This is a genomic window from Pseudotabrizicola algicola (assembly GCF_010915705.1).
Classification (GTDB): Bacteria; Pseudomonadota; Alphaproteobacteria; order Rhodobacterales; family Rhodobacteraceae; genus Pseudotabrizicola; species Pseudotabrizicola algicola.
The window spans coordinates 57,672-503,895 of record NZ_JAAIKE010000002.1 but is presented as its reverse complement, the minus strand read 5'-3'; the positions used below and the strand labels follow the sequence as shown (position 1 = coordinate 503,895).

At 65.8% G+C, this 446,224-nt stretch carries 434 protein-coding genes, 1 tRNA gene, 1 other RNA gene, 1 pseudogene, 1 riboswitch and 1 other annotated feature (2 of these 439 only partly in view); of the genes and pseudogenes, 232 read left to right on the top strand and 205 right to left on the bottom strand.

What is annotated here, in order from left to right:
• On the top strand, positions 1 to 2,117 hold the 3' portion of the coding sequence (locus G3572_RS08950; protein ID WP_164610917.1) for a GcvT family protein. 316 nt of this gene lie to the left of the window's left edge; the window shows 2,117 of its 2,433 coding nt (coding positions 317-2,433); its start codon lies beyond the left edge, outside the window; the stop codon is at positions 2,115 to 2,117.
• Here the strand turns inward: G3572_RS08950 and G3572_RS08945 are convergent.
• From G3572_RS08945 to G3572_RS08930, 4 genes are read right to left on the bottom strand one after another with little or no spacing between them, the layout of a single operon-like run.
• A complete protein-coding gene (locus tag G3572_RS08945; protein WP_164610915.1) occupies positions 2,114 to 2,920 on the bottom strand; it encodes an inositol monophosphatase family protein in 807 nt (268 codons plus the stop codon). The genes G3572_RS08950 and G3572_RS08945 overlap by 4 nt on opposite strands.
• A 9-nt stretch (positions 2,921 to 2,929) precedes the next feature.
• Positions 2,930 to 3,943 (bottom strand): ABC transporter ATP-binding protein, encoded by a 1,014-nt coding sequence (locus tag G3572_RS08940; RefSeq protein ID WP_164610913.1) that lies wholly within the window; start codon positions 3,941 to 3,943, stop codon positions 2,930 to 2,932.
• A gap of 7 nt (positions 3,944 to 3,950) precedes the next feature.
• On the bottom strand, positions 3,951 to 6,113 hold the full coding sequence (locus tag G3572_RS08935; protein WP_205518649.1) for an ABC transporter permease: 2,163 nt from the start codon (positions 6,111 to 6,113) through the stop codon (positions 3,951 to 3,953).
• Positions 6,113 to 7,129: an ABC transporter substrate-binding protein gene (locus G3572_RS08930; protein WP_164610910.1), complete on the bottom strand. Its 1,017-nt coding sequence runs from the start codon at positions 7,127 to 7,129 to the stop codon at positions 6,113 to 6,115. Before G3572_RS08930 ends, G3572_RS08935 begins: the two co-directional genes overlap by 1 nt.
• A 435-nt stretch (positions 7,130 to 7,564) precedes the next feature.
• On the opposite strand from G3572_RS08930, the gene G3572_RS08925 reads away from it, so the two are divergent.
• Positions 7,565 to 8,554 (top strand): LacI family DNA-binding transcriptional regulator, encoded by a 990-nt coding sequence (locus G3572_RS08925; protein WP_164610908.1) that lies wholly within the window; start codon positions 7,565 to 7,567, stop codon positions 8,552 to 8,554.
• 6 nt (positions 8,555 to 8,560) lie between these two features.
• Here the strand turns inward: G3572_RS08925 and G3572_RS08920 are convergent, their stop codons facing one another.
• Genes G3572_RS08920 through G3572_RS08910 form a run of 3 tightly spaced genes read right to left on the bottom strand, consistent with a single transcriptional unit; the run spans position 8,561 to position 11,715 of the window.
• Complete coding sequence (locus G3572_RS08920; RefSeq protein WP_164610906.1) at positions 8,561 to 9,694, bottom strand: Gfo/Idh/MocA family protein; 1,134 nt, start codon at positions 9,692 to 9,694, stop codon at positions 8,561 to 8,563.
• A 7-nt stretch (positions 9,695 to 9,701) separates the two neighbouring features.
• The gene (locus tag G3572_RS08915; protein ID WP_164610904.1) at positions 9,702 to 10,592 is read right to left on the bottom strand and encodes a sugar phosphate isomerase/epimerase family protein; all 891 of its coding nucleotides are present in this window, start codon (positions 10,590 to 10,592) and stop codon (positions 9,702 to 9,704) included.
• A 7-nt stretch (positions 10,593 to 10,599) separates the two neighbouring features.
• Positions 10,600 to 11,715: a Gfo/Idh/MocA family protein gene (locus tag G3572_RS08910; RefSeq protein ID WP_164610902.1), complete on the bottom strand. Its 1,116-nt coding sequence runs from the start codon at positions 11,713 to 11,715 to the stop codon at positions 10,600 to 10,602.
• 105 nt (positions 11,716 to 11,820) lie between these two features.
• Here G3572_RS08910 and iolD point away from each other — a divergent pair, with 105 nt between their 5' ends.
• The 4 genes from iolD to G3572_RS08890 are packed head-to-tail and all read left to right on the top strand — an operon-like array spanning position 11,821 to position 16,355.
• Positions 11,821 to 13,692, top strand: coding sequence for a 3D-(3,5/4)-trihydroxycyclohexane-1,2-dione acylhydrolase (decyclizing) (gene iolD / locus G3572_RS08905; RefSeq protein WP_164610900.1), 1,872 nt, complete (start codon positions 11,821 to 11,823; stop codon positions 13,690 to 13,692).
• A complete protein-coding gene (gene iolC / locus G3572_RS08900) occupies positions 13,692 to 14,669 on the top strand; it encodes a 5-dehydro-2-deoxygluconokinase (protein WP_164610898.1) in 978 nt (325 codons plus the stop codon). The genes iolD and iolC overlap by 1 nt, the downstream gene beginning before the upstream one ends.
• A gap of 10 nt (positions 14,670 to 14,679) precedes the next feature.
• On the top strand, positions 14,680 to 15,519 hold the full coding sequence (locus G3572_RS08895) for a 5-deoxy-glucuronate isomerase (RefSeq protein WP_164610896.1): 840 nt from the start codon (positions 14,680 to 14,682) through the stop codon (positions 15,517 to 15,519).
• The gene (locus G3572_RS08890; RefSeq protein ID WP_164610894.1) at positions 15,516 to 16,355 is read left to right on the top strand and encodes a class II fructose-bisphosphate aldolase; all 840 of its coding nucleotides are present in this window, start codon (positions 15,516 to 15,518) and stop codon (positions 16,353 to 16,355) included. The genes G3572_RS08895 and G3572_RS08890 overlap by 4 nt, the downstream gene beginning before the upstream one ends.
• Before the next feature lie 2 nt (positions 16,356 to 16,357).
• Here the strand turns inward: G3572_RS08890 and G3572_RS08885 are convergent, their stop codons facing one another.
• Together G3572_RS08885 and G3572_RS08880 are read right to left on the bottom strand one after the other, a co-directional pair.
• The gene (locus G3572_RS08885; protein WP_164610892.1) at positions 16,358 to 17,602 is read right to left on the bottom strand and encodes an L-rhamnose isomerase; all 1,245 of its coding nucleotides are present in this window, start codon (positions 17,600 to 17,602) and stop codon (positions 16,358 to 16,360) included.
• An 11-nt stretch (positions 17,603 to 17,613) separates the two neighbouring features.
• Positions 17,614 to 19,710: a bifunctional rhamnulose-1-phosphate aldolase/short-chain dehydrogenase gene (locus G3572_RS08880; RefSeq protein WP_164610889.1), complete on the bottom strand. Its 2,097-nt coding sequence runs from the start codon at positions 19,708 to 19,710 to the stop codon at positions 17,614 to 17,616.
• Positions 19,711 to 19,872: 162 nt separating this feature from the next.
• Between G3572_RS08880 and G3572_RS08875 the strand changes: the two genes are divergently transcribed.
• The 9 genes from G3572_RS08875 (at position 19,873) to G3572_RS08835 (ending at position 27,904) form a co-directional block, all read left to right on the top strand.
• Complete coding sequence (locus G3572_RS08875; RefSeq protein ID WP_164610887.1) at positions 19,873 to 20,685, top strand: DeoR/GlpR family DNA-binding transcription regulator; 813 nt, start codon at positions 19,873 to 19,875, stop codon at positions 20,683 to 20,685.
• Between the two features lie 34 nt (positions 20,686 to 20,719).
• On the top strand, positions 20,720 to 21,709 hold the full coding sequence (gene rhaS / locus G3572_RS08870) for a rhamnose ABC transporter substrate-binding protein (protein WP_164610885.1): 990 nt from the start codon (positions 20,720 to 20,722) through the stop codon (positions 21,707 to 21,709).
• A 63-nt stretch (positions 21,710 to 21,772) separates the two neighbouring features.
• Positions 21,773 to 23,269 (top strand): sugar ABC transporter ATP-binding protein, encoded by a 1,497-nt coding sequence (locus tag G3572_RS08865; protein WP_164610883.1) that lies wholly within the window; start codon positions 21,773 to 21,775, stop codon positions 23,267 to 23,269.
• The gene (locus G3572_RS08860) at positions 23,266 to 24,234 is read left to right on the top strand and encodes an ABC transporter permease (protein ID WP_164610880.1); all 969 of its coding nucleotides are present in this window, start codon (positions 23,266 to 23,268) and stop codon (positions 24,232 to 24,234) included. Before G3572_RS08865 ends, G3572_RS08860 begins: the two co-directional genes overlap by 4 nt.
• Complete coding sequence (locus tag G3572_RS08855) at positions 24,231 to 25,208, top strand: ABC transporter permease (RefSeq protein WP_164610878.1); 978 nt, start codon at positions 24,231 to 24,233, stop codon at positions 25,206 to 25,208. The genes G3572_RS08860 and G3572_RS08855 overlap by 4 nt, the downstream gene beginning before the upstream one ends.
• Positions 25,208 to 25,522 carry an L-rhamnose mutarotase gene (rhaM, locus tag G3572_RS08850; RefSeq protein WP_205518674.1) on the top strand — a complete coding sequence of 105 codons (315 nt, stop codon included), beginning with the start codon at positions 25,208 to 25,210 and terminating at the stop codon, positions 25,520 to 25,522. The genes G3572_RS08855 and rhaM overlap by 1 nt, the downstream gene beginning before the upstream one ends.
• Positions 25,519 to 26,874 carry an FGGY-family carbohydrate kinase gene (locus G3572_RS08845; protein WP_164610875.1) on the top strand — a complete coding sequence of 452 codons (1,356 nt, stop codon included), beginning with the start codon at positions 25,519 to 25,521 and terminating at the stop codon, positions 26,872 to 26,874. Before rhaM ends, G3572_RS08845 begins: the two co-directional genes overlap by 4 nt.
• A 70-nt stretch (positions 26,875 to 26,944) precedes the next feature.
• Positions 26,945 to 27,304, top strand: coding sequence for a hypothetical protein (locus G3572_RS08840; RefSeq protein ID WP_205518648.1), 360 nt, complete (start codon positions 26,945 to 26,947; stop codon positions 27,302 to 27,304).
• 72 nt (positions 27,305 to 27,376) lie between these two features.
• Positions 27,377 to 27,904 carry a copper chaperone PCu(A)C gene (locus G3572_RS08835; RefSeq protein ID WP_240335467.1) on the top strand — a complete coding sequence of 176 codons (528 nt, stop codon included), beginning with the start codon at positions 27,377 to 27,379 and terminating at the stop codon, positions 27,902 to 27,904.
• 55 nt (positions 27,905 to 27,959) lie between these two features.
• On the opposite strand, the gene G3572_RS08830 is transcribed toward G3572_RS08835, so the two are convergent.
• Complete coding sequence (locus G3572_RS08830; protein WP_164610870.1) at positions 27,960 to 28,829, bottom strand: MurR/RpiR family transcriptional regulator; 870 nt, start codon at positions 28,827 to 28,829, stop codon at positions 27,960 to 27,962.
• A 177-nt stretch (positions 28,830 to 29,006) separates the two neighbouring features.
• Between G3572_RS08830 and G3572_RS08825 the strand changes: the two genes are divergently transcribed.
• From G3572_RS08825 to G3572_RS08795, 7 genes are all read left to right on the top strand, one after another.
• Positions 29,007 to 29,774: an N-formylglutamate amidohydrolase gene (locus tag G3572_RS08825; protein ID WP_164610868.1), complete on the top strand. Its 768-nt coding sequence runs from the start codon at positions 29,007 to 29,009 to the stop codon at positions 29,772 to 29,774.
• Positions 29,775 to 29,777: 3 nt separating this feature from the next.
• A complete protein-coding gene (locus G3572_RS08820) occupies positions 29,778 to 30,284 on the top strand; it encodes a TRAP transporter small permease subunit (protein ID WP_164610866.1) in 507 nt (168 codons plus the stop codon).
• Positions 30,284 to 31,627, top strand: a complete 1,344-nt coding sequence (locus G3572_RS08815; protein WP_164610864.1) for a TRAP transporter large permease — start codon at positions 30,284 to 30,286, stop codon at positions 31,625 to 31,627. The genes G3572_RS08820 and G3572_RS08815 overlap by 1 nt, the downstream gene beginning before the upstream one ends.
• Positions 31,628 to 31,688: 61 nt before the next feature.
• Positions 31,689 to 32,741 carry a TRAP transporter substrate-binding protein gene (locus G3572_RS08810; protein ID WP_164610863.1) on the top strand — a complete coding sequence of 351 codons (1,053 nt, stop codon included), beginning with the start codon at positions 31,689 to 31,691 and terminating at the stop codon, positions 32,739 to 32,741.
• Positions 32,742 to 32,830: 89 nt separating this feature from the next.
• Entirely contained in the window at positions 32,831 to 34,198 is a 1,368-nt protein-coding gene (locus G3572_RS08805; RefSeq protein WP_164610861.1) for a glutamine synthetase family protein, read from the top strand.
• 111 nt (positions 34,199 to 34,309) lie between these two features.
• Complete coding sequence (locus G3572_RS08800) at positions 34,310 to 35,689, top strand: aldehyde dehydrogenase family protein (protein WP_164610859.1); 1,380 nt, start codon at positions 34,310 to 34,312, stop codon at positions 35,687 to 35,689.
• 4 nt (positions 35,690 to 35,693) lie between these two features.
• Entirely contained in the window at positions 35,694 to 36,854 is a 1,161-nt protein-coding gene (locus tag G3572_RS08795) for an iron-containing alcohol dehydrogenase (protein ID WP_164610857.1), read from the top strand.
• Positions 36,855 to 36,903: 49 nt separating this feature from the next.
• Here G3572_RS08795 and G3572_RS08790 read toward each other — a convergent pair whose 3' ends face one another.
• From G3572_RS08790 to G3572_RS08775, 4 genes are all read right to left on the bottom strand, one after another.
• Entirely contained in the window at positions 36,904 to 37,965 is a 1,062-nt protein-coding gene (locus tag G3572_RS08790; protein ID WP_164610855.1) for an ABC transporter ATP-binding protein, read from the bottom strand.
• Positions 37,965 to 38,747 (bottom strand): ABC transporter permease, encoded by a 783-nt coding sequence (locus G3572_RS08785; protein WP_164610853.1) that lies wholly within the window; start codon positions 38,745 to 38,747, stop codon positions 37,965 to 37,967. Before G3572_RS08785 ends, G3572_RS08790 begins: the two co-directional genes overlap by 1 nt.
• On the bottom strand, positions 38,744 to 39,616 hold the full coding sequence (locus tag G3572_RS08780; protein WP_164610851.1) for an ABC transporter permease: 873 nt from the start codon (positions 39,614 to 39,616) through the stop codon (positions 38,744 to 38,746). Before G3572_RS08780 ends, G3572_RS08785 begins: the two co-directional genes overlap by 4 nt.
• A 90-nt stretch (positions 39,617 to 39,706) precedes the next feature.
• Complete coding sequence (locus G3572_RS08775) at positions 39,707 to 40,807, bottom strand: ABC transporter substrate-binding protein (RefSeq protein WP_205518647.1); 1,101 nt, start codon at positions 40,805 to 40,807, stop codon at positions 39,707 to 39,709.
• A 356-nt stretch (positions 40,808 to 41,163) separates the two neighbouring features.
• Positions 41,164 to 41,356: riboswitch (cobalamin riboswitch) on the top strand.
• A gap of 135 nt (positions 41,357 to 41,491) precedes the next feature.
• On the opposite strand from G3572_RS08775, the gene G3572_RS08770 reads away from it, so the two are divergent.
• From G3572_RS08770 to G3572_RS08750, 5 genes are read left to right on the top strand one after another with little or no spacing between them, the layout of a single operon-like run.
• The gene (locus tag G3572_RS08770; RefSeq protein WP_164610848.1) at positions 41,492 to 43,339 is read left to right on the top strand and encodes a TonB-dependent receptor plug domain-containing protein; all 1,848 of its coding nucleotides are present in this window, start codon (positions 41,492 to 41,494) and stop codon (positions 43,337 to 43,339) included.
• A 51-nt stretch (positions 43,340 to 43,390) separates the two neighbouring features.
• Positions 43,391 to 44,239, top strand: coding sequence for an ABC transporter substrate-binding protein (locus tag G3572_RS08765; RefSeq protein ID WP_164610846.1), 849 nt, complete (start codon positions 43,391 to 43,393; stop codon positions 44,237 to 44,239).
• Positions 44,236 to 45,222 carry a FecCD family ABC transporter permease gene (locus G3572_RS08760; protein WP_164610844.1) on the top strand — a complete coding sequence of 329 codons (987 nt, stop codon included), beginning with the start codon at positions 44,236 to 44,238 and terminating at the stop codon, positions 45,220 to 45,222. Before G3572_RS08765 ends, G3572_RS08760 begins: the two co-directional genes overlap by 4 nt.
• Complete coding sequence (locus G3572_RS08755; protein ID WP_164610842.1) at positions 45,219 to 45,962, top strand: ABC transporter ATP-binding protein; 744 nt, start codon at positions 45,219 to 45,221, stop codon at positions 45,960 to 45,962. The genes G3572_RS08760 and G3572_RS08755 overlap by 4 nt, the downstream gene beginning before the upstream one ends.
• Entirely contained in the window at positions 45,959 to 46,636 is a 678-nt protein-coding gene (locus G3572_RS08750; protein WP_164610841.1) for an adenosylcobinamide amidohydrolase, read from the top strand. Before G3572_RS08755 ends, G3572_RS08750 begins: the two co-directional genes overlap by 4 nt.
• Positions 46,637 to 46,643: 7 nt before the next feature.
• Here G3572_RS08750 and G3572_RS08745 read toward each other — a convergent pair whose 3' ends face one another.
• On the bottom strand, positions 46,644 to 47,546 hold the full coding sequence (locus tag G3572_RS08745) for a GntR family transcriptional regulator (RefSeq protein WP_164610839.1): 903 nt from the start codon (positions 47,544 to 47,546) through the stop codon (positions 46,644 to 46,646).
• Between the two features lie 162 nt (positions 47,547 to 47,708).
• Here G3572_RS08745 and G3572_RS08740 point away from each other — a divergent pair, with 162 nt between their 5' ends.
• The 10 genes from G3572_RS08740 to G3572_RS08695 all read left to right on the top strand — a co-directional run bounded on the left by G3572_RS08740 (position 47,709) and on the right by G3572_RS08695 (position 58,884).
• Positions 47,709 to 48,725, top strand: a complete 1,017-nt coding sequence (locus tag G3572_RS08740) for a zinc-binding alcohol dehydrogenase family protein (RefSeq protein ID WP_205518646.1) — start codon at positions 47,709 to 47,711, stop codon at positions 48,723 to 48,725.
• The gene (locus tag G3572_RS08735; RefSeq protein ID WP_354004008.1) at positions 48,722 to 50,242 is read left to right on the top strand and encodes a sugar ABC transporter ATP-binding protein; all 1,521 of its coding nucleotides are present in this window, start codon (positions 48,722 to 48,724) and stop codon (positions 50,240 to 50,242) included. The genes G3572_RS08740 and G3572_RS08735 overlap by 4 nt, the downstream gene beginning before the upstream one ends.
• Positions 50,239 to 51,237, top strand: coding sequence for an ABC transporter permease (locus G3572_RS08730; RefSeq protein WP_164610837.1), 999 nt, complete (start codon positions 50,239 to 50,241; stop codon positions 51,235 to 51,237). The genes G3572_RS08735 and G3572_RS08730 overlap by 4 nt, the downstream gene beginning before the upstream one ends.
• Positions 51,238 to 51,303: 66 nt before the next feature.
• Complete coding sequence (locus G3572_RS08725; protein WP_164610835.1) at positions 51,304 to 52,251, top strand: ABC transporter substrate-binding protein; 948 nt, start codon at positions 51,304 to 51,306, stop codon at positions 52,249 to 52,251.
• 71 nt (positions 52,252 to 52,322) lie between these two features.
• Entirely contained in the window at positions 52,323 to 53,117 is a 795-nt protein-coding gene (locus G3572_RS08720; protein WP_164610833.1) for an L-fucose dehydrogenase, read from the top strand.
• Positions 53,118 to 53,124: 7 nt separating this feature from the next.
• Entirely contained in the window at positions 53,125 to 54,633 is a 1,509-nt protein-coding gene (locus G3572_RS08715) for a UxaA family hydrolase (RefSeq protein ID WP_164610830.1), read from the top strand.
• 66 nt (positions 54,634 to 54,699) lie between these two features.
• Positions 54,700 to 55,437 carry an SDR family oxidoreductase gene (locus G3572_RS08710; protein ID WP_164610829.1) on the top strand — a complete coding sequence of 246 codons (738 nt, stop codon included), beginning with the start codon at positions 54,700 to 54,702 and terminating at the stop codon, positions 55,435 to 55,437.
• Between the two features lie 13 nt (positions 55,438 to 55,450).
• Positions 55,451 to 56,296, top strand: coding sequence for a fumarylacetoacetate hydrolase family protein (locus tag G3572_RS08705; protein ID WP_164610827.1), 846 nt, complete (start codon positions 55,451 to 55,453; stop codon positions 56,294 to 56,296).
• A 211-nt stretch (positions 56,297 to 56,507) separates the two neighbouring features.
• Positions 56,508 to 57,908 (top strand): NADP-dependent phosphogluconate dehydrogenase, encoded by a 1,401-nt coding sequence (gnd, locus tag G3572_RS08700; protein ID WP_164610825.1) that lies wholly within the window; start codon positions 56,508 to 56,510, stop codon positions 57,906 to 57,908.
• 28 nt (positions 57,909 to 57,936) lie between these two features.
• Positions 57,937 to 58,884: a 2-hydroxyacid dehydrogenase gene (locus G3572_RS08695; RefSeq protein WP_164610823.1), complete on the top strand. Its 948-nt coding sequence runs from the start codon at positions 57,937 to 57,939 to the stop codon at positions 58,882 to 58,884.
• On the opposite strand, the gene G3572_RS08690 is transcribed toward G3572_RS08695, so the two are convergent.
• Positions 58,877 to 59,800, bottom strand: a complete 924-nt coding sequence (locus G3572_RS08690; RefSeq protein ID WP_164610821.1) for a LysR family transcriptional regulator — start codon at positions 59,798 to 59,800, stop codon at positions 58,877 to 58,879. The two genes, G3572_RS08695 and G3572_RS08690, sit on opposite strands and share 8 nt — an antisense overlap.
• A 170-nt stretch (positions 59,801 to 59,970) precedes the next feature.
• On the opposite strand from G3572_RS08690, the gene chvE reads away from it, so the two are divergent.
• The 7 genes from chvE (at position 59,971) to G3572_RS08655 (ending at position 69,089) form a co-directional block, all read left to right on the top strand.
• The gene (gene chvE, locus G3572_RS08685) at positions 59,971 to 61,041 is read left to right on the top strand and encodes a multiple monosaccharide ABC transporter substrate-binding protein (RefSeq protein WP_164610819.1); all 1,071 of its coding nucleotides are present in this window, start codon (positions 59,971 to 59,973) and stop codon (positions 61,039 to 61,041) included.
• 71 nt (positions 61,042 to 61,112) lie between these two features.
• Positions 61,113 to 62,642 carry a multiple monosaccharide ABC transporter ATP-binding protein gene (gene mmsA, locus G3572_RS08680; RefSeq protein ID WP_164610817.1) on the top strand — a complete coding sequence of 510 codons (1,530 nt, stop codon included), beginning with the start codon at positions 61,113 to 61,115 and terminating at the stop codon, positions 62,640 to 62,642.
• 4 nt (positions 62,643 to 62,646) lie between these two features.
• Positions 62,647 to 63,837, top strand: a complete 1,191-nt coding sequence (gene mmsB, locus G3572_RS08675; protein ID WP_164610815.1) for a multiple monosaccharide ABC transporter permease — start codon at positions 62,647 to 62,649, stop codon at positions 63,835 to 63,837.
• Positions 63,838 to 63,845: 8 nt separating this feature from the next.
• Positions 63,846 to 64,826: an AraD1 family protein gene (gene araD1 / locus G3572_RS08670; protein WP_164610813.1), complete on the top strand. Its 981-nt coding sequence runs from the start codon at positions 63,846 to 63,848 to the stop codon at positions 64,824 to 64,826.
• A 7-nt stretch (positions 64,827 to 64,833) separates the two neighbouring features.
• Positions 64,834 to 66,576 (top strand): L-arabinonate dehydratase, encoded by a 1,743-nt coding sequence (gene araD / locus G3572_RS08665; RefSeq protein ID WP_164610812.1) that lies wholly within the window; start codon positions 64,834 to 64,836, stop codon positions 66,574 to 66,576.
• Positions 66,576 to 67,499, top strand: coding sequence for a Gfo/Idh/MocA family protein (locus G3572_RS08660; RefSeq protein WP_164610810.1), 924 nt, complete (start codon positions 66,576 to 66,578; stop codon positions 67,497 to 67,499). The genes araD and G3572_RS08660 overlap by 1 nt, the downstream gene beginning before the upstream one ends.
• Before the next feature lie 84 nt (positions 67,500 to 67,583).
• Entirely contained in the window at positions 67,584 to 69,089 is a 1,506-nt protein-coding gene (locus tag G3572_RS08655; RefSeq protein ID WP_164610808.1) for an aldehyde dehydrogenase (NADP(+)), read from the top strand.
• Between the two features lie 10 nt (positions 69,090 to 69,099).
• Here the strand turns inward: G3572_RS08655 and G3572_RS08650 are convergent, their stop codons facing one another.
• The 3 genes from G3572_RS08650 to G3572_RS08640 are packed head-to-tail and all read right to left on the bottom strand — an operon-like array spanning position 69,100 to position 75,729.
• Positions 69,100 to 69,984, bottom strand: a complete 885-nt coding sequence (locus tag G3572_RS08650) for a transglutaminase family protein (RefSeq protein ID WP_164610806.1) — start codon at positions 69,982 to 69,984, stop codon at positions 69,100 to 69,102.
• Complete coding sequence (locus tag G3572_RS08645; protein ID WP_164610804.1) at positions 69,981 to 72,389, bottom strand: circularly permuted type 2 ATP-grasp protein; 2,409 nt, start codon at positions 72,387 to 72,389, stop codon at positions 69,981 to 69,983. The genes G3572_RS08650 and G3572_RS08645 overlap by 4 nt, the downstream gene beginning before the upstream one ends.
• A gap of 7 nt (positions 72,390 to 72,396) precedes the next feature.
• Positions 72,397 to 75,729, bottom strand: coding sequence for a transglutaminase family protein (locus G3572_RS08640; protein WP_164610802.1), 3,333 nt, complete (start codon positions 75,727 to 75,729; stop codon positions 72,397 to 72,399).
• Between the two features lie 293 nt (positions 75,730 to 76,022).
• On the opposite strand from G3572_RS08640, the gene G3572_RS08635 reads away from it, so the two are divergent.
• Positions 76,023 to 76,928, top strand: a complete 906-nt coding sequence (locus G3572_RS08635) for a LysR family transcriptional regulator (protein ID WP_164610800.1) — start codon at positions 76,023 to 76,025, stop codon at positions 76,926 to 76,928.
• A 19-nt stretch (positions 76,929 to 76,947) separates the two neighbouring features.
• Here G3572_RS08635 and G3572_RS08630 read toward each other — a convergent pair whose 3' ends face one another.
• From G3572_RS08630 to G3572_RS08620, 3 genes are read right to left on the bottom strand one after another with little or no spacing between them, the layout of a single operon-like run.
• On the bottom strand, positions 76,948 to 77,961 hold the full coding sequence (locus G3572_RS08630) for an OmpA family protein (protein WP_354004007.1): 1,014 nt from the start codon (positions 77,959 to 77,961) through the stop codon (positions 76,948 to 76,950).
• Positions 77,962 to 77,982: 21 nt separating this feature from the next.
• On the bottom strand, positions 77,983 to 78,693 hold the full coding sequence (locus G3572_RS08625; protein ID WP_164610798.1) for a GNAT family N-acetyltransferase: 711 nt from the start codon (positions 78,691 to 78,693) through the stop codon (positions 77,983 to 77,985).
• Positions 78,690 to 79,409, bottom strand: coding sequence for a competence/damage-inducible protein A (locus G3572_RS08620; RefSeq protein WP_164610796.1), 720 nt, complete (start codon positions 79,407 to 79,409; stop codon positions 78,690 to 78,692). Before G3572_RS08620 ends, G3572_RS08625 begins: the two co-directional genes overlap by 4 nt.
• A gap of 219 nt (positions 79,410 to 79,628) precedes the next feature.
• On the opposite strand from G3572_RS08620, the gene map (G3572_RS08615) reads away from it, so the two are divergent.
• Positions 79,629 to 80,438 (top strand): type I methionyl aminopeptidase, encoded by an 810-nt coding sequence (gene map, locus G3572_RS08615; protein WP_164610794.1) that lies wholly within the window; start codon positions 79,629 to 79,631, stop codon positions 80,436 to 80,438.
• An 80-nt stretch (positions 80,439 to 80,518) separates the two neighbouring features.
• Here map (G3572_RS08615) and G3572_RS08610 read toward each other — a convergent pair whose 3' ends face one another.
• The 6 genes from G3572_RS08610 to mgrA all read right to left on the bottom strand — a co-directional run bounded on the left by G3572_RS08610 (position 80,519) and on the right by mgrA (position 87,474).
• On the bottom strand, positions 80,519 to 81,619 hold the full coding sequence (locus G3572_RS08610) for a flagellar basal body P-ring protein FlgI (protein ID WP_164610792.1): 1,101 nt from the start codon (positions 81,617 to 81,619) through the stop codon (positions 80,519 to 80,521).
• Entirely contained in the window at positions 81,616 to 82,620 is a 1,005-nt protein-coding gene (locus G3572_RS08605; RefSeq protein WP_164610790.1) for a flagellin family protein, read from the bottom strand. Before G3572_RS08605 ends, G3572_RS08610 begins: the two co-directional genes overlap by 4 nt.
• Before the next feature lies 1 nt (position 82,621).
• Entirely contained in the window at positions 82,622 to 84,079 is a 1,458-nt protein-coding gene (gene flgK / locus G3572_RS08600) for a flagellar hook-associated protein FlgK (RefSeq protein ID WP_164610788.1), read from the bottom strand.
• Positions 84,080 to 84,088: 9 nt separating this feature from the next.
• On the bottom strand, positions 84,089 to 85,408 hold the full coding sequence (locus G3572_RS08595; RefSeq protein ID WP_164610786.1) for a flagellar hook protein FlgE: 1,320 nt from the start codon (positions 85,406 to 85,408) through the stop codon (positions 84,089 to 84,091).
• Between the two features lie 97 nt (positions 85,409 to 85,505).
• Positions 85,506 to 86,345, bottom strand: coding sequence for a flagellar motor protein MotB (locus tag G3572_RS08590; RefSeq protein WP_164610784.1), 840 nt, complete (start codon positions 86,343 to 86,345; stop codon positions 85,506 to 85,508).
• A gap of 100 nt (positions 86,346 to 86,445) precedes the next feature.
• On the bottom strand, positions 86,446 to 87,474 hold the full coding sequence (gene mgrA / locus G3572_RS08585) for an L-glyceraldehyde 3-phosphate reductase (protein WP_164610782.1): 1,029 nt from the start codon (positions 87,472 to 87,474) through the stop codon (positions 86,446 to 86,448).
• 115 nt (positions 87,475 to 87,589) lie between these two features.
• Here mgrA and G3572_RS08580 point away from each other — a divergent pair, with 115 nt between their 5' ends.
• A complete protein-coding gene (locus tag G3572_RS08580) occupies positions 87,590 to 88,471 on the top strand; it encodes a YihY/virulence factor BrkB family protein (protein WP_164610780.1) in 882 nt (293 codons plus the stop codon).
• Here G3572_RS08580 and G3572_RS08575 read toward each other — a convergent pair.
• From G3572_RS08575 to G3572_RS08545, 7 genes are all read right to left on the bottom strand, one after another.
• Complete coding sequence (locus tag G3572_RS08575; RefSeq protein WP_164610778.1) at positions 88,461 to 89,990, bottom strand: CRTAC1 family protein; 1,530 nt, start codon at positions 89,988 to 89,990, stop codon at positions 88,461 to 88,463. The two genes, G3572_RS08580 and G3572_RS08575, sit on opposite strands and share 11 nt — an antisense overlap.
• Positions 89,987 to 91,294, bottom strand: a complete 1,308-nt coding sequence (locus G3572_RS08570) for a vanadium-dependent haloperoxidase (RefSeq protein ID WP_205518645.1) — start codon at positions 91,292 to 91,294, stop codon at positions 89,987 to 89,989. The genes G3572_RS08575 and G3572_RS08570 overlap by 4 nt, the downstream gene beginning before the upstream one ends.
• Before the next feature lie 10 nt (positions 91,295 to 91,304).
• Complete coding sequence (gene xylA / locus G3572_RS08565) at positions 91,305 to 92,606, bottom strand: xylose isomerase (RefSeq protein ID WP_164610776.1); 1,302 nt, start codon at positions 92,604 to 92,606, stop codon at positions 91,305 to 91,307.
• Complete coding sequence (gene xylB, locus G3572_RS08560; protein WP_164610775.1) at positions 92,603 to 94,039, bottom strand: xylulokinase; 1,437 nt, start codon at positions 94,037 to 94,039, stop codon at positions 92,603 to 92,605. The genes xylA and xylB overlap by 4 nt, the downstream gene beginning before the upstream one ends.
• Positions 94,039 to 94,800: an ATP-binding cassette domain-containing protein gene (locus G3572_RS08555; RefSeq protein ID WP_164610774.1), complete on the bottom strand. Its 762-nt coding sequence runs from the start codon at positions 94,798 to 94,800 to the stop codon at positions 94,039 to 94,041. Before G3572_RS08555 ends, xylB begins: the two co-directional genes overlap by 1 nt.
• 10 nt (positions 94,801 to 94,810) lie before the next feature.
• On the bottom strand, positions 94,811 to 96,124 hold the full coding sequence (locus G3572_RS08550) for a sugar ABC transporter permease (protein WP_164610773.1): 1,314 nt from the start codon (positions 96,122 to 96,124) through the stop codon (positions 94,811 to 94,813).
• A gap of 155 nt (positions 96,125 to 96,279) precedes the next feature.
• On the bottom strand, positions 96,280 to 97,305 hold the full coding sequence (locus tag G3572_RS08545; protein WP_164610772.1) for a substrate-binding domain-containing protein: 1,026 nt from the start codon (positions 97,303 to 97,305) through the stop codon (positions 96,280 to 96,282).
• A gap of 213 nt (positions 97,306 to 97,518) precedes the next feature.
• On the opposite strand from G3572_RS08545, the gene G3572_RS08540 reads away from it, so the two are divergent.
• The 3 genes from G3572_RS08540 to G3572_RS08530 all read left to right on the top strand — a co-directional run bounded on the left by G3572_RS08540 (position 97,519) and on the right by G3572_RS08530 (position 104,655).
• Positions 97,519 to 98,799, top strand: coding sequence for an ROK family protein (locus G3572_RS08540; protein WP_164610771.1), 1,281 nt, complete (start codon positions 97,519 to 97,521; stop codon positions 98,797 to 98,799).
• Positions 98,800 to 98,959: 160 nt separating this feature from the next.
• Entirely contained in the window at positions 98,960 to 100,804 is a 1,845-nt protein-coding gene (locus tag G3572_RS08535; RefSeq protein WP_164610770.1) for an autotransporter assembly complex protein TamA, read from the top strand.
• Complete coding sequence (locus tag G3572_RS08530) at positions 100,804 to 104,655, top strand: translocation/assembly module TamB domain-containing protein (RefSeq protein WP_164610769.1); 3,852 nt, start codon at positions 100,804 to 100,806, stop codon at positions 104,653 to 104,655. The genes G3572_RS08535 and G3572_RS08530 overlap by 1 nt, the downstream gene beginning before the upstream one ends.
• Positions 104,656 to 104,666: 11 nt before the next feature.
• Here the strand turns inward: G3572_RS08530 and G3572_RS08525 are convergent, their stop codons facing one another.
• The gene (locus G3572_RS08525; RefSeq protein ID WP_164610768.1) at positions 104,667 to 105,473 is read right to left on the bottom strand and encodes an LOG family protein; all 807 of its coding nucleotides are present in this window, start codon (positions 105,471 to 105,473) and stop codon (positions 104,667 to 104,669) included.
• A gap of 290 nt (positions 105,474 to 105,763) precedes the next feature.
• Between G3572_RS08525 and G3572_RS08520 the strand changes: the two genes are divergently transcribed.
• From G3572_RS08520 to G3572_RS08510, 3 genes are all read left to right on the top strand, one after another.
• Positions 105,764 to 106,405, top strand: coding sequence for a hypothetical protein (locus G3572_RS08520; RefSeq protein ID WP_164610766.1), 642 nt, complete (start codon positions 105,764 to 105,766; stop codon positions 106,403 to 106,405).
• A 220-nt stretch (positions 106,406 to 106,625) separates the two neighbouring features.
• A complete protein-coding gene (dapD, locus tag G3572_RS08515) occupies positions 106,626 to 107,453 on the top strand; it encodes a 2,3,4,5-tetrahydropyridine-2,6-dicarboxylate N-succinyltransferase (RefSeq protein WP_164610764.1) in 828 nt (275 codons plus the stop codon).
• Positions 107,454 to 107,587: 134 nt separating this feature from the next.
• Entirely contained in the window at positions 107,588 to 107,923 is a 336-nt protein-coding gene (locus tag G3572_RS08510) for a DUF8846 family protein (protein WP_164610762.1), read from the top strand.
• Here the strand turns inward: G3572_RS08510 and G3572_RS08505 are convergent, their stop codons facing one another.
• Together G3572_RS08505 and G3572_RS08500 are read right to left on the bottom strand one after the other, a co-directional pair.
• On the bottom strand, positions 107,924 to 108,913 hold the full coding sequence (locus G3572_RS08505) for a Hint domain-containing protein (RefSeq protein WP_164610760.1): 990 nt from the start codon (positions 108,911 to 108,913) through the stop codon (positions 107,924 to 107,926).
• 3 nt (positions 108,914 to 108,916) lie between these two features.
• The gene (locus G3572_RS08500; RefSeq protein WP_354004006.1) at positions 108,917 to 110,497 is read right to left on the bottom strand and encodes a Hint domain-containing protein; all 1,581 of its coding nucleotides are present in this window, start codon (positions 110,495 to 110,497) and stop codon (positions 108,917 to 108,919) included.
• A gap of 281 nt (positions 110,498 to 110,778) precedes the next feature.
• Between G3572_RS08500 and dapE the strand changes: the two genes are divergently transcribed.
• Together dapE and G3572_RS08490 are read left to right on the top strand one after the other, a co-directional pair.
• Positions 110,779 to 111,927 carry a succinyl-diaminopimelate desuccinylase gene (gene dapE, locus G3572_RS08495; RefSeq protein WP_164610757.1) on the top strand — a complete coding sequence of 383 codons (1,149 nt, stop codon included), beginning with the start codon at positions 110,779 to 110,781 and terminating at the stop codon, positions 111,925 to 111,927.
• The gene (locus G3572_RS08490) at positions 111,924 to 112,343 is read left to right on the top strand and encodes a GNAT family N-acetyltransferase (RefSeq protein WP_164610755.1); all 420 of its coding nucleotides are present in this window, start codon (positions 111,924 to 111,926) and stop codon (positions 112,341 to 112,343) included. The genes dapE and G3572_RS08490 overlap by 4 nt, the downstream gene beginning before the upstream one ends.
• 68 nt (positions 112,344 to 112,411) lie before the next feature.
• On the opposite strand, the gene G3572_RS08485 is transcribed toward G3572_RS08490, so the two are convergent.
• The 5 genes from G3572_RS08485 to G3572_RS08465 all read right to left on the bottom strand — a co-directional run bounded on the left by G3572_RS08485 (position 112,412) and on the right by G3572_RS08465 (position 116,712).
• Positions 112,412 to 113,458, bottom strand: a complete 1,047-nt coding sequence (locus G3572_RS08485; protein WP_164610753.1) for an LLM class flavin-dependent oxidoreductase — start codon at positions 113,456 to 113,458, stop codon at positions 112,412 to 112,414.
• 82 nt (positions 113,459 to 113,540) lie between these two features.
• A complete protein-coding gene (locus G3572_RS08480) occupies positions 113,541 to 114,290 on the bottom strand; it encodes an NYN domain-containing protein (RefSeq protein ID WP_164610751.1) in 750 nt (249 codons plus the stop codon).
• A gap of 53 nt (positions 114,291 to 114,343) precedes the next feature.
• Positions 114,344 to 114,682, bottom strand: coding sequence for a hypothetical protein (locus G3572_RS08475; protein WP_164610749.1), 339 nt, complete (start codon positions 114,680 to 114,682; stop codon positions 114,344 to 114,346).
• A 345-nt stretch (positions 114,683 to 115,027) separates the two neighbouring features.
• Complete coding sequence (locus G3572_RS08470; protein ID WP_164610747.1) at positions 115,028 to 115,498, bottom strand: aminoacyl-tRNA deacylase; 471 nt, start codon at positions 115,496 to 115,498, stop codon at positions 115,028 to 115,030.
• Positions 115,499 to 115,581: 83 nt separating this feature from the next.
• Complete coding sequence (locus tag G3572_RS08465; RefSeq protein WP_164610745.1) at positions 115,582 to 116,712, bottom strand: S-(hydroxymethyl)glutathione dehydrogenase/class III alcohol dehydrogenase; 1,131 nt, start codon at positions 116,710 to 116,712, stop codon at positions 115,582 to 115,584.
• A gap of 260 nt (positions 116,713 to 116,972) precedes the next feature.
• Between G3572_RS08465 and G3572_RS08460 the strand changes: the two genes are divergently transcribed.
• Positions 116,973 to 117,197, top strand: coding sequence for an I78 family peptidase inhibitor (locus G3572_RS08460; RefSeq protein ID WP_164610743.1), 225 nt, complete (start codon positions 116,973 to 116,975; stop codon positions 117,195 to 117,197).
• Between the two features lie 15 nt (positions 117,198 to 117,212).
• Entirely contained in the window at positions 117,213 to 117,482 is a 270-nt protein-coding gene (locus G3572_RS08455) for an I78 family peptidase inhibitor (RefSeq protein WP_164610741.1), read from the top strand.
• A gap of 70 nt (positions 117,483 to 117,552) precedes the next feature.
• Here the strand turns inward: G3572_RS08455 and G3572_RS08450 are convergent, their stop codons facing one another.
• The 4 genes from G3572_RS08450 to G3572_RS08435 all read right to left on the bottom strand — a co-directional run bounded on the left by G3572_RS08450 (position 117,553) and on the right by G3572_RS08435 (position 119,900).
• On the bottom strand, positions 117,553 to 117,987 hold the full coding sequence (locus G3572_RS08450; protein WP_164610739.1) for a c-type cytochrome: 435 nt from the start codon (positions 117,985 to 117,987) through the stop codon (positions 117,553 to 117,555).
• Positions 117,988 to 118,104: 117 nt separating this feature from the next.
• Positions 118,105 to 118,257 (bottom strand): Trm112 family protein, encoded by a 153-nt coding sequence (locus G3572_RS08445; protein ID WP_164611304.1) that lies wholly within the window; start codon positions 118,255 to 118,257, stop codon positions 118,105 to 118,107.
• Positions 118,258 to 118,319: 62 nt separating this feature from the next.
• Positions 118,320 to 118,964, bottom strand: coding sequence for an LON peptidase substrate-binding domain-containing protein (locus G3572_RS08440; RefSeq protein ID WP_164610737.1), 645 nt, complete (start codon positions 118,962 to 118,964; stop codon positions 118,320 to 118,322).
• A 27-nt stretch (positions 118,965 to 118,991) separates the two neighbouring features.
• A complete protein-coding gene (locus G3572_RS08435; RefSeq protein ID WP_164610735.1) occupies positions 118,992 to 119,900 on the bottom strand; it encodes a thioredoxin family protein in 909 nt (302 codons plus the stop codon).
• A 130-nt stretch (positions 119,901 to 120,030) separates the two neighbouring features.
• Here G3572_RS08435 and G3572_RS08430 point away from each other — a divergent pair, with 130 nt between their 5' ends.
• Positions 120,031 to 120,666 carry an SGNH/GDSL hydrolase family protein gene (locus tag G3572_RS08430; protein ID WP_164610733.1) on the top strand — a complete coding sequence of 212 codons (636 nt, stop codon included), beginning with the start codon at positions 120,031 to 120,033 and terminating at the stop codon, positions 120,664 to 120,666.
• Here G3572_RS08430 and G3572_RS08425 read toward each other — a convergent pair.
• Both G3572_RS08425 and G3572_RS08420 read right to left on the bottom strand, forming a co-directional pair.
• Complete coding sequence (locus tag G3572_RS08425) at positions 120,663 to 121,454, bottom strand: glycosyltransferase family protein (RefSeq protein WP_164610730.1); 792 nt, start codon at positions 121,452 to 121,454, stop codon at positions 120,663 to 120,665. The two genes, G3572_RS08430 and G3572_RS08425, sit on opposite strands and share 4 nt — an antisense overlap.
• Positions 121,454 to 122,677 (bottom strand): glycosyltransferase family 4 protein, encoded by a 1,224-nt coding sequence (locus tag G3572_RS08420; protein WP_164610728.1) that lies wholly within the window; start codon positions 122,675 to 122,677, stop codon positions 121,454 to 121,456. Before G3572_RS08420 ends, G3572_RS08425 begins: the two co-directional genes overlap by 1 nt.
• Before the next feature lie 591 nt (positions 122,678 to 123,268).
• Here G3572_RS08420 and G3572_RS08415 point away from each other — a divergent pair.
• Positions 123,269 to 123,976: a sugar transferase gene (locus tag G3572_RS08415; protein ID WP_164610726.1), complete on the top strand. Its 708-nt coding sequence runs from the start codon at positions 123,269 to 123,271 to the stop codon at positions 123,974 to 123,976.
• A 72-nt stretch (positions 123,977 to 124,048) separates the two neighbouring features.
• Here G3572_RS08415 and G3572_RS08410 read toward each other — a convergent pair whose 3' ends face one another.
• Both G3572_RS08410 and G3572_RS08405 read right to left on the bottom strand, forming a co-directional pair.
• On the bottom strand, positions 124,049 to 125,386 hold the full coding sequence (locus G3572_RS08410) for a GumC family protein (protein WP_164610724.1): 1,338 nt from the start codon (positions 125,384 to 125,386) through the stop codon (positions 124,049 to 124,051).
• Between the two features lie 3 nt (positions 125,387 to 125,389).
• Positions 125,390 to 126,325: a CpsD/CapB family tyrosine-protein kinase gene (locus G3572_RS08405; RefSeq protein ID WP_164610721.1), complete on the bottom strand. Its 936-nt coding sequence runs from the start codon at positions 126,323 to 126,325 to the stop codon at positions 125,390 to 125,392.
• 281 nt (positions 126,326 to 126,606) lie between these two features.
• Between G3572_RS08405 and G3572_RS08400 the strand changes: the two genes are divergently transcribed.
• Positions 126,607 to 127,557 (top strand): glycosyltransferase family 2 protein, encoded by a 951-nt coding sequence (locus tag G3572_RS08400; RefSeq protein WP_164610719.1) that lies wholly within the window; start codon positions 126,607 to 126,609, stop codon positions 127,555 to 127,557.
• Positions 127,558 to 127,560: 3 nt separating this feature from the next.
• Here the strand turns inward: G3572_RS08400 and G3572_RS08395 are convergent, their stop codons facing one another.
• The 6 genes from G3572_RS08395 to pyk all read right to left on the bottom strand — a co-directional run bounded on the left by G3572_RS08395 (position 127,561) and on the right by pyk (position 131,800).
• Positions 127,561 to 128,313: a WecB/TagA/CpsF family glycosyltransferase gene (locus G3572_RS08395; protein WP_164610717.1), complete on the bottom strand. Its 753-nt coding sequence runs from the start codon at positions 128,311 to 128,313 to the stop codon at positions 127,561 to 127,563.
• Positions 128,314 to 128,460: 147 nt separating this feature from the next.
• A complete protein-coding gene (gene map / locus G3572_RS08390; RefSeq protein WP_164610715.1) occupies positions 128,461 to 129,213 on the bottom strand; it encodes a type I methionyl aminopeptidase in 753 nt (250 codons plus the stop codon).
• A 184-nt stretch (positions 129,214 to 129,397) separates the two neighbouring features.
• A complete protein-coding gene (rplT, locus tag G3572_RS08385; RefSeq protein ID WP_164610713.1) occupies positions 129,398 to 129,763 on the bottom strand; it encodes a 50S ribosomal protein L20 in 366 nt (121 codons plus the stop codon).
• Between the two features lie 12 nt (positions 129,764 to 129,775).
• Complete coding sequence (gene rpmI / locus G3572_RS08380; RefSeq protein WP_100196796.1) at positions 129,776 to 129,976, bottom strand: 50S ribosomal protein L35; 201 nt, start codon at positions 129,974 to 129,976, stop codon at positions 129,776 to 129,778.
• Between the two features lie 123 nt (positions 129,977 to 130,099).
• Complete coding sequence (locus G3572_RS08375) at positions 130,100 to 130,324, bottom strand: hypothetical protein (protein ID WP_164610710.1); 225 nt, start codon at positions 130,322 to 130,324, stop codon at positions 130,100 to 130,102.
• Positions 130,325 to 130,354: 30 nt separating this feature from the next.
• Entirely contained in the window at positions 130,355 to 131,800 is a 1,446-nt protein-coding gene (pyk, locus tag G3572_RS08370; protein WP_164610707.1) for a pyruvate kinase, read from the bottom strand.
• A 132-nt stretch (positions 131,801 to 131,932) separates the two neighbouring features.
• Here pyk and G3572_RS08365 point away from each other — a divergent pair, with 132 nt between their 5' ends.
• The 4 genes from G3572_RS08365 (at position 131,933) to G3572_RS08350 (ending at position 136,017) form a co-directional block, all read left to right on the top strand.
• Positions 131,933 to 132,691, top strand: coding sequence for an N-formylglutamate amidohydrolase (locus tag G3572_RS08365; protein ID WP_164610705.1), 759 nt, complete (start codon positions 131,933 to 131,935; stop codon positions 132,689 to 132,691).
• Positions 132,692 to 132,835: 144 nt separating this feature from the next.
• On the top strand, positions 132,836 to 133,765 hold the full coding sequence (locus tag G3572_RS22280) for a calcium-binding protein (RefSeq protein WP_164610702.1): 930 nt from the start codon (positions 132,836 to 132,838) through the stop codon (positions 133,763 to 133,765).
• Between the two features lie 54 nt (positions 133,766 to 133,819).
• Positions 133,820 to 134,146, top strand: a complete 327-nt coding sequence (locus tag G3572_RS08355) for a DUF1244 domain-containing protein (RefSeq protein ID WP_164610700.1) — start codon at positions 133,820 to 133,822, stop codon at positions 134,144 to 134,146.
• Positions 134,147 to 134,343: 197 nt separating this feature from the next.
• Entirely contained in the window at positions 134,344 to 136,017 is a 1,674-nt protein-coding gene (locus tag G3572_RS08350; protein ID WP_164610698.1) for a calcium-binding protein, read from the top strand.
• A gap of 38 nt (positions 136,018 to 136,055) precedes the next feature.
• Here the strand turns inward: G3572_RS08350 and G3572_RS08345 are convergent, their stop codons facing one another.
• The 3 genes from G3572_RS08345 to G3572_RS08335 are packed head-to-tail and all read right to left on the bottom strand — an operon-like array spanning position 136,056 to position 138,507.
• On the bottom strand, positions 136,056 to 136,916 hold the full coding sequence (locus G3572_RS08345) for a D-amino-acid transaminase (protein WP_164610696.1): 861 nt from the start codon (positions 136,914 to 136,916) through the stop codon (positions 136,056 to 136,058).
• A gap of 4 nt (positions 136,917 to 136,920) precedes the next feature.
• Positions 136,921 to 137,883 (bottom strand): N-acetyl-D-Glu racemase DgcA, encoded by a 963-nt coding sequence (dgcA, locus tag G3572_RS08340; protein WP_164610694.1) that lies wholly within the window; start codon positions 137,881 to 137,883, stop codon positions 136,921 to 136,923.
• Positions 137,884 to 138,507, bottom strand: a complete 624-nt coding sequence (locus tag G3572_RS08335) for a methyltransferase family protein (protein ID WP_164610693.1) — start codon at positions 138,505 to 138,507, stop codon at positions 137,884 to 137,886.
• Between the two features lie 184 nt (positions 138,508 to 138,691).
• On the opposite strand from G3572_RS08335, the gene G3572_RS08330 reads away from it, so the two are divergent.
• From G3572_RS08330 to G3572_RS08315, 4 genes are all read left to right on the top strand, one after another.
• Positions 138,692 to 139,648 carry an L-malyl-CoA/beta-methylmalyl-CoA lyase gene (locus tag G3572_RS08330; RefSeq protein ID WP_164610691.1) on the top strand — a complete coding sequence of 319 codons (957 nt, stop codon included), beginning with the start codon at positions 138,692 to 138,694 and terminating at the stop codon, positions 139,646 to 139,648.
• Between the two features lie 270 nt (positions 139,649 to 139,918).
• Entirely contained in the window at positions 139,919 to 140,878 is a 960-nt protein-coding gene (locus G3572_RS08325; protein WP_164610689.1) for an acetyl-CoA carboxylase carboxyltransferase subunit alpha, read from the top strand.
• A complete protein-coding gene (locus G3572_RS08320) occupies positions 140,875 to 141,189 on the top strand; it encodes a DMT family transporter (protein ID WP_164610687.1) in 315 nt (104 codons plus the stop codon). The genes G3572_RS08325 and G3572_RS08320 overlap by 4 nt, the downstream gene beginning before the upstream one ends.
• A gap of 12 nt (positions 141,190 to 141,201) precedes the next feature.
• Complete coding sequence (locus G3572_RS08315) at positions 141,202 to 141,735, top strand: hypothetical protein (RefSeq protein WP_164610685.1); 534 nt, start codon at positions 141,202 to 141,204, stop codon at positions 141,733 to 141,735.
• 3 nt (positions 141,736 to 141,738) lie between these two features.
• On the opposite strand, the gene G3572_RS08310 is transcribed toward G3572_RS08315, so the two are convergent.
• From G3572_RS08310 to G3572_RS08290, 5 genes are read right to left on the bottom strand one after another with little or no spacing between them, the layout of a single operon-like run.
• On the bottom strand, positions 141,739 to 141,978 hold the full coding sequence (locus tag G3572_RS08310; RefSeq protein ID WP_164610683.1) for a hypothetical protein: 240 nt from the start codon (positions 141,976 to 141,978) through the stop codon (positions 141,739 to 141,741).
• A gap of 49 nt (positions 141,979 to 142,027) precedes the next feature.
• A complete protein-coding gene (locus G3572_RS08305; protein ID WP_164610681.1) occupies positions 142,028 to 142,732 on the bottom strand; it encodes an MgtC/SapB family protein in 705 nt (234 codons plus the stop codon).
• 51 nt (positions 142,733 to 142,783) lie between these two features.
• A complete protein-coding gene (locus G3572_RS08300) occupies positions 142,784 to 143,512 on the bottom strand; it encodes a lysophospholipid acyltransferase family protein (protein WP_164610679.1) in 729 nt (242 codons plus the stop codon).
• Entirely contained in the window at positions 143,512 to 144,438 is a 927-nt protein-coding gene (locus G3572_RS08295; RefSeq protein WP_435530968.1) for a cell division protein FtsX, read from the bottom strand. Before G3572_RS08295 ends, G3572_RS08300 begins: the two co-directional genes overlap by 1 nt.
• On the bottom strand, positions 144,435 to 145,106 hold the full coding sequence (locus G3572_RS08290) for a cell division ATP-binding protein FtsE (protein WP_164610677.1): 672 nt from the start codon (positions 145,104 to 145,106) through the stop codon (positions 144,435 to 144,437). The genes G3572_RS08295 and G3572_RS08290 overlap by 4 nt, the downstream gene beginning before the upstream one ends.
• A 185-nt stretch (positions 145,107 to 145,291) precedes the next feature.
• On the opposite strand from G3572_RS08290, the gene G3572_RS08285 reads away from it, so the two are divergent.
• Positions 145,292 to 146,131, top strand: coding sequence for a zinc-ribbon domain-containing protein (locus tag G3572_RS08285; protein WP_164610675.1), 840 nt, complete (start codon positions 145,292 to 145,294; stop codon positions 146,129 to 146,131).
• 103 nt (positions 146,132 to 146,234) lie between these two features.
• Positions 146,235 to 148,238 (top strand): NADPH-dependent 2,4-dienoyl-CoA reductase, encoded by a 2,004-nt coding sequence (locus G3572_RS08280; RefSeq protein WP_164610673.1) that lies wholly within the window; start codon positions 146,235 to 146,237, stop codon positions 148,236 to 148,238.
• On the opposite strand, the gene G3572_RS08275 is transcribed toward G3572_RS08280, so the two are convergent.
• From G3572_RS08275 to hisS, 4 genes are all read right to left on the bottom strand, one after another.
• Positions 148,235 to 148,588 (bottom strand): hypothetical protein, encoded by a 354-nt coding sequence (locus tag G3572_RS08275; protein WP_164610671.1) that lies wholly within the window; start codon positions 148,586 to 148,588, stop codon positions 148,235 to 148,237. The genes G3572_RS08280 and G3572_RS08275 overlap by 4 nt on opposite strands.
• 63 nt (positions 148,589 to 148,651) lie before the next feature.
• On the bottom strand, positions 148,652 to 149,368 hold the full coding sequence (gene hisG, locus G3572_RS08270; RefSeq protein ID WP_164610670.1) for an ATP phosphoribosyltransferase: 717 nt from the start codon (positions 149,366 to 149,368) through the stop codon (positions 148,652 to 148,654).
• Positions 149,365 to 150,474 carry an ATP phosphoribosyltransferase regulatory subunit gene (locus G3572_RS08265; protein WP_164610668.1) on the bottom strand — a complete coding sequence of 370 codons (1,110 nt, stop codon included), beginning with the start codon at positions 150,472 to 150,474 and terminating at the stop codon, positions 149,365 to 149,367. Before G3572_RS08265 ends, hisG begins: the two co-directional genes overlap by 4 nt.
• The gene (gene hisS, locus G3572_RS08260) at positions 150,474 to 151,949 is read right to left on the bottom strand and encodes a histidine--tRNA ligase (protein WP_164610666.1); all 1,476 of its coding nucleotides are present in this window, start codon (positions 151,947 to 151,949) and stop codon (positions 150,474 to 150,476) included. The genes G3572_RS08265 and hisS overlap by 1 nt, the downstream gene beginning before the upstream one ends.
• Between hisS and G3572_RS08255 the strand changes: the two genes are divergently transcribed.
• The 6 genes from G3572_RS08255 to G3572_RS08230 all read left to right on the top strand — a co-directional run bounded on the left by G3572_RS08255 (position 151,948) and on the right by G3572_RS08230 (position 156,224).
• Complete coding sequence (locus tag G3572_RS08255) at positions 151,948 to 152,250, top strand: SlyX family protein (RefSeq protein ID WP_435530967.1); 303 nt, start codon at positions 151,948 to 151,950, stop codon at positions 152,248 to 152,250. The genes hisS and G3572_RS08255 overlap by 2 nt on opposite strands.
• Before the next feature lie 2 nt (positions 152,251 to 152,252).
• On the top strand, positions 152,253 to 153,308 hold the full coding sequence (locus G3572_RS08250) for an AbrB family transcriptional regulator (protein ID WP_164610664.1): 1,056 nt from the start codon (positions 152,253 to 152,255) through the stop codon (positions 153,306 to 153,308).
• Between the two features lie 67 nt (positions 153,309 to 153,375).
• Positions 153,376 to 154,347, top strand: a complete 972-nt coding sequence (locus tag G3572_RS08245; RefSeq protein ID WP_164610661.1) for a KpsF/GutQ family sugar-phosphate isomerase — start codon at positions 153,376 to 153,378, stop codon at positions 154,345 to 154,347.
• 7 nt (positions 154,348 to 154,354) lie between these two features.
• On the top strand, positions 154,355 to 155,182 hold the full coding sequence (gene kdsA, locus G3572_RS08240; protein ID WP_435530966.1) for a 3-deoxy-8-phosphooctulonate synthase: 828 nt from the start codon (positions 154,355 to 154,357) through the stop codon (positions 155,180 to 155,182).
• Positions 155,183 to 155,184: 2 nt separating this feature from the next.
• Positions 155,185 to 155,988: a 3-deoxy-manno-octulosonate cytidylyltransferase gene (locus tag G3572_RS08235; RefSeq protein WP_164610657.1), complete on the top strand. Its 804-nt coding sequence runs from the start codon at positions 155,185 to 155,187 to the stop codon at positions 155,986 to 155,988.
• Entirely contained in the window at positions 155,985 to 156,224 is a 240-nt protein-coding gene (locus G3572_RS08230) for a sulfurtransferase TusA family protein (RefSeq protein WP_164610655.1), read from the top strand. Before G3572_RS08235 ends, G3572_RS08230 begins: the two co-directional genes overlap by 4 nt.
• Here G3572_RS08230 and G3572_RS08225 read toward each other — a convergent pair.
• Complete coding sequence (locus G3572_RS08225) at positions 156,216 to 157,073, bottom strand: molybdopterin guanine dinucleotide synthesis (protein ID WP_164610653.1); 858 nt, start codon at positions 157,071 to 157,073, stop codon at positions 156,216 to 156,218. The two genes, G3572_RS08230 and G3572_RS08225, sit on opposite strands and share 9 nt — an antisense overlap.
• On the bottom strand, positions 157,063 to 157,671 hold the full coding sequence (mobA, locus tag G3572_RS08220; protein WP_164610651.1) for a molybdenum cofactor guanylyltransferase MobA: 609 nt from the start codon (positions 157,669 to 157,671) through the stop codon (positions 157,063 to 157,065). The genes G3572_RS08225 and mobA overlap by 11 nt, the downstream gene beginning before the upstream one ends.
• 100 nt (positions 157,672 to 157,771) lie before the next feature.
• Here mobA and G3572_RS08215 point away from each other — a divergent pair, with 100 nt between their 5' ends.
• Complete coding sequence (locus G3572_RS08215) at positions 157,772 to 158,323, top strand: DUF2478 domain-containing protein (RefSeq protein ID WP_164610649.1); 552 nt, start codon at positions 157,772 to 157,774, stop codon at positions 158,321 to 158,323.
• Positions 158,324 to 158,339: 16 nt separating this feature from the next.
• On the opposite strand, the gene G3572_RS08210 is transcribed toward G3572_RS08215, so the two are convergent.
• The 5 genes from G3572_RS08210 to G3572_RS08190 form a co-directional block, all read right to left on the bottom strand.
• Positions 158,340 to 160,508, bottom strand: a complete 2,169-nt coding sequence (locus G3572_RS08210) for a hypothetical protein (RefSeq protein ID WP_164610647.1) — start codon at positions 160,506 to 160,508, stop codon at positions 158,340 to 158,342.
• Entirely contained in the window at positions 160,505 to 161,374 is an 870-nt protein-coding gene (gene motA, locus G3572_RS08205) for a flagellar motor stator protein MotA (RefSeq protein ID WP_164610645.1), read from the bottom strand. Before motA ends, G3572_RS08210 begins: the two co-directional genes overlap by 4 nt.
• A gap of 63 nt (positions 161,375 to 161,437) precedes the next feature.
• The gene (locus G3572_RS08200; RefSeq protein ID WP_164610643.1) at positions 161,438 to 162,007 is read right to left on the bottom strand and encodes a MotE family protein; all 570 of its coding nucleotides are present in this window, start codon (positions 162,005 to 162,007) and stop codon (positions 161,438 to 161,440) included.
• Entirely contained in the window at positions 162,004 to 162,381 is a 378-nt protein-coding gene (locus tag G3572_RS08195) for a DUF6468 domain-containing protein (RefSeq protein WP_164610641.1), read from the bottom strand. The genes G3572_RS08200 and G3572_RS08195 overlap by 4 nt, the downstream gene beginning before the upstream one ends.
• 11 nt (positions 162,382 to 162,392) lie before the next feature.
• The gene (locus G3572_RS08190; protein WP_164610639.1) at positions 162,393 to 162,872 is read right to left on the bottom strand and encodes a flagellar basal body-associated FliL family protein; all 480 of its coding nucleotides are present in this window, start codon (positions 162,870 to 162,872) and stop codon (positions 162,393 to 162,395) included.
• 121 nt (positions 162,873 to 162,993) lie between these two features.
• Between G3572_RS08190 and fliF the strand changes: the two genes are divergently transcribed.
• From fliF to fliP, 4 genes are read left to right on the top strand one after another with little or no spacing between them, the layout of a single operon-like run.
• Positions 162,994 to 164,598: a flagellar basal-body MS-ring/collar protein FliF gene (gene fliF / locus G3572_RS08185; protein ID WP_164610637.1), complete on the top strand. Its 1,605-nt coding sequence runs from the start codon at positions 162,994 to 162,996 to the stop codon at positions 164,596 to 164,598.
• Positions 164,598 to 165,197, top strand: coding sequence for a FliH/SctL family protein (locus G3572_RS08180; RefSeq protein ID WP_164610635.1), 600 nt, complete (start codon positions 164,598 to 164,600; stop codon positions 165,195 to 165,197). Before fliF ends, G3572_RS08180 begins: the two co-directional genes overlap by 1 nt.
• Positions 165,190 to 165,459, top strand: a complete 270-nt coding sequence (locus G3572_RS08175; RefSeq protein ID WP_164610633.1) for a FliM/FliN family flagellar motor switch protein — start codon at positions 165,190 to 165,192, stop codon at positions 165,457 to 165,459. Before G3572_RS08180 ends, G3572_RS08175 begins: the two co-directional genes overlap by 8 nt.
• 4 nt (positions 165,460 to 165,463) lie before the next feature.
• Complete coding sequence (gene fliP / locus G3572_RS08170; RefSeq protein ID WP_164610631.1) at positions 165,464 to 166,195, top strand: flagellar type III secretion system pore protein FliP; 732 nt, start codon at positions 165,464 to 165,466, stop codon at positions 166,193 to 166,195.
• 126 nt (positions 166,196 to 166,321) lie between these two features.
• Here fliP and G3572_RS08165 read toward each other — a convergent pair whose 3' ends face one another.
• Positions 166,322 to 166,861 (bottom strand): TlpA family protein disulfide reductase, encoded by a 540-nt coding sequence (locus tag G3572_RS08165; protein ID WP_164610629.1) that lies wholly within the window; start codon positions 166,859 to 166,861, stop codon positions 166,322 to 166,324.
• Between the two features lie 22 nt (positions 166,862 to 166,883).
• Between G3572_RS08165 and argH the strand changes: the two genes are divergently transcribed.
• From argH to G3572_RS08145, 5 genes are all read left to right on the top strand, one after another.
• The gene (gene argH / locus G3572_RS08160; RefSeq protein WP_164610627.1) at positions 166,884 to 168,287 is read left to right on the top strand and encodes an argininosuccinate lyase; all 1,404 of its coding nucleotides are present in this window, start codon (positions 166,884 to 166,886) and stop codon (positions 168,285 to 168,287) included.
• Positions 168,284 to 168,409, top strand: coding sequence for a hypothetical protein (locus G3572_RS22275; RefSeq protein WP_275897740.1), 126 nt, complete (start codon positions 168,284 to 168,286; stop codon positions 168,407 to 168,409). Before argH ends, G3572_RS22275 begins: the two co-directional genes overlap by 4 nt.
• A gap of 63 nt (positions 168,410 to 168,472) precedes the next feature.
• Positions 168,473 to 168,781 carry a DUF2834 domain-containing protein gene (locus tag G3572_RS08155; protein ID WP_164610625.1) on the top strand — a complete coding sequence of 103 codons (309 nt, stop codon included), beginning with the start codon at positions 168,473 to 168,475 and terminating at the stop codon, positions 168,779 to 168,781.
• A gap of 69 nt (positions 168,782 to 168,850) precedes the next feature.
• Positions 168,851 to 170,116, top strand: a complete 1,266-nt coding sequence (gene lysA / locus G3572_RS08150; protein WP_164610623.1) for a diaminopimelate decarboxylase — start codon at positions 168,851 to 168,853, stop codon at positions 170,114 to 170,116.
• On the top strand, positions 170,107 to 172,623 hold the full coding sequence (locus tag G3572_RS08145) for a TIGR02302 family protein (RefSeq protein WP_435530965.1): 2,517 nt from the start codon (positions 170,107 to 170,109) through the stop codon (positions 172,621 to 172,623). The genes lysA and G3572_RS08145 overlap by 10 nt, the downstream gene beginning before the upstream one ends.
• Positions 172,624 to 172,660: 37 nt before the next feature.
• On the opposite strand, the gene G3572_RS08140 is transcribed toward G3572_RS08145, so the two are convergent.
• Positions 172,661 to 173,719: an ABC transporter ATP-binding protein gene (locus G3572_RS08140; RefSeq protein WP_164610619.1), complete on the bottom strand. Its 1,059-nt coding sequence runs from the start codon at positions 173,717 to 173,719 to the stop codon at positions 172,661 to 172,663.
• Between the two features lie 15 nt (positions 173,720 to 173,734).
• Entirely contained in the window at positions 173,735 to 174,520 is a 786-nt protein-coding gene (locus G3572_RS08135) for an IclR family transcriptional regulator (RefSeq protein ID WP_164610617.1), read from the bottom strand.
• 103 nt (positions 174,521 to 174,623) lie between these two features.
• Here G3572_RS08135 and G3572_RS08130 point away from each other — a divergent pair, with 103 nt between their 5' ends.
• The 10 genes from G3572_RS08130 (at position 174,624) to G3572_RS08085 (ending at position 186,697) form a co-directional block, all read left to right on the top strand.
• Positions 174,624 to 175,856 (top strand): ABC transporter substrate-binding protein, encoded by a 1,233-nt coding sequence (locus tag G3572_RS08130; protein WP_164610615.1) that lies wholly within the window; start codon positions 174,624 to 174,626, stop codon positions 175,854 to 175,856.
• A gap of 101 nt (positions 175,857 to 175,957) precedes the next feature.
• Positions 175,958 to 176,845 (top strand): carbohydrate ABC transporter permease, encoded by an 888-nt coding sequence (locus G3572_RS08125; protein ID WP_164610613.1) that lies wholly within the window; start codon positions 175,958 to 175,960, stop codon positions 176,843 to 176,845.
• A 3-nt stretch (positions 176,846 to 176,848) separates the two neighbouring features.
• Complete coding sequence (locus G3572_RS08120) at positions 176,849 to 177,694, top strand: carbohydrate ABC transporter permease (RefSeq protein ID WP_164610611.1); 846 nt, start codon at positions 176,849 to 176,851, stop codon at positions 177,692 to 177,694.
• A complete protein-coding gene (locus tag G3572_RS08115; protein ID WP_164610609.1) occupies positions 177,694 to 179,760 on the top strand; it encodes an alpha-galactosidase in 2,067 nt (688 codons plus the stop codon). Before G3572_RS08120 ends, G3572_RS08115 begins: the two co-directional genes overlap by 1 nt.
• Positions 179,757 to 180,656: a 2-dehydro-3-deoxygalactonokinase gene (locus G3572_RS08110; RefSeq protein ID WP_164610607.1), complete on the top strand. Its 900-nt coding sequence runs from the start codon at positions 179,757 to 179,759 to the stop codon at positions 180,654 to 180,656. Before G3572_RS08115 ends, G3572_RS08110 begins: the two co-directional genes overlap by 4 nt.
• Positions 180,653 to 181,273, top strand: coding sequence for a 2-dehydro-3-deoxy-6-phosphogalactonate aldolase (locus G3572_RS08105; RefSeq protein WP_354004004.1), 621 nt, complete (start codon positions 180,653 to 180,655; stop codon positions 181,271 to 181,273). The genes G3572_RS08110 and G3572_RS08105 overlap by 4 nt, the downstream gene beginning before the upstream one ends.
• Complete coding sequence (locus G3572_RS08100; protein ID WP_164610604.1) at positions 181,270 to 182,100, top strand: SMP-30/gluconolactonase/LRE family protein; 831 nt, start codon at positions 181,270 to 181,272, stop codon at positions 182,098 to 182,100. The genes G3572_RS08105 and G3572_RS08100 overlap by 4 nt, the downstream gene beginning before the upstream one ends.
• Before the next feature lie 22 nt (positions 182,101 to 182,122).
• The gene (locus G3572_RS08095) at positions 182,123 to 184,024 is read left to right on the top strand and encodes a beta-galactosidase (RefSeq protein WP_164610602.1); all 1,902 of its coding nucleotides are present in this window, start codon (positions 182,123 to 182,125) and stop codon (positions 184,022 to 184,024) included.
• A 60-nt stretch (positions 184,025 to 184,084) separates the two neighbouring features.
• The gene (locus tag G3572_RS08090) at positions 184,085 to 184,846 is read left to right on the top strand and encodes a TSUP family transporter (RefSeq protein ID WP_164610600.1); all 762 of its coding nucleotides are present in this window, start codon (positions 184,085 to 184,087) and stop codon (positions 184,844 to 184,846) included.
• A 234-nt stretch (positions 184,847 to 185,080) separates the two neighbouring features.
• Positions 185,081 to 185,138 (top strand) — a sequence feature (sul1 is cis-regulatory element that is thought to sense ions involved in sulfur or methionine metabolism; They are found in Alphaproteobacteria).
• 68 nt (positions 185,139 to 185,206) lie between these two features.
• On the top strand, positions 185,207 to 186,697 hold the full coding sequence (locus G3572_RS08085) for a SulP family inorganic anion transporter (protein ID WP_164610598.1): 1,491 nt from the start codon (positions 185,207 to 185,209) through the stop codon (positions 186,695 to 186,697).
• Between the two features lie 60 nt (positions 186,698 to 186,757).
• Here G3572_RS08085 and G3572_RS08080 read toward each other — a convergent pair whose 3' ends face one another.
• The 12 genes from G3572_RS08080 to zapE all read right to left on the bottom strand — a co-directional run bounded on the left by G3572_RS08080 (position 186,758) and on the right by zapE (position 198,805).
• Positions 186,758 to 188,515, bottom strand: a complete 1,758-nt coding sequence (locus G3572_RS08080; RefSeq protein WP_164610596.1) for a methyl-accepting chemotaxis protein — start codon at positions 188,513 to 188,515, stop codon at positions 186,758 to 186,760.
• Complete coding sequence (locus G3572_RS08075) at positions 188,512 to 189,621, bottom strand: protein-glutamate methylesterase/protein-glutamine glutaminase (RefSeq protein ID WP_164610595.1); 1,110 nt, start codon at positions 189,619 to 189,621, stop codon at positions 188,512 to 188,514. Before G3572_RS08075 ends, G3572_RS08080 begins: the two co-directional genes overlap by 4 nt.
• A 3-nt stretch (positions 189,622 to 189,624) precedes the next feature.
• Positions 189,625 to 190,470 (bottom strand): CheR family methyltransferase, encoded by an 846-nt coding sequence (locus G3572_RS08070; RefSeq protein WP_164610593.1) that lies wholly within the window; start codon positions 190,468 to 190,470, stop codon positions 189,625 to 189,627.
• A gap of 1 nt (position 190,471) precedes the next feature.
• Entirely contained in the window at positions 190,472 to 190,963 is a 492-nt protein-coding gene (locus G3572_RS08065; protein WP_164610591.1) for a chemotaxis protein CheW, read from the bottom strand.
• Positions 190,964 to 190,974: 11 nt separating this feature from the next.
• On the bottom strand, positions 190,975 to 192,642 hold the full coding sequence (locus G3572_RS08060; RefSeq protein WP_164610589.1) for a methyl-accepting chemotaxis protein: 1,668 nt from the start codon (positions 192,640 to 192,642) through the stop codon (positions 190,975 to 190,977).
• Positions 192,643 to 192,653: 11 nt separating this feature from the next.
• Complete coding sequence (locus G3572_RS08055; protein WP_164610587.1) at positions 192,654 to 193,127, bottom strand: chemotaxis protein CheW; 474 nt, start codon at positions 193,125 to 193,127, stop codon at positions 192,654 to 192,656.
• Complete coding sequence (locus tag G3572_RS08050; RefSeq protein WP_164610585.1) at positions 193,124 to 195,157, bottom strand: chemotaxis protein CheA; 2,034 nt, start codon at positions 195,155 to 195,157, stop codon at positions 193,124 to 193,126. Before G3572_RS08050 ends, G3572_RS08055 begins: the two co-directional genes overlap by 4 nt.
• Position 195,158: 1 nt before the next feature.
• Positions 195,159 to 195,524 carry a response regulator gene (locus tag G3572_RS08045; protein ID WP_164610583.1) on the bottom strand — a complete coding sequence of 122 codons (366 nt, stop codon included), beginning with the start codon at positions 195,522 to 195,524 and terminating at the stop codon, positions 195,159 to 195,161.
• A 49-nt stretch (positions 195,525 to 195,573) separates the two neighbouring features.
• A complete protein-coding gene (locus tag G3572_RS08040; protein ID WP_164610580.1) occupies positions 195,574 to 195,855 on the bottom strand; it encodes an STAS domain-containing protein in 282 nt (93 codons plus the stop codon).
• Positions 195,856 to 195,989: 134 nt separating this feature from the next.
• Positions 195,990 to 196,781: a carbohydrate ABC transporter permease gene (locus G3572_RS08035; RefSeq protein ID WP_164610578.1), complete on the bottom strand. Its 792-nt coding sequence runs from the start codon at positions 196,779 to 196,781 to the stop codon at positions 195,990 to 195,992.
• Complete coding sequence (locus G3572_RS08030; protein ID WP_164610576.1) at positions 196,778 to 197,653, bottom strand: carbohydrate ABC transporter permease; 876 nt, start codon at positions 197,651 to 197,653, stop codon at positions 196,778 to 196,780. Before G3572_RS08030 ends, G3572_RS08035 begins: the two co-directional genes overlap by 4 nt.
• 69 nt (positions 197,654 to 197,722) lie before the next feature.
• Positions 197,723 to 198,805: a cell division protein ZapE gene (zapE, locus tag G3572_RS08025; protein ID WP_164611298.1), complete on the bottom strand. Its 1,083-nt coding sequence runs from the start codon at positions 198,803 to 198,805 to the stop codon at positions 197,723 to 197,725.
• Positions 198,806 to 198,919: 114 nt separating this feature from the next.
• Between zapE and G3572_RS08020 the strand changes: the two genes are divergently transcribed.
• The gene (locus tag G3572_RS08020) at positions 198,920 to 200,527 is read left to right on the top strand and encodes an alpha-amylase family glycosyl hydrolase (protein ID WP_164611296.1); all 1,608 of its coding nucleotides are present in this window, start codon (positions 198,920 to 198,922) and stop codon (positions 200,525 to 200,527) included.
• Here the strand turns inward: G3572_RS08020 and G3572_RS08015 are convergent.
• Both G3572_RS08015 and serB read right to left on the bottom strand, forming a co-directional pair.
• Entirely contained in the window at positions 200,514 to 200,984 is a 471-nt protein-coding gene (locus G3572_RS08015) for a GNAT family N-acetyltransferase (RefSeq protein ID WP_164610574.1), read from the bottom strand. The two genes, G3572_RS08020 and G3572_RS08015, sit on opposite strands and share 14 nt — an antisense overlap.
• Positions 200,981 to 201,856, bottom strand: coding sequence for a phosphoserine phosphatase SerB (gene serB, locus G3572_RS08010; RefSeq protein WP_164610572.1), 876 nt, complete (start codon positions 201,854 to 201,856; stop codon positions 200,981 to 200,983). The genes G3572_RS08015 and serB overlap by 4 nt, the downstream gene beginning before the upstream one ends.
• 149 nt (positions 201,857 to 202,005) lie before the next feature.
• On the opposite strand from serB, the gene G3572_RS08005 reads away from it, so the two are divergent.
• The 3 genes from G3572_RS08005 (at position 202,006) to G3572_RS07995 (ending at position 205,705) form a co-directional block, all read left to right on the top strand.
• The gene (locus G3572_RS08005) at positions 202,006 to 203,163 is read left to right on the top strand and encodes a phosphoserine transaminase (RefSeq protein ID WP_164610570.1); all 1,158 of its coding nucleotides are present in this window, start codon (positions 202,006 to 202,008) and stop codon (positions 203,161 to 203,163) included.
• A 100-nt stretch (positions 203,164 to 203,263) separates the two neighbouring features.
• Positions 203,264 to 204,859: a phosphoglycerate dehydrogenase gene (gene serA / locus G3572_RS08000; protein WP_164610568.1), complete on the top strand. Its 1,596-nt coding sequence runs from the start codon at positions 203,264 to 203,266 to the stop codon at positions 204,857 to 204,859.
• A 105-nt stretch (positions 204,860 to 204,964) separates the two neighbouring features.
• Positions 204,965 to 205,705 carry a metallophosphoesterase gene (locus G3572_RS07995; protein WP_164610566.1) on the top strand — a complete coding sequence of 247 codons (741 nt, stop codon included), beginning with the start codon at positions 204,965 to 204,967 and terminating at the stop codon, positions 205,703 to 205,705.
• Here the strand turns inward: G3572_RS07995 and G3572_RS07990 are convergent.
• Positions 205,702 to 205,908 (bottom strand): hypothetical protein, encoded by a 207-nt coding sequence (locus G3572_RS07990; RefSeq protein ID WP_164610564.1) that lies wholly within the window; start codon positions 205,906 to 205,908, stop codon positions 205,702 to 205,704. The genes G3572_RS07995 and G3572_RS07990 overlap by 4 nt on opposite strands.
• A 14-nt stretch (positions 205,909 to 205,922) precedes the next feature.
• Positions 205,923 to 207,098 (bottom strand): MFS transporter, encoded by a 1,176-nt coding sequence (locus tag G3572_RS07985; RefSeq protein WP_164610562.1) that lies wholly within the window; start codon positions 207,096 to 207,098, stop codon positions 205,923 to 205,925.
• Between the two features lie 70 nt (positions 207,099 to 207,168).
• Here G3572_RS07985 and bktB point away from each other — a divergent pair, with 70 nt between their 5' ends.
• The gene (gene bktB, locus G3572_RS07980; RefSeq protein WP_164610560.1) at positions 207,169 to 208,347 is read left to right on the top strand and encodes a beta-ketothiolase BktB; all 1,179 of its coding nucleotides are present in this window, start codon (positions 207,169 to 207,171) and stop codon (positions 208,345 to 208,347) included.
• Here the strand turns inward: bktB and pbpC are convergent.
• Together pbpC and G3572_RS07970 are read right to left on the bottom strand one after the other, a co-directional pair.
• Positions 208,344 to 210,383: a penicillin-binding protein 1C gene (pbpC, locus tag G3572_RS07975; protein ID WP_164610558.1), complete on the bottom strand. Its 2,040-nt coding sequence runs from the start codon at positions 210,381 to 210,383 to the stop codon at positions 208,344 to 208,346. The genes bktB and pbpC overlap by 4 nt on opposite strands.
• Positions 210,380 to 215,818, bottom strand: a complete 5,439-nt coding sequence (locus G3572_RS07970; RefSeq protein ID WP_164610556.1) for an alpha-2-macroglobulin family protein — start codon at positions 215,816 to 215,818, stop codon at positions 210,380 to 210,382. Before G3572_RS07970 ends, pbpC begins: the two co-directional genes overlap by 4 nt.
• Before the next feature lie 168 nt (positions 215,819 to 215,986).
• Between G3572_RS07970 and G3572_RS07965 the strand changes: the two genes are divergently transcribed.
• Positions 215,987 to 218,512 carry a response regulator gene (locus tag G3572_RS07965; protein WP_164610554.1) on the top strand — a complete coding sequence of 842 codons (2,526 nt, stop codon included), beginning with the start codon at positions 215,987 to 215,989 and terminating at the stop codon, positions 218,510 to 218,512.
• On the opposite strand, the gene yaaA is transcribed toward G3572_RS07965, so the two are convergent.
• The 3 genes from yaaA to G3572_RS07950 all read right to left on the bottom strand — a co-directional run bounded on the left by yaaA (position 218,509) and on the right by G3572_RS07950 (position 221,709).
• A complete protein-coding gene (yaaA, locus tag G3572_RS07960; RefSeq protein ID WP_164610552.1) occupies positions 218,509 to 219,303 on the bottom strand; it encodes a peroxide stress protein YaaA in 795 nt (264 codons plus the stop codon). The two genes, G3572_RS07965 and yaaA, sit on opposite strands and share 4 nt — an antisense overlap.
• A gap of 62 nt (positions 219,304 to 219,365) precedes the next feature.
• Positions 219,366 to 221,408: a DNA helicase RecQ gene (recQ, locus tag G3572_RS07955; RefSeq protein ID WP_164610550.1), complete on the bottom strand. Its 2,043-nt coding sequence runs from the start codon at positions 221,406 to 221,408 to the stop codon at positions 219,366 to 219,368.
• 13 nt (positions 221,409 to 221,421) lie between these two features.
• Positions 221,422 to 221,709, bottom strand: coding sequence for a YggT family protein (locus G3572_RS07950; RefSeq protein WP_100196368.1), 288 nt, complete (start codon positions 221,707 to 221,709; stop codon positions 221,422 to 221,424).
• A gap of 168 nt (positions 221,710 to 221,877) precedes the next feature.
• Here G3572_RS07950 and G3572_RS07945 point away from each other — a divergent pair, with 168 nt between their 5' ends.
• From G3572_RS07945 to G3572_RS07905, 9 genes are all read left to right on the top strand, one after another.
• Entirely contained in the window at positions 221,878 to 222,423 is a 546-nt protein-coding gene (locus G3572_RS07945) for an acyl-CoA thioesterase (RefSeq protein ID WP_164610548.1), read from the top strand.
• A 91-nt stretch (positions 222,424 to 222,514) separates the two neighbouring features.
• Complete coding sequence (locus G3572_RS07940) at positions 222,515 to 223,846, top strand: MFS transporter (protein ID WP_164610546.1); 1,332 nt, start codon at positions 222,515 to 222,517, stop codon at positions 223,844 to 223,846.
• Positions 223,843 to 224,748 carry a penicillin-insensitive murein endopeptidase gene (gene mepA / locus G3572_RS07935; protein ID WP_164610544.1) on the top strand — a complete coding sequence of 302 codons (906 nt, stop codon included), beginning with the start codon at positions 223,843 to 223,845 and terminating at the stop codon, positions 224,746 to 224,748. The genes G3572_RS07940 and mepA overlap by 4 nt, the downstream gene beginning before the upstream one ends.
• On the top strand, positions 224,721 to 225,662 hold the full coding sequence (locus G3572_RS07930) for an esterase-like activity of phytase family protein (RefSeq protein WP_164610542.1): 942 nt from the start codon (positions 224,721 to 224,723) through the stop codon (positions 225,660 to 225,662). The genes mepA and G3572_RS07930 overlap by 28 nt, the downstream gene beginning before the upstream one ends.
• Positions 225,663 to 225,747: 85 nt before the next feature.
• Positions 225,748 to 226,371 (top strand): queuosine precursor transporter, encoded by a 624-nt coding sequence (locus G3572_RS07925; RefSeq protein ID WP_164610540.1) that lies wholly within the window; start codon positions 225,748 to 225,750, stop codon positions 226,369 to 226,371.
• Between the two features lie 402 nt (positions 226,372 to 226,773).
• Entirely contained in the window at positions 226,774 to 227,199 is a 426-nt protein-coding gene (arfB, locus tag G3572_RS07920) for an alternative ribosome rescue aminoacyl-tRNA hydrolase ArfB (RefSeq protein ID WP_164610538.1), read from the top strand.
• On the top strand, positions 227,192 to 228,445 hold the full coding sequence (locus tag G3572_RS07915) for an aspartate aminotransferase family protein (RefSeq protein ID WP_164610536.1): 1,254 nt from the start codon (positions 227,192 to 227,194) through the stop codon (positions 228,443 to 228,445). Before arfB ends, G3572_RS07915 begins: the two co-directional genes overlap by 8 nt.
• Positions 228,442 to 229,356 carry a phosphotransferase enzyme family protein gene (locus G3572_RS07910; RefSeq protein ID WP_164610534.1) on the top strand — a complete coding sequence of 305 codons (915 nt, stop codon included), beginning with the start codon at positions 228,442 to 228,444 and terminating at the stop codon, positions 229,354 to 229,356. Before G3572_RS07915 ends, G3572_RS07910 begins: the two co-directional genes overlap by 4 nt.
• An 85-nt stretch (positions 229,357 to 229,441) precedes the next feature.
• A complete protein-coding gene (locus tag G3572_RS07905; RefSeq protein WP_164610532.1) occupies positions 229,442 to 230,920 on the top strand; it encodes an inorganic phosphate transporter in 1,479 nt (492 codons plus the stop codon).
• A 12-nt stretch (positions 230,921 to 230,932) separates the two neighbouring features.
• Here G3572_RS07905 and pncB read toward each other — a convergent pair whose 3' ends face one another.
• Together pncB and pncA are read right to left on the bottom strand one after the other, a co-directional pair.
• A complete protein-coding gene (gene pncB / locus G3572_RS07900) occupies positions 230,933 to 232,225 on the bottom strand; it encodes a nicotinate phosphoribosyltransferase (RefSeq protein ID WP_164610530.1) in 1,293 nt (430 codons plus the stop codon).
• Between the two features lie 74 nt (positions 232,226 to 232,299).
• Positions 232,300 to 232,908, bottom strand: a complete 609-nt coding sequence (gene pncA, locus G3572_RS07895; RefSeq protein WP_164610529.1) for a bifunctional nicotinamidase/pyrazinamidase — start codon at positions 232,906 to 232,908, stop codon at positions 232,300 to 232,302.
• Between the two features lie 111 nt (positions 232,909 to 233,019).
• On the opposite strand from pncA, the gene trhO reads away from it, so the two are divergent.
• The 3 genes from trhO (at position 233,020) to G3572_RS07880 (ending at position 235,070) form a co-directional block, all read left to right on the top strand.
• A complete protein-coding gene (gene trhO / locus G3572_RS07890) occupies positions 233,020 to 233,922 on the top strand; it encodes an oxygen-dependent tRNA uridine(34) hydroxylase TrhO (RefSeq protein ID WP_164611294.1) in 903 nt (300 codons plus the stop codon).
• Between the two features lie 280 nt (positions 233,923 to 234,202).
• Positions 234,203 to 234,373, top strand: a complete 171-nt coding sequence (locus tag G3572_RS07885; RefSeq protein WP_164610527.1) for a hypothetical protein — start codon at positions 234,203 to 234,205, stop codon at positions 234,371 to 234,373.
• 70 nt (positions 234,374 to 234,443) lie between these two features.
• Positions 234,444 to 235,070, top strand: coding sequence for a TetR/AcrR family transcriptional regulator (locus G3572_RS07880; protein WP_164610525.1), 627 nt, complete (start codon positions 234,444 to 234,446; stop codon positions 235,068 to 235,070).
• Here G3572_RS07880 and G3572_RS07875 read toward each other — a convergent pair.
• The 4 genes from G3572_RS07875 to G3572_RS07860 all read right to left on the bottom strand — a co-directional run bounded on the left by G3572_RS07875 (position 235,067) and on the right by G3572_RS07860 (position 239,005).
• Positions 235,067 to 236,305, bottom strand: a complete 1,239-nt coding sequence (locus G3572_RS07875) for a bifunctional folylpolyglutamate synthase/dihydrofolate synthase (protein ID WP_164611292.1) — start codon at positions 236,303 to 236,305, stop codon at positions 235,067 to 235,069. The genes G3572_RS07880 and G3572_RS07875 overlap by 4 nt on opposite strands.
• 35 nt (positions 236,306 to 236,340) lie before the next feature.
• Positions 236,341 to 237,258, bottom strand: coding sequence for an acetyl-CoA carboxylase, carboxyltransferase subunit beta (accD, locus tag G3572_RS07870; RefSeq protein ID WP_164610523.1), 918 nt, complete (start codon positions 237,256 to 237,258; stop codon positions 236,341 to 236,343).
• 152 nt (positions 237,259 to 237,410) lie between these two features.
• Positions 237,411 to 238,277, bottom strand: coding sequence for a peptidoglycan DD-metalloendopeptidase family protein (locus G3572_RS07865; protein WP_164610521.1), 867 nt, complete (start codon positions 238,275 to 238,277; stop codon positions 237,411 to 237,413).
• 8 nt (positions 238,278 to 238,285) lie between these two features.
• The gene (locus G3572_RS07860) at positions 238,286 to 239,005 is read right to left on the bottom strand and encodes an acetyltransferase domain-containing protein (protein ID WP_164610519.1); all 720 of its coding nucleotides are present in this window, start codon (positions 239,003 to 239,005) and stop codon (positions 238,286 to 238,288) included.
• Positions 239,006 to 239,228: 223 nt separating this feature from the next.
• On the opposite strand from G3572_RS07860, the gene ilvD reads away from it, so the two are divergent.
• From ilvD to G3572_RS07810, 10 genes and pseudogenes are all read left to right on the top strand, one after another.
• A complete protein-coding gene (ilvD, locus tag G3572_RS07855; RefSeq protein WP_435530964.1) occupies positions 239,229 to 240,965 on the top strand; it encodes a dihydroxy-acid dehydratase in 1,737 nt (578 codons plus the stop codon).
• A complete protein-coding gene (locus tag G3572_RS07850) occupies positions 240,946 to 241,518 on the top strand; it encodes a hypothetical protein (RefSeq protein WP_164610514.1) in 573 nt (190 codons plus the stop codon). The genes ilvD and G3572_RS07850 overlap by 20 nt, the downstream gene beginning before the upstream one ends.
• Positions 241,519 to 241,647: 129 nt before the next feature.
• On the top strand, positions 241,648 to 242,421 hold the full coding sequence (locus G3572_RS07845) for a DUF6478 family protein (protein ID WP_205518642.1): 774 nt from the start codon (positions 241,648 to 241,650) through the stop codon (positions 242,419 to 242,421).
• A gap of 23 nt (positions 242,422 to 242,444) precedes the next feature.
• Entirely contained in the window at positions 242,445 to 242,819 is a 375-nt protein-coding gene (locus G3572_RS07840) for a hypothetical protein (RefSeq protein ID WP_164610512.1), read from the top strand.
• A 243-nt stretch (positions 242,820 to 243,062) separates the two neighbouring features.
• Positions 243,063 to 243,998 (top strand): AEC family transporter, encoded by a 936-nt coding sequence (locus tag G3572_RS07835; RefSeq protein ID WP_164610510.1) that lies wholly within the window; start codon positions 243,063 to 243,065, stop codon positions 243,996 to 243,998.
• A complete protein-coding gene (gene fghA / locus G3572_RS07830) occupies positions 243,995 to 244,825 on the top strand; it encodes an S-formylglutathione hydrolase (RefSeq protein ID WP_164610508.1) in 831 nt (276 codons plus the stop codon). The genes G3572_RS07835 and fghA overlap by 4 nt, the downstream gene beginning before the upstream one ends.
• Positions 244,826 to 244,906: 81 nt before the next feature.
• Positions 244,907 to 245,439, top strand: a pseudogene (locus G3572_RS07825) (YaiI/YqxD family protein).
• Positions 245,436 to 246,062, top strand: a complete 627-nt coding sequence (locus G3572_RS07820; RefSeq protein ID WP_164610503.1) for an HAD family hydrolase — start codon at positions 245,436 to 245,438, stop codon at positions 246,060 to 246,062. The pseudogene G3572_RS07825 and the gene G3572_RS07820 overlap by 4 nt, the downstream one beginning before the upstream one ends.
• A complete protein-coding gene (locus G3572_RS07815) occupies positions 246,059 to 246,958 on the top strand; it encodes an ornithine cyclodeaminase family protein (RefSeq protein WP_164610501.1) in 900 nt (299 codons plus the stop codon). Before G3572_RS07820 ends, G3572_RS07815 begins: the two co-directional genes overlap by 4 nt.
• A 111-nt stretch (positions 246,959 to 247,069) precedes the next feature.
• Positions 247,070 to 247,672, top strand: coding sequence for a LolA family protein (locus G3572_RS07810; protein WP_164610499.1), 603 nt, complete (start codon positions 247,070 to 247,072; stop codon positions 247,670 to 247,672).
• A 30-nt stretch (positions 247,673 to 247,702) separates the two neighbouring features.
• On the opposite strand, the gene G3572_RS07805 is transcribed toward G3572_RS07810, so the two are convergent.
• Both G3572_RS07805 and G3572_RS07800 read right to left on the bottom strand, forming a co-directional pair.
• Positions 247,703 to 248,293, bottom strand: coding sequence for a transglycosylase SLT domain-containing protein (locus tag G3572_RS07805; RefSeq protein WP_164610497.1), 591 nt, complete (start codon positions 248,291 to 248,293; stop codon positions 247,703 to 247,705).
• A gap of 79 nt (positions 248,294 to 248,372) precedes the next feature.
• On the bottom strand, positions 248,373 to 249,254 hold the full coding sequence (locus G3572_RS07800) for an AEC family transporter (protein ID WP_164610496.1): 882 nt from the start codon (positions 249,252 to 249,254) through the stop codon (positions 248,373 to 248,375).
• A gap of 83 nt (positions 249,255 to 249,337) precedes the next feature.
• Between G3572_RS07800 and hspQ the strand changes: the two genes are divergently transcribed.
• The 10 genes from hspQ (at position 249,338) to rnr (ending at position 256,645) form a co-directional block, all read left to right on the top strand.
• Positions 249,338 to 249,664, top strand: coding sequence for a heat shock protein HspQ (gene hspQ, locus G3572_RS07795; RefSeq protein ID WP_118150182.1), 327 nt, complete (start codon positions 249,338 to 249,340; stop codon positions 249,662 to 249,664).
• A gap of 66 nt (positions 249,665 to 249,730) precedes the next feature.
• Positions 249,731 to 250,075 carry an STAS domain-containing protein gene (locus G3572_RS07790; RefSeq protein ID WP_164610494.1) on the top strand — a complete coding sequence of 115 codons (345 nt, stop codon included), beginning with the start codon at positions 249,731 to 249,733 and terminating at the stop codon, positions 250,073 to 250,075.
• A complete protein-coding gene (locus G3572_RS07785) occupies positions 250,065 to 250,511 on the top strand; it encodes an ATP-binding protein (RefSeq protein ID WP_164610492.1) in 447 nt (148 codons plus the stop codon). The genes G3572_RS07790 and G3572_RS07785 overlap by 11 nt, the downstream gene beginning before the upstream one ends.
• 349 nt (positions 250,512 to 250,860) lie before the next feature.
• Positions 250,861 to 251,319, top strand: coding sequence for a GAF domain-containing protein (locus tag G3572_RS07780; RefSeq protein WP_164610490.1), 459 nt, complete (start codon positions 250,861 to 250,863; stop codon positions 251,317 to 251,319).
• A 12-nt stretch (positions 251,320 to 251,331) separates the two neighbouring features.
• Complete coding sequence (locus G3572_RS07775; protein ID WP_164610488.1) at positions 251,332 to 252,228, top strand: homocysteine S-methyltransferase family protein; 897 nt, start codon at positions 251,332 to 251,334, stop codon at positions 252,226 to 252,228.
• Positions 252,225 to 252,914, top strand: coding sequence for an RluA family pseudouridine synthase (locus tag G3572_RS07770; RefSeq protein WP_164610486.1), 690 nt, complete (start codon positions 252,225 to 252,227; stop codon positions 252,912 to 252,914). The genes G3572_RS07775 and G3572_RS07770 overlap by 4 nt, the downstream gene beginning before the upstream one ends.
• A gap of 46 nt (positions 252,915 to 252,960) precedes the next feature.
• Positions 252,961 to 253,629 carry a CDP-diacylglycerol--glycerol-3-phosphate 3-phosphatidyltransferase gene (gene pgsA, locus G3572_RS07765; protein WP_164610484.1) on the top strand — a complete coding sequence of 223 codons (669 nt, stop codon included), beginning with the start codon at positions 252,961 to 252,963 and terminating at the stop codon, positions 253,627 to 253,629.
• Complete coding sequence (gene moaD / locus G3572_RS07760) at positions 253,626 to 253,877, top strand: molybdopterin converting factor subunit 1 (protein WP_164610483.1); 252 nt, start codon at positions 253,626 to 253,628, stop codon at positions 253,875 to 253,877. The genes pgsA and moaD overlap by 4 nt, the downstream gene beginning before the upstream one ends.
• A gap of 1 nt (position 253,878) precedes the next feature.
• Entirely contained in the window at positions 253,879 to 254,319 is a 441-nt protein-coding gene (locus G3572_RS07755) for a molybdenum cofactor biosynthesis protein MoaE (RefSeq protein WP_164610481.1), read from the top strand.
• A 76-nt stretch (positions 254,320 to 254,395) separates the two neighbouring features.
• Positions 254,396 to 256,645 carry a ribonuclease R gene (gene rnr, locus G3572_RS07750; RefSeq protein ID WP_164610479.1) on the top strand — a complete coding sequence of 750 codons (2,250 nt, stop codon included), beginning with the start codon at positions 254,396 to 254,398 and terminating at the stop codon, positions 256,643 to 256,645.
• On the opposite strand, the gene rpoN is transcribed toward rnr, so the two are convergent.
• Positions 256,642 to 257,889, bottom strand: a complete 1,248-nt coding sequence (rpoN, locus tag G3572_RS07745) for an RNA polymerase factor sigma-54 (RefSeq protein ID WP_164610477.1) — start codon at positions 257,887 to 257,889, stop codon at positions 256,642 to 256,644. The genes rnr and rpoN overlap by 4 nt on opposite strands.
• Before the next feature lie 192 nt (positions 257,890 to 258,081).
• On the opposite strand from rpoN, the gene selD reads away from it, so the two are divergent.
• The gene (gene selD, locus G3572_RS07740) at positions 258,082 to 260,280 is read left to right on the top strand and encodes a selenide, water dikinase SelD (protein WP_164611289.1); all 2,199 of its coding nucleotides are present in this window, start codon (positions 258,082 to 258,084) and stop codon (positions 260,278 to 260,280) included.
• 65 nt (positions 260,281 to 260,345) lie between these two features.
• Here selD and mnmH read toward each other — a convergent pair whose 3' ends face one another.
• Together mnmH and G3572_RS07730 are read right to left on the bottom strand one after the other, a co-directional pair.
• Entirely contained in the window at positions 260,346 to 261,392 is a 1,047-nt protein-coding gene (gene mnmH, locus G3572_RS07735; protein WP_164610475.1) for a tRNA 2-selenouridine(34) synthase MnmH, read from the bottom strand.
• 63 nt (positions 261,393 to 261,455) lie between these two features.
• The gene (locus tag G3572_RS07730) at positions 261,456 to 262,034 is read right to left on the bottom strand and encodes a DNA-3-methyladenine glycosylase I (RefSeq protein WP_164610473.1); all 579 of its coding nucleotides are present in this window, start codon (positions 262,032 to 262,034) and stop codon (positions 261,456 to 261,458) included.
• Positions 262,035 to 262,169: 135 nt separating this feature from the next.
• Between G3572_RS07730 and G3572_RS07725 the strand changes: the two genes are divergently transcribed.
• From G3572_RS07725 to phbB, 3 genes are all read left to right on the top strand, one after another.
• Positions 262,170 to 263,006 (top strand): EAL domain-containing protein, encoded by an 837-nt coding sequence (locus G3572_RS07725; protein ID WP_164610471.1) that lies wholly within the window; start codon positions 262,170 to 262,172, stop codon positions 263,004 to 263,006.
• Positions 263,007 to 263,134: 128 nt separating this feature from the next.
• The gene (locus G3572_RS07720; protein WP_164610469.1) at positions 263,135 to 264,307 is read left to right on the top strand and encodes an acetyl-CoA C-acetyltransferase; all 1,173 of its coding nucleotides are present in this window, start codon (positions 263,135 to 263,137) and stop codon (positions 264,305 to 264,307) included.
• A 103-nt stretch (positions 264,308 to 264,410) separates the two neighbouring features.
• Complete coding sequence (gene phbB / locus G3572_RS07715) at positions 264,411 to 265,136, top strand: acetoacetyl-CoA reductase (RefSeq protein WP_164610467.1); 726 nt, start codon at positions 264,411 to 264,413, stop codon at positions 265,134 to 265,136.
• Between the two features lie 50 nt (positions 265,137 to 265,186).
• Here the strand turns inward: phbB and G3572_RS07710 are convergent, their stop codons facing one another.
• Complete coding sequence (locus G3572_RS07710; protein WP_164610465.1) at positions 265,187 to 265,501, bottom strand: RSP_7527 family protein; 315 nt, start codon at positions 265,499 to 265,501, stop codon at positions 265,187 to 265,189.
• Between the two features lie 17 nt (positions 265,502 to 265,518).
• On the opposite strand from G3572_RS07710, the gene yddG reads away from it, so the two are divergent.
• Complete coding sequence (gene yddG / locus G3572_RS07705) at positions 265,519 to 266,391, top strand: aromatic amino acid exporter YddG (protein ID WP_164610463.1); 873 nt, start codon at positions 265,519 to 265,521, stop codon at positions 266,389 to 266,391.
• Positions 266,392 to 266,393: 2 nt separating this feature from the next.
• Here yddG and G3572_RS07700 read toward each other — a convergent pair whose 3' ends face one another.
• The 3 genes from G3572_RS07700 to G3572_RS07690 all read right to left on the bottom strand — a co-directional run bounded on the left by G3572_RS07700 (position 266,394) and on the right by G3572_RS07690 (position 267,648).
• Positions 266,394 to 266,561 (bottom strand): YdcH family protein, encoded by a 168-nt coding sequence (locus G3572_RS07700; RefSeq protein ID WP_118150195.1) that lies wholly within the window; start codon positions 266,559 to 266,561, stop codon positions 266,394 to 266,396.
• A gap of 100 nt (positions 266,562 to 266,661) precedes the next feature.
• The gene (locus G3572_RS07695) at positions 266,662 to 267,417 is read right to left on the bottom strand and encodes a tRNA1(Val) (adenine(37)-N6)-methyltransferase (protein WP_164610461.1); all 756 of its coding nucleotides are present in this window, start codon (positions 267,415 to 267,417) and stop codon (positions 266,662 to 266,664) included.
• Between the two features lie 15 nt (positions 267,418 to 267,432).
• The gene (locus tag G3572_RS07690) at positions 267,433 to 267,648 is read right to left on the bottom strand and encodes a putative signal transducing protein (protein ID WP_164610459.1); all 216 of its coding nucleotides are present in this window, start codon (positions 267,646 to 267,648) and stop codon (positions 267,433 to 267,435) included.
• 54 nt (positions 267,649 to 267,702) lie between these two features.
• Between G3572_RS07690 and G3572_RS07685 the strand changes: the two genes are divergently transcribed.
• Positions 267,703 to 268,719 (top strand): polyprenyl synthetase family protein, encoded by a 1,017-nt coding sequence (locus G3572_RS07685; RefSeq protein WP_164610457.1) that lies wholly within the window; start codon positions 267,703 to 267,705, stop codon positions 268,717 to 268,719.
• Here G3572_RS07685 and G3572_RS07680 read toward each other — a convergent pair.
• From G3572_RS07680 to G3572_RS07665, 4 genes are all read right to left on the bottom strand, one after another.
• Entirely contained in the window at positions 268,712 to 269,563 is an 852-nt protein-coding gene (locus G3572_RS07680) for a 4-(cytidine 5'-diphospho)-2-C-methyl-D-erythritol kinase (protein WP_164610455.1), read from the bottom strand. The two genes, G3572_RS07685 and G3572_RS07680, sit on opposite strands and share 8 nt — an antisense overlap.
• The gene (locus G3572_RS07675; RefSeq protein ID WP_240335465.1) at positions 269,553 to 271,292 is read right to left on the bottom strand and encodes a tetratricopeptide repeat protein; all 1,740 of its coding nucleotides are present in this window, start codon (positions 271,290 to 271,292) and stop codon (positions 269,553 to 269,555) included. The genes G3572_RS07680 and G3572_RS07675 overlap by 11 nt, the downstream gene beginning before the upstream one ends.
• A 96-nt stretch (positions 271,293 to 271,388) precedes the next feature.
• On the bottom strand, positions 271,389 to 271,817 hold the full coding sequence (locus G3572_RS07670) for a hypothetical protein (protein ID WP_164610453.1): 429 nt from the start codon (positions 271,815 to 271,817) through the stop codon (positions 271,389 to 271,391).
• Positions 271,818 to 271,823: 6 nt separating this feature from the next.
• A complete protein-coding gene (locus G3572_RS07665) occupies positions 271,824 to 273,473 on the bottom strand; it encodes an electron transfer flavoprotein-ubiquinone oxidoreductase (protein ID WP_164610451.1) in 1,650 nt (549 codons plus the stop codon).
• 313 nt (positions 273,474 to 273,786) lie between these two features.
• Between G3572_RS07665 and greA the strand changes: the two genes are divergently transcribed.
• Complete coding sequence (gene greA, locus G3572_RS07660) at positions 273,787 to 274,257, top strand: transcription elongation factor GreA (protein WP_164610449.1); 471 nt, start codon at positions 273,787 to 273,789, stop codon at positions 274,255 to 274,257.
• A 24-nt stretch (positions 274,258 to 274,281) separates the two neighbouring features.
• On the top strand, positions 274,282 to 275,289 hold the full coding sequence (locus G3572_RS07655) for a hypothetical protein (protein WP_164610447.1): 1,008 nt from the start codon (positions 274,282 to 274,284) through the stop codon (positions 275,287 to 275,289).
• Here the strand turns inward: G3572_RS07655 and G3572_RS07650 are convergent.
• Complete coding sequence (locus G3572_RS07650) at positions 275,286 to 276,242, bottom strand: L-threonylcarbamoyladenylate synthase (RefSeq protein ID WP_164610445.1); 957 nt, start codon at positions 276,240 to 276,242, stop codon at positions 275,286 to 275,288. The two genes, G3572_RS07655 and G3572_RS07650, sit on opposite strands and share 4 nt — an antisense overlap.
• Before the next feature lie 111 nt (positions 276,243 to 276,353).
• On the opposite strand from G3572_RS07650, the gene G3572_RS07645 reads away from it, so the two are divergent.
• From G3572_RS07645 to G3572_RS07625, 5 genes are all read left to right on the top strand, one after another.
• On the top strand, positions 276,354 to 278,066 hold the full coding sequence (locus G3572_RS07645) for an acyl-CoA dehydrogenase (protein ID WP_164610443.1): 1,713 nt from the start codon (positions 276,354 to 276,356) through the stop codon (positions 278,064 to 278,066).
• Positions 278,063 to 279,097 carry an MBL fold metallo-hydrolase gene (locus G3572_RS07640; RefSeq protein ID WP_164610441.1) on the top strand — a complete coding sequence of 345 codons (1,035 nt, stop codon included), beginning with the start codon at positions 278,063 to 278,065 and terminating at the stop codon, positions 279,095 to 279,097. The genes G3572_RS07645 and G3572_RS07640 overlap by 4 nt, the downstream gene beginning before the upstream one ends.
• Positions 279,098 to 279,100: 3 nt before the next feature.
• Positions 279,101 to 279,493 carry a DUF6173 family protein gene (locus G3572_RS21870; protein WP_205518640.1) on the top strand — a complete coding sequence of 131 codons (393 nt, stop codon included), beginning with the start codon at positions 279,101 to 279,103 and terminating at the stop codon, positions 279,491 to 279,493.
• 96 nt (positions 279,494 to 279,589) lie between these two features.
• On the top strand, positions 279,590 to 279,724 hold the full coding sequence (locus G3572_RS07630; protein WP_164610439.1) for an aa3-type cytochrome c oxidase subunit IV: 135 nt from the start codon (positions 279,590 to 279,592) through the stop codon (positions 279,722 to 279,724).
• A 14-nt stretch (positions 279,725 to 279,738) separates the two neighbouring features.
• Positions 279,739 to 280,350, top strand: a complete 612-nt coding sequence (locus G3572_RS07625) for a hypothetical protein (RefSeq protein WP_164611285.1) — start codon at positions 279,739 to 279,741, stop codon at positions 280,348 to 280,350.
• Here the strand turns inward: G3572_RS07625 and G3572_RS07620 are convergent, their stop codons facing one another.
• Both G3572_RS07620 and G3572_RS07615 read right to left on the bottom strand, forming a co-directional pair.
• On the bottom strand, positions 280,351 to 280,674 hold the full coding sequence (locus tag G3572_RS07620) for an AzlD domain-containing protein (protein ID WP_164610437.1): 324 nt from the start codon (positions 280,672 to 280,674) through the stop codon (positions 280,351 to 280,353).
• Positions 280,664 to 281,383, bottom strand: a complete 720-nt coding sequence (locus G3572_RS07615) for an AzlC family ABC transporter permease (RefSeq protein WP_164610435.1) — start codon at positions 281,381 to 281,383, stop codon at positions 280,664 to 280,666. The genes G3572_RS07620 and G3572_RS07615 overlap by 11 nt, the downstream gene beginning before the upstream one ends.
• 70 nt (positions 281,384 to 281,453) lie before the next feature.
• Here G3572_RS07615 and G3572_RS07610 point away from each other — a divergent pair, with 70 nt between their 5' ends.
• Together G3572_RS07610 and mscL are read left to right on the top strand one after the other, a co-directional pair.
• A complete protein-coding gene (locus tag G3572_RS07610; protein ID WP_354004002.1) occupies positions 281,454 to 282,035 on the top strand; it encodes a GNAT family N-acetyltransferase in 582 nt (193 codons plus the stop codon).
• A gap of 180 nt (positions 282,036 to 282,215) precedes the next feature.
• Entirely contained in the window at positions 282,216 to 282,647 is a 432-nt protein-coding gene (gene mscL / locus G3572_RS07605; RefSeq protein WP_164610433.1) for a large conductance mechanosensitive channel protein MscL, read from the top strand.
• 57 nt (positions 282,648 to 282,704) lie between these two features.
• Here the strand turns inward: mscL and ald are convergent, their stop codons facing one another.
• Positions 282,705 to 283,823: an alanine dehydrogenase gene (gene ald, locus G3572_RS07600; RefSeq protein ID WP_164610431.1), complete on the bottom strand. Its 1,119-nt coding sequence runs from the start codon at positions 283,821 to 283,823 to the stop codon at positions 282,705 to 282,707.
• A gap of 146 nt (positions 283,824 to 283,969) precedes the next feature.
• Here ald and G3572_RS07595 point away from each other — a divergent pair, with 146 nt between their 5' ends.
• Entirely contained in the window at positions 283,970 to 284,428 is a 459-nt protein-coding gene (locus tag G3572_RS07595; protein ID WP_164610429.1) for an Lrp/AsnC family transcriptional regulator, read from the top strand.
• Positions 284,429 to 284,519: 91 nt separating this feature from the next.
• Here G3572_RS07595 and rpsU read toward each other — a convergent pair whose 3' ends face one another.
• Complete coding sequence (rpsU, locus tag G3572_RS07590) at positions 284,520 to 284,726, bottom strand: 30S ribosomal protein S21 (RefSeq protein WP_100196301.1); 207 nt, start codon at positions 284,724 to 284,726, stop codon at positions 284,520 to 284,522.
• 108 nt (positions 284,727 to 284,834) lie between these two features.
• On the opposite strand from rpsU, the gene G3572_RS07585 reads away from it, so the two are divergent.
• Both G3572_RS07585 and G3572_RS07580 read left to right on the top strand, forming a co-directional pair.
• Entirely contained in the window at positions 284,835 to 285,530 is a 696-nt protein-coding gene (locus G3572_RS07585; protein ID WP_164610427.1) for a COQ9 family protein, read from the top strand.
• A 24-nt stretch (positions 285,531 to 285,554) separates the two neighbouring features.
• A complete protein-coding gene (locus G3572_RS07580) occupies positions 285,555 to 286,547 on the top strand; it encodes an NAD(P)H-quinone oxidoreductase (protein ID WP_164610426.1) in 993 nt (330 codons plus the stop codon).
• A gap of 70 nt (positions 286,548 to 286,617) precedes the next feature.
• Here G3572_RS07580 and G3572_RS07575 read toward each other — a convergent pair.
• From G3572_RS07575 to leuC, 7 genes are all read right to left on the bottom strand, one after another.
• Positions 286,618 to 286,694: transfer RNA gene (locus G3572_RS07575), tRNA-Pro, on the bottom strand.
• A gap of 55 nt (positions 286,695 to 286,749) precedes the next feature.
• Complete coding sequence (locus G3572_RS07570) at positions 286,750 to 287,709, bottom strand: DMT family transporter (protein WP_164610423.1); 960 nt, start codon at positions 287,707 to 287,709, stop codon at positions 286,750 to 286,752.
• Positions 287,710 to 287,857: 148 nt separating this feature from the next.
• Positions 287,858 to 288,964 carry a 3-isopropylmalate dehydrogenase gene (leuB, locus tag G3572_RS07565; protein WP_164610421.1) on the bottom strand — a complete coding sequence of 369 codons (1,107 nt, stop codon included), beginning with the start codon at positions 288,962 to 288,964 and terminating at the stop codon, positions 287,858 to 287,860.
• 84 nt (positions 288,965 to 289,048) lie between these two features.
• Entirely contained in the window at positions 289,049 to 289,942 is an 894-nt protein-coding gene (locus G3572_RS07560; RefSeq protein WP_205518680.1) for an endonuclease/exonuclease/phosphatase family protein, read from the bottom strand.
• A gap of 32 nt (positions 289,943 to 289,974) precedes the next feature.
• The gene (locus G3572_RS07555; protein WP_354004001.1) at positions 289,975 to 290,820 is read right to left on the bottom strand and encodes a hypothetical protein; all 846 of its coding nucleotides are present in this window, start codon (positions 290,818 to 290,820) and stop codon (positions 289,975 to 289,977) included.
• A 256-nt stretch (positions 290,821 to 291,076) separates the two neighbouring features.
• Positions 291,077 to 291,682 carry a 3-isopropylmalate dehydratase small subunit gene (gene leuD, locus G3572_RS07550; RefSeq protein WP_164610417.1) on the bottom strand — a complete coding sequence of 202 codons (606 nt, stop codon included), beginning with the start codon at positions 291,680 to 291,682 and terminating at the stop codon, positions 291,077 to 291,079.
• Between the two features lie 94 nt (positions 291,683 to 291,776).
• The gene (leuC, locus tag G3572_RS07545; protein ID WP_164610415.1) at positions 291,777 to 293,195 is read right to left on the bottom strand and encodes a 3-isopropylmalate dehydratase large subunit; all 1,419 of its coding nucleotides are present in this window, start codon (positions 293,193 to 293,195) and stop codon (positions 291,777 to 291,779) included.
• A 455-nt stretch (positions 293,196 to 293,650) separates the two neighbouring features.
• On the opposite strand from leuC, the gene rsfS reads away from it, so the two are divergent.
• A complete protein-coding gene (gene rsfS, locus G3572_RS07540) occupies positions 293,651 to 293,983 on the top strand; it encodes a ribosome silencing factor (RefSeq protein ID WP_354004013.1) in 333 nt (110 codons plus the stop codon).
• A 4-nt stretch (positions 293,984 to 293,987) separates the two neighbouring features.
• Positions 293,988 to 294,458: a 23S rRNA (pseudouridine(1915)-N(3))-methyltransferase RlmH gene (gene rlmH / locus G3572_RS07535; protein WP_164610411.1), complete on the top strand. Its 471-nt coding sequence runs from the start codon at positions 293,988 to 293,990 to the stop codon at positions 294,456 to 294,458.
• Positions 294,459 to 294,517: 59 nt separating this feature from the next.
• Here rlmH and G3572_RS07530 read toward each other — a convergent pair whose 3' ends face one another.
• Complete coding sequence (locus G3572_RS07530) at positions 294,518 to 294,997, bottom strand: phosphatase domain-containing putative toxin (protein WP_240335464.1); 480 nt, start codon at positions 294,995 to 294,997, stop codon at positions 294,518 to 294,520.
• Positions 294,998 to 295,068: 71 nt separating this feature from the next.
• Between G3572_RS07530 and G3572_RS07525 the strand changes: the two genes are divergently transcribed.
• From G3572_RS07525 to G3572_RS07510, 4 genes are all read left to right on the top strand, one after another.
• The gene (locus tag G3572_RS07525; RefSeq protein ID WP_164610407.1) at positions 295,069 to 296,799 is read left to right on the top strand and encodes a DNA polymerase III subunit gamma/tau; all 1,731 of its coding nucleotides are present in this window, start codon (positions 295,069 to 295,071) and stop codon (positions 296,797 to 296,799) included.
• A 12-nt stretch (positions 296,800 to 296,811) separates the two neighbouring features.
• Positions 296,812 to 297,156 carry a YbaB/EbfC family nucleoid-associated protein gene (locus G3572_RS07520; protein WP_164610405.1) on the top strand — a complete coding sequence of 115 codons (345 nt, stop codon included), beginning with the start codon at positions 296,812 to 296,814 and terminating at the stop codon, positions 297,154 to 297,156.
• A gap of 3 nt (positions 297,157 to 297,159) precedes the next feature.
• Positions 297,160 to 297,759 (top strand): recombination mediator RecR, encoded by a 600-nt coding sequence (gene recR, locus G3572_RS07515; RefSeq protein ID WP_164610403.1) that lies wholly within the window; start codon positions 297,160 to 297,162, stop codon positions 297,757 to 297,759.
• Positions 297,760 to 297,965: 206 nt separating this feature from the next.
• Positions 297,966 to 298,895 carry a LytTR family DNA-binding domain-containing protein gene (locus tag G3572_RS07510; RefSeq protein ID WP_164610401.1) on the top strand — a complete coding sequence of 310 codons (930 nt, stop codon included), beginning with the start codon at positions 297,966 to 297,968 and terminating at the stop codon, positions 298,893 to 298,895.
• A gap of 13 nt (positions 298,896 to 298,908) precedes the next feature.
• Here the strand turns inward: G3572_RS07510 and G3572_RS07505 are convergent, their stop codons facing one another.
• On the bottom strand, positions 298,909 to 299,652 hold the full coding sequence (locus G3572_RS07505) for a DUF1013 domain-containing protein (RefSeq protein WP_164610399.1): 744 nt from the start codon (positions 299,650 to 299,652) through the stop codon (positions 298,909 to 298,911).
• A 124-nt stretch (positions 299,653 to 299,776) separates the two neighbouring features.
• Here G3572_RS07505 and G3572_RS07500 point away from each other — a divergent pair, with 124 nt between their 5' ends.
• Entirely contained in the window at positions 299,777 to 300,418 is a 642-nt protein-coding gene (locus G3572_RS07500; protein WP_164610397.1) for a ribonuclease T2 family protein, read from the top strand.
• Between the two features lie 57 nt (positions 300,419 to 300,475).
• Here G3572_RS07500 and G3572_RS07495 read toward each other — a convergent pair whose 3' ends face one another.
• From G3572_RS07495 to G3572_RS07485, 3 genes are all read right to left on the bottom strand, one after another.
• Positions 300,476 to 303,982 carry a DNA translocase FtsK gene (locus G3572_RS07495; protein ID WP_164610395.1) on the bottom strand — a complete coding sequence of 1,169 codons (3,507 nt, stop codon included), beginning with the start codon at positions 303,980 to 303,982 and terminating at the stop codon, positions 300,476 to 300,478.
• A gap of 14 nt (positions 303,983 to 303,996) precedes the next feature.
• Positions 303,997 to 305,181, bottom strand: coding sequence for an aminotransferase class I/II-fold pyridoxal phosphate-dependent enzyme (locus tag G3572_RS07490; RefSeq protein WP_164610393.1), 1,185 nt, complete (start codon positions 305,179 to 305,181; stop codon positions 303,997 to 303,999).
• 154 nt (positions 305,182 to 305,335) lie between these two features.
• A complete protein-coding gene (locus G3572_RS07485; RefSeq protein ID WP_164610391.1) occupies positions 305,336 to 306,682 on the bottom strand; it encodes an amidase in 1,347 nt (448 codons plus the stop codon).
• A gap of 84 nt (positions 306,683 to 306,766) precedes the next feature.
• Here G3572_RS07485 and G3572_RS07480 point away from each other — a divergent pair, with 84 nt between their 5' ends.
• Positions 306,767 to 307,996: a UbiH/UbiF/VisC/COQ6 family ubiquinone biosynthesis hydroxylase gene (locus G3572_RS07480; protein WP_164610389.1), complete on the top strand. Its 1,230-nt coding sequence runs from the start codon at positions 306,767 to 306,769 to the stop codon at positions 307,994 to 307,996.
• A gap of 367 nt (positions 307,997 to 308,363) precedes the next feature.
• Here G3572_RS07480 and G3572_RS07475 read toward each other — a convergent pair whose 3' ends face one another.
• The 8 genes from G3572_RS07475 to G3572_RS07440 all read right to left on the bottom strand — a co-directional run bounded on the left by G3572_RS07475 (position 308,364) and on the right by G3572_RS07440 (position 317,056).
• Complete coding sequence (locus G3572_RS07475; protein ID WP_240335463.1) at positions 308,364 to 308,849, bottom strand: RNA pyrophosphohydrolase; 486 nt, start codon at positions 308,847 to 308,849, stop codon at positions 308,364 to 308,366.
• Positions 308,850 to 308,915: 66 nt separating this feature from the next.
• Positions 308,916 to 310,256, bottom strand: a complete 1,341-nt coding sequence (locus G3572_RS07470; RefSeq protein WP_164610385.1) for a S41 family peptidase — start codon at positions 310,254 to 310,256, stop codon at positions 308,916 to 308,918.
• A gap of 9 nt (positions 310,257 to 310,265) precedes the next feature.
• On the bottom strand, positions 310,266 to 311,375 hold the full coding sequence (locus G3572_RS07465; RefSeq protein ID WP_164610383.1) for a murein hydrolase activator EnvC family protein: 1,110 nt from the start codon (positions 311,373 to 311,375) through the stop codon (positions 310,266 to 310,268).
• On the bottom strand, positions 311,372 to 312,895 hold the full coding sequence (gene gpmI, locus G3572_RS07460; RefSeq protein ID WP_164610381.1) for a 2,3-bisphosphoglycerate-independent phosphoglycerate mutase: 1,524 nt from the start codon (positions 312,893 to 312,895) through the stop codon (positions 311,372 to 311,374). The genes G3572_RS07465 and gpmI overlap by 4 nt, the downstream gene beginning before the upstream one ends.
• A gap of 163 nt (positions 312,896 to 313,058) precedes the next feature.
• Positions 313,059 to 314,438: a glutamine synthetase family protein gene (locus G3572_RS07455; RefSeq protein ID WP_164610379.1), complete on the bottom strand. Its 1,380-nt coding sequence runs from the start codon at positions 314,436 to 314,438 to the stop codon at positions 313,059 to 313,061.
• Between the two features lie 54 nt (positions 314,439 to 314,492).
• A complete protein-coding gene (locus tag G3572_RS07450) occupies positions 314,493 to 316,079 on the bottom strand; it encodes a gamma-glutamyltransferase family protein (protein ID WP_164610377.1) in 1,587 nt (528 codons plus the stop codon).
• Between the two features lie 124 nt (positions 316,080 to 316,203).
• The gene (locus G3572_RS07445) at positions 316,204 to 316,611 is read right to left on the bottom strand and encodes an acyl-CoA thioesterase (RefSeq protein WP_164610375.1); all 408 of its coding nucleotides are present in this window, start codon (positions 316,609 to 316,611) and stop codon (positions 316,204 to 316,206) included.
• Between the two features lie 82 nt (positions 316,612 to 316,693).
• On the bottom strand, positions 316,694 to 317,056 hold the full coding sequence (locus tag G3572_RS07440; RefSeq protein ID WP_240335462.1) for a DUF983 domain-containing protein: 363 nt from the start codon (positions 317,054 to 317,056) through the stop codon (positions 316,694 to 316,696).
• Between the two features lie 304 nt (positions 317,057 to 317,360).
• Between G3572_RS07440 and G3572_RS07435 the strand changes: the two genes are divergently transcribed.
• Together G3572_RS07435 and G3572_RS07430 are read left to right on the top strand one after the other, a co-directional pair.
• Positions 317,361 to 318,371, top strand: coding sequence for a TAXI family TRAP transporter solute-binding subunit (locus G3572_RS07435; protein ID WP_164610371.1), 1,011 nt, complete (start codon positions 317,361 to 317,363; stop codon positions 318,369 to 318,371).
• Positions 318,372 to 318,454: 83 nt separating this feature from the next.
• On the top strand, positions 318,455 to 320,515 hold the full coding sequence (locus G3572_RS07430; RefSeq protein ID WP_164610369.1) for a TRAP transporter permease: 2,061 nt from the start codon (positions 318,455 to 318,457) through the stop codon (positions 320,513 to 320,515).
• Positions 320,516 to 320,610: 95 nt separating this feature from the next.
• Here G3572_RS07430 and ffs read toward each other — a convergent pair.
• From ffs to G3572_RS07415, 3 genes are all read right to left on the bottom strand, one after another.
• Positions 320,611 to 320,707, bottom strand: an RNA gene (ffs, locus tag G3572_RS07425) — signal recognition particle sRNA small type.
• 66 nt (positions 320,708 to 320,773) lie between these two features.
• Complete coding sequence (locus tag G3572_RS07420; RefSeq protein WP_164610367.1) at positions 320,774 to 321,409, bottom strand: HAD family hydrolase; 636 nt, start codon at positions 321,407 to 321,409, stop codon at positions 320,774 to 320,776.
• A 105-nt stretch (positions 321,410 to 321,514) separates the two neighbouring features.
• On the bottom strand, positions 321,515 to 323,443 hold the full coding sequence (locus tag G3572_RS07415) for a bifunctional 2',3'-cyclic-nucleotide 2'-phosphodiesterase/3'-nucleotidase (RefSeq protein WP_164610365.1): 1,929 nt from the start codon (positions 323,441 to 323,443) through the stop codon (positions 321,515 to 321,517).
• Between the two features lie 233 nt (positions 323,444 to 323,676).
• On the opposite strand from G3572_RS07415, the gene nudC reads away from it, so the two are divergent.
• Together nudC and G3572_RS07405 are read left to right on the top strand one after the other, a co-directional pair.
• Positions 323,677 to 324,630, top strand: a complete 954-nt coding sequence (gene nudC / locus G3572_RS07410; RefSeq protein ID WP_164610363.1) for an NAD(+) diphosphatase — start codon at positions 323,677 to 323,679, stop codon at positions 324,628 to 324,630.
• A gap of 90 nt (positions 324,631 to 324,720) precedes the next feature.
• Complete coding sequence (locus G3572_RS07405; RefSeq protein WP_164610361.1) at positions 324,721 to 325,194, top strand: SRPBCC family protein; 474 nt, start codon at positions 324,721 to 324,723, stop codon at positions 325,192 to 325,194.
• Between the two features lie 30 nt (positions 325,195 to 325,224).
• Here G3572_RS07405 and G3572_RS07400 read toward each other — a convergent pair whose 3' ends face one another.
• Complete coding sequence (locus G3572_RS07400) at positions 325,225 to 326,055, bottom strand: prephenate dehydratase (RefSeq protein ID WP_164610359.1); 831 nt, start codon at positions 326,053 to 326,055, stop codon at positions 325,225 to 325,227.
• A gap of 113 nt (positions 326,056 to 326,168) precedes the next feature.
• On the opposite strand from G3572_RS07400, the gene G3572_RS07395 reads away from it, so the two are divergent.
• The 6 genes from G3572_RS07395 to G3572_RS07370 all read left to right on the top strand — a co-directional run bounded on the left by G3572_RS07395 (position 326,169) and on the right by G3572_RS07370 (position 333,844).
• Positions 326,169 to 326,684, top strand: coding sequence for a c-type cytochrome (locus tag G3572_RS07395; RefSeq protein ID WP_164610357.1), 516 nt, complete (start codon positions 326,169 to 326,171; stop codon positions 326,682 to 326,684).
• A 159-nt stretch (positions 326,685 to 326,843) separates the two neighbouring features.
• Positions 326,844 to 328,721, top strand: coding sequence for an extracellular solute-binding protein (locus tag G3572_RS07390; protein ID WP_435530969.1), 1,878 nt, complete (start codon positions 326,844 to 326,846; stop codon positions 328,719 to 328,721).
• Between the two features lie 27 nt (positions 328,722 to 328,748).
• Positions 328,749 to 329,897: a microcin C ABC transporter permease YejB gene (locus G3572_RS07385; RefSeq protein ID WP_164610353.1), complete on the top strand. Its 1,149-nt coding sequence runs from the start codon at positions 328,749 to 328,751 to the stop codon at positions 329,895 to 329,897.
• Position 329,898: 1 nt separating this feature from the next.
• Positions 329,899 to 331,008 (top strand): ABC transporter permease, encoded by a 1,110-nt coding sequence (locus G3572_RS07380; protein WP_164610351.1) that lies wholly within the window; start codon positions 329,899 to 329,901, stop codon positions 331,006 to 331,008.
• On the top strand, positions 331,005 to 332,618 hold the full coding sequence (locus G3572_RS07375) for an ABC transporter ATP-binding protein (protein ID WP_164610349.1): 1,614 nt from the start codon (positions 331,005 to 331,007) through the stop codon (positions 332,616 to 332,618). Before G3572_RS07380 ends, G3572_RS07375 begins: the two co-directional genes overlap by 4 nt.
• Positions 332,615 to 333,844 (top strand): glycosyltransferase, encoded by a 1,230-nt coding sequence (locus G3572_RS07370; RefSeq protein ID WP_164610347.1) that lies wholly within the window; start codon positions 332,615 to 332,617, stop codon positions 333,842 to 333,844. Before G3572_RS07375 ends, G3572_RS07370 begins: the two co-directional genes overlap by 4 nt.
• On the opposite strand, the gene G3572_RS07365 is transcribed toward G3572_RS07370, so the two are convergent.
• A complete protein-coding gene (locus G3572_RS07365; RefSeq protein WP_164610345.1) occupies positions 333,841 to 334,845 on the bottom strand; it encodes an LLM class flavin-dependent oxidoreductase in 1,005 nt (334 codons plus the stop codon). The genes G3572_RS07370 and G3572_RS07365 overlap by 4 nt on opposite strands.
• Before the next feature lie 60 nt (positions 334,846 to 334,905).
• Positions 334,906 to 336,261 (bottom strand): oxygen-independent coproporphyrinogen III oxidase, encoded by a 1,356-nt coding sequence (gene hemN, locus G3572_RS07360; protein ID WP_164610343.1) that lies wholly within the window; start codon positions 336,259 to 336,261, stop codon positions 334,906 to 334,908.
• Between the two features lie 66 nt (positions 336,262 to 336,327).
• Here hemN and fnrL point away from each other — a divergent pair, with 66 nt between their 5' ends.
• Both fnrL and G3572_RS07350 read left to right on the top strand, forming a co-directional pair.
• Positions 336,328 to 337,080 (top strand): transcriptional regulator FnrL, encoded by a 753-nt coding sequence (gene fnrL / locus G3572_RS07355; protein ID WP_164610342.1) that lies wholly within the window; start codon positions 336,328 to 336,330, stop codon positions 337,078 to 337,080.
• On the top strand, positions 337,052 to 337,456 hold the full coding sequence (locus G3572_RS07350; RefSeq protein ID WP_164610340.1) for a DUF4087 domain-containing protein: 405 nt from the start codon (positions 337,052 to 337,054) through the stop codon (positions 337,454 to 337,456). The genes fnrL and G3572_RS07350 overlap by 29 nt, the downstream gene beginning before the upstream one ends.
• A gap of 22 nt (positions 337,457 to 337,478) precedes the next feature.
• Here the strand turns inward: G3572_RS07350 and G3572_RS07345 are convergent, their stop codons facing one another.
• Positions 337,479 to 338,324: a universal stress protein gene (locus G3572_RS07345; protein ID WP_164610338.1), complete on the bottom strand. Its 846-nt coding sequence runs from the start codon at positions 338,322 to 338,324 to the stop codon at positions 337,479 to 337,481.
• A gap of 217 nt (positions 338,325 to 338,541) precedes the next feature.
• Here G3572_RS07345 and ccoN point away from each other — a divergent pair, with 217 nt between their 5' ends.
• The 8 genes from ccoN to ccoS all read left to right on the top strand — a co-directional run bounded on the left by ccoN (position 338,542) and on the right by ccoS (position 346,514).
• Positions 338,542 to 340,140, top strand: a complete 1,599-nt coding sequence (ccoN, locus tag G3572_RS07340; RefSeq protein ID WP_164610336.1) for a cytochrome-c oxidase, cbb3-type subunit I — start codon at positions 338,542 to 338,544, stop codon at positions 340,138 to 340,140.
• Between the two features lie 15 nt (positions 340,141 to 340,155).
• Positions 340,156 to 340,905, top strand: a complete 750-nt coding sequence (gene ccoO / locus G3572_RS07335) for a cytochrome-c oxidase, cbb3-type subunit II (protein WP_164610334.1) — start codon at positions 340,156 to 340,158, stop codon at positions 340,903 to 340,905.
• A gap of 10 nt (positions 340,906 to 340,915) precedes the next feature.
• Complete coding sequence (locus G3572_RS07330; RefSeq protein WP_164610332.1) at positions 340,916 to 341,116, top strand: cbb3-type cytochrome c oxidase subunit 3; 201 nt, start codon at positions 340,916 to 340,918, stop codon at positions 341,114 to 341,116.
• Positions 341,117 to 341,120: 4 nt separating this feature from the next.
• Positions 341,121 to 341,999: a cytochrome-c oxidase, cbb3-type subunit III gene (gene ccoP, locus G3572_RS07325; RefSeq protein WP_164610330.1), complete on the top strand. Its 879-nt coding sequence runs from the start codon at positions 341,121 to 341,123 to the stop codon at positions 341,997 to 341,999.
• A gap of 230 nt (positions 342,000 to 342,229) precedes the next feature.
• Entirely contained in the window at positions 342,230 to 343,663 is a 1,434-nt protein-coding gene (gene ccoG / locus G3572_RS07320) for a cytochrome c oxidase accessory protein CcoG (RefSeq protein ID WP_164610328.1), read from the top strand.
• Entirely contained in the window at positions 343,663 to 344,121 is a 459-nt protein-coding gene (locus G3572_RS07315; protein WP_164610326.1) for a FixH family protein, read from the top strand. The genes ccoG and G3572_RS07315 overlap by 1 nt, the downstream gene beginning before the upstream one ends.
• 3 nt (positions 344,122 to 344,124) lie before the next feature.
• Positions 344,125 to 346,341, top strand: a complete 2,217-nt coding sequence (locus tag G3572_RS07310; RefSeq protein ID WP_164610324.1) for a heavy metal translocating P-type ATPase — start codon at positions 344,125 to 344,127, stop codon at positions 346,339 to 346,341.
• A complete protein-coding gene (ccoS, locus tag G3572_RS07305; protein WP_164610321.1) occupies positions 346,341 to 346,514 on the top strand; it encodes a cbb3-type cytochrome oxidase assembly protein CcoS in 174 nt (57 codons plus the stop codon). The genes G3572_RS07310 and ccoS overlap by 1 nt, the downstream gene beginning before the upstream one ends.
• Here the strand turns inward: ccoS and G3572_RS07300 are convergent.
• The 3 genes from G3572_RS07300 to G3572_RS07290 all read right to left on the bottom strand — a co-directional run bounded on the left by G3572_RS07300 (position 346,511) and on the right by G3572_RS07290 (position 349,817).
• Positions 346,511 to 347,191 (bottom strand): fumarylacetoacetate hydrolase family protein, encoded by a 681-nt coding sequence (locus G3572_RS07300; protein WP_164610319.1) that lies wholly within the window; start codon positions 347,189 to 347,191, stop codon positions 346,511 to 346,513. The two genes, ccoS and G3572_RS07300, sit on opposite strands and share 4 nt — an antisense overlap.
• A 2-nt stretch (positions 347,192 to 347,193) precedes the next feature.
• Complete coding sequence (locus G3572_RS07295) at positions 347,194 to 348,945, bottom strand: D-alanyl-D-alanine carboxypeptidase family protein (RefSeq protein WP_164610318.1); 1,752 nt, start codon at positions 348,943 to 348,945, stop codon at positions 347,194 to 347,196.
• A gap of 161 nt (positions 348,946 to 349,106) precedes the next feature.
• A complete protein-coding gene (locus tag G3572_RS07290) occupies positions 349,107 to 349,817 on the bottom strand; it encodes an HAD family hydrolase (protein ID WP_435530963.1) in 711 nt (236 codons plus the stop codon).
• 164 nt (positions 349,818 to 349,981) lie between these two features.
• Here G3572_RS07290 and clpS point away from each other — a divergent pair, with 164 nt between their 5' ends.
• The 3 genes from clpS to G3572_RS07275 are packed head-to-tail and all read left to right on the top strand — an operon-like array spanning position 349,982 to position 352,150.
• Positions 349,982 to 350,302 carry an ATP-dependent Clp protease adapter ClpS gene (gene clpS, locus G3572_RS07285; RefSeq protein WP_164611280.1) on the top strand — a complete coding sequence of 107 codons (321 nt, stop codon included), beginning with the start codon at positions 349,982 to 349,984 and terminating at the stop codon, positions 350,300 to 350,302.
• A 25-nt stretch (positions 350,303 to 350,327) separates the two neighbouring features.
• Positions 350,328 to 351,314: a class I SAM-dependent methyltransferase gene (locus G3572_RS07280; RefSeq protein ID WP_164610314.1), complete on the top strand. Its 987-nt coding sequence runs from the start codon at positions 350,328 to 350,330 to the stop codon at positions 351,312 to 351,314.
• Between the two features lie 26 nt (positions 351,315 to 351,340).
• Positions 351,341 to 352,150: an SDR family NAD(P)-dependent oxidoreductase gene (locus tag G3572_RS07275; protein ID WP_164610311.1), complete on the top strand. Its 810-nt coding sequence runs from the start codon at positions 351,341 to 351,343 to the stop codon at positions 352,148 to 352,150.
• A gap of 11 nt (positions 352,151 to 352,161) precedes the next feature.
• Here G3572_RS07275 and G3572_RS07270 read toward each other — a convergent pair whose 3' ends face one another.
• Positions 352,162 to 352,569: a hypothetical protein gene (locus G3572_RS07270; RefSeq protein ID WP_164610309.1), complete on the bottom strand. Its 408-nt coding sequence runs from the start codon at positions 352,567 to 352,569 to the stop codon at positions 352,162 to 352,164.
• 114 nt (positions 352,570 to 352,683) lie between these two features.
• Between G3572_RS07270 and hemF the strand changes: the two genes are divergently transcribed.
• On the top strand, positions 352,684 to 353,559 hold the full coding sequence (hemF, locus tag G3572_RS07265; RefSeq protein ID WP_164610307.1) for an oxygen-dependent coproporphyrinogen oxidase: 876 nt from the start codon (positions 352,684 to 352,686) through the stop codon (positions 353,557 to 353,559).
• Positions 353,560 to 353,563: 4 nt separating this feature from the next.
• A complete protein-coding gene (locus tag G3572_RS07260) occupies positions 353,564 to 353,926 on the top strand; it encodes a hypothetical protein (RefSeq protein WP_164610305.1) in 363 nt (120 codons plus the stop codon).
• Positions 353,927 to 353,966: 40 nt separating this feature from the next.
• On the opposite strand, the gene hemE is transcribed toward G3572_RS07260, so the two are convergent.
• Entirely contained in the window at positions 353,967 to 354,998 is a 1,032-nt protein-coding gene (gene hemE, locus G3572_RS07255; RefSeq protein WP_164610304.1) for a uroporphyrinogen decarboxylase, read from the bottom strand.
• Between the two features lie 87 nt (positions 354,999 to 355,085).
• Here hemE and hemC point away from each other — a divergent pair, with 87 nt between their 5' ends.
• Positions 355,086 to 356,030: a hydroxymethylbilane synthase gene (gene hemC / locus G3572_RS07250; protein ID WP_164611278.1), complete on the top strand. Its 945-nt coding sequence runs from the start codon at positions 355,086 to 355,088 to the stop codon at positions 356,028 to 356,030.
• A gap of 80 nt (positions 356,031 to 356,110) precedes the next feature.
• Positions 356,111 to 356,875 carry a lipopolysaccharide kinase InaA family protein gene (locus G3572_RS07245; protein ID WP_164610302.1) on the top strand — a complete coding sequence of 255 codons (765 nt, stop codon included), beginning with the start codon at positions 356,111 to 356,113 and terminating at the stop codon, positions 356,873 to 356,875.
• On the opposite strand, the gene G3572_RS07240 is transcribed toward G3572_RS07245, so the two are convergent.
• From G3572_RS07240 to G3572_RS07230, 3 genes are all read right to left on the bottom strand, one after another.
• Positions 356,859 to 358,064, bottom strand: coding sequence for an MFS transporter (locus G3572_RS07240; RefSeq protein ID WP_164610300.1), 1,206 nt, complete (start codon positions 358,062 to 358,064; stop codon positions 356,859 to 356,861). The two genes, G3572_RS07245 and G3572_RS07240, sit on opposite strands and share 17 nt — an antisense overlap.
• The gene (locus tag G3572_RS07235; protein WP_164610299.1) at positions 358,061 to 359,488 is read right to left on the bottom strand and encodes an FAD-binding oxidoreductase; all 1,428 of its coding nucleotides are present in this window, start codon (positions 359,486 to 359,488) and stop codon (positions 358,061 to 358,063) included. The genes G3572_RS07240 and G3572_RS07235 overlap by 4 nt, the downstream gene beginning before the upstream one ends.
• Positions 359,489 to 359,645: 157 nt before the next feature.
• Complete coding sequence (locus tag G3572_RS07230; protein WP_240335461.1) at positions 359,646 to 360,335, bottom strand: arylesterase; 690 nt, start codon at positions 360,333 to 360,335, stop codon at positions 359,646 to 359,648.
• Here G3572_RS07230 and G3572_RS07225 point away from each other — a divergent pair.
• On the top strand, positions 360,334 to 361,032 hold the full coding sequence (locus tag G3572_RS07225) for an ABC transporter ATP-binding protein (RefSeq protein WP_164610296.1): 699 nt from the start codon (positions 360,334 to 360,336) through the stop codon (positions 361,030 to 361,032). The two genes, G3572_RS07230 and G3572_RS07225, sit on opposite strands and share 2 nt — an antisense overlap.
• On the top strand, positions 361,029 to 363,557 hold the full coding sequence (locus tag G3572_RS07220; protein WP_164610294.1) for an ABC transporter permease: 2,529 nt from the start codon (positions 361,029 to 361,031) through the stop codon (positions 363,555 to 363,557). The genes G3572_RS07225 and G3572_RS07220 overlap by 4 nt, the downstream gene beginning before the upstream one ends.
• A gap of 124 nt (positions 363,558 to 363,681) precedes the next feature.
• Here the strand turns inward: G3572_RS07220 and G3572_RS07215 are convergent, their stop codons facing one another.
• Genes G3572_RS07215 through G3572_RS07205 form a run of 3 tightly spaced genes read right to left on the bottom strand, consistent with a single transcriptional unit; the run spans position 363,682 to position 366,091 of the window.
• Positions 363,682 to 364,332: an HAD family hydrolase gene (locus G3572_RS07215; protein ID WP_164610293.1), complete on the bottom strand. Its 651-nt coding sequence runs from the start codon at positions 364,330 to 364,332 to the stop codon at positions 363,682 to 363,684.
• A complete protein-coding gene (rsmD, locus tag G3572_RS07210; RefSeq protein WP_164610291.1) occupies positions 364,329 to 364,892 on the bottom strand; it encodes a 16S rRNA (guanine(966)-N(2))-methyltransferase RsmD in 564 nt (187 codons plus the stop codon). The genes G3572_RS07215 and rsmD overlap by 4 nt, the downstream gene beginning before the upstream one ends.
• Positions 364,889 to 366,091 (bottom strand): NAD(P)/FAD-dependent oxidoreductase, encoded by a 1,203-nt coding sequence (locus tag G3572_RS07205; protein ID WP_164610289.1) that lies wholly within the window; start codon positions 366,089 to 366,091, stop codon positions 364,889 to 364,891. Before G3572_RS07205 ends, rsmD begins: the two co-directional genes overlap by 4 nt.
• Positions 366,092 to 366,171: 80 nt before the next feature.
• On the opposite strand from G3572_RS07205, the gene G3572_RS07200 reads away from it, so the two are divergent.
• Positions 366,172 to 366,660 (top strand): peroxiredoxin, encoded by a 489-nt coding sequence (locus tag G3572_RS07200; RefSeq protein ID WP_164610287.1) that lies wholly within the window; start codon positions 366,172 to 366,174, stop codon positions 366,658 to 366,660.
• 43 nt (positions 366,661 to 366,703) lie between these two features.
• Here the strand turns inward: G3572_RS07200 and G3572_RS07195 are convergent, their stop codons facing one another.
• From G3572_RS07195 to G3572_RS07175, 5 genes are all read right to left on the bottom strand, one after another.
• Positions 366,704 to 366,997 carry a 4a-hydroxytetrahydrobiopterin dehydratase gene (locus G3572_RS07195; protein WP_164610285.1) on the bottom strand — a complete coding sequence of 98 codons (294 nt, stop codon included), beginning with the start codon at positions 366,995 to 366,997 and terminating at the stop codon, positions 366,704 to 366,706.
• Positions 366,994 to 367,614, bottom strand: coding sequence for a glutathione S-transferase family protein (locus tag G3572_RS07190; protein WP_164610283.1), 621 nt, complete (start codon positions 367,612 to 367,614; stop codon positions 366,994 to 366,996). Before G3572_RS07190 ends, G3572_RS07195 begins: the two co-directional genes overlap by 4 nt.
• A 35-nt stretch (positions 367,615 to 367,649) precedes the next feature.
• On the bottom strand, positions 367,650 to 368,807 hold the full coding sequence (locus G3572_RS07185; protein ID WP_164610282.1) for a GNAT family N-acetyltransferase: 1,158 nt from the start codon (positions 368,805 to 368,807) through the stop codon (positions 367,650 to 367,652).
• Between the two features lie 79 nt (positions 368,808 to 368,886).
• Complete coding sequence (locus G3572_RS07180; protein WP_205518638.1) at positions 368,887 to 369,669, bottom strand: glycerophosphodiester phosphodiesterase family protein; 783 nt, start codon at positions 369,667 to 369,669, stop codon at positions 368,887 to 368,889.
• Entirely contained in the window at positions 369,662 to 370,123 is a 462-nt protein-coding gene (locus tag G3572_RS07175) for a RidA family protein (RefSeq protein WP_164610279.1), read from the bottom strand. Before G3572_RS07175 ends, G3572_RS07180 begins: the two co-directional genes overlap by 8 nt.
• Before the next feature lie 258 nt (positions 370,124 to 370,381).
• Here G3572_RS07175 and G3572_RS07170 point away from each other — a divergent pair, with 258 nt between their 5' ends.
• Positions 370,382 to 371,161 carry an MlaA family lipoprotein gene (locus G3572_RS07170; RefSeq protein ID WP_164610277.1) on the top strand — a complete coding sequence of 260 codons (780 nt, stop codon included), beginning with the start codon at positions 370,382 to 370,384 and terminating at the stop codon, positions 371,159 to 371,161.
• Positions 371,151 to 371,762, top strand: a complete 612-nt coding sequence (locus tag G3572_RS07165) for an MlaC/ttg2D family ABC transporter substrate-binding protein (protein WP_164610276.1) — start codon at positions 371,151 to 371,153, stop codon at positions 371,760 to 371,762. The genes G3572_RS07170 and G3572_RS07165 overlap by 11 nt, the downstream gene beginning before the upstream one ends.
• 57 nt (positions 371,763 to 371,819) lie before the next feature.
• Here the strand turns inward: G3572_RS07165 and G3572_RS07160 are convergent, their stop codons facing one another.
• Positions 371,820 to 372,266 carry a potassium channel family protein gene (locus G3572_RS07160; RefSeq protein ID WP_164610274.1) on the bottom strand — a complete coding sequence of 149 codons (447 nt, stop codon included), beginning with the start codon at positions 372,264 to 372,266 and terminating at the stop codon, positions 371,820 to 371,822.
• A 352-nt stretch (positions 372,267 to 372,618) separates the two neighbouring features.
• Positions 372,619 to 374,898, bottom strand: coding sequence for a transglycosylase domain-containing protein (locus tag G3572_RS07155; protein WP_164610272.1), 2,280 nt, complete (start codon positions 374,896 to 374,898; stop codon positions 372,619 to 372,621).
• Positions 374,899 to 375,157: 259 nt separating this feature from the next.
• Here G3572_RS07155 and G3572_RS07150 point away from each other — a divergent pair, with 259 nt between their 5' ends.
• Together G3572_RS07150 and G3572_RS07145 are read left to right on the top strand one after the other, a co-directional pair.
• A complete protein-coding gene (locus G3572_RS07150; RefSeq protein WP_100196223.1) occupies positions 375,158 to 375,496 on the top strand; it encodes a P-II family nitrogen regulator in 339 nt (112 codons plus the stop codon).
• Positions 375,497 to 375,524: 28 nt separating this feature from the next.
• On the top strand, positions 375,525 to 376,877 hold the full coding sequence (locus G3572_RS07145) for an ammonium transporter (RefSeq protein ID WP_164610270.1): 1,353 nt from the start codon (positions 375,525 to 375,527) through the stop codon (positions 376,875 to 376,877).
• 126 nt (positions 376,878 to 377,003) lie between these two features.
• Here the strand turns inward: G3572_RS07145 and G3572_RS07140 are convergent, their stop codons facing one another.
• Both G3572_RS07140 and sseA read right to left on the bottom strand, forming a co-directional pair.
• On the bottom strand, positions 377,004 to 378,182 hold the full coding sequence (locus G3572_RS07140) for an amino acid aminotransferase (RefSeq protein ID WP_164610267.1): 1,179 nt from the start codon (positions 378,180 to 378,182) through the stop codon (positions 377,004 to 377,006).
• A gap of 4 nt (positions 378,183 to 378,186) precedes the next feature.
• Positions 378,187 to 379,059 carry a 3-mercaptopyruvate sulfurtransferase gene (gene sseA, locus G3572_RS07135; RefSeq protein WP_164610265.1) on the bottom strand — a complete coding sequence of 291 codons (873 nt, stop codon included), beginning with the start codon at positions 379,057 to 379,059 and terminating at the stop codon, positions 378,187 to 378,189.
• Positions 379,060 to 379,382: 323 nt separating this feature from the next.
• On the opposite strand from sseA, the gene G3572_RS07130 reads away from it, so the two are divergent.
• A complete protein-coding gene (locus G3572_RS07130) occupies positions 379,383 to 379,751 on the top strand; it encodes a GNAT family N-acetyltransferase (protein ID WP_164610263.1) in 369 nt (122 codons plus the stop codon).
• Between the two features lie 298 nt (positions 379,752 to 380,049).
• Entirely contained in the window at positions 380,050 to 380,475 is a 426-nt protein-coding gene (locus tag G3572_RS07125) for a VOC family protein (RefSeq protein ID WP_164610260.1), read from the top strand.
• A 231-nt stretch (positions 380,476 to 380,706) separates the two neighbouring features.
• Here the strand turns inward: G3572_RS07125 and smpB are convergent, their stop codons facing one another.
• The 3 genes from smpB to dapA form a co-directional block, all read right to left on the bottom strand.
• Entirely contained in the window at positions 380,707 to 381,189 is a 483-nt protein-coding gene (gene smpB, locus G3572_RS07120; RefSeq protein WP_100196219.1) for an SsrA-binding protein SmpB, read from the bottom strand.
• Between the two features lie 60 nt (positions 381,190 to 381,249).
• The gene (locus G3572_RS07115) at positions 381,250 to 382,137 is read right to left on the bottom strand and encodes a DMT family transporter (RefSeq protein ID WP_164610258.1); all 888 of its coding nucleotides are present in this window, start codon (positions 382,135 to 382,137) and stop codon (positions 381,250 to 381,252) included.
• A 147-nt stretch (positions 382,138 to 382,284) separates the two neighbouring features.
• Positions 382,285 to 383,160, bottom strand: a complete 876-nt coding sequence (gene dapA, locus G3572_RS07110; protein ID WP_164610256.1) for a 4-hydroxy-tetrahydrodipicolinate synthase — start codon at positions 383,158 to 383,160, stop codon at positions 382,285 to 382,287.
• Between the two features lie 176 nt (positions 383,161 to 383,336).
• Here dapA and G3572_RS07105 point away from each other — a divergent pair, with 176 nt between their 5' ends.
• Positions 383,337 to 385,283: a lytic transglycosylase domain-containing protein gene (locus tag G3572_RS07105; protein ID WP_164610254.1), complete on the top strand. Its 1,947-nt coding sequence runs from the start codon at positions 383,337 to 383,339 to the stop codon at positions 385,281 to 385,283.
• A 71-nt stretch (positions 385,284 to 385,354) separates the two neighbouring features.
• Here the strand turns inward: G3572_RS07105 and G3572_RS07100 are convergent, their stop codons facing one another.
• The 3 genes from G3572_RS07100 to mnmC2 are packed head-to-tail and all read right to left on the bottom strand — an operon-like array spanning position 385,355 to position 387,815.
• The gene (locus tag G3572_RS07100; protein ID WP_164610252.1) at positions 385,355 to 386,236 is read right to left on the bottom strand and encodes a DMT family transporter; all 882 of its coding nucleotides are present in this window, start codon (positions 386,234 to 386,236) and stop codon (positions 385,355 to 385,357) included.
• Entirely contained in the window at positions 386,233 to 387,099 is an 867-nt protein-coding gene (locus tag G3572_RS07095; protein ID WP_164610250.1) for a DMT family transporter, read from the bottom strand. The genes G3572_RS07100 and G3572_RS07095 overlap by 4 nt, the downstream gene beginning before the upstream one ends.
• Positions 387,096 to 387,815 carry a tRNA (5-methylaminomethyl-2-thiouridine)(34)-methyltransferase MnmC2 gene (gene mnmC2, locus G3572_RS07090; protein ID WP_240335460.1) on the bottom strand — a complete coding sequence of 240 codons (720 nt, stop codon included), beginning with the start codon at positions 387,813 to 387,815 and terminating at the stop codon, positions 387,096 to 387,098. Before mnmC2 ends, G3572_RS07095 begins: the two co-directional genes overlap by 4 nt.
• Positions 387,816 to 387,875: 60 nt before the next feature.
• Between mnmC2 and G3572_RS07085 the strand changes: the two genes are divergently transcribed.
• Positions 387,876 to 388,916, top strand: coding sequence for an NAD(P)/FAD-dependent oxidoreductase (locus G3572_RS07085; protein ID WP_164610246.1), 1,041 nt, complete (start codon positions 387,876 to 387,878; stop codon positions 388,914 to 388,916).
• Between the two features lie 108 nt (positions 388,917 to 389,024).
• On the opposite strand, the gene G3572_RS07080 is transcribed toward G3572_RS07085, so the two are convergent.
• The 5 genes from G3572_RS07080 to G3572_RS07060 all read right to left on the bottom strand — a co-directional run bounded on the left by G3572_RS07080 (position 389,025) and on the right by G3572_RS07060 (position 392,515).
• A complete protein-coding gene (locus G3572_RS07080; protein WP_164610244.1) occupies positions 389,025 to 389,561 on the bottom strand; it encodes an NADPH-dependent FMN reductase in 537 nt (178 codons plus the stop codon).
• Entirely contained in the window at positions 389,558 to 390,286 is a 729-nt protein-coding gene (locus G3572_RS07075) for an LrgB family protein (RefSeq protein WP_164610242.1), read from the bottom strand. Before G3572_RS07075 ends, G3572_RS07080 begins: the two co-directional genes overlap by 4 nt.
• A complete protein-coding gene (locus G3572_RS07070; RefSeq protein ID WP_164610240.1) occupies positions 390,279 to 390,632 on the bottom strand; it encodes a CidA/LrgA family protein in 354 nt (117 codons plus the stop codon). Before G3572_RS07070 ends, G3572_RS07075 begins: the two co-directional genes overlap by 8 nt.
• A gap of 110 nt (positions 390,633 to 390,742) precedes the next feature.
• Positions 390,743 to 391,951, bottom strand: coding sequence for a TsoY family (seleno)protein (locus G3572_RS07065; protein WP_164610238.1), 1,209 nt, complete (start codon positions 391,949 to 391,951; stop codon positions 390,743 to 390,745).
• A gap of 105 nt (positions 391,952 to 392,056) precedes the next feature.
• Positions 392,057 to 392,515 carry a GNAT family N-acetyltransferase gene (locus G3572_RS07060; protein ID WP_164610236.1) on the bottom strand — a complete coding sequence of 153 codons (459 nt, stop codon included), beginning with the start codon at positions 392,513 to 392,515 and terminating at the stop codon, positions 392,057 to 392,059.
• 172 nt (positions 392,516 to 392,687) lie between these two features.
• Here G3572_RS07060 and smc point away from each other — a divergent pair, with 172 nt between their 5' ends.
• Both smc and G3572_RS07050 read left to right on the top strand, forming a co-directional pair.
• Positions 392,688 to 396,143, top strand: coding sequence for a chromosome segregation protein SMC (gene smc, locus G3572_RS07055; protein ID WP_164610235.1), 3,456 nt, complete (start codon positions 392,688 to 392,690; stop codon positions 396,141 to 396,143).
• A complete protein-coding gene (locus G3572_RS07050) occupies positions 396,140 to 396,490 on the top strand; it encodes a hypothetical protein (RefSeq protein WP_164610233.1) in 351 nt (116 codons plus the stop codon). Before smc ends, G3572_RS07050 begins: the two co-directional genes overlap by 4 nt.
• Positions 396,491 to 396,627: 137 nt before the next feature.
• On the opposite strand, the gene cbiB is transcribed toward G3572_RS07050, so the two are convergent.
• The gene (gene cbiB, locus G3572_RS07045) at positions 396,628 to 397,533 is read right to left on the bottom strand and encodes an adenosylcobinamide-phosphate synthase CbiB (protein ID WP_164610231.1); all 906 of its coding nucleotides are present in this window, start codon (positions 397,531 to 397,533) and stop codon (positions 396,628 to 396,630) included.
• Between the two features lie 230 nt (positions 397,534 to 397,763).
• On the opposite strand from cbiB, the gene G3572_RS07040 reads away from it, so the two are divergent.
• Positions 397,764 to 398,114, top strand: coding sequence for a hypothetical protein (locus G3572_RS07040; protein ID WP_164610229.1), 351 nt, complete (start codon positions 397,764 to 397,766; stop codon positions 398,112 to 398,114).
• Positions 398,115 to 398,204: 90 nt separating this feature from the next.
• On the opposite strand, the gene G3572_RS07035 is transcribed toward G3572_RS07040, so the two are convergent.
• On the bottom strand, positions 398,205 to 399,377 hold the full coding sequence (locus tag G3572_RS07035) for a MalY/PatB family protein (protein WP_164610227.1): 1,173 nt from the start codon (positions 399,375 to 399,377) through the stop codon (positions 398,205 to 398,207).
• 175 nt (positions 399,378 to 399,552) lie between these two features.
• On the opposite strand from G3572_RS07035, the gene def (G3572_RS07030) reads away from it, so the two are divergent.
• The 5 genes from def (G3572_RS07030) to G3572_RS07010 are packed head-to-tail and all read left to right on the top strand — an operon-like array spanning position 399,553 to position 402,242.
• Positions 399,553 to 400,068, top strand: a complete 516-nt coding sequence (gene def / locus G3572_RS07030) for a peptide deformylase (protein ID WP_164610225.1) — start codon at positions 399,553 to 399,555, stop codon at positions 400,066 to 400,068.
• A complete protein-coding gene (gene def / locus G3572_RS07025) occupies positions 400,069 to 400,566 on the top strand; it encodes a peptide deformylase (protein ID WP_164610223.1) in 498 nt (165 codons plus the stop codon).
• On the top strand, positions 400,563 to 401,063 hold the full coding sequence (def, locus tag G3572_RS07020) for a peptide deformylase (protein WP_164610221.1): 501 nt from the start codon (positions 400,563 to 400,565) through the stop codon (positions 401,061 to 401,063). Before def (G3572_RS07025) ends, def (G3572_RS07020) begins: the two co-directional genes overlap by 4 nt.
• Positions 401,060 to 401,956 (top strand): methionyl-tRNA formyltransferase, encoded by an 897-nt coding sequence (fmt, locus tag G3572_RS07015; RefSeq protein WP_164610219.1) that lies wholly within the window; start codon positions 401,060 to 401,062, stop codon positions 401,954 to 401,956. The genes def (G3572_RS07020) and fmt overlap by 4 nt, the downstream gene beginning before the upstream one ends.
• Positions 401,957 to 402,005: 49 nt before the next feature.
• A complete protein-coding gene (locus tag G3572_RS07010; protein ID WP_164610217.1) occupies positions 402,006 to 402,242 on the top strand; it encodes a GlsB/YeaQ/YmgE family stress response membrane protein in 237 nt (78 codons plus the stop codon).
• On the opposite strand, the gene G3572_RS07005 is transcribed toward G3572_RS07010, so the two are convergent.
• The 7 genes from G3572_RS07005 to G3572_RS06975 all read right to left on the bottom strand — a co-directional run bounded on the left by G3572_RS07005 (position 402,235) and on the right by G3572_RS06975 (position 407,002).
• Positions 402,235 to 402,756, bottom strand: a complete 522-nt coding sequence (locus G3572_RS07005; protein ID WP_164610215.1) for a transcriptional regulator — start codon at positions 402,754 to 402,756, stop codon at positions 402,235 to 402,237. The two genes, G3572_RS07010 and G3572_RS07005, sit on opposite strands and share 8 nt — an antisense overlap.
• Positions 402,757 to 402,795: 39 nt before the next feature.
• Positions 402,796 to 403,431: a trimeric intracellular cation channel family protein gene (locus G3572_RS07000; RefSeq protein WP_164611273.1), complete on the bottom strand. Its 636-nt coding sequence runs from the start codon at positions 403,429 to 403,431 to the stop codon at positions 402,796 to 402,798.
• 5 nt (positions 403,432 to 403,436) lie between these two features.
• Entirely contained in the window at positions 403,437 to 403,898 is a 462-nt protein-coding gene (rnhA, locus tag G3572_RS06995; RefSeq protein WP_164610213.1) for a ribonuclease HI, read from the bottom strand.
• Between the two features lie 60 nt (positions 403,899 to 403,958).
• Positions 403,959 to 404,411 (bottom strand): DUF3429 domain-containing protein, encoded by a 453-nt coding sequence (locus G3572_RS06990; protein ID WP_164610211.1) that lies wholly within the window; start codon positions 404,409 to 404,411, stop codon positions 403,959 to 403,961.
• Positions 404,412 to 404,640: 229 nt separating this feature from the next.
• A complete protein-coding gene (ispH, locus tag G3572_RS06985) occupies positions 404,641 to 405,594 on the bottom strand; it encodes a 4-hydroxy-3-methylbut-2-enyl diphosphate reductase (protein WP_164610209.1) in 954 nt (317 codons plus the stop codon).
• A gap of 121 nt (positions 405,595 to 405,715) precedes the next feature.
• Positions 405,716 to 406,153, bottom strand: coding sequence for a YqaA family protein (locus tag G3572_RS06980; protein ID WP_164610207.1), 438 nt, complete (start codon positions 406,151 to 406,153; stop codon positions 405,716 to 405,718).
• Between the two features lie 270 nt (positions 406,154 to 406,423).
• Positions 406,424 to 407,002, bottom strand: a complete 579-nt coding sequence (locus G3572_RS06975; RefSeq protein ID WP_164610205.1) for a LabA-like NYN domain-containing protein — start codon at positions 407,000 to 407,002, stop codon at positions 406,424 to 406,426.
• Between the two features lie 153 nt (positions 407,003 to 407,155).
• On the opposite strand from G3572_RS06975, the gene folK reads away from it, so the two are divergent.
• The 9 genes from folK (at position 407,156) to rnc (ending at position 414,995) form a co-directional block, all read left to right on the top strand.
• Positions 407,156 to 407,758 (top strand): 2-amino-4-hydroxy-6-hydroxymethyldihydropteridine diphosphokinase, encoded by a 603-nt coding sequence (folK, locus tag G3572_RS06970; RefSeq protein WP_205518636.1) that lies wholly within the window; start codon positions 407,156 to 407,158, stop codon positions 407,756 to 407,758.
• Positions 407,759 to 407,844: 86 nt separating this feature from the next.
• Positions 407,845 to 408,198, top strand: a complete 354-nt coding sequence (gene rpoZ, locus G3572_RS06965) for a DNA-directed RNA polymerase subunit omega (RefSeq protein WP_100196190.1) — start codon at positions 407,845 to 407,847, stop codon at positions 408,196 to 408,198.
• A gap of 30 nt (positions 408,199 to 408,228) precedes the next feature.
• The gene (locus G3572_RS06960) at positions 408,229 to 410,346 is read left to right on the top strand and encodes a RelA/SpoT family protein (RefSeq protein WP_164610203.1); all 2,118 of its coding nucleotides are present in this window, start codon (positions 408,229 to 408,231) and stop codon (positions 410,344 to 410,346) included.
• 47 nt (positions 410,347 to 410,393) lie between these two features.
• Positions 410,394 to 411,071: a DUF2062 domain-containing protein gene (locus G3572_RS06955; protein WP_164610201.1), complete on the top strand. Its 678-nt coding sequence runs from the start codon at positions 410,394 to 410,396 to the stop codon at positions 411,069 to 411,071.
• A gap of 265 nt (positions 411,072 to 411,336) precedes the next feature.
• The gene (locus tag G3572_RS06950) at positions 411,337 to 412,023 is read left to right on the top strand and encodes a DUF2062 domain-containing protein (RefSeq protein WP_205518635.1); all 687 of its coding nucleotides are present in this window, start codon (positions 411,337 to 411,339) and stop codon (positions 412,021 to 412,023) included.
• A 28-nt stretch (positions 412,024 to 412,051) separates the two neighbouring features.
• Positions 412,052 to 412,804 carry a pyridoxine 5'-phosphate synthase gene (locus G3572_RS06945; RefSeq protein ID WP_164610197.1) on the top strand — a complete coding sequence of 251 codons (753 nt, stop codon included), beginning with the start codon at positions 412,052 to 412,054 and terminating at the stop codon, positions 412,802 to 412,804.
• A gap of 219 nt (positions 412,805 to 413,023) precedes the next feature.
• Entirely contained in the window at positions 413,024 to 413,452 is a 429-nt protein-coding gene (gene acpS, locus G3572_RS06940; RefSeq protein WP_164610195.1) for a holo-ACP synthase, read from the top strand.
• Positions 413,453 to 413,514: 62 nt separating this feature from the next.
• Complete coding sequence (gene lepB, locus G3572_RS06935; RefSeq protein ID WP_164610193.1) at positions 413,515 to 414,303, top strand: signal peptidase I; 789 nt, start codon at positions 413,515 to 413,517, stop codon at positions 414,301 to 414,303.
• Positions 414,300 to 414,995, top strand: a complete 696-nt coding sequence (rnc, locus tag G3572_RS06930; protein ID WP_164610191.1) for a ribonuclease III — start codon at positions 414,300 to 414,302, stop codon at positions 414,993 to 414,995. The genes lepB and rnc overlap by 4 nt, the downstream gene beginning before the upstream one ends.
• On the opposite strand, the gene G3572_RS06925 is transcribed toward rnc, so the two are convergent.
• Entirely contained in the window at positions 414,992 to 415,573 is a 582-nt protein-coding gene (locus G3572_RS06925) for a thermonuclease family protein (RefSeq protein ID WP_164610189.1), read from the bottom strand. The genes rnc and G3572_RS06925 overlap by 4 nt on opposite strands.
• Before the next feature lie 130 nt (positions 415,574 to 415,703).
• Between G3572_RS06925 and era the strand changes: the two genes are divergently transcribed.
• Positions 415,704 to 416,618 carry a GTPase Era gene (era, locus tag G3572_RS06920; protein ID WP_164610187.1) on the top strand — a complete coding sequence of 305 codons (915 nt, stop codon included), beginning with the start codon at positions 415,704 to 415,706 and terminating at the stop codon, positions 416,616 to 416,618.
• Entirely contained in the window at positions 416,619 to 416,954 is a 336-nt protein-coding gene (locus G3572_RS06915) for a DUF1491 family protein (protein ID WP_164610185.1), read from the top strand.
• Here the strand turns inward: G3572_RS06915 and G3572_RS06910 are convergent.
• Positions 416,946 to 417,569, bottom strand: coding sequence for a Pr6Pr family membrane protein (locus G3572_RS06910; RefSeq protein WP_164610183.1), 624 nt, complete (start codon positions 417,567 to 417,569; stop codon positions 416,946 to 416,948). The genes G3572_RS06915 and G3572_RS06910 overlap by 9 nt on opposite strands.
• A 60-nt stretch (positions 417,570 to 417,629) precedes the next feature.
• Between G3572_RS06910 and recO the strand changes: the two genes are divergently transcribed.
• A complete protein-coding gene (gene recO / locus G3572_RS06905; RefSeq protein ID WP_164610181.1) occupies positions 417,630 to 418,349 on the top strand; it encodes a DNA repair protein RecO in 720 nt (239 codons plus the stop codon).
• Positions 418,350 to 418,460: 111 nt separating this feature from the next.
• Positions 418,461 to 419,693, top strand: coding sequence for an MFS transporter (locus G3572_RS06900; RefSeq protein WP_164610178.1), 1,233 nt, complete (start codon positions 418,461 to 418,463; stop codon positions 419,691 to 419,693).
• A gap of 78 nt (positions 419,694 to 419,771) precedes the next feature.
• On the opposite strand, the gene G3572_RS06895 is transcribed toward G3572_RS06900, so the two are convergent.
• Positions 419,772 to 421,442, bottom strand: coding sequence for an acyl-CoA dehydrogenase family protein (locus tag G3572_RS06895; RefSeq protein WP_164610175.1), 1,671 nt, complete (start codon positions 421,440 to 421,442; stop codon positions 419,772 to 419,774).
• Between the two features lie 203 nt (positions 421,443 to 421,645).
• Here G3572_RS06895 and G3572_RS06890 point away from each other — a divergent pair, with 203 nt between their 5' ends.
• Positions 421,646 to 422,431, top strand: a complete 786-nt coding sequence (locus G3572_RS06890; RefSeq protein ID WP_240335459.1) for a sulfite exporter TauE/SafE family protein — start codon at positions 421,646 to 421,648, stop codon at positions 422,429 to 422,431.
• A 90-nt stretch (positions 422,432 to 422,521) separates the two neighbouring features.
• On the opposite strand, the gene G3572_RS06885 is transcribed toward G3572_RS06890, so the two are convergent.
• Positions 422,522 to 424,120, bottom strand: coding sequence for a phosphoenolpyruvate carboxykinase (locus tag G3572_RS06885; RefSeq protein ID WP_164610173.1), 1,599 nt, complete (start codon positions 424,118 to 424,120; stop codon positions 422,522 to 422,524).
• Between the two features lie 362 nt (positions 424,121 to 424,482).
• Here G3572_RS06885 and G3572_RS06880 point away from each other — a divergent pair, with 362 nt between their 5' ends.
• Genes G3572_RS06880 through G3572_RS06850 form a run of 7 tightly spaced genes read left to right on the top strand, consistent with a single transcriptional unit; the run spans position 424,483 to position 429,865 of the window.
• The gene (locus G3572_RS06880) at positions 424,483 to 425,184 is read left to right on the top strand and encodes a response regulator transcription factor (RefSeq protein WP_164610171.1); all 702 of its coding nucleotides are present in this window, start codon (positions 424,483 to 424,485) and stop codon (positions 425,182 to 425,184) included.
• Positions 425,181 to 426,884, top strand: a complete 1,704-nt coding sequence (locus G3572_RS06875; RefSeq protein ID WP_164610169.1) for a sensor histidine kinase — start codon at positions 425,181 to 425,183, stop codon at positions 426,882 to 426,884. Before G3572_RS06880 ends, G3572_RS06875 begins: the two co-directional genes overlap by 4 nt.
• A gap of 21 nt (positions 426,885 to 426,905) precedes the next feature.
• Positions 426,906 to 427,316: an HPr kinase/phosphorylase gene (locus G3572_RS06870; protein WP_240335458.1), complete on the top strand. Its 411-nt coding sequence runs from the start codon at positions 426,906 to 426,908 to the stop codon at positions 427,314 to 427,316.
• A gap of 2 nt (positions 427,317 to 427,318) precedes the next feature.
• Positions 427,319 to 428,266, top strand: coding sequence for an RNase adapter RapZ (gene rapZ / locus G3572_RS06865; RefSeq protein ID WP_164611267.1), 948 nt, complete (start codon positions 427,319 to 427,321; stop codon positions 428,264 to 428,266).
• Positions 428,263 to 428,658 carry a PTS sugar transporter subunit IIA gene (locus G3572_RS06860; RefSeq protein ID WP_164610165.1) on the top strand — a complete coding sequence of 132 codons (396 nt, stop codon included), beginning with the start codon at positions 428,263 to 428,265 and terminating at the stop codon, positions 428,656 to 428,658. Before rapZ ends, G3572_RS06860 begins: the two co-directional genes overlap by 4 nt.
• Before the next feature lie 2 nt (positions 428,659 to 428,660).
• Complete coding sequence (locus G3572_RS06855) at positions 428,661 to 428,930, top strand: HPr family phosphocarrier protein (RefSeq protein ID WP_164610163.1); 270 nt, start codon at positions 428,661 to 428,663, stop codon at positions 428,928 to 428,930.
• Positions 428,931 to 428,962: 32 nt separating this feature from the next.
• Entirely contained in the window at positions 428,963 to 429,865 is a 903-nt protein-coding gene (locus G3572_RS06850) for a lysophospholipid acyltransferase family protein (RefSeq protein ID WP_435530962.1), read from the top strand.
• A 33-nt stretch (positions 429,866 to 429,898) separates the two neighbouring features.
• Here the strand turns inward: G3572_RS06850 and G3572_RS06845 are convergent, their stop codons facing one another.
• The gene (locus G3572_RS06845; RefSeq protein ID WP_164610161.1) at positions 429,899 to 430,774 is read right to left on the bottom strand and encodes a 3-hydroxybutyryl-CoA dehydrogenase; all 876 of its coding nucleotides are present in this window, start codon (positions 430,772 to 430,774) and stop codon (positions 429,899 to 429,901) included.
• A gap of 188 nt (positions 430,775 to 430,962) precedes the next feature.
• Here G3572_RS06845 and G3572_RS06840 point away from each other — a divergent pair, with 188 nt between their 5' ends.
• Positions 430,963 to 431,790, top strand: coding sequence for a DUF6473 family protein (locus G3572_RS06840; protein ID WP_164610159.1), 828 nt, complete (start codon positions 430,963 to 430,965; stop codon positions 431,788 to 431,790).
• 54 nt (positions 431,791 to 431,844) lie between these two features.
• On the opposite strand, the gene G3572_RS06835 is transcribed toward G3572_RS06840, so the two are convergent.
• From G3572_RS06835 to G3572_RS06815, 5 genes are all read right to left on the bottom strand, one after another.
• Positions 431,845 to 432,768, bottom strand: coding sequence for an electron transfer flavoprotein subunit alpha/FixB family protein (locus G3572_RS06835; protein WP_164610157.1), 924 nt, complete (start codon positions 432,766 to 432,768; stop codon positions 431,845 to 431,847).
• The gene (locus G3572_RS06830) at positions 432,768 to 433,529 is read right to left on the bottom strand and encodes an electron transfer flavoprotein subunit beta/FixA family protein (protein ID WP_164610155.1); all 762 of its coding nucleotides are present in this window, start codon (positions 433,527 to 433,529) and stop codon (positions 432,768 to 432,770) included. The genes G3572_RS06835 and G3572_RS06830 overlap by 1 nt, the downstream gene beginning before the upstream one ends.
• Before the next feature lie 117 nt (positions 433,530 to 433,646).
• Positions 433,647 to 434,219 carry a cob(I)yrinic acid a,c-diamide adenosyltransferase gene (locus tag G3572_RS06825; protein ID WP_164610154.1) on the bottom strand — a complete coding sequence of 191 codons (573 nt, stop codon included), beginning with the start codon at positions 434,217 to 434,219 and terminating at the stop codon, positions 433,647 to 433,649.
• 3 nt (positions 434,220 to 434,222) lie between these two features.
• Positions 434,223 to 434,429: a twin transmembrane helix small protein gene (locus G3572_RS06820; RefSeq protein WP_164610152.1), complete on the bottom strand. Its 207-nt coding sequence runs from the start codon at positions 434,427 to 434,429 to the stop codon at positions 434,223 to 434,225.
• Positions 434,430 to 434,717: 288 nt separating this feature from the next.
• Positions 434,718 to 435,542 (bottom strand): SDR family NAD(P)-dependent oxidoreductase, encoded by an 825-nt coding sequence (locus G3572_RS06815; protein ID WP_164610150.1) that lies wholly within the window; start codon positions 435,540 to 435,542, stop codon positions 434,718 to 434,720.
• Positions 435,543 to 435,816: 274 nt separating this feature from the next.
• Between G3572_RS06815 and G3572_RS06810 the strand changes: the two genes are divergently transcribed.
• The 3 genes from G3572_RS06810 (at position 435,817) to ku (G3572_RS06800) (ending at position 439,250) form a co-directional block, all read left to right on the top strand.
• Positions 435,817 to 438,033 carry a glycosyltransferase family 2 protein gene (locus G3572_RS06810; RefSeq protein WP_164610148.1) on the top strand — a complete coding sequence of 739 codons (2,217 nt, stop codon included), beginning with the start codon at positions 435,817 to 435,819 and terminating at the stop codon, positions 438,031 to 438,033.
• A gap of 122 nt (positions 438,034 to 438,155) precedes the next feature.
• Positions 438,156 to 438,431, top strand: coding sequence for a hypothetical protein (locus G3572_RS06805; RefSeq protein WP_164610146.1), 276 nt, complete (start codon positions 438,156 to 438,158; stop codon positions 438,429 to 438,431).
• A gap of 9 nt (positions 438,432 to 438,440) precedes the next feature.
• The gene (gene ku / locus G3572_RS06800; RefSeq protein WP_164610144.1) at positions 438,441 to 439,250 is read left to right on the top strand and encodes a non-homologous end joining protein Ku; all 810 of its coding nucleotides are present in this window, start codon (positions 438,441 to 438,443) and stop codon (positions 439,248 to 439,250) included.
• Here the strand turns inward: ku (G3572_RS06800) and ligD are convergent, their stop codons facing one another.
• From ligD to G3572_RS06785, 3 genes are all read right to left on the bottom strand, one after another.
• Positions 439,251 to 441,773, bottom strand: a complete 2,523-nt coding sequence (ligD, locus tag G3572_RS06795; protein ID WP_164610142.1) for a DNA ligase D — start codon at positions 441,771 to 441,773, stop codon at positions 439,251 to 439,253.
• Positions 441,774 to 441,776: 3 nt separating this feature from the next.
• Entirely contained in the window at positions 441,777 to 442,664 is an 888-nt protein-coding gene (ku, locus tag G3572_RS06790; protein WP_164610140.1) for a non-homologous end joining protein Ku, read from the bottom strand.
• A 220-nt stretch (positions 442,665 to 442,884) separates the two neighbouring features.
• Positions 442,885 to 443,418: an SH3 domain-containing protein gene (locus G3572_RS06785; RefSeq protein WP_164610138.1), complete on the bottom strand. Its 534-nt coding sequence runs from the start codon at positions 443,416 to 443,418 to the stop codon at positions 442,885 to 442,887.
• Positions 443,419 to 443,561: 143 nt separating this feature from the next.
• On the opposite strand from G3572_RS06785, the gene G3572_RS06780 reads away from it, so the two are divergent.
• On the top strand, positions 443,562 to 445,865 hold the full coding sequence (locus G3572_RS06780; RefSeq protein ID WP_164610137.1) for a DNA topoisomerase IV subunit A: 2,304 nt from the start codon (positions 443,562 to 443,564) through the stop codon (positions 445,863 to 445,865).
• A gap of 240 nt (positions 445,866 to 446,105) precedes the next feature.
• On the opposite strand, the gene bhcR is transcribed toward G3572_RS06780, so the two are convergent.
• Positions 446,106 to 446,224 carry the end of an HTH-type transcriptional regulator BhcR gene (gene bhcR / locus G3572_RS06775; protein ID WP_164610135.1) on the bottom strand. 697 nt of this gene lie beyond the right edge of the window, so only the last 119 of its 816 coding nucleotides appear in the window; the start codon falls outside the window, past its right edge; its stop codon occupies positions 446,106 to 446,108.

Below are 446,224 nucleotides of genomic sequence, written 5' to 3'. Positions count from 1 at the left end.
GGCTGGCGACCACGGCGGGCAGTTTCGGGATGGAGATGCATCTGGTCTCGCCCGAGGAAGTCCGGCGCATGTGGCCGCTGATGGAGACATCGGACCTGATCGGCGCAAGCTGGCTGCCGACGGACGGGCAGGCCAGCCCGTCGGACATCACCCAGAGCCTTGCCAAGGGCGCGCGGATGCATGGCGCGCGGATTGTCGAGGGCGTGACGGTGACGGGGTTCGTGATGGACGGGCGGCGCATCACCCATGTGCAGACCGATCAGGGGGTGATCGCCTGCGACACGGTGGTGAACTGCGGCGGCATGTGGGCGCGGCAGGTGGGGGCGATGGCGGGCGTGACGGTGCCGCTGCATCCGGTGAAGCACCAGTATATCATCACCGAGGCGATTGCGGGCCTGTCACCCGACGCGCCCACCCTGCGCGACCCGGACCGGCGCACCTATTTCAAGGAAGAGGTCGGCGGGCTGGTGATGGGGGGATATGAGCCGAACCCGCAAGGCTGGGTTACGGGGAATATTCCGCCGAACTGGGAATTCCGGCTGTTCGACGATGATTATGACCATTTCGGCCAGCATCTGGAGCAGGCCATCGCACGGGTTCCGGCGCTGGAGCAGACCGGCGTCAAGCAGATGATCAACGGGGCCGAGAGTTTCACCCCCGACGGCAACTTCATCCTTGGCCCCGCGCCGGAGTGTTCCAACATGTTCGTGGGGGCGGGGTTCAATGCCTTTGGCATCGCCTCGGGCGGCGGGGCGGGCTGGGTTCTGGCCGAATGGGTGATGCGCGGCGAGGCTCCGCTGGACCTCTGGGCGGTGGACATACGGCGGTTTTCGGCAATGCACCGCGACCGCGACTGGGTGGCGACGCGGACGCTGGAAGCCTATGGCAAGCATTACACCATCGCCTTTCCGCACGAGGAATATGAAAGCGGGCGGCCGTTGCTGGTGTCGCCGCTCTATGACCGGCTGAAGGCGCGGGGGGCGGTGTTCGGGTCGAAACTGGGGTGGGAGCGGCCGAACTGGTTTGCGCCGGAAGGAGTGCCGCCGCGCGACGTTTACGCGATGGGGCGGCAGAACTGGTTCGGCGCGGTGGGTGCAGAGCACGCGCATGTGCGCGCCCATGCCGGGGTGTTCGACCAGTCGAGCTTTGCCAAGTTCGAACTGTCCGGCCCCAGGGCGGCAGAGGCGCTGGAGTGGATCTGCGCCAACCGTGTCGCGCGCGATGTGGGGAGGCTGACCTATACGCAACTGCTGAACACGCGCGGGGGGATCGAGGCCGATCTGACGGTGGCGCGGCTGTCCGGGGATCTGTTCTACATCGTCACCGGCACCGGATTCCGCACGCATGATTTCGGCTGGATCGCGGACCATTTGCCGGGGGAGGGCGTCGAGTTCCGCGATGTGACGGAGGCATGGGGCACGCTGTCGCTGATGGGGCCGCGCGCGCGGGACATTCTGGCGCGGGTGACGGCGGCGGATGTGGGCAACGCGGCTTTTCCCTTTGGCCATGTGCGCGTGATCGACATTGCGGGCGCGCAGGTGAGGGCGCTGCGGGTGACCTATGTGGGCGAACTCGGGTGGGAGTTGCATGTGCCGCTGCCGCAACTGGGCGCGGTGTTTGACGCGCTGATGGCGGCAGACCCCGATTTGCGCCCGGTAGGGTATCGGGCGCTGGAATCGCTGCGGCTGGAAAAGGGCTATCGGGCCTGGGCGTCGGACATCACCCCCAATGACACGCCGTTCGAGGCCGGACTGGGCTGGGCGGTGAAGATGAAGGGCAATGCGCCGTTTCTGGGCCGCGCCGCGCTGGAGGCGGTGGCGGGGCAGGTGCCGGCCAAGCAGTTGGTGGGCTTTGCGGTGGATGACCCGGAGGCGGTGCTGGTCGGGCGGGAAACCATTCTGCGCGACGGGGAGGCCGTGGGTTATCTGACCTCGGGCGGCTATGGATATACGGTCGGGCAAAGCCTTGGTTACGGCTATGTGCGCCATGCGGGGGGTGTGACTGCGGACTGGCTGGGCGCGGGGCGCTATGCGCTGGTGATCGCGGGGGAAATGGTGCCTGCCACGCTGATGCTGCGCCCGCCCTATGACCCCGAGGGCGCGCGCATCCGCGCCTAGGCGCGTCGGGCCTGCGGGTCGGGCGGGGCCTTGGCCACCACGGCCGACAGGTCATCCCAGACCCCCGGCGCGGTGCCGAGCGCGACGCCGCCTGCGGGATCAGTGGGCATGGGCAGGATGCGCCCGCCCGCCTCGACAATCATCAACCCGCCTGCGAGGCAATCCCACGGGTTCATGTGCGGTTCGTAATAGCCGCCCAAACGCCCCGCCGCGACCGAGGCGAGCATCAGCCCGCCCGAGCCGTTGCGGTAGAAGATGCCGCCCGCCTGCATCAGCCCCGTGATGACGCCGCCGACATGGGCGGCATCGGTGCGGTGGCTGGCCCCGATGGCGACGAGGCTGTTGGTGATCCGGTGCGCCGGATCGCAGCGCATGGGCGCGTCGTTGAGCCATGCGCCCCGCCCCTTGATCGCGGTGAACACCTCGCCCGACAGCGGGTGCGCGGTGACGGCGGCGACGGTTTCGCTGCCCTGCACCAGCGCGATGATGACGCACCAATGCGGCAGGCCTGCAAGGAAGGGCGAGGTGCCGTCGATCGGGTCGATCACCCAGAGAAAGCCGCTATCGCCCGTCTGCGCGCCGCCCTCTTCGCCAAGGATGGCGTCTTGCGGGAAGGAGGCGGCGATGCCTGCGCGGATGAGGTCTTCCACCTCGCGGTCGGCGCGGCTGACGATATCATGCGGGTTGGCCTTGGCCTCGATCACCAGCCGGTCACGGTTCTGGAAATGCGACAGGGCCAGCGCCCCGCCCGAGGTGGCAAGCTGGCGGGCGAGGTCGAAGCGGAGTTGGATCGGGTCTGTCATGATGGTCCTTCAGGCGACGCGCGAGACGTCGGTATCGGTGATGTGCAGCGAGACGTCCTGCCCCGCTTTCAGGCGCGGCTCGAAGATCGGGCGCGAGACGAGCATCTCGCCGACCTGTGCGGCCACCGTGTATTCCATGCGGCTGCCCAGATAGGTCGCGCTGACCACGCGGTCGGGGCCGCCGGGTGTGAGCGTGATGCGCTCGGGGCGGATCGACAGGGTGGCGGGACCATCGGGGCCGGAAACGGGCAGGGCCATGCCGGGGGCGGTGAAGCGGCCTTGGGCCACGGTGCCGCGGATCAGGTTTGCATCCCCGATGAAGTCGGCGATGAAGGGGTTGGCGGGGTGTTCGTAAAGGTCGGTCGGGGTGCCGACCTGTGCGATGCGGCCCTTGTCCATCACCACGATGCGGTCGGATACGGCGAGGGCTTCTTCCTGATCGTGCGTCACATAGACGGCGGTGAGGCCGAAGCGGCGTTGCAGGCTGCGGATTTCCTCGCGCACCTTGCGGCGCAGTTTGGCATCGACGTTGGACAGGGGTTCGTCGAACAGGATCACATCGGGTTGCTGCACGATGGCGCGGGCCACCGCGACGCGCTGTTGCTGGCCGCCCGAGAGTTCGGCGGGCAGGCGCGATTCCAGCCCGGCCAGCCCGACCTGTTCGAGGATCTCGCGGGCGCGGGCCTGCGCCTCGGCCTTGGGGGTGCCACGGATGACGGGGCCGTAGGCCACGTTTTCCAAGACCGAGATATGCGGGAACAGCGCGTAGGACTGGAACACCATGCCGACGTTGCGGGCCGAGGCCGGATCGCGGCTGACGTCGCGCCCGGCGATGAACACCTGCCCTTCGGTCGGCAGTTCCAGCCCCGCGATCAGGCGGAGCGAGGTGGTCTTGCCGCAGCCCGAGGGGCCGAGGAAGGTCACGAGTTCCCCCTTGCCGATGGCAAGGTCGATGCCCGCCACGGCGGTGGCGTCGCCATAGCGTTTGACCACGCTGCGGAATTCGATGGCTGTCTGTGTCATGCGTTCCTCATTCCGCCGGTTGTGCCGTGCCTGTGACGCCGGTGCGCCGCCCGAGCCGCCGTTTGCCGACCGCCCAGTTCATCGCCGCCACACAGGCCACCATCACCAGCATCAGCACCGTCGAATAGGCGATGGCGAGCGCGTATTCGCCATTCTCGACCCGGCCCATGATATAGGCGGTGGCCATGTTGTGCCGCGCCGAGACCAGAAAGATCACCGCCGAAACCGCTGTCATGGCGGTGACGAAGGAATAGACCAGCGCGGTGAAGATCGCGGGGCGGATCAGCGGCAGCACCACATCGCGCAGCACGCGCCCGCCGCCCGCGCCCATCGTCTGGCTGGCTTCTTCCATGCTGCGGTCGATCTGCGCGAGGGCCGCGATGCCCGCGCGCATGCCGACGGGCAGGTTGCGGAACACGAAGCAGATGACGAGAATCGCCATCGTTCCGGTGATGTCGATGGGCGGCACGTTGAAGGCGGCGATGTAGCTGACGCCGACCACGGTGCCGGGGATGGCGAAGGACAGGAGCGTGCCGAATTCGAAGGCGCGCTTGCCGGTGAAATCCTGCCGCGCGATCAGCCATGCGGTCAGGATGCCGACCGCCATCGTCAGCGGGGCCGAGAGGGCCGAGACCCAGAGCGTGGTGATCATGCTGTTCCAGGCCGAGCCGAAGAGTTGCAGGCCGTTGGCGTTGATCTCGAAGGAAAACGCTGTCCACAGATGGCCGAAGGTGGGGGCCATTTCCATGCGGCCGATGTCCTTGACGAAGCCGCCGATCAGGACGATCGCGTAGATGCCGACGGTAAAGACCACGAAAGGCACCACCGCCGCCACCGCCGCCCATTTGATCAGCGGGGGGACGGGGGCGACCAGACCGGCATCGGATTTGCCGGTGACGGTGACATAGCTGGCGCGGCCCAGCCAGCGCGTCTGCACCCAGAAGGCGGCGACGGTCAGCGTGAGCAGCAGCACCGACAGCGTGGCGGCCTGCCCCAGATCATATTGCGCGCCGACGACCGCGAAGAAGATCTTGGTCGACAGCACGTCATAGCTGCCGCCCAGCACGATGGGATTGCCGAAATCGGCAAGGCTTTCGATGAAGGCGAGCAGGAAGGCCGCCGCCAGTGCGGGCCGGAGCAGCGGCCATGTGACGGTGCGGAAGGTGGTGACGGGCTTTGCGCCCAGCGTTGTCGATGCCTCTTCCAGCGTGGGGTTGATCGCCTCGAGCGCGGAAAGCAGCACGAGAAAGGTGACGGGCGCGAAGGCCAGCACCTGTGCCAGCAGGATGCCGGGCAGGCCGTAGATCCAGCGGGTGGGGCGGATGCCGAACCACTCGGCGACTTCCACCGTGACGATGCCGGTGCGGCCGAACAGGACGATGATGGCGACGCCGACCACGAAGGGCGGGGTGATGATCGGCAGGATGGAAATGGCGCGCAGCAGGCGCTTCATGCGGAAATCGGTGCGCGCGACCAGAAGCGCAAGCGCAAGGCCCAGCGCGGTGGCCAGTGCCGCCGACAGGATGCCCAGCACAAGGCTGTTGATGACCACGCCGCAGCGGCCCGCGCCGGTAAGGCAGCCGACCGACCACAGGTCGGACGCGGTGATCCGGTTCAGGAAAGGGGCCAGCGCCAGCGTGCCATCGGGGCCGACAAAGGCGGCGGACATCAGTTTCAGGATCGGGAAGAACACGAAGAGCGACAGCGCCGCCACGATGCCGATGATGGAAAAGGCGGCAAAACGCTCGCCCCGGCAAAAGCCGCGCGCGGCCAGCACCTCGGCCAGCGCACCGATGAGCGCGATGCCTGCGACCCATGCGCCCCAGCCAAAACCGGGTTGGCCGCTTTGCGCCGTAGGGAACAGAAGGCCAAGGCCGGGCAGCACGGGGCCGCGCAGGCCGATGCCGAAGCCCTGAAGCAGGAGCCAGCCAAGGCCCGCCCCCACCAGCGCGGCCCCTGCGGGATGCACCCGCCAGTCGCGCGTGGCGACGGACAGCAGGGCCAGCGCCAGCGCCGCCCCCACCAGAGGCAGGAGCCAGACGCGCCCCGCCACGCCTTCGGACAGGGCCGAGGCAAGGGTGGCCCCGCCCTTATACCAGGGCAGGGCCAGAACTGCGGCCATCAGGAGGCCGGACCAAAACAGGCCGATCCGGCCTTGCAGCGCCTGCATCACTTGGGCAGCGCGCCGATTTCGGCATCCCAGCGCGCCAGAAGCGCCGCGCGGGTTTCGGACGAGCCGTATTTGGCGAAGTCGTAGTCGATCAGCTTGATGTCGGCCAGTTTCGGAGCCTCGGGCGGGGTTGCTGCCGAAGAGTTGGACGGCACCTGATAGCTTTTCGCGGTGGCGCCGATTTCCTGCGCGGCGGGAGACAAGGCCCAATCATACCAGATTTTTGCGGCCTCGGGGTTGGGGCCGCCCTTGATGAGCGACATCGACCCCACCTCATAGCCGGTGCCCTCGCAGGGCGCGACGGTGACGATGGGCGCGCCGGAGACGGTTTCGGCCACGGCGTCATGCATGAACACGATGCCGATGGCGCTTTCGCCGGTGGCGGCGGCGCGGATCGGGGCCGAGCCGGATTTGGTATACTGGTTGATGTTGGCATGGAGCTTGGCCAGATAGGCAAAGGCCTCATCCTCGCCCATCAGCTGCACCATCGTGGCCAGCATGGTATAGGCGGTGCCCGACGAGTTCGGGTTCGCGACCTGAATATCATCGGCATAGCGTTCGTCGAGCAGATCGGCCCAGCAGGCGGGCGGGTTCTCGGTGACCATCGTGGAGTTATAGCCAAAACCCAGCGCGCCGGCGTAGACACCCACCGTCTTGAAGCCCGAGGTTTCGGCCTGTGCGCGCGCCCAAGGCTGCAATTCGGCAAGGACGGGCGATTCGTAGGCTTCGGTCAGGTCTTCCTGCGCGGCCTGAAGGTGCGGATCGCCCGTGCCGCCCCACCAGACATCGCCGCGCGGCTGGCCTTCCTCGGCCTTGATCTGGGCGTAGGTCTCGCCCGAGGATTTGCGGGTCATCAGCACATTGATGCCGGTTTCGCGCATGAAGGCTTCGGATTGCGCGCGGCACCATTCTTCGTTGACCGAACAGTAAAGCACCAATTCCTTGGGCTGCGCAAAAGCGCCGAATGGCAGCAGGGAAAGGGCGGTGGCCCCCAGTAGGGCAAGGCGGTGTGTCATATGGTCCGTCTCCTTGTGGCGTCATGCACGGTGCATGGCGTTTCGGTTGTCATTGCGCAGGTGTGCAAACCCAATCCGACACTAGCACAAATGTAAAAAACGCAAGAAAAATCATCGCAGCCTTCAACCTTGCGCAGATTTCGCGCGATCGGGCTGTGGATGCGACATCAAGTGCCTGCGCGGGGCCAGTGCGGGGTTGCGGTATGGAACATGTTGATTCTTCGAAATAAAGATGTGATTCCTCGGGTGCGGCCCGTGGCGGGGGCCGGGGGGTTGGCTAACAACCGGGGATGACGGGGGCATGTCGGGCAGGTCACCCTTTCATGACGGGACCGTTGCCGGCGGCGGCGCCAAGGCCGGGCGGGCAAGCAATGGTTTCCATTGCGCCCGTCGCCGGTATAGTCGGGGCAAGAGCGAGCGGAGGGACAGGGCGCGATGGCGGTGACGCTGAAAGAGGTGGCGATGCGCGCTGGCGTATCGCGCTCGGCGGTATCGCGGACCTTTACCGAAGGGGCGTCGGTTTCTGCCAAGACCCGCGCCAAGGTCGAGAAGGCGGCGGCAGAGTTGGGCTATGCGCCCAATGCGCTGGCGTCGAGCCTGACGACAGGGCGCACCAAGTTGATCGGGCTGATCGCCAACAACTTTCACAACCCGCTGATTCTGGAAGTGTTCGACCTGTTCACGCGCGGCTTGCAGGATCGCGGGCTGCGGCCCTTGCTGGTGAATCTGAGCGGCGCTTCGGACCCTGCGGCCTCGGTCCGGATGTTGCGGCAATATTCGGTGGACGGGGTGATCGTGGCCTCCTCCACGCTGCCCGCGAGCTTTGCGGAGGCCTTCAAGAGCGCGGGGCTGCCGGTGGTTCACAGTTTCGGGCGGCCTTCGGCGGCGCCGGATGTGTCGGTGGTGGGCATCGACAACGTGGCCTGCGGGCGCATGGCCGCCGAGGCGTTGCTGGCGCGCGGCTATCGGCGTGTGGCGTTTCTGGGCGGGCCGCAAAGTGCGACATCGACGCAAGACCGCATGGCCGGGTTTCTGGCTGCCGTTGCAGGACATCCGGGCGTGACGAGCAGCGCCAGTTTTGCGAGCGACTACACCTTCGATGCGGGCCGCGCCGAGATGCAGCGCCTGTTGGCGGCGGGGCAGGCCGAGGCCTATTTCTGCGGTGACGATCTGCTGGCGGTGGGCGCGCTGAGCGCGATCGAGGATGCGGGCCTGTCGGTGCCGGGCGATATCGGGCTGATCGGGCTGAACGACATGGAAATGTCGCGCTGGCAGAACATCGGGCTGACCACAATCCATCAGCCGGTGGCGCAGATCATCGAGGCCGCGATCACGCTGGTGGTCGATACGATCGCCGACCCCGGACGAACGCCCGAGGTGCGGCTGTTTCCGTGTCGCGTGATCGAACGCGGCACCCTGCGCTAGGGAGAGTCAGCGCAGCATCGGGGGGCGGGCGTCGAGCCACGCGCCTTGGGCGCGGGCCGAGGCCACGGCGGCATGGACGGCCGCCATCGAGCGCAGGCCCGCTTCGGCGCTGGGCAGGCCATCGCGCGGGGTGCCACGGATGGCATCGGCAAGGTCGCAATAGATGTTGGCGACCGCGAGCGGAAAGCCTTCGGGATGGGCGATGGCCACGCGGCTGAGCCGTCTGGCATCGTCATATAGCCCCGACTCGCCCTTCTCGATGATCTGGGTGCGCCCGCCGACCGGGGTATAGACAAGCTGGTTGGGCTGTTCCGAGGCCCAGCGGAAGCCGCCGGTTTCGCCGAACACCTGAATATCGAACCCGTGTTGCCGTCCGATGGCGACGGATGAGGTCCAGAGCCGCCCGACGGTGCCGCGTGTCATGCGGAAGTTGACCATCGCGTCATCCTCGAGCTGGCGCGAGGGGATGGTGGAGGCGAAATCGGCAGAGAGGCGTTCCACCTCGTCATCGCAGATGAAGCTGGCCATGTGCAGCGCATGGATGCCGCAATCGGCGAACTGTCCCGACACGCCCGCCGTGGCCGGATCATAGCGCCAGCGGACGCGCGGGTTGTCGGCGTCGGTGGCGTCGCCGTGGTGGCCGTGGCTGAAGCTGGTGACAACAAGGCGCACGCGGCCTATGTCGCCCGCCCGCACCATCGCGCGGGCCTGACGCACCATCGGGTAGGCGGAATAACAGTAGTTGACCGCGCAAATCCGGCCGGTGCGGGCGGCGATGCGGACGATCTCTTCGCCCTCTTCGACCGTGACAGTCATCGGCTTTTCGCACAGCACGTGGAAGCCCGCCTCGAGAAACGCCTTGGTGATCTCGAAATGCGTGGCATTGGGGGTGGCGACCGTGACCAGATCGCAGCGGTCGGGGCGATTGCGTTCGCCCGCCAGCATCTCTTGCCAGTCGCCATAGGCGCGGTCGGGCGCGATGCCGAGGCGCTGGCCATAGGCGCGCCCCACGTCGGCGCGGTGGTCCAGCGCGCCTGCGGCCAAGGTGAAATGCCCGTCGGCCAAAGCGCCCAAGCGGTGGGCCGGGCCGATCTGGCTTCCCTCGCCGCCGCCGATCATGCCCCAGTTGAGTTTTGCCATGATGCCCTCAGAAACCGATGGAGGAAAGGTGGTCGCGGTTCTTGCGCGCGTCATCCGCCGGGCTGACATCCAGCGTCGGGTCGCAGTCCTGTTCGACGGTGCACCAGCCCGAGAAGCCGGCGTCGAGAAGGATCTGCCGGACGGCGGGAAAGTCTACGTCGCCCTGCCCGAGGTTGCAGAAGATGCCCTGCCCGCAGGCGTCATAGAAACCGGTGCTGGCGGCGATGGCGCGGGCCTTGACCACGGGGTCTATGTCTTTGAAGTGCATGTAGGAAATGCGGTCGATGTGGCGGCGCATGAAGGCCACGGGATCATAGCCCGCGTAGGAATGGTGGCCGGTGTCGAAGCAGATTTTCAGGATGCTTTCGTCTACCTCGTCCAGCAAACGCTCCAGCTCCGGTTCAAAGTCGATGAAGCCCGCCGCATGGGCGTGGATGCCGACGGTGAGGCCATAGTCTTCGCTGCCGAGGCGGGCGACGGTGGCGATGCGGTCGCGGAAGGCGGCCCATTCGGCACTGTCCATCTGTTCGGCATCTTGCGCGCGGCCTGCGGTGGGGGCGCGGCGGGGCGAGATGGAATCGATCAGCACCAGATGACGCGCGCCATGCGCCACCAGAGCGCGGCAGGTGCGGTGGGCGGCATCAAGCACCTCGTCCCATCTGGCAGGGTCGTGGAAGGGGCGGAAGACCACCCCGCCGATCAGCGTCAGGCCGTGTTCGGCCAGCGCTTCGCCCAGAAGCGCGGGGTCTTCGGGCATGTAGCCGATGGGGCCGAGTTCGATGCCCCGATAGCCGGCATCCGCGCAATCGGCCAGCACCTGCCGCCACGGCGGATTGCGCGGATCGTTTGCAAACTCGACGCCCCAAGAGCAGGGTGCGTTGCCGATACGGATGGTCATGGGAACCTCATGCCTGTGGAACGGGATGCCAGCGCCCTGTTTCGGACGCGGCGAAGGCGGTTTCGATGATCTGGCTGACCGCAAGCCCGTCGGCAAAGCTGGGCCAGAGGGTCTGGCCGCTGTGGATGGCGTGCAGGAAATCGCGGGCCTCGATGATGATCTGGTCCTGATAGCCGGTGCCGTGGCCGGGGCCCTGACAGAAGGCGGCGTAATCGGGATGCGCGGGGCCGGTCAGGATGCGGGCAAAGCCGCGCGTCGCCTCGGGCCCTTCGGCGCGGTAGAGGTGCACCGCGTTCTGGTCTTCCTGATCAAAGCGGATCGCGCCCTTGGTGCCGTGGATTTCATAGGAGTAGCCCATCTTGCGCCCCGTCGCGACGCGGCTGACGAAAAGATGCCCCATCACGCCGGAGGCAAAGCGCAGCATCAGTTGGGCCTGGTCGTCATTCGTCACGGGTTCCGGCCCGTCCGGACCGGTGCGGGTGGCGTGGACGGTTTCGATGCGGGCCGAAAGCTCGGCCACGGGGCCCATCAACGCCAGGAGGCAGTTGACGGGATGCGGGGCCAGATCGCCCATGCAGCCATTGGCGCGGCCCCGTGTGCGCCATGTGGCGGGCAAAGCGGGGTCTGCGAGGAAATCTTCGGTATGTTCGGCGCGGAACCAGATCGGGGTGCCGATGGTGCCTTCGGCCAGCAGGCGCCGCACGAACTGGGTGGCCGGAGTGCGCACATAGTTGAAGCCGATCATATTGGGCAGGCCGGATGCCCTAGCCGCCGCCACCATCGCCTGCGCATCGTCAAGCGACGCGCCCAGCGGCTTTTCGCAGAACACGGGCTTTCCGGCGGCAAAGGCGGCGGTTGCAATCGCGCGGTGGGTGGATTGCGGCGAGGCGATGACCACCGCCTGCACCTTGGGGTCTGCGACCAGATCGCGCCAGTCACCCGTGGCGCGGGCAAAGCCGTAGGCGCGGCGATAGCGTTCGGCGCTTTCGGCGCTGCTGGCGGCAATCACCTCGAGCCGCGGGCGCAGGGGGGTGTCAAACACCGCGCCCACCGCCGAGAGGGCGACGGCATGCGCCTTGCCCATATAGCCGCCCCCCACCAGCCCGATTCCGATGTCCGGCACCTGAAAGCCTCCCCGCTTGCAGCCGGTATTGCAACCGGTTGCAAAATATGTATCCTGCCTTGGCGCAGCGCGCAAGCCCCGTGCGGGCGCGCAAAGGGGGGCGGCATGAGCACAGCACAAGGCAACATCCGGCTGACCGTGGCGCAGGCCATCGTGCACTGGCTGATGGCGCAATACATCGAGGTGGGTGGCACCGAGCAGCGCGTGTGCGGTGGCGGCTTTGGCATCTTCGGCCACGGCAATGCGCCCTGTCTTGGCGAGGCGCTGTATGCCGTGCATCAGGAAATGCCGCAGTATCGCGGGCAGAACGAGCAGAGCATGGGCTTTGCCGCGGCCGCCTATGCCAAATATCACCTGCGCCGCCGCTTCATGTTCTGCACCGCCAGCGCCGGTCCGGGGACGGCGAACCTGCTGACCGCGGCCGCGCTGGCCCATGCCAACCGCCTGCCGATACTGATGCTGTGCGGCGATACCTTCCTGACCCGCCTGCCCGATCCGGTGCTCCAGCAACTGGAGCATTTCGGCAATCCCGCGCTGGGGCTGAATGACGCGTTCAAGGCTGTGAGCCGCTACTGGGACCGGATCACCCATCCGGCGCAGGTGATGCAATCGCTGCCCGCCGCGCTGGCGACGATGCTGGACCCCGCCGATTGCGGGCCTGCCTTCATCGGCCTGCCGCAGGATGTGCAGGGCTGGGCCTATGACTATCCGGCGGCGTTCTTCGAGCGGCGGGTGCACCGGATTCGCCGCCAGTCACCCGATGCACGGGAGGTGGCCGAGGCTGCGGCCCTGCTGCGCGGGGCGCAGCGCCCGCTGATCATCGCGGGCGGCGGGGTGCAGTATTCGGGGGCGGCGGCGGTGCTGACCGCCTTTGCAGGGGCGCACGGGATTCCTGTGGTGGAAACCATCGCGGGGCGGGCCAACCTGTTGGCCGACCATCCGCTGAACATCGGGCCTTTGGGTGTGACCGGATCGGACAGCGCCAATGCGGTCGCGGGCGCGGCGGATGTGGTGCTGGCGGTCGGCACGCGGTTGCAGGATTTCACCACCGGATCATGGTCGGTGTTTGCGCCGGAGGCGCGGCTGATCGGGTTGAACGTCGGGCGGCAGGATGCGGCCAAGCACCAGTCGCTGGCGGTGGTGGGCGATGCGCGGCTGGGGCTGGAGAGTCTGGGCGCGGCGCTTGGCGATTTTCGCGCCCCCGCCGCGTGGCTGGAGAAGGCGCAGGCAGAGCGCCGGACGTGGGATGCCTATGTGGCGGGCAATGTCGCGCCGGGGAACCGCCCGAACTCATATGCGCAGGCGATTGGCGTGGTGAACGGCCTGTGCCACCCGCGTGACCGGATCGTGACAGCCGCGGGGGGGCTGCCTGCCGAGATCACCGCCAACTGGCGCACGCTGGGCATCGGCACAGTGGATGTGGAATTCGGCTTTTCCTGCATGGGATACGAAATTGCGGGCGGATGGGGCGCGCGGATCGCGCAGGCCGAGGCAGAGCCGGAGCGCGATACGATCGTGTTCGTCGGCGATGGCAGCTATCTTCTGATGAACTCCGACATCTATTCTTCGGTGCTGACGGGCAAGAAGCTGATTGTGCTGGTGCTGGATAACGGTGGTTTTGCGGTCATCAACAAGTTGCAGAACAACACCGGACAGCCCGGATTCAACACGCTGATCGCCGATTGTCCGACGGTGCCGGCCCCCTTTGCGGTGGATTTCGAGGCACATGCCCGCGCGATGGGGGCGCTGGCGGAAACCGTGGCCAGCCCGGCCGAACTGGCCGATGCCTTTGCCCGCGCCAAGGCGGCGGACCGGACCAGCGTGATCGTGATGCAGGTCGATCCCTATGACGGCTGGACGGCGCAAGGCCACGCCTGGTGGGAGATCGGGACGGCCGAGGTGTCGACTTCGGCCACTGTCAGCGCAAGCCACGCCCAGATGGAGGCTGGCCGCGCGGCGCAGCGGCGGGGTCTGTGATGGGCGATCTTGCGCGGCTTTCGGGGGGCAGCTTTCTGGTGATGGGGCGGGCGGGGATGGACCTGTACGCCGACCCCCCCGGCACCCGCGCCGAAGAGGCGCTCCGGTTTACAACGGCCTTGGGCGGATCGGCGGCCAATATCGCTGTGGCGCTGGTGCGTCAGGGCTGCCGCGCCGCGCTGGTCACGCGGGTTTCGGATGATGCGGTGGGGCGGTTCTGCCTGCGCCAGCTTGACGATTACGGCATCGACCGGCGGCATGTGCAGGTGCAATCCGGCGATGCGCGCACCTCGCTTGCGCTGGTGGAAACGCGGGCGGTGGATTGCCAGTCGGTGATCTATCGCAACAATGCCGCGGATTTTGCGATGAACATGGCCGATATCGAGGCGGTGGATTTTGCCGCCCATTCCGCGCTTGTCGCCACAGGAACCGGACTGGCCGCCGAGCCGTCGCGGTCGGCCAGTTTTCGCGCCTTCGAACTGGCACGGGCGGCAGGCCTGCCGGTGGTGCTGGACCTTGATTACCGCCCCTATTCATGGCCTTCGGCGCTGATGGCCTCGGTCGCCTGCGCGCGGGCAGCCGCGCTGGCCGATGTGATCGTGGGCAATGATCTGGAATTTGACGTGATGGCGGGCAGCGCGGGCAAAGGGCTTGAGAAGGCCCGCAGCCTGAGTGCCGAGGGCGCGCGGATTGTGATCTACAAGATGGGCGAGAAGGGGGCGATCACCCTTACTCCGGAAGGCGAGTTTGCCACCGGCATCTATCCGACCCGCGCGCTGAAGCCGACGGGCGCGGGCGACAGTTTTCTGGGGGCGTTTCTGGCGGCGCTTTCCCTTGGCCATCCGGTGCGGGATGCGGTGCTGCGCGGCTCTGCCGCTGCGGCGATGGTGGTGGCGCGGGTGGCCTGCGCCCCCGCGATGCCCAGCCGCGCCGAGCTTGACGAGTTTCTGGCCAGCCACCCCGGCCCCACCGCATAAAGGAGGCCCCATGCATATTGCCCCCCATGACAACCAGAACCGCCCGATCGTCGATCTGGATGATCCGGTGGTGCCGCTGGTCTATTTCAACATCCTGCGCCTGCGGGCGGGCGAGGTTTTCGACTATCGCACGCCGGGATATGAAACCTGCGTGGTGCCTGCCACCGGCACGGTGACGGTGGAGACGATGGGCGAGACCTTTGCCGCCATCGGCCAGCGCGGGGCGGATGTGTGGGATGGCGAACCCGAGGGGGTGTATGTGCCGCAGGACAGCGGTGCGCGGATCACCGCGCTTCGCGAGGCCGAGGTGTTCATCGCGGGGGCGAAGTTCCACGAGACCCTGCGCCCCTTTGCGGTGCGCGCCGACCAGATCGACATGGTGCAATACGGGTCCGATGACACCAAGACGCATCGCAAGATCAAGCACATCCTTGGCGCGGCCTATCATGACCGCGTGGGCCGCCTGCTGGTGTCCGAGCTTTACACCGTGGGCGCGGGGGGCTGGTCGGGGTTTCCGAGCCACAAGCATGACACCGACCGGCTGCCGGACGAGACGCGGCATGACGAATGTTACAACTTCCGCTTTCGCCCCGATTACGGGTCAGGTCTGCAGATGTTGCAGCGCGTCGATAACGAGCCGGGGGAGGCCTATCACATCATGGACCGCTCGACCGTGCTGATCGACAAAGGATATCACCCCTGCTGTGTGCTGCCGGGGTATGAGATGTATTACTTCACCATTCTGGGCGGGCAGAGCCAGCGCAGTCTGAAGCAGTATTTCCAGCCCACCCATGCGGCCCAGTTGCGCACCATTCCGGGGATCATGGACATGGTGGCCAAGTTCAAATGACGCGGGCCACGTTGCGCGATGTGCTGCGCCCTGCGGTCAAGGGGGGCTATGCCGTGCCGGGGCTGGTCTGTCTTGGCTGGGAGGATATGCGCGCCTATGTGGCCGCAGCCGAGGCAGAGCGGGCGCCGGTGATCTTGCAGGCCGGGCCGGGCTGCCGCGCGCATACGCCGCTGCCGGTGCTGGCGGCGATGCTGGGGCATCTGGCGGACCATGCCAGCGTGCCGGTGGTGATCCATCTGGATCATGGCACCTCGCTGGAGGAATGTCGCGCGGCGCTGGAGCTTGGCTTCACCTCTGTGATGTTTGACGGCTCGGCCCTGCCCTTGGCCGAGAACATCGACAAGACCGCGGCGGTGGCAACGCTGGCCCATGCGGCAGGGGCATCCTGCGAGGGGGAGATCGGCTTAGTCGGCTATGTGGGCGGGGCAGGGTCCGCGGGAACCGACCCCGAGGAAGCCGCGCGCTTTGCCTATGAAACCGGTGTCGATGCGATGGCGGTTTCGGTGGGCAATCTGCATCTGCAGCAAGGCGCGGGGCAGGGGCTCGATCTGGAACGGCTGCGGGCGATCGAGACGGCCACCCATGTGCCGCTGGTGATTCACGGCGGATCGGGCGTGCCGGCAGAGCAGCGCAGGATGCTTGCGGCGCAAAGCCGGATTGCCAAGTTCAACATCGGCACAGAATTGCGCATGGCCTTTGGCGCGGCGCTGCGGCAGGCGGTGGCGCGTGACCCGGAGCGGTTTGACCGCACCCAGCTGCTGCAAGAGACCGAAGCCCCGCTTTGTGACGCGGCCCGCGCGATCTTTGCCGGACTCGGGGCTTCGGGCCGCGCCTGAGATCAGCCGCGCTGGGCGACGCTGGTCTGATAGGTTGCGAGTCGGGCCAATAGGGCGGCCCCTGTCGGCACGTCGGCGCGGGCGCAGAATTCCTCCCACACGGCGGCGAAGGGCAGGTCTTTCGCCTCCTCCGTCAGGATCAGGCGGGTGGTGTAATCGAGCGCCTCTTCCGCCGCCTTCAGCCGGGCCTGTGGCAGCAGCAGCGCGCGCAGCAGCGCCTTTTGCATGTTGCGGGTGCCGATGACCCAGGCAGCGGTGCGGCTGATGGTGGCGTCGAAGAAATCGAGCCCGATATGCGTGCGGCCCAGAAGGTCGGCAAAGACCAGTTCCTGCGCCATCGCCAGAAGGTCATCGTTGAGCAGCACCACATGGTCACTGTCCCAGCGCACGGGGCGCGAGACGTGCAGGAGGAGTTCATCCACCGACAGCGCGACCGAGGACAGCTTGTCGGCCACGTTTTCGGTGGGATGGAAATGGCCCATGTCGAGGCAAAGGATAATGCCCCTGCGGATGGCATAGCCAAGGTAGAATTCATGGCTGCCCACGGTGCAGGATTCGACCCCGATGCCGAACAGCTTCGATTCCACCGCATCGCGCATCTGCGTCTTGGGGAGGGGCGTGGCCATCATCGCGTCGAGAGAGGCCTCCAGCCGCCGCCGTGCTGCCATGCGGTCCACCGGCGTATCCTTGGACCCGTCGGGCACCCAGACGTTGTTGACGACCGGACTGCCCAGCGCCGCGCCCATCTGTGCCGCGATCTCGCGGCTGCGCTTGCCGTGCTCGACCCAGAAATCGCGGATGCCCGCGTCGGGGTGCGACAGGGTGAGGTTGTCATCGGCCTTGGGGTGGGCAAAGAAGGTGGGGTTGAAATCAAGGCCAAGGCCCCGGGACTTCGCCCATTCCACCCACGGCGCGAAGTGGCGGTATTCGATGGCGTCGCGGTCGGGCGACTCGTCGGTATCCATATAGAAGGCGTGCAGGTTCAGCCGGTGCTTGCCGGGGATTTGCGCGTAGGCAAATTCCATATCGGCGCGCAACTCGGCCACGTTGCGGGCGCGGCCCGGATGGTTGCCGGTGGCCTGTATGCCACCGCCTGCGGTGCCGGACTTGCGCTCGAACCCCTTTACGTCGTCGCCCTGCCAGCAATGCATCGAGATGGGGATGGCCGCCAGTGCCGCCAGCGCGGCTTCGGTATCGACGCCCCAGTCTGCGAACTGCTGGCGGGCGGAATCGTATGCGTGTGCCATGCTGGCCCCCCTTAGCGCGTGAACGCTTCCTTGTTGCCCGCATCCACATTCAGGATGTTGCCGGTGGATTTGGCCGCCAGATCGGAGGCGAGGAAATACACCGCCTCGGCGATGTCTTCGGGCAGGACCGAACGCTTCAGAAGGGACCGCTGGCGATACATCTCTTCCAGCCCGTCCTTGTCGGTCTTGTAGGTGCTGGCGCGCTGGTCGAGCCATTCGCCGGACCAGATTTTCGAGCCGCGCAGCACGGCGTCGGGGTTTACCACATTCACGCGGATGCCCGCTTCGGCCCCTTCGAGCGCAAGGCATCGGGCAAGGTGGATTTCGGCGGCCTTGGCGGTGCAATAGGCGCTTGCGTTGGGGCTGGCGGCGAGGCCGTTCTTGGACGCGACAAACACCACCGAGCCGCCGATGCCTTGGGTGCGCATCAGGCGGAAGGCTTCGCGCGACACGAGGAAATAGCCGGTCGACAGGATGTCCATGTTCTTGTTCCACAGGGCGAGGCTGGTGTCTTCGATCGGCGCGGACGAGGCGATGCCGGCGTTTGACACCAGTATGTCGATGCCGCCGAATTCCACCGCCGCTGCCGCATAGGCGGCGGTTACCTGCGCCTCGTCTGTCACGTTCATCTGCACCGTGCGGACCACATCCTTGCCGTGGCGTCTGGTCAGGCTTTCGGCGGTATCGCCCAAAGCTACGGCGTCGATATCGGCCAGCATCACGCAGACGCCTTCGGTCAGCAGCCTTTCGGCGGTCGCAGCACCGATGCCGCCTGCGCCGCCCGTGACCAGCGCCACCCGCCCTGCCAGCGATTTCGGCTTGGGCAGGCGTTGCAGCTTTGCCTCCTCCAGCAGCCAGTATTCGATGTCAAAGGCTTCCTGTTCGGGCAGCGCCTGATAGGTGGAGACAAGGCTTGCCCCGCGCATCACGTTGATGGCGTTGACGTAGAATTCGCCCGAGATGCGGGCGGTGGCCTTGTCGAGCGCGAAGGTGATCATGCCCACCCCCGGCACCAGATAGACCACGGCGTTGGGGTCGCGCAGGGCGGGGCTGTTCTCGTGTTTGCAGCGGTCGTAATAGGCGGCGTAATCCGCGCGATAGGCGTCGACCGCGGGGGCCAGCGTGGCAAGGGTGGCGTCCAGATCGGGCGCGGCGGGATCGAAGGACACGACCAGCGGGCAGATCTTGGTGCGCAGGAAATGGTCGGGGCAGGAGGTGCCCAGCGGGGCCAGCGTTTCCAGCATGGCCGAACCGAGGAATTCGAGCACGGCGGGGCTGTCATCGAAATGCCCGACCTTGTGCCGGTCTTGCGAGATCAGCCCGCGGATCACTGGCATCAGACGGGCGGCCACCGCGCGGCGTTCCTCGGCGGGCAGGGTGGGGCGGGTCTGGCCGCCGAAGGCCGCTTTGCCCGCCGATTTCGCCGCCAGCCAGTCTGCCGCCTGATTGATCACGTCAAGCGTGGTCAGGTAGCAGTCTTTCGCATCATCGGCCCATGTGAACAGCCCGTGGCTTTCCAGAACACAACCGCGCGCATGGGGATTGTCGCGGCAGAACGCCTGCAGCCAGAGGCCGAGTTCAAACCCCGGTTTCTTCCACGGCAGCCAGCCGATGTCGGACCCGAAAATCTCGGCCGTCAGTTCCTTGGAGTTGACCGAGGCGGCGATGGCGATGATGGCGTCGGAGTGGACATGGTCGACATGTTTGCGTGGCACATAGGCATGGAGCGGTGTGTCGATGCTGGCCGCGCGCGGGTTCAGCGCGAAGGTGCAATGGGGCAGGTAGCCCACCATTTCATCCTCATGGGCCAAGCCGCGATAAAGGCCGGGCAGGGCGTTCAGCTTGTCCATGTAGAGGGTGGAAAACCCGTCCATCTTCATCGAGCCGATATCGCCGCCCGAGCCCTTGACCCACAGCACCTCGACCATCTGGCCGGTCAGCGGGTCGCGTTCCATCACCTTGGCGCTGGTGTTGCCGCCGCCGTAATTCGTCACCCGCTTGTCCGAGCCCAGAAGGTTGGAGCGATAGAGCAGCTTTTCCGACTCGCTCATCGTGCTGGCGCGGGTGTCATCCCACAGGTTTTGCAGACGGTTTCCGGTGCTGGTCATGAAATCCTCCTCGCCCATGGCGGCAAATGTGCCAGCGTGCGGCCTTTTGTCAATCATAAACGATCAACTCCAATCATTCTGCGGTGCAGAAAGATAAATGATGATCGAAAATGATTGACACTGAGCGATTCAGGTGGAGTATTGCGGGTCAGGGAGAACACGATGCACGAAAGCGAACGACACAGGGTGATACTTTCCGCGATCGAGGGGCGGCCCGTCGTGACGGTCGCCGATCTGGTCACGCTGACCGGATCGTCCGAGGCGACGATCCGGCGGGACATTGCCACGTTGCATGTGCAGAAAAAGCTGCGGCGGGTGCGCGGCGGGGCGGAATCCATCGCGCCGCCGCAATTCGTGGGCATCAATGCACGGCCGTTCAGCGTGAACGAAGGCATAAGGCTGGCGGAAAAGCGGGCGATTGCGCGGGCGGCGGTCGATCTGTGCGCGGATGGCGAGGCGATCATCATCAACGGCGGCACCACGACGTTCCAGATGGTGCATCCTCTGACCGCCAAGCGGTGTCAGGTGTTCACCAACAGCTTTCCGATTGCCGAGCATCTGCTGAAGCATTCCAAGAACACCGTGCTGCTGCCTGCGGGCGCGATCTACCGCGAGCAGAACATCATCCTGTCGCCCTTTGACGAGGATGGCAGCCGCCATTTCTACGCGCGGCGCATGTTCATGGGCTGTCGGGGGCTGGGTCCGCTGGGGTTGATGGAGGGCGATCCGCTGCTGGTGCAGGCCGAGCAAAAGCTGATCGGGCAGGCGGACGAGCTGGTGGTGCTGGCCGACAGCACCAAGTTTGCCGCGCGGTCGAGCCTGCTGCTCTGCGCACTGTCGCGCATCCATACCGTCATCACCGATGACGGCATCACAGACCGCGACGCCGCCATGCTGGAGGCTGCGGATATCAGGCTGATCGTGACGCAGGTGGGCGCCGCGGACAGAAGCGAGGACCGCGCGGGCGACGCCTGATGCGGAGGGGTAACGGCTCATAAGGGAGGAACTCATGGGCATTCTGAAGAAGGCACTGACGACGGCGGCGATTGCCACCGTGCTGATGGCGCAGACAGCGGCCGCGGAAAACGTAAAGATCGCGCTGGTGGTCAAGGCGCTGGGCATCGGCTTCTTTGAAGCCGCCGCCAAGGGCGCGGAAGAGGCTGCGGCGGAACTGGGCGATGTGGAAATCATCTACACCGGCCCGACCAGCACCACTGCCGAGGGCCAGATCGAGGTGATCAACGCCCTGATCGCGCAAGGCGTGGATGCGATTGCGATTTCGGCCAATGACCCCGACGCGGTGGCCCCGGCGCTGCAACGCGCGATGGATCGCGGCATCACGGTGATTTCGTGGGATTCGGGCGTGGCGAAGGAAGGCCGCCAGATGCACCTGAACCCGTCGTCCAGTGCGCTGATCGGGAACACCATCATCAAGCTGGCGGCCGACCATATCGAAGGCACCGGCGATGTGGCGATCCTGTCGGCCACCTCGACCTCGACCAACCAGAACATCTGGATCGAAGAGGCCAAGAAGGTGCTGCCGAACTATCCGAATGTGAACCTTGTGGCGACGGTTTACGGCGACGATCTGGCCGACAAGTCCTATCGCGAGGCGCAGGGCCTGATGGCGACCTATCCAAACCTGAAGGCCATTATCGCGCCGACCACGGTGGGGATTCTGGCAGCCAGCCAGGCGGTGACCGATGCGGGCAAGATCGGCGAGATCAACGTGACCGGCCTCGGCCTGCCTTCGGAAATGGCGGGCGCGGTGGAATCGGGCGCGACGATCAGCTTTGCGATCTGGAACCCGATCGATCTGGGCTACGCGGCGACCATGCTGTCTTACAATCTGGTCAAGGGTGCAACGGCAGAGCCGGGCGCATCCATCCCGATGGGACGGATCGGCGCGGCGGTGCTGGATGAAAACAACGAAGCGGCCATGTCTGACCCCTTCACCTATGACAAGTCGAACATCGAGCAGTTCAAGTCGATCTTCTGATCTGTCACTTGCCCCGGCTGGCTGCTTCCCCGGCCGGGGCCTTTGCCTTCAAAGGAATCCGTGATGAATCCCGTCCTGTCGCTGCGCGGCATTTCCAAGTCATTTCCGGGGGTCAAGGCGCTGAGCGAGGTGCAGCTTGATCTTTATGCAGGGCAGGTGACCGCCCTGATCGGCGAAAATGGCGCAGGCAAATCCACCATCGTGAAGGTGCTGACGGGGGTGTACCAGCCCGACGCGGGGCACATCACGATGGGCGGGGCCGAGGTGCAGTTCCCGACCGCGCAAGCGGCGAGTGCGGCGGGCGTGACGGCGATTCATCAGGAGACGGTGCTGTTTGACGAGATGACGGTGGCCGAGAACATCTGGCTGGGCCATGCGCCGCGCACCCGGTTCGGACTGATCGACCGGCGCGCGATGCGCGAGGGCGCGGTGCGGCTGCTGGAGGGGATCGGGGCGAGTCTGAACCCCGATCTGCGGCTGCGCGATCTGGGGATTGCGTCGAAACATCTGGTGGCCATCGCGCGGGCGCTGTCGATCGATGCGCGGGTGGTGATCATGGACGAGCCCACGGCGGCGCTGAGCCACAAGGAGATTCACGAGCTTTACGAACTGGTCGAAAAGCTGAAGGCGCAGGGCAAGGCGATCTTGTTCATCAGCCACAAGTTCGACGAGATTTTCCGGATTGCCGACCGCTATACCGTGTTCCGCGATGGCCAGTTCGTCGGCGAAGGCGCGATGGAAGATGTGACCGAGGGCGATCTGGTGCAGATGATGGTGGGCCGGTCGGTCGACCAGATCTTTCCGCAGCGCGCCCGCAACATCGGCCCGCCGGTGCTGACGGTTTCCGGCTACAGCCACCCCACCGAGTTTGCCGACATCGGCTTTACCCTGCATCGCGGCGAGATTCTGGGGTTCTATGGTCTTGTCGGGGCCGGACGGTCCGAGGTGATGCAGGCGCTGTTCGGGATCACCAAGCCTTCGAAGGGCGCGACGCGGATCGATGATCAGGTGCGGGTGATCCGCTCCACCTCCGAGGCGATTGCGGCGGGCATCGTCTATGTGCCGGAAGATCGCGGCAAGCAGGGCGCGGTCAAGGGCCTGCCGATTTTCCAGAATGTCACCCTGCCGTCGCTGCCCCGCACGTCGCGGGCAGGTTTCTTGCGGCTGGCCGAGGAGTTCAGGCTGGCGCGGGAGTATACGCAGCGGCTGGACCTGCGCGCCGCCAGTCTGGATCAGGATGTGGGGCTCTTGTCGGGGGGCAACCAGCAAAAGGTGGTGATCGCCAAATGGCTGGCGACCAAGCCGCGCGTCATCATTCTGGACGAGCCGACCAAGGGCATCGACATCGGGTCGAAGGCGGCGGTGCATGAATTCATGGCGGAACTGGCCGCCGAAGGGCTGGCGGTGATGATGGTCAGTTCGGAAATCCCCGAGGTGCTTGGCATGTCGGACCGGGTGATCGTGATGCGCGAGGGCCGGATCGTGGATGAGGTGACGGGCGAGCGGATGACGCCCGAGGTGCTGGTGCGCGCGGCGGCCGGATTGGCGGTGGCGGCATGAGCCTGCTGAGATCCCGCGAGGCGCTGCTGGCGCTGGCCATTCTGGTGCTGATCGGCGTGGTGGCAGCGCGGTTTCCGGCCTTTGTGCGGCCTGCAAACCTTGCGAATGTGTTCAACGACACCTCGCCGCTGATCATTCTGGCCATCGGGCAGATGATCGTGATCCTGACGAAGTGCATCGACCTTTCGGTGGCGGCGAACCTTGCGCTGTGCGGGATGGTGGCGGCGCTGATGAACGGCGCGGGCGTGCCGCTGGCGCTGATCCTGCCGGGGGTGATCCTGCTGGGCGCGGTCCTTGGTGCGGTGAACGGGGTGCTGGTGTGGAAGCTGGGTATCCCCTCCATCGTGGTGACGCTGGGCACGATGACGATCTTTCGCGGTTCGATCTTTCTGATGACCGGCGGGCAATGGGTCAACGCGCATCAGATGAGCGATGCGTTCAAGGCGCTGCCGCGCACGGTGTTGCTGGGTCTGCCGGTGATGAGCTGGATGGCGATTGCGCTGATCGTTCTGTTCACCGTGGTGCTGACCCGCACGGCGCTGGGCCGGTCGTTCTATGCGGTGGGCGACAATCCGCATGCGGCGGTCTATGCCGGTATCAACGTGGGGCGCACCCAGTTCGCGGCCTTTGTGATCTCGGGCGCGCTGGCAGGGCTGGCGGGGTATCTCTGGGTGGCGCGCTATGCGGTGGCCTATGTCGATATCGCGGGCGGGTTTGAACTCGATGTGGTGGCCGCCTGCGTGATCGGCGGCATCGCGATTGCCGGCGGGGCGGGCACGGTGACGGGGGCGGTGCTGGGCGCGCTATTCCTTGGCGTCATCAAGAATGCCCTGCCGGTCGTCGGCATCTCGCCCTTCTGGCAGATGGCGATTTCCGGCGCGGCCATCGTGCTGGCCGTGACCTTCAATGCCACCCAATCGCGCGCATCCGGCCGCATCATCCTGAAATCAGCCGAGGCAAGATGACCCGCTCTCCCCGTATCCTGCCCGACCGGCTGCAATCCCCCGCGGCGCGTGCGCTGCGCAGTTGGGAGGCAATTCTGGTGGCCGTGGCGATTGCCGTCTTCGTCACCAACAGCTTTGCCTCGCCCTATTTCCTGAACGCATGGAACCTGTCGGACGCCACCTTCAACTTCACCGAAAAGGCGCTGATCGCCTTTGCGATGGCGATGCTGATCATTGCGGGCGATATCGACCTGTCGGTCGCCTCCATCATCGCGCTCGCCTCTACGGCGATGGGGGTGGCGATGGCGGCGGGGGCGGATACGCCCGTGCTGGTGCTGGTGGGGATCGGGACGGGGCTGCTCTGCGGGGTGATCAACGGGGCGCTGGTGGCGGGGATGGGCCTGCCATCCATCGTGGTGACCATCGGCACCATGAGCCTGTTCCGCGGCATCGCCTATATCGTTCTGGGCGACAAGGCCTTCACCGGCTATCCGGCCAGCTTCAAGTTCTTCGGGCAGGGCTATGTCTGGTGGGTTATCAGCTTTGAGCTTGCGCTGTTCGCGGTGATGGCGGTGGTCTATTACCTGCTGCTGCACCGCACCAGTTTTGGCCGCGCGGTCTTTGCCATTGGCAACAACGCCACCGCCGCGCAGTTTTCCGGCATCCGCGTCGCGCGGGTGCGGTTCATCCTGTTCCTCCTGACGGGCGTGATGAGCGGGATTGCCGCCGTCTGCCTGACCTCGCGCCTCGGCTCTACCCGACCGTCGATTGCGACGGGATGGGAGTTGGAGGTGGTCACGATGGTGGTGCTGGGCGGGGTCAGCATCCTTGGCGGGTCGGGCAGCATTCCGGGCGTGGTGCTGGCGGCGCTGATCATGGGGATGGTGACCTTCGGCTTCGGCCTGCTGAACGTGCCGGGAATCGTGATGAGCATTTTCCTTGGGGTGCTCCTGATCGGTGTGATCGCGCTGCCCCGTCTGCTGCGGAGGAGATGATGCAGAAATATGCGTTCAAGATGCGGCTGCATCCGGGGGCAGAGGCGGAATACACCCGCCGCCATGACGAGATCTGGCCGGAACTGGTGGCCTTGCTGAAAGAGGCGGGCGTGCAGGATTATTCCATCCATCTGGACCGCGAAAGCCGCATCCTGTTTGGCGTGCTGTGGCGGCGTGATGACCACCGGATGGACGATCTGCCGGCCCATCCGGTGATGCAACGCTGGTGGGCGCATATGGCCGATCTGATGGAGACGCACCCGGACAACGCGCCGGTGGCAGAGCCCTTGGTGACCGTGTTCCACATGCCATGAAGCACGCGGCGATCATCGACATCGGCAAGACCAATGTGAAACTGGCCTTGGTCGATCTGGACAGCCTGACCGAGGTGGCGGTGCGCACGATGGCAAACCGGGTGCTGCCCGGCCCGCCGTGGCCGCATTTCGACACCGGCGCGCAATGGGCCTTCCTGCGCGACGGTTTGCGCGCGCTGGCGGCGAGCCATCGGGTCGATGCGATCTGCGTCACCACGCACGGGGCCTGTGCGGCGCTGCTGGATGCAGGGGGAAACCTTGCCGCGCCGGTGCTGGATTACGAACATCCGGGGCCGGAGACGTGCCGGGCGCAGTATGATCTGATCCGCCCGCCCTTTGCCGAAACCGGAAGTCCGGCGCTGCCGCTTGGCCTGAACCTTGGCGCGCAACTGTTCTGGCAACTGCGCGAGGATGCCGGATTGCGCGACCGTATCAGCCATGTGGTGATGTGGCCGCAGTTCTGGGGCCATCTGCTGACCGGTCAGGTGGCAAGCGACATCTGCTCGCTGGGCTGCCATACCGACTTGTGGACTCCGGCGCGCGGCGATTTTTCCAGCCTGCCCAAGGCGCTTGGGCTGGATGGGAAAATGGCCCCGCCACGGGCGCCCGGTGACAGGCTTGGCACCCTGCGCCCAGAGTTGCAGGCCGAGCTTGGTCTTGGCCCGGTGCCGGTTCTGGTGGGTCTGCACGACAGCAATGCATCGTTGTTGCCGCATCTTCTGGGGCGGCAGGCGCCGTTTGCCGTGATCTCGACCGGAACATGGGTGGTGTCGATGGCGGTGGGCGGGCGGCCCGTGGCGCTTGACCCGTCGCGCGACACGCTGGTGAATGTCAATGCGTTCGGGTCCGCCGTGCCTTCGGCGCGGTTCATGGGCGGGCGGGAATATGATCTGATACAGGCCGGTCGTCCCGCCAGCGCCAAGGAGGGCGACTCAGATCAGGTGCTAGCCTCGGGGCTTATGCTGTTGCCTTCGGTGGTCAGCGACAGCGGCCCGTTTCAGGGCCGTGCGCATCGCTGGACCAGTGCGCCGCAGACTGATGCGCAGACAGAGGTCGCCTTGGGCTATTATCTTGCGCTGATGACGGCGGAATGTCTGGAGGCCATCGGTGCCGAGGGACCAAGCATTGTCGAGGGGCCTTTTGCCGCGAACCCGTGGTTTTGCGGCATGTTGCGCGCAGCCACCGGACGGCCTGCGCTGATTTCGACGGCGCGCACCGGCACGGCGGTGGGCGCGGCGATGCTGCTGCAACGGGCCGAGACCGTGGCAGAGGCCAGCGCAGACCGCGCGCCCGACCCGCGGCAGGAAGCCTATGCGCGGCTTTGGCGGGCGCGGGTGACGGCGGGGCCGTGATCCTCTGCGGTTGGCGACACTCTGTCCTGTTGAACAGCGGCGCGATCTGCGACAAAAGGCACGGATGGTCTTGTCACCGATCATAAGGTTGCGCCGTGTGGCGCTGGTTGCCCTGCTGGCGCTTGCCTTGGGCATCATCGGCTTTGGCCATCGGACGCCCTCGCAACAAGATGCCGCGCTGCAAGGCTTTCTGACGGCAGGCTTTGCCTTGCCGGATCTGTGCGGCAGCCTGGGCGATGATCCGTCAGGTCTGCACGATCCTTGCCCTGTCTGCACGCTTGCGGGCAGCGCCCTTGTGCCCGCCGATGTCAGCCATCCCCGCGCGGCCGAATTGCGCATGGCCGCCGCCGTTTTCGGCCCCGCCCCGCCGCGCGCCGTGGTATCGGGGCCAGATCCCGCCCACGCCCCGCGCGCGCCACCTTTGGCCTGAGCCTGTCTGTTCACGTTCAACACACGCTCTGACGGCCGGCAGAAGCCGTGCCTTTGCCAATAGGTTACAACCATGACCCTGTTTTCTTCCTTCCGAACCCTTCTGTCTGTGCGGGCTGTCCAAGGCCCGATGCTGGCGATCTGCGCCGCCCTGATGCTGGCACCCGGTGCCAATGCCCACGGCGTGACCGTCGGTGATCTGGAGATCATCCACCCGCATATCCTTGCCCCGATTGCCTCGGCCAAATCGGCGGGCGGCTTCATGGGCATTTCAAACGAAGGCGACACCGCCGACCGGCTGATCGGCATCGAAGTGCCGTCGGTCAAACATGCCGAACTGCACACCACCGAGCATGGCGCGGATGGCGTGGCGCGGATGATGCATCTGGACGCCATCGACATCCCCGCCGGAGAGACGGTCCTGCTGGAACGCGGCGGTCTGCACATCATGTTGATGGGCCTGACCGAACCGCTGGTCGAAGGCCAGATGGTGCCGGGGGTGCTGATCTTTGAACGTGCGGGCCGGGTCGAAATAGAATTCAGCGTCGATCCCTCGGATGCCGCTGACGATCACGCCGACCATTCCGCGATGGGCCACTGACAAAGCGCCCGCCTAAATCCTGTTGATCCCCTGCCGCCTTGCGCGTGACAGGGGGTCAGCGATACCGGCGGAAGAAGCGGGAACGGTCATAAAGGGTTTCCAGCCGCTTCATCCGCCCTTCTGTTTCGCCCCATGTCCTGCTTTGCACGGAGGCGAGCAGCGTTTCGACCAGCACGAGGATCGAGACGGTCGAATCCCATGCGGACGGTGCCTCGATATGGCAGGTCAGCGTGTGGCGGGCATGGGCGGCGGCGGGGCTGACCCAACGGTCGGTGATGACAACAACCTCGGCCCCCTGTTCCACCGCCAGTTCCACCAGTTGCAGCACCGAGTTTTCATAGCGGCGGATGTCGAAGGCGACCAGCACATCGCCCGGTTTCATATCCAGAAGCGCGGGCGGCCATGTGTTCGACATGTCGGAAAGCAGCGTGACCTCGGGGCGGACCACCTTCATCAGCGACACGAGATAATCGGCATGGGCATGGGTGATGCGCCCGCCCATCGCAAAGATGCGGCGTGACGGGTCGGCCAGCAGGGCGACCACCGCATCGAACACCGCGTGGTCGATCTGGCTGAGCGTGGCCTGAAGATTGGCGACCACCGCATCGGCAAAGCGGTTGAGGATATGGGTGTCGGGCACGCCCCCGGCCCAGCGGTCATGTTTGACGAGCGGCGATTCCAACATCGCCCCCACCTCGCCGCGCAGCGCGGCCTGATAATCGGGATAGCCGCGATAGCCCAGTTTCTGGCACAGGCGCACGACGGTGGGGGTAGAGACTTCGGCGGCCTGCGCCAGCGCGGTGATAGAGCCCAAGGCCGCCACCGGATAATGGCGCAGGATATGGGTGGCGACCTGCCGCTCGGCCCGCGTCAGATCGGGCAGGGCTGCGCGCATCTTGTCTTCGACGCCAAGGGGAAGGTCCATTTCCATGCCTTTCCTGTCCGTTTTCTGCCCGCATCATGCCGTGTGCTGCGGGATGTGGCGACCACTCTGCTAGATTTCAGAAATTATTGTAACAGAAATTGTGCAGAAGAAAAATTCTTGACAGAGGCAGGGTGCATCAGGAAGCCTAGGGGCGGCGACAAGGGGGCCGAGTCACTGATGAGCCTGCATTCCATCCAGTCTGATTTCGCGGCCCATGTCGAAAACCGCGACGCCGCCGGGGCGATTCTGCTGGTCTGCGAACACGCGAGCAACGCCTTTCCCGCGCCGTGGGGCAGCCTTGGCCTGACCGAGGCGCAGCAGGCCGCTCATGTGGCATGGGACCCGGGCGCGCTGGACCTGTCGCGCGCTTTGGCGCGGCGTCTGGATGCGGCCTTGGTTCATGCCCCCGCAAGCCGCCTGATCTATGATCTGAACCGCGGGCCGGACCGCGCCGATGCGATGGCCGAGCGGTCTGAGGTGCACGACATTCCCGGCAACAAGGGGCTGAGCGCAGAGGACAGGCTGCACCGCACCGAGGCGCTGTATCTGCCGTTTCACAACGCCCTGCACGCCGAGATTGCGCGGCGTCTGGCGCTTGGGCGGGTCACGGTGCTGGTGACGATCCATTCTTTCACGCCGGTCTATCATGGCCGCCCGCGCAGCGTGGAATTCGGCGTGATCCATGATGCCGATGACCGTCTGGCGCGCGCCATTGTCGAGGCAGCGCAGCGTGGCACGGACCTTGCCTGCGCCTTGAACGAACCCTATTCCGCCGCCGATGGTGTCACGCATACGCTGCGCCTTCAGGCCACGCCCTATGGTCTGGCGAATGCGATGCTGGAAATCCGCAATGACCTGATTGCAACGTCCGAGATGGCCGAGGCGATGGCGGACAGACTTGCGCCGGTGCTGCAATCCGCGCTTGCCGCCGTGGCGGAGGTCTGAGCGATGCCGAGGATTGCCAAGGGCTTTGTGCGGCTGGTCGACAGGTTCAATTACGGCGTGGGGCGGATGGCGATGTATCTGCTGTTCGTGCTGATGGGCATCCTGATGTGGTCCACCATCAGCAAGGCGGCGTTCACCCCCTCGCTCTGGACGCTGGAGATGGCGCAATTCGTGATGGTGGCCTATTTCGTGCTGGGCGGACCCTATGCGATGCAGATGGGCAGCCATGTGCGGATGGACCTGTTCTACGCCAAGCAAAGTCCGGTGCGGCAGGCCTGGTGGGATGCGATCACCGTGCTGGCACTGATCTTCTATCTGGGCGTCATGCTGTGGGGTGCGATCGACAGCACGATGTATTCGCTGCAATACAACGAACGCAGCCCGACCGCGTGGCGGCCCTATCTGTGGCCGATCAAGGTGATCCTGTGCGTGGGCTTTTTCCTCATGCTGCTGCAGGCGCTGGCCGCGCTGACCCGTGACGTGGCCACCATCCGCGGGGAAACCATCTGATGCCCTACGAGATGATCGCCGCGCTCATGTTCTCGACCATGCTGCTCATGATGATGACCGGGCAGCGGGTGTTCGGGATCATCGGCTTTGTTGCCGTGGTTGCCGCGCTTGCCCTTTGGGGGCAGGGCGGCGAGCAGATGGGCTTTTCCGCCACCATGAAGCTGATGCGCTGGTATCCGCTGCTGTCGCTGCCGATGTTCGTCTTCATGGGCTATGTGATGAGCGAAAGCCGCCTTGCCGATGACCTCTATCGCATGTTCCACCTGTGGTTCGGCCGCGTGCGGGGCGGTCTGGCGGTGGGGACCATCCTGCTGATGGTGCTGATTTCGGCGATGAACGGTCTGTCGGTGGCGGGCATGGCGATCGGGTCCACCATCGCGCTGCCGGAGCTTTTGCGGCGCGGCTATGACAAGCGCATGGTGACCGGCGTCATTCAGGCCGGATCGTCGCTGGGCATCCTGATTCCGCCTTCTGTGGTGCTGGTTCTGTATGCGATGATCGCCCGCGCCCCCGTGTCGGAGCTTTGGCTGGCCGGGCTGGTGCCGGGGCTGCTGATGGCGACGATGTTCATCGTCTACATCCTGCTGCGCAGCCGCTGGCAGCCGTGGCTGGCCCCCGCGCTGACAGAGGAAGAGATGGCGCAGATCACCCGCGCCGAAAAGCTGCGCAGTCTGCGCGCGGGGCTTTTGCCCTTCGTCATCTTCGGCGCGATGATGCTGCCCTTCATCTATGGCTGGACCAGTCTGGTGGAAAGCAGTGTGATCGGCGTGGCGGCCACGGTCACGGGCGCGGTCATCAAGGGCACCTTCACGCGAGCCGTGTTTGAAACCGCGACGCGCAACACGCTCGGCATCACCTGCATGTTCATGTGGGTGATCCTTGCCGCGCTGTCCTTTGGCGCGGTGTTTGACGGCCTGGGCGCGGTCAAGGCGGTGGAGTCGCTGTTCGTCGACCGCCTGCACATGGGGCCGTGGACCATCCTGATCCTGATGCAGCTGTCCTTCCTGCTGATGGGCATGTTCCTGGACGATACCGCCATGCTGGTGATCGTGGCACCGCTCTATGTGCCATTGGTCGCCATGCTCGATTTCGGGATGCCGCGTCTGGATGTGCTGGTCTGGTACGGGGTGCTTTACACCATTACCTGCCAGATCGCCTATCTGACGCCGCCCTTCGGCTATAACCTGTTTTTGATGCGCGCCTTTGCTCCCAAGGAGATTAGCATGGGCGATATCTACCGCTCGGTCACGCCCTTTGTCGGGGTGATGGTGGTCACGCTGGGGCTGATCATGGCCTTTCCGCAGATCGCCCTGTGGCTGCCGCATCTGGTCTATCGAAACTGAGTTCTGAATCGAGGCGCGGACATAACCGCGCCCGCCCACCCACCAACAAGAGGTATCACAGATGACGACATCAAGACGTTCCTTCCTGACAAAAGGCGCTTCGCTCGCCGTGGGCGCCGGAGCCGCCACGCTGGCAGCACCCGCCGTCACCCGCGCACAGGATGTGATCAAGTGGCGTATGCAGACCTATGCCGGCGCGGCCCTGGGGGAGGAGGTCGTCAAACCTGCCGTCGATGCCTTCAACCGGATGGCGCAGGGCCAGATGGAGATTGAACTGTTCTACGCCGATCAGCTTGTCCCGACCGGAGAGCTGTTTCAGGCCATGCAGCGCGGCACCATCGATTGCGTGCAGTCGGATGACGACTCGATGGCATCTCCCACCGAGGTGACCGTGTTCGGCGGCTATTTCCCGCTGGCGCTGCGCTACAGCCTCGATGTGCCGGCCCTGTTCAACAAATACGGGCTGAAGGAGATCTGGGAAGAGGAATATGCCAAGGTGGGCGTCAAGCACATCTCGGCGGGCGCATGGGACCCGTGCCACTTTGCCACCAAGGACCCGATCAACAGCCTTGCCGATCTGCAGGGCAAGCGCATCTTCACCTTCCCGACCGCTGGCCGCTTCCTGACGCAGTTCGGCGTGGTGCCGGTCACCCTGCCGTGGGAAGACATCGAGGTTGCGGTGCAGACCGGCGAGTTGGATGGCATCGCATGGTCGGGCATCACCGAGGTTTACACCGTGGGCTGGTCGAATGTGACCAACTACTTCCTGACCAACAACATCTCGGGCGCGTGGATCGGGCATTTCTTTGCCAACATGGACAAGTGGAACGCCCTGCCGCCGCACCTGCAGGAAATGCTGGCCACCTGTTTCGAGCAGTCGCATTACTACCGCCAGCACTGGTATTGGGCCGGCGAGGCCGATCTGCGCCTGAACGGTGGCAAGCTGCAGCTGACCACGATTCCCGACGAGGAATGGGCCACTGTCGAGGAGGCCGCCGTCAAGTTCTGGGACGAGATCGCCGCCGAATCCGAAGTGAAGGCCAAGGTCGTGGAGATCTTCAAGCAATACAACGAGGTGCAGAACAAGGCCGGGCGTCCGTATCGCTACGGCTGAGCCCTGCACTGCGACAGCTTCGGGGGCGCATCCATTGCGCCCCCTCATTTGCAAGAATATGATCAAAAACGGACAGACGGGGAAGACGCATGCCGGGAAATCTGACGCTGGACGCTTTGCGCGAATTGGTCGACGCGGGCACGATCGACACGGTGCTGGTGGCTGCGGTCGACATGCAGGGCCGCCTGATGGGCAAGCGCTTTCACGCGGCGTTCTTCCTGAACGGCGGGCATAAGGAAACCCATTGCTGCAACTACCTGCTGGCGGTCGACATGGAGATGACGACCGTGCCGGGCTACAAATCCGCCGGCTGGGAACAAGGCTATGGCGACTACATGATGAAGCCCGATCTGGCCACCATGCGGGTTCTGCCCTGGCTGCCCGGCACGGTGCTGGTGCTGGCCGATCTGATGGATCACGCGGGCAAGGAAGACATCAGTGTCAGCCCGCGCGCCATTCTGAAACGTCAGGTCGCCCGCGCCCGTGCCATGGGCTTCGAGCCGATGATGGCGACGGAACTGGAGTTCTACATCTTCGAGAACGCCTATGAGGACCTGCGCGATGGCGGGTTGTCGCGGCTCAAGCCGATTTCGGGCTATAACGAGGATTACCACATCTTCCAGACCACCAAGGAAGAAGGGCTGATGCGCGACGTGCGCAACGGGCTCTATGCGGCGGGCATTCCGGTGGAAAACACCAAGGGCGAGGCCGATGCCGGCCAGCACGAGGTGAACTACCGCTATTCCGACGCGCTGGACACCGCCGACAACCACATCGTGGTGAAACAGGCGGTCAAGGACATTGCCCATGCCAAGGGCAAGTCGGTGACCTTCATGGCGAAGTATGACCACCGCAAGGCCGGGTCTTCGGCGCATGTGCACCAGAGCCTGTGGACCAAGGATGGCAAGGCGGCGTTCTACGACCATGACGACGCCAACGGCATGTCAGAGGTGATGAAGCATTTCCTTGCCGGCCAACTGGCGCATGCGCAGGAAATCACCGCCTTCCTCGCGCCTTACGTCAACAGCTACAAGCGCTTCACCATCGGCATGTTCGCCCCCACCAAAGCGGTGTGGAGCGCGGACAACCGCACGGCGGGATTCCGCGTGTGTGGTGCGCATACCAAGGCGGTGCGCGTCGAATGCCGCATTCCGGGCAGTGACGTGAACCCCTATCTGGCCTGCGCCGCGCTGCTGGCTGCGGGTCTGGCGGGCATCGAGGGCAAGATGGAACTGGAGCCCGAGATGAAGGGCGACATGTATTCGGCCAAGGGCATCCGCGAGATCCCGCATAACCTGCGCGAGGCGGCGGACCTGTTGAACGGCTCGGCCATGTTGCGCGCGGCCTTTGGCGATGACGTGGTCGATCATTACACCCATGCGGCCCGCTGGGAGATCGCCGAGAGCGACCGTGTGGTGACGGATTTCGAGGTGCAGCGCCTGCTCGAGCGGGCCTGACCAGGCGGTGCGTGCAAGCACGCACCCTACACGAAACGGGGTAGGGCGGGGACACCCCCGCCTTTGAGGCAAGGGAATGGCGGGGTGAGCCCCGCCCTGCGAGGACGGAACATGAAGCCGATTCAACTGATTTCTCCGGTCGATGGCCGGGTCTATGCCGAGCGTATGCCGCTGGCGCAGGGGGCCGCGGAAGCCGCTGTTGCGGCGGCGCGCGCGGCGCAAAAGCCTTGGGCGGCGCGTCCGCTGGACGAGCGGATTGCCCTGGTCAAGGCCGGTGTCGCGCGGCTGAACGAGATGAAGGATGTGATCGTCGAGGAGTTGGCATGGCAGATGGGCCGCCCCACTCGCTTTGGCGGCGAGTTTGGCGGTGTGAACGCCCGCACCGAATACATGTCCGAGATCGCCGCCGAGACGCTGGCTCGCAAGGTGGTGGAAGACAGTGACGCCTTCCGCCGCTATCTCGCGCGCGAGGCGTTGGGCGTGGTCTTCATCATCGCGCCGTGGAACTACCCTTACCTGACCACGATCAACACGCTGGTCCCTGCGCTGATCGCGGGCAACACGGTGATCCTGAAACATGCAAGCCAGACCCTTCTGGTGGGCGAGCGTCTGGCCGAGGCCTTCCACGCGGCGGGCGTGCCGGAAGATGTGTTCCAGAACATCGTGCTGGATCACGCCACCACGGAGGCGCTGATCAAGGCGCGGTCCTTCGACTTCATCAACTTTACCGGATCGGTCGGCGGCGGACAGGCGATCGAACGGGCGGCGGCTGGCACCTTCACGCCGCTCGGGCTGGAACTGGGCGGCAAGGACCCCGGCTATGTGCGGGCCGATGCCAATCTGGATGCGGCGGTGGATACCCTGATGGATGGCGCGCTGTTCAACGCGGGCCAGTGCTGCTGCGGGATCGAGCGGATCTATGTGCACGAATCGCTCTATGATGCATTTGTCGAAAAGGCGGTGGCATGGACCAACGCGCTGAAACTGGGCAACCCGTTCGACGCGGACAGCACGATGGGGCCGATGGCGCATGCCCGCTTTGCAAAGGTGGTGCGCGATCAGGTGGCCGAGGCGATTGCGGCGGGGGCAAAGCCGCTGATCGACCCCGCAAACTTCCCTGCCGACGATGGCGGGGCTTATCTCGCGCCGCAGGTGCTGGTGAATGTCGATCACACGATGCGGGTGATGACCGAGGAATCCTTTGGCCCTGTGGTCGGCATCATGAAGGTGAAGGACGACGCCGAGGCCATCGCGCTGATGAACGACAGCCAATACGGCCTGACCGCCAGCATCTGGACCGAAGATTATGACACCGCCGCCGCCATCGGCGCGCAGATCGAGACCGGCACGATTTTCATGAACCGCGCCGATTATCTCGACCCCGCGCTGTGCTGGACCGGCTGCAAGAACACGGGGCGCGGCAATTCTCTGTCCTATCTCGGGTTCCTGTCGGTGACCCGCCCGAAATCCTATCACCTCAAGAAAGTCTGACCCCATGTCGCATGGCGTGCCTTCCCGCAACTGGTCTTATCCGACCGCAATCAAATTCGGTGTCGGCCGGATTTCCGAACTGGCCGATCATGCCAAAAGCATCGGCCTGAAAAAGCCGCTGCTGGTGACCGACAAGGCGCTGGCCAGCCTGCCGATCACGGCGGAAGCCCTGTCGGTGCTGGAAGCTGCCGGCCTTGGCCGCGCGGTGTTCTCCGATGTGGACCCGAACCCGAACGAGAAGAACATGGCCGACGGGATCAAGGTCTATCTGGCCGGCGGCCATGATGGCGTGATCTGCTTTGGCGGCGGCTCGGCGCTGGACCTTGGCAAGATGATCGCCCTGATGGCGCATCAGCGCGCCGATCTGAGCGTCTGGGATCTGGAGGACATCGACGACTGGTATACCCGCGCCGATGCCGACAAGATCGCGCCGATCCTTGCGGTGCCGACGACCGCCGGAACGGGGTCGGAAGTGGGGCGCGCGGGCGTTCTGACCAATTCCGAAACCCATAAGAAAAAGATCATCTTCCACCCCAAACTGATGCCTGCGGTCACGCTCTGCGATCCGGCGCTGACGGTGGGGATGCCGAAGTTCATCACCGCGGGCACCGGCATGGATGCGCTGGCCCATTGCCTCGAGGCCTATTGCAGCCCGTTCTATCACCCGATGAGTCAGGGCATCGCGCTGGAAGGCATGCGGCTGGTGTTCGAGAACCTGCCCGTGGTCTATCAGGAGCCCGGCAATCTGATGGCGCGCGGGCATATGATGTCTGCGGCGGCAATGGGGGCGGTTGCGTTCCAGAAGGGCCTTGGCGCGATCCACTCGCTGTCGCACCCTGTGGGCGCGGTCTATGGCACCCACCACGGCACCACTAATGCCGTCGTCATGCCGATGGTGCTCGACTTCAACCGTCACGCCATCGAAGACCGTATCAACGCCGCCGCTGCCTATCTGGGCATTGCGGGCGGCTTTGACGGCTTCCGCGCCAAGATCATGGAACTGCGTGCGGCGCTGGCCATTCCGGCAAACCTGACCGCGATGGGCGTCAAGGCAGAGGATCTGGAGCGTCTGACCGACATGGCGCTGGAAGATCCGTCTTGCGGGGGCAACCCTGTTGAGATGACGCGCGAGAATACCCGCGCGCTGTTTGACGCCTGCATGTAAGGCAGAGACGCGGGCAAGGGCGGGGAACCCCCCCGCCCTTTGCCTGACTTTACGCTCGCAACTGAATGAAATCGCGGCCCGACAGGCTGACCTCGATCATGCTGCCGACGGTCGGCGGCGGCGTATCGGGGCGGTTGAAGGTGTCAAGCGACACATCCGTTCCGGCCACATCGGCGCGCAGGCGGATGACCGAGCCCATGAAATGCACATCGGTGACCTTTGCGGGCAGCAGAGCCTCGGCATCGGCGAGGCGGCCGAGGCGCAGCGCCTCGGGGCGCAGGGCGACTGTCAGCGTCTCGCCCGTCCGCGCCGAAAGCGGAGCATCCGGCAGGGTCAGGTCTTGGCCCGCCAGCGCGACGCGGCCCGTCGCGGGGTCTGTCACCCGCACCTCGAAGGTGTTGAGCGTGCCGACGAAGTTGGCGACAAACTTGGTGCGGGGGCGGTTGTAGATTTCAAACGGCGCGCCGACTTGATCGGCGACACCGCCATTCATCACCACGATGCGGTCGGAAATGCTCATCGCCTCTTCCTGATCGTGGGTCACGAAGATGGTGGTGATCCCGAGATCCTGCTGGATCTGCCGGATCTGGTTGCGCAAGGACACCCGCACCTTGGCATCCAGCGCCGAGAGCGGTTCATCAAGCAGCAGCACCGAGGGGCGCGGCGCCAGCGCGCGCGCCAGCGCCACGCGTTGCTGTTGCCCGCCCGAAAGCTGGAAGGGAAAGCGCCCGCCCATTTCCGACAGGCCGATCAGCGCCAGCATCTCGGCCACGCGGGCATCGCGCTCGGCACGCGGCACGCCTTTCACCCGCAGCCCGAAGGCCACGTTGTCGGCAACGGTCATGTTGGGAAACAGCGCATAGGCCTGAAACATCATGCCGATATTGCGGGAATTGGCCTTGAGAGAGGTTACATCCCGGCCGTCAATCGTGATGCCGCCTGCGGTGGGTGTTTCAAACCCCGCGACCATGCGCAAAACCGTGGTCTTGCCGCAGCCTGACGGGCCGAGAAGCGAGATGAACTCGCCCTTTTCCACCGACAGGTTGAAATCCTTGACCACGCGGTTCGCGCCAAAGCTCTTCTCAAGATGGGTGAGGGTCAGGAAGGACATCAGGCTTTCGCCCTTTCGTGTTTGGAAAAGCGTGTGACAAGCTGCATCAGGCCCATGCAACCCCAGGTGATGGCAAAGGCGATCACGGCCAGTGCGGGCGGTTCATAGGCGCGGTTGGCACCCAGAAGCTGCATGAAGGGGCCGAAGGCAGGGCGGTTGAGCAGCGCCGCCATGGTGAATTCGCCAAGGACGATGGCAAGCGTCAGAAACGCGCCCGACAGCACGGCGACCATCACATTGGGCAGGATGATCCGCGACAATATGGTGATCCAGCCTGCGCCAAGGCTTTGCGCGGCCTCGGTCAGCGTGGCCACGTCAATCGTGCGCAGACCCGTATCGACAGACCGATACATGTAGGGCAGGGCAAGGGTGGTATAGCCCATCGTCAGCAGGATGTCGGTGCCAAGGGCCGAGCCGGTGAGCGGCAGGAAACTCGAGGTGTTGTAAAGCCGGATATAGCCGAACACGATCACGATGGCCGGAATCACCAGCGGCAGAAGGGTGATGAATTCGATCACCGGCCGCGCCTGCGGCAGCTTCAGCCGCACCCAATAGGCGGTCGGCACCACAAGCAACACGCCAACGACGATGGTCGCGGCGGCAAGGATCAGCGAATAGCTGAACGTATCCCAGAAGCGCTGGTCCTCGAACACGCGGCGATAGGCGTCGAAGGAATATTCGCCGCGCCGCATCTTCAGGCTGAACTCTGTCATCCCGATCAGGGGAAGGGCAAAGAACAGGCATCCCAGAAGAAAGGTGCCCCATGCGAAAAAGCGGGTCATTTCAGCCACCTTTCAGAGCGCACGCGCAGCCAGATATACAGGAAGTTGGCCAGCGCGGTGATGACGATCATGCCAAAGGCCAGCGCATAGCCAAGGTTCGGGTTGCCCAGCACATCGCCCCGGATTTGCGCGAACAGCTTGATCGGCACGATGTTAAGCTGCGGCCCCGTCAGTGCAAAGGCGGTGGCGACCGCGCCGAAGGCATTGGCAAACAGCAACGCGAAGGTGCCGAGCAGCGACGGGAACAGGATTGGCAGCGCCACCATGCGCCAGTATTGCGCGCCCGTCGCCCCCAGCACCGCCGCCGCCTCGCGCCATTCGCGCTTCAGCCCGTCGAGCGCCGGAATGATGATGAGGATCATCAGCGGGATCTGGAAGAACAGATAGGTGATGACGAGGCCCCAGAAGGACAAAAGGTTGAACCCCATCGCCCGCAGGTTGATGCCGAATTCGGTCCGCAGCCAGACCGTGACCAGCCCCACCGGGCCGAGGGTTGCGATGAAGGCAAAAGCCAGCGGCACGCCCGCGAAGTTGGAGGCAACGCCCGAGAAGGTGACAAGCGGGTTGCGCACGCCCTTGGGCATGCCGCCGAACACCACCGCCGCCGCCATGGCAAAGCCGATGGCACAGCCCAGAAGCGCGGTCACGAAGGACAGCTTGATCGAGGTCCAATAGGCCGAGCGGATGGAAGGAGTGTTCAGGTCCAGCAGGTTTTGCAGGGTGAAGCCGCCATCGGGGGTCTGGAACGCACCGACCACGATCTTCATGGTGGGCAGGATCAGGAACAGCACTGCAAAAACGACAAAGGGCAGAATGCCCAACCATTCAAGCGGCAGGCGAAGGCGCTGGCCCCCTGTTTGCTTTGGCATCACATTCCCCTGTGGTCCGAGGCACTTGGCGGCCCCTTTTTCCGAAACGGGTGCCTGCCCGGTGCGAAACCGGGCAGGCGGGTTCAGATGTTACTGAACGTTTGCGCCGACGACAGCATCCCAGCCACCGACAACAGCGGCCTTGTTTGCGTCAACTTCTTCCAGCGTCGGGAAGTAGGCGGCCTCATAGGCTTCGGCCGGGGGCAGCGCTTCCATCAGGTCGGCTGGCAGTTTGCCTGCGGCGGCCATCGCGTTGAAGCGTGCGGGGTGGCAGTAGCCCTTCAGCCAGCCAAGCTGACCTTCGTCGGAATAGAGGTATTCCATCCACAGCTTGGCGGCGTTGGGCTGCGGCGCATAGGCGCTGATCGCCTGCACATAGACCCCGGCCAGAACGCCGGATTTCGGCACGACGACTTCCACCGGCGGGTTGCCGGCCAGCGTGTCGCGGGCGGCCAGTGCGTTATAGTCCCACATGATGACGATCGGGGTGGTGCCTTGGGCCAGCGTGCCGGCCTTGCCGATGACCGGCACGAAGTTGCCCGCGTCGTTCAGCGCCTTGAAGAACTCCAGCCCTGCCTTGCCGGCAGCTTCGCCCGGAGCGGCCCCGGTCGAAAGGCCAGCCGCCTGAACGCCCAGAATCGCCTGGTTCGAGGCACGCGGATCGCCTGCCAGTGCCACCATGCCCGCATATTCCGGCTTGAGCAGATCGGCCCAGTCCTGCGGCACGTTCTCGACGATGTCGGTGTTCACGAGGAAGGACATCACGCCATAGTAGTCGGCATACCAATGGCCTTCGGGGTCCTTGATCGCATCGGGGATTTCGTCCCAGGTGGCGACCTTGTAGGGCTGGGTCAGACCTTCGGCCTTGGCTTGCGGGCCAAAGGCCAGACCGACGTCGATCACGTCGGGGGCCTGCGGGCCCTTGTTGTCCTTGTTGGCCTTGATGGCCTCGATCTCGTCAGCCGAGCCTGCGTCGGGGTTCAACTCGTTCACGGTGATTTCCGGATACTTCGCCTTGAACCCGGCGATCACGTCGCCATAGCCGCACCAGTCATGCGGCAGGGCGATGGTCGACAGCATGCCTTCGGCCTTGGCCGCGGCCTCGATTTCGGCCAGAGATTGCGCCGAGGCCAGCGGCGCGCTCAGCACCAGCGCAAGGCCGGTCGTCAGCCCAAGCAGTTTCTTCGTCATCATAAGAGTCTCTCCCGGTTGATCGTTTCGTTCCCGCTTGTCACCCATTTCCGGCTGCCCGACCGACCGGAATGGATTCGCGGCTTATCGGAGAAGGTTAAAGGTGTGCGAGCGAGTCAGACAAGCGCTCTATCGACGTCTTGTGACAATTTTTTCACAAGAAACCCCGCTGAAACAATTATATCGACCGTTCTTGTCACCCTCTTGCCCTGAAAACCCGGCAAACGCCCTGCCACTGTGCAAATTGGCACAGTCGCGCCGCTTTGGCGCCCGAAGTTGCAACCCTCGGCGACGCGGCTGCAAGACCTTTGTGGCAGGGGTCTAATCTCTGCCTTGACTTTGGGCATCGCCGCTCCATAGAAACGCCGCATCCAAGTTCCGGTCGCAAGCCGGATGAAAAGGGAACACGGAAAGGCCTTGCCTTTGGCCGTGGCTGCCCCCGCAACTGTGAGCGGTGAGCGACGTCGCATATACCACTGGGGCAACCCGGGAAGGTCGACCGAGCGAAGACCCGTGAGCCAGGAGACCTGCTTGGATGATCACCCTTTCCGGGCGCGGGGCGCGCCACGGAGGCGGTTATTCCGCAGCGGTGACGAAATCTCATCGTCTGTGGAAGCGTGATCGCTTTCCCGGATCAATTCGTATTGCGGGTCAATGACCCGTTCGGGACAAGGAACGGACAAGATGCACGGCATCTCTCGACTGGCACTTCTTTCTGCGCTGGCCGCTTCGGCGGCTGCCGCTCCGGCACTGGCGCAAGGCAGCGACGATATCGCGCTGGACACCATCACCGTGATCGCGTCGAGCGAACCCGTGCCGCTGGGGCGCACCGGGGCCACGGTGAATGTAGTGTCGGCGGATGAACTGCAACAGGCGGGCAACCAGTCGGCTGCGGTGCTTCTGTCGCGGCTTCCGGGGGTCAGCATGTCGCGCAATGGCGGGCTTGGCACGTCAACCGCGCTGCGGCTGCGCGGGCTTTCGGGGCCCTACATCGGGGTGCGGATCGACGGCATTGACGTGGCCGATCCGTCGGGCACCCAATGCGCCTATGATTTCGGCTCCACCACCTCGGGCGGGTTGTCGCGGATCGAGGTGCTGCGCGGATCGCAATCGGCACTGTTCGGGTCCGAGGCGATTGGCGGGGTGGTCGACATCACCACCTTCCGCGCCACCGAAGAAGGCACCGAGGCGCGCGTCGCGCTGGAAGCCGGATCGAACGCCAGCTTTGGCGGCACCGCCTCGGTCGGCGTCAAGACAGATCGTGCCGAGCTGGCCTTCAGCCTGTCGCGCAGCGTGACGGACGGCATTTCGGCCTATGCCTACGGCACCGAGGATGACGCATTCCGCGCCACCACCTTGTCGTTCTACGGCTCTTATGCCGCGACCGACGCGCTCACCATCGGGCTGAACGGGTTTGCCCGCGACAGCTTTACCGAGTTTGACAGCCAGTATCGCGATACGGCGGAAACGGAAAACGGCAAGCTGCGCGGCATCCGCGCCTTTGCCACGCTGGATGTCGTCGGCACGCAGCACGAATTGTCCTTTGCCCGCACCACGACCGAACGCGATTATCCTCTGGGCTGGGTGCAGCTTTACACCGGAGAGCGCGAACAGCTTGCCTATAAAGGGCGCTGGCAGGCCAATGACATGGCGTCGCTCAACTGGGGTCTCGACCACACCGAGGAAAGCTTTGGCGCGGGCAGCGATCGCGGCAAATCGCGCACCACATCGGCGCTGGCCGAACTGCTTTACGCACCGAATGACGCGCTCGATCTGTCGCTGGCGCTGCGGCGGGACGAGCACAGCGAGTTTGGCGGCCAGACTTCGGGCCGCGCCGCGCTTGCCTATCGCCCGACCGGCGACTGGGTGATCCGCGCTGTGGCAGGCACCGGATTCCGCGCGCCGTCGCTGTATGAACTTTACGGTCCCTTCGGCACCCGCACCCTCAAGCCCGAGGAAAGCCGCAGCTTTGAACTCGGGGCGGAATATCTGCTGCCGAATGGCGGATCGGTGCAGGCGACGCTGTTCGACACCCGCATCGAGGACAAGATCGATTTCGTCGGCAGCCGCTACAACCAGACCTCGGGCACCACGCGGACACGCGGGCTGGAGCTGATAGGGCGGGCACCGATTGCCAACGGCTGGGAAGTGTTCGGAAACTACACCTTTACCGATGCCACGCTGGTTTCGCGCACGGGCGTCAAGAGCGACGCCATCCGCGTGCCGCGGCATGATCTGGTGCTGGGCGTCGAAGGGCGGCTGGCCGACGGATGGTCGGGCATGGTGACGGTGCAGCATGTGGCCGGGATCAAGGACGACTATTACGACACGTCCATCCCGCCGTTCGGGGCCACCCGTCGCCTTGCGCTGAAGGATTACACCATCGCCAATCTCAGCGTGAATTACGACATCAACGACAAGACATCGGCCTATCTGCGGGTCGAGAACCTGTTCGACACCAAATATCAGACGGTGAAGGATTACGGCCAGCCCGGGCGGTCGGTCTTTGTCGGACTGGCGGCCAAGTTCTGAGGCAGTTGAACCGGGCGGCGCGGGCCGCCCGGTTCTTACAAAGGAAGTTCCATGTTCGCACGGGTGCCAAAGCTGATCGGCGGGCTGGCCTGCGCCGCCTTCTGGGTGGCGGCTGCGGCTTCTGCTTTGGCTGAGGCCCCCGGGCGGGTGGTGTCGATCAACCTCTGCACCGACCAGCTTGCCATGTTGCTTGCCGCCCCCGGCCAGTTGGTTTCGGTGTCTTTCCTTGCGCAAGATCCGCGCTCTTCGGTCATGGTCGATGCGGCAATGGCCTATCCGTCCAACCGCGCCCTGGCGGAAGAGGTCTATCTTCTGAAACCCGATCTTGTGCTGGCGGGCAGCTTCAGCGCCACGGCCACCGTTGCCATGCTGGAGCGGCTGGGGATTCCCGTAATCACTTTCCCTCCACCGTCCTCGCTGGAGGATGTGCGGCAGGGCATGGTGGATATGGGCGCTGCCTTGGGGCGCGAGGCAGAGGCAGCGGCGATGCTGGCGCGGTTTGATGACGGTCTGGCGCAGGTGGTCGCGCCTGACCCGGCCCACGGCCCCGTTGCCGCGACCTATGCCGCCAGCGGCTACACCCCCGGCGCGGACAGCCTGTCCGGCGACATCATCCGCGCCGCCGGCTTCCGGCATCTGGCGGCGGAACTGGGCCTGACCCACGGCGGCTTTGTCCCGCTCGAGGCGCTGATCCTTTCCGCGCCCGATCTGGTGGTGGTGGGCGACACCTATCCCGGCAATTCGCGCGCCGAAGAAATCCTCTCGCACCCCGCGCTGGCCCAATTGCCCGGCGGGCGCGAAACGCTTGAAGACCGTGACTGGGTCTGCGGCCTTCCCGGTGTGGTCGATGCGGTTGGCCGCATGCGGGCGGTGCGGGCACGGATCGGGTCCGCGCCATGAGCTATCGCCATCTGATCGCCGCTTTGACCATGCTGGTTGTCGCCCTTTTCGCGCTGTCGCTGGTCACGGGCGTGGCCCGTGTCGGCCCCGGCGAAAGCCTTGCCGCGCTTTTCCGCGATGATGGCGGGCCGCTGACGATGGTCATGCGAGAAATCCGCCTGCCGCGCGCCATATTGGCGGTGATGATCGGGGTCAGCCTTGGCCTGTCAGGCGCGGCGATGCAGGGGTTTTTGCGCAACCCGCTGGCCGAACCGGGGCTGATCGGGGTGTCATCCTCGGCGGCGCTGGGCGCGGTTCTGGCGCTGCAAACCGGATTTGCCGCCAGCTTCGCGCTGGCCTTGCCGGTGGCCGCGCTGGTCGGCGCGCTGGTCGGCGTCGGGGCTATCTTGTTCCTCGCAGGGCCGGGGGGCGGGGCCTTTACGCTTATCCTCGCGGGCATCGCGCTTTCGGCGCTGACGGGGGCGCTGACCTCGCTGGTGCTGAACCTGTCGCCCAACCCCTTTGCGGCCAATGAAATCGTGTTCTGGATGATGGGCTCGCTGGCCGACCGCTCCTTTGACCATGTGCTGATGGCGCTGCCGATCATGGCCCTTGGCTGGCTGGCGCTGGCCCGCACGGGGCGCGGGCTGGAGGCGCTGACGCTGGGTGAAGATGCCGCCGCGTCGATGGGGGTCGATCTGGCGCGGCTGCGGCTGATCCTGCTGGGCGGGGTGGCGGCCTCGGTCGGGGCGGCGACGGCGGTGGCGGGGGCCATCGGCTTTGTCGGGCTTGTGGTGCCGCATCTCTTGCGCCCCTTGGTGGGCGGGCGTCCGTCGCGCCTGCTCTTGGCCTCGGCGCTTGGCGGTGCGGCGCTGGTGCTGGCGGCGGATATCGCGGTGCGGATGGTGCTGCCGGGGCGCGATCTGAAACTGGGGGTGCTGATGGCGCTGGTCGGCGCGCCGGTCTTCCTCAACCTGATCTGGCGCATGCGGGGGCAGTCATGACCCTGCTGCGGCTGGACAATCTGACCGTGCGGCGCGGGCCTTGCGCCGTACTGTCGCATGTGTCTCTGACCGTCGGCGCGGGGGAATGCGTCGGGCTGATCGGCCCGAACGGGGCGGGCAAGACCACGCTGATGCGCGCCGCGCTCGGGCTGATGCCCGCCGAAGGCACCGCATCGCTGGCGGGCCTGACTGCCGCGGCGCGGGCCGCGCAGGCCGCGTGGTTGCCGCAATCGCCGCAGATCGCATGGCCGGTCAGCGTGCGCCATCTGGTCAGCCTTGGCGCAATGGCGCGCGGGCGTCCGGCGGATCACCCGACCGTGCAGCGCGCGCTGGACCGTATGGCGCTTGGCCCCTTTGCCGGGCGCACCGCCAATGGGCTTTCGGGGGGCGAGCAGGCGCGGGTGCTGATCGCGCGCGCGCTGGCACAGGATACGCCGCTGCTCATGGCTGACGAGCCGACCGCCGGACTGGACCCCGCGCAGCAGATCCGCACCATGCGGGTGTTCCGCGATCTGGCCGCAGAGGGCCATTCGGTGGTGGTGTCGTTGCACGATCTGGGGCTTGCCGCGCGTCATTGCACGCGGATCATCGTCCTGCATGCCGGGGGGGTCGCTGCGGACGGGCCACCGGATGCTGTGCTGACCGATGCCCTTATGGCGCGTGTCTTCGGCATTACCGCCTATCGCGCGGAAACGGCGGCGGGCGCGGTGTTCTTTCCGATGGATACGGTCGCGCCATGATGACCCTTTCACTGCACCGGCCCTGGCTTGTGGCCGACCTTGGCGCGCCGCGCCGCGTCCTGTCCTTTGCCCCGCACCGCCCCGGTTTTGTGACCGCGCGGCACGTGGTGTGGCGCGAGGTGCGCGATGCCGACCTGACGCCCGATCTGGATGTCGCCGACTGGTTCACGCGCGATCTTGCGCAGCAGGGCCACACATCTTCTGTCGGCATGCTGACATCGCGCGATGTGGCGCGCTATGTGCTGGCCGAGGCCGAGACAGAGGGACAGCGCGCCACCTGTCTGGCGACGGTGGGGCTGGGCAATGCCGAGGCGGTGGGCTCGCGGCGCGCGGTGAACGGTATCGGATGGTCTACCCATTATGGCACGATCAACCTGCTGGTGCAGATTGATATCGGTCTGACCGAAGCCGCCCAGATCGAGGCCCTGACCATCGCCGCGCAGGCGCGCACGGCGGCGGTTCTGGATTGCGGGCTGCGCCTGCCGGGGGGCGAGCGGGCGACCGGCACCGGCACCGACTGCATCGCCATAGCCGCAGATCAGGGCAATGTAGCCTTCACGGGCCTGCACACCGCAGCCGGAGAAGTGATCGGCCGCGCGGTCTATCTGGCGGTGTCCAAGGGGGCAAGCGACTGGGTGGCCGAAAACGGCGGCACGGCGCGCGGCTATCCCTAGAGCCGCGCTAGGCCAGATGATGCCCGCGCATCGACGAAAGGAGCGTTTCCTTCGATGTCGCCAGATGCGCCCGCGCCCGCGCCTCGGCCTCGGCGCCGTCTCGGGCCTGCAGGGCGTTGATGATGGTCAGATGCTCGCGGATCGCCGCTTCGTTCCGGTAGCGTTCCATCGTCTTGTCCCACTGGTAGTGGTAGTGGAAGATCAGCGAGATCACCTTTTGGAACTCTGCCACGAAACGGTTGCGGACGACCGAATTCACCAGAGCATGGAACCGCCCGTCCAGCCGCGAAAAATCGTGAAAGTCGCGCTCGATGCGATGCAGAAGATCCAGATGCTCGTCGCGCACCGCGCTTAGGGCGGCCCATGCCGGATGGTCGTCCGGAAGTGCGGCAAAGACACGGATGGCATTCAACTCCAGCACCTGCCGGAACTCTGACAACTCGACTGCGTAATCAGCGGTAAAGCCCAAAAGCCGCCAGCCGCCCCGTGCCCGCCGTTCGATCAGGCCCGATTGCCCCAGACTGGCCAGAAACTCCTGCAAGGCATGCGGCGGCACCATGAACTGGCGGGCCAGTTGCGTGATGTTCAGCGCGGTTCCCGCCGGAACGTCAAAACGCAGCACCCAATCCAGAAACCGCGCCTCAAGCTCGTCGCGGCCGATGTAGTCTTCGCGGAGGGGCAAGCGGTCTTTGGTATTGGGACGGCGGAGCATCCGCTTGTCGCGGCCGCTGCCCGTGATGATGCCATCCGAACCCAGCTTTTGCATGACCGAACGGATTACGGTGCGCGAGACCCCGAGACGCGCGGCCAACTGCACCTCCGAGGGCAGACCATCGCCCACCGCCATTGCCGAAAGCATGTCCAGCATGGCGTTGTGCGACTGGCGAAAGCGGGTGTCGGTGCGTGCCATCCGGTCCTTCCCCGAGCGGCGGAAAGGCCCGCCCTGTTTCTATGCATTAAAAAATTAAAAACAGTTGGCAAGCCTGAATCGGCAAGTCATGGTGTCTTTAATGATAAAAATCACCGGCTGAGTCGGGGATGCGATCAGCAACCTTGGGAGGGGTTTCGGATCATGGATGGCTCGGTCGCCCAGACCATGCTGTGTGGCACCTGCGCTGCGCCCGGCACCTTTGCGCTGGAGCCGCGCCCGCTGCCGCAGACCGCGCCCGAAGGCTGGGTTCTGGTCGATATCGACGCCGTGGGCCTGTGCGGCACCGACTTTCACATCTTCGAAGGCAAGCATCCGTTTCTGGCCTATCCGCGCGTGATCGGTCACGAGCTTTCGGGTCATGTCGCGCAGACGGCGGCAGGTTGGCCCAAAGGCAGGCCGGTGGTGATCAACCCCTATCTGTCCTGCGGCACTTGCATCGCCTGTCGCAAGGGCAAGCCCAACTGTTGCACCGATATTGCCGTGCTGGGTGTCCACCGCGACGGCGGCATGTGCGCCCGTATCGCGGTGCCTGCGGGCAATCTTTACGACGCCACCGGCCTGCCCGAAGGCGCGGCGGTGCTGACGGAGTTTCTGGCCATCGGCGCGCATGCGGTGCGCCGCGCCGCGCCCCAACGGGGCGATGCGGTCTTGGTCACCGGAGCGGGGCCGATCGGCCTTGGCACGGCGCTGTTTGCGCGCGCCCGCGGGGCAAAGGTGCATCTGCGCGATGCAAGCGCGGCGCGGCTTCAGGCGGCGGCCGGCTTTGGCTTTGCCGATCTGCATGGTGTTGAAGACCTGCTGCCGCCAGACGGTTTTGATGTGGTTTTTGACGCCACCGGAAACGCCCGCGCCATTCAGGCCGGATTTGCCCATGTCGCGCATGGCGGCACCTACTGCCTTGTGTCGGTGGTCAAGGATGACATCACCTTTTCGGACCCCGAATTCCACAAGCGCGAAATGACCCTGATGGGCAGTCGCAACGCCACTGACGAAGATTTCGCCGCCGTCATGCAAGCCTTGCGCGATGGCACCGTCGACGCCGCGCGCCTGATCTCGGAAACCCTGCCGCTGGCCGATCTTCCTGCCCGCTTCCCCGCGCTGGTTGCCAACCGCGAGGCGCTCATCAAGGTCGTCGTGAAAATCGGGGGGCAGGCGTGACCCATCTTGTCCGCATGACTGCAGTCGACAAGCATTTCCCCGGCGTCCATGCGCTGAAATCGGCGCAGTTTGACCTTATGCCGGGCGAGGTGCATGCGCTTATGGGCGAAAACGGCGCGGGCAAGTCGACGCTGATGAAGGTGCTGTCGGGCATCTACCAGCCCGATGGCGGCACGGTCGAGGTGTCGGGTGCCTCTGTCACCATCAGCGGCCCACGGGCGGCGCAGGCGCTGGGCATCGGGATCATCCATCAGGAACTGGCGCTGATGAATGATCTGACCGTCGCGCAGAACATCTTCATCGGACGCGAACCCCGCCGCAGCTTTGGCCGTCTGGACGAGGCGCAGCTGAACGCCGACGCCGCCGCGATCTTTGCGCAGATGAAGGTGCATATCGACCCGCAGGCCGAAGTGCGCACGCTTTCGGTGGCCAAGCAGCAGATGGTGGAAATCGCCAAGGCGCTGTCCTTCCGCTCGCGTATCCTCATCATGGACGAACCCACCGCCGCGCTGAACGAGGCAGAGACGAACGAGCTTTTTGCCATCATCCGGGGGCTGAAGGCCGAAGGCGTGGGCGTGGTCTATATCAGCCACAAGATGGACGAGATCCGCCGTATTTCCGACCGCGTGACCATCATGCGCGACGGGGCCTATGTAGGCACCGTGCATGCCGCCGATACCCCGATCGAGACGATCATCAGCATGATGGTGGGCCGCGAGCTTGAAGCGGTGCATGTCGATATTCCCGACCTCTCCACGGCGCCGGTGGCACTCGAGGTGCGGGGTCTGAACCGGGGCCGCGCCATCCGCGATGTGGGGTTCAGCCTGAAACGTGGCGAGATCCTCGGCTTTGCGGGGCTGATGGGGGCCGGACGCACCGAGGTGGCCCGCGCGATCTTTGGTGCCGATCCGCGCGACAGCGGCGAGATCATCGTGCATGGCAAGCCCGCCAGCATCCGCACCCCCAAGGACGCTGTGGCCGCAGGCATCGGCTATCTGTCCGAAGACCGCAAACACTTTGGCCTCGCGCTTGGTCTGGATGTGCGCGCCAATGTCGGCATGACCAGCCTCGAGCGTTTTGCCAACGCGATGGGCGTGCTGGACGAGGCTGCGCTGGAGAAAACCGCGCGCGATTATATCGCCCAACTCGCCATCCGCACACCGTCGGACCGGCAGGAGGTGCGGCTGCTGTCGGGCGGCAACCAGCAAAAGATCGTCATCGCCAAATGGCTGCTGCGCGACTGCGACATCCTCATCTTCGATGAGCCCACGCGCGGCATCGATGTGGGCGCCAAGGCGGAAATCTACCGCCTGATGCAGGCGCTCGCCGCAGATGGCAAAGCCATCATCGTCATCAGTTCCGAACTGCCCGAGGTGCTGCGCCTGTCGCACCGCATTGCCGTCATGTGCGAAGGCCGGTTGACCGGCATCCTGCCCGGCGGCCCGTCCACAAGTCAGGAAGACATCATGCGACTGGCCACCGTCCGGCACAGCGCACCCGAGGAGGCCACAGCATGACAACCCTTCCCGCCGCCACACCGGCCCGCAAACCCGCCTCTGGCGCGCAGCAAAAGCTGCTGGCCTTCGCCAGCCTGATCGCGCTTCTGGTGTTCTTCTCGCTGGCCTCGCCGAATTTCCTGCAAACCTCGAACATTCTGGCGATCCTGCAGGCCACCTCGGTCAACGGGGTGCTGGCGATTGCCGCAACGCTGGTCATCATCACAGGGGGCATCGACCTGTCGGTCGGCACGTTGATGACCTTTTGTGCGGTCATGGCCGGGGTGATCCTGACCAATGCCGGAATGCCGCTGCCCTTGGGCGTTCTGGGGGCGATCGCGGTGGGGGCGATCTGCGGCACCATTTCGGGCACGCTGGTGGCCAAGATGAAGATTCCGCCCTTCATCGCCACCTTGGGCATGATGCTGATCCTCAAGGGCCTGTCGCTGATCATTTCCGGCACCAAGCCGATCTACTTCAACGACACCCCCGGATTTTCGGAGATCTCCACCGGATCGCTGATCGGCAAGGTGTTTCCCGCCGTGCCGGTCCCCAATGGCGTGCTGATCCTGTTCATTCTGGCGCTGGTGATCGGCTATGTGCTGAACCGCACCGTGCTGGGCCGCTATTGCTTTGCGCTCGGGTCCAACGAAGAGGCGGTGCGCCTGTCGGGCGTCAACACCGACGCGTGGAAGATCGCCATCTACGCTCTGGCGGGCAGCATCTGCGGCATCGCGGGCCTGATCATCGCCTCGCGCCTCAACTCGGCGCAGCCCGCGCTGGGGCTCGGGTATGAACTCGATGCGATTGCCGCGGTGGTGATCGGCGGCACCTCGCTTGCGGGTGGTCGCGGGTCCATCCTCGGCACCATGATCGGTGCGCTCATCATGGCGGTGCTGCTGAACGGCCTGCGCGTGATGTCCGTGGCGCAAGAATGGCAGACGGTTGTGACCGGGGCCATCATCATCGCCGCCGTTTACGCCGATATGCTGCGCCGCCGCCGCGCGGCCAGCTAAGAACACCAACCAGAGGGCGACGAACGCCCCGCATCCACAAACATCGACACCATGGGAGGATACCCGATGTTCACCAGACGCACCCTGCTCGCCGCCGCATCCGCCACCGCGCTGATGCTTTCGGCAAGCCTCGCCAGCGCGCAGGACAAGATCTACATTCCGCTCGTCTCCAAGGGCTTCCAGCACCAGTTCTGGCAGGCCGTGAAAGCCGGAGCTGATCAGGCCGCTGCCGAATTCGGCGTCGAAGTCACCTTCGAAGGCCCAGACACCGAAGCACAGGTCGACAAGCAGATGGATATGCTGGCTGCCGCCCTTGCCAAGAAGCCCGCGGCGCTCGGCTTTGCCGCGCTCGACAGCCAGGCCGCAACGCCGCTGCTGCGTCAGGCGCAAGACGCCGGCATCCCTGTCATCGCCTTCGACTCCGGCGTTGACAGCGATATTCCGGCGACCACCGTCACCACCAACAACCTTGCCGCAGCCGCGCTGGCCGCAGACAAGATGGCGGAACTGATCGGCGGCGCGGGCAAGGTCGCGCTTGTGGTCCACGACCAGACCTCGCGCACCGGCATTGACCGCCGCGACGGTTTTGTGAACCGCGTCAAGGAAGCCTATCCGAACATCGAGATCGTCGACATCCAGTATGGCGGCGGTGACCAGTTGATGTCGACCGAGATCACCAAGGCGATGCTGACCGCGCATCCCGACATGAAGGGCATCTTCGGCGCCAACGAAGGTTCGGCGCTGGGCGTCATCAATGCCGTGCGCGAAACCAACACCCAAGGCTTGGTCGTCATCGGCTATGACTCGGGTGCAGCCCAGAAAGCTGCCATCAAGGAGGGTCTGATGGCAGGCGCGATCACCCAGAGCCCGGTGGGCATGGGCTATGAAACGGTCAAGGCCGCGATTGCCGCGACCAAGGGCGAAGCCCTGCCGAAAACCATCGACTCGGGCTTCGCATGGTATGACGCAAGCAATATGGATGCGCCGGAAATCGCGGCGGTCCTGTACGACTGATCCCTGAACACAGGGCTGAAACAGGGTGGCTCTGCACCGCGCAGGGCCACCCGATCTGCAAGGAATGAAAGATGGATCTGGGGCTGAAAGACAAGGTTGTGGTCGTGACGGGCGGCGGGTCGGGCATCGGGGCCGCGATCAGCATGGCGCTGGCCGATGAGGGCGCGATTCCCGTCATCTACGCCCGCCGCGCGCCAGAGGATGCCTTCCTCGCGCAACTGGCCGAGAAATCCCCGCGCGCGGGCTGGATCAAGGCCGATCTGTCGCTGGATGATGACTGCCGCCGCGCCGTGGCCGAAACGCACAAAGGCTGGGGGCAGGTCTATGGTCTGGTCAACAACGCGGGGGCCAATGATGGCGTCGGCCTTGATGCGGGGCCAGAGGCGTTTCGCGCCTCGCTCGACCAGAATCTGATCCATTACTACACCCTTGTCCACCTGCTGATGGATGATCTGAAGACAGCCAAGGGCGCGATTGTGAACATCAGTTCCAAAACCGCCGTTACGGGGCAGGGCGGCACCTCGGCCTATGTCGCTGCCAAGGCCGCGCAACTGGGGCTGACGCGGGAATGGGCGGCGGCGCTGGCGGGCGATGGCGTGCGCGTCAATGCCGTGATCCCGGCCGAGGTGATGACCCCGCTCTACCGCCGCTGGCTGGACACGATGGACGACCCCGCCGCCAAACTGGCCGAGATCACCGCGCGGATTCCGCTGGAGGCGCGCATGACGCTCGATACCGAAATGGCCGCCACCACCGTCTTTGCCCTGTCACCCAAGGCGGGGCATACCACCGGCCAATGGCTGTTCGTCGACGGTGGTTACACCCATCTCGACCGCGCGCTGTCCACGCTTGCACCAACGACCTGAGGCCCCAATGCCGATCAGCATCCGTCTGAACCCCGACGACAATGTCGACATCGCCCTGACCGATCTTCTGCCGGGGGCCGAGGCGCTGGGGGTGACGATGACCACCCCCGTCGCGCGCGGCCACAAGATTGCCAATCGGGCCATCACGGCGGGCGAGAACATCCGCCGCTATGGCCAGATCATCGGGGCCGCGACGCAGGATATTCCGGCGGGCGCGCATGTGCATGTGCACAACATCGCCATGTCCGACCACGCGCAGGATTACGCATTTGCCGCCGAGGCGCGTCCACTGGTCCCTGCCACCCAAGCGCGCACCTTCATGGGTTTTCGTCGCCCTGACGGCAAGGCGGGCACCCGCAACTACCTTGGCGTGCTCACCTCGGTGAACTGCTCGGGCTCCGTCGCCCGCTTCATCGCCGAAGAGGCGGAAAAGGCCGACTGGTTCAAGGCGCTGGGCAATGTCGATGGCATCGTGCCCATCGCCCATGCCTCGGGCTGCGGCATGTCGGGGTCGGACGAAGGCTACGCCACCCTGATGCGCACGCTGCAAGGCTATGCGCAGAACCCGAACTTTGGCGGCATCCTTCTGGTGGGTCTGGGCTGCGAGGTTCTGCAGATCCCCGATCTGGTGGGGCGCGGCCGCATGCGGGCCGACAACAACTTCCGCCACATGACCATCCAGCAGGTCGGCGGCACCCGCAAGACGGTGGAGCGCGGGGTCGAGGCGCTGCGCGAGATGGCCGAGATCGCCAATGCCTATGCGCGCGAACCTATCCCGGTGTCGGAACTGGTCATCGGCATGCAATGCGGCGGGTCCGACGGCTATTCCGGCATCACCGCCAACCCTGCGCTGGGCGTAGCCTCTGACCTTCTGGTGCAGCATGGCGGCACCACGATCCTGTCGGAAACCTCGGAAATCTACGGGGCCGAACACCTGTTGACCCGCCGCGCGGTCAGCGTCGAGGTCGGGCAAAAGCTGATCGACCGCATCCGCTGGTGGGAAGATTACACCGCCCGCAACAAGGGCGAGATGAACAACAACCCCAGCCCCGGCAACAAACGCGGCGGGCTGACGACCATTCTGGAAAAGTCCCTCGGCGCGGTCGCCAAGGGCGGCACCGCCCCGATGCAAGACGTGTATCTGTTCGCCGAACCCATCACCAAGAAGGGCTTCGTCTTCATGGACAGCCCCGGCTATGACCCCTGTTCGGTGACGGGCCAGATCGCATCTGGCGCAAACCTCATCGTGTTCACCACCGGACGCGGGTCGGTGTCGGGCTACAAGCCCGTGCCCTGTATCAAGGTCGCCACCAATTCCGAAATGTTCCGCCACATGGAAGAGGATATGGACCTCAACACGGGTGACATCATCGACGGTGGGGTCTCTCTGGCCGACAAGGGGCGCGAGATGTTCGAGCTGTTCATCAAGGTTGCCAGCGGCGAGGTCACCAAATCCGAAGCCCTCGGCTTTGGCGGCGCGGAATTCGTGCCTTGGCAGATCGGCGCGGTGATGTAACACCCTTGGCGCAGGGCGGGGTCGCAGCGGCGGCCCAAGGATGAAACCACGCAGACAGGAAACCCTATGGGACGGCTGAACGGCAAGACGGCTTTGGTCACAGCGGCGGGGCAGGGCATCGGCCGCGCCTCGGCGCTTGCGATGGCGCGCGAGGGCGCGCGGGTGATCGCCACCGACATCAACGCGGCGGCACTGGCCGACCTGACGGGACAGGGCCTTGAAACCCGCGTGCTGAATGTGCGCGACCCGGCCGCCATCACCGCCTTGGCGGCGGACCTGGGCCGGGTGGACGTGCTGTTCAACTGCGCGGGTTTTGTCGCCAACGGCACCATCCTCGACTGTGACGACGAACAATGGGCCTTCAGCTTCGATCTGAACGTCACCGCGATGTTTCGCATGTGCCGCGCCTTCCTGCCCGCCATGATCGAGGGCGGCGGCGGGTCCATCATCAACATGGCCTCGGTCGCCTCGTCGGTCATCGCAGCCCCCAACCGCTTTGCCTATGGCAGCACCAAGGCCGCCGTCATCGGCATGTCAAAGGCCATCGCCGCCGATTTCATCACCAAGGGCATCCGCTGCAACGCCATCTGCCCCGGCACAGTCGATACGCCATCGCTGCAGGAACGCATGGCGGCGACGGGCGATTACGAGGCCGGACGCAAGGCGTTTCTGGCGCGCCAACCCTCTGGAAAACTTGCGCAGGCCGATGATATCGCTGCGCTTGTCGTATTTCTCGCCTCGGACGAATCGGCTTTCGTCACTGGCACGGCCAATGTCATCGACGGCGGCTGGTCGAATACTTGAAAGGATCTGACAGATGAAACTCCTCCGTCATGGCGCCCCCGGTGCCGAACGCCCCGGCCTGCTGCATAGCGACGGCACCATCCGCGACCTGACCGGCATCGTCCCCGATATCTCGGGCGCGGTCCTGTCGGATGTGGGCCTGTCGGCGCTGCGCGGCATCGATGCGGGCAAACTGCCCGTGGTGGATGCGGCGACCCGCCTTGGCCCCTGCGTGGCAGGCACCGGCAAATTCATCTGCATCGGCCTGAACTACGCCGACCACGCCGCCGAATCCGGCATGGCGGTGCCGCCGGAACCCGTCATCTTCATGAAGGCCACCAGCGCCATCTGCGGCCCGAACGACCCTATCATCATCCCCCGCACCTCCGAGAAAACCGATTGGGAGGTGGAACTGGCCGTCATCATCGGCACCAAGGCGAAATACGTCTCGGAAGCCGAGGCGCTGGATTATGTCGCGGGCTATGCGGTGGCCAATGATGTCAGCGAGCGCGCCTTCCAGACCGAACGCGCGGGGCAATGGACCAAGGGCAAAAGCTGTGACAACTACGGCCAGCTTGGCCCGTGGCTTGTCACCCGCGACGAGGTGGCCGACCCGCAGTCGCTGCCGATGTGGCTCAAGGTCAATGGCCAGACCATGCAGAACGGCTCGACCAAGACGATGGTTTACGGCGTCGCACATGTCGTCAGCTATCTGTCGCAGTTCATGACGCTGCATCCGGGCGATGTGATCTCGACAGGCACCCCGCCCGGCGTGGGCATGGGGCAGAAACCGCCGCGCTATCTGAAGGCAGGCGATGTGGTGGAACTGGGGATCGAAGGTCTCGGCACCCAGCGCCAGGATGTGATCGCAGACATCTGATCGCGCCGAACAGGACGGCCCAAGGGTGCGCCCGCGCCCTTGGGCCGCTTGCATTTCCGCCGGAAGCGGCGTCTTTTGTCTTCGGCCGATTGGCATGTTATCGATAGCAATTCCGCCGCAGATGCAGTATCCACCGCGACGCGGCGGGCCGACATGCCTGTCTGCCGTCTCGTTCCAAACTGCGACTGCGCATTGCAAAGGACTGTTCTAGATGACTGTTACACACACCGGCCTGATCGGCCTTGGCACGATGGGTGCCGCCTTGGCGCTGAACATCGCGGAAAAGGGCTTCCCGATTGCCGTGTGGAACCGCACCGCCGCAGTCACCCGTGCCTTTCACGCGGGGGCAGGGGAACTGGCCGCGCGCATCACCCCCACCGACACGCTGGAGGCACTGGTGCAGGCCATCACTCCGCCGCGCGCCATCATCCTGATGGTGCCCGCCGGACAGGCGGTCGATGACCAGATGGCGGCCCTCGCGCCGCTTTTGGGGCCCGATGATCTGGTGATCGACGCGGGCAATGCCAACTTCCGCGATACCAACCGCCGCGACGGGGCGGACCTGCCGTTCCGCTTCATGGGCATCGGCGTGTCGGGCGGCGAGGAAGGCGCGCGTCACGGCCCCGCCATCATGGCAGGCGGCCCCGATGCCGCTTGGGCGCAGATGAAACCGCTGCTGCAAGCCATCGCCGCCCGCGCAGAAGACGGCACCCCTTGCGCCGATCACATGGGGCCATCGGGCGCGGGGCATTTCGTCAAGGCCGTCCACAACGGCATCGAATATGCCGACATGCAGATGATTTCCGAGGTCTACGGCGTGATGCGTGACGGCATGGCGCTGCCCGCTGCCGACATCGCGCCGGTGTTCGACCGCTGGAACGCAGGCCCGCTGCAATCCTACCTGATCGAGATTTCCGCGCAGGTCGCCGCCGCTGCCGACCCGATTGGCGGCGGGCCGATCCTCGACATGATCGTGGATGCCGCCGGCCAGAAAGGCACCGGCCGCTGGACGGCGGTTGAAGCGCAGCATCTGGCGGCGCCAGTTCCGGTGATCGAGGCCGCCGTGATGGCGCGCAACGTCTCTGCCCGCCGCGACGAACGCGCCGCAGGTCAGGCCCGTTTCGGCGCGGCCAAGGCCAAGATCACCCTGCCGCTCGATGATCTGGAACAGGCGATGATCGCGGGCAAGATCCTGTGCTATGCTCAAGGCTTCGCCATGATGACGGCAGCGGCCAAGGAATTCGGCTGGGCGCTGGATATGCCCGCCATCGCGCGGGTCTGGCGCGCGGGGTGCATCATCCGCTCTTCCATGCTGAACGACATGGCGCAGGCGCTGGCCGAAGACCCCGCCCGCAACCTGATCCTCGCCCCGTTCTTCGCCGGGCTGCTCGACAAGGGCCTGCCCGCCCTGCGCCGCGTGGTGGCCAATGGCGCGCTTCAGGCCCTGCCGCTGCCCGCCCTGTCGGCGGGGCTTGCGTGGTTCGATCTGATGCGTCAGGCGCGCGGCACCGCCAACATGATCCAGGGCCAGCGTGACTTCTTTGGCGCGCATGGTTTTGACCGGCTGGACGGCAAGGACGCCCACCACGGCCCCTGGGGCAGCCCGGCCTGACCCCCAGCCCAATCGCAAGGATATGCCCATGAAACCCGAGCTTCTGGTAATCGCCCCGCCGCTGCAGCCCTATCTCGATGATCTGGCCGCGCGCTACACCCTGCATCGCCATGATCTTGCGGGTGCGGCAGGCAAGGCGGCCCTGCTGGCCGAGGTCGGGCCGAAGGTGCAGGCCGTCATCACCAACGGACATGAGCCGCTGACCGCCGAGATGGTCGCGGCGATGCCGGGCCTGCAACTCGTCTCTTGCGGATCTGCGGGCTATGACACCATCGATGTCGCGGCGCTGACGGCGCGGGGCATCCCGCTGACCAACACATCGGACGCGCTGGCCGATGATGTGGCCGACACCGCGCTGATGCTGACCCTTGCCGCGCGGCGCGGGATGGTGCCGGGGCATGCCTATGTCGCCTCGGGCGATTGGGGGCGGCAGGGGATGTTCCCGCTGCAATCCTCGCTGCGGGGCAAGAAACTGGGCATCGTCGGCATGGGCAAGATCGGACAGGCCATCATCCCGCGCGCCGAAGCCTCGGGCATGCAGGTGGCCTATTTCAGCCGCACCGAAAAGCCGGGGGTGAACCGTCCGTTCCAGCCCGATCTGCTGGCGTTGGCGGGCTGGGCCGATGTGCTGGTCGTCATCGTCTCGGGCGGCAAGGGCACCATGAACCTGATCGACGCCGCTGTGCTGCGCGCGCTTGGCCCGCAAGGCACGCTGGTGAACGTCAGCCGCGGGTCGGTCGTGGATGAAACCGCGCTGATCGCCGCCCTGCGTGACGGAACGCTGGGCCATGCCGCGCTGGATGTGTTCTGGAACGAACCCAACCCCGATCCCGCGCTCACGTCGCTGCCGAATGTCACGCTCTACCCGCACCACGCCAGCGGCACCCGTGAATCGCGCGCGGCCATGTCGCAACTGGCGGTCGCCAATCTGGACGCGCATTTCAGCGGCCAGCCCCTCTTGTCGCGCGTCAGCTGAGCGGCAACTGCCCGAGGATCTGGTTGATCAGCCGGTCCAGCGCAGGCGTCCGCGCCTGCCCCTTGCGCGTCATCAGCCCGTATGGCCCGACGTCGACCTGCAAGGGCGCGTCCAGCATCACATAGCCCCCATCCGGCCCCGCAAAGACATCGGTCACCGCGCGGGCGAGGGGGGCAATCGCATTGGTCTGGCGCACCACCGTCAGCGTCAGCAGGAACGACCCCGTGGTCAGCGTCTGGCGCGGCGGCGGCATGTCATGCGCGCGAAAGGCCATGTTGACGGCACGCCCGAGGGGAGAGCTTTCGGCAGGCATCACCCAGTCGAACTGCACCAGATCAGCCAGGGAAATATCCTGCCGCCCTGCCAGCGGATGCCCCTGTCGCACCAGCAGTTCCACAGGCTCGGTGTCCAGCGGCAGCACGTCGAATTCTTCCTGATCGCGCGGCTCTGACGGGCGCCCCAGCACCAGATCAAGCCGCCCCGCCCGCAACTCCTGACACAGCGGCGCCGATTGCGCGACCGACACATCGGCGGTGATGTTCGGATGCGTCAGCCGCAAGGTGCGCAGCGCGGGCAGCATCAGCCCCAGCGCAGGCGCGGTCACCGATCCCAGCCGCAAATGCCCCGCCGCACCCGAGGCAAGACCCGACACCTCGACCGTGGCCTCCTGCAACTCGGTCAATATCCGCCGCGCCCGCCGCGCCAGCGCCTCGCCCACCACCGTCAGCGCGACGCCCCGGCCTGACCGTTCGTGGATCGGCTGGCCGAGGATCTCCTCGATCTCGACAATCAGGCGTGACGCCGTGGGCTGTGACACCCCGATCAGGTCCGCCGCTGCCGTGATCCGCCGCGTGTCGGCCAGATGCGCGAGCAGGCGCAGATGCGTCATCTTCAGATGGTGCAGGGGCAGGGACATGTCTGATCCATATCAATTGTGCAGTATATGCTTCACGCAATCTCATTTGACGCTGATGTGTTGCGGCGTCAATCTCCCGCCTGATCGCGGTCCAGATGCGCAAGACGCCTCTGGAACGGACAAACCGCCGCGACGCTGCCGTGTTTCGCGGCACAAGGGAGGAGAACCTGATGAACTTCACAAAACGCGCCATCCTGAAGCTTGCGGTTGCCGCAACGCTTCTGGGCAGCCCCGCCGCCTTTGCGCAAGACAAAGGCACCGTCGGCATTTCGATGCCCACCAAATCCTCGGCCCGCTGGATTTCGGACGGGGAATCGATGGTGAAGCAGTTCACCGAAGCCGGCTATGCCACCGACCTGCAATATGCCGAAGACGATATCCCGAACCAGCTCAACCAGATCGAGAACATGATCACCAAAGGTGTGAACGTTCTGGTGATCGCCGCCATCGACGGCACCACGCTGTCGAACGCGCTGGAAAACGCCGCTGCCAGCGGCATCAAGGTCATCGCCTATGACCGTCTGATCCGCGAAAGCGGCGATGTCAGCTATTACGCCACCTTCGATAACTTCAAGGTCGGCGTGCAGCAGGCGGAATCGCTGGTCAAGGGCCTGAAAGAGCGCTTCCCTGATGTGAAGCCGTGGAACGTCGAACTCTTCGGCGGCTCGCCGGACGACAACAACGCCTTCTTCTTCTACAACGGTGCGATGTCGGTCCTGCAGCCGATGATCGACGCGGGCGAAATCGCCATCCCCTCCGGCCAGATGGGCATGGATGTGGTCGGCACCCTGCGTTGGGACGGTGCGGTCGCACAGGCCCGCATGGATAACCTTCTGTCGGCCAACTACGGCGACAAGGTCCTGCACGGCGCGCTGTCCCCCTATGACGGCCTGTCGATCGGTATCCTGTCGTCGCTGAAGGGCGTCGGCTATGGTTCGGGCGATCTGGCCATGCCGATCGTCACCGGCCAGGATGCCGAAATCCCCTCGGTGAAGTCGATGATCGCGGGCGAGCAGTATTCGACCGTGTTCAAGGACACCCGCGAACTCGCCCGCGTGACCGTGGGCATGGTCGAGGCGCTGCTGACCGGCACCGAGCCGGAAATCAACGACACCACCACCTATGACAACGGCGTCAAGGTCGTTCCGTCCTACCTGCTGGAGCCGGTTTCGGTCGATGCCTCGAACTACGAAGAAGTCCTCGTAGGCTCGGGCTACTACACCGCTGACCAGCTCAAGTAATCGGCACTGAGGTCCGGGCCTGTCTGCCACGCTCCCGGCAGACAGGCCCGGTTTTCTCCGGGGAGGGGAAGATGACAACGCTTCTGGAAATGCGCGGGATCAGCAAACTGTTCCCCGGCGTCCGCGCGCTCGATCAGGTGAACCTGTCGGTGAAAGCGGGCGAAATCCACGCGATCTGCGGCGAGAACGGTGCAGGAAAATCCACACTGATGAAGGTGCTGTCAGGGGTCTATCCCCACGGCAGCTATGACGGCGAGATCGTCTATGACGGCCAGACGCTCGAGATGAAATCCATCGCCGACAGCGAGGCCAAGGGCATCATCATCATCCATCAGGAACTGGCGCTGGTGCCGCTGCTGTCGATTGCGGAAAACCTGTTTCTGGGCAACGAGGTGGCCAAGGCGGGCGTGATCAACTGGCCGCTGGCCTTCCAGAAAACCACCCAGCTTCTGCAAAAGGTCGGTCTGAACGAGGCGCCGACCACAGTTGTGGGCAAGCTGGGCGTCGGCAAACAGCAACTGATCGAGATTGCGAAGGCGCTGGCCAAGGATGTGCGCCTGCTCATCCTCGATGAACCCACCGCCGCGCTTCAGGAAAACGACAGCCAGAAGCTGCTCGACCTGATGCTGGAGCTGAAGGCGCAAGGGGTCACGCAGATCATCATCAGCCACAAGCTGAACGAGATCGGCCGTGTCGCCGACCGCACCACCATCATCCGCGACGGCACCACCGTTTCCACGCTGAACCGCGACGAGATCACCGAAGACCGCATCATCCGCGACATGGTGGGCCGCGACATGGCGCACCGCTATCCCGCCCGCACCCCGAACCCCGGCGAGACGCTGCTGGAGGTCACTGACTGGAACGTGTTCCACCCCGACCAGAAAGACCGCCAGATGATCCGCAACGCGGGCTTCACCGTCCGCAAGGGCGAGATCGTGGGCATCGCGGGCCTGATGGGGGCAGGGCGCACCGAACTGGCGATGAGCCTGTTCGGCCACAGCTACGGGCGCAACATCAGCGGCACCGTCCGCATGGGCGGCAAGCCGGTGGATACGTCCAGCGTGACAAAGGCGGTGGCGGCAGGGCTGGCCTATGTGACCGAAGACCGCAAGGCGCTCGGCCTCATTCTCGAAGAACCGATCCTGCGCAACGTCAGCCTCGCCAACCTTGCGGGCATCGCCCTGCGCGGCGTGCTCAACCCCCGGCGCGAGGCGCAGGTGGCCGAGGATTACCGCCGCGCCATGAACATCCGCACCCCCAATGTGCAGCAAAAGGTGGTCAACCTGTCGGGCGGCAACCAGCAGAAGGTGGTTCTGTCGAAATGGCTGTTCACCGATCCGCAGGTTCTTATCCTTGACGAACCCACGCGCGGCATCGACGTGGGGGCGAAGTTTGAAATCTACAACATCATGAACCAGCTGGCCGCCGATGGCCGCGGCATCCTGATGATCAGCTCGGAAATGCCCGAGCTCTTGGGCATGTGCGACCGCATCTATGTGATGAACGAAGGCCGGATCGTCGGGGAGCTTTCCCGCGATGAGGCATCGCAGGAACGCATCATGGCCCTGATCCTGAATTCTGCTGGGAAGGCGGCGTAATACAATGTCTGAAAAGAGTTACATGGGCAGTCACCTGCGCGAATACGGAATGATCATGGCGCTGGTCGCCATCGTGTTCTTCTTCACCGTGATCGTGCGTGCCTCCATCGACGTCGACTTCCTGTCGGCACAGAACATCACCAACCTGTTCCTGCAGAACTCTTACGTCATCATCATGGCGCTGGGGATGCTGCTGGTCATCGTGGCGGGCCATATCGACCTGTCGGTCGGCTCTGTCGTGGGCTTCACCGGGGCGGTGGCGGCGGTGCTGACGGTCAATCAGGGCTGGCCGGTGCTGGCGGTGATCCCCGCCTGCCTGCTGGTCGGGGCGCTGATCGGCGCGGCGCAGGGATATTGGGTGGCCTATTGGAAAATTCCGTCCTTCATCGTCACGCTGGCAGGCATGCTGGTGTTTCGCGGCCTGACACTGTGGCTGCTCAACGGCCAGAACATCGGCCCCTTCCCGCGCTCGTTCCAGTCCCTCTCCACCGGCTTCATCCCTGACCTCTTTGGCGATGCCGATCAGGCGCTTCTGGGGATGGACCGGCTGAACGGCACCGCGCTTCTGATCGTGGTGGCCGTGGCCTTGATCGTGGTTTATCTCGGCCTGCGCAAACGCACGCAGGACGCGCTTTTCGGCATCACCCCCGAACCCGCCGTGGTGTTCTGGATCCGTAATGCCATCGTCTGCGGCGCGCTGGTCTTCGTCGGCTACAAACTGGCAATCTTCCGCGGCCTGCCCAATGTGGTCATGGTGCTGGCGGTGCTGACGGTGATCTACGCCTTCTTCACCGAGAAAACCACCAGCGGCCGCCGCATCTACGCGCTCGGCGGCAACGAGAAAGCGGCCAAGCTTTCCGGCATCAAGACCGAACGCCTCGTGTTCTTCTGCTTCGTCAACATGGGCGTTCTGGCGGCTCTGGCAGGCATGATCGTGGCCGCGCGCCTCAACTCCTCCACCCCCAAGGCGGGCGCCGGGTTCGAGCTTGATGTGATCGCCGCCGTCTTCATCGGTGGCGCGTCGATGGCGGGCGGCTCGGGCAAGATCATCGGCGTCGTGGTCGGCGCGCTGATCATGGGCGTGATGAACAACGGCATGTCGATCCTTGGCATCGGCATCGACTACCAGCAGGTCATCAAGGGGCTGGTCCTGCTCGCCGCCGTCATCTTCGACGTTTACAACAAAAACAAATGAGGGCCGCCATGCTGTTGTCGCAGATCAAGACGGAAACCGGCATCGCCGTTGTCGCCCGTGAAGGCTCAGAGGCCGCCATCGTCCAAGGCGCTGCCAGCACCTATGCGCTCGCGCTCGAGGCCGCCAATTCCGGCCGCTCCCTCGCCAGCGTGATCGCGGCCCACGGCCTTGGCCAAGCGGTCGATCTGGTGCGCGCCGCCTCCGAGGGGCGGATGCTGTCGCCCATCACCCACCCCGATCCGGCGCACCTGCACCTGACCGGCACCGGCCTGACCCATCTGGGCAGCGCCGCCACCCGTGACGCCATGCACACCAAGGCCAATGCCGAGGATGCCACCGACAGCATGAAGATGTTCCGCATGGGGCTGGAGGGCGGCAAGCCCGCCTCCGGCCCCGGCGTGCAGCCGGAATGGTTCTACAAGGGCAATGGCGTGCATCTGGTCGCTCCCGGCGCGCCGCTCACCTCCCCCGGCTTCGCGCTCGATGGCGGGGAAGAGCCGGAACTTGCGGGCATCTATGTGATCGCCGCCGATGGCACCCCCTGCCGTGTCGGCTGGGCGCTGGCGAACGAGTTTTCCGATCATGTGACCGAGCGGATCAACTACCTTTACCTCGCCCATTCCAAACTGCGGCAGGCCAGCATCGGCCCCGAGATCCTTGTGGGCGATCTGCCGCAAGACGTGCGCGGCACCAGCCGCATCCGCCGTGCAGGGTCGGTGATCTGGGAAAAACCCTTCCTGTCGGGCGAGGCGAACATGTCGCACAGCTTTGCCAATCTGGAACATCACCACTTCAAGTATGACATGTTCCGCCAGCCGGGCGATCTGCATGTGCATATGTTCGGCACCGCCACCCTGTCATTCGCCGATGGTATCCGACCCGAACCCGGTGATACCTTTGAAATCGAGGTGGCCGCCTTCGGCCTGCCGCTGACAAACCCGCTTGCCGTTGCCCCCGACACCGGGCTGCAATCGGTCCATACCCTGTGAGGATGAGATGACCTTCAAACCTGCCAAATGGCCCCGTCACCTGCGTTCACAGGAATGGTTCGGCGGCACGGGCCGCGACCAGATCTATCACCGTGGCTGGATGAAGAACCAGGGCCTGCCGCATGACCTGTTCGATGGCCGTCCCGTCATCGGCATCCTCAACACATGGTCCGAACTCACCCCCTGCAACGCGCATCTGAATGACCTTGCGCAGCGCGTGAAGCACGGGATCTACGAGGCTGGCGGCTTCCCGGTCGAAGTGCCGGTGTTCTCGGCGTCAGAATCCGCCTTCCGCCCCACCGCGATGATGTTCCGCAACCTCGCCGCCATGGCCGTGGAAGAGGCGATGCGCGGCCAGCCGATGGATGGCTGCGTGCTGCTGGTCGGCTGCGACAAGACCACGCCCTCGCTCCTGATGGCCGCCGCCTCCACCGACCTGCCCTCGATCGTCGTCACCGGCGGCCCGATGCTGAACGGCTATTACCGCAACGAACGCGTCGGCTCCGGCACCCATCTGTGGAAATTCTCCGAAGCCGTGAAAGCGGGCGAGATGACGCAAGAGGAATTCGCCGAGGCCGAGGCATCCATGTCGCGCAGCCCCGGATCGTGCAACACGATGGGCACCGCCAGCACGATGGCCTCGATGGCCGAGGCGCTTGGCATGGCCCTGTCGGGCAATGCCGCGATTCCGGCAGTCGACAGCCGCCGCCGCGTCATGGCGCAACTCACAGGCCGCCGCATCGTGCAGATGGTCAAGGATGACCTGAAGCCGTCTGATATCCTCAAGAAAGAGGCGTTCGAAAACGCCATCCGCACCAATGCCGCCATCGGCGGCAGCACCAATGCCGTGATCCACATCCTCGCCATCGCAGGCCGCGTCGGCATCGACCTGACTCTCGATGACTGGGACCGCTGCGGCCGCGACGTGCCGACGATCGTCAACCTGATGCCATCGGGCAAATACCTGATGGAGGAATTCTTCTATGCCGGCGGTCTGCCCGTCGTCATCAAGCGTCTCGGCGAGGCGGGGCTGTTGCACAAGGATGCGCTGACCGTCTCGGGCGAGACGATGTGGGATCAGGTGAAGGATGTGCGCAACCACAACGAAGACGTGATCCTGCCCACCGACAAGGCGCTGACCCAGTCGGGCGGCGTCGTGGTGCTCAAGGGCAATCTGGCCCCCAAGGGCTCGGTGCTGAAACCCTCTGCCGCCAGCCCGCACCTGATGGTGCACAGGGGCCGCGCCGTGGTGTTCGAGGACATCGACGACTACAAGGCCAAGATCAACGACCCCGATCTCGACATCGACGAAACCTGCGTCATGGTGCTGAAACATTGCGGGCCGAAGGGCTATCCCGGCATGGCCGAGGTGGGCAACATGGGCCTGCCGCCCAAGGTGCTGAAAAAGGGCATCACCGACATGGTCCGCATCTCTGACGCGCGCATGTCCGGCACGGCTTATGGGACCGTCTGCCTGCACACCTCGCCCGAAGCGGCGGCGGGTGGACCGCTTGCCGTGGTGCGCAACGGTGATTTCATCGAACTCGATGTTCCGAACCGCCGCCTGCACCTCGACATTTCCGATGAGGAACTGGCCGCCCGTCTGGCTGCATGGACCCCCACGCACCAGACCTATGAATCGGGCTACGGCTGGCTGCACCAGCAGCATGTCGAAGGAGCCGACACCGGCGCCGACCTCGCCTTCCTCAAGGGCTGCCGCGGTGCGCCCGTCGGCAAGGATTCCCACTGATGGCAGACCGGCAGAACCTCGCCCTCGTCGGCATCGGCAAGATCGCGGTGGACCAACACGTCCCCGCCCTTGCCGCCAGTCCCGACTGGCAACTGGCCGCCACGGTGTCCCGCGCTGGCACGGTTGACGGGGTCGAGGTCTTCACCAGCATGGAAACCATGCTGGAGGCGCGGCCCGACATCACCACCGTCTCGCTCGCCATCCCTCCGGTGCCGCGCTTTGCCTATGCACAGGCGGCCCTGCGTGCCGGTCGCCACGTCATGCTGGAAAAGCCGCCCGGTGCCACACTGGCGGAAGTCCACGCCCTGCGAGCCCTTGCCGCCGAACAGGGCGTCACGCTCTACACCACATGGCACAGCCGCATGGCCCATGCGGTCGCGCCCGCCAAGGCATGGCTGGCCGGTAAAACCATCACCCGCGCCCATATCACATGGCGCGAGGATGTGCGCAAATGGCATCCCGGTCAGGACTGGGTGTTCGAACCGGGCGGCATGGGTGTCTTCGATCCCGGCATCAATGCGCTGTCGATCCTCACCGAAATCCTGCCGGCCCCTGTGCATCTGCAATCGGCGGAACTCGAATTCCCCGCCAACCGCCAGACCCCAATCGCCGCGCGCCTGCACTTCTCGGGCAATGTCACCGCCGATTTCGACTGGCGGCAAACCGGCCCCCAGACCTGGGACATGGAGTTTGATACCACCGCAGGCCCGATGGCGCTGCGCATGGGCGGCAATGTGCTGGAAATCGGCGGGCAACCTTCACAGGGTGAAAACACCATCATGGATGAATACCCCGCCCTCTACGCCCGCATGGCCGAACTGGTCGCCGCAGGCCGGTCCGAGGTGGACCTTGCCCCGATGGTCCACGTCGCCGACGCGCTAACCCTCGGCAAACGCATCGTCACAGACGCATTCCACTTCTGACCCCCTTCATCTGTTCATAAATATCCCACGGGGGGGTCGGGGGGTGTGAAACCCCCCGGTCCGCCGCAAAAATCGGAGACCGACATGCTGACAGGCAAGCACCTCATCGCGGGCGACTGGATCGCCGGGGCGACCACCTTCGCCTCCACCCCGGCCCACGGCCCTGCCCATGATTTCGCCGTCGGCACGCCCGCGCTGGTGGATCAGGCCTGCGCCGCCGCAGCTGCCGCTTTCCCCGCCTTCGCCGCCACCTCGCGCGAAGACCGCGCCCGCTTTCTCGAGGCCATCGCCGACGAGCTCGAGGCCCGCGCCGATGCCATCACGGAAATCGGCACGCAGGAAACCGGCCTGCCCGCCGCCCGCCTGCAGGGCGAGCGCGGGCGCACCACCGGCCAGTTGCGCCTCTTTGCCAGCCACATCCGCGCGGGGGGCTACCTCGACCGCCGCCACGATGCCGCCCTGCCAGACCGTCAGCCGCTCCCGCGCCCTGACCTGAAGATGGTGCAGCGCCCCATCGGTCCCGTCGCGGTGTTCGGGGCCTCCAACTTCCCGCTCGCCTTCTCGGTGGCGGGGGGCGACACCGCAAGCGCCCTCGCCGCCGGATGCCCTGTCGTGGTCAAGGGCCACTCTGCCCACCCCGGCACCGGCGAGATCGTGGCGCAAGCCATCGACGCGGCGCGGAAATCCTGCAACATGCCTGCGGGCGTGTTCAGCCTCGTGCAAGGCGGCAAGCGTGACGTGGGCGAGGCGCTGGTGCAGCATCCCGCGATCCGCGCGGTCGGCTTCACCGGCTCGCTCGGCGGAGGGCGCGCGCTTTTCAACCTCTGCGCCCAACGCCCCGACCCGATCCCCTTCTTCGGCGAACTGGGCAGCGTGAACCCGATGTTCCTCCTGCCCGCCGCGCTGGAGGCGCGGGGCGATGCCATCGCCAAGGGCTGGGCCGCCAGCCTGACGATGGGCGCAGGCCAGTTCTGCACCAACCCCGGCATCGCCGTGCTGATCGACGGGCCGCAGGCCGATGCCTTCGCCGCCGCCGCCCGCAGCGCGCTTGAACCCGTGGCCGCGCAGACCATGCTCACCGATGGCATGGCCGAGGCCTACCGCGCAGGGCGCGACCGTGTCGCCGCAGCCGCCGGGGTGCGCAGCCTGCTGGCCACCACCTGCGACGGGCGTGCCGCAACCCCCAACCTGTTCGAGGTGTCAGGCACCGACTGGCTTGCCGACCACATGCTGGCAGAAGAGGTGTTCGGCCCGCTCGGCCTGATCCTGCGGGTAAAGGATGCCTCGGAAATGCAGGCGATTGCCGAAAGCCTGCAGGGCCAGTTGACCTGCACCCTGCATCTGGATGAGGCCGACACCGCCCTCGGCCAAACCCTTCTGCCCGTTCTGGAGCGCAAGGCGGGCCGCATCCTTGCCAACGGCTTCCCGACGGGCGTCGAGGTGGCCGACAGCATGGTCCACGGCGGTCCCTATCCGGCTAGCACCAACTTTGGCGCCACCTCGGTCGGCACCCTGTCCATCCGCCGCTGGCTGCGTCCGGTCTGCTACCAGAACCTGCCCGAGGCGCTGCTGCCCGCCGATCTGCGCTAGGCGACCTTCGCTAGGCGGCGATTTCCTCGATATCGACGCTGTGGCTGCCGGAGTGGTGTCCGTCCAGCCGCAGCCGGCCCGTGACAGGGGCCACATCGTCATAATCGCGTCCAAAACCCACGTCGATGTGGTCATTGCGGACAAAGCAGGCATTGGTCGGGTCGTAATCGATCCAGCCCGTTTCCGCCCCCGCCCAGGCCCGCACCCAGGCATGCATGGCATCCGCGCCGATCAGGCGCGGTTGCCCCGGTGGCGGCAGGGTGCGCAGATAGCCCGCCACATAGGCCGCAGGCACCCCCAGCGCGCGCAATCCCCCCACCATGATCTGCGCGAAATCCTGACAGACCCCGCGTTGCAGGGCAAAGGCCGCCTCTGGCGCGGTGTCCACATGGGTGGCCTCGGCATCGAACGCCATATGCGCATGAACCGCGCGCCCCAGCGCCTCGACCAACCCGCGCACGGTCAACCCCGCGGCAGCATGGGCGCGGGCAAAATCGGCAATGCGCGGCGCGGCGGCAATCCGGCGCGAGGGTTGCGTGAAATGATGCGGCGAGTCCGGCCCGACGCCACGACAGGCCGCCACCTCGGCGGCCAGACCTTCCAGCGGCGGCGACAGATCCAGCAGGCTGTCATCCACCGCCCGTTCCACCACCGCCTGCATCGTCAGGTCCAGACTGACCAGTCCCGGCGGCATCGCGGCTTCGATCACGCGGGTGCCGAAGAAATCGCGGAACGTGCCGCGCTCGCCCACCTCGGGGGCAAAGTCGTAATGCACGTCCCGCACGCGCTGCACCCCCGGAATATCGGCGGGCAGAATGCGGAACAACTGCCGCCCAGCCCCGGTCGGGCGGTTGAAGTCATAGCGGATCGTCTGCCGCAGGGCATAAAGCGTCATCGCAAGTAGGCTCCGGTCAGCAGGTCCGAGATCGCCGCCAGATTGCCCCGCAAGGCCTGCAAGCTCTCGGTCGTCAGCGTCTCCGGCGTGGCCGTCGCAATCTCCACCTGCGTGCGCAGCATCGCGCGGCCCAGTTCGGACAACTGGCCATGTGTCGCCGCCCCCGGCAGCGCCTGCACCTGCGCGCTCAGACCGTCGATGAGGTGCCGCAGCGAACGCGGGTTCATCGGGTCCAGCGCCAGAAGGTCAATCACGGTCTCGCGGGACGATCCCACGCTGAAGCGGCGGCGATGCGTCAGCACGCTGTCGCCAAGCTCGATGCACAGGTCCAGACCGCCCACAGGTGCCTTCTCGTCGGCAAATACCGCCAAGGCTCCGCACATCGCCAGGGCGCGTTCGAGTTGCCGCCCGATCGACAGGAACCGCCAGCCGAAAAAGCGATACATGTTCTCATGCACCAGCCCCGAGAACCCCGCCAGTTTGCGCAGCAGGGCAGACAGAGCCCGCGCGGCATCATCACCCGGTTCCACCTGCCCGGCCATCCGCCGCGCGGTCTTGTCCAGATCGTTCAGCGCCGACCAGCCATCGGGCGAAAAGCGGTCGCGCACCTGCCCTGCGGTGGCCACCGCCGCGCCCAGCGTGGTCAGCAACCCCGGCGACAGCCCGGCCGCGCCATCCACATCATAGGTCGCCAGCAGCGCATCCATCTGCCTCTGCAGCGGCAGCGCCGCCCGCCCGCCTTCGGCCAAGCGGTTGTGTCGCGCGCGGAGCAGCCGGATGATGCCCTCGGTCCGCTCCACATAGCGGCCCAGCCAGAACAGGTTGTCCGCCGCCCGCGCGGGAAGCGCCCCCGGCGTGCTGCGCAGATAGGGCTCGGCCGGCGCAACCATGCTGACGGCGGGCACCTCGTCCTTGCTGACGATCCAGACATCCGCCGCGCTGCCGCCGCGCTGCATGGCCAGCGCGGTCGGGTCCTGTGATGCACCGATGCGGGCAAAGCCGCCCTGCATCACCTGCCACCCTGCGGCGGTGCGTGCCAGAAACACCCGCAGGCTCATCGGGCGCGGCACGATCTGCCCGTCGATCAGCGCGGGCGTGGTCGACAGTGTCACCGCCTCTTGCGCCACAAGGTCCGCCCCCTGCGTCGCAAGCCGCGCGGCCAGCGCCTCGGGGGCCAGTGTTGCCGCCGCCGTGCTTTCACCCTGCCTGTCAAAGGGCAAGCCTGTGCCCAGCGCCGCCGACAGCACCAGACGGTCCTGCGCCGCCATCACCTGCGCCCGCTCCGCCGCCCCGCCGCACCACCATGTGGCGATGTTCGGAATCGCCAGCGGCGCGCCTGTCAGGTGCAGCGACAGGCTCGGCAAAAAGGCCATCAGCGCCCGCGTCTCGAGCACGCCCGAGCCGAGCGAGTTGACCATGGTCAGCCCGCCCTGCCGCAGCGCCGCCACCATGCCCGGCGTGCCGATGCGCGAGGCAGGGTCCAGTTCCAGCGGGTCGGCATAGCTGCCATCCAGCCGCCGCCACAGCACATCCAGCGGCCGCAACCCCGACACGGTCCGCACCATCAGCCGCCCGTCGGCAACCGTCAGGTCCTCTCCCTCGACAAGGCTCACGCCCATATAGCGCGCGATCCACGCCTGCTCGAAATAGGTCTCGTTCAGAGGCCCCGGTGTCATGATCGCCACGCGCCCGTCGCGCGCGCCGCGCAGACCCAGCAGCGCATCGCGGAAATCGCGGAAAAATCCGGCCAGCCGATGCACGTTCAGCGCGTCAAACACATCGGAATAGGCCCGTGCGGTCGCCACGCGGTTTTCCAGCGCGTAACCTGCACCCGAAGGCGCTTGCGTGCGGTCGGCCAGCACCCACCAGCGCCCGTCCGGCCCCCGCCCGATTTCAAAGGCCAGAAAATGCAGGAAATGCCCCGAGGCCGGACGCACCCCCACCAAGGGCCGCAGCCATTCCGGATTGCCCGCGACCAGCGCGGCGGGCAGATGCCCGTCGGCCACCAGCCGGTTCTCGCCATACAGATCGGCCATCACCGCTTCCAGCAGGTCGGCCCGCTGGATCAGCGCGGGGGCCAGCTCGGCCCAATCCGCCTCGTGGATCAGCACCGGCACATGGCTCAGCGGCCAAGGCCGCTCGACCGACTGGCCGGACCCGTATTGGCGATAAAACACGCCGGAATCGCGCAGGTACTGGTCCGCCCGCCCTGTGGCGCGGGTCAGGGCATCATCCGACAGCGATTGCAGATGCGCGACCAGCGGCTGCCACAAAGGCCGCAAAGAGCCATCGGCAGTCACCAACTCGTCTGGCACCCCCGGCAAGGCCCGATAGGCGGACAACCCGCGATCCCGCGTCTTGCCCGGCCTGCCTGTCGCTGCCTTTGCCGTCCCGGTGCTGTCCATCGCCGGACTACAGCCCGATCGGCCGCCGCAGGTCAAGGGTCAGCGGAAACTCGCGGTGCGGGCGCTCGGCCTGCGGGCGCACATGATGCCCGGGCCGATGCCCGTTCGGCTCGAACCGTGCAAGGCGGCGCGCCTCGGCCTCGTTGCCGTTCACCGGGAAGGTGTCGTAATTGCGCCCGCCCGGATGCGCCACATGATAGACGCAGCCGCCCAAGGGCCGCCCTGACCATGTGTCGAAGATGTCGAAGGCCAGCGGCGCATCGACCGGCAGCACGGGGTGCATCGCGGATGACGGCTGCCACGCCTTGTAGCGCACACCCGCCACCGCTTCGCCCGCACCCACCGACGTCAGCGGGGCAACGCGCCCGTTGCACAGCACCTGATAACGGGTCGGGTCGGGCGCGCGCAGCTTGACCTGAAGCCGCTCGGTCGAACTGTCGGTATAGCGCACCGTGCCGCCAATCGCGCCGGTCTCGCCCAGCACATGCCAAGGCTCCAGCGCCTGCCGCAATTCCAGATGCACGCCCTCGTATTCGACCTCGCCGCAGAACGGAAAGCGGAACTCGGCCTGCGCCTTGAACCAGTCCTCGCGCAGCGGAAACCCGTGCTGCGCCAGATCGGCCAGCACGTCGCGGAAATCCTGCCAGACGTGATGCGGCAGCATGAAACGGTCATGCAGGGCCGTGCCCCAGCGGGTCAGCTCCCCCTTGGCCGGGTTGGCCCAGAACCGCGCGATCAGCGCCCGGATCAGCAATTGCTGCGACAGGCTCATGCGCGCATCCGGCGGCATCTCGAACCCGCGGAACTCGACCAGACCCAGACGCCCCGTCGGCCCGTCGGGGGAATACAGCTTGTCGATGCAAATCTCGGCGCGATGGGTGTTGCCCGTCACATCCGTCAGCATGTTGCGCAGCAAACGGTCCACCAGCCACGGCATCGGCGGGGTGCCTTCGCCCGGCGCGGGGATCTGCGCCAGCGCGATCTCCATCTCATAGAGCGCATCATGCCGCGCCTCGTCGATGCGCGGGGCCTGTGATGTCGGCCCGATGAACAGCCCCGAGAACAGGTAAGACAGCGACGGGTGCCGGTTCCAGTGCAGGATCAGGCTGCGCAACAGGTCTGGCCGCCGCAGGAAGGGGCTGTCATTCGGCGTCGCCCCGCCGACCACCACATGGTTGCCGCCTCCCGTTCCGGCGTGCTTGCCGTCGATCATGAACTTGTCGGCGCCAAGGCGGCAGAGCCGCGCCTCCTCATAGATCGCGCTCGTGATGTCCACGCACTCCTGCCAGTTCTGCGCCGGATGCACGTTCACCTCGATCACCCCCGGATCGGGGGCCACGCGGATCACGTTCAGGCGCGGATCATGCGGCGGCGCATAGCCCTCGATATGCACCTGAAGCCCCAGTTTCTTCGCGGCAGCCTCCGCCGCGCGCACCAGATCGAGATAATCCTCGACCGACACCACCGGCGGCATGAACACGCACAGCCGCCCGTCGCGCGGTTCCACCGACAGGGCAGTGCGGATATGCCCGTCCACCTCGAAGGCGGGCGATCCCTGTTCCACCTGCGCGCCCTGCGCCCCGCTGGCCGTAAAACTGGCCGAGGCTTGCGGGCGCGACTCCGTCACTTCCGGGCTGTTTGGCACCGGCAGGGGCGGGCGCTCCACCGTCGGGTCCACCGGATTGATGTAGGGGTATTGCGACGCAGGCAGCCACGGCAGGCTTTCCAGCGGCAAACGGTATCCCACCGGACTGTCCCCCGGCACAAGGAACATATGCCCGCGCCGCAGCCGCCACTTCTCGGTGCGCCACCGCCGCCCCGACGCGCGGCTTTGCCAGCTTTGCACCGGCAGCACAAAGCCCGAAGGGTTGGTCAGCCCGCGATTGAACACGGTGGCCAGACGGTGCCGCTCCTCGGGGTCCTTCAGCTTTGAATTGGCGGGCGTCACGTTGTCGGGCAGGTTCGCCTCTTTCACCAGCCATTGCGCGGGGTCTTCATAGGCGGGCAGAATGCACTCCGGCTCCAGCGCCAGATCATCCGCGATCTGCCGGAGCAGCCGTTCCGCATCCGCTGTCGTCACCCCCGTCTGCGCGCCTTCTTCGGCGATCAGCGCAGGGTCCGACCAGATCGGATGCCCGTCGGTCCGCCAGTAAAGCGAAAACGTCCAGCGCGGCAGGCTCTCCCCCGGATACCACTTGCCCTGCCCGTAATGCAGGAACCCCCCCGGCGCGAAGCGATCCCGCAAGCGCCGGATCAGCCTGTCGGCCAGCACCCGCTTGGTCGGGCCCACGGCGGCGGTGTTCCACTCGTCCGCCTCGAAATCATCAATGGAAACAAAGGTCGGCTCGCCACCCATCGTCAGGCGCACATCGCCCGTCTCCAGCGCGGCATCCACCTTCTGCCCCAGCGCGTTCAACTCCTCCCAGGCCTCATCGCTGAACGGCTTGGTGATGCGCGGATGCTCGGCCACCCGCGCCACCGTCATGTCAAAGGCGAAGTCCACCTCGGCAAAGCTCGCCATGCCCGAAATCGGCGCGGCGTTGCGGTAATGGGGCGTCGCGGCCAGCGGAATATGGCTCTCGCCCGCCAGCAACCCGCTGGTCGGGTCCAGCCCCACCCAACCCGCGCCGGGCAGATAGACCTCGCACCATGCGTGCAGGTCGGTGAAATCCACCTCGGTCCCCGAAGGCCCGTCCAGCGCCTTCAGGTCCGGTTTCAGCTGGATCAGATAGCCCGACACAAAGCGCGCCGCAAAACCGAAATGCCGCAGCGCCTGAACCAGAAGCCAGCTCGAATCCCGGCACGATCCGCTTTGCAGCCCCAGCGTCTCCTCGGGCGTCTGCACGCCCGGCTCCATCCGGATGGTATAGCGCAGCGTATTGGCCACCCGCGCATTCAGGTTCACCACGAAATCGACGCTGCGCACCCGGTCCTTCGGCACCGACGCAAGAAACGCCTGCAACAGCGGCCCCGCCACGTCCTTGCGGCGGTAGATCTCCAGATCCTCGACCAGATCGGCCGGATATTCGAACGGCCAATGCTCGGCCGCTTCCTCGACAAAGAAATCGAACGGATTGTACACCGTCATGTCGGCGACCAGATCGACCTCTATCTTGAACTCTGTCACCGGTTCGGGAAACACGAACCGCGCCAGCCAGTTGCCGAACGGGTCCTGCTGATGGTTCACGAAATGCCCGCCCGGGCTGACCTTCAGGGAATGGGAAATCACCCGCGTCCGGCTGTGCGGGGCAGGGCGCAGGCGGATGACCTGCGGCCCCAGCGTCACCGGGCGATCGTATTTGTAATGGGTCAGATGGTGGATCGCGGCCTTGATCGACATTCGGTCACTTCTCGTAAGGTCTGGCCCTGAATAACAGCAGGCGCGGCCTGGGTCTGGATATCGCCTTGTATGGCACGTCTTGCGCGCGGATGTCGCCCAAAACTCTCCCGAAAGCCGAAACTCTGCACAAAACTTGGGCGCCGCGCAAACAAACACCCGCCCCCACCTGTTTCCGCCTCATCAACGATCCCTCCGAATTCCTCGGATAGAACGCATCAACGCCGCGATCCTGCCCGAATTGAGCGTCACTAACAGGCGGATAAACCCATAGAGCTGCCAGCTGGGGAAAAGTGATGGACCGACTGACTGAAATGGAAGCCTTTGCCACGGTCGTAGACCAGGGCGGCTTTACCGACGCTGCCAAGAAGATGGGGATTTCCAAATCTGCCGTCTCGAAGCATGTCTCGGCTCTGGAGGCGCGCTTGGGGGCGCGGCTTTTGAACCGCACGACACGTCGCGTATCGCCCACGGAAATTGGCCTTGCCTATTACGACCGCGCCCGCCGCGTTCTCAACGATGCTGGCGAGGCAGATGCCCTTGTCACCTCCATGCAATCTGCCCCCTCGGGCCTGCTGCGCATTTCGGTGGCGACAGATTTCGGCGTGAACCTGCTTTCGCCCATTCTGGGGGATTTCCTGCTCGAATACCCCGATATCACCGTGAACATGGTGCTGAACAACCGCTATGTCGAACTCATCAGCGAAGGCTTCGACATGGCCATCCGCGTGGGCGATCTGGAAGACAGCAGCCTGCGTGCCCGCAAGCTGACCGACACCACCAAGCGGATGATCGCATCGCCCAGCTATTTCCAGCGCTACGGCCGTCCGATGAAGATCGACGACCTGAACGAACACAAATTGCTGCACTATTCCAATCAGGCCAACGGCAACGTGTGGAAAATCACCGCGCCCTCGGGCGAAAAGCGGCAGGTCCGCACGGCGGGCTGGCTGACGGTCAATGACGGGCAATCGCTTCTGAACGCTGCGATTTCCGGTCTTGGCATCGCCTATCTGCCCAGCTTCCTCTATGCCGACGCGATGAAGGACGGTCTGGTGGAAGAGGCGCTGCCGGGTCTGCCGACCGAAGTTCTGGGCATCTATGCCGTCTACCCGCCGGGCCGCTTCACCCAGCCCAAGGTGAGGGCCTTCATCGATTTTCTGGCGCGTCGTTATGCCGACAAGGGCCCCGACGCCTGGTAACGCCTTCCCCCCGCCATCCTCAAGGCGCGACTTGGGTCGAGGTCACCATGACCTCGACCCTTCTGTTTTTCTCGCGTCCCGCCTCGTCCAGATTGCTTGCGCGCGGCGACAGATAGCCGACGCCCTGCGCCTCAATCTGCGCGGCCGGAATCCCCGCCTGCCGGATCAGATATTGCCGCACCGCATCGGCCCGCTTGCGCGACAGGGCGATATTGCCCTCCAGCCCGCCCGAGGCATCGGTATGCCCGACCAACGCCACCGTCAGCGCCGGATTTTCCCGCAGCCAGTCTGCCAACTCCTGCAAGGACGCATATTGCCCTTCGACCAGGGCTGCCGAACCCGAGGCAAACACCAGATCCTCCAGCGCCACCGCGCCGCCGGTCAACAACCGCTCTCCCAAAGCGGTGCCTGTCACATCCCTGCCCCCGTCGGGTGCGGGTTGCACCGTGGGCGTCGCCGCAACGGGGGCGGTGCCTGCGCCCGCCGCCGCATTGGCCGCCTTGGTCGAGGCGCTCAGCAGCGGAGCTGTTCCAGCCGCGCCGCCGACATGGATCATCTGCACAAACCCCGCTGCCGCCGTGCGGCTGACGATCAGGCTCACCACCTCTGCCCCGCGCTCTGCCGCGAAGTAACGGTAATCGCCCAGATCGACATGCATTTCCGGCTCTGGCAAGATCAGGATGCCATAGCGGAAATCGAACCCGCCGCAGCTTGCCGCCTCGCATTCGAACACGGGCCGGAACCCGGCCGCCAGAAGCTGCGCCCGCAGCGGCGCCAGCAATTCAAGCGTCGTCAGTCCCGCCGCATCGATCCGCCACGCGGTCTGGTGCAGCGGCCCCTCGACCATCCGTGTCGGGACTTTCCCGTCAGAAAAGGCGGCAATCGGCAGCGCATAAGAGGTCAGCGCTTCGGACTTTCCCGCGCTGGGCACCGCCGCAAAGGGCATGTCCAGCGTAATCGCCCCGGCCCGCTCCGCAGCGGCCAGCAGCGTGAGCGCAAGCACTGCGCATAGGGTCGTTCCGGTCTGCTTCACCTGCCGTGCGCCTCTTCGGGCCTATCTCTGCCGATAGTGATATCCTCCCACAACTTGCATCCCCAGGGAAGCATAGAGCTTGCGGGCAGGCGCGTTAGCGACCGTGACGACCAAAGCCAGCCGCGTCGCCCCGTTTTCTTGCGCCCAAGCGGCGGCACTGCGCAAAATGTTGTGCGCGGAACCCTGCCGACGCCGCGCAGGCCGCACCTCCAGCGCGTGCAACATCGCCACATCGCCGCTGATCGCCACGAAGGCCACGCCCGAGGGTGCGTCCCCCGTGCGGCCCAGAACCGCAGATTTCGGACCTGCCGCCCTGTGCATCACCGCAAGGCGTGCCGGACCGACCCCGGCCTCTGCCCAGATCTCGGCGCAGATCGCCAGCGGCGGCCAATGCGCAAAGCCGCTCATCGGCGGGGCGGGCGGATCGGCCAGCGCGGCACAAGGGGCGGCATAGGCCACCACCGGGTCCACCACCCGGTAGCCACGCGCCTGCAAGGCCTGATCCAGCAGGACATCCCCCTCGCGGATGGCGAACAACGGCGCTTGCCCCAGCGCCGCCATCGCCGCCTCGGCCTCCGGAATGTCCTCGTCCCGCCACGTGGGTCCGGCGGTGGCCGCCGAAACCCGCTTGCCGCCGCCTTGGCCGTCGCGAATGCACCACGGCCCCAGCGCAAAGGTCCGCGCGGGGGGCCATGTCTGCTCCATCGCTTCGGCCAGCGCCTCCGGCGTCATCCGAACAGGGCCGCCAGACGCGTCATCGCCTCATCGATCCGCGCGGCATCGGTCCCGCGGATCACCAGATTGGTGCCATGCGCGCCGTTCTGGATAAACGGGTAAGACCCCATGCTCAGATCCGGATATTCCGCCGCCAGCGCCCCGAACGGCCCCGCCACCTCGCCTTCGCCCCGGTTGACGCGCAGCGACTGGCTCAGCAGGGGAGCGCCTCCGGTCAGCGTCGGCATCACGCTGGCCACCATCGCCTGAAAGATGTTCGGAACCCCTGCCATCACATGCACATTGCCCAGCGTGAACCCCGGTGCCGTGCTTACGGGGTTGTCGATCAGCGTCGCGCCATCGGGGATGCGCGCCATCTGCCGCCGCGCCGCATTGAACTCCAGCCCTGCACGTTCGTAATGCGCCGCAAGCAAGGCCAGCGCGTCCGCCCGCTGGCTGATGCCCACACCAAAGGCCGCAGCAATCGCCTCGGCGGTGATGTCGTCATGCGTCGGCCCGATCCCGCCACTGGTGAACACATGGTCATGGCTGGCCCGCAAGGTGTTGACCGCCGCGATGATGGCGGGTGCCTCATCGGCCACCACCCGCGCCTCCATCAGCCGGATCCCGTGCCGGGTCAATTCGCCCGCCAGATAATGCATGTTGGAATCGCGCGTCCGCCCCGAGAGGATTTCGTCGCCGATCACCAACATTGCCGCCGTTGGGTTTGCCATTCTGCCCCTCCTTCGCAGTTGCCTCGCACGGGTATAGACCTTGCCCGCGTGGTTTCAATCCACGCAAATGCCCCTCTGCGGGATTCCGGTCCGCACAGAGGCAGCGATGGAAGCCCCCTCCTGCGGCGCGCCGGCCTGACCCGGACGCTGCAGCCTCCTGCCCCTCTGGTCTTTCGGGGCTATTTTGCCTATGCAGACAGCAGGCAAAGGAATTCTGGCATGAACGACACACACGGACGCGTCACCAAAGACGGAATCCGCATTTATGACTCCGCCGATTTCGCGGGCATGCGCGCTGCCGGGCGGGTCGCGGCCGAGATTCTGGATGCGGTCGCCCCTCTTGTCACACCGGGTGTCACCACGGCGCAGCTTGACGACTTCATCCGCGAAGACATCGTCCGGCGCGGGGTCACCTCGGCCACCATCGGCTACAAGGGCTATCAGCACGCCTCCTGCATCTCGGTCAACCATGTGGTCTGCCACGGGATCCCGGGGGCCAAGGTTCTGGCGGACGGCGATATCCTCAACATCGACGTCACCGTGATCGTGGACGGCTGGTTCGGCGATACCAGCCGGATGTATGTGGCCGGAACCCTGCCGCGCAAGGCGGAACGGCTGATCGATGTCACGCATGAAGGTCTGATGCGCGGCATCGCCGCCGTGAAACCCGGCAACACCTTTGGCGACATCGGCCACGCCATTCAGGCCTATGTCGAGGCGAACCGCATGTCGGTGGTGCGCGATTTCTGCGGCCACGGGCTTGGCCGCGTCTTCCACGCACCGCCCAACGTGCTGCATTACGGGCGCCCCGGCAGCGGGCCGGTGCTCGAGGAGGGCATGTTCTTCACCATCGAGCCGATGGTGAACCTTGGCCGGCCGGAGACCAAGGTGCTTTCCGACGACTGGACGGCGGTCACCCGCGACAAATCGCTTTCCGCGCAGTTCGAACATTCGGTCGGTGTCACCGCCACGGGCTGCGAGATTTTCACCCTCTCCCCCGCCGGGCGCTTACACCCCACCTGGGGCTGACGGGCGGGCGCGTCTTGTGCCGCCCCCGAACAGCGCGCAGAGGGCGGCCCACAATCTCCGCAAGACACCGCGGGAGCCCATCAATTGACCACAAAATCAGCGTGAAGCGCGCCCGCCGCCTTTATGCTTTTCAGAATGTCGATCATGTCATGCGGGGCGACACCCAGCGCATTCAGCCCCGCCACCAGTTCTGACAGCGACGTGCCGCCCGAAACCTCTGCCAGGCCGGTGCCCGGGTCACGGTTGATATTGGCATTGGTGCGCGGCACCACCATCGTCTCGCCTTCGGCAAAGGGGTTGGGCTGCACCACCATCGGCGCCTCCTCGATCCGCAGCGTCAGGTTGCCCTGTGCCACCGCGACCCGGCTGATCCGCACGTCCTGCCCGATCACGATGGTGCCGGACCGCTGGTCGACAACCACCCGTGCCCGCGTCTCGGGCGTCAGCAGCAGGTTCTCGACCCGCCCGATCACATGCGCGGGGGATCGCATCCCCGCCGCCTCCACATTCAGCTCCACCGTGCCTGCGTCCAGCATCATCGCGATGCGCCGACCGAATTCGCGGTTCAGCACCGCCTCGATCCGCGCTGCGGTGGTGAAGTCGGGGCTGCGCAGGGCCAGCCGCACCGATTGCAGCGTGGTGAAATCAAAATCGATCTCCCGCTCCACCCGCGCGCCTGACGGGATGACCCCCGCCGTCGGCACCCCTTGCACCACACGCGCCGCCTGTCCCTCGGCGGCTATCCCGCCTGCGATGATGGTGCCTTGCGCCACCGCATAGATCTGCCCGTCGGCCCCGTTGAGAGGGGTCATCACCAGCGTGCCGCCCAACAGGCTCTTGGAATCGCCGATGGCCGAGACGGTTACATCAATCCGCCCGCCCGCCCGCGCAAAGGGGGGCAGGCTGGCGGTGACGAAAACCGCTGCCACATTCTTGGGGCGATACGCTTCTCCGGCCACGTTCACGCCCAGCCGTTCCAGCAGGTTTGACATGATCTCTTCGGTAAAGGGGGCATTGCGGATGCCATCCCCGGTGCCGTTCAGACCGACGACCAGCCCGTATCCCACCAGATCATTGCCGCGCACGCCGTCAAACTCGACCAGATCCTTGATCCGCACCGCATCGGCCAGCGCAGGGCCGCAGCACAACAGTGTCAGCAGCAGCATCAGTCGCCCGATCATCGCAGGAAATCCGTCAAGGACAGCCGCGAGAGGCGGGCAGTGATCGCGAACATGGTTTCCAGATTGGTCTGCACCGCCTCCAACTCCATTGCCAGCCGTTCCGGATCGCTGCGGATCAGGTCCGCCTGCGCCATTTCATGCATCAGCAGGTCTGCCGCGTTGCGGCTTTGCGCCGCCTCGATCCGGCCTTCGCTGATGCCCACCCGCGCGGCGAGGGTCGTCACCTTTTCCTGCCCGCCCAGAAGCCTTTCGGCCGAGAGACGCGCCAGCGCCTTTGCCTCCTGCAAGGGCAGGCCAAGGGCGCTGTCGGTGATCAGTGCCGCCGCAGCCAATCCGCCCAGCACATGGCGCAGCGCAGGGTCTTCGGCGGTGACGCCAAGCCAGACCCGGTCCTTGGCCGAGATGGCCACATCGCCGAGGGCCGCACCACCCTGATAGGTTGTGGCGGCATAGCCGCCGGGCGCGTCAAACCACGCCTCGATCCGGGCCATCGCCTCTCCGGCGGTGTTCGCCCCCGCCAGATTGCCGCGCAGCGCGGTCAGGATCGTCTCGGCCCCTGCCACCGCGGGGCGGTCAACGGCCTGCCCCGCGAACAGCGACCGCCCCCCGACAGAGGTGTTCAGGGTGGCCAGCACCGTCTCCAGCCGCCCGCGCGCGTTTTCTGTCGCCAGACCGATCTGATCCAGCAGGTTGAGTTGCGACGCCCCCAGCAACGGCGACACCATTGCCTGCGCGGTGCCCGAAATCAGTTCCAGCGCCGCCTGTGTGGCGCCTGCCTGTGCGGCGGCTTCGCGTGCGGCGGATTGATACCCCGCCGTCACGACGCGCGCGCGCGATTCAGACATCAGCCGCGCCATATCGCCGGACAGCGTCGCGCCCACATCGGCCACCTGTCCCGAGGCGAGTTCGCGCGTGATCCGGCCCGCCTCGCCCTTCAGCCGCCCCGTCTGTGACTTCAAAAGAAAGGATTGCGCCAGATCACCCAGTGAAATCAGTGCCATCCTATATCCCCAGCAATGTTTTCATCATGTCATCCGCCGCCTTGAACACCTTGGCGTTGGCCGCATAGGCCTGTTCGATCAGCAACAGCGTCTGCATTTCCTGATCGGTATCCACCCCGTCACGCAGCATCTCGCTGCGCAGCGCGTCGCTGCGGGCGGCGGCAAAGGCGGTTTCCGATTCCGCGCCAAGCCGGGCCACGGTCTGGGCCGAGGTGATCTGCGCGGCAAAGCCCGACAGGCTGCGCGCGCCCGGCGACAGCGTGCCCGAGCTCTGGACCCGCGCAGCCGACAGGGCGCCCGCCAGCGCGCCGAGCCGTTCGGCAAAGCCGCCCGGACCGGGCGCGGTGGCGCCCAAACCCTCCCTCAGCCGCCAGAGCGCGCCACCCTCTTCCGGCACCACCAGCCCGTTCAGCCGGATGCGTCCGGCCAGCCCCGCCTCCTCCGCCGGATCGAAGCTGCGGCCGAGGTCGGTGAACAGGCCCGGCGCTGTGGCCGCGCGTGTGGGGTCGGTGGCCGGGTCGGTGACCCGTTCGATCAGATCACGGGCCAGCGCATCCAGATTGGCCTGCGCCTCGGGCGCGATCCTGTCGCGCAAATCGAACAGGGCCGTCAGACGCCCCTCTCCCAGACGCCCGCCTGCGGGAGCGGTGGCGATCGGCTGGCCGTTCAGCGTCAGGCCGGACAGGCCACCGCCCGCCAGCGTCATATCGGGGGTAACCAGCCCCGTGGGCGTGAAGCCGAATTGCGCGGGGCGGCCATCCAGCAGCACCGTGCCAGCCGCCGTATAAAGCGCGATCTGGCCATTTTCGCGGGCGATTTCGCGGATCGGCACGGCTTCGGCAATCTTGTCGATCAACTGCTGCCGCTGGTCCATCAGCACCGTCGCATCGCGTCCGGCACTGGCGAAAGCCCTGATCCGCGTGTTCAACTCTGCCACACCAGCCAGCGAGTCGTTCAGCCGCTTCACCTCCACCCCGATCTGGCGGTCCGCCGACTGGCGTTCGGTGCCGATCACCTCTGACACCTGCGCAAGCCCGTCGGTCAGGCTGCGCGCTGCATCCACCACCGCAGCGAGCCGCGCATCGGTTTCGGGGCGGGCCGCGGCCTCGATCACCGCGCCCTCCAGCCGGGCGATCCGCGCCGCGATGGACCCGGCCTGATCGGGGGTGCCATAGGCCTGCTCCATACGCAGCAGCGCATCCGAGGTCACGGCGCGCCCGCCCTGGCTGGCCGAGGCAAGGCGCAGGTCTTGCAACAACAATCCGTTGATCTGCCGCGAAACTCCGGTCACCGCCACACCTGCACCGGTCTTGCCAAGGTGGCGGGCCGCCAGTTGCACCTCACGCCGGGCATAGCCTTCGGTCAGGGCGTTAGAGACATTCGCAGCCGTGGCCTCGGCCATCCGCGAGGTGGCCGTCAGCCCGGAGAAGGCGGATGACAAAGCCGTGGTAATGCTCATCTTTTACCCTCACCGCTTGATATTGGTGGTTTCCTGCAGCATCTCGTCCACGGTCTGGATCACCTTGGCGTTGGACGAATAGGCGCGCTGCGTGGTGATCAGGGCGGTCAGTTCCGCCGCGACATCGGTGGCCGATCCTTCGCGGGCAAAGCCCATCACGCTGCCCGTCGGCCCGTCGCCAGCGTCCCAAAGAAGGAACCCGCCCGATTGCGGCGAGACCTGAAAGGTCTGGTCCCCCAGCGGGGTCAACCCGTTGACATTGGGCACATCGACCAGCGGAATCTGGTAGATGCGCCGGATGAATCCGGTGTCATAGGTGGCAAGGATATAGCCGTTTTCGTCCACCTCCACCGCTGTCAGCGTGCCGGTGGGCGCACCGTTGCGGGTGACGGCGGCCGGCACGAAATTGTCGGCCAGCTGGGTCAGGCCGCCGGGCAGGCCGGGGCGTCCCAGCGCCATGTTGATCGGCCCGCCCGCGACGTTCACCTCGACGGTGCCGGTGGCCGCATCATACGGCCCCCCCGTTACCCCCGTCACGCTGGCAAGCGTGCCGCCCGCGCCGCGCGTTGCATCAAATTGCAGCGCATATTCCCCCACGACCGCCCCGTTCGAGGCGCTGTCGCGGATCACCATAGACCATGCGTTCGACGGGGCCGTTGCGGGGGCCACAGGCACCGACGGCGTAAAGCTGATGGACAGCGTCTCGGTGGTGCCAAGGTTGCTGTAATACTCCACCGACAGGGGAATCGGCGTGCCGTCCGCGCCGACGTAGGTATCGGTCGCCGGCAGGTTCACCCCGAGGCTGACCTGCGTGGTGGGGTCGGCGGCGGTTTGGTTGGCGTCGATCACCACCGGTCGCAGGCCCGACATGGAATTGCGCGGCTGTGTCGGGATGTCGCCGTTCACATTCGCGGGCCAGCCGAGCAAAACCAGCCCCGACTGGGTTTTGACCACCCCGTCCTCATCCATCCGGAAAGAGCCGGTGGTGGTCATCATCATCGCCTGCGTGCCGATCCCGTCATCCGACAGCTTGACTGACGGCATCACCGGCAGCATCCCGCGCCCCGACACCGCCAGATCAAGCGCATTTGCCGTGCCGACAATGCCGCCGCGTTCGTCGATCAGCCGGTGGCTCGATGCGCGAACCCCGCCGGCCGAATACTTGCCCGCGCCGCGCGAATTGCCGATCACCATGCTTTCGAAATCGGTGGTCGCGCGTTTGTAGCCGAAGGTCGAGGAATTGGCGATGTTGTCGGAAATGGTGGCAAGCCGGGTTGCATTCGCGTTCAAGCCTGCCACGCCCGCATTCAGCGAGGAAGTAATGGTCATCTGTGCCGCCTTTCTACAGGTCGATGCCTCTATGTGCCTCGCACCCTGCAGCATGGCGATTAACAGCCCGCTAATACCGACAATTTGACGAAGCCGCCTAGCGGTTGCGGCGCAGCAAGACCACCTCCAGCCGGTTGTTGCGGATCACCGACGGATCAGGTGTCAGCGGTTTGCGGTCGGCAAATCCGGTCACGCGGGCAAAGCGGACATCGGGAATCCCGTCGCCGCGCAGCAGATCGCGGCCCGCCTGCGCACGGCTGGCCGAAAGCGGCCAGACCGGATTTTCCTTCATCATCAGGGGATAGCTGCGCACATGCCCGCCGATCGCCAGATCGTTGCGCGTGGCCTGCAGCACCTCGGCCAGCACGGTGGACAGGTCCCTGAGCGTTTGTGTCGGGCGGGCGGTATCGGCTTCGAACAACGGGGCCTGTTCCAGATCGAAGAGTTCGATCACCAGCCCCTCGTCGGTCACGCGGGTGATGACATGGCGCAGCAGCCGTTCCATCGTCATGCTTTCGCCGCTGCGCGCCAGAAGCGCCTTTTGCACTTCGGCCAGCCGCTCCTCTTCCTCGGCCCGCGCCTCGCCCTCGGCGGCAGAATCACCCCGCGCCTGCCGCTCTTGCGTGGGGCGCGTCTCGGACGCGCCGGTGCCATTTTGCGCCAGCGTGTTTTCCGACATCACGGAATCGCCGCCAAAGGCACCATCGCCGCCGCCCGACACCCGGTTGATGGGGATGGTCGGGCTGAAGTAATCCGAAATCCCCTTGCGCTGTTGTTCCGTCGTCGCGTTCAGCAGCCACATCAGCATGAAGAAGGCCATCATGGCCGTCACAAAATCGGCATAGGCAACCTTCCACGCCCCCCCGTGGTGGCCGCCGCCGCTGACCTTCTTCTTCCGCTTGATGATGACTGGCGCGGCATTTGATTGCCCTGCCATCACACACCCATGTTTCACACCCGTCTCCGGGTTTACAGGGGTGCGGTAAACCGGGGCTTAAAGACGGGTGTTTTAGGTATTTTCGGCCCTGTTCCGGCGTCTATTCCGCCGAAGAGCGCGCCCACAGGTTGATGTCCTCTTCCGCCGAAACCCGGTCGATCTCGGCCAGTTCCTCGGGCGTGAAGTCCAGATTGCCGATGGCCCCAGCGCAATCCACCACCTGCTCGGGCCTTGATGCGCCGATCAGCGCGGTGGTGATCTTCTCCTCGCGCAGGACCCATGCAATCGCCATCTGCGCCAAGGTCTGCCCCCGCGCCTGCGCAATCGCATCGAGCGCCTTCACGCTCTCGATCGCGCGCGGGGTGATGGTGCCGGGGTTCAGGCTCTTGCCCTGTGCGGCGCGGCTGCCCTCTGGAATGCCGCCCAGATATTTGCGCGTCAAAATCCCCTGCGCCAAGGGCGTAAAGGCGATGGACCCGATCCCCAGTTCGGCCAGCGTCTCGCGCAAGCCATCCTTTTCCACCCAGCGGTTCAGGATGTTGTAGCTCGGCTGGTGGATCACGCAGGGCGTGCCCAGATCGCGCAGAATGGCCGCCGCTTCCCGCGTCTTGGCGCTGGAATAGCTGGAAATCCCCACATAGAGCGCGCGGCCCGACCGCACGATCTGGTCCAGCGCGCCCATGGTTTCCTCCAGCGGCGTGTCGGGGTCGAAGCGGTGGGAATAGAAGATATCCACATAGTCGAGCCCCAGCCGCTTCAGGCTCTGGTCACAGGAGGCGATCACGTATTTCCGGCTTCCCCATTCACCATAGGGGCCGTTCCACATGTGGTATCCGGCCTTGGAGCTGATGATCAGCTCATCCCGATGCCCCGCGAAATCCGTCCGCAGGATCTCGCCAAACGCCTCCTCGGCGCTGCCGGGGGGCGGGCCGTAATTGTTGGCCAGATCGAAATGCGTGATCCCGTGGTCAAAGGCGGTGCGGCAGATGTCGCGCTTGACCTGATGCGGGGTGTCATGTCCGAAATTGTGCCACAGCCCCAGACTGATCGCTGGCAGCTTCAGCCCCGAAGCCCCGCAGCGGCGATAGGTCATGCGCGAGTAGCGGTCGGGATGGGCGGTGTATGACATGGGTGATCCTCCTGTTGGCGCTATCTTTTCATTGGCAAACAGCCAGCGCAAGATGAACCCAAAGCGCCCCGCGCACGTTGCCCTATCGCAAGCAGACCCTTTGGATGGATGGATGATGCAGCGGCTCACAGACCTTTTCGGATTCGCAGGGGCCGTCTGGGGCCGCATCAATGACGGGCATTTCGGCCTGATCGCGGCGGGCGTCGCCTTTTATGCCATGTTCGCGGTCTTTCCCGGCCTTGCCGCCAGCGTCGCCATCTGGAGCCTGATGGCCGACCCCAAGGTGATCGAGGAATACCTCGAGGTGGGAGAGCAGTTCCTGCCCGCCGATGCCGCGCTTCTGGTGCACGATCAGGTGATGGGCCTGCTCTCCACCCCGCGCGCAACGCTGGGCTGGGCCACCTTCGTTTCCGTGATGATCGCGCTTTACTCGGCCCGCGCAGGCGTCTCGGCGCTGATCACCGGGCTTGATGTTGTCAACCGCGCCACGCCGCGCGGCTGGCTCTGGGGCTGGGTCGTCGATATCGCGCTGACCCTTGCGCTGATCTTCGCCATCATCGTCGGGCTGGGCACCATCGTGCTCGTGCCGCTGGTGCTGCAACTCTTCGACTTCGGTCCGGCCGAGGAATGGTTTCTCGGCGTCCTGCCTTGGGTCGCGATGTTCGTGCTGGTGCTCAGTTGCCTGTCGATCCTTTACCACTTCGGCCCAAATGTGCCTTCGGGCAACGGCAGGCCGCGCGTCTCTGTCGGCGTGGTGGTGGCGGCGATCACATGGTCGGCGGTCAGCTTTGCCTTTTCCGCCTATCTGGCGAATTTCGACAGCTACAACCGCATCTACGGCTCCATCGGGGCAGTGGTCGCGCTTCTGATGTGGCTTTACCTTGGCGTGCTGGCGGTTCTGCTGGGCGGGGCGGTCAATGCCGAACTGACCGAAGCCAAGTTCGGCGATGCCAAGCTTGCCAAAACCCCCGCCGCCGAAACCCCCGTCAGCGACTGATCGTCACCACCGCGCCCGCCGCCGCCGGCTGCCACTCCGTCACCTGGCCATCGGGCCAGATCACCCGCACCTCGGCCTCCGCCGCCGCACCAAGGCCGAAATGCTGCGGCCCCCAGATGCCGCTGACATGCCCCCCGCCCGAGGTCACCTCGTGCCGTTGCAGGGCCTCGCCCGCCCGCACTTCCACCCAAGCGCCGATTGCTGTCGGGTTGGGCCCCGTCTGGCGCAAGTCCACCCCAAGCCAGTTGCCCACCGGCCCCGCATTGCGCCACACCTGCGCCGGACCGTTGCGATTGACCACCACAAGGTCCAGCGCCCCGTCGCCGTTCAGGTCCACCACCGCGCCGCCGCGCGCGGCATGGGTGCTGGCCACACCCGCCTTGTCCGCGCTTTCGGCAAAGACGCCATCCGCACCTTGCAGCAACAGGTTGTTGGGGTCGGCCATCGCGAAATCCGGCATTTCCCAGACATTGCCCTTGGCGACAAACAGATCGGCCCGCCCGTCATTGTTCACATCGGCAAATTGCGCATGCCATCCGGTCGAGGGGCGCAGGTCTTCGCCCATGAAGGGGCGATGCGCGGTCACGCCCTTGGCCCATGCCACATCGGTGTAATCGGGCAGCGCCTCGGGGCCGGGGGTCACCAGCCGCTGCAACTTGTTGTCGGCCATGCTGGTCAGGTAAAACTCGGGATAGCCATCGGCATCCAGATCGGTGCTGGCAATCCCCATCCCCCAGATGCGCAACCGCTTCCAGCCCTCGGCCTCGGTGTAAAGCCGTGGCGGCTGGCCCGGCTCCAGATGCCACATCTGCTCCTGCCCGCCCTCGTAATACTCGCGGTCATTCGACACCCGCAGCGCCTTGCGCCCCGAATTGTTCCAATCGGTGAACAACATCGACAGCGCGCAGAAACTTGGCGTCAGGGGCAGGGGGGGCGCATATCCGGTGCCTTCGGGGCGATGCAGCCAGTTGTCGGTGCATGACCCCCAGGGATAGGCTTCCTCGCGCTGGTTGATGTAATTTCCGATGGCCAGCGTCGGCCACTCCGCCCCCGGCTCCCACGTCGCGGCAAAGGCGGTCGACCATGCATCGCCACCGTCAAAGCCCCAATCCTCGTTCGCGCGGGCAAAGCGGCAATCACCAAGGCCCCGCATCAGCACGTTTTCCCCCACGCGCAGCAGCAACAGATCGGTGATGCCGTCGCTGTCGATGTCGATAGGGTAGGTGCCGGTTACCCCCTCCATCTCGATCCCGCTCTCTGCCGGAGCAAAGCGCAGCGTGCCGCCCGCCGCGCTCTGGTTCACCAGCATCGCCGCGGGCGCGGTTCCACCCGACAGCGCCAGATCGGGCAGGGCATCGCCGTTGCAGTCGAATGCCGCGACGCCGCCGCCCACCATGTATTCCCACTCGCCGGTGAACTGATGCGCCAGACCCGCCGCGTCTGTCTCCTCGACAAACTGCGGCACCTCCTGCGCGGCCACCGGTCCCGCCAGCAGCGCCAATATCCAGACCAGCCTCATGCCAGCGTCCTCAGCGCCACGGCATAGGCCCCGATGCAGCGCCCCTGCGCAAGCCCCTGCTCGATCGCTGACCGGAAATGGATGCCGCCATACAGCCGTGAAATCCCGGCCTCTTCGGCCGCCTGCCAGAAACTGCCATAGGCGCGGGCGGGCAGACCTTCCCGTTCATGGGTGAAATCCTCAAAAGCGTAGTTTTCGCCCAAGGCCGCCGTCAGCACCGTCGCCGCCGCCCCCGACACCGTGGAATGGCCCGAAGGATATTCGGGGAAAGGTGGCGTATTGAGAAGGGGCGTCCAGCCCTTGTCGATCACACGCCGGATATAGGTGATCGGGCGCAGCAGGTTGTATTCCGTCTTTTCATGCCAGCAGCCGATAAAGGCATCGGCCATCCCGATGCCCAGCCGCGCCATCACATCCACGCCGACCGCCAGCGGCATCTGTCGCCGCGCGATCAGGTCATTGGCCACGAAAATCCAGTGCCCCGGCGGGGTGGAAGACAGCATCGGATCATCCGACCAGAACCGCGCAATCAGCTTTTGCTCGGGGGTCAGCGTCGTGGTGGTGGTGTAAACCTCCATCGCCTCGGCATAAAAGGCCGAAGACGGGTCTTCGCTATAGGCAGGCGGCGGCGGCAGGCGGCAGGCGTCGCCCGCAGGCATCGCAAAGGTCCGCACCCGCCCCCAGTCGGGCAACAAGGGCGCCTGCTGTTGCCGCACAAGGCTCGTCGGCACCCATGCCGCCGGATCGGCGGGGGGCACATAGGTTTCGGGAAAGCCCATGTTGGCAATCACCGCGCCGCCATCGCCATCGGCCCAGCCGCAGACATGCGCGGCAATCGCCAGACCCAGATCGCGGCTGCGCGCCACCACATCGGCGGACAGTCCCGCGCTCACCTGCTCGTCCAGCTTGCGCGTCATCGTCGCCAGCGCGCGCTGCCCCGACGGTCCGGTGTTGGAAAAGAAATGCGCCACCGCCGCCGACAGCGCCGCCTGCAACACCACCGCCGCGTCATGCGCACCCGCCGCAGGGCGCGGCAGCGGCGTCAGCCCGTTCACCTGTCCGGCAAGGCTGGTCAGCCCAGCGTCACAGGCCGCCACCGCCTCATAGCCGGTGACGCCCAGATAGCCAAAGGCGCGCGCGGCGACGGGCGGCGAATAGGTCGCCGTGTGCCGCACCAGTTGCAGCGTCAGCTTGTACCAGTTCGTCAGAACCGGCAGAGGATCACTCCCCGCCCGCGCCTGCGCGGGCAAAAGGGGCGCGGCCAAGGCCGCCCCCCCCAATAGCATGAACCCGCGCCGGTGCATCGTCACCCCCTCAGATATACTTGTTCCAAAGGTTCTCCAGCCGCTCCTGACGGCCAGACACCGGCTGCGGCTCCAGCCCTTCGGCGGTCACGCGGGCGGCTGCGGCTTCCAGCCCGCCCTCCAGCATCGCCTTGGCCGCATCGGTTTCCCAGCCCGCATAGCGCGCCCGCCGGTTGGCCTCCAGCTCGTCAGACTCCAGCATCGCTGCCGCGCATTTCAGCGCCCGCGCGCAGGTGTCCATCCCGCCGACATGCGCAAGGATCAGGTCTTCGGCATCAAGGCTTTGCCGCCGCACCTTGGCGTCAAAGTTGGTGCCGCCAGTGGTATACCCCCCCGCCCGCAGGATCTCGTAGAAGGCCAGCGCCTTCTCGGCATGGTTGTTCGGGAACTGGTCGGTATCCCAGCCCGACTGGTAATCGTTCCGGTTCATGTCGATCGACCCGAAGATCCCGAGGCTCGCCGCCATCGCGATCTCATGCTCGAAGGAATGACCCGCCAGAATGGCGTGACCTTGCTCGATATTGACCTGAACTTCCTTTTCCAGCCCGAAATCCTTGAGGAAGCCGTAAACCGTCGCCACATCGTAATCATACTGATGCTTGCTCGGCTCCTGCGGCTTCGGCTCGATCAGGATCGCTCCCTTGAAGCCGATCTTGTGCTTGTATTCCACCACCTGCTGCAGGAACCGCCCCGCATGGGCGCGCTCTGCCGCCAGATCGGTGTTCAGCAGCGTCTCGTAGCCTTCACGCCCGCCCCACAGCACATAGTTCTGCCCGCCCAGCGTAAGCGTTGCATCCATGTTCGCCTTCACCGTCGCGGCGGCATAGGCGTAAACATCGGGGTCGGGGTTCGTCGCCGCCCCGCTCATCCAGCGGCGGTTCGAGAACATGTTGGCGGTTCCCCACAAAAGCTGCGTCTTGTGGTCGGCCTGCTTCTGGCCAAGGTAATCCACCATCGCGTCCAGATTGCGCTTGCTCTCGGCAAAGGTGGCGCCTTCGGGCCGCATGTCGGCATCGTGGAAGCAGTAGAATGGCACGCCCAGAATGTCGAACATCTCGAAGGCCACATCGGCCTTCAGCCGCGCCAGATCCATGCTGTCGCCGAACCACGGGCGGTCAAAGGTCTGGCCGCCGAACGGGTCACCGCCGGGCCAGGCAAAGCTGTGCCAATAGGCGACGGCAAAGCGCAGATGGTCTTCCATCCGCTTGCCAAGGATCACTTCGTCGGGGTTGTAATAGCGGAAGGCAAATTCGCTGGTGGCATCCGGGCCTTCGTATCTGATGGCGGGGATGTTCTTGAAAAACTCGGTCATGTCAGGCCCTTGATGGCAGATTGTGCTTGAATATGGCGGGCATGGCCCGCGTCGAAGGCGTCTTTCAACGCCGCATCCGGTTCGATCACCCGTGCAATCGCGGGCAGGCTGGCCACCTCGGCGCCGGCTCCGGTCGCCGCCATCAGCGCCAGACGTGCCGCGCCGAAGGCACCGCCGAAATCGCCCGCCACCGGCACCTGCACGGGGCAGTTCAGCGCCGTGGCAATCGCGCGCAGCCAGTAGTCCGACTTCGACCCGCCGCCCACGGCCAAGAGGCTGTCCAGCCGCGTGCCGGTCGCTGCCAGCGCGTCGCGGCAGTCGCGGAAAGCAAAGGTCACGCCCTCCAGCAGCGCCCGCGTTGCCGCCGCACGGTCGGTCGCATGCTCCAGCCCCACAAAGGCCCCGCGCACCGAGGCCGAGTTCAGCGGCGTGCGCTCGCCCCCCAGATAGGGCAGGAACAGCGTCTTGCCGGGGGCCTGCAACGCCCCCAGATCGCCGGTCAGGCTGGCGGCATCGCTGCCCGTCAACCCCGCAAACCAGTTCAGCGCATCGGTGCAGGCCAGAATGACCCCCATCTGATGCCATGTGTCCGGCAGCGCGTGGCAGAAGGTATGCACCGCCGTCGCGGGATCAGGCTGGTAACCGTCATTCGCGGCAAAGAGCACGCCGCTGGTGCCAAGGCTCACGAAGGCCTCTCCGGCGCGCACCACACCCACGCCGACGCCCGAGGCCGCATTGTCGCCGCCGCCGCCCGCCACCACCACGCCCGCAGGCAGGCCCCAGCGCGCGGCCAGTCCGGCCCGCAAGGTGCCGGAAACCGCCGAGCCTTCGACCAGCGCGGGCATGTGGCCCCGCGTCAGCCCCGTCGCCGCCAGCAGATCGTCAGACCAGTCCCGCGCGCCGGTGTCCAGCCACGCGGTCCCCGCCGCATCCGACATTTCGCTGACAGCCTCGCCCGTCAGCCACAGGCGCAGGTAATCCTTGGGCAGCAAGACCTTTGCCACTTTGTCCCACAGCGCAGGCTCATGCGCCTGCACCCACATCAGCTTGGGCGCGGTGAAGCCGGGAAAGACGATGTTGCCGGTCAGGCGGCGGAACATCGGGTCGTCGTCCAGTTCGGCCGCTTCCACATGGCTGCGGCTGTCGTTCCACAGGATGCAGGGCCGCAAGACCTGATCGGAGGCATCCAGCAGCGTCGCCCCGTGCATATGGCCCGAAAGGCCGATGCCCCGCACTGCGCCAAGCCCATGCGCCGACAGCGCATCCAGCACGGTTTCGGCGGCGGCGATCCAAGTGTTCGGTCCCTGCTCGCTCCAGCCCTCGTGCGGGCGCTGCACGGTCAGGGGGGCGGTGGCTTCCGCCACCACCTCCTGCGCCTCGGTCATCAGAATGCCTTTCAGCCCCGAGGTGCCCAGATCAAGCCCGATATACATCAGTAGGCCTTTGCCGGTTTCTTGCCCATGATGATCATGCCAAGGATGTCGTCATCGGTGACCTCGTTCACATTCACCGTGCCGACCCGCTGGCCGTTCTTCATCACCACCGCGCGGTCGCACAGGTCCATCACGGCATGGATGTCATGCTCGATCAGGAAAATGCCGAGGCCCTGCCGCTTCAGCTCCTGGATCAGCTCGGCCACCATCTGGGTTTCCTGCGGGCCAAGCGCCGCCGTGGGTTCGTCCATGATCAGGATCTTGGCGTTGAAATAGACCGCCCGCGCAATCGCCACCGATTGCCGCTGCCCGCCCGACAGCGCCGACACCGGCACGTTGAACTTGCGGAAGTTGGGGTTCAGCCGCGCCATGATCTTGCGCGTCTCGGCCTCCATCTGGGCGTCATCGACGAACCCCGCCGCCGTCACCAGCTCGCGGCCCAGAAACAGGTTCGATGCCGCGTCCAGATTGTCGGCAAGCGCCAGCGTCTGGTAGATCGTCTCGATGTTGTAGTCGCGGGCGTCGCGCGGATTGTTGATCTCGGCGCGTTGGCCGTTCACGTAAATCTCGCCCGAGTCCTTCTGATACGCGCCCGACAGGCACTTGATCAGCGTGGATTTGCCCGCGCCGTTGTGGCCCAGCAGGCCCACAACCTCGCCCGGATGCAGGTCGATGCTGACATGGTCAACCGCCTTGATCCCGCCGAATGAAATCGAGATGTCGCGCATCTCGACCAGAGGTGTTCCCTTGTTCGTGGTCATATCTGCCTCCTCACTTCGTGCGGGCGCGGTAAAGGTTGTCAAGATAAACGGCGAGGACCAGAACCACGCCCACCACGATCCGCTGGATCGCAGCATCAAAGCCGATCAGCACCATCCCCGATTGCAGCGACTGCATCACCAGCGCGCCCAGAATGGCCCCGTAAATAGTGCCGACACCGCCAGCCAGCGAGGTGCCGCCGATGACCGCCGCCGCGATCACATACAATTCGTCAAGGGTGCCCAGCGCGTTGGTGGCGCTGTTCAGACGCGCCGAGGCGATGATCGCCGCCAGCCCGCTCAGCGCGCCCATCAGCGCGAAGATCTTCAGCGTCATCCAGCGGGTGTTGATCCCGGCCAATGCCGCCGCCTCGGGGTTGCCGCCGATGGCAAAGACATAGCGGCCAAAGCGGGTGCGGGTCATCAGGATGGTCATCCCGATCCCAACGGCGATCATGATCAGCACCGGAATGGCAAAGCCGTGCGAGACAAAGGCATCATCGGGCAGGTTCATCTGGCGCAGGATGCCGCGTGGCAGCGGATAGGCGTTCATCAGCACCACCGCGCCAAGGATCGCGCCGCAGCCGATCGCGCCCAGTGTCGCCTCGGCCCACATCGGGCGCAGCGGAAACTCGTGCTTGATGCGCTGCCGCCGCCCGTTGACCAGCAGCCAGATCACGCCGGCACAGGCCAGAAGCCCGACGATCCAGCTTCCCGTCGCCCCCACATTGCCGCCCGGACCGCCGCCCAGCAGCGCAAAGGTGCTGTCCACTGGCGAAATCGTCTTGCCGCCATTGGCGATGAACGCCATGCCGCGCCAGACCATCAGCCCGCCCAGCGTCACGATAAAGGACGGGATGCCGCGATAGGCGATCAGCCAGCCATGGAACGCGCCGATCAGCGCACCAAGGCTGATCCCCACCACACAGGTGATGATCCAGATCGACCAATGCCCCAGCCCGAGGATCGGCGGCAGGATATCCACCTGCAGGATCCCCATAGTCATGCCCGTGACCCCGATCAGCGATCCCACCGACAGGTCAATGTTGCGCGTGATGATGACCAGCACCATCCCCGTCGCCATGATCCCGATGCTCGAGGTCTGCACCGACAGGTTCCACAGGTTGCGCGGGGTCAGGAAGGCGCCATTCCCGTTCACGATGGCACCGTACAAATGGAACCCCCCCCAGATCAGCAGCAGGGCGGCCAGCATGCCCAGCAGGCGCGTGTCGATCTCGGTGGCCGAGAGAAAGCGCTTTACCGGATTGCCGCCCGCAGCCGTATGGCCGGGCGCAGCAGGAGGGGCGGATAGGGGAGTATTGGTCATGGCATCGTCCAACGCTGAGGGGACAAGGCAAGCCGCGAGACAGGGGCCGCGCCAAGCGCGTGCCGCAAAAGGGGGGCCATCAGGCCGCCGCGTCCGCAATCTGCCGCAAAAAAGAAAGGGCGCGGCACCCGGAGGCGCCGCGCCGCGTCACAGGCTTATTCGCAGCCCACCACACCGGCAATCGCGCCTTCGCAGGCGGCTTCCTTGGTGATGTGGCCAGCGTCGATGGCGACGTTCAGGTTCGCACGGGTCAGCGGGGTCGGAGCCAGCAGGATGGCGTTCATTTCGACACCCTTCTCGCCGCCCGAGAACTTGGTCGCACCCTCGATCGAGTCGAGCGATGCACCGGCGGCCAGAGCCGAGGCGATCTCGCCTGCTGCCTTGCCAAGCTGGCGTGCGTCCTTCCAGACCGAAACGGTCTGGGTGCCGCGTGCCACACGGTTGATCGCGGCATGGTCGCCGTCCTGGCCGCCGACCGGAACGGTCAGGCCCTGCGCGCCCAGTGCTGCGACAACGCCGCCGGCCATGCCGTCGTTCTGGCTCAGAACCGCGTCAACGTCGTTGTTGTTGGCGGTCAGGATCTGCTCCATGTTCTTCTGGGCATTTTCCGGCTTCCAGCCGTCCGAGAACGCTTCGCCGACGATCTTGATGTCGCCCGAATCCACAGCGCCCTGAATGACCGACATCATGCCTTGCAGCAGGAAGCCGGTGTTCGGGTCGCCCGGGTCGCCCTTGACGATGGCATAGTTGCCGGTCGGCGCTTCGGCGAACACGCTTTCCGCGATGATCCGGCCCACGCCCACGTTGTCGAAGGTCAGATAGAAGGTGCGGTCATCTTCGATCAGACGGTCATAGCCCACAACCGGAATGCCTTCGTTGGCAGCAGCCTCGATGGCCGGCCCGATGGCGTCCTTGTCCCAAGCGTTGATGATCAGGGCGTCAACACCCTGTGCAATCAGTGCTTCGATGTCGGTCAGCTGCTTGGCCGAAGACGATTCGGCATCAGCCGAAACATACTCGTTGCCAGCGGCTTCCAGGGCTGCCTTGACGGCGGCTTCGTCGATTTTCCAGCGCTCTTCCTGAAAGCTTCCCCAAGACACGCCGATCTTTTTGCCCTCTGCCAAGGCGGCAGAAGAGAATCCCGTCGCCGCGATCACGGCGAGCACGATTGCGTTACGCATGTGTATCCTCCCTATGGATGCAGCCAGCGTATGGCTGGTTCGGCAGATTCGCCGAGACGGGCAAAAATTGCCTGTATTAATTTCAGTTGTCAAAATAAAAATTGTGATGAAATCTAGGGGAGAGTAAGGATCGACCGTTTTCATGCTGCTCCGCAGCAATATTCGGGCGCCATATGAAAGATATGGCTGGTAATTTGTTAGGACACCAAAGAAATGCTCACGCATTACACAGCGGAAGAGGCGGGCGAGGGGCGCCGGGGTGTCGGCCCGCTGATTCCGCCCTTGCCCGATACGCAGCGCCCGCTGCGCCAGCAGGTGTTTGAACGGGTCCGCGCAGCAGGTCTGATTCCCCGTGTGCAGGTCGCCAAGGATCTCGGCGTCAGCCCCGCCTCTGTCACCACGATCACGTCGGAACTGCTCGAATCAGGGCTGATCGAAGAGGTGGCGGCCCCCCCGCGTGACGGCGAAACCGTGCGCGGCCGCCCTGCCGTGGCGCTGGGCGTGCGCGCCTCGGCGCATCGCGTGGTGGGCATGAAGATTTCGGATCGCGGCGAAACCGCGGTCATCGTCGATTTTGCGGGAAAACTGATCGCCGAAGACAGCATCCCCCGCCGCTATGGCCCGATGACGGTGCCGGAACTCCTCACCGTCATCGAAACCCTGCTCGACCGCGTCTGCGCCAAGGCGGGGCTGACCCGCGCCGATCTGTCGGGCATCGGCATGGGCCTTCCCGGTTTCATCGACAATGCCGAAGGTCTGGTGCTCTGGACCCCGCTGCTCGACACCCGCCATGTCGCGCTTGCCGCGCTCACCAGCCAGCGCGTCGGCCTGCCCGTCTGGGTCGACAATGACACCAACCTCGTCGCGATGGCCGAACTCTGGTTCGGCGCGGGGCGGGGCCTGTCCGACTTCGCCGTGGTCACCATCGAACATGGCGTCGGCATGGGCTTTGTCATGAACCACCGCATCTATCGCGGCGCGCAGCGGGTCGGGCTGGAACTCGGCCACACCAAGGTGCAACTCGATGGCGCGCTCTGCCGCTGCGGCCAGCGCGGCTGTCTCGAGGCCTATGTCGCCGACTACGCCCTCGCGCGCGAGGCGACTACGGCGCTGAACTGGGGCCACAAGGAAGGGCAGAACATGACCGTCCTCCTTGAAAGCCTCTATGACCATGCCAAGGCAGGCAATGCCACCGCGCGCAGCATCTTCCGCCGCGCCGGTCGCTATCTGGCCGTCGGCCTGTCCAATGTGGTGAACCTCTTCGATCCCGCGCTCATCATCCTGTCGGGCGAAAGAATGCGATACGACTATCTCTATGCCGCAGAAACGCTGGCCGAGATGGACAATCTCATCGTCAATTCCGGCCGCCCCCGCCCGCCCATCGAAATCCACGCATGGGGGGTGCGGATGTGGGCGCATGGCGCGGCGGCCCTCGCGCTGGCCGCCGTGAGTGAAAGCCAACTCTCGGCCGGACGCGAGATTGCCGCACAATAGCTGCCTGAGAAATGTCACAGGACAAACGGTTTTCCGCCAGATACGCCATAATGGCGGAAAGACGCGAAATCTGATGGTCCTACGCGCGCATGACGCAAGCTGTTGATTGCACATCGCCCCGGCTGTTGCGATACTCGCGACAATCGCCAAAGAGGTTCCAGTGACACAGCGCAGACACGCCCTGTCCCGCCTGCCCTTCGCCCTCTGCCTCGCGGCGGGGCTGACCATCGGCCAGACCGGCCATGCGCTTGACCGCGTGCAATTCACCGTCGCGGGGGGCGACGCGGACCTTGGCAGCGCCCTGCGCGCGGCCTCGGCGCTGCTTGCCCTGTCGAACGAGGAAGACCAGCCCGATCAGGTGCTTGCCGCCGCCCGCGCCGAATATGGCCGCATCGTCGGCGCGCTATACGCGCAGGGTCATTACTCCGCCGTCGTCTCCGTCCTGCTCGACGGGCGCGAGGCGGCCAATATCGCCCCGCTCGACGCCCCGCAGCGCGTCGCCCGCATCGAGGTGCGCGTCGACCCCGGTCCGCAATTCCGCTTCTCGCAAACCAGCGTCACCCCGCTCGCCCCCGGCACCGACCTGCCCGAAGACTTCGCCCCCGGCCAGCCCGCGCAAAGCGGGCTCGTGCGGCAGGCGGTCACCGCAGGCGTCGACGGCTGGCGCGCGCAGGGCCATGCCAAGGCCCGCGTCTCCGGTCAGGATGTCGTCGCCGATCACCCGAACCGCACCCTTGCGGCCCGCGTCACGCTCACCCCCGGCCCGCGCCTGCGCTTTGGCCCGGTCGATGTGGTGGGCAACCAGCGCACGCGTGAAAACCGCATCCGCAAGATCGCCGGCATCCCGCAGGGCGAAACCTTCGATCCCGCCGAGGTCGCCCGCGCCGAGAACCGCCTGCGCCGCACCGGCACCTTCGCCTCGGCCACCGTCACCGAGGACGAGGGCATCACCCCGCCCGACCTTCTGGGCACCACCATCACCGTGGTCGAGGAAAAGCCCCGCCGACTCAGCTTCGGGGCCGAGGTCTCCAGCCTCGAGGGGCTCGACCTGACTGCGGCATGGCTGCACCGCAACCTTCTGGGCGGCGCCGAACGCCTGCGCATCGAAGGCCGCATCGGCAACATCGGTGCCAGCGGCAACGGTGTCGATTACGGGCTCAAGCTCAACATCGACCGTCCCGCCACCATCACCCCGGACACCACCGCGCGCCTCGTCACCGAACTCGACCGCCTTGACGAACCCAATTACCGCGCGAATTCCTTCCGCTTCGGCATCGGCTTCACCCATGTGTTTTCCGACAGCCTGACAGGACGCGTCGATCTGGCCTACAGCATCATCGACGGCACCGAGTTCTCCGACAACCGGACCTTCGGCCGCGATTTCCAGTTCCGCAGCCTGTCCCTGCCGGTCGGCGCCGTCTGGGATCGGCGCAACGACCGCGCCGACGCCACCCGCGGCTATTACATAGAGGCCGAGGTCAAACCCTTCCTCGGCTTCGGCACCACCGGATCGGGTGTGCGGGCCACGGCCGACCTGCGCGGCTATCGCGGCTTTGGCGGCGATGACCGCTTTGTCATCGCGGCCCGCGCACAGGCGGGCATCATCAAGGGGGCCGACCTTCTGGACACCCCGCGCGATGATCTGTTCTTTTCCGGCGGCGGCGGCACTGTGCGCGGCCAGCCCTTCCAGTCGCTCGGCGTCAACGTGCTGCGCGGCCCGATCAACTACCAGATCGGCGGCAACCATTTCCTCGGCGGCTCGCTCGAGTTGCGCACCCGCGTCACCCGCACCATCGGCGTGGTCGGCTTCGTCGATGCCGCCCGCATCGACGTGGGCAGCTTCTTCGACGGCCCGGGCGACTGGCACGCGGGCGCGGGTCTTGGCCTGCGTTACGCCACCGGCTTCGGCCCGATCCGGCTCGATATCGCCGCCCCCGCGGGCGGGCGCAAAAGCACCACCGAAAAGGGCGTGCAGATCTACGTCGGTCTGGGGCAGTCCTTCTGATGCGCTGGCTCCTTCCCCTCGCCCTCATCGCCGCCCCCACGCTCGCCCTCGCCCAGCAGGCCGAACCCGAGACCGAGGCGGAACGCACCGACCGTGGCACCATCGTCGCCTTTCTCGAAGACAACCTGTCGGGGGCGGGGCGTCAGGTCACGCTGCGCGGCTTTCAGGGCGCGCTGTCCTCGCGCGCCACCGCCAGCCAACTGACCATCGCCGATGATGACGGCATCTGGCTGACGCTGAATGACATCGTGCTCGACTGGTCGCGCTCGTCACTGCTGGCCGGACGGTTCTCGGTCACCGAACTGACCGCCGCCGAAATCATCGTCGCCCGCGCGCCCCTGTCCGAACAGACGGCCCCCACGCCCGAGGCATCGGGCTTTGCGCTGCCCAATCTTCCCGTATCGGTCGAAATCTCGCGCATCGCCGCCGACCGCGTGGTGCTCGGAGAGTCGCTGCTCGGCCAGCCCGTCGAAGGCACCATCGAAGCCTCGCTGTCGCTGGCCGATGGAAACGGCGCGGCGGATCTCTCGATCAACCGCACCGACTCCGGCCCCGATGGCCGCATCGAACTTTCGGCGGCCTATGCCAATGATACGCGGCAACTCACGCTGACGCTCGATGCCGTCGAAGATGCGGGCGGCATCGCGGCAACCCTGCTCGATCTGCCCGGTGCGCCAGCCGTGGCCCTGCATATCGAAGGCGCAGGCCCGCTTGATAGCTTCGCCTCCACCATTGCCCTGTCCAGCGACGGCGAAGAACGTCTTGCCGGAACCGTCACCCTGATGGGCACCGACGCGGGCGGCACGCAATTCAACGCCGATCTCTCGGGCGATCTCGCCCCGCTGTTCATCCCCGAATACGCGGATTTTCTGGGCGATGCTGTCAGCCTGAACGTCACCGGCACCCGCAGCGCCGCCGGACGGCTCGACCTGTCGGCGCTCGATCTGCGCGCGCGCTCGGTGGAATTGCGCGGGCAGACCACCCTCGCCCCCGATGGCCTGCCCGAGGTGATCGCGCTCAGCGGTTTTCTGCGTGATCCGGACAACAATCCGGTTCTGATCCCCGGTTTCGATGCGGGGGTTTCGGTCCGTTCGGCGCGGCTCGATGTGGGCTACAATGCCATAACCGACGACTCGTGGCGCGCCGTGATCGAGGCCGAAGGCGTCGTCACCCCCGAAGCGCGCCTTGAAACCTTGGCTCTGCGCGGCTCTGGCCGCATCTCGCGCACGCCCGCAGGCAATGTGGTCGGCGGCAGCTTCACCTTGAACGGCAGCGGCATCGCCCTGCAAGACCCCGCCTTGTCTCAGGCACTGGGCGACAGCGTGACCGCCAGCGCGCGGCTGTTCTGGCAGGAAGGCACCGGCGTCACCCGCATCGGCGCGCTCGATCTCGCCGCAGGCCCGCTCACCCTCTCGGGCGGAGGCGAAATCGCGGGCCTGTCCGAAGGCTTCCGCGCCCGTGGCCGCCTGACGCTCGAGGCGTCCGATCTCGCGCCGCTGTCCGGCCTTGCCGGTCGTCCTCTTTCGGGGCGCGGCACGGTCACCGCCTCGGGCCAAGGCAGCCCGCTGGCAGGCGATTTTGACGTGCAAGGGCGCATCGACGGGCAAGACCTGACCGTCGACATCCCGCAGGCCGACAACCTGCTGCGCGGCGCGGCCAGCATCGCCGTTGACATCCGCCGTGACACCACCGGCACCGTCCTGCGCAGCTTTGCCGTCCGCGCCGCCGACCTTGCCGCCGATGGCTCCGGCACGCTCACCTCCGACAGCGCCGACCTGACCCTGACGCTCGGCATGACAGACCTCTCGCGCCTTGGCCCCGATTACGGCGGCAGCATCGCGGGCAGCCTGCGCCTTACCGGACCGCTCACCACAGGGCAGGCGCGGCTAGAGACGGACCTGACCGCCACCGCCCTGCGCATCGGCCAGCCCGAGGCAGACCGCCTGCTCACAGGCACCTCGCAACTGGCCCTGCGCGCGGACCTGATCGACAATTCCCTGATCGTCGAGCAGTTCACCCTCACCGCCCCCGGCGCCACCGCATCGGCCACCGGCACCCTCGCCACGGCAGGCAGCGACATCACCGCGCAACTCGCGCTGCAAGACCTGTCGCGCCTGCGCCCCGATTACGGCGGCAGCCTTCGCGCCAATGCCCGTTTTGCCGGAACCGCCGATGCGGCCGCGCTCACCCTTGATGCCGAGGCTGCCAACCTGCGTGTCGGTGTGACCGACGCCGATCGCATCCTTGCTGGCACCTCGCAACTCGCTGCCGCCCTGCGGCTCGAGGAGGGCCAGATCAGGGTCGACAGCTTCACGCTTTCCAACCCGCAACTCACCGCGCAGGCCACGGGCCGCGTGACAGACACAAGACGCGAGATCGACCTGACCGCGCGGCTGGCCAATCTTGGCCTTCTGTTGCCCGAATACCCCGGTCCGGTCACCCTGTCCGGCACCGCCGTCGACACCGGCAGAGCCTACACGCTCGCGCTCACCGGCACCGGCCCCGGCAGCATCGACGCCCGCATCGCAGGCCAGATCGCCTCCGACCTCGGCAGCGCCAACCTCACCCTGCGCGGCAGCGCGCAGGCGGGGCTTGCCAACCCCTTCCTCGGCAATCGCGTCGTCTCCGGCCCGCTGAGCGTGGACCTCGCGCTCAACGGCCCGCTGCAACTTTCCTCGCTTTCGGGGCGCATCGGCCTTGCGGGCGGCACCTTCGCCGACCCCACGCTGCCCTTCGGCCTGCAGGCGATCGAGGCCAGCGCCACACTCTCCGGAGGATCGGCGCAGATCACCACCACCGCTGCCGTCTCCAGCGGCGGGCGCGCCGTGCTCAGCGGCCCCGTCAGCCTCACCGCCCCCTACCGGGCCGAGTTTGGCCTGACCCTCTCGGGCGTCGTGCTGCGCGACCCGCAACTCTACGAAACCCTCGCCAACGGCCAGCTTCGCATCACCGGCCCGCTGGCAGGCGGCGCGCTGATTGCGGGCCGCATCGCCCTGCCGCAGACCGAAATCCGCATCGCCCCCACCGGCCTTGGCGGTCAGGAACTGCTCGACGGCCTGCGCCACGTCGGCGAACCCGCCGCCGTGCGCGAAACCCGCCGCCGCGCGGGCCTCATCGCCGACCCGAACGGCACCGGCCCCTCCACCCCGCGCCGCCCCTACGAGCTTGATGTCGAAATCTCGGCCCCCAACCAGCTTTTCATCCGGGGCAGGGGCCTCGATGCCGAACTGGGCGGCACCCTGCGCATCACCGGCACCACCGACAACATCATCCCCTCGGGTGCCTTCAACCTCATCCGTGGCCGCCTCGACATCCTCGGCCGCCGCCTCACCCTGACCGAGGCATCGCTCTCGCTCGAAGGCGATTTCGATGCCATCCTCAACATCGTCGCCAGCAGCACCAATGACAGCATCACCAGCAACGTGATCATCGAAGGCACCGCTGCCGAGCCCGAGGTGCGCTTCACCTCCAACCCGCAACTCCCGCAAGAGGAAGTGCTCTCGCAACTCCTCTTCGGTCGCCGCCTTGAATCGCTCTCGGCGCTTCAGGCGTTGCAACTGGCCAATGCGGTCGCCACCCTTGCGGGGCGCGGCGGCGAAGGCATCGTGGGCCGCCTGCGTCAGGGCTTCGGCCTCGATGACCTCGACGTGCAGACCACCGCCGAGGGCACCACCCAGCTCACGGCAGGCAAATACCTGTCCGAGAATGTCTATTCCGAGATCGTGGTCGACCAGAACGGCAAAAGCCAGATCAACCTCAACCTCGACATCACCGACAACGTCACGCTCAAGGGACGCGTCGGGGCCAAGGGCGATACCGGCATCGGCATCTTCTACGAACGCGACTACTGACGCAGGCGCAGCTACACCCAGCCGTCGATCGCCGCCATCGCCTCCTCCGCCGTCTCGACAAAGCGGAACAGCGCCAGATCTTCGGGGCTGATGGTGCCGGCCTCGGCCAGCGCCTCCCAGTTGATGATCTTCTCCCAGAACGCCCGCCCGAACAGCAGGAACGGGATCGGCTTCATCCGCTGGGTCTGGATCAGCGTCAGCGTCTCGAACATCTCGTCCAGCGTGCCGAACCCGCCGGGAAACACGCAGATCGCCTTGGCCCGCATCAGGAAATGCATCTTGCGGATGGCAAAGTAGTGGAAGTTGAAACACAGGTCCGGCGTCACATAGGCATTCGGGGCCTGCTCATGCGGCAGCACGATGTTCAGGCCAATCGACTGGCCCCCCGCCTCATGCGCGCCCAGATTGCCCGCCTCCATCACCCCCGGCCCGCCTCCGGTCACGATCACGTTCTCGCGCCCGTAACTGGCCATGCTGCGCTCGGTCATCAGCCGCGAAAACCGCCGCGCCTCCTCGTAATAGGCCGACAATGCCGCCAGCGCGGGCGTACGCCCCGCCTCTGGCGTGGGCGGAATCCGCGCGCCGCCAAAAAGGACGATGGTCGATTCAATCCCGCGCTCGTCCATCACCATTTGCGGCTTCAGCAATTCCAGTTGCAACCGCACCGGTCGCAATTCCTCGCGCGTCATGAAATCGGCATCGGCGAAGGCCAGGCGATAGGCCGGGGCGCGGGTTTGTGGCGTATCGGGGCAAAGATCGGCGGCCTTCACATCCTCGACACTGTCGCGAAAGGGATGCGCGCGGGGTTCGTCCTTCATATCCTGCTCCTGATCTGTAAAACCCGAACTTATCGCGAAAAACGTGTATTTGCCAGCACTTACGCCCTTAGACGGGAAAACGATTCGCTGTGATCGGTACTGACGTAAAACCTGATGCAACCTGAAGAATGTTTATCGAATACTAATAAACTATTCTGATTGTAAAACGCGAAGATTTTTAGCTAAAAGTTATCCTTTGGATGGCCAATTGGGCACAAGACTATCGAAAGGATGGCAAAACTGTGACAAAAGGATGCAACGCGAGTTTCGCCCTTTTGGAGGTTCACACAATGTTCAAGGTACTTGGTATCGCCGCAACAGCGCTGGCTATCGCAGTCGCTCCGGTTGCGTATGCAAAGCCGCTCAACGCCGGCAAGAACGGCATCAAGTCCAATGCCGGCGGCGGCAACGGGACGGAAGACCAGATCGGGGCCACCACGACGAACGTCGTGACCACCACATCCACCACCACCACGACCGATACGTCGACGGGCGAACCTGTTGTGGTTTCCACGACGACCACGACCCAAGAAACCGGGCGTGTCGTTGTTGACACCAGAATTGTGGGTGCAGGCAAAAACAAGCCGGGCAACCTTCAGACCACCTACGCTGTGACCTATGATGTCTACACCACTGTGGGCACCGAAACGGTCAAAACCACCGAGACTTATCTGGTGACCGAAACCACCAAGACGAACGTCACAACGACCGATGTTTATGACATCGATCCCGGCCGTTCGCAGGACAAGAACCAAGCGCCTGAAGGTCAGCCGGAAGACATCGTTGTTGTCGGCGATTCCGTCACCACCGAGTTCAAAGAGTTGATCGACACCAAATCCGAAGTTGTCACCGGCAGCTCCACCACTGTGACCGGCACCACCACCGAGACCGTGGTCGAGACAACGCCCTGCAACAACGAACAGTGCAACTGATCGCACAGGTTTAACGGCATGGTTTTGCGGCGCGCTCATGCAAATGGGCGCGCCGTTCCCTATCTGTCCGTGCCCGCAATTCGTTCTGCGACGCTCTGGGGCGCGCATTCCAGCGGCGGGTGATCCAGCGCCGCTTTTTTCATATGCATAAGGCAAATGCTTGTGCGGTGCGGCTCTGCCGCGTATGACCCGCCCTGTCATAGTCTTTAGGGAGTCGAGCATGTCGAACGCCGCCTTGGAAACCGCCATCGAAGCCGCGTGGGAAATCCGCGACAGCCTGACCCCCGCCACCAAGGGCGAGGCCCGCGATGCGGTCGAATCCACGCTCGCCGCGCTTGGCGCAGGCACCCTGCGCGTGGCCGAGCGTCGCGAGGGCGGCGACTGGCATGTGAACCAATGGGCGAAAAAGGCGGTGCTTCTGGGCTTCCGCCTGCAAGACATGGGACTGCAATCGGGCGGCCCGCAGGGGTCGTCGTGGTGGGACAAGGTGGACAGCAAGTTCCACGGCTGGGGCGAGTCCGAATTCCGCGCCGCAGGCTTCCGCGCCGTGCCGAACTGCATCGTGCGCAAATCGGCCCATATCGCCAAGGGCGTGGTGCTGATGCCCTCCTTCGTGAACCTCGGCGCCTTTGTCGACGAAGGCACGATGGTCGACACATGGGCCACCGTCGGCTCTTGCGCCCAGATCGGCAAGAACGTCCACCTCTCGGGCGGCGTCGGCATCGGCGGCGTGCTGGAACCGATGCAGGCAGGCCCCACCATCATCGAGGATAACTGCTTCATCGGCGCGCGCTCCGAAGTGGTCGAAGGCTGCATCGTGCGTGAAGGCTCCGTGCTCGGCATGGGCGTGTTCATCGGCAAATCCACCAAGATCGTCGACCGTGAAACCGGCGCGGTGATGTATGGCGAAGTGCCGGCGGGGTCGGTTGTGGTGGCAGGCTCGATGCCCTCGAAGAACGGCATCAACCTTTACTGCGCCGTGATCGTGAAAAAGGTCGATGCCCAGACCCGCAGCAAAACCTCGATCAACGAGCTGCTGCGCGACTGACAGGCCGCGCCGAGACGTTAAGAAATGGTGAATCCCGCAGTATCAAGGTTCTGATATATAAGGATTCCATGAATTGATCCCTGTGTTACACGCCCCGCCTGTAACACAGGGGCAGCGCCCCGAAAGGCTGTCCCATGAGCGATGAAAAGCCCGCCAAGCCCAGCCGCCAGCAGGTCTATACCCTGCTCGTCCAGGTCGGCCGCAAACCCGGCGACGACCTCCCCCCCAAGGCCACCGGCGGCGCCCTGATGTGCTACGCCAGCGGCGTGGACGAGGCCGAGGCCGTCCGCGAGACGGTGGCCATCCTCAAACAGGCCGACCTCGCCGTGCTCGAGGTGGAAGGCCACGGCTCCCTTGACGAGCAGAAAGAAGCCGGGGTGGAGATCGACCCCGAAGAAGAGGCCCTGATGATGCGGGCGCTCGAGGAAAACTCGGTCATCGTGGCCCAGATGACCGCCCTCTACGACTGATCACGCCGCCCCGAACAGGCTGCGCCGCGCCATCAGGCTGACCAGTTGCTGCGCCTCGAAGGCCAGCAAGACCGTCCGTGGCGGCGCGGCCCTGACCCCGTGGCTCAGCAGCCGCAACCCGTCGACCAGAAGCAGTTCCGGCAGGCCAAGGTCGACCGCGACACAGTCCACCGCCGCCTGCCGCGCGTCCTTGCGCCCGATGCTGCCATTCGCGAGGGCATCGGCCCGTACCAGCACCTCTTCCTCGCCGAACATATACTCCACCTCCGCCCCGCTCAGCCCGACCAGCTGATCGGCGGACACCAGAACGTCGCTCCCCTGTCCCAGAAAGGGCGCGCGCAGGATGACGGGGGCAAAGCTGCCCCGCCCCGGCAGGCGCAGGCGGTTGACCCGCAAGACCGGCTGCAATCCGTTGTCCTTCGTCTGGACCAGATCGCCGGGCCGCAAACTGCCCGCCGCGACCGGACCGCGCGCGGTTTCGATCGGGGTGCGCAGACCCAGCCAAGGCGCGCGTTCGGGGGGGCGCGCCCCTTGCGTCACCCCGAACCACAAAAGCGAGGCATGCCGCAGCGCCGACCCGTCCCGCGGACACAGGCCCGAGAGCTCATCCATCGACAGCGCAATCGGCCCGATGCCGGTGCTGATGCATTCCTCGCCCATCCCGATGCGGCCAAAGCTGAGCGTCCAGCGCCCCGTCCGCCGGTTCCAGCCATAGACGACCCGCGCCGTGCCAAGCCCAAAGGGCAGCGGGCCCGGCAGGATATGCCGCCGCACCAGTTGATCCTTGCGGTGCAGCAGCACCAGACCCGCCTGCGGATCGGCAAAGATGGAAAAGCTGCGCTGCGTGCCGTTCTGGTCCTGATGCCATTCCAGCAGCACCGTGCCTTCCCCCAAGGGCAGGGCCACCTCACAGATGAACAGCCCTTCCTCCAAAGGCGCAACCGGGCCCCCCGGCAGGATCATGTCTGAAAGGGCAAGCCAGTCTGTCATGCGCTAGGCAGCCTTTTCGGCGGCGGCGAACAGGAGTTGCGCTTCAAAGGGGCGCAAGGTCCGCCGCACGGCCGGACTGTAGCCGTCGCCCGTCTTGGGGTTCAACTCGGGGAACAGCGTGCAAATCTCGTCGATGATCTCGGCCTCGAACATGCGGGTGGATTGCGGACCGGGCAGGAAGCTCTCGGTGGCAAGCCCTTCGGAGGAAATGATCTGGTGTTTGTCGAACAACAGATGGACATATTCCACCTCGCCGCCTTCGATCACCCGCACGGATTTGCCGTTGACCAGATCCTTGGCCGAAACCAGCACTTCCGTTTCGCCGAACAGCAATTCGGCCACGGCATCGCGCACCAAGACTCTGTGCTGCGGCGAAACCAGCAGCCGCCGATGATCGCCAAAGGTTCCGGCCCTGATCTCGATGGGGGCCAACGCGCCAAGTGCAGGCACCAGCCTGCGCCCGATCCAGCGCAGGGGCTGTGGCCCGTCGTCCTTGGTCATCACCATATCGCCTGCCCGCAATCGCTCGACCGGACATTCGCCATTCTCGGTCAGGATCATGGTTCCCGCCACAAAGCAGGGGATGGTGGTGATCTTGATAAGTCCGGTGTCGATATGGCCACCCAGTGACGACACGACGGTATAGGTGAAGTTCACCTGTTCGATATCGCCATTGCCGATCACAGTGATCGTGCCGTCCGCGTTCAGGCGCACCCTTTGCCCGGAGGGCAGGGTAATGACCTGTCCGGCCACCACGTTGATGCCGTTGATCTGGCTGATGCGCAGTGTGCCGCTGCCTTGATAGATGTCATTCGCCAGAACGTTGAAAGTCTTTTCACCGGTTGCGAACATGGTTCCGACATCGTCCCGCGCGACCAGTGTGGTCTGAAGACTGTCGCCCATGATGATGAGATTTGAATCATACTGCGCGTCAGAGGTATCGGCGATACCGATGCGGATCGAGTTCACCACACCGGACCGGACAGGAATGGTCAGGGTCAGGGTTACGGTAAAGCCATCCATCTCGGTGTTGAAGGCGTCAGCGGTATTGTTGACGAACAGGTTTGGCTGGGTCAGCGGGTTGATGTTGTTGATCGATGATGTGCCGTTGCCGATACTGACCGGCACATAGGCGCCATTGATCCAAACCCCCATCACGTCGTTGAAATTGGAGTTCACGTATTCGGGGTATTCTTCCGAACTGAAGACAAAGCGCATCGACAGAAAATCGCCCGTCGGGATGAAATCGACGTCAATCCAGACCGCGTCAAAGGTTCGCGCACCGGCAATCGCGTTGAACTGGCTGTTATTGTCCACGCCGGCCGTGTCGGTCGATGTGCTGGCGCTGCGGTTCGGATCGCCGCTGCTTTGCGTGAAATCCCGCACATCGCCCGTCGACAGGATAACCCCCGTCGAGGAGGCGAGGACACCGGGGGCAAGCTGACCGTTAGTAAACACGGCCGAGCTGTCGCGCGGACCGGTATAGCTGGCGCCGACCACGGTCACGCCGCTGCCAAACATCGCATTCGCCATCGTCATCGCGTTCGCGGTGACATTGTAACTCAGTTCTGCGCCTGTCGCCAAGACTGCCTCCCTCGCCAGAAGGCAGAGCATCACGGTCGGTCAGGCGGGTGCCTGCCGGAGCTTTTGGATGGATCGGGTGCGTTGACCCTGCTCTGCCCTGCCTCTGGGACTTGTCGTTTTTTGAAGGATTAACAGAGTTTGAACGCAAGTCATCCTTATTTTGGCCGTTATGTTGCGGCTGCCGATTTTGCCGGGGGCAAAGCGTGGCGGACGTGCAACAGGCAGTTGCAGGGCGGGGCATCTGTGGCTATGCCTGCGGCGTCCCCTTTCGGAGCCTGCAGATGTCAAATCCTGTCGATCCTGTCGCCCTGACTGCCGCTCTGGTGCGTTGCCCCTCGGTGACGCCGGCAGAGGGCGGGGCACTTGTCGTGCTTGAAGAGGTGCTGGCAGAAGCCGGCTTTGCCTGCACGCGAGTAGACCGGGGCGGGGTGGCCAACCTGTTTGCCCGCTGGGGTGCGCGTGGGGCGAACCGCAGCTTTGGCTTCAACGGGCATACCGACGTGGTGCCTGTTGGCGACGCCTCTGCCTGGACGCACGATCCTTTCGGGGCTGCGGTCGTGGATGGCTGGATGTATGGGCGCGGCACCACCGACATGAAGTCGGGCGTTGCAGCCTTTGTGGCCGCTGCGGTCGATTTCGTGCGCCAATTCCCGCCAGACGGTGCGCTGATCGTGACCATAACGGGCGATGAAGAGGGTGCATCCGTCGATGGCACCCGCGCGCTCCTCGACTGGATGGGGGCGCAGGGCGAACGCATGACACATTGCCTCGTCGGCGAGCCGACCTGCCCGAACGAGATGGGCGAGATGATGAAGATTGGCCGACGTGGCAGCATGACGGCCTATATCACCGCAACCGGTGTGCAGGGCCACTCGGCCTATCCGCACCGCGCCAAAAACCCGATGTCGGCCCTGGTCCGCTTTCTCGCGCGGCTTGAGGAGAAACCGCTGGATGAAGGCAGCGCGCATTTTGACGCCTCGACCTTGGCCATCACCACCATCGATTGCGGCAACCCGGCCAATAACGTGATCCCTGCGCGCGGGCAGGCCACGGTGAACATCCGTTTCAATGACCTGCACAGTGGCGCCAGCCTGAGCGATTGGCTGCACGCACACGCCCGCGCGGTGACAGAGGCGACCGGCGTGCAGATCGACCTTAAGGTCTCTGTCTCGGGCGAAAGCTTTCTGACCCCGCCCGGTGCGTTTTCCGCGATGATCGCGCGCGCGGTCGAGGCCGAAACCGGGCGCGTTCCGGTGGAATCCACCTCGGGCGGCACGTCGGACGCGCGCTTTGTCAAGGATCACTGTCCGGTGGTGGAATTCGGTCTGGTCGGCAAGACCATGCATCAGGTCGATGAACGGGTCGAGGTGGCGCAGATCCATCAACTCAAGGCCATTTATGGCCGCATTCTGCGGGATTACTTCGCATGATCCATATCGCCCCCACCCGCGACATCAGCACCTGCCTGCACCTGCGCCGCGTTGTGTTCATCGAGGAGCAGAGTGTGCCGGAGGCCGAGGAACTCGACGACAAGGATGCAGAGGCGATCCACCTGCTTGCCACGGTGGACGGGGTGCCGATGGGGTCTGCGCGCCTGCTGGTGCAGGGCGAGACGGGCAAAATCGGGCGTGTGTGTGTGCTGCCCGCTGCGCGTGGCACCGGTCTGGGCGCCGCTGTGATGCGGGCGGCGCTGGACGAATTGCGCCGCCAGCCGGGGGTCTTGCGCGCCAAGCTCGGCGCGCAAACCCATGCGCTCGGGTTTTATGAACGCCTCGGGTTTGTCGCGGAAGGCCCGGTCTATCTGGATGCCGGCATAGAACATCGCGACATGGTCCTGGCGCTGTAGCGACACCAACATTTACATCGCCGTGATGCTCGGCGGCAGGGCGCCAGACTGGCCCCACGGCGCTGCCGTCAGGCCACCGCACGCCCGCGCGAGAGGATGTCGCGCACCATCGGGATGACGCTTTCCCCGTAAAGCCGGATGCACTCCATCAGGTCGGCGTGGGGCTGCGGGCCGGTCGCGTATTTCAGATCAAAGCGCTGGATGTTCAGCGTCTTTATCGTCTTTGCGATCTTCTTCGCAACGGTTTCCGGGCTGCCGACATAGAGGGAGCCATGTTCCACCTCGGCCAGAAACCTGTCTTTGGTCACCGGAGGCCAGCCACGCTCGCGGCCGATGCGGCCGAACATGTCACGGTAATGCGGCCACAATCCTTCGCGTGCGGCTTCGTCAGTCGCCGCGACAAAACCGGGGGAATGGACACCGATCGGGCGCACCTTGGCGTCCATCGAGGCCGCTGCGCGATGATAGAGATCGACATAAGGCGCAAAGCGCGCGGGATCGCCGCCGATGATCGCAAGCATCAGCTGAAGATCCTGCCGCACGACGCGCACGACCGACTCGGGGCTGCCCCCGACGCCTACCCATGTTGTCAGACCCTTCGGCCCCAAGGGAGGATAGACAGTCTGATTTTTCAATGGCGCGCGCGTCTTGCCCTGCCATGTGACCTTCTTCTCGCGCAGGAGCCGCGCGAAAAGATCGAGCTTTTCCTCGAAAAGCTGATCGTAATTCGCCATGTCATAACCGAAAAGCGCATAGCTTTCGCTGAACGAGCCCCGACCCAGAATTGCCTCGGCGCGGCCATTTGACAGCGCGTTGAGCGTCGAAAACCGCTGAAACGCACGCACCGGATCGTCCGATGACAGCACTGTCACCGCCGTTCCCAGATGAATGCGGGAGGTGCGTCCGGCAATGGTGGCCAGCACGATCTCTGGCGCGGAAATGGCAAAGTCATCGCGGTGATGTTCGCCAAGGCCGATGAAGTCGATGCCAACTTCGTCGGCAAGCACGGCTTGCTCGACCACATCGCGCAGCACCTGATCCATCGGCAGAAGTTGCCCGTTCGCGCCACGGCTGACATCCCCGAACGTGTCCAGCCCCAAAGAAATATCTGCCATACCGGCCTCCTGTTCTTTGTGCCAACATAGGGGATGGATGGGCCGGCGCAAAGGCGCGGCCTTGCACGGCAACTGTGCGCGATCAGGAAATGTCGCGCAATTCCAGCTGGCCACCCGGACCTTGCCGCACCTCGAACCGGGGCAGCCGACGCACAAGATCCGACAGTTTGGGCGCGCCATAGGTGCGCGTGTCAAAATCGGGGTTGGCCTGCGTGATGAATTGTCCCAACGGCCCGAGTGTATACCATTCACCATCCGGGTCGATGGCACGCATCGCTGCGACAATCAGCGGAATGGCCTTGGAGGGGGCTTCCTTGGTGCCGGGCTTGGCCGTGCCAGAGCTTTCCTGCGTGTCATTGCGGGTTGCGGCGCGCGGCGGGTCTTCGGCAGGGGCGTTCAGGTTTTCGACATAGATAAAGCGCTTGCAGGCCATGCGAAAGGCCTCTGGCGTCTTCTTCTCGCCGATGCCGTAGACATCCAGGCCCTGTTCGCGGATGCGCGCGGCCAGACGCGTGAAATCGCTGTCGGAACTCACCAGAACAAAGCCGTCAAACAACCCCGAGTGCAGGAAATCCATTGCTGCGATGACAAGGCCGATGTCAGAGGCGTTCTTGCCCTTGGTGTTGGAAAACTGCTGATCGGCGACAAGGCCAAGCGCCGCCACTTTCTTCGCCCAACCTGCCAGACGCTGTGCTGACCAGTCGCCGTAGATGCGGCGCACCGATGCCTCTCCCAAGGCGGCGATCTCCTCGAAGATCGCCTCGGCATAGCTTGCCGGCACGTTGTCTGCATCGATCAGGACACAAAGACGGGGGGTTCGCGTTTCGGCCATCGGTTTCTCCACTCCCTGCCGCTTGTCGCATTTTGCGGCGCGAAGGGAAAGGCTCATGCGGGCGGGGGCAAAAAGAAGCCGTCATGGGCCAGCCAATAGGCAAGCAGGTCTCCTGCTGTCTGGTGGGGTAAGGCCAGATGTTCCATCATGTGCAGATCGACCCCGACCAGCCCTGCCATCCGCCACGCCTCTTGCGCGGCCAGTGCGACCTCTGGTCCGGACAGCATATGTTCAAGCGAGCCTGCAGACATCGCCAGCACATAGATCACCTGCAGCGCCGACACCTCGGGCCATCTGCTGACAAGCTGGCCCACAAGCACGCGCGCATCCCGCTTTTGTGACAGCAGGGCGCCGATTGCTGTTTCGATCATTTCCTCTTCGCTTACCGTCACGACCGACCTCTTTGCGCGCAAAAGCCAGTGCGGTCCTTGCAGCAAAGCACAGCTTTGCGGGGCGCGTCAGGGCAATTTGGCCCGCATCCCCGGCTTTGCGATCGTATTCAACTCGGCGATGTGTCCGCGAGAGAGGTCGCTGCAACCATCAAGGGAACGGCGCCCGATTTTGCGAGGGCCATGCGTTCCATGCAGGGGCTATGTTGCCATGAGGGGAAAAGCACGCAAGCGCCGGGTGGATTTTCGGGCCAAAGGGAATCATCCGAGGCGATAACGGGTCGCGCTCGCGCCGGGCTGGCGTCGAGGTGGTCCTCTCTCCGAGCGGGGCCCTCACGAACTATCGGATCATGCCAGCAAGTCGGCGGGACGGGCGGCAAGCACCCGCAGGGCCTCTTGCGGATCCGTGCCGAGCAGTAATCCCCGCGCGCCTGCGTTGATCCAGACCCGCCCGACGGCGCAAACACTGGCCTCTATCGCGGTGGGAACAGGCTTCTTCTGGCCGAAGGGGCTGATGCCCCCCACACGATAGCCTGTCAGCCGTTCAGCCTTGGCGGGCAGCATCATGGAGGCGGACTTGCCGCCGAAGGCACTCGCCACCCGTTTCATGGAAAGCTGGCGGTCTGACGGGATGACACAGCAGGCGGGCGTGCCATCCACTTCCACCATCAGCGTCTTGAGCGTCAGGCCCGGATCGAGCCCGAGCGCGCGGGCGGCGGCCAAACCGACCGCATCGGCGGCCGGATCATAGTCATAGGGGTGCAGCGTTACTGCCACCCCGGCCTGCGCAAGTTGTCGCAAGCCGGGGGTCGAGGTCATGGCCTTGGCTGTTTCTTTTGCAGGTTTCATTCCGGCCCGGCGGGTTTGGCGTCGTCAAGGGTCTGCCCCTGACCGGTTCCGCCTCAGTAAACGACGACGGACCGGATGGACTTGCCCTCATGCATCAAGTCAAACCCTTTGTTGATGTCATCGAGGCTCAGGATATGGGTGATCATCGGGTCGATCTCGATCTTGCCGTCCATATACCAGTCGACGATTTTCGGAACGTCCGTCCGTCCCCGTGCCCCGCCAAAGGCAGTTCCTTTCCAGACGCGCCCGGTGACAAGCTGGAAAGGACGGGTCTGGATTTCTGCGCCAGCAGGCGCCACGCCGATGACCACCGACACGCCCCATCCACGATGGGTGCATTCCAGCGCATCGCGCATTACCTTCACATTGCCGGTGCAGTCAAAACTGTAGTCTGCCCCGCCGATCTGATCGAAGGGCGTTTTGGTGAGGTTGACGATATGCTGGACAATCGAGCCTTCGATTTCCGTCGGATTGACGAAATGGGTCATACCGAACCGCTCGCCCCATTCCTTCTTGTCGTTGTTCAGGTCGACACCGATGATCATATCGGCTCCGGCCATCTTCAGGCCCTGAATGACGTTCAGGCCGATCCCGCCCAGCCCGAACACCACCGCCTTGGCCCCGATTTCCACCTTGGCAGTGTTCAGCACGGCACCGATGCCTGTCGTGACACCGCAGCCGATGTAGCAGATCTTGTCGAACGGAGCATCGTCCCGCACCTTGGCAAGCGCGATTTCCGGCACGACGGTATGGTTGGCAAAGGTCGAGCAGCCCATGTAGTGGTGGATCGGCGTGCCATCCAGCATCGAGAAACGCGTGGTGCCATCGGGCAGCAGGCCCTGTCCCTGTGTCGAGCGGATCGCGGTGCACAGGTTGGTCTTCTGGCTCAGACAGCTTGGGCATTCGCGGCATTCGGGCGTGTAAAGCGGGATGACATGATCGCCGACCTTCAGGCTTTTGACACCCGGACCGACGGCTATGACCACGCCCGCCCCTTCATGGCCCAGAATGGCCGGAAAAAGACCTTCGGGATCAGCGCCCGAAAGCGTGAATTCATCCGTGTGGCAAATGCCCGTGGCCTTGATTTCAACCAGAACCTCACCTTCCTTGGGGTCGGCCAGATTGACCTCCATCACGGTCAGCGGTTTGCCGGGGGCAAGGGCGACGGCGGCACGGGTGCGCATGGGTTTCTCCTCGTTCAATTTGCGTGCAGGCTGGGCGAAACGGCCCGGCAAAGCAAGACCCAGACGCGCTAATTTCAATGGCTCGGCTTGCAAGGGTGCAGGGCGGAGGAGTAGGAATGACTGTCCCTCGCGCGTATCACAAGTGGCCTGTCGTGTCAGAACCCAGTCTCTTCTCGCGCTTGCGACTTGTGCGTGCCTTTGCCCTGTGCGGCGGGCTTTGCGGTTGTCTCGCCCCGCCTTTCGCACCATCAGGGCCCCAGATGCTTCCCGTATCCGCGCTGGTAGACCAAGGTCTTCAGGGTTGCGGCAAAGACCAACTGGCCCATCTGAACGGCAAGCCTTTTGTCGCACTGGCGGATTACCGCCTGCCGGGACAGTTGCGGGTGCTTTATCCCGATCAGGCCGTGACACGGGACTTGATGCCCGACAGGTTGAATGCCCAAGTCAATGGATCAGGTCTGATCCTGAAGCTTTTTTGTGGCTGAACAACGGAGAATGCTATGAAACACGCAGCCTTGGCCGGATGTGCCGTGGCCTTTCTGGCCGCCTGCCAACCCGTGGTGTCAGAAGGACCGGACCTTGCAAGCTGTGGCGCGACCGCGTTGCAGGGGCTGGTCGGACAGCCTGCATCGGCGCTGGAGACGATGCGCTTTGGCACCGATACGCGCGTGATCCGTCCCGATATGGCCGTCACGATGGATTATCGCGCCGAACGGCTGAACATCGATATAGACCGTGCGGAGCGTATCTCGCGGGTCTATTGCGGCTAAACTTTTCACAGCAAGGTTATAAAGGCCCCCGGGTCGCGGGGGCCTTTGCCGAAGACCGGTCGCGGCGGACCTACATCCGGTAGGTGGAATGGCAGTCGCGGCAGGTGCCGCCAATCGCGCCCATGCCTGCCTTGACATCGTCGAGCGAAGCCGCGCCCAGGTTGGTGGCCGCAGTGTTCAGGGCTTGCGCCTTGGCGACGAAATCATCCCAGTTCGACCAGATTTCGGGCTTGGCCTCTGACACAGGGTCGGTGGCCTGCGGCTCGAACTTGGCGGCGATATCGGCAGAGGCCGCAACCAGCGCCTGCTGCGCGGCGGCGGCAGCGGCGGCATCAAAGGCCACCTTTTCCGTGGCCATATCGCCAAGAACCCTGACGTTCATGCCGATGCTGCCCATCAAATCCATACGCGCCTTGACGGTGGGGTCTTGCACGCCTTCTTTTGCGACAGCAACACCGGCAAACAAAAGGCATCCGGCGATCAGGCTTTTGGTCAACAACTTCATCGTTTCTCGCTCCCGGCTGAATACACACAACAATTACGTCAGGGTCATGCACCTTGAAGGTGAAGCTGTTGCCGGCTGCCCGCAAATCACGTGAACGTCATCGGCAAAAACAGTTGCTCAGTCCAGCGCGCGTGCCTCGGAAAGCAGCATGACAGGGATGCCGTCCCGTATGGGAAAGGCAAGCCGTGCGGCCTTTGACACAAGCTCTTGCGTGGCCGCGTCATATGTCAGAACCGCGTGTGACACCGGACAGACCAGACTTTCGAGCATGCGCGGGTCGACAGACTGGGCCGGAGCGTCTGGCGATGCGCCGCTGATTTCGTCGGTAGGCGTCACTGCATCACCTCGTCACTCGCGCCGCCGCGCAAGGCAAATTCAATCAACGTCACCAGCGTTTCGCGCCGGGTGGACAAAGAGGGCGCTTCCAGCAAGGCCTGCTTGTCCTCGGGCGAGAAAGGGCACAGCATGGATAGCGAGTTTATCAGAAGCTCCGTTTCGGCTTCCTTCAGGCTGTCCCAGTCTGTCGACAGGTTCAGCGTGGTCAGATACCGCCCCAGCAGCGCCAGAAAAGCCGAACGGTCAAAGGCCGGATCGGCCTCATCCTCGCGGTTCAGGTCACGGCCAAAGGGCGACCAGTCGACCAAGCAGCGGCGATAGGGGGTGAAACCCTGCACTTCTTCGCGGATACGAAAGCGCGACATGCCCGAGAGGGTAATCATGTAGCGCCCATCCTCGGTCTCGGAAAATCCGGTCAGCCTACCGGCACAACCGATGGCCTGAAGCCGCTTTTCCCCGCCCGGCGTCTCGCGCGGCTGGATCATACCGATCAGCCGCGTCTTGGTTTTCATGCAATCTTCGACCATCGCCAGATAGCGTGGCTCGAAAATGTGCAGCGGCAGTCGCGCGCGCGGCAGCATAAGGGCGCCGGGCAACGGAAAGACCGGGATCGTGTCGGGCAGGTCGGATACTGTGATCATGTTCCGTTACCTAGACCGCAAATGGCATCAGGCAAATATCATCGACGAGAGCTTGCGGCGGCCCTTGAGCACGATGGGGTCCTTGGCGGGCAGCGCATCAAAGATGGTGAAAAGTTGCGCCCGTGCTGCCCCGTCGTTCCACTCGCGGTCGCGCCGGAACAACTCAAGCAGCTGGTCTACCGCTTCTTCGGTCTTGCCTGCGGCAAGCAAGGCGGCGGCAAAGTCAAAGCGCGCCTGATGGTTGGACGGATCGGCCTCGACCGCGTTGCGCAGGTCCTGTTCCGGCCCGGCATTGGCGGCCTGCTTGGCCAATGCGATCTGTGCGCGGGCAGCCTCCACTTCCTTCGAGGTGGCGATGGCCTTGGGCGCATTCGCGGCCAGCACCTCGGCCTGTTCCAGATTGCCAAGCGCCAGATGGCTGCGGATCAGACCGCCATAGGCTGGCGCATTTTCGGCCTCTTCCTCCAGAATGGCCGCAAAGGTTTCTGCCGCATCCACCGCAGCGCCTTCGGCCAGCATCTGCTCGGCTGCCTCGATCGCCTCGGCCAGACCGCCGTCACCGCCCAGGCCCTTGATGCGGTCGATGAACTTCTTGATCTCGGACCCCGGCAGAGCACCTTGGAAGCCATCCACCGGCTGGCCTTGCCAGAAGGCGAACACGGTCGGGATAGACTGCACCCGCATCTGGCCCGCGATCATCTGGTTCTCGTCCACATTGACCTTGACCATGCGGACCTTGCCGCCTTCGGCGATCACCGCCGCCTCAAGCGCCGGACCGAGCGTTTTGCAAGGGCCGCACCACTGCGCCCAGAAGTCGACGATCACCGGAACTTCGCGGCTTGCCTCGATCACATCGGCCATGAACGTGGCCTCTGTCGTATCCTTGATCAGGTTGCTTTTGGGCGCTGTGGCTGGCTTTTCACCAAGGCTGAACATCTGATCCCTCATCCGGCTGAAACTCTGCCCCTTATATGCGCACAGCGCGGGAAAAGGCCAAGGGGGAAGGGGCATTTACGGCGGCGGTTTCTGCCCTTAGCCTTGGGTGGCGCAGGACAGGGAGAATGCGATGCCGTTTCTGATGACCTTTGGCGACAGCAACACACATGGCACCCCGCCGATTGTAACTCGGGGGGAGTATCACCGCTTCGGGCCGGGGGTTCGCTGGCCGCAGGTGTGCGCACGGGCCTTGGGCGTGGGTTGGGAACTGGCCGAGGAAGGGTTGCCGGGCCGCACCGCCCAATTCCCCGATCCGGTGATGGGCGGGCATATGAACGGGCAGGACGGGCTCAAGATCGCGTTGCAAAGTCATGGTCCGGTGGATGTGCTGACCATCATGCTCGGCACCAATGACGTGAAGGCGCGGTTCTCTGCAACGCCCGAGGCGGTGACAGCAGGGGTGGCAGGGCTGGTCGATATCGCGCTCAGCCTTGAGATGCAGGCACGGCATGGCGGCTTCAAGCTGTTGCTGATCTGCCCGCCGCCCGTGGTCGAGGTGGGGCCGATCGCAGGAGAGTTTCTTGGGGCGGCGGCACGCAGCGAAGGTCTGGCCGAACGCTACCGTGCCTTGGCTCGGACCCGCGACATCGGCTTTCTGGATGCGGGTGAGGTGATCGCGGTCAGCCCGCAGGATGGCATTCACTTCGAACCCGAAGCGCATGCCGCGCTTGGCCTTGCCGTTGCCGAAGCTATTCGCCAGCTTTAACCCACCGATGCCGTCAGGTCGGCCCACCCGCAGCGCCGCGCAAGATCTGGCGCAGGTGCTGCGGTGTCAACGGCATCTGTCTCGCGCAGGGCAAGCGATTTTCGCATGTTCCAGCGTTCGCGCATCAGGTGCAGACCAGATCGGCTGATCTTGGTCACGGGGGTCTGGATTGGCAGGTATTGCGGCCATTTTGCCTGCATCCAGCGATAGCTTTCGGTGAAATCGGGGCCAAGCGCCCCGTGAAAGCGGTCGTTGTGAATGCAGGGAAGCCCGATGGCAAAGGCTCCCTTGCCCGCGCTGCGGGCGCGGCAGACGATGTCTGTGCCATACATGTGCCACCCCGGTTGGCTGTCGTCGAACCGCAGGCCGGATGATCGGCGCAGCACGATCAGCATTTCGTCAAAGCTGATCACCGGTTCCGGTTGCGACGGCACCCGCCCGATGATCTGACCCAAGGAAGAGGTCCAGACCGGCCCGAACTGCCGGTAATCGGCCCCGATGCCAAACGCGCCTGCCAAGGCCCAGTCGGGGCAATGGCGCGTCAGTTCGGCAAGCCGCGCGTGCAGCAGCGCGTCCCACCCTTTGGGCAAAAACACATCATGATGGGCAAAGACCACGATCTCGCTCTGCGTCGCATCCAGCGCGCGATTATAGGCTATGGCCGCCGACGGTGCATTGCGCTCGACATGCAACGGAACGCCATTTGCAAGGCAGGGCGAGGCGGCAAGATTTGCGGCAAGGATCGCATCGGAATTGCTGGCACAGGCGATTTGAAACAGGGCTGACATCAGGGGTTGCCTTTGCTGGCGAAAAGGACGGTCAGTTTTTCGGCCTCGCGGTCGATGTCATGGCGTTCAAACGCACGCTGGCGTGCAGCCTGCCCCATCTGGACAAGCCGGGCCGGCGGGGTCGCGGCAAGCTGCCTGATCGCCTGCGCAAGCGCCTCGGCGTCACCTGCGGGGACCAGCCATCCGGTTTCTGCCGTCACCAGTTCCGGCACACCGGCGATGGTGGTGGCAATAACCGCGCGCCCCGCTGCCATCGCCTCCATGATCACGACAGGCAACCCCTCGGCAAAGGATGGCACGATCAGCGCCTGCGCTGCGGCCAGACTGTCCCGCACCCGCCCTTCGTCAAGCCAGCCCGCAAGCGTGACATGCCTGCCAAGATCGTGCCGCGCCATCGCTTCCTCTAGCTGGGGCCGCAGCGGACCGTCCCCCACGAGCGTCAGGTGCAGTCCGGGCAGGTCGGGGACGGCCTTGGCGATCGCCTCAACCAGCAGAGCAAAGCCCTTTTGCTCGGACAGCCGCCCGATCGCCACCAGATGAGGCCCGCCAGAGGGCAGGGCGGCCGGTTCGGGAAAGCGCCAGGGTTCAATCCCACAATGCACCACATGCAGGCGCGGCCAAGTGTCGACACTCGCCCAGCGATAAAGCTGGCTGCGTCCGAAGCTTGAAATCGCGACGGTAAACAAGGCCTGGTCCGCCTTGGCGCCCAAGGCAAGCGCAACCGGCGCGTCAAATTCTTCCGGGCCGTGAACGGTAAAGGAATACGCCGGCCCGCCCATAAGGGCGCAAAGCATGGCGACGGTGGCAGAATTGGTCCCGAAATGCGCATGCAGATGGGGAAGGCGCAACGCATGACAGCGTCGCGCCAGATGCGCGGCTTCGGCCAGATAAACCATATGCCGCAGCCGTCCCCCTGTTCCGGGAACGCCGCCCGCCCCTTTCGCCCCGCAGCGCAAAGCCATCGCAAAGGCACGCGCGGCCCCCGTCGGATGGCGCGCCATCCAGCCGAGGGCCGACAGCAGGAGCCGCCCCGCCCCGATTTGCAGAATATGCTCGGTCCGCGCGTCTTCGGCGATATCGGCAGGGTCCACCAGTGCGGCCCTGTCCGATCGCAGTGCAAAGCGGTGAATGGACCATCCCAGCCGTTCAAGCGCCATGATCTCGCGCCGGATAAAGGTCTGCGAACCGCGCGGATAGGTGTTCACCAGATAAGCGATCTTCAACGAGGGCTCCGCAAGGCTTGGCACCGCTGGGGCACCCGCTGCAAGCATCGCGACTGCGCTGCGGGGATGCAAGGATTTTGACAGCCCGATGTTTTTAAGCCGCACGGCGAAACGTGGCGTGTTCCCTGCCGTTTCGGCCGGAGCCGTTCCGCGGCATTGTTTCTAGATTTTCGATAATCTTTAAGTACTTCACAACGCGGGCAGACGCCGGATTTCCCTGCGATGTGTGCCATGTGATGCTCGCTTTAGAAGGGCTGCTGCGAATCATTGCGGCGCATTGTGAATGCCTATGCGGTATCACTTTCCGAGCAATACACGCATAGGATGAGTGCGGCAAAGCCCTGTCAAAGATGCGACAAAATTTCCTCTGAATTATGGTCGGAATTGGGCGCCGGGCCAGACAATGGCTGTCGTCAAACGTCCTCAACAACGGGTAAAATACGACTGGGGGCGCTTGATCTGAGTGCTGAATATGGTTTTTGTTTTGCTGCCAATCTGGGCGCGCCGGATGACCGGTTCCGCGCTCGGGCAGGGACGTGACAGATCGTCATTGTTGCTGGCTGGGCTACGGGAAACCGGAGGGCCGGGGTAATGTCTTTTACCTTCCCCGAGTTTCCGCCCCGCAGAGCGCAACCTGTCAAGCCGCCACCCGATTTTTCGGGGCTGGTCCTGCGCCCGAAGACAAAGCCTTTCGGGCTATATAGAAATGTATTCAAACGGGTGCTTGACCTCACCGCGTTGACGCTGGCCGCACCTGTTGTGGTGCCGGTGATTGCCGTTCTTGCGCTCGGTGTTGCCTTGGATGGCAGCAACCCGTTCTACAGCCAGTTGCGTATCGGCAAGGGCGGCAAAGAGTTCCGCATGTGGAAACTGCGGTCAATGGTGCGCAATGCCGACGCGCAGCTGCAAGACGTTTTGAAACGTGATCCCGCCGCGCGCGCGGAATGGGCGGCGACGCAAAAGCTGCGCAACGATCCACGCATCACCCGTTTCGGCAAGCTTTTGCGGCGCTCGTCGCTGGATGAACTGCCGCAACTGTGGAACGTGCTGACGGGGGATATGAGCCTGGTCGGACCGCGTCCGATGATGGTGGACCAGCGCGATATTTATCCCGGCACCGCTTATTACAACCTGCGGCCGGGCATCACCGGCTATTGGCAGACTGCAGGCCGCAACCGCACCACCTTTCAGGCGCGTGCCGAATATGACACGGTCTATGATGAAGGTCTGGCCTTCACGACCGACATGCGCATCCTGTGGCGCACCATCAGCGTCGTGATGAACGGGACCGGGTGCTGATTTTCCGATGCAGCCCGAACAAAAAGGCCCGCCCTCTGTAGGGCGGGCCTTTTGCATTCTGTCCTGCCACTTTCAGAACATCGCGACGATTGCCGTCAAGACCACCAAAAGCGCCCCGCCCAGCACAAGTTTGCCGCGGAGCTCCTCTATTGCAGGCAGCCGTCCCGCCTCATTCTCGATCAGCGAAGCGATCGCCCGCCGCCCGAGCGGCTTGCGGCTGTGCGGCTTGATTTCGGGGATCGACACCACGGGGCGCAGGTTCAACTCTCGCTCCATCTGCGCGGCTGTCCGGATAACCGGATGCATCAGGTCCAGCAAGAAGGCCAGCACCAGCCCCAGACCAGCGCTGCCGATCAAGCCGACAACGGCCATCTTCCTGGCACCGGAACCGAGCGGATAATCCGGGGTAATCGCCCGCTCCAGCATCGAAAACCGTTCGGTCTGTCGGCGCGAAGCAAGGCTCTGCGCGGTCTCCGCCTCTGCCATCCGCTGTGACACCACCGTGTACTGGTCCTGCAACTGCCGCAACTGCCGCTCATAGCCTGACAGCGCCCGCTCTACCTCGGCGGTATCGCCCACCGTGGCTTCAAGCGCCGCCTTGCGTTCCGCCAAAGGCGCGCGCTGCGCCGCCAGAACAGCCAACCGCTGCGCTATATCGTCCAGCCGCCGCCGATCCGTTGCCCGCTGGGTCTGAAGCGCGTTCAACTGCGCCTCCTCGCTGCGAAGTCCGGTGATCTCCTGGTCCAGTGCCCGAAGCGAAGTCTCCAGCTCTGCGATCTGGTCCTGCCGCGCCTCGCGCACGCCGGGAAGCGAACTGCGATTGCTTTCACGGTAGCTTGCAATCTGCTCTTCCAATGCGGTGATCTGGGTCCAGAGGCGATTTTCCTGTTCCTTGAAGAACTGGAAACTTGCCTCGGCCGTTGCGCGCTTGCCCTCTGCCCCCATGTCGAGCACGCTTTGCGCCAAGTCATTCGCGATGCGGGCGGCATTCTCTGCCTCTCCGGCCCGCGCCGAGATGATCAGCGCCGACAAGGCTCCGGAGGGGCCGGACACGCTTTGAAACCGGATCGACTCGCGCATCGCCATCACCTTGTCTTCGATCGACATGGCAGGCGCATCGGCGAACAGGCCATGCCGGTCGATCAACGCGATCAGGTTTTCGCGGGTGGTCAGGCGCTGTTCGATGCTGGTCAGCAGTTGCAGCACATTCACCGGCATGGCCGGTGCCTGCCCGCCGTCAGTCACCATCGGCAGTTCGACCTGCAAGACAGCGGCGGTTTCAAAAACATCCGGACGCGTTTTGGCATACCAGATGGCAAACAGGGTGCCGAACAGACTGACCGCAGCGATCAGCCAGAATCTGCGGCGGATCAGGCCAAGCAGGTCTTCGACAGTCTGGATCGGACCCATGCTTCAGGCCCGCCCGTAGCGCAGACGCCCAAGACCCAGATCTTGCGCACGGTTCAAGACGACCCCCATCAGGGGAATACGGTTTTCAAACAGCGTCTCGCAGGCCCGGATGTCTTTTGCAGTGGTCTGCGTGCCATCTGCGACGATCAGAACGGCGTCCACCTTGCCCTTCATGGCCAGCACATCGTCGGTCACCAAAGCGGGCGGCAGGTCCATCACCGTGATCTCGGGGTCAAGCTGCACCTCCATCGCATCCAGCGCCTGCGTGGTGTCTGAACTGTGCAGGATGTCCCCGGCATCGGGAACAGCTTCTCCGTTGAAGCCGATCGCGAGCGTCTGGCCGACCCGCATGAACAAGGATTCCATGGGTTGCGTGCCATCCAGAAAATCGCGCAACGCGCCCGCTGGCGTCACCCCGAAGAGGCTGTGCAGATTGGGGCGGCGCAAATCCAGATCGAGCAGCACGGTCCGGCTGCCCGGTCGCCGTGCCAAAGCCATTGCCAGATTGGCGGCGGTAAAGGACTTGCCACATCCATGTGTGGGCGAGGTCACACCAATCCGGCGCCATCCCCGTTCGGCCATTGCCTGAGCAATCCGGGTGCGCAAAATATCAAAAGCGGGGCCCGCAAGGCTTTGATCTGGATTGGTAAACAAACCGTTTCTGGCAAGATGATCGCCATTCAGGCTGATGGCATTCAGCGATTCCCAGACACGTGCGGCGTTGAAAAGCGCCAAGGGAAAGGGGTCGGCAAAAATATCGCGCCCCAAGTCAACATTCAGCGGATCAAGGTCGCGCTCCGACGCGCGGCCGGGGCGAAACACCGAAACCGTCACGGCGCGGTCACGCCGCGATGGGGCTCCGCCATCCCCTTCCATCGGCAAAATCCCCATATCCAGTATGTTTTCCGAAGGTAGCGCCAAGTTATTGTGTCGGGCCATTGCCTGGCACGCTCCTGAAAAGCGCAGCACGGGGGCTGCCTACCGAAACCCAAACCTGCCACCTGGCAAGCCACGATTTTTGGCGCTTCTGCAAAAATACCAACACATCCAAGATGCATCGTCACTTTTCAGACCTGCCAGACCCCCGTCCAGTTGTTGTTATAGGTAGCAGATTATCTTCCGAAATGAAAGGCTTTGCCCGTGCCTCGGGGCCCGTAAAGCATGGTCAAGCCTGTGCTTCGAATCTAGGATCGGAACGGGAAATCGCAAGGTTGGCAAAGATGTCGGTGATCGTTGATGCTGTGGTGATCGGCCGAAACGAGGGCGCGCGTCTGGTGGCCTGTCTGGCTGCGCTGCAGGGGCGGGTGCGTCGGATCGTCTATGTGGACAGCGGCTCCACCGATGGCTCGGTCGCCAAGGCGCGGGCAGAGGGGGCCGAGGTGGTGGCGCTTGACATGGAAAAGCCGTTCACCGCCGCACGGGCGCGAAATGCGGGCCTGCTTGCCTTGGCCACGGCCCCGCCAGAATTTGTGCAACTGATCGATGGGGATTGCGTGCTCGATCCAAGCTGGATCGGCGCGGCTCTGGCAGCCTTTGCGCGGCATCCGGATGCGGTGGTCGTCTGCGGGCGGCGGCGCGAGCGGTTTCCCGAGGCCTCGCCGTATAACCGGATGGCGGACAGCGAATGGGATACCCCCGTCGGTCAGGCAACGGCTTGCGGGGGCGACGCCCTGATGCGTTATCCCGCGGTCATGGCTGTCGGAGGCTACCGCGATGATCTGATTGCCGGGGAGGAGCCGGAACTGTGCCTGCGTCTGCGGCGCGCGGGCGGGACGATCTGGCGGATCGACGCAGAGATGACCTTGCATGACGCTGCCTTGCTGAGTTTTGGGCAATGGTGGCGGCGGATGGTGCGCGCGGGGCATGCCTTTGCGCAGGGCGCGGACCTGCACGGCGCGGGACCAGAGCGGCATTGGGTGCTGGAGACCCGCCGCGCTCTGATGTGGGGCGTGGCGGGGCCGGTGGTTGTGGTGGTGGCCGCTGCGCTGCACCCGCTGGGCTGGACCTTGTCGCTGGCCTATCCGGCGCAGGTGGTGCGGCTGGCGCGGCGGGAGGGTCTGCTCTGGGGACTGCTGACGGTGGTGGGCCGCTTTGCCGAGGCGCGCGGGGTTCTGGGCTATCACCTCAACCGGGTCTTGGGGCGGCAGGCCGGGCTGATCGAGTACAAGTAGCCGTCAGCCCTGCCGCAGGCGCAGGGCGGCGATGACCTGACCGGGCAGGATGGCCGCGCAGGCGGCGTAGCGCGGCAGGAGGCGGCGCGGTGCGGACAGGGCGCGCCACAGCCATTCCAGCGCCAGCCTGCGCATCCAGAGGGGGGCGCGCTGCTGATTGCCCGCGATGAAATCCAGACCCGCTCCGAAGCCGCAGAAGCCGATCCGGGGGGCCTGTGTGCGGCCGAAGGCGGCGAAGGCCTCCTGACGGGGGGCGGAGAGGGAGACGATACAGAGCCGCGCCCCGGCGGCCTGCATGGCGTGCAGGGCGGCTGCGGCATCGGGGCCGGTCGGGTCAAAGCCCATCGGGGGCGCGCCCGTCCAGGCCAGCCGCAGGGCGGGGAGTTCGGCCTGAAGCCGCGCGCCGGCCTTGGCCAGCACCTCGGGGGTGGAGCCGTAGAGGGCGACGGGCATGCCTTCCTCGGCGGCCAGCCGGAGGAGGGGGCGCAGCAGGTCGGAGCCGGGGACGAGGGCGACGGGGCGGCGGGCGAGGCGGGACAGCCAGACGATGGGGTTCCCGTCGGCCACGATCAGGTCCTGGGCCGCGTAGGTCGCCCTGTAGCTGGCGGAGGCCCTGAGCTTCACGAGGTGGTCGAGGTTGATCGTGGCGAGGGAAAAGCCCTGCCCGGCCCGGAACCGCGCCCTGACCTCGGCCAGCAGGCGGGGCTGGTCGGGGATGTTCACGGTGATGGTCTGGTCGGGAAAGCGGAACTGCACGGGGGGCCTTTGTAACGCGGGGGGCAACTGGAGGAATGACGTAAAATCAACAGGTTGGCACTGCGGGATTTACCATTTGTTAACGATTTGCGCGACGGTGCCGCGGCGGCAGCCCCCCCGCGCGCTCGCGGCCGCGCCGCGCCGGGTTCAGCCCGGCAAGGTGACAATGATGGCCCCGCGATCGGTGGTGACGACAGTGTGTTCGTATTGCACGACCCATGCGGGCGGTTGGCTGTAGAGCGTCCAGTCATCTTCGGACCCCGTTTCGGCCCAGCGTCCACCGTTGGAGAGGAACGGCTCTACCGTGAGCACAAGGCCCTTGTGCATGATGCGGCGATCGCCGCGACTGGGCCATGTTGGCACCTCTGTCGGTTCTTCGTGCAGCGCGTGGCCGATGCCGTGGCTGGCCAGATTGCGGATCAGCGTATAGCCGCGCTCCGTTGCGAACTGGCCGATGGCATTGCCGATGCCCGCCAGCGGTTTGTCATGCCCGACCTGTTCGATGCCGATCTGCATGGCGCGCCTGCCGTCGCGGCAAAGCTTTTGCAGCGCGGCCGGCACCGCGCCAAGGCCGAAACTGGCCCCCGTATCGGCAAAATACCCGTCCTTGGAGGCGGAGACATCGATGTTGACCAGATCGCCTGCGCGCAGCACCCGCCCGCCCGGTATGCCGTGGGCGATTTCCTCGTTCACGCTGATGCAGGTGGCACCGGGAAAACCATAGGTGGTTTCGGGGGCGGAGGCCGCGCCTTCGCGTTCCAGATGGGCGCGGCCGATATCGTCAAGCTCTTGCGTGGTCATGCCCGGTTCCATCGCCCCCGCCATCGCCTGCAGCGTATTGGCCACGATCCGGCCAATGGCCTGCAGGGATTCAAGCTCGTCGTCCTGGGTGATGGTCATGGTGGCGGGTTCCGGTGGTTGCGCGGGCGGCGGCAAGGGTCAGGGCTGTTTAGCATAGCTGCGCGCAGTTGGGGAGAAAACACAAGCCGCAGCCAGAGCGCGGGGCAGCAGGCAGCCCTGCCGTCCGCCAGATATGAAAAAGCCCCGCCAAAGGGCGGGGCTTTGCATCAGATCGGCGCGCCTATCAGGCTGCCAGAGCCGATTTGGCCTGAGCCGCGATGGCGTTGAACGCCTCGGGTTCGTGAACGGCGAGATCGGCGAGAACCTTGCGGTCCACCTCGATGCCAGCCTTGGACAGGCCGTTGATGAGGCGCGAATAGGTCATCTCGATGTCGAACAGGCGGACTGCGGCGTTGATCCGCTGGATCCACAGGGCGCGGAACTGGCGCTTGCGGACCTTGCGGTCACGGGTCGCATACTGCTGGGCCTTGTCGACGGCCTGAGTGGCGGTGCGGAAGTTGGTCGAGCGGGCGGCGTAATAGCCGGCGGCTTTCTTGATGACCTTGCGGTGACGTGCGTGCGTGACGACACCAGATTTAACGCGAGCCATGGGTGTCTCTCCTTAGCGGTCGTAGGGCATGTACTTCTTGACGATCTTGGTGTCCGAAGCGGACAGCAACATCGTGCCAGAAGCATCGCGAATGAACTTGGTCGTACGCTTGATCATGCCGTGACGCTTGCCGGCGACGCCAGCCTTTGCACGACCGCTGGCGGTGAAGCTGAAGCGCTTCTTCGCGGCGGATTTGGTCTTCATCTTGGGCATTTCGATCTCCAATCGTCAAATGCGCGACTCGGCATGCCTAAGTTGGCCGGCCCCGCAGGCTTTCCAGAGTGGCCCCTATAGGCGGGGTCGGGCGCAGGCGCAAGGCAAAAGCGCAGGGCGCCGTCAGTTCAGCAGGCGGCCGATGACCCGAAAGAAGATATCCGGCACTTGCGACAGCGCGACGCCCCCCGGTTTCTGGTTGAGGGCGATGACGATGAGCGTGCCGCCGATCAGCACAATGATGGCAGCCGCCCGAGGGGGGCGGCTGTCTGACAGGGCCGAGAATATGGAGGGGATGGCAAGGGCCATGAGAATGGCCCCGATCACGAACATGAGGTCAGAGTCCATCACCGCCCCTTCCGCTTTGCCTTCCGGCGATTATTCCGGATCTGCCTTGTAAATCAACCGTTCATCGCAAGGCGCGACGCGCAGGATGTTGGTTGTGCCCTGCACGTTGAACGGCACACCGGCGGTCAGCACGATCTGGTCGGTTTCCTTGGCGAAACCGTGCTGGCGCGCGGCACGCACTGCCGAGATGACAGCGCCCTTGAAGCGGTCCTGTTCTTCGGTGATGACGCAATGCGTGCCCCAAGTGAGGCAGAGGCGGCGGGCGGTGCCCATCAGCGGGGTGAGCGCGATGATCGGTACGCGGGGCCGTTCGCGGGCGACGAGGCTGACGGTGGTGCCCGATTGCGAGAAGACGGCGATGGCCTTGATGTCGGTGGATTCGGCGATTTCGCGCGCGGCAGCCACGATGCCATCGGCCACGGTGGAGCGCGAGACGGTGCGGCTGGCCTCGATCACCTGACGGTAGGTGGTGTCGCTTTCGACCGATTTGGCCACGTTGTCCATCGTGGCGACCGCTTCGATCGGGAACTTGCCGGCGGCGGATTCAGCCGAGAGCATGACGGCATCGGCGCCTTCGTAGATGGCGGTGGCGACGTCCGAGACTTCGGCGCGCGTCGGCATCGGCGATTCGATCATCGATTCGAGCATCTGCGTGGCGACGATCACCGGCTTGGCGGCGGCGCGGGCCATGCGGACGAGGCGTTTCTGGATCGGCGGGACCGAGTAGACCGGCAGTTCGACGCCCAGATCGCCCCGCGCCACCATGATGCCATCGGAGACGGCGAGGATGGATTCGTAGGCTTTGACCGCTGCGGGTTTCTCGATTTTCGAGAGGACGGCGGCGCGGCCACGGGCGAGATCCTTGGCCTGCAGCACATCTTCGGCGCGCTGCACGAAGGAAAGCGCCAGCCAGTCGACGCCCAGTTCGCAGGCGAACTCGAGGTCCTTGAGGTCTTTTTGCGACAGCGCGGCCAGCGGCAGGACCACATCGGGGACGTTCACGCCCTTGCGGTTGGAGATGGTGCCGCCGACGGTGACGGTGCAATTGGCAAAGTCCTTGCCGCAGTCATCGACCACCAGACGGATCTTGCCATCATTGACCAGAAGCGAGGCGCCCGGTTCCAGCGCGGCAAAGATCTCGGGGTGCGGGAGTTGCACGCGGGTCGCGTTGCCGGGGGCCGGGTCCAGATCGAGGCGGAACTTGTCGCCATCGGCCAGATCATAGGAATCGGCGTCGAATGTGCCGACGCGCAGCTTCGGGCCCTGAAGGTCGGCCAGAATGGCGATGGGGCGTCCGGTGTCGGATTCGACCTGCCGGATGATCTGGTGGCGGGCGCGGATGTCGTCATGCGTGCCGTGGCTCATGTTCAGGCGGAACACGTCTGCCCCCGCCTCGAACAGCGCGCGGATCATTTCATAGTCGTTGGATGCCGGGCCCAGAGTGGCCACGATCTTAACATTCCGAAGGCGTCTCATGCCTTGTTCCTTCTTCGGTTTTCACTTCGTGGTGGGCCACGGGTGGGAATAGAGCAATCGGACGCGCGGGGCAACTGGCGCGTTCCGGCTAAATGACCTAAAGCCGTAAAACCACCGTGGGGTAAAGCAGAGATGACAGAGAGACGCCCGGAAAGCAGGCACGAGGCCTTTGAAATCCTGGGGGCCGGGCGGGCGGGGCCGTGGCTGGTGACCTGCGATCACGCGACCAACCGGGTGCCGGACTGGCTGGGCGGGAGCCTCGGGATCGCGCCCGAGGACATGGCGCGGCACATCGCCTATGACGTGGGCGCGCGCGGGCTGGCGATTGCCCTGGGCGCGGCGCTGGACAGTCCGGTGATCTGTTCCGATTTCAGCCGTCTGGTGATTGACCCCAACCGCGGCGAGGATGACCCGACGCTGGTGATGAAGCTGTATGACGGCACGATCATTCCGGCCAACCGCCATGTCGGGCCCGCCGAGGTGGAGACGCGGCTGGAGCGGCTTTACCGGCCCTATCACGAGGCGCTGGCGCGGCTGGCGGAGGGGCGGGCCATTCTGGCAATCCATTCCTTCACGCCCTGCCTGAAGGGGCGCGCGCCGCGGCCCTGGCACATCGGGGTGCTGCACAGCCATCTGGACGAGCGGCTTTCGCGCGCGGTGATCGCCGGTCTGGAGCAGGTGCCGGACTGGTGCGTGGGCGACAACGAACCCTATGCCGGCCACCTGCCCGGCGATGCGATCGACCGCCATGCGCTGATACCGGGGCGGCACAATACGCTGATCGAGGTGCGCAATGACCTGATCGGGACCGAAGCCGAGCAGCAGGATTGGGCGGTGCGGCTGGCACCGATTCTGTCGGCCGCGCTGGCAGCCGTGTCTGCCCCCGCCTGATTGCCGCCAAAATCAGGACAATCTTGGTGGATATCCCTCGATTGACTGACCGTTTCGGGAAATGATCACAAAGGCTTGACCCAACTTTCCTTTGTGCTGCACTGGCCGCGCGGTTTGCGTTTTTTGCTGTGCACAGGTGTCCTGATGGAATTTCTGCTTTTGTTGCCCCTGCTTTTGGTCGGTGGTCTTGTTGTCGGTGGCTCGGGCGGTGGCGACGACGGGCCCGCGGCGGAGCCCGAGCCTTCGGATGAGGCGGGCGAGGTCGAGGCAGGCACCACCGCGCCAGACGAGATGGCGGGCACGGTGTTGAACGACATTCTGCTGGGTGGCCTCGGGCGCGACACCATCGAGGGCTTGCAGGGCAATGACGTGATTGCGGGCGAGCGCGGCAATGACGACCTGACCGGCGACGAGGGCAATGATGTGGTGCTGGGCGGCGCGGGCAATGACCGTGTGGACGGCGCGACCGGCAACGACCTGCTGGTTGGCGGGGCAGGCAATGATACGGTGACGGGCGGGGCGGGCAATGACCTGCTGATCGGGTCGAGCGGCAGCGATACCATGCAGGGCGGCGAAGGCGATGACACGCTGGTGGGAGTGGAGTTCGACCGGTATGCCGATGAAATGGCGCGCTCTGCCGCAGACCTGCGCGGCGTGCTTTCGCGCAATTTTGCCGACACTGTCAGCGCGCAGCAGTTGAACCGCGTGTCGGCCAGTGTCACCTCGGGCGATGTGGCAGAGCGCGGGCCGGACCAGCTGGAAGGCGGCGATGGCAATGACCTGCTGCTCGGGGATGACGGGGATTTTCTGAGCGGCGGCCTTGGCGCGGATGAATTCGCCATCGCTTACAGGCCCGATGACGCGATGAGCATCATCACCGATTTTGACCACCAGACCGAGTCGCTGACGCTGATCCTCGACAATCCTGACACGGCGCAGATCGTCATCCGGCCGTTCGGACCTCTCACGACGCTGATCGAGGTGGACGGGCAACCTGTGGTGCGGCTGTCCAATCAGGATGCAGAGCAACTTCTGGCCACGCGGGATAACTGGCTGACTGTGGAGCCTGCCTGACGCCGGTTGAAGCGCCTGCGCCGATAGGACATGCTGTCGGCGCAGGAGGACAGCATGACACAGGACGAGCAAACCCGGATCGAGCTTGAGGCGGCAGCGTTCCGCGCGCTGATGCATCATTTGCTGGAAAAGCGGCCCGATGTGCAGAACATCGACCTGATGAACATGGCCGGTTTTTGCCGCAACTGCCTGAGCCGCTGGTATCAGGAAGCGGCCAATGCGCGCGGCATCGAGATGGACAAGGCCACCGCGCGCGAGATCGTTTACGGCATGCCCTATGAGGACTGGGTGGCGCAAAACCAGACCCCGGCGGACGAGGCCAAGCAGGCGGCCTTTACCGAGGCTTTTGCCCGCAATGTCGGCCCCTCAACCACAGGGTGAGCCGCGTTTCCAATTCGCAGTAAATATCGGGGAATATTGCCAATATTGCTGTGCTGGCGTGGACAATCACAGCGCGACCTGCGCGGCAGATTGACAGGCACGTTTTTTGCCCCTTGGGTATTAACAAGCGCGTGACCGGAACCGTTACTCAGTAGGTCTGTGGCATGACGCCGTGTTGGTAACGGGGGGTATTTTTTATGGAACTGTTTTTGCTTTTGCCGGCGCTTTTGCTGGCAGGGTTGTTCACGGGTGGCGGTTCTGATTCTGCCGATGATCCCGAGCCGCGTGAACCGGCGACCGCTGGGGATGACGCGTTGACCGGAACCAACCGGTCCGACTTGATCGAGGCGCTGGATGGCCATGACCTGATCAACGGATTTGAAGGCCGCGACACGATTATGGGCGGCGCGGGCGATGACAGCCTGTTTGGCAACCGTGGCGCGGATGCGCTTTACGGCGAGGCGGGCGATGACATGCTGATGGGCGGCATCGGCCGCGACATGCTGGACGGGGGCGAGGGCGACGACCGTCTGTTTGGCGGGGGCGGAGCCGATACCATGCTGGGCGGCGCGGGGGATGATTTCGCCTCGGGCGGGTTCGGGGAGGACAGTCTGGCGGGCGATTCCGGCAATGACACGCTTTTGGGCGGCGGTGGGGCTGACAGCCTTTTCGGCGGCGAGGGGGATGACAGCCTTGACGGCGGCCTCGGCGCAGACAGCCTGTCGGGCGGAGAAGGCGATGATACGCTGTCGGGCGGCTTCGGGGATGATACGCTTTATGGCGGCGCGGGCCTGAACCAGCTGAACGGCGACGAGGGGGCCGATCTGATCGTCTCGGAGTCGGGCAATGATTCCGTTTCGGGCGGCGATGGCAATGATCTGGTGCAGATGACCGGGGCCGAGGGGGCCGCCTTTGTCGATCTGGGCAACGGGGCGGATACGCTGGAGGCCGGTGCGGCGGGGGCGGCGATCACCGCAGATGGCGGCGCAGGCGATGACGTGATGCAGACCGGCAGCGGCGCGGATACGCTGACCGGTGGCGGGGACAACGACTTCATGTTTTCGGGCGCGGGGGATGACCAGCTTTTTGGCGGGATCGGGGATGATACGTTGAACGGCGGCCCCGGGGATGACCTGCTCGATGGCGGGCCGGGGGATGATGTGTTCCTTCTGGGCGCAGCGGCTGCTTCTGCGCCCGGGCCCGATGGCAACGGACAGGCGGTCGGGGCCGATACGGTGGTGGGCAACGCGGGCAACGACTGGTTGCAGGTGCGCGGCATCGGGGCCGAAGTGGTGGCCTATATGGGCGATGGCGATGACCGCTATGACGGGTTCGTGCAGGCGGGCAGGACCGTGGCAGAGCATGGCAGCGTGACGGTCTATGGCGGCGAAGGGGCTGACAGGCTGTTCTCGGGGGCCAGTGCGGACCAGTTGTTCGGCGGCGCCGGCGATGATGTGCTGAGCGGAGACGAAGGCAGCGTCATGGTGGATGGCGTGCGCGTCGACCTGTCGGGGCCGGACAGCCTGTTCGGCGGCGATGGCAATGACCGCCTGACGCTGAGCGATGGCGATATCGGCACGGGCGGCGATGGTGCCGATACCTTTGCGCTGCACTACTTTGACGACGTGCGCGATGCGACCGACGAGATCATCATGGAATGGGACCGGAGCGCGGTGCGCGTCACCGATTTCACCCCCGGCGTGGACCGGATCGAGATCACGCTGGCGGGCAGCCCTGTGGGCAGCACGCCCGATCTGGTCGCGGTGGAGGGCGGCACCATGGTGCGGTTCGGCAGCGATGATGTGGCGTTTCTGGCGGGGGTCGCGCCCTCGGCCATTCTGCCGACGGATATCGTGCTGTCGGCAGGCTGAAGCGGCGGCCGCTTCAGCCAAGGATGCGGGGCCGCCGGTTACACGGCGGCCTTGCGCATTTCGTCAAGGTAAAGCTCGCGCAGGCGGGTGGCGACGGGGCCGGGTTTGCCGCTGCCCACGGGCTTGCCGTCGATTTCCACGACGGGCATGACGAAGATGCTGGCGGCGGTGGAAAACGCCTCGTCCGCGGCTTGCGCCTCTTCGATGGTGAAGGGGCGTTCTTCCACCTCGAACTGTGCCTCGGCGGCGAAGCGCAGGACGGCGGCGCGGGTGATGCCGTGCAGGATGTCGGTGGTCAGTTGTCGCGTTATGATGCGGTTGCCCTTGACGATATAGGCGTTGTTCGAGGTGCCTTCGGTCACCGCGCCATCCTCGACGAACCAGCTGTCATCGACGCCGGCCTTTTTGGCGGCCATCTTGCCCATCGACGGGTAGAGCAGTTGCACCGTCTTGATGTCGCGGCGCGACCAGCGCAGGTCGGGGATCGAGATGACGCGGAAGCCGGTTTTTGCGGCGGGGGCATCGGCGAGGTTGGGGATGTCTTGCGTGAAGGCCACGATGGTGGGCGGCAGGTCGGCGGGCGGGAACACGAAGCTGCGGTCACCGGGGTTGCCGCGCGTGACCTGCAGGTAGATCATGCCCTGGTCGATGTTGTTGAGCCGGACCAGTTCGCGGTGCATGGCGATGAGGTCTTCATCGGAGCAGGGCGCGGCCATGTCGAGTTCGGACAGGCTGCGGTGCAGGCGTTTGATGTGGCCGTCAAAGTCGATCAGCTTGCCATCCAGCACCGAGGTGACCTCATACACGCCATCGGCCATCAGGAAGCCGCGGTCGAAGATCGACACGGTGGCTTCGTGTTCGGGCAGATACTGGCCGTTGACATAGACGGTGCGGGTCATGGTGCTATCCCCAAAGGGCCGGATGCGGCGGGTGGATGCCGTGTTCGTCGAACAGCAGCGGGTTGTCGCGGTCTTGGGCCAGCAAGAGCGGTCCGTCAAGGTCTGTGAAGGCCGCGCCCTGTGCAAGGATCGTCGCGGGGGCCATCGCAAGGCTGCTGCCGACCATGCAGCCGACCATGATGCCAAAGCCCATCGCCTGCGCCTCGGCCTTGAGGGCGAGCGCCTCGGAAAGGCCGCCTGTCTTGTCGAGCTTGATGTTCACCACATCGTATTTGCCGCGCAGGGCGGGCAGGCTTGCGCGGTCGTGGCAGGATTCGTCGGCGCAGACCGGAAGCGGGCGGGCCATTTCGGCGAGGCTGTCATCGGCACCGGCGGGCAGCGGCTGTTCGACCAGCGCGACCCCCATCGCGACGAGGCGGGGGGCAAGGTCGGCGTAGATCTCGGGCGTCCAGCCTTCGTTTGCGTCGATGATGAGGGTGGCGCGGGGCGCGCCCTGTCGCACCGCCTCGAGCCTTGGCATGTCATCCGGTGTGCCGAGCTTTATCTTCAGCACCGGACGATGCGCATTTTCGGCGGCCTGCGCGCGCATTGCGGCGGGCGTGTCGAGCGAGAGGGTGAAAGCGGTGACCACGGGGCGCGGGGCGGGCAGGCCGAGGAGGTCCCACACCCGTTTGCCTGCCGTCTTGGCCTCAAGGTCCCAGAGCGCGCAGTCGAGTGCGTTGCGGGCGGCACCGGCGGGCATGTCGCGCGCCAGAGTCCCGGACGTGATCCACGGCGGCGCGGCGGCGATCTGCGCCATCACATCGGCGACGGATTCGCCGTAGCGGGCATAGGGCACAGCCTCGCCCCGGCCCTGATGGCCGTTGCGGGTGATGGTTGCGGTGACCACCTGCGCCGTGGTCTTGGACCCGCGCGAGATGGTGAAGGTGCGGGCCAGCGGGAAGCTGTCGGCGGTGACGGAAATCATTCAGAACAGGGGGAAGGTCGGGATCAGGCCATAGTCCTTGACCATTTCGGACGCCTCTGCCAGCGGAATCAGGGCCAGAAACACAAGGGCATCTTGGAGGTTGATGCGCAGGGTGCGCACGTTGAAGGTGACGTTCGCCTCGGTGCGGAACAACGAGGGCTTGGGAAGGATGCGTGGCACGCGTGCCGCATAGGCATCATAGGCGGGCCCGAATTCTGCGCGCAAGAACGCTTCTTCCTTGCTGGCGGTGATCGAGAGGATCGCGAATATGAGCGCCGTAAGCCCGAGGGTGAGCAGGAATGACCCGAGCATCATGCCAAAGCCAGCGACACCTATGGTGGAAAACAGGTAAAGCGGGTGTCGCATGATCGAATAGGGCCCGTCTTGCATCACCATCGCGTTCTTGCGCGCGCCGATGTAGAGCACGGCCCAGAACCGCCCGAGCACCGCCACGATGATCAGGGCGATGCCTGTGACCTCCATCACCTCGAAGATCCAGTGGCTGTCCATCCAGATGGATTTGGAGAAGATGATCAGCGGAAGGGCGAGCAGGAAGGCAACGCGCAGCGCTGCGATGCGGATCTTCTGATTGACGGGGCTGTGTGAAGCGGTCGCGGTGGCCATGGCAGGGTCCTGTTCGGGTTATGGAGCAGACATGGCGCCTTTCGTCATCGAACTGTCAAGCATGCCGGAGTCGCAGGTGCGGAAGGTGGCCCGATGCTGCACCTGCAAAGGCGGGCTTGCAGAGTGGCGCGCAATAATCTATCGCTGCGGTGCAGAGTCGTGAAATTAACTTGCCGAGGCCCCGATGAGCTTTCGTATCCAACCCACCCCGCCCGCCCGTCCGAACCGGTGCCAGTTGTTCGGCCCCGGATCGCGTCCGGCGCTGTTCGAGAAGATGGCGGCATCGGCGGCGGATGTGATCAACCTCGATCTGGAAGACTCGGTCGCGCCTGCCGACAAGGATCAGGCGCGGGCCAATATCATCGCGGCGATCGGTGCGGTGGACTGGGGAAACAAGACCCTGTCGGTGCGGATCAACGGGCTCGACACGCCGTTCTGGTATCGCGATGTGGTCGATCTGCTGGAGCAGGCGGGGGAACGTCTGGACCAGATCATGATTCCCAAGGTGGGCTGCGCGGCGGATGTCTATGCGGTCGATGCGCTGGTGACGGCGGTGGAGCGCGCCAAGGGGCGCAAAAAGCCGATCAGCTTCGAGGTCATCATCGAAAGCGCGGCTGGGATCGCGCATGTGGAGGAGATTGCGGCGAGCAGCCCGCGCTTGCAGGCGATGAGTCTGGGCGCGGCGGATTTCGCGGCCAGCATGGGGATGCAGACGACGGGCATCGGCGGCACGCAGGAAAACTACTACATGCTGCGCGAGGGCGTGAAGCACTGGTCGGACCCGTGGCACTGGGCGCAGGCAGCGATCGTGGCGGCCTGCCGCACGCATGGCATCTTGCCGGTGGACGGGCCGTTTGGCGATTTTTCCGACGACGAGGGCTTTCGCGCGCAGGCGTGGCGGTCGGCCACGCTGGGGATGGTGGGCAAATGGGCGATCCACCCCAAGCAGGTGGCGCTGGCCAACGAGGTGTTCACCCCGTCCGAGGCAGCGGTGACCGAGGCGCGCGAGATTCTGGCTGCGATGGAGGCCGCGAAGGCGCGCGGCGAGGGGGCCACGGTATACAAGGGCCGTCTGGTGGACATTGCCAGCATCAAGCAGGCCGAGGTGGTCGTGCGGCAGGCCGAAATGATTGCAGGGTGACGTAGCGTCACATCTGAATCGTTGACAAGCTGCCGTGTGCTGGTCAATGCTTCGCCCGCAGCGCCTGAAATAAGGGCGCTTTGCAAAGAATACCCGCGCCACGCATCAGGGGAGAGGAGGCCCCCGCGTGGCAACTGGGGAGGATGCACGCCCCGAACCAGCGGTTCGGGGCGCTGCTGTTTCTGGCGGGCGTGAATGGGATTGGCGGCGCTGCGGTTGCAATGCCTTGCGGGCAAGGGCATATAGGCGCTGTCCTTCACGGAGTGGCCGATGAATTACCTTGAGTTCGAAAAACCCCTCGCCGAAATCGAAGGCAAGGCTGAAGAATTGCGGGCGATGGGGCGGTCCAACCCCGAGATGGATATCGCCAAGGAAGCCGAGGCGCTGGACAAGAAGGCCGAGGCCATGCTGCGCGATCTGTACAAGGATCTGACGCCGTGGCGCAAATGTCAGGTGGCGCGCCACCCGGACCGGCCTCATTGCAAGGATTACATCGACTCGCTGTTCACCGAATACACCCCGCTGGCGGGGGACCGGAACTTTGCCGACGATCACGCCGTGATGGGCGGTCTGGCGCGGTTCAACGATGTGCCGGTGATGGTGATCGGCCATGAAAAGGGCAATGACACCAAGAGCCGGATCGAGCGCAACTTTGGCATGGCGCGGCCCGAGGGTTACCGCAAGGCCATTCGCCTGATGGATATGGCGGATCGGTTCCGGCTGCCGGTGATCACGCTGGTGGATACGCCCGGTGCCTACCCCGGCAAGGGCGCGGAAGAGCGCGGGCAGGCCGAGGCGATTGCGCGGTCCACGCAGAAGTGCCTCGAGATCGGGGTGCCGCTGATCTCGGTGGTGATCGGCGAGGGCGGATCGGGCGGGGCGGTGGCCTTTGCGACCGCGAACCGCGTCGCGATGCTGGAGCATAGCGTCTATTCGGTGATCTCGCCCGAGGGCTGCGCCAGCATCCTGTGGAAGGACGCCGAGAAGATGCGCGAGGCTGCCGAGGCCCTGCGGCTGACCGCGCAGGATCTGCAGAAGCTGGGCGTGATCGACCGGATCATCAAGGAACCCGTGGGCGGCGCGCAGCGCGGGCGGCGGGAGACCATCGACGCGGTGGGCAAGGGCATCGAGGCGATGCTGAAGGAGTTGTCGGGCAAGAAGCCCGAGGCGCTGATCAAGGATCGCCGGTCGAAGTTCATCGAGATGGGGTCCAAGGGACTCGCCGCGTGAGCGCTTGGGGTCTGGTGGCGCTGGCGGGTTTGCTGGAAACCGGTTGGGCCATCGGTCTGAAGTATTCTGACGGATTCACGCGGCCTTTGCCGAGCGCGCTGACGATTGCCGGCGCGCTGGGCAGTTTCTGGCTGTTGTCGCTGGCGATGAAGGATTTGCCGGTGGGCACGGCCTATGCGGTTTGGGTGGGCATCGGCACCTTGGGGACCGCGATCATGGCGGTGGTGCTGTTTGCCGAACCTGTCAATCTGCTGCGCGTGCTGGGGATCTTGATGATCCTTGGCGGGATCGTCGCGCTGAAGCTGGCCTGAAAGGGGGCAAAGATGCCCAGACAGTCTCGACAGGGTGGCGGCGCGGGAATTGCGGCAGCCCTGTGCTGCGTGGCGCTGGCGGTGCATCCCGGTCTTGCTCTGGGCGGCAGTCTGGAGGGGCGCATCGTGACGCTGAACACCGAGACCACGAACCCCGATGGAACGCTCGCCTTTGTCTCGCGCGGGCGGACGGTGAGCGTGGGCGGGCTGGTGGAGTTCGCGCTGCTGCCCGAGGGCGGGAACAGTGCGCTTGATGTGGTGCCTGTCGAAGTGGACATCAGCGCCAACCGGATCGAATTCACCTATGGCGAGGAGGAGGGCTGGTTCTGGGAGGCCCCCTTCAACGGATATGTGCTGCGCTTCGAGGTGGAGTGCGCGCTGTTCGAGGGTTTTGCCATCGACCCGGCGTTCACCACGCTGCCGGTGACGCCCGAGCATATCCGCACCGAGGGCGGCGCGCTGTTCATCAATGTGGCGGGCATGGATTACGGGCCGGAGTCGCGGCTGGCGCTGGATTTTCAGGTGAGCGACTGTTTGCTCGGCTGAGGCTTACCACAGGGTAGCGGCAGCGCGGGCGGGCCACGCGGCATCATAGGCGGCACCGTCGATGTCGCCTCGGGTGAGTTCGCGCATCATCTCTCCCACGCTTGGCAGGCCCGCCGACTGGTCACCGCCCGTCCACAGCGCCGAGCGGATCAGGGCGCGGGCGCATTGGGAATAGATCTCGGCGATGGTGCCCACGATCACGCTGCGGGGCTGCGCGCCGTTGCGGTCAAAGCGGGCGCGCAAGCCGGGGGCGAGTGGTCGGGATGTGCCGACCCTGACCCGATCTGCTGCCCTAGTCCACCGGCAGCAGGGAGATATCCTGCACCGCCGGATCGGCGCGCAGCGCGGCACAGAGCGCGTCAAGATCGGTTCCCTGGCGGGGCAGGGTGACGGTGGTGTTGAGCGTCAGATCGTCACGGGTCTGGGTAAAGGCCAGCGGCCCCGCGCGCAGCCCGTGCTGCGCCAGAAGGGCCATAAGATCGGCGCTGCGATAGGCGGGCAGGGCGCGGATGTTGAGGCGAAGGGCGGAATGCACGGGAATCACGCGCTGCATCAGCCGCAGCATGACCAGCACGGCCAGAACGATCAGGGTGCCGATGATGGCCAGCTCCAGCATGCCCGCGCCATAGACGATGCCGAGCGAGGCGGTGAGCCAGAGCGATGCGGCGGTGGTCAGGCCCTGCACCGACAACCCCTCGCGGAAGATCACACCCGCGCCCAGAAAGCCGATGCCGGTCAGGATGGCATGCGGCATCCGTGTCATGTCGGTGACGATCTGGGTGTCGGGTTGAAAATCGGCATCCCATGCCGATTGATGGGCGGCGATCAGCATCATCAGGGCAGAGCCGAAGCAGACCAGCGTATGGGTGCGCAGGCCGGCGGGCTTTGCCTGCATCTCGCGCTCGGCCCCGATCAGCGCACCGGTCAGCAGGCTGCCGATCAGGGGCAGCATCAGGGGCACGCTGAGAAAGGTGGCAAGAAGGCTGTCGAGTGTCATGGAGCAGCAACACGCGCCCCGCGTTAAAGTTCCGCGCCGGGGCGGCGGGTTTCAGGGCGCGGTGAAGCCCGCTTCGGCCATCAGGGCATTCGAGGTGTCTTCGATGGCCTGTTCGAGTTGCTTCATGAAGACGGGCACCGGCAGGCCGGGTTCGATGCGCGGCAGGAAATGCACGACGCAAGTGCCCGGTTTGCGCAAGACCCCGCGTTTGGGCCAGAACACGCCGATATTGGTGGCGACCGGCACACAGGGCTGGCCGAGTTGTTCGTAGAGCAGGCCCGAGCCGACCTTGTAGGGTTTGACCACGCCGGGGTTCACGCGGGTGCCTTGCGGATAGATCACCAGCTGGCCCGGATCGGTGGCGGATTTCGCCACATCGGCCTTCATCTTGGCGATGGCGGCCCCGCGTTTGCCACGGTCGACGAAGACGCAGCCGATGCGCTGGGCGTATTGGCCGAGGAAGGGGGCGTAGATGAGTTCGCGCTTCATGATGAACTTGCCGCGCGGGATGGCGTGGAAGATCACCAGAATGTCGAAGAAGCTCTGGTGTTTGGCGGCGATCACCACCTCGTCGGTGGGGGGCGTGCCGCGCACCTCGACCTTGAGGCCCAGCATGAGGCGGGCGGTGAAGATCACCCAGCGGCAATAGGTATGGCAGGCGGCAAAGGCCCCTTCGCGCGAAAACAGCGCCCAAGGGGCAAAGACAACGGCCATGACCGCCATTGCCAGATACATCTGGATGTTGAACAGCAGGGACATGATCCAGCGGATGGCAAGCATCAGGTGAGCCCTTTCAGGGTGCGGAAGGCGGCATATCGGGTGGCGGCAAAAGCCACCATCGCGGTCAGGGGGGGCAATAGCAGCGGCAACAGCCAGCCGAAACCCTGAAAACCGAGCCCGGTCAGAAAGGCCCCGGCGTCATCGGCCTGCGGCAGCAGCGCGACGCCGATCATGGCGATCAGGGTGCCGATGGCGGCCCCTGTCAGCGCGCGCAGGGTGAAGCGGCGGACAAAGGCGCGCACGATGTAGGCATCTTTCGCCCCCACCAGCCGCAGGACGCGGATCACCGGCAGGTTGGCCGAGAGCGCGGCATTGGCGGCCAGCGTGATCATCGCGGCGGTGGAGCCTGCGATGAGGATCAGCGAGAGCGCGCCCAGAAGGCGCAACCGCTCGGCCGCCTGTGCCATCGGGCGGCGCCAGCGGGTGTGGTCATCAAGCACCGCGCCGGGGGCCTCGGCGGCAAGGCGCAGGCGCAGGCCCTGCCCGTCATAGCCGGGGCTGGCCTCGGTGAGTTCGATCAGGCGGGGCAGGGGCAGCGCGTCGACCGGCAGGTCGGGGCCGAACCACGGCTCGAGCAGGGCGCGCTGTTCGGCGGTATCGAGCACGCGTGACGAGGCCACGCCGGGGGTGGTGGCCAGAAGCGCCACCACGGCGGCGACCTGCGTGTCGAGTTGTTCTGGCGGGGCCGAGATGCGGATGGTGGCGGTGCCCGCGAGGGCCGAGGCCCAGCGGTCGGCCAGCCGCCCCGAGGCGAGCGAGAGCGCAAGGGCAAAGACCGCCAGAAAGGCCATCGCCCCGGCGGTGAACAGCGTGAGTTGCGCGGTGAAGCCCGAGGGCGGCACCACCCTGTCGGCCTGACGGTCACGGGCGAACAGGCTGCGGGCCAGTTGCACGGGGGCCAGAAGCGCGGGATGGTTCGGTTTCACAGATCGGCCCCCGCCAGTTGCACGCGCCGGTTCTGGATGCGCAGCACCCGCGCGGCCAGTTGCGATTTTGCCTGCCGGATCAGGTTCATGTCATGGGTCGCGACAAGGATCGTCTTGCCCATCCGGCTGAGTTCGACCAGCAGCGTCAGCAGGCGCAGCGACATGTCCCAGTCGAGGTTGCCGGTGGGTTCATCGGCGAGGATGACATCGGGCGACATGATGATGGCGCGGGCAAGGGCGGCGCGCTGACGTTCCCCGCCCGAGAGTTGCGGCGGCAGCGCATCGGCCAGCTTGCCCAGACCCACCCAGTCGAGCAGCGCCGTCAGGTCTTGCGGGTTGCCCTTGCGGTTGGCCACCGTGAGCGGAAGGGTGACATTGGTGGCCACCGGCAGATGGTCGAGGAACTGGCAATCCTGATGCACCACGCCGATGCGGCGGCGGCAGAGCGCCACGTCGTCGCGCGTCATCATGCGGGCGTCGCGGTCAAAGATCGAGACGCGGCCTGCGGTGGGGCGCAACTCGGCATAGGCGAGCTTGAGGAAGGTGGATTTGCCCGCCCCCGATGGCCCCGTCAGGAAATGGAACGACCCGGGCGCAAGGCGCAGGGTGACATCGGAAAGCAGCTCGCCCCCGCCGTAATTGAAACCCAAATTCTCGAACGCGATCACTCATCCGCCCCTTTGGCCTGCCGGTGGCACAGGCGGCAGGATTGCGCAAAGCGGGGCCGGATACAATGATGGCGGGGCATCACCGCGCGGGTGTTGTTGCGAAAACAGCCACAAACTCTTGGCCTTGGCCGGGTTCGTTGCTAGTGTCGCCTGAAAATCCGGGAGAACCGGGAAAGGTATGCCCGATGCGCCTGATCTGTCCGAATTGCGATGCCCAGTATGAAGTTGATGATGGCGCCATTCCGGAAGCCGGTCGTGATGTACAATGTTCCAACTGCGGGCATGCGTGGTTCCAGCAGCGCGAGGTTGTGGCCGCCGATCTGAGCGACGAGCTTTACCGCGAGCCGGAGGCGGTGGCCCCTGTGCCTGCCGCCGTGGCGCAAACGGATGCTGACGACGAGGAGGAGGAGCCCGAGCAGGCCCCGCCGCCCCCCGCCGCCGTTGCCGCCGCCGCCCCTGTGCAGCGCAAGCTGGACGAGGATGTGCTGGCCATCCTGCGCGAGGAGGCAGAGCGCGAACTGGCAGCCCGCCGGGCCGAGGCGAATGCGATCGAGATGCAGGGCGATCTTGGCCTTCCGCCGCCCGTCTCGCCCGTGGTCGGCTCTGCCGCTGCTGCCGCGGCGGCTTCCGCAGCGGCGCGCAGCGAGGCAGTCCGCCGCCCCGGAGCAGAGGTTGGCGGCGCCAATCCGGCGCTGCGCCCTGCCGCGCGGCGCGATCTGTTGCCCGATATCGAGGAAATCAATTCGAGCCTGCGGCCCAATGACATGGCCGCCAGTCTGGTGGACGAGGCAAAGCCGAGGCCCGTCGGCAAATCTTCGGGGTTCCGGACGGGATTTGCGCTGATGCTGATCCTCGCGGCGCTGGCGCTGGCGGTTTATGTCATGGCCCCGCAGATTTCCGCGCAGATTCCGGGGGCTGCCGATGCGATGCAAGCCTATGTGGCGGCGGTTGATTCGTTGCGCGTGGCGGTGGACGGGCTGATGAAGCGGGCCACCGGCGCGCTGAACGGGCTGACCGGAGGCTGAGGACAGGCTCGGGCGCGGCGGCGCGCCTGTGTCGTGACGCCGCGTTGCGGGTGACAAGCCGCGCGCTGCCGCCCATTGTGTCGCCAATCTGCCGGAGGACATGATGACCCTTTATCCCCATTTGCTTGCCCCTTTGGACCTTGGCCATGTGCGTTTGCGCAACCGGGTGCTGATGGGGTCGATGCATACCGGGCTGGAGGAGACGGGCGACTGGGGGCGGGTGGCCGCCTTTTACGCGGCACGGGCGGCGGGTGGTGCGGGCCTGATCGTGACGGGCGGCATGGCTCCGAACCGGGAGGGCGGGGTGTTTCCGGGGGCCGCCGGGTTGTTTTCGGACACCGACATTGCCAACCATCGCCGGGTGACCGACGCGGTGCATGACGCGGGCGGGTTGATTGCCATGCAGATCCTGCATGCGGGGCGCTATGCCTATGGCAAGGAATGTGTGGCCCCGTCAGCGGTGAAATCGCCGATCTCGCCCTTCGTGCCGCGTGAACTGGATGCGGAGGGCATCGAAAAGCAGATATCCGATATCGTGACAGCCGCCATGCGCGCGCAGGAGGCGGGCTATGACGGCGTGGAGATCATGGGGTCGGAAGGCTATTTCCTGAACCAGTTTCTGGTGCGCCATACCAACCGGCGGGAAGATGACTGGGGCGGCAGCTATGAGAACCGTATGCGCCTGCCGGTCGAGGTGGTGGCGCGGGTGCGCGCGGCGGTGGGGCCGAACTTTATCCTGATCTACCGGATCAGCCTGATCGACCTGATCCCCGACGGCTCGACATGGGCCGAGGTGGTGCAGCTTGCGCGCGCGATAGAGGCGGCAGGGGCGAGCATGCTCAACACCGGGATCGGCTGGCATGAGGCGCGGGTGCCGACGATTGCCACATCGGTGCCGCGCGCGGCCTTCACATGGCTGACGGCGCGGTTGCGGCCCGAGGTGGGGATTCCGGTGATCACCTCGAACCGGATCAACACCCCCGAGGTGGGCGACGGCGTGCTGGCGGCGGGGCAGGCCGACATGGTGTCGATGGCGCGGCCCTTTCTTGCCGATGCCGATTTCGTCGCCAAGGCGGCGGCGGGGCGGGCGGACGAGATTGCGCCCTGCATCGCCTGCAATCAGGCTTGCCTCGACCATACGTTCAGCGGCAGGCTGACAAGCTGTCTGGTCAATCCGCGCGCCTGCCACGAGACGGAACTGGTCTATGCGCCGACCGATGCGCCCAAGCGGGTGGCGGTGGTGGGGGCGGGGCCTGCGGGCATGATGACGGCGCTGGTCGCGGCACAGCGCGGGCACCGGGTGGTGCTGTTTGACCGGGCGGAACGGGTCGGCGGGCAGTTGCATCTGGCGGCGAGCGTGCCGGGCAAGGAAGAGTTCAAGGGGCTGATCGCGTGGTTCGGCACCATGCTGGAGCGGTCGACGGTAGAGTTGCGGCTGGGCACCGAGGCGACGGTGGCCGATCTGGCCGGGTTCGACACGGTGGTGATTGCCACGGGCGTGGCGCCGCGTGATCCGGCGATTGCGGGGCAGGAGCGGGCGCTGAGCTATCTGGACGTGCTGACGGGGGCGCCGGTGGGGCGCCGCGTGGCGGTGATCGGCGCGGGCGGCATAGGCTTTGACGTGTCGGAATTCCTTGTCCATTCCGGCGAAAGCCCGACCGAGGATCTGGCGCTGTGGCGGCGCGAATGGGGCGTGGGCGATCCGGCAGAGGTGGCGGGCGGCTTGGCCGTGCCGCACCCCGAGGGGCCTGCGCGCGAGGTCTGGCTGTTGCAGCGCAAGGCGGAAAAGCCGGGGCGGGGTCTGGGCAAGACCACGGGCTGGATTCACCGCGCGGCCCTTGCGGCCAAGGGGGTGAAGATGCTGGGCGGGGTCAGCTACAAGGCGATCACCGCCGAGGGGCTGGTGATAGAGCGCGACGGGGCCGAGCAGATTCTGCCGGTGGATGACGTGGTGCTTTGTGCAGGGCAGGTGCCGGAACGGGGGCTGGCCGATGCGCTGGTCGCCGCCGGGATCACCCCGCATGTGATCGGCGGGGCCGATGTGGCGGCAGAACTGGATGCCAAGCGCGCGATAGATCAGGGCGCGCGGCTGGCGGCGGTTCTCTAGTAGTTGTTGGGATTGCCGGGCAGGATGGTGCCGGTGCCTTCGTCGCCGCCTGCGCCGACCCAGATCACGTTGCGCCCGTTGACGCGCACGGCCCAGCAGCTTGACGGGTTGCCGTCATAGCCAAAGCACATGCGGTTGCCCTTGATCGACCATTCCCCGCTGTAATCGGGGCCACGGATGGCGCCGTCGGGGGCGTAATATTCGGTAAAGCCGCCCGAGGCGACCATCGAGCCGCGCACGGTGTTGCCCACGATCGCAGCGCGGATCGCCTCGCCCGAGGCGAGGTCTTGCGCCAGTGCAGGCTGCGGCAGCAAGGCGGCGAGGCACAGAAGGCGGCGGGCGACGGACATGCGACTCTCCCTTGGACGGGGCGAAGGTAGCGCAGGACAGGGGCGTTTCAAAGGCCCCTCGGGTCAGACCTGCGGCGCTGTTGCGGGCAGGTCCACCCCCAGCTTATCGGCAAGCTGCGCCAGTGCGGCGCGATCCTCGGCGGGCCAGTCGGCGCGGTGCGAAAGGAACAGCACCGCCTGACTGGAATGGATCAGCGCATCGGACAGGATCTTGAGATGGTTGGCGCGCAGCGTCTCGCCCGAGGAGGTGATATCGGCAATCGCCTCGGCGGTGAGGTTCTTGACGGTGCCCTCGGTCGCGCCCTGACTGTCGACCAGTTGGTAATCGGCAACGCCGTGGGTGGTCAGGAAATCGCGCACGAGGCGGTGGTATTTGGTGGCGATGCGCAGCCGGAAGCCGTGGGTGCGGCGGAAGGCGGCGGCGGCGGCATCAAGATCATCGACCGTGTCGACGTCGATCCATGCGACGGGGACCGCGATGATAAGATCGGCATGGCCGAAGCCCAGAGGGGCAAGTTCGGCCACCTGCGAGGGCCAGTCGGCCAGTTTTTCGCGCACGAGGTCGGAACCGGTGACGCCGAGGTGGATGCGGCCTGCCGCCAGTTCGCGCGGGATTTCGCCCGCCGACAGCAGCACCAGTTCCACCCCGTCGATGCCGTCCACCTGCCCGGCATATTCGCGCTCGGCCCCCGACAGGCGCAGGGTGACGCCGCGCGCGCCGAACCAGTCGAAGGTCTTTTCCATCAGCCGCCCCTTGGACGGCACGCCGATCTTGATCATGAGTGCTCTCCGGTCAGGCGGGCGAGAAGACCGGCGCGGATGACGCCGCCGACGGCGGGAATGGATTTGCCCTGACCCAGAACGGCGGTCAGCGCATCATAGCGCCCGCCGCTGGCCACGGGGGGCAGGGCGGGGTCTTCGGCGTGGAAGCTGAAGACGAAGCCATCGTAATATTCAAGGCTGGTGCGGCCGTGGCTGGCCTCGAACGGCAGGGTCTGCGTGTCGATGCCATGCGCGGAGAGGGCGTCGAGCCGCGCCTCGAAGCGATCCACCGAAGGGGTGATGGCGGGCAGCATGGGGGCGATGCCGCGCAGATGGCCCAGTGCGGCGCGCGAGGGCGCTTGCAGCGACAGAAGATCATAGAGCAGCGCCGCTTCGGGCGCGTGGAGCGGCGGCGTCTGCGCATCGAGGATCAGCGCCTCGGCGCGGGCGGCGATCTCGGCTTCGCTGCGCAGGCCGGTGAAGGTGCCGGCCTGTGCGATCAGGTCGGCCGGAGAGCCTTGCGTGAGGCGGTCGAGCAGGTGCCTCCGCGCGGCAGGCATCGGCGCGCGGCCCGAGAAGCGGTCCAGCAAAGCGCGGAACCGCTGTGGCCGCCAGATGTGGCGCAAGAGCGCCTCCTTGCGGCGGTCGGTGGTGGCAAGGCCGCGCACGGCGGCCATGAGGATGCCGATGTCGCCGGTGACGGGCCGCAGGGCAAGGCCGTGCTCGGCCAGCACCTCGGCGATCAGGGCAAAGACGCGGGCGTCGGATTCTTCGGGCTGGTCGCGGCGGAAGATCTCGATCCCGGCCTGATGGTATTCGGACGGGCGGTCGCCCGCGTGATCCTGCTTGCGGAAGACAGGGCCGGAATAGGCGTAGATGGCCGGATCGGCCCCGCCTGCCATGTGTTGCTGCACTACCGGCACGGTGAAGTCGGGGCGCAGCATCATTTCGCCCTGCACCGGATCGAGCGTCATGTAGGCGCGCGCGCGGATGTCTTCGCCGTAGAGGTCGAGCAGGGTTTCGGCGGGCAGAAGGATATCGGCCTCGACCAGCGTGGCCCCCTGTTCGGTGAACCATGCCGCCAGACGGTCGGAGGTGGCGCGTTCCAGCCCGGTCTTGCGCATCAGCCTGCGTCCAGCATCCGGCGCACGGCGGCGACCAGTTCGGCGCGCGGGACTTCGACCTGCGCGGGGCGGTCCTTCCATTCCTCGAGCGTGGCGTTCTGCGCGATCTGCGCGCCAAGGATCAGGTCCTTGAGGATGACGGTGCCTGCGGCGGCCTCGTTCCCGCCCTGGATGATGGCGACGGGAGAGCCGCGTTTGTCGGCGTATTTCAACTGGTTGCCGAAGTTCTTGGGGTTGCCCAGATAGACTTCGGCGCGGATGCCGGCGGCGCGCAAATCGCCCACCATGCCCATGTAATCGGCCATGCGGTCACGGTCCATCACGGTGACGATGACGGGGCCGGTGGTGTCGGTGCCGATGCGGCCCTTGGCGCGCAGGGCGGCCAAGAGACGGTCCACCCCGATGGAGACGCCGGTGGCGGGGACGGACTGGCCGGTGAAGCGCTTCACAAGGTCATCATAGCGGCCCCCGCCTGCGACAGAGCCGAACTGGCGCGGGCGGCCCTTTTCGTCGAGGATTTCAAAGGTGAGTTCCGCCTCATACACCGGGCCTGTGTAGTAGCCGAGGCCACGCACCACGCCGGGGTCGATCACGATACGGTCGGGGCCATAGCCTTGGGCGGCGAGCAGGGCGGCGATCTGTTCGAGTTCGTCGACGCCTTCAAGGCCAAGCGCAGAGGTGCCGACGAGTTCGCGCAGGCGCGCCACGGTTGCTTGGCCCGTGTCGCGTTTGGCAGAGGTGAAGCCCATGACCACCTCGGCCTGCGCGTCCGAAAGGCCCGCGCCTTTGGTGAAGTCGCCCGAGGCGTCCTTGCGGCCTTCGCCCAGCAGGGCACGCACGCCGTCGGCGCCCAGACGGTCGATCTTGTCGATGGCGCGCAGGACGATGCCGCGCTCGGCCTCCTTGTCGTCGCCCGACAGGCCCGCGACTTCCATCACGCCGTTGAGCACCTTGCGGTTGTTGACCTTGACCACATAGTCTCCGCGCTCGATCCCGGCGGCTTCCAGCGCATCGGCCAGCATGGCGCAGATTTCGGCATCGGCGGCAACCGAGGGCGCGCCAACGGTGTCGGCATCGCATTGATAGAACTGGCGGAATCGCCCCGGACCCGGCTTTTCGTTGCGCCAGACCGGACCGAAGGCATAGCGGCGGTAGGGGCTGGGCAGATCATTGCGGTATTGTGCGGCGACGCGGGCCAGCGGCGCGGTGAGGTCATAGCGCAGGGCCAGCCAGTCGGCCTCTTCTTCCTGCCACGCGAACACGCCTTCATTCGGGCGGTCAACGTCGGGGAGGAATTTGCCAAGCGATTCAACGGTTTCTACCGCGCTGGTTTCCAGCGGATCAAAGCCGTAGCGGTGATAGACCGCCGTGATCTTGTCGAGCATGGCTTTGCGCTCGGCCACCTCGGCACCGAAATAATCGCGAAAGCCCTTGGGGGTTTCTGCGCGGGGTCGGCGGATTTTCGCGTCGGACATGGCGGTTGGCCCTTCGATCTTTGCCGGGCTTCCTGTAACGGATGGGGGGGATGGCGGCAAGCGGCACGCTGGCCTTCACGGGGCAATCACGGGGGCGATGGTGGATCGGGTTGACGGGATCGAAGAGCGGGTGGCGCACCTGTTGCGGGCGGTTGACGATCTGTCGGACGTGGTGGCGGCGCAGGCCAAGGAGATTGACCGTCTGACGCGCTTGGTTGGCCTGCTGGTCGAGCGTGAGGCGGAGCGCGAGGCGGGGATGGGCGATGCGCCCGCCGCCAATGTCAGGCCGCCGCATTGGTAGGGATGAAGGTCGACCTGCCGGCGCTGGCCATCACGCTGCTGATCGGCGCTGTCGGCGGGAGTGTGGCGGCGGCGCTGGAGGTGCCGTTGGGCTATCTGCTCGGCTCGCTTCTGGCGGTGGGGGTGACGGCGGCGATGGGCTGGCGGCCCCTCGGCCGGGGCATCACTTTGCCGGTGCGGTTGCGGATGAGTTTCGTGCCGGTGATCGGCGTGGCGATCGGCGGCGCGTTCACGCCCGAGGTCGCGCGCGAGGCGCTGGGCTGGGGCGGCAGTCTGCTGGGCCTTCTGGTCTTCGTGCCGATGGCACATGCGCTGGGCTATGTTGTCTTTCGCACGGGCGGATTGCCAAGGGTGGACGCCTATTTCAGCGCGCTGCCGGGCGGGTTGATCGAAAGCGTGCAACTGGGCGAGGAGGCGGGGGCCGATGTGCGCCTGCTGACGGTGCTGCAATTCCTGCGGCTGATCCTGACCATCATTGCGGTGCCGCTGATCTTTGCCGGGGTGACGGGGCATGCGGTGGGGTCTGCTGCCGGGGTGCAGATGACGGGGGCCGATGCGCCGCTGACGTCGCGCGATGTGCTGGTGCTGGCGGCCTGCGGCGGGCTTGGCGTCTGGCTGGCGCGGTTGTGCCGGATTCCGGCGTGGATCATCACCGGGCCGCTGATCCTGTCGGCGCTGGCGCATGTGACGGGCTGGGTGCAGGGGGTGCCGCCGGGCTGGCTGATTTCGCTGACGCAGGTGGTGCTGGGCACGGGTCTGGGCGCGCGTTTTGCCGGGGTGAGCGGCGCGATGCTGCGACGGGCGGGCGCGCTTGCGGTGCTGAACGGCGCGGCGGTGATGGCGCTCGCCTATGCCTTTGCGATGGCGCTGCACGCGCTGGTCGGGGAATCGGTGTCGGCGGTGTTTCTGGCCTTTGCCCCGGGGGGTCTGGCCGAGATGAGCCTGATCGCGCTGAGCCTGAACCTGAGCGCGATTTACGTGACCACGCATCATGTGGTGCGGATCGCGTTGGCGGTGCTGGCGGCGCAGATCGGCGCGCGTTGGTTCCTGCGGCGGTAGGCGGGCTTCTGGACAGGCGGGGCCTTTGCTGGCACTAGGAAGGGCAACCCGAGGAGAGCCCGCACGCATGGCCAAACCCACCCCGACATTGACGCCAGAGGCGCATGACCGCGCGGCGGCGCGTGTGCTGCGCGTCGAAGGCGAGGCGCTGCTGACGCTGGCGGGCGCGCTGCCGGCGGATTTTGCGGGCGCGGTGGCGGCGCTTTTGGAGGTGCGGGGGCGCGCCGTGCTGTCGGGGATCGGCAAATCGGGGCATGTGGCGCGCAAGATCGCGGCGACGCTGGCCTCGACGGGGACGCCATCCCTGTTCGTGCATCCGGCCGAGGCCAGCCACGGCGACCTTGGCATGGTGACGCCGGATGACATCTGCATCCTGCTGTCGAACAGCGGCGAGACGACCGAATTGCGCGACCTGATCGGGCATTGCGCGCGGTTCGGCATTCCGCTGATCGGGTTTTCCCGCGATCCGGCCAGCACATTGATGCGGGCGGCGGATTACCGGCTGACCATTCCCGATCTGCCCGAGGCCTGTGCCATCGGCATGGCCCCCACCACATCGACCACGCTGATGATGGGCCTCGGCGATGCTTTGGCGGTGGCGCTGATGGAGGCGCGGCGGTTCGAGGCCGAGCAGTTCCGCACCTATCACCCCGGCGGCAAGCTGGGCGCGCAACTGACGCTGGTGCGGCAGGTGATGCATCACGCGGTGCCGCTGGTGCCGCTTGACGCGCCCATGCAGGAAGTGGTGCGGGCGATGACGGCGGGGGGCTTTGGCATCACCGGCGTGGTGGATGCCGGGGGGCGGCTGGCCGGCGTGGTGACCGATGGCGATTTGCGGCGCAACATCGTGGGCCTGCTGGACCGGGTGGCGGGCGACATCGCCTCACGCCAGCCGAAAACCGTGGCGCCGCAGACGCTGGCCGCCGAGGCTTTGGCGATTGTGAACACTTCGAAGATTTCGGCGTTGTTTGTCTGTGAGGACGGGCGGCCAGTGGGGATCGTGCATCTGCACGACCTTTTGCGCATTGGCGTGATGTGAGGGAATGATGGACCAGCAAACCGTAACCGTGGGCGATATCGCCATTGGCGGGGGCGCGCCGATTGCGCTGATATCCGGCCCCTGCCAGTTGGAAAGCGCGGCCCATGCCCGCATGATCTGCGAAGGGCTGCTCGAGGCCTGTGCGCCCACCGGCACCAAGTTCATCTTCAAGGCCAGCTATGACAAGGCAAACCGTTCGTCCCTGTCCACCAACCGGGGGTTGGGGATGGAGATGGGGTTGCGCATCCTGTCCGACATCCGGGCCGAATATGGCGTGCCGGTGCTGACCGATGTGCATGAACCGGGCCATTGCGCCATTGCGGCAGAGGCGGTGGATGTGCTGCAGATTCCGGCCTTCCTGTGCCGCCAGACCGATTTGCTGCTGGCCGCCGGAGAGACGGGATTGGCGATCAACATCAAGAAGGGGCAGTTTCTGGCCCCTTGGGATATGAAGAACGTGGCGGCCAAGGTCGAAAGCACCGGCAACCGGCGGATCATGCTGTGCGAGCGTGGCACGAGTTTTGGCTACAACACTCTGGTCACCGATTTCCGGGGTCTGCCCACGATGGCCGAAACCGGCTGGCCGGTCGTGTTCGATGCCACCCACTCGGTGCAGCAACCCGGGGGGCTTGGCGGCAGTTCGGGCGGGCAGCGGCAGTTTGCGCCGGTGCTGGCGCGGGCGGCCTGCGCGGTGGGTGTCTCGGCGCTGTTCATCGAAACGCATGAAGACCCTGACACTGCACCCAGCGACGGGCCGAACATGATTCATCTGCGGGATATGCAGGCGCTGGTCGGCACGCTCTGCGCCTTTGACCGCCTGGCAAAGGGGCTGTGAGCATGGACGCCTGCATCATCATTCCCGCCCGCTTTGCCAGCACCCGCTATCCCGGCAAGCCCCTCGTGGCGTTGACAGGGGCCAAGGGCGTGGCGCGCAGCCTGATCGAACGGTCGGTCATGGCGGGGCGGGCGGCGTCGGGGGGGCAGATCCCGATCTATGTGGCGACCGATGACGAGCGCATCGCCGATGAGGCGCGGCGGATCGGGGCCGATGTCATCATGACATCCGACCAGTGCCGCAACGGCACCGAACGCGTGGCCGAGGCGGTGGCGGCGGCGGGGATCACCGCCGATATCGTGGTGAACCTGCAGGGCGATGCGCCGCTGACGCCTGCCTATTTTGTGACCGCGCTGATCGAGGCGATGCGCGCCGACCCCGACTGCGGGATGGCGACGCCGTTTCTGCGCTGTGACCCCGAAACGGTGGAAAACCTGCTGATGGACCGCCGCGCGGGCCGCGTGGGGGCGACCACGGTGGTGGCCGACCGGGCCGGACGGGCGCTGTATTTTTCCAAGGAAGTCATCCCCTTTACCAACGGGCGCGGCATTGTGAACGGCGTGGTGCCGGTGTTTCACCATGTCGGAGTCTATGCCTATCGCCCCGTTGCGCTGGCCGCCTATCAGGCTTGGGAGCCGGGGCCGCTCGAGGCGCTGGAGGGGCTGGAGCAGTTGCGGTTCCTCGAGAACGGCTATCCGGTGAAGATGGTCGAGGTTTCGGCCCCCGGCGCGGTGTTCTGGGAGTTGAACAACCCGAGCGACGTGCCGTTGATCGAGGGCTATCTCAAGCGGATGGGCTGGGAGTGAGCGCAGGCTGGGACGCAGAGGTGGATGCGGCGGGCCTGCTCTGCCCGCTGCCGGTCTTGCGGGCGCGCAAGCGGCTTTTGGCGATGCAGCCGGGACAAGTGCTGCGCGTGCTGGCGACAGACCCCGCTGCGGTGGTCGATATTCCGCATTTTTGCCGCCAGTCGGGCGACACGCTGATCTCTGCCGCAGAGGAAGGCGGGCAGCGGGTGTTTCTGATCCGCAAAGGGTCAGCCTAGGGCCTCTTGCAGCAGGCGGGCATGGCCTGCGCCCAGAATCCACCCCTCTTCCGGATCGGGCTGCGGAACGCTGAACAGCGCCGCGCGCCGGGCGGGCGCCAGCGCAAACAGCGCGCTGGCCAGCAGGATGACTTGCGCCTCATCTGGCACCATGCCTGCGGCGGCTTTCTCGCGCACGGCGGAAGCAAGCAGCGAGGGATAGACCTCGGCCAGCACGACGGGGGTCGTCGCGGTCTCGAAGGGCCAGACCGATAGGGAGGCTCCGAAGCGCAGGCGCAGGCGGTGCAGCATCGGCAACCCCGTCAGCACCTGCGCGCCGACCGCCCCCGCGCCCGCAAGCTGCCACACGGGCTTGGGCGCCGAACCGGGGCCGCGCGCGGCCAGATCGGTCGCGCGGTGCTGGGCCAGACCCGGCGGCAGCGGCGGTTTGAAGCGGGGCAGGCCGGGGGTGTCGGCCCGCTCTCCATTGCCCCAAAACGGGCCACCCTCGGGGAAGACGCTGTTCATCTGCGCCGCGATCTGGCGGTAATTGCTGATGTTTCCGGCAGTGTCGGTCATGCGCTCTGCCAGCCATGCCCACCATGACAATGCGGTTTTCTGCCCGGTCAGTTGCGGGATGAACCCGCGGGGCGCGCCAAAGGCAAAATCTGCCCCGATCAGCAGGGTCTGGCGGCGCTGCAGGCTGTCGGTGACAAGGTCGGCCAAGGCTGCCTCGGCCTCTGCGCGGGTGGGGATGTTTTGCGCACGGCATCCGGCGGCGGTCGCGGTGGCAAGCCAGATGGAATCCTTGCCGCGCTTTGGCCCTTTGGCGGCGGACCAGTCGAGGATGGCGATGCGGTCAAAGATCATGGCGCGCTTCGGCACTTGCCAGATCGTCCGGCGTGTTGATGTTGAAAAACGGATCGCCCGCCGAGGGGAACAGCGCGGCCTTGGCCCCGTGGCTTAACGCCCAGTCGATCATCTTGCGCTGTCCGGCCTGCAGGTCGCGGCGCAAGCTGTCGCGCAGGTCGGTGGGCCAGAGGCCGAAGGTCGGGTGCCAGTCGGGGGCCGCATGCCCGCCGGTGGCGGCAAGGCTGAAGCCCCCCGCACCGGCCGCGCGGTCCAGCCGTTGCACCAGATCGGCGGGAAAAAACGGCGTGTCGGCTGCCACGGTTACGACCGCAGGCGCGCCGCGCTCCGCCGCCCAGTCCATCGCCGCCAGCACACCGGCCAGCGGACCGGGAAAGCCGGGCATCGGGTCAGGCAGGACCGGCAGCTTGAAGCCCTCAAACCGCCGGGGGTCGCCATTGGCGTTGATCGCCATCCCGCGCACCTGCGGCTGCAGTCGCCGGATCACCCGCTGGAGCAGGCTTTGACCGTGGAGCAGCCGCAGGCCCTTGTCGCCGCCGCCCATGCGCCGCGCCTGACCGCCCGCCAGAATCACGCCCAGATGCCCGGCCGGTTGCATGTTTTCCCCGCAAAACGCTGGCGCTTTCGCGCTGTGCCGCCATCATGTAAGCAGGTCTTGCCAGACACAAGCGGCCCCGCGGGGGCGCAGGGGGGAAAAGATGCTGGGCTATATCTCTGCCCCGGAGCGCGGCATGGGTGACAGGCTGTTGGCGGGGGTGGCGCAGCGGCTGGCGCTGGCGGGCTTCCGGCTGGGCGGGGTGGTGCAGGTCAACACGGAAACCGAGCCGGACCGTCCCTGTCTGATGGATCTGCGGGTACTGGGCCAGACAGGCGTGATCCGCATCAGCCAGAACCTGGGCCGACATGCCAGCGGATGCCGGCTTGACGCCACGGGGCTGGAAACTGCTGTGGGCCGAGTTGCGGCGCATCTGGAACAGGACCCCCCGCAGCTCATGATCCTGAACAAGTTCGGCAAGCAAGAGGCCGAGGGCAGGGGCTTTCGCCCTGTGATTGCCGAAGCGCTTGCCCGCGGGGTGCCGGTTCTGACCGGTGTGTCGCAGAAAAACCGGGCCTGCTTTGACATGTTCGCGCAAGAGCTGGCGCAGGCCCTTCCCCCGGAGGAAGACGCGGTGCTGGAGTGGTGCGTGGCGCAGATCGGGCCTGCTGCGTCTTCCACCGTAGCGGCTCTGGGCGAAGCGGCCGGGCGCTGAGGGGCCAGCGCGCCCGTCATGGCGCAGGGGTTGCCGCGAGCAGGTTTGCGATGGCCTGACGGGTGCCGGCGCTTTCCTCCAGCCGTGCAAGGCCGGCCCGCAGCGGCGGCGCGGCCTCTGCCTCTGCCGGCGGATCAACCAGACCTGCCACCGCAGCCCAGGGATCATCGGGCGGCGCGTCAGCCGCAAGGCTTTGCTGCCACGTTCCGGCCCAGCGCTGCACCCGTGCCGCCGCAGCCGCGTCGCCCGCCCCTTGATAGGTCGAGGCCGCCGATGCGAGATCCCCGGCAGCGGTGTAGGACGCGGCCAACAGCGCAGGGTCCGCCCCCGGCATGTTGCCCGCCAGCAGACGCAGCGCGCGGCGCGCATCGCCGTTTGCCAGTGCGATGCGTGCGGCAAGATCTGCCTCCGTGTCATCTGCCGTTGCCCAGTCTGCTGCGGCATTGGGCAATCCCGCCGCCAGCAGTCGTTCGGCGATTTTGCTGCGGACAGGTCCGGACAGGCTGGTGCGGCGGGCGGGGTCAAGCCCGACCGCAGTGCCGAGCAAAGCCGAGTCGGTCCCCGTCTCGGCCAAGAGCATCCAGACATCATGCGCCAGCGCGGGCGTTTCCCCGGCATGCTGGAAGGCCGCCGCAAAATTGCCGCCAAGTGCATTGGCATGGGCAAGCGCCCGATCCAGTTTCTGTCGCAGGGGACCTTGGCCATGTTCGAAGGCAAAGGCCTCGAGCGCCAGAAGGTCTGTGCCATCAACGGCTTTTCGCTGCTGAAAGCGCGCCTCCACCAGGGCGAGCAGGCGGCTCAAGGCAGCCTCGCCACCCGCTTCTGCGGGCAGGGCCGCCTCTGCCGCGACCGGATCACCCTTTTGCAGCGCCTGTGTCGCCGCGAGCAACCCGACTGCCGGATCGTCTGCCGCTGCAGCCCGTTCAAACGACTGGCGGACCACTTCGGCATTGGCGCTGTCCCCCGCCGTGAGCAATCGTTGTGCGGTTTCCGGCCCGAGAAAGGCGCGCAGCATCGGCGGCAGGGCGAGAAAGCTCCGGCTGACCGCCGCGCCGTTGACGAAGGCACGCTCGCCCTCTCCGGCGGCCAGCAGCGCCCAGAGGGCAACGGCAGAATCGCAGCTTTGCATGTTGCGGAACGGGTTGTCGGGCGGCGTTTCCCCCTCCACCAGATAGGAAATGCCGCGCCTGAGCGGGTCGGATTGCCCGGGTGGCAGAAAGCTGGCCAGCAGTTGCCGTGCCTCTGCCCCGAGCCCGAAGTGCAGATAGGTGTCGACGGCGCGCAAGAGATTGGCAGTGTCGGGCACATCAAATTCTGACAGGACGGCCGCACGGGCCAGCGCGAGTTCTGCCGCGGCATCCTCCGTTCCGGTCCAGACCTTTTCGCCAAGATCGGCAGGGCGGGGACAGGTGCCACCTTGCACCATTACATCGGGCGGCGCGGTGCCGTCAGACCGGACCCCGATTCCCGGCAGGCTTTCGAGCGCCGCGCGGGCGTTTTCCGGCTGGGAGGGGGGGGAAGCCTCTGGCGGCGGCTCGGGCGCGACGGGTCGCGGGGGCAGGTCAAGCTCCACAACGCCTTGCGTCGCGCCGCGGCCCATTTCGTCAATCAGCATCGCACGGAAATCATCAAGACGCAGGGCCGTTTCCAGAGCGGCGGGTCCCTGCCCCGCTGGCTCCGCCCGAGGCTCGGGACTGGCGGAAACTGTGCCGAGCCAATCATACCCCCCGTCGCGCCGCGCGCTTTTGCGCGGCCGCAGCGGCTGCCCGGACTGCAGCGGCGGCAATGGCGCGCCACTGACGAGACCGAGTTCGAAGCTGGACCCCTGCGGCGGCGGGCCATCCTTTATGTCGATGACAAGGACGCGCGCGCTCAATTCAAAGGGGATGGCGTGGCAGGCGCAGTCGATGCCGAGTTGCAGATCATTCGTCACCGGATCGACCCAGATGGATCGCAAGCGGTCTCGCGTGATCACGCGGTAGACGCCCGACAGATCATAGGGCCGCGCCGCCCCGGCGATGCGCAGGGCATAGCCGCCATCGCTGCGCCCCAGAACCCAGTCCACCGCCGCCGGATAGGTCAGCACGATACGCGTGAAGGCCCCATGTTCGCCCGTTTTCACCGTGACGCCTTGTGCCTCCGCAGGTGCGGCGAGCAGCAGAAACAGGATCAGCAGTATCTTCATGCCGCCTCCTGCTTGAGGCCGCGCAGCGCCTCTTCAAGATCGCTGAAGCTGGGGCGGACGGAATGGGGCGTATTCTGGCGCCCGACTTCGATACAGATGTTGGCCGGGTGATTGTGCAGATTGGCGATCAGCACCTCGCGGATGAGCTGGTAGAAATGTGTGTCCTCATCCACAACGGCTTTGACGCGGGCGGCGAAGGGGCCGACGATGCCATAGGCGAGAAAGACGCCCAGAAAGGTCCCCACCAGGGCGCCGCCGATCATTTTGCCAAGAATTTCAGGGGGCTGGTCGATGGAGCCCATCGTCTTGATCACCCCCAGAACCGCGGCCACGATGCCGAGCGCGGGCAGTGCATCGGCGGTGGCCTGCAACGCGTGGCTGGAATGCAGCGCGTGGTGCTGCGTCGCCTCCATCCGCTTGTCGAGAACCTCTTCCACCTGATGCGGATCGTCATAATTCATCGAGGCGGCGCGAAAGGTGTCACAGATCAGATCCACCGCTTCGTGGTCCTTCTGGATTTTCGGATAGCGGCCAAAAATGGTGGATGCGCCGGGGTTTTCCACGTGTTCCTCGAGCCCCACAGGGTTGCTGCGCGCAAGGCGGATCAGTTCGAACAAAAGGCAGAGCAGATCACGGTAGTCGGCAGGCTTCCAATGCGCGCCCTTGAACACCTTGCCGATGTCCTTGGCAGTGTGTTTGACCACCGCGATGTCGTTCGAGATGAGAAAAGCCCCCACCGCCGCGCCGCCGATCATCATCATTTCGAAGGGCAAAGCCTTGATGATGATGCCCATCTTGCCGCCCGCCAGCATATAGCCGCCGAACACCATCACGAAGATCACGCCGATACCTATGAACCCAAACATCCGGTTCCCATCCTGTTGCTGCTTTGCCCGACCATCGCAGCCGAGCGTAAAGAAAGGCTGACCCTATTCCCGCGGTGCAAGCGCATTGCGGCCCGCGATCAGCACACTCACCGAATAGGCCGTCTCGGGCTTCATCCCGGCGAGAATCGCGGCGGCGGCATCGGGCCGCATGCGGCCCAGAAATCCGGCGGCGAATTCCTGCGCCATGGTTTCGAAGATCGCAGCGGCTTCGGCGGGTTTCATCGCCTCGTAAACCGCGGTCAGGCGCTGCAGATCTTTTTCGGCGGCGCCATCCGCGATGGCCAGGGTGCTGCGCAGGCTGGTTTCTGCCGCCTCCAGCTCTTCAAGCCGCCGTGTCAGCGCGGTATCGGCGAGGGCGAGTGCGGCAAGGCGGTCTTGCAGGGCAAGTTCCCGCGCCGACAGGGCGGCGTCCCGTTCGCGCAGCGCCTGCGCGAGGGCGGCTGGCGGTTCGGGGCATTGCAGCGGCTCGGCGCTTGCATGGGTGTCTTCGCTTGCCTGCAAAGCCATGGCGCTGCCGATTCCATGCCCCAGCCGCAGCGCCCCCGCCGCCGCCAGCACAAGCGCCAGCAATGTAAGCGTGCCGCGCCCTGCCAGAATGTGACGAAAGTTCATTCTGCCGCCCTCATCCCGCTGCGGTCAGGGCGGCGGCGCACGAATCGCAGGCGGCGATCCTCTGCCATTTCCTCGTCCGGCGGCGGCTGCTGCGGAAGGTCGTGCAGCGAGGCGAGGATGAGATCAAGCCGCGCGGCAGCAGCCTCGGCCCGTCGAACCTGATCCTCAAGCCCCGAGGAGGAGGATTGCGCGGATTTTCGGGCCTGATCCAACGCCTTGGTCATGTCATCCACCTGCGCCGACAAGACCGCGATGGCCCCGCCCATCCCGGTTTCGAGCGTGGTAAACCGCTTGAGCCGGCGGGCCAGCACCAGACAGTAGACAGCAGTTGTAAATGCGCCCGCTGCAAGGAGAAAATCGGCGATAACATTCATGACTTTCCCTTTCAGTTCAGGACAAATTCAGAGATCAGCAGATCACGCACCCGGTCTTGCCCGGTGACGATCTGGACCCGCCGGAGCATCTGCGCCTTGAGCCGCATCAGCGAGGACGGGTCTTCAAGCTGCGCCAGTTCCACCGCACGCAGATAGCTGTTGAGCACATCCGAAATGCGCGGCAGCAGCAGCTGCACCTCGGCGGCATGCACATTCTCGACCTCAAGCTGCGAGGCGAATCGCAGGTGGCGCGAGCGGGACTGCGGCCCGAGGCTGATGGTGATCGGATCGACCGCGACAAAGGTGATATCGGGCAGCGAAGGATTGGCATGTGCCGCCGCCGTCGATGGATGAGAACCAAGGATCAGGCCTGAATAGGTTGCATAAAACCCGCCGCCGCCCAGCGCGATCGCACCGACGAGCCCGATCACGAGGGGGAGTTTGCTTTTCTTCTTCGGCGGGGAATCCGGGGGAGTTTCAGCTTGGGTCATCACGCGCTCGCATTTCTTCGGCAAGAACGAAAATAGATCAAAGGTCACTAACCGATTGTTAAGACGCCTCCTTCATTGATCGGTCCAAGGCAGACGGGTGTCTGCGATACGGAGGCAGGGCGTGAACAATCTGGTTTCCTTGTGGCAGGGGCTGACACTGGCAAAAAGGATTGTGCTGGTGGCCGCGACGGTTGGCATGTTTGTTTCGGTGCTTGCCCTCGCACGGATGGGTCAGTCGGGCGGGCAAAGCCTGCTTTACGCCGGGCTCGATTCGCGGGCGTCGGGGGAAGTGATCGCGGCGCTGGACCAGGCCGGAGTTGCCTATGAGGTGCGTGGCGAATCCATCTATGTGCCGACCGCCGCGCGCGACGGGCTGCGCATGCAACTGGCCGGGCAGGGACTGCCTGCCAGCAGCGGCGCGGGTTATGAACTGCTTGATGGTCTGTCGGGGTTTGGCACCACGTCGCAGATGTTTGACGCAGCCTATTGGCGCGCCAAAGAGGGGGAGCTTGCGCGCACCATTCTGGCGATGCCGCAGATCAAGGCCGCCCGGGTGCATATCGCCCAGGGAAACAAAAGCGGCTTTCTGCGCGATCAGATGCTGACGGCGAGTGTTACGGTCACAACGGCAGGGCGCACGCTCACGGCGGAACAGGCAACCGCCCTGCGCCATCTGGTGGCAAGCGCGACGGGAAACCTGAAGCCCGAGGATGTGGCGATCATCGATTCTGTCGGCGGGCTGATCGCGGGCCAGACGGATGCTGCGGCCCTTGCCTCCGGCGATGCGCGCGCGCTCGACATCAAACGCAATGTCGAACGGCTTCTGGCGGCGCGGGTCGGGCCGGGGCGCGCTGTGGTCGAGGTGTCGGTCGACCTCCAGCGCGAACGCGAGGCGATTTCCGAGCGGATATTTGATCCGCAGGCCCGCGTCGCCATCTCGTCCGACAGCGAGCAGCGCAACGAGACGTCCAAGGAAGGGCAGGCCGGGGTCACGGTGGCCTCTAACCTGCCGGATGGCGACGGGGCGGGCAATGCGACGGGCGAAAGCCAAAGCTCCACCAGCCGCGAGCGGGTGAACTTCGAAGTGTCGCAGACCCAGCGAGAGGTGCTGCGCGAGCCCGGCGCCATCCGCCGCCTGACGGTCGCCGTTCTTGTCGACGGAGAGCCGGGGGTGGCGGCAGATGGCACGCGGACATGGCAACCAAGGTCGGAGGCAGAGCTTGCCGACCTGCGGGAACTTGTCGCTTCGGCGGCCGGGCTGGATGAGGCGCGCGGCGACGTTCTGACGCTTAAATCGCTTGAATTTCAAGCCGCTCCGGTCGAAGGGGCGCTGGCCGAGGCGGGGCTTTTGTCACAGCTCGGTCCGGTGGATGTGATGTCGGTCATCCAGCTTCTGGTTCTGGCCTTGGTCAGTCTGGTTCTGGGCCTGTTTGTGCTGCGCCCGCTGCTGACCCAGCGCGAGGGCGTGTCCCCGGCTATCCCGGCAGAGGGGGCCTTGGCCCTGCCCGGCCCGATGGAAAGCACGCTTTCTCCGGCGCTGACCGGCGAGATTTCCGACGGCTTCGATCTGCCGGCCATGCCGATGGTCAATTTCGATGACAGCGCCATGTTGGGCGAGCCGCCGCAAGACCCCGTCGCGCGGCTGCGCCGTCTGATCGATGAGCGTCAGACCGAATCGGTCGAGATTTTGCGCAGCTGGATGGAAAAGGAAGAGGAGCGCAGCTGATGCCCACGCTGAAGCTTGAGGTTTTTGAACCGCCCGCCCCGAAAGGCCGGTCGCAGACCGTGGTGATGGACAGCGCCGCGGTGGAAGAGGCGCGGCTGCAGTCCTACGAGTCAGGATACGCGGCAGGGTGGGAGGATGCGACGGCGGCCACGCAGGACGATCAGGCGCGGATCAGCTCGGAGCTTGCCAATAACCTGCAGCAAATGGCGTTTACCTTTCAGGAGGCCCGCGCGCATATGCTCAAATCCGTGCAGCCGGTCCTGACCCAGCTGTGCACCCAGTTGCTGCCCCCGCTGGCGCGCGAGGTGCTGGCCCCCGTCGTTCTCGATACCATCATGCCGCATATCGATGATCTGGTGGATCAGCCGGTGCATGTTGTCCTCAACCCCGCCGCCCGCCCCGCGGTCGAGCGGCTGCTGTCACAGGCTGCGGGTCTTCCGCTGGTGATCGTGGCCGAGCCGACCTTGGGCGAGGGGCAGGCCTATCTGCGGCTGGGAGAGGTGGAGCATCGGGTCGATCTTGACCATGCGGTCGCTGAACTGACCCGCGCGGTGCATGATTTCTTTGAATATTCCGAAAAGGATACTGGTCATGGATGACCCGACCGACGCCAATCCCTTTGCGCAAGTCCCGATCGAGATCACGATTTCTGTCGGCAAGGCGCGGCCCCTGGTGCGTGATTTGCTGAAACTGGGGCAAGATGCCGTGCTGCCCCTTGATCGCCGGGTCGAGGACCCGGTGGAGCTCTATATCGGGGACAGGCTGATCGCGCGAGGGGAGCTGCAGGAGCTGGAAGGCGAACAGGCCGGGCAACTGGCGGTGCGCCTGATCGAAGTCGCCAATCTGCGCGGCGGGTTGTAACCCCATGCAAACCCTGTCGCGCCTTGTCTGTCTGGCGGTCTTGCTGCTGCTGGCTGCAGAGCCGGCACTGGCGCAGGAGGTGACGCTGAACCTTGGCGACGGCACGTCGCTTTCGGCGCGGTCGGTGCAGTTGATCCTGCTCCTGACAGTGCTGAGCCTTGCGCCCGGGCTGGCGGTGATGGTCACCTGTTTTCCCTTTGTAGTCACGGTTCTGTCCATCCTGCGTCAGGCGATCGGGCTGCAACAGGCCCCGCCCAACATGCTGATCGTCAGTCTGGCGCTGTTTCTGACATGGTATGTGATGGACCCTGTCTTTACCGAAGCCTGGGTCAACGGCCTTGCGCCGCTCAGCCGCGAGGAGCTGGAACTGGCCCCCGCGATCGTGCGCACGCTGGCCCCGTTCCGTGAATTCATGGCCGCGCGTCTGGATCCGGAGACCTTTGCCCATCTGGCAGAATTGCGGCCCGATCCGATGCCTGCCGCCTTGCCCGATGCGCCGCTTTCTGTGCTGGTGCCCGCCTTCATGCTGAGCGAGATCAAGCTGGCGTTCCAGATCGGCTTTCTGGTGTTTCTGCCGTTTCTCATCATCGATCTGGTGGTCGCTGCCGTCCTGATGTCGATGGGGATGATGATGGTGCCACCCGCCATCGTCTCCTTGCCCTTCAAACTGGCGTTCTTCGTGGTGGCAGACGGGTGGAGCCTGATCGCGCAGGCACTGGTGCGGTCCTACGTGTGAGGGGCAGGGCTGGGTGGGCTGAACGGGAACGGCAGGCGGGAGCGGCCCGGCCCGTCACCGGCGCGCCTTTGCTGCGGTCGGCATCTGCTGGGCGGGGGGCGTTTGGCCTGCCGCCGATGCTGCGGACTATTCTGCGGCGAGGGCGGTCAGGATCGCTTTGGCGCTGTCACTGTCCCATTCGGCGTCGCCGATCAGCCGCGCCACCTCTTGCCCCTGCGGGTTCAGGATCAGTGTCACCGGCAGGCCCATCACGCTGGCAGAGCGCGCAAGCTCTGACTTGGGGTCGCGCAGGATCGGCAGATTGGCGATTTCGGCCTCGGCATAGAATTTCTGGATGCCCGGCACCGCGTTGCGACCGGTCGCCACTGGCACCACCGCAATTTCGGGCAGGGCTGCCTGCAACCGGTCGAGCGAGGGCATTTCATGCCGGCAGGGCGCGCACCATGTGGCCCAGAAGTTCAGCACGACCCATTTGCCGTGATAATCCGCCATCGAGGCGGGCGCATCATTTGCATCCAGCAGCCCGACGTCTGCCAAGGCAACCGGAGCGGAATGCAGGGCGAGCTTTTTCATGTCGCCGTCGCGCAGGGCCGCGACATCGGCGGCCGCCGGATTTGCACCAAGCGCCAAGGCCGTATAAAGGACAGCCAGAGATTTCCGCAGCATAACCCCTCCGAAAGATGCATCCATGAGCGCACCCGCCGAATCCAAATCCGCCAACCAGATGTGGGGCGGGCGTTTCGCCGAAGGGCCGGACGCGATCATGACGGCGATCAATGCCTCGATCGGGTTCGACAAACGGCTTTACGCGCAGGATATTGCCGGGTCGCGCGCCCATGCGGCGATGCTCGCCGCGACAGGTATTGTGACACCTAGCGATGCAAAGGCCATCGGGGAAGGCCTGCTCACCGTGTTGTCAGAGATTGAAACGGGGCAATTCCAGTTCCGCACCGATCTGGAAGACATCCACATGAATGTGGAGAACCGTCTGAAAGAGATCATCGGTGCGCCAGCAGGGCGTTTGCACACGGCGCGCAGCCGCAACGACCAGGTGGCGGTCGATTTCCGGCTGTGGGTGCGCGACCAGTGCGACGCAGCGATTGCCGGACTGACGGCTCTGATGCGTGCCTTTGTCGCGCAGGCAGAGGCGGGGGTCGATTGGGTGATGCCGGGCTTTACCCATCTGCAGACCGCGCAGCCGGTGACATGGGGGCATCACATGATGTCCTATGTCGAGATGTTCGCCCGCGACCGTTCACGCTTTGAAGACGCGCGGCGGCGGATGAACGAATGCCCGCTGGGGGCGGCGGCGCTGGCGGGGACGGGGTTCCCGATTGACCGGCAGATGACTGCGGCGGCGCTGGGGTTTGACCGACCCACCGCCAACAGCCTCGATTCCGTGAGCGACCGCGATTTCGCGCTGGAGTTTCTGGCCGCCAGCAGCATCTGCGCCATGCACCTGAGCCGTTTTGCCGAGGAGCTTGTGATCTGGTCGAGCGCGCAGTTCCGCTTTGTGCGGTTGTCGGACAAGTGGACCACCGGCAGCAGCATCATGCCGCAGAAGAAGAATCCCGATGCGGCGGAGCTGTTGCGCGCCAAGATCGGGCGGATTCTGGGGGCGACGGTGGCCTTGTTCACGGTGATGAAGGGCTTGCCGCTGACCTATTCCAAGGACATGCAGGAAGACAAGGAACAGGTGTTCGACGCCGCCGACACGCTGATGCTGGGCCTTGCCGCGATGACGGGGATGGTGGGCGATATGACCGCCAACCGCGATGTGCTGGCACAGGCCGCCGCCAGCGGGTTTTCCACCGCCACCGATCTGGCCGACTGGCTTGTGCGCGAACTGGGTCTGCCCTTCCGCGAGGCGCATCATGTGACCGGCACCCTTGTGGCCCTGGCCGAAAGCGCGGGCTGCGATCTGCCCGATTTGACGCTGGAGCAGATGCAGGGCGTTCACGCGGGCATTCGCGCCGATGTTTTCGACGTGCTGGGGGTGGAAAATTCCGTCCGCTCGCGGCAATCCTATGGCGGCACCGCGCCCGATCAGGTGCGTGCGCAAATCGCCCGCTGGAAGGAGAAACTGGCATGACCCGCTTGATGCTTGCCTGCACCGCCCTCGCCCTGCTTGCCGCCTGTGGCATCGATGGCGCGCCCGAGCGTCCGGTTTCGGGCGTGACTGGAGAGGCCCGCATGGGCGTCGTGCTGCGCTGATCTGCGCTGGTCTGCCGGCGCGGGCGTGCTAGCTGTGCGGCACGGCAACAGCAGGGGCAGGTGATGACAGCGCTACGGATGGTTTATCTGGCATTGGCGATCTGGGGTGCGGTGCATCCGATGTACTGGTTCGTGACCTATATGCGCGAAACCGGCACCGGGCTTTCGGGGCTGATTGATGCCTGGTATGTCAATGCCTCGACCACCGGCCTGACATGGGATCTGACGATCGCGGCGATTGCCCTGACAGTCTGGGTGGTGGCCGAGACGGTGCAGCGCAAGGCGTGGGTCAATCTGGTGGCGGTTCCGGCCACCTTCTGCATCGGGGTCAGTTGCGGGCTGCCGCTCTATCTGTTCCTGCGCTCGCGCTAGGTTCCGTTTGAATTCGCGCGCCGCAACGGGTAGATGCAGGCGCGAAGTTTAGCCGGGATTGCGGGGCATATGGACCATTTCTTGTATCGTAACGGGCTGCTTCATGCCGAGGATGTGGCGATTGCCGATATCGCGGCCACGGTTGGCACGCCATTTTACTGCTATTCCGCGGCCACGCTGACCCGGCATTACCATCTGTTCACCGAGGCGCTTTCGCCGCTGCCGCATCTGGTGTGCTTTGCGATCAAGTCGCTGTCGAATGTGGCCGTGCTGAAGCTGCTGGGCGATCTGGGCGCGGGGATGGATGTGGTATCGGCGGGCGAATATCGCCGTGCGCGTGCCGCAGGGGTGCCGGGAGAGCGCATCGTGTTTTCCGGCGTGGGCAAGACGCGTGAGGAGATGCGGCTGGCTCTCACGGGGGGGATTCGCCAGTTCAACGTGGAATCCGAACCCGAGATGCGCGCACTGTCCGAGGTGGCGCTTTCCTTGGGGGTCGTGGCACCGATCACCATTCGGGTGAACCCCGATGTGGATGCCCGCACGCATGAAAAGATTGCGACCGGCAAGAGCGAGAACAAGTTCGGGATACCGATTTCGCGCGCGTCCGAGGTTTATGCCGAGGCTGCGGCGCTCAAGGGGCTGCGCGTGGTGGGCATCGACGTGCATATCGGCAGCCAGTTGACCGAGCTGGAACCCTTTGAGCAGGCCTATCTGAAGGTGGCGGACCTGACGCGGCGCCTGCGCAGCGAGGGCCACAGCATCGAGCGGCTTGATCTGGGCGGCGGACTCGGGATTCCCTATGCGCGGTCGAATGAGGCCCCGCCGCTGCCCACCGATTACGGTGCCCTGATCAAGCGCACCGTGGGCGATCTGGGCTGCGAGATCGAGATTGAACCCGGCCGCCTGATTTCGGGCAATGCGGGGATTCTGGTGTCTTCCGTGATCTATGTGAAAGAGGGCGAGGGCCGCGATTTCCTGATCGTGGATGCCGCGATGAATGATCTGGTGCGCCCGTCGATGTATGGCGCGCATCATGACATCGTGCCGGTGGTGGAACCCGCGCCGGGGCAGGAGGCGCAGCCCTATGACGTGGTCGGCCCCGTGTGCGAGACCGGCGATACCTTTGCCAAGCAGCGCCCGCTCTCTGCACTGGCCGAGGGCGATCTGATCGCCTTTCGCAGTGCGGGGGCTTACGGGGCGGTGATGGCGTCGGAATACAACACCCGGCCCCTGATCCCCGAAGTTCTGGTCAAGGGGGATCACTTCGCTGTCATAAGGGCGCGTCCGACCTTTGACGAAATCCTTTCGCGCGATACCATTCCCGCATGGCTGTGACACCCCGTCCGGCCCGTGGAAAGGCTGGCATGGCGGTTTCCGACCCAAATGACCTGATGAAACGCATCGCGTGGCCGCTGCGGCTGACCCATCTCGGGCTCTGGGCCGAGCGGGGGGTGCGGGCGTTCTGGCCGCTCTGGACCCTTGTGCTGGCGGTTCTTGCGTTGCTTGCCTTCGGGGTGCAAGACCATGTCGCCATCGAATACGTCTGGGCCGGGGCTGCTGTAGCGGCGGGCGCGGCGCTTGCGGCAGTCGGCTATGGCCTGTGGCAGTTTCGCCGCCCGAGCCGGACAGAGGCTTTGGTGCGGCTTGATTCGCGTTTGCCGGGTCATCCGATTGCCGCGCTGACCGATGTGCAGGCGATTGGTGGCGACGACCCGGCATCGCTGGCGGTGTGGCGCGCGCATCAGGCGCGTATGGCGGCACGGGCGGCACAGGCGCGGGCGGTGGAGCCTGACCTGCGGCTTTCTTCACGTGATCCGTTTGCGCTGCGCTATGTGGCGCTGACGGCATTCGTGATGGCCCTGATGTTCGGGTCTTTGTGGCGGGTCACATCGGTGGCGGCTCTGGCCCCGGGGGCGGGCGGATCGCTTGCGGCGGGTCCGACATGGGAAGGTTGGGCGCAGCCCCCTGCCTATACCGGCAAGCCGACGCTGTATCTGAATGATGTCATGGCCGAGTCGCTGGAGGTGCCGGTCGGCACGCGGATGCAATTCCGGCTCTATGGCGAGGTCGGCGCGCTGACGCTGACCGAAACCGTATCGGGGGCGGCCGAGGTGGCGGCGGGCGATGTGCAAAGCGTGGCGCGTGATTTCGTGCTGAACACATCCGGCAACGTCACGATCGAGGGACCAGGGGGGCGGTCCTGGGCCTTTACCGCAACACCCGACCGCGCGCCGACGATCACGCCCGAGGGCGAGATCGGGCGCGAGGCGGATGGCCGCTTCCGCCAAGGCTTTGCGACCAATGACGATTATGGTGTGGTGCAGGGGCAGGTCAGCATCGCGCTGGACCTGTCCGGCATAGACCGCCGCTTTGGTCTGGCCACCGCACCGGAGCCGCGGGAGCCTGTGGTGCTTGACCTGCCGATGCCGGTCACGGGCAATCGGGCGGCGTTTTCGGAGACGCTGATTGACGATCTGTCGCAGCATCCGTTCGCCAATCTGCCGGTGGTGATGACCTTCTCCGCCACCGATGCCGCAGGACAAACGGGCGAGGCGGCGCCACTGCCCGTAATCCTGCCGGGCAAGCGGTTCTTTGACCCGCTGGCCGCCGCGCTGATCGAGATGCGGCGTGATCTGCTGTGGTCGCGCGAGAATGCGGAACGCTCGGCGCAGGTGCTCAAGGCGGTGACGCACAAGCCCGAAGAATTCATCCGCAACCAGCGCGCCTATCTGCGCCTGCGCACCGTGATGCGGCAGCTGGATGTGCAGAAAGTCAGCCTGACCCCCGAACAGCGGGACGAGATTGCCGAAGAGTTGTGGCAGATTGCGCTTTTGGTGGAAGAGGGCGATCTGGCCAGCGCGATGGAACGTCTGCGCCGCGCGCAGGACCGGCTGGATGAGGCGATCCGCAACGGCGCCAGCCCGGAAGAGATTGACCAGCTGATGCAGGAAATGCGGCAGGCGCTTGCCGACTATATGCAACAGCTTGCCGAAGAGGCCGAGCGCAACCCCGAGAGTGAACTGTCGCAGAACATGGAAGGCATGACCATGTCGGGCGACCAGCTGCAGGAAATGCTCGACGAATTGCAGCGGCTGATGGAAGAGGGCCGCATGGCCGAGGCGCAAGAGCTGATGGAAATGCTGCGCCAGCTTATGGAAAACATGCAGGTCGCCCAAGGGCAAGGACAGGGGCAGGGTCAGGGCCAAGGGCAGGGCAATCAGGCCATGCGCGAGCTTGGTGAGACGCTGCGCGACCAGCAAGGCCTGTCTGACGATGCCTTCCGCGATTTGCAGGATGGCCAGCGGGGCCAGGAGCCGGGGCAAGAGGGGCAGGGCGGCGAAGGCCTCGCCCAGCGTCAGCAGGAGTTGCGCGACCGTTTGAACCAGTTGGGCCGTGGTCCCCTGCCCGGAGAGGGCAGCGAGCGGGGCGAGGCCGGACGCCAGCAGATGGACCGTGCGGGCCGCGCCATGCGCGAGGCGGAAGAGGCGCTGCGCAACGGCGATCTGCCGGGCGCGCTCGACCGGCAGGCCGAAGCGATGGAAGCCCTGCGCGAGGGCATGCGCGATTTCGGCGAGGCTCTGGCGCAAGAGCAACGCGAGCAGCAGAACGGAACCGCCCAAGGCGAAGCCTTTGGCCGCGCCGACCCCAACAGCCAGCGTGACCCGCTGGGCCGCGAGCCGGGCGATTCGGCACGGATCGGGTCGGATCGCAACATGCTGCAGGGTGAGGACGTGTATCGCCGCGCGCAGGACTTGCTGGATGAAATCCGCCGTCGCACGGGCGACCAAGAGCGCCCGGAGGCGGAGCGGGAGTATCTGCGCCGCCTGCTGGACATGTTCTAGCGCAAGGGGGCGGCCCCGACGGCGCCGCCCGTTTCGATCAGCGCAGGCGCTTTTCGGTCTTGGTGTCGAAGGCCATCACATGGGCAGGATTAAAACTGACGCCCACGCGGTCGCCCAGACGCACGTTCGGCGTGTCCCGCGATTCGATGATGAGCTTTTCGCCGGTGGCCGCGCTGACGTGCAGATAGCTGACGCCGCCCAAAGCCTCGATCATCTCGACCTTGTGACTGGTGCCTTCGGTCAGCGACAGGTGCTGCGGGCGCAGGCCAAGGGTCACCGCCGCGCCATTTTCGGGCAGGCGCATGGTCACGGAGGTGTGGCCGTTCAGCCCAGCGGCGTTGACGCTGCCGCTGCCATCGACGGTGGCCGCCACAAAGTTCATCGCAGGGCTGCCGATGAAACCGGCGACGAATTTGTTGTCGGGGTCATGATACAGGTCGAGCGGCGCGCCGACCTGTTCCACCCGTCCCGCGCGCAGCACGACGATCTTGTCGGCCAGTGTCATTGCCTCGACCTGATCGTGGGTGACGTAGATCATCGTCGCCCCGATTTCTCGGTGCAGGCGGGCGATTTCCACCCGCATTTCCACCCGCAACTCGGCATCCAGGTTGGACAGGGGTTCATCAAACAGGAACACCTCGGGGCCGCGCACGATGGCGCGGCCAATCGCGACCCGCTGGCGCTGCCCGCCCGAAAGCGCCTTTGGCTTGCGCGTCAGATAGTTGTCGAGTTTCAGGATGCGGCTCGCCTCGGCGACCTTGCGGTCAATCTCGGCCTTGGGATGGCCTGTCATTTTCAGGCCAAAGCCCATGTTCTCGGCCACGGTCATATGCGGGTAGAGAGCATAGGTCTGGAACACCATCGCCACCCCACGCTCGGCCGGATCTGCGTGGGTGACATCGCGGCTGCCGATGCGGATGGAGCCATCACTGGTTTCCTCCAGCCCCGCGATCATGCGCAGGAGGGTGGATTTGCCGCAGCCCGACGGGCCGACAAAGACGCAGAATTCACCGTCCTTCACTTCCAGATCGACGCCATGAATGACCTTTACATCACCATAACTCTTGACCACGCGGTTCAGCGTAACACCTGTCATTCCCGTTCCTCCCCGTTATTCCTGCTCTGGAAAGCGCCAGCTTTCCGCCTCGGCGGCGATCAGCGCCGCGCATTCCCTGATTCGTGTGGATTCTGCTTCCAGCGCCGCAAGTGTGGTGCGGGCCGTTGTCGATGTGACCGAGAGCGCGCCCAGAACCCGCCCGTTGCGGGTCAGGATCGGCGCGGCACAGCAGATGATTCCCGGCTCGTGCTCTTCGCGGTCGAAGGCATAGCCACGGCTGCGAATCGCCCCCAGTTCGGCGCGCAGCTTGTCGGGCGTGTCGAGCGTGTGGTCGGTAAAGCGGTGGAAGGACTGGCGCGAAATCGCGGCCTCGACCGCCTCGTCGGACATGAAGGCCAGCATCGCCTTGCCCACTCCGGTGCAATAGGCGGGGCCGACTTTGCCGGCTTGCGAGAACATCTCGACGGGCTTCGCCGCGTTGCGCTTGTCGACGTAAAGCACCTGCCCCTGATCCATCTGCGCCAGATGCACGGTTTCCCCCGTCAGGGCTGCCAAGTCACTGATAAACGGGCGGGCAATCGGCGCGAGCGAGCTTTGCGCCCATGCCGCATGGGCGAGCCTGACCAGCCGCACGCCCAGCGTATAGGTGCCGCGATCTGCGTCATAGGACAGCATCCCCTGATGCGTCAGGGTCTGCAGAAACCGGTAGAGCGTGGCCTTGGGATAGGGCGAATTTTCCAGCAGGTCAGAGAAGCGGACGGGCCTCGCATGGCCCGCCACCATATCGAGCACATCAAGCGCCTTGCCGACCGTGCCGTCGGCATGTCCTTCGCTTCCCATCCGCGCCTCCCGCAGCGTTCCTGTTGACAGCCTTAACAATAGCGGACATAGTTTTCAATATTCAAGACTAAGTTTCAAATAATGGAACCAAAGGGAGGAAACCATGGTCCATCTTGCAAGGGGCGCTCTGGCGCTGACGGCGGCGCTGCTGATGACGACGGCGGCATCGGCGCAGCAACGTGTGCTCAAATACAACGCGGATTATGACCCGATTCCGCTGGCCGCGATGGAGGCGCTGATCGCCGACTTCGAAGCTGCGAACCCGGATATCGACGTGCAGCTCAACAACTTCGACCACGAAGGCTACAAGACTGCGATCCGCAACTTCCTGACGGCGGATGCGCCCGATCTGGCCAACTGGTACGCCGGCAACCGCATGGCACCGTTTGTCGCCGCAGGCCAGTTCGTGGACGTCTCGGATGTGTGGGAAAGCGAAGGCCTGAACGAGGCGCTGTCTTCGGCCCGTGCGTCGATGACGATCGACGGCAAGCAGTGGGGCGTTCCCTACACCTATTACCAGTGGGGCATCTACTACAACAAGGACGCATACGCTGCGGCCGGAGTCGAAGTGCCGACCACCTGGGCCGAGTTCGTGTCGAACTGCGAGAAGTTCACCGCAGCGGGCATCGACTGCGTAACCACCGGGTCAAAGGCGCTGTGGCCGATCGCGGGGATTTTCGATTACCTCAGCCTGCGCACCAATGGCTATGAATGGCATATGGACCTGACGGCGGGCAAAATCGACTGGACCGACCAGAAGGTGAAGGATGTGTTTGCGGAATGGGCGAAGATCCTGCCGCACACCACCAAGAACCATGCCGCGATTGACTGGCAGGACGCCGCCGCCCTCTTGGTGCAGGGCAAGGCTGCAAACTACGTCATGGGCAACTTTGCCGTCGGCACCTTCAAAGAGGGTGGCATGACCAATGACAACCTCGGCTTCATGGTGTTCCCGGAAATCACTCCCGGCATTCCGCGGGCCGAAGAAGCGCCGACCGACACCATCCACATTCCTTCGGGCGCGAAGAACATCGAGGATGCCAAGAAATTCCTCGCCTATGTCGCCAGTGCCGAAGCCCAGACCAAGTGGAACACGGCTGTTGGCCAGTTGCCGACCAACAAGAACTCGTCGGTGCCTGCCGATGATCCGTTCCTCGCGGCTGGCTTCGAGGCCCTGTCGAGCGCCTATGCTCTGGCCCAGTTCTTCGACCGTGACGCTCCGGCGGAAATGGCAAAGGTCGGGATGGAAGGCTTCCAGGAATTCATGGTGAAGCCGGAAAATCTGGATGCGATCCTTGACCGGCTGGAGAAAGCCCGCGCGCGAATCTACAAGTAAGCGCCGGATCGGGGCGGCGGCATAGCGGCCGCCCCAGACCTTGACCCCGGCGGCGGATCGCCGGGGCCTTTTTCCCCTTTTGTGTAGATCAAGGGCGCCGCATGTCCGCATTTTGGAAAGCAAACCAGCGCAGGCTTGCGCCTTGGCTGTTCATGGCCCCCGGTCTGGCCATGTTTCTCCTTTATGTCATCATTCCGATCTTCCAGTCGATCTGGGTCAGCTTTTATGACTGGGACGGTCTGGGCGACGCGCGCTGGATCGGCACGGCGAATTACGTCGAACTGATTGATGACGACGCCTTCTATATCTCGCTCAAGAACAATGTGATCTGGCTGGTCCTGTATATGCTGGCCGTCCCTGCGGGATTGATGATCGCGATTTTCCTGAACCAGACGATCAGCGGGATGCGGCTCTACAAGTCGCTGTTCTTCTTTCCTTTCGTGATTTCGCAGGTCGTGGTCGGCCTCATGTTTTCGTGGTTCTACGCCCCCAATTTCGGCTTGTTCTACAACCTTCTGGAATGGGTGACCGGATCGGGCACCGCGATTCTGGCGGATGACCGTTATGTGACCTATGGCATCATTGCCGCCGGGCTTTGGCCGCAGATCGCCTATGTGATGATCCTGTATCTGACGGGCCTGAACAACGTGGCCCCCGATCAGGTCGAGGCCGCGCGGCTGGATGGCGCGAAGGGCTGGCAGATGCTGTGGTATGTGATCCTGCCGCAATTGCGCCCCGCGACCTTTATCGCCGTTGTGGTGACGGTGATCGGCGCGCTGCGCAGCTTTGACCTTGTGTCGATCATGACGAATGGCGGGCCGTTCGGGTCCAGCCGCGTGCTGTCCTTCTACATGTATGAACAGGCGCTGTCGGAATACGGCTACCGTATGGGCTATGGCGCGGCCATTGCCGTCGTTCTCTTCGCCATCATGATGCTATTCATCTCGGGCTTCATCTGGAAGATGTGGCGCGACGAAACGGAGCGTTGACCGATGTTTCCCCGTCCGATCACCCAGCTTTCCGGCGCTAGCCAGACGCTTTACAAAATCGCGGTCCCCGTCGCGCTGATCCTGTGGCTGCTGCCGCTTCTGGGTGTGGCGCTGACTTCGGTGCGGCCCGCGTCCGATCTGGCGCAGGGCAATTATTTTGGCCTGCCCTCGGCGCTTGCCTTCGAGAATTACGCGCTGGTCTTTCAGAACACGCCGATGCTGCAGTACATGCTGAATTCGTTCTGGGTGACGATCCCCACGGTGATCGGCGCGATCACCCTGTCGTGCCTGACGGGCTTTGCCTTGGCGATCTACCGCTTTCCGTCGAACCTGATCCTGTTCTTCATGTTCGTCGCGGGCAATTTCGTGCCGTTCCAGATCCTGATGGTGCCGGTGCGTGACCTGACGCTTTCGCTGGGCATGTATAACACATGGTACGGGCTGGCGCTGTTCCACATCGCATTCCAGACCGGGTTCTGCACGCTGTTCATGCGCAATTTCATCAAGTCGCTGCCGTTCGAGTTGATCGAGGCCGCGCGGGTGGAAGGCGTGGCGGAATGGCGGATTTTCTGGTTCATCGTGATCCCGCTGATGCGGCCTGCGATTGCGGCGCTGTCGGTTCTGGTGTTCACCTTCATCTGGAACGACTTTTTCTGGGCCACGGTGCTGACCACAAATGCCTCGACCCAGCCGGTGACAGCGGGCCTGTCCTCGCTCAACGGGCAGTGGATCGCGCAATGGCATCTGGTATCGGCGGGGTCCATTCTGGCCGCCTTGCCGCCGGTGCTGATGTTTTTCCTGATGCAGCGGCACTTCATTGCCGGGCTGACGCTTGGGGCGGTGAAGTGATGCAATGGCGGCTTGATGCGGGTGGGCAAACGCTGGCCCTGACCTCGGATGGCGGGTTGCCCGCAGTGATCTACTGGGGCGCGCGCCTGACGGATGGTGAGGATCTTGCCGAACTGGCCGCCAGCACGCGGCAAGACCTGACGGGCGGCATGATCGACGCGCTGCCCGCCCTGACGCTGACGCCGGAGTCGGGGCGCGCCTTTCCGGGCCAGCCGGGGTTGATCTGCGCCGAGGCAGATGGCACGCCGCTGCATCCTGTGTTCCGCTTCGCGCGGGCCGATCTGGCCGCCGAGAGGCTGACGCTGGTCTCCGAGGCGGCGGGGATGGTGCTGACGCACCACATCACCGCACAGCCAACGGGCGTCTTCACCCTGCAGACGGTGCTGGAGGCAGAGCGAGATATCCGCGTCACATGGCTGGCGGCACCGGTGTTGCCCGCGCCGCAGGCGGCGGATTACATGATCGACTTGCATGGCCGCTGGGTGCGCGAGTTTCATTTGAACCATGTGGCGTGGACGCCGGGCATCCGCATGCGCGAAGCGCGCACCGGCCGGTCGGGGCATGAACATCCGCCTTATGTGATCCTGCCGGAATATGGCTGCACCAATACGCAAGGCACGGCCTATGCGCTGCATTATGCATGGTCCGGCGGGCACCGGATGCTGGCCGAGGAATTGCCGGATGGCCGCCGTCAAGTGCAGTTCGGCGCGGCCCAAGGGGCAGAAACGCAAGCGGGGCGGCGGTTTCAATCGGCGGAGTTGGTAGCTGTCCATTCGGCCAGCGGCTTGAACGGCATTGGTGCGGCTTTCCAACGGGATACCCGTGACCGTGTGGTGCAATGGCCCAACCCCGCACGCCCGCGCCCGGTGCATTACAACTGCTGGGAGGCAATCTATTTCAAGCACACGCTTGCCGACCTGTCGGAAATCGCCGACCGCGCTGCCGCCTTGGGGGCCGAGCGGTTCGTGCTGGATGACGGCTGGTTCGGGCGGCGCGATGATGACACCACATCGCTGGGCGACTGGACGATTGATCGCAACAAATGGCCTGATGGCCTGCATCCGCTGATCGCGCATGTGCATTCGCTCGGCATGACCTTTGGCCTGTGGTTTGAACCCGAGATGGTCAACCCCGATTCAGACCTGCACCGCGCGCACCCCGACTGGATGCTCGGGCCGGTGGATCAGGTGACAGGGCGCAACCAGTTGGTGCTGGACCTCGCGCGGGCCGAGGTGCGCGATTACTTGTTCGATGCGGTGTCGGCGATCCTGTCCGAATATGACATCGACTACATCAAATGGGATCATAACCGGCTGTTGCCGGTGGTCGATGTGGCGCAGACCCACGGAGCCTATGCGCTGTTCGACCGTTTGCGCGCGGCGCATCCGGGGGTGGAGATTGAAAGCTGCGCCTCGGGCGGCGGGCGGATTGATGCGGGGATTCTGGCGCGCACGCACCGCGTCTGGCTGTCGGATTGCATCGATGCCGAAGAACGCCTGCGGATGCAGCATGATGCGGCGCTGTTCCTGCCTTCGTGCGTGACGGGCAGCCATGTGGGCGCGCTGCACAGCCATACCACGGGCCGCGCCTTGCCCATCTCTTTCCGCGCATGGGTCGCGGCGCAGCGTCATTTCGGCTTCGAAATGGACCCGCGCAAGATTTCCGACGCCGATGCCGGCGTTCTGCGCGATGTGACGGCGTGGTATAAGGCCAACCGTGACTGGATGATGGCGGGAACCATCCTGCGGCTTGACAGTTCCGACCCCACGGTGACCGCCGAGATGCAACTGGCGGCCGATGGGGGGCGTTTCGTGCTGTTCGCGGGGCAGAATGCGCAGACGGTGCAGATATTGCCGCGCCCCCTCCGGCTGACCGGGCTTGACCCTGCGGCGCGCTACCGTATCACGCTGCGCAACGGGGGCGACAAGCCGCCGCAGTCGCGCGGGCCGAATGCGCTGAAGGATGGCCCGCTGGTGCTGTCGGGGCTCGCGTTGATGGGGCAGGGGCTGCTTTTGCCGGTGGCTTGGCCCGCAACGATGTGGGTGGTGGAAGGAGAGCGGCTGTGACGCCAGACTGGATCGCGGTGGATTGGGGCACCTCCAACCTGCGGGTCTGGGCGATGGGGCCGGATGGCATCCGTGCCGAGGCCAGATCTGATGACGGGATGGGGCGGCTGGCCCGCGACCAGTTCGAAGCGGCGCTGCTGGCGCTTGTCTCGCCCTGGCTGGGCGGAGGCGTTGTGCCGGTGATCGTCTGCGGCATGGCGGGCAGCCGTCAGGGGTGGTTCGAGGCGCCCTACCGCACCGTTCCTTGCACCCCGCTTGACCGCGCGGGGCTGGTGCGCGTGCCGGTACAGGATGCGCGGATGGCGGTTTATATTGCACCCGGGTTGAAACAGACCAAGCCCGCCGATGTGATGCGCGGCGAGGAAACCCAGATTGCCGGAGCCTTGGCGCTGCACCCGGCCTTTGACGGTGTGATGTGCCTGCCCGGCACCCATTCGAAATGGGCGCGGATCAGCGCCGGGGAAGTGGTCAGCTTTCAGACCTATCTGACGGGCGAGTTGTTTGCGCTGTTGTCGGAACAGTCGGTCTTGCGGCACGGGATGGCAGGCAAGGGCTGGGACGATGCCGCCTTTGATGCGGGCCTTGCCGATGCACTGTCGCGGCCTGACCGGATCGGTGCGCAATTGTTCAATCTGCGGGCCGAGGGGTTGATCGGTGATCTGCCTGCCGCGCGGGCGCGGGCGCGGCTTTCGGGCCTGTTGATCGGTGTCGAGCTTGCCGCCGCCAAGCCCTATTGGCTGGGGCAGGTCGTGACCCTGATCGGGGCGGATGCCTTGTGCAAAAGCTATGCCCGCGCCCTGCGCACCCAAGGCGTTGAAGCGCGTCTTTTGCCCGCCACCGAATGTTCGCTTGCGGGGCTTGCCAGCCTTGCCCGCCAGTTGGAGAAAACCGCGTGACAACTGCCTTGGTCCACCGCAACCTGATCGCCATTCTGCGCGGCATCACCCCGCCCGATGCGGTTCCCGTGGCCGAGGCGCTGGTCGCGGCGGGCATCACCCGCATCGAGGTGCCGTTGAACTCACCGGACCCGCTGGCCTCTATTGCGGCGATGGCGCAGGCCACGGCCGGACGGGCGCAGATTGGCGCCGGAACCGTGCTGACGCCCGCCGATGTGGCGGCGGTGCAGGCGGCGGGCGGCACTCTGATTGTGTCTCCCAATTGCGATGCCGAGGTGATCGCGGCGACCAAGGCGCGCGGCATGGACAGCTGGCCGGGGGTGATGACGCCGACCGAGTGTTTTGCCGCGCTGAAGGCGGGGGCCGACGGGCTGAAGATATTTCCCGCGTCGCTGATCGGACCCGAAGGCGTGAAGGCCATCCGTGCCGTCCTGCCGCGTGCGACGCAGGTCTATGCCGTCGGCGGTGCGGGGGCGTCCAATTTCGCCGAATGGGTAAAGGCGGGCGCGAATGGCTTTGGCATCGGCACCGCACTCTACACGCCGGGCCTCAGCGCCGCCGAGGTTGCCGCCCGCGCCAGCGTGATTGTGGCCGCATATGACGAGGCAACGGCATGAGCATTTTCAACGCCACCCCCTGCATCCTGGGGGAAGGTCCGCTCTGGCATCCCGAACGCGGTGAATTGCTGTGGTTCGATATTGTGAACTGCCGTTTGCATACGGCCGCGCGCCAGTGGGACTTTCCCGAAATGGTCAGCGCTGCGGGTTGGATCAGCCGCGATGAAGTGCTGATCGCCTCGGAAACCCGCCTGTTCCGCTTCGGTCTTGCCAGCGGGGTCGAGACAACCCTTTGCGCGCTCGAGTCCGACATCAGTGGCAACAGGTCGAACGATGGCCGCGCCGACCCGATGGGGGGCTTCTGGATTGGCACGATGGCCAAGGCCGAAGGCAAGGGCGCGGGGGCGTTCTACCGCTTCTACAAGGGCGAATTGCGCAAGTTGTGGGGTGGCATCACCGTCACCAACGCCCAATGCTTTGCCCCCGATGGCCGCACCGCCTATTTCAGCGACACGCCCACGCATCAGGTGATGCGGGTCGCGCTGGACGCCGACGGCTGGCCCTGTGCCGCGCCGCAGGTGGCGTTGGATTTCACCGCGGAGGGTTGGTATCCCGACGGGGCTGTCACCGATGCGGCGGGCAATCTGTGGATCGCCTTCTGGGGCCGCGGATGTGTGGAAGGTTACACGCCCGCGGGTGAAAAGCTGGCGCATTACGATTTCCCCTGTCCGCAGACGACCTGCCCCGCCTTTGGCGGCGCGGCATTCGGCCAGTTGTTCTGCACCTCGGCGGCGCGCGATCTGACAGATACAAACCCCGCCAACGGCCAGACCTTTGTGGCCGATACCCCCTTCACGGGCCGTGCCGAAGCGCGCGTCCTGCTCTGACCCCCAACCCCGGACCCCTCTCATGAAGCGCACCCTTGGCGTCTGCTATTACCCTGAACATTGGCCCGAGGCACAGTGGGAGGAGGACGCCGCCCGCATGGCAGCGCTCGGCCTGACATGGGTGCGTATCGGAGAGTTTGCCTGGGCGCGGATGGAGCCGGTGCCGGGCCGCTATGACTGGGATTGGCTGGACCGCGCGATCGAGACTCTGGGTCGGCACGGGCTCAAGGTGGTGCTTGGCACCCCCACGGCCACCCCGCCGCGCTGGATGCTGGACCGCCACCCCGACATGCTGGCGGTGGATGCCCAAGGCCGCCCGCGCGGCTTCGGCTCGCGCCGCCATTACGATTTCTCGCATCGCGGCTATCGGGGGGACTGTGCGCGGATCGTGCAGGCGATGGCCGAGCGCTATGGCCGCAACCCCCATGTGGCCGCGTGGCAGACCGACAACGAATACGCCTGCCACGATACGGTGCTGTCCTATTCGCCCGCCGCGCTTGCCGCGTTCCGCGACTGGTGTGCGCAGCGCTATCAGTCCACCGACGCGCTGAACCGCGCTTGGGGGAATGTGTTCTGGTCGATGGACTATGACCGTTTCGATGATATCGGCCTGCCGAACCTGACGGTGACAGAGGCGAACCCCGCCCATGTGATGGCCTTCCGCCGCTTTGCCAGCGACGAGGTCGTGAGCTTCAACCGCCTGCAGACAGAGATCATCCGGCGGTTTTCCGACGCGCCGATCGCGCATAACTACATGGGCCGCATCACCGATTTTGACCATTTCGATGTGGGTGCGGACCTTGATATCGCGTCGTGGGACAGCTACCCGCTGGGCTTCCTCTCTGATCGCCTCGAAGCCTCGCCCGAGCATAAGCGCCGTTTCCTGCGGCAGGGTGATCCGGATCTGCAGGCCTTTCACCACGACCTTTACCGCGCCGTCGGTCGGGGTCGCTGGTGGATCATGGAACAGCAACCCGGCCCGGTGAACTGGGCGCCCTATAACCCCGACCCGCTGCCCGGCATGGCGCGGCTCTGGGCGTGGGAGGCCTTTGCGCACGGGGCCGAGGCGGTGTGCTACTTCCGCTGGCGGCAGGCCCCTTTCGCGCAAGAGCAGATGCATGCGGGTCTGCTGCGCCCCGACTCGGTGCCGGCACCGGCCCATGATGAGGCGATGACGGTGGTGCAGGAACTGGCGGGCCTGCCAGATCAAGGCACTGCCAAGGCCGATGTCGGTCTGGTGTTCGACTATGCCTCGGCATGGGCATGGCAAACCCAGCCGCAGGGGCGCGATTTCGATTACTTCCGGCTGGTGTTCCACATCTACAAGGGGCTGCGCCGTCTTGGGCTGAACGTGGATATCCTGCCGCCCGATACCGCCGACCTGTCCGCCTATCCGCTGGTGCTTGCGCCGGGGGTGGCAACGCTGTCGGAGCCGCTCTTGGCTGCCTTGGCCGCGCATCGGGGGCAGAGCATCATCGGCCCGCGCAGCAACGCCAAGACGGTGGAATTTGCGACGCCGGTGCCGCTGCCGCCCAACCTGCCGGGGCTGGACGCCACGGTGATGCGGGTCGAAAGCCTGCCGCCGGACGTCCCGGTGCCTTTGGTGGGCGGCGGCAATCTGCTGCACTGGCGCGAGAAGGTCGAGACCTCGGGCGACGTGCTGGAGCGGGCGGAAGATGGTTTTGCCGCGCTGATCGGGGCAGGGGGGCTGCACTATCTGGCGGGCTGGCCGGATGAGACGGCGCTGGACCGTATCCTGACCGCCGCCTGCGGGCGTGCCGGTTTGCAGGTGGAAATGCTGCCCGAAGGATTGCGGCGGCGTGACAGCGACACGCACCGGTTCTGGTTCAACTACAACCCCGTCGCGGTGGAATGGGCGGGCGTGACCATTCCGGCGGCGGGGGTGCATTGGGTGGCGCTGTAGCGCCCTTTACTTCGCTTTGCAGTCAGATCAGAACGGCCCCGCAATGCTTGTGGGGCCGAAATGTTTGAAGTGACCGCCGATCTTGTGGCCCTGCTGATCCTCGCCGCCTTCCTCGCGGGGTTTGTCGATGCTATCGCGGGGGGCGGCGGGTTGATCACGGTGCCGGCGCTGCTGCTGGCCGGGGCCAATCCGGTGGAGGCACTGGCGACCAACAAGCTGCAGGGCTGCTTCGGGTCGGGGACCGCGATGATCAGCTATGCCCGCGCGGGGCATGTGCGGCTGAAGGATCAGGCGGGGATGGCGCTGGTCAGCCTGCTGGCGGGGGCGGGGGGCGCTCTGGTGGCGCATCTGATCCCGGCCGAGGTCTTGCGGGTGATCATGCCGGTCGTGCTGGTGGCGGTGGCGCTCTTCTTTGCCTTCAAGCCGGGGCTGACCGATCTGGACAGGGTGCAGCGAATGGGGCCGGGGATGTTCACTTTTACCGCCGTCCCGCTGATCGCGGCCTATGACGGGTTTTTCGGGCCGGGGACGGGGAGTTTCTTCATGCTCGGCTTCATCCTGCTGGCGGGGTATGGGGTGCTGAAGGCGACGGCCCATACCAAGCTTCTGAACTTCGCCTCCAACTTCGGCTCGCTGCTGGTCTTCGTCTTTTCGGGGGCGACGTGGTGGGCGGTGGGGCTGGGGATGGCGGCGGGGCAGACGGCGGGGGCGGCCCTCGGGGCGCGGCTGGCGATGCGGGTGGGGGCGGGGCTGATCAAGCCCTTGCTGGTCGTGACGTCGACCCTGATGGCGGCCCGGCTTTTGTGGCAGGTCTGGGGATGATGTAACACGGGGGGATGATTGGCAAAATATAATACTTTCAATGACTTAACCCCGTGGGCTTCACGCTTTGTTAAGGGTTCGCCGCGGGCGCGGGCGGTGTGGACCCGCGCACTGACCTGAGCACTTTGCCAGCCTCCGATGACGCCGGGGCCACTGGCGCGCGGGGCTTTCGGGTGGCAGGCAGCCTGCGCCTTGGCTTTTCCGGCAGGGCCGTGTAACGGATGGCGCAGCGAACATGGACCCGGGTGCGATCCCCGGGTGGCTCTTCCGGCCGCCGATCCGCCGGACAACCTGAACTGGCACCCAGATCAAACATCGATGCGCGGCCCGTCTGGCCCGGATCGTTCAGGAAACCTTTGCATGATTTCATTTGAAGCCTACCGCGCGCAGTGGTTCGGCAATATCCGCGCCGATCTTCTGGCCGGACTTGTCGTTGCGCTTGCGCTGATCCCCGAGGCGATTGCCTTTTCCATCATTGCGGGCGTTGACCCCAAGGTGGGGCTTTATGCCAGCTTTTCCATCGCGGTGCTGATCGCCTTTGTCGGCGGCCGGCCGGGGATGATCTCGGCGGCAACCGCCGCGACCGCCGTTCTGATGGTGACATTGGTGCGCGACCACGGGCTGCAATACCTGCTGGCGGCCACCGTGCTGACCGGTTTGATCCAGATTGCCATGGGCCTTCTGCGACTGGGCTTTGTGATGCGCTATGTGTCGAAATCGGTGATGACCGGATTTGTCAACGCGCTGGCCATCCTGATCTTCATGGCGCAACTGCCGGAACTGGACCCGAGGGCGGTGAACGGGCTGACCTATGTGCTGGTGGCGGCGAGCCTTGCCATCATCTACCTGTTTCCGCGAGTTACCAAGGCGGTGCCATCGCCCTTGGTCACCATCATCGTTCTGACCGCGCTGACCATGTTTTTCGGATGGGAGGTGCGGACCGTGGGCGACATGGGGGCGCTGCCCGATACGCTGCCTGTGTTCCTGATCCCCGATGTGCCGCTGACGCTGGAGACGCTCTGGATTATCCTGCCCTATTCGCTGGCGATTGCGGTGGTGGGCTTGCTGGAAAGCCTGATGACGCAGAGCCTTGTGGACGATCTGACCGATACGAAATCGAGCCGCGATCAGGAATGTATCGGCCAAGGCATCGCGAACACCGCGACGGGGTTCATCGGCGGCATGGCGGGCTGTGCGATGATCGGGCAGAGCATGATCAACGTGAAATCCGGCGGGCGGGGGCGGCTTTCGGCCTTTACGGCAGGGGCGGTGCTGCTGGTGCTGGTGGTCTTTCTGGGCGACTGGGTGGCGCAGATTCCGATGCCCGCCTTGGTGGCGATCATGATCATGGTCAGCATCGGCACCTTTTCATGGTCGTCGATACGGAACCTGACCTTTCATCCGCGCTCGTCCTCGATCGTGATGCTTGCGACGGTGGTGACGGTGGTCTGGACGCATAACCTTGCCATCGGGGTGCTGGTGGGGGTGCTGCTTTCGGGCATCTTTTTTGCGGGCAAGATCGCGCGACTGTTCCGTGTGAGTTCCACGCTTTCGCCGGACGGGCGGGCGCGCCGCTATGTGGTGGAAGGCCAGCTTTTCTATGGCTCGGTCGAGGATTTCGTGAATGCGTTCGATTTCCGCGAGACGCTGGACCGCGTGGTGATCGATGTCAGCCGCGCGCATATCTGGGATATCAGTTCGGTGCAGGCGCTGGACATGGCGGTGCTGAAGTTCCGGCGCGGCGGGGCGATGGTCGAGATCATCGGCATGAATGCGGCCTCTGGAACCATCGTGGACCGGCTTGCGATCCATGACTCGCCGGATGCGCTGGACAAGATCGCGGCGCATTGAGCGCGCCCCCTGTCAGGGGCGGCGCTGCGTCTGCGCGGCGTCTGCTTTGGGGCGGCGCAGTCAGAACAGGATGTCGTCAAGCGCCTCTTCGGCGGCGGCGGCACGCGGGGCGGGGGCCGCGACGGGCCTGTCTGCCTGCGCGCTGCCATCATCCGAAAGGAAGGCCGCGACCACGGAATCATGCGTCATGCGGTCTTGTTGCGCGGTATAGCGCGAGCGCAGGCGCGACAGGGTTGCCAGTTCTTCGGAGCCTTCGGCAAAGGGCGTCGAAGGCCCTGCCGTCACCGCGCCGAGAAGGTCGAGCCGCGAGGTGAATTCGGCAAGACCATCGAGCGAGGCGCGGAATCTGGTCAGCCGTTCGCCCGCCACGCCCAGATACACGGGAAGGATCTTGCCGACCTTGTCAAAGCCATGCGCGGTTTCGGTGACCGTATCCTTGATAAGCGTCATCGCCGTGTTGAGCTTTTCCGCATCGCCGACAAAGCCCGACAGCGCGCCTTCGAGCCGCTGCACGCCGCCGCGCGCGGCCTCGTCGGTCCGGGTGCGGGTTTCGGCCAGATGGCCCTGAAGCCGCAGCACGATGGCATCGCTTTCATCGGTCAGCGCGCGCAGCCATTGCGCCAATTCGCGCAGCGAGCGGCCTTCTTCGCCCAGTTTGGCGCAGACCAGCACCGCATTGAGGCCCGAGAGGCGGATATGCTGGGCGATCTGGCGGATGCGCACTTCGTGTTTCATGATGACATCGAGACGCCCGCCCAGTGCTTCGGCGCGGCTGTGCATGGCGAGGAGATGGCGGCGCACCCGTTCGAGCCCGTCATCCAGCCCGTCCGAGCTTTCCGCAGCCGCTGCTCCGTCGCTGCGCCGTCCGGCGCGCGAGAAATAGAACTGCCGCGCCGATTGCATGGCGTGATCGGCGTTGCGCCGGACGACATCGAGCGCGGTGATGGACAGATCGACCTCGGCCAGCGCGTCCTGCCGTGCGGAGTGGGTGAGCGCGCGTGCCAGACGGATGAGCACCCCGGCAAGGCCGGCGCCCGGACCGGAAGGCCCCGAGGCAGGCACATTGCCCAACACGTCCTTCACCCGTTCCAGCCGCTGGCGGGTGGAGTCGCCGGTCTGCAGCGCGATGATGAGTTGCGAAACCTCGTTGAAGATCGTCTTCATCTGCGCGGCCAGCCGGGCGCTGACTTCCGACATTTCCGTGCGGCCGTCCTGCACCTTCTGGGCGACGGTGGCAAAGCGGGCGATGGCGGGCAGGACCTGCTGGCGCAGGTGCTGCGACAGCTCTTGCAGGGTTTCGTCCATCATATCGGTGTCTTGCCCGATGCCGGCCATCGCGCCTTTCACCTCGCGCAGGATGGTTTCCGCCTCGGAGGACATCTGGGCCAGCCGCTCGACGAAAGAGTTCACCTGCTGGCTGGGCGGGGTCAGGGCATTGCCGAGGATGCGCGCGTTGACCGAGACGCTGGAGATGGTGCGCACCACGCGGTCAAGCTCGTTCACCTCGGCGCGCACATTGCGCACCGCCAGCCGCAGCGTGAGGCTCTGGTGCAGGAAGCGGTCAAAATCGGCGCGCAGGCCGTCGACATTGGCAAAGCTCTTGGCGATGAGCTGGGCGAGATGGGCGCCGGTTTCATCGCCGAGGGTCTGCTCCAGCCGCGCAAAGAGCGATTGGGTTTCGTGCAGGGCGTTGACCGCATGGGCCAGACTGTCGCCCGCTTCCAGAAAGCAGGTCTCGGTCAGGCCGAGCGCGTGGGTCAGGGTTTCGGACGGGATCCATGACGCGAGTCTGGTGCGGACGGGCGGTGCGTATGTCATGCCTGCACTCCTGAATTGTGACGGCGGGCAAAGCCCATGATTGCCGCGGCCATCCGGTCGAGCGACAGGGACTGGAGGGCGCTGCCGATGCGGACGGCTTCGCGGGGCATGCCGTAGACGACCGAGCTGGCCTCGTCCTGCGCCACGGTCAGCGCGCCGCTTGCCTTCATCTCGCCCAGACAGAGCGCGCCATCATCGCCCATGCCGGTGAGGATGATGCCAAGGGCGTTGCGGCCTGCGGCTGTCGCGGCGGAGCGGAACAGCACATCGACCGAGGGGCGGTGGCGGCTGACCTGCGGGCCGTCGGTGATGCTGACGCGGTAGCCGGAGGACAGGCGCCGCAGGATCATGTGGTAGTCGCCCGGTGCGATCACCGCCTCGCCCTTGCGCATCATCACGCCATCGACCGCCTCGGTCACGCGGATCTGGCACAGCCCGTCCATCCGGCGCGCGAAGGCTGCGGTAAAGCCGGGGGGCATGTGCTGGACGATGGCGATGGCGGGGGCATCGGGCGGCAGGGCCACGAGGATCTGCCGCAGCGCCTCGGTGCCGCCGGTCGAGGCACCGATGACGACGATGGGCTCGGTCACCGGAACGGGGCGCGAGGGGTTCGGCGGCGGCAGCACCTCGTCCGGCGAAAGCTTGGTGCCGGGGGCACGCACCGCGCTGGCACTGACATGCCGCGCCCCGCGCGACTGGCTGGCCGCGCGAAGGGCGTCGCAGATTCTGACCTGCGCTTCGGCCCTTGCGCGTTCGTCACGCGCGTTCGGCTTGAGGATCACATCGACCGCGCCCGCCTCGAGCGCGGCGAGGGTCTGTTCGGAGCCGCCCGCGCCCATGCCCGAACAGACCACGACCGGAATCGGGCGCTGGGCCATGATCCGCTTCAGAAAGGTCGTGCCATCCATTCCGGGCAATTCCAGATCGAGCAAGATCACATCGGGAAGTTCCAGTTTCATCAACTTTACGGCGGAAAACGCATCCGCAGCCGCCCCGATGACCACGAGCGCCGGATCGCTTTCGACAATGCACCGGAGCATGGCGCGGGCGGAGGCGGAATCGTCCACGATCAGCACTTTGACAGGTTCGGATACAAAGACAGCCATGAGTCAGTTCTTCTGAAAAATCGTCGGCTTGACCTGCCGCAAGGCGCTGCACCGCACGACCATGCTTTCGGCATGGCCCACGATCAGATACCCGCCGGGTCGCAGATGCCCTGCCAGGCGATCGACGACCTGTTCCTTGGTGGCGGGGTCGAAATAGATCAGGATGTTGCGCAGGAAGATCACGTCGACGTCACGGTCGACCGGATATCTGGTGTCCATCAGGTTGAGGTTGCGGAACTTGACCCGCCGCCGCAGGTCCGGCACCACGCGGGCCTTGCCCGCAAGGCCGGGATCACGCGAGGACAAGAAATACCGGCGCAGCAGTTCCGGCGGCACGGTGGTAAGCTGGTCGGTGCCATAGACGGCCGCATTGGCGCGTTCGACCATGCGCTCGCTGAGGTCGGTGCCGAGGATGGCAAAGTCGAAATCGTGGCCCCCCCGCCGTGCCTCTTCCAGCATCATGGCGGCGGTATAGGCCTCGGCCCCTTCGGACGAGGCGGCCGACCACAGTTTGAGCCGCGCCGGTCGCCCCGGGCGGCCCCGCGCGGCGACCTTTGGCGCGATGGTTTCGACCAGAAAGTCGAAATGATTGGGTTCGCGGAAAAAACTGGTGGTGTTGGTGGTGATCAGGTCGATCACGGTGCGCAGTTCGTTGTCGGGCAGGCTGCCGCCCAGCAACTGTTCAAGATAGCTTTCGGTATCGGTGAGGCCAAAGGCCACGACGCGCCGGCGCAAGCGCTGGTCGATCATCTGGACCTTGCTGGGAGGAAGGCTGATCCCCGTGAGTGACCGTATCAGTTCGCGGAAGCGGTCACGATGCGGGGTCTTCGGAGATGCGGCTTCGATCATGTCAGGCCACCGCCTCGGCGTCTTCGGCGATGGCGGGGGCCTTTGCCAGTTCGATGCGGTCAAAGAGGCGGTCGAGGTCAAGCACGCTGACCACCTCGCCCTTGCGCCGCCCGATTCCGGCGATGGCGCTGCCGGACCAGCGCAGCAGCTCCGCCTCTTCCAGCGGGCGCAACTGCGGATCATCCAGCGCGGTGACCTCGATCACGCGGTCGGTCTTGATCCCGAGGATCACGCGGCCCGTGCCATAGGACACCCAGACCACGAGGATGCGGCTTTGTGCCGTATCCTCGCCTTTGGGTCTGCCGAGCAGGCAGCGCAGATCGACCACCGGAATGTTCGCGCCGCGCAGGTCGATGATGCCGATCAGGTGGGCGGGTGCGTTGGGCATCGCCGCCACCGGACGCAGGTCAAGGATTTCCTGCACCCGGCTGACCGGAACCGCATACAGCGACATGTCTGCGATGAAGGTGACCACATCCACGCTTTCGCTCATGGCGGACACCCTCAGGCCGCGCTGCGGCTGCTGAAGCGGGCGTCGAGATCGTCCGCTGCGTCGCCAAGATCGAAGTCGAAGCCGCCATCGACCGCCACGGGGCGGGCCTTGGCTTTTGCTGCCCCGCGCGAGGCGAGGGACACCTTGCGCTGGGTTGCCGGTTTTTGCGACATGCCTTCGTCGGTGCGGAAGAAGCCAATGGCTTCGGCAAGCGCATCGGCCTGGCTGGCCAGTTCGGAGGCGCTGGACGACAGCTGTTCGGCGGCAGAGGTGTTTTCCTGCGTGACCTTGTCAAGCTGCTGGATCGACACGCTGATCTGTGCCGAGCCGGTGGCGAGTTCGCGCGAGGCGACGGTGATTTCGGTCACCAGCGCCGAGGTCTTCTCGATATCGGGGACAAGGCCCAGCAGCATTTCGCCCGCGCTTGCCGCCGTGCGCACGGTCGAGGCCGAGAGCGAGGAGATTTCAGCCGCTGCGGTCTGGCTGCGTTCGGCCAGTTTGCGCACTTCGGCGGCCACCACGGCAAAGCCGCGGCCATGTTCGCCCGCGCGGGCCGCTTCGACCGCGGCGTTGAGCGCCAGAAGGTCGGTCTGGCGTGCGATTTCCTGCACGATCATGATGCGGTCGGCGATGGTCTGCATGGCCTGCACGGCATCGGCCACGGCCTTGCCGCTCTGGCGGGCGTCTTGCGCGGATTTGGTCGCGATGGTTTCGGTCAGCGAGGCGTTGTCCGAGCTTTGCTTGATGTTTGCGGCCATCTGTTCGACGGCTGCCGAAGATTCCTCGGTCGAGGCGGCCTGCTGGGTGGCGCCCTGCGTCAGTTCTTCCGATGTGGCCGCCATCTGGGTCGAGCCAGAGGCCACGTTGCGCGCGGCGCTGTTCACCGCGCCGACGACTTCGCGCAGCTTGGTGATCATGTCGTTTTGGGCGCGCAGAAGATCGGTGACTTCGTCATTGCCCTTGAGCGTGGGCGATTTGCGCAGATCGCCCTCGGCAACCAGTTGCGCCAGCGCTACGGCCTGCTTGAGCCCGCGCGAGATGCCGATCAGGATCAGGGTGACCGAGATGAGCGCGATGACCGCCGAGACCGAGAAGAGCAGGATCATTTCCTGACGCGAGGTTGCATATTGCGCGGCGGTCGCGTTCTCGTTGGCGCGGGCGCGTTCCGTCACGATGCGGCGCATTTCGCCCAGGGATGTCGTGATGGCCTCGGCGCTGCGCTGGCCGTCAATGTGATAGAGCGTGTTTGCAAGATCGCCTTGGCCTGCCAGTTCGGCCTGCACAATTCGGCCGTTCAGGTTGTAGGCGTCTTTGTGGATTTGCTCGAACGTATCGATGGCGCGCGTCATCTCGTCGGATGACGCGGTTGCACGCAACTCTGCGATAAGCCGGTCGACGTTCGCGGCCTGGGTTTCGATTTCCTTGCGCAGATTGGGAATGTGATCGGCCGGGGCGTTCGGCAGGCCGATCAGAACTCGTCCAACCGCCAGACGGACACTCAGCTTCGCCGTGACGATGTCCTCGATCTCGAGCAGTTGGGCGACGTCCACCTCCAGCGCGTTGTTGTAGTTTTCATTCGCAACGCCCAGCTTTGTCACGGCCAGGAAGGTTGAAAAGCCCCAAAGCACGAAGACAAGGGTCAGCGTGCCGATCAGTTTCGCTTTGATTGTCAGTCTCATGGCAAGCTCCTTCAGAGCTGGTTGGCAAGGTTTGCGAAGATCATCTCGAGGTTGGGCAGCAGCACGAAGCCGCTGGCGCCCCGGTAAAGACCAGTCAGATAATCGGGTGGCCAGGCCTGCGCGGTGGTCGGGACAGGCTCGATCAGATGCGTCTCGACCGTGGTGACCTCGTGGACCGCATCGGCAGAGATGGCGACGACTGCCGCTTCGCCGCCGAGGGTGATTTCCAGCACGAGGATGCGGCGACGCTCGTCATGGCCCTCGTTGGTGATCGACAGCACATGCTTGAGGTCGGCCAGAGGCACGACCGAGCCGCGCACGTTCACCACACCCGGCACATGCGGGCCGGCGCCCGGCACCCGCGTGACCGGCAGCGGATCAAGGATTTCGCGCAGGAGAGGCGCAGGGATCGCGAGGGTCTGCGCCCCCAGTGCCATTGTCACCACGGTGACGGTCCTGTCGCGTTTGATGTCTTGCAGTCTCATGCCGCCACCTCCCGGCCTTGCGGCTCTTGCTGGCTGCGGCCCATGCCGACGAGATGGGCCACATCGAGGATGAGCGCCACCGAGCCGTCGCCAAGGATCGTGGCCCCCGAAACCGCCCGCACACCGGCGTGCAGTTTCGACATCTGCTTGATGACCGTCTGGTTGGTCCCGACGATCCGGTCCACCACGAGGCCGACACGGTTTTCACCCGACATCACGATCACCACGTTCTGTTCGGGTCCGGGCTGTCCGGCACAGTCGAACATGGCGCGCATCCGAAGGAACGGCACGAAGCGCCCGCGGATATCGAGAAAATCACCCGACTTTTTCGGCTGTGCCTTGTCGGCGGGCAGCTCGACGATTTCCTGCACGCTGGCCATCGGCAGGGTGTAGCGCTCGCCCGCGACTTCGATCAGCAGGCCCTCGATGATGGCCAGTGTCAGCGGCAGGCGCAGGGTGACGGTGGTGCCGTGGCCCATCTTCGATTCGATCTCGAGACTGCCGCGCAGGCTTTCGATGGTGCGGCGCACCACATCCATGCCCACGCCGCGCCCCGAAAGCTCGGTGACCTTTTCGGCGGTCGAGAAGCCCGGTTCGAACACCAGCGCGAAAATCTGCGATTCCGTCAGGATGGTATCGGCGGAAATCAGGCCCTGCGCCACGGCCTTGGCCCGGATGCGTGCCGGGTCCATGCCGCGCCCGTCGTCACGCACGCGGATCAGCACCTCGGCCCCGGCGTGTTCGGCGGAAAGCTCGATCAGGCCGACATGCGCCTTGGCGGTTTCCGCGCGTTGCTCTTGCGTTTCCATACCGTGGTCGATGGCATTGCGCAGGATATGCACCAGCGGATCGGCCAGCTTTTCGATCACGGTCTTGTCGAGCTTGGTATCTTCGCCGATCACCGAAAACTCGACCGGTTTGCCCAGTTTGTCGGACAGGTCGAGCACCAGCCGCCGGAAGCGCGCGACGAGCGAACGGATCGGCACCATGCGCATGGTCATGGTGGCGTCGCGCAGGCCTGCGGCCAGACGGGTAATCTGTTCGGCGGTGGTGATGAGCGCCGGATCGCGGTTTTCCCGCGCCAGTTCGGTCAGCCGTGCTTCGAGGATCACCAGTTCGCCCACGGCGTCCATCAGCGCATCCAGCCGCTCGGCAGGAACACGCACCGTCGCACCGGCAGCATCGGCGGGCTTTTCGCGCGCGGGGGCGCCGGGGGGCGCTGCGGCGGCGGGGGGCGGGGCGGTGTCTGCCGCAGGGGGTGCGTGCAGGGTGACGGCGGTCTCTGCCACGGCGTCGCCAGACGGGGCGGGCGCTGCGGGTTCGGCGGGAACCAGCGACCAGTCGGCATCGACGAACATGAACACTTCTTCAAGCTGCTGGGCCGAAATCTCGGCAGGCAGCGACATGGACCAGCCGAGCCAGCAATCTTCGACATCGAGACGATCCAGCGAGGGAAGCTCTGTCAGATCGGCGGTGATCTCTGTCGCGCCAAGGCCGCGCAATTCATCGAGCAGGATTTCGGGGCGCGCCCCCATCGCAAAGGCACCTGACGAGAGGCGAAAGCGCAGGTGCGAGGGGCCGGAGGGCGCGGCAGGCAGATCGGGCGCAGGGCCTTGGCCGTTGGCCTGTGCGCCGGCTTCGGCGGAGGCGGCGGGAGGCTGGCCGGGGTTCATCAGGCCGACCAGTGCGGCAAGGATGCCATCGCGCCGCCCGTCCGGGTCCGGTTCGTTATCGACCAGACCCGGAATTTCGTCCTTGGCCGCCAGAGCGAGACGCAGGATTTCCGGCCCGACGGGCAGCACACCGGCGCGGATGCGGTCAAACACGGTTTCAAATTCGTGGATGAAGGCGGCCAGATCGGTAAAGCCGAACATGGCCCCGCTGCCCTTGACGGTGTGCAGGTCCCGAAAGACCTGATTGACCAGACCCATATCGGTGGGCCGTGACTTGAGGTCCAGAAGGCCCTTTTCAAGGCTTTCCAGCAGGTCACGCAATTCCTCGCGAAAGATGGCGGACATTTCGTCGGACATATCAGCCCAGCACTTTCCTGATGACGGCCAGAAGTTTGTCTTGGGTGAAGGGCTTGACCATCCAGCCCAAGGCTCCGGCCTCACGGGCCTGCGTCTTGAGCGTATCTTCGGAATCGGTGGACAAGACCACGATGGGAACGCCCTTGCCGCTGGGGTGCTGGCGCAGGGCGCGGATGAAGCCCAGACCGTCGAGGTTGGGCATGTTCTGGTCGGTGATGACGGCATCGACGGGATTGGCGAGCGCTTTGTTCAGCCCGTCCTGGCCATCGACCGCTTCGATGACCTTATACCCTGCTTCTTCGAGGGTCATGACGATCATCCGGCGGATCGAGGGCGAGTCATCGATCGTAAGCACTGTCTTCGACATTCAAGTTTCTTTCCTAAGCTACCTGCACGTTGAAACCGGGCAGTATTCGTCAGGCCGGTGGCGACCCGAAAACCGTGCGCAGCGCCAGCCGGTCCAGAAGGTTTGCCAGCGCACCCGCCTCTGGGGTGTCTATCTGCAAGATGTGTTCCGTTTTCCGGGCGGTGCAGAAGGCGGAGAGCAAAACCTGCACGATGGCGCTGTCGATGGAGGCCAGTCCGGCGGTTGTGATCTGCACATCGCCGCCCGCAAGCGCATCGGCGAGCGTGGCCCTGAGAGCCGCGGCATCTGCGGCACGCTGCGCGCCGCTTAGGTCTATTGTCGTTTGGGCCATTCCTCGCGCGCCTTTCTGGAAGAACTGACGATGCGGCATGTCAGCTTTCTAGAACGGCGGTGCGTTGCCTTTGTTTAGCGCCGACGGCTGCATCTGCGCGGCGGGTGGCGGCAATCGGGGGCTATGGGCGGAGGTCAGGTCCTGATGACGAAGCCGCGGGCGATGTGGTTGCGCACGAACCAGATCATCGCAAGGCCCGGCAGCAGGGAGAAGATGGTCATCGCCATCACCAGCCCGAAGTCGGTCTGGAAGGTGAAGAGCGCGTTGATCGCCATGGTGATCGGTTTGCCATCGGTCACGGTGAGGATGCGGGCGAAGACCACCTCGACCCATGAGAACACGAAGCAGAAGAAGGCGGCGACCCCGATGCCGGGGGCGATGGCGGGGATCAGGTGGCGCAGGAAAAAGCCGGGCAGGCTGTGGCCATCGAGAAAGGCGGTCTCGTCAAACTCGCGCGGGACGGCGGCGATGAAGCTTTCCAGAATCCAGATCGCGATGGGCAGGTTGAACAGGCAATGCACCAGCGCGATGCCGACGGGGGAATTCACCAGCCCGAACTGGGCGAAGAGGATGAAGATGGGCAGCGACAGCACGACGGGCGGCGTGACGCGGAAGGCCAGCATCAGGAACAGGAAATGCCGGTCGCCGACAAAGCGGTAGCGCGCGAAGGCATAGGCGGCGGGCAGGCCCGCGATCAGGCAGAGCGCTACATTCAGCAGCACATATACCAGCGAATTGCGCAGCGAGTCGACCAGCGCGGGCGAGGCAAAGATGTTGCGGTAGTTGATCAGGCTGATCTCGCCCTCTGTCACGCCGTCATGCGGCAGGGTGGCCGTGAAGCTGAGCAGGATGGTCTGCGCCAGCGGCAACAGGATGAAGCCTGCCAGCGCGACAAGCGCCAGAGCCGTCGGGATGCGCCGGATCATGCCATGCCCCTTTCCGCGCTGCGTTTGCGCTGGTCCGTCGCGGTGACAAAGACGCGCACCACGGCGACGACGATGAGGAAATACACCATCGCATGGGCGGCGGCCGAGCCGTAGCTGAAGCCCTTGATCTCCTCTCCCAAGGCGAGGGAAAGGAAGGTGGTGGCCCCGTTCGGACCGCCTGCGTTGATGGCAAATGCCTCGGTGTAGATCATGAAGCTGTCGACGAAGCGCAGCAGGATGACGATGAACAGCGCCCCCATGATGCGGGGCAGTTCGATGAAGCGGAACCGCTGCCAGCGCGAGGCCCCGTCGATCGCGGCGGCCTGATGATAGGCGGGGGGGATGCCCGACAGGCCGGCATAGGCAAGGATCACCACCAGACCCAGCCAGTGCCATGTGTCCATCACGACAAGCAGCGCCCAAGTGTGCCACGCGGTGAACTTGTAATCGAAGGCGATGCCGAGGGCCCGCATCGCCTGCCCCGCCAGTCCGGTGTCGGGGTTGACCAGTGACAGCCACATGATGGGGATCATGTTCCACGGCACCACCAGCGGCACCGCGACCAGCAGGAGCATGAGCCGGCCAAGCCGCCCCGCGCGCAGCAGCATCAGCGCCACCGCGATGCCGAGCGGCAGTTGCACGCCCAAGGCCAGCGCCGAGAACAGAAGGCTGCGGGCAAGGCTGGCGTGGAAGGCGGGCGAGGTGATGATGCTTTCATACCATTCCGCGCCGACCCAGTGCATGGAATCGAGCATGAAGATGTCATGGAAGGAAAAATTCAGCACCGTGACCAGAGGAACGAGTCCGACAAAGGCCATCAGGGCCGAGGCTGGCAGCAGCAAAAGCCACGCCCGGTTGTCTTGTGGTTTCATGCAGAAGGGTCCATGCGCGCGAAGGGTTGTCCTACCCTTGACGGATCGCGTGCAGGTGGCAAGGCAGAATTACCCTTGCCCCCAACCTGCGCCCTGCATTTCCCGCAACCTGCTGGCGGTGCGTTCGAATTCGAAGCTGCCGGTGCCTTCGGTGTAGAGGCGTTCGGGTTCATCTGCCGCCGAGCAGATGAGGCGCACCTTTGCCTCGTAAAGCGCGTCGATCAGCAGGACGAAGCGCTTGGCCTCGTTGTAATTGCTGGCGGAAAGCTGGGGGATGTCCTCGACGATCAGGACGCGGACGGCGTCGGCGATGGCGAGGAAATCGGCGGCGCCGAGGGGGCGGGCGCAAAGCTCCCAGAACGTGGCGCGGCCGATGCCGTTGGCAAAGCGGGGCAGTTCCACCGTGCGGCCGTTGACCGGCAATTTCAGCGGCTGGCCAATGCCGCCGCCGGTGAGGTCGGCCCAGATGGCATCGATCTGCGCGCGGGCCTTGCCGGCGGGGTGGAAATAGACCTGCGCGCCAGCAAGCCGGTGCTGACGGTAGTCATTCGGGCTTTCCAGTTCATGCACGATCATCTTTTCGCGCAGAAGGGCGATGAAGGGCAGGAACAGCGCGCGGTTGAGGCCGTTGAGATAGAGGTCTTCCGGCACGCGGTTGGAGGTGGTGACGATGACCACCCCTGCGGCAAACAGTTTTTCAAACAGGCGGCCCACGATCATCGCGTCGGTGATGTCGGTGATCTGCATTTCATCGAAGGCGAGCAGGCGGGTGCCTTTGACGATTGCCTCGGCCACCGGTGCGATGGGGTCTTCGACGCCCCTTTGCCGCGCGGCGTGGATGCCGTGGTGGACTTCCTGCATGAAGGCGTGGAAGTGCACGCGGCGTTTCTGGGCGATCTCGGTCGCGTCGGTGAAGAGGTCCATCAGCATGGATTTGCCGCGCCCGACCCCGCCCCAGAGGTAGAGGCCGCGAGGCGGTGTCAGCGGTTTGGCGAAGAGCCCCGCAAACAGGCCGGTGCGGCGGGTGGCGTTCTGTTCGAGCCAGATGCGCAGCGATTCCAGTTCCGGCAGCACCGCATGCTGCGCCGGATCGGGCCGCAGGGTGCCTGCCGCGATGCGGGCGTCGTAGATCTGGGTCAGGGTCTGGCGCATGGGGTTGGTATACATCTGTATGCCGGGCGCGGGCAACAGGGCGATTGTGCCGATTCCGGCTTGAAGGCCCGATTCAAAACGGTTTGAGTGGCGAAAAGCGTGTGGGGTGCGGCAATGGCGGAATGGTGGCGTGGGTCGGTGACCTATCAGGTTTATCCGAGGTCCTTTCAGGATTCCAACGGCGACGGAATCGGCGATCTGGCCGGGATCACCGCGCGGTTGCCGCATCTGGCCGCCTTGGGGGTGGATGCGGTCTGGCTGTCGCCGATCTTCAAAAGCCCGATGGCCGATATGGGCTATGACGTGTCGGATTACACCGATGTGGACCCGCTGTTCGGCGATCTGGCGGGGTTTGATGCGATGGTGGCGCGGGCGCATGAGCTTGGGCTTAAGGTCATCATCGATCAGGTGATTTCGCATTCCTCGGATCAGCACCCGTTTTTCCGCGAAAGCCGGATGAGCCGGGATAACCCGCGCGCCGACTGGTATGTCTGGGCCGATGCCAAGCCCGATGGCAGCCCGCCGAACAACTGGCTGTCGGTGTTCGGCGGGTCTGCGTGGGAGTGGGACTCGCGGCGGCGGCAGTACTACCTGCACAACTTTCTGCCGAGCCAGCCGGATTTCAACTTCCACAACCCTGCGGTTCAGGATTGGGCGCTGGAGGTGTTGCGGTTCTGGCTGGAGCGGGGGGTGGACGGGTTCCGGCTGGATACGGTGAACTATTATTTCCATGACGATCAGTTGCGGCCCAACGGTCCGATGCCGGGCCGTGACAACCGCCCGCCCGTCAACCCCTATGACATGCAGGATCACCTGTTTTCCAAGTCGCGCCCCGAGAACATCGGCTGGCTGGAGCGGTTGCGGGCGCTGACGGATGAATACGAAGGCCGCACGATGGTGGGCGAGGTGGGCGATGCGGCATGGCGCAATGTGGCGATCATGGCCGAATATACCCAGCCGGGGCGGCTGCACATGGCCTACAGTTTTGACATGCTGGGGCCGGAGTTTACCGCAGGGCATTTCCGCGAGAAGATCGAAGGTTTCTTTCAGGGCGCGCCCGAGGGCTGGCCGATGTGGGCCTTTTCCAACCATGACGTGATCCGCCACGCGACGCGCTGGGCCGATCACGGCGCGGCGGATGCGGTGGCAAAGCAGGCTGCGGCGCTTCTGCTGTCCTTCGAAGGCTCGGTCTGCCTTTACCAGGGCGAGGAGGTGGGGCAGACCGAAACCGATGTGCTGTTCGAAGAACTGACCGACCCGCCGGGGATACGCTTCTGGCCCGATTACAAGGGCCGCGACGGCTGCCGCACGCCGATGGTCTGGGACCGCTCGGCGCATGGCGGGTTTTCCGAGGTGAAGCCGTGGTTGCCGGTGAAGGCACCGCAACTGGCGCGGAATGTGGCGGATCAGGACGGGGTGCCGGGGTCGGTGCTGGAGTTCTACCGCGAGATGCTGGCCTACCGGCGCGCGACGCCGGCCCTGCGGCTTGGGCGGACGCGGTTCTTCAACCTGCCCGAACCTGTGCTGGGCTTTGCGCGGGGCGAGGGGCTGGCCTGCGTGTTCAACCTGTCACCGCGTCCGGTGGTGGTGCAGGCGGCGGGGCAGTTGGCCGCAGGCGCGCCCTGCCATGCCGCGCATCTGGAGGCGGGGCGGCTGACGCTGGGGCCGAACGGCTTTGCCTTTGTGGCGGGCGAGGCGGAGTTGCTGCTCAGCGCAGGCTGAGCTTGCGGTGGATGCGCCCGACCACTTGTCCGGTGGACAGGGCATAATCCGGTTCCGCGCCGATATCGGCAAAGCCGAGGCGGGCGTAATAGGCCAGACCGGGGGTGTTGTCGGCGCGGATGGTGGCGAAGATCTCGGTGAGGCCCCTCTCGCGGCAGAGGCTTCGGGTCAGGGCGAACATCTGCGCGCCGGTGCCTTTGGCCTGCACGTCGGGGTCGACGAAACTGCCGATATGCGCCTCGGCACCATGCCAGCCGACGGCCTGCCAGCCGATGATCCGGCCCCCGCTTTCGGCCACGACACAGGTGAGGGTGGCTGGCCCGTCGATATAATCGCGCCGCACGGTTTCGGCGCTTTTCGGGGTTTCATGCGCGGTGGTGCCGCCGATGGCGATGATGCGGTTCAGCAGATCGGCCATCGCGCCCGCATCGGCGGGGGTGGCGGGGCGGGTCATCATGCCACAAACTCCTCGCGCGTGTAGCCCTGCAGGTAGAGCAGCGCGGTCAGATCGCCGTGGTTCACGCGCAGGCTGCATTGCGCTGCCACGGCAGGTTTGGCGTGCAGCGCGACGCCCGCGCCCGCCCGGTTGAGCATGGCAAGATCATTGGCCCCGTCGCCAACCGCAATGGCGTCTTCGGGCGTCAGGCCGAGGCGGGCGGTGATGGCGAGCAGGGCATCAAGCTTGGCCTGCTTGCCAAGGATCGGCTCGGCTACTTGCCCTGTCAGCTTGCCATCCGCCACCAGAAGCGTGTTGGCGCGGTGTTCGTCAAAGCCGAGGGTTTGCGCGATGCTGGCGGTAAAGGCGGTGAAGCCGCCCGACACCAGCGCCGCATGGGCCCCGTTGGCCCGCATGGTCGCCAGAAGGGCGCGGCCCCCCGGCATCAGGGTGATGCGGTCGCGGATCACGCGGGCGATGGTGGCTTCGGGCAGGTCTTTCAGCAGGCCCACCCTTTCGCGCAAGGCGGATTCGAAATCCAGCTCGCCATTCATCGCCCGCGCAGTGATGCCCGCCACATAGGCGCCCACCCCCGCCTCGTCGGCCAGCTCGTCGATGCATTCCTGCTGGATCATCGTGCTGTCCATATCGGCGATGAGCAGGCGTTTGCGGCGGTTGGCGGCAGGTTGCACCGCCAGATCGACCCGCAGGGGTTGCAGGCCGGCCCAGACCTCCCAGAGATTCGCGGGCAGGGATTCGAGCGGGAATTCGGCGGCGACGCCCGGATCGAGCCAATGCGCATCGCCCCCGCCCCAGGCATTGCGCAGGGATTCCACCGTGGCGCGGTCCAGCACCGGGGTTTCGGGATTGGTCAGGAGGGTGGCGATGAACATGGACGATCCTTTGGCAGGCGGCGCGTCGCTTTCGCGCGCCGATGCGCCGCTTTACGACGATTTTCCCCCTTGTGCCAGAGTGTGCCGCCCTGTATGCGCGTCAGTGGGACACCCTTCCCCAACGAAGGGCATTTATCTGTGAGGATACCATGGCTGATCTGATCGCCCCGGCTGCGCGCCCGGCAAACCCGCGCTTTTCTTCCGGCCCCTGTGCCAAGATCCCCGGTTTTTCGCTCGATATGCTTGCTGACGCGCCTCTGGGCCGCTCGCACCGTGCCGCCGTCGGCAAGGCCAAGCTGAAAGAGGCGATCGACCTGACCCGCGAGATTCTCGGCGTGCCTGCCGATTACCGCATCGGCATCGTCCCCGGTTCCGACACCGGCGCGGTCGAGATGGCGATGTGGTCGCTTCTGGGTGCGCGCCCGGTGGAAATGCTGGCCTGGGAAAGCTTTGGCGAAGGCTGGGTGACCGATGTGGTCAAGCAGCTGAAGCTGGATGCCAAGGTCAAGAAAGCGCCCTACGGGCAGATCGTGGATTTCTCGACCGTCGATTTCGACAGCGACGTGGTGTTCACCTGGAACGGCACCACCAGCGGCTGCCGCCTGCCCGATGCCGGGGCCATTCCGGCCGACCGCAAGGGCCTGACCATTTGCGATGCGACCTCTGCCGCCTTTGCGATGGAGATGGACTGGGCCAAGCTGGATGTGGTGACCTTCTCCTGGCAGAAGGTGCTGGGCGGCGAGGGCGCGCATGGCGTGCTGATCCTGAGCCCGCGGGCGGTAGAACGGCTTGAAACCTATACCCCCGCATGGCCGCTGCCGAAGATCTTCCGCCTGACCGCCAAGGGCAAGCTGATCGAGGGGATTTTCACCGGCGAGACGATCAACACCCCGTCGATGATGGCGGTGGAGGATTATCTGGTCGCGCTGAAATGGGCCAAGTCGGTGGGCGGGCTGCAAGGGCTGGTGGCGCGGGCCAAGGCCAATGCGCAGGTTGTCTGGGATTTCTGCGCGGCAAACCCGTGGCTGCAGAATCTGGCCGAGACGCCCGAGATTGCCTCGACCACCAGCGTGTGCCTCAAGTTCGCCGATGCGCGGATCGTCGATGGCGAGTCTTTTGCCAAGGCGGTTGCCAAACGGCTGGAAAAGGCGGGCGTCGCCTATGACATCGGCGCTTATCGCGATGCGCCGGCGGGCCTGCGCATCTGGTGCGGATCGACGGTGGAAACCTCGGACGTGGCCGCGCTGATGCCGTGGATCGCCCATGCCTTCGAGGCCGAGATCGCGGCGCAAGCGCAAGCGGCCTGACCCTGACCCTTTGCTCATCGCTCCCTTCGGGCGCTCTTCGCTGAGAAGCGCCCGGAGGGAGCGACGAAGCCTTCCCCACAGATTTTCCAAGGATATCCTCATGGCCCCCAAGGTTCTCGTTTCCGACGAACTCTCCGAAACCGCTGTCCAGATCTTCCGCGATCGCGGCATTGACGTCGACTACATGCCCAAGCTTGGCAAGGACAAGGATGCGCTGCTGGCGGTGATCGACCAGTATGACGGTCTGGCGATCCGCTCGGCCACCAAGGCCACCGAAAAGCTGCTGGCTGCGGCAACCCGCCTGAAGGTGATCGGTCGCGCCGGAATCGGCGTCGACAATGTCGATATTCCGGCGGCGTCCAAGAAGGGCATCATCGTGATGAACACGCCCTTCGGCAATTCGATCACCACGGCCGAGCATACCATCGCGATGATGTTCGCGGTGGCGCGGCAATTGCCCGAGGCCAGCGCCTCGACCCATGCCGGCAAATGGGAAAAGTCCCGCTTCATGGGGGTGGAGCTGTTCAACAAGACGCTGGGCGTGATCGGTGCGGGAAACATCGGCGGCATCGTCTGCGACCGCGCCCTTGGCCTGCACATGAAGGTGGTGGCCTATGATCCCTTCCTGTCGGAAGAGCGGGCGGTGCAGCTGGGTGTCACCAAGGTGGAGCTGGACGAATTGCTGGCCCGCGCCGATTTCATCACCATGCATGTGCCGCTGACCGACAAGACCCGCAACATCCTGAGCCGCGAGAACCTTGCCAAGACCAAGAAGGGCGTGCGCATCATCAACTGTGCGCGCGGCGGCCTGATCGACGAGGCAGCACTGGCCGATGCGCTGAAATCCGGCCATGTCGCGGGCGCGGCGCTCGATGTGTTCGAGGTGGAACCGGCGGTGGACTCGCCGCTGTTCAACCTGCCCAACGTGGTCGTCACCCCGCATCTGGGCGCCTCGACCACCGAAGCGCAGGAGAACGTGGCGCTGCAGGTGGCCGAGCAGATGTCCGATTATCTGCTGACGGGCGCTGTGTCGAACGCGCTGAACATGCCCTCCGTCACCGCCGAAGAGGCCGCCGTGATGGGCCCGTGGATCAAGCTTGCCGGCCATCTGGGGGCCTTCATCGGGCAGATGACGGATGAGCCGATCAAGGCCATCAACATCCTCTATGACGGTTCGGTCACCCAGATGAACCTTGCCGCGCTGAACTGCGCCGCCATCGCGGGCGTGATGAAGGCGCAGAACCCCGATGTGAACCTCGTCTCCGCCCCCATCGTGGCCAAGGAACGCGGCATCCAGGTCTCCACCACACGTCAGGACAAATCCGGCGTGTTCGATGCCTACATCAAGGTGACGATGGTCACGGAAAAGCGCGAGCGCTCCATCGCCGGCACCTGCTTCTCGGATGGCAAGCCGCGCTTCATCCAGATCAAGGGCATCAACATCGACGCCGAGGTGGGCGAGCACATGCTCTACACCACCAACGAGGACGTGCCGGGCATCATCGGCCTGCTGGGCATGACGCTGGGCAAGAACGGCGTCAACATCGCCAACTTCACCCTTGGCCGCTCGGCCATCGGGCAGGATGCCATCGCGCTCCTCTACCTTGACCAGCCGATCAACCCCAAGGTGGTGGAGACGCTGAACAACACCGGCATGTTCCTGCAAGTCAAACCGCTGGTGTTCGAAGGCGCCTGACCCGAAGAGCAGCGAAAGGCGCGGCTTGCCCTTTCATCTGTTCCTAAATATCCCGGGGGTCCGGGGGCAGCGCCCCCGGGCTTTCCGCAGTCGAAAGGCCCGACCATGCAGACCTATGCCATCGGCGACATTCACGGCCATTTCGATCTTCTGCGCGGCGTGCATGATCTGATCGCCGATGACATGGCCCGTCATGGCGCAGGGCAGGTGGTGCATGTGGGCGATCTGGTCGACCGTGGTCCGGCCAGTGCCGCTGTGGTGGAGTACCTTCGCTGCGGTATCGAGGCGGGGCAGGACTGGGTGGTCCTGCGCAGCAATCACGACCGTCTGTTCACGACCTTCATGGCCGATCCTGCCTTGCGTGATCCCTGCCTGCGCGCGGATCTGAGCTGGCTGCACCCCAAGATCGGCGGAGCCGAGACGCTGCGCTCATACGGGGTGCGCAGTGCGGGGGATCGTCCGATAGAGAAGGTCCATGCCGATGCGCGGGGTCTGGTGCCGCAGGCCGATGTGGAGTTCCTGAACAGCCGCCCTGCCTGGCACAGGGCCAACGGGGTGATCTTCGTGCATGCCGGGGTGCGTCCGGGCATTGCCATCGAACACCAGTCCGAGGATGACCTGTGCTGGATCCGTGCGGGGTTTCTCGACCATGATGGCCCGTTCGAGGCACTGATCGTGCATGGGCATACCGCCATCGACGTGCCGACGCATTACGGCAACCGCGTCAACATCGACAGTTCGGCAGCCTATGGCGGGCCGCTGTCGGTGGTGGTGATCGAGGAGGGCGAGGTGTTTCACCTGACCACTGCGGGACGCGTGCCTTTGCAGCCGCCGCAAGCGGGTTAACGGAGAAGGCCGCGCAGGGCGCCGATGGCCGAGACGCCGAAGAACAGGCCCGCGAAACCCACCACCTCGACCAGTCCGGGGCCTTCGGGCCAGCCTTGCAGGGCGATTGACCCGCCCAGCATTGCCAGACCCACACCCGAGATCGCCAGCCGGATCAGGTATTCGCCGCGCGTCGGGCCATATTTCGGAGCGGGTTTTGCCATACCGCCAGACTGGCCTAGCGGCGCAATTCTGGCAAGCGCAGATAGAGCTGCAGACCCAGCACGGCGCAAAGCGCCGCGACGGTGGCGATCACCACAAAAAATCCGCTGCCGCCGAGCGGGCCAAGCAGCGGGGCCAGCACCACGGGTGCGGTGATGCCGCCGACCAGACCTGCGGCGATGATGGTGGGCGCGGTGCGCGGATCATCCCCCATGCGCAGACTGGCCGCGACGTAGAAGCCGGGGAAGAACAGCCCTGCGGGCAGGCCCATCGCCACGAAGAACAGGCCGGGGCTGACCCATGCCGCCAGCGCCGCCATGACCGCCACCGCCGTCATCGCTCCTACATAGAGCAGGAAGGGCGCGACCAGATGGGCGGTGAAGATCAGCAGCGTCCGCGCGCCGAGGAAGGCCACGAAGAAGCCGCTGAGCAGTTGGGCGGCGGTCGCCTCGGGCAGGCCCGCGCCGATCAGGGCGCTGGGGCCGAGGCCGATCAGCGTCGCCTCGATCCCGATGCCGGCGACGGCGAAAAGCTGGAACGACAGCATCGGGCGGAAGGGGCCGGTGCTGCCCGGCGCGGGTGGCGGTGCGGCCTTGCCTGCGGGGCCTGCGCCGAGCCAGATCAGCAGCGCAAGGCCCGCGACAAGACCATAGGCCAGCGTGGGCTGCGAGCCGATCCAGACGAAGATCAGGGGCGCGGCAATGGCCCCGATGCCGAAGCTGGCGTTCACGAGGCTGACCATCGCGGTGCCGCGCGCGCCGAAGGCGCGCAGGATGCGCGGGTTGAATACCACGGTGGCAAGACCATAGCCGGTGCCGAAGACGAGCGCGCCCGCAAAGGTTGCCGCCACGCCCAGACCTGCGGCGATGGCAGCAGCCCCTGCCGCCATCAGCGCGACCGTGTGGCGCGGCGAGATGCGGGTGCCCCAGCGATACATCATCGCCACGCCCACCGCGCAGCCGACCCAATGGGCCGAGACGAGCCATCCTGCCTGCGCCGCGCTGAGCGCAAGGTTGCGGCCAAAGGCGGGCAGCGCCGGACCGTAAAGCGACTGGCCGGCCCCCATCATGATGAAGGTGGCGATGCCCACCAGCAGAAGGCTGAGGCTGGCGCGGGCGGGGTTCGACATTCTGTCCTCGGGCTTGGGGTGCGGCTGGCCGCTCTCCATCTCGCGGGCGCGGGGCGGTGTCAATCGACGTTGCGTCGGACTTTCCCCGCGATGTGGAAAGTCGTTAGGATTGCCTGAATTTCAGGAGGTTCTTATGCCCAGCGACTCGCATGATGTTTTCATTCTGTCTGCCACCCGCTCTGCGATTGGCGGTTTCGGCGGTTCCCTCGCGGCGGTGCCGCCGATCGAGGTGGCGGCGCAGGTGATGACGGCGGCGCTGGCGCAGGCGGGGGTTGCGGGCGCGCAGGTGGGCCATGTGGTGATGGGCCATGTCATCAACACAGAGCCGCGCGACATGTATCTGAGCCGGGTGGCCGCGATGCAGGCCGGTGTGCCGGAAACCGTGCCTGCGATGAATGTCAACCGGTTGTGCGGGTCGGGCGCGCAGGCGGTGGTGTCGGCGGTGCAGGCGCTGATGCTGGGGGATTGCGCGGTGGCGATCGCGGGCGGCGCGGAAAGCATGAGCCGGTCGCCCTACATCCTGCCCGCCGCGCGCTTTGGCCAGAAGATGGGGGATACCCGCGCGCTGGACATGATGACGGGCGCGCTGACCTGCCCCTTTGGCACCGGCCATATGGGAGTGACGGCGGAGAACGTCGCGGCGCAGTTCGGCATCAGCCGCGCGGCGCAGGATGCCTTTGCGCTGGAAAGCCAGAAGCGGGCGGCGCGCGCCATCGAGGCGGGGCTGTTCGCGGCGCAGATCACCCCGATCACGGTCGAGACGCGCAAGGGACCGGTGCAGTTTGCGGTGGACGAGCATCCCAAGGCGACCTCGCTCGACGCCCTGTCGGGGTTGAAGCCGGTGTTCCAGAAAGACGGCACGGTGACGGCGGGCAATGCCAGCGGCATCAATGATGGCGCTGCGGCGCTGGTCTTGTCGCGCGGTGTGCCGTCGGGGGCGACGGCGCGGGCGCGGGTGATGGGCTATGCCCATGCGGGGGTCGACCCCAAGGTGATGGGCATCGGCCCCGTGCCTGCGGTCGAGGCGCTGTGTGCCAAGCTGGGGATGAAGCCTGCCGATTTCGATCTGGTGGAGTCGAACGAAGCCTTTGCCGCGCAGGCGATTGCGGTGAACCGTGAGCTTGGGCTTGATCCGTCGCGGGTGAACCCGAACGGCGGCGCGATTGCGCTGGGCCATCCGGTGGGAGCGACGGGGACGATCCTTGTGGTGAAGGCGCTGCACGAACTGGAGCGCACGGGCGCGCGCACGGCCTTGATCACCATGTGCATCGGTGGCGGACAGGGTATCGCGCTGGCCATCGAGCGGGTCTAGCGCAGGCGCACCTTTGCGCGGGCCGAGCGGCCCTCTGCGTCGATCACCGACAGGCTGACAAATCCGGTGCCGGGCAGGGTCAGGAGCGCGCTGCGGGCGCGGTCCTGCACCACGACCGGCACGCCATCGGCCAGCCATGTGAAGGGCGCGGTGCCGCCCGCGACCTTGACCAGCAGCGCCCCATCCAGAAGCTCCACCTCGGCCCCGTCGGGCGGGAAGGCGATGCCGGGGGCATTGGCATCGGCGGTGAGCGTATCGCGCGGGCGGAAGCGTTGCAGCGGTTGCGGCAGCTGTGTGTTGGACACCAGAAGCGTGGCAGGCGGCGCGGGCGGCTGCGGCTCCAGCCGGGGCGCGATGCGGGCGAAGGCCTGAAACAGCACCGGCGCGGCAATGTCGGCCCCGAAGGCACCCGGCACGGGCGTGCCATCGGCGCGGCCCAGCCAGACGCCCACCACATGCCGCCCGTCATAGCCGATGGCCCATGTGTCGCGGTGGCCATAGCTGGTGCCGGTCTTGTAGGCGAGCCGGTTGGCGGGCGCGCCGGGGGGCGGGGCGAGGCCCTCGAGGATATCACCGATCTGCCATGCGGCGGGGGCGGAGAGCAGGCGCTGGCCTTCGGCGCGGGTGCCGTCCTTGTGCCATGTCAGCGGCAGGGCCACGCCGCCCCGCGCGATGGCGGCGTAAAGCTGCACCATATCGGTGAGGCTGATGCCGATGCCGCCCAAACCGATGGCAAGGCCGGGTTGGCCGCCGGGGATGACGGCGCGGATGGCGGCCTTGTCAAAGGCGGCCAGCAGGCGGGGCGGCCCCATCGCATCGAGCAGTTGCACCACTGGCAGGTTCAGCGAGAGTTGCAACGCGTCGCGCACCCGGACGGTGCCGCGAAACTGGCGGTCGAAGTTCTGCGGGGCATAGGTGCCAAAGCGCTGCGGGCGGTCCTCGATCAGCGTTTCGGGATGGGCGAGGCCTTGGTCGAAGGCGAGGCCATAGATCAGCGGTTTCAGGGTGGAACCGGGGCTGCGCAGGGCGGTGGTCATGTCGACGAAGCCCGCACGCTGGTCGGCGGCAAAGGCGGCGGAGCCGACCGAGGCAAGGATTTCGCCCGAGCGGTGGTCGGCGGCGACGATGGCGATCTGCACCCGCTCGCCTTGGGTGGCGATCACGTCGCGGGCGAGGGATTCGAGGCTGCGTTGCAGGCTGGCCCTGAGCGTCAGTTGGTGGTGCCGCGCGGTCGGGTTCTCGCTGCGGGCGCGGTCGGCGAGATGGGGGGCGAGCGCGGGGAAGGGCAGACGGGCGTGTGGCACGGGTTCGGTCAGCGCGCCTTGGGCCTGATCGGGCGGCAGGATGCCATCGCGCAGGGCGCGGGCCAGCACCCGTTCGCGCGCGGCCACGGCGCGGGCATGGGCGCGGTCAGGGCGGCGCGATTCTGGCGCTTGCGGGATGGCGACCAAGAGCGCGGCCTGCGCGGGCGTCAGGCGGCGGGGTTCCTTGCCGAAATAGGCGAAGGAGGCGGCGCGCACGCCCTCGAGATTGCCGCCGAAGGGGGCGAGGTGCATGTAGAGTTGCAGGATCTGATCCTTGCCCAGCCGCCGCTCCAGCGCCCAAGCGACGCGCATCTGGCGCAGCTTGCCGCCCATCGCGCCGGTGCCGGAGTCTTCCAGCAGGCGCGCCACCTGCATGGTGAGGGTGGAGCCGCCCGAGATGACGCGGCCGTTGCGCAGGGCCTGCACCACCGCGCGGGCCATCGCGCGCAGATCGACCCCCGCGTGGTCGTAGAACCGCTTGTCCTCATAGGCGATGAGCATGGCGCGGTAGTCTTCATCGACCTGCGAAAGGTCTACCGCCATGCGCCAGCGGCCATCGGCCACGGTATAGGCGCGCAGGAGCGTGCCATCACGGTCGGCCACCTCGGTCGAGGTGTCGAGGGCGAGCGGCGGCAGGGTGGTGGCCTTCACCCAGTCGTCAAAGCTGTCGCGGGCCAGTCCGGTGAGGAACAGGCCCGCGGCAAGGGCAAAGGCGATGCGGGCGCGCATCACTCGGCAATCGTGACGCGGCCTGTTTCCGAACGGGCGCGGAAGGACGGCCGATACATGTCTTCGACCGAGGCGGCGGGGTGGTGGAAGTCGCCCGGAGAGATGGCGCGGACGATATAGGCCAGCCGGAAGGCATCGGCATTCGTGCGGTCGATGGCGGTGAGGAAACGGTCTTGCCGGAACTCGCTATGCGCCACCTCTGACTCAAGGTTCAGCCATTCGAGGTTGGTAATCGCCCCGCCCGTGATGAGGTTGGGGTTGTCGATCTCGAAACCGGCGGGCAGGGGGTCGGCCACCATCAGCCGTGCCTCGCCGGTGCCGAAGGGCGTCACCTCCAGCACGGTAACCAGACGGTCGCCGGTGCGGACGCTGTCGAGCGTGGCGGGCTCGCCTTCCAGCGTGTAGTAGCTGCGCGTGATGGCATAGCCGTTGCCGCCTGCGGGTTCGGGTTCGGTGGGCGTGCCATAGGCGGTGAGGGTGAGGATCGTCTCGGCCCCGCTGTTTTGCACGGTGACGGGGCCGCTGCCCGCGGTCAGCACCTTGACCAGCGCGCCGGTGGCGGGCGTGCCGTTCAGGGTGATGCCGTCAAGGCCGGGGCGGTCGATCAGGGCGCTGGTGGCCATCAGCGCCCATGTGGCCTCTTGGGTGGAGAGGGGGGCGGTGTTGCCCGAGATTCGCTGGATCAGCGCGTCACGGTTGATGGCTTCGGTGCCTGCATCCACCGCCAGCGTCAGGATGGCGGCGGCGTCGCGGAAGTTGGTGCCGTAATCGGTGCGGAGGCTCTGTTCGGTTTCGCTGCGGCCGAGTTCGAGCAGGCGGGCGCCTGCGCGGCGGAACATGGCATCGGCACGGGGTTGGTCGCCATAGCTGGCAAGCGCCGCGCCCAGTTGCGCCTGCGCGAGGGCGGTGGCAAAGGCATCGCCCTTGACGTCGGCATAATAGCGCAGATCGCCGATGGCGGCGGCCCCTTCGCGGGCCAGCACCATGAGCGCATAGGCCAGCGCCTCGCCGCCGCCGTTGGAATTGGCGTCGAAGTCGGGGGCGTAATTCACCTGATTGCGCAGGGAATCGAGCGCGGCGCGGAAGGCCTGGTCGGGCACGGCATGGCCTTGCGCGCGGGCGCGGCTGAGGAAATCGGTGACAAAGGCGGTGAGCCAGAGATCACCACCGCCGGGGGACCAGAGGCCAAAGCTGCCATCGGCGCCCTGGTTCGTCAGGATTTCGGCCACCGCCTGTTCGATGCGCGCGCGGATGTTGTCCGCGCCTTGCAGGTCCATCGCCTGCGCGACCTGATCGAAGTAGAGGAGCGGCAGGGCCTTGGAGGTGATCTGCTCGGTGCAGCCATAGGGGTAACGGTCGAGCGCGGCCAGCAGGCCGGGCGCGTCCATCTGCGCGAGGGGGCCGATGGCCATGCTGGCCTTGGCCGATGCCAGCGACAGGCCCGCGAAGATGGTGTCATCGAGGGCAAGCGTCTGGCCTTGGGCAAGCGTAAGGCGGGTGGTGCGCGCGACCTCGGGGTCGTTGGCCTGCACGGGGAGGGTGAGGGTTTTCACCAGTTGCTTGCCGTCGGGCGTGGTGAGGTTGACGGTGAGGGTGTGAAGGCCTGCCTCGCCCGCCGTGACGGGGATGGCAAAGACGGTTTTCGCCTGATCGCCAAGGTCAAAGCCCGAGGGGACCGCGCCGAGGGTGAGGCCGCTGGCGGTCACATCAAGGCCCATGCGACCCGAGGGGCCGGTGGCGTGGACGATTTCCAAGAGCATCCGGCTGGAGTCGCCGGGGGCCATGAAGCGGGGCAGGCTGGCGGTGACGACGACGGGGTCGCGCACCAGCACATCGGCATTGGCCTGACCCACGGCCTTGGCTGACCATGCCACGGCCATGATCTTCACGCTGCCGTTGAAGGAGGGCAGGGTGAAGGTGGTGCGGGCGTAGCCATCGGCATCGACTTGCACGGGGCCGGTGAAATAGGCGACGAGTTCTTCGGTGGGGGGCGGGGCTTGCAGGCGGGCCTGCGCGCCCGCGTCACCGCCGGAGCGGACGGTGCCTTGCGCGCCGTTCAGCCCGTCGATCAGGCGGCCATAGACATCGCGGATGCCGACCCCCAGCTTGCGCTGGCCGAAGTAATGCGCCGAAGGATCGGGCGGGGTGAAGGCGGTGAGGTTCAGGATGCCCTGATCCACCGCCGCGATGGTGACCCATGCGGGCTCGCCGGGCGCAAGGTTTGCGACATTGATCGCCACGTCGAGCGGGGCGCGGGGAGTGGCCTCGATCACGGTTTCCACCGTCACGTCGAGCTTGCGTGCGCCGGGGTCGACGGCCGCATGGGCCAGACCCAGCGCGCGGGCGGGGTTGCGGCCTGCGGCGACATCCATCGGGCGCAGGACGGACGCGGTGACATAGACGCCCGCGCCCCAGTCATCGGTGACGGGCAGGGAGATGAGGTTTTCACCCTCGCTCACCTCGACCGCCTGCATGGCGATCAGGCGGTTCGACAGCACGGTGACAAGCGCGGTGCCAGCGGCACGCGGCACGATGCGCAAGGTGGCGGTGTCGCCGGATTTGTAGGCCGGTTTGTCGAGCGAGAGGTCCAGCGTGTCTGGTGTCGAGGACACATCGGCGGGGGCATACCAGCCCGCGTAGAAGGTGGTAGAGGTGACCGCGCCGGTGGCGGAGGTCACCCGCAGTTCATATTCGCCCCATTGCACGGGCGCGGCGATTTCCACCGCTTGCGGGCCAAGTTGCGCCGTGCCTTCGGCGGCAATGGTGCGGGTGATGACGGGTTCCCAGTTCCACGCGCCATAGCTTTGATACCATTGGTAATTCGTCTCGATCCGGGTGATCTGCCAGTCGACATCCATCGCGGCGGATTTGCCATTGGCGCCAAGGCCGATCAGGTTGAAGCGCGCCTCGGTGCCTTCGGCGACCACATCTTCGAACATCGGGCGGACGCCGATCATCGGGGTGGTCGGGGTCAGCAGTTTGGTCAGCTGGCGTTCCACGGGACGGCCCGAGCCTTCGGCGACGCGGACGGTGAAGCGCGCCTCCAGCGGTTGCCTGGGGGCCTCGGCCTCGGGCAGCAGCGGGGAGATCAGGGCAAGACCGGCGGCATCGGTGCGGTCGCCGCCAAAGGTTTCCATGCGCGCGCCAAAGGGTTCGTCATGCGGGCCAAAGACATAGCCTGCAAAGCCCTCGATCTGCGAGGCGGCGCGCAAGAGCACTTCCCCTTCGATTGCCAGATCGGCGCCGGGGGCACCGAAGAGATAGCGGGCGTTGACGGTGATCGTGGGGATATCGCCCAGCCGCAGTTCGGGTTCGTTCAGCGTCAGGTCAAAATCGATGCGCTCGGGCAGGAAATCCTCGACCAGAAAGGTGCGGCTGGTGAGGGGTTCGGCGGCGGGGTCGGCCAGCACTTCGAGCCGCCAGACGCCGCGCGGGGCGGTGCCTGCGATGGGCAGGGCAAAGACATGGCCGCCCGCGCCGGAATCTTCGACCAAGGCACGGGAATATTCGACGCCATCGGGGCGCTTGAGCCGCGCGGTGAGCGGCAGGCCCGGCACGGCGGCGGCGGCCCCGTCGCGGGCAAGGGCGGTGGCATAGACGGTTTCACCCGCCCTGTAGGCCCCGCGATCGGTGGTCAGGAAGACATCCACCGGCGGGGCGGCGGGGCGGCCTTCGACGCCGCGATCCGACAGGTCGAATTCGGGATCGGTCAGCGACAGGAAGGCAAGGTCATCTTCGCCATTGCGCGCCACGACCAGCGCGGGGGCGGCCCCGCCGGTGCCGCGCGTCAGGCCCGCATCAAAGCGGGCATAGCCCATTGCATCGGTGGTCGCGGTGCCAAGCACCTCATTGGCGGTGGACAGAAGGTCTACCGTGGCGCCGGACAGGGCCTGCGCCGAGCCAAGGCTGCGCACGAACACATGCAGGCCATCGACCCCCGACATCGTGGTCAGCCCGAGGTCGGAGACGACAAACCACTGCCAACCCGCGGGAATGACATAGGGGTCGACACCGGGAACCGCGGCCTTGAGCGCGTAGACGCCCGCAGGCTGACCACGCAGCGCATCTGCCAAGGGCAGGCGGGTGGTGACGTCGCGGTTCACCTCCAGCCCGACTGTGGCGCTGCCCTGCCAGATCTGCGCGCCGATTTCGCCGTCGAAATAGCCTTCCTGCCAGTTGGCAATCGGCTGGCTGAAATAGCCGTTCTGGAAGGCGCGGAGGAGGTTGCGGTCGGTCACGCGGAACAGCGTCAGGTCAAGCGTGTCGGTGTTGACGGTTTCCACCGGGATGGCGGCCCCTTCACCCTTGGGCAGCACATAGGCGCGGCCCGGAAAGCGCACTCCGGCGGCGCGGTCGCGCACATAGGCGGTGATGGCGACCGATTTCGCCAGTTCCTGCCCGTCGGCAGCGGGCAGCCCTTCGCGGAAGGTCAGCGTATAGCGCGCGCCATGCGCCAGCCCTTCGACGCAGAGCTGGCGATAGCCGTCGGAGGTGACGGTCAGGCCGGGTTGCGGCAGCTGGACGAAGGTTTCGTAATCCACCCCCGCCTTGACCAGATCTTCCGAGAAGCTGGCGCAGATGCGCGGGCGCAGGGAATCGGCCTGCACGTCATGATCGGTGATGCGGAAGCCGTATTTGCCAATGGCCTCTTCCAGCGCGGCGGCGGTGTCATCACGCGGTTGCAGCGACTGGGCCAGACGCAGCGCGCCCACCATTTCACGGCCCCGTGCCAGCGTTTCGAGCGCCTCGGCCATGATGACAAGGATGCTGTGCCGCAGGGGCGCGCTTTCGGCGCGCAGATAGGCGTTGATGCTGGCCTGCAGCGCCTGTTCGCGCAGGGCGGGCTGGCCGGAGCTGTCGCGCCTGCCCGCCATCAGCGAGAGGCGGGCGTATTCGAGCCATGCCTCGGGCGTGTCGGTCTGGACGAGCGCGGCGCCCGCCGAGCGGAGGGCGGCGGGCAGGTCATTGCGGGCCTCGGCCTCGGCGGCGGCCTGCGCATGGCTGGCGGCGGCGATGTCATTGGCCGGATGGCTGCGGCCAAGGGAATCGGCCTGTGCGCGGGCGTTGCGCGTATCGTCGTCGGACAGAAAGCGCAGGTCGGGAAGGCGGGTTCTGGCACGGTCTTCCGCGCCGGTGGCGGCGGGAAGGATCTGCGCCGAGATCGCCCCCAGATAGGGGCTGGCCGCGCCCGGCCCGGCCTTGGGAAAGCAGGAGCCATTGCGCGTGTTGAAGGTGAAGGCGGTGCATTGCGCCGTGCTGAGGCAGGCGCGCTCGCAGGCTTCGAGGGTGGTGTCGAAAAGCTGCGCGATATCGCCGCCCGGCAGGTCGACATCTTGCGAGAGCACCGCCCGCTTGGGTGGCACCAAGGCGCTGTCCTGCGCGAAACCGGGCAAGGCAAAGGCCAGACTGGCCACGAGAACCGAACCGAAAAACCGCATGAGATGCCCCCCGCTTGACTGGGGCGCATGATGCGGCGGCGGGTCACACCATGCAAGCGTCGCGCGACCGCTGTCACGATTTGTCATGTTAAGGCCCCGTTCATTCTGTTGCGATTATGGTCCGGTCTTGGGTCCTGCGCAGAATGGCGGGACATGGGACGGGTCGGCATGGACATGACGGAGAAACTGGCAAAGGAACGGCGCGCCCGACTGGCGGCCGAACGTTTGCTGGAACAGAAAAGCCGTGAGCTTTTTGCCGCCAATGAAAAGCTGGCCATGCATGCGCGGCTGCTGTCCGATGAGATCGTGGTGCAACGCTCTGTCGTGCGCGAGGCGCAATCGGAGGCCGAGGCGCTGAAGGGCCAGAACGCGCGCTTTGTGACCGCGCTGGAGCAGGCGCATACGGTTGCGGTGATGGCCGAACGGCGGCTGTGGGATTCGATCGATACGATTCGTGATGGCTTTGCCGTCTTCGATTCCGGCCTGCAGATGGTGGCCGCGAATCGCGCCTATCTGGCGGCCTTTCCGGGGCTGAGCGTGGCCCCCGGCGTGACCTATGGCAGCGTGCTGCACGCGGCTGCCGCAGACGGGCTGGTGCGGCTGGAAGGCGAGGCGGCCTCTGACTGGGTGGCGCGCATGCTGTCGCGGCTGGACGCCGAGGTGATCGAGCCTGTCGTCGTGCAGATGGCCAATGGCAATTACCTGCGCCTGATGGACCGGCGGGCGCGCGATGGCGATCTGGTGACTCTGGCGATCGACATCACCGAACAGATGCGGATCTGGGCCGCGATCGAGGCGATCCCGGATGGATTTGTGCTTTTTGACAGGGAGGACAGGCTTTTGACCTGCAATCAACAGTATCGGGACATCCACCCCGAAAGCGCGGGCATCCTGCGCCCCGGTGTGACGTTCGAGGATATTCTGCGCAACGGTCTGGCGCATGGCAAATATGCCGAAGCGGTCGGGCGCGAGGCGGAATGGATGTCGGAGCGCATGGCTCTGCACCGCGCGCCGTCGTCGATCCACGAGCAGAAGATTTCCAACGGGCGGTGGCTGCGGGTGCTGGAGCAGAGCACGCCCGATGGCGGGCGGGTCGGTCTGCGCGTGGATATCACCGACTGGAAAGAGCAGCAGGCCGCGCTGGAGGCCGCCCGTGCGCAGGCCGAGGCGGCGAACCGGGCCAAATCGGCCTTTCTGGCGAACATGAGCCACGAGATCCGCACGCCGATGAATGGCGTCGTGGGCATGGCCGAATTGCTGTGCGATACCGCCCTTACCGAGGAACAGCGCCTGTTTGCCGAGACCATCCGCTCTTCGGGCGAGGCGCTTTTGGTCATCATCAATGACATACTGGATTACTCCAAGATCGAGGCGGAGCGGCTGACGCTGCACCCCGAACCCTTCGATCTGGAGCGCACCATCCATGAGGTGGCGATGCTCTTGCAGCCGCGCGCACGGGCCAAGGGGATCGACCTGATCATCGATTATGACATGTTCCTGCCCACGCGCTTTGTGGGCGATCCGGGGCGTATCCGGCAGGTGCTGACCAATCTGATGGGCAATGCGGTGAAGTTCACCGATCAGGGCCATGTTCTGGTGCGGGTGGTCGGACCCGAAGGCGCGGAAGGCGCCCAGAACCTGCATGTGACGGTCGAGGACACGGGCATCGGGATTTCGGCGGCCAATCTCGAGCATATCTTCGGCGAGTTCAATCAGGTGGACGACCAGCAGAACCGCAAGTTCGAAGGCACCGGCCTTGGCCTTGCGATCACGCGGCGGCTGATCGAGAAGATGGACGGCTCGGTCTGGGTGGACAGCGAATTGGGCAAGGGTGCCTGTTTCGGGTTCCGCGTCTGCCTGCCGGTTTCGGAAGCCGCCCCTGCGGCGCGGTTGCCGATCACATTGCGGCGGGCGCTGGTGGTAGATGACCAGTTCATCAACCGCACCATTCTGGAGCGGCAACTGACGCCGCACGGCATTGCTGTCACGCTCTGCCGCTCGGGCGCGGAGGCACTGGCCCTGCTTGCGGCCGATGCCCGCTTTGATGTGGTGCTGACCGATCATGACATGCCCGAGATGGACGGGCTGACGCTGGCGCGGCACATCCGGGCGGTGGGGCATGCAATGCCGGTTGTGATGCTGTCGTCAAACCCCGTCGTCGCGCGCGCCTCGGGAGAGGCGGGGCTGACGGCGATCTTGCAAAAGCCGCTCCTGCGCTCGGAGCTTTACCGGCATCTGCAAGAGCTTTCGGTGCAGGTGTTGCCCCCCGCCGCGCCCCCGCCCCCCAGCGGCCGGCGCAAGATGCGCGTTCTGGCGGCCGAGGACAACCGCACCAACCAGCTGGTTTTTGCCAAAATGGTCAAGGATATGGACATAGACTTGCGCTTTGCCAGCAACGGGCTTGAAGCGGTGGAGCAGTTTCAGAGCTGGAAGCCCGATCTGATCTTCATGGATATTTCCATGCCCGAGATGGATGGCCGCGAGGCGGCGCGCGCGATCCGGCTGATGGAAGAGGGCCGGAGCCGCGTGCCGATCGTCGCGCTGACCGCCCATGCGATGGAGGGGGACAGCGGGGCAATTCTGGCAGCGGGGCTGGACAAGTATCTGACCAAACCGCTGCGCAAATCGGCGATCCTCGAGGTGATGGTCGAATACTGCCCCGATGAGGCGCGCCCTTTGGGCGAGGCGGCCTAGGCTGCCTCTTGGGCGGCGGCGCTGCGCAGGAACACCATCTGCCCGTCGCCCGACAGATCGGCGCGGTGGCTGTAGCCGCCGGCGGTGAAGCCGCGCAGGTCGTCAGGGTTGATGAGCCGGTGTTCGCAGATGAAGCGCGCCATCGCGCCGCGCGCCCGCTTGGCCCAGAAGCTGACGGTCTTGGCCTGCCCGTCACGCTCTTCCAGAAAGACAGGGGTGACGACCGGCAGGCGCAGCATCGCGCGGTCCACCGCGCCGAAATACTCGATCGAGGCGCAGTTGATCAAGGCCTTGGCCTTTTGCTCGGCGGCGAGGGCGTTGAGCGATTGCGCGATGCGGGTGCCCCAGAAGGCGTAAAGATCGGCCCCGCGCGGGTTTGCCAGACGGCTGCCCATTTCAAGGCGGTAGGCCTGAATCGCATCAAACGGGCGCAAGAGGCCGTAAAGCCCCGACAGGATGCGCAGATGCCCCGCGGCCCAGTCCAGCGCCGGGGCGGGCATCGTGCGCACCTCGAGCCCCTGATAGGTATCGCCCGCAAAGCATTGCACGGCGGGGTAGATGGTTCCGGGGGCGGGCGTGGCGCTGAAGGCGGCGAAACGGTCGCGGTTCAGGCGGGCAAGCGGTTCGGAGATGTGGCTGAGCTTGCGCAGCTGATCGACCGACAGATCGCGGGCAAGGGTTGCCAGTTCCAGCGCCTCTGCCGCGAATTCCGGCTCCGTCATCTGATGGCCGTCGGGAAGGGCCTGTGGCACCTCGTTCAGCTTTTTGGCGGGGGAGATTACAGTCAGCATGGCAGGCCCTTTCTTTGGGCCGACAAGATATGGTGTGGTGCTGCCATGTCCACCCCTATGGGTCAGCCTTCGCGCAGAACCTCCAGAAAGGCGGTGCCGAAGCGTTCGATCTTGGCGGGGCCAAGATCGCCCACGCGGTCAAGGTCTGACAGCGTGGAAGGCCGCGCCTCGGCGATGCGGCGCAGGGTGCCGGGTGACAGGCTGAGCGGTTTGCCGGTGCCGTCCTCTCCGCGCAGAAGGGACAGCTGCACCTCGGCCAGCCGGTCATAGATCGGGCCGGAGGGGCGGCCGACAAGCCGCTGGCGGGCGGGGTGCAGCGGCTCTGCCGCGCCGTTGATGACCGCAAGGAATGCCGCGCCATAGCTTTCCAGCTTTTTCGCGCCAACGCCGGTGACGCCCGCCATATCATCGAGCGTGGCCGGTTTGCGTTCGGCCATTTCGATCAGCGTGCGGTCGGGAAAGACGACGTAGGCAGGCACGCCCTGCGCCTCGGCCAGCGCGCGGCGCTTGGCCTTCAGCGCCGAAAGCAGCGGCGCGTCTTCCTCGGAGACGAGGGTTTTCACCGCCACGCGGGGAATGGCAGAGGTGATGGTGTCGCGGCGCAGGGAAATGCTCGTCTCGCCGCGCAGGATCGGGCGGGCGGCATCGGTCATCCGCAGGGCGCCAAAGCGGTCGGGGTCGGGGCGGACAAGGTCGCGGCCCATCATCTGGCGGAACACCGCGCCCCATGCCGGTTTGGTCATGTCGCGCCCCACGGCGAAGGTGGGCAGTTGGTCATGCCCCTTTTCGCGCACCTTGGTGGTGGCGTTGCCGGTGAGAATGTCGATCAGGTGGCCCGCGCCGAACCATTCGCCGGTGCGCAGGATGGCCGACAGCGCCTTGCGCACGGAGTCGGTGGCGTCGAACACCTCGACCGGGCGGTCGCAGAGATCGCAGTTGCCGCAAGGGGTGGACGCCTCGCCGAAGTAGCCAAGGAGCACCTGACGGCGGCAGGCTGTCGCCTCGGCCAGACCGAGCAGGGCGTTCAGACGGCCGTGATCGGCGGCCTTGCGGTCGGGCGGGGCGGCACCTTCGTCAATCTGGGTGCGGCGCAGGCGGATATCGTCGGGGCCGTAGAGGGTGAGGGTTTCCGCCGCCGCCCCATCGCGGCCCGCGCGGCCGATTTCCTGATAATAGCCTTCGATGCTTTTGGGCAGGTCGGCGTGGGCGACCCAGCGGATATCGGGTTTGTCGATGCCCATGCCGAAGGCGATGGTGGCCACCACGATCAGCCCGTCCTCTTGCTGGAAGCGGATTTCGACGCGGCGGCGCTCCTCGGCCTCCATCCCGCCGTGATAGTGGCAGGCGGAGTGGCCCGCCTCGCGCAGGGCCTGCGCGAGCACCTCGGTGCGGGCGCGCGACGCGGTGTAGACGATGCCGGACTGGCCCTTGCGCGCGGCGGCAAAGCGCAGGATCTGCTCGCGCGGCTTGTCTTTCACCGCAAAGGCAAGGTGGATGTTCGGGCGGTCAAAGCCGCGCAGGAAGGTTTCCGGCTGGGTGCCATCGAACAGGCGGGTGACAATCTCGGCGCGGGTTTCTTCGTCGGCGGTGGCGGTGAAAGCGGCAAGCGGGACATTGAGCGCGCGGCGCAATTCGCCGATGCGCAGGTAATCGGGGCGGAAGTCATGGCCCCATTGCGACACGCAATGCGCCTCATCCACGGCGATGAGGGTGACATTGGCCCGCCGCAGGAGGGACACTGCCCCGCCAGAGGCAAGCCGCTCGGGGGCCATGTAAAGCAGTTTCAGCCGGCCATCGTCTATGGCGGCAAAGACATCTTCGGTTTCCTGATCGGTGTTGCCCGAGGTGAGCGCCCCCGCCTCGACCCCCGCCGCCCGCAGCGCGCGGACCTGATCGCGCATCAGCGCGATCAGCGGCGAGATCACCACGGTGACGCCGGAGCGGCAGAGCGCGGGCAGCTGGAAGCAGAGCGACTTGCCGCCGCCCGTGGGCATGATGGCGAGCGTATTGCGACCCGCGAGCACGGCCTGCACAATCTCTTCCTGTCCCGGACGGAAGCCGGGAAAGCCGAAGATTTCCTGCAAAAGCTGGTGCGGGTCGCGCATGGGGGCGGCGACCTTAATAGAAGGCGGCGGCGTTGTTGATCAGGATGATCCGCAGGGCGTAGATGCCGATCAGCACCACCAGCGGGGCCAGATCAAGCCCCCCCATGTTGGGCAGGAAGGCGCGGACGCGGGAATACACGGGTTCCACCAGACGGTTCAGCCCGTCCCAGATCTGGGCCACAAGCGGCTGGCGCAGGTTGAGCACCTGAAAATTGATCAGCCAGCTCATGATGATATGGGCAATGATGATCCATTGCACGATGCTGATGATCAAAAGCAGGATTTGCAGAAGCGAGGTCATGGGCGGGCCTCCTGAAGCCGTGAATGTGGTGGAGCCGTGGCGCGGCACAAAGTGTTGTGTCAGTGGTATCAACGGGGCCTGTAAAGGGCAACCGCCTTCCGCCGCGTCTTGCTTGACGTTCGGGGAAGGGCGGGGCAGGGGAGGGCGGTCAAACCGGAGTGGCTGCGCATGTACCCCTATGCCCGAATGTTCAAGGAAGTGTTCAAGTTCCGCAAGTCTCCCAAGCTGGGGCTGTTTGACACCCATGTGAGCCACCACGTCTGCTGGCCGTGGGACATTGACCCGTGGATGGAGTTGAACAACGGGAGGACGCTGACCCTGTATGATCTGGGGCGGATACCGCTGGGGCAGCGCATGGGGCTGCACAAGGTGCTGAAGGCGCGGGGCTGGGGCCTTGCGGTGGCGGGCAATTCGACACGCTATCGCAAACGGGTGAAGATGTTTCACCGGCTGGAGATGCGCACGCGGATCATCGGCTGGGATGCCCGGTTCCTGTATATCGAGCAGTCGATGTGGCGGCGTGGCGAATGCACCTCGCATATCCTGATCCGCTCGGCGGTGACGGGTGCGGGCGAGCGTGGCAAGGCGGGAATCGTGCCGCCTGCCGATATGGCGCGGGCCTTCGGCCTTTCGCCCGAAAGTCCGGCGCTGCCCGATTGGGTGACCGCGTGGATCGCCGCGGATGCCGAGCGGCCTTGGCCGCCGATGCAGTAAGGCGTGTTTGCCGGCGGGCGCGTCTTGCGCGCGGGCGGGTTTTCGGGCTTTGATCCGGCAAAGGGCCAGCAAGGCCTGTCGGGGGACCGGAATGACAGCGGCAAGCAAGCGCATCTGGGGCTGGTATTTCTTTGACTGGGCCAGCCAGCCCTATAACACGCTGCTTTTGACCTTCATTTTCGGCCCCTACGTGGTTTCGGTCATCGGCGATGGCAGCGCGGCGCAGGCGATCTGGGGCTATGGCGTCGGCACGGCGGGGTTGGTGATTGCCGTCCTGTCGCCGCTTTTGGGGGCGGTTGCGGACAAGTCTGGCGGGCGGATGGCGTTCATCTGGCTGTTTTCGGCGCTTTACGTCATCGGGGCCTGGGGGCTGTGGTATTCGGCTCCGGCGGATTTCAATGTCTGGTGGGTGATGCTGTTCTTCTGTCTCGGCCTGATCGGGATGGAATTTGCCACCACATTCACCAATGCGATGCTGCCGGACCTTTGCCCGCGCGCCGATCTGGGGCGGGTTTCGGGCAATGGATGGGCCTTTGGCTACATGGGCGGCATTGTCGCCCTGATCATCATGCTGTTGCTGCTGGCCGAGGGGGCCTCGGGGCGCACCTTGCTCGGGATTCCGCCGATCTTCGGGCTGGACCCCGAAACGCGGGAAGGCACCCGCTCTGTCGGGCCGCTGGTTGCGGTCTGGTATGCGGTGTTCATGATCCCGTTTTTCCTGTGGGTGAAAGAACCGCGCAAAGCGGATGCCTTGCCGATCGGGCAGGCGGCGCGTGCGGCTTGGCCGGAGTTGAAGCAGACGCTGGCGCGCCTGCCACGGCAGCGCAGCCTGTTTGCCTATCTGGGATCGTCGATGTTCTACCGCGATGCACTGAACGGCATGTATGTGTTCGGCGGCATCTATGCGGCGGGGGTGCTGGACTGGTCTGTCACCAATGTGGGGATTTTCGGCATTCTGGCCGCGCTGACCGGGGCAATCTTTGCGTGGCTGGGCGGCAAGATGGACAGCCGGATGGGACCGAAGCCGGTCATCATCCTGAATGTGGTTGTGCTGACGCTGGTGGCGGTGGCGGTGGTCTTTGTGAGTCGAGAGTCGGTGTTCGGGGTGCCGGTCGGGCCGGACAGCAGGCTGCCGGATGTGGCATTCTATATCCTTGGCGCGCTGATCGGGGCGGGCGGCGGATCGCTGCAATCGTCCAGCCGCACGATGATGGTGCGGCAGGCGGAGCCGGGGCGGATGACGGAAGCCTTTGGCCTCTACGCGCTCGCCGGCAAGGCGACGTCGTTCATCGCGCCGCTGTCGATCGGGGTGGTGACGGATGTAACGGGAAGCCAACAACTTGGCGTGACCCCGTTGATCGTGCTCTTCCTGATCGGGTTGATTTTGCTATTCTGGGTGAAACCAGAGGGAGAACCCGCATGATCCGACCCCTGATGCTGGCCGCAGCCCTGTGCGCGCCTGCCCTGTTTGCGGGAGCTGCCGAGGCGCAGCAACTGGCCAATCAGTTGTTTGGCGCCCATGCGTCGCCAAGCCAGCAAAAGCCGATGCCGGTGGGGTCTTATGCCAAGGGTTGCGCGGCGGGTCTGGTGGAATTGCCGGAAAGCGGGCCAAGCTGGCAGGCCATGCGGCTGTCGCGCGGGCGGAACTTTGGCCACCCCGAGATGATCAACTTTCTGGTGGACCTGAGCCGGACGGCGCAGCAGATCGGCTGGGCGGGTCTTTACATCGGCGATATCAGCCAGCCGCGCGGTGGCCCGATGACCAGTGGTCATGCCAGCCACCAGATCGGGCTGGACGCCGACATCTGGCAATTGCCGCCCGAGCGGTTGAACCTGACGCGGCGCGAGCGCGAGAATATCTCGTCGATTCCGGTGCGGTCGGCGGACCAGAAATCGGTGACGCGGAACTGGACGGCGCGGCACCACGCCATCATGCGCGCGGCGGCACTGGACCCTCGGGTGGACCGGATTTTCGTGGCGGCGGCGGTGAAGATCGAAATGTGCAAGACCGCCACGCGCGCCGATACGCCCTGGCTGCAGAAGATACGCCCTGTCGCGGGGCATGACACGCATTTCCATGTGCGGCTGAAATGCCCCAAGGGCGCGCGCCTGTGCGAGACGCAGAAGCCGACCGTGGCCGAGTTGTCGAAGGGCGGCAATGGCTGTGACGAGACGCTGACGTGGTGGGTGACCGATTATCTGAACCCGCCCAAGAGCACGACCAAGAAACCCGTGGACCCTGACGTGCCGCGCGCACGCCATCCGCGTCAATTCACAATGGCGGATTTGCCCAAACAATGCCAAGACGTTCTCGCCTCGCGGTAATCGCGACGGCGCTGGTGGTTGCCTTCGGGCTGCAAGGAAGCGCCAGCCCGAACCCGCCGCCGGGGTTTCTCGGCGCTTTCCGCTGGACGATGCCCGATACCGCTTTCGGCGGGTTTTCGGCGATTGACCTGTCGGCAGACGGCTCGCGCTTCATCGCGCTGACGGATCGCGGCAGTTTCGTGGAGGGGCGGTTGCGGCGCGGCCCGGACGGCACCATCGTGGCGGTGGAATCCGGTCCGGTGAAACGGTTGAAATCAAACAAGAACGCTCCGCTGGCGGCAGGGCGCAACGACAGCGAAGGCATCGCGGTGGCGGCCGATGGTACGGTGTATGTCTCGTTCGAAGGGGTGGCGCGGGTTCTGCGCTATCGCGATATCAACGGGGTGGCCGAAAACCTGCCGACGCCCGAGGCCTTTGCCAGCTTTCCGCGCAATGCCGCTCTGGAGGCATTGGCGATTGACGCCAAGGGCGCGCTATACACCATGCCGGAGGAGTTGCCGGGATCGAAGCGCATCCGCCTGCTGACGGGACAGCCGGGAAATGCGGGCGGGGTGGATTTTCCGATCTGGCGTTATGCCGACGGGAAATGGACGCAGCCCTTTGACCTGCCGCGGGAGGGTGTGTTTCTTCCGGTTTCGGCAGATTTCGGGCCGGATGGGCGGCTTTATGTGCTGGAACGGGCGTTTCACGGCATTACCGGATTTGCGAGCCGGGTGCGGTCTTTCAAGGTGGGGGCCAAGGCGCTGAGCGACCGGCGGCTGCACCTGCAGACTCCGACCGGCCAGCACGGCAATCTGGAGGGGCTGGCGGTGTGGCGCGATGCGGGCGGGGCCATTCGCCTGACGATGATTTCGGATGACAACTTCCTGGCCTTCATGCGCACCGAAATTGTGGAATACCGGCTGCATGATTGACAGCCGGGCCGCGCTGCATTAGGGCGGCGCGTCCCCATCGCAACGGGGGGCAAGTCTCCGCGACCTTGCATAAAAAACGGATCACATGATGCAAAAACTTCTGCCCGGCATTCTTGCCATGGCCGCGACTGTCGTGGCCTCAAATATCCTGGTGCAGTTTCTGTTCGGCCAATGGCTGACATGGGGCGCCTTTACCTATCCCATCGCCTTTCTGGTGACCGACCTGACCAACCGGCTTTATGGCGCGCAGGCCGCGCGGCGGGTTGTTTTCACGGGCTTTGCCGTGGGGGTGGCCTGTTCGCTGATCGGCTCGCAGATCATGGGCGAGTTCGGCCCGCTGGTGACATGGCGGATCGCCATCGGGTCGGGGGTGGCCTTCCTGACGGCGCAACTCTTGGATGTGGCCGTGTTCGACCGCTTTCGCGCCGGGGCATGGTGGCGCGCGCCCTTGGTGTCGACACTGATCGGGTCATCCGTCGATACGGCGCTATTCTTCACCATCGCGTTTTCCGGCGCGCTGTCGGGGCTGGAACCGGGCAATGACGTGGCCTGGGCCAACGAGGTTTTGCCGCTTCTGGGGCTCGGTCCGGCAGCGCCTTTGTGGGTGTCTCTGGCGGTGGCGGATTGGGGTGTAAAGCTTTTGCTCGCTTTGGTGGCACTTTTGCCATTCCGGTTAATTGTCGGAAAATTGAGCGCACGGATTGCGTAAAAGGATTTGACAGCCACCAAATCTGTGTCAGGCTACCCCTATCGGCAACCATTTGAAAGGAGGTGATCCAGTGTCTAGAGTGATATTGGAGAGACGTGTCGGGACAGTCATGGGGGGTGTTTTCTAGGGGCAACCCCTTAGTGAACGAACCCGTGATTGGGACAGGTTACCTAACTGGCCCATCTCCTTGAACTCGGAAAGGATCGCCGCAAACCGGCGATCCTTTCTCTTTTGTGGCCCCCTGCCGGACCGGCGGTTTACAGATAGCGCGCGCGATGCGCGCATTCTTTTTGTCTCGTTGGCGCCTGCGCGCCGCCTCGGGTTTGCGCTCCGCGCGGGGATATTTGAGGACGGAAAAGCGGCAGGGCTTTCGTCAGGGCGGGCCTTTGCTATGGTGTGGGCATGTTGAGGATTTCAGACACGGTGTCGCTGGCCGAATGGGAGCTGACGGAAAGCTTTACCCGCTCGCAAGGGCCGGGCGGGCAGAATGTGAACAAGGTGGAGACGGCGGTGGAGTTGCGCTTTGAGGCGGAGCGGTCGCCGCATCTGCCTGCCCCCGTCAAGGCGCGGCTGAAGAAGCTGGCCGGGCGGCGCTGGACGCTGGACGGGGCCATCGTGATCCGGGCCGAGGAGACGCGGAGCCAGACTCGCAACCGCGAGCTGGCGCGGGAGCGGCTGGTGGAGATGGTGCGCGCGGCGCTGGTGGCGCCCAAGCGGCGGGTCGCGACCAAGCCCACCTATGGCAGCACCTTGCGGCGGCTGAAGGCCAAGTCGGTGCGCGGCGAGGTCAAGGCCGGACGGGGCCGTGTGGAGGGCGAGGATGACTGAGAGCCTCGAGGCAAGGCGCGCGCGGCTGATGGGGCCGAATGTGCCGACCTTCTACCGCAGGCCGGTGCATATCGTGCGCGGGCAGGGGGTATGGTTGTGGGACAAGGCGGGCAAGCGCTATGTCGATTGCTATAACAACGTCGCCCATGTGGGGCATTGCCATCCGCGTGTGGTGGAGGCGATTGCGCGGCAGGCGGCGGTGCTGAACACCCACACGCGCTATCATCATGATCTGGTGCTAGATTACATCGAGCGGCTGGTGGCGACGCTGGGGCATGATGTGCGGCAGGCGATCATGGTGTGCACCGGATCGGAAGCAAATGATCTGGCCCTGCGCATGGCACAGGCGGTGACGGGCAAGACGGGGATCATTGCGACGGATGCGACCTATCACGGCAATACGGCGGCGGTGAGCCAGCTTTCCACGCGGCGGCCACCGATCGGAGGGCGCGCGCCGCATGTGCGTCTGGTGCCGTCGCCCGAGACGCTGGCGCCTTTGGGCGGCAGTGCCGAGGCGCAGCCTGCCGCCTTTGCCGCGCATGTGGCGGCGGCGATTGCCGATCTGGAGGCGGCGGGCTTTGGCTTTTCCGGGCTGATGCTGTGCCCGGTGTTTGCCAATGAGGGGTTGCCTGCGATTGCGCCGGGGTTTCTGGACCTTGCGGTAGAGGTGGTGCGCCGCGCGGGCGGGCTTATCCTCTGCGACGAGGTGCAGCCGGGCTTTGGCCGGGTGGGCAGCCATTTCTGGGGGCATGACTGGCTGGGCTTTGCGCCCGATGTGGTGACCATCGGCAAGCCGATGGCGAATGGCCATCCGGTCGCGGCCTGTCTGGCGCGGCCCGAGGTCATGGCCGCATTTCGCGAGGCCTTTGGCTATTTCAACACTTTTGGCGGCAATCCGGTGTCGGCGGCGGCCTGTCTGGCAACGCTGGACGTGATCGAGGACGAGGGGTTGCAGGCGCGGGGGGCGGCGACCTCGGCCAATCTGCTGGAGCGGTTGGGTGCGCTGCGGCACGGGCGGATTGAGAATGTGCGGGGCGTTGGCATGTTCTTTGGCGTGGAGTTCGGGGGTGACGGGGCGGGCGATTTCGCCGCCGATCTGGTGGAGGACATGGTGGCGCGCGGGTTCTTGCTGAACCGGATCGGTCGGGGCGGTGCGACGCTGAAGATCCGTCCGCCGATGGTGTTCGGGCAGGCTGAGGCAGATCTGTTGGCCGATGCGCTGCAGGCGGCGCTGGACGCGGCATGAGCGAGGCCGAGATCGCAGCGGGCCTATGGGGCGGCAGGATCGTGCGGGCGCTGCGCCTGCGCGAGAACGAGGTTTACGAGCTTGCCCTGCCCGGGGGACGGCGCGGCGCGCTGCGCCTGCATCGGCGCGGGTATCAGTCGGCGGCGGCGATCCGATCTGAGTTGTGGTGGTGCGCGGCATTGGCCGACGCAGGTTTGCCGGTGCCTGCGGCTGTGGCGCTGGCAGAGGGCGAGCCGCTGGCGGTGCTGCCCTCGGGCCGTCTTGCCTCGGTGGTGGACTGGGTGGAGGGCGCGCCTTTGGGAGAGGCCGGTGTGCCTCTACAAGGTCCGGTGGCGGCGCAGGCGGCGCAGCTTTTCGCCTTGGGGCGTTTGCTGGCGCAGGTTCACGCTGTGACAGATGCTCTGGCCTTGCCCGGCTGGTTCGAGCGTCCGCGCTGGGATCATGACGGGCTGGTGGGCGAGGCCCCTTTCTGGGGGCGGTTCTGGGAGCATCCGGCGTTGGGGCCTGTGGAGGCCGGTCTGTTGGCCGAGGCACGGCTTTGGCTCGCCGGACGGCTGGCGCGGCATCAGGGGGCGACGGGGTTGATCCATGCCGATGTGCTGCGCGAGAATATTCTTGTGAACGGGAGTTCACTTTCACTGATTGACTTTGATGATTCCGGTTTTGGCTACCGGCTGTATGATCTGGGCACCGTTCTTTCGCAGAACCTCTACGAGCCGGGATATGCCGAGTTGCGGGCGGCGCTGTGTGAAGGCTACGGGCTGTCCGATCCGGCCGAGGTGGATGCCTTCACACTCGCGCGGACCCTGGCTTCGGTCGGCTGGGCGGCGCCCCGGCTGCCGCCGGATGATCCGGTGCATGCACGGCATATCGCGCGTGCGGTGATGTTCGCCAATGCCTGCATGGCTTGAGGGGAATCGGTTGTCAGCATGATTGTGAACGGATAGTCAGCGCGCAGGTAACACGGGCGTAACACCCAGATCACAGGCGCATGACATGACAGACAGGCCGAGCCCGCCACAGAACCAGTGGAAGACACTGGACAAGGATCTGGGGCGCATCGTTCAGTTGGAGCAGGCGCTGATCTTTGTCAGTCGCCCGATGATCGCGATCAGCCTCGGGGTGCTGTTCATCCTTGTCTGCGCGATTGCGGCCATCGTGCTTTCGGGTGGATCATCCGCGACCGTCATTCTGGTGACGGCGGCGGCTTTCGGGGCCTACATGGCGCTGAATATTGGCGCGAATGACGTTGCCAACAACATGGGGCCGGCGGTCGGCGCGAATGCGCTGAGCATGGGCGGCGCGCTGGTCATCGCTGCCGTGTTCGAAACGGCGGGGGCGCTGATTGCGGGCGGCGATGTGGTGTCGACCATTTCCGGCGGCATTGTCTCGCCCGAGGCCGTCGCGGACCCTGATACCTTTGTCTGGGCGATGATGGCGGCGCTCTTGGCGGCGGCGCTGTGGCTGAACCTCGCAACCTGGGTGGGTGCGCCGGTGTCGACCACCCATTCCATCGTGGGCGGGGTGATGGGCGCGGGCATCACTGCGGCAGGGTTCGGCGCGGTGAACTGGCCGACGATGGGCCAGATCGCGGCCAGCTGGGTGATCTCGCCCGTGCTGGGGGGGCTTATCGCTGCGCTGTTTCTGGCCTTCATCAAGGCTTACATCAACGATGTGCCTGACAAGATCACGGCGGCGCGGCGCTGGGTTCCAGTGCTGATCGGCGTGATGGCGGGGGCGTTTTCGGCCTATCTTGCGGTCAAGGGCTTGCGCCGTGTGATCGAGATTTCGCTGACGGGCGGTCTTGCGCTTGGGCTTGTCATCGGCGTTGCGGTGACGCTGGCGGCGCGGCCTTTGGTCCGGCGGCAGTCCGAGGGGCTGGAGAACCGCAAAAAATCACTCAAGAAGCTGTTTGCGCTGCCTCTGGTCGTGTCGGCGGCGCTGCTTTCCTTCGCGCATGGGGCCAATGATGTGGCCAATGCGGTCGGGCCTTTGGCGGCGATTGCCCATGCGGTGCAGGAAGGGGCGACCGGATCACGGGTCACCATTCCGCTATGGGTGATGATCATCGGCGCGGCGGGCATTTCCTTTGGCCTGGTTCTGTTCGGGCCCAAGCTCATTCGCATGGTGGGCGGCGAGATTACCAAGCTGAACCCGATGCGCGCCTATTGCGTGGCGCTGTCGGCAGCGATCACGGTGATCGTGGCCAGCGCCTTGGGCCTTCCGGTGAGTTCGACGCATATCGCGGTGGGTGCGGTGTTCGGCGTGGGCTTCTACCGCGAATGGGATGCCGAGCGCAAAGCGCGGCGGCTGGGGATCGAAAAGGGCAAGCCCGTGGATCCGGCAGAGCGGGGCCGCCGCAAGCTGGTGCGGCGGGCGCATTTCCTGACGATTGGTGCGGCTTGGGTCATTACGGTGCCGATGGCGGCGATGCTGTCTGCGCTGATCTTCCTTGCGCTGCGCGCAATGTCCTGAGCGCGCCCCGCGTCAGACTACCACATCCATCGCGGCCTGCTCGCCCACGTGGAACACCCGCTTGTAGCGTGCAATCTCGTCGGCCGGACCCATCGCCTTGTTCGGATTGTCCGACAGCTTGACGGTGGGGCGGCCATTGGCGGAAATCGCCTTGCAGACAAGGCTGAACGGAGCCAGCCCGTCATTGGGAGCAAGGCCGCGAAAATCGTTGGTCAGCATGGTGCCCCAGCCGAAAGATACCTTGACCCGCCCCGCGAACTGGGCGTGCAATTCGGCGATCTTGGCCACATCCAGCCCGTCGGAGAAGATCACCAGCTTGTCCTGCGGGTCCTCGCCGCGCGCCTTCCACCAGCGGATGGCGGTTTCCGCCCCCGTCGCCGGATCGCCGGAGTCGATGCGGATGCCCGTCCACTTGGCGAGCCATTCGGGCGCGCGGGCCAGAAAACCTTCGGTGCCATAGGTGTCGGGCAGGATGATGCGCAGGTTGCCGTCATGTTCCTCGTGCCAGTCGGCGAGCACCTGATAGGGCGCCTGCGCCAGTTCGGCATCGGAATTGGCAAGGGCGGAATAGACCATCGGCAGTTCGTGGGCGTTGGTGCCGATTGCCTCGACCTCGCGCCGCATGGCAATCAGGCAGTTCGAGGTGCCGATAAACTTGCCCTCCATCCCCTCGATCAGGGCCTGCACCGCCCAGTCCTGCCAGAGGAAGGAATGGCGACGGCGGGTGCCGAAATCGGCCAGCTTGAGCCCGTCGATCTGGCGCAGCGTTTCGATCTTTTCCCAGAGCTTCGTCATGGCGCGGGCGTAAAGCACCTGCAGTTCAAACCGCCCCATCGCCCGCAGCACCGCGCGCGAGCGCAGTTCCATCAGAACGGCCAGCGCGGGGATTTCCCACATCATCACCTCGGGCCATTTGCCCTCGAAGGTCAGTTCATACTGTCCGTCGTGCTTTTCCAGATGATAGGGGGGCAGCTGCAGCCCTTCGAACCATTCCATGAAATCGGGGCGGAACATCTGGCGCTTGCCGTAAAAGGTATTGCCGCGCAGGAACGTGCTTTCACCGCGCGACAGGCGCAGGGTGCGGATATGGTCGAGTTGTTCGCGCAGTTCCCCTTCGTCGATCAGATCGGCAAGCCGGATGCTTTTGGTGCGGTTGATCAGGCTGAAGGTCACGGTGGTGTCGGGCCGGTTGCGAAACACCGACTGGCACATCAAGAGCTTGTAGAAATCGGTATCGATCAGCGAGCGGACAATCGTGTCTACCTTCCACTTGTGATTGTAGACACGGGTTGCGATGTCGACCATCTTTTCGGCTCCTGAACGGCGTTTTGGCCGTTAAATCAACTGCAGGGGCCGCTGTCCAGTTGCGCTGACGCTTTTCAATCCCGCAGCGTGATGCCCGCGTCGGTCATCCGGGCGCGCATGGTGGCAAGGCTGCCCTCCAGATCGATCGCGCGGCACAGGTCCATCCGCACCTCGACAGCGTAACCCAGCCGTGCCGCATCAAGGGCGGAATAGGCGACGCAATAATCGGTCGCCAGCCCGCTCAGCACCAGTTGCCGGATGCCGCGGTCCTGCAGATAGCCATGCAGGCCGGTCGGCGTGCGGTGGTCATTCTCGAAAAACGCCGAATAGCTGTCGATGGCGGGGCGAAAGCCCTTGCGCAAGACCAGATCGGCACGGGCGGTGTCCAGCGCCGGGTGAAAGGCCGCCCCCGTGCTGCCGATCACGCAATGGGTGGGCCAGAGCACCTGCGGGCCATAGGGCATCTCTGTCAGGCTGAACGGGGCCGCGCCGGGATGGTTCTGGGCAAAAGAGGCATGGTTGGCCGGATGCCAGTCCTGCGTCAGGATGACGGCCCCGAACTCGGCCATCAAGGCATTTATGCCCGGCACGATCATGTCACCCCCGGCCACCGCCAAGGCACCGCCGGGGCAGAAGTCGTTCTGAACATCGATCACGATCAGGGCTTCATGTGCCGGGCGCATCGGGGCCTCCGCTTTGTTGCTCCCCTAGTCCTAGGGATTGCCCGCGCGCTGTCAATCACATCGGACACTCCGCCGCTTGATCCGGAGGCGCGCTTGTCTTATGCCGCGCCCATGCTGACCATTGCCGCGCTCTATCATTTCACCCGCTTTCCCGATCCCGCCGCCCTGCGCGGGCCGCTGGCAGAGGTCTGCGCGGCGCAAGGGGTGCGCGGCTCGCTTTTGCTCGCGCAAGAGGGGATCAACGGCACCATTGCTGGCAAGCGCGAAGGGATCGATGCGGTGCTTGCCCATATTCGCGCGTTGCCTGGCTGCGCCGATCTGGAATGGAAGGAAAGCTCGGCCCAGACCATGCCCTTTGGCCGCATGAAGGTGCGCCTCAAGCGCGAGATCGTCACGATGGGCGTGCCGGACGTGGACCCCAAGGCAAGGGTCGGCCATTATGTGACGCCCGCCGAATGGAATGATCTGATCCGGCAACCCAGTGTCGCGGTGATCGACACGCGCAATGATTACGAGGTCGCCATCGGCACCTTTGCGGGGGCGGTCGATCCGGCAACCCGCAGTTTCCGCGATTTTCCGAAGTGGTGGCAGGAAAACCGCGACCGCTTTCACAACAAGCGGATCGCGATGTTCTGCACGGGCGGCATCCGCTGCGAGAAATCGACCAATTACCTGATTTCCCAAGGGGTGGAGGATGTGTTCCACCTCAAGGGCGGCATCCTGAAATATCTTGAAGACGTGCCGGAAGAGCAGAGCCTGTGGCAGGGCGAATGCTATGTCTTTGATGGCCGCGTGTCGGTCGGGCATGGGCTGGTGCCCGGCGCGAATGAAAGCTGCGGTGCCTGCCGCCGCCCTGTCACGCCCGAGGGACGACAGCATCCGGCCTATGAAAAAGGCGTGTGCTGCGCCGCATGTGTCGAGGAATACAGCCCCGCCGACCGTGCCCGCTTCCGCGAGCGCCAGCGGCAGATGGACCTTGCCGCAGCCCGCGGGGAAAGCCATCTGGGCGGCTGATTTACACCTTTTCCAAATCCTCCGGGGGTGAGGGGGAAAAGCCCCCTGCGCGGCCGCCCTGCGCGTCCTGTCATGCCGTCTTTCCATCTTTGCCGCGTGCCCTCTGCCGCTGATCTGCTGGCAGGTGGAAAAGGTCGTTTGCCGTGCGTGTGCGGGGCAATCTCCGAGCGACATCAAGGCCGGATTAGATACTAAACTGTTCAGTATATTTTTAGATTGATTTAGTGAACCAAGCGGTTCATATATTCTGAACCGATCAGTTCAGAATCAGGAGATTTCGATGCGTGTGCTTGTCCTTGCCATTGCTGTGGCGCTTACCGCTGTTCCGGCGATGGCCGGCGGGTTTTCGGTGAATCTGCCCCATCTGGTCTGGCCGCAGGGTGACCAGACCAGCACGTCGACCAAGGGCTGTGAGGACGCACCGGGGACCGTCAGCGCGCCTTGCAAATAAGACACGCGGGCCAGCGCACCGCTTGCCCCTCTTCGGGTTCCTGACCTATGGTCGGTGAAACGGGGGGACCATGACAACAGCCGCAGAGCAGGTGGTGCGCCGGGGGCGCAAGTTCGATCAGGTGCTGGAAGGCGCTCGCACGATCTTTTTGCGTGACGGGTTCGACGGGGCCTCGGTTGACGATATCGCGCGCGAGGCCGGCGTCAGCAAGGCGACGCTTTATGCCTATTTCCCTGACAAGCAGTTGCTTTTCAAGGAAATCTGCGCGCAGGAATGTCTGCGCCAGACGCAGGAGGCCGAGGCCGAGATTGATCCGTCGATGACGGTCGAGGCGATGCTGACCCTTGCCGGGGAGCGGATCGCGGGGTTCCTTCTGTCAGACTTCGGGCAGAACGCCTGTCGGCTGATCATCGGCGAGGGCGCGCGCTTTCCCGAACTTGCGCGCGATTTTTACCGCAACGGGCCGGGGCTGGTGCATGACCGGCTGGTGCATCACCTGCATCTTCTGGTGCAGGCGGGGGCGTTGCAGATTGACGATCTCGATCTGGCGGCAGAGCAGTTCATCCATCTGTGCAAGGCAGCGCTGATGGAGAAACTGGTGTTCCGCATGGATCATCAGGTCACGGCCGAGAGTGTCCGGCGGTCGGTGCGCGGCGCGGTCGAGATGTTCATGGCCCGCTACGGCGCGCGCGCCTAGCCGTTTTCGCGCAAGATTGCTCCGGCAAGGTAGAGCGAGCCGCAGATCAGCACCCGCGCTGCGGGATCGCTGACCGAAATCGCGGCCAGCGCATCGGCCACAGAGCCTGCCGCCTCGGCAGGCAGACCCACCGAGAGGGCGGCATCGCGCGTGGTTTCGGCGGGCAGGGTGTTCTTTTCACCGGGGATGGAGACGGCGTAAAGCCGTGCCGCATGGGCCGCCAAGGGGCGCATGTAGCCGGTGACATCCTTGGTGTTGAGCATGCCGCAGATCAGATAGGTGGGCCGCTTATGCATGCGCGACAGCGTGGCGGCAATCGCCTCGCCCCCTGCAGGGTTGTGGCCCCCGTCGAGCCAGAGTTCCACCTGCGGGGCCATGTCCACCAGCGGGCCCTGGCGCAGGCGCTGCATGCGGGCGGGCCAGAAGGCGCGGGTGACGGCGGCCTCGCAGGCGGCCTCGTCGCGGCCAAGCGCGCGCAGGGCGGCGATGGCTGCGCCTGCGTTCTGGATCTGGTGCGGGCCGGGCAGGTTGGGCAGCGGCAAGTCCAAGAGGCCGGACTCGTCCTGAAAGATCAGCCGGCCCCGGTCTTCCGCCACATGCCAGTGCTGGCCGTAGGCAAGGACGGGCGCGCCCATGCGGGCGGCCTTCGCCTCGATCACGGCCAGCCCTTCGGGCGCTTGCGGGCCGACGACCACCGGAATGCCGCGCTTTATGATTCCCGCTTTCTCGCCCGCGATCTCGGGCAGGGTTTCGCCCAGAAACTGCTGATGGTCGAGGCTGACGGGGGTGATGATGGTGATGGCGGGGGAGTCGACCACGTTGGTTGCGTCGAGACGCCCGCCCAGACCCACCTCGAGCAGCGTGAAATCGGCGGGCGTACGGGCAAAGGCCAGCAGCGCGGCGGCAGTCGTGATTTCGAAAAAGGTGATGGAGTCCGGGCCGTTGGCCTGCACACATTCATCCAGAAGCGCGGTCAGCGCGGGTTCGCTGATCAACTCGCCCGCAAGGCGGATGCGTTCGTGAAAGCGTGCCAGATGCGGCGAAGTATAGGCGTGGACGGTCGCGCCCGAAGCCTCGAGCCCCGCGCGGATCATCGCCTGGGTGCTGCCCTTGCCGTTGGTGCCCGCGATATGGACGACCGGAGGCAGCCTGCGCTCGGGGTTGCCCAAGGCGGCGAGCAGGCGGTGCATGCGGTCGAGGGTGAGGTCGATGACCTTGGGGTGCAAGGTCATCATCCGTTCGAGGATGGCGTCGGAACCTGTGGTCAAGATCAGCCTGCGGGCGGTGTGGCGGGGGCCGCTGCCGGCGCGGGGGCGGGCAAATCGCCTTTGATTGCAGGGGTTTGACCCATCAGCATCCGGAGGATCGTGATCAGTTCGTCCCGCAATTCCTTGCGATGCGTGACGCGGTCGAGCATCCCGTGATCCAGCAGGTATTCGGCGCGCTGGAAGCCTTCGGGCAGCTTTTCGCGGATGGTCTGCTCGATCACGCGCGGTCCGGCAAAGCAGATCAGCGCATTCGGTTCGGAGATCTGCACGTCGCCCAGCATGGCGTAAGAGGCGGTAACCCCCCCTGTCGTGGGGTGTGTCAGCACCACGATATAGGGCAGCCGCGCCTCTTTAAGCATTTGAACTGCAACGGTTGTTCGCGGCATCTGCATGAGCGACAGGATGCCTTCCTGCATGCGGGCGCCGCCGGCGGCGGAGAAGAGGATGAGGGGGCGTTTGAGCTTTACCGCGCGTTCGGCCGCCGCAAGGATGGCGTTGCCGACATACATGCCCATCGAGCCTGCCATGAAGCTGAAGTCTTGCGCCACGGCCACCACCGGCGTGCGGCCCATCTCGCCTTCGGCGACCAGCATCGCCTCTTTCTCGCCCGTCGTTTTCTGGGCGGCCTTCAGACGGTCGGGATACTTCTTCTGGTCCTTGAAGTGGAGCGGGTCCACGACGGGTTCGGGCACCTTCACTTCGGTAAAAATACCCGTGTCAAACAAGGACTTGAACCGATCCCGCGGGCTGATCGCCATGTGATGGTCGCAATTCGAGCAGACGTTCAGGTTCTCGGCCAGTTCCCGGTGGAACAGCATGGTGCCGCATTCGCTGCACTTCGTCCAAAGGTTTTCCGGCACTTCCCGACGCGAGAAGAGCGAGTTGATTTTCGGGCGGACGTAGTTCGAAATCCAGTTCATGCGGGCGGGCCTTTCGGGTGCCGGTCTTTGCTTTCAGATAGAGGCACGGGGCGCGAAATGCAATCGGGCGCGGCGTCGGCTTTGTGTCTGGCGCGCGTCTGGCTTGCGTATGGCAAAGGTCATGACGTTGGTGCGGCAGGCCAAAGCGCCTGTCACGGCAGGGTGAAGGCGCTTTCGGGCAGGCGCAGGATCAGGTTGGGGTCGGGGCAGATGGCCTGCCAGACATCCCACAGGCTGCTGTGGCCGACGCCATAGAAGTTGCCGCCGGTCTGGCCCAGCATGTCGGTCATGATCTGGAAATGCAGATGCGGGGCCCAGCCGCCATTTTCGGGCCAGTCGCCAAGGTCGGCGATGTGCTGGCCCGCCGCCACCTCGGCCCCCGGTTGCAAGAGGTGGGGCAGCGTGGCGCCAAGGTGGCCGTAGAGGGTGAAGAAGGGCGCCTCGGGGCCTTCATGTTGCAAGATCAGAGTATGGCCATAGTCGAGCGGGTCTGCGTTGTAGGTCAGGTGCAGCACGCGCCCCGCCAGCGGTGCATGAACCGGAGTGCCTGCGGGGGCAAAGACATCTATTCCCAGATGGCGGGTGCGGCGTTCGGGGCTGAGCGCATCGGCGAATTGCGCGGTGCGGTAGACGGACCGATCCTCGCCATAGGTGCCGATGCCGTAGGGGATGCCCTTGGCGGCGAACCATGCGTCGAAGGCGCGGTCGGAAAACGGCGGCATGTCGGGGTGTTCGCCATTGGTCAGCAGGGCGAGGGTGGGGCTGGTGGCGACATCGGGGCGGAACAGCGGGGCGAAGTCTTGCCCGCGCAGATGGGCGATCAGGGCGGGGGCGGCGGCGACGGGGGGCAGGCCCTGACCCGCGCGCAAAATGGCGCAGAGCAGGCCGGGATCGCCCGCACGCAGACGGGCGGCCACGGCGGGCGGGCTTGCCGCGATCAGCGCCGGCAATTCCGCGGGCGCAACGCCGCTGGCGCGCAGGGCGGCGTAAAGGTCGGGCTGGTCGGGGATCTGGGTCATGGCGGGCCTTAGAGGTAGCGGGTGAAGAGATAAAGCGCGCCGAACAGCACGGGCTGGTGCACGAGATAGACGGCAAGGCTGTGCCGACCGGGCCAAAGCAGCGCATGGCCAAGGCGGCCCGGTTGCCAGCGGCGCAGCACGCTCCACCCGTCGGCGCGGGTCATGAGTTTGGCGGTGGCCAGCCCTAGCAGCACGGGGCAAAGCCAGGGCAGCAGGGGTTCGTAATCCATCATCGGCGGGATTTCGGTGGAGAGGCCGAGCCAGATCCAATAGGGCGCGTTGAACATCTCGAACCGCGCCAGATGCGGCGCGGTGAACACGAGGGCGGCCACGGCCAGCGTGAGCAGGACCGGCGCGCGCAGGAAGGCCAGACCGATCAGGCTGCCCGCCGCAATGGCATGCAGGATGCCCCAGCGGATGAACTGGAAGCCCATGCCGAAATAGGTGACGGTGGTCACAAGCGCCGCCGCCGCCACCAGCACGGCAAAGCGTCGCCAGAAGGCAGGCCAGCGGATGCGCTGCCCGTGGGCGAGCCACAGGGAGACTCCGGCAAGGAACAGGAAGCTGGCGGCAATGCTGCGCGCGATCAGCGGCCACGGTCCCTGAAAGACGAAGCCGGGGGGCAGGTGGCCAAAGAGCATCAGGTCGAAGGTGAAGTGATAGCCCGCCATCGCCAGAAGGGCGAGGGTGCGGGCGAGGTCGATGGCGTGGATGCGCTGCGGTGTCATGGCGCTGCACAGTAGCCAAGCCTGCGGCAGAGGAAAGCCCCTTGCGCGTCCGGGCTTGTGACGGGGCGGGGCATTGCGCCGTGGGCCGCGCGGAAGGTGGGCGAACCGCGCCCTATGGATGGCATGGCACGGCGAATCCCTTGCGGGGCGCTGCTTTCGCCGCTTGCCCCCGGTGGTTTCGCCGATTATCCCATTGCCAGCCAGATTTTGCGGGAGGATGCCCATGTCCACGAACCAGCGTTTCGACAAATCGAAACTTCCAAGCCGTCATGTGACCGAAGGCCCGGCGCGCGCGCCGCACCGGTCGTATTTCTATGCCATGGGGATCACCGAGGAAGAAATCCACCAGCCTTGGGTGGGCGTGGCGACCTGCTGGAACGAGGCGGCACCCTGCAACATCGCGCTGAACCGTCAGGCGCAGATCGTCAAGCATGGCGTCAAGAAGGGCGGCGGCACCCCGCGCGAGTTCACCACCATCACCGTCACCGACGGGATCGCGATGGGGCATGAGGGGATGCGGTCGTCGCTCGCCAGCCGCGATGCGATTGCCGACACGGTGGAACTGACGATGCGCGGCCATTGCTATGACGCGCTGGTGGGGCTTGCCGGCTGCGACAAGAGCTTGCCGGGGATGATGATGGCGATGATCCGCCTGAACGTGCCGAGCGTGTTCATCTATGGCGGGTCGATCCTGCCGGGCCGGTATCAGGGCAAGGACATCACCGTGCAGGATATGTTCGAGGCGGTGGGCAAGCATCAGGCGGGCAACCTTTCCGATGCCGAGCTCGAGATCATGGAGCGGGTGGCCTGCCCGTCGAGCGGGGCCTGCGGCGCGCAGTATACGGCGAACACGATGGCCTGCGTGTCGGAAGCCATCGGTCTGGCGCTGCTCAATTCCTCTAGCGCGCCTGCGCCTTATGAAAGCCGCGACCAGTATGGCGAGGCTTCGGGCGTGGCGGTGATGAACCTGATCGAGAAGAACATCCGCGCGCGCGATATCGTGACGCGGAAATCGCTGGAGAACGCGGCGCGGGTCGTGGGCTGCACCGGCGGGTCGACCAATGCGGCGCTGCACCTGCCCGCGATGGCGCATGAGGCGGGGATCGACTTTGACCTGTTCGACGTGGCGGCCTGCATGAAGGACACGCCCTATTTCGTCGACCTGCGTCCGGGCGGCAAATATGTGGCCAAGGACCTGCACGAGGTGGGCGGCGTGGCCGTGGTGATGAAGGAACTGGCCAAGGAAGGTCTGCTGCACCTCGACTGCATGACCGCCTCGGGCAAGACGCTGGGCGAGTCGCTGGACGAGATCCGCGGCGAGGCGGATGGCAGGGTGATCTATCACATTGGCTCGCCCATCACCAAGACGGGCGGCGTGGTCGCGCTGCGCGGCAACCTTGCGCCGGACGGGGCCATCGTGAAGGTGGCGGGCATGAGCGAGGCCGAGCAGGTGTTCAGCGGCCCCGCGCGGGTGTTCGAATGCGAGGAAGACGCGTTCGAGGCGGTGAAGAAGCGCGAATACAAGGAAGGCGAGGTCATCGTCATCCGCAATGAAGGCCCCGCCGGTGGGCCGGGGATGCGCGAGATGCTGTCGACCACCGCCGCCCTGTCGGGGCAGGGCATGGGCAAGAAGGTGGCGCTGATCACCGATGGCCGCTTCAGCGGTGCGACGCGCGGGTTCTGCGTGGGGCATGTGGGACCGGAGGCCGCGCATGGCGGGCCGATCGCGCTGCTGCAGAACGGCGACATCATCACGCTGAACGCGCTGACCGGCGAATTGTCGGTGAACGTGTCGGACGAGGAGATGGCCAAGCGCAAGGCCGAATGGAAAGGCCCGCGCAAGACGCAATATACCTCGGGCGCGGTGCACAAGTTCGCCAAGCTGGTGGGCGGCGCGCGCTGGGGGGCGGTGACGCATCCGGGGGGCAAGGCGGAGAGCCATGTCTATATGGACCAGTAAGCACCGACTGCTGGCGATGATGCTGACGGGGCTGGCCTTGGGCCAGCCCCTGATCGCCTTTGGCGAGACCTTGCCCAAGACCGTGGTCTTGCGCGGGCAGGAGATTACGGTGCAGGGGCCTGCGGGCTATTGCCCCGACCCAGCCACGCTGCGGCAGGCGGACGGCGCGGCGAGCCTTTTGCTGGGGCGCTGCACCGATCAGGCCGAGGCACCGCCCGCGCTGATCTTTGTGACCTTCGGGCGGGGCGGCAGTGCGGCGGCGATGGCGGCGGGCGGGGCCGAGATGGCGGCCTTTTTCGCCTCGGAGGCGGGGCGCAAATCGCTGAGCCGCCGCGGGCGGGCGGCGGATGTGACGGTGACCTCGGCGCGCAGCGTGGGCGATCTGTTCCTGTTCCGGGTCGCGGACCGGGGCGAGGGCGTTTACTGGCGCGGGATGACGGCGCTGGGCGGGCGCACGGTGAGCATCAAGGTCTCGGGGCCCGAACTGGACGAGGCGGCAAGCCGGAAACTGGTGGAAGATACGGTCAAAGCGCTGCGCCGTGCCAACCGATGAGGCCGCGCGCGTGCCATTCGCTTGTAAAGTGTGTGGAACCTTAAGTTTTTTCCGGCAATAAAGGGAATCGTTTCCGCGCCGTAAACAATCGGAGCGGGATTCACCGCGGGGCGAGTGTCGGAAAAGCATATGGCAGGCAGGTTGGACGCGTTTCTGGATCGGGTGTTGCATCGGCGGGTGCAGCGGCGCTGGGGGGCGTTGGCCGAGCGGGCGGCGACGCTGGACCTTGACACGCTGAGCGGATTGCGGGGGCGGGCGCGGTCGATCCGCCGGCAACTCGACCGCGTGATCCACGAGGCCGAGCACCGGCTGGCGCTGCCGGTGATCGGCTCGAACGCGATGCGGCGGCCTTTGGGCACCGACTGGTCTTGGCGGCCCATGCTCTGGCGCGGGCCTATTCCGGTGCCGGGGGCGTCCTCGCTGCCGGGGCGGGCGCTGGTCTGCGAGGGGGCGACGGTGTTTCATGACTGCCGCCACAGCGAATTGACGGTGCGCCAGATCCGCAACACGCGCCAGTCCGACCTTGCGCCCTTTGGCTTTCGCATGGATGTGTTCCGCTTTGACGGGTCTTTCCTGAGCCTTGTGCTGGACCTGCCGCCGGAGGCGGCGGCGGGGCTGAAGCTGCGGCACCTGATCCGGCTGGATGTGATCGTGGAGATGGAAAAGCCGCTGGAAATCTTTGCGCGGCTGAACATCAAGCATGGCCCGAATGTGGAGCAGATCGTGCGCGAATTGCCTCTGGGGGACGAGGAGGTGATGGTGGAATTCGATCTGGCCTATACCAAGGTCAATGAAAAGCGGGTGGAGCGCCTTTGGGTGGACCTGATTTTCGAGGGGCCGGAGATGAACCAGATCATCCTGCGGGATGTGACCTTCGGGCGTCGGCCCCGCGCCGAGTTGTAGGCGCGCGGAACTGTGAGGAAGAGATGATCGAGAAGCGGCTGACCAAGACGCGCATCCGGGCCGGGGTCTGGGAAGGGGTGCTGAACGCCGGAGAGGCGCGGCCGGAGCTTGTGGTGCTGCATCTGGAGCGTCCCTTGTCCGGCGTGACGGTGGAGCCGGTGCCAGACCGGCCCGGGGTCTGGGCGGTGCGGGTGCCGATCCCGGCCGAGGTGCTGTCGGACGGGGTGCAGACCTTTCTGATCCGCGAGGCGGGCAGCGACCAGACGCTGGCGCATTTCACCATCATCACCGGCGTGGCGATGGAGGATGACATGCGCGCCGAGGTGGACCTTTTGCGGCAGGAGCTGGACATGCTGAAGCGGGCGTTCCGGCGGCATTGTCTGGAGACGATGGGCTGACCTGACGCGGGGTGATCTTGCGGAGCGGGCGTGCCGCCCGCGCGCGATCTGTCGGGGCGCGGCTTGCGCCGCGGACCCTCCGCGCGGGGCTTCGCCCCGGTTGTTTGTGAAGAGGGGGGCGAAGCCCCCCGCCGCGCAGGGGCGCGACTCCCCCCAGGATATTTGCGCGACGGAAAATGGGCAGCGGGTTGCGGTGTCCGGCGCTTTCTGAAACCCTGCGGGGCAAAGCGCGAAAGTGAGCCGATGCTGCCGATCCTTCTGAAGACCCTGCCGTTTTTTGCGCTGATCGGGCTGGGCTATCTGGCAGGGCGCACGCGGTTTTTCGGGGCGGAGGCGACCGCGGCGCTGACGAAGTTCGTGTTCTATTTCGCGCTGTCGGCCATGCTGTTCGGCTTTGCCGCCAATCTGTCCCTCGGCGAGATTTTGAACTGGACCTTTGTCTTTGCCTATCTGTCGGCCTCGGTCGTGGTCTATCTGCTGGCGACCGTGGTGGCGCTGTGGCGGGGCGTGTCGGTGGAGGAGGCGGCAGTCGAGGCGCAATGTGCGGTGATCGGCAATGTCGGCTTTCTGGGGGTGCCGATGCTGGTCCTGCTGCTGGGGGCGGCGGCGGCGGGGCCGGTCCTGCTGGTGCTGGCGGTCGATCTGATCGTGTTCTCCTCGGTCATCACGCTGGTGATCACCGCGCGGCGCGAGGGGCGCATGAGCCTTGGCATCTTTCGGGTGCTGGGCCTCGGGCTGCTCAGGAACCCGATGATCGTGTCGATCGTGCTGGGGCTGGCCTGGGGCGCGACGGGATGGGCGCTGCCCGTGCCGGTGAACGAGTTCATGACCACGCTGGGGGCGGCGGCGACGCCGGGGGCGCTGTTTGCGATCGGGGCGTCGCTGGCGGGGCGCAGTGCCGAACGGGTGCAGGTGGCGGTCTGGCTCGCGGCGGCCAAGCTGGTGCTGCATCCGGCGGCGGTGGCGGTGGCGGCTCTGGTGATTTTCCCGGTGGAACGCTATGCGGCGGGGGTGATGATCGCCGCCGCCGCCCTGCCGGTGGCGGGCAATGTGTATATTCTGGCGGCGCATTTCGGTGTGGCGCCGCAACGGGTTTCGACGGCGATCCTTCTGTCCACGGCGGCAAGCGTGCTGACGGTGACGGCGGTGATTGCCCTGGTGAATGGAGGAAACGGATGAAGACGGTATCGGAAAACAGGGCCTTTGGCGGGGTTCAGGGCGTTTATGCGCATGCATCGGCCGCGACCGGCGGCGAGATGACCTTTGGCCTGTTCCTGCCCGAAGGGGCCGAGGATGGGCCGGTGCCGCTGGTCTGGTTCCTGTCGGGGCTGACCTGCACGCATGAGAATGCGATGGTGAAGTCGAACGCGCAGCGCTGGGCCGCCGAGGCGGGGGTGGGTGTGGTGTTTCCCGACACCTCGCCGCGCGGGCAAGGGGTGGCGGATGATGCCGCTTATGATCTGGGGCAGGGGGCGGGGTTCTATGTGAATGCCACGCAGGCGCCCTGGGCGCCGCATTTCCGCATGTGGGATTATGTGACCGAGGAATTGCCGCGTCTTTTGTTCAGCGCCTTTCCGCTGGCCGAGGAGGCGCAGGCGATCACCGGGCATTCGATGGGGGGGCATGGGGCCCTGACCATCGCGATGAGCTTTCCGGGGCGGTTCAAGTCGGTGTCGGCCTTTGCGCCGATCTGCCATCCGACGGCGGGTGACTGGGGGCGCAAGCAGTTTGCGGCCTATCTGGGGCGGGATGAGTCGGCCTGGGCGGCGCATGACTCGACGCTGCTGATGAGGAAGCGCGGCTTTGACGGGCCGATGCTGATCGATCAGGGCACCTCGGACCAGTTCCTCGATCATCTGAAGCCCGAGGCCCTGGCCGAGGCGATGGCGGCGCGGCGGCAGGGGGGGACGCTGCGGATGCAGAAGGGCTATGACCACAGCTATTTCTTTGTGTCGACCTTCATGGAAGACCATATCGGCTTTCACGCCAAGGCGCTTTATGGGTGAGCGGGGGCTCCGCGCTTCCTTGCGGGCGCTTGTCGCGCGGAGCGCCGGGACGGACGCGACACGGCTGCGGGGGGAGGGTGCATGACGCGGGTGTTCATCGATGCCGATGCCTGCCCTGTGAAGGCCGAGGCCGAGCGTGTGGCCACGCGGCACGGGGTGAAGATGCTTCTGGTCTCGAACGGGGGCATCCGGCCTTCGGCCAATCCGCTGGTGGAGAGCGTGTTTGTGGCGAGCGGCCCCGACGAGGCCGACAAGTGGATCGCCGAGGCCTGCGGGCCGGGGGATGTGGTTGTGACGGGCGATATTCCCTTGGCGGCAAAATGCGTGGCAGCGGGGGCGCGGGTCATCAAGCACAATGGCGAGGAGTTGGGCGCGGCCAATATCGGCATGGCGCTGGCGACGCGCGATCTGATGCAGGACCTGCGCAGCGCCGATCCGTTCCGGCAGGGGGGCGGGCGGCCGTTTTCCAAGGCGGACCGCTCGCGGTTTCTGGATGTGATGGACAGGGTGGTGCGGGCGGCGAAGGCGCAGGCCGGGGGTTGAGGAATGCTGGGGGGTTGAACTTGCGCGGGGCTGCGCGTTTCATCGCGGCAGGCAACAGGGGGACGGGATGACGCGACCGGAAGCGGTGGTTTTTGACATCGGGAATGTGCTGCTGCACTGGAACCCGGAGGGGTTTTATGACCGGAGGCTGGGCGAGGCGCGGCGGCGGCAGTTGTTTGCCGAGACGGGCATCGAGGCGATGAATGCCGCCGTAGATGCGGGCGCGCCGTTTCGGGCCACGGTCGAGGCGCATGCGGCGGCGCATCCGGTCTGGGCCGAGGATATCCTGTGCTGGTATCACAACTGGATCGAGATGGCCGCGCCGCGCATTGACGGGTCGGTGGCGCTGCTGCGGGCGCTGCGGGCCAAGGGGGTGCCGGTGCTGGCGCTGACCAATTTCGGCATCGACACCTTTGCCCATGCGCTGACGCATTACGAATTTCTGCACGAGTTTGACCGCGCTTTCGTCTCGGGCCACATGGGCGTGATCAAGCCCGATCCCGAGATTTACCGCCAGCTTGAGGCGGAAACCGGAATTGCGCCGGACCGGCTGCTGTTTGCCGATGACCGCGCCGAGAATATCGAGGCGGCGGCGGTGCGCGGCTGGCGGGTGCATCTGTTCACGGATTGGCAGGGGTGGGCGGCGCGGCTGGTGGCCGAGGGATTGCTGACCGAAAAGGAGGCGGGGCTATGACAGTGCAGATCATCGGGCCGGAGGCAGAGGCGCGGCTGACATGGGCGGGGTTGACCGCTGCCCTTGAGGCGGGGCACCGGCGGCCACGGGCCGAAATCCGCGACATGGTTCTGTATCGGGGCGATGATACGCTGCTGAACCGTGCGGCGTGGATCGATGGCTTGGGCCAGCTGGTGAAGGTGGCGACCGTGTTTCCGGGCAACGCCGCGCGGCAGGCGCCCACGATCAATGGCGCGGTGACGCTGTATGATGACAAGACGGGGGTTCTGACCGCGCTGGTCGATTTTCATCTGGTGACGAAGTGGAAAACCGCCGGAGACAGCCTGCTGTCGGCCAAGCGGCTGGCGCGCAAGGATGCGCGGCGCATTTTGCTGGTGGGGGCGGGGAATGTGGCGCGCTCGATGGTCAGCGCCTATTCCAGCGCCTTTGCAGAGCCCGAGTTCACCGTATGGAGCCGCAATCGGGCCACGGCCGAGGCGATGGGCCTGCCGGTGGCCGAGGATCTGGAGGCGGCGGTGCGCGCGGCCGACATCATCTGCACGGCGACGATGGCGCGCGAGCCGCTGATCCGCGGCGCATGGTTGCAGCCGGGGCAGCACCTTGACCTGATCGGGGCCTATACCCCCGCCATGCGCGAGGTGGATGACGAGGCGATGGCGCGGGCGCGCGTGTTTGTGGACAGCCGCGCCACCACCCTGGGCCATATCGGCGAGCTGATCGAGCCGATCGGCAGCGGCGCCATATCCGAGGCGGATGTGATCGCCGATTTCTATGATGATCCGGCCTCCTACAGCCGCAGGTCTGACAGCGAGATCACCATTGCCAAGAACGGCGGCGGCGCGCATCTGGACCTGATGACCGCCGATTACATCGCCCGTGCGGGGAACCCGTCCTAGGACCTTGCGTTTGTTTCACCACGGAACACGCCCCATCACAGGATCGGCAAAAGCCCGCAATCTGGACGGGGAACGGATGCAAGAGTGAAAAGGGACGATTATATGAAGGCCATGAACCGTAGAACCGCCATATTGGCCCCGCTCGCCCTTTTCGCGCTTGGCGCCCCGGCTTTTGCCGCGCGGATTCCGCTGGCCGATCTGTCCGCCTATCTGAACAGCCTGACGACCGTGCAGGCCGATTTCACCCAGATCAATGCCGATGGCACCATCGCCACCGGCAAGCTGTTCATCCGGCGTCCGGGGCGAATCCGCTTTGAATACGCGCCGCCCGACCGCAGCCTTGTGATGGCGGGCGGCAGTCAGGTGGCGATCTTCGACGCGAAGTCGAACCAGCCGCCCGAGCAATATCCGCTGCGCCGCACGCCCTTGAACCTGATCCTTGCGGCCAATGTCGATCTGGGCCGCGCGCGCATGGTGGTGGGCCACCGCGAGGTGGAAAACACCACCCGCGTGATCGCGCAAGACCCTGAAAATCCGGCCTATGGCACGATCGAACTGGTGTTCACCGCCAATCCGGTGGAGCTGCGCCAGTGGATCATCACCGATGATGTGGGCAACAAGACCACGGTCGTTCTGGGCGAGATGATAAAGGGCGGGTCGATGCCGGCTTCCTACTTCGACATCACCGCCGAAACCGCCAAACGCTCGCGGTAACGGCGGGGTTGCTGCGGCTTTGCGGGCGGATCAGCGCCGCCCGCAGCTTGCCAGTTGCAGGGCATACATCTCGGACCGGCGCTGCACACGGCCTGCCACATCGACCAGCCAGGGCTTTGCCAGATAGCTTTGGCGGGCATAGCCGGTGCGGCCTTCGTGATAGGCAAGATACTGGTTGCGGGCGTCGGCCTTGGAGATGCCAAGCCGTTTCTCGCTCTGGTCCATATACCAGCCCATGAAATCGGTGGCATCGGCAATACGGTCGCGGCGCGCGCTGCGGCGGTTCTGCTCTTTCTGGTACTCCTCCCAGGTGCCGTCGAGCGCCTGCGAATAGCCATAGGCCGAGGATTGCCGCCCCATCGGAATGACCCCGAGCGCAAATCTGTGCGGGGTCTGGGCATTGCCGATGAATTTCGATTCCTGATGGATGGTGGCCATCTGGACATGGATGGGGATGCCCCACTTGCGTTCGGTGGCGCGCATCGCGTTCAGGTATTGCGGACGCTCTCGCACGATGGCGCAAGCGTTTTCCAGGTCACGGGGCGCCGAGAATTGACTGCTTCCGCCGCCACAGGCAGCCAGCAACAGCAACAGTATCGACGCGCGGAGAAGTCTGCTCATCTGCCCCTCGCACGTTTATCTTTATTGCGGCAAATCATAGGGCAAAAGCCGTGCGGGGGAAATGGGGCATGCGCGGGGTCTAGATCAGAAAACCGAGAGTGAGCGGTAAAGTGATGACCGCGAGCAGGGTTGACGCGATGACAAGTCCCGCGACGGCATCGGCATCGGCCCCGTATTTCTCGGCCAGCATGTAGGAGGTGACGGCAACGGGGGTGCTGACCTGCACGACAAGCACGGCAAAGCCCACCGGGTCGAGCGCGAAGAACCGCCCCACCGCCACGGCCACCGCGACGGTGAGCCCGCCGCGCATCAGCGACAGCCAGAGCGCCTGCCCCAGCCTGCCGGGGGTGAGCCGCGCGACCGCGACGCCAAGGGTGATGAGCATCATCGGAATGGCGATCTGGCCCAGCAGCGTGAGCGAATTCGTCAGCCAGACCGGGGTTTGCCACCCTTGCCACAGGAACAGCGCGCCCAGAAGCGTGGCCAGCATCGCCGGTTCCCTGACCACGCGCGTGACAGAGCCGCCGCCCGAGACGAGCCAGATGCCGAAGGTAAAGCTCCAGACCATCATCACCGCGAAGATGACGACGGCATAGCCCAGGCCCGCCTCGCCAAAGGCAAAGAGCGCGAGGGGAAGGCCCACGTTGCCGGTGTTGCCGAAGATCAGCGGCGCAAGATAGGTGCGCCGCTCCAGCCGCAGCAGTTTGACCACGCCCCAGAGGATCAGCGTAAGCGCGCCATAGGCGGCGATGGCGGCCAGAGTGACCGAGGTCAGCGCCTGCGGGTCCAGTTCGGCCTGCATCAGCGCGGTGAAGATCAGCGCCGGCACCGAGAGCGTCATCGACAGGCGTGTGATGAACTCCATCCGGTATTCATGGCCGGTGCGCACCCACAGATAGCCGATGAGCCCCAAGAGCCCCACGGGGGCCACGATTTCCAGCACTGTGAGGATAAGGACCACAGTTTGTTTCCCTGTATCGCCGCCTGTCAGGTGGACAAGGCACCGTCATCGGGATTAATAATCCTGACAAGGGGACGCAAGCTATGCTGAGATTAACGCCAAAATATCATCTTGGTCAGGTTTTGCGCCATCGCAAGCACCCGTTTCGCGGTGTTGTTTTCGATGTGGATGCGATGTTTTCCAATACCGACGAATGGTATGAGAACATTCCCGAAGAGAGCCGCCCGTCGAAAGACCAGCCGTTCTATCATCTGTTGGCCGAGAATGACCAAAGTTATTACGTCGCCTATGTGTCGGAGCAGAACCTCGTTCCCGACGAAACCGGCGAGCCTGTCGGCCATCCGGACCTGAGCGATCTGTTCGGCGATTTCGAGGACGGGCGCTATCCGCTCCAGTTCCAGTTGAACTGACGTTTGCGCATTGACCGATCGGTAACCTTTGGGGGCTAGCCTTGCCGCAGCAAGCGGAGGGCAAGCATGCAACTGGACTGCACCCAAACCCCTGACCTGATGATCGTCCATGTCCGCGAGGCGCGGATCGACGCGGCAGGGGCGATAGATTTCAAGGATCGGATGCGTGATCTTGTGACGGCAGAGGGGGGGCGTGTGCTGCTCGATCTGTCGCAGGTGACCTTTATCGACAGTTCCGGCCTTGGCGCCGTGGTGGCGGTGCGCAAGGCGCTGGGGCCCGAGCGGCCGCTGGAACTTGCGGGGCTCACACCGGCGGTGGAAAAGGTGTTCCGGCTGACGCGGATGGATACGGTGTTCACCATCCGCCCCGCCTTGTCCGATATCGCGGCTGGCACGCAGCATGCCCTGTGATATGGCGCGGCGGCGCACCCGCATTGTCATCCCGTCGGACCCTCTGGCGGTGCGGCAGGCGCTGTGCGCCCTGTTCGAACGGTTGCTTGCCGGGGCGATGACGGCAGATGCGCGCGACACCGCCCAGATCGTGCTGGCAGAGGCGCTGAACAACATTGTGGAACATGCCTATGCGCAGGCCCCCGGCGAGATCGAGGTGACGATTGACGTCTCGCCCGGCGGTCTGACCTGCCGGATCATGGATGCCGGATTGCCGCTGCCGGGGGGCGGTCTGCCCGAAGGCGAGGCTCCCGCCCTGCCTGCCGAAGGGGATTTGCCCGAGGGCGGCTTTGGCTGGCATTTGATTCGCGCCCTGTCCGAGGATCTGAACTATCGCCGCGAGGGGGAGCGTAACTTCCTGTCGTTCCGCATCTCGGCTCAACAGTATCCGCATTGAAGGCGCGATTGTTTCGCGCTTTTCAAAATTGACGCGAAAGCGCCCAACTTTCCCCCTAAAACCGGCGTCTGGTCTGCCGATAGTAGAAGGGTAGCTGCATAAAGCTTCCCTCGGCGCTGCGGGAAACGCCCCCACCCAGTCCGTGGCGTCGAGGTTCTTTATGCCGCTGCTTTCCCCATGTATGGTCTGGTTTCGAGAGCGTTGGAGCCCGCCGCCGCCGTGCCGCGTGGCCGCCGAGCCCCTGACGCGCCCGACTGCCTGCTTGGCGCGGTGCAAGCCGGTGTGCTAGGGGCAGGGGGAGAGGCGCGCCGAGGCGGCCCGCCGGACCACAAGATTTGGGATAGCGGAAATGACCCCCGATTATGAGACATTGCGCAGCGCCATCCTGTCGCTGACGCAGGGCGAAACTGACGCGGTGGCGCTGATGGCCACAGTGGCCTGCGAGGTGCATCATCACCACCCGCTCAGCGACTGGACAGGGTTCTACCGCGTGGTCGCGCCGGAACTGTTGAAGATCGGGCCGTATCAGGGCGGGCATGGCTGCCTTGTGATTCCGTTCTCGCGCGGAGTTTGCGGGGCGGTCGCGCGCACGGGGCAGGTGTTGAACGTGCCCGATGTCGAGGCCTTTCCCGACCATATCGCCTGTTCCTCCAGCACCCGGTCGGAACTGGTGCTGCCGGTCTGGAACGGGGCGGGCACCTTGCTGGGCGTGCTCGATCTGGACAGCAACACACCTGCGGCCTTTACCGCCGAGGATGAGGCATTCTTTACCGCGCTGCTTGCGGATGTGTTCCGCGACGCGGCCTGAAAGGACGGAACGATGGCACAGATCACCCTTCTGGACGGCGGCATGGGACAGGAACTGGTGGCGCGCTCGGGCGATGTGCCGACGCCGCTCTGGGCCACGCGGGTGATGATCGACCATCCGGGCATGGTGACGGCGATCCATGCCGATTACTTTGCCGCCGGGGCTTCGGTGGCCACCACCAACACCTATGCCATCCACCATGACCGCTTGGTGCGGTTCGATCTGGACCATCTGTTTCACGCGCTGCACCTGCGCGCGCTGGCCGAGGCGCATGAGGCGCGCGGCGCGCACGGGGGCGGGATGATTGCAGGCTCGATGGGGCCGCTGGTGGCCACCTATCGGCCCGAGGTGACAGAACCGGTGGCGGTCGCCGCGCCGAAATATGCCGAGATCGCCCGGATCCTCGGCCCGCATGTGGATGTGATCCTGTGCGAGACGATGGCGAGTGTCGAACAGGCCGAGGGCGCGGTGGCGGGCGCGCAGGCGGCGGGGCGGCCGGTCTGGCTGTCGGTGTCGGTCGATGACCATGACGGGGGCAAGTTGCGCTCGGGCGAGGCGGTGACGGAGCTTGCCGCGCTTGTCGCGCGATATCCGGTGGCGGCGGTGCTGGCCAATTGCTCGGTGCCCGAGGCGATGGGCGATGCGCTGGCGGGGATCAGGACACTGGGGCTGCCGTTTGGTGCCTATGCCAACGGGTTCACCCATATTTCCGGCAACTTCCTGAAGGATGCGCCGACGGTGGCGGAACTGACCCACCGCCATGACCTGACGCCGGAGAAATATGCCGCCTTTGCGATGGGGTGGGTCGAGATGGGGGCCACGATCGTGGGCGGGTGCTGCGAGGTGGGGCCGGCCCATATCCGCCATCTGGCAGAGTGCCTGCGCGCGGCGGGCCACACGATCCGATGACGCGGCGCAAGGTGCCCGATCACGCGCCCAGCCTGATCCCCGATTTCAGCTATGATCCGCCGGATGTGCCCTTGTCGGTGCTGCACGAGGATGCGCAGATTCTGGTGGTGGACAAGCCCGCCGGATTGCTGAGCGTTCCGGGCAAGCTGGAGGGGCGGCAGGATTGCCTGATCTCGCGCCTGATGGCGGAATATTGGGATGCGCTGGTGGTGCACCGGCTGGATTGCGACACCTCGGGCGTGATGATCTTTGCCCGCACGAAACAGGCGCAGGCCTTTCTGGGGCAGGAATTCGAGAAGCGGCGGGCGAAAAAGACCTATGTGGCGCGGGTCTGGGGCGTGATGGCAGAGGAGCGCGGCCATGTGGACCTGCCCTTGGGCAGCGACTGGCCGAACCGCCCGCGCCAGATGGTGGACCACGAAAGCGGTCGCCCCGCGCAGACTGATTGGGAGGTGATCGGGCGCAGCGAGACAGAGACGCGGGTGCGCCTGTCGCCGCTGACGGGGCGCAGCCACCAGTTGCGGGTGCATATGCTGGCGCTGGGCCATCCGATCATCGGGGATCAGATCTATGCCAGCGGCGCGGCGCGGGCGGCGGATCGGCTTATGCTGCATTCCGAGACCTTGCGGCTGCACCACCCGGCCAGCGGTGAGCTGGTCAGCTTTACCGCCCCGCCGCCCTTCTGAGCAAATCCGCTTTCCTCTGGCGCGAATATTGCGTTAAGCATCGGGCATGAGATGGACGCTGCCCAATATCCTGACGGTGATGCGCCTGATTGCGGCGCCCGGCGTCGCGATCATGTTCCTGTATTTCCATCGGCCCTGGGCGGACTGGTTCGCGCTGACGCTGTTCATCGTGGCCGCGATCACCGACTGGTTCGACGGCTATATCGCACGGCGCTGGCAGCAGGAATCGAAGTTCGGGGCCATGCTGGACCCGATTGCCGACAAGGCGATGGTGGTGATCGCTCTGGTCATCATCACCGGCTATTCGGGGATGAACCCGTGGCTGATCCTGCCTGTCACCCTGATCCTGTTCCGCGAGGTCTTTGTGTCGGGCCTGCGCGAGTTTCTGGGGGCCAAGGCGGGCTTGCTCAAGGTGACCAAGCTGGCCAAGTGGAAGACCACGGCGCAGATGATCGCGATTGCGGTGCTGTTCCTTGGCACCGGGCTGGAGCATCTGGAGGGGATCGCGCGGCGCGGCATGACGGCCGAACAATACGCCTCGCTCGTCTCGCAGGGGCTGGCGGACCCGCTGCGGTCTTGCGGCGCGCGGGGCTGTTCTTCGGTGGCAACGCTGGTGGGTCTGGCGCTGATCTGGGTGGCGGCTGTGCTGACGCTGATGACCGGATGGGATTATTTCCGCAAATCGCTGCCTTATCTCAAGGATGAAAAGCCGTGAAGCTCGAGGTGCTTTATTTCGCATGGGTGCGCGAGCGGATCGGCCTGCCGCGCGAGACGGTGCAGACCGAGGCCGCGACGGTCGCCGATCTGGTTGCCGAACTGGTCGCGCGCGAGGAGCGCTATGCGATGGCCTTTGCCGATCTGGCCAGCCTGCGGGTGGCGCTGGATCAGGAGCTTGGCAGTTTTGACGCGCCTTTGGCCGGGGTGCGCGAGATTGCGTTCTTCCCGCCGATGACGGGGGGCTGAGATGCGCCTGTCGGTTCAGGACGCGCCCTTCGATCTGGGGGCCGAGTCGCTGGCCTTTGCCAAGGGGGCGGCGGGCGCGGGGGCGGTGGTGACCTTCACCGGCATCGTGCGCGACAATGGCGGCAGCCTTTCGGCGATGGAGATCGAGCATTACCCCGGCATGACCGAGCGCGCCATCGCCGCGATCATGGAGCAGGCCGTGGCGCGCTGGGCGCTGGTGGATGCGCTGGTGATCCACCGTTACGGGCGGCTGGCGGGGGGAGAGATGATCATGATGGTCGCCACCGCCGCGCCGCACCGCGCCGATGCCTTTGCCGCCGCCGAGTTCCTGATGGATTACCTCAAGTCCCGCGCGCCGTTCTGGAAGAAGGAGCTTGGGCCGGACGGGGCATCCTGGGTTGCGGCCAAGGACGAGGACGAGGCCGCGCTGACCCGCTGGTAGCGCGCGGGCGCATTTGGGAAAGCTGCAAGCGGCAGGCGGCTTTCTTGCGCCTGCCGGGCGTGCTAGGGCTGGTGTCATGGAACAGATGCCCAGCAAAGAGCAGATCCTGCAATGGATCACCGATAACCCCGGCCTTTCGGCCAAGCGCGACATCGCCAAGGCCTTTGGCATCAAGGGGGCGGCGCGGATCGAGTTGAAGCGCATCCTTGGCGAATTGGCCGAGACGGGGGCGATTGCCAAGAAGGGCCGCAGCTATCGCGACCCCGAAGGCTTGCCGCCCGTCTCTATTCTGGTGATCACCGGACCGGATGCGCAGGGCGATGTCTTTGCCCGCCCGATGGAATGGACTGGCGAGGGCGAGGCCCCGCGCATCCTGTTCGTGCCGAAGAAGGGCGATCCGGCCCTTGCGGCGGGCGAGCGCATTCTGGCGCGGCTGTCGCCCGTGGATGTGGGCGAATACCAGTATGAGGCGCGGCTGATCCGCCATATCGGCACCAACCCCTTGCGGGTTCTGGGCGTGTTCCGCGCGGGGGCCGAGGGCGGTCGGATCGTGCCGATCGACAAGGGGCAGGACAAGGAATGGCGCGTCGGTCGCGACATGACTTTGGGTGCCAAGGATGGCGAGCTGGTCGAAGGCGAGGCGGTGGGGCGGCGCAACATGGGTCTGCCGCAGGCGCGGGTGACGGCGGTGCTGGGCGACCCGAGCGGGCCAAAGGCCGTCAGCCTGATCGCCATTCACCAGCATGGCATCCCCGACCAGTTTCCCGATGCGGTGATTGCCGAGGCCGACCGTGCGCAGCCTGCGCCGCTGGAGGGGCGCACCGATCTGCGCGACCTGCCGCTGTGCACCATCGACCCTGCCGATGCGCGCGACCGCGATGACGCGGTCTACGCCGAGCATGACACCGAGCCCGGCAATCCGGGCGGCTTTGTCGTCTGGGTCGCGATTGCCGATGTGGCCTATTATGTGCGCCCCGGCTCTGCCTTGGACCGCGAGGCGCGCAAGCGCGGCAATTCCACCTATTTCCCCGACAGGGTGGTGCCGATGTTGCCCGATGTGCTGTCGGGCGATCTGTGTTCCCTGCACCAGCATGTGGACCGCGCCTGTATTGCGGTGCGGATGCGGCTGGATGCGCAGGGGGCCAAGATCAGCCACCGTTTCGTGCGCGGCATGATGCGGTCGGTCGCCAGCCTGAGCTATGAGCAGGTGCAGGCGGCGGTGGATGGCAACCCCGACGCTGTGACCGCGCCGCTGCTGGAGGGCGTGCTGCGCCCGCTTTATGCGGCCTATGCCGCGACAAAGCACGCCCGCGCGCTGCGCCAGCCGCTGGATCTGGACCTGCCGGAGCGGCGGATCGAACTGTCGGAGGCGGGCGAGGTCACCTCGGTCTCGTTCAAGGAGCGGTTCGACGCGCACCGGCTGATCGAGGAGTTCATGATCCTTGCCAATGTGGCGGCGGCGGAAGAACTGGTGCGGCTGAAGCGGCCCTTGCTGTTCCGCGTGCATGAGGAGCCGACGCCCGAAAAGCTGGACGCGCTGCGCGAGGTGGCCGAAGCCTCGGGCTTTGTGCTGGCCAAGGGGCAGGTGCTGCAGACGCGGCACCTGAACACGCTGCTGGCGGCGGCGCAGGGCACCGAGTTTGACGAATTGCTGAACATCACCACCCTGCGCAGCATGACGCAGGCCTATTACTTCCCGCAGAACTTCGGCCACTTCGGTCTGGCGTTGAAGAATTACGCGCATTTCACCAGCCCCATCCGGCGCTATTCCGACCTGATCGTGCACCGCGCGCTGATTGCCGGGCATGGCTGGGGCAAGGACGGGCTTTCGGCGCAGGATATCGAGACGCTGGACGAGACGGCGAAGCTGATTTCCGACAGCGAACGGCGCAGCATGGCGGCCGAGCGCGACACCACCGACCGCTATCTGGCCGCCTATCTGGCCGAGCGGGTCGGGGCAGAGTTCACCGGACGGATTTCGGGGGTGCAGCGGTTCGGGCTGTTCGTCAAGCTGGATGAAACCGGGGCTGACGGGTTGATCCCGGTGCGCAGCATCGGGCGCGAGTTCTTCCATTTCGATCAGGACAGCCAGACGCTGACCGGCGCCGACACCGGCATGACCATCGGCATCGGCCAGCGGGTGACGGTGCGGCTGGCCGAGGCGATTCCGGTCACGGGGGGCATCACGCTTGACCTGCTGGAGATCGAGGGGGGCGCGATGCCGCGCGCTGCGCCGCGCAAGGGGCGGTTCAACCCGCGCAAGCCGGGGCAGGCGGCGGCGCGCGAGGGCAAGCTGAAACGCAAGCTGGTGCGCAAGCGGCGCTAGGATTTCCGCCGGCGATGGGCGGGGGGGATGCGCAGGTCGGCGCGGTATTTCGCGACCGTCCGCCGCGAGAGCGCAGCGCCCTCGGTGCAAAGCGCATCGGCCAGCGCCGCGTCTGACAGCGGCTGCGCGGCATCTTCCTCGGCGATGAGCCGCGCGAGTCGGGTGCGCAGGGCGGCGGCGGCGGTATCGGCCCCCATGTCGGGCGAGAACAGGCGGCGCAGCCACCATGTGCCATGCGGGGTATCGACAGAGGTTCCGGCAACCACGCGGCTGATGGTCGATTTGTGCAGGCCAAGCGTGTCGGCGATGGTCTGCATGGTGAGCGGACGCAGCGCCGAGGGGCCTTGGGCCAGCGCCGCCTGCTGATGCGTCAGGATCGCGCGGGCCACCGCGAGAAGGGTGGTGTTGCGCGTCTCGATCAGGCGCATCACCTCCCGCGCGCGGGGGGCCCCTTCGGCCTCGGGGTCGATGGCGAGCGCGGGCAGCGAGGATTTGTTGAGCGAGACGAGCCACCCCGCTTCTCCCTCGCGCGCGATCAGGTCTGGTTCGCGCTGCGGGCTGGCGATGGCGGCAAAGCTGGCCCCCGGTTTGGGATTGAAGCTGCGGATCACGCGGAAATGGTGGTGCAGCAGCGCCTCGGGCGCGCCCGATAGCCGCGAGAGCGCCGCCCAATCGCCCGAAGCCACCAGATCGAGCCTGCCCAGCATCTGGTCCAGCACCGGATCCAGCACCTCGGCCTCTTGCGCTTGCAGGCGCAGGCATTCGGCGAGATTGCGGGCGAAAAGGCCGGGCGGGTCGATGCGCTGGAGGCGCACGAGCACCGCTTCCACCGCGCTTTCGCTCACTTCAAGTTCGGCGGCAATGTCCGCCAGCGGGCGGCCCAGCCAGCCCGAGGGTTCCAGTGCATCGGCCAGCGCCATTGCGATGTCGCGTTCGGACGGGGTGCTGACCAGATCGGGAATCGCGGCCAGAACATGGGCGATCAGGCTTGGCCCGTGCGCCGCCAGCGCGGCCAGTTCGTCGGGGCCGCTGTGGGGCAGAACACCCGTCCAGCGGGGAAGCCATTCGCCCGCCGGTGGCAAGACAGGTTGCAGGGTCAGCGCGGGTGTCTCGGCGGCCTGTTCTTCGAGATATTGCGTCAGGCCCGCCGCATCGGCGCGCAGCACCTGGAGCGCCGCCTGCAAGCCTGTGCTGAGGTGCAGACGCTGGGTCTGGCTGACGGTAAGTTTCGAGCGCACATCCATGCGGGGCAGAGTATGGCGGCAGGGCGTGGCGCGGCAAGCCGATTGCCGCTGCTGCGGCACCCTGCCGCCAAGCGCGCCGATTTGCGCGGCAGATGGTCCGCCCCCCGCAGTCCCCTCTGCCCCCCCCCTCGCGCTTGCGGCTGGCTGCGCGTAGGGTCGGGCAGACCGCAACAGAAAGTGTGCCCTGTCATGATGCCCTTGCCGCCGCTTCCCCTGACCCGCGATATCGTGCTGATCGGCGGCGGGCATGCGCATGCGCTGGTGCTGCGCGGCTGGGCGATGGACCCGCTGGCGGGCGCGCGGATCACGCTGGTCAACCCCGGCCCTGTCGCCCCGTATACCGGCATGTTGCCGGGGGCGATTGCGGGGCATTACAGCCGCGAGGAGATGATGATCGATCTGGTGCGCCTGGCGCGGTTTGCGGGGGCGCGGCTGGTGCTGGACCGTGCCTGCGCGATCGACCGCAGCGCGCGGGAGGTGGTGCTGCACTCGGGGCGGCGGCTGCGCTATGATGTGGCCTCGCTCGATATCGGGATCGCCTCTGATCTGCCCGAAGTGCCGGGCTATGCCGAGCACGGGGTTTCGGCCAAGCCCCTCGGGGCCTATGCCGCACGCTGGGAGAGCTTTGTGGCCACCTGCGCGCAAGACCCCGCCTTGGTCATCATCGGGGCGGGCGTGGGCGGGGTGGAACTCGCAATGGCCTCGGCGCATCGGCTGCGCGCGGCGGGCAAGACCCCGCGCATCACGCTGCTGGACCGGGGGGCAGAGCCGTTGCAGGGTGTCTCGGCGGGGGCGCGGCGCAGCCTGCTGGCGGCGCTGGAGGCGGCGGGCGTGACGCTGATCCTGCAGGCCAGCCCGGCCGAGGTGCTGGCCGATGCGGTGGTGCTGGAGGACGGGCGGCGGCTGGCGTCGTCGTTCACGCTGTCGGTGGCGGGGGCGCGCCCGCAGGACTGGCTGGCAGGGACGGGGCTGGATCTGGCGGCGGGCTTTGTCGCGGTGGGGTCGACGCTGCAAAGCTCGGACCCGTCGATTTTCGCGGCGGGTGACTGCGCCCATATGCGCCACGCCCCCCGCCCCAAGGCCGGCGTTTTCGCGGTGCGGCAGGCCCCTGTGCTGCGGCACAATCTGCGCGCCGCCGTCTCGGGCGGGGTCATGCGCCACTATGCGCCGCAGCGCGATTACCTGAAGCTGGTGTCGATGGGTGACAGGCGCGCGGTGGCCGACAAGTTCGGGCTGCGCACGGGCGGCGCGTGGCTGTGGCGGGTCAAGGACCGGATCGACGCGAAGTTCATGGCGAAGTTCTCGGATTATCCCGAGATGCCGCGCCCCGCGTTGCCGAAGGTTCACGCCAAAGGCTTGCCCGAGGCTTTGGGCGACAAGCCGATGTGTGGCGGCTGCGGGGCAAAGGTGGGGGCGGGGGCCTTGGGCGCGGCGCTGGCGGACCTGCCCGCGCCACGGCGGGCCGATGTGCTGTCGGGGCGCGGCGATGATGCGGCGCTCTTGCGGCTGGGCGGGCAGCAGCAGGTGATCACCACCGATCATCTGCGCGCCTTTGTCAGCGATCCGGCGCTGATGGCGCGGCTGGCGGCGGTGCATGCGCTGGGCGACATCTGGGCGATGGGGGCAGAGCCGCAGGCGGCGCTGGCGCAGATCACCCTGCCGCGCCTGTCCGAGACCCTTCAGGCCGATATGCTGGCCGAGGTGATGCGCGCCGCCGCCGACGTGTTCCGCGCTGCCGGGGCCGATGTGGTGGGGGGCCATTCATCGGTGGGGGACGAACTGACGCTGGGGTTTACGGTGACGGGCGTTCTGGAAGGTGCGGCGCTGCACAAGGGCGGGGCACAGCCCGGCGATGTGATCGTGCTGACCAAGCCCTTGGGCAACGGTGTGGTTCTGGCCGCCGAAATGGCGCGGGTGCGGGCGGCCCGCGGTGGGCCGATGCTGGGAGAGGTCTGGGCAAGCTGCATCGAGAGCATGGCGCGGCCCCTCGGGACCGCGGCGGCGATCCTGCGCGGCAAGGCGCGGGCGATGACGGATGTCACCGGCTTCGGGCTGGCGGGGCATCTTTGGGAGATGCTGGAGCCGTCGGGGCTTGGCGCGGACCTGTCCCTTGCCGCGCTGCCCGTCTTGCCGGGGGCCGAGGGGCTGGCGGCGCAGGGCGTCGCCTCCAGCCTTGCGCCCGAGAACCGCGCGGCGCTGGACTGGCAGGTGGAGGGCGGGACGGGGCCGAGGCGGGATCTGCTGTTTGACCCGCAGACCTGCGGTGGCCTGCTGGCCTGCCTGCCCGAGGCCGATGCGGAGGCCACGCTGGCCGCGCTGGCGGCGGCGGGCGAGCCGGCGGTGCGGATCGGCCGCGTCGTGGCGGGGCCGGCGCGGATCCGGCTGGTCTGAACGCGCGGGGCTGTCGTCGGGCGCTCCGCGCGGGAGCAGTTGGAAAGCGTGCAAGACGCGGGAGGTCAGCGCCGCGGCAGCGCCTCGGCAATGCGCCGCGCGAGATCGGGCAGCGCCTCGGGATCGAGGCTGGTCGTGGCGATCTCGGCCAGCGGCGGGGCGCTGCGGGCGCGGTGCTTGGCGTAGCGCGGATCGTAATGGCGCTGCATCAGCCCGCTGGCCAGGTCGGTGAACTGGCCGGTGGCGGCAAGCCGGTGCCAGTCAGTGATCACCTCGGCGGGGTGCGAGGGCTTGAGCCAGTCGAGCACCTGTGCGAGCCGCTGCGGATCGGCGGCGATATCGGCATAGGTGCGGGCCAGATAGCGGGCGCGCGCGTCAAGCGGGGCGTCGAGCGCAAGGCGCGGGGCGCCCTGCATGGCGCGCCACAGGCTGGGGGGCAGGCTGAGGCGGCCGATGCGGGAGCTTTCCGCCTCGATCACCACAGGGCGGGCCGGATCGAGCCGTGCGATGGCCAGCGCCAGCCGCCCTTCGAAGCTGCGCTGCGAAGGCTGCGGTCCGGTTGCGCCGAACACCGAGCCGCGATGCTGTGCCAGCGCCTCGAGATCGAGCACCTGCACCCCGCAGGCGGGCAGATGGGCCAGCACCTCGGTCTTGGCGGTGCCGGTGTTGCCGTCGAGCACGATGACGGGGCAGGGAAAGGGCGTGTCCTGCAGGGCGGTGACCACCAGCTTGCGCCAGCTTTTGTAGCCACCGGCGAGCGTCTGCACCCGCCAGCCGATCTGCGACAGGATGGTGGCGAAAGAGCCTGACCGCTGGCCGCCGCGCCAGCAATAGACCAGCGGTTGCCATCCGCCGGGGCGGTCTGCGAGCGGCCCCATCAGATGCGCGGCGGCGTTCCGTGCCACCAGCGCCGCGCCCAGCTTGCGCGCATCGAAGGGCGAGACCTGTTTGTAGAGCGTGCCGACGCGGGCGCGTTCGGCATCGTCGAGCACGGGGAGCGAGATGGCGCCGGGCAGGTGGTCATCGGCATATTCGGCGGGCGCCCGCACGTCGATGATGTCATCGAAGCGCAAGGCCAGCACATCGGCAAGAGAGGTCAGTTCTATGGCCATCGCGATCTCCGGGACCGGGCAAGCAATAACGGCTTGGCGGGCGGGCGCAAGTGGGGCGGGGTGTCAGCCCTTGGCCAGTCTGGCGTGGCAGGGGCAGGTGACCAGATGATCGTTCACCATGCCCGTCGCCTGCATGAAGGCATAGACGATGGTGGGGCCGCAAAAGCTGAACCCCTCGGCCTTGAGCGCCTTGGACATGGCCTGAGAGGTGGCGGTCTGGGCGGGCACCTGCGACAGGCTTTGCCAGTGGTTCTGCTGCACCTTGCCGTCCTGAAACCCCCAGATGAAAGGCGCAAATCCTTCGCGCTGTTCGATGCGCAGATAGGATTGCGCCGCGCGGATGGTGCCTTCGATCTTGCCGCGATGGCGCACGATTCCGGGGTTTGCCAGCAGGCGGGCGACATCCTCTTCGCCCCAATGGGCAATGATCTCGGGGCGGAAGCCTGCGAAGGCCTGCCGGAAATTGTCACGCTTTTTCAGGATCGTGATCCAGCTCAGTCCGGCCTGAAAGCCATCGAGGATCAGCTTTTCCCACAGGGCGCGGCCATCGCGTTCGGGCACGCCCCATTCATGATCATGGTAATCCACGTAAATCTGTTCCGTGCCGCACCAGCCGCAGCGCGTTTGTGCCCCGCCGTCCATGTCCCGCCCCCGTTGTCGCCGCAGGCCCGCGCATGGCGGGCCGATTGGCGACAATTGGAACAAAATGCGAAACTTTACGCAAGCTTTACCCCGCTGGCGGCATCTTCGGCCGGTAGGAAGCGAAGGGGGTGCGGTATGGCGCAAGACGGGTTCCCGCCAGAGGAGGTGCCGCCGACGATGGCCAGCCCCCTTGTCTATGCGGTGTCGCAAAATGATCGGCAGACCATCGCGATGGTGCGCGAGGCGCTGCGCACGGGCCGCTTGCGGCTGGCCTATCAGCCGGTTGTGCTGTCGGCCGATACGGGCCGCATCGCCTTTCACGAAGGGCTGATGCGGGTGCTGGACCCGACGGGGCGCACGATTCCGGCGCGCGATTTCATGGGCGCGGTCGAGGCGCAGGACATTGGCCGCGAAATCGACTGCGCCGCGCTGACGATGACGCTGGCCACGCTGGTGCGCGAGCCGCAGGTGCGGCTGTCGGTGAACATGTCGGCACGGTCCATCGGCTACCCCAAATGGCTGTCGATCCTGCGCAATGCCCTGCGCAAACATGCCGGACTGGGAGAGCGGCTGATCCTCGAGGTCACCGAAAGCTCGGCCATGCTGGTGCCGGAACTGGTGGTCGCCTTCATGCGGGATCTGCAGGCCGACGGGGTAGCCTTTGCGCTGGACGATTTCGGGGCGGGCTATACCGCCATCCGCTATTTCAAGGATTTCTCCTTCGACATCCTGAAGATTGACGGGCAGTTCATCCGCAACATCCATGCCGACCCCGACAATCAGGTGCTGACGGCGGCGCTTCTGGCGATCGGGCGGCAGTTTGACATGCTGTGTGTCGCGGAATCGGTCGAAACGCTGGCCGATGCCACCTATCTGCAGGCGCTGGGCGTGGATTGCCAGCAGGGCTATCTGTTCGGCGCGCCCACGCTTCAGCCCGATTTCAGCGGGGCTGCCGCGCGCCGCACGGCCTGACGGCGGATATCTTGACGCAGGGTCAGATTGGTGACGCAAGAATCTTGCGCTTTGCGGCACAGCGGCTTAGGTCAAAAGAGAAGGCAGGGGAAGGCCCGCTGCCGCCTTGGCCAAGGGAGAAAGATCACATGACCAATGTCGTAATCGTTGCTGCAGGGCGCACCGCGGTTGGCAGCTTCAACGGCGCTTTTGCCAATGTGCCGGCGCATGATCTGGGGGCCGCCGTGATCGCGGGCGTGATCGAACGCGCGGGCATCGACAAGGCCGAGGTGGAAGAAACCATTCTGGGGCAGGTGCTGACCGCGGGTCAGGGCCAGAATCCGGCGCGGCAGGCCCATATCAAGGCCGGTCTTGCGAAAGAGGCGAGCGCATGGTCGCTCAACCAGGTCTGCGGGTCGGGCCTGCGGGCGGTGGCCTTGGGCGCGCAGCATGTGCAACTGGGCGATGCGCGCATCGTGGTCGCCGGCGGTCAGGAAAACATGAGCCTTGCCCCCCATGTCGCGCATCTGCGGGCGGGGCAGAAGATGGGCGATCTGAACTTCATCGACAGCATGATCCGCGACGGGCTTTGGGATGCCTTCAACGGCTATCACATGGGCCAGACCGCCGAGAATGTTGCCAACCAGTGGCAGATTTCGCGCGACATGCAGGACGAATTCGCGCTGGCCAGCCAGAACAAGGCCGAAGCCGCGCAAAAGGCGGGCAAGTTCAAGGACGAGATCATCGGCTACACCGTCAAGACCCGCAAGGGCGACATCGTGGTGGATCAGGACGAATACATCCGCCACGGCGCGACGCTGGACAGCATGGCCAAACTGCGCCCCGCCTTCACCAAGGATGGCACTGTCACGGCGGGCAATGCCTCGGGCCTGAACGACGGGGCGGCGGCGGTGCTGCTGATGACCGAGGAAGAGGCTGCCAAGCGCGGGCTGACCGTGATTGCGCGCATCGCCTCCTATGCGACCGCCGGGCTTGATCCGTCGATCATGGGTGTGGGGCCGATCCACGCCTCGCGCAAGGCGCTGCAAAAGGCGGGCTGGTCGGTGGGCGACCTCGATCTGGTCGAGGCGAACGAGGCCTTTGCCGCACAGGCCTGTGCCGTGAACAAGGACATGGGCTGGAACCCCGAGATCGTGAACGTCAACGGCGGCGCGATTGCCATCGGCCACCCGATCGGGGCCTCGGGCTGCCGCATCCTGAACACGCTGCTGCATGAAATGGCGCGGCGCGATGCCAAGAAGGGCCTTGCCACGCTGTGCATCGGCGGCGGCATGGGCGTTGCCATGTGCCTTGAGCGCTGATCGGTTTTATTGCTGCGATTGCAAAATGGGCGCGCAATAATCTTGCGCGCCCATCGTGTTGACGATACGTATATTTCAAGAAATGCCAGATAAGGAGGATACCATGGCGCGTGTTGCATTGGTTACGGGGGGGTCGCGCGGGATTGGCGCGGCGATTTCCGTAGCGCTCAAGGCCGCTGGCTATACTGTTGCCGCCAATTACGCCGGCAATGACGAGGCTGCGGCCAAGTTCACCGCCGAAACCGGGATCAAGACCTACAAGTGGTCGGTTGCCGACTATGACGCCTGCGCCGAAGGCATCAAGCAGGTGGAGGCCGATCTGGGCCCGGTCGACGTGCTGGTGAACAATGCAGGCATCACGCGCGACGCCATGTTCCACAAGATGACCCCCGCCCAGTGGAAAGAGGTGATCGACACCAACCTGACAGGGCTGTTCAACATGACCCATCCGCTGTGGTCGGGGATGCGTGACCGCAAGTTTGGCCGCGTCATCAACATCTCGTCGATCAACGGGCAGAAAGGGCAGGCGGGGCAGGCCAACTACTCCGCCGCGAAATCGGGCGATCTGGGCTTTACCAAGGCGCTGGCGCAAGAAGGCGCACGCGCGGGCATCACCGTGAACGCGATCTGCCCGGGCTATATCGGCACCGAAATGGTGCGCGCGATTGACGAGAAGGTGCTGAACGAGCGCATCATCCCGCAAATCCCCGTGGGGCGTCTGGGCGAGCCCGAGGAAATCGCGCGCTGCGTGGTCTTTCTGGCCGCCGAGGAAGCGGGCTTCATCACCGGTGCCACGATCAGCGCGAATGGCGGCCAGTTCTTCGTCTGATCCGGCGCGAAAAAAGAAAGGGCCGTCCCGATCGGGGCGGCCCTGTTCTGTCAGGCTTTTGCCACGCCGCGCAAAGCAGGCTTGCGGCGGAAAAAGCTGATGATGCTATGCATCAGGTCTGCCATCGCCTGCGCACGCAACTGGCGCGCTTCACGCATGATGGCATCGTGGTCAATCTTTACGCTTTGTTCCGACATCGGACATTTCCTTTTGGATCTGTCCTCCCTGCCCTGAAAAATGCCTGTTGCGACAGGTGTTTGCAACAAAAGAGTCCATGCGTTTTCTGCATTGCCGCTGCCCGCAAACTGCAAGCGCGGGGCTTGACCTTGGCCTGCCGCTGGCATCAGGTCGGCGGGGAAAAGCATCGGACAGAGGCAGCATCGTGACGACAGGACGGGCCACGGCCATCGGGTTTTCCGCCATTCTGATGTGGGCGCTGTTGGCGCTTTTCACCATCGGCTCGGCTCCGGTGCCGCCTTTTCTGCTCAATGCGCTGTGCTTTGGCATCGGGGGCGGGATCGGCCTGATCTGGACAGCGCGGCGGGGGTTCGGTGTGCTGCGGGGCGTTCCGTGGAAGGTCTATGCCTTCGGCACGCTGGGGCTGTTCGGTTATCATTTCCTCTATTTCACCGCCTTTCGCATCGCGCCTACTGCCGAGACAGGGCTGATCGCCTATCTGTGGCCGCTGTTCATCGTGCTGTTTTCCGGCCTGCTTCCCGGCGAGCGGTTGCGCCCGCTGCATATCGTCGGCGCGCTGATCGCCTTTGGCGGGGCGGCGCTGATCGTGCTGCGGGGCGGGGTCGATCCGGGTGGCGCCTCGGCCCCCGGCCTGCTTTTGGGCTTTGCCTGCGCGATCACATGGGCGGCCTATTCGGTGGTATCGCGCCGCTTGGGCGAGGTGCCGACCGAAACGGTCACCGTGTTCTGCCTTGCGACGGCGGTGCTGTCGCTGGTGGCACATCTGGCGCTGGAACAGACGGTCTGGCCTGACGGGGCCCTGGGCTGGCTGGCGGTGCTGGCCTTGGGGCTTGGCCCGGTGGGGGCGGCGTTTTTCACATGGGACATCGGGATGAAAAAAGGCGACATCCAGCTTCTGGGTGTCGCCTCTTATGCTGCGCCCTTGTTGTCGACGCTGGCGCTGATTGCCGCCGGAATCACGCCCGCAACCCCCGTCATCGGTGTGGCGGCTGTGCTGATCGCGGGCGGTGCTGCCTTGGCAGCGCGCGCCAGCGCCGCCAAGGCAAAATCAACCTGAGATCACGCCTGCATCAGGCGGGTGATTTCCTCTTTCAATTTCATTTTCTGCTTTTTCATATCCGCGATTTTCAGAGCATCCGTTGCCGGACTGCGCTGCTCACGCTCCACCTGTTCCGAGAGGTGCTCATGCTTGCGGCGCAGTTCCTGCAGGTGCGAAGCAACGGTCATCTTAACCCTCCTGTAATCGGTTCCAATATGACGATTGCACCACAAGACCCGAGTCGTGTCGCCCAAAATCGACAGAAAGGTCACAGGCTTTGCCGCAAAATCAGCGAAATCGCGCCAAAAGCTCGCCGCCATCGCGCAAAACCGCACTCGCCTCTGGCGTGTAATTCTCGCGGTCGCCGTCATGGGCTGGCCCTGCGTGCAGCACCAGCGGGGCCAGCAGGCGGAACGGGCCGCGCCCGCCCTTGCGCGCCTGCACGATGATGCGCGGCGCGGCGCGGTCAACGCGGGGGGCCAGCGGCAGGACAGAAATGGACCCGAGCTTGCCCGCCCCCGCCAGAACCGCAGGCAGGCCATCGGCCCCGCAGATCAGCGTCAGCCAGCCACCGGGGGCAAGACGGCGCGCCCCTGCCTGCACCCAGTCTGACAGCGGCAGGTCTACCTGCATCGCCCGCGCGCGTTCGGGCACGGGGGAGCGGGTGCCCGTGGGCGGGTAATAGGGCGGGTTCATGATGACATGGTCGAAATCCATGCGCAGCGCGGCGGGCATCTGCGCCAGATCGCCGTCATGCACCTGCAACTCTATGCCGTTGCGGGCGGCATTGCGGCGGGCAAGGTCGGCGTATCCGGCCTGCACTTCCAGCCCCCAGAGCCGCACCGCAGGCACCCGCACCGCAAGGCACAGGCTGGCCGCCCCGGCGCCGCAGCCGATGTCGAGCACCCGTTCCCCCGCCCGCGCGGGGCAGGCGGCGGCCAGCAGCACAGGGTCTGTCGCGGCGCGATAGCCTTTGGCGGGTTGCAGCAAGGTCAGCTTGCCGCACAGAAACTTGTCATCTGTCAGATCGGCATCGTCGAACATTGCGGCTCTGTCGCGCTATTGGCCAAGGTCTATGTCATTGTCGCGCAGGACGCTGCGCGCCAGAAAAAGATCCTGATCGCGCACCATCAGGCGGCGCGGCAATATTCCAAGGCTTCCGTCAAGGATGCTCATGTGGACGTCCATTTCAAAGGTCGCTATACCCTCGCCCTGAAGCAGGGCTTGCGCATAGGCGATCACCGTAACATCTGTGGTGCGGAGGAGCTCTTTCATGGGTCCAGATTTATGGCCTTTTCCACGGAAAGGCGAGAGTGGAGCAGACAGGGGATGAGTTTGGATCAGATCGCAGCAGGACCGTCCCCGAAAAAGCCGCAGGAACGGCTGACGGAGTGGCTTGCGGGCGATATGGAAGCGGTGAACCAGCTGATCCGCGCCCGTATGGCCAGCGAACATGCGCCGCGAATCCCGGAAGTGACCGCGCATCTGATCGAGGCGGGCGGCAAGCGCCTGCGGCCCATCCTGACGCTGGCAGCGGCGCGGATGTGTGGCTATGGCGGCCCGTTCCATGTGCATCTGGCCGCGACGGTGGAATTCATCCACACCGCCACGCTGCTGCATGACGATGTGGTAGACGAAAGCCGCCAGCGGCGCGGGCGGCCGACGGCCAACCTGCTGTGGGACAACAAGTCGAGCGTGCTGGTAGGCGATTACCTCTTTGCCCGCAGCTTCCAGTTGATGACCGAAACCGGCAACATGCGGGTGCTGGCCATCCTGTCCAATGCCTCGGCGGTGATTGCCGAAGGCGAGGTTCTGCAACTGACCGCCGCACAGGATCTGCGCACGGACGAGGCGGTTTACCTCAAGGTCGTGCGCGGCAAGACGGCGGCGCTGTTTTCGGCGGCCACCGAGGTGGGCGGCGTGATCGCGGGGGCGGGGCAGGCGCAGGTGCAGGCGCTTTACGACTATGGCGATGCGCTGGGGATTGCCTTCCAGATCGTGGATGACCTGCTCGATTATGGCGGCACCGATGCGGTGATCGGCAAGAACACCGGCGACGATTTCCGCGAACGCAAGCTGACGCTGCCGGTCATCAAGGCGGTGGCGAAAGCCTCGGCCGAGGAACATGCGTTCTGGCAGCGCGTGATCGAAAAGGGCGACCAGCGCGAGGGCGATCTGGACCATGCCCGCGCGCTGATGGACCGGCATGGCGCGATGGAGGCGGCGCGGCAGGATGCGCTGGCCTGGGCGCGCAAGGCGCGTGCCGCGCTGGACCCGCTGCCCGCGCATGAGTTGCGCGACATGCTGGCCGATCTGGCCGATTATGTGGTCGAGCGGATCAGCTGAGCAGCCGCGCCGCCGCCACCCACCAGCCCGGCTGGGCGGATTGAAGCGCCCGCGCGGCAGTCTGGGCCGATGCCGCATCGGCAAAGAGGCCGAAGCAGGTCGCGCCCGACCCTGACATCCGCGCCAGTAGGCAACCCGTCTGCGCGCCCAGTGCCGCCGTCGTGGTGCCGATGGGGGGGGCCAGCGCAAGGGCGGCGGCCTCCATGTCATTGCGCTGGCCGTGCAGAAATGCCGCAAGCGCCTCGGCGGTGCGCAAGGCGGGCAGGGCGGCGGGCATCGGCGGATTGTCCTTGCGGGACAGTCCGCGGAACACCGCCGGTGTGGCCACCGCCACACCCGGATTGGCCAGCACCAGCCACGCCTTTGGCATGTCCGGCACCGGGGTCAGCACCTCGCCCACGCCCTGCATGCGCACGGGTCTGCCCTTGAGGCACACCGGAACATCGGCGCCCAGTGTCAGCACCTCGGCCTCGGTGGGCAGCGGGCGAGCCGACAGGCGCGCCAGCGCGCGCAGCGCAGCGGCGGCATCGGCAGAGCCGCCCCCGATGCCCGAGGCCACCGGAAGCCGCTTTTCCAGCGTGATCGCCGCAGGCACCCCCATCAGCCGTGCCGCGCGCAGCACAAGATTGTCGTCGCTGGGCGGCAGCGCCGCCGCCTGCGGGCCGCTGATCTCCAGCCGCAGGCTGTCGGCGGCGCGCACCGTGATCTGGTCGCCCACATCGGCGAACACCACCAGCGAATCGAGCAGGTGATAGCCATCGGCGCGCTGCCCCGTGACATGCAGGGTCAGGTTGATCTTTGCAGGGGCGAATTCGGTGCAGTCCGCGCCAGGCTCAGTTGCCATTCGGCACCGCAGTCAGGGGCGGGGCGCCTTCTTCGGCCAGAACCGCATCCAGACCGATTTCCAGCTTGCGGCGGATGCGCACGGCGTCCTTTTCCTCGGGGTCGAAGGACAGGGCGCGGCGCCATTGGAAGCGGGCCTCGAGCTGCCGCCCGACGGCCCAATACACATCGCCCAGATGGTCGGTCACCACCGGATCGACGGGTTCCAGCAGGCTGGCGCGTTCCATCTGCGGCAGCGCGTCCTCATAGCGGCCAAGGCGGAAATAGGCCCATGCCAGACTGTCGATGATATAGCCCGCATCGGGCCGTGCCGCGACCGCGCGCTCGATCATCTCCAGCGCCTCTTCAAGGTTTTCGCCACGGTCGACAAAGCTGTAGCCCAGATAGTTCAGCACCTGCGGCTGGTCGGGGTTCAGTTCCAGCGCCTTGCGGAAATCGGCCTCGGCCTTGTCCCATTGGTTTGACCGTTCGAAGGCCACGGCGCGGGCGTAGAACAGGCCCCAATGCCGCTCGGCCGGCACGTCCACCAAGGCCACTGCGGCGTCATAGGCGGCGGCGGCTTCCTCGAACCGCTCGACGCGGCGCAGGGTGTCCCCATAGGCCATGCGCACCATCAGAAGGTCAGGGTGGCTTTGGGTCAGCGCCCTGAGCGCCTCGAGCGCGGCATCGGTCTGGCCTTGCGCCATCAGCGTGGCGCTGCGCCCGATCTCGGCGGCGTGAAAGCTGGGGTGGTCGGCGGGCAAGAGCGCGTAGGTTTCGCCCGCGAGATCATATTGGCGCAACTGTTCCAGCAGCCCCGCAGACAGCAGCAGCGCCTCGGCGTGGTTCGGTTTCAGGTCGAGCGCGGCGCGGGAATAGAGCAGCGTGTAGCCATCTTCGGCCTCGCCGTTCAGCGCCACGGCGACGGTAAAGAACACCTCGGCGATGCCGTCCTTGGCATTTTGCACCACGTCAAAGGCCAAGGGCGGGTCGGCCTCCAGCGCTGCGCGCAGTGCCGAAATCTCGGGGTCAGGGTCCGAGCCGAAGCCCCGGTCCAGCAGGGCAAGCGCCTCGTCGAACTTTTCAAGCTGGCTCAGGATCTGCGCGTGGGCGATGACGCCGCGACGGTTCACCACCAGCGGCCCCTCGGCGCGGCCCGACAGAATGTCATCGGCCCCTTCGAAATCGCCCACCGCCGCCAGCGCCAGCGCCTTGTGATAGAGGCCGAAGGCCTTCAGCCCTTCGGTGGCGGCAATCGCATCGAAGGCCGCCACGGTTTCCGACATGCGACCCTTGCCGAACTCGGCCCATGCAAGGACCAGATCATCCAAAAGATTGCCGATCTTGCGGCTTTCCGGCACGGCCAGCAGGGCATCATAGTTTTCGGCCTGCACATCGCGCACCATCAGGGCAATGCTGGCCCCGATGCTTCGCCCCCCTTGCCCGGTCAGGCGCGCGGCGGCCTCCGCAGCCTTCGGGAAATCTCCGGTCCCGATGAAAGACAGCACCGCCCCCTCGAGCAGGCCCGGATTGTCGGGGGTCGACTCCAGCGCGCGCGCGAACCAGAAGGCCCCTTCGCGGAAGTTGCTTTGCGCCGCTGCCGAGCGCGCCGCAAGATAGGCCCCGGCATCGCCCGGTGCGGTCGCGGTCTGCGGGGCCGGATCGGTCTGCGCGGGCAATGTGGCCGGATGGAGCGACATCAGGCCCGCCAGCACTAGGGCAGTCAGGCGGGGCGGCAGGGGGTGGGTCATCTGGTCACTTTTCATAGGAAAGATACCGCAAAGCTAGCCGCCGCCCGCAGCGCTGGCAATGGCAGGGGACGGTCTGTCGCTATGATCGCGCAAATGTCAGAGAAAACGCACCACCGCCACCGCAGCCGCCGCCAGCAGGGGCAGCCCGATGAGCAGGAGAGGCGCGTTGAGCCATTGCCGCGACGGTGCCACCGTCAGCGCCGGATAGACCAGCGGCCAGCGTCCGGTCTGCGCCGCCTGTGCCAAAGTGGTGACCGAAAGCGGCAGGCGCACCCCGAACAGCAGCGGCGGCGCAAAGGGCCAGCCGGGGCGGCGCACCCTTGCCTCGTCGCGGGAATGGAAGCGCGGCTCCAGCCCCGTCAGGTCCACCCGGAATTCGGCGGCGAATGCGTCGAGGAACGCATCTGCCGCCGCGCCGTCCAGATCGAGCGCCGGCAGCACATCGGCCTGCTCTGCCGTCGTCAGCCGCCGCCCGGTCCGGCGCTCGATAAACACCAGAATGTCTTCGCGCCCCGGCCCGTTCATGCCGCCTCACATGTTCGGATAGTTCGGCCCGCCCGCACCTTGCGGCGTGGTCCAGACGATGTTCTGCGACGGGTCCTTGATGTCGCAGGTCTTGCAGTGCACGCAGTTCTGGAAGTTGATGACAAAGCGCGGGTCCTTGCCCTCTTCGGCCACCACCTCGTAGACCCCCGCCGGGCAATAGCGCTGCGCAGGTTCGGCATATTTCGGCAGGTTCACCGCGATCGGGATCGACGGGTCTTTCAGCTTCAGATGCGCAGGCTGCGCCTCGTCATGGTTGGTAAAGCTGTAGGCCACGTTGGTCAGACGGTCGAAGGACAGCTTGCCATCTGGCTTGGGATAGTCGATCGGCGCGAAATCCTTGGCCAGTCCGGTGGCGGCGGCGTCGGATTTGCCATGCTTGAGCGTGCCGAACAGCGAAAAGCCGAGCGTGTTGGTCCACATGTCCAGACCGCCGCCCATCAGGCTGGCGACGAGGCCGTATTTCGACCACAAGGGCTTGACGTTGCGCACCTTCTTCAGATCGCGGCCAATCGCGCCGCCGCGCACCTCGGACTCATAGGCGGCCAGCTCGTCGCCCTGACGCCCGGCCTTGATCGCGGCATGCGCCGCCTCGGCTGCGGCCTTGCCCGACAGCATGGCATTGTGGTTGCCCTTGATGCGCGGCACGTTGACCATGCCCACCGAGCAGCCCAGCAGGGCCACACCGGGGGCCACCATCTTGGGCATCGACTGCCAGCCGCCTTCGGAAATCGCCCGCGCGCCGTAAGCCACCCGTTTGCCGCCCGCCAGCAGGTCGGCCACCATCGGATGATGCTTGAAACGCTGGAACTCCATATAGGGGTAAAGATGCGGGTTCTCGTAGTTCAGGTGCACCACGAAACCCACATAAACCTGATTGTTTTCCAGATGATAGATGAAAGACCCGCCGCCCGCGTTCTTGCCCAGCGGCCAGCCCATCGTATGCGTCACCGTGCCAAGCTTGTGCTTGGCGGGGTCGATCTCCCAGATCTCTTTCATGCCAAGGCCGTATTTCTGCGGGCAATGGCCTTTGGACAGCTGGTAGCGGTCGATCACCTGCTTGGCGAGGCTGCCGCGCACGCCTTCGGACAGGAACACGTATTTGCCCAAGAGCTCCATGCCCGGCTCATAGCCCGCCCCGGGTTCCCCGGTTGCCGGATCGCGCCCGAATTCGCCCGCCACCACACCGGCCACGCGGTCGCCGTCAAACACCAGCTCGCTGCACGACATGCCGGGGAAGATCTCGACGCCCAGCCCCTCGGCCACGCCCGCCATCCAGCGGCAGACATTGGCCATCGACACGATGTAGTTGCCGTGGTTGTTCATCAGCGGCGGCATCGGGAAGTTGGGGATGCGGATCTGCCCCGCAGGCCCGAGCATGTAGAAATTGTCTTCCTGCACCAGCGTCTTGATCGGCGCACCCATGCTGCGCCAGTCGGGCAGCAGCGCATCGAGGCCCGACGGGTCCAGCACCGCCCCCGACAGGATATGCGCGCCCACTTCCGAGCCCTTTTCCAGCACCACGACCGACAGATCGGCATCCAGTTGCTTGAGCCGGATCGCCGCCGACAGGCCAGCCGGACCCGCGCCGACGATGACGACGTCATATTCCATCTTTTCGCGTGTTATCTGGCTCATCTTTCGTCTCCGCTGACGGGCGCGGCCCGTTCTGATCGCTTGATTTTGCTGGCCTCGTCATTGCCCGATGGCAGGGACACGGTCAACCATAACGCAACATCACATTGCCGCAATGCAGCGTCGCCGCAACTTTATGTCTTGACGGCGTAGCGCCCCCGCAGCGCGGGTGGTGGTGCCTGAGCGACAAGCTGCCCACACAAAGCGCCATCCCCCCTTGCAATTCGTGCCGCCTTCCGTTTGGGTGATCTTCATATAGTGACGGGCCATGGCCCCCCACAGGGGCCGTGGCCTCCCTTTTCGTGGAAGATGGACGATGGAAAAGATCCCGATGACCCGTGGCGGCTTCGATGCTCTGGATGAAGAGCTGAAAACCCTCAAATCGGTGGAACGCCCTGCTGTGATCCGTGCCATCGCCGAAGCCCGCGAACACGGCGATCTGTCGGAAAATGCCGAATACCATTCCGCCCGCGAAAAGCAGTCCTTCATCGAAGGGCGCATCAAGGAGCTGGAAGGCATCCTCTCGCTGGCCGAGGTGATCGACCCGACCAAACTGTCCGGCTCGATCAAGTTCGGCGCGACGGTGGTTCTGGTCGACGAAGACACCGACGAGGAACGCAAATACCAGATCGTCGGCGAGACAGAGGCCGATATCGAGCGCGGCCTGCTGAACATCCGCTCGCCCTTGGCGCGCGCGCTGATCGGCAAGGAGGAAGGCGACAGCGTCGAGGTGAAAACCCCCGGCGGTGACCGCAGCTACGAAGTGGTAAGCATTCGTTACGTCTGATCCCCGGAGCGCAACGAGGCACCCATGCCCGAACCTGACGACAAGCCCATCGACTTCGCGCTGAACGCCCGCCCGGAAGAGCCACGCTTTACCGTGACCGAAACCGTGGCCGCAGGGCTGGCGGTGGTCTGGGTGGTGGCGGTGGTGATCTATGTGATGAACGCCCCCGAAGGCAGCGGCGTGCCGGGTCTGGTGATGACGCTGCTGGTGGTGTTCCTGCCGCTCGCGCTGATCTGGGCCGCCGTCACCACGCTGCGCTCTGTCCGGGTGTTGCGGGCAGAGGCGGCGCGGTTGCAGGCGACGGTCGATGCGATGCGCACCGCCTATGTGAACGCGCAGCGCAACGGGACGGCGGGCCTGCGCCCCTCGGTCGAGAAAAAGCTGGATGATATCGCGCGGCAGACCGAAACCGCGCTGGCCACCTTCACCTCGCGCCGCGATGCCGGGCTGACGCAGCCTTCGGCCGACCGCAAGGCGGCGCTCGTGGCTCCGCCCGCCCCCGCGCCTGCCGAGGAACAGCCGGGCCTTGCGCTTGGCACCCCTGCCGAATCGCTGCGCCCGCCCCTTTCGGTGGCCGATTTCATCCGCGCGCTGCAATTCCCTGAAAACCCCGATGACCGCGAAGGCTTTCGCGCGCTGCGGCTGGCGCTGGAAGATCGTGATGTCGCCAAGCTGATCCGCGCGGCGCAGGATGTGCTGACCCTGATGAGTCAGGAAGGCATCTACATGGACGACCTGCGCCCCGACCGCGCCCGCCCCGAGCTGTGGCGGCGCTTTGCGGCAGGGGAGCGCGGGCGCGGCATTGCGGCGATTGGCGGGGTGCGGGATCGGTCCTCGCTGGCGCTGACAGCGGGGCGGATGCGCGAAGACCCGGTGTTCCGCGACGCGGGCCACCATTTCCTGCGCACCTTCGACCGCATGTTCCAGCAGTTCGAGAAGAACGCGACCGATGCCGAGATTTCCGAACTGGCCGATACCCGCACCGCCCGCGCCTTCATGCTGTTCGGGCGGGTGATGGGTGTGTTCGACTAGTCGCGCGGGGCTGCAGCGCGGCGCAGGCGGTCATTGATCGCGCGGCCAAGCCCCGTTTCCGGCACTGGCGCAAAGGCGATGCGCCCGCCCGCTCCGGCCAGAACATCGGCATCGCGCAGGGTCTGGAACAGCGCCGCCCCCGCCTCGATCAGATCGCCCTTCGGCGACAGCGACAGTGCGGCACCCACGCAATCGGGGCCGAAACCGACCCAGACCTCACCCGCCGCAGGGGCGGTGACGTTCAGCCGCACCCCCGCCTCGGGCGCGTAATGGCTGGCCAACTGGCCGGGGGCGTTGGGTTTATGCGCATCGCCCCCGCTGCCGATCGGCCCCAGCATCGCCTCCAGCGCCTCCAGCGGAACGCCGCCGGGGCGCAAAAGCAGGGGCGCGCCCTCCAGCCCCAGAATGGTGGATTCCACCCCCACCGCGCAGGGGCCGCCATCGAGGATCGCATCGATCCGCCCGCCCAGACCTTGGCGCACATGTTCGGCCCGCGTGGGCGAGACACGGCCCGAGGGGTTGGCCGAAGGCGCGGCCAGCGGCCCGCCAAAGGCCCCGATCAGCGCCTGCGCCACAGGATGCGCGGGGCATCGGATAGCCACCGTCGGCAGGCCGGCGGTCACCAAGGGCGACAGGCCCGACCCTTCGCGCAGCGGCAAGACCAGCGTCAGCGCGCCGGGCCAGAAGGCCGCCGCCACTGCCCGCGCGCGGTCATCGAACACCGCCAGCCGCTCGGCCATCTCCGGCCCGGTGACATGGGCGATCAGCGGGTTGAAGGCGGGCCGCGCCTTGGCGGCAAAAATGCGCGCCACCGCCGCCCCGTTCATCGCATCGCCCGCCAGCCCGTAGACGGTTTCGGTCGGCATCGCCACCAGTCCGCCCACCCGCAAGAGCGCCGCCGCCCTGGCAATGCCGTCTTCCGTGGGTGACAGGTCTTGGGTGATCGGGCTCATGTGACGCAGCGTATGGCTTGAGAGGTCGGCCCCCTTGGCTAACCTATGGCCTACGCCCATACGCCGGACCGTTGCCTTTGCCAAGGCAACCCGCCCTGAACCGAGGTTTTGATGCCCTATCGCGCCCCCCTGTCCGATCTGCGTTTCCTGCTCGACCATGTTGTCGGCTTTACTCAGGTCGCCGCCACCGACCGTTTTGCCGAAGCCACGCCGGAAACGGTGGATGCCGTGCTGACCGAGGCGGGGCGTCTGGCGGCAGAGGTGCTGGCCCCGGTGAACCGCGCCGGTGACAAGGTGCCGGCACGGCTGGAAAACGGGGTGGTGCGCACCTCTCCGGGGTTTGCCGAGGCGTATCGGGCGATTGCCGAGGGCGGCTGGGTGGCCATCGGGGCAGGGGCCGCGCATGGCGGCATGGGCCTGCCGCTGACGCTGGCCAGCGCGGTGAACGAGATGTTCTCGGGGGCCTGCCTGTCGCTGCAACTGAACCCGCTCTTGACGCAAGGCCAGATCGAGGCGCTGGAACATCACGCCAGCGATGATCTGAAAGCCACCTATCTGCCCAAGCTGATCTCGGGCGAATGGAACGGCACCATGAACCTGACAGAGCCGCAGGCCGGGTCTGACGTCGGCGCGCTGCGGTCCAAGGCGGAACCGAACGGCGATGGCAGCTATGCGATCAGCGGGCAGAAGATCTACATCACATGGGGGGATTCGGATTTTCAGGCCAATACCATCCATCTGGTGCTGGCCCGCCTGCCCGATGGCGCGCCCGGCACGGCGGGCATCAGCCTGTTTCTGGTGCCGAAGTTCCTGCCCGATGCAGATGGAAACCCTGGCCCGCGCAACAGCCTTTCGGTCGTCAGCCTTGAACACAAGCTGGGCATCCACGGCAGCCCGACCTGCGTGATGCAGTTTGACGGGGCCAAGGGCTGGCTGGTGGGCGCTGCGCACAAGGGCATGGCGGCGATGTTCACCATGATGAACAACGCCCGTCTGGGTGTGGGCATGCAAGGCGTGGGCGTCGCCGAAGCGGCCTACCAGCAGGCGCTCGATTACGCGATGACGCGCGTGCAGGGCCGCACCGCCAGCCCCGAAATCCCCGCCATCATCGGCCATGCCGATGTGCGCCGGATGCTGGCGACGATGAAGGCGCAGGTCTATTCCGCCCGCGCCATCGGCCTGTCCTGCGCGGTCGCCATCGACATGGCGCAGGCCACCGGCGAGGCCGGGTGGAAGGCCCGCGCCGCCTTCCTGACCCCGATTGCCAAGGCATATGGCACCGATGTCGGGGTTGCCGTCGCCTCGGAAGGGGTGCAGGTTCACGGCGGCATGGGCTTCATCGAGGAAACTGGCGCCGCGCAATTCCTGCGTGACGCCCGCATCACCCCGATTTACGAAGGCACGAACGGCATTCAGGCGATGGACCTTGTGGCGCGCAAGATGATGGACAATGGCGAGGCCGCCTTCCGGCTTTTGCGCGAGATCGAGATGGGGGCGCAGACCGCCCGCGCCAGCCTGCCCGATCTGGCCGAAGATGTCTGGCAGGCCTGCGAATCGCTGCGCGAGGCGACCGAAGCGTTGCTGGCGCAAGACCTGACCGACCGTTTTGCCGGTGCGGTGCCCTATCTGCGCGCCTTTGCGCTGGTTCTGGGCGGGCATTTCCACCTGAAATCCGCGCTGGCCGATGGCGGCACCGGCCCGCGCAGTGCGCTGGCGCGGGTGGCGGTGAAACGGCTCTTGCCCGAATACACGGGGCTGCTGGCGCAGATGCGTGAAGGCGCGGGCGATCTTTACGCGCTCTCGCCCGAAGATCTGGCGGCATGACCGCGGCGGGCGCATCGGGCATCCGGCATCCGTTTCCCGAACCGCCCGCCGAGGGCTGCGCCACCGAGGTGGCCCCCGGCATCCTGTGGATGCGCCTTCCGCTGCCGATGACGCTCGATCATGTGAACGTCTACGCGCTGGATGACGGGACTGGCTGGACGCTGATCGACACCGGTATGGACACGAGGCGCAGCCGTGCGATCTGGGGGCGGCTGCTGGCTGGCCCCTTGGCGGGCCGTCCGGTGGCCCGTGTCATCGTCACCCATCACCACCCCGACCATGTGGGCCTTGCGGGCTGGTTTCAGGCGCAGGGGGCAGAACTTCTGATGCCGCGCACCGCGTGGCTTTATGCGCGCATGCTGGTGCTGGACGAACAGCCCGTCCCCCCGCCCGAGGCGCAGCTTTTCTATCGGCGCGCCGGATTGTCCGCAGCGGAACTTGCCGAACGCGCCGCCAGCCGCCCCTTCAATTTCTGCGACGTGGTGGCGCCGATGCCGCTCGGCTTTACCGTCCTGCACGAGGGCGGCACGATTCGCATGGGCGGGCGCGACTGGACCATCCGCTTTGGCTCCGGCCATGCGCCAGACCATGCGACCTTCTGGGCGGGCGACCTGATCCTTGGCGGCGATCAGCTTTTGCCCGGTATTTCCGCCAATATCGGCGTCTATCCGACCGAGCCGGAGGGCGATCCGCTGGCCGAATGGCTGGACAGTTGCCGCCGCTTCCAGCCCCTTGCCCGCGACAGCCAGCTCGTGCTGCCCGGCCACAAGCTGCCCTTCACCGGCCTGCCGCTGCGGCTGGTGCAGATGATCGACAACCACATCGGGGCGCTTGACCGTTTGCACGACCATCTGGCCGAACCGCGCAGCGCCGCCGACTGTTTCCTGCCGCTGTTCAAGCGCGAGATCAGCGGCCCCGCGCATGGCATGGCGCTGGTCGAGGCGGTGGCCCATCTGAACCACCTCTTGCATCTGGGCCGCGTTTCGCGCGACCTTTCGCCGGATGGCGCATGGCTGTGGCAAAGGGTGTGACGGATGAAAAAGACCAAGGCGGCGCAGGTGGAAACCCTGCCACCCTCACCCCCGCAAGCCAAGAGCGCGGCGGAATGGGCCTATGAAAGGGTGATCCTTTACCTGCGCAACTTTGAGGCGCAGCTTGATAACGCGCATGAGGTCGCGCTCGGGTTTACCGGATCGGAAGCCGGGATCTTGCAGATCGAGGGTCTCGGGTTCTACGAGCCTGACATCCTGACCTTCTACGGCATCGACGAGGATGGCCAGAAAACCCAGTTGATCCAGCACGTCAGCCAGTTGAACGTAATCCTGCGCGCGGTGCCAAAGCGGCGTCCGGCGGAACCGCCGCGCCGGATCGGCTTTCACCTGCCCTCGGGCTGGACAGGGGGCGATTCCGGCGACGGCTCGGCCTGACCCGCCGCCCCTCGCGCGCACACGCGCGCATCCCCGTGACAGGGCGCGGTGAATCGTTTATCAGCGGGAAAAAGACCAATCAGAGGACGTTACGACATGGCCGAACACAAGCATGGCAGCATGGACATCAAGGCGCAGGAAAAGACCTTTGCAGGGTTCATCCGCATGGTGAGCTGGGGCGCCGGCATCAGCATCGGCATCCTGATTTTCCTCGCCCTCGTGAACGCCTGACACCGCGCATGCACATGGTTCGCCTGATCCTCGCCCTTCTGGCGACGCTGACGCTTGCCGCCTGCGGGGCAGAGCCCAAATGGGCCACCGACGAAGAGGTGGCGCGGGCGCGCTATGTGCACGACGGCCCCGCGTCGATCACGCTTTACACGGTGCTGGCCACCCGCGATGGCTCTGGCGCGCATTCGGGCCTGCTCATCAACGGGTCCGAACGCATCATGTTCGATCCGGCAGGCACATGGTATCACCCGTTCCTGCCGGAACGGAACGATGTGCATTTCGGCATGACACCAAAGATGGTGAACTTCTACATCGACTATCATGCGCGCGAGACATTCGATGTGGTCGAGCAGACCATCATCGTCTCGCCCGGTGTGGCCGAACTGGTGGCGCAGCGGGCGAAAGCCTATGGCGCGGTGCCAAAGGCGCAATGCACGCGGTCGATCTCGGCCATCCTGCGCGAGGTGCCGGGCTTTGAATCGCTACCCTCGACATGGTATCCGGCCAAGTTCATGGAAGCGTTCGGCAAGCTGCCCGGCGTGGCCACCCGCACCATCACCGATACCGATGCCGACAACAACCACGGCGTCCTTATGGTGCAGGTCGGCGATCCGGCGTTGCAGTGACTAGAGCCAAAGCACCGCATAAAGCGTGACCCCGCCCGCAAGGATGGCCCCGATCACGCTGCGGGTGGCAATGCCAACCGCCAGCGTGACCAGCGCCGCCGCCAGCCGCGCGGGGTCTGTCTGCCCGCCCGTTGCTGCAGGCCACAGCACGGCCGGGGCCACCAGCCCCGGCAGGATCGCCACGGCCGTATAGCGCAGCGCGCGGCGCAACCCCTCGGGCAGCGGGCGGTTGCCGAGGACCCCCAGAAAGGACAGCCGGATCACATAGGTGCCGATCGCCAGCACCGGCAGCACGATCCAGAAGGTCAGCGGATCAATCTTCATGGCCTGCCTGCCCTTTCCCTGTCAGCGCCACCTCGGCTCCGGCCCCCGCCGCCATCGCCAGCACCGCCGCGAGCAAAAGGCCGGTGCCATAGGGCAGGCCCGCAAACAGCAGCGCCGCGATGATCGACACCGCCGCCGCCACCACATGCGGGATACTGCGCAGCATCGGCGCGCAGATCGCCAGAAAGGTGATCGGCACCGCGAAATCCAGCGCATATTCGGGGGGAATCGCCTCTCCCACCACGGCACCGGCGAAAGAGGCCGCGAACCACAGCGGCGCGATGGGCGCGACGGTGCCGAAGAAGAACGCCACCTTGTCGGCCAAGGGCTGATCGGGCCTGCGCTCGAACTCCATCTGGCTTGCGGCAAAGCTCTGGTCGACCAGAAAATACGCCATCAGGGCCCGCGTGCCGAACCGCGCGCCGCCCAGATGCGGCGTCATCGCCACCGAATACATCACCATCCGCAGGTTCACCGCCAGCGAGGTGGCCAGCACCACCAGCACCGGCGCCTGATCCTGCATCAGTTGCACGGCGGCGAATTGCGAGGCGCCCGCAAAGACGCTGAGCGAGAACAGCATCACCTGCAACAGGTTCAACCCCGCCTCTGTCGCCACCACCCCGAACAAAAGCGCGAAGGGCACCACCACGATGACAAACGGGGCTGATGCGGCGCAGCCGCGCAGGAAGGGCGATCTGATGGGGGTCATAGCTTTGGCCTTTACCGGGCGTCGCGCTAGGCTTAGGCATTTTGGGCGCGCGTGAAAAGGGACAAACGGGGTGCAGATCTGCTTTGGCCTTCCCGATCACCTCCGGCCGCAGGCCGCCGATCTGTATTGGCAGGCCTTTGGCGGCAAACTGGGCCGCGTGATGGGGCCTGCCCCGCGCGCCCATGCCTTTCTGCTGCGGGTGCTGCGGGCGGATCACTGCATCTGCGCCCTGTCCGACGAAGGCCGGCTGCTGGGCATTGCCGGCTTCAAATCCCCGCAGGGCAGCTTTGCCGGAGGCGCGAGCGAAGACCTGCGCCGCGTCTACGGATACTGGGGCGCGGCATGGCGCGGCGCGCTGCTGCGGCTGCTGCAAAGCGATATCGACAATGACCGTTTCCTGATCGACGGGCTGTGCGTTGCGCGCGACCAGCGCGGGCAGGGCATCGGCAGCGCGCTCGTCTCGGCCCTGATGGACGAGGCACGCAGGCGCGGCTATGGCGCGATCCGGCTGGAGGTGATCGACACCAACATCCGCGCCCGCGCGCTTTACGAACGCCTGGGCTTTGCCCCTTGGCGCAGCGAAACACTCGGCCTGCTGCGCCATGTGTTCGGCTTTTCGCGGGCGGTCACGATGGTGCGGGCGCTGCCCTGACAGGGGTGCCAAAGGCCCGCGCAGCCGCTGCGCGGCGCTCATAAAGACATTCCCGCGCGAAAATTCCCCCTGCGCATCGCGCCGTGGCTGTGGCATAACCGCCCCGCGCCCTGCGGCGCGGACAACGGGCAAGCAACGGGCAAACCGTCAAAAATGGGCCTTCAGAGGGAAGTGTGGGACATGATTAATGAATTCAAGGCGTTTATCGCCAAAGGCAATGTGGTCGATCTTGCCGTCGGCATCATCATCGGGGCGGCCTTCACCGCCATCGTCAACTCGCTGGTGTCAGACCTGATCAACCCGATCATCGGTCTTATCACCGGTGGCGTCGATTTCTCGAACCTCTACATCGACCTCTCCGGCACCAATCCGGTGTCGCTGGCTGCCGCGCGTGAAGCCGGTGTGCCGGTGTTTGCCTATGGGGCCTTCATCACCGCCGTGATCAATTTCATGATCATCGCATGGGTCGTGTTCCTGCTGGTCAAGGCGGTGAACCGCCTGAAAGATCAGGTCGTGCGCAAGCAAAAGGCCGAAGAGGCTGCCGCCGTTCCGGCTGGCCCGACCGAGCTTGACCTGCTCAAGGAAATCCGTGACGCGCTGCAGGCGCGCTGAACGCCGCGCGCCGCCGCCAAGGACAAAGGCCCCCGCCTGCGCGGGGGCCTTTCGCGTTCACAGGGCCAGTGCCGCGTCCGCGCTGATCCAGTCCAGCCCCAGAGCCTCGCCCACCGCGGCATAGGTCAGCTTTCCGGCATGGGTGTTCAGCCCCGCCTTGAGGTGCGGGTCATCGGCGCAGGCGGCTTTCCAGCCCTTGTCGGCCAGCGCCAGCAGGAAGGGCAGGGTGGCATTGCCCAAGGCCAGCGTCGAGGTGCGGGCGACCGCCCCCGGCATGTTGGCCACGCAGTAATGCATGATGCCATCCACCTCGTAGATCGGGTCCTGATGCGTGGTGGCGCGGCTGGTCTCAAAGCAGCCGCCCTGATCGATCGCAACATCCACGATCGCCGCACCCGGCTTCATCGTGGCCAGTTGCGCCCGGCTGACCAGCTTTGGGGCCGCCGCACCGGGAATCAGCACCGCCCCGATCACCAGATCGGCCTCGGCCACCGCTGCCGCCGTGGCGGCCCCGCTGGCATAGGCGTTGCGGAACACGCCCGCGAATACATCATCCAGATAGCGCAAGCGGTTGAGCGAGCGGTCCAGCACCACCACATCCGCGCCCATGCCTGCGGCCACCCGCGCCGCATGGGTGCCCACCACGCCGCCGCCGATGACGACGACCTTGGCAGGCAGCACCCCCGGCACGCCGCCCAGCAGCACGCCGCGCCCGCCGTTGGCCTTTTGCAGCGTCCACGCGCCGACCTGCGGGGCCAGACGCCCCGCCACTTCCGACATCGGCGCCAGCAGAGGCAGGCCGCCCGCGCGGTCGGTCACGGTTTCATAGGCAATCGCGGTGACGCCCGAGTCGAGCAGATCGCGCGTCTGCTCGGGGTCTGGCGCAAGGTGCAGATAGGTGAACAGCACCTGCCCCTCGCGCAGGCGCTTGCGTTCCACCGCCTGCGGTTCCTTGACCTTCACGATCATGCCGCTGTCGGCAAAGACACTTTCCGCATCCGGCGCAATCTGCGCGCCCGCTGCCGTATAATCGGCGTCGGTAAAGCCTGCGCCCATCCCCGCGCCGGTCTCTACCAGCACCGAATGGCCATGTGCCACCGCATCGCGCACCGCATCGGGCGTCATGCCGACGCGAAACTCCTGCGGTTTGATTTCCTTTGGGCAACCGATTTTCATGTTCTCGACCCTGTTGGTTATTGGTTTATGCCCTCCAGTCTCGCGCCGATTGTCCGTCACTTCTTTGAATTTTCAGCGACAGAGGGCGTGATCTTGCGTAGAATACCTCGTGTAACGGCCCATTTACGAAAGAAACCACCACCATCATGGACCTTGACGCAACCGACCGCCGCATCCTGAACGTGCTGCAACGCGATGGCCGCATCACCAATGCGGACCTCTCCGAACGGGTGAACCTGTCTCCCTCGGCCTGTCACCGCCGCACGCAAAGGCTGGAGCAAGAGGGCTATATCGCCGGCTATGTCGCCCTGCTCGACACCCGCAAGATCGGGCGGCTGACGACGGTGTTTGTCGAGATCACCCTGCAAAGCCAGGCCGAAGACCTGCTTGACGCCTTCGAGCGCGAGGTGGCCCGCCTGCCGGACCTGCTCGAATGTCACCTGATGGCAGGCACGGCGGATTACCTGCTGAAGATCATGGCCGAAGACACCGAGGATTTCGCCCGCATCCACCGCCAGTTCCTGTCGCGCCTGCCGGGCGTGCGGCAGATGCAGTCGTCCTTCGCGCTGCGCACCGTGGTCAAGACCACCGCCATCGCGGTCTAGATGCCCGCGCAAGGAAAAACCCCCGGCCTTGCGGACGGGGGTTGATCGTGGGGCAGCGGCCTACAGCCACCGCCCAGCATTCCAGAACGACTTAAACGCCGCCTTCGCGCAATGCCTTCTTGCGCGCAAGCTTGCGCGCACGGCGAACGGCTTCGGCTTGCTCGCGCGCTTTCTTGACGGAGGGTTTCTCGAAATGCTGCTTGAGCTTCATTTCGCGGAACACGCCTTCGCGCTGGAGCTTTTTCTTGAGGGCGCGGAGCGCTTGCTCAACGTTGTTGTCACGGACGCTGACCTGCATGTGGTTGTCACCACCTTCCTAGGTTAGAGTTGCACTGTTTGTGCAGGCAGGGCGCGCTATAACAAACCCGATAGCCCCTGTCCACCGCCATGACGGAAGGATGACGACATGACGACCGAAGCAAAGCCCGCCCCCGAGGATATGGTGCTGGATGCAGCCCTGATGCATGTGCCGTTCGACGGCTGGTCCGAAACCACCCTGCGCGCTGCCATCACCGATTCGGGGGTCAATCCGGCCTTGGCGCGTGCGCTGTTCCCGCGCGGCGGGGTCGATCTGGCGCTGGCCTATCACCGGCGCGGCGATGCGCTGATGCGCGAACGGCTGGCTGCCACCGATCTGGCCGCCCTGCGCTACCGCGACCGCATCACCAACGCCGTGCGCCTGCGGCTGGAACTGGTCGAGGACAAAGAGGCCGTGCGCCGTGGCACCACGCTCTTTGCCCTGCCGATCCATGCCGCCGACGGGGCGCGGGCGATCTGGGGCACCGCCGATGCCATCTGGTCGGCGCTGGGCGACACCAGCCGCGACATCAACTGGTACACCAAACGCGCCACCCTGTCGGCGGTCTATTCCGCCACCGTGCTGTTCTGGCTGGGCGATGACAGCCCCGGCCATCAGGCCACTTGGGATTTCCTCGACCGCCGGATCGAGGATGTGATGCGCATCGAAAAGGCCAAGGCCGCGGTGCGCGAGAATGCGCTGGCCAAGGCCGTGCTTGCCGGGCCGATGAAACTCATGGAAAAGATCCGCAGGCCCGAGACGCCCGACGATCTGCCCGGCAAGATGGCGGACCGTTTCCGCTGAAACGCCCCGATTGAAAGACCTGACATGACCCTGTCCCACACCATGCGCGCCATCGAAATCTCTGAACCCGGCGGGCCGGAGGTGCTCAAACCCGCCACCTATCCGGTGCCGGTGCCGGGGCATGGCCAGATCGTCATCCGCGTTGCCTATGCCGGGGTGAACCGCCCCGATGCCTTGCAACGTGCCGGACGCTACGCCCCGCCCGCCAGCGCCTCGCCGCTGCCGGGGCTGGAGGCGTCGGGCACCGTGGTGGAGATCGGCCCCAACGTCAGCCGCTGGCAGATCGGCGACAAGGTCTGCGCCCTGCTGCCGGGCGGCGGCTATGCCGAATATGTCACCACCCACGAAGCCCATGCGCTGCCCGTCCCTGCCGGCATGGGGTTGAAAGAGGCTGCCTGCCTGCCCGAAACCTGCTTCACCGTCTGGTCCAATGTGGTGATGCGCGGCGGCTTGCGCGGGGGAGAGCGGTTCCTCGTGCATGGCGGCGCTTCGGGCATCGGCACCACCGCCATCCAGATCGCCCGCAGCCTCGGCGCGCGCGTTTTCACCACTGCGGGCAGCGATGACAAGGCCCGCGCCTGCGAAGCTCTGGGGGCCGAGCGTGCCTTCAACTACAGGACCGAGGATTGGGCGGCCGAGGTCAAGGCACTGGGCGGCGCCGACCTGATCCTCGACATGGTGGGCGGTCCTTACCTGCCGCGCAACATCGGCACGCTGGCCGATGATGGCCGCCTTGTGCAGATCGCCTTCCTGCAAGGCCCCAAGGTGGAACTGAACTTCTCCGAACTGATGGTCCGCCGCCTGACGATCACCGGCTCCACCCTGCGCCCGCAATCCGATGCTGCCAAGGCACGCATCGCGCGCGAGGTGGAAACGCATGTCTGGCCGATGATCGCGGCAGGCCACTTCGCTCCGGTGATGGACAGCGAATACCCGCTGGAACAGGCCGCACAGGCCCATGCCCGCATGGAAAGCTCGGGCCACACCGGCAAGATCGTGCTGAAGGTCGAAACCTGACCGGCCGCGCAAGCAGCCGGCGCAAGGCGCGCACAGGGCGCGAGACATCTGTATCAAGGGCGGGAAAATTTGGTCGGAGCGAGAGGATTCGAACCTCCGACCCCCTGCTCCCGAAGCAGGTGCGCTACCAGACTGCGCTACGCTCCGACCGTGGGACAGGCCATAAACCCGTCGTTTGCACTTTGCAAGAGGCCTCGCGCGCTTACTCGCTCCGCCGTCGCTCGCCGCGTTTCAAAAGCAGGCTGATGCGGGGCATCAAACCGGTTTCGGGGCGCGATTTGTTCGACAGCACGGGGCTGTTCTTCGACACGCTGCCGGTGCCTTCGCGCATCACGATGTAGATGCCCGACGCGATGATCACGCCGGTGCCGACCAGCGTATAGGCATCGGCCTGTTCGTCGAACAGCAACGCCCCGTAGATCACCGCCCAGATGATCTGCGAATACTGCATCGGCGCCACGATGATGGCGGGCGCCGTGCGATAGGCGGCGATCGACAGCATCGCCGCCACAAAGGCCATCAGCGCGATGACCCCCGTCAGCGCCAGATGCTCGAGCGGCATCGGCACATAGACAAAGGGCATCGCCGCCCCTGTCAGCAGGAAGGTCGCGACCATCGGATACAGCATCAGCACCGCCGAACGCTCCTCGCCCCCGATCTTGCGCACGATCACCGAGGTGAGAGAGCCTGTCAGCGCCGCCGACAGCGCCGCCAGATGCCCCCAGGACAATTCCGCCGACCCTGGCCGCAGCACGATCAGCACGCCCAGCAAACCGACCACCACCGCGATTCCGCGGCGCAGCCCCACCTTCTCGCCCAGCATGGGGATCGCCAGCACGGTGATCAGCAGCGGCATCGCGAACAGGATCGCATAGGTCTGCGCCAGCGGCAGCACGGTAAAGGCGTAGAACCCCGCTGCCCCCGTGGACACCGCGGTCAGCGAGCGCAGCAGCGACCACCACGGATGGCGCGGAATGAGGTTGCCGTCGGTGCGGTCGCTCATCAGCATGAAAGTGATGAGCGGAAAGCCCAGAAGCCCCGAAAAGAAGATGATCTGGAACGAGTTATAGCTTTCGCCCAGAAACTTGATCACCACGTCATGGGTTGCATAGATCGCAAAGGCGAGCAGCGCGTAAAGCGCTCCTTTAAGGTTATGTCCCATGGGGTCCTCCGGCCGACAGGGGCACTGCGCCACCCTGTTTGCGCAAACACTATGCGCAGAAACCGCTGGCAGGCTCAACGCCCCCCGAGGCGGAAGTGACAAAGGCCCGCCGGTGTGCGGGCCTTTGTGCAACATCTTGCCGACGGGTTCAGAGGCTGGCGTCCAGCGCCGCCACAATCGCATCGCCCATCGCGGCGGTGCTGATCGGGGTGCCACCCTCGGGCCCCATCAGATCGGCGGTGCGCAGACCATCGGCCAGCACCTTCTCGACCGCCTTTTCCACCCGCGTGGCATCCTCGCCCATGTCGAAGGAATAGCGCAGCGCCATCGCGAACGACAGGATGCAGGCGATCGGGTTCGCCTTGCCCGTGCCCGCGATATCGGGGGCAGAGCCATGCACCGGCTCGTACAGCGCCTTGGGGCGGCCGTTCGCCATCGGCGCGCCGAGGCTGGCCGAGGGCAGCATGCCCAACGATCCGGTCAGCATCGCGGCGCAATCGGACAGCACATCGCCGAACAGGTTGTCGGTGACGATCACATCGAACTGCTTGGGCCAGCGCACAAGCTGCATCGCGCCATTGTCGGCATACATGTGCGACAGGGCGACATCGGGGTATTCCTTGTCATGGATTTCCTGCACCACATCGCGCCACAGGATGCCCGATTCCATCACATTGGCCTTCTCCATCGAGCAGACCTTGTTGCCGCGCTTGCGCGCCAGCTCGAAGGCCGAGCGTGCGACGCGTGCGATTTCCGATTCGGTGTAGCGCTGGGTGTTGATGCCCACCCGCTCGTTGCCTTCGGTGAAGATGCCGCGCGGCTCGCCGAAATAGACGCCGCTGGTCAGCTCGCGCACGATCACGATGTCGAGGCCCGCCACCACATCCTTCTTCAGCGACGAGAAGTCGGCCAGCGCGTCAAAGCACTGCGCGGGGCGCAGGTTGGAAAACAGGTCCATCTCCTTGCGCAGGCGCAGCAGCCCGCGCTCGGGCTTCACGCTGAAATCGAGGTTGTCATATTGCGGCCCGCCCACGGCGCCCAGCAGAACGGCATCCACCTCTTGCGCCTTGGCCATCGTGTCGTCATGCAGCGGCACGCCATGTTTGTCATAGGCGCAGCCGCCGACCAGATCTTCGGTGACATCGAAGGTGACGCCGCGCTTGGCGCCCATCCAGCCGATGATTTTCTTCACTTCGGCCATGACTTCAGGGCCGATGCCGTCACCGGCGAGGATAAGAAGGGAAGGGTTGGCCATCGCAAAGGCTCCTGTCTTTGGGTTGGCAGCGGCGTAGCCAATGGGCCGCACAGGGTCAAGCGGTCCTTGGGGAAAGCAGGGGGCTCAGGGGCTGATTTCCATCCAGATCGGATGGTGCCGCGCGCCTTCGGGCTGCGGCGCATGGCCCGCGCCGGTCACGGTGATGCTTGCCGAGGGCAGGATGTAGGACACCCGCAGCACCCCCAGCGCGCCGCCATAATCCACCGTATCGCCCGCCAGCACATCCTGAAGCCGCGTATCGGCCAAAAGCGCCCGCAGCGCGGCAGGGTCGCCATTGCCCTTGTCCGGGTCCACATTGGCCTGACCGATCAGGACAAAGGGCGCTTGCGGGGCCTGCGGGCTGTCCAGCAGATGCAGCCAGAACGCCGCCTCATCGTGGTTGCGCCTGATGTTGCGCTCCCCGTCAAAGGCGGGGGGCGTGGCGTGCCATGTCAGCAGATGCAGGCGGCGGCCATCGGGCAGCACCACCGCCGTATCGTGATGCCCCGTCGTCGACAGCCGCAACATCTCTGCCGCGCCTTCGGGCAGCGGCGGCAGGGCGGCCCCCGGCAGATCGCGCCACAACAGCCCCGAATGATCCACGCTGGCCGCCGCATCCAGCGGCAGGCGCGACAGGATCGCCATGCCCCCTTCCCCCGGAAAGCGGCCAAAGCCGATGGCATCCCGCGCCTCGTCGCTGCGCCCGTTGCCGTCAAGGTCAAAGCCGCTGGCAATCCCGGTATTGGGCCGCAAGGGCCGCAGATGGTCATAGGGCTGCGGCAGGGCTGCGTTCAGCGCCGCAAGGGCCAGCCCGCCCGCATCGTAATCGAAGCCCGAGATCACCAGCACATCGGCCTGCAAGGCGGCAATCGTCCGGGCGGCGACGCGCAGATCATCGGCACGCCCCAGCCGCAGGTCGCGCAGCAACAGCCCCGGTCCGGCGCGGTTCAGGTCCGTATTCCAATAGGCAAGCCGCAACCCGTCGGCCCCGCAGGGCGCGGCAAGGGCGATCAGAACACCCGCGAGGCCCGCGAGGTGGCCACGCTGTCGCGCGCGCCCTGGGCGCGGCGGATGTCGCGCACCATCTCGGCGATCCGCCCCAGCGCAATGCCGCGCATGAACAGGCTGGCAGGCAGAAAGGCCCATGCTGTCATCGTCCAGATCAGGGTTTGCGAGGAAGTCATGCTGTCAGGATTGATCCCCGAGGAGGACAGGCTGACGACAAAGGGAATGATGAAGGGAATGAGGAAGCCAAGCGCGATGTTGATGCGCCCGTCCCGCTCCAGCCGCTCGACCAGATCGCCTGCGGTCGGGTCAAAGGTGGGCAGGTTGACCCAGACGTTGAACACGCGGTCCCGCAGCGGCCAGCTTCCGGCCTTGAGCAGGATCACGAAGACCGACAGCGAGACGAGCGAGGTCAGATAGGCAATGCCCGCCGCATCGCGCACCGCCATCACCTGCGCCGGAGTGGCCGTCTCGGCCAGCATCAGCTTGGCCAGACGCACCGGAGAATAGGGAAAATCCATCGAGCGCCCCACCAGATGCCCGACGGCCTGCACCAGTTCGGACAGGCTGGTCGCATTCTCGCGCCCGCTTTCCACGACAGAGAGGCAAAAGACGGTGGCAAACAGCATGCCGAGCCGCACGCGGTTGAAGGGCGGGGCGTCACGGAACTCGATCAGGCTGGGGGCATCGGTGTTGTATTCGACAAAGGTCAGCAGCCCGGCAAACAGGGCGACCAGCGCAGCCATCTGCCGCGCGTCGACCGAGACGCCCGACATCAGCACGGAGGGCGTGACAACCACCCCCATGACCAGAACAGCCCTGACAAATGCCCCCGAGAAACGCGAGACCACAGCTTTGCTACCTTCCACCCGGTCGGACCCGATGCTTCGCCGGGACCTTGTTCCGAAGTTCTCCCACCATTTGTGGCGGGTTGCCTCAATCCTGCCCAATTTGTGCCTTCTTTCGCTCCAGCCCGCAATGCTGTGTCCCGGTGTGATCAATTATTACGGCACATATACGGCCAATGTGTCGCAGGATTGCATCAAGAGAGCGAAAAAAAATTGGCCGCCCGGTAGGGCGGCCCAAGATGTTGTGGTTGCAGGTTTTTCAGGCCCAAGGGCGCAGCGTTGCGGCCTTGGCTTCGAAGCTGTCAATTGCGGCAGCCTTCTCCAGCGTGAGGCCGATATCGTCCAGACCGTTCATCAGGCAGTGCTTGCGGTGGCTGTCCACCTCGAAGCCAAAGCTCTGTCCGTCCGAGGTGGTAACGGTCTGCGCCGCCAGATCCACCGTCATGCGGGCATTGGCCCCCTTGCGGGCGTCGGCCATCAGCACATCGACCACCTCTTGCGGCATCACGATGGGCAGGATGCCGTTCTTGAAGCAGTTGTTGTAGAAGATGTCGGCAAAGCTGGTCGAGATGACGCAGCGGATGCCGAAGTCGAGAAGCGCCCAGGGTGCATGTTCGCGCGACGAGCCGCAGCCGAAATTGTCGCCCGCGATGATGATCTCGGCGCTGCGATAGGCGGGCTGGTTCAGCACGAAATCAGGGATTTCCTGCCCGTCCTGGGTGTAGCGCATCTCGTCGAACAGGTTCTTGCCAAGGCCCGAACGCTGGATCGTCTTCAGGAACTGCTTGGGGATGATCATGTCGGTGTCGATGTTGACCAATGGCATGGGCGCCGCAATGCCGGTCAGGGTGGTGAATTTATCCATGGGTTTGTCCTTTGCACGGCGGGTGCTCGTCCCTCCCTTGCGGTCGCTCCTCGCGTGCAGCGAAGACGCCCGCAAGGGCGGATGAGCGTCCCGATCAGGCGGTTTCGGTCATCAGTTCGCGCACATCGGTCAGATGGCCGGTGATCGCTGCCGCTGCCGCCATCGCAGGCGACATCAGATGCGTGCGCCCGCCGCGGCCTTGACGGCCTTCGAAGTTGCGGTTCGAGGTCGCGGCGCAGCGCTCGCCCGGTTGCAACTGGTCGGGGTTCATCGCAAGGCACATCGAGCAGCCCGCAAGCCGCCATTCGAAGCCCGCGTCGATGAAGATCTGCGCGAGGCCCTCTTCTTCGGCCTGTGCGCGCACGAGGCCCGAGCCGGGCACCACCATTGCGCGTTTGACCTTGATCTTGCGGCCCTTGAGGATTTCGGCCGCCGCGCGCAGGTCTTCGATCCGGCCATTGGTGCAGGAGCCGATGAACACGGTGTCGATGGCGATGTCGGTCAGCTTCATGCCGGGCGTCAGGCCCATGTAGTCAAGGCTGCGCGCCGCCGCATCGACCTTGCCGCCGGTGAAGTCGGTCGGCGCAGGCACGGTGCCGGTGATCGGCAGCACGTCCTCGGGGCTGGTGCCCCAGGTGACGACGGGGGCGATATCCTCGCCGCGCAGGGTGACCACCTTGTCCCAATGCGCGCCCTCATCCGAGAACAGGGTCTTCCAATAGGCGACCGCGGCCTCCCATTTGGCACCCTTGGGCGCGTGCGGGCGGCCCATGCAATAGGCAAAGGTTTTTTCATCCGGCGCGATCAGCCCCGCGCGGGCGCCGCCCTCGATCGCCATGTTGCAGACGGTCATCCGGCCTTCCATCGACAACTCGCGGATCGCCTGACCGCAATATTCGATGACATAGCCAGTGCCGCCTGCGGTGCCGGTGGCACCGATCACCGACAGGGTGATGTCCTTGGCGGTGACGCCGGGGCGCAGGGAGCCGGTGATTTCCACCTTCATGTTCTTGCCCTTGCGCTGGATCAGCGTCTGCGTCGCCAGCACATGTTCGACCTCGGAGGTGCCGATGCCATGCGCGAGGCTGCCGAAGGCGCCATGCGTCGCGGTATGCGAATCGCCGCAGACCACCGTCATGCCGGGCAGGGTCCAGCCCTGTTCGGGGCCGACGATATGCACGATGCCTTGCCGCACATCGGAGACCGGATAGTAGTTGATGCCGAAATCGCGCGCGTTCTTGTCAAGCGCTGCCACCTGGACGCGGCTGTCTTCCGTCATGGTCGCGGCATTGGCACGGTCGAGCGTGGTGGGCACGTTGTGGTCGGGCACGGCGATGGTCTTTTCCGGCGCGCGCACCTTGCGGCCCGTCATCCGCAGCCCTTCAAAGGCTTGCGGGCTGGTGACCTCATGCACCAGATGGCGGTCGATGTAGAGCAGGCAGGTGCCGTCTTCGGCCTGATGGACGACGTGATCGTCCCAGATTTTATCGTAAAGCGTACGCGGAGCGGTCATGGCTCTCACCTTATCTTGGGATGGCTTGGAGAAAGGGGCAGGGATCAGCGCCCGCCTGCGGGGCGCGCGCGGCCAGCGTCAAAGGCGCGCAAGCACGGTGCGGGTCATGCCGAAAAAGCGGGCCGGAAGCCGCGCATGGTCGGTGATGTTGAAATAGATGAACCCGCTCATGGCGCGCTTGATACGCCCAAACGCCGCGTCAGGCAAGGTTCTCTTGGCCCCCGCGCGCCATCCCGACTTGCGCGCGCGGCCATTCGGCGCTATGCCCCCCGGCTTGCCCGCTTTGTTGAGGTTGCCCCCCAAGGGTGCTACCCTGAGCAGGTCCCGGCGCCGGGGATGGATCGGCGCGTCAGATGGAGGACGTTGTCCTGTCTCACTCAGATCCTGCGACCGGGCTGCCGGTCGGACCCCGGGCCAACCGCGCAAGCGCCCCGGACTATACCGCCGAACAGCTGCTGGAGGCGGTTCTGGCCTCGGTCGATGACGACAAGGCCGAACAGATCGTGCAGATCGACCTGCGCGGCCGGTCGGACGTGGCCGATTACATGGTGATCTGCTCGGGCCGGTCATCGCGTCAGGTCGCGGCGATTGCCGAAAAGCTGGCCGACCGCATCAAGCAGGGCTTCGGCCTCGTCTGCAAGATGGAAGGCAAGGAAACCGGTGACTGGGTGCTGATCGACAGCGGCGATGTGATCGTCCATGTCTTCCGCCCCGAAGTGCGCGATTTCTACCAGCTGGAAAAGATGTGGCTGCCCTCGGGCGATGCCCTGCGCGGGTCGGTCGTCTGACCGTATGCGGGTGCATCTCTGCGCCGTGGGCCGGCTGCGCAGCGGCCCGGAACGCGTGCTGATCGACGATTACACCACCCGCTTTGACCGCACGGGGCGGGCGCTGTCGCTGGGCCCGCTGAGCGAGCATGAGGTCGAGGACCGGCGCGGCGGCGGCATGGCGACCGAGGCCGAACTGCTGGCGCGCGCCGTGCCGGCGGGCGCGGTGATGGTCACGCTGGACGAACGCGGCGCACTTGTGAGCAGCCCCGAGTTTGCCGCGATGCTGGCGCGCTGGCGCGATGACGGGCGGCAGGATGTGGCCTTTGTGATCGGCGGCGCGGATGGCATCGATCCGGCCCTGCGCGCGCGGGCCGATGCCTCGGTCAGCTTTGGCAAGATGGTCTGGCCGCATATGCTGGTGCGGGTGATGCTGAGCGAACAGCTGTATCGCGCGGCCTCGATCCTTGCGGGCGCACCTTACCATCGGGCGTGAGGCTCGGGCTGAAGGTGCGGGAGCCTCCGGCGGGGATATTTAAGAACAGATGAAAAGGCTTAGCGCGCGCTGGCCCAACGCTGTTGCGCCTTGGTTTCCACCGCGCAGCGGCGCGCGGCGCGCAGGCGCGGCAGGGCGGTTTCAGGGTCTTCGCCGCCGTCTACCAGGAGGCGCAGCACCGCCATGCCGGACCGGCCGCAGCCCCCCATGCAATGCGCCAGCACGCGACCGCCATCGGCCAGCAGCGCGCGCGCCTCGGACGAGATCTGGGGCCAGAGGGCGGCGGTGTCGGCGCGGGGTGTGCCGAAATCCGGCACCGGCAGGTGCCGCCAGGCCACCCCTGCGGCGGCAAGATCGGCGGGCATGCTGCCCGCCCCTTTGCTGGCCAGTTCCAGCCTTGAGGTCATCGTCAGCACCAGCGCGGGCCGCCATGCGAGCAGCGTGGCCAGATCGCCCGCATAATCGCCCTGCCGACCCGGCATCGGGCAGAGCGCGAGGGTGCCGCCCAGGGCGGGAATTTCTGCAATCTCGAGGGTCATCATCGGGCCTTCGGGTGGACGCGGGGCGCGGCAGCGCCTAGGTTGGGGCCAGTGCAACCCCGGAAGGCAGTATGTCTGACAGCCCCGAGAAATCCTATCAGGTTCTGGCGCGCAAATACCGCCCCGCCACCTTTGCCGATCTGATCGGGCAAGAGGCGATGGTGCGCACGCTGAAAAACGCCTTTGCCGCCGACCGCATTGCCCATGCCTTCGTGATGACCGGCGTGCGGGGGGTGGGCAAGACCACCACCGCGCGCATCATCGCCAAGGGGCTGAACTGCGTCGGCCCCGATGGCAGCGGCGGCCCGACGACCGAACCTTGCGGCCAGTGCGAACCCTGCCGCGCCATTGCCGAAGGTCGGCATGTGGATGTGATGGAGATGGACGCCGCCAGCCGCACCGGGGTGGGCGACATCCGCGAGATCATCGATTCGGTGCATTACCGCGCCGCCAGCGCGCGCTACAAGATCTACATCATCGACGAAGTGCACATGCTGTCGACCAGCGCCTTCAACGCGCTGCTGAAAACGCTGGAAGAACCTCCGGCCCATGTGAAATTCATCTTCGCCACCACCGAGATCCGCAAGGTGCCTGTCACCGTGCTGTCGCGCTGCCAGCGGTTCGACCTCAAGCGGATTGAACCCGAGGTGATGATGGCGCATCTGTCGAAGGTGGCCGCGCTGGAAGGCGCGCAGCTTGCCCCCGATGCGCTGGCGCTGATCACGCGGGCCGCCGAAGGCTCGGTCCGCGATGCCATGAGCCTGATGGATCAGGCGATTGCCCACGGCGCGGGGGAGACGACCGCGCTGCAGGTGCGTGCCATGCTGGGGCTGGCCGACCGCGGGCGCGTGCTCGACCTGTTCGACCTGATCATGAAGGGCGAGGCGGCGGCGGCGCTGACCGAGGTGGCGGGCCAATATGCCGACGGGGCCGATCCGATGGCGATCCTGCGCGATCTGGCCGAGATAACCCATTGGGTCAGCGTCATCAAGATCACCCCCGAGGCGGCGGAAGACCCCACGACGCCGCCCGATGAACGGGCGCGCGGCCTCGACATGGCGCAGCGCCTGCCGATGCGGTCCTTGAGCCGGATGTGGCAGATGCTGCTCAAGGCCATCGAGGAGGTGGGGCTTGCCCCCAATGCGATGATGGCGGCGGAAATGGCGATCATCCGGCTGACGCATGTGGCCGATCTGCCCGACCCCGAATCGCTGGTCCGGCGCTTGCAGAACGCGCCCGGCCCGATGCCGGGCGGCGCGCCGGCGGGGGGCGCCAGTGTGCATGGGGCGGTGCGCGCGCCCTCGGCCCCGATGCGGGGGCCGATGATGAACGGCGCGGGGCAGGCGATGGCGCTGGCCGCCGAGCAGGTGGTCTACACCAGCTTCGATCAGGTGGTCGCCCTGATCCGCGAGCGGCGCGACATGAAGCTGCTCTACGAGGTCGAGGAGGGTGTGCGGCTGGTCCGCTATGCCCCCGGCCGTATCGAATTCGAACCCTCGCCGCGTGCCAGTGCCGATCTGGCGGCGCGGCTGGGGCAGCGGTTGCAGGCCTTTACCGGCCAGCGCTGGGGCGTCTCGGTGGTGTCGGGCGGCGGCCAGCCCACGATTGCCGAGGCCCGCGACGCCGACCGCCTGCAGACCGAGGCCGAGGTGCTGCAGACCCCGCTGGTGCAGGCGGTGATGCTGGCCTTTCCGGGCGCGAAGATCGCCGAGATCCGCACGGCGGAAGATCTGGTGCAGGCCGCCGCCGCCGAGGCGCTGCCCGAGGTCGAAGACGAATGGGACCCGTTCGAGGACAATTGAGAGGATGACAGGATGCTGAAAGGTTTGGGCGGTCTAGGCGACATGGCCGGGATGATGAAGAAGGCGCAGGAAATGCAGGCCAAGATGGCCGAGATGCAGGAAGACCTGTCGCGCATCGTGGTGATCGGCGAATCGGGCGCGGGGCTGGTGCGGGCGCGTGCCACCGCCAAGGGCGAGTTGACGGGGCTGGAGATCGACCCCTCGATCTTTGTCGCCTCGGAAAAGGAAGTGGTGGAAGACCTGATCCTTGCCGCAATCAAGGATGCGCAGTCAAAGGCGGCGCAACGCAGTCAGGCGGAACTGGCCAAGCTGACCGAAGGTCTGGGCCTGCCCGCCGGCATGAAGCTGCCGTTCTGACCCATGTCGGGCCCCCCGCGCGAGATCGAGGCCCTGATCGCGCTGATGGCGCGGCTGCCGGGGCTTGGGCCGCGCTCGGCCCGGCGTGCGGCGCTGCACCTGCTCAAGCGCCGCGATAGCGTGATGGCCCCCTTGGCGCAGGCGATGGCCACCGTGGCGCTGACCGCGCAGGATTGCCGGATCTGCGGCAACATCGGCACCACCGACCTCTGCCCGATCTGTGACGATCCCCGCCGCGCCACCGGTGAGATCTGCGTGGTGGAATCCATCGCCGATCTCTGGGCGATGGAACGTGGCGGGGCGTTCAAGGGGCGCTATCACGTTCTGGGCGGCACGCTGTCTGCGCTCGATGCCATCGGGCCGGACACGCTGCGCATTCCCGATCTGGTGGAACGGGTGCGCGCCGAAGGCATCACCGAGGTGATCCTTGCGCTGAATGCCACCGTCGACGGCCAGACCACCGCGCATTACATCGCCGATACGCTGGCCCCGCTCGATGTGCAGATCAGCTCGCTTGCGCAAGGCGTGCCCATCGGGGGCGAGCTCGACTATCTCGATGACGGCACCATCGGTGCGGCGTTGCGCGCGCGCCGTAAGGTCTAGTCAAATTGGCGCAGGTCCGTGCTTGGCACTGGACAGAACTAAAGTTTTCGACAACCTGCAAGGGAGGAGGGGGCTAAGAAAAGGCCGGGTCGGTACGTTCACACAAGCACTCGGCAACGGGCTTACAACCTTCAGGCCAAAAGCCCCCGACCCGAGACTGGAGATTACCGGGGCCATTATCGGCTTGCCAAAACGATTGGTGCGAAATGCAGGTTGTTTACTTGAACGGCAGACGCTTGCAACTCACGTGGCGTGAATTGCAGACGCAATTTCGCCACCCCTACTTTGTGGGCATGATGTTGATGATGGCCTTGGTCATCGTTCTGATCGGCCCCTATGACCATCTGCTCAACTTCACCGCCCTGCGGCTGACCATCTTCTACGCCGCCTGCTTCGGCAGCTTCAGCGCGCTTCTGTATTTCTCGCTCTGGTTGTGCCACCGGCTGAACTGGAAGGCCTACAGCCTGTTCACCGTGGGCCTGTCGGGCCTTGGTGCCACGCTGTGCGGCCTGCTGATGGCGCTGCTGCTGGGCGCAGACATGCCCAGTTTCAAGGACATGCTGCTGGTGACGGGCTTCAACCTTGTGTTCTGCTACCTCGGCGAAACCATCCAGTCCACCTATATCATCCCGCGTATCATGGCCGATCTGCGGGGCCGTCCGGCGCAGGACATGCTGGTCGAGTTCATCGCCTCCGAGGCGGGCACGCTGCCTTCGGCGGCCCCCGTCCTGCCCGCCGCGCCCGACCTGCCCGCAACCGTGACCCTGTTCGGGCGCTGCTTTCCCACCGCAAGCCTGCAACTGATCGAGGCGGAAGAGCATTACGTCGCCATCCTGCTCAAGGATGGCACGCGCCATCTGCTGCGCGGGCGCATCGCCGATGCTGAGTCGGTGCTGCCCCCCGGTCTCGGGCTGCGGGTGCATCGCAGCTACTGGGTCGCAGCCAGCGCCGTCGCCGCCTTTCGCGCTGACAAGCCCGGCGCGCAACTCCTGCTGACCAGCGGCATCAGCGTCCCCGTCGCGCGCCCCCGCCTGCCCGAAGTGCGCCACTGGGCCGAAACGCTGCCTGCCAAAGCGCCGCCGCCTTCCGCACCAAAGCAAAAGGCACCCCAAAGGGTGCCTTCCGCCGGGTTCTGATCGGCAACGGGCCTCAGCGGCGCTGGTCCTCGTCATCCTCGTCATCATCATCATGCTGCGGCAGGTTGAAAAAGCTGTCCGCATCCGAGAAATCTGCGGGCTTTTCCTCTTTCTCCGGACGGGCGAACATTTCCAGCCCCGAGGGGATCTTCGGCTCTTCCGGCATGCCCAGCGATTGCTCGGTCGACACCAGTTTGCGCCGCTCGTCATCGCTCATCACGATGCCTTCGGCGGCACGGCGGCGCACGGCGGCCTGCACCGCCACGTCAAGCTCGGACTGCTTGCACAGGCCAAGCGCCACCGGGTCCACCGGGGTGATGTTGTTGATGTTCCAGTGCGTGCGCTCGCGGATCGCCTGAATGGTCGGCTTGGTGGTGCCCACCAGCTTGCCGATCGCGCCATCCGACAATTCGGGGTGGAACTTCACCAGCCACAGGATCGCGGCAGGGCGGTCCTGACGCTTGGACAGGGGGGTATAGCGCGGGCCGCGCCGCTTTTCCTCGCCCACGGCCGCCGCGTTGAACTTGAGCTTGAGCTTGTAGAGCGGGTCCTTCTGGCCCTTCTCGATCTCGATCGCGTCCAACTGGTTGTTGGCCACCGGGTCAAACCCCTTGACGCCGGGGGCGACGTCGCCATCGGCGATGCCCTGCACCTCAAGCTCGTGCATGCCGCAGAAATCCGCGACCTGCTTGAACGACAGGGTGGTATTGTCCACGAGCCAGACGGCGGTGGCCTTTGCCATAAGCGGCTTGTTCATGCCCAACTCCTTTACAAATCTCTCCCGTGCCGGGAAAACGGCTGCAGGCGCTTTGCCTGCGATTTCCACGATGTCGGGAATTCTAGGCCGATATAGGCGGTTTTGACCGGAAGGGGAAGTGTAAATGCGAAAGCTCTGGCCTGTGCTGGCGGCGATCTGCGCCTTTGCGGGGGCCGCGCGCGCCGAAGGCGAGCGGGCGGGCGATTTTGACTATTATGTGATGGCGCTGTCATGGTCGGCCAACTGGTGCGCGCTGGAAGGCGACGCGCGCCGCGATCCGCAATGTGACCGGGGCAGCGGGGTGCCCTTCGTGCTGCACGGGCTCTGGCCGCAGTTTGAAACCGGCTGGCCCAGCTATTGCCGCACGGGCGCGGCAGACCCGTCGCGCGGCGATACGGCGGCGGTGGCCGATGTGTTCGGCGGCGCGGGCTCTGCCTTCTACCAGTGGAAGAAACACGGGCGCTGCTCCGGCCTTTCCGCGCGCGACTATTACGCACTGGCCCGCAAGGCCTTTGGCGCGGTGACGGTGCCGCCGGTGTTCTCGCGCATCACCAAGGACATGAAGCTGCCCGCTTCGGTGGTCGAGGACGCGTTTGTGGAAAGCAACCCCGGCCTTGCGCGCGACCAGATCACCGTGACCTGCCGCGCGGGCATGATTCAGGAAGTGCGCCTCTGCCTGACCCGCGATCTGCAACCCCGCCGCTGCGGCGCGGATGTGATCCGCGACTGCAGCTTGCAAGATGCCGAACTCAACGCTGTCCGCTGAGCAATAAAAAACGCGCCCGAAGCGGGGCGCGTTTTCGTCTCGCCTCTGGCTGCCGCGTCAGGTTTCCGGCACCAGAATCTCGCGCTTGCCCACATGGTTGGCCGCTGTGACGACGCCCTGTTCTTCCATCTGCTCCACCAGTTTCGCGGCCTTGTTATAGCCGATCCCCAGTTTGCGCTGGATATAGCTGGTCGAGCATTTGCGGTCCTTGGCGACAATCGCCACCGCCTGATCGTAAAGCGCGTCATCGCCGCCTTCACCGCTCGACAGGCCCAGCACCACGTCGATGTCGCTCGCCGAGTCCTCGTCCGGCCCTTCCACCACGCCCGACATATAGACGGGCGGGCCAAAGCTCTTGAGGTGGTTGACGATCTCCTCGACCTCCTCGTCGCTCACAAACGGGCCGTGGATACGGGTGATCTTGGCGCCATTGCCCATATAGAGCATGTCGCCCATGCCCAAAAGCTGCTCGGCCCCCTGCTCGCCCAGAATGGTGCGGCTGTCGATTTTGCTGGTCACCTGGAAGGAAATCCGGGTGGGGAAGTTCGCCTTGATCGTGCCGGTGATCACATCGACCGAGGGCCGCTGCGTCGCCATGATCAGGTGGATGCCCGACGCCCGCGCCATCTGCGCAAGGCGCTGGATGCAGGCTTCAATCTCCTTGCCCGCCACCATCATCAGGTCGGCCATCTCGTCGACGATCACCACGATATAGGGCAGGGCGACCGGCGCGAATTCTTCCGTCTCGAACACCGGCTCGCCGGTATCCTCGTCAAATCCGGTCTGGATGGTGCGCTTGAACATCTCGCCCTTGGCCAGCGCCTCGCGCACGCGGCCATTGTAGCCCTCGATGTTGCGCACGCCCATCTTGGACATCTTGCGATAGCGTTCCTCCATCTCGCCCACCACCCATTTCAGGGCGACGACCGCCTTCTTCGGGTCGGTCACCACGGGCGAGAGCAGGTGCGGAATCCCGTCATAGACCGACAGTTCCAGCATCTTCGGGTCGATCATGATCAACCGGCATTCTTCCGGCGTCAGCTTGTAGAGAAGCGACAGGATCATCGTGTTGATCGCCACCGACTTCCCCGACCCCGTGGTTCCGGCGATCAGCAGGTGGGGCATCTTGGCAAGGTTCGCGACAATCGCATCGCCGCCAATGTCCTTGCCCAGTGCCAGCGGCAGCCGCATGTTCGAATCGCCGAAATCGCGCGCCGCGATGATCTCGCGCAGCACCACCTTTTCGCGGGTGGCATTGGGCAGTTCAATCCCGATCACGCTGCGGCCCGGCACGGTCGAGACACGGGCCGACAGCGCCGACATGCTGCGCGCGATGTCATCGGCCAGCCCGATCACCCGCGAGGCCTTCAGGCCCGGCGCGGGTTCAAGTTCATACATCGTGACCACAGGGCCGGGGCGCACGCTCACGATCTCGCCCTTCACGCCGTAATCATCCAAGACCGATTCCAGCATCCGCGCGTTTTCTTCCAGCGCCTCGTCCGACAGCGTGAAGCGCTCGACCGAGGAGGGGCTCGACAGCAGCGACAGCGGCGGCAACTCGTAGGGGGCCGCCACCCGCTCGTCAAAACGCATCCGCGGCTGGCTTTCGGCGATGGCCTGCCGCGACGGCGGCACGGGCTTTTTCACCACATGCTGCACTACCGGCTTGCGCACTTCGGTCAGCGGAATATGCGGGGCAAGGCGCGGCGCTGCCGAAGGCGCGGCATGGGCCGCCCCCTGTGACATCACGGGCGGGGCAACGGGGGCAAAGCCGCCCGCCTCGTCATCGGAATAGCCGTCGGAATAACCATCCGAATACGCCTGCGCATGGCCGGCAGAGCGCAGGGGCGCATGCACGGGCGCGCGAACGGGGAACGGGTCGTAATCCGGCTCGTAATTGTCATCCGGCTGCCAGTCATCGCTGGCCTCGTCGGCATAGGGCGGCACGGGCGGCAGATCGGGGGTGAAGATATTGGCATCCTCCTCCCAGTCCCGCGGCTCGGCATCGGGCTGATAGGTGCGCGGCAGCGGCGGGGCAGGGGGCAGGCCAATCCCGCGCGCAGCCGTCGCCGCAGCCGTCGCCGCAGCCGGAGCCGCACCGGAAACGGCTGCCGAAACCGCGGCAGGAACGGCGCGCAGCGGCGCGGGTGGCACCGCCATCTGCGCCATATGGGCGGCGGTCAGCGGCGGCTCGGCGGGCAGGCCCCCGGCGGTGACGGGTGGCGGCGTTGCCCCGCGCCGCGTATCGGCGATCAGCGGCTGCGGCCCGCGCAGACGCTGGGTCAGGCTCCGCGCAACCGGCGGCTCGCGGCGGGCATGGACGGCGGTGGTCACGGGGTTCAGCACCGGACCGGGGTGGCGCATGCGCGAACGGATCGCATCGGAAATCCGCGCCTTGATCCGGTCATCGTTCGGGGCCATGTCCTCGGGAAACTCCGGCAGCACCGGCTCCACCAGTTCCGGCTCCGGCTCGGCGCGGCGCATCAGTTGCGGCATCCGCGCCAGCAATCCGGCCCGCTCGCGCGGGGGGGCGTAATGGGCGGCCTCGGCCATCGGTTCGGGATAGCGCGGATCGGCGCGCAAGGTGCTGCGCAGCGCCGAGGGACGCCCCCATTCGCTGTTCGCCGGTGCAGGCTCGGGCGCGGGGGCCGGCTCCGGCTGGCGGTGGATCGCGGCGCTGCGGGTCGCCATCGGCGCAATCGGCTTGGGGCCACCCGCACGCGCAGCGGCGCCTTGCGGGGCCTTCTGCGCCGGTGCGGCGGCCTCTTGCCCCCAGCCCTGCGGCCCGCCCCAACCCTGCGCGCCGCCCTGTTCCTCGCTGCCTGCCCAGTCTTGCGTGCGCATGGCGCCCCGCTGCGCCACCGCCTCGGCCCGCACCGCCCGCCGCTCGGCCAGCGCATGTGCCGCGCGCGAGGTGCCACGTCCGGCCATGTTCAGCGCCGCACCATAGGCAAAGATGGTGCCCATCGCCAGAAAACGCCCGATCACCGAAAGCTCCAGCAGCGTGAAGCCCGTCACCCACAGGCCCATGACCAGCAAAAGCCCGCCCAGCACCAGCGAAAACAGGCTCAGCCCCACGCCCGCGCTGACAGGGGCCACGCCCAGCAGGGTGCCAAGGATGGTATCGCCGAACAGACCGCCAAGGCCGAAGGAATGCGGCCAGTCAGACCCCGGCACCAGCGTCGCGCAAAAGACCGAGGCAAGGGCCACCGCGATCACCGCGAAAACGATGCGCCCCATGGCGCGCTCGGCCCCGCGATGGCTGACAAACCGCGCCCCCCACACCGCCAGAATAAGCGGCACCATCCACGCGCCTTTGCCCCCGATGATCATCAGGGTCGAGGCGACCGCCGCCCCGAAACGGCCCAGCATGTTGGCGGCAGGCTCGTCGGTCGCCACCATCCAGCCCGGATCTTCCGGCGAATAGGTCCACAGCATCGCCGCGAACAGGACCGCCACCAGCAGCAGGGCCAGCCCCACCAGCTCGCGCCCGCGGCGCTCCAGCATGGCAGCGGTGTCCTGATCCAGAAGCGGGTCGCGTTGACGCATGTTGATGGATGCCATGACCTTACCTGTCCTCAATCGTAGAGGCAGTCACGAAGGCGGGTCAGCCCGTGCTGCAATTCTGTCTGTGGGGCGACCAGTGCCACCCTGATATGGCCCTTGCCGGGGTTCTCGCCGCCCGCATCGCGCGACAGGTAGGCGCCGGGCAAGACCCGCACCCCCGTTTCGCGCCACAGCTTCAGCGCCGCAGCCTCGCCATCGCCTTCCGGCACCGGCAGCCACAGAAAGAACCCGCCCTCGGGCGAAACGCGGTTGCGGCGTCCGGCAAAGACCTCGTCGGCCATGCGGAACTTGGCCTGATAGAGGGCAAGGCTCTCCGCCACATGCGCCTCGTCGCGCCATGCGGCTTCCGAGACGCGCTGGATGGGCAGCGGCAACGGCGCTCCGGCAAAGGACCGCAACTGCCGGATGCGCGCCATGCTTTGCGGCCCCGTCGCCACAAAGCCCGACCGCAGCCCCGGCAGGTTCGACCGTTTCGACAGCGAATGGAACACCGCCACCCGCTCGGGGTCCACGCCATGCGCCTCGGCCACCGCAAGCGCTCCGGGGGGCGGCGCATCGCGCCAGATCTCGGAATAGCACTCATCGGCAAAAATGCGGAAATCATGGCGTTCCGCCAGCGCCATCAGCCGCGCCAGATAATCTGCGGGGGCCACGACCCCCTGCGGATTGGCCGGAGAGCAGAGATAAGCCACTGTCACACGGTCCAGCACCTCGGCGGGCAGACCCTCATAATCGGGCAGAAACCCCGTCTCGGCGGTGGCCGGCACATAGACCGGCTCCGCCCCCACCGTCAGCGCCGCCACGGCATAGACCTGATAGAACGGGTTCGGCATCAGGATGACGGGGCGCTTGCCCCGCTTTGTCTCGGCCGACAGCGCGACGGCGGCGTTGAACAACCCCTCCCGCGTGCCGTTCAGCGCCATGATCCGCTCGGGCGACAGCGCCACACCATAGCGCCCCTGCACCCAGTCCGCGATGGCGGCCAGCAGCTCGGGCGTGCCGTCATTGGGCGGATAAACGCCAAAGCCTTCAAGGCTCTGCGCCAGAATCGGCCCGACGAAGGCAGGCATCGGATGCCGCGGCTCTCCGATGGTCATGTGAATGACAGGCCCACCGGGCGCATGCGTGTCGAGTAGCTTCCGCAGCCGCGGAAACGCATAATCCGGCAGGTTCGAGAACCGCTCTGGAAACGCCATGTCTGCCTCTTGTTCGGGGTCGTAGCGCCCCGTTTGACGGTCAGGATAACCCCTCATACCCGCGCGGTCCAGAAAAAGGCGCGCTCACACGGGGTTAGCCACAACAGATTGTGTCTTTTTCGCCCGCGCCCCCCCGATGGGCGCGCGCGCCCCGCTAGCGCAGCGCCCGTTCCGCCGCCGCCCCCAGCCGCAGCAGCCGTTCCTCCTGCATCGGCCCCGCCATCAGGCTGATCCCGCAGGACGGCTCCGAGGTCGGCAAGGTCAGCGCGCAGCCCCCCATCAGGTTGCCGATCCGCGTGTTGCGCAGCGCCAGCAGGTTCTCGGTGACGTAATAGGCATCATCGTCCAGCAGCCGCGCGGCATCGGGCGGCAGGATCGGCGCGGTCGGCACCAGCACCGCATCGTAACCCGCCACCGCCTGCGCCCAGACCGCCCGCAATTCGCGCAACCGCCGCCACGCCGCGACATAATCCGCCGCCGCAAACCCCGCCCCCGCGCGGAACCGCTCCAGAATGCGCGGAAACATCTTCTGCGGCGCTGCCTCGATGACCTTGCCCCAGATGCCATAGGCTTCCGAGGTGAACAGCACCGCCGTCAGCGCCATCGCCTCGGCCACCTCCGGCACCACCCCGCGCTCGATCCGCGCCCCCGCCCGCGCCAGCCGCGCCAGCGCATCGTCGAACCCGCGTGCAGGCCGGTCGCGCAGATCGTCCAGCGCCACCGTCTCCAGCACCAGCAGCCGCGCGCCGCCCAGACCTGCCCCGCCGAGACCGGCCCCGCCCAGATCGGCGGCGCGCCCGCCCTCCAGCGCCGCCAGCAGCAGCGCGCAATCCTCCACCGTATGGGCCAGCGGCCCCACGGTATCGAACTGCTCGCACAAGGGCACCACCCCGCGCAGGGACAGCCGCCCATGCGTGGTCTTCAACCCCACCAGATCATTCCACGCCGCCGGGATCCGCACCGACCCGCCGGTGTCAGACCCGATCGCCGCCGGAGCCAGCCCATAGGCGACCGAAGCCGCCGCGCCCGAGGATGACCCCCCGGCCACCGCCGACTCGTCGTTGATGCAGGGCGGCGTCGCCGTCACCGGGTTCAGCCCCAAACCGGAAAACGCCAGCTCCGACATATGGGTCTTGCCCAGACAGACCAGCCCCTGCAGGGTCGCCGCCCGCAACACCTCGGCATCCGCCAGCGGCACCCGCCCGGCCAGCAGGGCAGACCCCGCCTCGGTCTGCCGTCCGGCGGTGTCGAACAGGTCCTTCCAGCTGACCGGTACCCCGTCGAGCACACCGCGCCGCAACCCCGCCTTGGCGCGCGCCGCCGCCGCCATCGCCTCGGCCCGGCTGCGGTTGGGCATCACCCGGGCATAGATGCGGTCCCGCATCGGGTGGCGGTCGATGGCATCGAGCTGCATCTCGCACAACTCGACCGGATTGATCCGGCCCCGGCCGATCTCGGCCCCCAGCTCCGCCGCCGTCATGTTCGCCCAAGTCTTTGCCATGCAAACGCCTGCCCCTGATTTGCAATCACGCTAGCGGCAAGGCAGCGCATGGACAATTCCGATCTTTGCCCCATAGTCCCCGCCATGACATATGACAGCGACATCCTGATTGCCGGGGGGGGATTGAACGGCCCGGCACTGGCACTTGCCCTCGCGCAAAGCGGGCTGAGCGTCACTGTGATCGACGCCCGCCCCGCCCCCGCGCGGGCCGAAACGGGGTTCGACGGACGCAGCTACGCGCTTGCTATCGCGTCAAAACGGTTGCTGACCGCCATCGGCCTCTGGCCCGCCGTGGCGGGTCAGGTGCAGCCGATCCTGCAGATCAAGGCGTCGGACGGCACGGCAGGGCAGGGGGCCGCGCCGTTCTTCCTGCACTTCGAGTCGGCCGAGATCGAGGAAGGCCCGATGGGCTTCATGCTGGAAGACCGCCACCTCTACCGCGCCTTTCTGAACGCGATGCAGGCCACCCCCGGCCTGACCCTGCTGTCGGGCGAAACCGTCGTCGCGCAGGAGACGGGCCCGCAGGGCGTCACCGTCTCGCTCGCTTCGGGCAGGACCCTGACCGCCCGCCTGCTGATCGGCTGTGACGGGCGCGGCTCGGGCACCGCCGCGCGGGCCGGCATCCGCCGTGTGGGCTGGGGCTACGGGCAGACCGCGCTCGTGACCGCCGTGCGGCATGAAGGGCACCATCAGGGCATCGCGCAGCAATTCTTCATGCCTGCAGGTCCCCTCGCCATCTTGCCGCTGCCCGGCGGCCACCACTCCTCGATCGTGTGGAGCGAGACAGACACCGCCGCCGCCGCCATCCAGGCGCTGGATGATGCCGATTATCTGCAGGTCCTGCGCCCCCGCTTCGGCAGCTTTCTGGGCGAGATCGCACTGGCCGGCGCGCGCTTCACCTATCCGCTGTCGCTCAGCCTCGCGCAGAGCTTTGTCGCGCCCCGCGTGGCGCTGGTGGGCGACGCCGCCCACGGTGTCCACCCGATCGCAGGCCAAGGCCTGAACCTCGGCCTGCGCGACGTGGCGGCCCTCGCCGAAGTGCTGGTCGACGCCAGCCGCCGCGGCGAAGACATCGGCGCAGCGGATGTGCTGGAACGCTACCAGCGCTGGCGCAGGTTCGATTCGACCACGCTGGCGCTGGGCATGGATGGCGTGAACCGGCTGTTCTCCAACGACAACCCCGCGCTGCGCCTCGCCCGCGATCTGGGCATGGGCGCGGTAGCCGCCTTGCCGGGTCTGCGCCGCGGTTTCATCCGGCAGGCCGCGGGCTTGACCGGCGATCTGCCGCGCCTGCTGACGGGGCAAAGCCTGTAACCGGAGCGCAGGGGCCGTCGCGGGTGGCATCGAGCCACCCGCGACGGCGTTGCCACGGGATACGTCACCGCGCATGCCCGCAGCCCGCGCGCTGCCCGGGAGGCATCGTGGGAGCCTCCGGCGGGAGTATTTTGGAAGCAGCAATCGCAGGCTGCGCTTAATGCCCCGTTAAGGTTAAGGCGCTATACCGGAAGGGCGGTACAGGGAGGAGTCCCGATGACCGCAAGCAGCAAGTCGCCCCGGTCACGTGGAAAGCTCTTCCTGCGCACTGGACCGGTGCCGATGGCCGGGGCGCGCTGCCTGTCGAATTGCTGCTTTCCAAATACTCAAAAAAGCAACGCCTCCGTCCACGTGACGCCGGGGTGTTTCAGACCGCCAGATGGGGACGGAACCTGTCGACCACCTGGTCATAGACCTGGCGCTTGAAGGGGACGATGGCCGCGCACATCTCGGACGCGCCGATCCATTTCCATGCGGCGAACTCGGGATGCGGGCGGTCGATGCTGATATCTGCGTCCGATCCCAGAAAGCGGCACAGGAACCATTTCTGCTTCTGGCCGCGGAACTTGCCTTTCCAGACCTTGCCCAGAAGGTCTGGCGGCAGGTCATAGGTCAGCCAGTCGGGGGTGCTGTCGAGGATCTCGACCTTGTCGGCGGTCACGCCGGTTTCTTCCCAGAGTTCCCGCAGGGCGGCCTCGCGCGGGGATTCGTCCGAGTCGATGCCGCCTTGCGGCATCTGCCAGGCAGGGGAGGGGGAGTCGAGGCGTTGGCCGGTCCAGATCCGGCCGTCGGCGTTGATCAGGACCACCCCGACGCAGGGGCGATAGGGCAGGGTTGCGGGGTCGATGGGCATGGGGTCCGCCATTCGGTGGGGCGCGGGGGGCGGATGCCCCCCGGCCGGGTCTTGCTGCGTCAGGGCTTACTGGGCCACGGCTTGCAGGCCGCGCAGGATGTCGACAGCATAGGCGAGCTGGTAATCCTCGTCGCGCAGCTTGGCGGTTTCCTCGGTGCGGGCGCGTTCTTCTTCCAGAAGCTTGCGCTCATCCTCGGACATGGAGTCGTTCGAGAGGTTCCCGCGCAGGTCCGCTTCCGAGGTGGGGCGGCGGGCGGCGCTGGTTTCGGCCTCGGGGGTGGTGGTGGCGGTGGGGTCGCGGCGGGGCTGGTTCACCACGATGTCGGGCATCACGCCCAGCGCCTGGATCGAGCGGCCCGAGGGCGTGTAATAGCGCGCCGTGGTGAGCCGCATCGCGCCTTCGCCGCGCAGCGGGATCACGGTCTGCACCGAGCCCTTGCCGAAGCTCTTGGTGCCGACCACGATGGCGCGGCGGTGATCCTGCAGCGCGCCCGCCACGATTTCCGAGGCCGAGGCCGAGCCGCCGTTGATCAGCACCACGATCGGCTTGCCTTCCGCCAGATCGCCCAGTTGCGCGTTGATCCGCTCGCTGTCGCGCGCCTCGCGGCCACGGGTCGACACGATCTCGCCCTTGTCGAGGAAGGCGTCCGACACCCGGATCGCCTGCGTCAGCAAACCGCCGGGGTTGTTGCGCAGGTCGATGACGAAGCCGTTCACATTCTCCATCCCGCCCAGTTCCTCGACCGACTTCTTCAGGTTCTCCTCGAGGCCGGAATAGGTCTGGTCGTTGAAGGTGGTCACCCGCAGCACCACGGTGTCGCCCACCACGCGGCTGCGCACCGCCGTCAGCTTGATGGTGTCGCGGATGATCGACACGTCGAACGGTTCGGCCACATCCTTGCGCACCACGGTGATGATGATCTCGGACCCGACCGGGCCGCGCATCAGGTCCACCGCCGCATCCAGCGTCAGGCCCAGCACCGATTCCCCGTTCACATGGGTGATGAAATCCCCCGCCTCGATCCCCGCCTCGTCGGCAGGGGTGTCGTCGATGGGCGAGACGACCTTCACATAGCCCTCTTCCTGCGTCACCTCGATGCCAAGGCCCCCGAACTCGCCGCGGGTCTGCACCTGCATGTCGTCGAAATCCTTCGGCGCCAGATAGTTCGAATGCGGGTCGAGCGAGGTCAGCATCCCGTTGATCGCCGCCTCGATCAGCTGCTTGCTGTCGACTTCCTCGACATATTGCGCGCGCACCCGCTCGAATATGTCGCCGAACAGGTCCAGCTGTTCATAGACATTGGCATTGCGGCTGTTTTCCTGCGCAATCAGCGGGGCGGCCAGCTGCGTCGTCAGCACGACCCCGGCCACGGTGCCACCGATGGCGGCCATCACGAATTTCCTCATCGCCTCGTCCTATTCCCTCAATGCCGTGAACCATTCGGCCGGATCGACCGGGTCCGCCCCTTGCCTGAGCTCCATATAAAGCGTTTGTGTGCCCTGCACGCCACCGCCTTCTTGCGCCGTTGCCAGAAAATCGGCAACCCCCGGATCGCCGCCGCCCATCAGGCCAAGGGCCGCGCCACCCGCCACAACTTCACCGACCTGACCATAAACCGTCTCCAGCCCGGCTAGGATCAACAGATAGCCCCCGCCGGGCTCCAGAACGATCACATTTCCGTAGTCCAGCAAGGGCCCGAGGTAACGGATTGTTGCGGGCCAGGGCGACGTCACCAGCGCCCGCGCCCGCGTGGCCAGCGTCAGACCGGGGCGGCGCACCCCCACCGCATCCGATTCCATCGACCGGCGCAGCAGCGTGCCCAGCACCGGCAGCGGCAAGCGCCCCTTGGCATCGGGAAAGCTGCTGCCCTCGCGCGCATCCAGCGCAAGGCCCGACGCAAAGGCCTCCAGCGTATCGGCGCTTTCCAAAAGCCCGCGCAGCGTTTCGGGGTCTTCGGTAAAGCGGCGCGGCAATTCGGTGCGGTCCGAAATCGCCTGTGACAGCGCCGTGCGCGCCTCCTGCGCCACATCGAGCCCCGCCAGCAGCGTCTCTCCCGCCGCCTGCTGCAGCGCCCGCAAATCGCGCAGTTCCGCCAGTTCCGCGTTCAGCGTCTCGGCCTCGGCCTGCAGGGCCGGCGTCACATCCGCCAGCATCATGCCCGACCGCACGGTGCCAAGCGGCCCCGCCGGATGCAGCAGCAGCAAGGGGCCGGGGCGGCTTTCGAGCTGGCTCAGCACCCCCACAAGCTGCGCCACGCGGTCGCGCTTGGCGCGGAACTGCATCTGCAAGGTCGTCTCGCGCAGATGCGCCTGCCGCAACGCCTCGCGCAGCGCCGCCAGCCCCTGCTCATAGGCGCGGATCGTGCGCGTCAGCGCTGCCACCCGCTCGCGCGAGGATTTGGCCGCCTCCAGATCGGCCACCGCCGCCTGCAAGTTTGCCGATGCGGTCGCCGCCTGTTCCGCCACACCCTGCGCAAGGGCCGCATGGCTCATCAGCATCAGGGCAAGGGCGGCGGCGCGGATCATGTCAACAGGCTGGCTCCGGTCATTTCGGGCGGTTGCGGCAGCCCCATCAGCGCCAGCACCGTCGGCGCAAGATCGGCCAATCGGCCCCCGTCGCGCAAGCCTGCACCTTCCGGCGCACCCATCACGATCACGGGAACCGGGTTCAGGGTGTGCGCCGTGTGCGGTCCATTGGTCTCGGGGTCCCACATCTGTTCGCAATTGCCGTGGTCGGCGGTCACGATCATGGCCCCGCCCCGCGCGCGCACCGCCGCGATGGCGCGGCCAAGGCCATCATCCACCGCCTCGCAGGCCTTGATCGCGGCCTCCAGCACCCCCGTGTGGCCCACCATGTCGGGGTTGGCGAAGTTCACCACGATCAGGTCATAGCCCGCCTCGATCGCCGCCTCCAGTTGCAGCGCCACCTCCGGCTCGCTCATCTCGGGTTGCAGGTCATAGGTCGCCACCTTGGGCGACAGCGGCATGAACCGCGCCTCGCCATCGAACGGCACCTCGCGCCCGCCGTTCAGGAAGAATGTGACATGCGGGTATTTTTCGGTTTCGGCCAGCCGGAACTGGGTCTTGCCATGCTTCGCCACCCATTCGCCAAGGCAATTCACGATCACCCGCTTGGGAAAGGCGGTCGCCATGTAACCGTTATGCGCGTCGGAATATTCCACCATGCCCAGCATGGCCGACCAGACAGGCCGCGCACCCACGGCAAAGCCGTCAAACCCCGGCTGGCCCATCGCCGCCAGAATCTCTCGCGCGCGGTCGGCGCGGAAGTTCAGGCAGAAGATGCCATCCCCGTCCCGCGCTCCGGCATAGCCCCCAATCACCGTGGGGGCCAGAAACTCGTCGGTCTCGCCCTTTGCATAGCATTGCGCCACTGCGGCCTCTGCATCGGGGGCGGCTTCGCCCTTGGCAAAGACCATCGCCTCATAGGCGCGCGCCACCCGCTCCCAGCGGTTGTCGCGGTCCATCGCCCAGTAGCGCCCGCTGACCGTGGCAACCCTCGCGCCTTCGGGCAGGCCCGCCACCAGCTGCGCCATGAAGCCTGCGGCGGACGACGGCGGCACGTCGCGCCCGTCGGTTATCGCATGCAGCGCCACCGGCACACCCAGCGCGGTCAGCGCGCGGCAGGCGGCCAGCACATGGCTGATATGCCCGTGTACCCCGCCGTCAGAGACAACGCCCATCAGATGCGCGGTCCCGCCCTTGGCCCTGATCGCCTTGGCAAAATCCAGCAGGGCAGGGTTGGCGGCAAAGCTGCCATCCTCGACCGCCAGATCGATCGCGCCAAGGTCCATCGCCACCACACGGCCCGCGCCGATGTTTGTGTGGCCCACCTCGGAATTGCCCATCTGGCCGGTCGGCAGGCCGACATCGGGGCCAAAGGTCGTCAGCGTGCTGTGCGGGCAGGTTGCCATCAGCGCATCGAAATGGGGTGTATGGGCCAGCGCGGGTGCATCCCATTCCCGCACAGGGCCGATGCCCCAACCGTCGAGGATACACAGCACAACGGGTTTGCGGGCAGCGGTCATGGCGGGCCTCATGCGTTTCGGATTTCCTGTCATAGCCCTTGGGCGGGCCTCGGGCAACACCCTCGCCCCTTGCGGGGGAAAGGGTTAAGATTGAGTTAAGGCGTCAGGGTCAAATGTTTGATTTCATTGTGTTTTATGGCGTGTAACACAGGGTTCGCGCCTCTCACACCGAAAAGCCATACAGCGCCCATTCGGCCTCGCTGACCTCCAGCGCCATCCTCATATACTCGGCCTTCTTGATGGCCACGAACCCCCGGTGCAGCGGCTCGCCCAGCACCCGGCGGGCAAAATCCGACCCCTCCAGCCGTTCGATCGCGCCCAGCCAGTCCCTCGGCAGGGAGTGGGCGGGGGCGTTCTCATAGGCATTCCCCAGCGTGGCCGGCCCCGGATCGGCCCCCGCCCCGATCCCGTCCAGCGCCCCCCCGAGGGTGACCGCCGCGACGAGGTAGGGGTTGGCGTCCACCCCCGCCACCCGATGCTCGAAGTGCCGCGCCTTCCCGCTGCCCGACGGCACCCGCAAGGCCACCGTCCGGTTCTCCACCCCCCAAGCGTCATTCCCCGGCGAGTAGTTCACGCTGGCAAAGCGCCGCCACGAGTTCTGGAAGGGCGCCAGCACCGCCATCGTCTCCCCGATGGTCCCGCGCACCCCCCCGATCGCCTGTAGCATCAGCGGCGACAGCGCGCCCTCCGCCGGGTCCGCAAACAGGTTCGCGCCGCCCTCATCCGCCAGTGACAGGTGCAGGTGCATCCCCGACCCCGCCATCTGCCCGAACGGCTTGGCCATGAAGCACGCCTCCATCCCGAACCGCCGCGCCGTGCTGCGCAGCAGCCGCTTGGCCAGGATCACATCATCCGCCGCCCGCATGAGGTCGCGGTAGCGGATGGTCAGCTCATACTGCCCGCAGGCATATTCCGAGATCAGCGCCTCCAGCGGCAGATCCAGCGCCGCCGCCCCTTCATACACCGCGTCAAAGAAGGGCGACATCTCGTCCAGCTCATCCACCGACATCGTGTTGGTGTTGCCCGACCGCCGCCCCGTCAGCGGATAGCGGGCGGGCTGCATGCGTCCGTTCCCGTCCCGCTCGCGGTCGACCAGATAGAACTCCACCTCCAGCGCGCCCATCGGCGCAAACCCCAGCGCTTCCGCCCGCTTCACCTGCCGCAAAAGCGCATGCCGGGGCTCGGCCGCAAAGCCGCTGCCGTCGGGGTTGAACATGCTGATCAACACCAGCCCCCGTCCGGTGGCGGGCAGAAAGCCCAGCGTTCCCGCAAGCGGCCAGCAGCGCAGGTCGCCGCCGCCATCCTCCAGCACCAGCCCGGTGCCCTCCACATCATCGCCCGCCACATCCTGCGCGAACATCGACGCAGGCAGGCCCCTGCCCGAGGCAAACAGGCTTTCCAGTTCATGCCGCCGAATGGTCTTGCCCCGCCCGATCCCGTGGCAATCGGTCAGGATGATGTCGATGGCCTGCACATCGGGGTAGCGGTCCAGAAAGGCCTGCGCCTCGGCCAGCGTGGCCCCGCCGGGGAAAGAAGTCGTCATCGTCGAAGTCCTGTGTTCCTGCTCCACTGGCTCAACACCAGCCGCGATGCCCGGTCAATACCCCAGTGCCAGCCCGTCCTTGCGCGGGTCTGATCCGCCGGTCAGCGTGCCGGCTTCCCAGTCGATCCAGATCGCCTGCCCGCCGCCATGCGGTTCCGTCGCGACCGAAACCTTGTGGCCGCGCGCCTGCAACCCCGCGATGCTGTCCAGCGGCACGCCGTGTTCGGCCTGCACCTCGCCATTCCGGTAGAATACACGGGCGCAGTCCAGCGCCTCCTGCACATCCATCCCGTGATCGAGCAGATTGCCGAGCAGATGCGCATGGCCAAAGGGTTGGTAGTCTCCGCCCATCACGCCGAACGGCATGATCGCGCGCCCGTCTTTCGTGACCATCCCCGGCATGATCGTGTGCATCGGCCGCTTGCCGGGGGCGAGCGCGTTGGGGTGGCCTGCGTCCAGCTTGAAACTTGCGCCCCGGTTTTGCAGCACCACGCCCGTTTGCGCGCAGGTGATGCCGCTGCCAAAGGCGTGATAGGTTGAATTGATGAAGCTGACCGCGTTGCGATCTGCATCGACGATCGAGATATACACCGTGTCTGTCTTGGCCAGACCCGGATCGGGCAGGCCGGTCATCGCGCGGTCGGCGCGCAGGGCCGTGCGCAACCGCTCGGCGCGCGCGGGGGACAACAGGGCGGCGATGGTGGCATCGTCGGGCGGCAGATCGCCAAGGCAGTCGTTGCGGTCGCGGTAGGCCAAGCGTCCCGCCTCGATCTCCAGATGCAGACGCTCGGCCCCAAGCGGGGCAAGGTCCGACAGCGCGAAGCCCGACAGGATGTTGAGCATCAAGAGCGCGGTCAGACCCTGATTGTTCGGCGGCATCTGGTGGATCATGTAGCCGCGATAGGGGGCCGCAACCGGCGTCACATAGTCGGCGCATGTGGCGGCGAAATCGGCCAACTGATGCACGCCGCCAAGCGCTTGCAGGCGCGCCACCAATGCCTCGGCCACCGGCCCCTCGTAAAATCCGGCGCGGCCCTGTTCGGCAATCCGGCGCAGGGTTTGGCCAAGCGCGGGCTGGCGATGCACCTCGCCTGCCTTGGGCGCGCGCCCATCGGGCAGGAAGATCGCCGCCGACCCTTCATCCTGCGCCAGACGGGCGGCAGTCTCGGCCCAGTCATGCGCCACCCTGTCCTGCACCACATAGCCATTCTCGGCGTAATGGATGGCCGGGGCCAGCACGGCAGCCAGCCCCAGCCGCCCGTGATCGGCGGACAGGCGGCACCACGCATCGACCGCGCCGGGGATCGTCACCGCATGCGGGCCATAGGTCGGCACCGCCTCCAGCCCCATGCCGCGATAGGCGTCAATCGTCGCGCCCGCCGGTGCGCGGCCCGATCCGTTCAGCGCGATCACCGGTTCCTGACCCGCAAGGCACATCAGCACAAAGCAATCGCCCCCGATGCCGGTGGACTGCGGCTCCACCACACCCTGCACCGCTGCGGCGCAGATGGCGGCATCCACCGCATTGCCGCCTGCCCGCAAGATTTCCAGCGCGGCCAGCGTCGACAACGGGTGCGAGGTGGCGGCCATCGCCTCGGTGGCGCGGGCCGGAGAGCGGCCGGGAAGCTGGAAATTGCGCATGCGCGTTGTCTTCTTTCCTCAAGGGGCCCCGCGAGGCGGTGGCGGGTTAAAGCTGGTGCAATTTAAAGCGCATTGGCGCGGGCGGTGCAAACGGCCTGTCCATGACAGGCGGGGGCAGTCCGGGTCAGGCCCGATCGGCGCCAGCGGGCGTGCCGATCGGCACGGGGCGGCCTTCGGCATCCAAGGCGACAAAGGTGAAATTCGCCTCGGTCACCTTTTCGCTCCGGGCAACCGCGCGCGGGCGGCGCCATGCATCGACATGGATCGTCATCGAGGTGCGGCCCTGCCGGACCAGCGTGGCATAGAGCGAGACCTCGTCCCCCACCTTGACGGGGCGGTGAAAGATCATCGCATCCACGGCCACCGTGGCGCTGCGCCCGCCCGAGGTCAGCGCCGCCACACTCCCTGCGGCAAGGTCCATCTGGCTCATCAGCCAGCCGCCGAAGATATCGCCCGACGGGTTGGTATCGGCGGGCATCGCTATGGTGCGGATGGTGGGGCTGCCTTCGGGTGGCTGGTCTTCGCGGCTCATCTTGTCCTGTCTCGGCTTGGGTCAGAGCCTGCAAGCCTAGCAGGTTTCCACGCCCGAGGTAGGCCCGCCGCTGCGCGCCACGTCAGAACCCGTGCAGACGGTCAGCCCATTGCCAGCCAATCATGATGCCCTTGATACGCGGCAGCATGAGAAGACTGCCCGCAAGCACGATCCCGCCGATCAGCAGCGCCGTGGCCCAAGGGCCCAATTCGCTGTAAACGATCATGAAATGCAGCATGAAGCCGGCGATGTGGCACATGATGAGGATGGTGAAATAGGCCGGGCCATCATCTGCCCGCTGCGGTGCAAAGCTTTGCCCGCACACCGCGCAGGCGGGGGCAACCTTGAGGTAGCTGGTGAAGAGGTGTCCTTCGCCGCAATTCGGGCAACGCTGCCGCAATCCGTTCAGCATCGCAGGCTTTCTGTGGCGTTGATCGTCTTGCATCATGCTCTCCTCGGCTTGGTTCTATATAGCCATTCCGCTTTCACCATCAATAGCCGCGCCCCTCGCACGCGGTCCGCACGGCCCCCGCCACGCCCGCGCGCTGACGGCCAGAGCTTGGGTCAAGCGCGGCGCGGGCAGGGTCTGACACAGCGCGCGAAGACCCATTTGCCATGCTGCACCGAGCCCGTGCGACGCAACCCAGACGAGAAGTCAGAGGTAGACCTCGCGCGGATCCTCGCTTATTGCTCATCGGATTGCCTGCTTGGGGCGATACCGACCTGAATGATTTTTGGAGGCACTACGCATGAAACTCTTTTCTTTCCGGTCCCTTGCGGGGGCCTTCTTTGCGGTAGGGATGTTGACCCAAGGGGCGGTCGCCCAAGACATGCAGTTTTTCCGCATCGGCACCGGCGGCACCGCCGGCACCTATTACCCGATTGGCGGGCTGATCGCGAACGCCATTTCCAATCCCCCCGGTTCGCGTGCCTGTGACGCGGGCGGCTCTTGCGGCGTGCCCGGTCTGATCGCAACCGCGGTCGCCTCCAACGGCTCGGTCGGCAACGTGAACTCGATCAACGGCGGCACGCTGGAAGCGGGCTTCAGCCAGTCCGACGTGGCCTATTGGGCGCAAACCGGCACCGGCATCTGGGAAGGCCAGCCGGCGGTGGAAAAGCTGCGGCTGATCGCCAACCTCTACCCCGAAAGCATCCATCTGGTGGCAAGTGCCGCCTCGGGCATCACCTCGGTGGCCGACCTGCGCGGCAAGCGCGTGTCGCTTGACGAACCCGGCTCGGGCACGCTGGTGGATGCCAAGATCATCCTCGAAGCCTTTGGCCTGACCGAAGCCGACATCACCCCCGAATACCTCAAGCCCGATCAGGCCTCCGACCGGATGCGCGATGGCGCGATGGATGCCTTCTTCTTCGTCGGCGGCTATCCGGCCGGGGCAATCGCGGAACTTTCCAGCCAGCATGATGTGGTGATGGTGCCGATCACCGGCCCTGAAGTCGACGCATTGCGCGCCGAATACAGCTTCTTTGCCAATGACGTGCTGCCTGCCGGAACCTATCGCGGGCAGGATGCCGAAGTGCCGACCCTGTCGGTAGGCGCGCAGATGGTCACATCGGCGGACCTGTCCGAAGAACTGGTCTATGGCATCACGCAAGCGATGTTCAACGAAACCACGCAGAAACTGTTCGGCAACGGCCATGCCAAGGGCAAGTTCATCACCCTTGAAAACGCGGTGCAGGGTGCAGGCATTCCGTTCCATCCGGGCGCCGAGCGTTTTTACCGTGAAGTCGGCGCGATCGAGTGATCCGGCCTGCATGATCTGACTGTGGGGCGCGGTCTTGTCGGGTTCGCGCCCCTTTCGTTTTCTCCCGCTTCAAGGACAACAGGATGACCGAGGGCAACCGCACGCTTTCCCAAGCCGAACTGGCCGCGATCGAAGAGGAATTCGATCCCGAGGCGCGCTTCAGGACCGTCACCCGGCCGGTGGCCGTGCTGGCGGGGGTGATCCTCTTTGCCCTTGCGGTCTATCATTACTACACGGCCGGATATGGCATCCCGCGTGCGACCACGCACCGGGGCATCCATATGGGCGTGTCGCTGTTCCTGATTTTCCTCAGCTTTGCCGTGGTGTCCTCGGCGCGCCACAAGACCACTGGCTTCGTCATTCTGGGCCTGCCCGTGCTGGACTGGGTGCTGGCCTTCGGCGCGCTGGTGAGTGCGCTTTATGTGCCTTGGGTCTATGACCAGCTTGCCTTCCGCATCGGCAACCCGCTGCCCATCGATGTGATCATGGGAACGATCCTTCTGGTCACCCTGCTCGAGGCGGTGCGCCGCTCGATGGGCTGGCCCTTGCCGGTGATCGCGCTTCTGTTCATCGGCTATGCCTATTTCGGGCGCTCGATGCCGGGCATCTTCGTGCATCCGGGCGCGGATTGGTCGGGCATCGTCAACCACCTCTACCTGTCATCGCAAGGTGTCTACGGCACCGCGCTCGGGGTGATTGCCACCTATGTGTTCCATTTCGTGCTGTTCGGCGTGATGGCGCAGCGCATCGGGCTGGGCCAGTTGTTCATCAATCTGGCTACAGCGCTGACCGGGCGCTTTTCCGGCGGACCTGCCAAGGTGTCTGTGGTGTCCTCGGCGCTGCTGGGCTCCATCTCCGGCTCGTCCATCGCCAATACGGTGACAACCGGCGCGCTGACCATTCCCACCATGATCAAGATCGGCTTCCAGCGCCATTTCGCGGCGGCGGTCGAGGCGGCCTCATCCACCGGCGGTCAGATCACCCCGCCGGTGATGGGGGCGGTGGCCTTCCTGATGGTCGAATATCTGGGCATCCCGCTGCGCACCATCCTGATCGCGGCCATCGTGCCCGCCTTCATGCACTTTTTTGGTGTTCTTGTGCAGGTTCACCTCGAGGCAAAGCGGCTGGGCATCCGCGGCCTGCGCAAGGAAGAACTCCCCAACGCCCTCAAGGTGCTGCGCGAAGGCTGGCTTTCGGTCCTGCCTCTGGTCCTGCTGGTCTGGATGCTGATGTCGGGCCGCACGCCCTTTCTCGCTGCGTTCTGGGCGATCACTGCCTGCATGGCGGTCTATGCCATCCAGCGGGTGATGGCGGCAGGGCTTGTCCAAGGCGCGCGCGACTTTGCCGCCGGTATCATCGAGGGCTTTGTGGCGGGGGCCAAAAGCTCGCTTGCGGTGACGGCGGCAGCGGCCTTGGTCGGTGTGGTCATCGGGGTGGTGACACTGACCGGCATCGGCTTCAAGATCGCCTTCATGCTGACCAGTCTGGCGCAGGGCTGGGCGGAAAGCACCCATGCGGCCCTGTCCTTCCTGCCGTTCGAGATCATCACCATGCCCTCGCTCGCGCTGCTGTTCACCCTGATGATGACGGCGGTGGTCTGCATCCTGATGGGCTGCGGCATTCCGACCACGGCCAATTACATCATCATGGTCGCCGTGGCGGCACCGGTGCTGGCGATGATGGATGTCGAGCCCTTGGTCGCGCATTTCTTCGTGTTCTACTTCGGGGTGCTTGCCGATGTGACGCCGCCCGTGGCGATGGCGGCCTATGCCGCATCGGGGATCGCCGGAGCCAATGCCTTCAAGGCGGGGAACACCGCCTTCCGCCTGTCGATGGGCAAGGCGCTGGTGCCTTTCATGTTCGTGTTTTCCCCGTCGCTTCTGCTGGTCACGGCGGATTTCACTTGGGCGAGTTTTGCGCTGGCCTTCACCGGCGCGGTGCTGGGCATCGTGGCACTGTCGGCGGCCATCACGAACTGGATGCTGCGGCCCCTGCTGAAGATCGAACGGGTGCTGCTGCCCGTCGCGGCGCTGCTGATGATCGCGCCCGAACTCGTCTCGACCTCGATCGGGGTTGCCATTCTGGCAGGGGTGTTTTTGCGCCAGTGGTTTGCAGGCAAGGCGCAGGGCCAGCCCGCGCGCTAACCCCGTGCGGGGCAGGGGCCAAACAGCCCCGCGCCCCGCGCAAGAGGACAGGCCCTTTGGAAAAGGCGCAGTCCATCACAGGCAAAGAGGGAAAGGGTGAGAGGCTGGACAACGACCCAAGCGGGGCTCGTTACGGCTGCTTCCTTCCGGACCTGACCGGGTTGGCGAGGCGCTCGCCCGCGCCAACCTCTCAAGGGTGCAGATAGGGCAGGGGCGCGGCATTTGCAAGCCCCCAAGCGCGTGCGGCGCTCCTTGCCCTCAGGTCCAGATGCCTGCCCAGCGGGCGCCGTCGGTGAGGCTCTTGGCGACATGGTGCGCGAACTGTCCCGAGGCAGGGATGATGTCCGGCACCTGCACCACCGTCATGCCTGCGGCAAAGGCCGCCTGTGCGCCGGGCTCGCTGTCTTCGAAAACCAGACAGCGCGCCGGGTCTACCCCCAGCCGCGTGGCGGCCAGCAGATAGGGCTCCGGATGTGGTTTGGGAGCGGTCACGTCATCGCGGGTGATGACGGCGCGAAAGGCGGGCCGCAGCCCTGCCTGCACCAGCCGCACCTCTGCCGGATCACGGCGCGAGGAAGTGACCAGCGCAAGCGCATGGCGGTCGCGCAGCCCGTGCACAATGTCAAAGGCCCCCGGCTTGAGCAGCAGGTCCACCGCCTGCGCCGCAAGGAAAGAGGCGTGCCATGTCGTGTTCAGCCGGTCCAGATCAAGCTGCGGGAACCGTGACAGGATCAGGCTGGCCGATGTGGCCTGGTCAATCCCGACAAGGCTGTGCAGCAGGTCCTCCACATCGGTATGACCTTGCTCGGCAAAGGCGGCGGCACCGGTCTGCATGGTCAAACGCTCGCTGTCGACCAGCGTTCCGTCCAGATCGAAGAATACCGCATCAAACAAGGGGCCGGTCCTTTGCTTTGGGCGACACGCGCCAGTTGTGCCGGTCGATAGCAGATCGCACCCCGATACAAAAGGCCCGGCCGCCCGCGCGGCACGATGCGCGCCTCAAAGGTCCAGCCGCAGCCGCAAAAAGCCCTCCTCGGTGCGCGCAAGCGGTGTCAGGGCCAGATGCGGCGCATCCGCAAGACAGGCCGCCGCCAGCGGGCTTGTGTCAAAGGTCACCGACGTTCCGGGCAGGGGGCTGAACCGCCACGCCGGCGCGCCGCGTTCTGGCGCGGCCGCGCCATTCAGGGCGCGTCCGATATGGGCAATCAGGATGTCGCGGTTGGCGGTCTGCTCTTCCAGCACCACGCGCGCCGGCTCTGCCGGAGAAAAGCCGCCATTGCCGGAGCCGCGAAAACTGTTGGTCGCCAGCACGAATTGCTGCGCCGGATCAAGCGGCTGTCCTTGCCAGCACAGGTTGCGGATGCGCTGGCCGCCCTGCCCGTGCGGGGGCTGCGACAGGTCCACCTCATAGGTCAGGCCGCTGATGGTGTCATAGACAAAGCAGGGCAGGTCCGGCCCGAGCAGGGGTTGATCCGCACCCCCCGGAACAATCTGCCGATACCCGCGCGCCGAGTATTCCAGCCAGCGGCGCAGCTCTGCCCCGGTGACCAGAAGCGCCATGATGGTATTGGGGTGGATGTAGAGATCGGCGGCATGCCGCAGCAGGATATCCCCCGCCGGGATGAGCGTGTAATTCTCGGGCCCGCCAAAGCCGCCAGCCTTGAAGGGGGCGGTTGCCGACAGCACCGGCAGATGCGCCAGCGGCCCCCCGTCCAGACGGGCGGCCACATATTGCGCCTGCGCCTGATTGACGATCTGGACCGAAGGGCAATCGGTGATCATGGCGAAATAGCTGTGAATCGCCTGCGGGGTGCGGCCAACGGGGCGGCGCGCCCAGAGGCGGACGGCCTCGTGCGCGGGCTGGATCAGGCGGGTCAGGCCATCATCCGGCGCGACCAGACCCAACGGCCGGCCCTCGCCGTCGCGGCTGGCAATCGCCCGCGCTTCGGCCTTGTGGCTGCGCACGCGCCATGCCCCTGCGGCGCGGATCAGATCGATGTCGATCACCCCCAGATGCGAGCCGAAAAAGCCCGGCATCACCGCAGGTTTGCCGTGCAAGGTGCCGCCGACCGGATCAACCTCGGGCGAAGGGGCAAGGCTGGCGGCGGGAAACACCATATGGCGGTGGCCCAGAATGACGGCATCCACCCCGTCAATCGCCGCGATCTGTTGTCCGGCATCTTGCAGGCCCGCGTCTTGTGTTCCCGCCGCATCTGGCCCGCTGCCAGCTTGCGCGCTGCCGATACCGCAATGGGCCAGCACCACCACCACATCGGCCCCCGCGGCCCGCAGGCGCGGAACCTGCTGGGCCACGGTTTGCGCCATCGGTTGCATCTGCACCTCGCCGCCGATGGCCTGCCGATCCCACAGGGCGGTGTCTGGCGGCAGCACCCCGATCACCCCCAGCCGCACCCGCTGTGCCTGCCCGTGCTGATCGGGCAAATCGCGCTCGATCAAAGCCCAAGGCGCGATCAGAGGCCCGAGCGCGCTGCCGTCGCGCGGGCAGGTGTTGGCCGATAGAACCGGAAACCGCGCCTCGGCCAGAGCGGCGGCCAAAAGCGGGATTCCCATCGAGAATTCATGATTGCCAAGATTGACGGCATCATAGCCCAGATGCGCCATGGCCTGCATCATCGGATGCGGCCCGCCGTCCTGCCGCGCCGCCACATAATCACCCAGCGGACTGCCGTGCAGAAAATCGCCGTTGTCGAGCAGGATCGTTCCCGCAACCTCCTCGCGCGCCCGACGGACAAGGGTCGCGGTCAGGCACAGGCCCTTTTGCACACAAGGCGCATCGGCGTGGTAATCATAGCCGGAAAGATGCATGTGCAGATCACTGGTGGCCAGCACCCGCAACCGGACCCTCGCACCCGCCCCGGCCCCGTCCTGTGCTGTCTCGGGCCGGGCCCATCGTAACTCTGCCGTCATACGTCACACGCAACCATAACATCATCGGGACAATCCGGCACCGCAAAGCGCTGTGGGATAACTTGGGAAGAAAGCCGCCTGCATTGCAATTAAAAATGGAATAGTTCCATGTATTTCTTCTTTCAGTTGTAATTTCATCCTGTCCGGCTGCGCGCGGTTTACGCCTGCCCGTCCGGCATGCGATCAGGGGTTGCGCGGCAGGCGCCGGAACGGTTTGGGCTTTGGGGGCAGCAATGCGGCTGGCAGAAACGGTGACATTCGGCGGCTCCGGCCTGAACCGCGCAGCCGAATTGCGCGGCGATGCGGCGGCGCAGGCCGCGTTGCTGGCGCGGGGGCGCGTGCTCGCCGTCTGGCGCGGCAAACCGCTCACACGGGGCGGAGAGGGCCTTGGCTGGCTGCCGTCCGACTCCGTGGCGCTCCATCATGGCAGGCCACCGGTTTTCCTCGGCTTTGACGAGGATCACCCCTGCTTTGCCGTCGATATCTCCGACTGGGTGCCAGAGGCCGGGGCCGAGGCGGTGCAGGCGGGGTTTCTTGACCAGAGCGAGCAGCACCATCCCGGCCTTCCCCGTGATCTGGTCTTTGCCGAATTGCGCGCCGTGATGCTGCGGCTCTCCCCGCGTGAGGCGGAACTGGCGGCGACTGCCAAGGCCGTGCTGCAATGGCATCGCAGCCACGGGTTCTGCGCGGTGTGCGGCGCGGCGTCGAGGCCGACGATGGCCGGCTGGCAACGCGCCTGCCCTGCCTGCGGGGCGCATCATTTCCCGCGCACCGACCCTGTGGTCATCATGCTGGTCACACAGGGCAACCGCGCCCTTTTGGGGCGCAGCCCCGGTTGGCCCGAAGGCATGTATTCCTGCCTTGCGGGCTTTGTCGAACCCGGAGAAACGGTCGAGGCGGCCGTGCGGCGCGAAGTCTGGGAAGAGGCGGGCGTGCGGCTCGGGGCGGTGCGCTATCTTTCCAGCCAGCCCTGGCCCTTTCCTGCCAGCCTGATGCTGGGCTGTGCCGCCGAAGCGCTGAGCGACAGCATCACGCTGGACCCCGCCGAGCTGGAACATGCCCTGTGGGTCAGTCGCGAAGAGATGGTTGCGGTCATGTCGGGCGCTCATCCCCGGATAAAGCCCGCACGACAGGGTGCGATTGCGCATTTCCTGATACACAACTGGCTTGCAGACCGGCTGGATTGACGCCAGTTTCACAGAAAAGGGGCGGCCACAGCCCTTCGGTTGCGCCAAGGGGCATGGCCACAAACAGCAAACGCCGGGCAGGGACAACAGATGCAGCTTTCATCACGCACCGATATCGAAGCGCCGATCGACTTTGTGTTCGCGGCCCTTTCGGATTTTGAGGCATGGGAACGCGCCGCGATGCGGCGGGGCGCGGATGTCAGCCGCACCGACAAATTGCGCGCGCCCGGCATCGGCATGGGCTGGCATGTCATCTTCCGTTTCCGTGGCAAGGAACGCGCGGTCGATATCCGCCTGACGGCAATGGAGCCTGATGCCAAGCTCGTCTTTGCGGGCAAGGGCCGCATGGTGGAGGGCGATATGTCGATCGAGCTTGTCTCGCTTGCCCCCAAGCGCACGCGCATGGTGCTCTTTGCCCATGTGCGTCCGCTGAACATCGCGGCGCGCCTGTTCCTGCAATCGATGAAACTGGCCAAGGGCCGGGTGCAGACCAAGCTGGACAAGCGCCTGCAGAGCCTCTCGGTCGATCTGGAAACCCGCTTCGCCTCCAGCCGCCGCCGCTAGGGTTGCCACCCGCCCGAAGGCGCGCCTGTCCTAGCCGCGCGTGCGGTCGGACGGATAGACGCCGATCACCGTAACCTTGTCGGTGAAATAGGCCAGTTCCTCGAGAGCCAAGGCCACATTGGCATCCTCGGGATGGCCTTCGATGTCGGCATAGAATTCGGTCGCCATGAAACTGCCGCCCACCATATAGCTTTCCAGCTTGGTCATGTTCACGCCATTGGTGGCAAAGCCGCCCAGTGCCTTGTAGAGCGCCGCCGGAATGTTGCGCACCCGGAAGGTGAAGGTGGTGATCATCTGCGGCGCGCGGCGGCTGTGGTCGGCGGTGCGGCTCATCACCAGAAAACGGGTGGTGTTGTTCTTCTGGTCCTCGATATGGCGCGCCAGAACGTCAAGCCCGTAGATCTGCGCGGCCAGTTCGCTCGCAAGCGCCGCACGGGTCTTGTCCTTGGCCTCGGCCACCTCGCGCGCGGCGCGGGCATTGTCGGAACTGACGCGCCCCGTGATCCCGTGGCTGCGCAGGAACTGTGCGCATTGCGGCAGGATGACCACATGGCCATGCGCCTCGGTCACCTCCTCCAGCCGCGCCCCCGGCACCCCGAGCAGGTTGACATGCACCCGCACAAAGGCTTCGTCCACGATGTGCAGCCCCGATTTCGGCAAAAGGCTGTGGACATCGGCCACCCGGCCATAGGTCGAATTCTCGACGGCAAGCATCCCCAGATCGACCGCGCCCGAGCGGGTCATCTCGACCACATCCTCGAAGGTGGTGCAGGGAACCACCTCCATATCTGGACGCGCCTGCTGGCAGGCCTGATGCGAATAGGCCCCGAGTTCGCCCTGAAATGCGATCTTGCCGGACATGCTGGGGCCTCCACGTGATAAAAAGGGGCAATAGGTCGCGCACCTACACCTTGAAACCTGTATAGGGAAGCGGTTAGAAGCCCTCAAATCGGAATGCCAAGGGAAAGCGCGACATGTTCGACACGATGACGATGACCAAGGTGTTGGGGGCGGTCTGCGGCTCGCTTCTGGTGTTTTTGCTGGGCGGTTGGGCGGCCAGCGCCCTCTACACGACCGGCGGCGGCCACGGTGAGGGACACGAGCAAGCCTATGTGATCGACACCGGCGCATCCGAAGCCCCGGCCGAAGTGGCCGAAGCCCCGGACTTCGAGGCGATTTTCGCTGCTGCCGATGCCGGCGCAGGCGAAGCCGTTTTCGCCAAGTGCCGCGCCTGCCACAAGCTTGACGGCACCGATGGCGTCGGCCCGCACCTGAACGGGATCGTCGACAAGGCCAAGGCTGCAAGCGCCGGCTATGCCTATTCGCCCGCGCTGGTCGGCATGGCTGGCGAGACGTGGACGCCGGAAAACCTCTATGCCTTCCTGCAAAACCCGCGCGGCTATGCACCCGGCACCAAGATGGCCTTCGCCGGTCTGCCCCGCAGCGACGAACGGGCAAACCTGATCGCCTATCTCGGCACCACCAACTGATCTGCCGCGCCGGCAGGCAGAAAATCTGTGCAGGGGCCGTCCGGTTCGGGCGGCCCTTTTGCTTTCTTGCCAAGATCACGCAAACGCAACTTGAGACATCGACAAACTGCGCTCTACTTCCCTAAATGATGGAAAGCCGCATCAAAGCGGCAAGATCACATAGGGGAAGGTCGAATGGCGAAAGCATATGGCAAGATTGCGGTGCTGGGCGCGGCACTGATGGCGGGCGGTCCGGCTCTGGCGCAGGAAACCGTGATCACCTCGCATGGCATCTCGACCTTCGGCGAATTGCAACTGCCGGCCGATTTTCTCCATCTGCCCTATGTGAACCCCGATGCGCCGAAGGGTGGCGAAATCTCTATCTGGGCCTTCGGCGGCTTTGACAGCATGAACCCCTATTCGGTCAAGGGCAGGGCGGCGGGCCTGTCCTCGGCCCCTTACGAATCCATCCTTGTCGGCACCGCCGACGAAATCGGCGCCGCCTATTGCCTGCTTTGCACCACGCTGGAATACCCCGAAGACCGGTCCTGGGTGATCTTCAACCTGCGCCCCGAAGTGACCTTTGCCGATGGCTCGCCGCTGACGGCCGAAGACGTGCTGTTCAGCTATGAAACCTTTCTGGCCAAGGGTCTGACCGATTTTCGCACCGTGCTGGCGACTCAGGTCGAAAGCGTCGAGGTGCTGGACCCGCACCGCATCAAGTTCAGCTTCAAGGAAGGCTTCCCCTTCCGCGACCTGCCCGCCGACATGGGCGGCCTGCCGGTGATCTCGAAGGCGCATTACGAGGCGAACAACCTTGATCTCGAGGAATCCAGCATGACCCCGATGCTGGGCAGCGGCCCCTACATGCCGGGGCGTGTCGATGTGGGCAAATCCGTCACATGGGTGCGCAACCCCGATTACTGGGGCAAGGACCTGCCGATGAACAAGGGGCGGGCGAATTTCGATTCCATCCGCATCGAATATTACGCCGATTACGACGCCGCCTTCGAAGGGTTCAAGGCGGGCAACTACACCTTCCGCAACGAGGCCAGCAGCATCAAATGGGCCACGGGTTTCGACTTCCCCGAGGTGGCGAACGGCCACATCATCAAGACAGAGCTTCCCAACGGTGCCAAGGCCAGCGGTCAGGCCTTCCTGTTCAACATGCGCCGCGAAAAGTTCCAGGACCCGCGCGTGCGCGAAGCCATCGGGCTGATGTTCAACTTCGAATGGTCGAATGCCACGCTGTTCTATGATCTTTACGCCCGTGTCCATTCCGTCTGGGAAAACAGCTGGCTCGAGGCGACCGGCACCCCCGGCCCCGGAGAACTGGCCCTGTTGCAACCCCTTGTCGACGAGGGCCTGTTGCCCGCCAGCATCCTGACCGACGAGGCAGTGATGGCCCCCGCTTCGGGGGACCGTCAGCTTGACCGGAACAATCTGCGCCGCGCCAGCGCCCTGCTGGACGAGGCGGGCTGGACCGTGGGCAGCGACGGCATGCGCCGCAACGCCGCCGGACAGGTGCTGTCTGTCGAGATGCTGAACGACAGCCCGACCTTTGACCGCGTGATGAACCCCTATGTCGAGAACCTCAAGGCGCTGGGCATCGATGCCCGCATGACCCGCGTCGACAATGCCCAGATGGAATCGCGCACCCGCCCGCCGTCCTATGATTTCGACATGATCACCGGCAACGCGCGTTCGGGTTATATCTCCGGCTCGGAACTCAAGCAGTTCTACGGCTCCGAAACCGCCGATGTCTCGGCCTTCAACGTGATGGGCCTCAAAAGCCCCGCCGTGGACCGGCTGATCGAAACCGTGATGGCTTCGGCCTCGCTCGACGATCTGACGGTCGCGACGCAGGCGCTCGACCGTGTGTTGCGGGCAGAACGGTTCTGGGTGCCACAGTGGTACAAGAACACCCATACCATCGCCTATTACAACATGTACGAGCATCCCGAGACCCTGCCGCCCTATGCTCTGGGCGAACTGGATTTCTGGTGGTACAACGCCGAAAAGGCAGAAGCGCTGCGCGCTGCGCGTGTCCTGCGATAACAAGACCAAGACAGGCAGGCTGGCCATATGGGCGCCTATATCCTTCGGCGGATTTTCCTGATCATCCCGACGCTGGTCGGGATCATGATCATCAACTTCGCGCTGACCCAATTCGTGCCGGGTGGCCCGATCGAACAGGTGCTCGCCCGCATCGATGGTGGGGGCGATTCCATTCAGGCCATCAGCGGCGCGGGCGATGCCGGCATTCCCCAGCAGGGGAACGAATCCGGCTATGTCGGCGCACAAGGGCTTGATCCCGCCTTTCTGGCCGAGCTTGAAGTGCAGTTCGGCTTTGCCCGCTTTGTCTGCGAGCCGGGCTTTACGGGCAGGCCCTCGGCGCGCGCCACCGAATGTGTGAAAGAACCCATCCCCGCGTGGGAGAGGTTCTTCATCATGATGGGCAATTACATCCAGTTCGATTTCGGCCAAAGCCATTTCCGCTCCATCGGCGTGCTGGAACTGGTCTGGGAAAAGCTGCCCGTCTCGATCACGCTGGGCCTGTGGTCCACCCTCATCGCCTATGCCATCTCGATCCCGCTCGGCATCCGCAAGGCGGTGCGCGACGGATCGCGCTTTGACACATGGACTAGCGGGGTCATCATCGCGGCCTATGCCATTCCGGGCTTTCTCTTTGCCATCCTGCTTCTGGTGCTGTTCGCGGGGGGCAGCTATTTCCGCTGGTTCCCGCTGCGCGGCCTCACCTCGGACAATTTCGACCAGTTGTCGATGATGGGAAAGGTGCTCGATTACCTCTGGCACATCACACTGCCGGTGATCGCCTCCACCATTTCCAGCTTTGCCACGCTGACCCTGCTGACCAAGAACAGCTTTCTCGACGAGATCAAAAAGCAATATGTGATGACCGCCCGCGCCAAGGGCCTGCCGGAAAACCGCGTGCTTTACGGCCATGTGTTCCGCAATGCCATGCTGATCGTGATCGCGGGCTTTCCGGCGCTGTTCCTGTCGGTGTTCTTCGGCTCCAGCCTCATCATCGAAACGATCTTCAGTCTGGACGGGCTTGGTCAACTCGGTTTCCGCGCGGCGGTGGAACGCGATTATCCCGTCATCTTCGGCACGCTGTTCTTCTTTGGCCTGATCGGGCTTGTCGTCGGCATCCTGTCTGACCTGATGTATGTCTGGGTCGACCCGCGTATCGATTTCGAGAGGAGGGGCTGACATGGCGCTCTCCCCGCTCAACCAACGCCGCTGGCGCAACTTCAGGGCCAACCGCCGCGCCTACTGGTCGCTGATCCTGTTCTCCATCCTTTACGGCATCTCGCTCTGCGCCGAACTCGTCGCCAACGACAAACCGCTTCTCGTGCAGTTTCGTGGCGAATGGCACGCGCCTTTCCTGCGCTTCTATCCCGAAACCGCCTTCGGGGGCGACTTCCGCACCGAGGCGAAATACAAGGACATCGAGGTGCAATGCCTCATCATCGCCGCCGGCTCCGAAGCCTGCTGGGATGACCCCGCCGCCATTCTGGCCGAGGCCAAGGCTCAAGGCACAGCCGCGGGAGAGCCGATCGAACAGGGGCGCATCATCTGGCCCCTCGTGCCCTACAGCTTCAGCACCATCAACGACATCGGCAAGGCCGCGCCTTCGGCCCCCGACGCCCAGCACTGGCTTGGCACCGATGACACCGCCCGCGACGTGCTGGCCCGCGTCATCTACGGTTTTCGTCTCTCGGTCAGTTTCGCGCTGATCGTCACCGTGCTGACCAGCATCATCGGCATCGCCGCGGGCGCGGTGCAGGGCTATTTCGGCGGTCTGACCGACCTGATCTTCCAGCGCATCATCGAGATATGGGGGGCGACGCCCTCGCTTTACGTCATCATCATCGTGGCCGCGATCTTCACCATGAACTTCTGGATACTGGTCGGCCTGATGGTCCTGTTCGGCTGGACGGCGCTTGTCGGCGTGGTGCGCGCCGAATTCCTGCGCGCGCGCAATTTCGAATATGTCCGCGCCGCCCGTGCGCTGGGGGTGCCCGATGTCGTCATCATGTTCCGCCATGTGCTGCCCAATGCGATGGTCGCCACGCTGACCATGCTGCCCTTCATCATCACCGGCACCATCGGCGCGCTCACCGCGCTCGATTTTCTGGGCTTTGGCCTGCCCTCTTCGTCCCCGTCCTTGGGCGAGATGACGCAGCAGGCCAAGCAGAACCTGCAAGCCCCGTGGCTTGCCTTCACCGCGTTTTTCACCTTTGCCATAATGCTGTCCTTGCTGGTCTTTATCTTCGAAGGCATCCGTGACGCCTTTGATCCGCGAAAGACCTTTCAATGAGCGTGCTTGCAGTCGAGGACCTGAAAATCAGCTTCCGGCAAGATGGCCGTCTGGTGCAGGCAGTGCGCGGCGTGTCCTTTACCGTGGGCAAGGGAGAAACCGTGGCGCTGGTGGGCGAGTCGGGGTCCGGCAAATCGGTGACCGCCCTGTCCACCGTGGGACTGCTCGGGGACAACGCCATCGTCGAAGGTTCTGTCACCTATCAGGGCAGCCAGATGGTCGGCGCGTCCGAACGCGATCTGCGCAGGGTGCGCGGCAATGACATCAGTTTCATCTTTCAGGAACCGATGACCAGCCTCAACCCGCTGCACACCATCGAACGGCAGTTGGGCGAAAGCCTTGCGCTGCATCAGGGGCTGGTGGGGCAGGCGGCCCGCGCGCGCATCCTTGACCTGCTGCAAAAGGTCGGCATCCGCGATGCCGAAAGCCGCCTCGGGGCCTATCCGCACCAGCTGTCCGGCGGCCAGCGCCAGCGGGTGATGATCGCGATGGCACTGGCCAACGGCCCCGAACTGCTCATCGCCGATGAACCCACCACCGCGCTCGACGTGACCATTCAGGCGCAGATCCTCGACCTTCTGGCCGATCTGAAACGCTCCGAAGGCCTGTCCCTGCTGTTCATCACCCATGACCTCGGCATCGTGCGCCGCATCGCCGACCGCGTTTGCGTGATGCAGGGCGGCGAGATCGTGGAACAGGGCCCGACCGCCGAAATCTTCGCCAACCCCCAGCATCCCTACACCCGCAAACTGCTCGCGGCCGAGCCGAAGGGCCTGCCCGGTCCGGTGCCCGCCGATGCGCCCGAAGTGGTGCGCGCGCAATCGCTGCGCGTCTGGTTCCCGATCACCGCAGGCTTCCTGCGCAAGACGGTGGGCCATGTGAAGGCGGTCAATGACGCCACCCTGACGGTGCGCGCGGGCGAAACGCTGGGGATCGTGGGCGAAAGCGGGTCCGGCAAGACCACGCTGGCACTGGCCATCCTGCGGCTGGTGCCCTCGACAGGGCCGATCGTGGTTCTGGGGCGCGACATATCGGACCTGTCGGGCCGCGCCCTGCGCCCCGTGCGGCGCGATATGCAGGTGGTGTTCCAGGACCCCTTCGGCAGCCTGTCTCCCCGCATGACCGCCGAGCAGATCATCGCCGAAGGTCTGGCGCTGCACGGCACCGACACGCCCGCGCAATCGCGCGAGAAGGTCGCCGCCATCATGACCGAGGTGGGCCTCGACCCCGCCACCATGTCGCGCTACCCGCACGAGTTTTCTGGCGGGCAGCGCCAGCGTATCGCCATCGCCCGCGCCATGATCCTGCGCCCGAAACTGGTGGTGCTCGATGAACCCACCTCGGCGCTGGACATGACGGTGCAAGTGCAGATCGTCGGGCTCTTGCGCGAGTTGCAGCGCAAATGGGGGCTGGCCTATATCTTCATCAGCCACGATCTGCGCGTCGTCCGCGCCCTGTCGCATCAGGTGATGGTGATGAAGGCGGGCGATGTGGTGGAACAGGGCGATGCCCGCGCTGTCTTCGATGCCCCCGCCTCCGACTACACCCGCGCGCTCATGCTCGCCGCTTTTGGCGACATGGCCGCGGCAAGGGCAGAGGCCAAGCCGTGAAGATCCTGTTCCTGCACCAGAACTTCCCCGGCCAGTTCCTGCATCTGGCCCCGGAACTGGCGCGGCGCGGGCATGATGTTCTGGCGATGACCGATGCCAAGAACAACCGCCAGTCCAGCGTGAAAACCCTGCGCTACAAGCATGATGCAGGCACCGTCGACCCCGCGCAGACCCGTCTGGGCCGCAACTATACCCAGATGTCGGATCGCGGCGTCACCGTTGCCCGCGCCTGCGCGCGCCTGCGCGATACCGAGGGCTATCATCCCGATGTCATCTTCGGCCATTCCGGCTGGGGCGAAACCCTGTTCCTCAAGGAAATATGGCCGCAGGCGAAACTGATCGTCTATGCCGAGTTCTACTATCGCGGCGTCGGGGCCGATGTGGGCTTTGACCGCGAATTCGCGCCCTATGGCCTCGATCAGGTGATGATCACCCAAGGTCGCGCCGCCCATCTGGGCCAAGCGCTTCTGCATGCCGATGCGGCCCTTGCCCCCACCGCATGGCAGGCCAGCACCTACCCCGAGGCCCTGCGCCCGATGATCCGCGTCATCCATGATGGCGTCGATTGCAGCGTGATGCGCCCCAACCCGCAGGCAAGCCTGACCCTGCCGGATGGCCGCATTCTGCGCGCGGGTGATGAGGTTCTGACCTTCGTGAACCGCAATCTGGAACCCTATCGCGGTTATCACACCTTCATGCGCGCGCTGCCCGATGTGCTGCGCGCCCGCCCCGATGCCCATGCGGTGATCGTCGGCGGCGACGAGGTCAGCTATGGCGCGCCCCCCAAGGGCGCGAAGGGCTGGAAAGATCTGATCCTGTCAGAGGTGCAGGATCGCCTGCCGATGGACCGGGTGCATTTCATGGGCAAGGTGCCCTATCCGGTCTTCGTCTCGATCATGCAGATCAGCCGCGCCCATGCCTACCTGACCTATCCCTTCGTGCTGTCATGGTCGATGCTGGAGGCGATGGCGGCGGGCTGTCTGGTGGTCGGCTCCGACACCGCACCGGTGGCCGAGGTGTTGCGGCATGGCGAAAACGGCCTGCTGGTGGATTTCTTCGACATCGCCGCTTGGTCGCAGACGCTGACGGCCGCGCTGGCCGATCCCGACCGCTACGCCCCCTTGCGCGCCGCCGCCCGCGCCACGGCGCAACGTGACTATGACCTGCGCGGCATCTGCCTGCCGCGCATGGTCGATTTCGTGGAAAGCTTCGGCCCGCAGGCCTAGGCGGCCTTGGCCTGCGAAAGCTCGCCCAGCACCTCGGCCGCGATGGCGAAGGACCGCAGCCTTGCGCTGTGGTCATGGATCATGCCCGTCACCATCAGCTCGTCCGGCTGGTAGCGGTCGATCATCGCAGACAATTCGCGCCGGATCGTCGCGCGCGACCCCACCGCTGCCACCGACAGCGCCGCATCCACCCCCGCCCGCACCTGCGGCGGGATATGCGCGTCGATATCGGTCACCGGACGCGGCAGCTTGCCGGGCTTGCCCGTGCGCAGCCGCGCAAAGGCCAGCATCTGCGACGTGCGCAGCACCTGCGCCTCGGCGTCCGTCTCGGCGGCGCAAACCCCTGCCGCCATCATCGCATAGGGCCGCGCCAGAAAGCGTGACGGGCGGAAAGTGGCGCGATAGGTGGCCAAGGCATCCTCCAGCATCGCGGGCGCGAAATGCGACGCAAAGGCATAGGGCAGGCCCAGATAGGCCGCCAATTGCGCACCATAAAGGCTGCTGCCCAGAATCCACACCGGAACCTGCGTGCCTTCCCCCGGAATGGCGCGCACGGCGGCCTCCTCAGGGGCTGCGTCGAAATAGCCGATCAGTTCCACCACATCCTGCGGGAAGCTGTCCTCGGGGGCCATATGGCGGCGCAGCGCACGCGCTGTCGCCATGTCGGTGCCGGGCGCGCGGCCCAGGCCCAGATCGATCCGGCCCGGATACAGCGTCTCTAGCGTTCCGAACTGCTCGGCCACGACCAAGGGGGAATGGTTGGGCAGCATGATCCCGCCCGCGCCCAGCCGGATGGTCTTCGTGGCCCCCGCGACATGCCCGATCACAATCGGCGTCGCAGCCGAGGCAATCCCCGGCATGTTGTGATGTTCGGCCAGCCAGAAGCGGTGATAGCCCGACGCCTCGGCCAGCTGGGCCAGTTCCACCGTATTGGCCAAGGCTTGCGCGGTGCTGCTGCCTTCGGGGACGGGCGAAAGATCGAGAAGCGAAAAATGATGCATGGCGGTATCTCCTGCCGGTAAACCTAGGGGCAGGACCCGCGCAATGTAAGGGCCGGACGGTCAGACCGCCGCGGAATGCTTGGCCTTCGTCTGGTCATAGGCATCAAAGACCCGTGCCACCATCCGCGTCAGGGGCCGCCCCCGCGGCGGAATCGACAGCCCCTCCGCCGTCAGGTCCACCATGCCGTCAAACGCCTCTGCCGCGTTCCGCAGCAGGCCGTCCAGCCGTTCGGGCGTGACCGCGAAATCCCGCAGGATCTCGGCGCGGCTGACGTGGAAATCGCACATCAGCGCCTCGATGATCCGTGCCCGCATCCGGTCTTCGCCCGCGAACACATGCCCGCGATGGGTGGAAAACACACCGTCACGCACCGCCTTGGTGTAATCCGAGGTGCCGCTGACATTCTGCGCAAACCCTTGCGGAAACCGGCTGATCGACGATGCGCCAAGGCCGATCAACACCGGCGCCGTGTCGTCGGTATAGCCCTGAAAGTTGCGCCGCAGCGTTCCTGCCGCCAGTGCCTTGGCCATGCCATCGGCGGGGCGCGCGAAATGGTCGATCCCCACATCGACATAGCCATCCCAGCGGAACAGTTCTGCCGCCGTCTCGAACAGCCGCAGCCGTTCTTCCGGCGTCGGCATCGCATCGGACGGGATCATCTGCTGCCGCCGGCTCATCCACGGCACATGGGCATAGCCATAAAGCGCCACGCGGTCGGGTGACAGCGTCAGCAGCTTCTGCACCGAATCCGAGATCCGCGCCGTGGTCTGGTGCGGCAGGCCATACAGGATATCGGCATTCAGGCTGCCGACACCGCGCGCGCGGATCATGTCGGCCACCTGCCGTGTCAGCTCGTAGCTTTGCTCGCGCCCGATGGTGGCCTGAATCAGCGGGTCAAAATCCTGCACCCCGATCGAGGCGCGGTTCATCCCCGCCGACACCAGCGCATCAAGCCGCGCGGCGTCAATCTCGTTCGGGTCGATCTCGACCGAGAATTCGGCCCCATCCCCCAGCGGCACCGCCTCGAACACCGCCGCCGCCAGCCGCTCCATCTCGGGCGCGGGCAGCAGGGTGGGCGTGCCGCCGCCCCAATGCAGGCGCGACAGGGTGACCCCGCGCGGCAGATGGCGGCGCAGCATCCCGATCTCTGACAGCAGGGTGCGCGCATAGGCCACCACCGGCCCGTCGCTTTGCGTGCCTTGCGTGCGGCAGGCGCAGAACCAGCACAGCCGCCGACAGAAGGGCACATGCAGATACAGCGAGATCGCCGCCCCTTCTGGTATCTCCTCGACCCAGCGGGTAAATATGGCCGCGTCCACTGTCCCGCCAAAATGCGGGGCCGTGGGATAGCTGGTATAGCGCGGCACGCGCGCATCAAAGAGACCCAAGCGGGCAAGTTGCGGATCATGTGTCATTCCCCTATCCTGACGGGGCACAGCCAGAACCGCCTTGATGCAGATCAACTCCAGGAAAGGGTCGCCATGTCCATTCACCGCGACATCCGATCACCCAGCCAAGACTGTGGTGCCTGCCCCATCCGCCACCGCGCGGTCTGCGCCCGATGCGAAGCTGATGAACTGGAGCAGCTGGAACAGATCAAATACTACCGCAGCTACGAGGCGGGCCAGACCGTGATCTGGTCGGGCGACAAGATGGATTTCGTGGCCTCGGTCGTTACCGGCATTGCGACGCTCACACAGACGATGGAAGATGGCCGCCGCCAGATGGTCGGCCTCTTGCTGCCATCAGATTTCGTGGGCCGTCCCGGGCGCTCCTCCGCGGCCTATGACGTGACCGCGACCACCGACCTCGTGATGTGCTGCTTCCGCCGTAAACCGTTCGAGGAGCTGATGGCCAGCACGCCCCATATCGCGCAGCGGCTGCTGGAAATGACGCTCGACGAACTCGATGCAGCACGCGAATGGATGCTGCTTCTGGGCCGCAAGACCGCGCGCGAAAAGATCGCGTCGCTTCTGGCGATCATCGCCCGCCGCGATGCCAGTCTGAAAGAGCCGCGCGCCAATCTTGGCTCCATCACCTTTGATCTGCCGCTCACGCGCGAGGAAATGGCCGATTACCTTGGCCTGACGCTGGAAACCGTCAGCCGCCAGATGAGCGCGCTGAAACGCGACGGCATTATCAGGCTGGACGGCAAACGCCATGTCACGATACCGTCTTTCGACGCGCTGATGGATGAGACCGGAGATGACAGTGACGGCGGCTTTCTCGTTTAAGATCGGGGCTTTGGCCTTGGCTCTGATGGTGCCTGCGCAGGCGGCGCTTGCCAAGGACGTGATGCGCTGCGGCTGGTATGCCAACCCCACGCCGGGCAACCACTGGCTGACCGACCGCGACGCCACCTGGTATATGTCGATGCAAGGCGCGCCCGAAGTGCCGGGCTGGCTGGACCTTTCCGAATCGTCCTTCGCCTTTGACGACTCCAACTGGGTGCGCACAAACGGCTATTACGGCTATGGCTGTGCCTGCGTGACGGGCCGGTTCGGTGACGCTGCAGAGGGAGAGGTGCTGCTCGTCAGGAAGATGAAGGCGCTGCCACTGTCACGCTGCGAGACAGACCCGAACCTGCCCGGGGCCGAGGCCGAAGGCTGATCGCCCCCAGCCCCCCCCTTTGTTAGCGGGCCATAAGAACCGGCACGTCAGCGCCTTCCAGCATGTTGCGCGTCGCGCCGCCCAAGATCGCCTCGCGAAAGCGCGAATGGCCATAGGCCCCCATCACCAGCAGATCGGCGCTGACGTCGCGCAGGTGGCGTTGCAGCACATCCGACACGCGCGGCAGGGTGCGGGCCAGCACCGTCACCTCGGCACGCACCCCGTGGCGCACCAGCATCTGGCACAGCATCCCGCCGGGGTCTGACCGTTCCGGCCCGTGCACCGGCGGGTCAATCACGGTGATCGTCACCTGATCGGCCTGCTTCAGCATCGGCAGCGCCGCGCGCACCGCCGCCATTGCCTCACGGCTCTGGTTCCACGCCACCACGACGCGCGTGGGCGATGCGCTGGACAATCCGCTTTCGGGCAAGACCAGAACCGGAGCGCAGCCTTCGAACAGCGCAGCCTCGATCACGGCTTCGGCCTCGGGCCCCTGTTCTTTGCCATAGGGGCGGGGCAGCACAACCAGATCGGCAAAGCGCGCGCGCTGCGCCACCAGATCGGTCAGCGCCCCGAACTGGGTCACCGCCGCCTCGATCCCCACGCGCAGGCCCGGCGCCTCCGCCAGAACGGCAGCGCGCACCGCCTTTTCCAGCAGGCGTGCATCCTCTTCGGCGCGGTCTTGCGCGACCTGCATCAGCACCGCACCCGAGCCGATATAGGAATAGCCCACCTGCGTGCGATCGACGCCCAAGGCCAGCACATCCAGATGCGCATCGTTCTGCGCACAGAGTTTCGCCGCCGCCGCAACGGTCAGCGGCACCTGCGCAGCTTGGGTGGCAGCGGTAAAGATCGATTTATAGGTCATGGAAATGGACTCCTGTGGCTGGTTTCCGTGCGTCCCCATGCTCAACCCTGAGTGATGACGTCGCATTGACCTTTATCATCCGCAAGAACAGGGTTGCTTGATATGGATCAAGGCCGCACCGCCCCCGCTCGCACACAAGCACATGTGTCGCAAAGTGCGTGGACAGTTCCCCGAATCAATAAGGGGCCAGATCCAGCCAATGACGAAGGGACGCGGAATGTGGGATTATCTTAAACTGGTCGTATTGGGCCTCATCGCCCTGGCGGCGGCGATTGCCTCCAACTACGCCTGGGATCTGGCCTATCAGGTCAATGCAATCATCGTCATGCTGGCGGCAGGCATCACCTTTCTGGTGGTGCTCCGCGGCATGGACGAGGTGAAAACAGTCAACCAGAACGAATACATGGATGGGGTGGTGCGCGCAGGCGTCATCGCCACAGCCTTCTGGGGCGTCGTCGGCTTTCTGGTCGGCGTCGTCATCGCCAGCCAGCTTGCCTGGCCCTGGCTCAACTTCGAGGCGTTGCAGGGCATCGGCAACTTCGGCCGCCTGCGCCCGCTGCACACAAGCGCGGTGATCTTCGCCTTTGGCGGTAACGCGCTGATCATGTCGTCCTTCTATATCGTGCAGCGCACCAGCGCGGTGCGGCTCTGGGGCGGCAATCTTGGCTGGTTCGTGTTCTGGGGATGGCAGCTTGTCATCGTTCTGGCCGCCACCGGCTATATCCTCGGCGGCACACAGTCCAAGGAATATGCGGAACCCGTCTGGTATGTCGACATCCTGATCACCGTGGTCTGGGTCGCCTTCCTTGCGGTCTTTGCCGGCACGCTGATGAAGCGCAAGGAACCCCACATCTATGTGGCCAACTGGTTCCTGCTGGCCATGATCATCACCATCGCCATGCTGCACCTTGTGAACAACATGGCCATTCCGGTCTCGGTCTTCAGCTCGCAATCGGTGCAGGTCACCGCAGGCGTGCAGGATGCGATGATCCAGTGGTGGTATGGCCATAACGCGGTGGGCTTCTTCCTGACGGCGGGCTTTCTCGGCATGATGTATTATTTCGTGCCCAAGCAGGCAGAACGCCCGGTCTACAGCTACAAGCTGTCGATCATCCACTTCTGGGCGCTGATCTTCCTCTATATCTGGGCCGGTCCGCACCACCTGCACTACACGGCGCTGCCCGACTGGGCCTCGACCCTTGGCATGGTGTTCTCCATCATCCTGTGGATGCCAAGCTGGGGCGGCATGATCAACGGCCTGATGACGCTCTCGGGCGCATGGGACAAGCTGCGCACCGATCCGGTCATCCGCATGATGGTGGTGTCCATCGGCTTTTACGGCATGTCGACCTTCGAAGGCCCGATGATGTCGATCAAGGCGGTGAACTCGCTGTCACACTATACCGACTGGACCATCGGTCACGTCCACTCCGGCGCTCTGGGCTGGAACGGCATGATCACCTTCGGCGCGCTCTACTTCCTTGTGCCGCGCCTGTGGAACCGCGAGCGGCTCTACAGCCTGACGCTGGTGTCATGGCACTTCTGGCTCGCCACCATCGGCATCGTGCTCTACGCCTCGGCCATGTGGGTGTCGGGCATCATGGAAGGCCTGATGTGGCGCGAAGTCGATGCCAACGGCTACCTCGTGAACGCCTTCGCCGACACAGTGGCCGCCAAATACCCGATGTATGTTGTCCGTATGCTGGGGGGGCTGCTGTTCCTCGCCGGGTCGGTCATCATGTGCTACAACCTGTGGATGACCGTGCGTGCGCTGCCCAGTCGGGTGACGACACACGCGGCTGTTCCTGCTGAATGATAAGGGGGCAGGACAATGGCTTTTCTTGACAAACACAAGGCAATCGAAACCCATGCCACGCTGCTGATGGTGCTCAGCCTTCTGGTTGTGTCCATCGGCGGTCTGGTGCAGATCGTGCCGCTCTTTTACCTCGAGAACACCATCGAAAAGGTCGAAGGCGTGCGCCCCTATACGCCGCTGGAACTCACCGGGCGCGACATCTACATCCGCGAAGGCTGCTATGGCTGCCACAGCCAGATGATCCGCCCGATGCGGGACGAGGTGGAACGCTATGGCCATTACAGCCTTGCGGCGGAATCGATGTATGACCATCCGTTCCAGTGGGGCTCCAAACGCACCGGGCCGGATCTGGCACGGGTGGGCGGGCGCTATTCCGACGAATGGCACCAGGATCACTTCATGGATGCCAAATCGGTCGTGCCGGAATCGGTGATGCCGCCCTACGGCTTCCTGTTCAACCGCGTGATCGACGGCAGATACATTGAAAACGTGGTCAAAACCCATGCGATGGTGGGCGTGCCCTATACCAGCGACATGATCGCCAACGCCCGCGCCGATTTTCTGGCACAGGCGAACCCCGACGGCGACTCCTCGGGTCTGCAATCGCGCTATGGCGCGGCGGCAGTGCCGAACGGGGCCGACGTGAACGTGCGCAACTTCGACGGCCAGCCGCAGCTGACCGAAGCCGATGCGCTGATCGCCTACATGCAAGTCCTTGGCACGATGGTCGATTTCTCGACCTTCACGCCAGACGCCAGCCGCTAGGAGGGGAGCCATGGAAACCTACAGCTTTCTGCGCCAGTTCGCCGACAGTTGGGCGCTCTTGTCGCTGTTCCTGATCTTCCTCGGCGTCGTGGTCTGGGCCTTCCGGCCCGGCAGCCGCGGCGTCCATGACGAGGTCGCGAACTCGATTTTCCGCAACGATCGGAAACCCGCCCCGGCGGATGAGCCGAAATCCAACGTGAAGGAGGCGTGACACCATGTGCGCCAAGAAGGTTACGCAAAAACCGGCCGAGGTGAAGACCACCGGCCACGTCTGGGATGGGATCGAGGAATATGATAACCCGATGCCGCGCTGGTGGGTCTGGGTGTTCTACGCCACCATCGTCTGGGGCATCGGCTACACCATCGCCTATCCGGCATGGCCGCTGATCTCGGGGGCCACGCCGGGGCTGCTCGGGGCATCGACCCGCGCCGATGTGGTGGCCGAAATCAAGCGTTTCGACGATGCCAACGGCCCCATAAAGGCGCGTCTGGTCCAGGCCGACATGACCACGGTCTCGCAAGATGCCGAACTCATGTCCTTTGCCCAGAACGCCGGGGCCGCCGTGTTCCGCACCAATTGCACCACCTGTCACGGTTCGGGGGCAAACGGCATCGCGGGCAAGGGCTATCCCAGCCTGCTCGATGATGACTGGCTTTGGGGCGGCGATATCGAGAACATCCAGACCACCATCACTCACGGCATCCGCAACACCACCCACCCCGAGGCGCGCTGGTCGCAGATGCCCGCCTTTGGCGCCGATGGCATCCTCGAGCGTCCGCAGATCGCCGAGGTGGTGGAATATGTGCTGAAGATGTCGGGTCAGGACCATGACGCAACGCTCGCCTCGGTGGGCGAGGCGGTCTATCTCGACAACTGCGCCGCCTGCCACATGGAAGACGGCTCGGGCGATATCAACCAGGGCGCGCCCAACCTTGCCGATGCGATCTGGCTTTACGGTGGCTCGCGCGAGGCGATCACCTACACGGTCGTCAACGCCCGCTTCGGCGTCATGCCGGGCTGGAATGACAAGCTGACCGAGGATGAAATCCGCGCCGTGTCCCTCTATGTGCACAGCCGCGGCGGCGGCCAGTAAGGTTCGCCGCAGGGCTGCGCCGGCTCCGTGCGGCCCCCGCAAGACACCAGCAGCACCCGGGCCACCGGGTGCTGTTTTGCCCCGCCTGCCTTCCGGCCCCGCCAGCATGGTCCCGCGCCGATCTGCCACATCGAAACCTGCATCTGCGCCACGCATTTTTGATACAGGTCAATGTCGCGCCGAAGGTGTGGGCATAGCAAGGCATTGAACAGCCAAGATCGGATTCCTTCGTGAGCACCCCAGACGCCACCGAGCCCCCCAGCCTCTACGCCGCGCGAGAACCGATTTTTCCCCGCCGCGTCTATGGCAAGTTCCGCAATCTGAAATGGTGGCTGATGGCGCTGATGCTGGGCATCTACTACGTCACCCCGTGGATCAGATGGGACCGCGGGCCGAACCTGCCAGATCAGGCCGTCCTGCTCGACCTCGCCCATCGGCGCTTCTTCTTCTTCATGATCGAGATCTGGCCGCACGAATTCTACTTCGTCGCGGGCCTACTGGTGATGGCGGGCCTTGGCCTGTTCCTGTTCACCTCGGCGGCGGGGCGGGTCTGGTGCGGTTATGCCTGCCCGCAAACCGTCTGGACCGATCTCTTCATCCTTGTCGAACGCTGGGTCGAGGGCGACCGCAACGCGCGCATCCGCCTGCACCGCCAGAAGTGGAACGGCGAGAAGATCCGCAAACGCGCCGTGAAATGGTCCGCCTGGTTCCTGATCGCGATGGCCACCGGCGGCGCATGGGTGTTCTATTTCACCGACGCGCCCACGCTTCTGGTGGACCTGTTTACCGGACAGGCCAGTGCCATCGCCTATCTTACCGTGCTGATCCTGACCGCCACCACCTTTGCCTTCGGCGGCTTTGCCCGCGAGCAGATCTGCATCTACGCCTGCCCGTGGCCCCGCATTCAGGCCGCGATGATGGATGAAGACACCCTGACCATCGCCTACCGCGACTGGCGCGGAGAGCCGCGCGGCAAGTTGCAAAAGGGCGAGATTGCTGCGGGGCAGGGCGACTGCATCGACTGCATGGCCTGCGTCAACGTCTGCCCGATGGGCATCGACATCCGCGACGGCCAGCAACTGGCCTGCATCACCTGCGGCCTGTGCATCGATGCCTGCAATGACACGATGGACAAGATCGGCCGCCCGCGCGACCTGATCGGCTATCTCGCGCTGACCGACGAAACCGCCGAGCGCGCGGGCGTGCCGCCGAAGTCGGTATGGAAACACGTCTTCCGCCCGCGCACCATCCTCTACACGCTCCTGTGGTCCGGCGTCGGGATCGGCCTGATCGTCGCGCTGTTCCTGCGCTCTCCGATCGAGGTGAACGTGACTCCGGTGCGCAACCCCACCTTCGTGACGCTCTCTGACGGCACCATCCGCAACGCCTATGACGTGCGCCTGCGCAACAAGCAGGGCACCGACACCGTGTTCACCCTCTCGGTGCCCTTCGAAACCGGCCTGTCGCTGGAACTCGAAGGCCTCTCCGGCCCCTCGGTCACCGTCAACGCCAATGAAACCCTGTCGCAGCGCGTCTATCTGAACGCCCCGCGCGGCTCTGCCCCCGCAACCCAAGACCGCACGCCCATCCGCATGTGGTTCGAAGAACGCGGCACGACGAACCGGGTCCACCATGATACCGTGTTCAACGGAAAGGAAGAATGATGTCGGAATTCACGGGCCGCAAAATGGCCATCACCATGTTCAGCTTTTTCGGCGTGATCATCGCGGTCAATTTCCTGATGGCCTACAAGGCGGTCAGCACCTTTCCGGGGCTGGAGGTGCAGAACTCCTACGTTGCCAGCCAGCATTTCGACACCAACCGCGCGGCGCAGCGCGCCTTGGGCTGGACGATGACTCCCGATTACGACGCTGCCGAAAACCGCCTCTATCTCGCCTTCACCGATGCGCGCGGCAATCCCGCCACGCTCTCTGAACTGTCGGTTCTGGTGGGCCGCACCACCGAGGCCAAGGATGACCAGCGCCCCGAGTTCACCCCCGCCGCCGGGCTCTGGACCGCGCCGCTCGACCTCGCGCCCGGCAGGTGGATGCTGCGCGTCGAGGCCCGCTCTGCCGATGGCACGCTGTTCGCGCAGCGCGTCGGCATTCTGGTCGAGGGCTAGGCCATGACGCTGGCCGCCGGTCCCTTCGATCCGTCCGAACCGCTGCCCGCCAACCTGTCGGCCTGTCCGGCCTGCGTTGCGGCACCTTCGGCCGAGTGCATGGCCCAGATGGCCGCTCCAAAGTCCGCGCGCCTGATGCTGTCGGTGCCGCTCGCGCATTGCGCGCTCTGCATCTCGACACTGGAACAGGCGATGGCCGCCGTCCCCGGCGTCACCTCGGCCCGCCTGAACCTGACCCTGCGCCGTCTCAGCGTCGAGGCCGCCCCCTCGGTCACCGCCGACACGCTGATCGCCGCCGCCGCCCGCGCGGGATACGAGGCGCACGAGCTTGACCCCGGCCTTCTGTCCAGCACCGAAACCGACCGTCAGGGCCGCGACCTGCTGATGCGGCTGGGTGTCGCGTTCTTTTCCATGATGAACATCATGCTCCTGTCGGTCGCCGTCTGGTCGGGCGCGCAGGATGCCACGCGCGACCTCTTCCACTGGATTTCCGCCGTGATCGCGCTGCCCACGGTCGTGTTCTCCGGCCAGCCCTTCTTCAAATCCGCATGGCGGTCCTTGCGCGCAGGCCGCCTTGGCATGGACGTGCCGATCAGCCTTGCCCTGATCCTCGCCTCCTCCATCTCGCTGTTCGAGACATGGATGTCGGGCCATCACGCCTATTTCGATGCCGCCGTGATGCTCACCTTCTTCCTGTTGCTGGGCCGCTATCTTGACCACCGGACCCGCGCCGTTGCGCGCTCTGCCGCCGAGGAACTGGCCGCGCTGGAAGTCCCACGCGCCACCGTGTTGCGCGACGGCGTGGAAAGCATCGTCGGCATCACCGAAGTGCAGGTCGGCGATCTTGTCCGCGTCCGCCCCGGTGGCCGGATGCCGGTCGATGGCGTCGTGACCGAAGGCACATCGGAACTCGACCGCTCGCTCCTGACCGGCGAATCGCTGCCCGTCTACGCCGGCGTCGGCACCGTCGTCTCTGCGGGCGAGGTGAACCTGACCGGCCCTCTCACCCTGCGCACCACCGCAGCGGGCAAGGACAGCAGCCTGCACCGCATGGCCGATCTGGTCGCCGTGGCCGAATCCGCCCGCACGAAATACACCAGCCTCGCCGAACGCGCGGCGGCGCTCTATTCGCCGCTCGTCCACATCCTCTCCTTCGCGGCCTTCGGCTTCTGGATGTGGAAGACCGGCGGCGATCTGCGCTATGCCGTCAACATCTCCGCCGCCGTCCTCATCATCACCTGCCCCTGCGCGCTGGGCCTTGCCGTGCCTGCCGTGGTCACCTCCGCCAGCGGGCGGCTGTTCCGCAAGGGCCTGCTCATCAAGCAGGGCACCGCGCTGGAACGGCTGGCCGAGGTCGATACCGTGGTCTTCGACAAGACCGGCACCCTGACGATGGGCGCGCCCGAACCCACCAACATGGCCGACCACCCCCGCCACGCGGCAGAGGTCGCCTTTGCCCTTGCCAGCGCCTCGTCGCACCCGCTCGCCACCGCGCTGGCCGAGGCGGCGCGCAGCGCGGGCCTGCGCCCCGAACGGGTGGAAGACATCCGCGAAGTGCCCGGCTACGGGATAGAGGGCATCTGGAAAGGCAACCGCGTGCGCCTTGGCCGCGCCGAATGGTGCGGCGGGCAGGGGCTGGACGTGACCGCCACCTACCTCTGCACCGGCTCCGGCACCCCGCGCGCCTTCACCTTCGCCGACCGCCTGCGCCCCGGTGCCGAAGCGGCTGTCAGCGCGCTGAAGGCACAGGGCAAGACCATCAAGCTGATTTCGGGCGACGCCCCCGGCGCCGTGCGTCACCTTGCCGACCGTCTGGGCATCACCGACTGGACGGCAGGCGCGCTTCCGGCCGAAAAGGCGCAGACCGTGGCGCAGCTCACCGCCGCAGGACGCAAGGTTCTGATGGTGGGCGACGGGCTGAATGACACCGCCGCGCTCGCCTCGGCCCATGTGTCGATCTCCCCCGCCTCGGCGCTTGATGCCGCGCGGGTGGCCTCCGATATCGTGCTTCTGGGCAAGGACATGTCGCCCATCGCCGATGCCGCCCGCATCGCAGGCCAGTCTACCAAGCGCATCCGCGAGAACTTTGCCATCTCGGCATGGTATAACGTGGTCGCGGTGCCGCTGGCTCTGGTCGGCCTCGCCACCCCGCTTGCGGCGGCACTGGCAATGTCGCTCTCGTCGATCACCGTCTCGCTCAACGCGCTGAGGCTCAAGTAATGGAAATCCTCGGCATCCTGATCCCGGTCTCGCTCGTCCTCGGGGGGCTCGGCCTCGCCGCCTTCTTCTGGGCGATGCGCACCAAGCAGTTCGACGACCCCGAAGGCGACGCGAACCGCATCCTGACCAAGGATTATGACGACAAACCTAAGACCGACGCCAGACCGCGTTAGCTGATCGTCACCACCGCAGGGTCCAGCCCGTCAATGGTGACGGTGCAGACCTGCCCCCGCTCCAGCGGGCCCACGCCCGCGGGCGTGCCGGTCATGATCAGATCGCCCGGCGCCAGTTCGACCAGCCGCGACAGATAGGCAATCACCGCATTCACCGGCCAGATCATGTCGGAAAGCCGCGCCTCCTGCCGCACAGCGCCGTCGACTGTGCAGCGGATCACCGCATCCGCCGCAACAGGGCCGGGCCGCAAGGCCCCCAGCACCGCCGAGCGGTCAAATCCCTTCGACATGTCCCAGGGCCGCCGCGCCGCCTTGGCCTCGGCCTGCATGTCGCGCCGCGTCAGGTCATTTCCCGCCGCATGGCCCCAGATCAGGCTCTGCGCCTCGTCTTCCGGCACCATGAACCCGCCTTGTCCCAGCGCCACCACCAGTTCCGCCTCGTGGTGGAAATCGGCTGTGGCGGGCGGATAGGCAATCGTGCTGCCGCTGGCCACCACCGCATCTGCGGGCTTGGTGAAGAAGAACGGCGGCTCCGCCTGCGGATCATGCCCCATCTCGCGCGCGTGTTCGGCATAGTTGCGCCCCACGCAGAAGATGCGCCGCACCGGAAAGCGCAGCGCGCTCTCTGCAATCGCCACGCTGGCCGGGGCAGGGGGGGAAAAGACATAGCCGGTCATCATCATGGCCCCATCGCAAAGCATTGCACGGCCCGCGCCTGCAAACGGCGGCAGGCAAGATCGGCCTGATCCTGCGTCAGCCCCATGAAGTTTGCCTCAAACCCGCCGCCCCGCTGCACGACCTTGCGCAAGCCTTCGTTCAGCGTCGCGCTTTCGGCAAGCTGGGTCTTGAGCAGCAGACGCTCCGCCTCGGACCGGCTGCTGAACTGGCCCAGATTGATTCCCCAGTGCCGCGCGCTCGATGTCGACAGCCGGATCACCACCGGCTCCTCCACCGCCTGCGCGGCGGGGGCCTCGGCCACACGGTCAAAGATCGGCGCATTGCGCTTTGGCGCGGCGGGCTCTGCGGGGGCCATCACGGCGGCGACCTGCATCGGGTCTGTCACCAGCAACTCATCGGCGGGCAGCGCGGCAAACTGCTCGGCCTGCGCGTCAAGCGTCGGTTCTCCGGTCAAGGCAAGCGCCTGCGCATCCAGCGTTCCGGGTTCTGGCGCGGCCACGGCCGCCGCCATCATCACCGGCTCTGGCGCAACGGCTTCGGGCGCAGCCTCGGCAATGGCTTCCGGCCTTGCGGGGGGCGGCGCGCTCACCGCAGGCAGGCTCGCCGCCGGCTCGGTCGCCGGAGCGGCACTGGCCATCGCCACCGCCTGCGCATCCAGCGTGCCGGGGGCAGGGGGCTCGCCCATCGCCTCGGCCAAGGCCGCCGCGATGCTGTCCTCGATGGCGGCCACGGCCACTTCGGCGGCGGCCACCTTGCCCGCATCGGGGCGCGTCACCGGACGCGGCGAGCGTGCCACCGCCGTCTGCAGGCGGATGGTCTTGCCCGCGCCATTCGCGACTTCGGGCAGCGGATCGGCCTCGGCCATCAGCACCGCCTCGACATCCGCCGAATAATTCGGGGCGGGCGGCACCTGCGTCGGCGCATTCGACGGCGCGCGCTTAAAGCCAAGGTCCAGCAATTGCGCCATCTTGGCGTTGCGCGCAGGAGTCGAGGCCCCGCCGAACACGGTGGCGACCAGCCGCACATTCCCCCGCTCTGCCGAGGCGGTCAGGTTGAACCCCGCCGCATTGGTAAAGCCGGTCTTGATCCCGTCAGCGCCCTTGTAGGCATCCAGAAAGCGGGTGTTGGTGTTGTTCACCTGCATCAGTCCCGCATCCGCCGTGCGGCGCGAGAAGATGTTGTAATACTGCGGGAAATCGTAGAACAACCGCCGCCCCAGCGTGTTCATGTCGCGTGCGGTCGACAGATGGCCATTCGCGGTCAGCCCGTTGGCGTTCTTGAATGTCGAATTGCGCATCCCGAGGGCCTTCGCGGTGGCATCCATCCGCCGCGCAAAGCCTTCTTCCGATCCGCCGATGTGATCCCCAAGCGCCGATGCCGCGTCATTGGCCGACCGAATCGCCGCCGCGCGGATCAGGTAGCGCACCGCGATCTTCTGCCCCGGTTTCAGCCCCAGCCGTGACGGGGGCTTGGCCGCCGCACTCGGCGTCACCGTCACCAGCGTATCCAGCGTCAGCCGCCCGCGCTGGATTTCCTCGAAGGTGATATACAGAGTCAGCATTTTGGTCAGCGAGGCCGGATGCAGCCGCGTATCGGCGTTTTCGGCGTGCAACACCTCGCCCGTGCGGGCGTCCTGCACGATGGCTGCATAGGGGGCTGCACCTGACGGCTGCGGGGACGAACAGGCCGCCACCACGATCATTGCCACCAGACAAACGAAATTGCGGGCATGACGCCCCAGAAGCGTTGTCATGATGTCGTTCCTTGCTCTGCCTCGGCCCGCCCCGGTTTTTGTGGGGCGTGATTTGCAAGAACGCTAGCACAGCCGGCCATTTCGCAAAACCCCGGAAATTCAATGGCTTTGCGCTTTCCGCTCATGTTGTGGCAATTCAGGCGATCCCTTGCGCAGCCTCTCTATCTGTTGTGGGTGCGCAACAACTCACCCACCAGATCGGGCAGGCCCCCCAGATCGGCCAGTTGGTAAAACCGTGCGTGACCCTGTGGCGGATCGGCATGTTCCAACGCCCATGTCAGCCCGTGCGGCACATGCACGCCCCAGCCGCCCACATCCAGCACCGGCAGCACATCGGATTTGAGCGAATTGCCCACCATCATCGCCTGCTCGGGCGCGGTGCCGTGGCGCGCGAAGATCGCCGCATAAACCTTTGCCGTCTTGTCCGAAACGATCTCCACCCCGTCAAACAGATCGCCCAGACCCGATTGCGCCAGCTTGCGCTCCTGATCCAGCAGATCGCCCTTGGTGATCAGCAGCACCCGGTGGTCGGCCGCCAGCGCCTCGACCGCCTCCCGCGCATGGGGCAGCAACTCGATCGGGTGGCGCAGCATCTCGCGCCCCGCCGCCATCAGTTCGCTGATGACAGACGCAGGCACGCGCCCCTCGGTCACCTCGATGGCCGTCTCGATCATCGACAGCACGAAGCCTTTCACGCCGAACCCGTAATGCCCCAGATTGCGCCGCTCTGCCGCGAGCAGGCGGTCCTCCAGATGATCCTGCTCCGCATAATCGGCCAGAAGCGCCACGAACTGCGCCTGCGTCAGCCTGAAAAACGCCTCGTTCTGCCACAAGGTATCATCTGCATCAAAACCGATCGTGCTCAGGGTCATCGCCGTCTCCATGCGGCCTTCTTCATGCCCGCTTTACCGCTTTGTCGCAATGCTGTGGGCGATACCCTTTCCCCACGGCCAAAAAGCTTTATATTGCGCCCAGAACTCGGAACTTCCGAATCCCTTGGCATGAGGCACCGCTCGTGAATCACTTTCCCCTTTCCATGTCGGACAAGACCGATGGGCCGGGCAATGATGCGGGGCTGCTCACCAAGACCAAGTCCCGCACGCAGCGCCCGCCGATGTACAAGGTGATGCTGCTCAATGACGATTACACGCCGATGGAATTCGTCGTGCATGTGCTGGAACGCTTCTTCGGCCTCAACCATGCGCAGGCGTTCGAAATCATGCTCACCGTCCACAAGAAGGGCCTCGCCGTGGTGGGCGTGTTCTCGCATGAGGTGGCGGAAACCAAGGTGGCGCACGTGATGGATTTCGCCCGCCGCCACCAGCACCCCCTGCAATGCACGATGGAGAAGGAATAGGCCCCGCGCCTGTTCCGCCCTGATTATGCGCTCTGCACGCCTTGATCTCGCGCTTGAAAGCGGCACCTTCGTCTTGCCGCCCGAAGGCCCGGTCGTCATCTATCGCCCCCGCGAAGGCGATGACCTGTCCAGCATTTCCATCGCCCGCGTCTGTGTCGCCACCGGCTTCCGCCCCGATGCCGAATGGTTCGCCGCCCGTGGCTATCAGGCCGCCGAAGGCCCGCCCTATGCCGCCGCCGTCGTCTGCCTTCCCCGCTCGCGCGAGGCGGCCCGCGCCCTGATCTCTCGCGCGATGGTCGAGGTGGTGCCGGGCGGTCCCGTTGCGGTCGACGGCCAGAAAACCGATGGCATCGACAGCATCATGAAAGACTGCCGCGCGATGGGGTTGGCGCTGGCTGGCCCGATCTCCAAGGCGCATGGCAAGATTTTCGTGTTGCAGGCCGGGGCCGACCTTTCGGGCTGGGATGCCAGGCCCCAACTGATCGAAGGGGGCTTCCAGACCGTGCCCGGCGTGTTTTCCGCCGATGGCCCGGACCGTGGCTCGGCCCTGCTGGCGCAGGCCCTGCCCGAAAAACTCGGCTCCCGCGTGATCGACCTTGGCGCCGGCTGGGGCTTCCTGTCGCGCGCCATCCTCGCCCGCGCCTCGGTGGCCGAGCTCGATGTGGTCGAGGCGGAACAGGACGCGCTCGACTGCGCCAAGGTCAATATCGAAGATGCCCGCGCCCGCTTCCACTGGGCCGATGCGCGCAGCTTCAAGCCGCTGCGCCCGGCCCATTCGGTGGTGATGAACCCGCCCTTCCACGCAGGCCGCGACGCCGATCCGGCGCTGGGCGTGGCGTTTTTGCGGGCCGCCGCGTCGATGCTGGTCCCCGATGGCACGCTTTGGCTGGTCGCCAACCGCCATTTGCCCTATCATCAGCCCCTCACCACCCTGTTCCGTCAGGTGGAAGAGATCGGCGGCGATTCCGCTTTCCGGCTGACCCGCGCCAGCCACCCCGTCCGGGCGCGCTAACCCCTGTCCCAACTCCCGAGGCTCGCATGTCCCTCTCGATCTCCGGCAAGACCGCTATCGTCACCGGCGCGGCCAAAGGCATCGGCCTTGCCGTCGCCCGCCATTTTCAGGCCAAGGGCGCGAATGTGATGTTCGTCGACATCGACGAAACCAGCCTCGAGGCGGAACTGGGGGCCGAGGCGCGCGCCGAAGGCTCGGTGCGCATGTTCACCGGCGATCTGCGCGAAAAGCTGACCATCGCCAACCTGCTCTCGGCCACCATCGACGCTTTTGACAGGGTGGATATCCTCGTGAACGCCAGCCGCCGCATGGCGGTGTCCGATCCGCTCAATCCCGAGGAAGATGCGGTCGACATGCTCTGGCAGGAAAACATGATGACCAGCCTGCGCCTGTCGCAGATGACCGCCAAGCGCATGATCGCGCAGGCCGAGAAATCGGGCGAGACGGAAGGTCCGATCGGGGCCATCATCAACATCTCCTCCATCGCCGCGCATCGCACCCAGCCCGGCCTTCTGGGGTATTCCATCGCCTCCGCCGCGGTTGACCAGATGACCCGCTCGCTCGCGGTGGCTCTGGCTCCCAAAGGCATCCGCGTCAACGCCGTCGCCATCGGCTCGGTGATGAGCGCAAGCCTCAAGGCCGCGCTCAAGGATGCCCCCGATGCCCGCGATGCCATCGTCGATGGCACCCCCTTGGGCCGGATCGCCTCGCCGGATGAACTGGCCGAGGTGATGCAGTTCCTCGCCTCCGACGCCTCGGGCTTCATGACGGGGCAGGTGCTGAACCTCGATGGCGGGCGCGGCCTCTTGGACCGCGTGGGCATCCCCGCCTTCTGATCCGCGCGGCGCTATTCGGGAAACTGCGCCTTGCACTGGGCAATCGCCGGACCCGCCGCGCGCAGCAGCGCCGCCCGCTTGTCCTGCATCGACGCCAGTTTCTGCGCCTCTGCCCGCAGGTCGATCGCCTTGGGCCGTGTCTCTGTCTCCCGCACCTCGTCCCAGCAGAACGTCGGCGGGGCCGGTTCCGGCGCTGGCTCCCCCTCGGCGGGGGCAGGGGCGGGCGCGGCGGGGCATTGCACCCAACGGTCCCGATAGGTCACCACCTCCTCCAGCGCATAGCCGCGCGCCAGATTGCCCTCGCTCTCCGCGATCAGCCGGTCCAGCACCCGCACATCCCGCGTCTCGCGCGCGATGCACCGCTCTTGCGGCGTGCCGCAGGCGGCAAGCAGCACCAAAAGAACAAGACTGCGGCGCATGGCACCCTCCGATATGGCCTCGCCGCCACTCTACGCCCTTCGGCCGGCAAATGCCATGTTGGCGCGCGTCGTGGCTTTTGCTAGGCAGGGCCGACATATCTTGGGGGAAAATCCATGTCTGATCCGTATGAGGCGCGAAAGACCCGCGCGGCAAGCTGGTTCCGCACCTTGCGCGACAGAATCGTGGCCTCATTCGAGGCGCTTGAAGACAACCACGGCACCGGCACCCCCGGCCGGTTCGAAGTGACCCCTACCACCCGCGCCGATGGCGGCGGCGGCCTGATGAGCGTGATGCGCGGCGGCCGCGTGTTCGAGAAGGTCGGCGTCAACGTCTCGGAAGTCCACGGCACGCTGGGCGAGCGGGCGCAAAAGGCGATGGCCGCGCGCGGTGTGCCGGGCATGGACCGCGACCCGCGCTTCTGGGCCTCCGGCATCAGCCTCGTCGCCCATATGGTCAACCCGCATTGCCCCGCCGTGCACATGAACACCCGCATGTTCTGGACCCCCCACGCATGGTGGTTCGGGGGCGGGGCCGACCTGAACCCCGCGCTCGAATACGCCGAAGACACAGCGCATTTCCACGCCGAGATGCAAAGGGCCTGCGATGCGCATGACCCCGCCTATTACCCGCGCTTCAAGGCATGGGCCGACGAGTATTTCTTCGTCCCCCACCGGGGCCGCGCGCGCGGCGTCGGCGGCATCTTCTATGATGACCTGAACACCGGCGGCACCACCTCCGATTCATGGGAAGCCGATTTCGCCTTCACCCAAGCCGTCGGCTCTGCCTTCCTGCCCGCCTTCGTGCCGCTGACCGAACGCCGCGTCGCCACCCCCTTCACCGAGGCCGACCGCGAGGCGCAACTGATCCACCGCGGCCTCTATGCCGAATACAACCTCGTCTATGACCGCGGCACCAAGTTCGGGCTGGAAACCGGCCATGACGCCAACGCCGTGCTGATGAGCCTGCCGCCCATCGCCAAATGGACCTGACCCGATGACCGCCGACATCACCATCCACGCCGCCTATGCCTCGGTTGTCGAGGATGACGAAGAGGGCATGCTGTTCATCGGCTTTGCCCAAGGCGAAGAAGAGGATGAACCCTACGCCCTGTTCCGCCAGCCACTCGCGGGCGGGCCGGTCTGGTTCGGGGTGAATGACGAAGATTTCGGGGCCGAGGATGCCGTTCAAAGCATCGTGCAGGACGCCAGGGGCCTGACCGTCACCATCCGCCCCGATCAGGTGGCGCAGTTCGGCTGGGCCGCGACCATCGCCATCCGCATCGGCCCGCAGACCGAAGATGCCGACATCGCGCTGGATGCCCTGCGCGACATGATGGGGCCGGTCTTCGCGGGTTGAAGGGCAGGGGCGGGGGTCTCCCCGCCCTCTGCCGCAGACATCAGGCGCCGCGCACCGTGTCGATCATCAACTGCACATTAGCAGGGTCCGCATCGGGCGTGATCCCGTGGCCGAGGTTGAAGATATGCGGCCCCTTGCGGAAGGCATCGACCACCCGCCGCGTCTCGCGCACCAGATCCTCGCCGCCCGTCACCATATGCACCGGCGACAGGTTGCCCTGCACACAGCCCCCCGGCTGCACATGCTCGGCCGCCCATTCGGGGGTCACCGAATTGTCGATCGCCACGCAATCCGCGCCCACCGCCTTGCCAAAGCCGATGTAGCCCTCTCCCGCCTCGCGCGGGAAGGCAATCACCGGCAGTCCGGGGTGCAACTCCCGCAGCGCCGCAATGATCCGTGCCGCAGGTTTCAGCGCGAAATCGGTGAAATCTTCGCCCTTCAGGCTGCCCGCCCAGCTGTCGAACAGCTTCACCACCTCGGCACCGGCCTTCACCTGTTCCGACAGATACAGCACCGTCGCCTCGGTGATGATGTCGATCAGCGCCACGAACGTCTCGCGGTCCGCCGCCTTCAGCGCATGGGCCGCGCCCTGGTCTTTCGACCCGCGCCCCGCGATCATGTAGGTGGCCACCGTCCACGGCGCACCGGCAAAGCCGATCAGCGTGGTTTCCTTCGGCAATTCCCGCGACAGGATCTTCACCGTCTCGTAGACCGGCGACAGCGTGTCATGGATCGCCCCGATCGGCCGCAGCGCCTGCACCTGCGCCATCGTCGTCGTGGTCTCCATCCGCGGGCCTTCGCCCTCGACAAACCACAGCTTCGGCCCCAGCGCCTGCGGCAGCAGCAGGATGTCGGCAAACAGGATCGCCGCATCAAACCCGTAACGCCGGATCGGCTGCAAGGTCACCTCGGCGGCCAGATCGGGGGTGTAGCACAGCGACAAAAAGTCACCCGCCTGCGCCCGCGTCGCGCGATACTCGGGAAGGTAACGGCCCGCCTGCCGCATCATCCAGATCGGCGGCGTGGGAAGAATTTCGCCTTTCAGCGCGCGAAGGATGGTCTTTTCGGTCATTCTGGGCTCCTTTGTCCCATGCGTCCGCTCTGCGCCTTGCGTTGTCAAGAGTTGTCAGGCGAAGCTGACAGTTGTATGCCGGAACTCATGATGCAAAATCTGCCCACACCCGCCCAACCCCTCAAGATCGGCACCCGTGGCTCGCCCCTCGCGCTCTGGCAGGCGCATGAGGTGCGGCGCAGCCTGATGGTGGCTTTCGATCTGCCCGAAGAGGCGTTCGAAATCTGCGTCATCAAGGTGACGGGCGACCAGATTCTCGACAAGGCGCTGAAAGACATCGGCGGCAAGGGCCTGTTCACGCGCGAGATCGAAGAGGCCCTGCTCGACGGCGGCATCGACATCGCCGTCCATTCGATGAAGGACATGCCGACGATCCAGCCCGCCGGACTGATCCTCGACTGCTACCTGCCGCGCGAAGATGTGCGCGATGCCTTTGTCTCCCCCGGCGTGGCGCGGCTGGCCGATCTGCCGCAGGGCGCGGTCGTCGGCTCCTCCTCGCTGCGCCGCCGCGCGCAACTGCGGCTCAAACGTCCCGACCTGCAACTGGTCGAGTTTCGCGGCAACGTGCAGACCCGCATGAAAAAGCTGCAAGACGGCGTCGCGGTCGCCACCTTCCTCGCGATGGCGGGGCTGAACCGCCTCGGCATGGCCCATATGGCCCGCTCGGCGATCGAGACGGACGAGATGCTGCCCGCCGTGGCGCAAGGTGCCATCGGGGTGGAACGGCGGCTCGATGATGCCAACACCGCCGCCCTTCTGGCCGCGATCCACGACACCCCCACCGGCCTGCGCCTGAGCGCCGAACGCGCCATGCTCGCGCGGCTCGACGGGTCCTGCGAAACCCCCATCGCGGGGCTGGCGACGTTGGAGGGCGACACCCTGCACCTGCGCGGCGAAATCCTGCGCCCCGACGGCTCAGACGCCATCAGCGGCAGCCGCACCGGTCCGGCCACCGATGCCGCCGCCCTCGGCATCGATCTGGCCGAAGAACTCCTCTCCAAGGCCCCCGCCGACTTCTTCAGCTGGCGCTAGGGCGCGCAGCATCGCAACACACCGGCTCACAAAGACGTGGGCACCTTACGCTTTTGTCATCCCGCTGTTACATTGCGCGGATGATAGACGCGAACCTGCCCCCCTTGCCCAAGCCCGTCGCCACGGCCCTGCGCACAGCCCTTGCGCAACCGGCCCAGCGGATACGGCCCCTGTCCCTGCCAGACGGCGGGCGGGTCTGGCTGAAGCGGGTGGAACAGGCCACCGGCCGCATGCGGCTGCAAAAGGGCAGCGGCCAAAGCGCCTTCGTGGCCGAGCGCGAGGCGCTGCATCTTCTCCATGCCAAGGGCGTTCCGGTGCCAGAGGTGATCGCCGAAGGCCCCGATTACCTGCTGCTCCCCGATCTTGGCCCCACGCTTGCCAGCCTGCTGGCCACGCCAGATCACCCCGCCGCCGACCGTATGGCGGCCTTTGCCGCTGCGGGCCGCGCCTTGGCGGGGCTGCATCGCGCGGGCTTCTCGCACGGCCGCCCCGCCTTGCGCGATTTCTGCTGGTCGGGCGGACAGGTGCGGCTGATCGACCTCGAACGCTTCCGCAACCGCAGGCGCGGGGCCATGATGCGCGCACTCGATGTGGTCATCTTCACCCACAGCTGGTTCGCCGCCGATTATGGCAAGGCCGCAGGGCCAGAGCTGGATGCCGCCCTTGCCGCCTACCGCCAAGAGGCACCCGGGGGGCTGTGGCCCGCGCTCGCGCGGCTGGTGCGGTTGCTGGCCCCGCTGTCGCTGCTGGCGCGCGGCGCGCTGCGGCTTGTCAAACCCTCGCGCGATGTGCAGGCCATTCCGCCCACGCTGGCCTATCTGCGCGGGCTCACGCGCCCACGGTGACGCGGCCACGGTCGGCCAGCCACAGCCCCAGCGCGCCCAGAATGGCAATGGTGCTGCCCAGCACGGCGGTCAGCGCATAGCCGCCGATCGCCACCCCCGCGCTGAAGGCCAGGGCCGCCATCACATCGGCAACCAGCTTCTGCAAGGCCAGCATCGACGCTGCCGTGCCGGGCCGCCCCACCATCAGGTCCTGATAATAGGAAATCGGCAGGATCAGCATCGCCACCCCGCCCAGACCCGCCGGCAGGGTCATCGCCCAGATCCAGACGGAATCCGCCAGAAACGGCAGCGCGACCAGATGGCTGACATAAAGCACGGTCCCCCACAGGATCAGCGTCGGGCGCGGGATATGCGACAGGTAGCGCGGCAGCAGCAGCATGAACGGCACCTCCCACCCGGCCACCATGCCGACATAGAGCGCGGTATCCGCCGCATCGCGCCCCGCCGTTTCCGAAAACACCAGCGCGGCAAGGATCATGTAAAGCACCCCCGACGAAGTGACGGCGCCCAGACACAGCAGCCGCAGCGCCACCTCGGGCCGCGCCAGTTGCGCCAGCGCCGCGCCCAGCCGCAGGCCCGAGGGCTGGTCCTGCCAGTGCGTCTGCCCGTCACGCGGCCAATAGGCCCAGATCAGCACCAGCAGCGCCAGACTGGCCGCGCCCCCGGTGGCATAGGTCCACATCACATCGGCCCCCGCGCCAAAGGCCACGGTCCAGAACACCAGCATCACCAGAAAGGTGACAGACATCGCCGCCCGCACCGTCGCCTGAATCCCCTCGCGCTGCGTCGGGAAATCCTGCGTCGCCAGACGGTTCAGCGCAAAGGCCTGCCCGAAGATCGACGAGGCGACGGGCAGCAGGATGCCATTGGTCAGCACAAAGCTGGCCTTGCCGGGCGCAAACACCATCAGCGCCGCCCCCAGCACCCCGATCAGCGCCGTGACCAGCGCCAGCCCCCGCCGGTTCGCCCACCGGTCCGACAGGATGCCCAGCAAGACCGAGGTCGTTACCGCCACCGCCGAGGCCAGCACCAGCACCAGCGCAAACAGCGGCTCCGACAGGCCCAGAACCTCGATCCCGATCAGTGACTGGTAGGGATAAAGCGAGGCATTGATCAGCCCCAGAAGGCCGATCACCCCCGCCAGCATCCGGAACACCGGTGTTGCGAAAACCGTCTGCAGCGCGGTCACGATGCGGCTCCCCCATGCCCGGGCAAGACCTTGCCGGGGTTCATCCGGCCTGCCGGGTCCAGCGCCGCCTTCAGCGCGCGCATCACATCCAGCGCCACCGCATCCTTGCGCCGCGCCATCGAGGCGCGCTTGGACAGGCCCACGCCATGCTCGGCCGAAAAGCTGCCGCCAAGCCCGGCCACCACATCCTCGATCAGCGTGATCACCCGGTCATATTCCGCCTTGGACCCGTCGACCGGAAAGACAGTGAAGTGCAGATTGCCATCGCCCAGATGCGCGACGGTCAGCGGCTCATGCGCCTGTGGCACGGCGGCCAGCCGCGCGTGGATCGCCTCCAGAAAATCCGCCGCGCGGTCCAGCGGCACCGCGATATCGGTATCGACAAAGGGCCGCTTGGCAAAGGTGATCTCGGCCGCCGCCTCGCGCCGCGCCCACATCGCGCGCCGCTGGGCCTCGCTCTGCGCGACGATGGCATCGACGATCAGCCCCTCCTCCATCAGCGCGGCCACCGTGGTTTCCAGCACCTCGGTCAAGGGCACCGTGCCATCCGCGCGCGGCGTGCAGAACAGCGGGGCGGTGGCGGCCAGCTCTGCCAGAATGGTCACCTCGGGAATGTCGTCAAAGGGCTGGCCGAGATCGGGCCGCACCTCGGCCAGACGGCGCGTATAGCTGGCGGGCATGAACTCGAACGCCTCCACCAACCCGCCCGACGCCTCTTGCAGACGGTTCAGCAGCACCGGAGCCGCGCGCAGATCGCGCAGCGCCAGCGTGGCGGTGGCATGGGCGCGCGGGGCAGGCACCAGCTTCATCACCGCCGCCGTGATGATGCCCAGCGTGCCTTCGGCCCCGATGAACAGATCGCGCAAGGCATAGCCCGAATTGTCCTTGTGCAAGGCGCTCATCAGGTTCAGCACCCGCCCGTCGGCCAGAACCACCTCCAGCCCCAGACACAGCCCGCGCGTCGATCCATAGCGCAGCACGTTCGACCCGCCCGCATTGGTCGACAGCACCCCGCCGATCATCGCCGACCCCCGCGCGCCGAACCACAGCGGGAAATACAGCCCCTGTTCCGCCGCCGCGTCATGCAGCGTCGACAGGATCACCCCCGCCTCCACCGTGGCCGTGCGGGTCTGCGGGTTCAGCGCGCGGATGCGGTTCATCCGCTCGAGGCTCACCAGCAACCCGCCTTCGGTATAGGTGCCGCCCACCAGCCCAGTGTTGCCCGACACCGGCACCACTGGCACCCCGTGCCGCGCCGCCAGCCGCAGGCAGGCCGCCACCTCGTCGGTGCTGGCAGGCCGCGCCACCGCCAGGGGCGCGCCGTGATAGGCCCCTGTCCAGTCCTGCGCCAGACGGGCGCAATCCCCGCCCGTCAGCACATGGGCCGGGCCAAGCAGGTCGGTCAGATCGGCGATCAGGGTCATGCATCACACTCGGGGCGGGCGGACAAAGCGGGCAGCGCAGGAATGACCCTTCCCCGCGCCTGCATCAAGCCCCGTCCTGTGCCGGATACAATGTTGCACCCGCCGCCGGTGTGGAATGCGCTCCGCGCGGGAGTATTTGGAAAGCAGCAATACCCCGTCAGTCGATCTGCGCGACCAGTTCGAGGATGCGCGGGCCAAGGTTTTCCACCGCGCGCTGCACGCCCTGGGCATTGGGGTGGATGCCGTCGGCCTGCATGAATGGCGACAGCTGGCCGGGGTCGGTCGCCGCCGGATCGATCAGCCGGAAATAGCTCTCGATCAGCAGCGCGTCGTATTGCGCCGCAAGCTCCACGTAAAGCTGGTCGAAGGCGGTCTTGTAGGCGGGGCCGAAATTGCCCGGAGCCTCCATCCCGATCAGCAGCACCGGAAGGTCGCGGCTCTGCGCCTCTTGCAGGATCGCCTCGATGTTGTTGCGGGTGACCGAGGGTTGCAGCCCGCGCAGCAGGTCATTGCCGCCCAGCGTCACGATCAGCGCATCCACCTCGGGCGTCAGGCTCCAGCCCAGACGCGACAGACCCCCCGCCGAGGTATCGCCCGACACCCCGCCGTTCAGCACCGTCACCTCGGCCCCCCGCTCGGCCAGCCATGCGTTGAGTTGCGGCACCAGCCCCTCGGCCTCGGGCAATCCGTAACCTGCCGTCAGGCTGTCGCCGAGCGCGAAAACGGTCACGGGTTCGGCATATGCGGCGCTTGCGACGGAAAACGGTAACGCCAGCGTGAAGCTCAGGTTGCGGATTGCGCGCAATGCGCCATATGCAACCGGGGACAGTATAGAGGAAAACATCATGGGTCAGACCGTTCTGGCGTTGAAGGATGCGACGCTGACACTGGCAGGCAATGCCGGGCCGGTCGAGATTCTGAAGGGCATCACGCTCGACGTCGCGCAAGGCGAGACGCTGGGGCTGATCGGTCCGTCCGGGTCTGGCAAATCATCGCTCCTTATGCTGATGGGCGGGCTGGAGCGCGCCACATCCGGGTCTGTTCTGGCGCTGGGGTCGGATCTGACCGCCCTTGACGAGGATGCCCTCGCGCGCTTTCGCAGGGGGAATATGGGGGTGGTGTTCCAGTCTTTCCACCTGATCCCGACAATGACCGCGCTGGAAAACGTCGCCGTGCCGCTGGAACTGGCCGGTGTGGCCGATGCCTTCGACCGCGCCGCCGAGGAATTGCGCAGCGTGGGTCTTGGCGCGCGGCTCGACCATTATCCCAAGCAACTGTCGGGCGGCGAGCAGCAGCGCGTGGCCCTTGCCCGCGCCGCCGCGCCCCGTCCGGCGATCCTGCTGGCGGACGAGCCGACCGGCAATCTGGACGGCGTCAACGGCGCCGCGATCATGGACATGCTCTTTGGCCTGCGCGACCGCCACGGCGCCACGCTGGTGCTGGTGACCCACGCGCCCGAGCTGGCCGAACGCTGTGACCGCGTGGTGCGGCTGGCCGATGGCCGCATCTCGGGCGAAAGCCGCATGAAGGCGGCGGCAGAATGACCGGGCTGGCAGGCTGGTCCTTGGCTTGGCGTCTGGCGCGGCGCGAATTGCGCGGCGGCCTGCGCGGATTTCGCATCTTTCTGGCCTGCCTTGCGTTGGGGGTGATGGCAATCGCCTCGGTCGGCATGGTGCGCGCCGCCATCGAGGCGGGCCTGCGCGATCAGGGCGCGGTGCTTCTGGGCGGCGATGCCCAGATGGAATTCACCTACCGCTTCGCCGACGCGACCGAGCGCGCCTATATGGAGGGCATCGCCACCGCCGTCTCCGAGGTGGTGGATTTCCGCTCGATGGCGACGCGCGACGAGGAAACCGCGCTCACGCAGATCAAGGCGGTCGACGCCGCCTATCCCCTGCTGGGAGAGGTGGTGCTGGAACCCGACATGCCGCTGGCGGCGGCGCTGGCCCCCGCAAACGGCCTGCCCGGCGCGGTGATGGACAGGGTGCTGGTCGACCGGCTGGGGCTTGCCCTTGGCGACACCTTCCGTCTGGGCGTGCAGGAGTTCCACCTTGGCGCGGTGCTTCTGCGCGAGCCAGACAGCGCGGCGCAGGGCTTTACCCTCGGCCCGCGCACGATGGTGCTGACCGCCGATCTGGCGGAGTCGGGGCTGATCGGGCCGGGCTCGCTCTATGAAACCGAATACCGCATGACCCTGCCCGAGGGCACCGATCTGGCCACGCTGCGCCGCGAGACCGAGGCGCTGTTCACCGACAAGGGCATGCGCTGGCAGGACAGCCGCCGCGCGACACCGGGGGTGGAACGTTTTGTCGACCGGATGGGGTCTTTCCTCATCCTCGTGGGGCTGGCCGGTCTGGCGGTGGGCGGGGTCGGCGTGTCCTCTGCCGTGCGCGCCTATCTCGATGGCAAGGTGTCGACCATCGCCACGCTGAAGACGTTGGGCGCGGAAAGCCGGACCATCTTTCGCATCTACCTCATGCAGATCGCGGTGCTGGCGGGCCTTGGCGTTGCCATCGGGCTGACGCTCGGCACGCTGATCCCGATGCTGCTTGCGCCGGTGATCTCGGCCTCGCTGCCGCTGCCGGTGATCTTCCGGCCCTATCCGCTGCCGCTGCTGGAGGCCGCCTTCTACGGGCTGACCACCGCCTTTGTCTTCACGCTCTGGCCGCTGGCCCGCACCCGCAACCTGCGGGCGGCGGCGCTCTATCGCGGGGCGGGGCGTGAAGGCTGGGCCGGCTGGCCCGCGGCGCTGGGCGTGGGCGGGCTGCTCGCGCTCTTGGTCGGCGGGGCGGTCTGGTTCTCGGGCGTGTGGCAACTGGCGCTCGGCTCTGCCGCAGGCATCGCCGGCGCGCTGGCGGTGCTGGCGGGGGCGGCATGGCTCTTGCGCCGTGCGGCAAGCCGGCTGGCACGCTCCGCCCTTGCGCGGGGGCGGGTCGCCTTGCGCCTTGCGCTGGCCGCCATCGGCGGGCCGCGCGCCGAGGCCACCAGCGTGGTGCTGTCACTCGGCCTTGGCCTGTCGGTGCTGGCCGCCGTGGGCCAGATCGAGGCCAACCTGCGCCTTGCCATCGCGCAGGACCTGCCCGACCGCGCGCCCTCCTACTTCTTCGTCGACATCCAGCCCGACCAGATCGAGGGCTTTCTGGACCGCGTGAACAATGATCCGGCGGTCAGCCGGGTGGAAACCGCGCCGATGCTGCGCGGGGTGGTGACGCAGATCAACGGCCGCCCCGCGCGCGAGGTGGCGGGCGAGCATTGGGTGGTGCGCGGCGATCGCGGCGTGACCTATGCGGCCACACCCTCGGAAACCACCACCATCACCGCAGGCGAATGGTGGCCCGCCGACTATGACGGCGCGCCGCAGGTCAGCTTTTCGGCCGAATCCGCCGCCGAGATCGGGCTGGTGCTGGGCGATACCGTCACCATCAACATTCTGGGGCGCGACATCACCGCAACCATCACCAGCTTCCGCAATGTCGATTTCTCGACCGGCGGCATGGGCTTTGTGATGACGCTGAACCCCTCGGCACTGGCGGGCGCGCCGCATACGCATATCGCCACCGTCTATGCCGAGACAGAGGCCGAGGCGGCGATCCTGCGCGATCTGTCGCGCGCCTATCCCAACATCACCGCCGTGCGCGTCAAGGATGCCATCGACCGCGTGACCGAGGCGCTGGGCGCGATTGCCACCGCCACCGCATGGGCGGCGGCGGCGACGCTGCTGACCGGCTTTGTCGTGCTGATCGGCGCGGCGGCGGCGGGCGAGCGGGCGCGGGTCTATGAAGCGGCGGTGCTGAAGACACTGGGCGCGACGCGGGGCCGCATCCTTGCCAGCTTTGCCTTGCGCGCAGGGTTGATGGGCGCGGCGGCGGGCGGAGTGGCGATTGTCGCGGGGGGGCTCGCGGGCTGGGCGGTGATGCATTTCGTGATGGAAAGCGCCTACCGGTTCGAGCCCGTCTCGGCCCTTGCCATCATCATTGGCGGGGTGATCGCCACGCTGGTGGCGGGCCTTGCCTTCGCCCTGCGCCCGCTGGCCGCCCGCCCCGCCCAGGTGCTGCGCACGGCGGATTAGCGCGTGAAGCAAATGGTGCGCGCTGACGCGCGCGCTGTTTTTGTCTCGCGTCTGCGGCAAGGCCGCAACCCGCTCGGGCCTGCGCTCCGCGCGGGGGATATTTGAGGACGGAAAAAGGGGCCGGTCAGTGCAGGCCGATCAGGCCGGGCAGGGCGGCCATGTCGAAGAACGGGACCGCCCCCACCGCCGCCAGCCGCTCGGGCGGGGTATGGGCAGCATAGCCCATGCAGCGCATCCCCGCCGCATGGGCCGCGCGTGCGCCGGTGGGGCTGTCCTCGATCACGATGCAGCCGGAGGGGGCGACGCCGAGGCGCGCGGCGGCATGCAGGTAAAGGTCGGGCGCGGGTTTGGGCGCACCCAGCGTCTGGCCCGAATAGAGATGGCCGCGAAAGCGCGCCAGCAGGCCGGGGTGCTGGCCCAGCGTGATCTGCATCTTCTCGTCCGAGCCGTTCGAGCCCATCGCATAGGGGATGCCCGCCCCATCGAGCGCGTCGAGCACCGTCAGGATGCCGGGGATCAGCGGGGTGCCCTGCGCCAGACGGGCGTAGAGCCGGTGATAGAAGCGGTCGACCCAGTCGTCGGGCAGATCGGCCCCCGCTGCGCGGGCGCGGGCGGCGACATCGGCCATGGTGCCGCCGATGAAATCTCGGGCGATCACCGTGACCGGCAGGTGCAACCCGTGCTGCGCGAAATCATCGGCCAGCAGCTCGAAGGTCATCGGTTCGCTGTCGACCACCACGCCGTCACAGTCGAAGATCACGGCCTTGGGGGTCATCGGGGCATCCTGAGCAGGGTCACATGCGTGTCGCCATAGCGGCGCTGGTCGACAAGGTCCAGTCCCGGCGGGGGCAGGGGGGCGCTGCCCTCTTCCCAGACGATCATCGCGCCGGGGGCGAACCAGCCGCCCGCATGGCAGGCGGCAATGGCCTTTTCGCCCAAGCCCTTGCCATAGGGCGGATCAAGGAACACCAGATCGAATCCCGCGCCCCCCTGCGCGCCGGGCCGGGTCGCATCGCGGCGCAGCACTTGCGTCTCGCCCTCCGCCCGCATCAGGGCGATGTTGCGTCTGAGCAGCGCCAGCGCCGTCTTGCCCTCTTCGACAAAGCTGGCATGGGCGGCCCCGCGCGACAGCGCCTCCAGCCCCAGAGCCCCGGTTCCGGCGAACAGGTCAAGCACCCGCGCGCCCTGCACCGGCGCGTCATGCCCCCCGTTGATGAGCAGGTTGAAGATCGACTCGCGCACACGGTCAGGCGTCGGGCGCAGATGCGCCGCGGCATCGCCCGCCCCCAGCGGCGCCAGATGCAGCCCCCGCGCCCGCCCGCCGATGATCCTCATCGCAACAGCGCCTTGAGATCGGTGGCAGGGTCGGCCACCAGCGCCGCGTCGGGCGATTTCCCCGCCTCGATCAGCCGCTTGCCCACCATATAGGCGCGCGGGTCGCTCATCGCGTCCAGCGCCAGAAGCTCTGCCCCGCGGTAATACCAGAACGACACCGCGCCGCCCTCGCCGGCACGGGTCACCACTCTGTCATAGCCGGTGTTCAGCCCGGCGATCTGCAGCTTGCAGTCATACTGATCCGACCAGAACCACGGCCGCGCCTCATAGGCCACCGCCGCGCCCAGCATGTTGGCCGCCACCACCTCGGCCTGATCGATGGCATTGCCCACCGATTCCAGCCGCAGCCGCCCGCCCTGCCACGGGAACGACGCGCAATCGCCCGCCGCCCAGACCCCCGCCGCAGAGGTGCGGCCATAGGTGTCGGTGGCGATGCCGTTGTCGATGTCGATCCCCGCCATCGCCGCCAGCGCGGTGTTGGGCGTCACCCCCACGCCCACGATCACGAAATCCGCCGCGATCTCGCGCCCGTCGGCCAGAACCGCCGCCGTGACGCGCGGCCCGCCCCGCAGCCGGTCCAGCGCGGTGCCCTCCAGCACCGTCACCCCGTGGCGCGCGTGCAGGGCGCGGATATGCGCCGCCGTCTCGGGGCTGGCCACGCGCTGCAGGATGCGCGGGGCCGCCTCCAGCACCGTGACCTCCAGCCCCAGCTTCGACGCCACCGCCGCCGCCTCCAGCCCGATATAGCCGCCGCCCACGATCACCACGCGGCGGCCCGCCACGAACTCGGGCCGCATCGCATCGACATCGGCCAGCGTGCGGACGGTGTAAACCCCGTCCAGACCGCCGCCCATGGCATCCGGCAAGCGGCGCGGCGCGGCCCCCGTGGTCAGCGCCAGCGCGTCATAGGGCACCGCCTCGCCGCCCACGCGCACCACCTGCGCGCCCGTATCCAACCCCGTCACCGGCGCGCCCAGCCGCATCTCCACCCGCTGTTCGGCCCAGAACTCCGGCCCGCGCAGCCACAGCCGCTCGGCCTCCATCTCGCCCATCAGATAGGCCTTCGACAGCGGCGGGCGCTGATAGGGCGGCGCGGCCTCATCGCCGATCAGCGTCAGCGGCCCGTCATGCCCCAGCCCGCGCAGCTTGGCAGCCAGCGCCGCACCCGCCTGTCCCGCCCCGATGATCACCACCCGCATCGCCATATTCCTCTGGTCGCCCAACGGGGCGGACCCTATAACTTGCGGCAGTCGGAACGCAACGCGAGAGGGACATATCCATGACGATTTCCACGGGCGACACGCTGCCAGAGGCGACCCTGATCAAACTGGGCGAAAAGGGGCCGGAACAGGTCTCGCTGCAGGCCCTGACCAAGGGGCGCAAGGTCGTGCTGTTTGCCGTGCCGGGGGCCTTCACCCCGACCTGCCATTCGGCCCATGTTCCCAGCTTCATCCGCACCAAGGACCAGTTCACCGCCAAGGGCGTCGATGAAATCATCTGCGTCTCGGTCAACGATCCCTTCGTGATGAAGGCCTGGGGCGAGTCGACCGGCGCCAATGCTGCGGGCCTGACCATGCTCGCCGATGCCGACAGCAGCTTCACCAAGGCGATGGGCCTCGATTTCACCGCGCCCCCCGCAGGCCTGCACGCCCGCTCCAAGCGCTACGCGCTCTACGCCGAAGACGGGGTCATCAAGCAGCTTCACCTCGAAGAAGCGCCCGGCACCTGCGAAATCTCGGGCGGCGAGTCGCTTCTGGCCGCCATCTGAGCATCCCCCGGCCCCGCCCCCGCCCGGGGGTGGGGCCCTGCGCTCAATACCCTGCGGCCTTGTCCATCCGCCGCGCAAGCTCGGCATCCAGCGTGGTCAGCCCGCCCGCGTCATGCGTGGTCAGCCGCACCTTGACGGTGCGATAGACATTGAACCATTCGGGGTGATGGTTCAGCGCCTCGGCCTCCTCGGCCACCCGCGTCATGAAGGCAAAGGCCTGCTTGAAATCCTTGAACAGGAACGTCTTTTCCAGCGCATCCGCCTGCGCCTCCATCTTCCAGCCGGTGCCGAACAGCGGCAGCAGGTCGGCACGGTCCAGCTTTGGCCTCTCTGTCATGCCGGCTTGTCCTTGTTGCTCAGCGCATCGTCGAGCGCGTTGGCCCGCGCCGCAGCAGGCCGCGTCTTGATCCGGTCCCAATAGGCGGTCAGGGCCTCGTTGCGCGGGATAGACCCGAATTGCAGACCCCAGCCGATCTGGCTTCCCACATAGACATCCGCCGCGGAAAACCGGTCTCCGGCCATGAAGGGGCTTTGCGCCACATGCGCGGAAATCGCGCCGATCACGCTGTCCAGACTGCCATATCCCGTGCGCCCCGCCTCTTGCGGGGTGCCGGGTTTCCAGCCGAAAGACGTGTTCACGATCGCCTGCTCCATCGGCCCCGCCGCAAAGAACATCCAGCGGTAAAACGCGGCCCGATCCTCGGGCATCAACCCCGCTTGCGGAAAGGCATCGGCCAGATAGGTGCAGATCGCGGCACATTCCGTCACCACACGCGCGCCATGCACCACCGCAGGCACCTTGCCCATCGGGTTGATCGCCAGATAATCGGGCGATTTCATCGCGCGGCCATAGTCCAGCACGACTGTCTCGTAGGGCTGGCCCACTTCCTCCAGCATCCAGCGCACAATCCTGCCGCGCGACATCGGGTTGGTGTAAAATGTCAGGCTGTCCATGATCCTCTCCTGATATCCCGCCCCGCGCCGCTCTGTCAGTCCTCGGACCGCACCCGGCGGAAGGGGCCGTATTGCGTCAGCACTTCAATCTCCTCGTCCACCGCCGCGCGTTCCTCGCGCAGATAGCGGGCCACCGCATCGCGAAAGCCCGCATCGGCAAGCCAGTGCAGCGAATGCACAGGGGTCGGCAGATAGCCGCGCGCCAGCTTGTGCTCACCCTGCGCACCCGCCTCCACGCGGGCAAGCCCGTTCGCAATCGCCCAATCGATCGCCTGATAATAGCACAGTTCGAAATGCAGGCAGGGGTGATCCTCGATACAGCCCCAATAGCGGCCGAACAGCGTCTCGCGCCCGATGAAGTTCAGCGCCCCCGCAACGGGCCGCGCGCCGTCAAAGGCCATCACCAGCAAAATATCGTCGCGCATCGTGTCATGGAACTGCGAGAACGCCTTGCGCGTCAGATAGGGCGTGCCCCATTTGCGCGCGCCGGTATCCTGATAGAACTGCCAGAACGCATCCCAATGTGCGGGTTCTATCGCATCGCCCGTCAGCGCGCGGATGGTCAGCCCCGCCGCCCGCGCCGTCTCGCGCTCCTTGCGGATCATCTTGCGCTTGCGGCTGGAAAGCTGGGCCAGAAAGTCGTCAAAACAGGTGTAGCCGTTGTTTTCCCAATGGAATTGCTGGGTGACACGGTGCAGCACCCCCTCCACCCCTGCCAGCGCCTCGGCCTCCTCGGCCGTGCAAAAGGTGACATGCAGCGACGAAAGCCGGTTCCGCGCCGCCACCGAAATCGCCGCCGTCAGCATCACCTCGCGCTGCGCGGCGTCGCCCAGAAACCGCCGCCCCGTCGCCGGCGTGAACGGCACCGCCACCTGCAACTTGGGGTAATAGCGCCCGCCCGCCCGCTCATAGGCCTGCGCCCAGCCGTGGTCAAAGATATACTCGCCCTGCGAATGGCCCTTGGCATACATCGGCACCGCCGCCACCACGCGCCCCGCCTCGCGCAGCACCAAGGGATGCGCGGTCCACCCCGTGCCGGTGCCGGTGGAGCCGGATGCCTCCAGCGCGCTCAGGAAACGGTGGGTGGTGAACGGGTCCAACGGCCGCCCCGTCGCCTGTTCGGGCGCTGCCACCGCATCCCATGCGGCGGCGTCGATCTCGGTCAGGCTCTGGTGCAGGGTGATCTCGGTCATGGCTCCGCAGGTTCGCTGTCCGCTCAAGCGGCCCCGCAGGGGGCCGCGCCCGCAAAGACTGGGCCGCGTCCTGGCATTTTCAAGCCGGGATCGCGCTCAGATAGCCCTCGAAGGTCACATTCGCCGCAATCTGCCGCGCCAGTGCCTCCTGTTGCGGCGACCGGATCGTCCAGCACAGCACCGGCACCCCGCTTGCCCGCAACTCCAGCACCCGCGGACGGGTCAGGTCATCGCCCTGATGGCTGATGAAGGACGCCCCCACCCGGTCAAAATCCGGTATCTCGCGCAACTGCGCGCAGCGCGCTTCCGGCAGCGGCGCCCAGTCGTCCGGATCATAGCTCGATGTGGTCAGCCCCCGCGCCACCTCCGGCGCAAGCTGCGCCATCCGCGCCACCGCATGCGGGTTGAACGACATCACCGCCACATCGCCGCCATAGCCGACCAGCGCCCGCGCGACCGCCTCTTCCAGCCGCCCGTCGGTCTCGCCCATCTCGCCGGTCTGGTCCTTGATCTCGATCAGCAGCGGCACCCGCCCCGCGATCATCCCCAGCACCGCCTCCAGCGTGGGGATCGTATCGGCCCCCCCCGTCAGCCCGATCTGGCCAAGCTCTGCCGCCGTGCGCGCCGCCACCGGCCCGCGCTCTGCGGTCAGCCGGTCCAGCACCTCGTCATGGAACACCATCGCGCGGCCATCCGACGACAGTTGCACATCCACCTCGATCGCATATCCCGCCGCCACCGCCGCGCGGATCGCGGCGGGGCTGTTCTCGATCCGCCCCGCGGCCTTGTCATGCAAGGCGCGGTGCGTCACCGGCAGGCGCAAAAAGGCTGCAGGCAGGGCAGGGCGCGTGATCTCAGGCAATTTCGAACACCGCCTCGATCTCTACCGCCACGCCGAAGGGCAAGGACGCCGCCGACACCGCCGAGCGCGCATGCCGCCCCGCATCGCCAAGGGCGGCCACCATGAAATCGGACGCGCCGTTGATCACCTTGGGCTGGTCCACGAAATCGGGGGTGGAATTGACGAACCCCACCAGCTTGACCAGACGCACCACACGGTCAATCTCGCCGCCCGTGGCCGCCTTCACCTGCGCCAGCAGCGAAATCGCACAGGCCCGCGCCGCCGCAGCCCCTTCTTCGATGCCCAGTTCGGCACCCAGCTTGCCCTTGATGAACCCGTCCGCGTTCTGGCTGATCTGGCCCGAGACAAACACCTGATTGCCGGTGATGACCCAAGGCACATAATTTGCCGCCGGTGCAGGGGCATCGGGCAGCGTCACACCCAGTTCGGCAAGGCGGCTTTCGATCTTCGACATCACATCCTCCGTTCGTTTCGCGCCACGCTAACGGTACGGCCTTCCGGCGGCAAGGCCAGCCGGCAGGATTCGCCCGCCCCCCGCCCCGCCCGCCCTCATTGTCGCAAGACACAAAGCCCGCGCCCGCAAGATCACATTCCTGCCCAAAGCGCGCCAAGCACGCTTGCTTGCGTTGTAATCCCGTCTTGCGGCCTATATCAAAACCCGATGACGAAATGACAAAGCCCCGCGCGGGCGCAGCTAATGGCCCATAACCCCATGACGTCCCTCACCGTTTTGCCCAAGGCCCGCGCAGCCCTATGCCTTGCCGCCGCCGCCGCCCTTCTGGCCGCCTGCGCGCAAAAGCCCGCGCCCACCGGCTTCTCCGATCCGCTCGAAGCCAACAACCGCGAGATTCACGAGTTCAACCGCAGCGTCGACCGCGCCATCCTGCGCCCCGTGGCCAACACCTTCCGCTCCGGCACCCCCGGCGCGCGTCCCGGCCCGGTGATGCAGGGCGTCACCAACTTCGCGCAGAACCTCGACGTGCCGGGTGCGGTGGTCAACACCCTGCTGCAAGGCCGCCCGCAGTTCGCGCTGGAAAACACCCTGCGCTTTGCGCTCAACACCACCGTCGGCATCGGCGGCCTGTTCGATCCGGCCTCGGCCATCGGCCTGCACGGCAAGACGACCGATTTCGGCGAAACCCTGCATGTCTGGGGCGTGGGCGAGGGCAATTATGTGGAACTCCCCCTGCTCGGCCCCTCGACCGAGCGTGACATGGTCGGCCGCATCGTCGACATCGGCCTGAACCCGATGCGCTATGTCCTGCCCAAGCCGGAAAGCAACATCGTGCCGGTCGCCAAGGTGGTATCAAGCGTTGGTGAACGCTCGCGCTATTCCGAAACGGTCGACTCTGTCCTATATGAGAGTGCGGACAGCTATGCGCAGGCGCGCCTGCTCTATCTGCAAAACCGCCGTTTCCAACTGGGGCAGACCGCTGGCGAAGCCGCCGACGCTGCCTTCGAAGACCCGTATGAGGATATCTATGGCGAATGACAGATTGATCTTCACACGGCGCGGCTTCGGCATCGGTCTGGTGGGCGGTGCCGCTGCGCTGGCCATGCCCTTGTCTGCTGCTGCGCTTACCGTCGATCAGGCCAGCGCGCTGGTGGGCCGCGCGGTGGCCGATGTGAACACCACGATCAATTCGGGCAAATCCGCTGCGGCGATGTATGGCGATTTCGAACGCATCTTCAGCCGCTACGCCGATGTGCCGACCATCGCCCGCTCGGCGCTCGGCCCTGCCGCGCGCGGGGCCTCGGCGGCGCAGCTTGCGGCCTTCACCACCGCCTATCAGGGCTATATGGCCCGCAAATACGGCGCGCGCTTCCGCGAATTCATCGGCGGCCAGATCGAGGTGACGGGCGCCCGCGCCGTCAAAAGCTATTTCGAGGTGATCTCGGTCGCCAGACTGCGCGGTCAGGCTCCGTTCGATGTGCGCTGGCATGTGTCCGACCGCTCGGGCAAGGACCTGTTCTTCAACATCATCATCGAAGGCGTGAACATGCTCGCCAGCGAGCGCACCGAAATCGGCGCCATGCTCGACCGCCGTCGCGGCGACATCAACGGCCTGATCGAGGATATGAAGCGCGCCTGATCGGGCAATCTCACGCGCTTGCCAACGCCGCTCCCGCAGGGGCGGCGTTTTGCTGTGTCAGGTCACGTCGTTCTGCTCGGGGTGCCAGTCGGCCTGCATGTTCAGATAGCAGAACGACGCCGACCAGCTTATCAGCAAAAGACCATTCAGCGCCTCCAGCCCCACGATCAGCCGCAGCGCCCCCATCGGATAAATCTCGCCGATGCCCAGCGTGGTGTAATTGGTCAGCGAGAAATACAGAAAATCGGTCAGCGTTCCCGCAAACTCGCCCTCGATCGTTCCGAAGGCCGGCATTTGCGACAACCCCGCGAACACACCTGCATAAAGCCCGACCTCCAGCAGATGCGCGACAAGACAGGCCGCGATCACGAACAGGATGCGCTGGCGCGGCCTGATCCGCAGGCGCGGCACCCATTCGCCCGTCAGGCGCAACGCCTCGTAATGGATCAGCGCGGTTGCCGCCAGCAGGCAGGGAACCAGCAACAGGGTCAGCGCCATCACCATCGCAACCACCTTTCCTCAAAGACCGGCCCCCACCATGCCAACAACCGCGCCCGCCGGCCAGCCCGCACCTCCCGCGCTGCGCAGCGGTTTCGCGGCTTTTGGGGGCAGCGGGGGCAGGGCAGGGGCGGACCCGTGATCGGCGGTCCAGTGCCGCGCGGGTGGCGGCAGGTCGGGGTGCGACGCCTATCATCGCGCCGCGCCTCACCCCGTCCAGTCGCGCCCGCGCGGGCGGCAGGAACGGACAGGGCAGAACAAAGCGGGTTAACAGCCCGTAAATCCCGCAGGCCAACCCCTTGATTCCAAAGGCACGGCGCCTCTTTCCCCCTGTGTTACAGGCGGCCCGAGGCTCGGCTCAGTTCCCGAAGCCCCCCAGCACATCCCGCAGGATCTGCTCGGCCAGATCACCCTCCACCGGCCCCTCGTTCACCCATGTGTCAGGCACCGGCCCGTCATAGATGATGATGTCCTGCGTCGGCATCTCGGCGGGCGGCGGCACATATTCCTGCCGCGGCGCCGCCGAAGGCGACTGCCCGTCGGCCATCACGCTGGGCGACGAGGCATAGCCCCCCGGCGGCAGCTTCGGCTCGGGGATCAGCATGGGCAGCGGCTGCGGCTGCAACCCCTGATGCACCCGCACCATCACCTCGCGCCAGATCTCCGCCGGCAGGCCCCCGCCCGTCACGCCCGTCAGCGGGCTGTTGTCGTCATTCCCCATCCAGACCCCGGCGACATAATCGGCGGTGAAGCCCAGAAACCACGCATCCCGCGCCGCCTGCGTCGTGCCGGTCTTGCCCGCCGCCTGCCAGCCGGGGATCTTTGCCCGCGTGCCGGTGCCGTTCTCGATCACCCGGCTCATCATATAGGTCAGATAGGCCGCCGCCTCCTCGCTGATGACCCGCTGGCCAACCCCGCCCGAGGCGCCCATCAGCACGTCTTCCTCCCCCTGCAGGCGCAATTCCACCAGCCCGTAGGGCGTGACCGAAGACCCGCCGTTCAGGATGCCCGCATAGGCCCCCGACATCTCGAGCAGCGACGATTCCGACGCGCCCAAGGCCAGCGCCGGACCATCCGCCAAAGCCGAGACGATGCCGAACCCGTTCGCCACCCGCCGCACCGCATCGCGCCCCACCGCTTCCGACACCCGCACCGCCGGAATGTTGCGGCTCTCGGCCAAGGCTTGGCTCAGGGTGATCATGCCCTTGAACTGGTTGTCGTAGTTCTTCGGCGTCCACGCCCCCGATCCGGGAATGTTGATCGTCAGCGGCGTGTCTTCCACATAATCCGCCGGCGTAAAGCCCAGATCCATCGCCGCCGCATAGGCAAAGGGCTTGAAGCTCGATCCGGTCTGCCGCTTGGCCTGCGTGGCGCGGTTGAAACTGCCCGCCGCCGCCGCCTGCCGCCCGCCCACCATCGCGCGCACCGCCCCGTCCGCCGACATGACGACCACCGCCGCCTGCGCCTTCGAGCCTTCTTTCACCTTGGTGTCGAAGACAAAGGCCACCGCCTCCTCCGCCGCCTTCTGCAGGCGCTGGTCCAGCGTGGTGCGGATGATGACATCCTCGGTCGTGGCCGAGGACAAAAAGCGCGGGGTCGATTCCATCACCCAATCGGCAAAGGCCCCGCCAGAACGCGCCTCGGCGGCAGGCGACAGCCGCGCCGGGTTGGCGCGCGCCTCGTCGGCCTGCGCCTTGGTCAGATAGCCCTGTTCTTCCATCAGCCCGATCACCACCGCCGCCCGCTCCTGCGAACGGGTCAGGTTGTTGGTCGGGGCAAAGCGCGAGGGCGCGGTCAGAAGCCCCGCCAGCATGGCCGATTCCGCCGGGCCGACCTGATTGGCCGACTTGCCGAAATAGCGCTGCGCCGCCGCCTCGAACCCGCGCGCGCCCGCACCCATATAGGCGCGGTTCAGATAGATGGTCAGGATTTCCGACTTGGAATACTTGACCTCCATCGCCATCGCATAGGGAATCTCCTTGATCTTGCGCCAGACACCGCCGCCCCGGCAGTCCTGTTCATACTCGGCCTCGGACTTCCATTCCGACGGGTTGTAAGGCACCCCGAGGCACAAGAGCTTGGCCACCTGCTGCGTGATGGTCGACCCGCCGTTGCCCGACAGCGGCCCGCGCCCCTGGCTCAGGTTGATGCGGATGGCCCCGGCGATGCCGCGCGGGCTGATCCCGAAATGCTGGTAAAAGCGGCGGTCCTCGGTGGCGATCACCGCGTTGTGCAGATCGCGCGAGACGTTTTCGGCGGTGATCTGGCCGCCAAAGGTTTCCCCGCGCCACGCAAAGACCTGACCGTCGCGGTCCAGCATGGTGACGGACCCGCGCGCGCGCCCGTCCAGCAACTCTGTCACCGGCGGCAACTGGCTGTAGAAATAGAACACCGTCAGGCCAAGCACCATGGCGACCACGGCGGTCACGCGCCATGTGATGCCCCAGATCACCCGCCAGATCAGACGCCAGAGCCCCACGATCAGGCCGACGATCAACCCATGCTGCCGACGCGGCTTGCGCGGCGCAGGCTTGCGCGGCGGGCGCCCGCCGCCAGACGCTGCCTTCGAGGCGGTGGCAGGCGCGCCATACCGCCTGTCAGCCGTGAGTTTTCCCCGCCCGTTGCCCGATGTTGCCATTGCCTGCCCAACCGTAAAACACGTCTTCTTTTGCGCGACTCTAGCCCGAATACGACCGGATGTGGAGAGCGGCACATCACGATTCGGATACCTAGTTTGCCTATAAATTAATCAAACCGCCCAATAAGTATAAAAATTGTGCAACCGTGCATGAAATCGGGCGGAGTTCCGCCGTCGGTTTCTTGTTCTGACCCGTCGAAAAGCGACTTGTTAGCTCCAAGGGCCCAACCCCGGGCCCCACAGAAAGAAGGGGAAGGACGTGAAACTAATCATCGCAGCAATCAAGCCGTTCAAGCTCGAGGAGGTGCGCGAAGCGCTGACCACCATCGGCGTGCGCGGCATGATGGTCACCGAAATCAAGGGTTTCGGCAGCCAGTCCGGCCACACCGAGATTTACCGTGGTGCGGAATATGCCGTGAACTTCGTGCCGAAGGTGCGGCTGGAAATCGTGGTCACCGACAGTCTGGCAGATGCGGTTGTCGAAACGATCCGCAGCACGGCAAAAACCGACAAGATCGGGGACGGCAAGATTTTCGTGCTGGATGTCCAGCATGCCGTGCGCGTGCGCACCGGCGAAATCAATGACGATGCGCTCTGACGCGTTGGGGACAGGGGAAACGCAAAAGATGAACACTCCGCTAAAACTTGCTGGTCTTGCGACGCTGGGCGCGTCGCTCTTTGCCAGCCTGCCCGTCTGGGCGCAGGATGCGACGGCAACCGCCACCGAAGCCGTGGCCGAGGCAGCACCGGCAGCCGTTGTCGACAACGCCTTTATCTTCAACACCTTGCTGTTCCTGATCGGCGGCTTTCTGGTGTTCTGGATGGCCGCAGGCTTTGCCATGCTCGAGGCAGGTCTGGTCCGCTCCAAGAACGTGACCATGCAGCTGACCAAGAACATCGCGCTCTTTTCCATCGCCTCGCTGATGTACTGGATCGTCGGCTACAACCTGATGTATCCGGGTGATGCTTGGACCGTGACCGGCTATGTCGGCCAGCTCTTCTCGGCCAAGTCCATCGGCGGCGATCCCGACATTGCCACCGGCTATTCGGCTGGCTCCGACTTCTTCTTCCAGCTGATGTTCTGCGCCACCACCGCATCCATCGTGTCCGGCACGCTGGCCGAGCGCATCAAGCTCTGGCCCTTCCTGATCTTCACCGTCGTGCTGACCGGGTTCCTCTACCCGATCGAGGCATCGTGGCAGTGGGGCGGCGGCTGGCTGTCCGAAGCAGGCTTCTCCGACTTCGCAGGCTCCACCCTCGTTCACGCCGCAGGTGGTTTCGCCGCTCTGGCCGGGGCCATCATCCTCGGGCCGCGTCTGGGCAAATACACCAAGGAAGGCCGCGTGAACCCGATGCCGGGCTCCAACCTCGCACTGGCCACCTTGGGCACCTTTGTCCTGTGGCTGGGCTGGTTCGGCTTCAACGGCGCCTCGCAGCTTGCCCTTGGCACCGAGGCCGATGCCAATGCCGTCTCGATCATCTTCGCCAATACCAACATGGCAGCGGCCTCGGGTGCCGTGGTGGCGATGATCCTGTCGCAGGTGATGTACAAAAAGGTCGACCTGACGATGGTGCTCAACGGCGCCCTGGCTGGCCTCGTCTCCATCACCGCAGGCCCGCTCGACCCGTCGCTCTTCGGCGCGGTCTGGATCGGCGGCATCGGTGGCGTGATCGTTCTGGTCGTCGTGCCGCTGCTCGACAAGTTCAAGATCGACGACGTGGTCGGCGCCATCCCGGTTCACCTCGTGGCGGGCTTCTGGGGCACCATGGCGGTTCCGTTCTACACCGACGGCACCAGCTTTGTGACCCAGTTCATCGGCTTTGCGGCCATCGGCATCTTCATGTTCGTCGCCTCGATCATCGTCTGGGTCATCCTCAAGGCCACGATGGGCCTGCGCCCGAGCCAGGAAGACGAGATCATGGGTCTCGACAAGGCAGAACTCGGCCTCGAGGCTTACCCCGACTTCACCAAGGGCTGACGCCTCCTCCTCCCGGTCAGTCTGACGTCTGGCCCGAACCGCAAGGTTCGGGCCTTTTTGCTGGCGCGATCCCATGAAAAAACCCGCGCCAGAGCGCGGGTTCTTCCGTAAGTCCTGCCGGATCTGTCAGCCCGCGACTTTCGCGATCGCCGCCGCCAGAATCGGCACCGTGCGGGCGTTCAGCCCCGCGATGTTGATCCGGCTGTCGCCCACCATGTAGATGCCGTGATCCTCGCGCAGCGTCACCACCTGCGCCTCGGTCAGGCCCAGACGGCTGAACATGCCGCGATGATGCGCCACGAAGTCGAAACGGTCCGAATTGGTGGCGCGGCGCAACTCCTCGGCCAGCGTCTGGCGCAGGCCCAGCATGCTCTGCCGCACCTCCTCCAGCTCGGCCTTCCAGTCGGCCCGCAGCGCGTCATCCTCCAGAATCGCCGTCACCAGCCGCGCGCCGTGATCGGGCGGGAAGCTGTAGTTCTGGCGATTCAGGAAATTCAGGTTGCCCTGCACCACCGCCCGCCGCGCAGGGTCGGTCAGCGCGATCAGCACCCCCGTCCGCTCGCGGTAAATCCCGAAGTTCTTGGAACAGGACGCCGCGATCAGCACCTCGGGGAAACGTGCCGCAATCATCCGCGTGGCGGCGGCATCTTCCTCCAGCCCGTCACCGAAGCCCTGATAGGCAAGGTCGATGAAGGGCACCGCGCCGCGCGCTTCCAGCACATCGGCCACCTGCGCCCATTGATCGGCGGTCAGGTTCGCCCCCGTCGGGTTGTGGCAGCAGCCGTGCAGCAGCACGACATCACCCGCCGCCACCCGGCCCAGATCCTCCAGCACGCCTGCAAAATCGACGCCGCGCGTCTCGGCGTCGAAATAGCGATACTCCGCCATCTTCATGCCCAGATACTTGATGATCGACGGATGGTTCGGCCATGTCGGGTTCGACAGCCAGACCGTTGCCCCCGGCGCGGCCATCTTGATCAACTCCAGCGCCTGACGGATCGCCCCGGTGCCGCCCGGCGTCGCCACCGATGCCGCGCGCTCGGCGTAACCCTCGCCCAAGATCATCCCGACCATCGCGGCGTTATAGGCAGGCTCTCCGGCAAGCCCGGTATAGCTCTTGGTGGTCTGGCTCTCCCACACCTGCTTTTCCGCCGCCTTGACTGCCCGCATCACCGGCGTCAGCCCGTTGGCATCCTTGTAGACGCCCACACCAAGATCGATCTTGGTGTCGCGCGGGTCGTCGCGAAACATGGCGATCAGTTGCAGGATCTTGTCCTGCGGTTGCGGGTTCAGCACTTCCAGCATTGGCCTATCCTTTGGCGACGGCAAGATCATCATAGGCACCCCATTCGGACCATGATCCGTCATAGAGCGCGTGGTTCCGGTGGCCGATGCGTTCCAGCGCAAGGCTCAGGATCGCGGCGGTCACGCCAGACCCGCAAGAGGTGATCGCAGGCTTCGACAGGTCCACCCCTGCCGCCTCGAACACCGCCCGCAGTTCGGCAGGGGGCTTCATGGTGCCATCGCCGTTCAGCAGCGTGGCAAAGGGCACGTTCTTCGACCCCGGAATATGGCCCGACCGCAGGCCGGCGCGCGGCTCGGCCACCTCGCCCTTGAAGCGGGCAGCGGCGCGGGCGTCGATGATCTCGGCCTGCGCCAGCTTGGCGGCATGGGCCACCTGCGTCACATCCTTGACCAGCTGGTTCTGGCGGCTGACGGTCATGTGCCGGTCGCGCACCACGGGGGGCATGTCCTCCACCTCGCGGCCCTCGGCCTGCCATTTGGGAAAACCGCCGTCCAGCACGGCCACATCCATCTTGCCCATCAGCCGGAAGGTCCACCAGACGCGCGCCGCCGAAAACAGCCCCGCCCCGTCATAGACCACCACCTGATGCCCGTCGCCCACCCCCATCGCGCGCATCCGGCTCATGAACTTCTCCACGGGCGGCGCCATGTGCGGCAGCGCGGAGCGCTGGTCGCTGATCTCGTCGATGTCGAAAAACCGCGCGCCGGGAATATGGGCAGCGGCATATTCCGCCTTTGCGTCGCGCCCCGCATCCGGCATGAACCACGACGCATCCAGCACCCGCAAGTCCGGGTCTTTCAGGTGTGCGGCCAGCCAGTCGGTCGACACCAGCGTCTTCGGATCGTCAATGGGGGAGGGTGTCACAAGGCTTGTCATGCGTCAGGCTCCGCGCGGCTCAGCCCCCGCATATATCGGCAGGGGCACAAAGGGCAAGGGCGCAGGCGCAGTCCACAGGGCAAGGCCCCCGAAAACGCCGTGCCGCCCGCACCCTGCACATGGCATTGCATGTCCGACGCGAAATGTGGGACGATCCTGCAATGGGCCCCTATGGAGCGGCAAGCCATCCCCACAAGGTCCTGCGCCGCCCGCGGCCCGATGACTTCGCAGCAGCCCGTGCCTTCTACTGCTCCGAACGCTCCAGATATGCGGGGGGCGGGGCCGACACCACGGAAACTTAGGCCTTCGCCATCTTCGCTGCCATGCTCGGGCATTGGGAGATCAGGGGCTTCGGAACCTTCGTCGCCACCCGCAAGGATACGGGCGGCATCGTCGGCGGCTTTGGCCCCCATTTCCCGGCGGGGCGTCCCGAACGGGAACTCGGCTGGTGCATCTGGGACGCGGCCGAGGGCGGGCAGGGCTTCGCCTTCGAGGCCTCTGCCGCAACCCGCGCCCATGTGTATGACAGTCTCGGGTGGTCTACGGCTGTCAGCTACATCCACCCCGACAACGCGGAGTCGATCCGTCTGGCGCAAAGGCTCCGCTGCGCGCTCGATCCGGGGGCCGAGGCTCCGGCGAAAGTCCCGCCGCCCCTGGTCTTCCGGCACCCCGATCCGGCAGACCTGCGATAGGTTTCCCGCGAGGCGGCACGAAACAGCGTCCAGCCGTGGCAAAACCCCGCGTCACGCAGCCACCGCGCACAGACAATCACCGTTGCCCCTTCAACCACAGTTGGGCGCCCCCCTCGGCGCATGACGCCTCCCTTGACCGCCCGAAACGCCCGCCTTACCCTCGGCCTGTCTGAAACAGGTTAGGCTCGGGACGGTTGGCCCGGCCCCCGCACCCCTTGCGGGTCCTTCCGTTGCAAGGCAGCGGCCCAAGACGTCAAGGTGCCCGCTTGGTGCAGGTGCCTCGTTGAAAGGGCATGACATGAAACCGCAAATTACCGTTCTCACTCTTGGCGTAAGCGACCTCGGGCGCGCGCTGGCCTTCTACCGTGATGGCCTCGGCCTGCCGACCAAGGGCATCATCGGGCAAGAGTTCGAACATGGCGCCGTGGCGTTCTTCGACCTTTCCGGCGGGCTGAAGCTTGCGCTCTGGGCGCAGGCCGACATCGCCCATGATACCGGATTGCCGCTGCAACCGGTCTGCCCGACCGCTTTCACCATCGGGCACAACGTCGCGCGGCGGGAAGAGGTCGCCGAAGTCATGGAGGCCGCAGCGCAGGCCGGTGCCCAGATCGTCAAACCCGCGCAAGACACCTTCTGGGGTGGCCATGCGGGGTACTTCCGCGATCCTGACGGGCACCTGTGGGAAATCGTCTGGAACCCCCACCTGCTTCCGCCGGAGGATTGATCGGCCCCAAGTCAGCCGCCGGTCGCCGTTCGGGTCGGCGGCGGCCTCGCGCCTGCCGGTTTGGCCGCTGCACCCGCCCGCCGTGATCCCGCGCCGCTGCGTCAGACACCGGACGTTCAGGAAAATTCCGCGCCGCAACGGGCGCACACACGTCATGACGTCAGCCATACACTTGCCATACGCAGGCCCGACGCCCGCCAGACCTTGCGCAAGCGGCCCGCGGCCCCGCGCTCAGTCGCGGCGGCTTTCCTTCATGATGCGCGCTTTCTGGCGGTCCCAGTCACGCTTGGCGCTGGTCTCGCGCTTGTCGGCAAGCTTTTTGCCCTTGGCCACGCCCAGCTTGATTTTGACGATGCCGCGGTCGTTGAAATACATCTTGATCGGCACGATCGTCATGCCCTCGCGCGCCGTGGCGTTCCAAAGGCGTGACAGTTCCCGCTTTGAAACCAACAGCTTGCGGCGGCGGCGCTCATCATGGCTGTCCCAGTGGTTCGACTGGGTATAGGGCGCGATATAGCCGTTGATCAGCCACAACTCGCCACCTTCCACGCTGGCATAGCTGTCGCCGATGTTCGACCCGCCCTTGCGCAGCGACTTGACCTCGGAGCCCTGCAACATGATGCCCGCCTCCAGATCGGATTCGATATGGTAATCGAACCGCGCCCGGCGGTTTTCGGCAATCAGCTTGGAGTTCGGATCAGATATCTTGGCCATACCGCCCACATAAGCACAGCCAAAGCCCGAGTCCAGATGGCCCCGCGCCCCGATGGTCGCTCAGGGCAGCCGCGCCGGTGCCGCGCCCATCCGGTTTCCCCGGATAAGTGCGTAAATTCCTGAGCTTACGATCAGTGCCGATCCGACCAGCGTTGCCAGATCAGGCCGCTCGCCAAACACCGCCATTGCAAGGGCCATCGCAAAGACCAGCCGCACATAGCGGAACGGGGTGACAAAGCCGATCTCGCCCGTCCGCATCGCCGAGGTGAGTGCGTGATACCCCAGCACCGCAAACACCGCCGTGCCCGCCAGCAAGCCCAATCCGCGCGCGTCAGGCCAGACCGCACCCCCCGTCCAGCCCAGCATGATCGCCCCCGCCAGCGACAGCATCGCAAAGCCTGCCACCCCCAGTTGGCGGTTCGACATCACGCGCGGCGCCGCCCGCGTTGCCAGATCACGTCCGGCAAAGCCCAGCATCCCCAGAACCGCGAGCAGCGACAGCGCCGAAAACCCGTCAAATCCGGGCCGCAAGATGATGATAACGCCCAGAAAACCGAGGCCGACCGCCAGCCACCGCCGCCAGCCGACCCGCTCTCCGAAAAACACGGCCGCCCCGCCCACGACCACCAGAGGCGTGGCCTGCAATATGGCCGATGTGGTCGAAAGCGGCGTCAGCGCGATGGCCAGCGCATAGAACAGCCGCCCGCCCACCTCGAACCCCGACCGGATCGCCAGCCCGCGCGAGCGCAGCGCCGGATGAAACGCAGGCTCTCCCTGTCGCCGCGCCATCAGCGCAAACACCGCCATGCCCACCAGCCCGACGATCAGCGCCGCCTGTCCCATCGGCATCCGCTGCGCGGCCGCCTTCAGGAACACATCCTCGACCGCAAACCCCGCCATCGACAGGATCATGAAGGCCGCGCCGCGCAGGTTCTCATTCTGAAACATCGTCGCCCCGCGTCTCGTCGTCCCGCCTCTGTGCGCCTGTGCCAAGGGGGCGTCAAGATGCGGCGGGGGCGCATCGACCGCGCCCCCGCCTTCATCTTTCCTAAAGTAAAATGATGCGCTTGCTCTCAGCGAGCGCAGGCAGCAGCCTCAGTTCAGCAGGCCCGCATGGCGCATTGCCGCCTTGATCCGCTCCTTGGTGCCATCCGTCAGCCCCACCAGCGGCAGACGCACCTCGTCCGAGCAGCGCCCCAGCAGCGACAGACCGTATTTCGCCCCCGCCAGACCCGGTTCGATAAAGATCGCCTCATGCAGCGGCATCAGCCGGTCCTGAATCTGCAGCGCCGTGCGGTAATCCCCCGCCAGCGTTGCATTCTGGAACTCGGCACACAGGCGCGGCGCCACGTTGGCCGTGACCGAAATGCACCCCGTGCCGCCATGGGCGTTGAAGCCAAGCGCCGTGGCATCCTCGCCCGACAGCTGGATGAACCCCTTGCCGCAGCTCTCGCGCTGCATTGACACCCGCTCGATCTTGCCGGTGGCATCCTTCACCCCGACAATCCGTGGCAGCTTGGCCAGCACGCCCATCGTCTCGGGCGACATGTCCACCACCGAACGCCCCGGAATGTTGTAGATGATGATCGGCAGCGTGCAGCAGTCGTGCAGGGCGGTGTAATGCGCGATCAACCCCGCCTGCGTCGGCTTGTTGTAATAGGGGGTCACCACCAGCGCCGCATCCGCGCCGACCCGCTCCGCATGCTGGATCAGGCGGATGCCTTCCACCGTGTTGTTCGATCCGGCCCCGGCAATCACCGGCACACGGCCGGCCGAGAACTTCACCACCGCCTCGATCACCGCTTCATGCTCTTCGTGGCTCAGTGTCGGGCTTTCGCCCGTCGTGCCAACCGGAACCAGCCCGTGCGAGCCCTCCGCGATCTGCCAGTCGACCAGCTTTTTGAGCGTATCCAGATCGAGTTCGCCGTTCTTGAACGGCGTAACCAAGGCGGGAATGGACCCTTTGATCATGGCACGCAGACTCCTGTTGCAGCGACGGGGTGTTCGAGTCGCTTTGGCTGAAAAACACGCCTTGATTACCCGCGGCGCAGCCGAATGCCAAGCGCAGCATTTTTGCCCCGCGGCGCCCCCTCACTTGACAGGATCGTGGGTTGTCGGCCCTTTTGCCTTGGGGCAGACTCCGCCGCATGAGCAGAACAAGAAAAACCATCCTCTTCGGCCTCTTGGCCTCCTTCACCCTTGCGCTGACGCCGCTTTCGCCGGCGCGCGCCGATGAAACACAGGCGATGCGGCAAGTGTTGAGCCGTATGGCCGCCAAGGATTGGGACGCGGCCACAGCCGCCGCCCCGCATGACCTTGCCCGCGATATCGTCGCCTGGACCAAGCTGCGCGCGGGCGACGGCACCTTGGGCGAATACGAAGCCTTTCTCGCCCGCCGCCCCGACTGGCCGGGCCTGCCCTTCCTGCGCCAGAAGGGCGAAACCGCTGTCGCCCGCTCGACCACCCCCGAGCGGGTCGTCGCCTATTTCGGCACCCGCGCGCCCCAGACGGGCGAAGGGGCGGTGGCCCTCGTGCGCGCGCTGCAGGCGCTGGGGCGGCAGGATCTGGCCGAAGACCGCGCCATGCAGGCATGGTCCGAACTGGTCCTCGGGGCCGAGGACGAACAGGCCCTGCTCTCCCTCGCTCCGCAATCGGTGGCGCTGGTGCATGAGTTGCGGATGGACCGCCTGCTCTGGCAGGAACGCCGCACCGAGGCGCAGCGGCTGATGCCGCGCCTCTCGCCCGACTGGCAGGCGCTGGCCAAGGCCCGCATCGGCCTGCAAACGGGGGTTGATGGCGTCAACGCGCTCATCAACGCGGTGCCGAATTCGCGCGCCGGCGATGCGGGCCTTGCCTATGACCGCTTCATCTGGCGCATGAAACGCGACATGTATGACGAGGCCCTGCCGCTGATCCTCGAACGCAGCGCCTCAGCCGCTGCCTTGGGAGATCCGCAGGCATGGGCCGCGCGCCGCGCCGTGCTCACCCGCTGGCTGATGCGCCAGAACCGCCCCGCCGAGGCCTATCGCGTCGCTTCCGCCCATCATCTGACCTCGGGCGGCAGCTACGCCGATCTCGAGTTTCTGGCAGGCTTCGTCGCGCTGCGCCGCCTCAACGATCCCGCCCGCGCCCTCGCGCATTTCCGCCATCTCGAGGCCGGGGTGGCCACTCCGATCTCGCTGTCCCGCGCGCTCTACTGGCAGGGCCGCGCGCATGAGGCGGCAGGCGCGCGTGACGCAGCCCAGACCGCCTACCGCGCCGCCGCCCGCCACCAGACCGCCTATTACGGTCTGCTCGCGGCCGAAAAACTGGGCCTCCAGCTCGATGCCAGCCTCGTCAACGCGCCGCGCCTCGCCGATTGGCGGCAGGCGGCATGGACGCGCTCTTCGGTGCATCAGGCGGCGCTTCTGGCCTTGCGCGCCGGCGATCGCACCCTTGCCAAACGCTTCTGGATTCACCTTGCCGAAAGCCTCGATGCCACTGGCCTCGATCAACTCGGCGATATGGCCTTGGCCCTGAACGAGCCGCATATCGCGGTTCTGGTCGGCAAACACGCGGCCGAGCGCAGCGTGATCCTGCCGCGCGCCTATTATCCGGTCACCGATCTGGTGCCAGACGGCCTGCACGTCAGCCGTGCCTTTGCCCTTGCCATCGCGCGGCGCGAAAGCGAATTCGAACCCGCCGCCCGCTCCGGCGCCGATGCGCGCGGCCTGATGCAGCTTTTGCCCGGCACCGCCAAGATGATGGCGACCAAACTCTCGCTCCCCTATGACGAGGCGCGCCTGACCCGCGATCCGGGCTATAACGCCCAACTCGGCAGCGCCTATCTGCGGCAGTTGATCGATGAATTCGGCCCCTCCATTGCGCTGGTGGCTTCAGGCTATAACGCAGGCCCCGGCCGACCGCGCCGCTGGATCACCGAATACGGTGATCCGCGCCGCCCCGATGTCGATGTGATCGACTGGGTGGAGTCGATCCCCTTCACCGAAACCCGCACCTATGTGATGCGGGTGATCGAAGGCGTCATCCTCTACCGTGCCAAACTGCGCGGCACTCCCGGTCCGGTCAATGTGACGGGCGAGCTCAGGGGCTGACCGCCCAAGCTCTTGCTGCTTTCCAAAATACTCCCGCCGGAGGCGTCCACCGCCTCGGGCAGCGGCACGGCTCAGGCCTCGCGGCGGCTTTTCACATGCTGCCGCCACAGGGTGAACAGCCCCGCCGCCACCACGATGCCCGCCCCGATCGCCACATTCACCCGCAGGCTTTCGCCAAAGACGAACAGCCCGATCATCGCGGCAAAGGGCAGTTGCAGATAGGCCAGCGGCTGGATCGCCGAGGCCTCGGCCACCTCATAGGCGCGGATCAGGCACCAGTGCGACAGCGCGGCGGTGCAGCAGAGCAGCGCCATCCACCCCATGTCAGGCGCGCTCATCGGCTCCCAATGCCAGATGCCGACGGCGGTCATCACCACCGCCCCCGTGGTTCCGGTCCAGAAGAAAGACACCATCGCGGCATCCTCGCGCGCGACATAGCGGGTCAGCAGCCCGTAAAGCGCGAACATGGTCGCCGCCGCCAGCGGGATCAGCGCCTCGATCCGGAAGACGCCAAACCCCGGTTGCAGGATCACCAGCACCCCGACAAAGCCCACGCCGATGGCCAGCCACCGCCGCCAGCCCACGCTCTCGCCCAGGATGGGGCCTGACAGCGCGGCGATCAGCAGCGGATAGGTCGCGAACACCGCATGGCTTTCGACCAGCCCCAAGGCCACAAAGCCAAGCACCATCACGCAGATTTCCAGCGCCAAGAGCACGCCGCGCAAGATCTGCACCTTGGGCATCCGTGCCCGCACCGCCGCGCGGATGCCCCCCGGCGCGCGTGATACAAGCGCGATGACAAAGGCCGCGAAAAACCAGTAGCGCAGCATCACCACCATCCAGACGTTGTAGCTTCCCGCCAGATGGCGCGACAGCCCGTCCTGAACGGCAAAAACCAGCGTGGTGAAGATCATCAGCCAGATGCCCAGCTTTGTGTTTTGCACCGCGCTCATGTCTTTGCCACCCGTTCCAGCGATAGCGCATAAAGCCCCGCCGCAATGATCATTCCCGTGCCCAAGGCCACCAGCGGGCTGAGCGTTTCCCCGTAAACCGTCAACCCGATCAGGGTGACAAACACGATCTGCAGATAGGCATAGGGCTGCACCCGCGCCGCCTCGATCTGCTCATAACACTTGAGCAGCAGCCAATGCGAAAAGATCGAGATGCCCGCATAGATCGCCAGCAGCGGCATATCTGCCGGGGCCACCGCCTGCCAGTTCGGCAGGCCCGCCACCGTCATGAACCCCGCCCCGATCACGGCAGGCCAGAAAAAGGACGGAAAGGTCGGCTCGTCCCGTGTCGTCAGCCGCGTCAGGATGGAATAGAGCGCGAACATCACCGCCGAGGCCAAGGGCAGCAGCGCGGCAGGCGTGAACACCCCCATCCCCGGCCGCAGGATCACCACCACCCCCAGCATCCCCGCGCCAATGGCAAGCCAGCGTTGCCACACGATCCGCTCGCCGAGGATCAGCCCCGAGAAGGCGGCGATCAGCAGCGGGCAGATGGCAAACACAGCATGGCTCTCGATCAGGCCGATCAGCGTATAGCCCCAGACGATCACGCAGATCTCGCCCACCAAGAGCACGGACCGCGCCACATGCACCTTCATGTGCCGTGATCCCACCGCCGCCCGCACGCCTTCGGGGCGGCGCAGCGCCAGCAGCGTGACAAAGCCCGCGAACACCCAGTAGCGGACCATCACCACCATCAGCGTGTTGTATTCGCTCGCCAGATAGCGCGAAAACCCGTCCTGCGCGGCGAAGGCCGCGACTGCCGCGATCATCAGCCAGATGCCAAGGCGCGGGTTGCGGCTCATGTCCGGCCCGCCGTTTTTTCTCCCGCCGTCATGTGGCGCTTGCGCCCGTGCCCCGGGCGGCGCTCTACTTGGAACCCCGCATCGGTCAGCGCACGGCGGACATGCCCCGCAGCGGTGTAGGTCGCGAAAGTGCCGCCGGGGGCGGTGTGGCGGCCCACCTCCGCCATGATCGCGGGTGACCAGAGTTCGGGGTTCTTGGCGGGCGAAAACCCGTCCAGAAACCACGCATCCGCCATGCCCGCCCATCGGGGCAGCGTGTCGCGCGCGTCGCCGATGATCACCTCCACCTCGATCCCCGGCAGGTCAAACCGCCGCGCCCCGCTGGCCCATGCCGACAGGAACGGCCCCGCCACCGCCTCGGCCTGCGGAAAATGCGCCAGGGCGCGGGCGATGTCGTCGGCCACCATCGGATAAGCTTCGAAACTGGTGAACCGCAGCGTGCCGGGGCGGCCCGTCCCCGCCCAAGCCAGTTGCAGCGCCAAGAGGTTCAATCCGGTGCCAAAGCCCAGTTCGGCTATCCGGAACCCGTCTTGCAACCTTTCGGGCAGACCATTGCCCGCCAGAAACACATGCCGCGTTTCCGCCAGCCCGTCGTGAAGCGAGAAATACGGGTCATCAAAGCGCCGGGATACCGGGATCACCCCGTCGCGCCAGTCCAGACCTTCGGGGGGCAGACCGTCCGCACCCTGCTGTGCGCCCTGTTCGATTTCCGACATTTGCCTTATGTCCCAGACCGGGTGACCAACCGGGCCATCCTTGGTCATGAGGCGCAGGAAATGACAAGACCCGATCTGACAATCCGGGGGGGCGGCATCTTTGGCCTGTCCATCGCATGGGAGGCGGCGCGGCGCGGCGCTCGGGTGCGCCTGATCGAAACGCAACGCATCGGGGCTGGCTCATCGGGCGGCATCGTGGGGGCGCTGGCCCCCCATGTGCCGGAAAACTGGAACGAGAAGAAGGCCTTCCAGCTTGAAAGCCTCTTGATGGCAGAGCACTTCTGGGCCGAGGTCGCGGGCGCGTCCGGCCTGCCCACCGGCTACGCGCGGCTGGGCCGTCTGCAACCCCTGGAAAGCGCCGAGGCCATAAGCCGTGCCGAGGCGCGCAGGGCCGAGGCCGAGGTGCTCTGGCAGGGTCAGGCCGTCTGGCTGGTGATCCCCGCCACCGGCGCGGCATGGGAACCGGCCAGCCCGACGGGGGTCCTGATCCATGACACGCTCTCGGCCCGGTTGCATCCGCGCCGGGCGGCGGCGGCACTGGTGGCGGCGATCCGCGCGCGGGGCGGCGAGGTGCTGTTGGGCGAGGCCGAAGCACATGGGCCGGTGATCTGGGCGACGGGTCTGGAAGGGCTGCTGGCCCTGAACGCCGATCTGGGGCGCAAGGTCGGGGCGGGGGTGAAGGGGCAGGCGGTTCTGCTGGCGCATGACGCGAGCAACCTGCCGCAGATGCAGGTCGACGGTCTGCACATCGTGCCGCATGAGGACGGCACGGTCGCCATCGGGTCCACCTCGGAGAACCAATGGGACGATCCGGTATCGGTCGATGCCCAATGCGACGCCCTGCTTGAGCGCGCCCGCGCTGCGGTGCCGGTCCTGCAGGGCGCAAGGGTGCTGGAACGCTGGGCCGGCATCCGCCCCCGCGCCCGCAGCCGCGCGCCCATGCTGGGGGCATGGCCGGGGCGGCCGGGCGCATTCGTGGCCAACGGGGGCTTCAAGATTGGCTTCGGCATGGCACCCAAGGTGGCGCAGGTGATGGTCGATCTGGTGCTCGACGGGCAGGACCGCGTGCCCGACGGGTTCAGGGTGGAGGCTTCGCTGTAGAGCGTGCCGACTTGAACCCGGCCGCCGGGGCTCTGCCCCCGGCCACCGGGTTCTCGGACCAATGGCGAGCCCAAATGTCTCCCCAGCGATGTTTGCAGACAGAAAATGTCAGGTGCGGATTTCGCTGCGCAGAAGCTGCATCAATTCTGTCAGGCCCTTTTGCGAACGGGCGTCCTTCAGGCGGCCCTCTGCGTCAAACGCCTCGCCGGAATTGGCGATGAACACCTCCGGCCCCGGCAGCAGGCGCGGGCGGAAGGGGGTGAGGCAGTGGCGCAGCGAGTATTGCGACCGCTCCCCGCCCGCGCGTCCCGCAGCCGCCGAGACGATGGCCACCGGCTTGTCCCGCCACGGCCCGCCCTTGGTGCGGCTCACCCAGTCGAGCGCGTTCTTCAGCACGCCGGAGAGGTTCTTGTTATACTCGGGCGTGGCGATCACCACCGCATCGGCGGCGGCGATCTGGTCGGCCAGCGTCTGCACCTCGGGCGGGATGCCGCTCGCCTCAAGGTCGCCATCGTAAAGCGGCAGGCGCAGGTTGCCTTCGGTAAAGGTGCAGGGACCAAAGGCCCGCATGGCTTCAAGCATCAGAAGACGGTTTGTCGAAGCCGCGCGGAGCGCGCCGCAGAGGCCAAGGAGGGAAGGGGTCATGGAAAACCTTGCTGGATCAGGGACAAAGACAGTGGCGCCACCAGCGCCGTTGCAATGGCATTTAGTGCCATGCCAAGCGCTGCAAAGGCCCCTGCCGTCGGATGCACCTGCAGCGCGCGGGCGGTGCCGATGCCGTGGCTGGTCAATCCCACCGCGAAGCCGCGTGCCCTCCAGTCGCGCAGGCCCAGAAGGTTCAGCAGCGGCGTTGCCACCACCGCCCCCGTGATCCCGGTCAGGATCACCAGAACCGCCGTCAACGTGGGCGATCCGCCAAGACCCTCGGCGATGCCGATGGCGACGGGCGCGGTCGCGGATTTGGGCGCGAGCGAGGCCAGCACCACGCCTTCCACCCCCAGCGCCTTGGCGATGGCCAGCGCCGAAAGGGCCGCGGTGAACGAACCCGCCAGCAGCGCCGCCAGTGCAGGGGCAAAGGCGCGGCGCAGGCGCGGCAGGCTGTCATACAGCGGCAGCGCCAGCGCCACCGTCGCAGGGCCAAGCAGGAAATGCACGAACTGCGCGCCTTCGAAATAGGTGGCGTAGGGCGTCGCCGTGAGATGCAGCAGCACTGCCAGCGCGGCCACGGCGATCAGCACAGGGTTGACCAGCGGGCTGCGTCCCGCCAACCGGAAGCAGGCATCCCCCAGCGCATAGGCTGCAAGCGTCGCCGTCAGCCACAGCAGCGGGCCTTGCGACAGATAGCTCCAGATATCGGCGAAATCAGTCATCTTGCGAACCGGTCAGCCGTGCCACGGCGGCAAAGGTCAGGGCTCCCACCGTGATGGCCAGCACCGTCGACAGCACCACCGCCAGCAGGATCGCGCCCGTCTGGCCTCCCAAGGTGGCCAGATGGCCGACGACCCCGGCGCCCGCCGGCACGAAAAGAAGCGACAGATGGGCAAGGATGCCCTGCGCCGTCGGGCGGATCAGCGCGGCAAAGCGTGCAGAGCCGATCATCGCCGCCAGCAACCCCATCATGCCCAGCACCGGTCCGGGCAGCGGCAGGGCAAGCGCGCGCACGGCCGTCTCTCCCAGAAGCTGGAACGTCAAAATGGCGATGAGCGCGTGCAGCATGGGGGCCAGCCTCGGGTTGTGTCTCGCGCAAGCCTATGACCTTTGGCGCAAAAGGAAAGGGCAGCCGTGACGGCGGCTGCCCTTTGGTCGCCCGACGGAAAGCCGAGGCCCTATGCGGCGGGAACCGCCAGCGCCTCTCGCGGCAGGCCGAAATGGCGGCGGTTCAACGCCAGCACCAGCAGGATCATGGCAAGCTGCACCGCCAGCACCACCGCGCTCAGCGCCCAATAGGCCGCCCCGAATTTGGCCAGCAGACCCGCGCCCACCAGCGCCTTGTTGATCCAGAACTGCATCAGCACCGCAAAGCCGATCCCGGGGCAGACCAGCCCGTAAGCCCCCGGCGAGGGCGTGGCCGAGGTGACGAACCGCGCCACATAGCCATGCTGCTTCACGACCGACAGGCCAAGGCCAAGAAAGGCGATCTGCACCGCCAATAGCGCGGTCAGGAACCACAGATCGTCTCCGGCGGTGTTGTGCAGGCCGAAATGCACATGCATGCCATGCGTCTGCCGCAGCGACAGGATACCAAGCACAGCCATCAGCGGCACGATGTTCATCAGTGTCGGGATCTGCTCTGCCACCACCCCGTGGCGCAACATCGCCAGAATGCCGACGACCACCGCCACCGCCGACCAGACCAGCGCGATCACCAGAATGAACGTGGACAGCACCAGCGACAGACCCGCCACAGCGGGCGAGGCGGACAGGGCCGCAGGGGCCGACATACCCACGCCGATCATCCCGAGTGCAAAGGCGGGTTGCACCTGCAGGAAGGACCCGGCCCGCGTCATGTCAAAGCGGCCCGCAACCGACAGGCGGGCGATATGCTGGCCCATCATCCGCAGCGTTATCGCAGCCAGCAGGGCAAACACCGCCAAGGCCAGCGGAAACAGATACTCGATCACGCCCCAAAGTCCCGGCACAAAGGCGAGGCTGGCGGAAAAACTGACATTCACCGTCATCGCCAGCATCAACGGCAGGCCAAACAGCCCCGCTCCGGCGCTCGAGCCCTGCACCTCGGCAAAGGACGGGCTGCGGCGGAAGGCGGCAAAGCGGCGCAGGTTCCAGACCATCAGCCGCAAGTGCTGAACGGCAAAGACCCCGAGGCCCAGATAGGCCAGCACGATCATCGCCTGTTGCAGCGGTTGGCCCGCCGCAAAGGCGCGCGCCACATCCTCGAAGATCGGCACAGGTTGGCCGGGATGGGGAACCCACATGTAAAGCCACAGAAAGAACGTCACCGCGATTCCGCCCGCGCCAAGCGCGGACAGGAAATAGGGCGGGGACCAGCGGTCGGCGGGGCGAAGGGGGGATGGCATGACAGACCTCATACATATTCCATAACGTGAATATGTATGGCCGCAGACCATCCGTCAAGGTGCGGCACGGCGGCGGTCAAGATGTCGCGGGCCTTCCGCGCCCTGTCAGACCTCGCGCCGAAAGGTCACCGAGGTTGCCCGCGCATAGCCCGGATGCCGGCTGCGCGCGACTTCGGCAAAGCCCAAGGCGCGAAAGGTGGCGTGGTTTTCCACCAGTTCGACCCGTGTCTGCACCTCCAGCACCGGCAAACCCAGCCCGCGCGCGCGCTCTGCCGCCGTCTCCACCAGCGCCCGTGCAAGACCGCGCCGCCGCGCCGTTGCCGCAACCGCCAGCTTGCCCAGATACAGCGCCCCCGGCTTGACCGTCAGCACCATGCAGGCCAAGGGCGGCGCGCCCGTCACCCAGATTTCACCGCTTTGTGCCTGCGCGGCAAGCGCCTCGACCGTCAGATGCGCCGCCGACGAAGGCGGGTCGATCCGCCCTTCCATCGCGGCAAATTCCGTCTGGATCAGCCGCAAGACGGCGGCCCAGTCATAAGGCGCGCGCGCTTGGTGGGGGATCATCTGCAAAGGGCCATCTTTCATGTTCCCAAGCAGAGGCCAAAGCAGCCTTCCGCGCAAGGGGCCAACATCTTGGGGATAACCGGCGTCAGCCCGCCAGATGCGGGGTGGCCTAGGTTGACTCTGCCCCCCGCGATGCCCGACCATGCCGCTCCTTGCGACTCATGAGGCACAGGTGCGCTTTTCCCGGCTTCGGCTCAACGGTTTCAAAAGCTTTGTCGACCCCACGGATCTGGTGATCCATGAGGGGCTGACAGGCGTGGTCGGGCCGAATGGCTGCGGCAAGTCGAACCTGCTCGAGGCGCTGCGCTGGGTCATGGGCGAAAACCGCCCCACCGCCATGCGCGGCGGCGGCATGGAAGATGTGATCTTCGCGGGGGCCGCCACCCGCGGCGCGCGCCATTTCGCCGAAGTCTCGCTTGTGATCGACAATCATGACAGGCTGGCCCCGTCCGGCTTCAACGATGCCGACACCATCGAAATCGTGCGCCGCATCACCCGCGATGCAGGCTCGGCCTACAAGGCCAATGCCAAGGATGTGCGCGCGCGCGATGTGCAGATGCTGTTTGCCGACGCCTCTACCGGCTCCCATTCCCCGGCGCTCGTGCGGCAGGGGCAGATCTCGGAACTCATCAACGCCAAGCCCAAGGCCCGCCGCCGCATTCTCGAAGAGGCCGCCGGCATTTCGGGCCTTTACGCCCGCCGGCACGAGGCCGAGTTGAAGCTTTCGGGGGCGGAACAGAACCTCCTCCGCGTCGATGATGTGCTCGAAGGGCTGGCGCAGCAGATCGCCACCCTGACGCGTCAGGCCCGTCAGGCCGCCCGCTACCGCGAAATCGGCGAAGACCTGCGCCGCTCCGAAGGCATGCTGCTCTTCCGCCGCTGGCGCGAGGCCGAACTGGCGCGCACCGAGGCCGAAGCCCATCTGCGCGAGCGGCTGATCGCGGCAGGCAAGGCCGATGCCGCCAGCCGCGCGGCGGCCAAGGCCCGCGAAGCGCGCGAAGATGCCCTGCCGCCAAAGCGCGAGGAGGAGGCGGTGGCCGCCGCCATCCTGCAACGCCTGATGTTGCAACGCGATGCCTTGGGCGATCAGGAAGCCCGCGCCATGCAGCTGATCGAAACCCTGCGGGGCCGGATCACCCAGCTTGACCGCGATATGGAGCGGGAATCGGGCCTGAACCGGGATGCGGTGGAAACCATCAGCCGGCTCGACTGGGAAATCGAGCAGCTTTTGCGCGCGCACGAAGGCCATGACGCCCGTCTGACCGAGGCCGCCGAGGCCGCGCGCGAGGCTGGGGCCGTCCTGTCCGACCGCGAAACCCTGCTCTCGCAGGCCACCGAAGACAGCGCCCGCCTTGCCGCCCGCCACCAGTCGGTGCAGCGCCTCCTGTCCGACACGCGGGCGACGGTGGACCGCGCCGAAGCCGAAGCCGCCCGCGCCCGCGACATGGTCGAGGCCGCCGAAACCGCCGTCGCCACCGCCGCCGAGGCCTATGCCGCCGCGACCGAGGCACAGGAAGACGCCGCCGCCCTCGCCGAGGCCGCCGAAGAGGCTCTCGAACAGGCGGAAACCGCCCGCGCCGAAGTGCAGGCGCGTGAGGCCGACGCCCGCGCCGCCCGCGGCGAGGCCGAGGGGGAGGCGAATGCCCTGCGCGCCGAAGTCGCCGCGCTCGCGCGTCTGGTCGACCGCGAATCGCAGGCAGGCCATCAGTTGCTCGACCGGCTGACGGTGGAACCCGGCTATGAAAAGGCGCTGGGCGCGGCGCTGTCGGATGATCTGCGCGCGCCCGAAGTCGCCGCCGATGCCCGCTCCGGCTGGGCGCTGCTGCCCGGCTATGACGACACAGCCCCCCTGCCGGCAGGCGCGCAGCCACTCGCCCGCCACGTCGGCGCGCCCGAGGTGCTGGGCCGCAGGCTGTCCCAGATCGGCCTTGTCGACCGCGCGCAGGGCGCAAGCCTGCAACCGCTCCTGCGTCCCGGCCAGCGCCTCGTCAGCCTCGAGGGCGACCTCTGGCGCTGGGACGGGTTTCGCGCTGCGGCCGAAGATGCGCCCTCCGCCGCCGCCGCCCGCCTGCAACAGCTCAACCGCCTCGTGCAGCTCAAACGCGATCTCGAAGAGGTCGCCGCCCGCGCCGAAGGGGCCAAGCGCGCGCATGAGGCGCTGCAAGCCCGCCTTGCCGATCTGGCCCGCGCCGACCAGATGGCCCGCGACGCCCGCCGCGCCGCCGATACCCGCGTCACCGAAGCCAACCGCGCCGCCTCCCGCGCCGAGGCCGAAGCCTCCATCGCCGGCGGCAAGCTCGACTCGGCCCGCCTCGCCGTCGCGCGCTACGAGGATGAGGCGATGGCCGCCCGCGCCCGCCTCAAGGAGGCCGAGGCCGGCGCCGCCGAACTCCCCGATCTCGAGGCCGCCCGCAACCGTGTCGAAGCTGCCAAGGTCGCGGTCGAGGCCGCGCGCCTTGCCATGCTCACCCGCCGCTCGGCGCATGACGAGCTGCGCCGCGAAGGCGAAGCCCGCGTGCGCCGCCGGCAAGAGGCCACCAAGGAACTCTCCGGCTGGCGGCACCGTCTGGAAACCGCCGAAAAACGCAGCGCCGAACTCGCCGGACGCCGCGCCGAAACCGAGGAAGAACTCGAAGAGGCCAGCGCCGCTCCCGAAGAACTCGCCGCCAAGCGCGAGGAACTCTCCGACGCCATTGCCACCGCCGAAGCGCGCCGCGCCACCGCCGCCGCCGCTCTCGCCACCGCCGAAGCCGCCCTGCGCGATGCGCAACTCGCCGAACGCGAGGCCGAACGCCTGAACGGCGAAGCGCGCGAGGCCCGCGCCCGCGCCGAGGCCCGCAACGACGCCGCCCGCGAAACCGTCGCCTATGCCGCCGAGCGCATCGCCGAAGACGCTGGCTGCACCCCCGCCGAATTGCTGGCCTCCCTCGGCGTCGATCCCGAAAAGATGCCCGACGCCGAAACCCTGGATGTCGAGGTGCAGCGCCTCAAGCGCCAGCGCGAGGCGCTCGGCGCGGTCAACCTGCGCGCCGAAGAAGACATGGCCGCCGTCTCGGGAGAACATGGGACCCTGTTGCAGGAAAAGACCGATCTGGAAGAGGCGATCAAGAAGCTCCGCGCAGGCATCTCCGGCCTCAACCGCGAAGGGCGCGAACGCCTGCTCACCGCCTTCGAACAGGTCAACCAGAACTTCGCGACCCTCTTCACCCATCTCTTCGGCGGTGGCGAGGCGCGGCTCGTGCTCGTCGAATCCGATGATCCGCTGGAAGCCGGGCTTGAAATCATGTGCCAGCCGCCGGGCAAGAAACTCGCCACCCTCTCGCTCCTCTCGGGGGGCGAGCAAACCCTCACCGCGCTCGCGCTCATCTTCGGCGTCTTCCTCGCCAACCCCGCCCCGATCTGCGTGCTCGATGAGGTCGATGCGCCGCTCGATGATGCCAACGTCACCCGCTTCTGCGACCTGCTCGACGAAATGGCCCGCCGCACCGACACCCGCTTCCTGATCATCACCCACCATGCGGTCACGATGGCGCGGATGGACAGGCTCTTCGGCGTCACGATGGCCGAACAGGGCGTCAGCCAGTTGGTCAGCGTCGATCTCAAGAAGGCCGAGGCGCTGGTCGCATGAAGGACGCCTTGCAACAGGCAGGTTTTCTGGCCGTCGAGGCCGAGGGCGATACCCTGCACGCCCGCCTCTGGGCCAGTTCCACCGATTTCACCGCGACCCCGGAGGGCGACCACTGGCTGCTTGCCCTGCACTGGCCCCTGCGCGCCAGCGAGGCCCAGCGCAGCGACTGGAACGCGGCCCACCCGAGGGCACCGCTCGACATTCACAATGGCGAAACCCGTCTCACCATGCGGGTGCGCGCCGATGATGCTGCCGCCCTTCCGCTCTGGGCTGCCCTTGCCGAAGAGGCAGTGGCGCAGATGATCCGCTGGCGCCGCGCGCAGCGTCAACCCGGTGAAGGCTACTGACCCTTCTCACTTTGCTGCTTTCCCAAATACTCCGGGGGAGTCCGCAGGACGGGGGCAGCGCCCCCCGGGCCCGAGGCAAAGGCCGCAAGGCCGCAGCCGAGACAAATCCGTGCGGCGCAGCCGCTCCGCCTCATTGCTCACCGCCAGATCAGCGCCAGCCCGGCCACGATCAGCAGCATCAGCCCCCAGGCGCGCCACAGCGCGCGGCAGGCGGCGTCTATGTCCTTTGCCGCCGCATTGCGCCGCCCCTCCGGCCAGACCCAGGGAAAATCCGACATCACCCCGTGATAGGCGCGCGGCCCCGACAGCGCCACATCCAGCACCACCGCCATCGCCGCCTCCGGCCAGCCCGCGTTCGGGCTGCGGTGCAGCGGCGCATCGCGCAAGATCGGCGCGGGGTTGGTCCAGCCATGCGCCAATGCGATCAACAGCGCCGTCAACCGCGCCGGGATCAGGTTCAGCAGATCGTCAAACCGTGCCGAGGCCCAGCCGAAGGCCTCATGCCGCGGGGTGCGGTGGCCGATCATGCTGTCGGCGGTGTTGGTGATCTTGTAAACCAGCATCAGGGGCAGCCCGCCGACCAGAAACCAGAAGGCGGGCGCGATCACCCCGTCCGAAAGGTTCTCCGCCGCGCTCTCGATGGCCGCGCGCGCCACCGCAGGCTCTTCCATCGCACCCGTGTCGCGCCCCACGATCATCGACACCGCCTGCCGCCCGGCAGGCAGCGACTGGCGCAGGCCATCCGCCACCGCGCGCACATGATCGACCAGCGATTTCTGCGCCAGCAGGATCGCCGCCACGATGACCTCCAGCGCGCCAAAATCCGGCACGGCGGCAATCAGCCAGCCCAGCGCATAGGCCCCCGCGACCAGCAGCGCCAAGGCGGCCACGCCCTTCGCGCGCCGCATCGTCCCCGCGTTCAGCGCGCGGTCCAGCGCGTCCACCGCGCGCCCCATCAACACCGCCGGATGCGGCACCCGGTCCCAGATCGCCTTCGGCTCTCCGAACAGCGCGTCCAGCAGCATGGCAAGAACCAAGGTCATCGCGTTCCGTCTCCCCGATCAGCCGCCTGCACAAGCCGCTGTGTTGCCACGGTTTTACACCGCCGATTCGCGCGGCAACAGGGGCAGGTTCCGGCGCGGCACCGCAAAAAGAGGGGAAATCACGGCCAAAACCGCCGCATTTCACACTTCTTGCCCCGCTGTCATGTGATTGACTTGATTTTAACCAATAGTGGAGCAGACTGGACTTCAGGGGGATCGAGGAGGGTAACGTGCTGGAATTCTTGCCACAGGACATCAGGGACGGGCTGGACGCGGCGCGCAAGCGCGAGGCACGGCGAAAATCCCGCCTCCGCGTCCAGGTGGGCGAAGCGGTCTATCCCATTCTGCGTTTCTGGCATGACGGTTTCGTGCTCGATGGCGACCTGACTCCGAACCTGCGCGGTCTGGTCGATGTCTATGACGGGGCCAACCATATCTTCCAATGCCTCATCGTCGCCTCGCGCATGGAAAACGGCGATCTGGTCTGCGATTTCAAGCGCTCCACTGCCGTGCAGGACAAGGCTCCGCTCGATTTCTGGCGTGATGAAAACGCGCCCGTGGGCTATCTGCCCCGCGCCTGACCCATCGGCGCAGGGCAGGCGGCACGCAAGGCAAGGGCCGGTGGCAGGGCAGGGGCCACGCATGGCCCCCGCCGCAATCGCTGGTCGGGGTTACTGCAAATCGCCAAAGGCCGATTGCAACCGCTCTACCGCCTCTTGCACCCGCGCGCGCGGCGTTGCGATGTTGAACCGCAAACAGCTTTCCCCACCGCTGCCGAATGTCTCGCCGTGGTTGGCACAGATCTGCGCCGCCTTTTCCACCCGTGCCTTGAACTCGGCCGGGGCCATGCCGGTGCCGGAAAAATCCACCCAGGACAGATAGGTCGCCTCCAGCGGCATCGACCGCAGGCCCGGAATCTCCTTCACCCCCGCATCGAACAGGCGGCGGTTGCCATCCAGATAGGCCACCAGCGCATCCACCCAGACCGCGCCTTCGGGGGAATAGGCAGCCTCGGCCATGTTCATGCCAAAGGAATTGCCCGAAATGCCCATCGCCATGATCCGGTTGGCAAACTTCGCCCGCAAGCCCTCGTCGGCGATGATGACATTGCCGATATGCGCCCCCGCGATGTTGAAGGTCTTGGTGGTTGCGGTCAGCATCACCAGACGGTCCGCCACATCGGGCGCGGCCAGCGGCATGGCGATATGCCGATGCCCCGGCATCACCAGATCATGGTGGATCTCGTCCGACACCAGCACCAGATCATGCCGCAGGCAGAAATCTGCCACGCCGCGCAGCTCCTCGCGCGTCCACACCCGCCCGCCCGGATTGTGGGGCGAGCACAGGATCAGCATCCGCTCTGCCCCCGTCATCTGCGCGTCCCACGCGTCAAAATCCATCTCGTAGCGCCCGTCCACCAGCGCCAGCGGGCATTCCACCACCTTGCGCCCCGCCGCTTTGATGGTGCGGGCAAAGGCGTGATAGACCGGCGTCATCAGCACCACGCCATCCCCCGGCGCGGTATAGGCATCCAGCACCAGCCCCGTCGCGTTCACCAGCCCATGCGTGGTGAAGATGTGGTCGGGGTCCAGCGCCCAGCCGTGCCGCGTCTGCATCCACCAGCGGATCGCCTCGCGATAGCCCGCATCATCGCCGTAATAGCCATAGATGCCATGCGCCGCCATCTTCTCCACCGCCGCCTGCACGCAAAGGGGCGGGCGGAAGTCCATGTCGGCCACCCACATCGACAATCCCGTGTCCGCAGGCACGCCATACAGGCGCTCCATCATGTCCCATTTCACCGAATGGGTGCCAAGGCGGGGGATATGTTCGTCGAAATTCATGGTTCAGCCTTTTCCGTGCGGGTTTTTGTTCCCTATATATCGATCAAACACGAATGTCATTCCAAATATTGAGACATAATCGTGATAAATTACCAAATTATAGCGATAAGTCGGAACGACAGTCCTGCTCGCCCCGCCTCTTGCGCGAACCCCCCTCGCGCCGTAAATCAGTGCCATGATCCGCCCCATCCTGATCCATCCCGATCCGCGCCTCAAGAAGCCCTGTGAACCGGTGGCGATCTTTGACGGCGCTTTGCGCAAACTCGCCGAAGACATGTTCGAGACGATGTATGACGCGCCCGGCATCGGCCTTGCCGCGCCGCAGATCGGGGTCATGCAGCAGATTCTGGTGATGGATTGCATAAAGGACGGCCCGCCGCGCCCGATGGCCTTGGTCAACCCGCGCGTCATCTGGGCGTCGGAAGACCTCTCCAGCTATGAGGAGGGGTGCCTCTCGATCCCCGATCAATACGCCGAGGTCCGCCGCCCCGCCGAGGTGCGGGTGGCATGGCAGGGGCTGGACGGCTCCGAACAGGAAGAGCAGTTCGCCGGCCTCTGGGCCACCTGCGTGCAGCATGAAATCGACCATCTGAACGGCAAGCTGTTCATCGATTATCTGGGTCCGCTCAAGCGCCAGATGATCACCCGCAAGATGGAAAAGCTTAAACGCGAACGCGCGCGGCAGGGCTAGGTGGCGATCCTTCCCATCCTGCGCTGGCCCGATGCGCGCCTGTCCACGCCCTGCGCCCCCGTGGCCGAGGATGTGGCACAGCTTGCCGCCGATATGCTGGAAACCATGTATGCCGCCCCCGGTCGCGGTCTGGCCGCCCCGCAGGTAGGGGTGTTGAAACGGCTCTTCGTGATGGATGTCGCGTGGAAAGAGGGCACCCCCGCCCCCCGCATCGTCATCAACCCGCAGATCCTCTGGCGGTCGGAGGACACCGCCACCGGTGCCGAAGGCTGCCTGTCGATCCCCGGCATCCTGACCGACATCCCTCGCGCCCGCGAAATCCGCATGGCATGGACCGATGAACGCGGCCAACCGCAGGATGAAATCCTCACCGGCTTTGCCGCCATCTGCGCGCAGCACGAATATGACCATCTGGATGGCATCGTCACCTTTGACCGTCTGCCCCCCGACCAGCGCGCCAGCGCTGAAGCGGCCTATCAGGATCAATCCCCCGCATGACCCGCGCCTGCATCCCTTGGCCGCACCCCGTGCTGCGCACCCCCGCCGCCGATGTGCCGGCCATAACCGATGAAATCCGCGCCCTCTGGGCCGAGATGGTCGAGGTGATGGATGCCATGCCCGGCTACGGCCTCGCCGCCGTGCAAATCGGGGTGCCGCTGCGCCTTGCGGTCGTCGATTGCTCCGACCAGCGCGGGCAGGCCATCCTGATGGCCAATCCCGAAATCCTGCACGCCAGCGGTGTTCTGCGCGAGCATGAAGAGGCCAGCCCGAACCTGCCGGGCGTCTCAGCCGTCATCAAGCGCCCACGCGCGGTCACGGTGCGCTATCTGAACGAACAGGGTCAGATCGAGGACCGCGATTTCGTGAACCTCTGGGCCACCTCGGTGCAGCACCAGATCGACCATCTGGCGGGCCGCATGTATTTCGACCGCCTCTCGCCCCTGAAACGCAAGATGCTGATCGCCAAGGCGGAAAAGGCGCGCAAACGGACATGAAGATCATTTTCATGGGCACGCCCGACTTTTCGGTTCCCGTCCTGCAAGCCCTTGCGGCAGAGCACGAGATTGTCGCCGTCTACACCCAGCCCCCGCGCCCCGCAGGCCGCGGCAAGGCCGACCGCCCCAGCCCCGTGCATCAGGCCGCCCTCGCGCTCGGCCTGCCCGTGCGCCACCCCGCGCGGCTGAAAGACCCCGCCGATCAGGCCGATTTCGCCGTGCTGAACGCCGATGTCGCCGTCGTGGTCGCCTATGGCCTGATCCTGCCGCAGCCCGTGCTGGATGCGCCGCGCCTTGGCTGCCTGAACATCCACGCCAGCCTTCTGCCCCGCTGGCGCGGCGCTGCGCCCATCCACCGCGCCATCATGGCGGGCGACAGCCACACCGGCATCTGCATCATGCAGATGGAGGCAGGGCTCGATACCGGCCCCGTGCTGCTGCGTCAGGAAACCGCGATCGGCCCGCAGGAAACCACCGCCGAACTGCATGACAGGCTTTCCGCGATGGGGGCCGCGCTGATCGGGCAGGCGCTCGCCCGATTGCCGGGCCTCACGCCGCAGCCGCAGCCCGATGAGGGCGTCACCTATGCCGCCAAGATCGACAAGGCCGAGGCCCGCATCGATTTCCGCCAACCTGCCGAAACGGTAGACCGCCTCATCCGCGGCCTGTCGCCGTTCCCCGGCGCTTGGGTGCAGGTGGGGGGGGAACGGGTGAAACTCCTGCGCTCGCGCGTGGCCGATGGCTCCGGCGCGCCGGGTCAGGTGCTGCACGGCTTCACCATCGCCTGCGGCACGGGCGCGGTGGAAATCCTGACCGCGCAGCGCGAAGGCAAACGCCCGATGCCCGCCGCCGAAGTGCTCAAGGGCCTGACCCTGCCGCCGCAACTGGCCTAGCCAAAGCCGCCAGCGGCCCCCATATTGGCCGCAGGAACGGAGGCCGCCCATGCCCATCATCGCCCTCATCATCATCGGTGCCGCCGCAGGTTTTCTGGCGACCCGCATGCTGAAACTGGAAACCGATGTGCTGACCACGGTGGCAATCGGCGTGTTCGGCGCGCTGATCGGGGGGCTGGCCTTGCGCTTCCTGCTGACCATCACCGGCTGGATGGCGGGATTTGTCGGCGCGGTTCTCGGGGCCATGCTGCTCGCATGGCTCTGGAAAACCTATATCTCTAGGTAAGCCGCTTCACCGCGTCTTTCAGCTTGAACCCGCGCTCGCCCGCGAAGCGCCACAAAAGCTGCCCCTGCCATGCGGCAAACAGCAGCGCCGCCGCCTCGCGCCCCCTGGCCCCGCCGCCCAGCCGCACCGCCAGCGCCTGCTCCACCCGCGCGCGCCACGCCGCTGCCCGCAACCGCAGTTCGGGGTCGTCCAGATGCCGCACAAGCAGCGGCAGATCGGCGGTGTCGCCCTCGTCGGCGCACAGGGCCTTGAGCAGCATCTGCGCGCCCTTGACCGAGAGGTCGGCGTCACCCTCGGCGGCATCGGTTGCCCGCTCCAGCGTATCCCAGCCTTCCATCAGGGCCGCGCGCACCATGCCTTCCTGCGTGCCATAGCGCTGCACCAGTGTCGGCGCGGCCAGCCCCGTTTCCCGCGAAACCGCACCAAAACTTGCCGCCCGCTCGCCCGAGCGGGTCAGCAGGGCGCGGATGCCTGCAAAGACAAGCTGGTCGGGAATGAGTTTCCGGCGTGACATGGCGCAAACATAAACACCTGTTCACCTATGCCGCAAGCCCTAGCGCTTGGGGGGCAGCGTCCGGGGCGGGCGCGGGCGATAGACCGGCAGGCGCCAGCCGAACAGCAGGCTCCCCGCCCGCAGCGTGAAGGTCACCCCCGCACAGGCCAGCAGCGCCAGACCACCCGCAAGGCCAAACCATTCGGCCCCCAGCGCCGCCACCCCGCCGGCAAAGGCGCAGGTCACATAAAGCTCCCCCTGCTTGAGCACGAGCGGCACTTCGTTGCACACGACATCGCGCATCAGGCCGCCCATGCAGCCGGTGACCATCCCCATGATCAGGATGACAGGCCAGCCCATGCCCGAAGCCGTGGCCGCCGCCACCCCCGCCGGAACCGCCACCGCCAAGGCGCAGGCATCCAGCCACAGGATCGCGCGATAGCGGCTTTCCAGCAGATGCGCGGTGAAGAACACCACAAGCGCCGCCAGCGCCGCCACGCCCAGCATCATCGGATCGACGATCCAGAACAGGTCGCGGTCCAGCATGACATCGCGCAAGGTGCCGCCGCCCGTCGCGGTCAGGCTGGCAATGAAGATGAACCCCACCACATCAAGCTGCGCCCGGCTGGCGACCAGCGCCCCCGTCAGCGCGAAAACCGCGACCGAGGCATAATCCAGAAACGGCAGCAGCCACAGAAGCGTCATGGCTTGGCCGGTTTGTAAGGCGCCATTCCGGCGCGGGCCAGCGCATCGGCGCGCTCGTTCTCGACATGCCCCGCATGGCCCTTGATCCAGCGCCACTCCACCCTGTGCCGTGCCTGCGCCGCCTCCAGCCGCTGCCAGAGCTCGACATTCTTCACCGGCTTGTTGTCGGCGGTTTTCCACCCCCGCCGCTTCCAGCTGTGAATCCAGGTGGTGACCCCGTTCTTCACATAGGCGCTGTCGGTCACCACGATCAGCTCCGACGGCCGCGACAGCGCCTCCAGCGCCGAAATCGCCGCCATCAGTTCCATCCGGTTGTTGGTGGTTTCCGCCTCGCCGCCCTGCAACTCGCGCTCCTTGAGCACGGCATCACCCTCGCGCGCGATCATCAGCACCCCCCAGCCCCCCGGGCCGGGATTGCCGGAACAGGCACCATCGGTATAGGCGTAGAGTTGCGGCATCACGGCTCCTTGCGGCTCGGCCCCCCGATAGGACGGGCGCGGGCGCGGGTCAACCGCGCTCTAGCGGGTGATGGGAACCAGCAGGCACAGCAGCACAACCCCCGTCAGCCCGATCCGCAGCCGCAGCCACCAGTCGGGCGCTGTGCCCATTTTCCAGAAATGCCAGTCCAGCAGCAGCAGCCCCAGAAAGCCGGCAAACAGGTTCACCGCCGCATCCCCCGCAGGCCCGTTCACCATGAAAAAGGCCCAGAGCGCAGGCGCGACCGACAGGATATACCCCCTCGCCGCCTCCGGCCCCTGCGCCTTGGTGGCAAAGCCCCAGAGCACGCCCGACATGAAGGACAGGATCACCGTGCCATAGGTCAGGCTGATATAAGACCCGATGAAGAGCGGCCCCATGAACTGCCCGCCCCACGCCGCCAGCCCCGCCGACAGCCCCGTTGCCGCGCCCCAGACAAAGGGGATCAGCCCGGCCACCCCGAGGATCAGGGCTGTTCTTGGAATAGGCTCCACCACGTCACCTGCGCTGCTTGCTTATGGCCAGTCATAAGCCGAACCGGAGCCGGGTCCAGCCGCCGCACAGAATTCCGCTGCGGCGTTGCCTGCCGGTCACGGCCCGGGCAAGAGGGGGCGCTGCCCCCGTCCTGCGGACTCCCCCGGAGTATTTGGGCAAGCAGCAAGGGCAAAGAGCGATGCTGGCGGGAAAGGGGGCGTGAAAACAAAGGGGGCCGGCAAGACACGCTCAGGCCGGCTCGCGCAGGATGCGCGGCACCTTGAACTCCACATGTTCCTGCGCGGTTTCGACCAGTTCCACCGTGGTGTCAAAGCGGGCGCGGAAGGCGTCGATCACCTCGTTCACCAGCACCTCGGGCGCGCTTGCCCCCGCCGTGATGCCCACGGCGCGGATGCCCTCCAGCGCGCGCCAGTCGATATCGGTGGCGCGCTGGATCAACTGGGAGTAGTTGCAGCCCGCCGCCGAGCCGACCTCGACCAGCCGTTTGGAGTTGGACGAATTCGGTGCGCCGATCACCAGCAGCGCATCGATGCGCGGGGCAATCGCCTTGACCGCCATCTGGCGGTTGGTGGTGGCGTAGCAGATGTCTTCATGCGCGGGGGCATGGATGGCGGGAAACCGCGCCTTGAGCGCGGCAGCGATATCCGCCGTATCATCCACCGACAGCGTGGTCTGCGTGATGAAGGCGAGCTTGGCCGGATCGCGCACCTCCAGCCCCGCCACATCGGCCACGGTTTCCACCAGCAGCACCTCGCCTTCCGGCAGTTGCCCCATCGTGCCCACGGTTTCGGGATGGCCCGCATGGCCGATCATGATCATCTGCAGCCCGTTCTCGTGGTGCCGCGCCGCCTCGTTATGGACCTTGGTCACGAGGGGGCAGGTGGCATCCACCGCGATCATCTCGCGCCGTGCCGCCTCGGCGGGGACCGCCTTTGGCACGCCATGCGCGGAAAACACCACGGGGCGGTCCAGCGGGCATTCATCCAGTTCCTCGACAAAGACCGCGCCCTGCGCGCGCAGCCCGTCGACGACGAATTTGTTGTGCACGATCTCGTGGCGCACATAGACGGGCGCGCCCCATTTCTGCAGCGCCAGTTCCACGATCTTGATCGCCCGGTCCACCCCGGCGCAAAAACCGCGCGGCGCGGCAAGATAGAGGTGCAGGGGGGGCAGGTCGGTCATGTCGGGCCTATGCGCTCTGGGTCTGGTCCAGAGGTAAGGGCATGCGGCCCGCAGGTCCAGCCCCCAGAAAGCCGCGCGCCCGCTTTCTGCCGGCCCGCCCGCCCTGAGCCCCGCCTGCCGCCTAGCCCCAGATGCCCAGACCGATCAGCCCGACCGCCGCATAGCGCAGCGTCTTGGCCACCGTGACCAGCGCGAGAAACAGCGGCAGCGGCACCCGCAGCGCGCCCGACAGCGCCACGATGAAATCGCCCCCCGGCGCCCAGCTGAGCAGAAGCGACCACACGCCCCAGCGCGCGAACCAGCGTTCCGCCTTGGCCCGCCGCTCCGGCGTCAGCCCCAGCCAGCGCGCCCCCCGTGCGCCGCCAAGGCCCCGCCCGAAGCCATAGGTCACGCAAGAGCCGAGGATATTGCCGGTCGAGGCGACCAGAACCAGCAGCCAGACCGGCATCAGCCCCTGCGCCATCAGCGCCAGAAACACCACCTCGGACTGGAACGGCACCGGCGTGGCCGCCAGAAACGCCGCCACGAACAGTCCGGCGAGGGAAGTGCCGCCTAGCATCGCGCGAGCGCGGGACAGGAGACGGCGCGGGGGCTGGCGGTCAGGAGGATGTCTGCGATCATGCGGGCCGAGGTAACCGCCTTTTGCCTCTGCGTCCACCGCGCGCGGCGCTTGGCCGCGCCTGCGGGATCATTGCGTCCAGTGGGCACATGTTTTCATGGGCGGACGTGGCAGATATTGTATCGCCGCGCGTTGAAAAAGCGGGTCCGGGATATTGGCCCTATGTCACAGGATAAAAACAAAAGGGGCGCCAATAGCGCCCCGTCTCGTTTATTTTGCCATCAGAGGTGTTTCTTCGCGTTCGCCCACCGGACGAGGATCACGCGCCGGTCGTCCGATCACATCGCGCAATTCATCGAGCTCGATAAAATTGTCAGCCTGACGGCGCAATTCATCGGCAATCATGGGTGGTTGACTGCGAATGGTTGATACAACCGAGACGCGAACGCCTTGGCGTTGCAGACTTTCAATCAGAGGGCGAAAATCCCCGTCACCGGAAAACAGGACGATATGATCGACGCGCGGCGCAAGTTCCATTGCATCCACCGTCAATTCGATATCCATGTTGCCCTTCACCTTGCGGCGACCCTGGCTGTCCATGTATTCCTTTGCCGGCTTCGTCACCATCGTGTAGCCGTTGTAATGCAGCCAGTCGACCAGCGGGCGGATCGGCGAATACTCGTCGTTTTCCAGCAGGGCCGTGTAGTAAAAGGCGCGCAGCAACTTGCCGCGCCGCATGAACTCCTGCCGCAGAAGCTTGTAGTCGATGTCAAACCCCAGCGCGCGCGCGGCGGCATAAAGATTTGATCCATCAATGAAAAGCGCCAGTCGTTCGTCTTTATAAAACATAAATACTCCTCACAAAAACCCTATCAACACAGTGTCACAGAGCGGCTGCCGGATCTGGTATGTTGTCCCGATCAAGGGTAAGGAAGGTCCAAATAACAGGTCCGATCTTGGTGCCGCAAGCCGCTCTATACGAAAGTGTAAGCACACATACGAATGCGTAACGCGATCATGCAGCCTACAATTCAAGCCCTGATTGCGCTTGGCGCAAACTTGCCCTTTCACGATTTTACGCCGGCGCAAACGATTGTCGCCGCCGTCGATTTTCTCCAGACGGGTTTTGATACTGTCCCTTTGGATGGTAATTCTCTCAGCCGTCTGTTCAAGACTCCGTGCTTTCCGAAAGGCGCGGGTCCTGATTATGTGAACGCCGCTGCCGTGCTGACGGTTCCGGCCGCGCTCGGGGCCGAGGGGTTGCTGGCGCGTCTGCACAGCGTCGAGGCGCGGTTCGGGCGGCAGCGCGACACCCGCTGGGGCATGCGCACGCTCGATATCGACCTTTTGGCGATGGGGGATCAGGTCTTGCCCGATGTCGCCACGCAGCGCGGCTGGCAGGCGCTTTCCCCCGCCGATCAGGCGCGTCTGGCGCCGGACCGGCTGATCCTGCCGCATCCCCGCCTGCAGGACCGCGCCTTCGTGCTGGTGCCTCTGGCCGATGTGGCGCCGGGCTGGGTCCATCCCCTGTTGCAGCGCAGCGTGGCGCAGATGCTGGCCGCCCTTCCCGCTGCCGATCGCGCCGAAGTGCAGCCGCTTTCCTGACCGTTCGCCCGAATCTGGGGTTGTCAAGTCCCGGCATCGCGCGTAAACACACGCTTTCCATGCCCCAAGCCCTACTGGAGTTGTCCATGGCCCGCGTGACGGTTGAAGACTGCGTTGACAAGGTTCCGAACCGGTTCGAACTGGTGATGCTCGCCGCCCACCGGGCGCGCGAAATCCAGTCCGGCTCGCCGATTACCATCGATCGCGACAATGACAAGAATCCGGTCGTCGCGCTGCGCGAGATCGCCGAGGAAACCCAATCGGCCGAATCGCTGCGCGAACGCATGATCGAAAGCCACCAGACCCAGATCGAGGTGGACGAGCCCGAAGATGACCAGATGGCACTTCTGATGTCGGGCGAGATCGACCGCCCGATGCAGGACGACATGTCCGAAGAAAAGCTGCTCCGCGCCCTGATGGAAGCGCAAGGCGAACTCTAAACCGGGGGGGACCCCGCTTCAGGGGCGATGATGATCGACGTAGAAGACCTCATCGCCCTTGTCCGGAATTACAATCCGCGCACCAATGCCGATCTGATCCGCCGCGCCTATGCCTATGGCATGGTGATGCACGAGGGCCAGTTCCGCAAATCGGGCGAACCTTACTTCACCCATCCCGTCGCCGTCGCCGCCATCCTCACCGAACAGCGGCTCGATGATGCGACCATCGTGACGGCCCTGCTGCACGACACCATCGAAGACACCAAATCCACCTACACCGAGATCGAACGCCAGTTCGGCACCGAAGTGGCCGAGCTTGTCGATGGCGTCACCAAGCTGACCAACCTGCAACTGTCCAGCACCGAAACCCAGCAGGCGGAAAACTTCCGCAAGCTGTTCATGGCCATGTCGAAAGACCTGCGGGTGATTCTGGTCAAACTGGCCGACCGCCTGCACAACATGCGCACCATCAAGAGCATGCGGCAGGAAAAGCAGGCGCAAAAGGCCCGCGAGACGATGGAAATCTATGCGCCGCTGGCGGGGCGTATGGGCATGCAGTGGATGCGCGAGGAGTTGGAGGACCTGTCCTTCAAGGTTCTCAACCCCGATGCCCGCAACTCCATCATCCGCCGCTTCCTGACCCTCCAGCGCGAGGCGGGCGATGTGGTCCACAAGATCACCGCCGACATCCGCTTCGAACTCGAAAAGGTGGAAATCGAGGCGACGGTCTATGGCCGCGCCAAGAAGCCCTATTCGATCTGGCGCAAGATGCAGGAAAAAGACCTCGCCTTCTCGCGCCTGTCCGACATCTACGGCTTCCGCATCATCTGCGCGAGCGTGGCCGAGTGCTATACCATCCTTGGCGTGATCCACCAGCGCTGGCGCTCGGTGCCGGGGCGGTTCAAGGATTACATCAGCCAGCCCAAATCCAACGGCTACCGCTCGATCCACACCACGGTGTCGGGCCGCGACGGCAAGCGGGTCGAGGTGCAGATCCGCACCCGCGAGATGCACGAAGTGGCCGAGGCGGGGGTCGCCGCCCACTGGTCCTACCGCGAAGGCGTGCGCGCCCAGAACCCCTTTGCCATCGACCCGGGCAAATGGATCGCCTCGATGACCGAACGGTTCGACGAAGGCGATCACGACGAGTTTCTCGAACACGTCAAACTGGAAATGTATTCCGATCAGGTGTTCTGCTTCACCCCCAAGGGCGATGTGGTGCAACTGCCGCGCGGCGCGACGCCGCTCGATTACGCCTATTCGATCCACACCCGCATCGGCAATTCCTGCGTATCGGCCAAGGTCGACGGCATCCGCGTGCCGCTCTGGACCCGGCTCAAGAACGGCCAGTCGGTGGAGATCATCACCGCCGAAGGCCAGCGCCCGCAGGCAAGCTGGATCGATATCGTCACCACGGGCCGCGCCAAGGCCGCCATCCGCAAGTCGCTGCGCGAGGAAGACCGGGGGCGCTTCATCAAGCTGGGGCAGGAACTGGCCCGCGCCGCCTTTGACCATGTGGGCAAGAAGGCCACCGACAAGGCCCTGCGCACCGCCGCGAAAATGCTGGCACTGAATGATGAACAAGACCTGCTCGCGCGGCTTGGCTCTGCCGAACTGACCGCGCGGCGGGTGGTCGAAACGCTCTATCCCGAACTGGCCCGCGCCGATCTCGACGTGGTCGACGCCTCGCGCCCCGTGCTGGGCCTCTCCGACGATCAGGCCTTCCGCCGCGCGCCCTGCTGCCAGCCTGTGCCGGGCGAGCGGATCGTCGGCATCACCTATCGCGGCAAGGGCGTGGTGGCCCATGCCATCGACTGCCCCGCGCTGGAAGAGTTTGAGGACCAGACCGAACGCTGGGTCGATCTGGCATGGCACTCGGGTCGCCACGCGGCCGTGCATACCGTCACCATGGAACTGACCATCGCCAATGACGCAGGGGTGCTGGGCCGCATCTGCACCTTGATCGGCGAGCAGCGGGCCAATATCTCTGACTTGCGGTTTACAGATCGCAAACCCGATTTTTATCGCCTGATTGTCGATGTAGACCTACGCGATGTAGAACATCTGCATATGGTGATGACGGCGCTTGAAGCCGAAACCGATGTGGCGCAGGTGTCACGTTATCGCGATAAATCCCGCAAGCCATAGCGCAGCCGCGCCGTGGCGCCACTGTGGGGGAAAAGGGGTGCAGGCCAGTGGTGTTTCGTCGCCGCAACAAACGGACTTGGACAGAGCGGATAAAGGCCATTGTCTATCCGCAAGGCGGCTGGCTGCGCGCAGGAACCTATGTCTGGCACCGTCTCACGCGGCTTCCCGATCCGCCCCACCGCATCGCACGCGGCATCTTCGCGGGGGTGTTCATCTCGTTTACGCCGCTGTTCGGGCTGCATTTCTTTGCCTCGGCGCTGATGGCCTTCCTGATGCGCGGCAATATGGTCGCCGCCATTTTCGCGACCTTCTTCGGCAATCCCATCACCTTTCCGATCATCGCCGTCAGTTCGGTGCAACTGGGCCACTGGATTCTTGGCACCGGCGTCGATGCGGTTCCGGCGCGCCTGATCCTGTCGGCTTTTGCCAATGCCAGCGGCGAGATCTGGACGAATTTCGTCGCCATGTTCACCGACAGCCCGACGCAATGGGGCCAGTTGCGGCATTTCTACTACGGTCTGTTCAAACCCTATCTGGTGGGGGGAATCGCCCCCGGTCTGGTGGCGGCCACGGTGTGCTATTACGTCAGCCTGCCGATCATCCTCGGCTATCAGAAACTGCGGCAAAAGCGCCGCCGCGACCGGGCCGAGTCGCTGCGCGAACGCGCCGCCGCCCGCCTGCGGGGCCGCAATCAGGCCGATGACGGGGCATCGGGTGGCCCCTGAGCCTGCACCGCCTCCGCCTGTGGCCTTCCTTCGGGCGGCATCGCCCCCTTGCCACGGCAAGGCCGCGAAACCATCTGCTGCACCACGGGCGGCACCAAGGTCGACCAGGGCATTTTCTGACGTGTCAGCGACACGCAGTTGATGTATTGCGGCGCATGTCGGGCCAGACGCACCGCCCTCTTGCGGTGTGGCGGCGGCTCAAGCGAGGAAGAACGTGGTTTTCAAAAGGCGTGACCGGCGCGGCTGGCTGGCTTGGGTACGGGAGATGTTCTATCCCACCGGCGGATTCCGCCGCGCCACCCGCTATGTGATCCACCGCATGCGCCGCCTGCCCGACCGCCCGCACCGCATCGCGCGCGGGGTGTTCGCGGGCAGCCTCATCGGCTTCCTCCCCTTGCCGGGCCTGCAATTCCTCGGCGCATGGGGCCTCGCATGGGTGATGCGCGGCAATGTGCTCGCCGCCCTGCTGGCCACCTTCAACTCCAACCCCATCACCACGCCCTTCTTCGCCGTGGGGGCGATCACGCTGGGCCACTGGATGCTCGGCATCGACACGCCGCTGACCGCCGAGGCGATCGGCGAAGGCTTTGCCCGCGCGGGCGGCGATCTATGGCACAACTTCCTTGCCCTCTTCGGCCCCGCGCATATGCACTGGGACGGGCTGTCGCAGTTCTGGTCCGACATCTACCTGCCCTATTTCATCGGCGCGCTCGGGCCGGGCATCCTGCTCAGCCTGATCTTCTACTACATCACCATCCCGCTGGTCGAAGCCTACCAGAAGGCCCGCGTCGCCAAGTTCAAGGAACGCAGCGACAAGCGGCTTTTGCTGCGCGAAAAGCTGGCCGCGCTGGCGCTGCGCGGAGAGCCGCGCAAAGAGCCAGCCGAGACGGCCGCAAAGGACCCTGTGCGGGATACAAAGCAGGGGGATGACGCGCCCCCCTCGACGCCCTAGGTTTGGGGCGAGTTGAAAGGACATGGCCATGACAGACAGCAGCAGACTCCGTCTCGGGATCAACATCGACCATGTGGCCACCTTGCGCAACGCGCGCGGCAGCGCCTGGCCCGACCCGCTGCGCGCCGCCCTTCTGGCGCAAGAGGCCGGGGCCGATGGCATCACCGCGCACCTGCGCGAAGACCGCCGCCACATCCGTGACGCCGACATGGCCGCGATCAAGGCGGGCATCGCCATCCCGCTCAACTTCGAATGCGGCGCCACCGACGAGATGCAGGCGATCTGCCTTGCCACCCGCCCCCACGCCGTCTGCCTCGTGCCGGAACGCCGCGAGGAGCGCACCACCGAAGGCGGGCTCGATGTCGCGGGCGACGAGGCGCGGCTGAAGGGGTTCATCACCCCCCTGCGCGAGGCGGGCGCCCGCGTCAGCATGTTCATCAGCCACGATCCCCGCCAGATCGAGGCATCGGCCCGCATCGGCGCCGCCGTGGTGGAACTCCACACCGGCCTCTATTCCGACCTGCACGCCGAAGGCCGGCAGGCCGAGGCCGAGGCCGAGCTTGCCGCCCTGCGCGAGGGCGCCGCGCTGGCGCACAGCCTCGGGCTCGAGGTGCATGCAGGCCACGGCCTCACCTTCGAAAACGTGGCCCCCGTCGCCGCCATCCCGCAGGTGATGGAACTCAACATCGGGCATTTCCTGATCGGCGAGGCGGTGTTCATGGGCCTCGGGCCGGCGATCGCCGAAATGCGCCGGATCATGGATGCCGCGCGCGGCCTGTAACGGCGGCGCAGGGGGCAGGGGGCAGCAAGATGAGTATTTGGAAAGCAGCAATGGGCAGGGGCGCGGCGCTTCTTTGCGGCTCTGCCACCGCGCGACCGGCGGCCTGCCCCTCGGGCCGCAGGGTGCAGGTCTGATGCAGAGGCCTGCGCAGACACCCGGTTTCCCGTCAGTGGCGCCATCGGTGCCTCGCCGGACTGGCACCATGATGCAGGGGCGGCGATGATTCTGGGCATCGGCAGCGATCTGGCCAATATCGAGCGGATCGAGGCGACGTTGGCCCGCTTTGGCGACCGTTTCCGCAATCGCGTCTTTACCGAACGCGAGCAGCGCAAGGCCGCCAGCCGCCCGCATGGCGTGGCCGCCACCTATGCCAAGCGCTGGGCCGCGAAAGAGGCCTGTTCCAAGGCACTGGGCACCGGCCTGCGCATGGGCATCGCCTGGAAGGACATGGCGGTGAGCAATCTGGAAACCGGCCAGCCGGTCATGCACCTGACGGGCTGGGCCGCCGAGCGGCTGGCCGCGATGACCCCGCCGGGGCATGAGGCGGTGATCCATGTGACGCTGACCGATGATCACCCCTGGGCGCAGGCCTTTGTGGTGATCGAGGCGCGCCCGCTCAAGCCCTCCGGCCAGCCCGGACCCGGCTGAACTTGACTCGGGCAGGATGGGGGCGCATGTAGCGGCGCGAAGAACAACAAGGGTGGGATGGCATGGCCAGCAAGGCAAAATCCGACGGCGGCATCGTCGAGACAATCAAGACGGTGGTCTATGCGCTGTTGATTGCAGGTCTGTTCCGCACGCTGTTCTTCCAGCCGTTCTGGATTCCCTCGGGCAGCATGAAGGACACGCTGCTGATCGGCGATTTCCTTTTCGTCAACAAGATGGCCTATGGCTACAGCCGGTTTTCCTGTCCCTTCTCGGCCTGCCCCTTCGACGGGCGCATCCTGTTCAGCGAACCCGAGCGCGGCGATGTGGTGGTGTTCCGCCATCCCGTCAACGGCACCGATTTCATCAAGCGGCTGATCGGCATGCCGGGCGACACCGTGCAGATGCGCGGCGGCGTGGTCTACCTGAACGGCGAGGCGGTGCCGCAGGAACCCGCAGGCCAGTTCAGCGAGGTCTATGAACAGCAAGGCCCGATGGGCCAGTTGCCGCGCTGTGAAAACGGCCCCGTGGGGCAGGGTGACATCTGCACCAAGTCGCGCGCGCGCGAGACGCTGCCGGGCGGGCGCACCCATGATGTGCTGAACATCGACACCAATGGCGCGGGCGACAACACCGATGTCTTCACCGTGCCGGCCGGCCATTACTTCTTCATGGGCGACAACCGCGACAACAGCCAGGACAGCCGCTTCGTGCAGGCCGTGGGCGGTGTCGGATTTGTGCCCGCCGATCACCTGATCGGCCGCGCCGACCGCATCATGTTCTCGTCTGCCGGGCGCTCGATGCTCTATTTCTGGACATGGCGCTCGGACCGCTTCTTCAAGGCGGTGGAATGAGGCTTTCGGCGGACCTCAAGGCCCTCGAGGGGCGGATCGGGCACCAGTTCCACACGCCCGAACTGCTTCTGCGCGCGGTCACCCATGCCTCGCTGTCCTCGCAGACCCGGCCCGACAACCAGCGGCTGGAGTTTCTGGGCGACCGCGTGCTGGGCCTTGTGATGGCCGAGGCGCTGCTGGGTGCCGACGCCGAGGCCAGCGAGGGCCAGCTTGCGCCCCGCTTCAACGCGATGGTGCGCAAGGAGACCTGCGCCGATGTCGCCCGCGCCATCGGCCTCGGTGAGGTGCTCAAGCTGGGGCGCTCCGAGATGCTGTCGGGCGGGCGGCGCAAGGAGGCGCTCCTCGGCGACGCGATGGAGGCGCTGATCGCGGCGGTCTATCTCGACGGGGGCTTTGACGCCGCGCGCGCGCTGGTGCTGCGCCTCTGGGGAGAGCGGATCGGCACGGTCGAGCAGGATGCGCGCGATCCAAAGACGGCCTTGCAGGAATGGGCGCAGGCCCGCGGCATGACCCCGCCCAGCTATGCCCAGACCGGCCGCACCGGACCCGACCACCAGCCGGTCTTCACGGTCGAGGTGACGCTCGACAACGGCGCCCGCGAATCCGCCCGCGCCGGATCGAAACGCATCGCCGAACAACAGGCCGCCCGCGCCCTGCTCGCACGGCTGGAGCAGGAGGGCGGGTCGGCTTAGGCGCCCCAGCTTTTCGGCGGAAGTTTACCCCTCTGTCGAGCGTCGCAGCGCCACAGTTTTTTCCTGATTCCTTCGGGCTCATGCTGCCGGTAGCGTCCACCCGAAAACTTGGGCCAGTCGATAGCGAGACCTGCTTTGACCATTTCTTCCGACAGGTCCCGTCCATCCGGCAGAAGACATGTCGCGACCGTGCGGTCGTGGCTTTTGCTGCCATCAAATACCGCGCGCACCTCTTGGCCCTTGCAGAGCTTTACCAGAGCCCATTTGGCCGCAGCGCCATAGGGATGGTCCATTTCAGGTGCGTCGATGCCAGCCAGTCGGATGCGAAATCCGCTGATTTCGACTGTGTCACCGTCGATGACATAACACCGACCGACCAGCGCCGCCTCTGGGGCGGACGGAACGCTCACTTGTAACGGCTGCGCCGCGGGCTGCACCGGACGCGGCGGCACTGCGGTGCCGTTCGTCCAGAGATGTGGCGTTGGCGCTTGCTGCGGAGCGGGTGGCTGCGGGACGGGAGGGCGAGGCGGAGCGTGAGAGATCGCAAACAACCGGGCAATCACACGAAACAGGCGCATTAACACAACTCCACCGCGAAGGTCGCCACCCAACTGCGTTTGGTGATACAAGACAAGCGGATTCTGTCGATGTGCTGGCCTTTCCGGCTGCGATCCACTACACGAAGCGCGATATCGAAAAGAGGTCTTGATGGATAACCCCACCCGCGCGGGCTTTGTCGCCCTGATCGGCGAACCCAATGCCGGCAAATCGACGCTCCTGAACCGGATGGTCGGGGCCAAGGTTTCCATCGTGACGCATAAGGTGCAGACCACCCGCACGCGCATCCGGGGCGTGGCGATGGAGGGGGCGGCGCAGATCGTCTTCGTCGACACCCCCGGCCTGTTCCGGCCCCGCCGCCGTCTGGACCGTGCGATGGTCAAGGCGGCATGGGGCGGCGCATCGGATGCCGATGTGATCGTCCTCCTGATCGAGGCGCAGCGCGGCCTGACCGAAGGGGTGCAGGCCATCATCGACCGTATGCGCGATGAGATGCCGCAGGGGCAGGCGGTGGCGCTGGCCATCAACAAGATCGACCGCGTGAAATCCGAGATGCTGCTCGCGCTCGCCGAAAAGCTGAACGAGGCCTATCCCTTCGCCAAAACCTTCATGATCAGCGCCGAGAAGGGCTACGGCGTCAAGGATCTGCGCGAATGGCTGGCGGGAGAGCTTCCCGAGGGTCCGTGGTTCTATCCCGAAGACCAGATCGCCGATCTGCCCATGCGCATGATCGCCGCCGAGATGACGCGCGAAAAGCTCACCCTGCGCCTGCATGAGGAACTGCCCTACCAGCTCACGGTGGAGACCGAGAAATGGGAGGACAAGCCCGACGGCACCACCCGCATCGACCAGATCGTCTATGTCATGCGCGACGGCCACAAGGGCATCGTTCTGGGCAACAGGGGAGAGACGATCAAATCCATCGGCTCTGCCGCCCGCGCCGAGATTTCGGAATTCCTCGGCCGCACCGTCCACCTCTTCCTGCAGGTCAAGGTGCGCCCGAACTGGCTCGACGAACCCGAGCGCTATTCGGAAATGGGGCTCGACTTCAAGGACGGCGACTAAGTGGCAGATGTCCGGCTGCAGACGAACCTCTGGGTCTCTGCCTACCTCAATCGCCTGCGTCTTGCCGATATCCCCGCCTATGTTACCCGCAAGGGCGATGCCACCGCAGGCACCGTGCTCGTCAAGGTGGCACTCCTGAATGGCAGCGCGCGCGCCTATGAACGCGGCTATGACATGACCAGCGGCACCCGCCTCTGGCGGCTGATGACCGAAGGGCCAGAGCCAGAGGTCGATGCCCTCCTGTCCCGCGCAGGCTTGCGCGATCCCGACCTCTGGGTGATCGAACTGGAACAGCGCGAGGGCCGCACGCTCCTCGAGGAAGAGGGCCTAGCCTAGGCGCCGCTTCACCGCGATCAACACCGCCCCCACGGCGGCAAAGGCAACCACCATGCCCGCGCAGTTGATCGCCACCCCGTCCCAACCGTGCCGCGTCACGTTCAGGAACGGATAGGGCCAGCGCCCCTCTGTCACGCCGCGAAACGCCACATAGATCACATAGACCAGCGGCCATACCATGCCGCCCGCCAGCGCCCGCCACTTCGGCACCGGACCATAGGCCAGCCACCACGCCAGCACCATGAGCGGCACCGCCGTATGCAGGCCGATATCGGCCCACCACGCCAGTCCCACCGGATTGGCCAGCCGCGCCAGCAAGCCGTGATAGACCAGCCCCACCATCACGATCGCCAGCACTCCGGCAAAGGCAAGCCCCGCCGGAATCCGCCAGCGCATCGCCACCAGCGCCATCGCCACAGCCACCGCGAAATTGGTCAGGATGGTGAAAAACCGCGCCATCCCCCACAAAACCTGCGCCACGGTATCGCCGCGCCCTGCGGCAAGATTGGCATCGAATTGCAGGCGCAGCGACAGGGCGGCCACGACAAAGATCACAACGGCGCTCAGGCGGGGGGAAAGGGGCGAGGCTTGTCTCATGCCCTCAATCTGCATCATGCCGCCGCCGCGACAACCCCCCTCTTGCGGCCCGCCGTCTCCGCCTGCAAACATTCCCGCATGGAATGGCGCGAAGACGGGGTGCTTCTGTCCATGCGCCCGCATGGCGAAGGCTCGGCAATCATAGAGGTATTCACGCGCGGCCACGGCCGCCATCTGGGCGTGGTGCGGGGCGGGGCCTCGCGCAAACGCGCGCCGCTGCTGCAACCCGGCGCGCAGCTAGATCTGACATGGCGCGCGCGCCTCGAAGACCAGATCGGCATTTTCCTTGCCGAACCCGTGCAATCCCGCGCCGCCGTGCTGGAAAGCCCGCTGGCGCTCGCGGGCCTCACCGCCGCCTGCGGGCTGTTGCACATGAGTCTGGCCGAACGTGACCCCCACCCGCAGCTTTACACCCGCACCCTGTCGCTGATGGATGCAATGGCCGCAGGGGCCGACTGGCTGGGCGACTATCTACGCTGGGAAATGCTGCTGCTCGAGGAAATCGGCTTCGGGCTTGACCTGAGCCGCTGCGCCGTCACGGGCAGCCGCGAAGACCTTGCCTATGTCAGCCCGCGCACCGGCCGCGCCGTCTCGCGCAAGGGGGCGGGCGAATGGGCGCCGCGCCTGCTGCCGCTGCCGCAGGCTCTGTTGGGGCAGGGGCCGGTCTCGGGGGCCGAGGCGGCGCAGGCCCTCGCGCTCACCGGCCATTTCCTCACCCGCGAGCTGACGCTCATCGGGCGGCCCAACCCCTTGCCCGAGGCGCGGGCGCGCTTTCTCGCCCGCCTTGCGCGCAGCTAGGGCGCGCGCTTCACCCGCGCAAATCCGCGCCCGATTCACAAACGACGCAAAATGTCGCAGCCGGACCAGACCTTGCGCCCGCTTCTTGGGCAAATGAAGACCGAGAGTGATATGGCCAATAAATTCATCCCCCTGCATCTGAAGCATGCCCCGACCCCGAGGGTCGAGAACTTTGCCCTTCTGGCCGGGTTGGAGGCAGCGGTGCGCGGCACCCTCGTTTCGGCCATGCCGCTTGCGGTCTATGATGCCCTCGGCAGCGCAGAAGCCACCTCGTCGGCCTATTTCGTCGCCGGAATCGTCTCGATGCTCTGGGGGCTGATGGTGCCTTGGGCCACCCGCCACATCCCGCGCCGCTGGATGTATACGCTGGGCTGTGTGCTTTACCTCATCGGCATGGCGCTGGCGATCATCGGGGCGGGCTGGCTCATGCCGGTGGCGCTCACCTGCCTTGCGATGGCGACCGCCACCACCTTCGTCTGCCTCAACGCCTATATCCTCGATTACATCGACCGCCAGAACCTTGGCCGCAGCCAGTCCATGCAGATGGTGTTCTCTGCCGGACCTTGGGCCGTGGGGCCGCTTCTCGGGGTCTGGTTGCGCAGCATCTGGGGGCCGCTCCCGTTCATCGTGGCGGGCAGTTGTGCGCTGGTGCTGCTCATTGCCTTCTGGGTGCTGCGTCTGGGCAATGGCAAGCAGATCAGCCGCGCCAAGGGGCCTGCCGCCAACCCGCTTGCCTATCTGGGCCGCTTCTTTGCGCAGCCGCGGCTGATCGCGGGCTGGCTGTTCGCGGTCATGCGCTCCTGCGGCTGGTGGGTCTATGTGGTCTATCTGCCGATCTTTTGCATCGAGGCGGGTCTGGGCGACAAGGTGGGCGGCGTGGCGCTGTCGCTGTCCAACGCGCTCCTGTTTGCCTCGCCCCTCATGCTGCGCCACGCGCGCGCGGCAAGCGTGCGCCGCTCTGTCCGCTTTGCCTTCGGCATGTGCGGTGCACTGTTCGTCGCGGCGGCGCTCGTCTCGCCCCTGCCTTGGGCCACGGTGTTCCTCTGCATGGCGGCGGCGGTGTTTCTGGTGCTGCTCGACATCATCGGGGGCCTGCCCTTCCTGATGGCGGTCAAGCCATCCGAGCGCACCGAGATGTCGGCGGTCTACTCCAGCTTCCGCGATGTGTCGGGGATTCTCACGCCGGGGGCCGCATGGCTGGTGCTGCTGGTCGCCCCCTTGCCCGGCATCTTCGCCGCCGCCGGCGCGGGCCTCCTTACCGCATGGGCCATCTCGGGCCGCCTCCACCCCAGACTGGGCATCCCGCGCGTCGCTGCTGCGGCACAAGGCGCGGGCAAAGGTTAAGGCCGGGTTAATCCCGCAAGGTCAAGGCATTGAAATCAAAAGATTTCCTGCCTTGACCTCGCGTGTTACAACGCCCCGTCAGTCCAGCAGCCGCCGCGCAATCACCTGCGCCTGAATCTCTGCCGCCCCCTCGAAAATGTTCAGGATGCGGGCATCGCACAGGATGCGGCTGATCTGATACTCAAGGGCAAACCCGTTGCCCCCGTGGATCTGCAAGGCATTGTCCGCCGCCGCCCAGGCAACCCGCGCGCCCAGCAGCTTGGCCATCCCCGCCTCCAGATCGCAGCGCTTGTCATGGTCCTTCTGCCAGGCGCTGAAATAGGTCAGCTGCCGCGTCACCATGATCTCCACCGCCATCATCGCCAGCTTGCCCGCCACGCGCGGGAATTCGATCAGGGCCTTCCCGAACTGCTTGCGATCCTCGGCATAGCCCATCGCCACGTCCAGCGCGTTCTGCGCCACCCCGATCGCCCGCGCCGCCGTCTGGATGCGGGCCGATTCAAAGGTCTGCATGAGCTGCTTGAACCCTTGCCCCTCCACCCCGCCCAAGAGGTTCTCCCCCTTCACGCGGAAGTCGTCGAAGTTGACGGTGTATTCCTTCATGCCGCGATAGCCCAGCACCTCGATCTCGCCGCCCGACAGGCCCAGATCGACAAAGGGCGTCTCATCCGTGCCGGGGGTCTTTTCCGCCAGAAACATCGACAGCCCGCGATAATCGCTGGTCCCCTCCACCGACCGCGCCAGCACGGTCATCACATGGGTGCGCGCCGCATGGGTGATCCATGTCTTGTTGCCGCTGATCACCCAATCGTCGCCGTCCCGCCGCGCCCGCGTCCGCAAGGCGCCAAGGTCCGACCCGGTGTTCGGCTCGGTAAAGACCGCCGTCGGCAGGATCTCCCCGCTCGCCAGCTTGGGCAGCCACTGGGCCTTCTGTTCCGGCGTGCCGCCGCACAGGATCAGCTCCGCCGCGATCTCCGAGCGGGTGCCGAGCGAGCCCACCCCGATATAGCCGCGCGACAGTTCTTCCGAAACCACCACCATGCTGGCCTTCGACAGGCCAAAGCCGCCGAATGCCTCGGGGATCGTCAGCCCGAACACACCCATTTCCGCCAGCTGGTCGATCACCGACATCGGGATGAGTTCGTCTTTGAGGTGCCATTCATGCGCAAAGGGCGCCACCTGCTCGGCGGCAAAGCGGCGGAACTGGTCGCGGATCATCTCCAGCTCTTCGTCCAGACCCGTCGCGCCAAAGGTCGCATTGGCGCGCCCGTCGCGCATCAGCGCCACAAGCTGTGCGCGGGCGGCGGCGGTATTCCCTTGGGCCATAAGGGTCTGCGCCGCCGCACCGCAAGGTGCCGGGGAGAGGTCAAGATCCTGCAAGCGCGCGATCTCTCCCTGGCTCATGGGGATGCCCCCATGAATCTGGTTCAGGTATTCCGCATAGGCGATCTGAAGGATCAGCGCCTCGGTCTCGCCGAATTTGCCATCCGCTTGCAGCCGCAGCGCCCATGCCTGCATCTGCCGCAGCGCCTCGGTGTAGGTGGCAAGCCAAGACAGCACATGCGCCGCGTGCTGGTGCGTCTCCATCGCGCCCGCCGAGACCTTGCCCGAAACGCTGACCCAGGTCCGCAGCGTCTCGCGACCCCGGTGCAGCAGCGCCTCCACCTCGGGAAGGGCCTGCGCGGTCAGGTCGAGAAGCCCGGCCAGCAGGGGCGAGGCAGCGGGAAGGGTTTGTCCGTCATGGGCCATGGCGCGATTCCTGTCCTTGGATTCTGCGAGTGCATTGGAGCTAATCATTTTGCAGGTGCAGCGCAACTTAATTTCAACACAAATGGCGTCAACTGTCCTAAAGTGTCGCAGCCGGTCGCGGGTGGCGGCATGCGCGGCAAGATTTCGGGGCCAGATCGCGGGGCGGGGTTTTCATTTCCGCGGCCGCGCGCGATGCACTGGGCATGATAGACTCGATGATTTCCGCCGTCTCGGCCGGTCAGGGCCTCGGCCCCTTGCTCTTGGCCCTTACTGTCACCCTTTTTGCCGGCTTCGTCAAAGGTGCGGTCGGCTTTGCCATGCCGCTGATCATGATTTCGGCCTTTTCCGCCTTTTTGCCCCCCGAGCTGGCGCTGGCGGGGCTGATCCTGCCGACGTTGGTGACCAACCTGAGCCAGGCCTTCCGCCAGGGCATTGCCCCGGCAAAGCAGACCGCGTGGACATACCGCCGCTTCCTGATCGGCACGGTGGTGTTCATCGCGCTTTCGGCCCAGCTTTTCGACCTGATCCCCCGCGTCGCCTATCTGCTGCTGCTGGGCGTGCCGGTTACCGCCTTTGCCGCGCTGCAACTGGCGGGTGTGCCGCTTGCCCTGCGCCTGCAGCACCGCACCCGCGCCGAATGGGGGCTGGGGGTGATCGGCGGGCTTTATGGCGGCGTTTCGGGCATCTGGGGGCCGCCGCTGCTGGTCTACCTGCTGTCGATCAACGCGCCCAAGCTGGAGGCGATCCGCGCGCAGGGCGTGGTGTTCCTGATCGGGGCGGTGGCACTCCTGGCGGCGCATCTGGGCACCGGCCTTGCCAATGTGCAGACGCTTCTGTTTTCTGCGGCGCTTGTGGTGCCTGCACAGATCGGCATGGGCCTCGGCTATCGCCTGCAGGACCGTCTGCCACAGGCCCGCTTCCGGCGCTGGACACAGGCGCTTCTGGTGGTGACGGGGCTTAACCTTGTGCTGCAGGCGCTGGTGGCCTAGGGCAGATGCGCTCCGCGCGGGAGTATTTGCAAAGCAGCAAATGCAAAGCGCCCGCCTGCGGGGGCGGACGGGCGCTTTGTCCGCTTCGGGTCAGCCGATGGCGGCGGCTTTGATGTCATCGTCGATGTAGGGCACATACTGGCCGAAGTTCTTCGAGAACATGTCGACCAGTTTCTTGGCCTGTGCATCATAGGCCGCGGTATCGGCCCAAGTGGAGCGCGGATCGAGCAGCGCCGCATCGACTCCGTCGACCGAGACGGGAACATCGAAGCCGAAGTTGGGATCGCGGCGGAACGCGACGCCCGCCAGCGAGCCATCAAGCGCCGCCGTCAGCAGGGCGCGGGTGGCCTTGATCGGCATCCGCCGCCCCGTGCCGAAGGCCCCGCCGGTCCAGCCGGTGTTGACCAGCCAGCAGGTGGCACCTTGCTTGAGGATCTTTTCCTGCAGCAGCTTGCCATAGACCTCGGGGCGGCGCGGCATGAAGGGTGCGCCGAAGCAGGTCGAGAAGGTCGGCTGCGGCTCGGTGATCCCCCGCTCGGTTCCGGCCACCTTGGAGGTGAAGCCCGACAGGAAGTGATACATCGCCTGCGCGGGCGACAGCCGCGCGATGGGCGGCAGCACACCGAAGGCATCGCAGGTCAGCATCACCACATGGCGCGGATGCCCGCCCAGCCCGGTGTCGGAGGCGTTGGAAATGGCATCGAGCGGATAGGCGCAGCGGGTGTTGTCGGTCAGCGAATTGTCGGAAAAGTCCAGTTCCAGCGTTTCGGGATCATAGACCATGTTCTCCACCACGGTGCCGAAGCGCGAGGTGGTGGCGTAGATTTCCGGCTCGGCCTTGGGGTCGAGGTTGATGGTCTTGGCGTAGCAGCCGCCTTCGAAGTTGAAGATGCCGCGATCCGACCAGCCGTGTTCGTCATCGCCGATCAGCGTGCGGTCGGGCGCGGCGGAAAGCGTCGTCTTGCCGGTGCCCGACAGGCCGAAGAACACCGCCGCATCCACCGGATTGCCAAGCGCATGGTTGGCCGAGCAATGCATCGCCATCACACCCTTGCCGGGCAAAATGTAGTTCAGGATGGTGAACACCGATTTCTTGTTCTCGCCCGCATAGGCTGTGTTGGCGATCAGCACGGTCTTTTCGTCGAAGTTCAGCGCGATCACCGTTTCGGTGCGGCAGCCGTGACGGGCCGGATCGGCCTTGAAGCTCGGCACGTTGATGATGGTCCATTCCGGCGTGAAGCCGTCCAGTTCCTCGCGCGCGGGGCGGCGCAGCAGGTGGCGGATGAACAGCCCGTGCCAGGCCAGTTCGGTGACCACGCGCACATCCAGACGGTGCAGCGGATCGGCCCCGGCATAGAGGTCCTGCACGAACATGTCGCGCCCCTGAAGGTGGGCCAGCATGTCGGCCTTCAGCCGTGCATAGGCATCGGGTGCCATCGGCGCGTTGTTGTCCCACCAGATGGTGTTTTCGACCGAAGCGGTGCGGACGACGAATTTATCCTTGGGCGAACGGCCGGTAAACTGGCCGGTAGAGCACAGGAACGCACCGCCCTTGCCCAGACGCCCTTCGCCCCGCGCAACGGCAGCTTCGACAAGGGCAGGCTCGATCTGGTTGTAATAGACGTTGCCCAAACCTGTGATGCCGGTGGCGTCGAGGGTTTGATGGGGGTTCACGCGTCCGTGGTTCATTCTGCAAGCTCCCGTTGCCCACGCCGTGGCGCGGGCTGAATTTTCGGTCAGAATTCGGTATGCGGGCCAATGGCATACCGGTGGTCGCCCAGGGCCATCGGGCCACCACACAGGCCCTATAACATAGGGATGTCACATCGGAACAGGAGGCTTTGCCGCAGTTAGCGCAACCATTCCGGGTTTAGCGCAATCATTTTCCGGCCATTGCCGGAAGTGAGGCAAATTAGCCATTCCTTGGCAATTTTCGTGCCAGATCAGGGACGAAAGGGGGGTGATTCGTACTTCGCTGTTGATTCCGTGACCGGATCAACGGATCATGCTACAAAAATAAGAGTTCGGGCAGTCACAAGGAAACTCACACCATGGCAAGGATCGCCCTTGTTGATGACGACAGGAATATCCTGACGTCCGTATCAATGACACTTGAGGCCGAGGGGTTCGAGGTCGAAACCTATAACGACGGCCAGTCGGCCTATGATGCCTTCACGCGGCGGATGCCCGATATGGCCGTGCTGGACATCAAGATGCCGCGCATGGACGGGATGGATCTGCTCCAGCGCATCCGTCAGAAAACCCAGATGCCGGTGATCTTCCTGACCTCCAAGGATGACGAGATCGACGAGGTGCTCGGCCTGCGCATGGGCGCCGATGATTATGTGAAAAAGCCCTTCAGCCAGCGGCTTCTGGTCGAACGCATCCGCGCGCTGCTGCGCCGCCAGGATGCCATCGTCACCGGGGAGGTGGCGGTCACCGAAGAGACGAAGATCATGGAACGGGGGCATCTGCGGATGGACCCGCTGCGCCATTCGGTGTCGTGGAAAGGCATGGATGTCTCGCTGACGGTCACCGAATTCATGCTTTTGCAAGCTCTGGCGCAGCGTCCGGGCTTTGTGAAATCGCGCGACCAGCTGATGGATGTGGCCTATGACGACCAGGTCTATGTCGATGACCGCACGATCGACAGCCACATCAAGCGGCTGCGCAAGAAAATGCGCTCGGTGGATGACGAGTTTTCCGCCATCGAGACGCTGTATGGCATCGGCTATCGCTACAACGAAACATGACCACAATGCCCCAGATCGGCCTTAGGGATCCGCGCGGCACCAAAGGGGCCGACGTGCTTCTGGGTGAGGATTGGGTCTCTGCGGATGCCGCCGATCCCTCCTTGCGCGACACCCGAAGCAAGCGCGGGATGATGGCCCTCAAAAGCTCGCCTCTGGCGCGCAAGATCGTCATCTTCAACCTGATGGCGCTTGTGGTTCTGGTGGCGGGGGTGCTGTTCCTCAACCCGTTCCGCGACAGTCTGGTTGTCCAGCGCGAACAGGCCTTTGTCACCGAAGCCAAGCTTGTCTCGGATGTATTCGAAGCGCGCCTGCCCGCCGAAGGCGTGGTTGACATGGGGCCGGACAGCGCCTTTGCGCAATCGGTCGGCAGCCTGAGCCTTAGCGCGGGAACCTCCGTCTTCGTGCTTGACCGCAATGGCCGTGTGGTGGGCACCGCCACCGGACCGGACCGGCCCGCCGCTGTGGACGGGGAGAAATCCACCGTCATCACCGGATTTCTCAACGCGATCTGGGAAGGCTCGTCGCGCCTGTTCGCCTCTCGCGGGGGGCGCGGCGCGAGTGTGGACCCCGAAAGCCTTGCACGCGCGCTGTTCGAAAAGGCCATCGCCGGGGAAACCGCCGTCAATCTCGGCAAGGGGCCGGAAGGCGGGGCGCTGTTTTCGGTCGCCAGCCCGATCGAACGGGCCGGAGAGGTTCTGGGCGTCGTCGCCCTGATCAGCGCCGAAGGAGAGATCGACGCGCTGGTGCGCAACGAGCGCGAACAGATCTTGCAGATGTTCGTGCTGGCCTTGCTGGTGTCCATCGGGCTCAGCCTCGTTCTGGCCTCCACCATCGCCAATCCGCTCTCCGATCTGGCGGCGGCGGCAGAGATCGGCCATGACGGCGACGCCCGCAAGATGCAGGCGGGCCGCATCCGCATTCCCGATCTGGCAGGCCGCCCGGATGAGATCGGCCGCCTTTCCGTCGCGGTGCGGGGCATGGTGGCGGCACTCTATGACCGGATCGACGCCAACGAACAGTTTGCCGCCGATGTGGCACATGAAATCAAGAACCCGCTCGCCAGCCTGCGCTCGGCCGTGGCCTCGATGCATCTGGCCAAGCGCGACGACCAGCGCACCCGCCTGCTCGAGGTGATCGACCATGACGTGCGCCGCCTCGACCGGCTGGTCAGTGACATTTCCAACGCCTCGCGGCTCGACAGTGAACTGGTCAAGGAACAGGAAGAGGTGTTCAACCTCACCAAGACCCTGACCAACCTGTGCGATTATCTGGGCCAGCAGGCGGGTGAAAAGGGCGTGGAACTCATCACCGATTTCCCTGCCGAACCCATCATGATCTCGGGGCTGGAGGCGCGTCTGGCGCAGGTTTTCGTCAACCTGATCACAAATGCCGTCTCCTTCTGCGAAGATGGCGATGCCGTCCGCGTCTGGACCCGCAAGCGCGACAACCGCGTGCTGGTCGTGGTGGAAGACACCGGCCCCGGCATTCCGGAACAGGCGCTGACCAAGGTGTTCAAACGCTTCTACTCCGAGCGTCCGCAAGGCCAGTTCGGCAACAACTCCGGCCTCGGGCTGTCGATCTCCAAGCAGATCGTGGAAGCACATGGCGGCGTGATCTGGGCGGAAAACATCCGCCCCACCCATGCGGATGCCACGTCCGATCCCTTGGGGGCGCGGTTCATCGTGGGCCTTCCGGTCTGATCGCGCGCCATGACGGCGCCGATGATCCTGCATGCCACCACGGTCGCCTTCGAGGGCCGCGCCCTGCTGATCACCGGGGCCTCGGGGCGAGGCAAATCCTCGCTTGCGTTGCAACTCATGGCGATCGGTGCCGTGCTGGTGGCCGATGACCGGACCATCCTGACCCTCCACGGGCAAAAGGTGATCGCCAGTTGCCCCGCCCCCCTCGCCGGACTGATCGAGGCGCGCGGCGTCGGCCTGCTGAACGCGCCGCATCTGGCGCAGGCCCCCGTCGCGCTTGTGGTCGATCTCGACCGCAACGAAACCGCACGTCTGCCCGAACAGCGCCAGATCACCCTTTTGGGACAACCGCTCTCCCTTGTGCTTTTGGCCGAGTCAGCCCATTTTCCTTCTTCGCTCAGACACTATGTCTTACAGGGGCGGCGTGGATGAATATGCTGGACACCGTGGCAACAACTGATCCTCTGCAGCGGCAGGATCACCAACTGGTCCTCGTCACCGGGCCTTCGGGCGCCGGACGCTCCACTGCGATCAACGCGCTGGAAGACCTCGGCTATGAGGTGATCGACAACCTGCCGCTCTCGCTCGTGCCGCGCCTGATCGAAGGCCCGCCGACGCCCCAGCCGATTGCGCTTGGCCTTGACGTGCGCAACCGCGACTTTGCGGCCTCCAGCCTCATCGAACTGATCGACGGGCTGACGCGCGACCCGCGGGTGCAGCTCACGGTGCTTTATCTCGACTGCCAGCCCGCCGTGCTGGTGCAGCGCTACAGTGAAACCCGGCGCCGCCATCCGCTCGCCCCCAGTGACAGCCCCGAAGAGGGGGTCGAGCGCGAGATTGATCTGCTCGCCCCCATCAAGGTGCGGGCCGACCACCTGATCGACACCACCGACCTGACCGTGCATGGCCTCAAGGCCGAGGTGACGCGCTGGTTCGGGCAGGGGCAGGGGCCGACGCTTGCCGTCTCCGTGCAAAGCTTCAGCTACAAGCGCGGTGTGCCGCGCGGCGTCGACATGGTGTTTGATTGCCGCTTCCTGCGCAACCCGCATTGGGACCGTGCGCTCAAACCGCTCGACGGTCGCGATTCGCAGGTGGTGGACTTCATCCGTCAGGACGAGCGGTTTGGCGAATTCTACCAGAAGCTGAATGACCTGATCAGCTTTCTACTTCCTGCCCATTTGGCCGAGGGTCGTTCGCATGTCTGCATCGCTTTTGGCTGCACCGGAGGGCAACACAGATCGGTTGCCGTCACGGAATTGATCGCCGATGCCCTTGCACAGAAGGGCTGGGCGGTGTCAAAACGGCACCGGGAACTTGAACGGCGTGCAGCCGTGGGGCCAGCCGCCTCGGGCGGGCAAGCAACAAGGATGGGCGGCGGGTGATCGGAATCGTGATCGTGGCACATGGCGGCCTTGCGCGCGAATATCTCGCCGCGGTGGAGCATGTGGTCGGCCCGCAATCGGGCATGCGCGCCATCTCGATCGAGGACGATCATGACCGCGCCGCCAAGCAGGCCGAAATCTGCGGCGCCGCCGATGCGGTCGATGGCGGGGCAGGGGTGGTGGTGGTCACTGACATGTTCGGCGGCTCGCCCTCCAACCTGTCGCTGATGGCCTGTTGCGGGCCGGACCGTCGCATCATCTACGGCGCAAATCTGCCGATGCTGATAAAGCTGACAAAATCGCGCGATGTGCCGGTGGCCGAGGCCGTGGCGGCGGCGCTCGATGCCGGGCGCAAATACATCAACAGCCTTGATCTTGGCGGAGGTGCTTGAAGTTGGCGGAGAAAATCCTGTCCATCATCAATGAGAAGGGGCTGCACGCCCGGGCAAGCGCCAAGTTTGTCGAAGTGGTCGAAGCCCATGACGCCGAGGCGCAGGTCACCAAAGACGGCATGACCGTCTCGGGCGACTCGATCATGGGTCTTTTGATGTTGGCAGCCTCTCGCGGAACCTCTATTGAGGTGCGGACCACGGGTGCCGAAGCTGGCCCGCTGGCCGAGGCGCTTTCGGCGCTGGTGGCCAACCGCTTCGGAGAAGAATACTGAGCCACAAGGTGGTGCAGAAAGGCCGACGGATCGTGACAGAACATCCGCAGATCGACACAAGTCTCGGTGACAGCGCGCCGCGCCCACCGATCGATCGCCCCTATGACATGCGCCGCCTGTCCTACGCGGGCACCTTTTCCAACCCGTTCAAGGCCGGCACGATTCGCGTCATCGAATGGATGACCGCCAAGATCACGCTCCTGCGCCTGATCCGTGAGTTCGAACGCTCGGGCGCGCCCTTCGGCTCGCCCTTCTGGCCCAAGGCGCTGCGCCACATGGGCATCCGCATCGACACCCCTCCCGAAGAGGTGGCGCATATCCCTGCCACAGGGCCGGTGGTGGTCGTCTCGAACCACCCGCACGGGCTGGTCGACGGGATGATCCTTGCCGAGATCGTCAACCGCGTGCGGTCCGATTTCCGCATCCTCACCCGCTCGCTGCTCACAGGCATCCCTGAGGTCGAGGAATTCATGATTCCGGTGCCGTTCCCGCATGAGGCGAACGCGCGCGAAGACGGTCTGGTGATGCGCCAGCAGACAATGGACCATCTCAAGCGCGGCGGCGTCATCATCCTGTTTCCGGCGGGCAAGGTCGCGATGTCCGAAGGCTTCTTCGGCCCTGCGGTCGAGGCCGAGTGGAACGTCTTTACCCACAAGATGATCCAGCGCTCGGGCGCGACCATCGTTCCGGTGCATTTCACCGGACAGAACAGCCGCATGTTCCTGATCGCCAACAAGCTGTCAGATACGCTGCGGCAGGGCCTGCTGCTCTATGAGATCAAGCGCGCCCTGTTCAAACCGCAGCGCCCCTATATCGGCGCGCCGATCCCTGCATCCGAACTGGCGAAATGGGAAGGCAACCCGCGTGGCTTCCTTGCCTGGCTGCGCCAGCACACGCTCGACCTCGGGCAGAAGGACGGCGACGCGCCGCGCTGACCCCGACGGTTTTCCCGCCGAAGATCGGGGCGGTCAGCGCGTCGGCACCGGCACGTCGCCCCGATAGTCGTAAAAGCCGCGCTGCGTCTTGCGGCCCAGCCATCCGGCCTCGACATATTTCGTCAGCAGCGGGCAGGGGCGGTATTTGGTATCCGCCAGCCCGTCATGCAGCACGTTCATGATCGCAAGGCAGGTATCCAGCCCGATGAAATCCGCCAGTTCCAGCGGCCCCATCGGATGATTGGCCCCCAGTTTCAGCGACTGGTCAATCGACTGGACCGACCCGACGCCCTCATACAGCGTGTAAACCGCCTCGTTGATCATCGGCATCAGGATGCGGTTCACGATGAAGGCCGGAAAGTCCTCGGCGCTGGCCGCAGTTTTGCCCAGCTTGCGCACCACCGCATGCATCTTGTCCCATGTGTCCTGATCGGTCGCGATCCCCCGGATCAGCTCCACCAGCTGCATCACCGGCACCGGATTCATGAAGTGGAACCCCATGAACTTTTCCGGCCGGTCGGTGCGGCTGGCGAGCCGCGTGATAGAGATCGAAGACGTGTTCGAGGTCAGGATCGTATGCGGCTTGAGATGCGGCAGCAGGTCCTCGAAGATCGCCTGCTTGACCGTCTCGCGCTCGGTCGCCGCCTCGATGATCAGATCGCAGGGCCCCACCTCGGCCAGCGTCAGCGTGGTGGTGATCCGCGCCATCGCGGCGGCCTTTTCCTCCGCGCTGACCTTGCCGCGTGACACCTGACGCTCGATGTTGCGCTCGATGGTGGCGATGGCATTGCGCAGCGCGGCCTCGTTGACATCGGTCAGGATCACGTCATAGCCGGCAAGCGCGAACACATGCGCAATGCCATTGCCCATCTGCCCCGCCCCGACCACGCCCACGCTGGAAATTTCCATCAGCATCATCCTTCCTTGTCCGTCGCGCCAACCTTATGCGGCGGGTTCCGAAGGGGCAAGGGCGCTGCGTTGCGGCACGCCCGCCGCCGCAGCGGGTGCAGACAGTTTGCCGCAAATGCGCGGTTTAGACCTTTGGTAACGGGAATCGGCAAGTCTGGCCGCGGGTGACGAAAACTGTGGTGGGTGTGATGGCTTACGAATATCCGGGCGACGGGTCGCTCGACTATTATCCATGCCGGTATGGCATGTCGCGGGCGCTGTTCCGGGGGCCGCGGCGCGATCTTGACCGGCCCTATGTGGTGACACTCGGCGGCACGGAAACCTATGGAAAGTTCGTGCCGGAACCCTATCCGGCGCTCATCGAATCGGCGACCGGTCTGCGCATCGTCAACATGGGCTATGTGAATGCGGGGCTCGATCTCTACCTCAAGGACCCCGATGTTCTGTCCACCGCCGCGCGCGCGCGGCTGGCGGTGGTGCAGATTGTCGGCGCGCAAAATCTCTCCAACCGCTTCTACTCGGTCCATGCGCGGCGCAATGACCGTTTCCTGCATGCCTCGGGCGCGCTGCGCAGCCTCTTCCCCGAGGTGGATTTCACCGAATTCAGCTTCACGCGCCACATGCTCTCGGCCCTGCACGCCGCCTCGACCGACAGGTTCGAGGTGCTGGCCGAAGACCTGCGCGCCGCCTGGGTGTCGCGCATGAAGGCCCTGCTGTCCGCCCTGCGCGGCAAGACGGTGCTCCTTTGGCTTGCCAATACACCACCGCCGCCCCCCGGTCGCCGCGCCGATCTCTCGCATGATCCGCTCCTCATCGATTCCGAGATGATCGCCGCCCTGCGCCCCTTGGCCGCGCAATATGTCGAGGTTGTGGCCTCGCCCGCCGCCCGCCTGTGCGGCACCCAAGGCATGGCCTTCGCCCCCCTTGATGCTCTGGCCGCGCAGGGCGTTCCCGGCCCCGCCGTGCACCGCCAGATCGCCGATCATCTTGGGCCAGAGCTTTTGCGCCTGTTCTGAACGTAAAACGGGCGCCCGAACCGGGCGCCCGCTGCCTGCCAGACCCAAGCGGTCTTACAGCTTTTCCGTCAGTTCCGGCACCAGCGTGAACAGATCGCCCACCAGCCCGTAATCGGCCACCTGGAAGATCGGCGCCTCTTCATCCTTGTTGATCGCCACGATCACCTTGGAGTCCTTCATCCCCGCAAGGTGCTGGATCGCGCCGGAAATCCCGACCGCAACATACAGCTTGGGCGCCACGACCTTGCCGGTCTGCCCCACCTGCCAGTCGTTCGGCGCATAGCCCGAATCGACCGCCGCGCGGCTGGCACCGACCGCCGCGCCCAGCTTGTCCGCCAGACCTTCGATCAGCTTGAAATCGGCTTCCGAGCCCACGCCGCGCCCGCCAGACACCACGATGCCCGCGCTCGTCAGTTCAGGACGGTCGCTCGAGGCCACCTTGTCCTCCACCCAGGACGACAGCGCTTCGACCGGCCCGCTCACCGGCTCGACCGGGGCAGAACCGCCCATGCCGACGCCCGAGAAATTCGCGGTCCGGACCGTCATCACCTTGGTGGCATCCGAAGATTTCACCGTCTGGATCGCGTTTCCGGCATAGATGGGGCGCTCGAAGGTGTCGGCGTCGATCACCGCCGTCACATCCGACAGCACCATCACATCCAGCAGGGCCGCCACACGCGGCATCACGTTCTTGCAAAACGCGGTCGAGGCACCGGCAATATGGGAATACCCGCCGGCCAAAGACACGATCAGCGCCGCAGTCGATTCCGCAAGCCCGTGGCAATAGGCGTGATCGCCTGCAAACAGGACTTTCGCCACACCCTCCAGCTTGGCCGCTTCGGCCGCAGCCGCATCGCCACCTTGCCCGGCAACCAGAACATGCACCTCGCCCAGCGGGGCAACCGCCGAAACGGTCTTTGCCACTGCGTCAACCGCAAGCTGCCCGTCATTCACATCGGCCAGAAGCAGAACAGCCATCAGATCACCCCCGCTTCGTCTTTGAGTTTCGCAATCAGCTCGTCGACCGAGCCCACCTTGATCCCTGCCTTGCGGCCTGCGGGTTCAACCGTCTTGACCACCGACAGGCGCGGCGAAACGTCGACGCCGTAATCGGCAGGCGTCTTGCTCGCCAGCGGCTTGGCCTTGGCCTTCATGATGTTTGGCAGGCTGGCATAGCGCGGCTCGTTCAGGCGCAGGTCAACGGTGACAATCGTCGGCAGCTTCACCGAAATCGTCTGCAAGCCGCCATCCACCTCGCGCGTCACCTTGGCGCTGTCGCCCTCGATCACCAGCTCGCTGGCAAAGGTGGCCTGGCTCCAGCCCAGCAGCGCCGACAGCATCTGTCCGGTGGCATTCATGTCGTTGTCGATCGCCTGCTTGCCGCACAGCACCAGCCCGGGGGCCTCTTCCTTCACCACGGCAGCCAGCAGCTTGGCCACGGCCAGCGGTTCGATATCGGTCTGCACATTGTCGGTCGCCTCGATCAGGATGGCGCGGTCCGCCCCCATCGCAAGCGCGGTGCGCAGCGTTTCCTGCGACTGCTTGACCCCGATCGACACCACGACCACCTCGGTCGCCACACCCTTTTCCTTCAGCCGGATCGCCTCTTCGACGGCAATCTCGTCGAACGGGTTCATCGACATTTTCACATTGGCCAGATCGACACCGCTCCCGTCCGCTTTCACGCGCACTTTCACGTTGTAGTCGATCACACGTTTGACAGGCACAAGCACCTTCATCGACGCATATCTCCCATAGGTTCAAGCTCTCTGGCCTTGGTAACTAGCCCGTCTTGCCCCGTCACAACAGTGCAAAATCGACGCGCCAGCCCCCCGGAACGCCACGTAGTCCCCCGATCAGCGGGTCAGACCCGGCACCCAGAGCACATCGGCGCGGCCATCGTCATTGGCAATGCGCCCCGCCACAAAGAACCAGTCCGACAGGCGGTTGAGGTATTTGACCGCCTCGGGGTTCACCTCTTCCAGCGTGCCAAGTTCCACCACCAGCCGCTCGGCGCGGCGGCAAACGGTGCGGCACAGATGCAGTTGCGCGGCCAGCGCACTGCCCCCCGGCAAGATGAAACTGCGCAAGGGCGTCAGACGCGCATTCCACAGGTCGATCTCCTGTTCCAGCCGCAAGACCTGGCTTTCGACCATGCGCAGCGGCGTATAGGTCAACTCGGCATCCTTGTGCATGTCGGGCGTGCACAGATCGGCCCCCAGATCGAACAGGTCGTTGGAAATGCGCGCAAGGGCCGCATCCATCTCGCCGTCCGCATGCTGCCGGGCCAGCCCCACGGTCGCATTCGTCTCATCCACCGTGCCATAGGCCGAGACGCGCAGGGAATGCTTGGCCACCCGCGCGCCATTGCCAAGCGCCGTCTCGCCGGCATCTCCGGTCCTGGTGTAGATTTTTGACAGAACAACCATGTCTCAGCCCCCTTTGCTGCGCAGGAAGGCGAAGCCCACAATCAGGATCACCGCCAGCGCCTGCGCCGCGATGCGATAGCGCATCAGCCGGTTGGCGTGCTTGCGGTTGAAATCACCGCCCTTGGCAAACCCCCCGATCCCGATCATCAGAATGACCAGAACCCCGAGACTCGCCACGGCAGCCAGAATGAACAGCGGATCGTTCAGCATGGGTATCCCCTTCCTCTGCGCCATGACTTAGGCGGCAATCGCGCAAAAGCGAAGGCGATTCTTGTGCAAGGCCCACTCCAAGGCACGCTCCGCGCGGGGCGTATCCGAAAAAGCTGCAAGACAGGCGGCCTGCCTCCTGCCCTTGCTGCTTGCAAAATACTCCCCGCGGAGCGTTCCACGGACCCGCCGCGGGCCCGCAGGCGCATGTGGCGCGGTGTCCGCCTTGCGTGGCAACGCCGCCGAGCGGGGGCTCGATGCCCCCCGAGGCGGCCTTTTGCCGCAGGCCCGTCACCCCTTGGCAATCACCCAGTCCAGCGCCCGCGTCGGCAGGATGCGGCGCAGCACCCCCATCAGATGGGTGGGCGTGGTCACATAGTAGCGCGCCCGCGGGCGCCGGCTTTCCAGCGCATGGATCAGCTTCTGCGTCACCCGCGCGGGGGGCAGCTCGAAGCGGTCCGGCCCCCGGTCCTCGTAAAGCCGTCCGCGCAGACCCGCATATTCCGCCGCGCGGGCCGAGCCTTCCCAGTCGATCCACTTCTCGAAATGCGGGATCGCATTGGCGCGGATGCGGCTGGTGATCGGGCCGGGCTCGATCAGGCTGACCGAAATCCCGGTCCCGCGCATCTCGATCCGCAGCACGTCGGTCAGCCCCTCCAGCGCGAACTTGCTGGCCACATAGGCCCCGCGCCATTTCAGCCCCACCAGCCCCAGCACCGACGAGCACTGCACGATCCGCCCGTGCCCTTGTGCCCGCATCACCGGAATCACGCGGCGCGTCAGGTCATGCGTGCCGAACAGGTTGGTCTCGAAAATCTCGCGCAAGGCCCCGCGCGGCAGGTCCTCGACCGCGCCGGGGCAGGCAAAGGCCCCGTTGTTGTAAAGCGCATCCAGCCGGCCCCCTGTCGCCTCCAGCACCTGCGCCAATCCGCTGGCAAGGCTCGCCTCATCGGCATAATCCAAGCGCGGGCTCTCGAATCCTTCCGCGATCAGCCGGTCGCAATCGGCCTGTTGGCGGCAGCTTGCGAACACCCGCCAGCCCCGCGCGCGCAAGCCCCGCGCGGCATCCAGCCCGATTCCCGACGAACAGCCGGTGATAAGCACAACTCTCTGCATCCGTGGTCCTGCCTGCCTCTAGCCTGCCGATTGTTTCTTGTTCGGGATAGGATCACCCCCCGCCGTCCGGCATTTTGATCGGCGCGCATCAGCATGATTGACACGCGACCGAATTTTCTTCAAGTTTTCAGAGTGTTTGAGTGATGGGTGCCACGCTGTGGAATATGCATTGATGTTGATTGCCCTCGTCGGTTTTCTGGGCACCGCCTTTTCGGCCTCGACCGATGAAGCCCCTCCTGACAGCCCCGAGAGTTTGTGACGCAGGTCGCGCATCTTGTCCGACACCCGGCTTGCGGTCATCGTCCCGTTTTACAATGAAACCGCCTATATCGGGCTCGCGCTGAACTCCATTCTGGCGCAAGGCATCCCCGACACCGAGATCATCGTCGTCAACGACAACCCCGCCGAATATGACGCCGCCGCCTTCGAGCGGATGGGCCTGCCCAGATCGGTGCGGGTGCTGCACCATCCGGTCAATCTCGGCCTTTCGGCGGCGCGCAACAGCGGCATCGCCGCCACCACGGCCCGCCGCATCGCCTTTCTGGATGCCGATGACTACTACCTCGCCGAAGGTCTGACCGCCCAACTGGCCTTTGCCGAGCAGACCGGCGCCGACATCACCCATGCCAATTGCTGCCTGAGCACCGTGGGGTCTCCGGCACTGACCCTGCTGCCGCGCGACAGGATCCTGTTTTCCAGCCAGAAAACCGGCGCAGGGCTGAAGGGGGTGGAACAGGCGCAGTTCATCACCTCGTCGTGGTCGTCGATCTACCGGCGCGATTTCCTGATCGCGCGCGATCTTCTGTTCGATGAAGCGCAGGTCAAGTTCGAGGACCGGCTCTTCGTGCTGCACACCGTTACCGCCGCAGAACGGATCGCCTGTCTGGGCAAGCCCGTGCGGGTCTGGCGGCGGCGGGCAGGCTCGATTTCCGTCACAAAACCTGATCTGGCGATCCACCGCCTTCAGGTGCAACTGCTGGAAAAATGCATGGCGCACATGCGCGCCCATGCGGCCGCGCCCGATATGCCGCAGCGCTTCCTGCGGCGCGAGGTGTTCAACACCCTGTCGCGCCTGATCTGGGATATGGACGTGCTGCCGCTCATCGCGCGCGGCGATGACCCCGATTACGCCGATCTGGGCCAGCGCATCACCGCCCTGCTCGGAGAAGACCGCTTCGGCCAGCAGATCTTCGATGATCCCGTGCTCAAACTCGTGTCGCGTGTGGGGATGCAGACCCGCAAGATGACCGTGCGGCGGCAGGATTTTTTCGACATCCACCGCCAGTTGCGCGACGGCAATATCCCCGGCGCGGTTGCCACCATCGACGGGTGCCGGGCCAGCGTCGCCGCGCCTGCCGTCTTGTCGGGCACGCGCGGGCGGCATCTGGTCTTGCACATCGGCATGCACAAGACCGGCTCCACCTATCTGCAACGCGGTCTGATGGCGCGGCAGGGCCGCTTGCGGGCGGCGGGCGCGCTGTTTCCCAAAACCGGACTGGCAGGCGATGATTTTTTCGCCGTGCGTCAGGGCGGCTTTCCGGGCCATCTCGGCCTGCTGGTCGCCGCGCGCAACCGCGACGGCGAAATCTGGCAGGACCTCGCACGCGAAATCGCGGACTCCAAGGCCAGGACAGTCATCCTGTCCTGCGAAAACATGCTTGCCCCCATCACCGATGACCGCGAGGCGCTGCTGTCCGCCCTGTTCCACCGACTGTCCGAGTTCGAAACCTGTCAGGTCGTGGCCTTTGCGCGCCGCCCCGATCATTGGGCGGAAATGTTCTACCGCGAATTGGTGTGCAACGGCCAGCGGCGCGGCGCGCGCAGCCTGCCCGAGTTTCTGGTCGATTATGCTGCGGCGCTCACCGATTATCCGGCCCTTTTCGCGCCCTTCGAGGCGTTTTCCAACCGCCCCGTCATCTTGCTCGACCACGAGGCGGCGCGGCGCGGTGCGGGCCATTGGGCCTGTTTCATGGGCGCCGCAGGGCTCGAAACGCTTGCCGCAGACCGTCCCGATCTGCCCGCAAGCCACGGCTATGCCACGCCAGACCGGGAACAGGTGGCGGCGGCGCGGCTGCTCAACAGCATGCTCACCTCCGAAGAACAGCGCATGCTGGTGCTGCGCGGCTTTTTCGCCACGCATCCTCCGCGGCCCGATCCGCGCTCGGCGCTGTCTCCGGCAGAGCGATTGGCGCTGGTTGAGGCTTTCGCCGCCACCTCTGCACCCTTTGCTGCGGCGCGCGGTTACGCTCCCGATCTCGACGCCATCCGCGCCGAACTCGCCGCCGAGGTCTGGGAACCGCCCGCCGCCCTGTCGGGCGAAATTCTGGAAGGTCTGCTGCAAGCCCGCCTTCAGGTCGAACGTCCCGCCGCCGAGGCAGGCGCGCCGCCGCCCAAGCGGTTCGAGTTGGGCGATCGTGGCACGGGCGGCCTGACCATCCGCATCCGGCCCCGGCCTTGGCTCTCGCGCCTGCTGGGCTGGGTCACCAACTGACCTTGCCGCTTTGGCGCGAAGGGCCTGCCGCCCGATCCGGCTAAGGCGCAGGCGGTAGGGCAGGGGGGGGCGGAACAATGCGGCGGTTTCGGGGTTGACCTTCTGTCAAGAAGGGAACCGCCATGACCCAAGATCCCAAAGCCGCCCCGTCCGCATCGCCCGCTGCCCCCGCATCGCCCGCTGCCCCGACCACCCCCGCGAAAGGGCAGGCGAAAGGCTTCGCTGCGGCAGAGGCCCCGACGCCCGAGCAAAAGCGCGTCAGCCCCGAGGGACTGCGCCGCCACGCCGCCGCACAGGGCACGGATAAACCCTCCGTTCCCGGCGGGCGCAATCCGGACAGCGCCATGTGCGAGGATCGCTCCCGCCCCGGCCAGATCGACAAAAGCAACGATTGCTGAGCGCACGGCATGGCCCCGCGTCCCTTCTGGAAAGGCTATCTCAAGCTCTCGCTGGTGAACTGTCCGGTGACGATGACGCCCGCCACCACCGAGGCGGAAAAGCTGCGCTTCCACACGATGAATGCCGTCACCGGCAACCGCGTCGTCAGCCGCTACATCGACGCCGTCACCGGCAAACCCCTGCGCGACGAGGACAAGGCCAAGGGCTATGCGCGGGGCGAGGATGACTACGTCCTGCTCGAAGAGGATGAAATCTCCGAGGTCGCCCTCGAAAGCACCCGCACCATCGACATCGACATGTTCGTCCCCGCCGACAGCATCGGCTGGATCTGGTATGACACCCCGCATTACCTCTCGCCCGGGGACCGCGTCGGCGAGGAGGCGTTTTCCGTCATACGCGCCGCGATGGCCGATACCGGCACCGTCGGCATCGCGCGGCTGGTGCTCTATCGCCGCGAACGCGCGGTGATGCTGGAGCCGCGCGGCAAGGGCATCGTGGTCTGGACCCTGCGCTATGGCAACGAGGTGCGGGACGAGGCCGATTACTTCGACAAGATCGACGCCCAGAAGCCTGAGGCCAAGCTGATGACCCTTGTCAAGCGCCTGATCGACGAGCGCAAGCAGGACTGGTCGCCCGAGATGGCCAGCGATCCCGTGCAGGACCGCCTGCTTGACCTGATCGCGGCCAAGAAGAAAGGCCGCAAGCGCCCCGCAAAGCCCAAGGCCGCCCCCGCCGAGCCGTCGAATGTCGTCAGCATCATGGATGCGCTCAAACGCAGCCTCGCCGCAGAGACATCAGGCAAGTCTTCCGGCAAGTGATCACCCCCGCAGGGGCCGCGCCGCCTTGCGAAAGCCCTCCCACGGGTCTTGCTCCATCGCCGCCAGCCGTGCGGGCAGATTCGCCAGCGTGAACCGCGTCGGCCCCACCTCGGGGCCAAGCTCTTCCCATGCGAGCGGAGCCGAAACCGCCGCCCCCGGCCGCGCGCGGGTGGAATAGGCCGCCACCGCCGTCGCCCCGCGCTGGTTGCGCAAATAGTCTATCAGGATCTTGCCCTTGCGCTTGGCCTTGGCAAGGCTCGCCACATAATCGCCCGGACTGTCCGCCGCCATCGACTGCGCCATCCCCTTGGCGAAGGCCTTCACCGCAGGCCAAGCCGCTTCGGGCACCAGCGGCGCCACCACATGCAGCCCCTTGCCGCCCGAGGTTTTCACGAAGGCCGCCAGCCCCGCCGCCTCCAGCCGCGCGCGCACTTCCTCTGCCGCCGCAATCACCCGCGCCCAGTCCACCCCGTCATCCGGGTCCAGATCCATCGTGATCATGTCGGGCCGCTCCCAGTCCTCCAGCGTGCTGCCCCACGGGTGGATCTCCAGAGCCGCCGACTGCACCAGCCCGATCATCCCGTCCAGACTGTCGATGCAGATCAGCGCGTCCTTGCCCTTGGGGTCCTCCACCTGACGGATATGGCGGCTCGCCCCCTTCCAGATGTGCTTCTGGAAGAACCGCTGCCCGCCGATCCCCTCGGGGCAGCGCAACAGCGCCAGCGGACGGTTGACGACAAACGGCGCCATCTTGCGCCAGACCTGGCTGTAGTAATCGGCCAGCCCCTCCTTGGTGATTCCCGCCTCCGGCCAATAGATCCGGTCGGGATGCGTCAGCTTGACCCGCGCCGGAGCGGGCGGCTTGGGAGCCGCCTCCGCCACCTCGCCCTCGCGCCGCACCTCGTCGGCGGGCTTGTCCTCCCGCAGGCCGCGAAAAGAGGCATGGCGCAAATGGCCGTCGGCGGTCCATGCGCGGAACTCCACCTCGGCCACCAGTTCGGGCCGCACATGGCGCACCTGCCGCGCCTGCTCTGCCGTCAGCGGTTTGTCAAAGGGGCTGTCGTCACGGCGCATCGCCTCCAGCCGCGTGAACAACTCCCGCGCCACCGCCGCCGAAAACCCAGTGCCGACACGCCCCACAGGCACAAGCTGCCCGCCATCATGAACCCCCAGCACCAACGAGCCGATGGCCCCCTTCGCCGCGCTCGACGGCACATAGCCGCCAATCACAAACTCTTGCCGCGCCGAGCATTTCGATTTGATCCACGACTTTCCCCGCCCCGAACGATAGGGCGAGTCGGCAAGTTTCGACACGATGCCTTCAAGGCTCAGGCGGCAGGCATGGCGCAGCACCGTGGCTCCGCTTTCCTCGAAATGGCTGCTATAGCGGAGCGGGCCCTGCGCAGCGGCCAGCACATGTTCCAACCTCTCCTTGCGCTCCAGCAGCGGCAAGGGGCGCAGATCATGTCCGTCCAGATGCAGCAGGTCAAAGGCATAAAACACAAAGCGGTCATCGCGCCCCGCACTCAGATCGGCCTGCAAGGCCGAGAAATCCGAGGCCCCGTCTCCGCCCTCGACAACCAGCTCGCCATCCATCAGCGCCGAGCGCAGCGCCAAATCCCGCAGCGCCGCAGGCACTGCCGCGCCAAAGCGCGCGGTCCAGTCCAGCCCGCTGCGCGTCAAAAGCGTGACGCTCCCCGCCTCGATCCGCGCCTGCAGGCGATAGCCGTCAAACTTGATCTCGTGCAGCCAGCGCGCGCCCTTCGGCGCGGCGGGGGCCAGCGTCGCCAGCATCGGCGGGACGAACTCCGGCAAGGGCGCGGCCTTGGCCCCCTTGGTCAGATCAGGCTCAGCGGCTTCCGCCTCATCGGCATCGGCGGGCTTGGCCTTGGCGCGGCCCTTGCGGCGCGGCGCATCTTTGGCGGCAGCATCCTTCGCCGCCCGCTCCTTCACCGCCGCCCCCGCCGCAATCTCGGCAAGATCGCGCCCCGACGCGACCGAAAGCGGCAGTTGCTCCAGAATATCGGCCTCGTCCTTGCCGCGGGCCTCGGCATCATCTGCCTTAATCAGCAGCCAGTTCTCCCGCTTTTCGGCAGGCTTGCCCTGCATGCGGATCAGGTGCCAACGCCCGCGCAGCTTTTCGCCCGCAAGCTCGAACTCCAGATGCCCCTTGGCATAGCCCTTGGCCGCATCACCGATGGGCGACCAATCCCCCCGATCCCACAGCAACACCGTTCCGGCCCCGTATTCCCCTTTGGGAATCGTGCCTTCGAAACTGCCATAGCCAAGCGGGTGATCTTCCACATGCACCGCCAGCCGCTTCTCGCCCGCAATCAGGCTTGGACCGCGCGTCACCGCCCAACTGCGCAGCACCCCCGCCATTTCCAGCCGCAAATCATAATGCAGGCGGCGGGCATCATGTTTCTGGATCACGAACTGGCTGCCGCTCTTGCGCGCCTTGGCCCCCTTCGGCTCTGGCGTGGCGGCAAAATCACGTTTGCTGTTGTATTCCTTCAGCGTCATGGCTCAGCCCGCCTTGCGCTTGGGCGGGGCCTTGGTGGCGGGTTTTCCGGTGGAAGACTTGGCGGCAGACTTGGTGCCAGCCTTGGCGCGCGGTTTTGCGGGCGATTTTTCCTTGCTGTCCACCCCCGCGCTCGCGCGCAGCGCCTCCATCAGGTCGACAACCTTCTCGGGCGCTTTCTGCTTGCGCGGTGCAATCTTGCGCCCTTCCATCTTGGCGCGCACAAGCTCTTGCAAGGCATCCTCGTAACGGTCCTCGAAGCTGGCAGGGTCAAAAGTGCCCATCTTTGTCTTGATGATGTGCCGCGCGAGGTCGAGCATCTCGCCCGCGACCTTGGGGGCAGGAATGTCCTTGAATGCGGCCTCGGCTGCGCGCACCTCATAGTCAAAGTTCAGCGTCGTGGCGACCAGTCCTGCCCCGTGCGCGCGGATCAGCACCGTGCGCAACCGCCGGAACAGCACCGTGCGGGCAATCGCCGCCACCTTCTTGGCCTCCAGCCCCGCGCGGATCAGGCCGAAGGCCTCGCTGGCGGTCTTGTCCGACGGGGCCAGATAATAAGGCTTGTCGAAATAGACATCATCCACCGCGCCGCAGGGCAAAAACGCCTCGACCGACAGCATCTTGTCACTGTCCGGCACCGCCGCCGCAATGTCCTCGGGGTCCAGAAGGATGTGCTCGCCCTCCGTCACCTCATACCCCTTGACCTGATGCTCGCGGTCGACGGGTTTTCCGGTTTCGGCATCGACAAACTCGCGCCGCACGCGGTTTCCGGTGGCGCGGTTGATGGTGTGAAAGGCAATCCGGTCCGATGTGGACGCCGCCGTATAAAGCGCGACGGGGCAAGACAATTCCCCGATCTTCAACGTGCCTTTCCAATTCGCGCGCGCCGCCATCTTCGCGTCCTCCGGTCACTGCAACAGGGATAACCGCCAAGGTGCCAGATTGTTGCGCGGCCCCTTCAGAGGGCGGGTCAAAGGCAGCACCCGCACCGCAGGCTCGCAAGCCCACGCATCCGCCCCGCGGCGCATGCGCCACCTGTCACCCGCGCATCTTTCAGACGCGCGCTGTCAACCAAACGCGCACTGGCAAATCAGAAAAGGCCTTGGCCGCGCGTCAGGGCGACTCCGCCAGAAAAGATGTCGCCATGAACCCGTCGATGCCATCGCCCTCGATCCGCACCCGCGCCCAGCCATTGCCGTCATCCGAAACCACGGTCACCGCCTCGCCGCGCGTCAGGCGGCCCACCACGGCATTGCGGGTCGAAGGGCCCGAGCGCACATTGACCGACCGTCCGGTGACATACATCACCGCCGCCCCGCTATCGGCCTGCGCCGCAACCGGCACTTCCGCCTGCACCCTCTGCACCGCCGGTTCGGGTTGCAGCCTCGCCTCCGCCGCCTCGGCCACCACGGGCGTCACCGCCGCCGCCTGTGCCGGTGCGAACACCACCGGCATCACCGCCGCCTCGGCGGCCACCGGCGCGGGCGCTGCCGCCACGCTCGTCGTGACCGCGGCATCAACCGGTGTGAAAGGCGCAGGTTTGTCCGGCGCTTCCATAAGGCCGAACCGCAGCTGCCCGCGATCCTGCCCCCCCACCTGAAGCGTGACGTAGATTCCAGCGCAGAGCAGCAAGAGCATACGGATCATTTGGACACCTGATTTACCATTACCCGCAAGGGATTATCATGGATTCCAACTCGGAAAAGTAGAAAAAAGTTCCGCAATTCCCCCTCGGGCAGCCGATGAATTTCGGTCTGGACCCAAACCCTGACGCGCATTACACCACATCCATGTCAGATAAAGCCGCCCCCCCCAAGATAGAGCCTGTCGAAGTCTCCGAACCCCTCAGCCGCGCCATTGGCGAGCGGTATCTGACCTATGCGCTCTCGACCATCATGCACCGCGCGCTCCCCGATGCGCGCGACGGGCTCAAACCCGTGCACCGCCGCATCCTCTATGCCATGCGCGAGTTGCGCCTGTCGGCCACCAGCGCCTTCCGCAAATCCGCCAAGATCTCCGGCGATGTCATGGGCAACTACCACCCCCACGGCGATGCCGCGATCTATGACGCGATGGCGCGTCTGGCGCAGGATTTCAACGTGCGCTACCCGCTGGTCGACGGCCAGGGCAACTTCGGCAACATCGACGGCGACAATCCGGCCGCCTCCCGCTATACCGAGGCGCGGCTGACCGCCATCGCCGAAACCCTGATGGAAGGGCTGGCCGAGAACGCGGTCGACTTCCGCCCGAACTACGACGGCACGCTGGAAGAGCCTGTCGTCATGCCCGCCGCCTTCCCGAACCTCTTGGCCAACGGCTCCAGCGGCATCGCGGTCGGCATGGCCACCAACATCCCGCCGCACAACCTTGATGAGCTGATCCAGGGCTGCCACGCCATGCTGCGCAACCCCCAGATCACCACGGCGGAACTGGTCGATCTGATCCCCGGCCCCGATTTCCCCACCGGCGGCATCATGGTGGAACCGCGCGACGTGATCCTCGAGGCGTATGAGACAGGCCGCGGCTCCTTCCGCACCCGCGCCAAATGGCAGGTCGAAGACCTCGGCCGCGGCACATGGCAGATCGTCGTCACCGAAATCCCCTATCAGGTCGCCAAGTCCAAGCTCATCGAAAAGCTGGCCGAACTGATCCAGACCAAGAAGATCCCGCTTCTGGCCGATGTGCGTGACGAATCTGCCGAAGACATCCGCATCGTGCTCGAACCCCGCGCCAAGACAGTCGAGCCCGAGGTGCTGATGGGCACCCTGTTCAAGAACTCCGATCTTGAAACCCGCTTCAGCCTGAACATGAACGTGCTGATCGACGGCAAGGTGCCAAAGGTGTGCAGCCTAAAGGAAGTGCTGCGCGCCTTCCTCGACCACCGCCGCGATGTGCTGCGCCGCCGCAGCCTGCACCGGATGGAAAAGATCGACCATAGGCTCGAGATTCTCGAAGGCTTCATCATCACCTTCCTGAACCTCGACCGCGTCATCGACATCATCCGCTATGATGCCGACCCGAAATCCGCGCTGATGCGCGAAAGCTGGGGCAAATCCCACACCCGCGCCACCTCGGAAAAGGATTACCGCTCCCCCCCCGAGGGCGAGGGCGAACTCACCGAGGTGCAGGCCGAAGCCATCCTCAACATGCGCCTGCGCTCCTTGCGCAAGCTCGAGGAAATGGAACTGATCGCCGAACGCGATGCCCTGACGCTGGAACGCGCGGGGCTGGTGGACCTCCTGGAAAGCGACCGCCTGCAGTGGAAACAGATCGGCGTCGAGTTGGAAGCCGTCCGCAAGCAATTCGGCAAGGGCACCAGGCTGGGCGACCGCCGCACCGCCTTTGCCGACGCGGGCGTGATCGAGGATGTGCCGTTCGAGGCGATGATCGAACGCGAGCCGATCACCGTCATCTGCTCGAAAATGGGCTGGATCCGGGCGATGAAGGGCCATGTCGACCTGACCGCCGAACAGAAATACAAGGATGGCGACGGGCCGCGCTTTGCCTTCCATGCCGAAACCACCGACAAGATCCTGCTGGTCGCTGCCAATGGCCGCTTCTACACGCTGATCGGGGCCAACCTGCCCGGCGGGCGCGGCATGGGCGAGCCCGTGCGCCTGATGGTCGACCTGCCCAATGACGCCGAAATCGTCTCGCTTGCCGTGTTCAAGCCGGGGGAAAAGCTGCTGGTCGCCTCCTCTGCGGGCGATGGCTTCATCGTGCCGGGCGAAGAGGTGCTGGCCCAGACCCGCGCGGGCAAACAGGTGCTGACGGTGCGCGACGGGGTGACCACCGCCGTGGTCACGGTGGCACGCGGCGACCATGTGGCCGTGGTGGGCGAAAATCGCAAGGTTCTGGTGTTCCCCCTGTCCGAACTGCCGGAGATGGCGCGCGGCAAGGGCGTGCGGCTCCAAAAGTATAAGGATGGCGGCCTGTCCGATGCCATCACCTTCACCCTTGCCGATGGCCTGTCGTGGAAAGACCCGGCCGGGCGCACCCGCCATGAACCCGACCTGACCGAATGGCTCGGCCCGCGCGCGGGCGCAGGCAAGATGGCCCCGCGCGGCTTCCCCCGCGACAACAAGTTCGCCTGACCCTCATCGCTCCCTGCGGGCGCTCTTCGGTCGCCCGACCCGTGCGCGCAAAGGGCCACAGCGAAGAGCGCCCGCAGGGAGCGATGAGCACGCCGCGCAGGCGCGCAGAGGCCCGCCACGAAGAGCGCCGAACCAACCGATGCGCGCGCCGCGCAGGCGTCCATACGTCCATCGCGAAGAGCGCCCGCAGGAAGCGATGCGCGCGCCGCGCAGGCCCGAGCCGCGCCAACACCCCGCCGCTCAGGGTTGCGCGCCGCCCGTCGCCTCTGTCACACGGTCCGCCGCCGCCCGCACCAGCGCGCCTATCCGCCCGGCATCCTCCAGCGCGATGCGAAACGCGGGGCCGGAAACCGAAAGCC

What these genes read in the sequence shown, in the direction of transcription:
- G3572_RS08945 (WP_164610915.1), bottom strand. Translation starts at nt 2,920, where the DNA reads ATGACAGACCCGATCCAACTCCGCTTCGACCTCGCCCGCCAGCTTGCC.
- G3572_RS08940 (WP_164610913.1), bottom strand. Translation starts at nt 3,943, where the DNA reads ATGACACAGACAGCCATCGAATTCCGCAGCGTGGTCAAACGCTATGGC.
- G3572_RS08935 (WP_205518649.1), bottom strand. Translation starts at nt 6,113, where the DNA reads ATGCAGGCGCTGCAAGGCCGGATCGGCCTGTTTTGGTCCGGCCTCCTG.
- G3572_RS08930 (WP_164610910.1), bottom strand. Translation starts at nt 7,129, where the DNA reads ATGACACACCGCCTTGCCCTACTGGGGGCCACCGCCCTTTCCCTGCTG.
- G3572_RS08925 (WP_164610908.1), top strand. Translation starts at nt 7,565, where the DNA reads ATGGCGGTGACGCTGAAAGAGGTGGCGATGCGCGCTGGCGTATCGCGC.
- G3572_RS08920 (WP_164610906.1), bottom strand. Translation starts at nt 9,694, where the DNA reads ATGGCAAAACTCAACTGGGGCATGATCGGCGGCGGCGAGGGAAGCCAG.
- G3572_RS08915 (WP_164610904.1), bottom strand. Translation starts at nt 10,592, where the DNA reads ATGACCATCCGTATCGGCAACGCACCCTGCTCTTGGGGCGTCGAGTTT.
- iolD (WP_164610900.1), top strand. Translation starts at nt 11,821, where the DNA reads ATGAGCACAGCACAAGGCAACATCCGGCTGACCGTGGCGCAGGCCATC.
- iolC (WP_164610898.1), top strand. Translation starts at nt 13,692, where the DNA reads ATGGGCGATCTTGCGCGGCTTTCGGGGGGCAGCTTTCTGGTGATGGGG.
- G3572_RS08895 (WP_164610896.1), top strand. Translation starts at nt 14,680, where the DNA reads ATGCATATTGCCCCCCATGACAACCAGAACCGCCCGATCGTCGATCTG.
- G3572_RS08890 (WP_164610894.1), top strand. Translation starts at nt 15,516, where the DNA reads ATGACGCGGGCCACGTTGCGCGATGTGCTGCGCCCTGCGGTCAAGGGG.
- G3572_RS08885 (WP_164610892.1), bottom strand. Translation starts at nt 17,602, where the DNA reads ATGGCACACGCATACGATTCCGCCCGCCAGCAGTTCGCAGACTGGGGC.
- G3572_RS08880 (WP_164610889.1), bottom strand. Translation starts at nt 19,710, where the DNA reads ATGACCAGCACCGGAAACCGTCTGCAAAACCTGTGGGATGACACCCGC.
- G3572_RS08875 (WP_164610887.1), top strand. Translation starts at nt 19,873, where the DNA reads ATGCACGAAAGCGAACGACACAGGGTGATACTTTCCGCGATCGAGGGG.
- rhaS (WP_164610885.1), top strand. Translation starts at nt 20,720, where the DNA reads ATGGGCATTCTGAAGAAGGCACTGACGACGGCGGCGATTGCCACCGTG.
- G3572_RS08865 (WP_164610883.1), top strand. Translation starts at nt 21,773, where the DNA reads ATGAATCCCGTCCTGTCGCTGCGCGGCATTTCCAAGTCATTTCCGGGG.
- G3572_RS08860 (WP_164610880.1), top strand. Translation starts at nt 23,266, where the DNA reads ATGAGCCTGCTGAGATCCCGCGAGGCGCTGCTGGCGCTGGCCATTCTG.
- G3572_RS08855 (WP_164610878.1), top strand. Translation starts at nt 24,231, where the DNA reads ATGACCCGCTCTCCCCGTATCCTGCCCGACCGGCTGCAATCCCCCGCG.
- rhaM (WP_205518674.1), top strand. Translation starts at nt 25,208, where the DNA reads ATGCAGAAATATGCGTTCAAGATGCGGCTGCATCCGGGGGCAGAGGCG.
- G3572_RS08845 (WP_164610875.1), top strand. Translation starts at nt 25,519, where the DNA reads ATGAAGCACGCGGCGATCATCGACATCGGCAAGACCAATGTGAAACTG.
- G3572_RS08835 (WP_240335467.1), top strand. Translation starts at nt 27,377, where the DNA reads ATGACCCTGTTTTCTTCCTTCCGAACCCTTCTGTCTGTGCGGGCTGTC.
- G3572_RS08830 (WP_164610870.1), bottom strand. Translation starts at nt 28,829, where the DNA reads ATGGACCTTCCCCTTGGCGTCGAAGACAAGATGCGCGCAGCCCTGCCC.
- G3572_RS08825 (WP_164610868.1), top strand. Translation starts at nt 29,007, where the DNA reads ATGAGCCTGCATTCCATCCAGTCTGATTTCGCGGCCCATGTCGAAAAC.
- G3572_RS08820 (WP_164610866.1), top strand. Translation starts at nt 29,778, where the DNA reads ATGCCGAGGATTGCCAAGGGCTTTGTGCGGCTGGTCGACAGGTTCAAT.
- G3572_RS08815 (WP_164610864.1), top strand. Translation starts at nt 30,284, where the DNA reads ATGCCCTACGAGATGATCGCCGCGCTCATGTTCTCGACCATGCTGCTC.
- G3572_RS08810 (WP_164610863.1), top strand. Translation starts at nt 31,689, where the DNA reads ATGACGACATCAAGACGTTCCTTCCTGACAAAAGGCGCTTCGCTCGCC.
- G3572_RS08805 (WP_164610861.1), top strand. Translation starts at nt 32,831, where the DNA reads ATGCCGGGAAATCTGACGCTGGACGCTTTGCGCGAATTGGTCGACGCG.
- G3572_RS08800 (WP_164610859.1), top strand. Translation starts at nt 34,310, where the DNA reads ATGAAGCCGATTCAACTGATTTCTCCGGTCGATGGCCGGGTCTATGCC.
- G3572_RS08795 (WP_164610857.1), top strand. Translation starts at nt 35,694, where the DNA reads ATGTCGCATGGCGTGCCTTCCCGCAACTGGTCTTATCCGACCGCAATC.
- G3572_RS08790 (WP_164610855.1), bottom strand. Translation starts at nt 37,965, where the DNA reads ATGTCCTTCCTGACCCTCACCCATCTTGAGAAGAGCTTTGGCGCGAAC.
- G3572_RS08785 (WP_164610853.1), bottom strand. Translation starts at nt 38,747, where the DNA reads ATGACCCGCTTTTTCGCATGGGGCACCTTTCTTCTGGGATGCCTGTTC.
- G3572_RS08780 (WP_164610851.1), bottom strand. Translation starts at nt 39,616, where the DNA reads ATGCCAAAGCAAACAGGGGGCCAGCGCCTTCGCCTGCCGCTTGAATGG.
- G3572_RS08775 (WP_205518647.1), bottom strand. Translation starts at nt 40,807, where the DNA reads ATGACGAAGAAACTGCTTGGGCTGACGACCGGCCTTGCGCTGGTGCTG.
- G3572_RS08770 (WP_164610848.1), top strand. Translation starts at nt 41,492, where the DNA reads ATGCACGGCATCTCTCGACTGGCACTTCTTTCTGCGCTGGCCGCTTCG.
- G3572_RS08765 (WP_164610846.1), top strand. Translation starts at nt 43,391, where the DNA reads ATGTTCGCACGGGTGCCAAAGCTGATCGGCGGGCTGGCCTGCGCCGCC.
- G3572_RS08760 (WP_164610844.1), top strand. Translation starts at nt 44,236, where the DNA reads ATGAGCTATCGCCATCTGATCGCCGCTTTGACCATGCTGGTTGTCGCC.
- G3572_RS08755 (WP_164610842.1), top strand. Translation starts at nt 45,219, where the DNA reads ATGACCCTGCTGCGGCTGGACAATCTGACCGTGCGGCGCGGGCCTTGC.
- G3572_RS08750 (WP_164610841.1), top strand. Translation starts at nt 45,959, where the DNA reads ATGATGACCCTTTCACTGCACCGGCCCTGGCTTGTGGCCGACCTTGGC.
- G3572_RS08745 (WP_164610839.1), bottom strand. Translation starts at nt 47,546, where the DNA reads ATGGCACGCACCGACACCCGCTTTCGCCAGTCGCACAACGCCATGCTG.
- G3572_RS08740 (WP_205518646.1), top strand. Translation starts at nt 47,709, where the DNA reads ATGGATGGCTCGGTCGCCCAGACCATGCTGTGTGGCACCTGCGCTGCG.
- G3572_RS08730 (WP_164610837.1), top strand. Translation starts at nt 50,239, where the DNA reads ATGACAACCCTTCCCGCCGCCACACCGGCCCGCAAACCCGCCTCTGGC.
- G3572_RS08725 (WP_164610835.1), top strand. Translation starts at nt 51,304, where the DNA reads ATGTTCACCAGACGCACCCTGCTCGCCGCCGCATCCGCCACCGCGCTG.
- G3572_RS08720 (WP_164610833.1), top strand. Translation starts at nt 52,323, where the DNA reads ATGGATCTGGGGCTGAAAGACAAGGTTGTGGTCGTGACGGGCGGCGGG.
- G3572_RS08715 (WP_164610830.1), top strand. Translation starts at nt 53,125, where the DNA reads ATGCCGATCAGCATCCGTCTGAACCCCGACGACAATGTCGACATCGCC.
- G3572_RS08710 (WP_164610829.1), top strand. Translation starts at nt 54,700, where the DNA reads ATGGGACGGCTGAACGGCAAGACGGCTTTGGTCACAGCGGCGGGGCAG.
- G3572_RS08705 (WP_164610827.1), top strand. Translation starts at nt 55,451, where the DNA reads ATGAAACTCCTCCGTCATGGCGCCCCCGGTGCCGAACGCCCCGGCCTG.
- gnd (WP_164610825.1), top strand. Translation starts at nt 56,508, where the DNA reads ATGACTGTTACACACACCGGCCTGATCGGCCTTGGCACGATGGGTGCC.
- G3572_RS08695 (WP_164610823.1), top strand. Translation starts at nt 57,937, where the DNA reads ATGAAACCCGAGCTTCTGGTAATCGCCCCGCCGCTGCAGCCCTATCTC.
- G3572_RS08690 (WP_164610821.1), bottom strand. Translation starts at nt 59,800, where the DNA reads ATGTCCCTGCCCCTGCACCATCTGAAGATGACGCATCTGCGCCTGCTC.
- chvE (WP_164610819.1), top strand. Translation starts at nt 59,971, where the DNA reads ATGAACTTCACAAAACGCGCCATCCTGAAGCTTGCGGTTGCCGCAACG.
- mmsA (WP_164610817.1), top strand. Translation starts at nt 61,113, where the DNA reads ATGACAACGCTTCTGGAAATGCGCGGGATCAGCAAACTGTTCCCCGGC.
- mmsB (WP_164610815.1), top strand. Translation starts at nt 62,647, where the DNA reads ATGTCTGAAAAGAGTTACATGGGCAGTCACCTGCGCGAATACGGAATG.
- araD1 (WP_164610813.1), top strand. Translation starts at nt 63,846, where the DNA reads ATGCTGTTGTCGCAGATCAAGACGGAAACCGGCATCGCCGTTGTCGCC.
- araD (WP_164610812.1), top strand. Translation starts at nt 64,834, where the DNA reads ATGACCTTCAAACCTGCCAAATGGCCCCGTCACCTGCGTTCACAGGAA.
- G3572_RS08660 (WP_164610810.1), top strand. Translation starts at nt 66,576, where the DNA reads ATGGCAGACCGGCAGAACCTCGCCCTCGTCGGCATCGGCAAGATCGCG.
- G3572_RS08655 (WP_164610808.1), top strand. Translation starts at nt 67,584, where the DNA reads ATGCTGACAGGCAAGCACCTCATCGCGGGCGACTGGATCGCCGGGGCG.
- G3572_RS08650 (WP_164610806.1), bottom strand. Translation starts at nt 69,984, where the DNA reads ATGACGCTTTATGCCCTGCGGCAGACGATCCGCTATGACTTCAACCGC.
- G3572_RS08645 (WP_164610804.1), bottom strand. Translation starts at nt 72,389, where the DNA reads ATGGACAGCACCGGGACGGCAAAGGCAGCGACAGGCAGGCCGGGCAAG.
- G3572_RS08640 (WP_164610802.1), bottom strand. Translation starts at nt 75,729, where the DNA reads ATGTCGATCAAGGCCGCGATCCACCATCTGACCCATTACAAATACGAT.
- G3572_RS08635 (WP_164610800.1), top strand. Translation starts at nt 76,023, where the DNA reads ATGGACCGACTGACTGAAATGGAAGCCTTTGCCACGGTCGTAGACCAG.
- G3572_RS08625 (WP_164610798.1), bottom strand. Translation starts at nt 78,693, where the DNA reads ATGACGCCGGAGGCGCTGGCCGAAGCGATGGAGCAGACATGGCCCCCC.
- G3572_RS08620 (WP_164610796.1), bottom strand. Translation starts at nt 79,409, where the DNA reads ATGGCAAACCCAACGGCGGCAATGTTGGTGATCGGCGACGAAATCCTC.
- map (WP_164610794.1), top strand. Translation starts at nt 79,629, where the DNA reads ATGAACGACACACACGGACGCGTCACCAAAGACGGAATCCGCATTTAT.
- G3572_RS08610 (WP_164610792.1), bottom strand. Translation starts at nt 81,619, where the DNA reads ATGATCGGGCGACTGATGCTGCTGCTGACACTGTTGTGCTGCGGCCCT.
- G3572_RS08605 (WP_164610790.1), bottom strand. Translation starts at nt 82,620, where the DNA reads ATGGCACTGATTTCACTGGGTGATCTGGCGCAATCCTTTCTTTTGAAG.
- flgK (WP_164610788.1), bottom strand. Translation starts at nt 84,079, where the DNA reads ATGAGCATTACCACGGCTTTGTCATCCGCCTTCTCCGGGCTGACGGCC.
- G3572_RS08595 (WP_164610786.1), bottom strand. Translation starts at nt 85,408, where the DNA reads ATGACCATTACTTCCTCGCTGAATGCGGGCGTGGCAGGCTTGAACGCG.
- G3572_RS08590 (WP_164610784.1), bottom strand. Translation starts at nt 86,345, where the DNA reads ATGGCAGGGCAATCAAATGCCGCGCCAGTCATCATCAAGCGGAAGAAG.
- mgrA (WP_164610782.1), bottom strand. Translation starts at nt 87,474, where the DNA reads ATGTCATACACCGCCCATCCCGACCGCTACTCGCGCATGACCTATCGC.
- G3572_RS08580 (WP_164610780.1), top strand. Translation starts at nt 87,590, where the DNA reads ATGCAGCGGCTCACAGACCTTTTCGGATTCGCAGGGGCCGTCTGGGGC.
- G3572_RS08575 (WP_164610778.1), bottom strand. Translation starts at nt 89,990, where the DNA reads ATGAGGCTGGTCTGGATATTGGCGCTGCTGGCGGGACCGGTGGCCGCG.
- G3572_RS08570 (WP_205518645.1), bottom strand. Translation starts at nt 91,294, where the DNA reads ATGCACCGGCGCGGGTTCATGCTATTGGGGGGGGCGGCCTTGGCCGCG.
- xylA (WP_164610776.1), bottom strand. Translation starts at nt 92,606, where the DNA reads ATGACCGAGTTTTTCAAGAACATCCCCGCCATCAGATACGAAGGCCCG.
- xylB (WP_164610775.1), bottom strand. Translation starts at nt 94,039, where the DNA reads ATGTATATCGGGCTTGATCTGGGCACCTCGGGGCTGAAAGGCATTCTG.
- G3572_RS08555 (WP_164610774.1), bottom strand. Translation starts at nt 94,800, where the DNA reads ATGACCACGAACAAGGGAACACCTCTGGTCGAGATGCGCGACATCTCG.
- G3572_RS08550 (WP_164610773.1), bottom strand. Translation starts at nt 96,124, where the DNA reads ATGACCAATACTCCCCTATCCGCCCCTCCTGCTGCGCCCGGCCATACG.
- G3572_RS08545 (WP_164610772.1), bottom strand. Translation starts at nt 97,305, where the DNA reads ATGCGTAACGCAATCGTGCTCGCCGTGATCGCGGCGACGGGATTCTCT.
- G3572_RS08540 (WP_164610771.1), top strand. Translation starts at nt 97,519, where the DNA reads ATGCTCACGCATTACACAGCGGAAGAGGCGGGCGAGGGGCGCCGGGGT.
- G3572_RS08530 (WP_164610769.1), top strand. Translation starts at nt 100,804, where the DNA reads ATGCGCTGGCTCCTTCCCCTCGCCCTCATCGCCGCCCCCACGCTCGCC.
- G3572_RS08525 (WP_164610768.1), bottom strand. Translation starts at nt 105,473, where the DNA reads ATGAAGGACGAACCCCGCGCGCATCCCTTTCGCGACAGTGTCGAGGAT.
- G3572_RS08520 (WP_164610766.1), top strand. Translation starts at nt 105,764, where the DNA reads ATGTTCAAGGTACTTGGTATCGCCGCAACAGCGCTGGCTATCGCAGTC.
- dapD (WP_164610764.1), top strand. Translation starts at nt 106,626, where the DNA reads ATGTCGAACGCCGCCTTGGAAACCGCCATCGAAGCCGCGTGGGAAATC.
- G3572_RS08510 (WP_164610762.1), top strand. Translation starts at nt 107,588, where the DNA reads ATGAGCGATGAAAAGCCCGCCAAGCCCAGCCGCCAGCAGGTCTATACC.
- G3572_RS08505 (WP_164610760.1), bottom strand. Translation starts at nt 108,913, where the DNA reads ATGACAGACTGGCTTGCCCTTTCAGACATGATCCTGCCGGGGGGCCCG.
- dapE (WP_164610757.1), top strand. Translation starts at nt 110,779, where the DNA reads ATGTCAAATCCTGTCGATCCTGTCGCCCTGACTGCCGCTCTGGTGCGT.
- G3572_RS08490 (WP_164610755.1), top strand. Translation starts at nt 111,924, where the DNA reads ATGATCCATATCGCCCCCACCCGCGACATCAGCACCTGCCTGCACCTG.
- G3572_RS08485 (WP_164610753.1), bottom strand. Translation starts at nt 113,458, where the DNA reads ATGGCAGATATTTCTTTGGGGCTGGACACGTTCGGGGATGTCAGCCGT.
- G3572_RS08480 (WP_164610751.1), bottom strand. Translation starts at nt 114,290, where the DNA reads ATGGCCGAAACGCGAACCCCCCGTCTTTGTGTCCTGATCGATGCAGAC.
- G3572_RS08470 (WP_164610747.1), bottom strand. Translation starts at nt 115,498, where the DNA reads ATGACCTCGACCCCCGGCTTGCGACAACTTGCGCAGGCCGGGGTGGCA.
- G3572_RS08465 (WP_164610745.1), bottom strand. Translation starts at nt 116,712, where the DNA reads ATGCGCACCCGTGCCGCCGTCGCCCTTGCCCCCGGCAAACCGCTGACC.
- G3572_RS08460 (WP_164610743.1), top strand. Translation starts at nt 116,973, where the DNA reads ATGCTTCCCGTATCCGCGCTGGTAGACCAAGGTCTTCAGGGTTGCGGC.
- G3572_RS08455 (WP_164610741.1), top strand. Translation starts at nt 117,213, where the DNA reads ATGAAACACGCAGCCTTGGCCGGATGTGCCGTGGCCTTTCTGGCCGCC.
- G3572_RS08450 (WP_164610739.1), bottom strand. Translation starts at nt 117,987, where the DNA reads ATGAAGTTGTTGACCAAAAGCCTGATCGCCGGATGCCTTTTGTTTGCC.
- G3572_RS08445 (WP_164611304.1), bottom strand. Translation starts at nt 118,257, where the DNA reads ATGCTCGAAAGTCTGGTCTGTCCGGTGTCACACGCGGTTCTGACATAT.
- G3572_RS08440 (WP_164610737.1), bottom strand. Translation starts at nt 118,964, where the DNA reads ATGATCACAGTATCCGACCTGCCCGACACGATCCCGGTCTTTCCGTTG.
- G3572_RS08435 (WP_164610735.1), bottom strand. Translation starts at nt 119,900, where the DNA reads ATGTTCAGCCTTGGTGAAAAGCCAGCCACAGCGCCCAAAAGCAACCTG.
- G3572_RS08430 (WP_164610733.1), top strand. Translation starts at nt 120,031, where the DNA reads ATGCCGTTTCTGATGACCTTTGGCGACAGCAACACACATGGCACCCCG.
- G3572_RS08425 (WP_164610730.1), bottom strand. Translation starts at nt 121,454, where the DNA reads ATGTCAGCCCTGTTTCAAATCGCCTGTGCCAGCAATTCCGATGCGATC.
- G3572_RS08415 (WP_164610726.1), top strand. Translation starts at nt 123,269, where the DNA reads ATGTCTTTTACCTTCCCCGAGTTTCCGCCCCGCAGAGCGCAACCTGTC.
- G3572_RS08410 (WP_164610724.1), bottom strand. Translation starts at nt 125,386, where the DNA reads ATGGGTCCGATCCAGACTGTCGAAGACCTGCTTGGCCTGATCCGCCGC.
- G3572_RS08405 (WP_164610721.1), bottom strand. Translation starts at nt 126,325, where the DNA reads ATGGCCCGACACAATAACTTGGCGCTACCTTCGGAAAACATACTGGAT.
- G3572_RS08400 (WP_164610719.1), top strand. Translation starts at nt 126,607, where the DNA reads ATGTCGGTGATCGTTGATGCTGTGGTGATCGGCCGAAACGAGGGCGCG.
- map (WP_164610715.1), bottom strand. Translation starts at nt 129,213, where the DNA reads ATGACCATCACCCAGGACGACGAGCTTGAATCCCTGCAGGCCATTGGC.
- rplT (WP_164610713.1), bottom strand. Translation starts at nt 129,763, where the DNA reads ATGGCTCGCGTTAAATCTGGTGTCGTCACGCACGCACGTCACCGCAAG.
- rpmI (WP_100196796.1), bottom strand. Translation starts at nt 129,976, where the DNA reads ATGCCCAAGATGAAGACCAAATCCGCCGCGAAGAAGCGCTTCAGCTTC.
- G3572_RS08375 (WP_164610710.1), bottom strand. Translation starts at nt 130,324, where the DNA reads ATGGACTCTGACCTCATGTTCGTGATCGGGGCCATTCTCATGGCCCTT.
- pyk (WP_164610707.1), bottom strand. Translation starts at nt 131,800, where the DNA reads ATGAGACGCCTTCGGAATGTTAAGATCGTGGCCACTCTGGGCCCGGCA.
- G3572_RS08365 (WP_164610705.1), top strand. Translation starts at nt 131,933, where the DNA reads ATGACAGAGAGACGCCCGGAAAGCAGGCACGAGGCCTTTGAAATCCTG.
- G3572_RS22280 (WP_164610702.1), top strand. Translation starts at nt 132,836, where the DNA reads ATGGAATTTCTGCTTTTGTTGCCCCTGCTTTTGGTCGGTGGTCTTGTT.
- G3572_RS08355 (WP_164610700.1), top strand. Translation starts at nt 133,820, where the DNA reads ATGACACAGGACGAGCAAACCCGGATCGAGCTTGAGGCGGCAGCGTTC.
- G3572_RS08350 (WP_164610698.1), top strand. Translation starts at nt 134,344, where the DNA reads ATGGAACTGTTTTTGCTTTTGCCGGCGCTTTTGCTGGCAGGGTTGTTC.
- G3572_RS08345 (WP_164610696.1), bottom strand. Translation starts at nt 136,916, where the DNA reads ATGACCCGCACCGTCTATGTCAACGGCCAGTATCTGCCCGAACACGAA.
- dgcA (WP_164610694.1), bottom strand. Translation starts at nt 137,883, where the DNA reads ATGATTTCCGTCACCGCCGACAGCTTCCCGCTGGCCCGCACCTTCACC.
- G3572_RS08335 (WP_164610693.1), bottom strand. Translation starts at nt 138,507, where the DNA reads ATGGCCACCGCGACCGCTTCACACAGCCCCGTCAATCAGAAGATCCGC.
- G3572_RS08330 (WP_164610691.1), top strand. Translation starts at nt 138,692, where the DNA reads ATGAGCTTTCGTATCCAACCCACCCCGCCCGCCCGTCCGAACCGGTGC.
- G3572_RS08325 (WP_164610689.1), top strand. Translation starts at nt 139,919, where the DNA reads ATGAATTACCTTGAGTTCGAAAAACCCCTCGCCGAAATCGAAGGCAAG.
- G3572_RS08315 (WP_164610685.1), top strand. Translation starts at nt 141,202, where the DNA reads ATGCCCAGACAGTCTCGACAGGGTGGCGGCGCGGGAATTGCGGCAGCC.
- G3572_RS08305 (WP_164610681.1), bottom strand. Translation starts at nt 142,732, where the DNA reads ATGACACTCGACAGCCTTCTTGCCACCTTTCTCAGCGTGCCCCTGATG.
- G3572_RS08300 (WP_164610679.1), bottom strand. Translation starts at nt 143,512, where the DNA reads ATGCTTGCCATCCGCTGGATCATGTCCCTGCTGTTCAACATCCAGATG.
- G3572_RS08285 (WP_164610675.1), top strand. Translation starts at nt 145,292, where the DNA reads ATGCGCCTGATCTGTCCGAATTGCGATGCCCAGTATGAAGTTGATGAT.
- G3572_RS08280 (WP_164610673.1), top strand. Translation starts at nt 146,235, where the DNA reads ATGACCCTTTATCCCCATTTGCTTGCCCCTTTGGACCTTGGCCATGTG.
- G3572_RS08275 (WP_164610671.1), bottom strand. Translation starts at nt 148,588, where the DNA reads ATGTCCGTCGCCCGCCGCCTTCTGTGCCTCGCCGCCTTGCTGCCGCAG.
- hisG (WP_164610670.1), bottom strand. Translation starts at nt 149,368, where the DNA reads ATGATCAAGATCGGCGTGCCGTCCAAGGGGCGGCTGATGGAAAAGACC.
- G3572_RS08265 (WP_164610668.1), bottom strand. Translation starts at nt 150,474, where the DNA reads ATGCGCAAGACCGGGCTGGAACGCGCCACCTCCGACCGTCTGGCGGCA.
- G3572_RS08255 (WP_435530967.1), top strand. Translation starts at nt 151,948, where the DNA reads ATGGCGGTTGGCCCTTCGATCTTTGCCGGGCTTCCTGTAACGGATGGG.
- hisS (WP_164610666.1), bottom strand. Translation starts at nt 151,949, where the DNA reads ATGTCCGACGCGAAAATCCGCCGACCCCGCGCAGAAACCCCCAAGGGC.
- G3572_RS08250 (WP_164610664.1), top strand. Translation starts at nt 152,253, where the DNA reads ATGAAGGTCGACCTGCCGGCGCTGGCCATCACGCTGCTGATCGGCGCT.
- G3572_RS08245 (WP_164610661.1), top strand. Translation starts at nt 153,376, where the DNA reads ATGGCCAAACCCACCCCGACATTGACGCCAGAGGCGCATGACCGCGCG.
- kdsA (WP_435530966.1), top strand. Translation starts at nt 154,355, where the DNA reads ATGGACCAGCAAACCGTAACCGTGGGCGATATCGCCATTGGCGGGGGC.
- G3572_RS08235 (WP_164610657.1), top strand. Translation starts at nt 155,185, where the DNA reads ATGGACGCCTGCATCATCATTCCCGCCCGCTTTGCCAGCACCCGCTAT.
- G3572_RS08225 (WP_164610653.1), bottom strand. Translation starts at nt 157,073, where the DNA reads ATGATCTTTGACCGCATCGCCATCCTCGACTGGTCCGCCGCCAAAGGG.
- mobA (WP_164610651.1), bottom strand. Translation starts at nt 157,671, where the DNA reads ATGCAACCGGCCGGGCATCTGGGCGTGATTCTGGCGGGCGGTCAGGCG.
- G3572_RS08215 (WP_164610649.1), top strand. Translation starts at nt 157,772, where the DNA reads ATGCTGGGCTATATCTCTGCCCCGGAGCGCGGCATGGGTGACAGGCTG.
- G3572_RS08210 (WP_164610647.1), bottom strand. Translation starts at nt 160,508, where the DNA reads ATGAAGATACTGCTGATCCTGTTTCTGCTGCTCGCCGCACCTGCGGAG.
- motA (WP_164610645.1), bottom strand. Translation starts at nt 161,374, where the DNA reads ATGTTTGGGTTCATAGGTATCGGCGTGATCTTCGTGATGGTGTTCGGC.
- G3572_RS08200 (WP_164610643.1), bottom strand. Translation starts at nt 162,007, where the DNA reads ATGAACTTTCGTCACATTCTGGCAGGGCGCGGCACGCTTACATTGCTG.
- G3572_RS08195 (WP_164610641.1), bottom strand. Translation starts at nt 162,381, where the DNA reads ATGAATGTTATCGCCGATTTTCTCCTTGCAGCGGGCGCATTTACAACT.
- G3572_RS08190 (WP_164610639.1), bottom strand. Translation starts at nt 162,872, where the DNA reads ATGACCCAAGCTGAAACTCCCCCGGATTCCCCGCCGAAGAAGAAAAGC.
- G3572_RS08180 (WP_164610635.1), top strand. Translation starts at nt 164,598, where the DNA reads ATGCCCACGCTGAAGCTTGAGGTTTTTGAACCGCCCGCCCCGAAAGGC.
- G3572_RS08175 (WP_164610633.1), top strand. Translation starts at nt 165,190, where the DNA reads ATGGATGACCCGACCGACGCCAATCCCTTTGCGCAAGTCCCGATCGAG.
- fliP (WP_164610631.1), top strand. Translation starts at nt 165,464, where the DNA reads ATGCAAACCCTGTCGCGCCTTGTCTGTCTGGCGGTCTTGCTGCTGCTG.
- G3572_RS08165 (WP_164610629.1), bottom strand. Translation starts at nt 166,861, where the DNA reads ATGCTGCGGAAATCTCTGGCTGTCCTTTATACGGCCTTGGCGCTTGGT.
- argH (WP_164610627.1), top strand. Translation starts at nt 166,884, where the DNA reads ATGAGCGCACCCGCCGAATCCAAATCCGCCAACCAGATGTGGGGCGGG.
- G3572_RS22275 (WP_275897740.1), top strand. Translation starts at nt 168,284, where the DNA reads ATGACCCGCTTGATGCTTGCCTGCACCGCCCTCGCCCTGCTTGCCGCC.
- G3572_RS08155 (WP_164610625.1), top strand. Translation starts at nt 168,473, where the DNA reads ATGACAGCGCTACGGATGGTTTATCTGGCATTGGCGATCTGGGGTGCG.
- lysA (WP_164610623.1), top strand. Translation starts at nt 168,851, where the DNA reads ATGGACCATTTCTTGTATCGTAACGGGCTGCTTCATGCCGAGGATGTG.
- G3572_RS08145 (WP_435530965.1), top strand. Translation starts at nt 170,107, where the DNA reads ATGGCTGTGACACCCCGTCCGGCCCGTGGAAAGGCTGGCATGGCGGTT.
- G3572_RS08140 (WP_164610619.1), bottom strand. Translation starts at nt 173,719, where the DNA reads ATGACAGGTGTTACGCTGAACCGCGTGGTCAAGAGTTATGGTGATGTA.
- G3572_RS08135 (WP_164610617.1), bottom strand. Translation starts at nt 174,520, where the DNA reads ATGGGAAGCGAAGGACATGCCGACGGCACGGTCGGCAAGGCGCTTGAT.
- G3572_RS08130 (WP_164610615.1), top strand. Translation starts at nt 174,624, where the DNA reads ATGGTCCATCTTGCAAGGGGCGCTCTGGCGCTGACGGCGGCGCTGCTG.
- G3572_RS08125 (WP_164610613.1), top strand. Translation starts at nt 175,958, where the DNA reads ATGTCCGCATTTTGGAAAGCAAACCAGCGCAGGCTTGCGCCTTGGCTG.
- G3572_RS08120 (WP_164610611.1), top strand. Translation starts at nt 176,849, where the DNA reads ATGTTTCCCCGTCCGATCACCCAGCTTTCCGGCGCTAGCCAGACGCTT.
- G3572_RS08115 (WP_164610609.1), top strand. Translation starts at nt 177,694, where the DNA reads ATGCAATGGCGGCTTGATGCGGGTGGGCAAACGCTGGCCCTGACCTCG.
- G3572_RS08100 (WP_164610604.1), top strand. Translation starts at nt 181,270, where the DNA reads ATGAGCATTTTCAACGCCACCCCCTGCATCCTGGGGGAAGGTCCGCTC.
- G3572_RS08095 (WP_164610602.1), top strand. Translation starts at nt 182,123, where the DNA reads ATGAAGCGCACCCTTGGCGTCTGCTATTACCCTGAACATTGGCCCGAG.
- G3572_RS08090 (WP_164610600.1), top strand. Translation starts at nt 184,085, where the DNA reads ATGTTTGAAGTGACCGCCGATCTTGTGGCCCTGCTGATCCTCGCCGCC.
- G3572_RS08085 (WP_164610598.1), top strand. Translation starts at nt 185,207, where the DNA reads ATGATTTCATTTGAAGCCTACCGCGCGCAGTGGTTCGGCAATATCCGC.
- G3572_RS08080 (WP_164610596.1), bottom strand. Translation starts at nt 188,515, where the DNA reads ATGACATACGCACCGCCCGTCCGCACCAGACTCGCGTCATGGATCCCG.
- G3572_RS08075 (WP_164610595.1), bottom strand. Translation starts at nt 189,621, where the DNA reads ATGGCTGTCTTTGTATCCGAACCTGTCAAAGTGCTGATCGTGGACGAT.
- G3572_RS08070 (WP_164610593.1), bottom strand. Translation starts at nt 190,470, where the DNA reads ATGATCGAAGCCGCATCTCCGAAGACCCCGCATCGTGACCGCTTCCGC.
- G3572_RS08065 (WP_164610591.1), bottom strand. Translation starts at nt 190,963, where the DNA reads ATGAGCGAAAGCGTGGATGTGGTCACCTTCATCGCAGACATGTCGCTG.
- G3572_RS08060 (WP_164610589.1), bottom strand. Translation starts at nt 192,642, where the DNA reads ATGAGACTGACAATCAAAGCGAAACTGATCGGCACGCTGACCCTTGTC.
- G3572_RS08055 (WP_164610587.1), bottom strand. Translation starts at nt 193,127, where the DNA reads ATGAGACTGCAAGACATCAAACGCGACAGGACCGTCACCGTGGTGACA.
- G3572_RS08050 (WP_164610585.1), bottom strand. Translation starts at nt 195,157, where the DNA reads ATGTCCGACGAAATGTCCGCCATCTTTCGCGAGGAATTGCGTGACCTG.
- G3572_RS08045 (WP_164610583.1), bottom strand. Translation starts at nt 195,524, where the DNA reads ATGTCGAAGACAGTGCTTACGATCGATGACTCGCCCTCGATCCGCCGG.
- G3572_RS08040 (WP_164610580.1), bottom strand. Translation starts at nt 195,855, where the DNA reads ATGGCCCAAACGACAATAGACCTAAGCGGCGCGCAGCGTGCCGCAGAT.
- G3572_RS08035 (WP_164610578.1), bottom strand. Translation starts at nt 196,781, where the DNA reads ATGATCCGGCGCATCCCGACGGCTCTGGCGCTTGTCGCGCTGGCAGGC.
- G3572_RS08030 (WP_164610576.1), bottom strand. Translation starts at nt 197,653, where the DNA reads ATGAAACCACAAGACAACCGGGCGTGGCTTTTGCTGCTGCCAGCCTCG.
- zapE (WP_164611298.1), bottom strand. Translation starts at nt 198,805, where the DNA reads ATGCGCCAGACCCTGACCCAGATCTACGACGCCCGCATCGCGGCAGGC.
- G3572_RS08020 (WP_164611296.1), top strand. Translation starts at nt 198,920, where the DNA reads ATGGCGGAATGGTGGCGTGGGTCGGTGACCTATCAGGTTTATCCGAGG.
- G3572_RS08015 (WP_164610574.1), bottom strand. Translation starts at nt 200,984, where the DNA reads ATGATGACCCGCCCCGCCACCCCCGCCGATGCGGGCGCGATGGCCGAT.
- serB (WP_164610572.1), bottom strand. Translation starts at nt 201,856, where the DNA reads ATGTTCATCGCCACCCTCCTGACCAATCCCGAAACCCCGGTGCTGGAC.
- G3572_RS08005 (WP_164610570.1), top strand. Translation starts at nt 202,006, where the DNA reads ATGGCTGATCTGATCGCCCCGGCTGCGCGCCCGGCAAACCCGCGCTTT.
- serA (WP_164610568.1), top strand. Translation starts at nt 203,264, where the DNA reads ATGGCCCCCAAGGTTCTCGTTTCCGACGAACTCTCCGAAACCGCTGTC.
- G3572_RS07995 (WP_164610566.1), top strand. Translation starts at nt 204,965, where the DNA reads ATGCAGACCTATGCCATCGGCGACATTCACGGCCATTTCGATCTTCTG.
- G3572_RS07990 (WP_164610564.1), bottom strand. Translation starts at nt 205,908, where the DNA reads ATGGCAAAACCCGCTCCGAAATATGGCCCGACGCGCGGCGAATACCTG.
- bktB (WP_164610560.1), top strand. Translation starts at nt 207,169, where the DNA reads ATGCCCAGCGACTCGCATGATGTTTTCATTCTGTCTGCCACCCGCTCT.
- G3572_RS07970 (WP_164610556.1), bottom strand. Translation starts at nt 215,818, where the DNA reads ATGCGGTTTTTCGGTTCGGTTCTCGTGGCCAGTCTGGCCTTTGCCTTG.
- G3572_RS07965 (WP_164610554.1), top strand. Translation starts at nt 215,987, where the DNA reads ATGGACATGACGGAGAAACTGGCAAAGGAACGGCGCGCCCGACTGGCG.
- yaaA (WP_164610552.1), bottom strand. Translation starts at nt 219,303, where the DNA reads ATGCTGACTGTAATCTCCCCCGCCAAAAAGCTGAACGAGGTGCCACAG.
- recQ (WP_164610550.1), bottom strand. Translation starts at nt 221,408, where the DNA reads ATGCGCGACCCGCACCAGCTTTTGCAGGAAATCTTCGGCTTTCCCGGC.
- G3572_RS07950 (WP_100196368.1), bottom strand. Translation starts at nt 221,709, where the DNA reads ATGACCTCGCTTCTGCAAATCCTGCTTTTGATCATCAGCATCGTGCAA.
- G3572_RS07945 (WP_164610548.1), top strand. Translation starts at nt 221,878, where the DNA reads ATGTACCCCTATGCCCGAATGTTCAAGGAAGTGTTCAAGTTCCGCAAG.
- G3572_RS07940 (WP_164610546.1), top strand. Translation starts at nt 222,515, where the DNA reads ATGACAGCGGCAAGCAAGCGCATCTGGGGCTGGTATTTCTTTGACTGG.
- mepA (WP_164610544.1), top strand. Translation starts at nt 223,843, where the DNA reads ATGATCCGACCCCTGATGCTGGCCGCAGCCCTGTGCGCGCCTGCCCTG.
- G3572_RS07930 (WP_164610542.1), top strand. Translation starts at nt 224,721, where the DNA reads ATGCCAAGACGTTCTCGCCTCGCGGTAATCGCGACGGCGCTGGTGGTT.
- G3572_RS07925 (WP_164610540.1), top strand. Translation starts at nt 225,748, where the DNA reads ATGATGCAAAAACTTCTGCCCGGCATTCTTGCCATGGCCGCGACTGTC.
- arfB (WP_164610538.1), top strand. Translation starts at nt 226,774, where the DNA reads ATGTTGAGGATTTCAGACACGGTGTCGCTGGCCGAATGGGAGCTGACG.
- G3572_RS07915 (WP_164610536.1), top strand. Translation starts at nt 227,192, where the DNA reads ATGACTGAGAGCCTCGAGGCAAGGCGCGCGCGGCTGATGGGGCCGAAT.
- G3572_RS07910 (WP_164610534.1), top strand. Translation starts at nt 228,442, where the DNA reads ATGAGCGAGGCCGAGATCGCAGCGGGCCTATGGGGCGGCAGGATCGTG.
- G3572_RS07905 (WP_164610532.1), top strand. Translation starts at nt 229,442, where the DNA reads ATGACAGACAGGCCGAGCCCGCCACAGAACCAGTGGAAGACACTGGAC.
- pncB (WP_164610530.1), bottom strand. Translation starts at nt 232,225, where the DNA reads ATGGTCGACATCGCAACCCGTGTCTACAATCACAAGTGGAAGGTAGAC.
- pncA (WP_164610529.1), bottom strand. Translation starts at nt 232,908, where the DNA reads ATGCGCCCGGCACATGAAGCCCTGATCGTGATCGATGTTCAGAACGAC.
- trhO (WP_164611294.1), top strand. Translation starts at nt 233,020, where the DNA reads ATGCTGACCATTGCCGCGCTCTATCATTTCACCCGCTTTCCCGATCCC.
- G3572_RS07885 (WP_164610527.1), top strand. Translation starts at nt 234,203, where the DNA reads ATGCGTGTGCTTGTCCTTGCCATTGCTGTGGCGCTTACCGCTGTTCCG.
- G3572_RS07880 (WP_164610525.1), top strand. Translation starts at nt 234,444, where the DNA reads ATGACAACAGCCGCAGAGCAGGTGGTGCGCCGGGGGCGCAAGTTCGAT.
- G3572_RS07875 (WP_164611292.1), bottom strand. Translation starts at nt 236,305, where the DNA reads ATGATGACCTTGCACCCCAAGGTCATCGACCTCACCCTCGACCGCATG.
- accD (WP_164610523.1), bottom strand. Translation starts at nt 237,258, where the DNA reads ATGAACTGGATTTCGAACTACGTCCGCCCGAAAATCAACTCGCTCTTC.
- G3572_RS07865 (WP_164610521.1), bottom strand. Translation starts at nt 238,277, where the DNA reads ATGACCCAGATCCCCGACCAGCCCGACCTTTACGCCGCCCTGCGCGCC.
- G3572_RS07860 (WP_164610519.1), bottom strand. Translation starts at nt 239,005, where the DNA reads ATGACACCGCAGCGCATCCACGCCATCGACCTCGCCCGCACCCTCGCC.
- ilvD (WP_435530964.1), top strand. Translation starts at nt 239,229, where the DNA reads ATGTCCACGAACCAGCGTTTCGACAAATCGAAACTTCCAAGCCGTCAT.
- G3572_RS07850 (WP_164610514.1), top strand. Translation starts at nt 240,946, where the DNA reads ATGTCTATATGGACCAGTAAGCACCGACTGCTGGCGATGATGCTGACG.
- G3572_RS07845 (WP_205518642.1), top strand. Translation starts at nt 241,648, where the DNA reads ATGGCAGGCAGGTTGGACGCGTTTCTGGATCGGGTGTTGCATCGGCGG.
- G3572_RS07840 (WP_164610512.1), top strand. Translation starts at nt 242,445, where the DNA reads ATGATCGAGAAGCGGCTGACCAAGACGCGCATCCGGGCCGGGGTCTGG.
- G3572_RS07835 (WP_164610510.1), top strand. Translation starts at nt 243,063, where the DNA reads ATGCTGCCGATCCTTCTGAAGACCCTGCCGTTTTTTGCGCTGATCGGG.
- fghA (WP_164610508.1), top strand. Translation starts at nt 243,995, where the DNA reads ATGAAGACGGTATCGGAAAACAGGGCCTTTGGCGGGGTTCAGGGCGTT.
- G3572_RS07820 (WP_164610503.1), top strand. Translation starts at nt 245,436, where the DNA reads ATGACGCGACCGGAAGCGGTGGTTTTTGACATCGGGAATGTGCTGCTG.
- G3572_RS07815 (WP_164610501.1), top strand. Translation starts at nt 246,059, where the DNA reads ATGACAGTGCAGATCATCGGGCCGGAGGCAGAGGCGCGGCTGACATGG.
- G3572_RS07810 (WP_164610499.1), top strand. Translation starts at nt 247,070, where the DNA reads ATGAACCGTAGAACCGCCATATTGGCCCCGCTCGCCCTTTTCGCGCTT.
- G3572_RS07805 (WP_164610497.1), bottom strand. Translation starts at nt 248,293, where the DNA reads ATGAGCAGACTTCTCCGCGCGTCGATACTGTTGCTGTTGCTGGCTGCC.
- hspQ (WP_118150182.1), top strand. Translation starts at nt 249,338, where the DNA reads ATGCTGAGATTAACGCCAAAATATCATCTTGGTCAGGTTTTGCGCCAT.
- G3572_RS07790 (WP_164610494.1), top strand. Translation starts at nt 249,731, where the DNA reads ATGCAACTGGACTGCACCCAAACCCCTGACCTGATGATCGTCCATGTC.
- G3572_RS07785 (WP_164610492.1), top strand. Translation starts at nt 250,065, where the DNA reads ATGCCCTGTGATATGGCGCGGCGGCGCACCCGCATTGTCATCCCGTCG.
- G3572_RS07780 (WP_164610490.1), top strand. Translation starts at nt 250,861, where the DNA reads ATGACCCCCGATTATGAGACATTGCGCAGCGCCATCCTGTCGCTGACG.
- G3572_RS07775 (WP_164610488.1), top strand. Translation starts at nt 251,332, where the DNA reads ATGGCACAGATCACCCTTCTGGACGGCGGCATGGGACAGGAACTGGTG.
- G3572_RS07770 (WP_164610486.1), top strand. Translation starts at nt 252,225, where the DNA reads ATGACGCGGCGCAAGGTGCCCGATCACGCGCCCAGCCTGATCCCCGAT.
- pgsA (WP_164610484.1), top strand. Translation starts at nt 252,961, where the DNA reads ATGAGATGGACGCTGCCCAATATCCTGACGGTGATGCGCCTGATTGCG.
- G3572_RS07755 (WP_164610481.1), top strand. Translation starts at nt 253,879, where the DNA reads ATGCGCCTGTCGGTTCAGGACGCGCCCTTCGATCTGGGGGCCGAGTCG.
- rnr (WP_164610479.1), top strand. Translation starts at nt 254,396, where the DNA reads ATGGAACAGATGCCCAGCAAAGAGCAGATCCTGCAATGGATCACCGAT.
- rpoN (WP_164610477.1), bottom strand. Translation starts at nt 257,889, where the DNA reads ATGGATGTGCGCTCGAAACTTACCGTCAGCCAGACCCAGCGTCTGCAC.
- selD (WP_164611289.1), top strand. Translation starts at nt 258,082, where the DNA reads ATGCCCTTGCCGCCGCTTCCCCTGACCCGCGATATCGTGCTGATCGGC.
- mnmH (WP_164610475.1), bottom strand. Translation starts at nt 261,392, where the DNA reads ATGGCCATAGAACTGACCTCTCTTGCCGATGTGCTGGCCTTGCGCTTC.
- G3572_RS07730 (WP_164610473.1), bottom strand. Translation starts at nt 262,034, where the DNA reads ATGGACGGCGGGGCACAAACGCGCTGCGGCTGGTGCGGCACGGAACAG.
- G3572_RS07725 (WP_164610471.1), top strand. Translation starts at nt 262,170, where the DNA reads ATGGCGCAAGACGGGTTCCCGCCAGAGGAGGTGCCGCCGACGATGGCC.
- G3572_RS07720 (WP_164610469.1), top strand. Translation starts at nt 263,135, where the DNA reads ATGACCAATGTCGTAATCGTTGCTGCAGGGCGCACCGCGGTTGGCAGC.
- phbB (WP_164610467.1), top strand. Translation starts at nt 264,411, where the DNA reads ATGGCGCGTGTTGCATTGGTTACGGGGGGGTCGCGCGGGATTGGCGCG.
- G3572_RS07710 (WP_164610465.1), bottom strand. Translation starts at nt 265,501, where the DNA reads ATGCTTTTCCCCGCCGACCTGATGCCAGCGGCAGGCCAAGGTCAAGCC.
- G3572_RS07700 (WP_118150195.1), bottom strand. Translation starts at nt 266,561, where the DNA reads ATGACCGTTGCTTCGCACCTGCAGGAACTGCGCCGCAAGCATGAGCAC.
- G3572_RS07695 (WP_164610461.1), bottom strand. Translation starts at nt 267,417, where the DNA reads ATGTTCGACGATGCCGATCTGACAGATGACAAGTTTCTGTGCGGCAAG.
- G3572_RS07690 (WP_164610459.1), bottom strand. Translation starts at nt 267,648, where the DNA reads ATGAAAGAGCTCCTCCGCACCACAGATGTTACGGTGATCGCCTATGCG.
- G3572_RS07685 (WP_164610457.1), top strand. Translation starts at nt 267,703, where the DNA reads ATGAGTTTGGATCAGATCGCAGCAGGACCGTCCCCGAAAAAGCCGCAG.
- G3572_RS07680 (WP_164610455.1), bottom strand. Translation starts at nt 269,563, where the DNA reads ATGGCAACTGAGCCTGGCGCGGACTGCACCGAATTCGCCCCTGCAAAG.
- G3572_RS07675 (WP_240335465.1), bottom strand. Translation starts at nt 271,292, where the DNA reads ATGACCCACCCCCTGCCGCCCCGCCTGACTGCCCTAGTGCTGGCGGGC.
- G3572_RS07670 (WP_164610453.1), bottom strand. Translation starts at nt 271,817, where the DNA reads ATGAACGGGCCGGGGCGCGAAGACATTCTGGTGTTTATCGAGCGCCGG.
- G3572_RS07665 (WP_164610451.1), bottom strand. Translation starts at nt 273,473, where the DNA reads ATGAGCCAGATAACACGCGAAAAGATGGAATATGACGTCGTCATCGTC.
- greA (WP_164610449.1), top strand. Translation starts at nt 273,787, where the DNA reads ATGGAAAAGATCCCGATGACCCGTGGCGGCTTCGATGCTCTGGATGAA.
- G3572_RS07655 (WP_164610447.1), top strand. Translation starts at nt 274,282, where the DNA reads ATGCCCGAACCTGACGACAAGCCCATCGACTTCGCGCTGAACGCCCGC.
- G3572_RS07650 (WP_164610445.1), bottom strand. Translation starts at nt 276,242, where the DNA reads ATGAGCCCGATCACCCAAGACCTGTCACCCACGGAAGACGGCATTGCC.
- G3572_RS07645 (WP_164610443.1), top strand. Translation starts at nt 276,354, where the DNA reads ATGCCCTATCGCGCCCCCCTGTCCGATCTGCGTTTCCTGCTCGACCAT.
- G3572_RS07640 (WP_164610441.1), top strand. Translation starts at nt 278,063, where the DNA reads ATGACCGCGGCGGGCGCATCGGGCATCCGGCATCCGTTTCCCGAACCG.
- G3572_RS21870 (WP_205518640.1), top strand. Translation starts at nt 279,101, where the DNA reads ATGAAAAAGACCAAGGCGGCGCAGGTGGAAACCCTGCCACCCTCACCC.
- G3572_RS07630 (WP_164610439.1), top strand. Translation starts at nt 279,590, where the DNA reads ATGGCCGAACACAAGCATGGCAGCATGGACATCAAGGCGCAGGAAAAG.
- G3572_RS07625 (WP_164611285.1), top strand. Translation starts at nt 279,739, where the DNA reads ATGGTTCGCCTGATCCTCGCCCTTCTGGCGACGCTGACGCTTGCCGCC.
- G3572_RS07620 (WP_164610437.1), bottom strand. Translation starts at nt 280,674, where the DNA reads ATGAAGATTGATCCGCTGACCTTCTGGATCGTGCTGCCGGTGCTGGCG.
- G3572_RS07615 (WP_164610435.1), bottom strand. Translation starts at nt 281,383, where the DNA reads ATGACCCCCATCAGATCGCCCTTCCTGCGCGGCTGCGCCGCATCAGCC.
- mscL (WP_164610433.1), top strand. Translation starts at nt 282,216, where the DNA reads ATGATTAATGAATTCAAGGCGTTTATCGCCAAAGGCAATGTGGTCGAT.
- ald (WP_164610431.1), bottom strand. Translation starts at nt 283,823, where the DNA reads ATGAAAATCGGTTGCCCAAAGGAAATCAAACCGCAGGAGTTTCGCGTC.
- G3572_RS07595 (WP_164610429.1), top strand. Translation starts at nt 283,970, where the DNA reads ATGGACCTTGACGCAACCGACCGCCGCATCCTGAACGTGCTGCAACGC.
- rpsU (WP_100196301.1), bottom strand. Translation starts at nt 284,726, where the DNA reads ATGCAGGTCAGCGTCCGTGACAACAACGTTGAGCAAGCGCTCCGCGCC.
- G3572_RS07585 (WP_164610427.1), top strand. Translation starts at nt 284,835, where the DNA reads ATGACGACCGAAGCAAAGCCCGCCCCCGAGGATATGGTGCTGGATGCA.
- G3572_RS07580 (WP_164610426.1), top strand. Translation starts at nt 285,555, where the DNA reads ATGACCCTGTCCCACACCATGCGCGCCATCGAAATCTCTGAACCCGGC.
- G3572_RS07570 (WP_164610423.1), bottom strand. Translation starts at nt 287,709, where the DNA reads ATGGGACATAACCTTAAAGGAGCGCTTTACGCGCTGCTCGCCTTTGCG.
- leuB (WP_164610421.1), bottom strand. Translation starts at nt 288,964, where the DNA reads ATGGCCAACCCTTCCCTTCTTATCCTCGCCGGTGACGGCATCGGCCCT.
- leuD (WP_164610417.1), bottom strand. Translation starts at nt 291,682, where the DNA reads ATGGATAAATTCACCACCCTGACCGGCATTGCGGCGCCCATGCCATTG.
- leuC (WP_164610415.1), bottom strand. Translation starts at nt 293,195, where the DNA reads ATGACCGCTCCGCGTACGCTTTACGATAAAATCTGGGACGATCACGTC.
- rlmH (WP_164610411.1), top strand. Translation starts at nt 293,988, where the DNA reads ATGCGGGTGCATCTCTGCGCCGTGGGCCGGCTGCGCAGCGGCCCGGAA.
- G3572_RS07530 (WP_240335464.1), bottom strand. Translation starts at nt 294,997, where the DNA reads ATGACCCTCGAGATTGCAGAAATTCCCGCCCTGGGCGGCACCCTCGCG.
- G3572_RS07525 (WP_164610407.1), top strand. Translation starts at nt 295,069, where the DNA reads ATGTCTGACAGCCCCGAGAAATCCTATCAGGTTCTGGCGCGCAAATAC.
- G3572_RS07520 (WP_164610405.1), top strand. Translation starts at nt 296,812, where the DNA reads ATGCTGAAAGGTTTGGGCGGTCTAGGCGACATGGCCGGGATGATGAAG.
- recR (WP_164610403.1), top strand. Translation starts at nt 297,160, where the DNA reads ATGTCGGGCCCCCCGCGCGAGATCGAGGCCCTGATCGCGCTGATGGCG.
- G3572_RS07510 (WP_164610401.1), top strand. Translation starts at nt 297,966, where the DNA reads ATGCAGGTTGTTTACTTGAACGGCAGACGCTTGCAACTCACGTGGCGT.
- G3572_RS07505 (WP_164610399.1), bottom strand. Translation starts at nt 299,652, where the DNA reads ATGAACAAGCCGCTTATGGCAAAGGCCACCGCCGTCTGGCTCGTGGAC.
- G3572_RS07500 (WP_164610397.1), top strand. Translation starts at nt 299,777, where the DNA reads ATGCGAAAGCTCTGGCCTGTGCTGGCGGCGATCTGCGCCTTTGCGGGG.
- G3572_RS07495 (WP_164610395.1), bottom strand. Translation starts at nt 303,982, where the DNA reads ATGGCATCCATCAACATGCGTCAACGCGACCCGCTTCTGGATCAGGAC.
- G3572_RS07490 (WP_164610393.1), bottom strand. Translation starts at nt 305,181, where the DNA reads ATGGCGTTTCCAGAGCGGTTCTCGAACCTGCCGGATTATGCGTTTCCG.
- G3572_RS07485 (WP_164610391.1), bottom strand. Translation starts at nt 306,682, where the DNA reads ATGGCAAAGACTTGGGCGAACATGACGGCGGCGGAGCTGGGGGCCGAG.
- G3572_RS07480 (WP_164610389.1), top strand. Translation starts at nt 306,767, where the DNA reads ATGACATATGACAGCGACATCCTGATTGCCGGGGGGGGATTGAACGGC.
- G3572_RS07475 (WP_240335463.1), bottom strand. Translation starts at nt 308,849, where the DNA reads ATGCCCATCGACCCCGCAACCCTGCCCTATCGCCCCTGCGTCGGGGTG.
- G3572_RS07470 (WP_164610385.1), bottom strand. Translation starts at nt 310,256, where the DNA reads ATGAGGAAATTCGTGATGGCCGCCATCGGTGGCACCGTGGCCGGGGTC.
- G3572_RS07465 (WP_164610383.1), bottom strand. Translation starts at nt 311,375, where the DNA reads ATGATCCGCGCCGCCGCCCTTGCCCTGATGCTGATGAGCCATGCGGCC.
- gpmI (WP_164610381.1), bottom strand. Translation starts at nt 312,895, where the DNA reads ATGACCGCTGCCCGCAAACCCGTTGTGCTGTGTATCCTCGACGGTTGG.
- G3572_RS07455 (WP_164610379.1), bottom strand. Translation starts at nt 314,438, where the DNA reads ATGACGACTTCTTTCCCCGGCGGGGCCACGCTGGCCGAGGCGCAGGCC.
- G3572_RS07450 (WP_164610377.1), bottom strand. Translation starts at nt 316,079, where the DNA reads ATGCGCAATTTCCAGCTTCCCGGCCGCTCTCCGGCCCGCGCCACCGAG.
- G3572_RS07445 (WP_164610375.1), bottom strand. Translation starts at nt 316,611, where the DNA reads ATGAGCCGCGAAGACCAGCCACCCGAAGGCAGCCCCACCATCCGCACC.
- G3572_RS07440 (WP_240335462.1), bottom strand. Translation starts at nt 317,056, where the DNA reads ATGCAAGACGATCAACGCCACAGAAAGCCTGCGATGCTGAACGGATTG.
- G3572_RS07435 (WP_164610371.1), top strand. Translation starts at nt 317,361, where the DNA reads ATGAAACTCTTTTCTTTCCGGTCCCTTGCGGGGGCCTTCTTTGCGGTA.
- G3572_RS07430 (WP_164610369.1), top strand. Translation starts at nt 318,455, where the DNA reads ATGACCGAGGGCAACCGCACGCTTTCCCAAGCCGAACTGGCCGCGATC.
- G3572_RS07415 (WP_164610365.1), bottom strand. Translation starts at nt 323,443, where the DNA reads ATGACGGCAGAGTTACGATGGGCCCGGCCCGAGACAGCACAGGACGGG.
- nudC (WP_164610363.1), top strand. Translation starts at nt 323,677, where the DNA reads ATGCGGCTGGCAGAAACGGTGACATTCGGCGGCTCCGGCCTGAACCGC.
- G3572_RS07405 (WP_164610361.1), top strand. Translation starts at nt 324,721, where the DNA reads ATGCAGCTTTCATCACGCACCGATATCGAAGCGCCGATCGACTTTGTG.
- G3572_RS07400 (WP_164610359.1), bottom strand. Translation starts at nt 326,055, where the DNA reads ATGTCCGGCAAGATCGCATTTCAGGGCGAACTCGGGGCCTATTCGCAT.
- G3572_RS07395 (WP_164610357.1), top strand. Translation starts at nt 326,169, where the DNA reads ATGTTCGACACGATGACGATGACCAAGGTGTTGGGGGCGGTCTGCGGC.
- G3572_RS07385 (WP_164610353.1), top strand. Translation starts at nt 328,749, where the DNA reads ATGGGCGCCTATATCCTTCGGCGGATTTTCCTGATCATCCCGACGCTG.
- G3572_RS07380 (WP_164610351.1), top strand. Translation starts at nt 329,899, where the DNA reads ATGGCGCTCTCCCCGCTCAACCAACGCCGCTGGCGCAACTTCAGGGCC.
- G3572_RS07375 (WP_164610349.1), top strand. Translation starts at nt 331,005, where the DNA reads ATGAGCGTGCTTGCAGTCGAGGACCTGAAAATCAGCTTCCGGCAAGAT.
- G3572_RS07365 (WP_164610345.1), bottom strand. Translation starts at nt 334,845, where the DNA reads ATGCATCATTTTTCGCTTCTCGATCTTTCGCCCGTCCCCGAAGGCAGC.
- hemN (WP_164610343.1), bottom strand. Translation starts at nt 336,261, where the DNA reads ATGACACATGATCCGCAACTTGCCCGCTTGGGTCTCTTTGATGCGCGC.
- fnrL (WP_164610342.1), top strand. Translation starts at nt 336,328, where the DNA reads ATGTCCATTCACCGCGACATCCGATCACCCAGCCAAGACTGTGGTGCC.
- G3572_RS07350 (WP_164610340.1), top strand. Translation starts at nt 337,052, where the DNA reads ATGACAGTGACGGCGGCTTTCTCGTTTAAGATCGGGGCTTTGGCCTTG.
- G3572_RS07345 (WP_164610338.1), bottom strand. Translation starts at nt 338,324, where the DNA reads ATGACCTATAAATCGATCTTTACCGCTGCCACCCAAGCTGCGCAGGTG.
- ccoN (WP_164610336.1), top strand. Translation starts at nt 338,542, where the DNA reads ATGTGGGATTATCTTAAACTGGTCGTATTGGGCCTCATCGCCCTGGCG.
- ccoO (WP_164610334.1), top strand. Translation starts at nt 340,156, where the DNA reads ATGGCTTTTCTTGACAAACACAAGGCAATCGAAACCCATGCCACGCTG.
- G3572_RS07330 (WP_164610332.1), top strand. Translation starts at nt 340,916, where the DNA reads ATGGAAACCTACAGCTTTCTGCGCCAGTTCGCCGACAGTTGGGCGCTC.
- ccoP (WP_164610330.1), top strand. Translation starts at nt 341,121, where the DNA reads ATGTGCGCCAAGAAGGTTACGCAAAAACCGGCCGAGGTGAAGACCACC.
- G3572_RS07315 (WP_164610326.1), top strand. Translation starts at nt 343,663, where the DNA reads ATGTCGGAATTCACGGGCCGCAAAATGGCCATCACCATGTTCAGCTTT.
- G3572_RS07310 (WP_164610324.1), top strand. Translation starts at nt 344,125, where the DNA reads ATGACGCTGGCCGCCGGTCCCTTCGATCCGTCCGAACCGCTGCCCGCC.
- ccoS (WP_164610321.1), top strand. Translation starts at nt 346,341, where the DNA reads ATGGAAATCCTCGGCATCCTGATCCCGGTCTCGCTCGTCCTCGGGGGG.
- G3572_RS07300 (WP_164610319.1), bottom strand. Translation starts at nt 347,191, where the DNA reads ATGACCGGCTATGTCTTTTCCCCCCCTGCCCCGGCCAGCGTGGCGATT.
- G3572_RS07295 (WP_164610318.1), bottom strand. Translation starts at nt 348,945, where the DNA reads ATGACAACGCTTCTGGGGCGTCATGCCCGCAATTTCGTTTGTCTGGTG.
- G3572_RS07290 (WP_435530963.1), bottom strand. Translation starts at nt 349,817, where the DNA reads ATGACCCTGAGCACGATCGGTTTTGATGCAGATGATACCTTGTGGCAG.
- clpS (WP_164611280.1), top strand. Translation starts at nt 349,982, where the DNA reads ATGTCGGACAAGACCGATGGGCCGGGCAATGATGCGGGGCTGCTCACC.
- G3572_RS07280 (WP_164610314.1), top strand. Translation starts at nt 350,328, where the DNA reads ATGCGCTCTGCACGCCTTGATCTCGCGCTTGAAAGCGGCACCTTCGTC.
- G3572_RS07275 (WP_164610311.1), top strand. Translation starts at nt 351,341, where the DNA reads ATGTCCCTCTCGATCTCCGGCAAGACCGCTATCGTCACCGGCGCGGCC.
- G3572_RS07270 (WP_164610309.1), bottom strand. Translation starts at nt 352,569, where the DNA reads ATGCGCCGCAGTCTTGTTCTTTTGGTGCTGCTTGCCGCCTGCGGCACG.
- hemF (WP_164610307.1), top strand. Translation starts at nt 352,684, where the DNA reads ATGTCTGATCCGTATGAGGCGCGAAAGACCCGCGCGGCAAGCTGGTTC.
- G3572_RS07260 (WP_164610305.1), top strand. Translation starts at nt 353,564, where the DNA reads ATGACCGCCGACATCACCATCCACGCCGCCTATGCCTCGGTTGTCGAG.
- hemE (WP_164610304.1), bottom strand. Translation starts at nt 354,998, where the DNA reads ATGACCGAAAAGACCATCCTTCGCGCGCTGAAAGGCGAAATTCTTCCC.
- hemC (WP_164611278.1), top strand. Translation starts at nt 355,086, where the DNA reads ATGATGCAAAATCTGCCCACACCCGCCCAACCCCTCAAGATCGGCACC.
- G3572_RS07245 (WP_164610302.1), top strand. Translation starts at nt 356,111, where the DNA reads ATGATAGACGCGAACCTGCCCCCCTTGCCCAAGCCCGTCGCCACGGCC.
- G3572_RS07235 (WP_164610299.1), bottom strand. Translation starts at nt 359,488, where the DNA reads ATGACCCTGATCGCCGATCTGACCGACCTGCTTGGCCCGGCCCATGTG.
- G3572_RS07225 (WP_164610296.1), top strand. Translation starts at nt 360,334, where the DNA reads ATGGGTCAGACCGTTCTGGCGTTGAAGGATGCGACGCTGACACTGGCA.
- G3572_RS07230 (WP_240335461.1), bottom strand. Translation starts at nt 360,335, where the DNA reads ATGATGTTTTCCTCTATACTGTCCCCGGTTGCATATGGCGCATTGCGC.
- G3572_RS07220 (WP_164610294.1), top strand. Translation starts at nt 361,029, where the DNA reads ATGACCGGGCTGGCAGGCTGGTCCTTGGCTTGGCGTCTGGCGCGGCGC.
- G3572_RS07215 (WP_164610293.1), bottom strand. Translation starts at nt 364,332, where the DNA reads ATGACCCCCAAGGCCGTGATCTTCGACTGTGACGGCGTGGTGGTCGAC.
- rsmD (WP_164610291.1), bottom strand. Translation starts at nt 364,892, where the DNA reads ATGAGGATCATCGGCGGGCGGGCGCGGGGGCTGCATCTGGCGCCGCTG.
- G3572_RS07205 (WP_164610289.1), bottom strand. Translation starts at nt 366,091, where the DNA reads ATGCGGGTGGTGATCATCGGGGCGGGACAGGCGGGTGCGGCGCTGGCT.
- G3572_RS07200 (WP_164610287.1), top strand. Translation starts at nt 366,172, where the DNA reads ATGACGATTTCCACGGGCGACACGCTGCCAGAGGCGACCCTGATCAAA.
- G3572_RS07195 (WP_164610285.1), bottom strand. Translation starts at nt 366,997, where the DNA reads ATGACAGAGAGGCCAAAGCTGGACCGTGCCGACCTGCTGCCGCTGTTC.
- G3572_RS07190 (WP_164610283.1), bottom strand. Translation starts at nt 367,614, where the DNA reads ATGGACAGCCTGACATTTTACACCAACCCGATGTCGCGCGGCAGGATT.
- G3572_RS07185 (WP_164610282.1), bottom strand. Translation starts at nt 368,807, where the DNA reads ATGACCGAGATCACCCTGCACCAGAGCCTGACCGAGATCGACGCCGCC.
- G3572_RS07175 (WP_164610279.1), bottom strand. Translation starts at nt 370,123, where the DNA reads ATGTCGAAGATCGAAAGCCGCCTTGCCGAACTGGGTGTGACGCTGCCC.
- G3572_RS07170 (WP_164610277.1), top strand. Translation starts at nt 370,382, where the DNA reads ATGACGTCCCTCACCGTTTTGCCCAAGGCCCGCGCAGCCCTATGCCTT.
- G3572_RS07165 (WP_164610276.1), top strand. Translation starts at nt 371,151, where the DNA reads ATGGCGAATGACAGATTGATCTTCACACGGCGCGGCTTCGGCATCGGT.
- G3572_RS07160 (WP_164610274.1), bottom strand. Translation starts at nt 372,266, where the DNA reads ATGGTGATGGCGCTGACCCTGTTGCTGGTTCCCTGCCTGCTGGCGGCA.
- G3572_RS07155 (WP_164610272.1), bottom strand. Translation starts at nt 374,898, where the DNA reads ATGGCAACATCGGGCAACGGGCGGGGAAAACTCACGGCTGACAGGCGG.
- G3572_RS07145 (WP_164610270.1), top strand. Translation starts at nt 375,525, where the DNA reads ATGAACACTCCGCTAAAACTTGCTGGTCTTGCGACGCTGGGCGCGTCG.
- G3572_RS07140 (WP_164610267.1), bottom strand. Translation starts at nt 378,182, where the DNA reads ATGCTGGAAGTGCTGAACCCGCAACCGCAGGACAAGATCCTGCAACTG.
- sseA (WP_164610265.1), bottom strand. Translation starts at nt 379,059, where the DNA reads ATGACAAGCCTTGTGACACCCTCCCCCATTGACGATCCGAAGACGCTG.
- G3572_RS07130 (WP_164610263.1), top strand. Translation starts at nt 379,383, where the DNA reads ATGCTCGGGCATTGGGAGATCAGGGGCTTCGGAACCTTCGTCGCCACC.
- G3572_RS07125 (WP_164610260.1), top strand. Translation starts at nt 380,050, where the DNA reads ATGAAACCGCAAATTACCGTTCTCACTCTTGGCGTAAGCGACCTCGGG.
- smpB (WP_100196219.1), bottom strand. Translation starts at nt 381,189, where the DNA reads ATGGCCAAGATATCTGATCCGAACTCCAAGCTGATTGCCGAAAACCGC.
- G3572_RS07115 (WP_164610258.1), bottom strand. Translation starts at nt 382,137, where the DNA reads ATGTTTCAGAATGAGAACCTGCGCGGCGCGGCCTTCATGATCCTGTCG.
- dapA (WP_164610256.1), bottom strand. Translation starts at nt 383,160, where the DNA reads ATGATCAAAGGGTCCATTCCCGCCTTGGTTACGCCGTTCAAGAACGGC.
- G3572_RS07105 (WP_164610254.1), top strand. Translation starts at nt 383,337, where the DNA reads ATGAGCAGAACAAGAAAAACCATCCTCTTCGGCCTCTTGGCCTCCTTC.
- G3572_RS07100 (WP_164610252.1), bottom strand. Translation starts at nt 386,236, where the DNA reads ATGAGCGCGGTGCAAAACACAAAGCTGGGCATCTGGCTGATGATCTTC.
- G3572_RS07095 (WP_164610250.1), bottom strand. Translation starts at nt 387,099, where the DNA reads ATGAGCCGCAACCCGCGCCTTGGCATCTGGCTGATGATCGCGGCAGTC.
- mnmC2 (WP_240335460.1), bottom strand. Translation starts at nt 387,815, where the DNA reads ATGTCGGAAATCGAACAGGGCGCACAGCAGGGTGCGGACGGTCTGCCC.
- G3572_RS07085 (WP_164610246.1), top strand. Translation starts at nt 387,876, where the DNA reads ATGACAAGACCCGATCTGACAATCCGGGGGGGCGGCATCTTTGGCCTG.
- G3572_RS07080 (WP_164610244.1), bottom strand. Translation starts at nt 389,561, where the DNA reads ATGACCCCTTCCCTCCTTGGCCTCTGCGGCGCGCTCCGCGCGGCTTCG.
- G3572_RS07075 (WP_164610242.1), bottom strand. Translation starts at nt 390,286, where the DNA reads ATGACTGATTTCGCCGATATCTGGAGCTATCTGTCGCAAGGCCCGCTG.
- G3572_RS07070 (WP_164610240.1), bottom strand. Translation starts at nt 390,632, where the DNA reads ATGCTGCACGCGCTCATCGCCATTTTGACGTTCCAGCTTCTGGGAGAG.
- G3572_RS07065 (WP_164610238.1), bottom strand. Translation starts at nt 391,951, where the DNA reads ATGCCATCCCCCCTTCGCCCCGCCGACCGCTGGTCCCCGCCCTATTTC.
- G3572_RS07060 (WP_164610236.1), bottom strand. Translation starts at nt 392,515, where the DNA reads ATGATCCCCCACCAAGCGCGCGCGCCTTATGACTGGGCCGCCGTCTTG.
- G3572_RS07050 (WP_164610233.1), top strand. Translation starts at nt 396,140, where the DNA reads ATGAAGGACGCCTTGCAACAGGCAGGTTTTCTGGCCGTCGAGGCCGAG.
- cbiB (WP_164610231.1), bottom strand. Translation starts at nt 397,533, where the DNA reads ATGACCTTGGTTCTTGCCATGCTGCTGGACGCGCTGTTCGGAGAGCCG.
- G3572_RS07035 (WP_164610227.1), bottom strand. Translation starts at nt 399,377, where the DNA reads ATGAATTTCGACGAACATATCCCCCGCCTTGGCACCCATTCGGTGAAA.
- def (WP_164610225.1), top strand. Translation starts at nt 399,553, where the DNA reads ATGATCCGCCCCATCCTGATCCATCCCGATCCGCGCCTCAAGAAGCCC.
- def (WP_164610221.1), top strand. Translation starts at nt 400,563, where the DNA reads ATGACCCGCGCCTGCATCCCTTGGCCGCACCCCGTGCTGCGCACCCCC.
- fmt (WP_164610219.1), top strand. Translation starts at nt 401,060, where the DNA reads ATGAAGATCATTTTCATGGGCACGCCCGACTTTTCGGTTCCCGTCCTG.
- G3572_RS07010 (WP_164610217.1), top strand. Translation starts at nt 402,006, where the DNA reads ATGCCCATCATCGCCCTCATCATCATCGGTGCCGCCGCAGGTTTTCTG.
- G3572_RS07005 (WP_164610215.1), bottom strand. Translation starts at nt 402,756, where the DNA reads ATGTCACGCCGGAAACTCATTCCCGACCAGCTTGTCTTTGCAGGCATC.
- rnhA (WP_164610213.1), bottom strand. Translation starts at nt 403,898, where the DNA reads ATGCCGCAACTCTACGCCTATACCGATGGTGCCTGTTCCGGCAATCCC.
- ispH (WP_164610209.1), bottom strand. Translation starts at nt 405,594, where the DNA reads ATGACCGACCTGCCCCCCCTGCACCTCTATCTTGCCGCGCCGCGCGGT.
- G3572_RS06980 (WP_164610207.1), bottom strand. Translation starts at nt 406,153, where the DNA reads ATGCTAGGCGGCACTTCCCTCGCCGGACTGTTCGTGGCGGCGTTTCTG.
- G3572_RS06975 (WP_164610205.1), bottom strand. Translation starts at nt 407,002, where the DNA reads ATGTTTTATAAAGACGAACGACTGGCGCTTTTCATTGATGGATCAAAT.
- folK (WP_205518636.1), top strand. Translation starts at nt 407,156, where the DNA reads ATGCGTAACGCGATCATGCAGCCTACAATTCAAGCCCTGATTGCGCTT.
- rpoZ (WP_100196190.1), top strand. Translation starts at nt 407,845, where the DNA reads ATGGCCCGCGTGACGGTTGAAGACTGCGTTGACAAGGTTCCGAACCGG.
- G3572_RS06960 (WP_164610203.1), top strand. Translation starts at nt 408,229, where the DNA reads ATGATCGACGTAGAAGACCTCATCGCCCTTGTCCGGAATTACAATCCG.
- G3572_RS06950 (WP_205518635.1), top strand. Translation starts at nt 411,337, where the DNA reads ATGTTCTATCCCACCGGCGGATTCCGCCGCGCCACCCGCTATGTGATC.
- G3572_RS06945 (WP_164610197.1), top strand. Translation starts at nt 412,052, where the DNA reads ATGACAGACAGCAGCAGACTCCGTCTCGGGATCAACATCGACCATGTG.
- acpS (WP_164610195.1), top strand. Translation starts at nt 413,024, where the DNA reads ATGATTCTGGGCATCGGCAGCGATCTGGCCAATATCGAGCGGATCGAG.
- lepB (WP_164610193.1), top strand. Translation starts at nt 413,515, where the DNA reads ATGGCCAGCAAGGCAAAATCCGACGGCGGCATCGTCGAGACAATCAAG.
- rnc (WP_164610191.1), top strand. Translation starts at nt 414,300, where the DNA reads ATGAGGCTTTCGGCGGACCTCAAGGCCCTCGAGGGGCGGATCGGGCAC.
- G3572_RS06925 (WP_164610189.1), bottom strand. Translation starts at nt 415,573, where the DNA reads ATGCGCCTGTTTCGTGTGATTGCCCGGTTGTTTGCGATCTCTCACGCT.
- era (WP_164610187.1), top strand. Translation starts at nt 415,704, where the DNA reads ATGGATAACCCCACCCGCGCGGGCTTTGTCGCCCTGATCGGCGAACCC.
- G3572_RS06910 (WP_164610183.1), bottom strand. Translation starts at nt 417,569, where the DNA reads ATGATGCAGATTGAGGGCATGAGACAAGCCTCGCCCCTTTCCCCCCGC.
- recO (WP_164610181.1), top strand. Translation starts at nt 417,630, where the DNA reads ATGGAATGGCGCGAAGACGGGGTGCTTCTGTCCATGCGCCCGCATGGC.
- G3572_RS06900 (WP_164610178.1), top strand. Translation starts at nt 418,461, where the DNA reads ATGGCCAATAAATTCATCCCCCTGCATCTGAAGCATGCCCCGACCCCG.
- G3572_RS06895 (WP_164610175.1), bottom strand. Translation starts at nt 421,442, where the DNA reads ATGGCCCATGACGGACAAACCCTTCCCGCTGCCTCGCCCCTGCTGGCC.
- G3572_RS06890 (WP_240335459.1), top strand. Translation starts at nt 421,646, where the DNA reads ATGATAGACTCGATGATTTCCGCCGTCTCGGCCGGTCAGGGCCTCGGC.
- G3572_RS06885 (WP_164610173.1), bottom strand. Translation starts at nt 424,120, where the DNA reads ATGAACCACGGACGCGTGAACCCCCATCAAACCCTCGACGCCACCGGC.
- G3572_RS06880 (WP_164610171.1), top strand. Translation starts at nt 424,483, where the DNA reads ATGGCAAGGATCGCCCTTGTTGATGACGACAGGAATATCCTGACGTCC.
- G3572_RS06875 (WP_164610169.1), top strand. Translation starts at nt 425,181, where the DNA reads ATGACCACAATGCCCCAGATCGGCCTTAGGGATCCGCGCGGCACCAAA.
- G3572_RS06870 (WP_240335458.1), top strand. Translation starts at nt 426,906, where the DNA reads ATGATCCTGCATGCCACCACGGTCGCCTTCGAGGGCCGCGCCCTGCTG.
- rapZ (WP_164611267.1), top strand. Translation starts at nt 427,319, where the DNA reads ATGCTGGACACCGTGGCAACAACTGATCCTCTGCAGCGGCAGGATCAC.
- G3572_RS06845 (WP_164610161.1), bottom strand. Translation starts at nt 430,774, where the DNA reads ATGGAAATTTCCAGCGTGGGCGTGGTCGGGGCGGGGCAGATGGGCAAT.
- G3572_RS06840 (WP_164610159.1), top strand. Translation starts at nt 430,963, where the DNA reads ATGGCTTACGAATATCCGGGCGACGGGTCGCTCGACTATTATCCATGC.
- G3572_RS06835 (WP_164610157.1), bottom strand. Translation starts at nt 432,768, where the DNA reads ATGGCTGTTCTGCTTCTGGCCGATGTGAATGACGGGCAGCTTGCGGTT.
- G3572_RS06830 (WP_164610155.1), bottom strand. Translation starts at nt 433,529, where the DNA reads ATGAAGGTGCTTGTGCCTGTCAAACGTGTGATCGACTACAACGTGAAA.
- G3572_RS06825 (WP_164610154.1), bottom strand. Translation starts at nt 434,219, where the DNA reads ATGGTTGTTCTGTCAAAAATCTACACCAGGACCGGAGATGCCGGCGAG.
- G3572_RS06820 (WP_164610152.1), bottom strand. Translation starts at nt 434,429, where the DNA reads ATGCTGAACGATCCGCTGTTCATTCTGGCTGCCGTGGCGAGTCTCGGG.
- G3572_RS06815 (WP_164610150.1), bottom strand. Translation starts at nt 435,542, where the DNA reads ATGCAGAGAGTTGTGCTTATCACCGGCTGTTCGTCGGGAATCGGGCTG.
- G3572_RS06805 (WP_164610146.1), top strand. Translation starts at nt 438,156, where the DNA reads ATGACCCAAGATCCCAAAGCCGCCCCGTCCGCATCGCCCGCTGCCCCC.
- ku (WP_164610144.1), top strand. Translation starts at nt 438,441, where the DNA reads ATGGCCCCGCGTCCCTTCTGGAAAGGCTATCTCAAGCTCTCGCTGGTG.
- ligD (WP_164610142.1), bottom strand. Translation starts at nt 441,773, where the DNA reads ATGACGCTGAAGGAATACAACAGCAAACGTGATTTTGCCGCCACGCCA.
- ku (WP_164610140.1), bottom strand. Translation starts at nt 442,664, where the DNA reads ATGGCGGCGCGCGCGAATTGGAAAGGCACGTTGAAGATCGGGGAATTG.
- G3572_RS06785 (WP_164610138.1), bottom strand. Translation starts at nt 443,418, where the DNA reads ATGATCCGTATGCTCTTGCTGCTCTGCGCTGGAATCTACGTCACGCTT.
- G3572_RS06780 (WP_164610137.1), top strand. Translation starts at nt 443,562, where the DNA reads ATGTCAGATAAAGCCGCCCCCCCCAAGATAGAGCCTGTCGAAGTCTCC.